General features: G+C 62.0%; 416 protein-coding genes, 4 tRNA genes, 4 pseudogenes and 1 riboswitch (1 of these 425 cut by a window edge). Of the genes and pseudogenes, 191 read left to right on the top strand and 233 right to left on the bottom strand.

The annotated features are described in order from the left end of the window. The 6 genes from tgt to coaD all read right to left on the bottom strand — a co-directional run. Positions 1-907 carry the 5' portion of a tRNA guanosine(34) transglycosylase Tgt gene (gene tgt, locus OHD62_RS27860; protein ID WP_263789747.1) on the bottom strand. It extends 224 nt beyond the left edge of the window, so 907 of the gene's 1,131 nt are visible here — the first part of the coding sequence; the start codon lies at positions 905-907; its stop codon lies beyond the left edge, outside the window. Continuing rightward, positions 900-1,169 (bottom strand): hypothetical protein, encoded by a 270-nt coding sequence (locus OHD62_RS27855; protein WP_263789745.1) that lies wholly within the window; start codon positions 1,167-1,169, stop codon positions 900-902. The genes tgt and OHD62_RS27855 overlap by 8 nt, the downstream gene beginning before the upstream one ends. Further along, on the bottom strand, positions 1,159-2,244 hold the full coding sequence (gene queA, locus OHD62_RS27850) for a tRNA preQ1(34) S-adenosylmethionine ribosyltransferase-isomerase QueA (protein ID WP_263789743.1): 1,086 nt from the start codon (positions 2,242-2,244) through the stop codon (positions 1,159-1,161). Before queA ends, OHD62_RS27855 begins: the two co-directional genes overlap by 11 nt. A 154-nt stretch (positions 2,245-2,398) precedes the next feature. Beyond that, positions 2,399-2,911 carry a peptidylprolyl isomerase gene (locus OHD62_RS27845; protein ID WP_263789742.1) on the bottom strand — a complete coding sequence of 171 codons (513 nt, stop codon included), beginning with the start codon at positions 2,909-2,911 and terminating at the stop codon, positions 2,399-2,401. Positions 2,912-2,938: 27 nt separating this feature from the next. Beyond that, the gene (locus OHD62_RS27840) at positions 2,939-3,433 is read right to left on the bottom strand and encodes a peptidylprolyl isomerase (RefSeq protein ID WP_263790182.1); all 495 of its coding nucleotides are present in this window, start codon (positions 3,431-3,433) and stop codon (positions 2,939-2,941) included. A 167-nt stretch (positions 3,434-3,600) separates the two neighbouring features. Continuing rightward, positions 3,601-4,101: a pantetheine-phosphate adenylyltransferase gene (coaD, locus tag OHD62_RS27835; RefSeq protein WP_263789741.1), complete on the bottom strand. Its 501-nt coding sequence runs from the start codon at positions 4,099-4,101 to the stop codon at positions 3,601-3,603. A gap of 192 nt (positions 4,102-4,293) precedes the next feature. On the opposite strand from coaD, the gene OHD62_RS27830 reads away from it, so the two are divergent. Further along, positions 4,294-4,446, top strand: coding sequence for a hypothetical protein (locus OHD62_RS27830; RefSeq protein ID WP_107647628.1), 153 nt, complete (start codon positions 4,294-4,296; stop codon positions 4,444-4,446). A gap of 60 nt (positions 4,447-4,506) precedes the next feature. Here OHD62_RS27830 and gyrA read toward each other — a convergent pair whose 3' ends face one another. Both gyrA and OHD62_RS27820 read right to left on the bottom strand, forming a co-directional pair. Continuing rightward, on the bottom strand, positions 4,507-7,302 hold the full coding sequence (gene gyrA / locus OHD62_RS27825; RefSeq protein ID WP_263789737.1) for a DNA gyrase subunit A: 2,796 nt from the start codon (positions 7,300-7,302) through the stop codon (positions 4,507-4,509). Between the two features lie 257 nt (positions 7,303-7,559). Further along, positions 7,560-8,381 (bottom strand): helix-turn-helix transcriptional regulator, encoded by an 822-nt coding sequence (locus tag OHD62_RS27820; protein WP_412177425.1) that lies wholly within the window; start codon positions 8,379-8,381, stop codon positions 7,560-7,562. 103 nt (positions 8,382-8,484) lie between these two features. Between OHD62_RS27820 and OHD62_RS27815 the strand changes: the two genes are divergently transcribed. The 4 genes from OHD62_RS27815 (at position 8,485) to OHD62_RS27800 (ending at position 10,555) form a co-directional block, all read left to right on the top strand. After that, the gene (locus OHD62_RS27815; RefSeq protein ID WP_263790181.1) at positions 8,485-9,021 is read left to right on the top strand and encodes a hypothetical protein; all 537 of its coding nucleotides are present in this window, start codon (positions 8,485-8,487) and stop codon (positions 9,019-9,021) included. 32 nt (positions 9,022-9,053) lie between these two features. Further along, positions 9,054-9,431, top strand: a complete 378-nt coding sequence (locus OHD62_RS27810; RefSeq protein ID WP_263789733.1) for a VOC family protein — start codon at positions 9,054-9,056, stop codon at positions 9,429-9,431. A gap of 93 nt (positions 9,432-9,524) precedes the next feature. Further along, entirely contained in the window at positions 9,525-10,154 is a 630-nt protein-coding gene (locus OHD62_RS27805; protein WP_263789732.1) for a MarC family protein, read from the top strand. Further along, positions 10,154-10,555, top strand: coding sequence for a DUF4440 domain-containing protein (locus OHD62_RS27800; RefSeq protein ID WP_263789729.1), 402 nt, complete (start codon positions 10,154-10,156; stop codon positions 10,553-10,555). The genes OHD62_RS27805 and OHD62_RS27800 overlap by 1 nt, the downstream gene beginning before the upstream one ends. A gap of 23 nt (positions 10,556-10,578) precedes the next feature. Here OHD62_RS27800 and OHD62_RS27795 read toward each other — a convergent pair whose 3' ends face one another. From OHD62_RS27795 to OHD62_RS27785, 3 genes are read right to left on the bottom strand one after another with little or no spacing between them, the layout of a single operon-like run. After that, the gene (locus tag OHD62_RS27795) at positions 10,579-11,001 is read right to left on the bottom strand and encodes an OsmC family protein (RefSeq protein ID WP_263789727.1); all 423 of its coding nucleotides are present in this window, start codon (positions 10,999-11,001) and stop codon (positions 10,579-10,581) included. Positions 11,002-11,024: 23 nt separating this feature from the next. Beyond that, positions 11,025-11,423 carry a DUF2306 domain-containing protein gene (locus tag OHD62_RS27790; RefSeq protein WP_263789725.1) on the bottom strand — a complete coding sequence of 133 codons (399 nt, stop codon included), beginning with the start codon at positions 11,421-11,423 and terminating at the stop codon, positions 11,025-11,027. 33 nt (positions 11,424-11,456) lie between these two features. Beyond that, positions 11,457-11,972: a single-stranded DNA-binding protein gene (locus tag OHD62_RS27785; protein ID WP_318528614.1), complete on the bottom strand. Its 516-nt coding sequence runs from the start codon at positions 11,970-11,972 to the stop codon at positions 11,457-11,459. 204 nt (positions 11,973-12,176) lie between these two features. On the opposite strand from OHD62_RS27785, the gene OHD62_RS27780 reads away from it, so the two are divergent. The 9 genes from OHD62_RS27780 to OHD62_RS27740 all read left to right on the top strand — a co-directional run bounded on the left by OHD62_RS27780 (position 12,177) and on the right by OHD62_RS27740 (position 20,968). Continuing rightward, on the top strand, positions 12,177-12,566 hold the full coding sequence (locus tag OHD62_RS27780; RefSeq protein ID WP_263789721.1) for a cupin domain-containing protein: 390 nt from the start codon (positions 12,177-12,179) through the stop codon (positions 12,564-12,566). Positions 12,567-12,609: 43 nt separating this feature from the next. Further along, positions 12,610-12,924: an ArsR/SmtB family transcription factor gene (locus tag OHD62_RS27775; protein WP_263789719.1), complete on the top strand. Its 315-nt coding sequence runs from the start codon at positions 12,610-12,612 to the stop codon at positions 12,922-12,924. Beyond that, complete coding sequence (locus OHD62_RS27770) at positions 12,921-13,430, top strand: SRPBCC family protein (RefSeq protein WP_263789718.1); 510 nt, start codon at positions 12,921-12,923, stop codon at positions 13,428-13,430. The genes OHD62_RS27775 and OHD62_RS27770 overlap by 4 nt, the downstream gene beginning before the upstream one ends. Before the next feature lie 22 nt (positions 13,431-13,452). Continuing rightward, the gene (locus tag OHD62_RS27765) at positions 13,453-14,061 is read left to right on the top strand and encodes an ATP-dependent Clp protease proteolytic subunit (RefSeq protein WP_263789716.1); all 609 of its coding nucleotides are present in this window, start codon (positions 13,453-13,455) and stop codon (positions 14,059-14,061) included. Positions 14,062-14,162: 101 nt separating this feature from the next. Beyond that, entirely contained in the window at positions 14,163-14,450 is a 288-nt protein-coding gene (locus tag OHD62_RS27760; protein ID WP_263789714.1) for a hypothetical protein, read from the top strand. A 750-nt stretch (positions 14,451-15,200) separates the two neighbouring features. Further along, complete coding sequence (uvrA, locus tag OHD62_RS27755) at positions 15,201-18,122, top strand: excinuclease ABC subunit UvrA (protein WP_263789712.1); 2,922 nt, start codon at positions 15,201-15,203, stop codon at positions 18,120-18,122. A 27-nt stretch (positions 18,123-18,149) separates the two neighbouring features. After that, on the top strand, positions 18,150-18,620 hold the full coding sequence (locus tag OHD62_RS27750) for a GNAT family N-acetyltransferase (protein WP_263789709.1): 471 nt from the start codon (positions 18,150-18,152) through the stop codon (positions 18,618-18,620). 24 nt (positions 18,621-18,644) lie between these two features. Continuing rightward, positions 18,645-19,451 (top strand): DUF72 domain-containing protein, encoded by an 807-nt coding sequence (locus tag OHD62_RS27745; RefSeq protein WP_263789707.1) that lies wholly within the window; start codon positions 18,645-18,647, stop codon positions 19,449-19,451. A gap of 371 nt (positions 19,452-19,822) precedes the next feature. Next, positions 19,823-20,968: a sensor domain-containing diguanylate cyclase gene (locus OHD62_RS27740; RefSeq protein WP_263789705.1), complete on the top strand. Its 1,146-nt coding sequence runs from the start codon at positions 19,823-19,825 to the stop codon at positions 20,966-20,968. A 24-nt stretch (positions 20,969-20,992) separates the two neighbouring features. On the opposite strand, the gene OHD62_RS27735 is transcribed toward OHD62_RS27740, so the two are convergent. From OHD62_RS27735 to urtA, 6 genes are all read right to left on the bottom strand, one after another. After that, positions 20,993-21,169, bottom strand: a complete 177-nt coding sequence (locus tag OHD62_RS27735) for a hypothetical protein (RefSeq protein ID WP_263789703.1) — start codon at positions 21,167-21,169, stop codon at positions 20,993-20,995. Between the two features lie 448 nt (positions 21,170-21,617). Next, complete coding sequence (urtE, locus tag OHD62_RS27730) at positions 21,618-22,313, bottom strand: urea ABC transporter ATP-binding subunit UrtE (RefSeq protein WP_008875994.1); 696 nt, start codon at positions 22,311-22,313, stop codon at positions 21,618-21,620. A gap of 70 nt (positions 22,314-22,383) precedes the next feature. Beyond that, on the bottom strand, positions 22,384-23,130 hold the full coding sequence (gene urtD / locus OHD62_RS27725) for an urea ABC transporter ATP-binding protein UrtD (RefSeq protein ID WP_263789698.1): 747 nt from the start codon (positions 23,128-23,130) through the stop codon (positions 22,384-22,386). A 4-nt stretch (positions 23,131-23,134) separates the two neighbouring features. Further along, positions 23,135-24,364, bottom strand: a complete 1,230-nt coding sequence (gene urtC / locus OHD62_RS27720) for an urea ABC transporter permease subunit UrtC (protein WP_263789696.1) — start codon at positions 24,362-24,364, stop codon at positions 23,135-23,137. After that, positions 24,361-25,977, bottom strand: coding sequence for an urea ABC transporter permease subunit UrtB (gene urtB / locus OHD62_RS27715; protein ID WP_263789694.1), 1,617 nt, complete (start codon positions 25,975-25,977; stop codon positions 24,361-24,363). The genes urtC and urtB overlap by 4 nt, the downstream gene beginning before the upstream one ends. Positions 25,978-26,111: 134 nt before the next feature. Further along, on the bottom strand, positions 26,112-27,392 hold the full coding sequence (gene urtA, locus OHD62_RS27710) for an urea ABC transporter substrate-binding protein (protein WP_263790179.1): 1,281 nt from the start codon (positions 27,390-27,392) through the stop codon (positions 26,112-26,114). Positions 27,393-27,736: 344 nt separating this feature from the next. Between urtA and OHD62_RS27705 the strand changes: the two genes are divergently transcribed. Continuing rightward, positions 27,737-28,132 (top strand): hypothetical protein, encoded by a 396-nt coding sequence (locus OHD62_RS27705; RefSeq protein ID WP_263789692.1) that lies wholly within the window; start codon positions 27,737-27,739, stop codon positions 28,130-28,132. A 121-nt stretch (positions 28,133-28,253) separates the two neighbouring features. Further along, a pseudogene (locus OHD62_RS35765) lies at positions 28,254-30,166 on the top strand (PhoX family protein). A gap of 84 nt (positions 30,167-30,250) precedes the next feature. Here the strand turns inward: OHD62_RS35765 and OHD62_RS27690 are convergent. From OHD62_RS27690 to OHD62_RS27680, 3 genes are all read right to left on the bottom strand, one after another. Beyond that, positions 30,251-31,822 carry a GMC family oxidoreductase gene (locus tag OHD62_RS27690; protein ID WP_263789689.1) on the bottom strand — a complete coding sequence of 524 codons (1,572 nt, stop codon included), beginning with the start codon at positions 31,820-31,822 and terminating at the stop codon, positions 30,251-30,253. A 50-nt stretch (positions 31,823-31,872) separates the two neighbouring features. Next, complete coding sequence (locus OHD62_RS27685) at positions 31,873-32,403, bottom strand: gluconate 2-dehydrogenase subunit 3 family protein (protein WP_263789687.1); 531 nt, start codon at positions 32,401-32,403, stop codon at positions 31,873-31,875. An 81-nt stretch (positions 32,404-32,484) separates the two neighbouring features. Then, positions 32,485-32,880 (bottom strand): VOC family protein, encoded by a 396-nt coding sequence (locus OHD62_RS27680; RefSeq protein ID WP_263789685.1) that lies wholly within the window; start codon positions 32,878-32,880, stop codon positions 32,485-32,487. Positions 32,881-33,104: 224 nt separating this feature from the next. Here OHD62_RS27680 and OHD62_RS27675 point away from each other — a divergent pair, with 224 nt between their 5' ends. Next, positions 33,105-33,410, top strand: a complete 306-nt coding sequence (locus tag OHD62_RS27675; RefSeq protein ID WP_263789684.1) for a ribbon-helix-helix domain-containing protein — start codon at positions 33,105-33,107, stop codon at positions 33,408-33,410. Here OHD62_RS27675 and OHD62_RS27670 read toward each other — a convergent pair. Then, entirely contained in the window at positions 33,407-34,114 is a 708-nt protein-coding gene (locus OHD62_RS27670; protein WP_263789682.1) for a DeoD-type purine-nucleoside phosphorylase, read from the bottom strand. The two genes, OHD62_RS27675 and OHD62_RS27670, sit on opposite strands and share 4 nt — an antisense overlap. A 194-nt stretch (positions 34,115-34,308) precedes the next feature. After that, positions 34,309-36,882 (bottom strand): cell cycle histidine kinase CckA, encoded by a 2,574-nt coding sequence (gene cckA, locus OHD62_RS27665; protein ID WP_263789680.1) that lies wholly within the window; start codon positions 36,880-36,882, stop codon positions 34,309-34,311. Positions 36,883-37,198: 316 nt separating this feature from the next. Here cckA and OHD62_RS27660 point away from each other — a divergent pair, with 316 nt between their 5' ends. Next, positions 37,199-37,924 (top strand): flagellar biosynthetic protein FliO, encoded by a 726-nt coding sequence (locus OHD62_RS27660; protein WP_263789678.1) that lies wholly within the window; start codon positions 37,199-37,201, stop codon positions 37,922-37,924. A 61-nt stretch (positions 37,925-37,985) separates the two neighbouring features. On the opposite strand, the gene dksA is transcribed toward OHD62_RS27660, so the two are convergent. Continuing rightward, on the bottom strand, positions 37,986-38,402 hold the full coding sequence (dksA, locus tag OHD62_RS27655) for an RNA polymerase-binding protein DksA (RefSeq protein WP_006202025.1): 417 nt from the start codon (positions 38,400-38,402) through the stop codon (positions 37,986-37,988). Positions 38,403-38,660: 258 nt separating this feature from the next. On the opposite strand from dksA, the gene OHD62_RS27650 reads away from it, so the two are divergent. The 6 genes from OHD62_RS27650 to OHD62_RS27625 all read left to right on the top strand — a co-directional run bounded on the left by OHD62_RS27650 (position 38,661) and on the right by OHD62_RS27625 (position 45,201). Continuing rightward, positions 38,661-39,179, top strand: a complete 519-nt coding sequence (locus tag OHD62_RS27650; RefSeq protein ID WP_263789642.1) for a SixA phosphatase family protein — start codon at positions 38,661-38,663, stop codon at positions 39,177-39,179. Positions 39,180-39,243: 64 nt separating this feature from the next. Beyond that, on the top strand, positions 39,244-40,722 hold the full coding sequence (locus tag OHD62_RS27645) for a YcjX family protein (RefSeq protein ID WP_263789640.1): 1,479 nt from the start codon (positions 39,244-39,246) through the stop codon (positions 40,720-40,722). Continuing rightward, complete coding sequence (locus tag OHD62_RS27640) at positions 40,719-41,807, top strand: YcjF family protein (RefSeq protein ID WP_263789638.1); 1,089 nt, start codon at positions 40,719-40,721, stop codon at positions 41,805-41,807. The genes OHD62_RS27645 and OHD62_RS27640 overlap by 4 nt, the downstream gene beginning before the upstream one ends. Positions 41,808-42,045: 238 nt before the next feature. Then, a complete protein-coding gene (locus tag OHD62_RS27635; RefSeq protein WP_263789637.1) occupies positions 42,046-42,600 on the top strand; it encodes a hypothetical protein in 555 nt (184 codons plus the stop codon). Between the two features lie 205 nt (positions 42,601-42,805). Next, the gene (locus OHD62_RS27630) at positions 42,806-44,641 is read left to right on the top strand and encodes a monovalent cation:proton antiporter-2 (CPA2) family protein (protein ID WP_263789634.1); all 1,836 of its coding nucleotides are present in this window, start codon (positions 42,806-42,808) and stop codon (positions 44,639-44,641) included. Positions 44,642-44,652: 11 nt separating this feature from the next. Beyond that, the gene (locus tag OHD62_RS27625; protein ID WP_263789632.1) at positions 44,653-45,201 is read left to right on the top strand and encodes a DUF924 family protein; all 549 of its coding nucleotides are present in this window, start codon (positions 44,653-44,655) and stop codon (positions 45,199-45,201) included. Between the two features lie 22 nt (positions 45,202-45,223). On the opposite strand, the gene folK is transcribed toward OHD62_RS27625, so the two are convergent. Genes folK through folP form a run of 3 tightly spaced genes read right to left on the bottom strand, consistent with a single transcriptional unit; the run spans position 45,224 to position 46,940 of the window. Continuing rightward, positions 45,224-45,748 carry a 2-amino-4-hydroxy-6-hydroxymethyldihydropteridine diphosphokinase gene (gene folK, locus OHD62_RS27620; RefSeq protein ID WP_263789630.1) on the bottom strand — a complete coding sequence of 175 codons (525 nt, stop codon included), beginning with the start codon at positions 45,746-45,748 and terminating at the stop codon, positions 45,224-45,226. Next, positions 45,732-46,091 (bottom strand): dihydroneopterin aldolase, encoded by a 360-nt coding sequence (gene folB / locus OHD62_RS27615; RefSeq protein ID WP_107647939.1) that lies wholly within the window; start codon positions 46,089-46,091, stop codon positions 45,732-45,734. The genes folK and folB overlap by 17 nt, the downstream gene beginning before the upstream one ends. A 3-nt stretch (positions 46,092-46,094) precedes the next feature. Then, positions 46,095-46,940, bottom strand: coding sequence for a dihydropteroate synthase (gene folP, locus OHD62_RS27610; RefSeq protein ID WP_263789627.1), 846 nt, complete (start codon positions 46,938-46,940; stop codon positions 46,095-46,097). An 84-nt stretch (positions 46,941-47,024) separates the two neighbouring features. Between folP and OHD62_RS27605 the strand changes: the two genes are divergently transcribed. Further along, positions 47,025-47,657: a DUF922 domain-containing Zn-dependent protease gene (locus OHD62_RS27605; RefSeq protein ID WP_263789626.1), complete on the top strand. Its 633-nt coding sequence runs from the start codon at positions 47,025-47,027 to the stop codon at positions 47,655-47,657. Positions 47,658-47,893: 236 nt separating this feature from the next. Next, on the top strand, positions 47,894-49,372 hold the full coding sequence (locus OHD62_RS27600; protein WP_263789624.1) for an MDR family MFS transporter: 1,479 nt from the start codon (positions 47,894-47,896) through the stop codon (positions 49,370-49,372). A gap of 17 nt (positions 49,373-49,389) precedes the next feature. On the opposite strand, the gene OHD62_RS27595 is transcribed toward OHD62_RS27600, so the two are convergent. The 3 genes from OHD62_RS27595 to OHD62_RS27585 form a co-directional block, all read right to left on the bottom strand. Further along, positions 49,390-50,418, bottom strand: a complete 1,029-nt coding sequence (locus tag OHD62_RS27595; protein WP_263789622.1) for an NAD(P)/FAD-dependent oxidoreductase — start codon at positions 50,416-50,418, stop codon at positions 49,390-49,392. Between the two features lie 181 nt (positions 50,419-50,599). Further along, on the bottom strand, positions 50,600-50,920 hold the full coding sequence (locus OHD62_RS27590; RefSeq protein WP_006334837.1) for a 2Fe-2S iron-sulfur cluster-binding protein: 321 nt from the start codon (positions 50,918-50,920) through the stop codon (positions 50,600-50,602). A gap of 101 nt (positions 50,921-51,021) precedes the next feature. Then, positions 51,022-51,390 (bottom strand): Hpt domain-containing protein, encoded by a 369-nt coding sequence (locus tag OHD62_RS27585; protein ID WP_263789595.1) that lies wholly within the window; start codon positions 51,388-51,390, stop codon positions 51,022-51,024. A gap of 274 nt (positions 51,391-51,664) precedes the next feature. On the opposite strand from OHD62_RS27585, the gene OHD62_RS27580 reads away from it, so the two are divergent. After that, entirely contained in the window at positions 51,665-57,913 is a 6,249-nt protein-coding gene (locus tag OHD62_RS27580) for a kinesin (RefSeq protein ID WP_263789594.1), read from the top strand. 123 nt (positions 57,914-58,036) lie between these two features. On the opposite strand, the gene OHD62_RS27575 is transcribed toward OHD62_RS27580, so the two are convergent. The 5 genes from OHD62_RS27575 to OHD62_RS27555 all read right to left on the bottom strand — a co-directional run bounded on the left by OHD62_RS27575 (position 58,037) and on the right by OHD62_RS27555 (position 62,496). After that, the gene (locus tag OHD62_RS27575) at positions 58,037-58,357 is read right to left on the bottom strand and encodes a DUF6968 family protein (protein WP_263789592.1); all 321 of its coding nucleotides are present in this window, start codon (positions 58,355-58,357) and stop codon (positions 58,037-58,039) included. Between the two features lie 52 nt (positions 58,358-58,409). Continuing rightward, entirely contained in the window at positions 58,410-59,021 is a 612-nt protein-coding gene (locus OHD62_RS27570; RefSeq protein ID WP_263789591.1) for an ABC-type transport auxiliary lipoprotein family protein, read from the bottom strand. Between the two features lie 79 nt (positions 59,022-59,100). Next, positions 59,101-60,474 carry an MCE family protein gene (locus tag OHD62_RS27565; RefSeq protein WP_263789589.1) on the bottom strand — a complete coding sequence of 458 codons (1,374 nt, stop codon included), beginning with the start codon at positions 60,472-60,474 and terminating at the stop codon, positions 59,101-59,103. Positions 60,475-60,488: 14 nt separating this feature from the next. Further along, the gene (locus OHD62_RS27560) at positions 60,489-61,310 is read right to left on the bottom strand and encodes an ABC transporter ATP-binding protein (RefSeq protein ID WP_263789587.1); all 822 of its coding nucleotides are present in this window, start codon (positions 61,308-61,310) and stop codon (positions 60,489-60,491) included. Position 61,311: 1 nt separating this feature from the next. Next, positions 61,312-62,496 carry an MlaE family ABC transporter permease gene (locus OHD62_RS27555; protein WP_263789585.1) on the bottom strand — a complete coding sequence of 395 codons (1,185 nt, stop codon included), beginning with the start codon at positions 62,494-62,496 and terminating at the stop codon, positions 61,312-61,314. A 78-nt stretch (positions 62,497-62,574) separates the two neighbouring features. On the opposite strand from OHD62_RS27555, the gene dgcA reads away from it, so the two are divergent. After that, positions 62,575-63,558, top strand: a complete 984-nt coding sequence (dgcA, locus tag OHD62_RS27550) for an N-acetyl-D-Glu racemase DgcA (protein ID WP_263789583.1) — start codon at positions 62,575-62,577, stop codon at positions 63,556-63,558. On the opposite strand, the gene OHD62_RS27545 is transcribed toward dgcA, so the two are convergent. Both OHD62_RS27545 and OHD62_RS27540 read right to left on the bottom strand, forming a co-directional pair. Continuing rightward, complete coding sequence (locus tag OHD62_RS27545; protein ID WP_263789581.1) at positions 63,529-64,743, bottom strand: MFS transporter; 1,215 nt, start codon at positions 64,741-64,743, stop codon at positions 63,529-63,531. The genes dgcA and OHD62_RS27545 overlap by 30 nt on opposite strands. A gap of 105 nt (positions 64,744-64,848) precedes the next feature. After that, positions 64,849-65,664, bottom strand: a complete 816-nt coding sequence (locus OHD62_RS27540) for a UDP-2,3-diacylglucosamine diphosphatase (RefSeq protein WP_263789580.1) — start codon at positions 65,662-65,664, stop codon at positions 64,849-64,851. 120 nt (positions 65,665-65,784) lie between these two features. Between OHD62_RS27540 and OHD62_RS27535 the strand changes: the two genes are divergently transcribed. The 4 genes from OHD62_RS27535 to OHD62_RS27520 all read left to right on the top strand — a co-directional run bounded on the left by OHD62_RS27535 (position 65,785) and on the right by OHD62_RS27520 (position 70,727). After that, entirely contained in the window at positions 65,785-66,564 is a 780-nt protein-coding gene (locus OHD62_RS27535; protein ID WP_263789578.1) for an SDR family oxidoreductase, read from the top strand. A 27-nt stretch (positions 66,565-66,591) separates the two neighbouring features. Further along, a complete protein-coding gene (locus OHD62_RS27530) occupies positions 66,592-66,969 on the top strand; it encodes a hypothetical protein (RefSeq protein WP_263789576.1) in 378 nt (125 codons plus the stop codon). Between the two features lie 154 nt (positions 66,970-67,123). After that, a complete protein-coding gene (locus OHD62_RS27525) occupies positions 67,124-69,448 on the top strand; it encodes an NADP-dependent malic enzyme (protein ID WP_263789575.1) in 2,325 nt (774 codons plus the stop codon). Positions 69,449-69,554: 106 nt separating this feature from the next. After that, positions 69,555-70,727: a DUF2865 domain-containing protein gene (locus OHD62_RS27520; protein WP_263789574.1), complete on the top strand. Its 1,173-nt coding sequence runs from the start codon at positions 69,555-69,557 to the stop codon at positions 70,725-70,727. On the opposite strand, the gene OHD62_RS27515 is transcribed toward OHD62_RS27520, so the two are convergent. From OHD62_RS27515 to OHD62_RS27495, 5 genes are all read right to left on the bottom strand, one after another. After that, positions 70,645-72,018 carry a glutamate--tRNA ligase gene (locus tag OHD62_RS27515; protein WP_263789572.1) on the bottom strand — a complete coding sequence of 458 codons (1,374 nt, stop codon included), beginning with the start codon at positions 72,016-72,018 and terminating at the stop codon, positions 70,645-70,647. The genes OHD62_RS27520 and OHD62_RS27515 overlap by 83 nt on opposite strands. Before the next feature lie 127 nt (positions 72,019-72,145). Further along, positions 72,146-73,951: an ABC transporter ATP-binding protein gene (locus tag OHD62_RS27510; RefSeq protein ID WP_263789571.1), complete on the bottom strand. Its 1,806-nt coding sequence runs from the start codon at positions 73,949-73,951 to the stop codon at positions 72,146-72,148. A 385-nt stretch (positions 73,952-74,336) separates the two neighbouring features. Further along, positions 74,337-74,750, bottom strand: a complete 414-nt coding sequence (locus OHD62_RS27505) for a GNAT family N-acetyltransferase (RefSeq protein WP_263789570.1) — start codon at positions 74,748-74,750, stop codon at positions 74,337-74,339. Between the two features lie 8 nt (positions 74,751-74,758). Next, the gene (locus OHD62_RS27500; RefSeq protein WP_263789569.1) at positions 74,759-76,441 is read right to left on the bottom strand and encodes an NAD+ synthase; all 1,683 of its coding nucleotides are present in this window, start codon (positions 76,439-76,441) and stop codon (positions 74,759-74,761) included. Positions 76,442-76,505: 64 nt separating this feature from the next. After that, positions 76,506-77,219: a DNA-3-methyladenine glycosylase I gene (locus OHD62_RS27495; RefSeq protein ID WP_263789568.1), complete on the bottom strand. Its 714-nt coding sequence runs from the start codon at positions 77,217-77,219 to the stop codon at positions 76,506-76,508. Between the two features lie 82 nt (positions 77,220-77,301). On the opposite strand from OHD62_RS27495, the gene OHD62_RS27490 reads away from it, so the two are divergent. Together OHD62_RS27490 and OHD62_RS27485 are read left to right on the top strand one after the other, a co-directional pair. Then, positions 77,302-77,865 carry a DUF1003 domain-containing protein gene (locus OHD62_RS27490; RefSeq protein ID WP_263789565.1) on the top strand — a complete coding sequence of 188 codons (564 nt, stop codon included), beginning with the start codon at positions 77,302-77,304 and terminating at the stop codon, positions 77,863-77,865. Next, positions 77,862-78,464: a DedA family protein gene (locus tag OHD62_RS27485; RefSeq protein ID WP_263789563.1), complete on the top strand. Its 603-nt coding sequence runs from the start codon at positions 77,862-77,864 to the stop codon at positions 78,462-78,464. The genes OHD62_RS27490 and OHD62_RS27485 overlap by 4 nt, the downstream gene beginning before the upstream one ends. Before the next feature lie 25 nt (positions 78,465-78,489). Here OHD62_RS27485 and OHD62_RS27480 read toward each other — a convergent pair whose 3' ends face one another. From OHD62_RS27480 to OHD62_RS27455, 6 genes are all read right to left on the bottom strand, one after another. Beyond that, the gene (locus OHD62_RS27480; protein WP_112625108.1) at positions 78,490-78,849 is read right to left on the bottom strand and encodes a diacylglycerol kinase; all 360 of its coding nucleotides are present in this window, start codon (positions 78,847-78,849) and stop codon (positions 78,490-78,492) included. A gap of 93 nt (positions 78,850-78,942) precedes the next feature. After that, complete coding sequence (locus OHD62_RS27475) at positions 78,943-79,362, bottom strand: GFA family protein (RefSeq protein WP_263789557.1); 420 nt, start codon at positions 79,360-79,362, stop codon at positions 78,943-78,945. A gap of 152 nt (positions 79,363-79,514) precedes the next feature. Continuing rightward, positions 79,515-80,219 carry a hypothetical protein gene (locus OHD62_RS27470; protein ID WP_263789555.1) on the bottom strand — a complete coding sequence of 235 codons (705 nt, stop codon included), beginning with the start codon at positions 80,217-80,219 and terminating at the stop codon, positions 79,515-79,517. A gap of 172 nt (positions 80,220-80,391) precedes the next feature. Continuing rightward, positions 80,392-81,765 (bottom strand): class II 3-deoxy-7-phosphoheptulonate synthase, encoded by a 1,374-nt coding sequence (locus OHD62_RS27465; RefSeq protein WP_263789553.1) that lies wholly within the window; start codon positions 81,763-81,765, stop codon positions 80,392-80,394. 195 nt (positions 81,766-81,960) lie between these two features. Beyond that, positions 81,961-85,458 (bottom strand): transcription-repair coupling factor, encoded by a 3,498-nt coding sequence (gene mfd / locus OHD62_RS27460; RefSeq protein ID WP_263789551.1) that lies wholly within the window; start codon positions 85,456-85,458, stop codon positions 81,961-81,963. A gap of 11 nt (positions 85,459-85,469) precedes the next feature. Then, a complete protein-coding gene (locus OHD62_RS27455) occupies positions 85,470-85,757 on the bottom strand; it encodes a succinate dehydrogenase assembly factor 2 (RefSeq protein WP_263789549.1) in 288 nt (95 codons plus the stop codon). Between the two features lie 92 nt (positions 85,758-85,849). Between OHD62_RS27455 and recG the strand changes: the two genes are divergently transcribed. Then, positions 85,850-87,958 carry an ATP-dependent DNA helicase RecG gene (gene recG / locus OHD62_RS27450; protein WP_263789547.1) on the top strand — a complete coding sequence of 703 codons (2,109 nt, stop codon included), beginning with the start codon at positions 85,850-85,852 and terminating at the stop codon, positions 87,956-87,958. Here the strand turns inward: recG and OHD62_RS27445 are convergent. Both OHD62_RS27445 and glmS read right to left on the bottom strand, forming a co-directional pair. Continuing rightward, positions 87,910-88,668 (bottom strand): DUF502 domain-containing protein, encoded by a 759-nt coding sequence (locus OHD62_RS27445; protein ID WP_263789546.1) that lies wholly within the window; start codon positions 88,666-88,668, stop codon positions 87,910-87,912. The genes recG and OHD62_RS27445 overlap by 49 nt on opposite strands. An 82-nt stretch (positions 88,669-88,750) precedes the next feature. Then, complete coding sequence (gene glmS / locus OHD62_RS27440; protein ID WP_263789544.1) at positions 88,751-90,574, bottom strand: glutamine--fructose-6-phosphate transaminase (isomerizing); 1,824 nt, start codon at positions 90,572-90,574, stop codon at positions 88,751-88,753. Between the two features lie 228 nt (positions 90,575-90,802). Here glmS and OHD62_RS27435 point away from each other — a divergent pair, with 228 nt between their 5' ends. Then, positions 90,803-91,186, top strand: a complete 384-nt coding sequence (locus OHD62_RS27435; RefSeq protein WP_263789542.1) for an ADP-ribosylation/crystallin J1 — start codon at positions 90,803-90,805, stop codon at positions 91,184-91,186. On the opposite strand, the gene glmU is transcribed toward OHD62_RS27435, so the two are convergent. Further along, positions 91,187-92,551: a bifunctional UDP-N-acetylglucosamine diphosphorylase/glucosamine-1-phosphate N-acetyltransferase GlmU gene (gene glmU, locus OHD62_RS27430; protein WP_263789541.1), complete on the bottom strand. Its 1,365-nt coding sequence runs from the start codon at positions 92,549-92,551 to the stop codon at positions 91,187-91,189. 167 nt (positions 92,552-92,718) lie between these two features. After that, positions 92,719-93,465, bottom strand: a complete 747-nt coding sequence (locus tag OHD62_RS27425; protein ID WP_263789539.1) for a cytochrome c biogenesis CcdA family protein — start codon at positions 93,463-93,465, stop codon at positions 92,719-92,721. A 225-nt stretch (positions 93,466-93,690) separates the two neighbouring features. On the opposite strand from OHD62_RS27425, the gene OHD62_RS27420 reads away from it, so the two are divergent. The 8 genes from OHD62_RS27420 to rpmG all read left to right on the top strand — a co-directional run bounded on the left by OHD62_RS27420 (position 93,691) and on the right by rpmG (position 102,690). Next, positions 93,691-94,068 carry a hypothetical protein gene (locus tag OHD62_RS27420; protein WP_263789538.1) on the top strand — a complete coding sequence of 126 codons (378 nt, stop codon included), beginning with the start codon at positions 93,691-93,693 and terminating at the stop codon, positions 94,066-94,068. A 323-nt stretch (positions 94,069-94,391) separates the two neighbouring features. Beyond that, entirely contained in the window at positions 94,392-97,016 is a 2,625-nt protein-coding gene (topA, locus tag OHD62_RS27415; protein WP_263789537.1) for a type I DNA topoisomerase, read from the top strand. A 6-nt stretch (positions 97,017-97,022) separates the two neighbouring features. After that, a complete protein-coding gene (gene rnr, locus OHD62_RS27410) occupies positions 97,023-99,329 on the top strand; it encodes a ribonuclease R (protein WP_263789535.1) in 2,307 nt (768 codons plus the stop codon). Next, complete coding sequence (locus OHD62_RS27405; RefSeq protein WP_263789532.1) at positions 99,329-99,781, top strand: DUF983 domain-containing protein; 453 nt, start codon at positions 99,329-99,331, stop codon at positions 99,779-99,781. The genes rnr and OHD62_RS27405 overlap by 1 nt, the downstream gene beginning before the upstream one ends. A 73-nt stretch (positions 99,782-99,854) precedes the next feature. After that, positions 99,855-100,595 (top strand): NUDIX hydrolase, encoded by a 741-nt coding sequence (locus OHD62_RS27400; protein ID WP_263789530.1) that lies wholly within the window; start codon positions 99,855-99,857, stop codon positions 100,593-100,595. A gap of 21 nt (positions 100,596-100,616) precedes the next feature. Beyond that, positions 100,617-101,792, top strand: coding sequence for an MFS transporter (locus tag OHD62_RS27395; protein ID WP_263789528.1), 1,176 nt, complete (start codon positions 100,617-100,619; stop codon positions 101,790-101,792). A gap of 119 nt (positions 101,793-101,911) precedes the next feature. Beyond that, a complete protein-coding gene (locus tag OHD62_RS27390) occupies positions 101,912-102,370 on the top strand; it encodes a hypothetical protein (protein WP_263789527.1) in 459 nt (152 codons plus the stop codon). 152 nt (positions 102,371-102,522) lie between these two features. Next, positions 102,523-102,690, top strand: coding sequence for a 50S ribosomal protein L33 (gene rpmG / locus OHD62_RS27385; RefSeq protein WP_006201775.1), 168 nt, complete (start codon positions 102,523-102,525; stop codon positions 102,688-102,690). A gap of 88 nt (positions 102,691-102,778) precedes the next feature. On the opposite strand, the gene OHD62_RS27380 is transcribed toward rpmG, so the two are convergent. The 8 genes from OHD62_RS27380 to OHD62_RS27345 form a co-directional block, all read right to left on the bottom strand. After that, positions 102,779-103,846, bottom strand: coding sequence for an ABC transporter ATP-binding protein (locus OHD62_RS27380; protein WP_263789281.1), 1,068 nt, complete (start codon positions 103,844-103,846; stop codon positions 102,779-102,781). 3 nt (positions 103,847-103,849) lie between these two features. After that, positions 103,850-104,698 carry a carbohydrate ABC transporter permease gene (locus OHD62_RS27375; protein ID WP_263789279.1) on the bottom strand — a complete coding sequence of 283 codons (849 nt, stop codon included), beginning with the start codon at positions 104,696-104,698 and terminating at the stop codon, positions 103,850-103,852. After that, entirely contained in the window at positions 104,698-105,621 is a 924-nt protein-coding gene (locus OHD62_RS27370; protein WP_263789277.1) for a carbohydrate ABC transporter permease, read from the bottom strand. Before OHD62_RS27370 ends, OHD62_RS27375 begins: the two co-directional genes overlap by 1 nt. A gap of 216 nt (positions 105,622-105,837) precedes the next feature. Next, on the bottom strand, positions 105,838-107,115 hold the full coding sequence (locus OHD62_RS27365; protein ID WP_263789275.1) for an ABC transporter substrate-binding protein: 1,278 nt from the start codon (positions 107,113-107,115) through the stop codon (positions 105,838-105,840). Positions 107,116-107,144: 29 nt separating this feature from the next. Beyond that, complete coding sequence (locus OHD62_RS27360; RefSeq protein ID WP_263789273.1) at positions 107,145-108,347, bottom strand: PLP-dependent transferase; 1,203 nt, start codon at positions 108,345-108,347, stop codon at positions 107,145-107,147. Beyond that, entirely contained in the window at positions 108,344-109,078 is a 735-nt protein-coding gene (locus tag OHD62_RS27355) for a FadR/GntR family transcriptional regulator (RefSeq protein ID WP_263789272.1), read from the bottom strand. Before OHD62_RS27355 ends, OHD62_RS27360 begins: the two co-directional genes overlap by 4 nt. Before the next feature lie 500 nt (positions 109,079-109,578). Further along, positions 109,579-110,952 carry a PleD family two-component system response regulator gene (locus OHD62_RS27350; RefSeq protein ID WP_263789270.1) on the bottom strand — a complete coding sequence of 458 codons (1,374 nt, stop codon included), beginning with the start codon at positions 110,950-110,952 and terminating at the stop codon, positions 109,579-109,581. A 33-nt stretch (positions 110,953-110,985) separates the two neighbouring features. After that, complete coding sequence (locus OHD62_RS27345; protein ID WP_280110242.1) at positions 110,986-111,342, bottom strand: response regulator; 357 nt, start codon at positions 111,340-111,342, stop codon at positions 110,986-110,988. A gap of 243 nt (positions 111,343-111,585) precedes the next feature. Here OHD62_RS27345 and OHD62_RS27340 point away from each other — a divergent pair, with 243 nt between their 5' ends. Together OHD62_RS27340 and OHD62_RS27335 are read left to right on the top strand one after the other, a co-directional pair. Beyond that, a complete protein-coding gene (locus OHD62_RS27340; RefSeq protein WP_263789214.1) occupies positions 111,586-111,885 on the top strand; it encodes a DUF3572 domain-containing protein in 300 nt (99 codons plus the stop codon). Then, the gene (locus OHD62_RS27335; RefSeq protein ID WP_263789212.1) at positions 111,882-112,535 is read left to right on the top strand and encodes a hypothetical protein; all 654 of its coding nucleotides are present in this window, start codon (positions 111,882-111,884) and stop codon (positions 112,533-112,535) included. The genes OHD62_RS27340 and OHD62_RS27335 overlap by 4 nt, the downstream gene beginning before the upstream one ends. Here OHD62_RS27335 and OHD62_RS27330 read toward each other — a convergent pair. Continuing rightward, complete coding sequence (locus OHD62_RS27330; RefSeq protein WP_263789210.1) at positions 112,532-114,040, bottom strand: hypothetical protein; 1,509 nt, start codon at positions 114,038-114,040, stop codon at positions 112,532-112,534. The genes OHD62_RS27335 and OHD62_RS27330 overlap by 4 nt on opposite strands. Before the next feature lie 102 nt (positions 114,041-114,142). Then, positions 114,143-114,718, bottom strand: a complete 576-nt coding sequence (locus OHD62_RS27325) for a GNAT family N-acetyltransferase (RefSeq protein ID WP_263789209.1) — start codon at positions 114,716-114,718, stop codon at positions 114,143-114,145. A gap of 68 nt (positions 114,719-114,786) precedes the next feature. On the opposite strand from OHD62_RS27325, the gene OHD62_RS27320 reads away from it, so the two are divergent. Then, a complete protein-coding gene (locus OHD62_RS27320; protein WP_263789206.1) occupies positions 114,787-116,115 on the top strand; it encodes a DNA polymerase IV in 1,329 nt (442 codons plus the stop codon). A 9-nt stretch (positions 116,116-116,124) separates the two neighbouring features. Here the strand turns inward: OHD62_RS27320 and OHD62_RS27315 are convergent, their stop codons facing one another. Next, positions 116,125-116,631, bottom strand: coding sequence for a hypothetical protein (locus OHD62_RS27315; protein ID WP_263790177.1), 507 nt, complete (start codon positions 116,629-116,631; stop codon positions 116,125-116,127). 188 nt (positions 116,632-116,819) lie between these two features. On the opposite strand from OHD62_RS27315, the gene OHD62_RS27310 reads away from it, so the two are divergent. Beyond that, positions 116,820-117,701 (top strand): DMT family transporter, encoded by an 882-nt coding sequence (locus OHD62_RS27310; RefSeq protein ID WP_263789205.1) that lies wholly within the window; start codon positions 116,820-116,822, stop codon positions 117,699-117,701. Between the two features lie 11 nt (positions 117,702-117,712). Here OHD62_RS27310 and OHD62_RS27305 read toward each other — a convergent pair whose 3' ends face one another. From OHD62_RS27305 to OHD62_RS27285, 5 genes are all read right to left on the bottom strand, one after another. Continuing rightward, positions 117,713-118,516, bottom strand: a complete 804-nt coding sequence (locus OHD62_RS27305) for a potassium channel family protein (RefSeq protein ID WP_263789204.1) — start codon at positions 118,514-118,516, stop codon at positions 117,713-117,715. A 103-nt stretch (positions 118,517-118,619) separates the two neighbouring features. After that, entirely contained in the window at positions 118,620-119,630 is a 1,011-nt protein-coding gene (locus OHD62_RS27300) for an acetylserotonin O-methyltransferase (protein ID WP_263789202.1), read from the bottom strand. A 40-nt stretch (positions 119,631-119,670) separates the two neighbouring features. Next, positions 119,671-123,198, bottom strand: coding sequence for a DNA polymerase III subunit alpha (dnaE, locus tag OHD62_RS27295; RefSeq protein ID WP_263789200.1), 3,528 nt, complete (start codon positions 123,196-123,198; stop codon positions 119,671-119,673). 125 nt (positions 123,199-123,323) lie between these two features. Next, complete coding sequence (locus tag OHD62_RS27290; protein WP_263789199.1) at positions 123,324-125,336, bottom strand: acetyl/propionyl/methylcrotonyl-CoA carboxylase subunit alpha; 2,013 nt, start codon at positions 125,334-125,336, stop codon at positions 123,324-123,326. 120 nt (positions 125,337-125,456) lie between these two features. Then, positions 125,457-125,891: an ion channel gene (locus OHD62_RS27285; protein WP_263789196.1), complete on the bottom strand. Its 435-nt coding sequence runs from the start codon at positions 125,889-125,891 to the stop codon at positions 125,457-125,459. 202 nt (positions 125,892-126,093) lie between these two features. On the opposite strand from OHD62_RS27285, the gene OHD62_RS27280 reads away from it, so the two are divergent. The 7 genes from OHD62_RS27280 (at position 126,094) to OHD62_RS27250 (ending at position 131,103) form a co-directional block, all read left to right on the top strand. Next, positions 126,094-127,221 carry an S-(hydroxymethyl)glutathione dehydrogenase/class III alcohol dehydrogenase gene (locus tag OHD62_RS27280; RefSeq protein ID WP_263789193.1) on the top strand — a complete coding sequence of 376 codons (1,128 nt, stop codon included), beginning with the start codon at positions 126,094-126,096 and terminating at the stop codon, positions 127,219-127,221. Next, positions 127,221-127,493, top strand: coding sequence for a hypothetical protein (locus OHD62_RS27275; RefSeq protein ID WP_263789191.1), 273 nt, complete (start codon positions 127,221-127,223; stop codon positions 127,491-127,493). The genes OHD62_RS27280 and OHD62_RS27275 overlap by 1 nt, the downstream gene beginning before the upstream one ends. 18 nt (positions 127,494-127,511) lie before the next feature. Further along, positions 127,512-128,081: an S-(hydroxymethyl)glutathione synthase gene (gfa, locus tag OHD62_RS27270; RefSeq protein ID WP_263789190.1), complete on the top strand. Its 570-nt coding sequence runs from the start codon at positions 127,512-127,514 to the stop codon at positions 128,079-128,081. Positions 128,082-128,147: 66 nt separating this feature from the next. Then, on the top strand, positions 128,148-128,615 hold the full coding sequence (locus tag OHD62_RS27265) for a YaiI/YqxD family protein (RefSeq protein WP_263789189.1): 468 nt from the start codon (positions 128,148-128,150) through the stop codon (positions 128,613-128,615). Between the two features lie 4 nt (positions 128,616-128,619). Then, entirely contained in the window at positions 128,620-129,297 is a 678-nt protein-coding gene (locus OHD62_RS27260) for a DUF1345 domain-containing protein (RefSeq protein WP_263789187.1), read from the top strand. Positions 129,298-129,410: 113 nt separating this feature from the next. Beyond that, on the top strand, positions 129,411-130,292 hold the full coding sequence (locus OHD62_RS27255; RefSeq protein ID WP_263789184.1) for a cytochrome b/b6 domain-containing protein: 882 nt from the start codon (positions 129,411-129,413) through the stop codon (positions 130,290-130,292). A 1-nt stretch (position 130,293) separates the two neighbouring features. After that, entirely contained in the window at positions 130,294-131,103 is an 810-nt protein-coding gene (locus tag OHD62_RS27250) for a molybdopterin-binding protein (RefSeq protein ID WP_263789182.1), read from the top strand. Between the two features lie 42 nt (positions 131,104-131,145). On the opposite strand, the gene OHD62_RS27245 is transcribed toward OHD62_RS27250, so the two are convergent. After that, the gene (locus OHD62_RS27245) at positions 131,146-131,745 is read right to left on the bottom strand and encodes a DUF3011 domain-containing protein (protein WP_263789181.1); all 600 of its coding nucleotides are present in this window, start codon (positions 131,743-131,745) and stop codon (positions 131,146-131,148) included. 87 nt (positions 131,746-131,832) lie between these two features. On the opposite strand from OHD62_RS27245, the gene OHD62_RS27240 reads away from it, so the two are divergent. Beyond that, on the top strand, positions 131,833-132,660 hold the full coding sequence (locus OHD62_RS27240; RefSeq protein ID WP_263789179.1) for a transporter substrate-binding domain-containing protein: 828 nt from the start codon (positions 131,833-131,835) through the stop codon (positions 132,658-132,660). Positions 132,661-132,858: 198 nt separating this feature from the next. On the opposite strand, the gene OHD62_RS27235 is transcribed toward OHD62_RS27240, so the two are convergent. After that, positions 132,859-133,857, bottom strand: a complete 999-nt coding sequence (locus OHD62_RS27235) for a hypothetical protein (RefSeq protein ID WP_263789177.1) — start codon at positions 133,855-133,857, stop codon at positions 132,859-132,861. A 293-nt stretch (positions 133,858-134,150) separates the two neighbouring features. Next, a riboswitch (glycine riboswitch) is annotated at positions 134,151-134,237 on the top strand. Between the two features lie 148 nt (positions 134,238-134,385). Here OHD62_RS27235 and gcvT point away from each other — a divergent pair. From gcvT to gcvP, 3 genes are read left to right on the top strand one after another with little or no spacing between them, the layout of a single operon-like run. Beyond that, positions 134,386-135,486, top strand: coding sequence for a glycine cleavage system aminomethyltransferase GcvT (gene gcvT / locus OHD62_RS27230; protein WP_263789176.1), 1,101 nt, complete (start codon positions 134,386-134,388; stop codon positions 135,484-135,486). Positions 135,487-135,492: 6 nt separating this feature from the next. Beyond that, entirely contained in the window at positions 135,493-135,861 is a 369-nt protein-coding gene (gene gcvH / locus OHD62_RS27225; protein WP_263789175.1) for a glycine cleavage system protein GcvH, read from the top strand. 16 nt (positions 135,862-135,877) lie between these two features. Then, a complete protein-coding gene (gene gcvP / locus OHD62_RS27220; RefSeq protein WP_263789174.1) occupies positions 135,878-138,691 on the top strand; it encodes an aminomethyl-transferring glycine dehydrogenase in 2,814 nt (937 codons plus the stop codon). A 15-nt stretch (positions 138,692-138,706) separates the two neighbouring features. Here the strand turns inward: gcvP and OHD62_RS27215 are convergent, their stop codons facing one another. After that, entirely contained in the window at positions 138,707-139,879 is a 1,173-nt protein-coding gene (locus OHD62_RS27215) for a GGDEF domain-containing protein (RefSeq protein ID WP_263789172.1), read from the bottom strand. A gap of 273 nt (positions 139,880-140,152) precedes the next feature. Here OHD62_RS27215 and parE point away from each other — a divergent pair, with 273 nt between their 5' ends. Both parE and OHD62_RS27205 read left to right on the top strand, forming a co-directional pair. Further along, positions 140,153-142,204 carry a DNA topoisomerase IV subunit B gene (gene parE, locus OHD62_RS27210; RefSeq protein ID WP_263789171.1) on the top strand — a complete coding sequence of 684 codons (2,052 nt, stop codon included), beginning with the start codon at positions 140,153-140,155 and terminating at the stop codon, positions 142,202-142,204. Between the two features lie 35 nt (positions 142,205-142,239). Then, a complete protein-coding gene (locus OHD62_RS27205) occupies positions 142,240-144,300 on the top strand; it encodes an FUSC family protein (RefSeq protein ID WP_263789170.1) in 2,061 nt (686 codons plus the stop codon). On the opposite strand, the gene OHD62_RS27200 is transcribed toward OHD62_RS27205, so the two are convergent. Then, a complete protein-coding gene (locus OHD62_RS27200; protein WP_263789168.1) occupies positions 144,297-145,418 on the bottom strand; it encodes a DUF2336 domain-containing protein in 1,122 nt (373 codons plus the stop codon). The two genes, OHD62_RS27205 and OHD62_RS27200, sit on opposite strands and share 4 nt — an antisense overlap. A 150-nt stretch (positions 145,419-145,568) precedes the next feature. Here OHD62_RS27200 and OHD62_RS27195 point away from each other — a divergent pair, with 150 nt between their 5' ends. Further along, positions 145,569-146,021 carry a MaoC family dehydratase gene (locus OHD62_RS27195; RefSeq protein WP_263789167.1) on the top strand — a complete coding sequence of 151 codons (453 nt, stop codon included), beginning with the start codon at positions 145,569-145,571 and terminating at the stop codon, positions 146,019-146,021. Between the two features lie 3 nt (positions 146,022-146,024). Further along, positions 146,025-146,906, top strand: a complete 882-nt coding sequence (locus OHD62_RS27190; protein ID WP_263789166.1) for an HpcH/HpaI aldolase/citrate lyase family protein — start codon at positions 146,025-146,027, stop codon at positions 146,904-146,906. 12 nt (positions 146,907-146,918) lie between these two features. Here OHD62_RS27190 and OHD62_RS27185 read toward each other — a convergent pair whose 3' ends face one another. Together OHD62_RS27185 and OHD62_RS27180 are read right to left on the bottom strand one after the other, a co-directional pair. Next, complete coding sequence (locus OHD62_RS27185; protein WP_263789163.1) at positions 146,919-147,527, bottom strand: flavin reductase family protein; 609 nt, start codon at positions 147,525-147,527, stop codon at positions 146,919-146,921. Between the two features lie 150 nt (positions 147,528-147,677). Beyond that, positions 147,678-148,262 (bottom strand): nitroreductase, encoded by a 585-nt coding sequence (locus tag OHD62_RS27180; RefSeq protein ID WP_263789162.1) that lies wholly within the window; start codon positions 148,260-148,262, stop codon positions 147,678-147,680. A gap of 175 nt (positions 148,263-148,437) precedes the next feature. On the opposite strand from OHD62_RS27180, the gene OHD62_RS27175 reads away from it, so the two are divergent. Further along, a complete protein-coding gene (locus OHD62_RS27175; RefSeq protein ID WP_263789160.1) occupies positions 148,438-149,403 on the top strand; it encodes a hypothetical protein in 966 nt (321 codons plus the stop codon). Positions 149,404-149,451: 48 nt separating this feature from the next. On the opposite strand, the gene OHD62_RS27170 is transcribed toward OHD62_RS27175, so the two are convergent. The 5 genes from OHD62_RS27170 to OHD62_RS27150 form a co-directional block, all read right to left on the bottom strand. Beyond that, positions 149,452-150,390 carry a lysophospholipid acyltransferase family protein gene (locus OHD62_RS27170; protein ID WP_263789159.1) on the bottom strand — a complete coding sequence of 313 codons (939 nt, stop codon included), beginning with the start codon at positions 150,388-150,390 and terminating at the stop codon, positions 149,452-149,454. Between the two features lie 87 nt (positions 150,391-150,477). After that, on the bottom strand, positions 150,478-152,451 hold the full coding sequence (thrS, locus tag OHD62_RS27165; protein WP_263789158.1) for a threonine--tRNA ligase: 1,974 nt from the start codon (positions 152,449-152,451) through the stop codon (positions 150,478-150,480). Positions 152,452-152,563: 112 nt separating this feature from the next. Further along, a complete protein-coding gene (blaOXA, locus tag OHD62_RS27160) occupies positions 152,564-153,382 on the bottom strand; it encodes a class D beta-lactamase (RefSeq protein WP_263789157.1) in 819 nt (272 codons plus the stop codon). A gap of 148 nt (positions 153,383-153,530) precedes the next feature. Next, a complete protein-coding gene (yidD, locus tag OHD62_RS27155) occupies positions 153,531-153,905 on the bottom strand; it encodes a membrane protein insertion efficiency factor YidD (RefSeq protein WP_263789155.1) in 375 nt (124 codons plus the stop codon). Between the two features lie 83 nt (positions 153,906-153,988). Next, positions 153,989-154,153 carry a hypothetical protein gene (locus OHD62_RS27150; RefSeq protein WP_263789154.1) on the bottom strand — a complete coding sequence of 55 codons (165 nt, stop codon included), beginning with the start codon at positions 154,151-154,153 and terminating at the stop codon, positions 153,989-153,991. 93 nt (positions 154,154-154,246) lie between these two features. Between OHD62_RS27150 and OHD62_RS27145 the strand changes: the two genes are divergently transcribed. Continuing rightward, positions 154,247-155,155, top strand: coding sequence for a LysR substrate-binding domain-containing protein (locus OHD62_RS27145; RefSeq protein WP_263789153.1), 909 nt, complete (start codon positions 154,247-154,249; stop codon positions 155,153-155,155). On the opposite strand, the gene OHD62_RS27140 is transcribed toward OHD62_RS27145, so the two are convergent. After that, positions 155,156-155,602, bottom strand: a complete 447-nt coding sequence (locus OHD62_RS27140) for an iron-sulfur cluster assembly scaffold protein (RefSeq protein WP_107648014.1) — start codon at positions 155,600-155,602, stop codon at positions 155,156-155,158. It abuts the gene before it with no gap. 241 nt (positions 155,603-155,843) lie between these two features. On the opposite strand from OHD62_RS27140, the gene folE reads away from it, so the two are divergent. The 3 genes from folE (at position 155,844) to OHD62_RS27125 (ending at position 158,043) form a co-directional block, all read left to right on the top strand. After that, entirely contained in the window at positions 155,844-156,479 is a 636-nt protein-coding gene (gene folE, locus OHD62_RS27135) for a GTP cyclohydrolase I FolE (RefSeq protein WP_263789150.1), read from the top strand. A gap of 36 nt (positions 156,480-156,515) precedes the next feature. Then, the gene (hisI, locus tag OHD62_RS27130) at positions 156,516-156,974 is read left to right on the top strand and encodes a phosphoribosyl-AMP cyclohydrolase (RefSeq protein WP_263789148.1); all 459 of its coding nucleotides are present in this window, start codon (positions 156,516-156,518) and stop codon (positions 156,972-156,974) included. A gap of 97 nt (positions 156,975-157,071) precedes the next feature. Next, positions 157,072-158,043, top strand: a complete 972-nt coding sequence (locus OHD62_RS27125) for a patatin family protein (RefSeq protein WP_263789145.1) — start codon at positions 157,072-157,074, stop codon at positions 158,041-158,043. Between the two features lie 150 nt (positions 158,044-158,193). Here the strand turns inward: OHD62_RS27125 and OHD62_RS27120 are convergent, their stop codons facing one another. Further along, on the bottom strand, positions 158,194-159,690 hold the full coding sequence (locus tag OHD62_RS27120) for an MFS transporter (RefSeq protein ID WP_263789143.1): 1,497 nt from the start codon (positions 159,688-159,690) through the stop codon (positions 158,194-158,196). Between the two features lie 156 nt (positions 159,691-159,846). On the opposite strand from OHD62_RS27120, the gene OHD62_RS27115 reads away from it, so the two are divergent. Beyond that, positions 159,847-160,818 carry a GlxA family transcriptional regulator gene (locus OHD62_RS27115; RefSeq protein WP_263789142.1) on the top strand — a complete coding sequence of 324 codons (972 nt, stop codon included), beginning with the start codon at positions 159,847-159,849 and terminating at the stop codon, positions 160,816-160,818. A 78-nt stretch (positions 160,819-160,896) separates the two neighbouring features. On the opposite strand, the gene recJ is transcribed toward OHD62_RS27115, so the two are convergent. The 7 genes from recJ to OHD62_RS27080 all read right to left on the bottom strand — a co-directional run bounded on the left by recJ (position 160,897) and on the right by OHD62_RS27080 (position 167,665). Then, complete coding sequence (gene recJ, locus OHD62_RS27110) at positions 160,897-162,681, bottom strand: single-stranded-DNA-specific exonuclease RecJ (protein WP_263789141.1); 1,785 nt, start codon at positions 162,679-162,681, stop codon at positions 160,897-160,899. Positions 162,682-162,759: 78 nt separating this feature from the next. Beyond that, entirely contained in the window at positions 162,760-163,743 is a 984-nt protein-coding gene (gene glpX / locus OHD62_RS27105) for a class II fructose-bisphosphatase (protein ID WP_263789139.1), read from the bottom strand. A gap of 222 nt (positions 163,744-163,965) precedes the next feature. Further along, positions 163,966-164,133 (bottom strand): Thivi_2564 family membrane protein, encoded by a 168-nt coding sequence (locus tag OHD62_RS27100; RefSeq protein WP_258593979.1) that lies wholly within the window; start codon positions 164,131-164,133, stop codon positions 163,966-163,968. 66 nt (positions 164,134-164,199) lie between these two features. Continuing rightward, on the bottom strand, positions 164,200-164,556 hold the full coding sequence (locus tag OHD62_RS27095; RefSeq protein ID WP_263789134.1) for a hypothetical protein: 357 nt from the start codon (positions 164,554-164,556) through the stop codon (positions 164,200-164,202). A gap of 87 nt (positions 164,557-164,643) precedes the next feature. Next, positions 164,644-165,957, bottom strand: a complete 1,314-nt coding sequence (locus OHD62_RS27090) for a homoserine dehydrogenase (RefSeq protein ID WP_263789133.1) — start codon at positions 165,955-165,957, stop codon at positions 164,644-164,646. Between the two features lie 47 nt (positions 165,958-166,004). Then, positions 166,005-167,222 (bottom strand): LL-diaminopimelate aminotransferase, encoded by a 1,218-nt coding sequence (locus OHD62_RS27085; RefSeq protein WP_263789132.1) that lies wholly within the window; start codon positions 167,220-167,222, stop codon positions 166,005-166,007. A gap of 50 nt (positions 167,223-167,272) precedes the next feature. Beyond that, on the bottom strand, positions 167,273-167,665 hold the full coding sequence (locus OHD62_RS27080) for a hypothetical protein (protein ID WP_263789131.1): 393 nt from the start codon (positions 167,663-167,665) through the stop codon (positions 167,273-167,275). A gap of 97 nt (positions 167,666-167,762) precedes the next feature. Between OHD62_RS27080 and phaC the strand changes: the two genes are divergently transcribed. The 3 genes from phaC to OHD62_RS27065 all read left to right on the top strand — a co-directional run bounded on the left by phaC (position 167,763) and on the right by OHD62_RS27065 (position 171,309). After that, positions 167,763-169,598, top strand: coding sequence for a class I poly(R)-hydroxyalkanoic acid synthase (gene phaC / locus OHD62_RS27075; RefSeq protein WP_263789128.1), 1,836 nt, complete (start codon positions 167,763-167,765; stop codon positions 169,596-169,598). A gap of 270 nt (positions 169,599-169,868) precedes the next feature. Then, positions 169,869-171,074 carry a D-Ala-D-Ala carboxypeptidase family metallohydrolase gene (locus OHD62_RS27070; RefSeq protein ID WP_263789126.1) on the top strand — a complete coding sequence of 402 codons (1,206 nt, stop codon included), beginning with the start codon at positions 169,869-169,871 and terminating at the stop codon, positions 171,072-171,074. A gap of 160 nt (positions 171,075-171,234) precedes the next feature. After that, positions 171,235-171,309 (top strand) — tRNA-Glu (locus OHD62_RS27065). Positions 171,310-171,431: 122 nt separating this feature from the next. Here OHD62_RS27065 and OHD62_RS27060 read toward each other — a convergent pair. The 3 genes from OHD62_RS27060 to OHD62_RS27050 all read right to left on the bottom strand — a co-directional run bounded on the left by OHD62_RS27060 (position 171,432) and on the right by OHD62_RS27050 (position 173,728). Then, positions 171,432-171,728, bottom strand: a complete 297-nt coding sequence (locus tag OHD62_RS27060) for a hypothetical protein (protein ID WP_263789124.1) — start codon at positions 171,726-171,728, stop codon at positions 171,432-171,434. A gap of 883 nt (positions 171,729-172,611) precedes the next feature. Next, entirely contained in the window at positions 172,612-172,929 is a 318-nt protein-coding gene (locus OHD62_RS27055) for a hypothetical protein (RefSeq protein ID WP_263789123.1), read from the bottom strand. A 139-nt stretch (positions 172,930-173,068) separates the two neighbouring features. After that, positions 173,069-173,728, bottom strand: a complete 660-nt coding sequence (locus OHD62_RS27050) for a DUF2161 domain-containing phosphodiesterase (RefSeq protein WP_263789122.1) — start codon at positions 173,726-173,728, stop codon at positions 173,069-173,071. Positions 173,729-173,905: 177 nt separating this feature from the next. Between OHD62_RS27050 and OHD62_RS27045 the strand changes: the two genes are divergently transcribed. Together OHD62_RS27045 and OHD62_RS27040 are read left to right on the top strand one after the other, a co-directional pair. Beyond that, positions 173,906-174,853, top strand: a complete 948-nt coding sequence (locus tag OHD62_RS27045; protein WP_263789121.1) for a MurR/RpiR family transcriptional regulator — start codon at positions 173,906-173,908, stop codon at positions 174,851-174,853. 86 nt (positions 174,854-174,939) lie between these two features. Further along, positions 174,940-176,256: a M20 family metallopeptidase gene (locus OHD62_RS27040; RefSeq protein ID WP_263789119.1), complete on the top strand. Its 1,317-nt coding sequence runs from the start codon at positions 174,940-174,942 to the stop codon at positions 176,254-176,256. 387 nt (positions 176,257-176,643) lie between these two features. On the opposite strand, the gene OHD62_RS27035 is transcribed toward OHD62_RS27040, so the two are convergent. The 6 genes from OHD62_RS27035 to OHD62_RS27010 all read right to left on the bottom strand — a co-directional run bounded on the left by OHD62_RS27035 (position 176,644) and on the right by OHD62_RS27010 (position 182,079). Next, positions 176,644-177,384: a hypothetical protein gene (locus OHD62_RS27035; protein WP_263789118.1), complete on the bottom strand. Its 741-nt coding sequence runs from the start codon at positions 177,382-177,384 to the stop codon at positions 176,644-176,646. A 90-nt stretch (positions 177,385-177,474) separates the two neighbouring features. Further along, on the bottom strand, positions 177,475-178,482 hold the full coding sequence (locus OHD62_RS27030) for a branched-chain amino acid ABC transporter permease (protein WP_263789117.1): 1,008 nt from the start codon (positions 178,480-178,482) through the stop codon (positions 177,475-177,477). Next, positions 178,479-179,354, bottom strand: coding sequence for a branched-chain amino acid ABC transporter permease (locus OHD62_RS27025; RefSeq protein WP_263789115.1), 876 nt, complete (start codon positions 179,352-179,354; stop codon positions 178,479-178,481). Before OHD62_RS27025 ends, OHD62_RS27030 begins: the two co-directional genes overlap by 4 nt. Before the next feature lie 19 nt (positions 179,355-179,373). Then, entirely contained in the window at positions 179,374-180,093 is a 720-nt protein-coding gene (locus tag OHD62_RS27020) for an ABC transporter ATP-binding protein (protein WP_263789114.1), read from the bottom strand. After that, complete coding sequence (locus OHD62_RS27015) at positions 180,090-180,827, bottom strand: ABC transporter ATP-binding protein (protein WP_263789112.1); 738 nt, start codon at positions 180,825-180,827, stop codon at positions 180,090-180,092. The genes OHD62_RS27020 and OHD62_RS27015 overlap by 4 nt, the downstream gene beginning before the upstream one ends. Positions 180,828-180,831: 4 nt before the next feature. Then, on the bottom strand, positions 180,832-182,079 hold the full coding sequence (locus OHD62_RS27010) for an ABC transporter substrate-binding protein (protein WP_263789111.1): 1,248 nt from the start codon (positions 182,077-182,079) through the stop codon (positions 180,832-180,834). 190 nt (positions 182,080-182,269) lie between these two features. Between OHD62_RS27010 and OHD62_RS27005 the strand changes: the two genes are divergently transcribed. Then, the gene (locus OHD62_RS27005) at positions 182,270-183,094 is read left to right on the top strand and encodes an alpha/beta fold hydrolase (protein WP_263789110.1); all 825 of its coding nucleotides are present in this window, start codon (positions 182,270-182,272) and stop codon (positions 183,092-183,094) included. Positions 183,095-183,172: 78 nt separating this feature from the next. Here the strand turns inward: OHD62_RS27005 and OHD62_RS27000 are convergent, their stop codons facing one another. The 3 genes from OHD62_RS27000 to OHD62_RS26990 all read right to left on the bottom strand — a co-directional run bounded on the left by OHD62_RS27000 (position 183,173) and on the right by OHD62_RS26990 (position 184,345). Then, positions 183,173-183,469, bottom strand: a complete 297-nt coding sequence (locus tag OHD62_RS27000; protein ID WP_263789109.1) for a DUF982 domain-containing protein — start codon at positions 183,467-183,469, stop codon at positions 183,173-183,175. Positions 183,470-183,601: 132 nt separating this feature from the next. Beyond that, a complete protein-coding gene (locus OHD62_RS26995; RefSeq protein WP_263789108.1) occupies positions 183,602-183,838 on the bottom strand; it encodes a hypothetical protein in 237 nt (78 codons plus the stop codon). 120 nt (positions 183,839-183,958) lie between these two features. Beyond that, a complete protein-coding gene (locus tag OHD62_RS26990; protein WP_263789107.1) occupies positions 183,959-184,345 on the bottom strand; it encodes a hypothetical protein in 387 nt (128 codons plus the stop codon). A gap of 243 nt (positions 184,346-184,588) precedes the next feature. Here OHD62_RS26990 and map point away from each other — a divergent pair, with 243 nt between their 5' ends. Further along, entirely contained in the window at positions 184,589-185,416 is an 828-nt protein-coding gene (map, locus tag OHD62_RS26985) for a type I methionyl aminopeptidase (RefSeq protein WP_263789106.1), read from the top strand. Positions 185,417-185,458: 42 nt separating this feature from the next. Here map and OHD62_RS26980 read toward each other — a convergent pair whose 3' ends face one another. Further along, a complete protein-coding gene (locus tag OHD62_RS26980) occupies positions 185,459-186,427 on the bottom strand; it encodes a quinone oxidoreductase family protein (RefSeq protein ID WP_263789105.1) in 969 nt (322 codons plus the stop codon). 95 nt (positions 186,428-186,522) lie between these two features. Between OHD62_RS26980 and OHD62_RS26975 the strand changes: the two genes are divergently transcribed. From OHD62_RS26975 to radC, 3 genes and pseudogenes are all read left to right on the top strand, one after another. After that, positions 186,523-187,365 (top strand): LysR family transcriptional regulator, encoded by an 843-nt coding sequence (locus tag OHD62_RS26975; protein WP_263789104.1) that lies wholly within the window; start codon positions 186,523-186,525, stop codon positions 187,363-187,365. A 60-nt stretch (positions 187,366-187,425) separates the two neighbouring features. After that, a pseudogene (locus OHD62_RS26970) lies at positions 187,426-187,532 on the top strand (type I methionyl aminopeptidase); the annotation flags it as partial. A 31-nt stretch (positions 187,533-187,563) separates the two neighbouring features. Next, positions 187,564-188,313, top strand: coding sequence for a RadC family protein (radC, locus tag OHD62_RS26965; RefSeq protein WP_263789103.1), 750 nt, complete (start codon positions 187,564-187,566; stop codon positions 188,311-188,313). 317 nt (positions 188,314-188,630) lie between these two features. On the opposite strand, the gene OHD62_RS26960 is transcribed toward radC, so the two are convergent. Further along, on the bottom strand, positions 188,631-189,755 hold the full coding sequence (locus tag OHD62_RS26960; protein WP_263790176.1) for a glycosyltransferase family 4 protein: 1,125 nt from the start codon (positions 189,753-189,755) through the stop codon (positions 188,631-188,633). Positions 189,756-190,167: 412 nt separating this feature from the next. Between OHD62_RS26960 and OHD62_RS26955 the strand changes: the two genes are divergently transcribed. Genes OHD62_RS26955 through OHD62_RS26945 form a run of 3 tightly spaced genes read left to right on the top strand, consistent with a single transcriptional unit; the run spans position 190,168 to position 194,443 of the window. Beyond that, a complete protein-coding gene (locus OHD62_RS26955) occupies positions 190,168-191,637 on the top strand; it encodes a DUF4214 domain-containing protein (protein WP_318528731.1) in 1,470 nt (489 codons plus the stop codon). After that, positions 191,634-193,082, top strand: a complete 1,449-nt coding sequence (locus OHD62_RS26950) for a lipopolysaccharide biosynthesis protein (RefSeq protein WP_263789102.1) — start codon at positions 191,634-191,636, stop codon at positions 193,080-193,082. The genes OHD62_RS26955 and OHD62_RS26950 overlap by 4 nt, the downstream gene beginning before the upstream one ends. Beyond that, positions 193,079-194,443 (top strand): glycosyltransferase family 4 protein, encoded by a 1,365-nt coding sequence (locus tag OHD62_RS26945; protein ID WP_263789101.1) that lies wholly within the window; start codon positions 193,079-193,081, stop codon positions 194,441-194,443. Before OHD62_RS26950 ends, OHD62_RS26945 begins: the two co-directional genes overlap by 4 nt. Here OHD62_RS26945 and OHD62_RS26940 read toward each other — a convergent pair. From OHD62_RS26940 to OHD62_RS26930, 3 genes are all read right to left on the bottom strand, one after another. After that, positions 194,356-196,437 (bottom strand): oxidoreductase, encoded by a 2,082-nt coding sequence (locus OHD62_RS26940; protein WP_263789100.1) that lies wholly within the window; start codon positions 196,435-196,437, stop codon positions 194,356-194,358. The genes OHD62_RS26945 and OHD62_RS26940 overlap by 88 nt on opposite strands. A gap of 12 nt (positions 196,438-196,449) precedes the next feature. Next, a complete protein-coding gene (locus tag OHD62_RS26935; protein WP_263789099.1) occupies positions 196,450-197,202 on the bottom strand; it encodes an FkbM family methyltransferase in 753 nt (250 codons plus the stop codon). Positions 197,203-197,383: 181 nt separating this feature from the next. Next, on the bottom strand, positions 197,384-198,208 hold the full coding sequence (locus tag OHD62_RS26930; protein ID WP_263789098.1) for a PIG-L deacetylase family protein: 825 nt from the start codon (positions 198,206-198,208) through the stop codon (positions 197,384-197,386). Positions 198,209-198,297: 89 nt separating this feature from the next. On the opposite strand from OHD62_RS26930, the gene rfbF reads away from it, so the two are divergent. From rfbF to OHD62_RS26910, 4 genes are read left to right on the top strand one after another with little or no spacing between them, the layout of a single operon-like run. Next, positions 198,298-199,137: a glucose-1-phosphate cytidylyltransferase gene (gene rfbF, locus OHD62_RS26925; protein WP_263789097.1), complete on the top strand. Its 840-nt coding sequence runs from the start codon at positions 198,298-198,300 to the stop codon at positions 199,135-199,137. Beyond that, on the top strand, positions 199,073-200,116 hold the full coding sequence (locus tag OHD62_RS26920; protein ID WP_263789096.1) for an NAD-dependent epimerase/dehydratase family protein: 1,044 nt from the start codon (positions 199,073-199,075) through the stop codon (positions 200,114-200,116). Before rfbF ends, OHD62_RS26920 begins: the two co-directional genes overlap by 65 nt. Positions 200,117-200,135: 19 nt before the next feature. After that, entirely contained in the window at positions 200,136-201,389 is a 1,254-nt protein-coding gene (locus tag OHD62_RS26915) for a class I SAM-dependent methyltransferase (RefSeq protein WP_263789095.1), read from the top strand. A gap of 56 nt (positions 201,390-201,445) precedes the next feature. Next, positions 201,446-202,606 carry a class I SAM-dependent methyltransferase gene (locus tag OHD62_RS26910; protein WP_263789094.1) on the top strand — a complete coding sequence of 387 codons (1,161 nt, stop codon included), beginning with the start codon at positions 201,446-201,448 and terminating at the stop codon, positions 202,604-202,606. Here OHD62_RS26910 and OHD62_RS26905 read toward each other — a convergent pair. The 4 genes from OHD62_RS26905 to OHD62_RS26890 all read right to left on the bottom strand — a co-directional run bounded on the left by OHD62_RS26905 (position 202,593) and on the right by OHD62_RS26890 (position 207,113). Next, positions 202,593-203,582: a hypothetical protein gene (locus tag OHD62_RS26905; RefSeq protein WP_263789093.1), complete on the bottom strand. Its 990-nt coding sequence runs from the start codon at positions 203,580-203,582 to the stop codon at positions 202,593-202,595. The two genes, OHD62_RS26910 and OHD62_RS26905, sit on opposite strands and share 14 nt — an antisense overlap. Before the next feature lie 41 nt (positions 203,583-203,623). Next, complete coding sequence (locus tag OHD62_RS26900; protein WP_263789092.1) at positions 203,624-204,583, bottom strand: glycosyltransferase family 2 protein; 960 nt, start codon at positions 204,581-204,583, stop codon at positions 203,624-203,626. 29 nt (positions 204,584-204,612) lie between these two features. Further along, complete coding sequence (locus OHD62_RS26895; RefSeq protein WP_263789091.1) at positions 204,613-205,596, bottom strand: class I SAM-dependent methyltransferase; 984 nt, start codon at positions 205,594-205,596, stop codon at positions 204,613-204,615. Positions 205,597-205,829: 233 nt separating this feature from the next. Next, positions 205,830-207,113 carry a glycosyltransferase gene (locus OHD62_RS26890; RefSeq protein WP_412177430.1) on the bottom strand — a complete coding sequence of 428 codons (1,284 nt, stop codon included), beginning with the start codon at positions 207,111-207,113 and terminating at the stop codon, positions 205,830-205,832. A gap of 342 nt (positions 207,114-207,455) precedes the next feature. On the opposite strand from OHD62_RS26890, the gene OHD62_RS26885 reads away from it, so the two are divergent. Both OHD62_RS26885 and OHD62_RS26880 read left to right on the top strand, forming a co-directional pair. Then, the gene (locus OHD62_RS26885) at positions 207,456-208,322 is read left to right on the top strand and encodes a glycosyltransferase family 2 protein (protein WP_263789089.1); all 867 of its coding nucleotides are present in this window, start codon (positions 207,456-207,458) and stop codon (positions 208,320-208,322) included. Positions 208,323-208,462: 140 nt separating this feature from the next. After that, the gene (locus OHD62_RS26880; RefSeq protein ID WP_263790173.1) at positions 208,463-209,773 is read left to right on the top strand and encodes a polysaccharide biosynthesis/export family protein; all 1,311 of its coding nucleotides are present in this window, start codon (positions 208,463-208,465) and stop codon (positions 209,771-209,773) included. Between the two features lie 19 nt (positions 209,774-209,792). On the opposite strand, the gene OHD62_RS26875 is transcribed toward OHD62_RS26880, so the two are convergent. After that, positions 209,793-211,265, bottom strand: coding sequence for a hypothetical protein (locus OHD62_RS26875; protein WP_263789088.1), 1,473 nt, complete (start codon positions 211,263-211,265; stop codon positions 209,793-209,795). Between the two features lie 149 nt (positions 211,266-211,414). Here OHD62_RS26875 and OHD62_RS26870 point away from each other — a divergent pair, with 149 nt between their 5' ends. Beyond that, entirely contained in the window at positions 211,415-211,660 is a 246-nt protein-coding gene (locus tag OHD62_RS26870; protein WP_263789087.1) for a hypothetical protein, read from the top strand. 48 nt (positions 211,661-211,708) lie between these two features. Here the strand turns inward: OHD62_RS26870 and OHD62_RS26865 are convergent, their stop codons facing one another. The 6 genes from OHD62_RS26865 to OHD62_RS26840 form a co-directional block, all read right to left on the bottom strand. Then, positions 211,709-212,371 carry a sugar transferase gene (locus OHD62_RS26865; RefSeq protein ID WP_263790172.1) on the bottom strand — a complete coding sequence of 221 codons (663 nt, stop codon included), beginning with the start codon at positions 212,369-212,371 and terminating at the stop codon, positions 211,709-211,711. Positions 212,372-212,949: 578 nt separating this feature from the next. Further along, positions 212,950-214,833, bottom strand: a complete 1,884-nt coding sequence (locus OHD62_RS26860) for a GNVR domain-containing protein (protein WP_263789086.1) — start codon at positions 214,831-214,833, stop codon at positions 212,950-212,952. A gap of 102 nt (positions 214,834-214,935) precedes the next feature. Further along, positions 214,936-215,706, bottom strand: coding sequence for a response regulator transcription factor (locus tag OHD62_RS26855; RefSeq protein WP_263789085.1), 771 nt, complete (start codon positions 215,704-215,706; stop codon positions 214,936-214,938). Positions 215,707-216,103: 397 nt separating this feature from the next. Beyond that, entirely contained in the window at positions 216,104-216,823 is a 720-nt protein-coding gene (locus OHD62_RS26850) for a Crp/Fnr family transcriptional regulator (protein WP_263789084.1), read from the bottom strand. Between the two features lie 1,018 nt (positions 216,824-217,841). Next, positions 217,842-218,054, bottom strand: coding sequence for a transposase (locus tag OHD62_RS26845; RefSeq protein WP_263789083.1), 213 nt, complete (start codon positions 218,052-218,054; stop codon positions 217,842-217,844). A 225-nt stretch (positions 218,055-218,279) separates the two neighbouring features. Beyond that, positions 218,280-219,461: an acyltransferase family protein gene (locus OHD62_RS26840; RefSeq protein WP_263789081.1), complete on the bottom strand. Its 1,182-nt coding sequence runs from the start codon at positions 219,459-219,461 to the stop codon at positions 218,280-218,282. Between the two features lie 240 nt (positions 219,462-219,701). Here OHD62_RS26840 and OHD62_RS26835 point away from each other — a divergent pair, with 240 nt between their 5' ends. Further along, positions 219,702-220,046: a hypothetical protein gene (locus OHD62_RS26835; protein ID WP_263789080.1), complete on the top strand. Its 345-nt coding sequence runs from the start codon at positions 219,702-219,704 to the stop codon at positions 220,044-220,046. Between the two features lie 680 nt (positions 220,047-220,726). Continuing rightward, a pseudogene (locus tag OHD62_RS26830) lies at positions 220,727-220,894 on the top strand (JAB domain-containing protein); the annotation flags it as partial. A gap of 71 nt (positions 220,895-220,965) precedes the next feature. On the opposite strand, the gene OHD62_RS26825 reads toward OHD62_RS26830, so the two are convergent. After that, positions 220,966-221,868, bottom strand: a complete 903-nt coding sequence (locus OHD62_RS26825) for a LysR family transcriptional regulator (RefSeq protein ID WP_263789079.1) — start codon at positions 221,866-221,868, stop codon at positions 220,966-220,968. A gap of 193 nt (positions 221,869-222,061) precedes the next feature. Between OHD62_RS26825 and OHD62_RS26820 the strand changes: the two genes are divergently transcribed. Further along, positions 222,062-222,928 (top strand): NmrA family NAD(P)-binding protein, encoded by an 867-nt coding sequence (locus OHD62_RS26820; protein WP_263790170.1) that lies wholly within the window; start codon positions 222,062-222,064, stop codon positions 222,926-222,928. A 65-nt stretch (positions 222,929-222,993) separates the two neighbouring features. Here OHD62_RS26820 and OHD62_RS26815 read toward each other — a convergent pair whose 3' ends face one another. From OHD62_RS26815 to OHD62_RS26805, 3 genes are all read right to left on the bottom strand, one after another. Beyond that, a complete protein-coding gene (locus OHD62_RS26815; protein WP_263789078.1) occupies positions 222,994-224,151 on the bottom strand; it encodes a GNAT family N-acetyltransferase in 1,158 nt (385 codons plus the stop codon). After that, positions 224,148-225,143, bottom strand: a complete 996-nt coding sequence (locus OHD62_RS26810) for a sterol desaturase family protein (RefSeq protein WP_263790168.1) — start codon at positions 225,141-225,143, stop codon at positions 224,148-224,150. Before OHD62_RS26810 ends, OHD62_RS26815 begins: the two co-directional genes overlap by 4 nt. 241 nt (positions 225,144-225,384) lie before the next feature. Next, the gene (locus OHD62_RS26805) at positions 225,385-227,295 is read right to left on the bottom strand and encodes a heparinase II/III-family protein (protein WP_263789077.1); all 1,911 of its coding nucleotides are present in this window, start codon (positions 227,293-227,295) and stop codon (positions 225,385-225,387) included. A 116-nt stretch (positions 227,296-227,411) separates the two neighbouring features. Between OHD62_RS26805 and OHD62_RS26800 the strand changes: the two genes are divergently transcribed. Both OHD62_RS26800 and asnB (OHD62_RS26795) read left to right on the top strand, forming a co-directional pair. Then, a complete protein-coding gene (locus OHD62_RS26800) occupies positions 227,412-228,653 on the top strand; it encodes a glycoside hydrolase family 5 protein (protein ID WP_263789076.1) in 1,242 nt (413 codons plus the stop codon). 130 nt (positions 228,654-228,783) lie between these two features. Beyond that, positions 228,784-230,673: an asparagine synthase (glutamine-hydrolyzing) gene (gene asnB / locus OHD62_RS26795; RefSeq protein WP_263789074.1), complete on the top strand. Its 1,890-nt coding sequence runs from the start codon at positions 228,784-228,786 to the stop codon at positions 230,671-230,673. 16 nt (positions 230,674-230,689) lie between these two features. On the opposite strand, the gene OHD62_RS26790 is transcribed toward asnB (OHD62_RS26795), so the two are convergent. Beyond that, positions 230,690-231,811, bottom strand: a complete 1,122-nt coding sequence (locus OHD62_RS26790) for a glycosyltransferase family 4 protein (RefSeq protein ID WP_263789073.1) — start codon at positions 231,809-231,811, stop codon at positions 230,690-230,692. A gap of 188 nt (positions 231,812-231,999) precedes the next feature. On the opposite strand from OHD62_RS26790, the gene OHD62_RS26785 reads away from it, so the two are divergent. Further along, positions 232,000-233,439: a lipopolysaccharide biosynthesis protein gene (locus OHD62_RS26785; RefSeq protein ID WP_263789072.1), complete on the top strand. Its 1,440-nt coding sequence runs from the start codon at positions 232,000-232,002 to the stop codon at positions 233,437-233,439. 102 nt (positions 233,440-233,541) lie between these two features. On the opposite strand, the gene OHD62_RS26780 is transcribed toward OHD62_RS26785, so the two are convergent. From OHD62_RS26780 to wecB, 3 genes are read right to left on the bottom strand one after another with little or no spacing between them, the layout of a single operon-like run. Then, complete coding sequence (locus OHD62_RS26780) at positions 233,542-234,345, bottom strand: WecB/TagA/CpsF family glycosyltransferase (RefSeq protein WP_263789071.1); 804 nt, start codon at positions 234,343-234,345, stop codon at positions 233,542-233,544. Next, positions 234,342-235,679, bottom strand: coding sequence for a UDP-N-acetyl-D-mannosamine dehydrogenase (gene wecC, locus OHD62_RS26775; RefSeq protein WP_263789070.1), 1,338 nt, complete (start codon positions 235,677-235,679; stop codon positions 234,342-234,344). The genes OHD62_RS26780 and wecC overlap by 4 nt, the downstream gene beginning before the upstream one ends. Beyond that, positions 235,672-236,826 carry a non-hydrolyzing UDP-N-acetylglucosamine 2-epimerase gene (wecB, locus tag OHD62_RS26770; protein ID WP_263789069.1) on the bottom strand — a complete coding sequence of 385 codons (1,155 nt, stop codon included), beginning with the start codon at positions 236,824-236,826 and terminating at the stop codon, positions 235,672-235,674. The genes wecC and wecB overlap by 8 nt, the downstream gene beginning before the upstream one ends. 261 nt (positions 236,827-237,087) lie before the next feature. On the opposite strand from wecB, the gene OHD62_RS26765 reads away from it, so the two are divergent. Next, positions 237,088-238,443, top strand: a complete 1,356-nt coding sequence (locus OHD62_RS26765) for a hypothetical protein (protein WP_263789068.1) — start codon at positions 237,088-237,090, stop codon at positions 238,441-238,443. Between the two features lie 14 nt (positions 238,444-238,457). On the opposite strand, the gene OHD62_RS26760 is transcribed toward OHD62_RS26765, so the two are convergent. Beyond that, on the bottom strand, positions 238,458-239,654 hold the full coding sequence (locus OHD62_RS26760) for a VpsF family polysaccharide biosynthesis protein (protein WP_263790166.1): 1,197 nt from the start codon (positions 239,652-239,654) through the stop codon (positions 238,458-238,460). Between OHD62_RS26760 and OHD62_RS26755 the strand changes: the two genes are divergently transcribed. The 4 genes from OHD62_RS26755 to OHD62_RS26740 all read left to right on the top strand — a co-directional run bounded on the left by OHD62_RS26755 (position 239,617) and on the right by OHD62_RS26740 (position 244,006). Next, positions 239,617-239,835 carry a hypothetical protein gene (locus tag OHD62_RS26755; RefSeq protein WP_263790206.1) on the top strand — a complete coding sequence of 73 codons (219 nt, stop codon included), beginning with the start codon at positions 239,617-239,619 and terminating at the stop codon, positions 239,833-239,835. The genes OHD62_RS26760 and OHD62_RS26755 overlap by 38 nt on opposite strands. Before the next feature lie 85 nt (positions 239,836-239,920). Continuing rightward, positions 239,921-241,495, top strand: a complete 1,575-nt coding sequence (locus tag OHD62_RS26750; protein WP_263789067.1) for a GumC family protein — start codon at positions 239,921-239,923, stop codon at positions 241,493-241,495. Between the two features lie 8 nt (positions 241,496-241,503). Further along, positions 241,504-242,604 (top strand): glycosyltransferase, encoded by a 1,101-nt coding sequence (locus OHD62_RS26745; RefSeq protein WP_263789065.1) that lies wholly within the window; start codon positions 241,504-241,506, stop codon positions 242,602-242,604. A gap of 286 nt (positions 242,605-242,890) precedes the next feature. Continuing rightward, positions 242,891-244,006 (top strand): hypothetical protein, encoded by a 1,116-nt coding sequence (locus tag OHD62_RS26740; RefSeq protein WP_263789064.1) that lies wholly within the window; start codon positions 242,891-242,893, stop codon positions 244,004-244,006. A gap of 25 nt (positions 244,007-244,031) precedes the next feature. On the opposite strand, the gene nadE is transcribed toward OHD62_RS26740, so the two are convergent. The 4 genes from nadE to asnB (OHD62_RS26720) are packed head-to-tail and all read right to left on the bottom strand — an operon-like array spanning position 244,032 to position 248,828. After that, positions 244,032-245,039, bottom strand: a complete 1,008-nt coding sequence (gene nadE / locus OHD62_RS26735) for an NAD(+) synthase (RefSeq protein WP_263789063.1) — start codon at positions 245,037-245,039, stop codon at positions 244,032-244,034. Further along, positions 245,036-246,583 carry a class I adenylate-forming enzyme family protein gene (locus OHD62_RS26730; RefSeq protein ID WP_263789062.1) on the bottom strand — a complete coding sequence of 516 codons (1,548 nt, stop codon included), beginning with the start codon at positions 246,581-246,583 and terminating at the stop codon, positions 245,036-245,038. Before OHD62_RS26730 ends, nadE begins: the two co-directional genes overlap by 4 nt. Before the next feature lie 22 nt (positions 246,584-246,605). Next, positions 246,606-246,866, bottom strand: a complete 261-nt coding sequence (locus tag OHD62_RS26725; protein WP_263789061.1) for an acyl carrier protein — start codon at positions 246,864-246,866, stop codon at positions 246,606-246,608. A 24-nt stretch (positions 246,867-246,890) separates the two neighbouring features. Continuing rightward, a complete protein-coding gene (gene asnB, locus OHD62_RS26720) occupies positions 246,891-248,828 on the bottom strand; it encodes an asparagine synthase (glutamine-hydrolyzing) (RefSeq protein ID WP_263789060.1) in 1,938 nt (645 codons plus the stop codon). A 338-nt stretch (positions 248,829-249,166) separates the two neighbouring features. On the opposite strand from asnB (OHD62_RS26720), the gene OHD62_RS26715 reads away from it, so the two are divergent. The 7 genes from OHD62_RS26715 (at position 249,167) to OHD62_RS26685 (ending at position 256,289) form a co-directional block, all read left to right on the top strand. After that, positions 249,167-250,348 carry a carbohydrate kinase family protein gene (locus tag OHD62_RS26715; RefSeq protein ID WP_263789059.1) on the top strand — a complete coding sequence of 394 codons (1,182 nt, stop codon included), beginning with the start codon at positions 249,167-249,169 and terminating at the stop codon, positions 250,346-250,348. A gap of 82 nt (positions 250,349-250,430) precedes the next feature. Next, complete coding sequence (locus OHD62_RS26710) at positions 250,431-251,207, top strand: glutamine amidotransferase (RefSeq protein WP_263789058.1); 777 nt, start codon at positions 250,431-250,433, stop codon at positions 251,205-251,207. Between the two features lie 24 nt (positions 251,208-251,231). Next, positions 251,232-252,002: an ATP-binding cassette domain-containing protein gene (locus tag OHD62_RS26705; RefSeq protein ID WP_263789057.1), complete on the top strand. Its 771-nt coding sequence runs from the start codon at positions 251,232-251,234 to the stop codon at positions 252,000-252,002. Between the two features lie 35 nt (positions 252,003-252,037). After that, positions 252,038-253,024: an autoinducer 2 ABC transporter substrate-binding protein gene (locus OHD62_RS26700; RefSeq protein WP_263789056.1), complete on the top strand. Its 987-nt coding sequence runs from the start codon at positions 252,038-252,040 to the stop codon at positions 253,022-253,024. 44 nt (positions 253,025-253,068) lie between these two features. Beyond that, entirely contained in the window at positions 253,069-254,016 is a 948-nt protein-coding gene (locus OHD62_RS26695; RefSeq protein ID WP_263789055.1) for an ABC transporter permease, read from the top strand. Continuing rightward, positions 254,013-254,969, top strand: a complete 957-nt coding sequence (locus OHD62_RS26690) for an ABC transporter permease (RefSeq protein WP_263789054.1) — start codon at positions 254,013-254,015, stop codon at positions 254,967-254,969. Before OHD62_RS26695 ends, OHD62_RS26690 begins: the two co-directional genes overlap by 4 nt. Positions 254,970-254,972: 3 nt before the next feature. Continuing rightward, the gene (locus OHD62_RS26685; protein ID WP_263789053.1) at positions 254,973-256,289 is read left to right on the top strand and encodes a M20 family metallopeptidase; all 1,317 of its coding nucleotides are present in this window, start codon (positions 254,973-254,975) and stop codon (positions 256,287-256,289) included. 11 nt (positions 256,290-256,300) lie between these two features. On the opposite strand, the gene OHD62_RS26680 is transcribed toward OHD62_RS26685, so the two are convergent. Beyond that, positions 256,301-257,224 carry a LysR family transcriptional regulator gene (locus tag OHD62_RS26680; RefSeq protein ID WP_263789052.1) on the bottom strand — a complete coding sequence of 308 codons (924 nt, stop codon included), beginning with the start codon at positions 257,222-257,224 and terminating at the stop codon, positions 256,301-256,303. Between the two features lie 295 nt (positions 257,225-257,519). Between OHD62_RS26680 and OHD62_RS26675 the strand changes: the two genes are divergently transcribed. The 5 genes from OHD62_RS26675 to OHD62_RS26655 all read left to right on the top strand — a co-directional run bounded on the left by OHD62_RS26675 (position 257,520) and on the right by OHD62_RS26655 (position 261,822). Beyond that, positions 257,520-258,188 carry a phosphoribosyltransferase family protein gene (locus OHD62_RS26675; RefSeq protein ID WP_263789051.1) on the top strand — a complete coding sequence of 223 codons (669 nt, stop codon included), beginning with the start codon at positions 257,520-257,522 and terminating at the stop codon, positions 258,186-258,188. Between the two features lie 216 nt (positions 258,189-258,404). Beyond that, a complete protein-coding gene (locus OHD62_RS26670) occupies positions 258,405-258,977 on the top strand; it encodes an aminotriazole resistance protein (protein WP_263789050.1) in 573 nt (190 codons plus the stop codon). Positions 258,978-258,990: 13 nt separating this feature from the next. Next, positions 258,991-260,517, top strand: coding sequence for an ABC transporter ATP-binding protein (locus OHD62_RS26665; protein ID WP_263789049.1), 1,527 nt, complete (start codon positions 258,991-258,993; stop codon positions 260,515-260,517). Then, positions 260,514-261,194 (top strand): energy-coupling factor transporter transmembrane component T family protein, encoded by a 681-nt coding sequence (locus tag OHD62_RS26660; protein WP_263789048.1) that lies wholly within the window; start codon positions 260,514-260,516, stop codon positions 261,192-261,194. Before OHD62_RS26665 ends, OHD62_RS26660 begins: the two co-directional genes overlap by 4 nt. After that, positions 261,184-261,822: a phosphoribosyltransferase family protein gene (locus OHD62_RS26655; RefSeq protein WP_263789045.1), complete on the top strand. Its 639-nt coding sequence runs from the start codon at positions 261,184-261,186 to the stop codon at positions 261,820-261,822. Before OHD62_RS26660 ends, OHD62_RS26655 begins: the two co-directional genes overlap by 11 nt. A 17-nt stretch (positions 261,823-261,839) precedes the next feature. Here OHD62_RS26655 and OHD62_RS26650 read toward each other — a convergent pair whose 3' ends face one another. Together OHD62_RS26650 and OHD62_RS26645 are read right to left on the bottom strand one after the other, a co-directional pair. After that, entirely contained in the window at positions 261,840-262,808 is a 969-nt protein-coding gene (locus OHD62_RS26650; protein WP_263789044.1) for an aldo/keto reductase, read from the bottom strand. Between the two features lie 246 nt (positions 262,809-263,054). After that, complete coding sequence (locus tag OHD62_RS26645; RefSeq protein WP_263789043.1) at positions 263,055-263,579, bottom strand: hypothetical protein; 525 nt, start codon at positions 263,577-263,579, stop codon at positions 263,055-263,057. Between the two features lie 348 nt (positions 263,580-263,927). Between OHD62_RS26645 and OHD62_RS26640 the strand changes: the two genes are divergently transcribed. From OHD62_RS26640 to OHD62_RS26615, 6 genes are all read left to right on the top strand, one after another. Further along, on the top strand, positions 263,928-264,812 hold the full coding sequence (locus OHD62_RS26640) for a cytochrome c oxidase subunit II (protein ID WP_263789042.1): 885 nt from the start codon (positions 263,928-263,930) through the stop codon (positions 264,810-264,812). A 21-nt stretch (positions 264,813-264,833) separates the two neighbouring features. Next, on the top strand, positions 264,834-266,603 hold the full coding sequence (gene ctaD, locus OHD62_RS26635) for a cytochrome c oxidase subunit I (RefSeq protein WP_263789041.1): 1,770 nt from the start codon (positions 264,834-264,836) through the stop codon (positions 266,601-266,603). Beyond that, positions 266,600-267,304, top strand: coding sequence for a cytochrome c oxidase subunit 3 (locus OHD62_RS26630; protein ID WP_263789040.1), 705 nt, complete (start codon positions 266,600-266,602; stop codon positions 267,302-267,304). The genes ctaD and OHD62_RS26630 overlap by 4 nt, the downstream gene beginning before the upstream one ends. Before the next feature lie 13 nt (positions 267,305-267,317). Then, positions 267,318-268,040, top strand: a complete 723-nt coding sequence (locus OHD62_RS26625; RefSeq protein ID WP_263789039.1) for a heme-copper oxidase subunit III family protein — start codon at positions 267,318-267,320, stop codon at positions 268,038-268,040. A gap of 26 nt (positions 268,041-268,066) precedes the next feature. After that, positions 268,067-268,465: a cytochrome C oxidase subunit IV family protein gene (locus tag OHD62_RS26620; protein WP_263789037.1), complete on the top strand. Its 399-nt coding sequence runs from the start codon at positions 268,067-268,069 to the stop codon at positions 268,463-268,465. Between the two features lie 187 nt (positions 268,466-268,652). Beyond that, a complete protein-coding gene (locus tag OHD62_RS26615) occupies positions 268,653-269,126 on the top strand; it encodes an aminoacyl-tRNA deacylase (RefSeq protein WP_263789036.1) in 474 nt (157 codons plus the stop codon). Between the two features lie 42 nt (positions 269,127-269,168). On the opposite strand, the gene OHD62_RS26610 is transcribed toward OHD62_RS26615, so the two are convergent. From OHD62_RS26610 to OHD62_RS26575, 8 genes are all read right to left on the bottom strand, one after another. After that, positions 269,169-269,987, bottom strand: a complete 819-nt coding sequence (locus OHD62_RS26610; RefSeq protein ID WP_263789035.1) for a DUF2189 domain-containing protein — start codon at positions 269,985-269,987, stop codon at positions 269,169-269,171. A gap of 357 nt (positions 269,988-270,344) precedes the next feature. Then, positions 270,345-271,280 carry a heme o synthase gene (locus tag OHD62_RS26605; protein ID WP_263789034.1) on the bottom strand — a complete coding sequence of 312 codons (936 nt, stop codon included), beginning with the start codon at positions 271,278-271,280 and terminating at the stop codon, positions 270,345-270,347. A gap of 27 nt (positions 271,281-271,307) precedes the next feature. Beyond that, positions 271,308-271,688, bottom strand: coding sequence for a c-type cytochrome (locus OHD62_RS26600; RefSeq protein WP_412177424.1), 381 nt, complete (start codon positions 271,686-271,688; stop codon positions 271,308-271,310). A 245-nt stretch (positions 271,689-271,933) separates the two neighbouring features. Beyond that, the gene (locus OHD62_RS26595) at positions 271,934-273,445 is read right to left on the bottom strand and encodes a sugar ABC transporter ATP-binding protein (RefSeq protein ID WP_263789033.1); all 1,512 of its coding nucleotides are present in this window, start codon (positions 273,443-273,445) and stop codon (positions 271,934-271,936) included. Between the two features lie 22 nt (positions 273,446-273,467). Continuing rightward, entirely contained in the window at positions 273,468-274,463 is a 996-nt protein-coding gene (locus OHD62_RS26590; RefSeq protein WP_263789032.1) for an ABC transporter permease, read from the bottom strand. 14 nt (positions 274,464-274,477) lie between these two features. Continuing rightward, positions 274,478-275,371 (bottom strand): aldose 1-epimerase, encoded by an 894-nt coding sequence (locus OHD62_RS26585; protein WP_263789031.1) that lies wholly within the window; start codon positions 275,369-275,371, stop codon positions 274,478-274,480. Positions 275,372-275,374: 3 nt separating this feature from the next. Then, complete coding sequence (locus tag OHD62_RS26580) at positions 275,375-276,424, bottom strand: zinc-dependent alcohol dehydrogenase family protein (RefSeq protein WP_263789030.1); 1,050 nt, start codon at positions 276,422-276,424, stop codon at positions 275,375-275,377. A 135-nt stretch (positions 276,425-276,559) separates the two neighbouring features. Further along, a complete protein-coding gene (locus tag OHD62_RS26575) occupies positions 276,560-277,537 on the bottom strand; it encodes a substrate-binding domain-containing protein (RefSeq protein ID WP_263789029.1) in 978 nt (325 codons plus the stop codon). 303 nt (positions 277,538-277,840) lie between these two features. On the opposite strand from OHD62_RS26575, the gene dgoD reads away from it, so the two are divergent. From dgoD to OHD62_RS26560, 3 genes are all read left to right on the top strand, one after another. After that, a complete protein-coding gene (gene dgoD, locus OHD62_RS26570; protein ID WP_263789028.1) occupies positions 277,841-279,013 on the top strand; it encodes a galactonate dehydratase in 1,173 nt (390 codons plus the stop codon). Between the two features lie 24 nt (positions 279,014-279,037). Next, positions 279,038-279,814, top strand: a complete 777-nt coding sequence (locus OHD62_RS26565) for an SDR family oxidoreductase (RefSeq protein WP_263789027.1) — start codon at positions 279,038-279,040, stop codon at positions 279,812-279,814. A 65-nt stretch (positions 279,815-279,879) separates the two neighbouring features. Further along, the gene (locus OHD62_RS26560) at positions 279,880-280,629 is read left to right on the top strand and encodes a FadR/GntR family transcriptional regulator (RefSeq protein ID WP_133117269.1); all 750 of its coding nucleotides are present in this window, start codon (positions 279,880-279,882) and stop codon (positions 280,627-280,629) included. An 89-nt stretch (positions 280,630-280,718) separates the two neighbouring features. Here the strand turns inward: OHD62_RS26560 and tig are convergent, their stop codons facing one another. Continuing rightward, positions 280,719-282,185, bottom strand: a complete 1,467-nt coding sequence (gene tig / locus OHD62_RS26555) for a trigger factor (RefSeq protein ID WP_263790162.1) — start codon at positions 282,183-282,185, stop codon at positions 280,719-280,721. 449 nt (positions 282,186-282,634) lie between these two features. Here tig and OHD62_RS26550 point away from each other — a divergent pair. Continuing rightward, positions 282,635-282,719: transfer RNA gene (locus OHD62_RS26550), tRNA-Leu, on the top strand. 322 nt (positions 282,720-283,041) lie between these two features. Here the strand turns inward: OHD62_RS26550 and OHD62_RS26545 are convergent. The 3 genes from OHD62_RS26545 to OHD62_RS26535 all read right to left on the bottom strand — a co-directional run bounded on the left by OHD62_RS26545 (position 283,042) and on the right by OHD62_RS26535 (position 285,969). Then, entirely contained in the window at positions 283,042-284,157 is a 1,116-nt protein-coding gene (locus tag OHD62_RS26545; protein ID WP_263789026.1) for an acyltransferase family protein, read from the bottom strand. Between the two features lie 112 nt (positions 284,158-284,269). After that, positions 284,270-284,854, bottom strand: coding sequence for a GDYXXLXY domain-containing protein (locus OHD62_RS26540; RefSeq protein ID WP_263789025.1), 585 nt, complete (start codon positions 284,852-284,854; stop codon positions 284,270-284,272). After that, positions 284,851-285,969: a DUF2157 domain-containing protein gene (locus tag OHD62_RS26535; RefSeq protein ID WP_263789024.1), complete on the bottom strand. Its 1,119-nt coding sequence runs from the start codon at positions 285,967-285,969 to the stop codon at positions 284,851-284,853. Before OHD62_RS26535 ends, OHD62_RS26540 begins: the two co-directional genes overlap by 4 nt. A 236-nt stretch (positions 285,970-286,205) precedes the next feature. Here OHD62_RS26535 and OHD62_RS26530 point away from each other — a divergent pair, with 236 nt between their 5' ends. Together OHD62_RS26530 and OHD62_RS26525 are read left to right on the top strand one after the other, a co-directional pair. Then, positions 286,206-286,346, top strand: coding sequence for a DUF1127 domain-containing protein (locus OHD62_RS26530; RefSeq protein WP_006335194.1), 141 nt, complete (start codon positions 286,206-286,208; stop codon positions 286,344-286,346). A gap of 51 nt (positions 286,347-286,397) precedes the next feature. Continuing rightward, complete coding sequence (locus tag OHD62_RS26525; RefSeq protein WP_006335195.1) at positions 286,398-286,538, top strand: DUF1127 domain-containing protein; 141 nt, start codon at positions 286,398-286,400, stop codon at positions 286,536-286,538. A 355-nt stretch (positions 286,539-286,893) separates the two neighbouring features. Here OHD62_RS26525 and OHD62_RS26520 read toward each other — a convergent pair whose 3' ends face one another. Then, positions 286,894-287,502: a hypothetical protein gene (locus tag OHD62_RS26520; protein ID WP_263789013.1), complete on the bottom strand. Its 609-nt coding sequence runs from the start codon at positions 287,500-287,502 to the stop codon at positions 286,894-286,896. Between the two features lie 91 nt (positions 287,503-287,593). Between OHD62_RS26520 and trmFO the strand changes: the two genes are divergently transcribed. Beyond that, positions 287,594-289,003, top strand: a complete 1,410-nt coding sequence (trmFO, locus tag OHD62_RS26515; protein ID WP_263789012.1) for a methylenetetrahydrofolate--tRNA-(uracil(54)-C(5))-methyltransferase (FADH(2)-oxidizing) TrmFO — start codon at positions 287,594-287,596, stop codon at positions 289,001-289,003. Here trmFO and OHD62_RS26510 read toward each other — a convergent pair whose 3' ends face one another. From OHD62_RS26510 to yajC, 6 genes are all read right to left on the bottom strand, one after another. Beyond that, positions 289,004-289,954, bottom strand: coding sequence for a sterol desaturase family protein (locus tag OHD62_RS26510; protein ID WP_263789011.1), 951 nt, complete (start codon positions 289,952-289,954; stop codon positions 289,004-289,006). Continuing rightward, positions 289,954-290,388, bottom strand: coding sequence for a hypothetical protein (locus OHD62_RS26505; RefSeq protein ID WP_263789010.1), 435 nt, complete (start codon positions 290,386-290,388; stop codon positions 289,954-289,956). The genes OHD62_RS26510 and OHD62_RS26505 overlap by 1 nt, the downstream gene beginning before the upstream one ends. An 84-nt stretch (positions 290,389-290,472) precedes the next feature. Continuing rightward, positions 290,473-291,330: a phytoene/squalene synthase family protein gene (locus OHD62_RS26500; protein WP_263789009.1), complete on the bottom strand. Its 858-nt coding sequence runs from the start codon at positions 291,328-291,330 to the stop codon at positions 290,473-290,475. A 1-nt stretch (position 291,331) separates the two neighbouring features. After that, complete coding sequence (locus OHD62_RS26495) at positions 291,332-291,721, bottom strand: Mth938-like domain-containing protein (RefSeq protein WP_263789008.1); 390 nt, start codon at positions 291,719-291,721, stop codon at positions 291,332-291,334. Between the two features lie 13 nt (positions 291,722-291,734). Continuing rightward, complete coding sequence (gene secDF / locus OHD62_RS26490; protein ID WP_263789007.1) at positions 291,735-294,287, bottom strand: protein translocase subunit SecDF; 2,553 nt, start codon at positions 294,285-294,287, stop codon at positions 291,735-291,737. Between the two features lie 51 nt (positions 294,288-294,338). Further along, on the bottom strand, positions 294,339-294,677 hold the full coding sequence (gene yajC, locus OHD62_RS26485) for a preprotein translocase subunit YajC (RefSeq protein WP_008876289.1): 339 nt from the start codon (positions 294,675-294,677) through the stop codon (positions 294,339-294,341). A 274-nt stretch (positions 294,678-294,951) separates the two neighbouring features. Here yajC and OHD62_RS26480 point away from each other — a divergent pair, with 274 nt between their 5' ends. After that, positions 294,952-295,827, top strand: a complete 876-nt coding sequence (locus tag OHD62_RS26480; protein ID WP_263789006.1) for an ATP-binding protein — start codon at positions 294,952-294,954, stop codon at positions 295,825-295,827. A 135-nt stretch (positions 295,828-295,962) separates the two neighbouring features. Here OHD62_RS26480 and OHD62_RS26475 read toward each other — a convergent pair whose 3' ends face one another. The 13 genes from OHD62_RS26475 to OHD62_RS26415 all read right to left on the bottom strand — a co-directional run bounded on the left by OHD62_RS26475 (position 295,963) and on the right by OHD62_RS26415 (position 312,107). After that, on the bottom strand, positions 295,963-297,531 hold the full coding sequence (locus tag OHD62_RS26475; protein WP_263789005.1) for a peptidoglycan DD-metalloendopeptidase family protein: 1,569 nt from the start codon (positions 297,529-297,531) through the stop codon (positions 295,963-295,965). A gap of 161 nt (positions 297,532-297,692) precedes the next feature. Next, positions 297,693-298,358, bottom strand: a complete 666-nt coding sequence (locus tag OHD62_RS26470) for a protein-L-isoaspartate(D-aspartate) O-methyltransferase (RefSeq protein ID WP_263789004.1) — start codon at positions 298,356-298,358, stop codon at positions 297,693-297,695. Then, entirely contained in the window at positions 298,355-299,113 is a 759-nt protein-coding gene (gene surE / locus OHD62_RS26465; RefSeq protein ID WP_263789003.1) for a 5'/3'-nucleotidase SurE, read from the bottom strand. Before surE ends, OHD62_RS26470 begins: the two co-directional genes overlap by 4 nt. Continuing rightward, positions 299,113-300,417 carry a serine--tRNA ligase gene (gene serS, locus OHD62_RS26460; protein WP_263789002.1) on the bottom strand — a complete coding sequence of 435 codons (1,305 nt, stop codon included), beginning with the start codon at positions 300,415-300,417 and terminating at the stop codon, positions 299,113-299,115. The genes surE and serS overlap by 1 nt, the downstream gene beginning before the upstream one ends. 127 nt (positions 300,418-300,544) lie before the next feature. Continuing rightward, positions 300,545-301,408 (bottom strand): twin-arginine translocase subunit TatC, encoded by an 864-nt coding sequence (tatC, locus tag OHD62_RS26455; RefSeq protein ID WP_263789001.1) that lies wholly within the window; start codon positions 301,406-301,408, stop codon positions 300,545-300,547. Further along, a complete protein-coding gene (gene tatB, locus OHD62_RS26450) occupies positions 301,405-302,199 on the bottom strand; it encodes a Sec-independent protein translocase protein TatB (protein WP_263788999.1) in 795 nt (264 codons plus the stop codon). Before tatB ends, tatC begins: the two co-directional genes overlap by 4 nt. 29 nt (positions 302,200-302,228) lie before the next feature. Then, positions 302,229-302,450, bottom strand: coding sequence for a twin-arginine translocase TatA/TatE family subunit (locus tag OHD62_RS26445; protein ID WP_263788997.1), 222 nt, complete (start codon positions 302,448-302,450; stop codon positions 302,229-302,231). A gap of 211 nt (positions 302,451-302,661) precedes the next feature. Beyond that, complete coding sequence (gene scpB, locus OHD62_RS26440) at positions 302,662-303,441, bottom strand: SMC-Scp complex subunit ScpB (protein ID WP_263788995.1); 780 nt, start codon at positions 303,439-303,441, stop codon at positions 302,662-302,664. Then, positions 303,438-304,238: a segregation and condensation protein A gene (locus OHD62_RS26435; protein WP_263790160.1), complete on the bottom strand. Its 801-nt coding sequence runs from the start codon at positions 304,236-304,238 to the stop codon at positions 303,438-303,440. The genes scpB and OHD62_RS26435 overlap by 4 nt, the downstream gene beginning before the upstream one ends. Positions 304,239-304,299: 61 nt before the next feature. Beyond that, positions 304,300-305,319, bottom strand: a complete 1,020-nt coding sequence (gene nagZ, locus OHD62_RS26430; protein ID WP_263788993.1) for a beta-N-acetylhexosaminidase — start codon at positions 305,317-305,319, stop codon at positions 304,300-304,302. A gap of 135 nt (positions 305,320-305,454) precedes the next feature. Beyond that, entirely contained in the window at positions 305,455-308,970 is a 3,516-nt protein-coding gene (locus tag OHD62_RS26425; protein WP_263788991.1) for an SPOR domain-containing protein, read from the bottom strand. 103 nt (positions 308,971-309,073) lie between these two features. After that, positions 309,074-310,831 carry an arginine--tRNA ligase gene (gene argS, locus OHD62_RS26420; protein WP_263788987.1) on the bottom strand — a complete coding sequence of 586 codons (1,758 nt, stop codon included), beginning with the start codon at positions 310,829-310,831 and terminating at the stop codon, positions 309,074-309,076. A 61-nt stretch (positions 310,832-310,892) separates the two neighbouring features. Beyond that, positions 310,893-312,107 (bottom strand): deoxyguanosinetriphosphate triphosphohydrolase, encoded by a 1,215-nt coding sequence (locus tag OHD62_RS26415; protein WP_263788985.1) that lies wholly within the window; start codon positions 312,105-312,107, stop codon positions 310,893-310,895. Positions 312,108-312,200: 93 nt separating this feature from the next. On the opposite strand from OHD62_RS26415, the gene erpA reads away from it, so the two are divergent. The 4 genes from erpA (at position 312,201) to OHD62_RS26395 (ending at position 314,140) form a co-directional block, all read left to right on the top strand. After that, positions 312,201-312,548, top strand: a complete 348-nt coding sequence (gene erpA / locus OHD62_RS26410; protein ID WP_006335221.1) for an iron-sulfur cluster insertion protein ErpA — start codon at positions 312,201-312,203, stop codon at positions 312,546-312,548. A gap of 3 nt (positions 312,549-312,551) precedes the next feature. Next, positions 312,552-312,944 carry a VOC family protein gene (locus OHD62_RS26405; protein ID WP_263788943.1) on the top strand — a complete coding sequence of 131 codons (393 nt, stop codon included), beginning with the start codon at positions 312,552-312,554 and terminating at the stop codon, positions 312,942-312,944. A 7-nt stretch (positions 312,945-312,951) separates the two neighbouring features. Beyond that, on the top strand, positions 312,952-313,746 hold the full coding sequence (xth, locus tag OHD62_RS26400) for an exodeoxyribonuclease III (RefSeq protein WP_263788939.1): 795 nt from the start codon (positions 312,952-312,954) through the stop codon (positions 313,744-313,746). 76 nt (positions 313,747-313,822) lie between these two features. Next, positions 313,823-314,140 (top strand): hypothetical protein, encoded by a 318-nt coding sequence (locus tag OHD62_RS26395; protein ID WP_263788937.1) that lies wholly within the window; start codon positions 313,823-313,825, stop codon positions 314,138-314,140. Positions 314,141-314,171: 31 nt separating this feature from the next. Here the strand turns inward: OHD62_RS26395 and OHD62_RS26390 are convergent, their stop codons facing one another. The 4 genes from OHD62_RS26390 to OHD62_RS26375 all read right to left on the bottom strand — a co-directional run bounded on the left by OHD62_RS26390 (position 314,172) and on the right by OHD62_RS26375 (position 321,409). Further along, the gene (locus OHD62_RS26390) at positions 314,172-315,008 is read right to left on the bottom strand and encodes a tetratricopeptide repeat protein (RefSeq protein ID WP_263788935.1); all 837 of its coding nucleotides are present in this window, start codon (positions 315,006-315,008) and stop codon (positions 314,172-314,174) included. Then, positions 314,995-316,719 carry a dihydroxy-acid dehydratase gene (gene ilvD, locus OHD62_RS26385; protein WP_263788932.1) on the bottom strand — a complete coding sequence of 575 codons (1,725 nt, stop codon included), beginning with the start codon at positions 316,717-316,719 and terminating at the stop codon, positions 314,995-314,997. Before ilvD ends, OHD62_RS26390 begins: the two co-directional genes overlap by 14 nt. A 302-nt stretch (positions 316,720-317,021) precedes the next feature. Next, on the bottom strand, positions 317,022-318,266 hold the full coding sequence (locus OHD62_RS26380) for an OmpP1/FadL family transporter (RefSeq protein WP_263788929.1): 1,245 nt from the start codon (positions 318,264-318,266) through the stop codon (positions 317,022-317,024). Between the two features lie 359 nt (positions 318,267-318,625). After that, entirely contained in the window at positions 318,626-321,409 is a 2,784-nt protein-coding gene (locus tag OHD62_RS26375) for a valine--tRNA ligase (protein ID WP_263788926.1), read from the bottom strand. Between the two features lie 270 nt (positions 321,410-321,679). Between OHD62_RS26375 and OHD62_RS26370 the strand changes: the two genes are divergently transcribed. Further along, positions 321,680-322,324 carry a bleomycin resistance protein gene (locus OHD62_RS26370; protein ID WP_263788923.1) on the top strand — a complete coding sequence of 215 codons (645 nt, stop codon included), beginning with the start codon at positions 321,680-321,682 and terminating at the stop codon, positions 322,322-322,324. Between the two features lie 62 nt (positions 322,325-322,386). Here the strand turns inward: OHD62_RS26370 and OHD62_RS35760 are convergent, their stop codons facing one another. From OHD62_RS35760 to OHD62_RS26345, 5 genes are all read right to left on the bottom strand, one after another. Continuing rightward, positions 322,387-323,292 (bottom strand): PopZ family protein, encoded by a 906-nt coding sequence (locus tag OHD62_RS35760; RefSeq protein WP_263788921.1) that lies wholly within the window; start codon positions 323,290-323,292, stop codon positions 322,387-322,389. A 360-nt stretch (positions 323,293-323,652) separates the two neighbouring features. Further along, positions 323,653-325,044 (bottom strand): TolC family outer membrane protein, encoded by a 1,392-nt coding sequence (locus OHD62_RS26360; protein ID WP_318528624.1) that lies wholly within the window; start codon positions 325,042-325,044, stop codon positions 323,653-323,655. Between the two features lie 184 nt (positions 325,045-325,228). Then, the gene (locus tag OHD62_RS26355) at positions 325,229-325,897 is read right to left on the bottom strand and encodes a protein-L-isoaspartate O-methyltransferase family protein (RefSeq protein WP_263790158.1); all 669 of its coding nucleotides are present in this window, start codon (positions 325,895-325,897) and stop codon (positions 325,229-325,231) included. A 116-nt stretch (positions 325,898-326,013) separates the two neighbouring features. After that, a tRNA-Cys gene (locus OHD62_RS26350) sits at positions 326,014-326,087 on the bottom strand. Positions 326,088-326,416: 329 nt separating this feature from the next. Beyond that, on the bottom strand, positions 326,417-326,677 hold the full coding sequence (locus OHD62_RS26345; protein ID WP_263788916.1) for a hypothetical protein: 261 nt from the start codon (positions 326,675-326,677) through the stop codon (positions 326,417-326,419). A gap of 221 nt (positions 326,678-326,898) precedes the next feature. Here OHD62_RS26345 and OHD62_RS26340 point away from each other — a divergent pair. Then, positions 326,899-326,973, top strand: a tRNA-Asn gene (locus OHD62_RS26340). Positions 326,974-327,011: 38 nt separating this feature from the next. Here OHD62_RS26340 and OHD62_RS26335 read toward each other — a convergent pair. From OHD62_RS26335 to OHD62_RS26325, 3 genes are all read right to left on the bottom strand, one after another. Continuing rightward, positions 327,012-327,578 (bottom strand): dihydrofolate reductase family protein, encoded by a 567-nt coding sequence (locus OHD62_RS26335; protein ID WP_263788914.1) that lies wholly within the window; start codon positions 327,576-327,578, stop codon positions 327,012-327,014. Between the two features lie 199 nt (positions 327,579-327,777). Further along, entirely contained in the window at positions 327,778-328,233 is a 456-nt protein-coding gene (locus OHD62_RS26330) for an SRPBCC domain-containing protein (RefSeq protein WP_263788911.1), read from the bottom strand. Then, positions 328,233-328,562 carry an ArsR/SmtB family transcription factor gene (locus OHD62_RS26325; protein WP_263788909.1) on the bottom strand — a complete coding sequence of 110 codons (330 nt, stop codon included), beginning with the start codon at positions 328,560-328,562 and terminating at the stop codon, positions 328,233-328,235. Before OHD62_RS26325 ends, OHD62_RS26330 begins: the two co-directional genes overlap by 1 nt. Positions 328,563-328,764: 202 nt before the next feature. On the opposite strand from OHD62_RS26325, the gene OHD62_RS26320 reads away from it, so the two are divergent. Continuing rightward, positions 328,765-329,271: a hypothetical protein gene (locus OHD62_RS26320; protein ID WP_263790156.1), complete on the top strand. Its 507-nt coding sequence runs from the start codon at positions 328,765-328,767 to the stop codon at positions 329,269-329,271. A 262-nt stretch (positions 329,272-329,533) separates the two neighbouring features. Here the strand turns inward: OHD62_RS26320 and OHD62_RS26315 are convergent, their stop codons facing one another. After that, on the bottom strand, positions 329,534-330,724 hold the full coding sequence (locus OHD62_RS26315; protein ID WP_263788905.1) for an amidohydrolase: 1,191 nt from the start codon (positions 330,722-330,724) through the stop codon (positions 329,534-329,536). 87 nt (positions 330,725-330,811) lie between these two features. On the opposite strand from OHD62_RS26315, the gene OHD62_RS26310 reads away from it, so the two are divergent. Together OHD62_RS26310 and OHD62_RS26305 are read left to right on the top strand one after the other, a co-directional pair. Beyond that, a complete protein-coding gene (locus tag OHD62_RS26310; protein WP_263788903.1) occupies positions 330,812-331,660 on the top strand; it encodes an AraC family transcriptional regulator in 849 nt (282 codons plus the stop codon). A gap of 73 nt (positions 331,661-331,733) precedes the next feature. Then, on the top strand, positions 331,734-332,168 hold the full coding sequence (locus OHD62_RS26305; RefSeq protein WP_263788900.1) for a cupin domain-containing protein: 435 nt from the start codon (positions 331,734-331,736) through the stop codon (positions 332,166-332,168). Positions 332,169-332,281: 113 nt separating this feature from the next. Here the strand turns inward: OHD62_RS26305 and OHD62_RS26300 are convergent, their stop codons facing one another. After that, positions 332,282-332,533 carry an AbrB/MazE/SpoVT family DNA-binding domain-containing protein gene (locus tag OHD62_RS26300; RefSeq protein ID WP_263788898.1) on the bottom strand — a complete coding sequence of 84 codons (252 nt, stop codon included), beginning with the start codon at positions 332,531-332,533 and terminating at the stop codon, positions 332,282-332,284. Between the two features lie 181 nt (positions 332,534-332,714). Here OHD62_RS26300 and OHD62_RS26295 point away from each other — a divergent pair, with 181 nt between their 5' ends. The 3 genes from OHD62_RS26295 to OHD62_RS26285 all read left to right on the top strand — a co-directional run bounded on the left by OHD62_RS26295 (position 332,715) and on the right by OHD62_RS26285 (position 334,545). Then, entirely contained in the window at positions 332,715-333,479 is a 765-nt protein-coding gene (locus OHD62_RS26295) for a copper homeostasis protein CutC (protein WP_263788896.1), read from the top strand. Further along, positions 333,479-333,976 carry a GNAT family N-acetyltransferase gene (locus OHD62_RS26290; RefSeq protein ID WP_263788872.1) on the top strand — a complete coding sequence of 166 codons (498 nt, stop codon included), beginning with the start codon at positions 333,479-333,481 and terminating at the stop codon, positions 333,974-333,976. The genes OHD62_RS26295 and OHD62_RS26290 overlap by 1 nt, the downstream gene beginning before the upstream one ends. A gap of 80 nt (positions 333,977-334,056) precedes the next feature. After that, positions 334,057-334,545 carry an SRPBCC family protein gene (locus OHD62_RS26285; RefSeq protein ID WP_263788869.1) on the top strand — a complete coding sequence of 163 codons (489 nt, stop codon included), beginning with the start codon at positions 334,057-334,059 and terminating at the stop codon, positions 334,543-334,545. A 6-nt stretch (positions 334,546-334,551) separates the two neighbouring features. Here the strand turns inward: OHD62_RS26285 and OHD62_RS26280 are convergent, their stop codons facing one another. The 4 genes from OHD62_RS26280 to OHD62_RS26265 all read right to left on the bottom strand — a co-directional run bounded on the left by OHD62_RS26280 (position 334,552) and on the right by OHD62_RS26265 (position 339,595). Further along, complete coding sequence (locus OHD62_RS26280; protein WP_263788867.1) at positions 334,552-335,574, bottom strand: acyltransferase family protein; 1,023 nt, start codon at positions 335,572-335,574, stop codon at positions 334,552-334,554. A gap of 260 nt (positions 335,575-335,834) precedes the next feature. Next, positions 335,835-336,632: an FAD binding domain-containing protein gene (locus OHD62_RS26275; RefSeq protein ID WP_263788864.1), complete on the bottom strand. Its 798-nt coding sequence runs from the start codon at positions 336,630-336,632 to the stop codon at positions 335,835-335,837. Between the two features lie 13 nt (positions 336,633-336,645). Next, positions 336,646-338,997: a xanthine dehydrogenase family protein molybdopterin-binding subunit gene (locus OHD62_RS26270; protein ID WP_263788862.1), complete on the bottom strand. Its 2,352-nt coding sequence runs from the start codon at positions 338,995-338,997 to the stop codon at positions 336,646-336,648. Positions 338,998-339,094: 97 nt separating this feature from the next. After that, positions 339,095-339,595, bottom strand: a complete 501-nt coding sequence (locus OHD62_RS26265) for a (2Fe-2S)-binding protein (protein ID WP_263788860.1) — start codon at positions 339,593-339,595, stop codon at positions 339,095-339,097. Between the two features lie 405 nt (positions 339,596-340,000). Between OHD62_RS26265 and OHD62_RS26260 the strand changes: the two genes are divergently transcribed. Together OHD62_RS26260 and OHD62_RS26255 are read left to right on the top strand one after the other, a co-directional pair. Beyond that, on the top strand, positions 340,001-341,134 hold the full coding sequence (locus tag OHD62_RS26260) for an FIST N-terminal domain-containing protein (protein ID WP_412177429.1): 1,134 nt from the start codon (positions 340,001-340,003) through the stop codon (positions 341,132-341,134). 10 nt (positions 341,135-341,144) lie between these two features. After that, a complete protein-coding gene (locus OHD62_RS26255) occupies positions 341,145-342,485 on the top strand; it encodes a hybrid sensor histidine kinase/response regulator (RefSeq protein WP_263788858.1) in 1,341 nt (446 codons plus the stop codon). On the opposite strand, the gene OHD62_RS26250 is transcribed toward OHD62_RS26255, so the two are convergent. After that, positions 342,482-343,162 carry a response regulator gene (locus tag OHD62_RS26250; RefSeq protein ID WP_263788855.1) on the bottom strand — a complete coding sequence of 227 codons (681 nt, stop codon included), beginning with the start codon at positions 343,160-343,162 and terminating at the stop codon, positions 342,482-342,484. The two genes, OHD62_RS26255 and OHD62_RS26250, sit on opposite strands and share 4 nt — an antisense overlap. Before the next feature lie 188 nt (positions 343,163-343,350). On the opposite strand from OHD62_RS26250, the gene maiA reads away from it, so the two are divergent. Beyond that, complete coding sequence (gene maiA, locus OHD62_RS26245; RefSeq protein WP_263788853.1) at positions 343,351-344,001, top strand: maleylacetoacetate isomerase; 651 nt, start codon at positions 343,351-343,353, stop codon at positions 343,999-344,001. A 27-nt stretch (positions 344,002-344,028) separates the two neighbouring features. Continuing rightward, positions 344,029-345,072: a zinc-dependent alcohol dehydrogenase family protein gene (locus tag OHD62_RS26240; protein ID WP_263788851.1), complete on the top strand. Its 1,044-nt coding sequence runs from the start codon at positions 344,029-344,031 to the stop codon at positions 345,070-345,072. A 12-nt stretch (positions 345,073-345,084) separates the two neighbouring features. Here OHD62_RS26240 and OHD62_RS26235 read toward each other — a convergent pair whose 3' ends face one another. Beyond that, entirely contained in the window at positions 345,085-345,978 is an 894-nt protein-coding gene (locus OHD62_RS26235) for a DMT family transporter (RefSeq protein WP_263788849.1), read from the bottom strand. Between the two features lie 106 nt (positions 345,979-346,084). Here OHD62_RS26235 and OHD62_RS26230 point away from each other — a divergent pair, with 106 nt between their 5' ends. After that, entirely contained in the window at positions 346,085-347,494 is a 1,410-nt protein-coding gene (locus tag OHD62_RS26230) for a PLP-dependent aminotransferase family protein (RefSeq protein WP_263788847.1), read from the top strand. Positions 347,495-347,515: 21 nt separating this feature from the next. On the opposite strand, the gene OHD62_RS26225 is transcribed toward OHD62_RS26230, so the two are convergent. The 3 genes from OHD62_RS26225 to OHD62_RS26215 form a co-directional block, all read right to left on the bottom strand. Then, positions 347,516-348,013 carry a MaoC family dehydratase gene (locus tag OHD62_RS26225; RefSeq protein WP_263788845.1) on the bottom strand — a complete coding sequence of 166 codons (498 nt, stop codon included), beginning with the start codon at positions 348,011-348,013 and terminating at the stop codon, positions 347,516-347,518. 181 nt (positions 348,014-348,194) lie between these two features. Beyond that, complete coding sequence (locus OHD62_RS26220; RefSeq protein WP_263788843.1) at positions 348,195-348,623, bottom strand: phasin family protein; 429 nt, start codon at positions 348,621-348,623, stop codon at positions 348,195-348,197. Between the two features lie 112 nt (positions 348,624-348,735). Beyond that, positions 348,736-350,034 (bottom strand): DUF445 domain-containing protein, encoded by a 1,299-nt coding sequence (locus OHD62_RS26215; RefSeq protein ID WP_263788841.1) that lies wholly within the window; start codon positions 350,032-350,034, stop codon positions 348,736-348,738. Positions 350,035-350,331: 297 nt separating this feature from the next. On the opposite strand from OHD62_RS26215, the gene rirA reads away from it, so the two are divergent. Next, positions 350,332-350,793 carry an iron-responsive transcriptional regulator RirA gene (gene rirA / locus OHD62_RS26210; RefSeq protein WP_263788838.1) on the top strand — a complete coding sequence of 154 codons (462 nt, stop codon included), beginning with the start codon at positions 350,332-350,334 and terminating at the stop codon, positions 350,791-350,793. Positions 350,794-350,948: 155 nt separating this feature from the next. Here the strand turns inward: rirA and OHD62_RS26205 are convergent, their stop codons facing one another. From OHD62_RS26205 to hemP, 5 genes are read right to left on the bottom strand one after another with little or no spacing between them, the layout of a single operon-like run. Continuing rightward, positions 350,949-351,737, bottom strand: coding sequence for a heme ABC transporter ATP-binding protein (locus OHD62_RS26205; protein WP_263788836.1), 789 nt, complete (start codon positions 351,735-351,737; stop codon positions 350,949-350,951). Positions 351,738-351,747: 10 nt separating this feature from the next. Then, positions 351,748-352,851: a FecCD family ABC transporter permease gene (locus OHD62_RS26200; protein WP_263788834.1), complete on the bottom strand. Its 1,104-nt coding sequence runs from the start codon at positions 352,849-352,851 to the stop codon at positions 351,748-351,750. A 10-nt stretch (positions 352,852-352,861) separates the two neighbouring features. Further along, positions 352,862-353,758, bottom strand: a complete 897-nt coding sequence (locus OHD62_RS26195) for a heme/hemin ABC transporter substrate-binding protein (protein ID WP_263788832.1) — start codon at positions 353,756-353,758, stop codon at positions 352,862-352,864. A gap of 5 nt (positions 353,759-353,763) precedes the next feature. Then, on the bottom strand, positions 353,764-354,825 hold the full coding sequence (locus OHD62_RS26190) for a hemin-degrading factor (RefSeq protein ID WP_263788830.1): 1,062 nt from the start codon (positions 354,823-354,825) through the stop codon (positions 353,764-353,766). Between the two features lie 55 nt (positions 354,826-354,880). Then, complete coding sequence (gene hemP / locus OHD62_RS26185; protein ID WP_006335375.1) at positions 354,881-355,087, bottom strand: hemin uptake protein HemP; 207 nt, start codon at positions 355,085-355,087, stop codon at positions 354,881-354,883. A 200-nt stretch (positions 355,088-355,287) separates the two neighbouring features. On the opposite strand from hemP, the gene OHD62_RS26180 reads away from it, so the two are divergent. From OHD62_RS26180 to OHD62_RS26165, 4 genes are all read left to right on the top strand, one after another. Beyond that, a complete protein-coding gene (locus tag OHD62_RS26180) occupies positions 355,288-357,513 on the top strand; it encodes a TonB-dependent hemoglobin/transferrin/lactoferrin family receptor (protein WP_263788826.1) in 2,226 nt (741 codons plus the stop codon). Between the two features lie 5 nt (positions 357,514-357,518). Next, on the top strand, positions 357,519-357,962 hold the full coding sequence (locus OHD62_RS26175; protein ID WP_263788824.1) for a hypothetical protein: 444 nt from the start codon (positions 357,519-357,521) through the stop codon (positions 357,960-357,962). A 134-nt stretch (positions 357,963-358,096) separates the two neighbouring features. Beyond that, positions 358,097-359,059, top strand: a complete 963-nt coding sequence (locus OHD62_RS26170; RefSeq protein WP_263788822.1) for an energy transducer TonB — start codon at positions 358,097-358,099, stop codon at positions 359,057-359,059. 66 nt (positions 359,060-359,125) lie between these two features. Continuing rightward, positions 359,126-359,440: an antibiotic biosynthesis monooxygenase family protein gene (locus tag OHD62_RS26165; protein ID WP_263788820.1), complete on the top strand. Its 315-nt coding sequence runs from the start codon at positions 359,126-359,128 to the stop codon at positions 359,438-359,440. Between the two features lie 83 nt (positions 359,441-359,523). On the opposite strand, the gene OHD62_RS26160 is transcribed toward OHD62_RS26165, so the two are convergent. Beyond that, positions 359,524-360,636: a glycosyltransferase gene (locus OHD62_RS26160; RefSeq protein ID WP_263788818.1), complete on the bottom strand. Its 1,113-nt coding sequence runs from the start codon at positions 360,634-360,636 to the stop codon at positions 359,524-359,526. Positions 360,637-360,663: 27 nt separating this feature from the next. Further along, positions 360,664-364,272 (bottom strand): bifunctional proline dehydrogenase/L-glutamate gamma-semialdehyde dehydrogenase PutA, encoded by a 3,609-nt coding sequence (putA, locus tag OHD62_RS26155; protein WP_263788816.1) that lies wholly within the window; start codon positions 364,270-364,272, stop codon positions 360,664-360,666. A gap of 162 nt (positions 364,273-364,434) precedes the next feature. Between putA and OHD62_RS26150 the strand changes: the two genes are divergently transcribed. After that, positions 364,435-364,887, top strand: coding sequence for an Lrp/AsnC family transcriptional regulator (locus OHD62_RS26150; protein WP_263788814.1), 453 nt, complete (start codon positions 364,435-364,437; stop codon positions 364,885-364,887). 1 nt (position 364,888) lies between these two features. Here the strand turns inward: OHD62_RS26150 and OHD62_RS26145 are convergent, their stop codons facing one another. Both OHD62_RS26145 and OHD62_RS26140 read right to left on the bottom strand, forming a co-directional pair. Further along, complete coding sequence (locus tag OHD62_RS26145) at positions 364,889-366,088, bottom strand: cytochrome-c peroxidase (protein ID WP_412177423.1); 1,200 nt, start codon at positions 366,086-366,088, stop codon at positions 364,889-364,891. Continuing rightward, the gene (locus tag OHD62_RS26140; RefSeq protein WP_263788811.1) at positions 366,085-366,534 is read right to left on the bottom strand and encodes a FixH family protein; all 450 of its coding nucleotides are present in this window, start codon (positions 366,532-366,534) and stop codon (positions 366,085-366,087) included. Before OHD62_RS26140 ends, OHD62_RS26145 begins: the two co-directional genes overlap by 4 nt. Positions 366,535-366,725: 191 nt before the next feature. On the opposite strand from OHD62_RS26140, the gene OHD62_RS26135 reads away from it, so the two are divergent. Then, complete coding sequence (locus tag OHD62_RS26135) at positions 366,726-367,646, top strand: sugar kinase (RefSeq protein ID WP_263788809.1); 921 nt, start codon at positions 366,726-366,728, stop codon at positions 367,644-367,646. 83 nt (positions 367,647-367,729) lie between these two features. Here OHD62_RS26135 and OHD62_RS26130 read toward each other — a convergent pair whose 3' ends face one another. The 4 genes from OHD62_RS26130 to OHD62_RS26115 all read right to left on the bottom strand — a co-directional run bounded on the left by OHD62_RS26130 (position 367,730) and on the right by OHD62_RS26115 (position 372,938). Continuing rightward, positions 367,730-368,974, bottom strand: coding sequence for a phosphatase PAP2 family protein (locus OHD62_RS26130; RefSeq protein ID WP_263788807.1), 1,245 nt, complete (start codon positions 368,972-368,974; stop codon positions 367,730-367,732). Between the two features lie 283 nt (positions 368,975-369,257). Then, entirely contained in the window at positions 369,258-370,280 is a 1,023-nt protein-coding gene (locus OHD62_RS26125; protein ID WP_263788805.1) for an aldose epimerase family protein, read from the bottom strand. An 87-nt stretch (positions 370,281-370,367) separates the two neighbouring features. Beyond that, positions 370,368-371,825: an NAD-dependent succinate-semialdehyde dehydrogenase gene (locus OHD62_RS26120; RefSeq protein WP_263788804.1), complete on the bottom strand. Its 1,458-nt coding sequence runs from the start codon at positions 371,823-371,825 to the stop codon at positions 370,368-370,370. A gap of 162 nt (positions 371,826-371,987) precedes the next feature. Then, the gene (locus OHD62_RS26115; protein ID WP_263788801.1) at positions 371,988-372,938 is read right to left on the bottom strand and encodes an AEC family transporter; all 951 of its coding nucleotides are present in this window, start codon (positions 372,936-372,938) and stop codon (positions 371,988-371,990) included. A 160-nt stretch (positions 372,939-373,098) separates the two neighbouring features. Here OHD62_RS26115 and OHD62_RS26110 point away from each other — a divergent pair, with 160 nt between their 5' ends. The 7 genes from OHD62_RS26110 to OHD62_RS26080 all read left to right on the top strand — a co-directional run bounded on the left by OHD62_RS26110 (position 373,099) and on the right by OHD62_RS26080 (position 379,079). Beyond that, a complete protein-coding gene (locus tag OHD62_RS26110) occupies positions 373,099-373,278 on the top strand; it encodes a hypothetical protein (RefSeq protein WP_263788798.1) in 180 nt (59 codons plus the stop codon). Continuing rightward, positions 373,278-373,826, top strand: a complete 549-nt coding sequence (locus OHD62_RS26105; RefSeq protein WP_263788797.1) for a histidine phosphatase family protein — start codon at positions 373,278-373,280, stop codon at positions 373,824-373,826. The genes OHD62_RS26110 and OHD62_RS26105 overlap by 1 nt, the downstream gene beginning before the upstream one ends. 306 nt (positions 373,827-374,132) lie before the next feature. Continuing rightward, positions 374,133-374,414, top strand: a complete 282-nt coding sequence (locus OHD62_RS26100; protein ID WP_006335407.1) for an acyl carrier protein — start codon at positions 374,133-374,135, stop codon at positions 374,412-374,414. Positions 374,415-374,529: 115 nt separating this feature from the next. After that, positions 374,530-375,723, top strand: coding sequence for a beta-ketoacyl-ACP synthase (locus OHD62_RS26095; protein ID WP_263788737.1), 1,194 nt, complete (start codon positions 374,530-374,532; stop codon positions 375,721-375,723). Between the two features lie 18 nt (positions 375,724-375,741). Next, positions 375,742-377,013: a beta-ketoacyl-ACP synthase gene (locus OHD62_RS26090; protein WP_263788736.1), complete on the top strand. Its 1,272-nt coding sequence runs from the start codon at positions 375,742-375,744 to the stop codon at positions 377,011-377,013. Between the two features lie 36 nt (positions 377,014-377,049). After that, positions 377,050-378,078, top strand: coding sequence for a zinc-binding dehydrogenase (locus tag OHD62_RS26085; RefSeq protein ID WP_263788733.1), 1,029 nt, complete (start codon positions 377,050-377,052; stop codon positions 378,076-378,078). Between the two features lie 2 nt (positions 378,079-378,080). After that, positions 378,081-379,079, top strand: coding sequence for a lipid A biosynthesis lauroyl acyltransferase (locus OHD62_RS26080; protein WP_263788731.1), 999 nt, complete (start codon positions 378,081-378,083; stop codon positions 379,077-379,079). Positions 379,080-379,126: 47 nt separating this feature from the next. Here the strand turns inward: OHD62_RS26080 and OHD62_RS26075 are convergent, their stop codons facing one another. Continuing rightward, the gene (locus OHD62_RS26075) at positions 379,127-379,555 is read right to left on the bottom strand and encodes a L,D-transpeptidase (RefSeq protein WP_263788729.1); all 429 of its coding nucleotides are present in this window, start codon (positions 379,553-379,555) and stop codon (positions 379,127-379,129) included. Between the two features lie 222 nt (positions 379,556-379,777). On the opposite strand from OHD62_RS26075, the gene OHD62_RS26070 reads away from it, so the two are divergent. From OHD62_RS26070 to OHD62_RS26050, 5 genes are all read left to right on the top strand, one after another. Beyond that, the gene (locus OHD62_RS26070) at positions 379,778-381,058 is read left to right on the top strand and encodes an acetylornithine deacetylase/succinyl-diaminopimelate desuccinylase family protein (RefSeq protein ID WP_263788727.1); all 1,281 of its coding nucleotides are present in this window, start codon (positions 379,778-379,780) and stop codon (positions 381,056-381,058) included. A 155-nt stretch (positions 381,059-381,213) separates the two neighbouring features. Beyond that, the gene (locus OHD62_RS26065; protein ID WP_263788725.1) at positions 381,214-382,692 is read left to right on the top strand and encodes an ABC transporter substrate-binding protein; all 1,479 of its coding nucleotides are present in this window, start codon (positions 381,214-381,216) and stop codon (positions 382,690-382,692) included. Between the two features lie 253 nt (positions 382,693-382,945). After that, positions 382,946-383,893 (top strand): ABC transporter permease, encoded by a 948-nt coding sequence (locus tag OHD62_RS26060; protein WP_263788723.1) that lies wholly within the window; start codon positions 382,946-382,948, stop codon positions 383,891-383,893. Beyond that, on the top strand, positions 383,890-384,759 hold the full coding sequence (locus tag OHD62_RS26055; RefSeq protein ID WP_263788721.1) for an ABC transporter permease: 870 nt from the start codon (positions 383,890-383,892) through the stop codon (positions 384,757-384,759). The genes OHD62_RS26060 and OHD62_RS26055 overlap by 4 nt, the downstream gene beginning before the upstream one ends. Further along, positions 384,756-386,378, top strand: coding sequence for an ABC transporter ATP-binding protein (locus OHD62_RS26050; protein ID WP_263788719.1), 1,623 nt, complete (start codon positions 384,756-384,758; stop codon positions 386,376-386,378). The genes OHD62_RS26055 and OHD62_RS26050 overlap by 4 nt, the downstream gene beginning before the upstream one ends. Before the next feature lie 17 nt (positions 386,379-386,395). On the opposite strand, the gene OHD62_RS26045 is transcribed toward OHD62_RS26050, so the two are convergent. After that, entirely contained in the window at positions 386,396-386,827 is a 432-nt protein-coding gene (locus OHD62_RS26045; RefSeq protein ID WP_263788716.1) for a TerB family tellurite resistance protein, read from the bottom strand. A 259-nt stretch (positions 386,828-387,086) separates the two neighbouring features. On the opposite strand from OHD62_RS26045, the gene OHD62_RS26040 reads away from it, so the two are divergent. The 3 genes from OHD62_RS26040 to OHD62_RS26030 all read left to right on the top strand — a co-directional run bounded on the left by OHD62_RS26040 (position 387,087) and on the right by OHD62_RS26030 (position 388,807). Next, positions 387,087-387,257 carry a hypothetical protein gene (locus OHD62_RS26040; RefSeq protein WP_263788714.1) on the top strand — a complete coding sequence of 57 codons (171 nt, stop codon included), beginning with the start codon at positions 387,087-387,089 and terminating at the stop codon, positions 387,255-387,257. 228 nt (positions 387,258-387,485) lie between these two features. Then, positions 387,486-388,316, top strand: coding sequence for a helix-turn-helix domain-containing protein (locus OHD62_RS26035; RefSeq protein WP_263788712.1), 831 nt, complete (start codon positions 387,486-387,488; stop codon positions 388,314-388,316). A gap of 71 nt (positions 388,317-388,387) precedes the next feature. After that, the gene (locus tag OHD62_RS26030) at positions 388,388-388,807 is read left to right on the top strand and encodes a VOC family protein (protein WP_263788710.1); all 420 of its coding nucleotides are present in this window, start codon (positions 388,388-388,390) and stop codon (positions 388,805-388,807) included. 1 nt (position 388,808) lies between these two features. Here OHD62_RS26030 and OHD62_RS26025 read toward each other — a convergent pair whose 3' ends face one another. Together OHD62_RS26025 and OHD62_RS26020 are read right to left on the bottom strand one after the other, a co-directional pair. After that, positions 388,809-390,284, bottom strand: a complete 1,476-nt coding sequence (locus OHD62_RS26025) for a cobyric acid synthase (protein WP_263788708.1) — start codon at positions 390,282-390,284, stop codon at positions 388,809-388,811. Between the two features lie 3 nt (positions 390,285-390,287). Then, positions 390,288-390,902, bottom strand: a complete 615-nt coding sequence (locus OHD62_RS26020) for a dimethylsulfoniopropionate lyase (protein ID WP_263788707.1) — start codon at positions 390,900-390,902, stop codon at positions 390,288-390,290. Between the two features lie 128 nt (positions 390,903-391,030). On the opposite strand from OHD62_RS26020, the gene OHD62_RS26015 reads away from it, so the two are divergent. Next, entirely contained in the window at positions 391,031-392,197 is a 1,167-nt protein-coding gene (locus OHD62_RS26015; RefSeq protein ID WP_263788705.1) for an isobutyryl-CoA dehydrogenase, read from the top strand. A 24-nt stretch (positions 392,198-392,221) separates the two neighbouring features. Beyond that, on the top strand, positions 392,222-393,106 hold the full coding sequence (mmsB, locus tag OHD62_RS26010; protein WP_263788703.1) for a 3-hydroxyisobutyrate dehydrogenase: 885 nt from the start codon (positions 392,222-392,224) through the stop codon (positions 393,104-393,106). A 265-nt stretch (positions 393,107-393,371) separates the two neighbouring features. Here the strand turns inward: mmsB and OHD62_RS26005 are convergent, their stop codons facing one another. Beyond that, positions 393,372-393,731, bottom strand: a complete 360-nt coding sequence (locus OHD62_RS26005; RefSeq protein WP_263788701.1) for a hypothetical protein — start codon at positions 393,729-393,731, stop codon at positions 393,372-393,374. 548 nt (positions 393,732-394,279) lie between these two features. Between OHD62_RS26005 and OHD62_RS26000 the strand changes: the two genes are divergently transcribed. Beyond that, positions 394,280-394,960 (top strand): HAD family acid phosphatase, encoded by a 681-nt coding sequence (locus OHD62_RS26000; protein ID WP_263788699.1) that lies wholly within the window; start codon positions 394,280-394,282, stop codon positions 394,958-394,960. 164 nt (positions 394,961-395,124) lie between these two features. On the opposite strand, the gene OHD62_RS25995 is transcribed toward OHD62_RS26000, so the two are convergent. The 5 genes from OHD62_RS25995 to OHD62_RS25975 all read right to left on the bottom strand — a co-directional run bounded on the left by OHD62_RS25995 (position 395,125) and on the right by OHD62_RS25975 (position 402,159). Further along, on the bottom strand, positions 395,125-396,504 hold the full coding sequence (locus tag OHD62_RS25995; protein WP_263788698.1) for an aspartate aminotransferase family protein: 1,380 nt from the start codon (positions 396,502-396,504) through the stop codon (positions 395,125-395,127). A 49-nt stretch (positions 396,505-396,553) separates the two neighbouring features. Continuing rightward, positions 396,554-396,676, bottom strand: a complete 123-nt coding sequence (locus tag OHD62_RS25990; protein ID WP_263788696.1) for a capsid protein — start codon at positions 396,674-396,676, stop codon at positions 396,554-396,556. 156 nt (positions 396,677-396,832) lie between these two features. Next, complete coding sequence (locus tag OHD62_RS25985) at positions 396,833-398,890, bottom strand: prolyl oligopeptidase family serine peptidase (RefSeq protein ID WP_412177428.1); 2,058 nt, start codon at positions 398,888-398,890, stop codon at positions 396,833-396,835. A 114-nt stretch (positions 398,891-399,004) separates the two neighbouring features. After that, positions 399,005-400,165, bottom strand: coding sequence for an MFS transporter (locus OHD62_RS25980; protein ID WP_263788691.1), 1,161 nt, complete (start codon positions 400,163-400,165; stop codon positions 399,005-399,007). An 86-nt stretch (positions 400,166-400,251) separates the two neighbouring features. Next, the gene (locus tag OHD62_RS25975; RefSeq protein WP_263788689.1) at positions 400,252-402,159 is read right to left on the bottom strand and encodes a phospholipase D-like domain-containing protein; all 1,908 of its coding nucleotides are present in this window, start codon (positions 402,157-402,159) and stop codon (positions 400,252-400,254) included. A 205-nt stretch (positions 402,160-402,364) separates the two neighbouring features. Here OHD62_RS25975 and OHD62_RS25970 point away from each other — a divergent pair, with 205 nt between their 5' ends. The 4 genes from OHD62_RS25970 (at position 402,365) to OHD62_RS25955 (ending at position 409,585) form a co-directional block, all read left to right on the top strand. After that, positions 402,365-403,942 (top strand): trimethylamine methyltransferase family protein, encoded by a 1,578-nt coding sequence (locus OHD62_RS25970; RefSeq protein WP_263788688.1) that lies wholly within the window; start codon positions 402,365-402,367, stop codon positions 403,940-403,942. Positions 403,943-404,035: 93 nt separating this feature from the next. After that, positions 404,036-406,618, top strand: a complete 2,583-nt coding sequence (locus OHD62_RS25965; RefSeq protein ID WP_263788686.1) for a GcvT family protein — start codon at positions 404,036-404,038, stop codon at positions 406,616-406,618. An 88-nt stretch (positions 406,619-406,706) separates the two neighbouring features. Continuing rightward, entirely contained in the window at positions 406,707-408,221 is a 1,515-nt protein-coding gene (locus OHD62_RS25960; RefSeq protein WP_263788684.1) for an ArnT family glycosyltransferase, read from the top strand. Next, the gene (locus tag OHD62_RS25955; RefSeq protein WP_263788682.1) at positions 408,218-409,585 is read left to right on the top strand and encodes a M24 family metallopeptidase; all 1,368 of its coding nucleotides are present in this window, start codon (positions 408,218-408,220) and stop codon (positions 409,583-409,585) included. The genes OHD62_RS25960 and OHD62_RS25955 overlap by 4 nt, the downstream gene beginning before the upstream one ends. An 18-nt stretch (positions 409,586-409,603) precedes the next feature. Here the strand turns inward: OHD62_RS25955 and OHD62_RS25950 are convergent, their stop codons facing one another. Further along, entirely contained in the window at positions 409,604-410,404 is an 801-nt protein-coding gene (locus OHD62_RS25950; RefSeq protein ID WP_263788679.1) for a phosphate/phosphite/phosphonate ABC transporter substrate-binding protein, read from the bottom strand. A 91-nt stretch (positions 410,405-410,495) separates the two neighbouring features. Beyond that, positions 410,496-411,506, bottom strand: coding sequence for a fatty acid desaturase (locus tag OHD62_RS25945; RefSeq protein ID WP_263788678.1), 1,011 nt, complete (start codon positions 411,504-411,506; stop codon positions 410,496-410,498). A 228-nt stretch (positions 411,507-411,734) separates the two neighbouring features. On the opposite strand from OHD62_RS25945, the gene OHD62_RS25940 reads away from it, so the two are divergent. After that, positions 411,735-412,577 (top strand): helix-turn-helix domain-containing protein, encoded by an 843-nt coding sequence (locus OHD62_RS25940; protein WP_263790151.1) that lies wholly within the window; start codon positions 411,735-411,737, stop codon positions 412,575-412,577. Between the two features lie 104 nt (positions 412,578-412,681). Further along, the gene (bmt, locus tag OHD62_RS25935; protein ID WP_263788676.1) at positions 412,682-413,698 is read left to right on the top strand and encodes a betaine--homocysteine S-methyltransferase; all 1,017 of its coding nucleotides are present in this window, start codon (positions 412,682-412,684) and stop codon (positions 413,696-413,698) included. Positions 413,699-413,823: 125 nt separating this feature from the next. Here bmt and OHD62_RS25930 read toward each other — a convergent pair whose 3' ends face one another. From OHD62_RS25930 to OHD62_RS25910, 5 genes and pseudogenes are all read right to left on the bottom strand, one after another. Next, positions 413,824-415,902 (bottom strand): vWA domain-containing protein, encoded by a 2,079-nt coding sequence (locus OHD62_RS25930; protein WP_263788674.1) that lies wholly within the window; start codon positions 415,900-415,902, stop codon positions 413,824-413,826. A gap of 2 nt (positions 415,903-415,904) precedes the next feature. Beyond that, positions 415,905-416,465: an RNA polymerase sigma factor gene (locus OHD62_RS25925; RefSeq protein WP_263788672.1), complete on the bottom strand. Its 561-nt coding sequence runs from the start codon at positions 416,463-416,465 to the stop codon at positions 415,905-415,907. A 90-nt stretch (positions 416,466-416,555) separates the two neighbouring features. After that, a pseudogene (locus OHD62_RS25920) lies at positions 416,556-417,253 on the bottom strand (dienelactone hydrolase family protein). 104 nt (positions 417,254-417,357) lie between these two features. Continuing rightward, positions 417,358-418,032 (bottom strand): hypothetical protein, encoded by a 675-nt coding sequence (locus tag OHD62_RS25915; protein WP_263788670.1) that lies wholly within the window; start codon positions 418,030-418,032, stop codon positions 417,358-417,360. Between the two features lie 94 nt (positions 418,033-418,126). Continuing rightward, entirely contained in the window at positions 418,127-419,701 is a 1,575-nt protein-coding gene (locus OHD62_RS25910) for a trimethylamine methyltransferase family protein (protein WP_263788668.1), read from the bottom strand. 291 nt (positions 419,702-419,992) lie between these two features. Here OHD62_RS25910 and OHD62_RS25905 point away from each other — a divergent pair, with 291 nt between their 5' ends. Further along, a complete protein-coding gene (locus OHD62_RS25905; protein WP_263788666.1) occupies positions 419,993-420,691 on the top strand; it encodes a corrinoid protein in 699 nt (232 codons plus the stop codon). A 117-nt stretch (positions 420,692-420,808) separates the two neighbouring features. Here the strand turns inward: OHD62_RS25905 and OHD62_RS25900 are convergent, their stop codons facing one another. The 4 genes from OHD62_RS25900 to OHD62_RS25885 form a co-directional block, all read right to left on the bottom strand. Continuing rightward, on the bottom strand, positions 420,809-421,564 hold the full coding sequence (locus tag OHD62_RS25900; RefSeq protein WP_263788665.1) for a DUF2182 domain-containing protein: 756 nt from the start codon (positions 421,562-421,564) through the stop codon (positions 420,809-420,811). Further along, positions 421,561-422,196: a DUF1326 domain-containing protein gene (locus OHD62_RS25895; RefSeq protein WP_263788663.1), complete on the bottom strand. Its 636-nt coding sequence runs from the start codon at positions 422,194-422,196 to the stop codon at positions 421,561-421,563. Before OHD62_RS25895 ends, OHD62_RS25900 begins: the two co-directional genes overlap by 4 nt. Positions 422,197-422,222: 26 nt before the next feature. Then, positions 422,223-425,219 (bottom strand): tyrosinase family protein, encoded by a 2,997-nt coding sequence (locus OHD62_RS25890; RefSeq protein ID WP_263788661.1) that lies wholly within the window; start codon positions 425,217-425,219, stop codon positions 422,223-422,225. Positions 425,220-425,887: 668 nt separating this feature from the next. Further along, positions 425,888-426,028: an EncA/B family entericidin gene (locus tag OHD62_RS25885; RefSeq protein WP_263788660.1), complete on the bottom strand. Its 141-nt coding sequence runs from the start codon at positions 426,026-426,028 to the stop codon at positions 425,888-425,890. 64 nt (positions 426,029-426,092) lie between these two features. On the opposite strand from OHD62_RS25885, the gene OHD62_RS25880 reads away from it, so the two are divergent. Further along, positions 426,093-426,722: a DUF1638 domain-containing protein gene (locus tag OHD62_RS25880; protein ID WP_263788658.1), complete on the top strand. Its 630-nt coding sequence runs from the start codon at positions 426,093-426,095 to the stop codon at positions 426,720-426,722. An 8-nt stretch (positions 426,723-426,730) separates the two neighbouring features. Here the strand turns inward: OHD62_RS25880 and OHD62_RS25875 are convergent, their stop codons facing one another. Then, complete coding sequence (locus tag OHD62_RS25875; protein ID WP_263788657.1) at positions 426,731-427,648, bottom strand: NAD-dependent epimerase/dehydratase family protein; 918 nt, start codon at positions 427,646-427,648, stop codon at positions 426,731-426,733. Between the two features lie 121 nt (positions 427,649-427,769). On the opposite strand from OHD62_RS25875, the gene OHD62_RS25870 reads away from it, so the two are divergent. From OHD62_RS25870 to OHD62_RS25830, 9 genes are all read left to right on the top strand, one after another. Further along, complete coding sequence (locus tag OHD62_RS25870) at positions 427,770-428,342, top strand: DUF4893 domain-containing protein (protein WP_263788654.1); 573 nt, start codon at positions 427,770-427,772, stop codon at positions 428,340-428,342. Positions 428,343-428,417: 75 nt separating this feature from the next. Continuing rightward, positions 428,418-429,200, top strand: coding sequence for a formyl transferase (locus OHD62_RS25865; RefSeq protein ID WP_263788653.1), 783 nt, complete (start codon positions 428,418-428,420; stop codon positions 429,198-429,200). Between the two features lie 231 nt (positions 429,201-429,431). Next, complete coding sequence (locus OHD62_RS25860) at positions 429,432-429,734, top strand: virulence factor (RefSeq protein WP_263788651.1); 303 nt, start codon at positions 429,432-429,434, stop codon at positions 429,732-429,734. Continuing rightward, positions 429,727-430,326, top strand: coding sequence for a methylenetetrahydrofolate reductase C-terminal domain-containing protein (locus tag OHD62_RS25855; protein ID WP_263788630.1), 600 nt, complete (start codon positions 429,727-429,729; stop codon positions 430,324-430,326). Before OHD62_RS25860 ends, OHD62_RS25855 begins: the two co-directional genes overlap by 8 nt. Further along, positions 430,323-431,414 carry a methylenetetrahydrofolate reductase gene (locus tag OHD62_RS25850; RefSeq protein ID WP_263788629.1) on the top strand — a complete coding sequence of 364 codons (1,092 nt, stop codon included), beginning with the start codon at positions 430,323-430,325 and terminating at the stop codon, positions 431,412-431,414. The genes OHD62_RS25855 and OHD62_RS25850 overlap by 4 nt, the downstream gene beginning before the upstream one ends. A gap of 79 nt (positions 431,415-431,493) precedes the next feature. After that, positions 431,494-432,468, top strand: coding sequence for a methyltetrahydrofolate cobalamin methyltransferase (locus OHD62_RS25845; RefSeq protein WP_263788627.1), 975 nt, complete (start codon positions 431,494-431,496; stop codon positions 432,466-432,468). Further along, the gene (locus tag OHD62_RS25840; RefSeq protein WP_263788624.1) at positions 432,419-434,548 is read left to right on the top strand and encodes an ASKHA domain-containing protein; all 2,130 of its coding nucleotides are present in this window, start codon (positions 432,419-432,421) and stop codon (positions 434,546-434,548) included. Before OHD62_RS25845 ends, OHD62_RS25840 begins: the two co-directional genes overlap by 50 nt. A 186-nt stretch (positions 434,549-434,734) precedes the next feature. Then, positions 434,735-434,920 (top strand): hypothetical protein, encoded by a 186-nt coding sequence (locus OHD62_RS25835; RefSeq protein ID WP_263788623.1) that lies wholly within the window; start codon positions 434,735-434,737, stop codon positions 434,918-434,920. A 240-nt stretch (positions 434,921-435,160) separates the two neighbouring features. After that, on the top strand, positions 435,161-436,105 hold the full coding sequence (locus OHD62_RS25830; RefSeq protein ID WP_263788621.1) for an alpha/beta hydrolase: 945 nt from the start codon (positions 435,161-435,163) through the stop codon (positions 436,103-436,105). A 30-nt stretch (positions 436,106-436,135) separates the two neighbouring features. On the opposite strand, the gene OHD62_RS25825 is transcribed toward OHD62_RS25830, so the two are convergent. Continuing rightward, positions 436,136-437,035, bottom strand: a complete 900-nt coding sequence (locus OHD62_RS25825; RefSeq protein ID WP_097576400.1) for a LysR substrate-binding domain-containing protein — start codon at positions 437,033-437,035, stop codon at positions 436,136-436,138. Positions 437,036-437,263: 228 nt separating this feature from the next. Here OHD62_RS25825 and OHD62_RS25820 point away from each other — a divergent pair, with 228 nt between their 5' ends. The 3 genes from OHD62_RS25820 to OHD62_RS25810 all read left to right on the top strand — a co-directional run bounded on the left by OHD62_RS25820 (position 437,264) and on the right by OHD62_RS25810 (position 439,205). Then, positions 437,264-437,452 (top strand): hypothetical protein, encoded by a 189-nt coding sequence (locus OHD62_RS25820; RefSeq protein ID WP_263790149.1) that lies wholly within the window; start codon positions 437,264-437,266, stop codon positions 437,450-437,452. Between the two features lie 338 nt (positions 437,453-437,790). After that, the gene (locus OHD62_RS25815) at positions 437,791-437,925 is read left to right on the top strand and encodes a hypothetical protein (RefSeq protein ID WP_083918644.1); all 135 of its coding nucleotides are present in this window, start codon (positions 437,791-437,793) and stop codon (positions 437,923-437,925) included. Positions 437,926-438,266: 341 nt separating this feature from the next. After that, complete coding sequence (locus OHD62_RS25810; protein ID WP_412177427.1) at positions 438,267-439,205, top strand: GlxA family transcriptional regulator; 939 nt, start codon at positions 438,267-438,269, stop codon at positions 439,203-439,205. Between the two features lie 3 nt (positions 439,206-439,208). Here OHD62_RS25810 and OHD62_RS25805 read toward each other — a convergent pair whose 3' ends face one another. The 11 genes from OHD62_RS25805 to OHD62_RS25755 form a co-directional block, all read right to left on the bottom strand. Next, positions 439,209-440,057, bottom strand: coding sequence for a DUF1194 domain-containing protein (locus tag OHD62_RS25805; RefSeq protein WP_263788612.1), 849 nt, complete (start codon positions 440,055-440,057; stop codon positions 439,209-439,211). Between the two features lie 126 nt (positions 440,058-440,183). Further along, the gene (locus OHD62_RS25800) at positions 440,184-442,745 is read right to left on the bottom strand and encodes a GcvT family protein (RefSeq protein ID WP_263788610.1); all 2,562 of its coding nucleotides are present in this window, start codon (positions 442,743-442,745) and stop codon (positions 440,184-440,186) included. A 157-nt stretch (positions 442,746-442,902) separates the two neighbouring features. Continuing rightward, positions 442,903-443,661, bottom strand: coding sequence for an FkbM family methyltransferase (locus tag OHD62_RS25795; protein WP_263788608.1), 759 nt, complete (start codon positions 443,659-443,661; stop codon positions 442,903-442,905). After that, positions 443,658-444,893 carry a hypothetical protein gene (locus OHD62_RS25790; RefSeq protein ID WP_263788606.1) on the bottom strand — a complete coding sequence of 412 codons (1,236 nt, stop codon included), beginning with the start codon at positions 444,891-444,893 and terminating at the stop codon, positions 443,658-443,660. The genes OHD62_RS25795 and OHD62_RS25790 overlap by 4 nt, the downstream gene beginning before the upstream one ends. A 23-nt stretch (positions 444,894-444,916) precedes the next feature. Next, complete coding sequence (locus OHD62_RS25785) at positions 444,917-446,389, bottom strand: aspartate aminotransferase family protein (protein WP_263788603.1); 1,473 nt, start codon at positions 446,387-446,389, stop codon at positions 444,917-444,919. Positions 446,390-446,417: 28 nt separating this feature from the next. Further along, positions 446,418-447,425: an NAD-dependent epimerase/dehydratase family protein gene (locus OHD62_RS25780; RefSeq protein ID WP_263788601.1), complete on the bottom strand. Its 1,008-nt coding sequence runs from the start codon at positions 447,423-447,425 to the stop codon at positions 446,418-446,420. Next, positions 447,422-447,856 carry an EamA family transporter gene (locus OHD62_RS25775; protein WP_263788598.1) on the bottom strand — a complete coding sequence of 145 codons (435 nt, stop codon included), beginning with the start codon at positions 447,854-447,856 and terminating at the stop codon, positions 447,422-447,424. The genes OHD62_RS25780 and OHD62_RS25775 overlap by 4 nt, the downstream gene beginning before the upstream one ends. 123 nt (positions 447,857-447,979) lie before the next feature. After that, positions 447,980-449,332, bottom strand: coding sequence for an FAD-binding oxidoreductase (locus OHD62_RS25770; RefSeq protein WP_263788597.1), 1,353 nt, complete (start codon positions 449,330-449,332; stop codon positions 447,980-447,982). Between the two features lie 2 nt (positions 449,333-449,334). Next, entirely contained in the window at positions 449,335-450,768 is a 1,434-nt protein-coding gene (locus OHD62_RS25765; RefSeq protein ID WP_263788595.1) for a UbiA family prenyltransferase, read from the bottom strand. Positions 450,769-451,025: 257 nt separating this feature from the next. After that, a complete protein-coding gene (locus tag OHD62_RS25760; RefSeq protein ID WP_263788594.1) occupies positions 451,026-451,289 on the bottom strand; it encodes a hypothetical protein in 264 nt (87 codons plus the stop codon). A 203-nt stretch (positions 451,290-451,492) separates the two neighbouring features. Next, complete coding sequence (locus tag OHD62_RS25755) at positions 451,493-453,979, bottom strand: mechanosensitive ion channel family protein (RefSeq protein ID WP_263790146.1); 2,487 nt, start codon at positions 453,977-453,979, stop codon at positions 451,493-451,495. Positions 453,980-454,175: 196 nt separating this feature from the next. Here OHD62_RS25755 and OHD62_RS25750 point away from each other — a divergent pair, with 196 nt between their 5' ends. From OHD62_RS25750 to OHD62_RS25740, 3 genes are all read left to right on the top strand, one after another. Continuing rightward, positions 454,176-455,435, top strand: a complete 1,260-nt coding sequence (locus OHD62_RS25750; protein WP_263788592.1) for a sarcosine oxidase subunit beta — start codon at positions 454,176-454,178, stop codon at positions 455,433-455,435. A gap of 68 nt (positions 455,436-455,503) precedes the next feature. Beyond that, the gene (locus OHD62_RS25745) at positions 455,504-455,800 is read left to right on the top strand and encodes a sarcosine oxidase subunit delta (RefSeq protein ID WP_263788591.1); all 297 of its coding nucleotides are present in this window, start codon (positions 455,504-455,506) and stop codon (positions 455,798-455,800) included. Further along, a complete protein-coding gene (locus OHD62_RS25740) occupies positions 455,797-458,790 on the top strand; it encodes a sarcosine oxidase subunit alpha (protein ID WP_263788589.1) in 2,994 nt (997 codons plus the stop codon). The genes OHD62_RS25745 and OHD62_RS25740 overlap by 4 nt, the downstream gene beginning before the upstream one ends. Positions 458,791-458,848: the final 58 nt, after the last annotated feature.

Here is a 458,848-nt window from a genome sequence, read left to right as displayed (position 1 = left end):
CGTCCAGCGGGCGTGGATCGTCAGCATGGCGGGCGTTGCGCAGATTGACCTTGCCTCGCCTTGTATAGGCAAGACCGTGGCGGCCGGCGCGCGTCGGCATCACGCAGTCGAACATGTCGATGCCGCGTGCTACCGATTTCAATATGTCGTCCGGCGTGCCGACGCCCATGAGATAGCGCGGCCTGTCCGCCGGCAGCTCCGGACAGGTGATATCCAGCATCTCGAGCATTGCCGCTTGCGGTTCGCCGACGGCCAGCCCGCCGACGGCGTAACCCTTCAGATCCATCGCCTTCAGTGCTTGCGCCGAATGCAGCCGCAAATCAGGCACATCGCCGCCTTGTACGATGCCGAACATCGCCTTGCCCGGTTGGTCGCCGAACGCCGTCTTGCAGCGCTCGGCCCAGCGCAGCGACAGTTCCATGGCGCGCTCGATTTCCTTACGCTCAGCCGGCAGCGCCGTGCATTCGTCGAGCTGCATCTGGATGTCGGAATCGAGTAGCCCCTGGATCTCGATCGAGCGTTCGGGCGACATCTCATAGGCGGCGCCATCGATATGCGAGCGGAAGGTGACACCCTTTTCCGTGAGCTTCCTCAGCTTCGACAGTGACATCACCTGAAAGCCGCCGCTGTCGGTCAGGATCGGATGCGGCCAGCGGGCGAATTCATGCAGCCCGCCGAGCCGCGCCACACGCTCGGCGCCGGGCCTCAGCATCAGATGATAGGTATTACCCAAGATGATGTCGGCGCCGAGGGCGCGCACCTGGTCCATATACATCGTCTTTACGGTGCCGCCGGTGCCGACCGGCATGAAGGCCGGCGTGCGGATTTCTCCGCGCGGCATGGCGATCGTACCGCGCCGCGCTCTACCGTCGGTCGCCGATACCTTGAAGGTGAATGCCTTACTCATTGAATTCCTTGTCGAATACCGGCGCACCCGCGGCCTGCCTGTCGAGCGACTGCCGGTAGCGGATGCAGCCGCGCATGAACTTCGGCCAGGGTGGCACGGCGATCGCCGGCTCGGTCCTTTCGGGCAACAGATCCCAGAGATCGGGATGGTGCCAGCAGAGGTCATGGCCGGTGGCATCGCGGTGGGTGCGAATGCCGGCGCGCAATTTCTTCACCTCGGCGATCAAGGCGTCGCGGTCGAAACTTTCCAGATCATCGTCCATCGTTCTCCTCCCTGAACAGAAGACTTGCGTCTCCGTAGGAATAGAACCTGTAACGGGTCTCGATGGCATGCGCATAGGCCGCGCGCATCGTTTCGAGCCCTGAGAAGGCCGAAACCAGCATGAACAGCGTCGAACGCGGCAGATGGAAATTGGTCATCAGCATATCGGCGGTCTTGAAACCGTAGCCGGGCGTGATGAAGATGTCGGTCGGACCCGACCACGCGGCGAGCCGGCCGTCGGGACTAGCCGCACTTTCCAGCAAGCGCAGCGAGGTCGTGCCGACGGCGACAATACGCCCGCCCCGCGCCTTCGCCGCGTTCAGCGCCTCGGCGGTCTCCTGGGCGACCGAACCGGTCTCGGCATGCATCTTGTGGTCGGCGGTGTCGTCGGCCTTCACCGGCAGGAAGGTGCCGGCGCCGACATGAAGGGTGACGAAGCGGCGCTCGATGCCCTTCGCGTCAAGCGCGGCGAACAGCTCCGGCGTGAAATGCAGGCCGGCTGTCGGGGCGGCCACTGCCCCCTCCTCCCTGGCATAGATGGTCTGGTAGTCGCTGCGGTCGCGCTCATCGTCATCACGCTTCGACGCAATGTAGGGCGGCAACGGAATATGGCCGACAGCGTGCAGCGCCTCATCGAGAAACGACCCGGAGAGGTCGAAGCCGAGCAGTACCTCGCCGCCTTCGCCCTTCTCGATCACCGTGGCATCGAGCTGGCCGAGAAAGCAGGAATTGCCGTCATGGCCGAAATGGATGCGGTCGCCGGCGGCAACGCGTTTGCCCGGCCGCATGAAGGCCAGCCAGCGGTCCGGCGCCACCCGCATATGCAGCGTCGCTTCGACTTGCGCCGCCGCCTCGCCGCGCCGTCTGATGCCTTTCAACTGCGCCGGAATGACCCTGGTGTCGTTGAAGACCAGCACATCGCCGGCCTCGAGCAGCAACGGCAACTCGCGCACCGTCCGGTCCTCGAGCCCCTCGCCCGGCTTGACCACCAGCATCCTGGCGCTGTCACGCGGCTCGGCCGGGCGAAGCGCGATGCGCTCCTCCGGCAATTCGAAATCGAACAGCTCGACTTTCATTCTGTTCCCGGCCGTCGCGACAAATGCTATCGAAATGCCGCGCCGAATGCATGTCGCGCAAAAGTGCGCAGCGGTTTTGCGGTAACGACATGCATCAAACAAGACCTAAAGCGCGTCGCATGAATCCGTTCAAACGCGACGCGCTTTAGGCGGTTCACTTTACGTCGGCCGCTACCTTCAGTGACACGATCTTGTCGGGATCCTGCACGGGCTCGCCGCGCTTGATCTTGTCGACGTTGTCCATGCCTTCGATGACCTGGCCCCAGACCGTGTACTGGCGGTTGAGGAAGGCGGCATCGTCGAAGCAGATGAAGAACTGCGAGTTGGCCGAGTTCGGGTTCTGCGAACGCGCCATCGAGCAGGTGCCGCGGCCATGGTTGGCGTTGGAGAATTCGGCCTTCAGGTCAGGCTTGTCCGAGCCACCCATACCGGCGCGGGAAGGCGCGAAGGAAGGCTTCGAGGAATTGCCGAACTTCACGTCGCCGGTCTGCGCCATGAAACCGTCGATGACGCGGTGGAACACCACGCCGTCATAGGCGCCTTCGCGCGCCAGTTCCTTGATGCGGCCGACATGGCCGGGCGCCAAATCGGGCAACAGTTCGATGACGACCTTGCCCTTGGTCGTTTCCATGATGAGCGCGTTCTCGCGGTCCTTGATCTCGGCCATGTCAGATATCCTTTTGAGAAAACATATTTATTTGTCGGCAGCGATGCGCACCTTGATCATGCGGTCGGGATCGCTGACCGTGCCATTGTTCGCCTCGTCGCCCTTCTTGATGTGATCCACCAGTTCCATGCCGCTGACGACATTGCCGACGATGGTGTACTGGCCATCGAGCGGCGGCGCCGGCGCGAACATGATGAAGAACTGCGAGTTGGCGGAATTCGGGTCCTGCGAGCGGGCCATGCCGACCACGCCGCGCCGATAGTGCTCGGTCTTGGAGAATTCGGCCGGCAGGTCGGGAAGATCGGAACCGCCGGTGCCGACGGCGTCGGCGTTGAAGCCATTCTTCATGTTGCCGAACTTGACGTCGCCGGTCTGCGCCATGAAGCCGCCGATGACGCGGTGGAAAGCGACATTGTCGTAGGCGCCCTGGCGCACCAGCTTCTTGATCTGCGCGACATGCGTGGGCGCGAGATCGGGCCTGAGTGCAATGGTCACATCGCCGTCCTTCAGCGTGATGATCATGGTGTTTTCCGGATCGGCGGCGAAGGCCGAAACGGACGCGGTCACAAGACCGGCAAGCACGACGAGGAAGGAAGCGAGCTTCTTCAGCTGCATAGGGATCTCCGAAAGTCTTTGTTTGGGTGCATGTCGTTACCCCAAAACCGGCATCCACTTTTGCGCGACATGCACTATTTCGCGAATTTGGCGGTGAGCGCGCCGGCCACGGCTGCCGGCACGAAGGGGCGGATGTCGCCTCCCATCGAGGCTATCTGGCGGACAAGTGTGGCGGTAATGGTTCGCACGGAAGGACTGGCGGGCAGAAAAACCGTCTGCAGTTCCGGCGCCATGGTCTCGTTCATGCCGGCCATCTGCATCTCATAGTCGAGATCGGTGCCGTCGCGCAGGCCACGTATCATGATCGAGGCGCCCTGCTTCCTGGCAGCATCGATGACCAGCCCGTCAAAGGCAACGACCTTGATGCGGGCGCCGTCGCGACCGAATTCCGCCTTTGTCGCACTCTCTATCAGCGTCACCCGTTCCTCGAAGGAAAACAGCGGCTTCTTGCCCGGGTGGATGCCGATCGCGGCGTAGACAGTGTCAGCCACGGCCAGCGACGCTTTCAGCACGTCGAGATGGCCATTGGTGAGCGGATCGAAAGAACCGGCATAGAGGGCGATGCGTTCAGTCATGGCAGGCTTCTAGCGGGCACACGGGCGGAAGGCAAATCCGATTGATGCAACGTACGTGAACCTTTTCGCGGACATGAACGACAGATGAATGCGTTGATCACGAACGCTTCACGCAGCGTTCACTAGGTTACCGCTTCAGAAGATGAAACCAAATTCCTATTTAATCGTTGTTAGGCGCAGGAGAACACGCACATGCTGATCTACATGCTAGCCACCGCAATGACCGTCGCCATGCTGATCGCCACCGTATTCGGGCTGCATCAGGAAGCGGATCGCGTTCGCGCCAAGGCCAACACCAAGCGTTTCGAAGGCTTTGGTGTGCGAAAGCCCTACCGACACTTCTAAGTCACAAACCTTTGGATTGCATTCGCGCCGGCCGGTGGGCCGGCGTTGTCGTTTCAAAGCCTATTCGGCGGTGTCCGTGTCTTCAACACCGGTATCCGACCCGGCCTCGACGTTCTCTTCGGCTTCCTCGTCCGACTGCGGTTCCGAAATCCGCTCGACCGAAACGACTTTCTCGCCTTCGGCGGTGTTGAAGATGGTCACGCCCTTGGTGGCGCGGCTGGCGAAACGGATATCGTGGACCGGCACGCGGATCACGGTGCCGCCATCCGACACCAGCATGATCTGGTCGTCATTTCCGACCGGGAAAGTCGCCACCAGGCGGCCGATCTCCGCCGTCTTCGACACATCGGTGGCGCGGATGCCTTTGCCGCCGCGTCCCGTCAGGCGGAAATCATAGGACGAAGAGCGCTTGCCATAGCCATATTCCGTCACCGTCAGCACGAACTGCTCGTGCGCCTTGAGGAACTCGTAGCGTTCGTCGGACAGCTCCGTCTCCTCGCCGACCTCCTCATTGGTCAGCGCGATTTCCTCTTCATCGCCGGCAGCGATGCCGGCGGCGAGCCGCCGTTCGGCCACCACCCGCTTGAGATAGGCGGCACGCTCAGCCGGCGGCGCATCGACATGTTCGATCACCGCCATCGAGATCACCCTATCGGTGTCGGCCATAGCGATGCCGCGCACGCCGACCGAATTGCGGCTCTGGAAGACGCGCACGTCGCTGACCGAGAAGCGAATGCACTGGCCGGAACTTGCGGTCAAAAGCACGTCGTCATTGTCAGTACAGGTTTCGACGCCGAGGATCTCGTCGCCTTCCTCCTCCAGCTTCATGGCGATCTTGCCGTTGCGATTGACCTGGACGAAGTCGGAAAGCTTGTTGCGGCGCACAGTGCCGCGCGTGGTGGCAAACATCACATCGAGCTCGCCCCAGCTCGTTTCGTCCTCGGGCAGCGGCATGATGGTGGTGATGCGCTCGCCCTGTTCCAGCGGCAGCATGTTGATCAGCGCCTTGCCGCGCGACTGCGGGTTGCCGATCGGCAGGCGCCACACCTTTTCCTTGTAGACGATGCCGCGCGAGGAGAAGAACAGCACCGGCGTGTGCGTGTTGGCGACGAACAGCCGGGTGACGAAATCCTCTTCCTTGGTCGACATGCCGGAGCGGCCCTTGCCGCCACGGCGCTGCGCCCGGTAGAGCGACAGCGGCACGCGCTTGATGTAGCCGGAATGGCTGACCGTCACGACCATGTCTTCGCGCTGGATCAGGTCCTCGTCTTCCATATCCGCCCCACCGTCGGTGAGTTCGGTGCGGCGCGGCGTGCCGAACTCGTCGCGCACGGCGGCAAGCTCGTCCTTGACGATCTGCTGGATGCGGGCACGGGACGACAAAATGTCAAGATAATCAACAATTTCGGCGCCGATCGTGTTCAACTCGTCGGCGATCTCGTCGCGGCCGAGCGCGGTCAGGCGCTGCAGGCGCAGTTCGAGGATGGCGCGGGCCTGTTCCTCCGACAGATTGTAGGTGCCGTCCTCGTTGATGCGGTGGCGCGGGTCGTCAATCAAAAGGATCAGCGCTTCGACGTCGCCCGAGGGCCAGCGCCGTTCCATCAACTGCTCGCGCGCCGTCTGCGGGTCCGGCGCGGTGCGGATGAGCTTTATCACCTCGTCGATATTCGCGACGGCGATAGCAAGACCGACCAGCACATGGGCGCGGTCGCGCGCCTTGCGCAGCAGGAATTTCGTGCGCCGGCTGATCACTTCCTCGCGGAAGGAGACAAACGCCTTCAGCATGTCGGTCAGCGTCAGCACTTCCGGCTTGCCGCCGTTGAGCGCCACCATATTGGCGCCGAAGGATGTCTGCAGCGGCGTGAAGCGATAGAGCTGGTTGAGGATGACGTCGGCGACCGCGTCGCGCTTCAGTTCGATGACGACGCGATAACCCTGGCGGTCGCTCTCGTCGCGAATGTCGGAAATGCCCTCGATGCGCTTGTCGCGCACCAGTTCGGCCATTTTCTCGATCATCGACGACTTGTTCACCTGGTAGGGAACTTCGGTGATGATAATCGATTCACGGTCGTTGCCACGTTGCTCGATATTGACGCGGCCGCGCATGACGATGGAGCCGCGGCCGGTCGAATAGGCGCTATAGATACCGGAACGGCCGAGCACGATGCCGCCGGTCGGAAAATCCGGCCCCGGGATGATCTCCATCAGCGCCGGCAGGTCGATCGCCGGATTGTCGATGATGGCGATGGCGCCGTTGCAGACTTCGCCGAGGTTATGCGGCGGGATATTGGTGGCCATGCCGACGGCGATACCGCCGGAACCGTTGACCAGAAGGTTGGGGAAGCGCGCTGGCAACACTTTCGGCTCGCTGCCCGACGCATCGTAAGTATCCTGGAAATCGACGGTTTCCTTGTCGATATCCTCCAGCAATTCATGCGCGACCTTGGTCAGCCGCGACTCGGTGTAACGCATCGCCGCCGGCGGATCGCCGTCGATCGAGCCGAAATTGCCCTGCCCGTCGATCAGCGGCACGCGCAGCGACCAGTCCTGCGCCATGCGCACCAGGGCGTCGTAGATGGAGGCATCGCCATGCGGATGGTATTTACCCATCACGTCGGCGACCGGGCGGGCCGACTTCACATATTTGCGGTTCCAGTGGTAGCCGCTCTCATGGGCAGCGTAGAGAATGCGGCGATGCACCGGCTTCAGGCCGTCGCGCACGTCCGGCAGCGCACGGCTAACGATCACGCTCATGGCGTAATCGAGATAGGAGCGCTGCATCTCCTCAATGATGGATATCGGCTCGATGCCGGTCGGGCCGCCATCGGCGCCGCGCGGTGTCTTCTGGTCGGTCAAATCAGGTCACAATCCAGTCAGGAATCACTGGCTGCTTATATAGGAAGCGCAGCCGAAACTCCAATGTCGGCGGCGGCTTTTCCAGAGACAATTTCGTTGGTAATTTCAAAAGGATACCGGCGATTGCGACGATATGGCCAAGGCGCTTTTCGCCATAACCGAAGCAAAGCCTGCCATGGGTCGCAGTCCTTGGCCAACAGCCTCGACCGCGACAACCCGGCCGTCATATCGTCTTACAGGCACGGAACGGGTCGACGCTAAGAGATGCGCCGGCGGGCGCGATAGGCACCCGGCGCTTCGCCCATGACCCGACGGAAACGGCGGTTGAAGGTCGACAGATCGTCGAACCCTGCCTCGAAGGCGATCGCCGAGATCGCCTCGCCAGAGGTGCGCAGCCGCACCGCGGCCCGGTGCAGCCTGGTTTTCAGCAGGAACTGGTAAGGCGTGGTCCCCGCCACCTGCCGGAATGTGCGCAGGAAATGATAGGGACTGGTCGCGGTGCCGTCGGCGAGCTCGGTTAGCGAAAGTGGGCGATCGGCCTCCAGCTCGATCAGCCTCACCGCTTCGGCGACCCGTTTCTGGTCGCGGTGGCTTGGCGGCTTGCAGGTCCGCGTGGAACCGGAGGCAGCGGCGACCACCGCGCCGGCGATGCGCAGGCCGAGTTCCTCGAACGCATCGCTGTCAGCTGTTTCGCGCGCGGCCTCCGCTTCCGCCAGCAGCGGCGCCAGCGCCGGCAAGGGCGGCAGGCGAGGCGCCGCAAAGCCCAGCCGCCTCGTGCCAGGCACGTCGGCGACGATGCCTTCCATATAGGCGGGGGCAAAATGGAAGGAGAGGCAGCGGTCGCCGGCTCCATGCTCGTGGCCGCATTCATAGCAGGCGCCGGGATTGCCGAGCAGGATGGCGCCCGGCGCCAGCATCGCCATGCCCTGCCGCGTACGGTAGCGGAAGGTGCCGCTGGTCACCGCGGCAATGCAAAAGGTCCGGTGCTCTTCCTCGAACGGCCTGTCACCGGCGCCGGCGGTGCACACCACGTCTGACACCTGCCAGCCCTGCCCCGATGCAAGATCGCCCATCGTCATGGTGTTTGTCGTCATGGTTCGAAAGATAGCAATTTTTCCCAAGCGCAGAACCCTGTCCGGGGACTATCGCTTGCAATCTCCTGACAGCACGAAGGCAGCAATCATGACAGATCCATCTACCTTTACCGGAGCCTTGCATAGTGACGGGCCCAACCCCGGCTTGGCAGAAAAGCTGGACCTTTACGGCCGCTTCGTCGGCGCCTGGACATTCGATGCCACACGCCATCTCGAAGATGGCACGGTTCTGACGGGGCGCGGCGAGGTCCATTTCGGCTGGGTTCTGGAAGGCAAAGCGATCCAGGATGTATGGATCCTGCCCGCGCGCGATGCTGGCCCTTCGCCCTCCCTCGGCACATGGACGTTCTATGGCACGACATTGCGCGTCTATGACCCCAGCGTTAATGCCTGGCACATCTTCTGGAGCGATCCGCGCAACCAATATTACAGCCGCCAGCTCGGCCGCGCCGAGGGTGACACCATCGTTCAGCAAGGCGCCGACGGCACCGGCGCTTCGGTACGCTGGAGCTTTCTGGGCATTACCGAAAATACCTTCCGCTGGCTGGGTGAACGCTCGCAGGACGACGGCGTAACCTGGCGGCTAGAAGTTGAGTTTCGGGCGCGCCGTGTGACTCCAGCCTGATCAACCAACACATTGCAAACACGGAGAAAAATATGCTCGACCATGTCTCGATTGGCGTCCGCGACGCCGACGCCGCGAAACGCTTCTACGATGCCGCGTTGAAACCGCTCGGCTACACATGCCTCAGCCAGTCGCCCGGCTCGCTCGGCTATGGCGGGGAAGTGGTGGCGCTATGGGTGAACGAGGCTCCACGGCCGGTGAAGGCGGATGTAGAGTCCGGCCTGCACTTCTGCTTCGCCGCCCCGACGCGCGCCAGTGTCGATGCATTCTACGCGGCAGCACTTCGCGAAGGCGGTCGCGACAATGGCCCGCCCGGCCTGCGAGCGTCTTATGGCGACAACTACTACGCCGCCTTCGTCATCGACCCGGATGGATACCGCATCGAAGCCTATTGCAGCGCCGCCAGCTAGCCGGCTGAATTCGCCCAGCTCACCCGTTTCCACCGCTCCCGCTTTGCTCTACCAATTGGAGGCTTGGGCTTGGCCCGGCGGGAGGGGTGAAAGATGCCGAGCTTCGACAACCTGTTCAACGCCTTCGTCACCATCCTGGTGACCATCGACCCACCCGGGCTGGCGCCACTCTTCCTTGCCGTGACGCGCGGCATGAACCGCGAGGAGCGTCAGCAGGTCTCCGTACGCGCCTCGGTCATCGCCTTCCTGGTGATGGCGGTGTTTGCGGTCGCTGGCGCGGCGATCCTGTCGGTGTTCGGCATTACGCTGCCGGCCTTTCGCGTCGCCGGCGGCTTCCTGTTGTTCTTCATCGCTTTCGAAATGGTGTTCGAACGCCGGCAGGACCGCAAGGAGAAGATCGGCGACGTCGCCATCACCAAGGACATGATCCACAACATCGCCGCCTTTCCGCTGGCGATCCCGCTGATTGCCGGTCCGGGCGCCATTTCCGCGACCGTCCTGCTGTCGGGACACTTCGACGGTTTCGCGGCGCAGGTGGCACTGGTCGGCATCATCTTCGTGTGCCTGGCCATCACCTATCTGGTGTTCGTGCTGGCCGAGCGCATTGACCGCATCCTCGGCCAGACCGGCCGCTCGATTCTGACCCGGCTGCTCGGCGTCATCCTGGCGGCACTTGCCGTACAGTTCGTCGCTGACGGCATCAAGGCGCTGATGGCGGGCTGATGTCAGACGCGGTAACCGATCCCAAGATCGTCGAACTGGAACTCGCATTGTTACGAGCGCCGACCCGCAATGATCGGGATTTTCTTGAAGCCGTGCTCGACGACAGCATGATCGAATTCGGGAAATCCGGCATCGAATACAACAAGCGGTCGATCCTAGAGGCGCTTGTCGCATCGAAGGAGGAACCGGCCCCAGACGATCGGTTGGAAATGGCCGATATCAGAACGGTCGAATTGGCACCCGAAGTGGTGCTTCTGACTTATCGGCTAAAACCAAGGAAAGAAACCGCTATTGCATCGCTGCGCAGCTCCGTATGGAAGCGCATCGACGGGCATTGGCGACTGGTGTTCCATCAGGGGACTCAGGCCGCCCTCGAAGAGGCTTCTGAAGGCCTCCGCTAACGCGCGACGACCGGTGCCCGGTTCTACTTCGCCGTGTCGATGACTTCAAAATCATGAGTGATGGTCGCCGTCTTGGCCAGCATCGCGGTCGCCGAGCAGTATTTTTCGATCGACAAGTTGATCGCCCGGTTCACCTTGTCGCGCGAAAGCGCGCGGCCCTTGACGATGAAATGCATGTGGATGCGGGTGAAGACCCTGGGTTCGGTTTCCGCCCGGTCGGCATCGAGTTCGACGACACAATCCTCGACCGCCTCGCGCCCTTTTTCGAGAATATGGACCACGTCATAGGTCGAGCAGCCGCCGGTGCCGATCAGCATGAGTTCCATCGGGCTTGGTCCTGGCGTCCTGCCTTCCGGGCCGAAAGCGGTGCCCAAAACCACCTTGTGACCGCTCCCGGACTCGCCGACAAAGGTGCGTTCCTCGACCCATTTGACGCGTGCTTTCACTGCATTCTTCCTTGCGAGGCCACCTATTGGCCGAACACGACCGTGTGCATGATCCGGCCGGGCAGCAGCGTGAAGATGCCGGCGCCGATCAGCGCGAAAACATAGAGTTTGATCATGGCGCCGCGATGCGCGGTGACTTTATGGCTGTGCGCATGCCAGACCGCCAGCGGCACGGTGACCAGCACCAGGATCGACAGGAGATGGATCGGGCTGAACGGACCGATCAGGCGCATCTCCTGGATCCAGAAACTCGAAATGGCAACGAGCAGCATCAGCGCCGCCCAGACATAGCCGAGCACGCGGTGGCGCGGCGTGCCTTTTGGCAATGCCAGCTGCGCCCCGCCTATCGCCAGCGCGGCAAAGGCCGCATATGCATGCCAAGGGATGGGAGGGGGCGCGGATAGCAGCGGTTCGAGAGACATCTCGCCCTCTCCTCAAATGCCCCTGGCATTCACTCAGAACGGGATTTCGTCGTCCAACTCGCGTGACGAACCACCGCCGCCGCCCTTCGATCCACCGCCGCCGCGGTTGAAGCTCTCGCCCGGGCTCGACTGGCCAAAATCGGAACCGCGGCTGTTACCGCCACCGGCGTAGCTGCCAACCTGGCCGCCGCCTTCGCCGCGCGCGTCAAGCATCTGCAGCTCGCCACGGAATTTCTGCAGCACGACCTCGGTCGTATAGCGGTCATTGCCGGTCTGGTCCTGCCATTTGCGCGTCTGCAACTGGCCCTCGACATAAACCTTCATACCCTTCTTCAAATACTGCTCGGCCACCTTGGCGATCTGGTCATTGAAGATCACGACATTGTGCCACTCGGTCTTTTCCTTGCGCTCGCCGGAATTCTTGTCGCGCCAGCTTTCCGACGTGGCGATGCGGATGTTGACGACCGGATCACCGGAATTCAGGCGGCGGATTTCAGGGTCCGCCCCGAGATTGCCGACCAGAATGACCTTGTTGACGCTACCCGCCATCACACTTCTCCGCGCTCATCCGAAACCAAAATTTCTGTCGCACGCACCTTACAGGCTGCGGACAATCCCCGCCTGCCGTGGCTGCCTTTTCCCACAAGGTTTTTGTTCTCTTTTCGTTCTATATAACAAAGCAATGTCATGTCAATGCTTGTCAGCAGCATGTAGTATTTCAAACCGGAATTTCCACGATATGGGGGAGTCCAAATGAGGCCAGTCATTCACCAGGACCAGCAGCGCGAACAATGGCGAGCGGGAGTGGAAACCCGGATGCAGGTCTCGGCTCGCAATGGCGCAGCTTATCTTTGCCTGTTCGAGCAATGGGTGGCACCTGCGGCAGGTGCCCCAACGCATTGGCACCCGGTCGAGGAAGTGCTTACCGTCATCACCGGCAATGCCGAGATGTGGATCGACGAAGAGCACACCGTCCTGACCACCGGACAGTCACTCATTGTTCCCGCCTTCAGGAAGCACGGTTTCCGAAATGTCGGCTCCGATACGCTTCACGTCCATGCCGTGCTCGCTTCCTCGATCTTCGAGGCGACGTTTGACGGATCTGCTGAGCCGGTGAAGCGCTGGCTTCCGCGGGTTGTGTAAAACGGCGCTTGCCAAACCAATAAGTATCGACTTATGCTTTGGCATGATCGAAGCAGAGATTTTCCGCGCCCTTGCCGACCCGACGCGCCGTGCCGTCTATGAACGGCTCGCCGCCAGCGAGATGACGGTGTCGGAACTGCGCAACGGTATGACGGTGTCGCAGCCGGCGGTCTCCCAGCATCTCGCGGTGCTGCGCGGCGCCGGCCTGGTCACCGAGCGGCGGACCGGCCGCAACGCCTATTATCGCGCCGATCCGCGGGGGCTTGAGCCACTGCTCGGCTGGATCGAGCGCTACCGCGCGTTCTGGCCGGAGCGCATCGAGAGGCTGAAAACGGTTTTGAAGGACATGGATCAATGACACGGGAAGAACATGCCAACAGTGCTGCGGATTCACTCGAATTCCAATGCGAGCTTCCGGACCCCCCGGAGAAAGTTTGGCGAGCGCTGACCGAGCCGAAGCTGCTCGCCGCCTGGCTGATGCCCAACGACATCGAGCCGGAAATCGGCAGCCGCTTTGCCTTTGCCGGGCCTGACGCACGCATCGACTGCAAAATCCTCGATGCCGAACCTGGACGGCTGCTGCGCTATTCCTGGCGCGAGCTGCCAACGACCCGGGGTGCAGCCCGGCCGGAGCCGCTTGGTAGCCCAATGGACAGCATCGTCACGTTCACACTCGACCGCACGGTTTCCGGCGGCACGCATCTGCGTATCGTCCATGACGGGTTCGCGCGTGCTGCAACACCCGCTATTGCCCTCCCCTCGGTCACAATGGCGAGCAGCGGCTGCCGCCTTTCGCTGGGCGCGCACAACCCTAATCTGCCTGTCGCCGCCAACACGCCTCGCTTTTTGCTGCGCGCGGCCTGAACATAACCAACGGAGAGAAGAAATGAGCGGGCTTGCCAATCTGGTGCCGATGGTGATCGAGCAATCGAGCCGTGGCGAACGCGCCTTCGACATTTTTTCGCGGCTGCTGCGCGAGCGCATCGTCTTCATCAACGGCCAGATCGACGACGGCATGTCGGCGCTGGTCTGCGCCCAGCTTCTGTCGCTGGAATCGGACAATCCCGACAAGGAGATCTCGCTCTATATCAACTCGCCGGGCGGCGTGGTGACCAGCGGCTTCGCCATCTACGACACGATGCAATATATCAGTTGCCCGGTGTCGACCGTCTGCATGGGCTTTGCCGCCTCGATGGCCTCTTTCCTTTTGATGGCGGGCGCGCCGGGCCGGCGCATCGCGCTGCCCAACACCAGCATCCTGCTGCATCAGCCGCTCGGCGGCTTCCAGGGCCAGGCCTCGGACATCCAGCGCCACGCCGAAGGCATTCTGCGCACCAAGCGGCGCATGGCCGACCTCTACGCGCAGCATTGCGGCCGCAGCCTGGAGGAGGTCGAGCGCACGCTCGACCGCGATTTCTTCATGACCGCCGAGGAAGCCAAGGCATGGGGCCTCGTCGACCATGTTTTCGATACACGCAAGAAGGCGGCGGCATGAAGCGCCCCGACCCGGCGACTTCGAGCCAAGTCCGCTGACACGCGGCAATTTGATTGCGGCCGGTCTGGCCTCGCGCGCGGCGTGACCCTATAGTCCGCGAAATGACCGACAGCCGTTCATCCAGACCGTTGCGCCGTGCTGCCGCCCTTGCCGGTGCCTGCTTGCTGGCCGGCAACGCCTTTGCCGACGACAGTTCGCCGCAAAAGGGCGCCCTGCCCGGCGTGACCAGCGACTATCGCATCGCCAGGCCGGCCCCGCAGCCCGAACCCGACGACGCGTTGCCGGCCGGTGGCAACGGCCAGTTCAAGATCGGCAATACCGATGTCAGGATTTCCGGCAGCATCACCATCGATGTCGGTGCCGGCGCGATCAAGCCGTCCAACCGTTAGGCAGGCGGCACGCCCCGGGAGCGCTGACGGTTAGGCAGCACCCGCCTGAAACGAACAGCCCCGCCGCTGCTTCCGCAGACGGTCGGGGCCTTGTCATGGATCTTAAATCCAAATTCGCCGGGAATGTTTTACCGGCTTTTGATTTCGGATGCTTCGCGGCGTTCAGCCGACGATCCGACTAGTAGTCTCTGATTTTGGGGGATCGGCAGATCACGGTTTGTCGGGCGGCGCATACGCCAACCCTGGCACTTATGCCTGCCGTGGCTCCAGCGAAATGTGGAGCCTCAAGGGACTGTCCGGTGGCGTCATGCTCCGCTCCTGTGTCCGTTGCGACGTGTCGTCCGAAGCGCAAATCGCAAAGCCTGCGGCGTCTCGCAGGCCGCCTGTAGGCAGCGAGGCCATCGAAAGACAGCCGGCTTCGTTGACCATTGGAGACTGCGCCCCTGAGTCGGCGGCGTCAACCTTTGAGTAGCCGGTTACGAAAAATGTGATCGAGGTTACGTTCAGGTCAGACCGGCGTGCCAGGGCAACCAGATTCGAGGTGCTTGGCTATTCGGTCTTTTACACAGCTTTGTCAGGAGCGTGTTCGGCCTTTGTTCTTTCCGCTTGCCCGTTCGCGCGAAAGACGGTTAAACGCTTTTGTCGAGATTTGTGGCGTCTCTCGACGTGGCGGCGAAAATACTTACATAGGGGGATGGCCGGGAAGACCCGCCACTCCAGCAGATTCCAGACCTGAGGCGGCGACCGGCAATGGCCGACCATAAATATCTTTCCATTCGCGGGGCGCGCGAACACAATCTGAAGAATGTCGATCTCGACCTGCCGCGTGACAGCCTGATCGTCATGACCGGCCTGTCCGGCTCCGGCAAGTCGTCGCTCGCCTTCGACACCATCTATGCCGAGGGCCAGCGTCGTTATGTCGAGAGCCTGTCGGCCTATGCCAGGCAATTCCTCGAAATGATGCAGAAGCCTGACGTCGACCAGATCGACGGCCTGTCGCCTGCCATTTCGATCGAACAGAAAACGACATCGAAGAACCCGCGCTCGACGGTCGGCACCGTCACCGAGATCTACGACTACATGCGGCTTCTGTTCGCGCGCGTCGGCATTCCCTATTCGCCGGCCACCGGCCTGCCGATCGAGAGCCAGACGGTTTCGCAGATGGTCGACCGCGTGCTGGCGGTCGAGGAAGGCACTCGCCTGTTCATCCTGGCGCCCATCGTGCGCGGCCGCAAGGGCGAGTACCGCAAGGAATTGCTGGAGCTGCAGAAGAAGGGCTTTCAGCGCGTCAAGGTCGACGGCATCTTCTACGAGATCGCTGATGTGCCGGCGCTGGACAAGAAGTACAAGCATGACATCGACGTCGTCGTCGACCGCATCGTCGTGCGCGGCGACCTCGCCACACGGCTTGCCGATTCCATCGAAACGGCGCTGAAGCTCGCCGAAGGGCTGGCGGTCGCTGAATTCGCCGACCGGCCGCTCGATGCCAGCCAGACCGGCGAGGATTCAGTCAACAAGTCGAAGAACGAGACGCATGAGCGCATCCTGTTCTCGGAGAAATTCGCCTGCCCGGTCTCCGGCTTCACCATTCCCGAGATCGAGCCGAGGCTGTTTTCGTTCAACAACCCGTTCGGCGCCTGCCCGACCTGCGACGGCCTCGGCAGCCAGCGTGCCATCGACGCCAGCCTGATCGTGCCCGACGAAAACGTCTCGCTACGCGCCGGCGCCGTCAGCCCATGGGCGAAGTCGACCTCGCCTTACTACGCACAAACGCTGGAAGCCTTGGGCAAGGCCTATGACTTCAAGCTTGGCGACAAGTTCAGGGATCTCACCGAAGAGGCAAAGCAGGCCATCCTGCACGGCACCGGCGAGCGCGAGATCACCTTCCAGTATGATGACGGCCTGCGCTCCTACAAGACGACGAAAACCTTCGAGGGCGTCATTCCCAATCTCGAGCGGCGCTGGAAGGAGACCGAATCCGCCTGGATGCGCGAGGAGATCGAGCGCTTCATGTCGGCCACGCCCTGCCCTGCCTGCAATGGCTACCGGCTGAAGCCGGAGGCGCTGGCAGTCAAGATCGCGGGCAAGCATATCGGCGAGGTCACCGAACAGTCGATCCGCAAGGCCGACCAGTGGTTCACCGAATTGCCCGCCCAGCTCAACGACAAGCAGAACGAAATCGCGGTACGCGTCTTGAAGGAGATCCGCGAGCGGCTGCGCTTCCTCAACGATGTCGGGCTCGACTATCTGACGCTGTCGCGCAATTCCGGCACGCTGTCGGGCGGCGAAAGCCAGCGCATCCGGCTGGCCTCGCAGATCGGCTCGGGCCTCACCGGCGTGCTCTATGTGCTGGACGAGCCGTCTATCGGCCTGCATCAGCGCGACAATGCCCGCCTGCTCGACACGCTGAAGCATCTACGCGACATCGGCAACACGGTGATCGTCGTCGAGCATGACGAGGACGCCATCCTGCATGCCGACTATGTCGTCGACATCGGTCCGGCCGCCGGCATCCATGGCGGCGAGATCATCGCCCAGGGAACGCCGCAGCAAGTGATGGCCAATCCCAATTCGATCACCGGCAAATACCTGTCGGGCGCGCTCGAAGTGGCGACGCCCGCCGTGCGGCGCGAAGCCAAGAAGAGCCGGCGGCTGAAGATCGTCGGGGCACGCGGCAACAATCTGAAGAATGTGACGGCCGAAATCCCGCTTGGCACGTTCACCGCCGTCACTGGCGTGTCGGGCGGCGGCAAATCGACCTTCCTGATCGAGACGCTGTTCAAGGCGGCGTCGCGCCGCATTATGGGCTCGCGCGAGCACCCGGCCGACCACGACCGTATCGAAGGCCTCGAATTCCTCGACAAGGTCATCGACATCGATCAGTCGCCGATCGGACGGACCCCGCGCTCCAACCCCGCCACCTATACCGGCGCCTTCACGCCGATCCGCGACTGGTTCGCTGGTCTTCCCGAGGCCAAGGCGCGAGGCTATCAGCCGGGCCGCTTCTCCTTCAACGTCAAGGGCGGCCGCTGCGAGGCCTGCCAGGGCGACGGCGTCATCAAGATCGAGATGCACTTTTTGCCCGACGTCTATGTCACCTGCGACGTCTGCCACGGCAAGCGCTATAACCGCGAGACGCTCGACGTCCTGTTCAAGGGCAAGTCGATCGCCGATGTGCTCGACATGACGGTCGAGGAAGGCGTCGACTTCTTCGCCGCCGTGCCCGGCGTGCGCGACAAGCTGGAGACGCTGAAGCAGGTTGGGCTGGGCTACATCCATATCGGCCAGCAGGCGACGACGCTGTCCGGCGGCGAGGCGCAGCGGATAAAACTCGCCAAGGAACTGTCGCGCAAGGCGACCGGCAAGACGCTGTACATTCTCGACGAGCCGACCACCGGCCTGCATTTCCACGACGTCGCCAAGCTCTTGGAAGTGCTGCACGAACTGGTCGACCAGGGCAACACGGTGGTCGTCATCGAGCATAATCTCGAAGTGATAAAAACCGCCGACTGGGTGCTCGACCTCGGCCCCGAAGGCGGCGATGGCGGCGGCGAGCTGGTCGCCTCCGGCACGCCGGAAGACATCGTGCGCGAGAAGCGCAGCTACACCGGCCAGTTCCTCAAGGAGCTTTTGGAGCGACGCCCCGGAGGCAAACGCGAAGCGGCGGAGTGAGAGGGCAGACCAGTTGGGAGCGTTTGAATGACGACCAGAAGAGCGCTTACCGGTGATCTCCAAACTGTCGTCACGCTGACCGAAGCCGCTTACGCGCCTTACACCGCCCTGCTCGGCGCACCGCCGATCCCGGTCACCGAAGACTACGCGCCGCGCATCGAACGCGGCGAAGTCTGGCTGCTGGAAAGCGGCAATGAGGTGGCCGGACTTCTGGTTCTCGAACGGCACCCGGATCACGCTATGATCTTCAGCGTCGCGGTCGCGCCGGGTTTTAAAGGCAAGGGCTTCGGCATCAAGCTCCTCAACTTCGCCGACGAGCAGGCGCGACAATGGCGCCTGCCGGAGGTGCGGCTCTACACGAATGCGAGGATGGAGCGGAATATCGCGCTCTACACGGCCTACGGCTTTCATGAAACAGGCCGCCGGCCCAACCCCTATCGGCCGGGATGGATGGTCGTCGACATGGCAAAGCCGGTCGAAACCGTTACGCCGGCCTGAATATTTTTCTCGGGGAGGACGACAATGAGCAGCCATGGAAAAATCCGCGCCGGCATGGGCGGCTGGACCTTCGAGCCCTGGGACACGTCCTTCTATCCAGACAAGCTCTCAAAGGCCAAGCAGTTGCACTACGCCAGCCGGCAGGTGCCGAGCATCGAGGTCAACGGCACCTATTATTCCAGTTTCAAGGAGCCGACCTTCGTCAAATGGGCTGGTGAGGCGCCAGACGGTTTCGTCTATTCGCTGAAGGGCAATCGCTTCGTCACCAACCGCCGCGTGCTTGGAGAGGCCGGCGAGTCCATGATGCGTTTCCTGGGCTCGGGCGTCGCCGCGCTTGGCGACAAGCTCGGGCCGATCCTGTGGCAGTTCGCGCCGACGAAAAAGTTCGATCCGGACGATTTCGAAGCCTTTCTAAAATTGTTGCCTGAAAAGCAGGACAGCGTTGCGCTGCGCCATGCGGTCGAGGTGCGCAACGACAGTTTTGTCGTACCGGAATTCGCTGCGCTCGCGCGCAAGTACAAGGTCGCGATCGTCTATGCCGACCACGCCAAATATCCTGCGATTGCCGATGTCACCGGCGATTTCATCTATGCGCGGCTGCAGACCGGCAGCGACGACAATCCCGACTGCTACACGCCGAAAGGGCTCGGCGAGTGGGCGACGCGAGCCAAGACCTGGGCGGAAGGCAAGGTTCCCGCCGACCTGCCGCGCGCCGATCCCGCGACCGAGGCTCCAGTCAAGCCGCGTGACGTGTTCGTCTACTTCATCACCGAAGGCAAGGTTCGCGCCCCATTCGGCGCCATGGCCTTGATGAAACGGGTGACAGGCTGAGAGACCGTTTCGAATTTCGCTCTGGCGAGTCATATGGTGGTGGTTTCGAGAACCGGAGCGCAGCGGACATTTGGTCCGTGAGCAGCGCATGACCCCGAAAATCGCCCCCGATTTTCGGAAAGGATCATGCGCAGATTCAAAAGTGCTGCAGCGTCCTTTGCGCGTCCACAGGACGCGCGGCGCTGCAGTAAGCGCAGAAAACGCCATCAGATGACCGCCAGAGTAGAATTTCCAAACGGTCTCTGACACGCCGAAGCATTTGGAATCGTGGCATCTTCGCGCCATCGTAACCTTATCGATACCTCCTTGCTGCATGACTCCGGTCAGGCCAGGTCGCAGGATTGGACCGCGGCGGGCAAGGAACGAGGGGCATGTCGCTCGACTACAACTCACTTCTGCTGGCAATCGGTTTCTCCGCCGCCTGCCTCAGTTTGACGTTGTTCGGCATCTGGCTGACAGCCCGTACTGAAAAATTTCTGCTGACCTGGGCGATCAGCGCGTTGCTGATCGTCGGCGACGTTTTCGTCTACAGGGACTATATCGACGCGCCAGGACGCCTGCTCGGCATGGCAAGTTTCGCCGTGCTCCTCGTCGGTTTCTCGACGATGCTGGGCGCCGCTTACCAGTTCAGGTCAGGCCGATCGCCGATCCCGCTCACGGTCCTTGGCAGCGGCATTTCGCTTGTCGTGGCGTTGCCGCCCATGGCGCTTGGATATGACGGGCTCGGCTTCATGCTCGAGAATTCCTGTGCCGCCCTGCTTTTGTTTGCGACGGCGCATGAATACTGGAAAGGACGCGCCGAGGCGCCCGTCCCGATCATCAGCCTCACGGTGCTCTACTGCGCCACCGCCATATCCTTCGTGCTGTGCGCCATGGTTCTCGCATGGGATGGCAGACTGGTCCTCGGACATGCGCCAAGCAACTGGGCCGAGGATCTCAGCCTCGTCATCGTCATCGCCTCGATGACTGGCATCGGCGCCCTTTCGCTGGCGCTCAACCAGGGGCGTCTGGCCCGGTATCATCGCCTGGATGCACTGACCGATCCGCTGACCGGCCTGCTCAACCGGCGCGCTCTGTTCGATCTCAACAACAGTGCCCCGATCGGGGCCTTCACGGCAGTGGTCGTGTTCGACCTCGACGGCTTCAAGGCCATCAACGACGAATTCGGCCATGCCACGGGCGATCACGTGCTGAAAGTGTTCGCCGAGGAACTGACGAGCAATCTTCGCCCGACCGATGTCGCCGCACGCATGGGTGGAGAGGAATTCGCTCTGGTTCTGAAACGGACCCTGCCCGAAACGGTGGAGCTTGCCGCCGAACGCATACGCGCCGCCTTCGCCGCGCGCGTCATCGAGACCGAGACGCGTCCCCTGACATGCACGGTCAGCGCCGGGTTCGCTTTCGGCAGCAAGGAAGGAATGAGCTTCGACAAGGTGCTCAGCGGCGCCGACAAGGCGCTCTACGCCGCCAAACGCGGCGGCCGTAACCGTGTCACGACACTGCGACGCGCGAGCTAGCACCCAAGCGGTTTTCGCAGATCCTCATGCCGCCATGACGATCTCATTGTAGGTATCGAGGTCGACATAGAAGACCTTGGTGATTTCCGCGATGAGTTCGTCGTGGTCGTATCCTTGCGATTTCAGAATGTTGATGGCGGTCATGATGTCGACGCGCTCGGTGAGCCGTCGTTTCTGGTAGTCCTCGACGTAGCGTTCCATAGGCTGTCCCTGGTGCCTGAAAAGTTGAAACAACAATCAGATCGCAGGAGGAAAGCCGCTCGCATGAAGCGGGATAGCGCGGCCCGCACCTTCCTCTGATCTGCCAATTGAGACTGATACGGAAAGCGGCCGACTCACCAAGGCCAAGCAAAGCCTAGCATGCAATCTTCAACGCGCCAGGATTGCAAACGATGGCCTTCGTGATTTTCGTCATCCTTGGGCGAAGCGGAGCGAAGACCCAAGGATCCATGCCATAACTTCTGAGCATCGCCACGGTGCTGAACCCAGGATGGGTGCGCCGGAAAACGGCTTCTATTCTTGACCGCCGCATTCTTTGACTGACGGCATGGCATAGATCCTGGGGTCTGCGCCGCGTCGCTTCGCTCCTTGCTTCGCCCCAGGATGACGACGAGACAGACGGTTCGGCTAATCCTAGAGGTTTGCGATACTAGACGGTCAGAAACTTCCGGACGTCCGCCCGGTCGAGATCTTCCGCCGGGCCGGTATGGACGATCTGGCCGCGGTCCATGATGTTGACCTCGTCGGCCAATTCCCGGCAGAAATCGAGATACTGTTCGACCAACAGCACGGCGATGCCAGCCTGGTCGCGCAGATAGCGGATGGCGCGGCCGATATCCTTGATGATCGACGGCTGGATGCCTTCGGTCGGCTCGTCGAGCACCAAGAGCTTCGGCCGCATCACCAGTGCCCTGCCGATGGCAAGCTGCTGCTGCTGGCCGCCGGAAAGGTCGCCGCCGCGACGCGCGAGCATTTGCTTGAGCACCGGAAACAGCTCGAAGACGTGGCCCGGAATGTTGCGGTCGGCGCGCTTCAGCGGCGCGAAGCCTGATTCCAGATTTTCCCGCACGCTGAGCAGCGGAAAGATCTCCCTGCCTTGCGGCACGAATGCGATGCCCGACCGGGCGCGGTCATACGCCGCGCTCCGGTCGAGCGCCTTCCCCTCGAAGGCAACGCTTCCGCTCGTCAGCCGATGGTGGCCGACGATCGATCTCATCAAACTGGTTTTGCCGACGCCGTTACGGCCAAGCACGCAGGTGATCTTGCCGGCGCCCGCCTTGAGCGAGACGCCGCGCAGTGCCTGGGCCGCACCATAGTGCAGCGTGGCGTTGGAGACTTCGAGCATGGTCAGCGCTTTCTCCAACGCCTGAGGAAGGAGAGGTCGAAACGATGGAACGAAACCCGCCAGACCATGATCATCTCCCGAGATAGACTTCGACGACGCGCTCGTCGGCCGAGACGAAATCGAGCGTGCCTTCGGACAGCACCGAGCCCTCATGCAGGCAGGTGACCTTGACCCCAAGCTCGCGCACGAAATGCATGTCGTGCTCGACGACGATGACCGAATGGTCGCGCGCAATATCCCTAAGCAGCCGCGCGGTCTCCTCGGTCTCGGCGTCGGTCATGCCGGCGACCGGCTCATCGACCAGCAACAGCTTCGGGTCCTGCGCCAGGAGCATGCCGATCTCGAGCCATTGCTTTTGTCCGTGGCTCAGATTGGCGGCAAGCTCGTCGCGCTTGTCGCCAAGCCGGATGATGCCAAGGATATCGTCGATCTGCCGCGCTTCGGCTATTGAGCGGCGATGGAACAGCGCCGGGAAGATCGAGCGTGGCCCTTTCAGCGCCAGCATCAGATTCTCCTCGATCGTGTGGCTTTCGAAGACGGTCGGCTTCTGGAATTTGCGGCCGATGCCCATCATGGCGATTTCGGCTTCGTCATGTTTGGTGAGGTCGACCTGGCCGTCGAAGAAAACCTCGCCCTGGTCGGGCCGTGTCTTGCCGGTGACGATGTCCATCATCGTCGTCTTGCCGGCGCCGTTGGGACCGATGATCGCGCGCATCTCGCCCTTGTCGAGCACCAGCGACAGATTGTTGATGGCGCGAAATCCGTCGAAGGAGACCGAGACGCCGTCGAGATAGAGAATGGTGTTCGACTTCGGCATCGCTCTACTCCGCCGGCTGCGGTTCAGGACCGGAGGCGGACCAGTCGCCCGGCGTCCTCGCGGCGCTGCGAACGATCTTCGCCGGAGACACGTCGGGATCGGTGCCGGCTTCCTCGGCGAGCGAGGCCGCCCGCAGCGCCCTGGCATTGCCGCGCCAGGAATCCCACATGCCGATAATGCCCTTGGGCAGGAACAGCGTAACGGCGACGAACAGCCCACCCAGTGCAAACAGCCAGAACTCCGGCAGCACGCCGGTGAACCAGGATTTGCCGGCATTGACCAAAAGCGCGCCGATGATCGGTCCCACGATGGTGCCGCGGCCGCCGACGGCTGCCCACACCACGACCTCGATCGAATTGGACGGCTCGAACTCGCCCGGATTGATGATGCCAACCTGTGGCACGTAGAGCGCCCCGGCGATGCCGGCCATGACAGCCGAAACGGTGAAGGCGAACAGCTTGACGTTCTCGGCCCGCCAGCCGAGGAAGCGCGTACGGCTCTCGGCGTCGCGCACCGCCATCAGCAGCTTGCCGTATTTGGAGCCGACGATCGCCCAGGTGATGAAGACGGCGAGTGCGAGCGTCACCGCGCTCGCGGCGAACAGCGCCGAGCGAGTCGCGTCAGCCTGCACGTTGAACCCTAGAATATCCTTGAAATCGGTCAGGCCGTTATTGCCGCCGAAACCCATGTCGTTGCGGAAGAAGGCGAGCAGCAGCGCATAGGTCATCGCCTGGGTGATGATCGACAGATAGACGCCGGTGACGCGGCTGCGGAAGGCGAACCAGCCGAAGACGAAGGCAAGCAGGCCTGGCACGGCCAGCACCATGAGGCCAGCGAACCAGAAATGGTCGAAGCCGTACCAGAACCACGGCAATTCCTTGTAGTTGAGGAACACCATGAAATCGGGCAGCAGCGGATTGCCGTAGACGCCGCGCGAGCCGATCTGGCGCATCAGATACATGCCCATCGCATAGCCGCCGAGCGCGAAGAAGGCGCCATGGCCGAGCGAAAGAATGCCGCAATAGCCCCAGACGAGATCGAGCGCCAAGGCCAGCAGCGCGTAGCACAGATATTTGCCGGCGAGCGCAACGATATAGGATGGGACGTAAAACGCGCTCGCCGGCGAGACAGCAAGATTGAGCAGCGGCACGATGATGGCGACCGCCAGCAGGATGAAGATGGTGATGGCGATGCGGCGATCGGCGCCGGCGGCGAAGAAGCGTCCCGTGATCATGCTTCCACCGCCCTGCCCTTGAGCGCGAACAGGCCGCGCGGGCGCTTCTGGATGAACAGGATGATGAGGACCAGCACGACGATCTTGCCGAGCACGGCGCCGGCATAGGGTTCGAGGAACTTGTTGACGATGCCGAGCGAAAAGGCGCCGACCAGCGTGCCCCAGAGATTGCCGACGCCGCCGAAGACCACGACCATGAAGCTGTCGATGATGTAGCCGCGGCCGAGATTGGGCGAAACATTGTCGATCTGGCTGAGCGCGACGCCGGCAATGCCGGCAATACCTGATCCCAATGCAAAGGTCAGCGCGTCGACCCATGGCGTTTTGATGCCCATCGAGGCGGCCATGCGGCGGTTGGCGGTGACGGCGCGCATCTGCAGGCCCCAGGGCGTGCGCTTCATCACATAGAGCAACAGGGCAAACACGCAGAGCGAAAAAACCAGGATCCAGAGGCGGTTCCAGGTGATCGCAAGCTGGCCGACATCGAACGAGCCCGACATCCAAGACGGATTGCCGACCTCCTGGTTTGTCGGCCCGAAGATGGTGCGCACCGCCTGCTGCAGGATCAGCGAGACGCCCCATGTCGCCAGCAGCGTTTCCAGCGGCCGGCCGTAGAGGAAGCGGATAACGCCGCGCTCGATGGCCAGGCCGACCAGGGCCGCGACAAGGAAAGCAAGCGGCAGCGCGATGACCAGCGACCAGTCGAACAGACCGGGAAAGGAACTGCGGATCACCTCCTGGACGACAAAGGTGGTGTAGGCGCCGAGCATGACCATCTCGCCATGCGCCATGTTGATGACGCCCATGACGCCGAAGGTGATGGCGAGGCCAATTGCCGCTAGCAGCAGCACCGACCCCAGCGAAATGCCGTACCAGATGTTCTGGCCGGCATCCCAGAAGGCCAACGTCGAATTGATGGTGCCGATTGCCGCTGTCGCCGCGTCCTTGACCGCGCCTTGCGAATTGGCCTCGACCGAGGTGAGCAGCGAGAGCGCATCGCGGTCGCCGCGCACGCCAATCAGGGCGATTGCCGCAAGCTTGTCGGCCTCCGACCTGTCGGAGACCAGCACGGATGCGGCGCGCGCCTGTTCGAACAGCGCCTTGACCTTTGCATCGGTTTCAGCGGCGATCGCGGCGTCGAGCGGTTCGATGTTTGCGGCATCGGGCGTCTTGAACATAGTGGCGGCGGCTGCGATGCGCACGGCCGGATCCTTGGCGCGAAGCGTCAACGTACCCAGCGCATCGCGGATGACGCGGCGCAGCGTGTTATTAACCTTGATCTTGGTGATGTCTCCCTTGGCCGCCTCGCCGGACTTTTCGCCGCTCAGGGGATCTAGAAGTTCGACGCTGTCGCCGCCCTCCTTGCCGACGAAGACCAGGGAATCGGCCCTGCGGACGTAAAGACTGCCCTCCGCAAGCGCTGCAAGCGGGCGTTCGACCAGGGGATCGCCAGTGGCGGCAAGCTCGCGCACCACGGCTTCGGTGGCCGAGAAATTCGTGGCTGTGGCAAATTTCGCGATGATCGCGCGCAGATCGGCTTCGCTGGCGTTCGCCGGCAACAGATTTGCCAGCAGAAACAGCAGCGTCAGGCCAATCGCGCGTAGCAGGACCATCGATTCGAACACTCTTGATTCGAGTACTCTTGAAGCGTTGAATTTCGCGTCCGGGCGGACTGGAGGAGGAGCTCGCCCGGACGCTTCGCGGTCTAGGTCGTGGACAAATCCACGACCGTTCAGACCCGGGAGGATCAGTTGGTTCCCTTGCCGCCGCACTTGCCGGTGGCGACGTTGAAGTTGCCGCACGACAGTGGCGCGCGCCAATCGGAGATCAGGTCCTTGGAGTCAGGCAGATAGTCGGACCATTCGTCGCCCATGACAAGACCGGGGGTCTGCGAGACCGTTTCGAACTGGCCGTCGGCCTGGATTTCGCCGATCAGCACCGGCTTGGTGATGTGATGGTTCGGCATCATGGTCGAATAGCCGCCGGTCAGGTTCGGCACGGAGACGCCGATCATCGCGTCGATGACCTTGTCCGGATCGGTGGTGCCGGCCTTCTCGACCGCCTTCACCCACATGTTGAAGCCGATATAGTGGGCTTCCATCGGGTCGTTGGTGGTGCGCTTGTCGTTCTTGATGAACTTGTGCCAGTCGGCGATGAACTTCTTGTTCTCGGGCGTATCGACGCTCTCGAAATAGTTCCAGGCGGCGAGATGGCCGACCAGGGGAGCGGTATCGAGACCGGCAAGCTCTTCCTCACCGACCGAGAAGGCCATGACCGGGATGTCCTCGGCCTTGATGCCCTGGTTGCCGAGTTCCTTGTAGAACGGCACGTTGGCGTCGCCATTGACGGTCGAGACGACTGCGGTCTTCTTGCCTGCAGAACCGAATTTCTTGATCGCCGAGACTTCGGTCTGCCAGTCGGAGAAGCCGAACGGCGTGTAATTGACCATGATGTCTTCGGCGGCGACGCCCTTGGCCTTCAGATAGGCCTCGAGGATCTTGTTGGTGGTACGCGGATATACGTAGTCGGTGCCTTCAAGCACCCAGCGCTTCACCGAACCGCCATCCTCGCTCATCAGATAGTCGACCGCGGGAATAGCCTGCTGGTTCGGTGCGGCACCAGTGTAGAACACGTTGCGCTCGCTCTCCTCACCCTCATACTGGACGGGATAGAACAGGATGTTGTCGAGTTCGGAGAAAACCGGCAGCACCGACTTGCGCGACACCGACGTCCAGCAGCCGAACACCGCCGCCACCTTGTCCTTGGAAATCAGCTCGCGCGCCTTTTCGGCAAACAGCGGCCAGTTGGAAGCCGGGTCGACAACGACCGCTTCAAGCTTCTTGCCGAGCAGGCCGCCCTTGGCATTCTGCTCCTCGATAAGCATCAGCATGGCGTCCTTCAGCGTGGTCTCCGAAATCGCCATGGTCCCCGACAGCGAATGGAGAATACCCACCTTGATCGTGTCGTCGGCCGCCTTGGCCTGGACGGCCATCAACAGACTCGCCGCGACCACGCCTGCCGAAACCATTTTTGTTATTGTCGAGAAATTACCCCTCATGCCTAGCACTCCCAAGCTGGTTGACTGCACCGCACCAATGCAAAGCAACCCCCGTGCCAACCGACGGAATTCGATCGAAAATGCATGAATTTTCAAACGTTATCAGCTGCTTATAATATTAGCCGTTGAAGATGGGCGGATGTCGTTCAAAGTTTCGTTGAGAAAAAAATGCGCACCCGTGCCTAGATTTTGCCCAAATCTCGAAAATGCCTACTTATTGGGCCGACCTACACCGAACACACCGAAATTGACCGACGCGGCTGTTGCAGTGCAGCGGTGAAATAGGGCAAGTTCGCCTCGAACAGAGCGACGTCATGGCTTCCAGGATTTCCTGTATTTTCGGCATCACGCTTGTGCTTGCAGCCACTGGCGGCGCACGCGCCGACTTCAGCGACGGCAAGATGCCGGACGGCACCTATCATTGCGAAGTCTATCTGCTCGGCATGTTCCTCAACCTCGGCGACATCACCATCAAGGGCAACCTCTATAGTGGCCCGGTCACGTTCGGGACCGCTGAACAGGGCTATAATTATCAGATGGACGCCAATGGCGTGATCACCTGGCTTGGTCCATTGGGCGGCTATACCAGCGGCGGCAATTCGATCTCGCTCACCCAAGCCACTCTGGACGGGCAAACCAGCCCGTCTTTCGACATCATCATGAGGCAGCCTGACGGCGCCTTCACCGCTTCGACCTGCACAAAGGGCTGAGCACGGCGCCTGCCTGCCGTGCGATCGCGGCCAAAAGTCTTTCCTCTCATGTCATCGGGGTGTTGCCGAAACAGCTTAGGCAGCGGTGCGCCGTCAACATCCACCCAGAGAGGCAGACACTATGGCCAACGCACCGTCTTCATCCTCCCCTGTCATTCGCGACGTCATCGCCGCCCGCGTCTCGCGCCGCGAAATACTGAAAGGCGGCCTTGCATCCGGAGCGCTGATTGCCGGCGGCAGCTTCGTCGGCTCGCTGTTTGCCGGTGAAACGCATGCCGCGGCCGCACTCTCGACGCTCGGCTTTCCCGAGCTGAAGCGCGTTTACGACAAAAACCATGCCGCCGCCGATGGTTATGAGACGACGATCGTCGCGCGCTGGGGCGACGCGCTGGCCGCCGGCCTGCCGGAGTTCGATGGCAACAAGGTCGCCGCCGATGAGCAGGAGAAGCGCTTCGGCTACAATTGCGACTACATCGCCTTCATGCCGCTGCCGAAAGGCTCGGTCAATTCCGACCACGGCCTGCTCTGCGTCAACAACGAATACATCTCTCCCAATGTGATGTTTCCCGGCATGACCGAGGACGATGCCGGCAAGACGATGAACAAGGAGCAAGTCGATCTCGGCATGGCCGCGATGGGCCATTCGATCGTCGAAGTGATACTGAAGGACGGTAAGTGGGGAACCGTCGAAGACAGCCCGCTCAACCGCCGCATCACGGCGACCACGGAAATGATCCTTTCCGGCCCCGCTGCCGGCCATGCGCTGATGAAGACTTCGGCCGACGCCACCGGCACCAAGGTTCTCGGCACCAGCTACAATTGCAGCGGCGGCTTCACCCCATGGGGCACTGTGCTCACCTCGAGGAAGGCGTTTCCGATATTTTCGGTGGCGATCCGAAGAAGGCGCCGATATCAGATATCCTCGATCGCTACGCTTTCGACGGCTCGGACATCTACGGCCGCGCCCGCTTCCATGACCGGTTCGACCTCGACAAGGAACCCAATGAGGCCAATCGTTTCGATTGGGTGGTCGAGATCGATCCCTATGATCCGACTTCGAAGCCGGTGAAGCGCACCGCGCTCGGCCGCATGTCGCACGAAGCCTCGACCGTCGTCGTCAACAAGGACGGCCGCGTTGTCGTCTATATGGGCGACGACGACTATTTCGAATACATTTATCGCTTCGTCTCAGCCGAGGCCTACGACCCGGCGAACCCGGCTTCCGGCAAGGATCTGCTCGATGATGGTGTGCTGTCGGTGGCGCGTTTCGATGCCGACGGCACGATGACGTGGCTGCCGCTGGTGCACGGCCAGGGCAAGCTGACCGCCAAGAACGGTTTCGCCGACCAGGCCGAAGTGCTGCTCAAGACCCGTTCTGCCGCCGACGCGCTGGGCGCGACACCGATGGACCGGCCGGAGGATATCGAGACCAATCCAGTCACCGGCCGCGTCTATGCGGTGATGACCAAGAACAAGAAGCGCGACCAGTCGAAGGTTAACCCGGCGAACACGCGGCCGGAAAACCTCTGGGGTCATATCGTCGAGCTGATCCCGCCCGGCGGCCGTGGCATTGAGGCTGACCATACGGCCGAAAAATACGAATGGGACCTGTTCGTGCTCTGCGGCAACCCGAAGGAGGCCGCCGTCGGCGCCACCTTCCATCCCGACACATCGGACAATGGCTGGTTCGTCTGCCCCGACAACATCACTTTCGACCCCGCCGGCCGGCTCTGGGTCGCGACCGACGGCGCCAACGACTTCGATCTGCCGGACGGCGTCTATGGCGTCGATACCGAGGGTGCGGCGCGCGGCTTGCCGAAGCTGCTCTTCACCTGCCCACATGGCGCCGAGGCAACCGGCCCCTGCTTCACCCCGGACGGCACGACGCTGTTCCTGTCGGTGCAGCATCCGGCCGAGGACGCCGAGACGCTCGACAAGGCCGCGACGCTGTGGCCCGACTTTAGGGATGGTCAGCCGCCGCGACCGTCTGTGGTCGCCATCCGCCGCAAGGATGGCCAGCCGGTCGGCGCATAGCTCTGGCGGCTGAGGATCGCGGCGAAAAAAGGCGCGAAACCCTTGGGGTTTCGCGCCAGCACGCAGTCGGGAGGATACTGCCAGCTAGATGCTCTTCGCCGACATCTGTCCGGCGATGTACTCGGCCTGGCGGATTGCCAGCGACACGATCGTCAGCGTCGGATTCTCGGCACCGCCGGTGGTGAACTGGCTGCCATCCGACACGAACAGGTTCTTGATGTCGTGCGCCTGGCCATGCTTGTTGACGACGCCGTCTTCCGCCTTCTCGCTCATCCGGTTGGTACCGAGGTTGTGGGTCGAGGGATAGGGCGGCGTCGGGAAGGTGCGGGTCGCACCGACCGCCGCATAGAGCGCCGAACCCTGCTTGTAGGCGTGGTTGCGCATCGCCGTGTCGTTGGCGTGGTCGTCGAAATGCACGTCCGCCACCGGCATGCCGTGCTCGTCCTTCATGTCGGCATGCAGCGTGATGCGGTTTTCCGCGCGCGGCATGTCCTCGCCGACGATCCACAGACCGGCCATTTGGTCGTAATGATCGAGCGCGGTGGTGAAGGAGCGACCCCAGCCACCGGGATCGAGGAAGGCCGCCATGAATGGCAGGCCGAGCGCCAGCGTCTCGAGCTCGTAGCCGCCGACGAAACCGCGCGACGGATCATGGCGCGCCTCGTCGCGGATGATTCCGGCCATGGTGGTGCCGCGATACATATGCACCGGCTTGTCGAAAATGGCATAGACCGACCCGGTGGTGTGGCGCATGTAGTTCTTGCCCACCTGCCCCGACGAATTGGCGAGACCGTCGGGGAACTTCGCTGACGCTGAATTGAGCAGCAGACGCGGGCTCTCGATCGAATTGCCGGCGACGGCGACGATGCGGGCCTTCTGCTCCTGCAACTTGCCGTCCTTGTCGGCATAGACAACACCGGTGACCTTGCCCGACGCATCGTGGTTGATCTTGATCGCCATGGCATTCGGCCTGACCTCGAGATGGCCGGTCGCCTCGCCTTTGGGGATCTCCGCATAGAGCGTCGACCATTTGGCGCCCCATTTGCAGCCCTGGAAGCAGAAGCCGGTCTGCTGGCAGGACATGCGGTCGTCGCGGTCGACCGAGTTTATCGCCATATTGCCGGTGTGGCACTCCTTGTAGCCGAGCTTGTCGGCGCCGGCCTTCAGCACCTTGAAGTTATTGTTGCCCGGCAACCTCGGCCAATCGTTGGTGCCGGTGACGCCCATCTTGGCCTCGGCCTTGGCATAGTAGGGCTCCATCTCGGCCAGCGTGATCGGCCAATCTAGCAAAGTCGCGCCTTCCAGTTTTCCATAGGTCGAAAGTGTCTTGAATTCGTGCTCCTGGAAGCGCAGCGATGCGCCCGCCCAATGCGTGGTCGAGCCGCCGACGGACTTGACGATCCAGGCCGGCAGGTTCGGAAAATCCTTCGCCACCCGCCAGTCGCCGGAGGTGGTGCGCTTGTCCTTCCAGGCGAGTTGAGCAAAGGAATCCCACTCGTCGTTGATGAAGTCCTCATATTCGTGACGGGCGCCCGCCTCCAGGATGACGACGTCGATGCCTTTTTGCGCAAGTTCGTTGCCGAGCGTGCCGCCGCCGGCGCCCGAGCCGATGATGACGACCACGCCATCGTCCTTGAGATCAAATGGTGCTGCCATGGTTTCCTCCCATGATGTGTCTGTCTGATGCGATTGGGGACGAAGGAGGCTTAAAGCCACTCGATGTCGTCGAAACCGCGCGCGATATAGCCGCCCTTGGAGTAGGACTCGCCCTCGTAGCCGAAGATCGGCCAGACCTCCTTCTGGTTGTAGAGGCCGACAACCAGTCCGCCTCGGACCGCCTGGAAGAACGGCGTGCCCTCGATCTGCTTGAGTACGGCGACGCGCTGCTCCTCCCAGCCGAGACCGGTGTAGCCGTCCTTGCCCGACTTCAAGTCGAGATCGGCAATGCCCTTTTCAATGAGATCCTTGTGGGCGGGGTCTTTTGCGGCCTGCTCGTCATGCGCCTTTACGGCAATCGCGTAATATTTGTCGGGCACCTGGTCGTGCGGGTAGATGTCTCGCGCCATCTGGATCAGCGTCGCCATGGTTTCCGGCTTGAGTGCCGATGTCTCCAGCCCCCACGCATGTTCCGGGCTGATGACGGCGCTGCCCGAAATCATCAGCAATGCGCTTGCCCCGCCGCGTTTCAGCAGCTCGCGGCGCGACAGGCCGGGCTTCCTCTCGTAGATCGTGACCATTTGTTCCTCCCTTGCTTGCTATCTGCACCCGAGGGGTGCCGTTGCTGGCGCCGCGCCGGCCGGGCGCGACCGTCATCTCCCCTATTTGAAGCGTCCGCTGCGCTGCAGGACCTCGATCTTGTAGCCGTCGGGATCCTCGATGAAGAAAAAGCGCGCGAGCAGCGTGCCGTCGCGGTTGAACTCGACGATCTTCTTCGGGCTGAAACCGAGCGCGCCGAGCCGGTCGTGTTCGCTGTCCAGATCAGCGACCGAAACCGCGAAATGGCCGTAGCCATCGCCGAGCGCATAAGGCTCCTGCCGGTCCTTGTTGACGGTCAGCTCGAGCTCGAACGAGGTATCGGCATTGCTGAGATAGATAAGCGTGAAGGTCTCGAAATCGAGCCGATCGGCAACGTCCAGTCCGAAGGCGTTCCGGTAGAAATCAACGGACCGGGCCACGTCGAGAACCCGGATCATGGTGTGGATCGCCTTCGCCAAATCAATCTCCGCTGCTGCATGCCGGGAGCGATTATGGGCGGCGTTGGGAAAAGGTGGTGGCAGCCGGTTACCACGCTCTACCGGCGCAATACCATTCTCCCAAGGACGAAAGTCCGATTGCTGTTTTCTATTTTTCGGCTGAAGATGACTGGAGGGACGAGCTGTGACCAAAGGCGCGGATCGCTGCGAATTGCGCCCAAGACCAACAAGAACGGGAGGAAACGATGTGCAGAGTCTTCGCCGGACAGGATCCGGAGGGCTATCGGCAGATCAACCGGTCGATCCGGATAGACGGACACTCGACAAGCATCCAGCTCGAGGCAACGTTCTGGGCGCTGCTCGACGAGATCGCCGACAGCCAGGGTTTGACGACGCCGAAATTCATCTCGAAGCTCTATGACGAGGCCATCGAGATCAATGGCCAGATTCCGAACTTCGCCTCGATGCTGCGCACCACTTGCGCCCTCTATTTGCGCGGCCATCGACCTGGCATGGAAGAGCAGACGCCACCCAAACGGGAAGCGGCCTAGCTCTCGGCCGCAACCTCCAGTGCCAGCCGCGTCATGTCGGTGAAAAGCGCCTGGCGTTCACTATAGTCGGTTTGCTCGCCGGTGGTGACATGGTCGACCACATTCAGCAGCGACAGGGCACGCGCACCGAAATGGGCTGAAATGCGATAGAGCGCGCTGGTTTCCATATCGACCGCCAACGCCCCAAGTGCCCGTGCTTCATCAAAGCGGGCGCGCCCGTCAGGGTGATAGAAGATATCGCTGCAGACCGTCAGCCCCGCGCTCCAGGCGATGCCGAGATCGGCCGCCTTTTGCAACGCCAGCGCATGGAGCGCCGGATCGGGGCCTGCCGGTTCGTATAGCCCGAAGACCTGGCCGCTGCGATCACCCTCGGCATGAACGGCACTCGAAATGACAACGCTACGCAGCGCCACATCCTCGCTCAGGCCACCACAGGTACCGGTGCGGATCAACCTCCTGACGCCATGGAAGTCCAGCAACTCGTGTGCGTAGATCAGGAATGACGAGACACCGATCCCCGTTGACTGGATGCTGACCGGTCTGCCCCGGAAAAGACCGGTGAAGCCGAGGGTGCCCCTGCGGCGGTTGACGCAGCGCGGCGCCTCGAGAAATGTCTCAGCCATCCACTCGGCGCGCTCCGGGTCACCCGGCAACAGCACCGTTTCGGCATAATCGCCTTTATTTGCCTCGTTGTGCGGCGTCACGGCATCTACCCCAATTCCCCGCCGCGTTGTCATCGCAATCATGGCAGGCTCGCGTCGATGCGCAAGCGGCGATTGCGAAACTCCAGTGGCCGGACCTCACTGGTTATGAACGGACGGCTCGTTCTCCGGCGCCGCCACGTGTAAAAGGCAGGGCACGGGCGTCTGTGAACTCGGTCACATTCAGCCCGCGCGCCTTACGATTCGAGCACGTCCTTGACGATCGTGGCCAGTTGCTTGAGCGAAAACGGCTTCGGCAGGAAACCAAAATGCGCATCCGCCGGCAGATTCCTGGCGAACGCGTCCTCTGCATAGCCCGAAACGAAGACGAATTTGATGTCCGGTTGCCGCTTGCGCAATTCGCCAAGCAGCGTCGGCCCATCCATTTCCGGCATCACCACGTCCGAAACGACGATGTCGACCTTGCCGCCAAGCGCCTCGAAAACTTCCAGCGCCTCGACGCCCGAGGACGCTTCGTGGACGGTATAGCCGCGCGACGTCAGCGCCCGCATGCCGCCCATGCGCACAGCATCCTCGTCCTCGACTAGCAGCACCGTGGCCGAGCCCGACAAATCCTTGGCCGATTCGGCGATTTTGGCGGGCGTTGCCGGCGCCTCGCCGGGCTCGCCTGCCTTTTTCACCTCTGCGATATGACGCGGCAGGAAGATGCGGAACACGGATCCCTTGCCGACTTCGGAATCGCAGAAGATGAAGCCGCCCGTCTGCTTGATGATGCCATAGACCATCGACAGGCCGAGGCCGGTGCCCTTACCGACCTCCTTGGTGGTGAAGAAAGGTTCGAAAATCTTCTTCAGCACATCGGGCGCGATGCCGCTGCCCGTGTCTTCCACTTCGACCACCACATAGTCGGCCGGCGCCAGCTCACGGTAGGAAAAGGTCTTGCTCTCCTCCACCATCACGTTCCTGGTGCGCACGGTGAGCTCGCCGCCAGTCGGCATCGCGTCGCGTGCATTGACCGCCAGATTGACCACCACCTGCTCGAATTGCCCGATGTCGACCTTGACCGGCCACAGGTCGCGGCCGTGATCGACCTTCAGCTTGATGTCGTTGCCGACCAGACGGGCCAGCAGCATCCTGAGATCGGCAAGCACATCGGTCAGGTTGAGCACTTCCGGTCTGAGCGTCTGTTTGCGCGAGAAGGCGAGCAGCTGCCGCACCAGCGAGGCCGCGCGGTTGGCGTTCTGCTTGATGTTCATAATGTCCGGGAAGGACGGATCCGACGGGCGGTGGTTGGTCAACAAAAGATCCGACGCCATGATGATGGCGGTCAGCACATTGTTGAAGTCGTGCGCGATGCCGCCGGCAAGCTGGCCAACCGCCTGCATCTTCTGGCTTTGCGCCATCTGGCCTTCGAGCGCCTTCTGCTCGGTGGTCTCGACGGCGTAGACGATGGCCGATTCCTCGGCGCCCTCGCCGCCAGTGCCGTCGGCAACCGCGTTGACGTAAAAGCGTATGTGGCGCTCCTCGTTGCCGGGCAGCAACGTATCGATGGGCTCGATGTCGGCCTGCCGTTGCCTGGCCTTTTCGAACGCCGCGGCAAAGGCGGGCCGGTCGCGCTCGTGGATCACCGTATCCAACCGGACGCGGCGGTCGACGGCATCGCGATCGACGACGGAGGAAAACAGCGACAGGAACGGCGCGTTGGTGCGCAGGATACGCCCACTCTGGTCTACGCCCGCGATCGCCATCGGCGTCGAATTGAAAAACCGGGTGAAGCGGATCTCCGACGCGCGAAGATCGGCGGACGCATCCTCGCCCTGGGTCCGGTTGAGCACGATGGTGCGGGTTGGACCGTTGACGCCCTCGCGGCTGGCCGAAACGCGATGCATGAAACGCACGGGCAGCGCCTCGCCGGTCATTGTCGTCAGATCGAGATCGATGACCGCATTACGCGTGGTTCCGGGATCGGCCTTGACCGAGCGGACCAGCGCCATGCCGTCGCCGGCCACGATCTCGGGAAGCGTGACGGCGCCAGGCGTGAAGCTCGTCAGGTCGATGCCCAGCCATTCCGCCAGTGTGGCATTGATGTAGGTGACCCGGCCTTCCTGATCGGCCGAAAAGAAACCGGCCGGCGCATGGTCGAGATGATCGATGGCCTTTTGCAGATCGAGGAAGAACCGCTCCTGCTCGGCCCTCTCCTGGGAGATGTCGGCGAGTTGCCAGGCGAGCAGAGGCAGCCGCTGGCCCGGAACGCTGAAAGCGCGAGCCCGTGCCCGGTACCAGCACGCGCCGGGCTCAGCGCCGGGGCGAATGGATTGCGCAAGCCGAAACTCCCCGTCGCCGGGCTGGCCGTCGCGCAGGCCGGATGCCAGCCGGTATATGGTCACGGAGGCCTCAGGAACATCCGAGAGCAATCCTTCGACCGTCTTGAGATCCGCCGCGGACGCGGCCCCCGTCATGTCGGCATAGGCCCGATTGGCGTAGACGACACGGCCCTTGGTGTCGGTGACGAGAAGGCCCTGCGACATCGAATCGACGAAGGCTTTCGACAGTTCGTCGTTTGTCGAACGCGGTGTGATCTGCACGAAGCCGATCGCGGTGGCGAACAGGAAGCCGACGCCGATCATTGCCAGCACGCCAAGCATTCCCAGCAGGAAGGGATCGCCAAGACGCTCGCGGAACAGGCCGAAGATGATCGCGGCGCCCGTCAGGACGACAATGAAGACGATGAGCCGGGCGACTGCACCCGGTCGCGTGTTCTGGTCGACGATAGGTACCGGATAGAAATCGCCGCGCGCTTCCTTGGCCATGTGCCCCTGCTTGTGAATTCCGGTACTTGCCCCTGCCCGGTTGAATCACATTCTCAATGCCTGGAAAAGGCCTTGGCGGCAAATCCACCCTAAAAATGACGCGTTCGGCGGCTAATGCACATTGCGCAAAAGCACGCGGCGGTTTTGCGATAACGACATGCATCAAAACAAGAACTTAAAGCTGGTCGCATGAATCCGTTCAAACGCGACGCGCTTCAGTGTTTTGCACTGTTCACGATGGGTGAAAGGCAACTTGCGGTAGCGTGCCGCAACAGTCTAGTGTCGCGTTTCTTCGAAAGCCGTTTTGGGGGCACCGATGCTGCAGTGGCTGGATAGCGTGGCGGGTCCTGGTTATGCCGCGGCAATCCTGTGGGCGCTTGCAGCGCTTGTCCTTCTAATCATCGCTCTGCTCGTCATCAAGCTTGTCCGCAGTTTGACCTTCGGAACCTTCGTTGCTGGCGGCAGAAACCGCAAGACGCGGCTGGCCGTCATGGACGCCACCGCTGTCGACAGCCACCGCCGGCTGGTGCTTGTGCGCCGTGACGACATTGAGCACCTGTTGCTGATCGGCGGCCCGACTGATGTCGTCGTCGAGCGCGATATCAGGCTGGCCGCGCCGCGCCGCCCAGCGCTGACCGGGGATGGCGGCGGCCATCAGCCGGCGCCGCGGCCGCGCGCGCCTCAACCCGCTGCTGCACCGGCGAAGCAGGCACCACCACCGCAGCCGGTAACCGCGACCCCGACGCCCGTCCGGCCCCGTCAGACGGCGCCGGCGCCGGGGCCAGCCGCGCAAAATTACCCATCGGCGACCGTCACCCCACTGCCCGCCTATGGATCGGCCAATGGAAATATCGCCCGCCACACGCCATCGCCGCCAGCCAGCCAGACCTCCATCGACGATACGCTGATGCAGGAACTTGAGGGCTCGCTCGACGAATCGTCCGCCAGCAAGCCTGTGAGCAAACCGGCGCCGAAGGCGCCGCAGTCTCTGGATGACGAGATGACGAAGCTTCTCGGCGAGCTTTCCAGTCAGAAAAGATAACCAAACAAAAATGGCCGGAGATCCCGGCCATTTTTGACTGTTCTTGCCTGATGGCTACGCTTCAGTCGTCGCGGTAGACCTTCTCGCGGCGCTCGTGGCGCTCTTGCGCCTCGATCGACAAGGTAGCGATCGGACGCGCATCGAGCCGTTTCAGCGCGATGGGTTCGCCGGTTTCCTCGCAATAGCCATACGTTCCCTCATCGATGCGCTGGAGTGCGGAATCGATCTTTGAAATGAGTTTTCGCTGGCGATCGCGGGCGCGCAGTTCGATGGCGCGGTCGGTTTCCGACGAGGCGCGATCGGCCAGGTCGGGATGGTTGGCGTTTTCCTGCTGCAGGATTTCGAGAGTTTCGCGCGCTTCGCGCAATATGTCATTCTTCCAAGTGACGAGCTTCAGGCGAAAGTAGGATTTCTGCCGTTCGTTCATAAACGGCTCGTCTTCGGAGGGTACGTAATCGGCGGTAACGATGTCGTTCATTCGACTCACCCAACAACCCCAAATTTCGCGCCTATATATTCGCGGACCGAAGGCTGCACAAGCGCAATCCGCGACAGTTTCACGCAATTGTTAATGTCGGACCGAACGGCATCGATAACATCCTTCGCATGAAGGGCAACGCCGAATTCGCTTATGATTCGTTAGGTTTGAATGGTGCCAGCCATTGTGCGCCAAGCCTTTCTCATGGCTAATCTTGCAACGATCCTGGCACTTGGCGCCGACACGAACGGAGGTTTGGTGAGCAGACTTTATCTGTTGAGGCATGCCAAGGCCGGATGGGCGCTGCCCGGCGTCCGCGACTTCGATCGCCCGCTCGACGCATCGGGCGTCGCCGATGCTGAAATGATGGGGACCCTCATGCGTGTCCGCAACTATGTTCCGGACCTCACCCTTTGCTCCAACGCAAAGCGGGCGCGCCAGACCCTGGAGGGCCTGGCCGGACATACCGATACCGGCCGGGTGCTGTTCTTCGACTCGCTTTACAGCGAGGACGCCGCCTTCTATCTGGCCGCCATCCGCGACAATGGCGGGCCAGGCTCGGGCGGGCCGGACTCGCTGCTGGTCATCGGCCACAACCCGATGACGGAGGATCTCGCACTGGCACTTTCGGGCGACGGCGACGAGGCGGCGCGGGGGTTGCTGAACTATGGCTTCCCGACCTCCGGCCTGGCAGTGGTCCGTTTTCCGGGTATTCTCGCCAACGCTGCTCAAGGCGCCGGCTATCTCGAAGCCTTTATGACGCCGGCCGAACCTTGACGCCATTTCAAACCTGCGATGCAGGGCCTATATCGGAGGCCACGGGGAGTCCAAGAGAGCAAATTTGGCATCATCGCTGACCACTTTCACCGACGAGGCGAGGATTGCCCTGGATACGCTGTCGGGGCGCGCTGCCGGGCTTTTTTCACCGTCGCTGCGTCTTGGTGTGACTGGATTGTCGCGCGCGGGCAAGACGGTGTTCATCTCGGCTCTCGTCCACAATCTGATCCATGGCGGACGCCTGCCACTGTTCGAGGCGCAGAAATCGGGACGCATCGCCCGGGCTTTCCTGGAAGAACAGCCTGATGACGCCGTGCCGCGGTTCCAGTACGAAGATCACGTCGCCGCCCTGGTCAATGATCGCCTCTGGCCGGATTCGACACGCGCCATTTCCGAGCTCAGGCTGACCATCGAATATGAATCGGCCTCCGGCTGGAGCCGCATGTTTTCATCAGGCAGATTATCGGTCGATATCGTCGACTATCCCGGCGAATGGCTGCTCGACCTGCCGCTGCTCGGCAAATCCTACGCCGATTTCTCACGCGAAGCCTTCGAGATGGCCATGTTGCCGGTGCGTGTCGAGCTTTCGCAGGAGTGGCGGGCGTTCTCCGCCACGGTCGATCTCGGCGCGGACGCCGACGAGATGACGGCGCGCCGCCTCGCCGAAAGCTTCGCCGCCTACCTCAAGGCATGCAAGCTCGACGAACGGGCGCTTTCGACCCTTCCGCCCGGCCGCTTCCTTATGCCTGGTGATCTTGAGGGCTCGCCGGCGCTGACCTTCGCCCCCTTGCCGACCTTAAGCGACCGGCGGGCGCGTTCGGGGTCGCTGCAGGCGATGATGGAGCGGCGCTACGAGGCCTACAAGACGCATGTCGTCAAACCGTTCTTCCGTGAACACATCACCCGTCTCGATCGCCAGATCGTCCTGATCGACGCTTTGCAGGCCCTGAACGCCGGTCCAGGCGCAATGGCCGATCTGGAACGCGCGGTGACCGAGATCCTCGCCTGTTTCCGCCCCGGCCGGGGCAATTTCCTGACGGACTTTTTTTCAAGACGCATCGATCGCATACTGGTGGCGGCGACCAAGGCCGACCATCTGCATCATGAAAGCCATGACCGATTACAGGCGATCGTTCGACGGCTCGCCGACCGCGCCGTGGCGCGGGCGAATTTCACCGGCGCCGATGTCGACGTGGTCGCCATGGCAGCCGTGCGCGCGACGCGGGAAGGCACGGTCAGGCAAGGTCGCGAAACGCTGCCGGTCATTATCGGCACGCCGCTGAAAGGCGAGAAGATCAACGGAGAGACATTTGACGGAAAAACTGAAACAGCCATATTTCCCGGTGACTTACCGGAGAAAGCTGATGCTGTTTTTGATATCTCTGGGCGGGACCATCGGCAGAACAGCGACGACCCGGCGATCCGCTTCGTACGCTTTCGCCCGCCAAAACTCGAACGCACTGCTGAAGGCGTCACGCTGTCGCTGCCGCATATCAGGCTCGACCGCGCCTTGCAGTTCCTGATCGGAGATCATCTGGCATGACCGCGCCGCGCAAGCCGGCGGCATTCCGCATCGAGCCGGAAGCCCCGCCAAGCCAGGAAGCTTCGGAAGCTCGCCGCATCGACACACAGGCAGTGCGAAAACCTCGCTCGGCAAAGGCCGATGTCGCTGTCGTCGTGCCGGCGGAGATCGATGTCTTCGACGAACCCGACATCATCGCCGCGCAACCACCGCCGGCAACCGCGCCGCAAAAGCGTTCGCTGCTTGGCAGCATATTCTTCGGCGCCCTGGGCGTTCTGGTTTCGCTGGCCGTCGGTCTGTGGACCGACCAGCTGATTCGCGACCTGTTCGAGCGCGCGCAATGGCTGGGCTGGCTGGCCGCCGGCATGGCCGCCATCGCGGTATTGGCGCTGCTGGTCATCCTCATCCGCGAATTCATGGCGATCGCCCGTCTAGCGGAGGTCGAAAAGCTGCAGAAGCGGGCACTCGATGCCATCGCCCGCGACGACCCGAAGGCCGCGCGCGCCGTAGTCGACGAACTCTCAGCCTTTGTCGCGGCCAAGCCCGAAACCGCGGCCGGCAGGCGCGCACTGGCCGAATTGCGCGGCGAGATCATCGACGGCGGCAATCTGGTGCGCCTGGCCGAGACCGAAATCCTGGGACCGCTCGACGCGCGCGCCAAGGCAATGATCCTCGAGGCGGCAAAGCGCGTGTCGCTGGTGACGGCGGTCAGCCCGCGTGCGCTGGTCGACGTTGCCTATGTCGTGTTCGAGGCCGGCCGGCTCATTCGCCGCCTGTCGGAGCTCTACGGTGGCCGGCCGGGCACGCTGGGGTTCTTTCGATTGGCGCGCAGCGTTCTCGCCCATCTGGCGGTCACCGGCTCGATCGCCGTCGGCGACAGTTTCGTGCAGCAGATCGTCGGCCATGGCCTTGCCGCGCGGCTCTCGGCGAAGCTCGGCGAAGGCGTCGTCAACGGCATGATGACGGCGCGCATCGGCATCGCGGCGATGGAGACCGCAAGGCCCCTGCCCTTCAGCGCCGCGAGACGGCCGGGATTGGGCGATTTCCTGTCCGCACTGACATCATTTGCAACCAAGAAAGAAAGCGAGACAACCCCCGACAAATGAAGAACCGCGCATCTTTCGGGCGTTTTTGAGGGCGGTTGCAGCGCTTTGATTCTTGCGTGTAATCCCGTTGAAATCGATTCCGGTTCTTGCGGTAATATGCCGTTTGTCAACCTGCATTTGTACGATGCCAATTGGTTCCGCCTAGCAGCAAAAGGCTTAAGCGGTCACCAAGCATTAACCAATCTTGTTCATGGTCGGGCGGGTTCCAAACCAACCTCTTTGTTGCCGGGTGTTGTCGATGAAAAGCGCAATTCTGTCCAGCGTCCTGCCCATGACCGTCGCGCTCGCCGCAACCGCCGGCCTCGCCGGGAAAGCCCTCGGAGCAGAGCCGGACAAGCAGTTCTTCCGATCGGTCGAAGGCAAATGGGTTGGCCCGGGAGAAATCGTCGCCGGCAAATACAAAGGCACCAAATTCACCTGCAGTTTCACCGGCTCGACGCCTGACGGCAACGTCGGCATGTCGCTCGACGGCGGCTGCCGGGTCGGCATGTTCACCCAGCAAATGTCGGCCACCGTCCAGCACAAGGGCCGCCAAGGCTACAAGGGCAGCTTCATGGGCGGCGCGGCTGGTTCGGGCCTCGACATCATCGGCGGCAACGTGGTTGACCCGCACAAGGTCGTCTTCACCATAAACCGCAACCAGTTGCGCGGCGTCATGCAGGCTCTCGTGCCTGACGACAATTCGATGACGGTGACGGTCGCCGTGCGCGTCGACGAGCAACTGGTGCCGGTCATCGGCATGAAGCTGAAGCGAGTCGATGCCGTCGAAGTCGGCTCGATCGCGCCGAACTGAACCGCCATCGCTGCCGGCAATGCCGACCCTCTAAAGCAGCGCTTCGCAGACGCAACGCGACGGTCGCACAACCTTGTGTGACGCGCCGGCAAAACGAGTTGTGCCACATCCCGAATTGGCACTGTTCGATCTCTCCCGAAGCCCCTATCTTGGCCGCTCCATCGCCCAACCGAGGCGATCCTAGAGAGCGAGCGGAACGGCAGGTATGGCGGCAGAGGTATCGGGTAGCGAACTGATCCAGGTGGTGGCATTGCTCGCCGCAGGCGTGGTCGCGGTACCGATCTTCAAGCGCTTGGGGCTCGGCTCGATCCTCGGCTATCTCGCGGCCGGCGTGGTGATCGGCCCGTTCGGACTTCGTATCTTTTCCGAATCACAAGCCATTCTTCATGTCGCCGAGCTCGGCGTCGTCATGTTTCTGTTCATCATTGGGCTGGAAATGCAGCCATCGCGGCTTTGGGGTCTCAGGCGAGAGATCTTCGGCCTTGGGGCATTGCAGGTCGGCGTGTGTGCGCTGTTGCTGACCGGTGTCGGCTTGGCAGGCGGCTTTCCGATCTCGCAATCCTTCGTCGCCGGCGCCGGCTTCGTGCTGACCTCGACCGCGATCGTCATGCAGCTTCTCGAAGAGCGCGGCGAAATCGCCGCGCCCAAGGGTCAGCGCATCGTCTCCATCCTGCTGCTTGAGGATCTGGCGATCGTGCCGCTGCTCGCCCTGATCGCATTCCTGGCGCCGGGCGGAGCCCATATGAGCCTGACGGAGCGGCTGACGGAGGTTGGCATTGGCCTTGCCGCGATCGTCGGGCTGGTGGTGGCCGGACGCTATCTGCTCAATCCGCTCTTTCGCATCCTGGCCGATTCCCGCGCCCGCGAGGTGATGACCGCCGCCGCCCTTCTGGTCGTTTTGGGATCAGCGCTTGCCATGCAGCTCTCGGGCCTGTCGATGGCGATGGGCGCTTTCCTGGCCGGTGTTTTGTTGTCGGAATCCACCTTTCGCCATCAGCTCGAGGCCGACATCGAGCCGTTCCGGGGCATCCTGCTCGGCCTGTTCTTCCTTGCCGTCGGCATGTCGCTCGACCTCAATGTGGTCGCGCAGAACTGGCGGCTCGTCGCCGTCTATGTCGTCGCCTACATGGTGATGAAAGCGGTCGGCATCTATCTCGTCGCCCGCATTCTCAAGACCGGCCACCGGGAAGCCCTCGAGCGTGCCGTCTTCATGGCGCAAGGCGGCGAATTCGCCTTCGTTCTCTATTCCGCCGCGGCCGCGGTCGGCATCATCGACAGCCAGGCCAATGCGACCCTGACCGCGATCGTCATCATCTCCATGGTGCTGACGCCACTGGCCATCTTGGCGTTGCGCTATCTGACGCCGCGCGACGAGCAGTCGCTTGAAGGCGTCGACATTGCCGATGGCCTGACCGGCAGCGTGCTGATCATCGGCTTCGGCCGCTTCGGCCAGATCGCCAGCCAGCCACTGCTACTGCGTGGCATCGACGTGTCGATCATCGACAATGAGGTCGAAATGATCCAGGCGGCCGCCGATTTCGGCTTCAAGGTCTATTATGGCGACGGCACACGGCTCGACATTCTGCGTGCCGCCGGCGCCGGCCGGGCGCGCGCCGTGCTGATCTGCGTCGACAAGCCCGATGCCGCCGTCCGTATCGCGGAGCTGATCAAGGCGGAGTTTCCCCTGCTCACGGTGCTGGCACGTGCCTTCGATCGCGGAACCGCGCTGCAGCTCATCCGCGCCGGCGTCGACTTCCAGCTTCGCGAAACCTTCGAATCGGCCCTTGTCTTCGGCGGGTCCACCTTGGAGGCGCTGGGCGTCGACCCCGAAGACGTCGCCGAAGTGATCGAGGACGTCCGCCGCCGCGACGCCGCCCGTTTCGAGTTGCAGCTCGCCGAAGGCGTTCGTGCCGGGGCGCGCTTTCTCAAAGGCAATATCGGCACACCCATCCCGACGCCACTCAGCACCCCGCGCCGCGCCGGCCAGGCGCTCAACGAAGAGACCGCCGACGTGCTGCATAAAGCCGAGCCGGCCGACTGAGGAGCTTGCAGATGATCGAACTGGACGGGCAGGCCCTTTCGGTCACCCAATTCTGGCGTGATGCCGGAGAGGATGCGTGGTTCGAAAAGAACGACGCTTTCGATGTCGAATTCCGCGACCGGTTTCTCGACTTGCATTATGCCGCTGCCCGGCGCGAATGCGACGACTGGTCGAACCATGCCGAAGGTTCGCTCGCCTTGATGATCCTGCTCGACCAGTTCCCGCGAAACTGCTTTCGCGGCACCGGACACATGTACGCGACCGACCCGCTGGCGAGATATTTTGCCGGAAAAGCCATCGCCGCCGGCCAGGATCTGGCGCTCGATGAAGATCTGCGTGTTTTCCTTTATCTGCCCTATGAGCATTCGGAGTTGCTCGACGATCAGCTCAGATGCGTGGACCTTACCGCCGCCAAAGCCCCGGCCTACCTGAAATACGCCGTCGAGCACCGCGACATCATCCAGCGCTTCGGCCGCTTTCCGCATCGAAACAGGATGCTCGGCCGAGAAACGACGCCCGAGGAACAGGCGTTCCTTGATGGCGGCGGGTTTTCCGGCTGAACTCTTCCGTCGCCTGCTGGCCTCAGGCCAGCCACCAGTCGCGGCCCGACGGCAATCGCTCTATGCCTGCTGTATCGACGGCGGCAAGCCGCTCCGGCACGCTCCTGCCGCCGACGGCAAGGTCGGGCGCAATCTCCGCCAGCGGCGCCAGCACAAAGGCGCGCTCCAGCATGCGCGGATGCGGCACGTCCAGCCCTGTCTCGTGGATGATGCGGTCGCCGAACACCAATATGTCGATATCGATCAGGCGCGGCCCCCAGCGTTCCTCGCGCACCCGCTTCAGTCTGCGCTCGGCGTCGAGACAGAGATCAAGCAACGCACGTGGTGCGAGCCGGGTCGAAATCTCGGCTGCCGCATTGAGGAAATCCGGCTGGTCGAGCTTGCCCCAGGGCGGCGTTCGGTAAAGCGAGGAGACGGCGACGACACGCGTTTTCTCATCGCCATCCAGCATTCGCAGCGCCGCGGCCATCGACTTTGCCGGATCGCCGAGATTGCCGCCCAGGCTCAGATAGACCGTGTTGCTGTTGTGATTATTCTGGCCAGACAACGGTCACCTCGACATGATCGAGCACACCTGGCACCGGCGCATTCGGCTTGCGCACGGTGATTTCGGCTCTTTTGATCTGCGGAAAACGCGCCGTCAGAGCCCGCGCCACCTCCAGTGCCAGCGCTTCGATCAGAAAACGCCGCTCGCCGGTAACGATCTTTTCGATCACCGCGAAGGCGATGCCGTAATTGACGGTGTCGTCGATGGAATCATCGACCAGCGCCCGGCCCGGTTCGACCGTAAGGGCTGCATCGACATAAAAGCGTTGGCCGAGCGTTTCCTCCTCGTCCAGCACGCCATGCCGGGCAAAGAAGGCGCAGTTCTTCATGCGGATGACATACATTGCTCAGCTTCCCCGGATCTCTCGCGCCAACATAGCATCGGCAATGGCCAGTGCATCCATGTTGATTGCGACATCGTGGACGCGAAAAAGCTGCGCCCCCTTGAGCCTCAGGATGACGCTTGTCGCCGCGGTTCCCGCACCCCTTGCCGAGGCGTCGCGGCCGGTGACGTTGCCGATGAAGCGCTTTCTTGACGTGCCGGCCATCAGCGGAAAGCCCAGTGCATTGAGCTCGGAAAACCGCGCCATCAGATCGAGGTTTTCTTCCGCCGTCTCCTTGGCGAAGCCGAAACCCGGATCGAGCACGATCTGATCGTCGACAATTCCGCTTCCACGGGCGATTTCCAGCGATTTCCCAAGGAAGAAAAGCTGGTCCTCGATGACGTCGGGCAGTTTCTGCCGGTCACGTCCGGTATGCATGATGACCAGCCCGGCTCCGGTCTCGGCGGCAACGCGCGCAATGCCGGGTTCGCGCTGCAGGCCCCAGACATCGTTGACGATATGCGCGCCGGCCGCCACCGCAAGCCGGGCGGTGTCCTCGCGATAGGTGTCGACCGAAACCAGCGCCTCGCCAAGCCCGGCCAGCGCCTCGATGACCGGCAGCACGCGGGCCTGCTCTTCGCCAGCGGTTACCGCGGAGGCGCCGGGCCGCGTCGATTCCCCGCCGACATCGATGACCGAGGCCCCCTCCTCCACCATGCGGTGTGCCTGGGCCAACGCCTGTTCGGCTCCAACGAACAGCCCGCCGTCGGAAAAACTATCCGGCGTGACGTTGAGGATGCCGACAATCACCGACTTGCCGCCAAGGTCGAGATGGCGTCCGTGCGCCAACTGCCATCGCCTTGTCGTCATTGTCCATCAACCATGTGTGATCCGCCAAAGATCAAATCCGTTGCGTCGAGGACGGCCGTAACGCAAGGTGGCTGAAGAGGCAACATGATGAACCGACCCCTGCTCTGCGCCCTGATGCTCGCCCCGATGCTCGCAATGACCGCTTTGCCTGTGGGCGCTGCGTCACTGGTGAAGACATACAGCTATTTCCCTGTTGGCGGCAGGACGCTCGACGACATCGAGACGCAGCTCACCAAACATGGGCCGCGCGTGAAAAGCACCGGGATGAGGCATCCCGGCGCCACGCAAATGGCCTTCACGACGCGCGTCGGCTACGCGGAGAATGCGAATTCCTGCCGGATCGTGGCGGCCACCGTGACCGTCAAGGTCAAGGTGATCCTCCCGGAGTGGCGCCGTCCGCGCAAGGCCGATGCCGGCGTAAGATTGTTCTGGGACACTCTGTCTTCCGACATCAAGCGCCATGAGGAACGCCATGTCGAGATCGCCAAAAACCACGCCAAGGAGTTGGAGGACGTGCTGAAGGCGACCTATCCGCAGAAGACCTGCCAGGAGGCCAAGGCGAAGGCCTCCGAGATCACCGCCGCCATTCTTGCTAAGCACGACCAGGCCCAGGTGCAATTCGACCGCGTCGAAAGCGTCAATTTCGAAAGCCGCATCATCCGGCTGCTGCGCTATCGCATGGAGCGCATCGAGAACGGCCGGTTGCCACCGACCTGAGATTTCGCCGCCGCTCGAGTGCCAATGGCGCAAGCCAATTTCGCCGAAGCATGGTGCCAAGCCGGAAAAACTTTCGAGCCGCTGTCGAAATCCGCCTATACGGGACGACATATGTCAGGTTCGCGAAGGCGAAACCTCGAAAAGCACGAGACAACAATCGACGCGGCGCACGCACCGGACCGGCCGACCCGGCCGCCCCTGCTGAACGCACGCAAGCCCATGAAAGACTTAAGACGATGGACCAGGCTGTCGACAAGCAGGCGACGATGGTGCCCCCATCACCGCTGACCGAGAGCGAGAAGAACGCCATCATCGGCGGCGTGCTGTTGTCGATGCTGTTGGCGGCGCTCGACCAGACCATTGTCGCACCGGCCATGCCGACCATCGCGCATGCACTCGGCCATGCCGAGTATCTGCCGTGGATCGTCACCGGTTATCTCTTGACCGCAACAGCGGTGGCGCCGCTCTATGGCAAGATTTCCGACGTCCATGGGCGTCGGCCGACCGTCTATGCGGCGATCCTTATCTTTCTTGCGGGCTCGCTTGTCAGTGCCATGGCGCCCAACATGCTCGTGCTGATCATCGGCCGGGCGATCCAGGGTGCCGGCGGCGGCGGCCTTTTTGCCCTGGCGCAGACCGTCATCGGCGACCTCGTGCCGCCACGCGAGCGGGCGCGCTACTCCGCCTGGATCGCGGGCACATGGGCCGTCGCCAGCATCGCCGGCCCGCTGCTCGGCGGCGGCTTCGCCGAACATCTGCACTGGTCGCTGATCTTCTGGATCAACCTGCCGCTCGGCTTTCTGGCCATGGCGATCATCAACAAGCCGCTGAAGAAGCTGCCAATCGCGGCAAAGCATCATCGTATTGACGGGCTGGGGGCATTGCTTCTTGTGGTGGCGACGGCATTGCTGCTTCTGGCGCTGAACTGGGGCGGCAGCGCCTACCCCTGGCTGTCCAGCGAAATCCTTGGGCTGCTCGCCTGCTCGGCAATCTTCTGGGCTGGCTTCGCGCTGCGGCTGCTCAAGGCGGCAGAGCCGCTTATCTCGCTCGAAGTGCTTGGCAACCCGATCGTTCTGACCGGCACATTGTCCATGTTCCTGCTGCAGGCCGCCAATATCGGCCTGGCGGTCTACCTGCCGGTCTATCTGCAGTCTGTCGTCGGGCTGTCGGTTGGCGAATCGGGAATCGCCATGCTGGGGCTGATGCTCGGCACTGTTGCCGGCGCGACATTCAGCGGCCGCACGATACAGCGCTTTGTCCACTACAAGCGGATCGCGATGGCAGGGATTGCCTTCGCCATAGTGTGTCTTGGCGTGCTCAGCCTCGTGGCGGAGCATGCCTCCCTGCTGGTTGTCGAGATCCTGACGACGTGCATCGGCCTTGGCAGCGGAACGACCTTTCCGGTTGCCACCGTGTCGGTTCAGAACGCCGTCGATCAGCGGCATCTCGGCGTTGCCACCGGCGTACTGACCTTCCTTCGCTCCTTGGGCAGCGCCCTTGGGGTTGCGATGCTCGGCGCGGTCGCGCTGGGCTACGGCCTGCCGCTGGCCAGCGAGGGCGCGCATGCGACCAGCGTCACTGTCGAAGCCGCCGCATTCGTGATGATCTTCCTCGCCGCGGCCGTGACCCTGGTCCTGGCGTTGGTCGCGCTCGGGCTGATGCCGGAAAAGCCGCTCCGCGGCCATGCGGAAACCGCGCCGGTTCTCGCGGAGTAAAAACCCCGCGACGCATTTCAATCGTGGACGCCGAGCTTCTTCTGCAGGCTGGTCGACGACGTCGTATACTGGAATACGATGCGCTCGCCCGGGCTGACGATACGCTTTGCCGCCTGCGCCATCAGCGCGACCTCATGGAAGCCCGACAGGATCAACTTCAGCTTGCCGGGATACCAGTTGATGTCGCCGACGGCGAAGATGCCTGGCACCGATGTTTGGAATTTCTCGGTGTCGACCGGGATCAGGTTTTCATGAAGGTTGAGGCCCCACTCAGCGATCGGACCGAGTTTCATGGTCAGCCCGAAGAACGGCAGCATGCGCGTGCACGCCACCTCGACATCGCCGTCAGGTCCCTTGATGGTCGCCGATGAAAGCTGACCATCAGCGCCGGTCAGGCCGGTCACCTGGCCAACCTGGAAGTCCAGCTCCTTCATCTCCTGCATGGCATACATCTTGTTGACGCTGTCGGGTGCGGCGCGGAATTCGGGACGCCGGTGGACCAGCGTCACGCTTTTCGCCACGGGCTGCAGGTTCAGCGTCCAGTCGAGGGCCGAATCGCCACCGCCGACGATGACGAGGTCATGGCCGCGAAAATCCTCCATCCGGCGAACCGAGTAGTAGACGCTTTTTCCTTCATAGGCCTCGATGCCCGGTATCGGCGGACGTTTGGGCTGGAACGAGCCGCCGCCGGCGGCGATCACCACCACCTTGGCTTCAAACACCTCGTTCTCGTCGGTGATGACGCGAAAGCTGCCATCCTCGAGCTTTTCGAGGCTCGAAACCATACGGTTATAGGTGAATTCGGGCTTGAACGGCGCAATCTGCGCAAGCAGCTTGTCGACCAGCCCCTGCGCCGAGATCGAGGGCCAGCCCGGAATGTCGTAGATCGGCTTTTCCGGATACAGTTCCGCGCATTGCCCACCGGGCCGGTCGAGTATGTCGATCAGATGGCATTTCATGTCGAAGAGGCCGAGCTCGAACACAGCGAACAGGCCGACAGGCCCTGCCCCGATAATGAGTACGTCCGTCCTGGTGATGTCGGTCATGAAATGCGCCTCGATGCGCATGACCCCGAAAATCCGAATTGATTTCCACCGGGCATCATGTGCCAAATTGCTACAGCGTTCTTACGCGCCCAAGAGGACGCGTGGGAAACGGCGCGACACTGCATGACCATTGGCGCGCTGCCAAGCGGGAGCTGCAAAAACACGGTAATAAACGCGCGTCTCAGCCCTGACGGGCAGGCACGCGCACGACCAGTCCATCAAGTGCGTCTCGCACCTTGATCTGGCAGGACAGCCGTGAGTTCGGCTGGACGTCGTAGGCGAAGTCCAGCATGTCCTCCTCCATCGCCTCCGGCTCGCCGACTTCCGCTGTCCATGCCTCGTCGACATAGACATGGCAGGTCGCGCAGGCGCAGGCGCCGCCGCATTCGGCCTCGATCCCCGGCACCGCGTTGCGGATAGCGTTTTCCATGACGGTCGAGCCGTTTTCGGCATCCACGTCGAAATGCGTGCCGTCATGGGCAATGAAGGTCAGCTTGGTCATTTGTCACCTGAAGGGAAGTCCCAGCCGAGATAATCACTCCGGCAGACAAGTCAACTGCCGTGCAAAAACGCCGCTCTATGCCGTTTTTTTGGAAACTGGAATTAGCGGTTGATGGCTGCGATGAAATCGCGCACTTCCTCGATAAGCGCGCCAAGGCGCTTGAGCGCGCTAGGGTCTTCGGGCTGACGCTCGATGGCGGTGGCGCAATCGGCGATGGCAAAGGCGCCGACCCCTCGCGCCGAGCCCTTCAGCGCGTGCGCCAGAAATAGCCTTTCGCGGACATCGGCGTCGACTATCCTGTCGCGCACCGACAACGCCTGCTGCACGAATAAGGCGAGCACCTCCTGCTCGAGGCCACGATCGCCCATTGTCTGGCGGGCCAAATGAGCCATATCCACAGGCCGTGCCGGCCCGGTTCCCGACACGTCGCCGCCAGGCATTGAGAAGGCGATGCCGTTTTCGCCACGCATGAACTCTAACTCCTTGATCGCGGATCGCCGGAAAAGCTAGGCGAATCCCATGGACAACGGGTTAATGAATGGCCGAGAAAAATGTTGCGAAAACGGCGCCCGGATCACGGTGTTGTTAACCTTATATTTAAAGTTTTACGTATCTCGCGGAATGCATGTTTTCTTTACCCCGGTGTGTCATTACGATACGAGGGGTCCATTTTTCAGCCTCCTGCACGGGATACGAAAATCACAATCATAAGTCCCGTAGCAGCTTGTACAGGGTAGCGAAGGCATGGCGAAGAAAACATCGACGACAAGAACGCTCGACAGCGACGTAGCCAAGGAACTCGAAAAAGCGCTTGATATCGACCTGAGTGGGGACGCCGGCGGCGACCTCGACATTGCGGTGTCGATGGAAGATCTCGAAGCGCAGATATCGCAGGCTGCGGACGAGCTGGCGCGCGAAGGCCGCAACCAGGATGCGGAGCCTGTCGTCAGCCAAAGCGAGACGCCAGCGCCTGTGGTAAACCAAAGTCAAAACGCGGCGCCCGCCGCCAACCAGAGCCAGAGCGCGAAGTCAGCGGCAAAGGCCAAGCCGGCCGAGTTGCGCCCGGTGGAAACGCGCAATGGCTCGCAGCCTACCGGTTTCGCACCGGCCAACGACGATCGTCAAAAAGATTACAAGACGCTGCTGCACAGCCTCAATCGGCGCGCCTCCAACACGATCTATTGGGTTGTGGCGATCGTTTCGCTCGCCTGGCTTGCCGGCGCTGGAGCTTTGGCCAATCTGTTGTTCGGACCCGACATCTGGAAAATCCGTACGCTTGACCAGTTTTTGGCCCGTCCCGAACTGATCGGCCTCGCAGTCGCGGCAATCCTGCCCGTTATCCTGTTCTGGGCGTTTGCCGCCATGATCCGCCGCGCCCAGGAAATGCGCATCGCCGCCCAGTCGATGACGGAAGTGGCCTTCCGCCTGGCCGAGCCGGAAAGCCTTGCCCAGGATCGTGTCATGATGATCGGTCAGGCCGTTCGCCGCGAGGTGGCTGCCATGGGCGAAGGCATCGAGCGCACGCTGGCGCGCGCCGTCGAGCTCGAAACCCTTGTCCACAGCGAAGTGAACCAGATCGAACGCTCCTATTCTGAAAACGAATCCCGCATCCGCTCGCTCGTCGACGGGCTGGGCAGCGAGCGCGAAGCCGTGGTCACCCACGCCGAGCGCGTGCGTGCATCGATCGCCGGCGCGCATGAGACGCTGAAGGATGAAATCGGCTCCGCCAGCGACCTCATCCGCGACAGCATCCTCAACGCTTCGACCCAGCTGTCGATGACCATCACCAATTCCGGCGATACGCTGATCGACAGGATCAACGGAAGCTCGATGTCGATCTTCGATCAGGTGGAAGGACGCCTCGATACGATCACCGACCGGCTGTCGACCTCCGGCGAAGCCTTCGCCAGCCTTCTCGATACGCGCATCGCCAAGCTGACGGACACGACCGACGGCCTGACACGGTCGCTGACCGAACTGCTCGACGATCGGACCAACGGCATGGTGTCGCTGCTCGGGGGTGCGGCGCGCACGCTGAGTTCCGAATTCGAAGCCAGCCTCAGCGGCATCGAGCGCACGCTTGCCGAACGCGGGCAGGCGCTGATCGGCGAATTCCAGACCCGCGCCGAAGCGCTGGACACCGGCACGCAGAAGCTCAACGCCGCGCTGGAGGCTCGAGCCCGCCAGATCAACGAGACACTGGTCGAGCGCGCACGCGAAATCGCCCATACTTTCCAGGAAAGCAAGGACACGCTGTCGGCCATGATCGATCAGGGCAAGACCCAGATCGGCGCCGACATGGCCGACATCGTTTCGTCGACCTCGTCCATGCTTGAAGCACGCGCCAGCGACTTCGCCGGGCGCATGGAAGCGGCGCGCCACGTCGTTTCCCGTTCCTTCGACAGCGATATCCAGCGACTTGCCGACGCCCGCGTCGGTATCGAGGAAGCCGTCGAAAACCACAGCCGCAAGCTGTCGGAAAGCCGAGAACGCATGGCGGCGGCAATGGAGGCCGATCTGGCGAAGTTCGCCGAAAGCCGTGCCGGCATCGATGCAGCCGTGACCGATCAGGTGCAGAAACTTGCCGACGGCCGCAGCTTGATCGCGCGCGCTCTCGAAGAGGATCTGCGCAAGGTCAACGAGTCGCGCGCCGCCATCGACGCTTCGCTCGGCAGCCATCTCGAAAGACTAGAAGAAGGCCGCAGCAGGCTAGCGCAGGCCCTCGATGAAGACTCCGGAAAACTCGTGCAAGCCCGCACAATCATTGATGAAATGGTTGCCGGCCATGTCGGAAAGCTCGCCGAGGGTCGCGGCATTCTTTCGCGGGCGCTGGACGCCGACCTCGCCAAGCTGGCCGACAACCGCGCCGGCATCGACGGGTTGGTCGCCGCCCAGGTTGAAAAGATCGCCGAAGGTCGCGCCGTTCTCGCCAAGGCACTGGAAACCGATATTGTCGGCATCCAGGGCCTGATCGAGAGCCATTCCGCGAAACTGGCGGAAGACCGCGCCGGGCTGTCGCGTTCGCTCGACGATGACCTGTCCGGCATCAGGGGCCTGATCGAGAGTCATTCGGACAGGCTCAGCGAGGATCGCAGCCTGCTGTCGCAAACACTCGAGGCCGACCTCGCCAAGCTGGCGGAAAGCCGCTCGAGCATCGATGGGCTGGTCGCCGGCCAGGTCGAGAAGTTGGCCGAAGGCCGCGATATCCTCAAGCGCGCGCTGGAAACCGACCTGAACACGATCAAGGGTGTTATCGCTGGCCAGTCCGAAAGGCTGGCGGAAGACCGCAGTCAGCTTTCACGAGCGCTGGAAGCCGACCTGCAGAGCGTCAACGGCCTTATCTCCGACCACATGAACAGGCTCGCCCAGGACCGCTCTACCCTTTCGAAGGCGCTCGAAGACGATCTCGCTAAACTGGCCGAAAGCCGCTCGAGCATCGATGGGCTGGTCGCCGGCCAGGTCGAGAAGCTGGCCGAGGGCCGCGATATCCTCAAGCGCGCGCTGGAAGCCGATCTCGGCAGCGTCAACAATCTCGTCAACAGCCACGCCGAGAAGTTGATCGAGGACCGTTCGGCCTTGTCGAAGGCGCTCGAAGACGATCTTTCCAGGCTGGCGGAAAGCCGTTCGAGCATCGACGGGCTGGTCGCCGGCCAGGTCGAAAAGCTGTCCGAGGGCCGCGACATCCTCAGGCGCGCGCTGGAAGCCGATCTCAACACGATCAAGGGCGTCGTCGCCGACCAGTCCAAGCAATTGACCGACAACCGCGCGGAATTTGCGCGTGCGCTGGAAGCCGACCTCGGCGGCGTCAACAGCCTCGTCGGCAACCATACCGAGAAACTCCTCCAGGATCGCTCGACGCTGTCGAAGGCGCTTGAGGACGATCTCGCCAAACTGGCCGAAAGCCGCTCAAGCATCGACGGGCTGGTCGCCGGCCAGGTCGAGAAATTGGCCGAAGGCCGCGACATACTGAGGCGCGCGCTGGAAGCTGATCTGGAGAGGCTTGCAGCGAGCCGTGGTGAGGTCGACGACATCATCACCGGCCATGTCGGCAAGCTCGCCGAAGGCCGCGACATGCTGACCCGCGCCTTGGACGACGATCTCTCCAAGCTTGCCGATACGCGCAAGGACGTCGATCGTTCCCTATCCAGCCATATCGACCAGATTGCCGCCCGAAGCACCGACATCTCGGACGCCATTGCCGCGGACATCGAAAAGATCGAGCAGGCGTTCAGCCGGCAGACAGGCGTCATCGAGGAGCGGGCCGGAACCATGGAACGCGCGCTGTCGACAGGTGTCGACAACGTCCGCGCCGTGCTCGAGAAAAGCGCTGTCTTCGTTGCGGGAGCACTGCGCGAAAAGGTCATGGAGGTCACCAGCGCGCTGCATGAGCAGGCGGGTGTGGCGTTCAGCGATGCCGACCGCAAGATCGCCGAACGCGCCGAGCAGACCTCGGCTGCCTTGCTTGCCAGGGCCGAGGATATCGCCCGCACCTTCGAGGAGGCGGATCGCCGCCTCGCAGCGCGGGCGCAGGACACGTCGAGCGCGCTCATTGCCCGCGCCGAGGACACATCGAGCACACTCATGGCGCGTGTCGACGACACGTCGAACTCCCTGCTGGCACGCGCCCAGGCAACGGCCGATCAACTGGCCGCCCGTGCCGGCGAGATTGCCGGAACATTCGATGCGGCGGACCAGAAGCTGGTTGCCCGCGCGGTCGAAACAGCGCAGTCGCTGGCCGCACGCGCCGGCGATATCCTGCGCAATTTCGAAGGCGCCGACGAACGGCTGACAGTGCGCATCGGCGAGTCGGCCGAAGCGCTTGCGGCACGCGCGTCGGACCTTGGCCGCATCTTCGATGCCGCCGACCAGAAGTTGATATCGCGCATTGCCGAAGGTTCGGAGGCACTGTCGGCGCGCGCATCCGAGATCGGCCGCATCTTCGACGAAGCGGATCACCGTCTGGTGGCGCGCATCGCCGACAGCACCTCGACGATTGGCGAGCATGCCGACAACATCGTCGGGGCCTTCGCCAACACCGAGCAGCGTGTTGCCGAACGTGCAAGGCTGACCGGTCAGGACCTCGCCGTCCATGCCCGCGAAATCGAGCAGGCGCTCGCCGGCGCCGACGAGCGCCTGGCGTCAAGCGCGGCCGCTGCGGCGGCTCGCGTCGAGGAGCAGCTTGCCGGTGTCGAGAACCGTCTCGCCTACACCACCGAAACGATGGGCCAGAGGCTCAACGAGCAGGTTTCGACCGCCGAGGCGCAGCTCATTTCGCGCGCCAACTCGATCGCCGAGACTTTTACCGCGGTCGGCCAGCATATCGGCCAGAGCACCAACGACGCGGCCAAGACCATCGGCTCCAACACTCGCGAGCTCAACACCATGCTTGCGGCGCGGTCGGCCGAGATATCGAAAATCCTCGACGAAACGGCACGGCCACTGGTCGAGCGCTTCGCCCAGGGTGGCTCGGAGTTGCAAAGGAGCATGGAAGAAGTCACCGAGCGCGCCACCGAGAAGCTGCGTAGCGAAAACGCCACTCTCGTCAACGCGCTCGCCAGTCGCACGGCCGAAACATTGTCGGCCGTCGACGGGGCACGCTCGACGCTCGCCGACAGTGTAGCCGAGCTTATCGGCCGCATGAGTACATCCAGTGCGCAGCTTGGTCAGTTGATCGAACAGGCGGCGACCAATCTCGGCCAGGTCGACGAACGCCTGACCGGCAGCACGCAGAGCTTTGCCGCAACGACCGAGAAAGCCGCGCAGACCTTCGCCAGTTCGGCGCGCCTGGTCGATTCGAACACGACCCGGCTTACCGAACTGTCGTCCGCCACCTTGCGCGAGGTTGCCTCGATTGCCACCAAGTTCGACGAGCACAGCCGGCTGCTGTCCAGCGCTTCGGACCTGTTGAGCTCGGCCCAAAGCAACCTCGAACACACGCTGGAGCGCCAGTCCTCGCTGGAGGATCTCGCCGTCGGCCTGGTCAAGAAGTCGGAAGACCTGGAAAAGGTGATGCGCTCCTTCGAGAACCTGGTCGGCCAGACGCTGCAGAACGCGGAAGGCAAGACACTGGAATCGGCCGACAAGATCCGTTCCGCCATTTCCGAGGTCGTTGATTCGGCAACCAAGCGCTTCGCCGACGCAACCGAGGAGATGCGGCGCACCGCCGGCTCGATCAAGAGTGAGCTCGACCTCACTCGCGCCGAGCTCAAAAAGGGCGTCATCGAGATGCCGGAAGAAGCAAAGGAATCGACCACGGCCATCCGTCGTGCTGTTTCCGAGCAGATCAACGCGTTGAAGGAACTCTCGGATATTGTTGCGAAATCCGGCCGCGGCACCGATCCCTCGGAGCCACGCAGCCTGCGTCCGGCGCCACAAGCGCCTGCCGCGCGCGCGCCTGAGCCGCCACGCCGGGCCCCATCGCCGGCGCCACAGCCGGAGCATCGTGCGCCGCAAGTGCCGTTGGGCGGGACCGCCTTGCGCGACCTGGAGCGCCCAGTTGAGACGGCGCGTCAGCGCGATCCCAATGCCCGGACGCCGCAGGGCGGCTGGGTGCGCGATCTCCTGACCGGGGCATCGCGCGAAGAGGACGCCAGGCCCGCCGCTCCGGTGGAAACGCTGCGCCCGGCCCCTGCCCAGCGCTCGCCGCTTCATGTCATGGAGTCACTCAACTCGCTTTCCGTCGATATCGCCCGCGCCATCGATCACGATGCTTCGATCGAATTGTGGAACCGCTATCGGCGCGGCGAGCGCGACGTGTTCACGCGGCGTCTCTACACGCTGAAGGGCCAGCAGACTTTCGACGAAATCCGCCGCAAATATCAGACCGAGGCGGAATTCCGTGCCGCCGTCGACCGTTACTGCGACGATTTCGAGAAGCTGCTCAAGGATGTGTCGCGCAACGACCGCGACAACATCATGGCGCAGACCTACCTGACGTCGGACACCGGCAAGGTCTACACCATGCTTGCCCACGCCAGCGGCCGCCTGCATTGATCAGGCAATAGGGAATAAAAACGGCGGGAGATTTTCCCGCCTTTTCAATCCATACTGTTTTTCATTTCACGAACTGCAAGCGGCGGTAGGTACGGTCTGAGAGCCGCGATCGATGGCGGGCGTTCAGAAGCCACCCTCAGGATCCCAATCACGGATTGAATCGGCTACGGGTAGTCCAAGGCTTCGCTGATCGAGCCATGACACCTTGCGTCCGTTGTTTTCGCGAGCTGACAACAGTTCAGCATGCGCCATTTGCATCGCAAGCAGTAGCGCCTGCACCTGATCAATCCCGTAAGCTTTTCGGGAGCGCGGGCCTTCCGTCCAGCCTATTTCATATTGGCATTGGAAGTCTCGCCCCTCCTCGGGTCCAGGCTGGAAGAAACGGCACGTTACCTCCTTGCCATCGACCAGGAATGTTCTTTGAACAAAACCGATAGCGGCCATGCATGACTCCTCACAACAGCGGCGACTTGTCTGGAGCATCGCGCTCGGCGATTCAGATCACCGAATCCGTCCAGCGCACAATGTCCTTGGCCGCATCGCCGAAGGCATTGTCGAGCGCGCCGACATAGGCCTGGTTGCCGCTGCCCGAGACGGGCGCGGTCGCGGTAAAGCTCTTTGAGGCGCGCACCTCGCCGTTGCGGTCGTTCAGTATCCGCACGAACAGATCGACCTCGGCGTGTTCGCCACCATCGACCCGGACTTCGAAAGACCGAACCTCGACGATCACCTGATAGTCGATCGCCAGCCCCTCGCCCGGCTTGCCGACGCCGGCGAAGCTGCCCGAACGCTGGAACGTCTCAGCCAGCCGCGCCTGCACGATCAGTGGCAGCCGGTCGGCCCATTGCGCGCCCTTGAGATACTGGATCGACCGATCGGACGGCCTGATGACGATGTTCTGGCTGTCCAGCGCCTTGAGGGCCGACGGCTGGGCGATGAGTATCTGGCGGCGACTGTGACTGCGCGCGTCGAGCGACGGCGCCGAAAGCTCGAACGTATCGAGCGGAGCCGGCCCGCCGCCCGGCAAGGCAGCGCAACTGGCAAGGGTCAGGGCAAGCAATGCCACAGTCGATCTGACGCCGCCCGATTTGACCCAAACCGACTTCACACGCGATCCCCGTTGTCCCCAGATCGTAAGATCAACCTGCAATGGTGGTTCATGTTCTTGGGGGGTGGGAAGGCTGAAGTCAACGCCGCGCCCTGCCGTCGAACTGTCGAACCTCGCCTTCTCCCCCAGAAAGTATCCGTTGCGGATTGCGGCTGAGATCCGTCACCGCTTCTTCGATGCGGTTGATCGAGCGGCGGCTGTCCTGAACCAGCGCCTCGACGTTTTGCAGGCCCTGGCCAGAGAATCGCGCCAGATTGTCGGTGATGGTGCCGAGGCGGGCGTTCAGCGTGTCGGCGACCTGCTTGAACGATTTCAGTGTGCCCCTGGCATCGGCCATCACCCCATCCGCCTGGCCCGAGCCCAGCAATGTATCGACCTTGGCTAGGATGCCGTCGACGCGCACCGAAGCATTGTTGAGGCGCTGCGCAAGCTGCTGCGCATCCTTGATCGTCTCATCGATATCGTCGGCCCGGTTGGCGAATTTGTCGGTCACCTTGGCGATATCGGCGGCAGCCTTGTTGGCATTCTCGCTCGCCTTCTGGATGTTGGCCAGCGCGGTGCGAACCTGCGCCGGATCGATGCCATCGAGAACGCCGTCGACCTTGGTCAGCGTCCCTTGCGTCTTTTGGGCGAAGTCGTTGATCGATCCCACCGCCGTGTCGACATTCTTGATGACGGTGTCGAACTGCTTCGAGGTTTCCTTCAGATTGCCGGTCACCGTATCGACATTGGCGACGATGCTCTTGATCTGGTCCTTGTCGACGGCGTTGAGCAGCCCTTCGGCCGCCTTAAGCGTGCCGTCGAGCTTGCCGGAAACGCCCTTCAATTCATCGGACAGCGAACTGACGCTGGCGAGGAACTTGTCGATACCGTCGGAGTTCTTGGCCAGCGCGTCGGAGAAGGTCTGCACATTGTTAACGGTCTGCGTCAGCGGCCCGCGAACGTCCTTGGTGAAGCCCTCGAGCTGGGTGAGAACCGTGTCGGCGCGGGTGAAGATGTTCTGCGCCGTCTGCAAGAGATTGGTGACCGCCGACGGGTTGGCGACAATCTCGGCAACCTTGCCCTCCGCTTCCGCCTGGTCGAGAAGCTTCGCTTCCTTGGGGTCGGCGCCCTTGAGTTCGATATTGGCCTGGCCGGTGAGGCCGGCAAGCCCGATATCGGCCTGCGTCGATTTGGTGATCGGCGTCAAGCGGTCTATCTCGGTGTCGGCGATAGCGGCGGTCGGATTGTCAACGTCGATATAGACGCGCCTGACATCGCCGACCTTGACGCCGTTAAACAGCACGAAACTGCCGCGGCCGAGACCGGATGCCGAGCCGGGGATGCGCACACGCAGCAGCACCGTCTCACCCTTATCGCCGATCGCGGCCGTCCAATAGACGAACGCGAAGGCCGCCAGGATCGCGGCCAGCGTGAAAATGCCGACAATAACGTAGTTGGCTCTGGTTTCCATTGCCTCACTTATGGCTATGCACGCGCCGCAAGATCAAGTTGCCGGGCACGTTTTCCGCGGAAATAGGATTTCACCCACGGCTCCTCGCTTTTGAGCATGTCGTCGATCGTGCCTTCGACAAGCACCTTCTTCTTGCCGAGCACAGCCACCCGATCGCAGGCCGTGAACAGCGTGTCGAGATCGTGCGTGACCATGTAGACGGTCAGATCCATCGTGTCGCGCAGCTTGACGACCAGTTCGTCGAACTCCGCCGCGCTGATCGGATCGAGGCCGGATGTCGGCTCGTCGAGGAAGACGATGTCGGGGTCGAGTGCCAGTGCGCGCGCCAGCGCCGCACGCTTGATCATGCCGCCGGACAGTTCGGAAGGAAATTTCTGCGCCGCATCCGGCGGCAGCCCGACCAGTTCGACCTTGAGCATCGCCAGTTCGTCCATCAGCTTTCGCGGCAAGTCGAGATATTCGCGCATCGGCACCTGGACGTTTTCGAGAACCGTAAGCGCCGAAAACAGCGCGCCGTGCTGGAAGAGGACGCCAAGGCGCATGTCGATGCGAAGACGCTCCCGTTCACTCGCTTTTTCGACATCCACGCCGAACAGCTTGATCGTCCCCGATTGCTTGCGCGTCAGGCCGAGGATGGTACGCAGCAAAACCGACTTGCCGGCGCCCGAAGCCCCGACAAAGCCGAGGATCTCGCCGCGCCTGATATCGAGCGACAATTTGTCGAGAATGACCTTGTCACCGAAGGAGACGGTGATGTCGTGCGCCGAAAGCACGATCTCGTTTTCGTTGGCTTCCTCCGCAACCCCGGTTGCCTCTGTGCTGCCCTGCATTGCCATGTCAGAACTCGATCGCCGCGTAGAACATGGCGAAAAGCCCGTCGAGGATGATGACCACGAAGATCGATTTCACCACGGAAGCGGTCACGTGCTGGCCGAGCGATTCGGCGCTGCCGCCGACCTTCATGCCTTCGACCGAGGCGATCGTGCCGATGATCATGGCCATGAACGGCGCCTTGATCAGGCCGGCAAAAATGGTGCTGATATCGATGGCGACGCGCAGCCGGTCGATGAAGGCGGCCGGCGCAATGTCGGAGTAGAGCCATGCAGCCAGGATGCCGCCGCCAAGTGCGGCGAAATTGGCGATGATGGTCAGGCAAGGCAAAGCGATCACCAGCGCAACCAGCCGCGGAAACACCAGTACACCGATCGGATTGAGCCCGATGACCTTCAGCGCGTCGACCTCCTCGCGCATCTTCATCGAGCCGATCTCGGCGGTGATGGCGCTGCCCGAGCGGCCGGCGATCATGATCGCGGTCATCAGCACGCCGAGCTCACGCAGGATCAGCACGCCGACCAGGTCGACGACAAAGATGTCGGCACCGAAATAGCTGAGCTGGTAGGCGCCTTGCTGGGCGACGATCGCACCGACGATGGCCGACATCAGCACCACCACCGGTATGGCGCCGACGCCCATGCGATCGATCTGGTTGAAGATCGCCGCCGGATTGACCGCGTGGCCGCGGCCAAGCTTCATCTGCGAGCCTTGTATCGTGGCGCCAAGAATGTTCATCGAGGCCAGGAAATCGTCGCGCATCTCGTAAACGCGACGGCCAACCGCCTCGAGCGCTCGGATGACGATGTTCGGCGGTCTTGCAATGCCCGACTCAGGCTCGCGACGAACGGCGTCGCCGACGGCGCCGAGCAGGATAGAGGCGATCTCGCTTTGCCCCTGCAAGCTGATCTCGATGCTCTTCTTCTCAAAGACGCTGACCAGGCGGTCGATCAGCCAGGCGCCGGCGGTATCCATCTTCTCAATATGGGAGAGATCGAGCGTAACTGATTGGAAACCGCTGCGTTTCTCGATCTTGCGCATCTCCGCATCGATCAGCGCCACAGTGCGCGTCGTCCAGTTTCCAGCGAAAGCACAGCGCAAAACGCCGCCCTCTTCACCAACCTCAACGCGTGGCCGGTGGTCGGCTTCGCTGGGAGTGCCGCTTGCGAAACGTTTGCGGGTGGTCAACATGGCGTCCTGTTTAGCCTGACGGGGTCGACCTGTCGATTTGCCGACAAGCCCCTTGTCGCACAGCTGGAGCAGAAAAATATGGCGCGTGTCATTTCGGTCGAGGCCGAGCGCTTTCCCATAGCTGGCACCTTCACCATTTCGCGCGGTTCGAAGACCGAGGCCGAGGTGATCATTTGCACGATCAGCCAGGGCAGCCATGTCGGGCGCGGTGAATGCGTTCCCTACAGGCGCTATGGCGAAACCGTTGATGGCGTGCGCGCTGCGATCGAGGCCATGCGGGAACAAATTGCAGGCGGCATCACCCGCAGTGCCTTGCTCGACGCCATGCCGGCAGGTGCCGCGCGCAACGCCATCGATTGCGCGCTCTGGGGCCTCGAAGCAAAGATCAGCGGAACATCGGTGGCGCATGCGATAGGCGCGGTTCCGTTGCGGGCGCTTGAGACGGCTTACACGCTGTCGCTGGGCGAGCCGGAGGCGATGGCCGCACAGGCCCGCGCCAACGCCATGCGGCCGCTGCTCAAGGTCAAGATCGGCGGCGACAACGACATCGCCCGTATCCGCGCCGTCACCGCGGCGGCACCGAAAAGCCGCATCATCCTCGACGCCAATGAAGGCTGGACGGACGATAACATCGTGGAAAACCTCGCCTTTGCCGCGGAGCAAGGCATCGCGCTGATCGAACAGCCGCTTCCCGCGGGCCATGATGGCATCCTTGGCTACATCGCGCATCCAGTGCCGATCTGCGCTGATGAAAGCGTGCATGAGGCGAAGGATCTCGCCTCGCTCGCCGGCCTTTACGATGCCATCAACATCAAGCTCGACAAGGCGGGCGGGCTGACGGCAGCCCTCGTCCTTCGCGACCGCGCCCGCGAACTGGGTTTCGGCGTCATGGTCGGCTGCATGGTCGGCACGTCGCTTGCCATGGCGCCAGCCGTACTCCTGGCCCAGGATGCCGATTTCGTCGATCTCGACGGTCCGCTGCTTTTGGCCAGGGACCGCGAACCCGGTCTCGTCTACGAGGGATCGCTGGTGCTACCCCCCGATCCGACGCTGTGGGGCTGAACGCGCCGCAAGTCCGATCAACGCCAGCCCGATCAGGGCGATCGGGATCATGGCAAGAAAGCCGTCCACGCCGAAGCGGTCGTATAGCGGGCCGGAAAGCAGCGTCACCACGGCCGTGAAAAAGCCGTTGGAGAAATAGGCGATGCCTTGCGCGGCTCCGGTTCGTTCCTCCGCGACTGTTTCGCCGATCATCTTCTGCAGGCCGATCAGTACCAGCGCCACCGAAATCGCATGCAATGTCTGGACGGCGAAAAATCCGGCGACGCCGAGACCAAGTGGCCAGATCAGTGGGAAAGCGATCCAGCGGACGATCGAGCCGATTCCGGCTATCACCATGATCGACACGACGGAGAATGAGCCGAAGACGCGCGTGAAGGCCAAAAACATGCAGATCTCGGCCACCACGCCCCACCCCCACAGCAGCCCGACAACCGAATCGCTGATACCAATCGATTTCCAGTAGATCGACACGAAACCGTAGAGAAACGCGTGACTGGCGGTGATGACGCCGACGCCGATGGAGAAATAGAGGAAATACGCATTGAGAAGCTTCGGCGCCGATTGCTGGATATCGCTGGCTGACAGCGGCGAGGCGCGTCGGGGGCGACCAAGCCGCGGCGCAATCAGTCCGACGGCAAGTGCCGCGGCAAACGCCAAGAAAATGATCACCGGGACAGCCTCGGCGCTGGTCGCCGACAAGATGAAGCCGCCCGCAAGATTGGCGCAGAGATATGAGATCGATCCCCATTTGCGCATGCTTGCGTAATTCGAGCCGAAGCGGCGCACACCAGACAGCGCCAGTGAATCGGCGATCGGCGAGTGCGGCGTCCAGACGACGGCGAGCGCCAGCGACACGGCGAGCACCATGGCGTAAGTCGGTGGCAGGAAGTAGCCGGCGGCCAGGATCAGCGATGCGGCAACCAGCGCGATATAGACATTGGCGCGGTCCTTCGCCCTGTCGGCGAGCGCGGTAAGCAACGGAGTCGTCACCACGCGCAGGAACATTGGCGCGGCGAGAATGACCGCTATCTCCCCGGCATGAAAACCCTTTGCCTGGAGCCACAGCGGAAAGTAGGGCAAATGCGTGCCGAGCGGCACGAAAAGCGTGAAGAAAATCAAGCTCATGCGCAGCTCGAAATGGCGTGGCTTGACGAGCTGTTCGGGCGAAAGCGGCGGCAGGGACATGAATCGATCCAATGACGCTGCATTCGACGGGCTGCAACGCGCATCGATCCTTTAACATGCGGGAAAGCGAGTCGAAACCGCTTGGACTAATCGATTAATGTCGCATCAAGCCGCTTCGACCACCCTGTCCTCGATGAGCATCGGGATGAACGGCTCGTCTGGCGCTTCAGGCAGGATGTGCGCCCAGGTCAGGATTTCCATCCGGCCGTCGAAATGCTCAACCACAGCCGTGCAGCTTTCGACCCAGTCGCCGGTGTTGATATATTGCACGTCCTCGAAATTCTCGATCGCCGCATGGTGGATGTGTCCGCAGATCACGCCGTCGACATGCGAGCGACGTGCTTCCTCGGTCAGCACTGTCTGGAACGAGCCGATGAAGTTCACCGCCTTCTTGACCTTGACCTTGGCCCAGGACGAGAACGACCAGTAGGAGAGGCCGAGCAACTGACGCAGCCGTGTGATGACACGGTTGACCAGCATGGCCGCGTCATAGGCATAGTCGCCAAGATAGGCCAGCCAGCGCTGATTGTGGACGACGGTGTCGAACTGGTCGCCATGGATGACCAGCAAGCGCTTGCCGTCGGCGGTCTCGTGAATGGCACGATCGGCGACGACGATACCGCCGAAATGCACGCCCTGGAACTGCCGCGCGAATTCGTCGTGATTGCCGGCAATGTAAGTGATGCTGGCGCCCTTGCGCGCCTTGCGCAGCAGTTTCTGGACGACGTCGTTATGGCTCTGCGGCCAGTGCCAGCTTCGTCTCAGGCGCCAGCCGTCGACGATGTCACCGACGAGATAGATGATATCGGCATCGTGGTGGCGCAGGAAATCGATCAGGAAGTCGGCCTTCGCCGCCTTCGATCCGAGATGGATGTCGGAGATGAACATGCTGCGGAAAGTGCGGGGCTCTGCGCCGGGCATTGGATTCTCACCGTTGCTTTCCAGCAGCCTATGCCCCGATTCATGCAACAACCGTATGACGGTTGCGATTGGTCCAGCCAAAGGGCTAGCCTGCCGCCGGTCAAAACGGAGGATTTCATCATGGATCTCGGCATTCGCGGCAAGAAGGCGATCGTCTGCGCTTCAAGCAAGGGCCTCGGGCGCGGCTGCGCCATGGCGCTGGCCGAGGCCGGCTGCGATCTGGTCGTCAATGGACGCAATGCCGAGCTGCTGGCGAAAACCGCAGCGGAACTGCGCGAGCGATACGGCGTGAAGGTGACCGAGATCGTCGGCGACGTGTCGAAGCCCGAAGTGCAGGAGGCGTTGCTTGCCGCCTGCCCCGATCCCGATATCCTCGTCAACAACAATGGCGGACCGCCATATCGCGATTTCCGGGAGCTCGATCGCGAAAAGATCCTCGAAGGCGTCACCCAGAACATGGTGACCCCCGTCGAACTGATTCAGGCTGTCATCGACGGCATGGCAGCGCGCGGCTTCGGCCGCATCGTCAACATCACCTCGCTGTCGGTCTATGTCCCAATTCCCGGCCTCGACTTGTCGTCGGGCGCGCGCGCCGGCCTGACCTCGTTCCTTGCCGGCGTGGCGCGAACAGTGATGGACCGCAATGTGACGATCAACAACATGCTGCCGGGCAAGCTCGACACCGACCGGCTGCGCGGCCCGCATGAGCCCGGCTCAGTTGAGGACCCTGCCGCCGCTGCCAAACGCAAGGCCCAGGCGGCAGCCAACGTTCCGGCCAAGCGGCTCGGCACGCCGGAGGAATTCGGCCAGATCTGCGCCTTCCTGTGCTCGGTCCATGCCGGCTATCTGACCGGGCAGAACATACCGGTGGATGGCGGCCTCTACGTCAGCGCGTTCTAATGATGGAGCCGTAAGCATAAGATCGCAATGCAACATTCGTCCCTCATATCCTTCCTCAACGGCGAGAAATCGCCTAACGAGCTTTGGCGAGAGATTGAAACCGAAGTGACCGAATGCATGACCGCTGCAACTACCCTTGGCTGTGTGGGGCATGTCATCATCACTGACGGGCCACATACGATCATTAATCGTCGACATGTGGACGTGCTGGTTGGTCGGCTGGCGGACGGCATCCTACCAGTCCAAGCAGCCGCTTACATCGCCGATGCGCTGATCATGAGCGACGACTTCGACTTTGCGGAAGATGGCGTCTCGGAGATTCTGTTCTTACTGTCAGACGAGAGCGCACCCCTTTCGCGAGAAGATGTGCAAGCCTTGCGGAGCCGCCTTTCGACGGGAGCGTAGCGTCCGTCGACCCAACATTTCAATGGCAGACCACACAGGCCGGCGGCTGTGCGAAGCCACAAGCGCCACTTGCGACATATCACCTCTCGAAAAGCGTCGGCTGCATGCTAAGAGACTCAAAACACCAAGCGGACTGAACTGAGGAGCGGCCGGCATGGAAGGCGAAGGCAAAAAGGCAGCCCGGTCGGATCTCGACGAAGCCGCCCTCTATTTCCACAAGCATCCGAGGCCGGGAAAGCTCGAAATCCAGGCGACAAAACCGCTTGGCAACCAGCGCGACCTGGCGCTGGCCTATTCGCCTGGCGTCGCCGCACCTTGTCTGGAAATCCGCGACAATCCGGCGACCGCCGCCGACTATACGGCGCGGGCCAATCTGGTCGGCGTCGTCTCCAACGGTTCGGCGGTGCTGGGCCTCGGCAATATCGGGCCGCTCGCCTCCAAGCCTGTCATGGAAGGCAAGGCGGTGCTGTTCAAGAAATTCGCCGGCATTGATGTCTTCGACATCGAGATCGACGCGCCCGGCATCGAGCGCATGGTCGAGACGATCTCGGCGCTGGAACCGACCTTCGGCGGCATCAACCTTGAAGACATCAAGGCGCCGGAATGTTTCGAGGTCGAGGAACGGCTGAAAGCCCGCATGGCCATTCCAGTCTTCCACGACGACCAGCACGGCACCGCGATCATCGTCGCCGCCGCCGTGCTCAACGGGCTGGAATTCGCCGGCAAGACCATTTCCGACATCAAGATCGTCACTTCGGGCGCGGGCGCAGCGGCCCTCGCCTGTCTCAACCTTCTGGTCTCGCTCGGCGCGCGCGTCGAAAACATCTGGGTCACCGATCGTTTCGGCGTTGCCTACAAGGGCCGCGTCGACGAGATGGACCGCTGGAAGGATCCCTATGTGAAGGACACCGAGGCGCGCACGCTGGCCGACGTCATCTCGGGCGCCGACGTGTTCCTCGGCCTTTCCGCCGCCGGCGTGCTGAAACCGGAATTGCTCCAGCACATGGCGCCAAAACCGCTGATCCTGGCGCTGGCCAACCCCAATCCCGAGATCATGCCGGAAGCCGCACGCGCAGCGCGACCTGACGCGATGATCTGCACCGGCAGGTCCGATTTTCCCAATCAAGTCAACAACGTACTCTGCTTTCCTTACATCTTCCGTGGAGCGCTGGATTGCGGCGCCAGCGCCATCAACGAAGAGATGAAGATGGCTGCAGTGCGCGCGATCGCGGCCCTTGCCCGCGAAGAGCCGTCCGATGTCGCCGCCCGCGCCTATTCCGGCGAGACACCGATCTTCGGGCCCGACTTCCTGATCCCCTCGCCCTTCGATCCCAGGCTGATCCTGCGCATCGCTCCGGCTGTCGCCAAGGCTGCCTGCGACACCGGTGTCGCCACACGGCCAATCACCGACTTCGCCGCCTATATCGACACGCTGAACCGCTTCGTCTTCCGCTCCGGCCTGGTGATGAAGCCGGTGTTCTCGATGGCTAAGACGTCAGCCGCCAAGCGCGTCATCTATGCCGACGGCGAGGACGAGCGCGTGCTGCGCGCGGCGCAAGTCGTGCTGGAGGAAGGCATCGCCGAGCCGATCCTGATCGGCCGGCCGCATGTCATCGAGGTCCGGTTGAAACGCTACGGGCTGCGCATCAAGCCGGGCGTCGATTTCGGCCTGATCAACCCCGAAGACGATCCCCGCTACCGCTACTATGTCGATCTTCTGATCGAACTTGCCGGCCGCCGCGGCGTGACGACGGAAGCCGCGCGCACCATGGTGCGCACCGACAACACGGTGATCGCCGCACTTGCCCTGAAGCGCGGCGACGCCGACGCCATGGTCTGCGGCCTCGAAGGCCGTTTCGAGCGGCATCTGCGCAATGTCACCCTGATCATCGGACCGCGCGCCGGCATCAAGGACCATGATTTGTCGACGCTTTCCATGCTGATCTCGCAGCGCGGCATCATTTTCCTCACCGACACCCATGTCTCGGTCGATCCGACGGCCGAGGAGATCGCCGAGATGACGGTGCTGGCGGCGGAGGAAATCCAGCGCTTCGGCATCGAACCCAAGGCCGCCCTGCTCTCGCATTCGGATTTCGGCTCACGCGATTCGCCAAGCGCGCTGAAGATGCGGCAGGCGGCGGCGATCCTGGCGCGCATAGCGCCCGACCTGCAATGCGACGGCGAGATGCATGCCGATTCCGCTCTGTCAGAGCAGCTGCGCCAGCGCGTCTACCCGCATTCGCGGCTGAAAGGCGAAGCCAACCTCCTGGTGTTCCCTAATCTCGACTCGGCGAACATCACGCTGACGGCGCTGCGCACGATGATGGACGCGCTGCATGTCGGGCCCATCCTGCTCGGCACCGATAGGCCGGCGCATATTTTGACGCCATCGGTGACGTCGCGCGGCGTGGTCAACATGACGGCACTCGCCGTGGTCGAAGCTGCCCACAAGGCCCAGGCAATCGTAAATCTGGGCTAAGCCAATTTTTCGCGTTAACTGAGATTGCCTTCGGCGGCAAGCTAAACAAACAGTTAACCGCAAACGCGGTAGCTTTCACAACGGACGGCAACGGAGTTCCGGTCAGATGGTGGGCGCAGGGTGGAGGTTGACGCGTGCGGCGACGCTGCTCGCCGCCTTGGCGTTGTCAGGCTTTGCCATCACCCAGCCGCAGGCCGCCTCGCGTATTTGCCGGCAGTTGGAAGCCGATCTGGCCTCCGCTTCGCGCGGCGGCGGCAAGCCGGCTCTGCTCAGGAAATATGACGACGCGATCGTCAGGCAACGCCAGCAGATTGCAAAGGCCCGCAACCAGTCCGGCTGTGGCTTTTCACTGTTCGGCCGCAATGAAAACGCCTGCGCCGCACTCGACGCCACGCTCAACCGCATGAACGCCAATCTCGAAGCCTTAGAGACCAAGCGGGCGCAGCTCGCCGGTGGTGGCTCGCGGCGCGACCGTGCCCGCATACTGGCCTCGCTCGATGCCAATGGCTGCCGCGACGACGCTGTCGCTCCGAAGCGCGCACCGTTGCGGGAAGCGAACCGTGAAGACGGCAATGGAACTTTGCTCGATCAGTTCTTGGATGGCGACAAAAGCCAACCCGAAGCGCTGGAGAGCGACCCCGGCGAACAACGCGGCATCCGCGCCATGATCAACCAGCCCGACCGCATGGACCTGCCACGCCTTGGCGGCGAATTCCGCACGGTTTGCGTGCGCACCTGCGACGGCTATTTCTTCCCGATGTCGAATGCCGCCTCGATGGGCGATTTCGAGCGCGACCAGAAGAACTGCGATTCAAGCTGCCCCGGCACCGAGATGCAAGTGTTCTACACGCGTGGTCAGGGTGGCGATTCGGCTGACATGACGTCGTCGGCAACCGGCAGGCCATACCGCGAACTGCCGACCGCCTATCTCTACAAGCAGTCTTCACGCCCACCGGCCTGCGGCTGCAACGCGGCACAGAATTTCGAGGTCATTGCCGGCAATCCGCCAAGTCCGGAACAATCGCTGGCCAATACGCAAACCGAGCCATTCATTCCGGTGCCGGTCGCCAAGCCGGATCCGGGCGCCGATCCCGAGACCCTGGCCAACGCCGAAGGCGGTCTCGACGTGGCTGATATCAAGCGCCTGGCCGTCAAGCCCGTGGCGTCGACCTTGCCGCCGCCGGAACAGCGCAAGGTCAGGGTCGTCGGGCCAACGTTCCTTCCCGACCCAAAAGCGGCAATAGATCTGCAAGCTCCGGCCCCGAAGGCTGTCCAGTAAGCGCCAGCCTGAGCGGCATGAACAGCGCCTTGCCCTTGCGACCGGTCGCTTCCCTGATCTTGCCCGTCCAATTCTTCCAGACCGACCCGTTCCATGGGTCTTCCGGCAGAAGATCGAACGCCTGGCGAAGAAAATCGCGGTCGTCGTCGGAAAACTCCGGCGGCTCCTGCGGGCCTTCGCGAAGTGTCCGCCACCAGATTGCCGCATCGGCCAGCCTGTCGATATTGCCGCGCACGGCGAGCCAGAACGGCTCGGCGTGCTCGCCGGAAATGCCAAGCACGATCAGCCGGTCGCGTGCTTCGGAAAACGGCATATGATGGAGCAGCGTACGGTTGAGCACGAAAAGCTCGTCCGGATCGAATTTGGCCGCGGATTTCGACGTTGCGGCCGGATCGAAGCGCTCGGCAAGCCCGCCCATGTCGGGCACCGCCACGACATTTTCCGATGTGCCGACCAATACGGCCAGCGAGGCGACGGCCATCGCTTCTATGCCGGTCTCACGCAGGCTTTCGATCGACAGTGCGCCGGTCCGCTTCGACAGCCCCTCGCCCGAGGTTGTGGTCAAGAGATTGTGGTGACCGAATACCGGTGGTTCGGCGCCCAGCGCTTGGAACAATGCTATCTGCACGCCGGTATTGGTGACGTGATCGTCGCCGCGGATGACATGGCTGACGCCCATCTCGATATCGTCCACCACGGATGGCAGCGTGTAGAGATAGGTGCCGTCCTCGCGCCGCAGGACCGGATCCGAGAGCGAGGCCAGATCGACGGTTTCCTCGCCCCGCACCAGGTCGTTCCAGTGGATTTCGGTGCGCTCCGGCTGCAAGGGATCGCTGGTGAAATTGGGCAGGAGGAAGCGCCAGTGCGGCCGACGGCCATCCGACTGGTATTCGGCGACCTGATCACGCGTCAAAGTCAGCGCCTCACGGCCATAGACCGGCGGCAGGCCGCGCGTGCGGCGCACCTTGCGCCTGAGATCGAGCTCTTCCGGCGTTTCATAGCAAGCGTAGAGAAGGCGCGCCGCCTTCAACCTCTCCACCGCAGCGTCATAGATCTCGAAGCGCCGCGACTGGTACTCCGTGGCATCCGGAAAAATGCCCAGCCAATGCAGATCATAGAGGATGGCGTCGGAAAATTCCTGCGTCGAGCGCGCGACGTCGGTGTCGTCGAAGCGCTGGATGAAGCGGCCCTTGTTGTTCATGGCAAACAGCCAGTTGAACAGGGCGGTGCGCGCATTGCCGATATGGATGCGGCCGGTCGGCGATGGGGCAAAACGAACGGTAACTGTCATGGGCGGGGCGTACCGGATGCTTTCGGTGTTGACAAGACACGCCCCCGCGCTCCGCCGCAGACATAGAATATGATGACGGAAATGGAAAGACTACAGCGCCGCGCGTTCATCTACGGCCCGTAACCGATCAGATCACCATGCCCTTGGTCAGTTCGAGCGCCTGGCGCTCGAAAAGCCGGCGGTAGATGCCATCCTTCAGCCGGATCAGTTCGCCATGCGAGCCTTCTTCGGCGATGCGGCCGCGATCGAACACCAGCAGCCTGTCGAGCGCCCTCACCGTCGATAGCCGGTGGGCGATGACCAGGGTCGTGCGCCCGACCATCAGCCGTTCCATCGCCTGCTGGATCAGCACCTCCGATTCCGAATCGAGGCTGGACGTTGCCTCATCCAGAATGAGGATCCGCGCATCGGCGAGGAAAGCACGTGCAATCGCCACGCGCTGGCGCTCGCCGCCCGACAGTTTCACGCCGCGTTCGCCGACCAGCGTGCCATAGCCCTTCGGCAGGTCGGCGATGAAGTCGTGCGCACTGGCCAGCCGCGCGGCACGCTCGATCTCCGCCTGGGTGGCATCAGGCCGGGCATAGGCGATGTTTTCGGCCAGGGACCGATGGAACAGGATGGGCTCCTGCTGGACGATGGCGATCTGCCCGCGCAGCGACGCCTGCGCCACCTCGGCAATATTCTGGCCGTCGATCAGGATCCGCCCTGAGTTAACGTCGTAGAGGCGCTGGATCAGCTTGACGAAGGTCGTCTTGCCCGAGCCGGAATGGCCGACCAGCCCAACGCGTTCACCCGGCGCGATATCCACCGAAAAGTCGCGGTAGAGCGGCAGCCGATGGTTGCCATAGTGGAAGGTGACCTCGTCGAAGGCGATACGGCCATCGGTGATGCGGATCGGCCTGGCGCCGGGCCGGTCTTCGATGCCGAGCGGTTCGGACTGGAAGTCGACCAGTTCCTCCATATCGTTGATCGAACGCTGCAAATTGCGGATATGCGTGCCGATATCCCGGAGATAGCCTTGCAGCACGAAGAACGAGGTCAGCACGAAGGCGACGTCGCCGGCGCTCGCCTGCCCCCACGACCACAGCAGCAGCGAAAACCCGATCACCGCGGTCCTGAGCAGCAACAGCATCGTCCCTTGCGCGGTGCCGTTGACGGTGCCGCGCACCCAGGTGCGCCGCGTGCGGGCACGCCATTTGGCGACCACTTTGGCAAGACGCGTTTCCTCGCGCGTCTCGGCACCGAAACCCTTGACCACGGCATTGCAGCTCACCGCATCGGCCAGCGAGCCGCCAAGGCGCGTATCCCAGGCGTTGGCAAGCCTTGCCGCCGGCGCGACATAGCCAAGCGACAGCATTGCCGTCACCGCGATGAACAGCACCGAGCCGGCGGCGACCACCACGCCCATCATCGGCCAGAACCAGCCGAGCAGCAGCGTCGAGCCGATGAGCATGACGAGCGACGGCAGCAGCGCGATCAGGATCGTGTCGTTGAGCAGGTCAAGCGCCCACATGCCGCGCGTTATCTTGCGCACGGTCGAGCCGGCAAAGCTGTTGGCGTGCCAGTCGGTGGAAAAACGCTGGACGCGGTGGAAGGCGTCGGCGGCAATGTCGGCCATCATTTTCAGCGTCAGGTCGGTGATGCCCATGAAGGCCAGGTTGCGCAGAACGACGCCCGCGAGCGCCAGCGCCACCAACATGGAAAACGCCGCCATCGCTGCGTTCCACGCGACCACATCGGCCGTCGCACTGCTGGCGACCGCATCGACCAATCGGCCGGAATAGAGCGGCGTCAGCACGTCGGCCGAGGTCGACAGCAGGAAAGTGCCCATGATGAGCGAAAGCCGCCAAGGCTGACGCCGCCAATGGCCGAGCGTAAAGCCAAGAACGCTGCGAAAGGCGCTCGCGCGCAAATCGATTTTAAAACGAGCCATAATGTCATCCGGGCGCAAACGAGCCCGGTCCCGATAAGGTAGAAATTGAAAAAACCGCGTTGGCGCCAATCAGCGCCCGGAAGTGCGGAGGTTTGGTATCTCGGCGGCTCGCCCTCAAACGGGCGGCGACCGGCAGCGGCAAATGCCTGTTCTCGGTGCAGCTCTCGTCGCGAAGACAAATCTTCGCGGCCTGCTGCACAGGACCTAGGCCTCGCGGCCTCGCATAACGATGTCAAATCCTGGCATTCGGTTCCTCCCAAAGGGGGATCGCGGGAAGACTTTTATAAAGATGCCTCAACGCTTCGCCAAGATAGCGGCCGAGCGAAAGCGCATCTGGTCCAAGCAGTGAGACGATTTTGCAACAATCGCGGGTTGTGCCGCCTTGTCAGCTTGCCGGGATGCGGTCGAGCCGCATGTAGCGGCCGTCGGTAGACGGCTTGAAGCCGAGCTTTTCATAGACCGCGTGGGCGTCGTTGGTCGACAGGCTCCAATGCGTGACCGTCTTGCAATCCGGATGATCGATAAGCGCCTGGACAAGCCGCGTGCCGATCCCTCGCCCGCGGTGCCCGGGCCAGACGATGATGTCGGCAAGATAGGCAAACACTGTGCGGTCGGTGATCGCCCGGCCAAAGCCGACCTGCTTGCCGCCAATGTAAGCGCCGGCGCAGAGCGAATTGGCAAAGGCGCGGCGGTGCGTTTCGTCGCTGCGCCCGGTGCCCCAGTAGCTTGCCAGCAGCAGGTCGGAAGTCGCCCGGAAGTCGATCCGCGACAGGTCGAAGCTGATCTCGCAATCAGGCACGGCCCAGCCTAGCTCCGATCCCTGAACCGGTTGGTGATGGGATAGCGGCGGTCGCGGCCGAAATTCTTCCTGGTGATCTTCACGCCGGGAGCCGCCTGTCGGCGCTTGTATTCGGCGATATAGAGCAGGTGCTCGACCCGCGTCACCGTCGCCCTGTCGTGGCCGCGCGCAACGATGTCGTCGACACCCATCTCGTTCTCGACCAGGCACTCCAATATGTCGTCCAGCACCGGATAAGGCGGCAGCGAATCCTGATCGGTCTGGTTCTCGCGCAGCTCCGCCGACGGCGCCTTGTCGATGATGTTCTTCGGGATCACCTCGCCGGAGGGGCCAAGCGCGCCCGGCGGCACATGCGAATTGCGCCAGCGCGACAGCGCATAGACCTGCATCTTGTAGAGGTCCTTGATCGGGTTGAAGCCGCCGTTCATGTCACCATAAAGCGTGGCGTAGCCGACCGACATCTCGCTCTTGTTGCCCGTCGTGACGACCATCGAGCCGAACTTGTTGGAGATCGCCATGAGGATGGTGCCGCGCGCGCGGCTCTGCAAATTTTCCTCGGTGATGCCTTCCTTGGTGCCCTCGAAAAGCTGCGTCAGCGTGTGCAGAAATCCTTCGACCGGCTCGAAGATCGGCACGATGTCGTAGCGGCAGCCCAGCGCGCGGGCACAGTCCTCGGCATCCTTCAGCGAATCCTTCGAAGTGTAGCGATAAGGCATCATCACGGCGCGCAACCGTTCCTCGCCTAGGGCATCGACGGCAAGGGCAGCGCAGATCGCCGAATCGATACCGCCGGAAAGGCCGAGCACGACGTTCTTGAAACCGTTCTTGTTGACATAGTCGCGCAGGCCCAGCATGCAGGCGCGATAGTCGGCCTCTTCCCTTTCGGGAATCTTCGACATCGGCCCTTCCGAGCATACCCAGCCATTCGGCGTCCTTTTCCAGGTGGTGACGTCGACCGCCGCCTCGAACTGGCTCATCTGGAAGGCCAGCGTTTTGTCGAAACCTATGGCAAACGAGGCGCCGTCGAAGATCAGCTCGTCCTGGCCGCCAAGCTGGTTGGCGTAGATCATCGGCAGGCCGCACTCGATGACCTGGCGGATGACGACCTGGTGGCGCACGTCGATCTTGGCGCGGTAGTAGGGCGAGCCGTTCGGCACCAGCAGGATCTCTGCTCCGCTCTCGGCCAGTGTTTCGCAGACGGCGACATCGCCCCAGATGTCTTCGCAGATCGGAATTCCGAGCCGCACGCCGCGGAAGTTGACCGGCCCCTGGAGTTCAGGTCCGGCCTGGAAGACGCGCTTCTCGTCGAACTCGCCATAGTTCGGCAGATCGAGCTTGTAGCGCTCGGCCAGGATCTTGCCACCATCGGCAAAAATGATCGAGTTGTGCGTGCCGCTCTTGCGCTTCAGTGGCGTGCCGATGATGACGCCCGGACCGCCATCGGCGGTGTCGTTGGCGAAATCCTGCGCCGCCCTTTCGCAGGCCTTCAGGAAGGCCGGCTTCAGCACCAGATCCTCCGGCGGATAACCGGCGAGGAAGAGCTCTGTGAACAGCACGAGGTCGGCGCCCTGTCGGGCGGCGTCCGCCCTCGCCTCGCGCGCCTTGGCGAGATTGCCTGATATATCGCCGACCGTCGGGTTGAGCTGGGCGACGGCGATGCGCAGGATATCGGGAGCGGTGGTCTTGGTCATGCCTGCTGACTTAGCGCGGCAAAATTCGCCGGGCAATGGCGTTCGCTTGGACCAATGTTCGGTCCTATTCGCCCATATATGCCCGCAGCGACTCCGGCGAATGGTTTTCACCGATCGACATCGCCAGGATGCGCGAAATATGCCGGCGCGGCAGCCGGGTATGCGCCGCCCAGGCGTTGATCTGAGCCTGGATCTTGTCGAGATCCCTCTTCGACGTCGGGCTTTCGGCGATGTCTAGGCCGGCGTCGCGAAGTGCGGCCGCCATGTCGGCCGAGATGATGAAGGCGTCCCATTCCAGCCAGCGCAGAAAATACTGGCCGGTATTGCCGCCGAGCCGGCTGCCATGCTTGCCGAGATAGGCCATCAGCCCGACCTGGTCGTCGGCCGGCCACTCCGCGAGGAACCTGCCGAAACCGCCATGTTCCTTCGACACCCGCTCGACAAAGACGGCGTTGTCGCGGACGGATTTGATCTTCTGCGGATTGCGCACGATGCGTTGATCGGCCGTCAGATCGTGCCAGAAATCATCGGGCTGGAACAACAGCCGCTTCGGCTCGAAGCGGAGAAAGGCCTCTTCGAAGCCGGGCCATTTCTGCTCGATGACGCGCCAGACGAAACCGGCGGCGAAAATCCGCTCGGCCATGGTCGATAGAATGCGGTCGTCGGTAATGTCAGCCACGGCGGCGTTGTCCGGCATTGGACCCAGCAGCGACGCCAATGTCGCTTCACCACCTTTGCGTTTTGCCGCGCGGGCGCGAATTTTCTGAAAATCCATCATTGTTTCCTCACCCCATCGCGTCAATCTATCACTTCCCGTACGAGCCGACAGCTTCTACCTATCGCTGACGACGGAGGCGACGATGAACAAGACGATCGAGGACCTGGCGAACCGCTGGCTGAAGCGAAAGCCGGATGGTCTCAGCGCGATCGAGAACCGGGTGCTGCAATCGACGCTCGAACGCACCACCATTTCTCGCGACACCAACAAGGCCGTCGCCTTTCACCAGACGTTTGGCGACCGCTTGGCCGACACCATCGCCCGGATCGGCGGCTCGTGGTCCTTCATCCTTGGATTCATTGCCTTCCTGATCCTGTGGACGGCAGGCAATGTCTGGCTTTTGACGCGCGATGCCTTTGATCCCTACCCTTTCATCTTCCTCAACCTGGTGCTTTCCATGGTGGCGGCCCTGCAGGCGCCGGTGATCATGATGGCGCAGAATCGCCAGACCGAGCGCGACCGGATCGACGCCGCCCACGACTATGAGGTCAACCTCAAGGCCGAGATCGAGATCATGGCGCTGCATGAAAAGCTCGACGAACTGCGCCACAGCCAGATCATCGGCATGCGCGACGAGATCGCCAAGCTGGCCGAGCAGGTCAAGCGCATCGACGACATCCTGTCGAAGCAGCGGACGTCTTCATGACGGAGACCATCCATCATTTCATCGAACAATATGGGCTGATCGCCGTTTTTCTGGGCTGTGTCGCCGAAGGCGAAAGTGCTGCCATCCTCGGCGGCTTTTTCGCGCACCAGCATGTCTTCGTCCTGTGGCGGGCCTTTGTCGCGGCGGCTCTCGGTGCCTTCGCCGGCGACACCTTCTTTTTCATACTCGGCCGCCGGTTTGCGGACCATCCCTTTGTCGTGAGATTGCGCAAGCGCCCCGGTTTCCGCCGCGCCTATCGTCTGCTCAACACCCATCCCAACATCTTCGTGCTGTCGAACCGCTACGTCTACGGCATGCGCCTGGTCGGGGGCATAGCGGCTGGGCTCTCGCGCATCACCATGCGCCGTTTCGTCATCCTCAACGCCCTTTCGTCGACGCTATGGGCAATCCTGTTCGTCACGATCGGCTATGTCTTCGGACTGGGCGCCGAGCGCATCCTCGGCCAGGCGCTGGCCCGCCACGAGCGGCTGCTGACGGCGCTTGCCATCGGTCTGGGCGTGGCCATTGTTGCCTGGCTCGTCGCCCGCCATGTCGCTGGCAAAGAGCGCGTCAGGGACGCCGGGGCGGATCGGGGTTAGCGCATGTCGCCCAACAGGCGCTTTGTCAGATCGGCAGCCCTGTAATCCGCTCGATGATGGCGATGCCCCAGACGCCGGCGACGATCACCACCGAGATCAGCACCGCCAGCGAACCGCAATCCTTGGCGAGCTGGATATCGACATTGAACTCCCGGCTAAAAGCGTCGCACGCTGCCTCGATACCGGTATTCAGCACCTCGACCATGATCAAAAGCAGCACCGCGCCGATCAGCAAGGCATAGCCGCGCCACGAGACCGAAACGAACCAGCCAAGCGGCAAAGCGAGCACGAGCAGCATCAGCTCCTGCTGGAAGGCCTTTTCGCTGGCGGCCAGTTTGCGGAACGCCCGTACCGAATTGAAGAAAGCATCGATCAGCCGCTGCATGCCCAATCCCTTTTCGAATCACCGGCAGGGGATATCGCAATGGCCCGATCAATGGAATAAGGCGACCTCTCCAAAATTCATTCGCCATTCTTGTCATTCATCGGCCACCTTGAGCGAGGGTGTCGACCTCTCGAACTGCGGCAGCCCGTCATCGATAGTGTAGTAATCGCCCTTGTCGCCGACGAAGATATGACATTCACCCTGAAGGCCGGTCGGCCTGTCGAATGCTCCAGCTAAAACCGAGACGTAGGCGTCCTCGCGTGGCTTCCAGAACAGTACCGAGCCGCATGCTTTGCAAAAACCGCGCCGGGCAAACGAAGACGCTTCGTACCAGGTGATGCTCTCGGCGCCGGCGATCTCGATGTTCTCGTCGGGGACATTGGTTGCGGCGTAATAGTGCCCGCTCTGCTTGCGGCATTGCGAACAGTGACAATAAATCACCCCGCGCAAAGGCCCACGCGTCTTGAAGCGCACCGCGCCGCATAGACATGATCCGCTGTGATTGTCGCTCATCCCACCCTCCGTCCGATATGGCCTCACCATCGCGACAGGATTCCAGTTCTGGAGCGGCAGCACCCAAGCAAATGCGACACAAAGCGGGCGTCCAGCGCCGTTGGCAGAGCGCCTTGCAGTCCAGCGCCCCCAGATTGTTGGGAGCGCGGACATCAAGCCAGGATGTTGACGGCGCGCGCCGCGACCAGGGCGATCGTCAGCAGCGAGATCATCGCCTCCGCCATCATCAGGAGCTTGGCGCGCTGGCTGAGCGGCAATGTGTCGGTCGGCGAGAACGCCGTCGCATTGGTGAATGCCAGAAAGACATAGTCGATGAAACCGGGCAGCCAGTCGCGGATTTCGCGATCGGGCAGCGTCATTTGCGGGAACAGGAAGTCGGCTTGCGCGCGCTTGACCAGCCCGCAGGTCGGCGGTCCGCCCCGATCGGTACTCCAGAACCACAACGCAAACACGATGACATTGGTGACCCAGATGTTAAGCGCATCGACAAGAAGCGTCGTTCCAGCGCCGGCGTGGCCTTCCAGCAGCGCCCGCACAAGGAAGCCCAGCGCCCCGCAATTCATGACGCTGATGATACCTGTCATCACCAGGGCCGCCCTGCGGATGAAGATGCGAAAGCGGCCGATCGCGTACCACTGATCGTGTTCCACGGCCTTTTGCGTCGCCACCTGCGTCCAGGCGGTCGCTACCGATAATGGCAAAAGCAGCGCCGTCTCGATCGCCGGCGCCAGCCAGCGCGGTCCGAACGACAGGTCGTTGATGACGAGAAGCTGCAGGCAGATGATGACGAGGACCGCAGCCCGTGCCAACCAGAAGTCGAGCGCGCGGTGACGAATGACGGCATGCTCGTGGTGCATGATGAATGAAGGAACCAGGTTGGGGTGGATGATGCAGTTCCATCCAATCTGGGTTTTGCAATGGTCGTGCGAGAACACATTTTCGTAAGTTACCGCAGTTCGGCATCCGGAACGAAAAAGACGCCGGATTTCTCCGGCGCCTTCTTCAACCAAACTCAGACCGGCAAGTGGTTCAGCCGTTCGCGGCCTGCTTGTGCTGCACCGGGTGACTCTTCTTCAAGAGATCCGACACCAGGAAGGCCAGTTCGATCGCCTGGTCGGCGTTGAGGCGCGGATCGCAATGGGTGTGGTAACGATCCTGCAGCTCTTCGGCCGTGATGGCGCGGGCGCCGCCGGTGCATTCCGTGACGTTCTTGCCAGTCATCTCGACATGGATGCCGCCCGGATGCGTGCCTTCGGCGCGGTGCACCTCGAAGAAGGTCTGCACCTCCTTGAGGATGCGGTCGAACGGCCGCGTCTTGTAGCCAGCCGCCTCGATGGTGTTGCCATGCATCGGGTCGGACGACCACACCACGCTGCGGCCTTCCTTCTGCACCGCCCGCACCAGCTTCGGCAAATGATCGGCGACCTTGTCGGAACCGAAGCGCGCGATCAGCGTCAGCCGCCCAGGCTCGTTCTCCGGATTGAGCAGGTCGATGAGCTGCAAGAGGCCATCCGGCGTCAGCGACGGACCGCATTTCAGCCCCAGCGGGTTCTTGATGCCGCGGCAGTACTCGACATGGGCATGGTCGGGCTGGCGCGTGCGGTCGCCGATCCAGATCATGTGGCCTGACGTGGCGTACCAGTCGCCTGAGGTGGAATCGACCCGGGTCAGCGCCTCCTCGTAACCAAGCAGCAGCGCCTCATGGCTGGTATAAAAATCGGTCTCGCGCAGCGCGTAGTTGGTCTCAGAGGTGATGCCGACGGCCTTCATGAAGTCCATCGTCTCGGTGATGCGGTTGGCGAGTGACTCGTATTTCTCGCCCTGCGGGCTGTCTGACACGAAGCCGAGCATCCAGCTATGCACGTTCTCCAGGCTGGCGTAACCACCCTGGGCGAAGGCGCGCAAAAGGTTGAGCGTCGCCGCCGACTGGCGGTAGGCCATCTCCTGGCGTGCGGGATCGGGAATACGCGACTTGGCGTCGAACTCGATGCCGTTGATGATGTCACCGCGGTAACTCGGCAGCGTCACATCGCCCTTGGTTTCGTTGTCGGACGAGCGCGGCTTGGCGAACTGACCGGCGACACGGCCGACCTTCACCACCGGCTGCGCGCCGGCGAAGGTCAGCACCACCGACATCTGCAAGAATACGCGGAAGAAGTCGCGGATGTTGTCCGCGCCATGTTCGGCGAAACTCTCGGCGCAGTCGCCGCCTTGGAGGAGGAATGCGTCACCGGCGGCGACAGCCGCAAGCTGCTTCTTCAGCTTGCGCGCCTCACCTGCAAAAACCAGCGGCGGAAAGGTGGCGAGCTGGGCTTCCGTGTTCTTCAGCGCGGCAAGGTCCGGATAGGCAGGAACCTGCTTGATCGGCTTTGCTCTCCACGAATTCGGCGACCATTTCGTCATCGTTGCACCCAAACGCCCTTCCAGAGCAATTCCAGGAAAAGTGTGAAACGGTTTTCCATCCGGAATTGCGTCAAATAAACAGGCGAGCGCCCTCGCCCGCCATTTCAGACCCCTATATGGGGTGGCGGCTCCATACACGAAGCCGATTTCCTATTCTAGACCGGAATTTCAGCGCTGGCGAATGCGCCGGGCGGGCTATGCTGCCTTCTCCACCAGACGCGCCAGTTGCGTCATGACCACTGCGGACCCGGCCAGCCGCTTTTCGGCGTTCGGCCAGTCACGGATGAAGACAACGCTATGATCCGGCCGGATCTTGGCCAGCGAGCCCTGTTCGCCGATGAACTTGACCAGTCCGACCGGGTTGGGGAACTCGCGCCTGCGGAAGTGGATGACGACGCCCTTCGGCCCGGCGTCGAGTTTTTCGACATTGGCCTTGCGGCAGAGCGCCTTGATGAAGACGATCTTCAACAGGTGCTTCACCTCCTCCGGCAGCGGGCCAAAACGGTCGATCAGCTCGGCGCCGAAGGCATCGATCTCCTCGGTGTTTTCGAGATCGCCGAGGCGGCGATAGAGCGCCAGCCGCAATTGCAGATCCGGCACATAGCTTTCCGGGATCATCACCGCCGTGCCGACGGCGATCTGCGGCGACCAGCCGCCATCCTGCACCTCGCCGGAATCCTTCACTTCGGCCACCGCCTCTTCCAGCATCTGCTGGTAAAGCTCGAAGCCGACCTCCTTGATGTGGCCGGACTGCTCTTCGCCGAGAAGATTGCCGGCGCCTCTGATATCGAGATCGTGGCTGGCAAGCTGGAAGCCGGCACCAAGTGTGTCGAGCGACTGCAGCACCTTCAACCGGCGCTCCGCGGTGTCGGTCAGCTTGCGATTGGCCGGCAGCGTGAACAGCGCATAGGCGCGCACCTTCGAGCGGCCGACGCGGCCGCGCAACTGGTAGAGTTGCGACAGGCCAAACATATCGGCGCGATGCACGATCAGCGTGTTGGCGGTCGGGATATCAAGGCCGGATTCGACGATGGTGGTCGACAGAAGCACATCGTACTGGCCGTCGTAGAAGGCATTCATGATGTCGTCGAGCTCGCCGGGTGGCATCTGGCCATGAGCCACCGCCACTTTCAGCTCGGGCACTGATTCCTTCAGAAAATCATGGATTTCCGCCAGATCGCTGATGCGCGGCACGACATAGAAAGAGTGGCCGCCGCGATAGCGTTCCCTGAGCAGCGTCTCGCGGATCACCAGCGGGTCGAAGGGCGAGATGAAGGTGCGCACCGCCATGCGGTCTACCGGCGGTGTGGCGATCAGCGACAGTTCGCGCACGCCGGTCAAGGCCAGTTGCAGCGTGCGCGGGATCGGCGTCGCCGACAGCGTCAGCACGTGTACATCGGTCTTTAGGTCCTTCAGCCGCTCCTTGTGCTTGACGCCAAAGTGCTGCTCCTCGTCGATGATCAAAAGGCCGAGATTCTTGAACGAGATCGAGGCGCCGAGCAGCGCATGGGTGCCGACGACGATGTCGACCGTGCCCTCGGCGATGCCCTTCTTCGTTTCGGCCAGCTCCTTGGCACCGACCAGCCGCGAGGCCTGGGCAACGCGGATCGGCAAGCCGGAGAAACGCTGCGAGAAGGTCTTGAAATGTTGCCGCGACAACAGCGTCGTCGGCACCACCACCGCGACCTGGAACCCTTCCATCGCCGCGATGAAGGCGGCCCGCAGCGCGACTTCCGTCTTGCCGAAGCCGACATCGCCGCAGATCAGTCGGTCCATCGGCTTGCCGGCGGCCAGGTCGTCCATGACCGAATCGATCGCCGTCTGCTGGTCGTCGGTTTCCTCATAGGGAAAACGCGCCGAGAACTCACCGTAGAGCCCATCGGCCGGCACCAACGCGGGTGCTGCGCGCATCTGCCGCTCGGCGGCGATGCGGATCAACTGCCCGGCCATGTCGAGCAAACGCCGCTTCAGCCGCGCCTTGCGCGATTGCCAGGCGCCGCCACCGAGCTTGTCCAATGTCGCTTCGGCCGAATCCGAGCCATAGCGCGACAGAAGCTCGATGTTCTCCACCGGCAAGAACAGCCGGTCGTCGCCGGCATAGTGGATTTCGAGGCAATCATGCGGCGCGCCGACCGCCTCGATGGTGCGCAGGCCGATGAAGCGGCCGATGCCGTGATCGGTGTGGACGACGATATCGCCGGAGGACAGCGACGAAGCCTCGGCGATGAAATCGGAAGCGCGTTTCTTGCGCTTCGAGCGCCGGATCAGCCGGTCGCCCAGAATGTCCTGCTCGGCGACGACGACCAGCCTTTCGGTCTCGAAGCCGGATTCGAGCGGCAGCACGGCAAGCGCCGCCTGCCCCGGCTCGAGCTTTTCGGCCTCGGCCAGCGTCGCCACTGGCATGAGGTTGCCGAGATGGTGCTCGGCAAGGATCTGGCCGAGCCGGTCGAGCGAACCTTCGGTCCAGCCGGCAATAATGACGCGGCGGCGCGCGGCACGCTCGTCGGCAATGTGCTTCACGACGACGTCAAAGACATTGATGCTGGGGTCGGCGCGCTCTTCGACGAAGCTGCGGCCATGCCGCGATCCGGCATGATAGACCTTCTTTGCACCAGCATCCGGCGCATCGAAGGCTGTGAAGTCGATTGCCTCACGCGGGCCGAGCGAGGCGACCAGGTTCTCGGGCGAGAGAAAAAGCAGATCCGGCGGCACTGGTTTATACGGAACAGCGTCCTTCAGCGCGCCGTCTGCCTGTTTCCGGCGCGCCTCGTAGTGATCGAGGATCAGCGTATGGCGCTCCGCCAGCGCCTCATGCGCCAGATGATCGAAGACGACAGGCGTATCCGGCAGATAGTCGAACACCGTCTCCAGCCGCTCGTAGAAGAACGGCAGCCAGTGTTCCATGCCGGCAAAGCGCCGTCCCTCGCTGACCGCCGCATAGAGCCCGTCGTCGCGCTGCGGCGCGCCAAAGGCTTCGATATAGGAGCGGCGGAAGCGGCTGATCGTCTCCGGCGTCAGCGCCACTTCGCTCATCGCCTGCAGCGCCATGGATTTGCGCTGACCGGTGGTGCGCTGGGTGGCGGCATCGAAGACACGGATCGATTCCAGCGTGTCGCCGAAGAAGTCGAGCCGGAGTGCCTCAATCCAGCCGGGCGCGAACAGGTCCAAAATGCCGCCACGCACCGCGAACTCGCCGACACCGCGCACGGTCGGCACCCGCTCGAAGCCGGAGGTCTCCAGCCGCGACACCAGCGCATTCATATCGATCTGGTTGCCCGGCCTGGCATGGAAGGTCTGCGCTTCAACCAGTTCGGCTGGCGGAATGCGCTGCAAAAGCGCATTGGCGGTGGTGAGGATGACGGCGCGGTGCGGTTTCTTCGCCAGCGCGATCATCGCCGTCAGTGCATCGAGCCGCCTGGCGGCGGCGTCCGCGCCGGGCGAAACGCGGTCATAGGGCAAGCAGTCCCAGGCCGGCAGTTCCAGCACCGGCAGGCCGGGTGCGGCAAAGGCCAGCGCCTCGGTGATCGCCGGCAGGCGCTGGCCGTCGCGCGCCACGAACAGCACCGGCTTGTCAGGCGCGATCTCGTGCGCCGCCTGCACCAGCGCGAAGGCCTCGTAGCCGTCGGCGACGCCGTCGACGATGAACTGACCGGCGCGGCCTTTGGGCAGGCCGATTGTGGGAATGAGGCTCATGGATTCACGTTTCAGAAAGTCATGGTCCGGCGCGAGGCCAGGATTTTTTGCAGGACGGCACAATCGACATCAGCCGGAACCGGGCTTTCGCCGGTGACCATGGGCAGGAAATCGGTGTCGGGGATGTCGAGAAGCCTCTCATATTGGTCGATTTCCTCGCCCGTCAAGGCGCCGATCTCGGCATCGGCGAAGCCACCGAGGATGAGGTCCATCTCGCGCATGCCACGATGCCAGGAACGGAACAAAAGCTTGCGGCGGCGGGCATCCAGCCCCTCGCTTGATCGTCTCGTTCCTGTCATTGCGCAGCATCCTTGCCTGTCGCGGCGCATATAGCGTGGATAGACGGCGGTGTCAGCCTTGCGCTGAGGCTGTCGCGACATAAGCTGACATCATGCGTCCTTCCATCCTCGACCCGTTGTTTGTCCCGATCACCTCGCTTGCCGGCGTCGGGCCGAAGGTTGGCGCATTGATCGAGAAAGTGGTGGCCGCCGATCTCGGCGACCGCGCCGCGCGCGCCGGCGATCTTCTGTTCGTGCTGCCCAACACCGTCATCGACCGCCGCAACCGGCCGGGCATAGCGTTGGCGCCGGCAGGCGCCATCGTCACCCTCGACGTGCGCATCGACCGTCACCAGCCGCCGCCGCGCGGCAACAGGTCGGTGCCGTACCGGGTCTACGCCCATGACGATACCGGCGAGATCGCGCTGACCTTCTTCCATGCGCATGCCGCCTATCTCGAAAAGGCGATGCCCGAAGGCGAGCATGTCGTGGTGTCCGGCCGCATGGAATGGTTCAACGGCCGTCCGACCATGGTCCATCCCGACCATATCGCGCTGGCCAATGACGCCGAAAACCTGCCGCTGGTCGAGCCGGTCTATCCGCTGACTGCGGGCCTCTCCGGCAAGGTATTGCGTCGGGCGATCGGCCAGGCGCTTGGCCGTCTGCCGGAGTTGCCGGAATGGCAGGACGAGGCGTTCATGCGTCGTCAGACCTTCCCTGGCTTTGACGAAGCGCTCGCGCGCATCCACTATCCGGCGGACCCGATCGACGTCGCCATCGAGGGACCGGCGTGGCGGCGGCTTGCCTATGACGAGCTACTGGCCGGCCAGGTATCGCTGGCGCTGGTGCGGGCAAAAGTCCGCCGTCTGTCCGGCAGGCCGCTCATTGGCGACGGCCGTATCGTTGATAAACTGCGCGAAGCCCTGCCCTATTCGCTGACTACCAGCCAGGAGTTTGCGCTGGCCGAAATCAACGCCGATCTCGCCGATCCCGAACGCATGCTGCGCCTCTTGCAGGGCGATGTCGGTTCCGGCAAGACAGTGGTGGCGCTGCTTGCCATGGCACGCGCCGTCGAGGCCGGCGGCCAGGCGGCCTTGATGGCGCCAACCGAGATCCTGGCGCGCCAGCATCTGGCAACGATCACGCCCCTGGCTGAACGCGCCGGCTTGCGCGTCGCCATCCTCACCGGCCGCGAAAAAGGCCGTGAACGCACCGACACACTGGCCGGTCTGGCGAGCGGAGAAATCGACATCGTCGTAGGCACCCACGCACTGTTCCAGGAAACGGTGACGTTCCACGATCTCGTCTTCGCCGTCGTCGACGAACAGCACCGTTTCGGCGTCCATCAGCGCCTTGCGATCACCGCCAAGGGCGACGCGCCCGATATGCTGGTGATGACGGCGACGCCGATCCCGCGCACGCTGGTGCTGACCGCATTCGGCGACATGGATGTGTCGAAACTGACCGAAAAACCGGCCGGCCGGCAGCCGATCCGCACCGTCACTCTGCCTCTGGAACGGCTCGACGAACTCATCGGCCGCATGCTCGACGCCGTCGCCGACGGGCAGAAGATCTACTGGATCTGTCCGCTGGTCGAGGAATCCGAAGAAATCAAGCTGATGTCGGCGGAGGACCGCTTTGTTTCGCTGCAGCCGTTGTTCGGCGACCATATCGGCCTCGTGCATGGCCGCATGAAGGGCGCGGAAAAGGACGAGGCGATGCGCGCCTTCAAGGCGGGCGATACGCGCATCCTGATCGCCACCACGGTCATAGAGGTCGGCGTCGACGTGCCGGACGCGACGATCATGGTCATCGAGCACGCCGAGCGTTTCGGCCTCGCCCAGTTGCATCAATTGCGCGGCCGGGTCGGGCGCGGCGACAAACCGTCCTCCTGCGTGCTGCTCTACAAGGACCCGCTCGGCGATACGGCAAAGCGCCGGCTGTCGGTGATGCGCGAGACCGAGGACGGCTTCCGCATCGCCGAGGAAGACCTGAAGCTGCGCGGCGAAGGCGAACTGCTCGGCACCCGTCAGTCCGGCACGCCCGGCTTCCAGGTGGCCCGCATCGAGGCGCATGCCGACCTGCTTGAAGCCGCCCGCGACGACGCGCGCCTGATCCTGTCACGCGATCCGGAACTGCAATCCGAACGCGGCTCGGCACTTCGGCTGCTGCTCTATTTGTTCGGCCGCGACGAGGCGGTGCGGCTGCTGCGCGCCGGCTGAGGCACGGCGCCGACCGACGGATTGGCAAGCGCGCCTTCAATCCGCTCGCCGTTCAACGTCACCATCTTGGTCTTGACCTCCGGCGCCACCAACCCGGCCGAGACGATCAGCCTGGCGCCGTCCTCGATCGTCATGTCGAGCAGCACGATGTCGGATTTAGGCACATACATCAGGAAGCCCGTGGTCGGGTTCGGTGTGCAGGGCATGAACACAGCAACCAGCGGATCGCCTTCCTGGTCGAGCTTCTGGTTGATCTCTGTCTGCTTCTCGCTGGCGACGAAAACCAGCGACCAGACGCCCTTGCGCGGATATTCGACAAGCCCGACCTGACGGAACATGTCGCCCTTGTTCGACAGCACGGTCTGGAAGATCTGCTTCAGCGAGCCGTAGATCCCGCGCACCAGCGGCATGCGGCCGAGCAGGCGCTCGCCGAAATTGACGATGGCGCGGCCAACAATGTTGGCGGTCATGAAACCGATCAGCGTGATCAGGATCAGAGCGACGATCAGCCCGAAGCCTGGAACCGGGAACGGCAGGTAGGTGTCCGGGCTGTAGCGCGCGGGAATATAGGGTTTTACCCAGGAATCGACCCAGCCGATGAAGGACCAGGCGATGTAGGCGGTGATCGCCAGCGGCGCGCAGACGATGAAGCCCGTTAGGAAATAATTCCGCAGCCGGGTCATGCCTGAAGTTCTGGGAGCATCGGACATGGTTCACACCGCAGCACAGATTGCAGCGCGACATTAATGAACCGGAAGGCGCTTTGGAATTGCGAAGTTTTTAAACGACGCCCTATTCCACCGTCACCGACTTGGCCAGATTGCGCGGCTGGTCGACATCGGTGCCCATGAAAACGGCGGTGAAATAGGCGAGCATCTGGATCGGCAGCGCGTAGATGATCGGAGAGATGATTTCCGGCACGTCGGGCAGGATGATCGTCTCCATCGTCTTGACGCTGGATTGCGCGGCACCCTTGCTGTCGGTGATCAGGATGATCTTGCCGCCGCGCGCCGCCACTTCCTGCATGTTCGACACGGTCTTTTCAAAAATGCGGTCATGCGGGGCGATGACGATCACCGGCATGTTCTCGTCGATCAGCGCGATCGGCCCGTGCTTCAGCTCGCCTGCGGCATAGCCCTCGGCGTGTATATAGGAAATCTCCTTGAGCTTCAGCGCGCCTTCCATGGCCAGCGGAAAATTGGTGTCGCGGCCGAGATAGAGCACATCGCTGTAGCGCGACAGTTCGCGCGCGATCTGTTCGATCTGCCCGTCGAGCTTGAGCACCTGGTTGGCATAGCGCGGCGCCTCGGACAGTTCGCGCACCAGCTTCTTTTCCTGTTCGCGCGAAAGCGTTCCGCGCGCAGCCCCTGCCCGTACGGCAAGCGAGGCCAGCACCGACAACTGGCAGGTGAAGGCCTTGGTCGAGGCGACGCCGATCTCCGGTCCGGCCAGCGTCGGCAAGATAACGTCGGATTCGCGCGCCATCGTCGATTCGCGCACATTGACGACCGCGCCGATCTTCATCCCGGCCTTGCGGCAATAGCGCAGCGAGGCCAGCGTGTCGGCGGTCTCGCCCGATTGCGAGATGAAGAAGGCGGCGTCGTTCTTCGACAGCGGCATTTCGCGGTAGCGGAATTCCGAGGCGACATCTATGTCGACCGGCAGCCGCGCATAGCGTTCGAACCAGTATTTGCTGATCAGGCCGGCCAGATAGGCGGTGCCGCAGGCCGAGATCGCCAGCCGGTCGATCTTGGCAAAGTCAAAAGGCAGATCGAGCGGCTTCGATACGCCGCCGACGAAATCCACATAATGCGCCAGCGTGTGCGAGATGACTTCGGGCTGTTCATGGATTTCCTTTTCCATGAAATGGCGCCGGTTGCCCTTGTCGACCATGAAGGACGTGCTCAGCGACTGCTGGCGCTTGCGGTCGACCTTGTTGCCTTCCATGTCGAAGATGGCGATCTCGTTGCGGCGCACCACCGCCCAGTCGCCATCCTCCAGATAGGTGATCGAATTGGTGAACGGGGCGAGCGCGATGGCGTCGGAGCCGAGGAACATCTCGCCGTCGCCATGGCCGACGGCAAGCGGCGGGCCGTTGCGCGCGCCGACAATCAGATCCTCGTCTCCCCTGAACATAATGGCCAGCGCAAAGGCGCCTTCCAGCCGCTTGAGCGCCTGGTGCGCGGCCTCGACCGGCTTCAACCCCTTGGCCAGTTCGCGCGCCACCAGGTGGGCGACCACTTCGGTGTCGGTCTGCGAGGAAAATGTGTAGCCGTCGCGCATCAGTTCATCGCGCAATTCGGCGAAATTCTCGATGATGCCGTTGTGGACGATGGCGACGCCGTCGGAAAAATGCGGATGAGCGTTGGTCTCGTTCGGCACGCCATGCGTCGCCCAGCGCGTATGGCCGATACCGATCGTGCCGGCGAGCGGTTCGTCCTTCAGCCGGCGCTCGAGATTGATCAGCTTGCCTTCGGCGCGGCGGCGCCCGAGTTGGCCATGCTCTACAGTAGCGACGCCGGCCGAATCGTAGCCGCGATATTCCAGCCGTTTCAACGCGTCGACGATGAGCGGCGCCACTGGCGAGTGACCAACAATTCCAACGATACCGCACATTGCCGTTTGCCCCCGATTGCCCGCAAAAACCCAGCGCTATTTAGAGATGGCCGAGCTGCCGCGAAAATCACATTGCGTTTCGTCGCGTATCAGCCGCAACTGTTCTTGCACAGATGCACCATGACAGGGCGCTCTTGCAATCCGGTTACCGCGATCGCTCGTTTTCTCCCTAGACGCATGCTATCTGCCTCAGTGGCGCCTGAAATCCGTCAAAGACATGATGCGATCATGAACGAACAAATCGACACGGTGACGCTTTGGCGTCCGGTTGGGCCTAAAGAGCTGAAACTGATCGAGAAGTCGGGCATGCGGGCGTTTCCGTCGCGCCTTCCCGAGCAACCTATTTTTTACCCAGTTCTATCCGAAGCCTATGCCGTCCAGATCGCGCGTGACTGGAACGTACCAGCCAGCGGCTCGGGATTCGTTACCCGGTTTGAGGTTCTGAAGGGTTTTCTCGACCGCTATCGGGTCGAACATGCCGGCAGCAAGGCTCATCTGGAATACTGGATTCCTGCCGAAGACCTCCCTGAATTCAACAGGGCAATCGTCGGCAGGATCAAAGTGACCGCTGTTTTCGGCAAGGACGCGAACCAGCCGACGGACGACGAATGATCATCCAGTAGCCTTCTTCGCCGCGGCGGCCGAGGCAAAACGCTCGCGCAGCTCCTTGCCCTTGCCGGCCAGCGTCCTCTGGCGGGCGCGGCCGAAGGCCAGCGCGTCGTCGGGCACGCTTTCAGTGATGACGCTGCCCGAGGCGATATAACCGCCCTTGCCGATTGTAACAGGCGCCACCAGCGAGGAGTTCGAGCCGATGAAGGCGCCTTCGCCGATGTCGGTGAAGAACTTCGAATAGCCGTCATAGTTGCAGGTGATGGTGCCAGCGCCGATATTGGCGCCGGCGCCGATGCGGGCATCGCCGATATAGGTCAGGTGATTGACCTTGGCGCCCTCCTCGATCGTCGCCTGCTTGACCTCGCAGAAATTGCCGACCTTGGCCTTTTGCTTCAAGTCTGCGCCGGGCCGCAGCCGAGCGAACGGACCGACATCACAATTCGAGGCGATGGTGGCGCCTTCGATATGGCTGAAGGCATGGATCTTCGCGCCCGTGGCGACCTTCACGCCCGGTCCGAACCAGACATTGGGCTCGACGATCGTATCAGTGCCGATTTCGGTGTCGTGCGAGAAGAACACGGTTTCGGGCGCAATTAGCGTCACGCCCGCCAGCATGGCCTCGCGCCGCCTGCGCGTCTGCCAGATGCCCTCGGCCTCGGCAAGTTCTGCGCGGTTGTTGATGCCCAGCGCATTCTCGAAGCTGGCCTCCGTGGCAACGACATCGAGACCCTGAGCGGCGGCGATCTCGACAATATCGGTGAGATAATATTCGCCCTTGGCGTTCTTGTGGCCGACGGCGTCGAGCAGCGTCAGCGCCTGCTTGCCGGCCACCGCCATCATCCCGGCATTGCAGAAGGCGATCTTCTTCTCCTCGGCGCTGCAGTCCTTTTCCTCGCGGATGGCCGCAAGCTTGCCACCCTTTTCGATCAGGCGGCCATAGCCGGTCGGATTGGGAGGGCGAAAGCCGACCACGACGACAGCAGCACCCTTTGCCAGCTTCAGCCGCGCCGCGATCAACACTTCCGGATCGATCAGCGGCGTATCGCCAAACATCACGAGAATATCGTCATAACCTTTTGATATCGCTTGGCGAGCCGCCAGCACCGCATGCGCCGTACCAAGTCGGCTCTCCTGGACGAAACTCTCGGCCTTCGGCGCGAATTTCTGCGCTGCCTTGCGCATTTCTTCCGCCCCATGGCCGATGACCAACGCCTGATCATCGGCGCCTGCGGCCTCGGCCGCCTTCACGACATGGGCGACCATCGGCAGGCCGGCGATTTTATGCAGCACCTTGGGCAACGCGCTCTTCATACGCGTCCCTTCACCGGCGGCGAGGATGATGGACAGGCAGGATCTCTGGCTCATGGAAGGACAACCATATGAAAAGGGATCAGGAATCGGGACTATTTAGCATTGGCGCCATGCTGCACCAATGCGGTTAAATTCCGGTGAGATGATGGAGCAACTGACTCTTAATCAGCAGGTCTAAAGGTCAATCCAACGCGCTGGCAAGGGCCTGCGTCTGCGGTGACCTATCCCAGCCGCCCCAGCGCCGGAAAGTTTTCCAGCAGCCAGTAGGACGCGGCCTGGACACCACCGGTGAGGAAAAAGACACCGGCGACAACCAGCAGCGCGCCGATGGCCTTTTCGACGCGGCCGAGATGGACGCGGAATTTGCCGAGAAAGCGCATGAAGGCGCCCGAAAACAGCGCCGCGACCAGGAACGGAATGCCGAGACCGAGCGAATAGGCGGCAAGCAGCAACGCGCCCTCGCCCACCGTCTCGCGGCCGCCGGCCAGCGTCAGGATCGGCCCCAGCACCGGTCCGATGCAAGGCGTCCAGCCGAAGGCGAAGGCCAGCCCCATGACATAGGCGGCGATCAGGCTGGCCGGTTTTCCCTGTGACTGGAAGCGTGCCTCGCGCGACAAAAGCGGGATGCGCAATATGCCGAGGAAATTCAATCCCATCAGGATGATGAGCACCCCGGCGGCCATCGCCAGCGGTTCCTGCCAGACACGCAGCCAATGGCCGATGGTCGAGGCGCCGGCGCCGAGCGCCACGAAGACGGTGGAAAAACCAAGCACGAAGGCGATCGAGGAGAAAAGCAGCGCGCCGCGCGAGCCTTCGCGCGCCTTGAGGCCGGAATTGCCACGAAAGTCGTCGACCGAGACGCCGGCCATGTAGCAGAGATAGGGTGGCACCAGCGGCAGCACGCAAGGCGACAGGAACGAGATCGCCCCTGCCCCGACCGCGCTGACATAGCCGATGTCCAGTGCCACTTCAGTCTCCCTGTGTTTGTGCTGCCTATGTTTGTGCTGCTTGTATTTGCGCTGCCATATAGCCGCGACCGCGTCTGTCCGCCAATCACCATCGCGTGGCAAGTCGTCGCCTTGCCCCCAAAGACTTGGCCAACAGAATTGCGGGAAGAAAGCACCGGCAGGCAGCGTTGACTGGCGAGAGGCCGCGATTTTCCGTGCGCTTCTGAATCACCCGAGGAGATTCCCATGAAAACGATCACAGTCGGGCTGGCGATGCTTTTGCTCGCCACCGCCGCATCCCATGCCGCGGAAGCTTGGAAGGAAGCCGACGTCGGAGGCACCAAGATCTACACCGACGCCAATGGGATGACGCTTTACACCTATGACAAGGACGAGAAGGGCAAGTCGAACTGCTACGACAAATGTGCCACCAACTGGCCGCCGCTCAAAGCCGAGGCCGACGCCAAGTCCGAGGGCGAATGGACAGTCGTCGACCGCACCGACGGCACCAAGATGTGGGCCTATGAAGGCAAGCCCCTCTATACGTTCATCAAGGACAAGAAGGCCGGCGATGTCACCGGCGACGGCGTCGGCGACGTCTGGCATATCGCCAAGGCCGACTGAGCCCGGGTCTCGAATCCCGCTTTAACGGGCGGGAACGCGGCTGGTCGCCGGGCATTCACCCCCACCACCCTCGGCGGCCAGCTTTTCCTCGCCTGTGGCCCGCGCCCTGCGACGCGACTTGGCAGAGTGCACCCGCTCGCTCATCCAAAATTGACTGCCATAACGCTGAACTTTCCCGCATTGCATAGCCGGTGCAACACAGGCATTTTGAGCGCTTGCCCTTGACCGGATGCAAAAGCGCGGCCATGTGAGCGACAAATTATACGAGATTTCGTCGCGCGCAGCGGAATTCTTCTGCCGCATCACAACTGATATGAGACCTCATGGACGTAGTCGTCGTCGAATCGCCGGCCAAGGCGAAGACAATCAACAAGTACCTCGGCAAGAACTACAAGGTTCTGGCCTCGTTCGGCCATGTCCGCGATCTTCCGGCCAAGGACGGCTCGGTGCGCCCCGATGAGGACTTTGCCATGTCCTGGGCCGTCGACACCGCCTCGGGCAAGCGCCTGGCCGACATCGCCAAGGCGGTCAAGGACGCCGACGGCCTGATTCTTGCCACCGACCCGGACCGCGAGGGCGAGGCCATCTCCTGGCATGTTCTGGAGGTGCTGAAGCAGAAACGCGCGCTCAAGGACAAGACGGTCAGCCGTGTCGTCTTCAACGCCATCACCAAATCGTCGGTGCTGGAGGCGATGGCCAATCCGCGCCAGATCGACGCGCCGCTGGTCGATGCCTATCTGGCCCGCCGCGCGCTCGACTACCTCGTCGGCTTCACGCTGTCGCCCGTTCTGTGGCGCAAGCTGCCGGGCGCCCGCTCGGCCGGCCGCGTCCAGTCCGTGGCGTTGCGTCTGGTCAGCGATCGCGAATTGGAGATCGAGCGCTTCGTCCGCGAGGAATATTGGCAGATATCAGCTCTCCTCGGCACGCCGCGCAAGGAGAACTTCGAGGCGCGGCTGACCGCCTTCGAGCACAAGAAGCTGCAAAAGCTCGACATTTCGAACAAGGCGCAGGCCGACGACATCAAGGCGATGCTCGAAGGCGCCTTCTTCAAGGCACTCTCTGTCGAAGCCAAGCCGACCAAGCGCAATCCCGGTCCGCCCTTCACCACCTCAACGCTGCAGCAGGCCGCCTCCTCGCGCCTCGGCTTCTCGGCCACGCGCACCATGCAAGTGGCACAGCGGCTCTATGAAGGCATGGACATCGGCGGCGAGACCGCAGGCCTGATCACCTATATGCGAACCGACGGCGTGCAGATGGCGCCGGAGGCGATTGACGCCGCGCGCGACGCCATCGCCAAGGAATTCGGGCCCAAATATCTGCCCGAAAAGCCGCGTCTTTATACGACCAAGGCCAAGAACGCCCAGGAAGCGCACGAAGCGATCCGCCCGACCGATTTCATGCGCACCCCTGCTTCGGTCCGGCAATATCTCGATGCCGACCAGGCGCGGCTCTACGAAATGATCTGGAAACGCGCCATCGCCAGCCAGATGCAGCCGGCCGAGATCGAGCGCACCACGGTTGAGATCGAGGCGGTCAACGGTGCCCGCACCGCCGAGCTGCGCGCCGTCGGCTCTGTCGTTCGCTTCGACGGTTTCATTGCCGCCTATACCGAGCAGAAGGACGAGGATTCGGAAGACGAGGAAGACCGCCGCCTGCCCGAGATCCGCGCCGGCGAGCAGCTTGACCGCGAGGCGATCAACGCCACCCAGCACACGACCGAGCCGCCGCCGCGCTATTCCGAGGCGTCGCTGATCAAGAAGCTGGAAGAGCTCGGCATTGGCCGTCCCTCGACCTATACGGCGATCCTCAAGACGCTTGAGGACCGCGACTATGTCACCATCGACAAGCGTAGGCTGGTACCGCAGGCCAAGGGCCGGCTGCTGTCGGCCTTCCTTGAAAGCTTCTTCGAGCGCTATGTCGAATATGACTTCACCGCGTCGCTCGAGGAGAAGCTTGACGAAATTTCCGATGGCAAGCTCGCCTGGAAGGACGTGCTGCGCGATTTCTGGAAGGATTTTTCCGGCGCCGTCGCTGACATCAAGGAGTTGCGCGTCACCGACGTGCTCGATGCCTTGAACGAAGAGCTGGCGCCGCTGGTCTTTCCAACACGGGAAGACGGTTCGAACCCCCGCATCTGTCCGAAATGCGGCACCGGCAACCTCTCGCTAAAGCTCGGCAAGTTCGGCGCCTTCGTTGGCTGCTCGAACTATCCCGAATGCTCGTTTACCCGTCAGCTTGGCGACGCCGCCAATCCCAATGGCGAGAACGGTAATGGCGAGGACGGCACCAAGGCGCTCGGCAAGGATCCCTATACGGCGGAGGAAATCACGCTGCGCAGCGGCCGTTTCGGCCCCTATATCCAGCGCGGCGACGGCAAGGAAGCCAAGCGCTCCAGCCTGCCTAAGGGTTGGACGGTCGAATCCATCGACCACGAAAAGGCGCTTGCCCTGCTGTCGCTGCCGCGCGATGTCGGCAAGCATCCGGAATCCGGCAAGATGATCTCCGCTGGCCTAGGACGCTACGGCCCCTTCGTGCTGCATGACGGCACCTATGCCAATCTCGAAGGCATCGAGGAGGTGTTCTCGATCGGTTTGAACCGCGCCGTGTCGGTGATCGCCGAGAAGCAGTTGAAAGGCAAGGGCGGCCGCAACGGTGGCACGCCCGCCGCCTTGAAAGAACTTGGCGACCATCCTGACGGCGGTGGCAAGATCGTCGTGCGTGATGGAAAATACGGACCTTACGTGAACTTCGGCAAGGTCAATGCCACCTTGCCCAAGGGCAAGGATCCGCAGTCGGTGACCATCGAGGATGCGCTGGCGCTGATTGCCGAGAAGGAAGCCAAGGGCGGCGGCAAGAAGCCATTCCGCGGCGCGGCCGCATCCGCTGGCAAGCCGGCAGCGGCCAAGAAGACGGCCGCCAAGAAGCCGGCCGCCAGGAAAAAAGGATAGGACGGCGTGGCGCGCGGGATCTCCGGACGAAGCCACGGCGATCCGCGCACCGCCGACACACGCGCCAAGGTCAAGGACGACTACCGGCCGTCGCGCGACGAAATCCTGCGCTACATCGCCGAGAACCCGGATCGCTCCGGAAAACGCGACATCGCCAAGGCCTTTGCACTGCGCGGTGAGGACCGCATCTGGCTGAAGGACATGCTGCGCGACTTGCAGGACGAGGGCCTGCTGACCAGGGAGCGCAAGCGGCTCGCCCGCGTCGGCGCCCTGCCCCATGTTGCCGTGCTCGACATCTTTGGCCGCGACGGCGACGGCGTGCTGTTGGCGCGCCCGACCGAAGCCGTGGGTGGCGGCGAGCCTCCCGTCGTCTCGATCCGCGTGTCGCGCAGCGGCAACGGCCAGGCGCCCGGCATCGGTGACCGCGTGCTGGCCAAGACCTTCCCGACCGACGATGCCACTGGCCCTGCCTATACCGGGCGGGTGATGAAGATTTTCGAGAAGCGTAACGATGCCGTTCTCGGCGTTTTTCGTGTGCTGAAGGACGGTACTTTCCGCATCGAGCCGGTGGAAAGGCGCCAGCCCGAACTGGTCGTCGACAAGGAGTTCCAGAACGGCGCCAGGAATGGGGACCTGGTCGAAGTCGAGCCGGCGCGGGCCTCCCGCTACGGGCTGCCGCGCGCCAAGGTGCTGACGGTTTTGGGTTCGCTGACCAGCGAAAAGGCGGTCTCTATGATCGCCATCCATACGCACGACATTCCGCACATTTTTCCGGCCGACGTCCTCGCCGAGGCCGAAGCGGTCAAGCCGGCGACGCTGGCCGGCCGCGAGGACTGGCGGGACCTGGCGCTGGTCACCATCGATCCGGCCGATGCCAAGGATCATGACGACGCGGTGTTCGCCATATCGGATACCGACGAGAAGAATCCCGGCGGCGTGATCGTCACCGTGGCGATTGCCGATGTCGCCGCCTATATCCGCTATGGCACGGCGCTCGACCGCGAGGCGCTCAAGCGTGGCAATTCGGTCTATTTCCCGGATCGGGTCGTGCCGATGCTGCCGGAGCGTATCTCCAACGACCTGTGTTCGCTACGCGAAGGCCACGACCGCCCGGCGCTGGCCGTGCGCATGACTTTCTCGGCCGATGGCCACAAGCTCAGGCATTCGTTCCACCGCGTCATGATGAAATCGGTGGCCAAGCTCGCCTATCCGCAGGCGCAGGCAGCGATCGATGGCGCGCCGGACGACAAGACCGGCCCGATCCTCGACACCGTGCTGAAGCCGCTATGGGATGCCTACTCCATCCTCAAGCGCGGCCGCGCTTCACGCCAGCCATTGGAACTTGACCTGCCGGAGCGCAAGATCCTGCTAAAGGAAGACGGCACCGTCGACCGCGTCGTCGTGCCGGAGCGGCTCGACGCCCACAGGCTGATCGAAGAATTCATGATCCAGGCCAATGTCGCGGCCGCCGAAACGCTGGAGGCGAAGCGGCAGGCGCTGGTCTACCGCATCCACGATGCGCCCTCGCTCGCCAAGCAGGAATCGCTGCGCGAGTTTCTGCAGACGCTCGGTCTGTCGCTGGCGCGCGGCGCGCAGATGCGGCCAGCCCAGTTCAACGGCATTCTGGAGCGCGTCAGCGGCGCCGACAATGAAGGGCTGGTCAACGAAGTGGTGCTGCGCTCGCAAAGCCAGGCCGAATACTCGCCCAAGAATATCGGCCATTTCGGGCTCAATCTGAAACGCTACGCGCATTTCACCTCGCCGATCCGCCGCTATGCCGACCTGATCGTGCATCGCGGACTGATTGCCGCACTCGGCTTCGGTCCGGGCGGGCTGACGCAGAATGAGGCAGAGCGGCTGGAAGAGGTTTCGGTGCTGATCTCCGGCACCGAGCGCCGCGCCATGGCCGCTGAGCGCGACACGGTCGACCGGCTGATCGCCGCCTATCTCGCCGAGCGCGTCGGCGACCGTTTCGACGCGCGCATTTCGGGCGTCACCAAATCGGGACTATTTGTCCAATTGCCGCAGTTTGGCGCGGATGGTTTCATCCCGGTGTCAAGTATGGACGGCGATTACTATATATACGACGAAACTGCCCGATCGCTTTTCGGAGAACGCACCGGCAAGGGCTATCAGCTTGCCGACCGCGTCGAGGTTCGCCTGATCGAGGTGGCACCTATGGCCGGCGCGATGCGTTTCGAAATGCTGACCGACCCAAAGCCGCTGCCCGGCTCCAAACGGTCGTTTCACAAGGCCAAGGGCCGCGCCCGGGCGTCGCAATCGCGTCCAGGTCCGCGCGGCAGGAGACGGTAATGGCAAAAGAACTGGGAATGGAACCGCAGGTTTTCGGCGGCGAACATCACTCGGGCCGGGCCGCCCGACCGCTTTGGACGGCGATGAAACGTGGCCTGCTCGGCCGCTGCCCGCATTGCGGCGAGGGCAAGCTGTTTCGCGCCTTCACCAAGACCGTCGACAAATGCAGTGTCTGCGGTGAAGAGCTTTATCACCATCGCGCCGACGACCTGCCCGCCTATCTGGTAATCGTCATCGTTGGCCACATCGTGCTCGGCGCCTTCATGGGCGTCGAGGCGACTTCCACCCTCTCGACCTGGCAGCATATCGCCATCTGGGTGCCGCTGACCATTCTTCTGGCGGTCGCACTCCTGCAGCCGGTCAAGGGCGCTGTCATCGGCCTGCAATGGGCGCTCTATATGCACGGCTTCGGTGGCGAAGAGGACAGGATCGAATCTCATCCCGAGGCTTGAAACAAAGACTGGCGCAATCGGCGATGGCTGAACGCCACTTTCGCATGGCAGAAGATTCCGCTAGGTCGTGCGCATGGATGGTATGACCAAGGCGGACATCGACAAGGTCGAGCGGAGGGCGATAGCGCTTGGCACAAGGCCAATTCGCCCACGTGATGCCGCAACCCTGATCCTTCTCGACCGCAAAGACGACGAGCTCCTGGTGCTGATGGGCCGTCGTCACGCCCGTCACGCCTTCATGCCGGGGAAGTTCGTTTTTCCTGGTGGCCGCACCGATCCGGCCGACAGCCATATTCCCGTTGCCACTGCCCTTCACCCCGATGACGAAGCGCGCCTCACCGCCGGCCTTGGCGGCACGAGCCCGGCCCGCGCCCGTGCCATTGCGCTTTCGGCGATCCGCGAGACCTACGAGGAGGCAGGTCTGCTTATCGGCCGGAAAGGTGCCTTGGCGACGACCCGGCGCGACTGGCAGGGCTTTGTCGAGCACGGCGTAAGGCCGTCGCTGGACGCACTGCGCTTCATTGCACGCGCCATCACGCCGCCGAACCGGGTGCGCCGTTTCGACACACGCTTTTTCAGCGCCTGGCGCAGCGATGTCGCCGTGGAGCTGCCTGATGGCGGCCCAACCAACGAGTTGGAGGAACTGGTCTGGCTACCGCTTGCCAAAGCCAAGCAGGCCGATGTTCCAGACATCACGCGGACGGTGCTGGAGGAACTGGAGCGTCGGATCGCCGATGATCCGCTCCTGCTTCCTGGCGGTTCCGTGCCGTTCTACCGGCTAGTCCGCAATCGCTTTGTCCGCGAAATTCTGTAGAGCATAGAGCATCCACATCCCATGACGGTCGATACCCAGCAACAGGGCGAGGAACGCGTACACTGGTTGCCAATGATTGCGGCGATCTCGTCGATCAGCGTCGTCGGCATCGCCATCGGCCTCGGCATGCCGCTGCTCAGTGTCATCTTGGAAACGCGCGGTCATTCGGCGTCGATGATCGGCCTCAATACCGCGGTTGCCGGTTTGGCCTCGATCGCCGGTGCGCCGCTTGCCACCCCGCTTGCCATGCGCTTCGGCGTCGCCTGGACCATGATTGCCATGATTGCCGCCGGCGCCCTGGCCTTCATCGGCTTCCACTTCGCGCCGGATTTCTGGATGTGGTTTCCGCTGCGCATCGTGCTGCATATCGCCTTGACGGTGCTGTTCATCCTGTCCGAATTCTGGATCAGCACATCGGCGCCGCCGCACCGGCGTGGCCTCGTGCTCGGCATTTATGCCACCGTCCTGTCGCTCGGCTTTGCTGCCGGACCATGGCTGTTTGCCCATCTCGGCAGCTCCGGCTTCAGGCCCTTCGGCGTCATCATCGGCTTGGTCACGCTGGCCGCAATACCAGTGCTTGCGGCGCGCAACGAGAGCCCGACAATCGTCTCCGACGGCGAAACCAGCAATTTCCTGCGCTACATCTGGCTGGTGCCGACTGCAACGGCCGCCGTGCTGGTGTTCGGCGCCGTCGAGACCGGCGGCTTTGCGCTGTTCCCGATCTACGGCAGCCGCATCGGCTACTCCGAAGCCGATGCCGCACTTCTCTTGACCATGATCGGTCTCGGTAATGTGTTGCTGCAGATCCCCATCGGCATGATCAGCGACCGCGTCAGCGACCGTCGCTATCTGCTGCTCGCTTGCGCCGCCGTCGGCCTCGCCGGCACGATCTTCATGCCGTTCTTCGCTCAGAACTGGCACCTGATGGCCGCACTTCTGTTCGTCTGGGGCGGCGTGGTCGCGGCCATGTACACGATCGGCCTTGCCCATCTCGGCTCGCAGCTTTCCGGCCACGAACTGGCCTCGGCCAACGCCGCCTTCGTGCTCTGCTACGGCGTCGGCATGGTGCTTGGTCCGCAAGCGATCGGCATCGGCATGGATGCGTTCGGCCCGTCCGGCTTCGGCTGGTCGCTCGGCCTGTTCTTCGCCGCCTATATCGCTCTGATCGCCTTTAGGCTCGTGCGGAAAATCCGGTAGCGCGACGCCGTCGCCAATGCCTTCTTCGCGATGCCCTTTGACAGGCTGCTGACATCACCGTGTCAGTAGCACCCCTGCTATATCAGCGCTCCAAACCACCATCAGCAGGGAGACATCAGATGATCGACAGTGGTTTTGAAACGAAATCGGTGCGGATGGAATTGCTGCTGCTTGTCAGCTTTCAGGCGCCCGCCGCCGACGTCGACCGCATCATGGAAGCGGTGATCGCGATCACCCCGCTCGGCATGGGCAACTACGACAGCAACGCCTTCCAGTCGGCGGGCGGCATCGAGCGCTACCGGCCACTCGAAGGTGCCGCGGCCGGCGCCGAGACCGTCTTGCGGGAGCGGCCGGGCACCGTCGAAGTGTCGTTCGAACTGCCTGACGACCAGCGGCTGGCCGAGCGCGTCGTCGAGGCGATCTATCAGGCGCACTCCTATCAGGAGCCGGTGATCCGCATCCAGCCGCTGCTTGCCAGCCGCTCGAAGGGCCTCGATGACCGCTCCAACCCGAACCGCTGGTGGAACACGACGGGCGACTGGAAGAAAGCGGCCGCGTCGGTCAAGGAAGACGCTTGAACCTTTCAACACATGCGCATTGAGTGCGGCTGAGGCCGGGCCGGGCTTGACTTTCCGGGCATGTTCTTTATGTGTCGCGCCAAGTTTCCCGCGTCCGGGCGTTTCCCCCGTGCTCCAGCGGCCAACCCCACGAACATTAATGGACTGATATCATGGCCAAAGCCGCAAACATCAAGATCAAGCTTCTGTCGACCGCCGACACCGGTTTCTTCTACGTGACCAGCAAGAACAGCCGCACCAAGACGGACAAGCTGTCGTTCCGCAAATACGATCCGGTCGCCAAGAAGCACGTCGAATTCAAGGAAACCAAGATCAAGTAATCGGGTTTTCCTCCGCGACACCGAACGCCGCCTCATGGGCGGCGTTTTCGTTTGTGGCGCCGAATCGGTCAAAAAATTACGCCACGGCCTATCCGATGCGGTTTCCGCTCGTCGGATCAAAGAGATGCAGTGCCGCCGGCTCGGCCGACAGCCGCACCATGTCGCCCGGCCTGATAGTGCTGCGCCCCATGACGAAGACGCAGACCTGCTGGCCGGCCATCTGGACATAGAACTGGGTCGACAGGCCGAGCGGCTCGACCACTTCGACCTCCGCCTTGAGCGCTCCACCTTCGGTGAGCTGGATATGCTCCGGCCGCAGCCCGACGGTGATTGCGTTACCGTCCTGCAACGGCAGGCCATCCGGCAATCTGAGCTTCTGGCCGTCGGCCAGCACGGCGTCGACCTTGCCGCCCTTGCTGACCGCCGCCGGCAAGAAATTCATGCCGGGCGAGCCGATGAAGCCAGCGACGAAGATGTTGGACGGCCGGTCGTAGAGTTCCAAGGGATGGCCGACCTGCTGGACGAAGCCGTCATGCATGACGACGATGCGGTCGGCCATGGTCATGGCTTCGATCTGGTCATGGGTGACATAGACCGAGGTTGTCTTGAGCTGCTGGTGCAGCGCCTTGATCTCGGCGCGCATATGGACGCGCAGCTTGGCGTCGAGGTTCGACAGCGGCTCATCGAAGAGAAAGACCTTGGGGTCGCGCACGATGGCGCGGCCCATGGCGACGCGCTGGCGCTGGCCGCCGGAAAGCTGGCGCGGCAGGCGCTGCAGGAAATTATCGAGGCCGAGACGCTTGGCGGCCGCGCCCACCCTGGTGTCGATCGCCGTCTTCTCCGCCTTCTTCAGGAGCAGGCTGAAACCCATGTTCGACGACACGTCCATATGCGGATAGAGCGCGTAGGACTGGAACACCATGGCGATGTCACGGTCCTTCGGCGCGACGTCGTTGACCAGCCGTTCGCCGATGCGGATTTCGCCGCCGGAAACCTCTTCCAGCCCGGCGATCATGCGCAAAAGGGTCGACTTGCCGCAACCGGAAGGGCCGACCAGCACGACGAACTCGCCATCGGCGATTTCGAGATCGACACCGTGCAGGATGCGCAGCGAGCCGTAGTCCTTTTCGACATGTTGCAGCGTGACGGAAGCCATCGATTATCCTTTGACGGCGCCGGCGGTGAGGCCGGTGACGAGATAGCGTTGCAGGAAGGCAAAGAAGATGCAGACCGGGATCAGTGCCAGGATAGAGGCCGCCATCATCTGCCCCCAGTCGACGGCAAACTTGCCGATAAAGGTGAGCAGGCCGACGGCGAAGGTCTTTTGAGCGTCGCTGGAGATCAGCATCAGCGCGAACAAAAGCTCGCTCCAGGCGGCGGTGAAGACAAATCCGAGCGTCGCGCCCATGCCGGGCAGCGTCAGCGGCACGATCACCTTGCGCATCGCCTGCGCTCGCGTGCAGCCGTCGATCATCGCCGCCTCCTCGAGGTCCCTGGGGATACCGTCAAAGAAGGACTGCATGAGGAAGGTGGCGAAGGCGGTGTTGAAGGCGGTGTAGATGATGATCAGTCCGATCAGGCTGTTGGTCAGGCCGAGATCTCCCATGAGGCGGTAGATCGGCGGAATGACCATCACCAGCGGAAAGGTCTGGGTGAGCAGCAATAGTATGGCAAGCGTCGCCTTACCGCGGAAGGTGAAGCGCGACATGGCATAGCCGGCGAGCGTGGCAATGATTGTGACGAAGGCTGCCGTCGACACCGAGACGATGACGCTGTTCAGGAAATAGCGCGGAAAATCAGAGGCTTCGAGCACGGTGACGAAATTCTGGAAGGTCGTCCGCGACGGCCAAAAGGTGATGCCTTCGGAATAGAGCAGACGTTCCGGCGTGACGGATATCTTCAGCGTCCAGAAGATCGGGAACAATGCAAAGATCATGTAGGCGGCGATAGCGCCGTAGAGGCCGATGCCGCCAAGAAAGCGAGAAGAGGTGGAGCGTCCGGCAATCATCAGACGTGCCTCACCAGCGTGCGGCGGATGGCGATCAGTGCCACCGCATAGGCAATCAGCAGGACCAGCAGCAGCACCGCCACAGCAGAAGCGTAACCCTTGTCCAGCGACTTGAAGGCGCTGACATAGATATAGACCGGCACCGTGCTGGTCGAGCCGGCCGGCCCGCCTTCGGTCATGACGAAGATCAGATCGGCGAAGGTGGCGATCCAGATCGTGCGCAGCATGACGGTGATAACGATGGTCGGCGCCAGGAACGGCAGCGTCACTTTGGTGAAGCGCTGCCACGGCGAGGCGCCGTCGATGGCCGCCGCCTCATGCAGTTCCGACGGGATCGACTTCAGCGCCGCCAGCAGCGTGATGGCGAAGAACGGGATGCCGAACCAGATGTTGGCGATGATCGGCCCCCACATGGCGGTGGCCGGATCGGACAGGATGTTGGTCGGCTCGGCCTTGAGCCCCAGCGCATAGAGCCAGTGCGGCAGCGGTCCGATGATCGGATTGAACAGCCAGGCCCAGGTGAGGCCCGACAGGAACGACGGCACCGCCCAGGGCAGGAACACCACCGCCTGCACAACCTTGCGGCCAACAAACGGCTTGTCGAGCAGCAGTGCCAGGCCAAGACCGAGGAAGAACTGGAAGAACAGGCTGGCGACCGTCCACCACAGCGTGTTGACCAGCGCCTGCCCCAGAACCTGGTCGGACAGCATCGTCTCATACTGGCCGAGGCCGACATATTCCGACTTGAAGGCGGAGAATTTGCGGAAGGAGTAGCTGATGCCAATGATCAGCGGCACCAGCAGCACCGCCACCAGAAGCACGATCGCCGGGCTGAGATAAAGCCATGGCTCGATCGCGGCATGGGATAGCCGCTTCTTTCGCGGCTTGCCGGCGGATCGTATTTCGGACACGGCATAGGTCATAGGGACTGGCTTAGCCTTTATGGAAGAGCGCCGGGATTGGTGACAGCGTCCTTCTCCCCGTTCACGGGGAGAAGATGCCGGTCCACCTTCCGCAGCTGCAGCGGAGGACGGGCAGGCAGATGACGGGCTGCGCCATTGCTGGCAGAAGCTCGCGCCGCCCCTCATCCGTCACTTCGTGACACCTTCTCCCGGTAAACGGGGGGAAGGAAAGAAGTGCTACTTCTTGTTCTTGGCCATCCAGTCCTGCTGTTCCTTGGTCAGGAACGCGGCCCATTGGTCGGCGACCTCCTTGGCCGTCTTCTGCCCAAGCAGCACTTCCTGAAAATTCTTGATCGCCACCTGGTCGACAAAGTTGCCGAGGTTCTCCAGATGCGTCGGCGGCGTCACCATTTCATATTTGGAGCTGTCGCTCAGCTCCGTGAACCAGCCCTTGAACTGCTCGGTCTTGAAATGCGCATCCTGGTCGGCGCCATTGTGGATCGGGACGACGCCGACTTCCTTGGCCCATTCCAGATTGTCCTTCGGCGACAAAAGCGTTGCCATCAGCTTCCAGGCATCGTCCTTGTGCTGCGAATTGGCGAACATCGCCCAGCCGGCATAACCCAGCGTCGGATAGGATTTGCCGCTCGGCCCGACCGGCAATGGCGCCACGGCGAAATCGTCGGCGCTCATCTTGTCGGCGATACCGAGCAGCGCGTCCGGATCCTGGTTGAGCATGGCGCAGGTGCCGGAATAGAAGCCGGTGACCGTCTCGTTGAAGCCCCAGCTCACCGCATCCTTCGGCGCCAGGCCGTTCTTGTACATGTCGGCCAGCATCTGCAGGCCCTTGACCGAGCCCTCGTCATTGATGGTCGAGGTGCCGTCTTCGTTGAAGTAGCCGCCCTTGCCGGCGGCGATGTTCATGAACATGTGCATGCCGTTGAAGGCGCCGGGGCCACCGCGCAGGCAATAGCCGTATTTGCCTGGAAGCGCCGAGATCTTCTTGGAATCCTCGACGAATTCATCGAGCGTCGCCGGCGGACCATCGAGGCCGGCCTCCTTGAACAGCTTCTTGTTCCAGAACAGCGCGTTCACATAGTAGCCGTAAGGGATCATGAACTGGGTGTTGTTGACGGTCGAGCCGAACTGCTTGGCGCGCTCGCCGAGCGTCTTGGCGTCATCCCATTTGGCCATATAAGGCCCGAGATCCTCAAGCTGGCCGTTGGTGGCATAGAGACCCATCCAACGCTCCGGCATTTCGACGATGTCGGGCGTGTCGCCGGCCTGCACCATGGTCAGGAACTTCTCGAACGCCTGGCCCCAGGGCAGCGAGACGAGCTCGACCTTGACGCCCGGATTGGCCGCCTCGAACTCGGCGATCTGCTTCTTCAAAAATTCAGTGCGCGGCGGGCTGGTGATGACCTCGACCATCTTTAGGGTGGTGTCGGCCAGGGCGCCGCTTGCGGAAATTGCCAATCCGGCGACGGCGGCAAGCATGAACGTCAGTCTTTTCATGTTCGGTACTCCCATTTTGAACGGCTCCGTTATTTTTTTGCTTTGTCGAAGGCCTGGGCGATATCGGCCCAGAGATCCTCGACATTCTCCAATCCGACATTGAAGCGGATGGTTCGGGGGCTGACGCCGAAGCGCGCCATCGAATTCAGGCCCGGCGTCTGCTCGAGCGAGGCCTTGGCCGGCACGACCAGGCTCTCATGGCCGCCCCAGCTGACGCCGATGCGGAAGAACTTCAGCGCATCGACGAAGGCGGGAATGTCGACATCCTCCGTCACCTCGAAGGAGAACAGCCCGGCATAGCCGGCGAGCGTCGCCTTGCCGGGGTGGTTGGAATAGGCAGGGTGGTTGACGCGCTCGACCTTGCCATGCGTTTTCAGCCGCTCGGCCAGCGTCAGCCCGCTCTTCATGTGATGCGGCAGTCTGAGCGGCAGTGTGCGCAAACCGCGCAGCAAGAGCCATGCCTCGAAAGGCGACAGCTTGCCGCCGAGCGAGGAATAGGTCTGCTCGTTGATGCGGCCGATATTGGCGGCTGAGCCCGCCACCACGCCGGCGACGGTGTCGCTGTGGCCGCCGAGATATTTCGAGGCCGAATGCAGGACGAAGTCGACGCCGTGCGAAATCGGCTTCTGGAACACCGGTGTCGCCCAGGAATTGTCGATGGTTGTGAGGATGCCCTGCTCCTTGGCCAGGCGCGTCAGATGCGCGATGTCCTGCAGCTCGAACATCATCGAGGTCGGGCTTTCCAGATAAAGCAGCTTGGCGCCGGGAAGAGCGGCAGCGACCGCATCGGGGTCGGAACCGTCGACATAGTCGACCTTGATGTTGAGGCGCGGGAACAGCCGTTCGAACAGCCGGTAGGCATCGCCATAGCAGTTGCGAACGGCGACGATGCGCTCGCCGGCGCCGACGAAGGCGAGCACCGTGGCGCTGATCGCCGCCATGCCGCTGGAAAAGCCGCGGGCAGCTTCCGCGCCTTCAAGGGCGGCGACGCGCGCCTCGAATTCCATCACCGTCGGGTTGTCGCCGCGCGAATAGATCGGCTGGCGCCGCCGGCCAGCGAAAGTGTCGGCCATCTCGGCATAGCTGGCGAAGGTGAAGAGCGAGGTCTGGTAGATCGGCGGCACCACCGCGCCGCCAGGGAACGGATCATCATGCGCCAGAAGCGTCGCTGCCTCGGCGAGGTAGTCGCTGCCGAAAGTGCCTGGGTCAAAGCCGGTGGGGTGCTCGTTCATTTCAGGTCCGAAAGCTTGAGGTTCGCGGCGCCGCGCTTCAGATCGTCCTCAACGGTAGCGATCAGCTTCAATGCCTCGGCCCGGGCTCCGTCCGGGTCGTGCGCGGCGATGCGTTCGTAGATGGTGCGATGGTAGGGAAAGCTGGCGTGGCCGAAGTCACGCACGCCGAGCGGGTGTTCCCAGAAGCGATGGAAGAGTTCGTGCATGGCGGCGATGATCTGCTCGAACAGCGGATTGCCGGAGGCGCGGTACACGGCCTGATGGAACTCCCAGTCTTCCTCCGCCGACATGCCGGCGCGGCTATGAAAGGCTTCTTCCATAATGTCGAGCTTGCGTTCGATCTCGGCGATCTCGGCTTTGCCGGCGCGGATGGCGCAAAGGGCGGCGGCTTCGGCCTCCAGTGCGCGGCGGATTTCCAGCGTGCGCATCAGGCCGGTGAAATCATTGCCGCCGGCGAGCGTCAGCGGCATGTGCAACATGTCGGGTGAGACGGCCGCCTTGAGATAGGTGCCGCTGCCCTGCCGCCGTTCGACGAGGCCGAGGCCTTCCCAGCGCGTCAGCGCCTCGCGCACCGTGTTGCGGCTGACCTTGAGGCGATCGGCGAGGATCCTCTCGGTCGGCAGTTTTTCGCCCGGACCGAGCGCCTCCTGCATGACGAAGCCGGCGAGCGCTTTCAACACCGCATCGTCACGAGCAGTCGTCTGTATGGGCGGAAGGCTGAACTCGGTCACGTCAAGGATCGCCCGAAGTGGTTCAATGGTCCAACCAATTTCTGCACGGAAGGAGGACCATGTCAATTGGCGGCAGACGAGCCCGGCCTCCGCTAGGTCCGAAGGGCCACGCCAAGATTCATGCAGGAAGAGCGTTCTGTTTCGAAGCCGGCACCATCGTGCTCGCGACAAAAACCCATGGTGTTCCGGGGTTTGGCACAGAATCCTGATGTCATTTGGAAAGGGGGCCGGTCGGCGTTTGGCAGCGGTACGAGGAGGCCACTATGTGCCAGCGCCGGCCGGCCGACCCCACGGACCCAGGAGATGCGGCGGACCTGAGAATCATGGGGTATTTTTCGGATCGATCCGGCAATCTACCCTCGCGCCGGCTCCGTTATTGGTCCTGCACATTTGCGCAACACCTCAGGAAAATCAACCATTTCTTAACCAAGCAGCGCGAATCGCTTGCATTAAGGTAAATTCGTAACCCTGTCGCACTGGCTGGATAATCGGGCGTGGCGCTACGCCGCTTTGGCGACGACTCGGTTACGGCCGCCGCTCTTGGCTTCGTAGAGCGCCAGATCGGCGCGCTTCATCAAGCCCGCCACCGTGTCCACACCCTTCAGCACCGATGATACGCCGACGCTGACGGTGACTTCGATCGTCTTGCCCTCGGAGCCGACGGCAAACGGCAGCTGCGCGATTTCGGCGCGAATGCGCTCCGCGACCTTTTCGGCGACCACGCCATCCGTGTCCGGCATCACCACAACGAACTCCTCGCCGCCAAAACGGCAGGCAAGGTCGATGCCGCGCACGTTCTTGCGCAGCCGCCGCGCGAATTCGCGCAGCACGTCGTCGCCGCCGTCATGGCCATGGGCGTCGTTGATGGTCTTGAAGCGGTCGAGATCGGTGATCATCACCGACAGCGGCCGCCGCCGCGCCACGGCGCGATCGAACAGCGTCTGCAGATGGCTGTCGAGGTAGCGGCGGTTGTGCAGCCCGGTCAGCCCATCAGTCACCGCCATCTCGATGGTCTGGGTGACGCTGGCGCGGAGCTGGTCGTTGTAGCGCTTGCGGCGGATCTGCGTGCGCAGCCGCGCGGTTAGCTCCTGCTGGTCTATAGGCCGCATCAGATAGTCGTTGATGCCGAGTTCGAGGCCTCGCACGAGGCGTCCCTCCTCACCCTGCTCCGCCAAAAGGATGATTGGCAGGAAACGGGTGCGATCGAGCGAGCGCAATTGCGAACAAAGCCTCAGCGGATCGAAATCGGCAAATCCCGTCGAGATCATCACGCATTCATAGGGCGTCTCGGCGGCCTGGAAGAAGCCGGCATGCGGATCGGTGGCGATGTCGAGATCGGCGCTGCCGCGCAGCATTTTCTGAATGCGCTCGAAGGAGGATTTGCGCTCGTCGATCAAGAGAATTTTCGGCATCGTATCTTCGGAGGCGAAATTGCGGCTCAGAAGCTCCTCGATGCCGATGTTGCGGGTGGTCGAGGCGCGCAGGCGCAGCTCGTCGGTCAGCGTCTTCAGCCTGACCAGGCTCTTGACGCGCGTCATCAGTTGCAGATCGTTGACCGGCTTGGTCAAAAAATCGTCCGCGCCGGCATCGAGCCCGCGCACCCGGTCCGAAACCTGATCGAGTGCGGTGATCATGACGACAGGGATATGCGACGTCGCTGGGTCGCTCTTCAGCCGCCGGCAAACCTCGAACCCGTCCATGTCGGGCATCATCACGTCGAGCAGCACGACGTCGACCTTGCCGTTTTCGCAGGTTTCGATCGCGTCCGGCCCATTGGTGGCGGTCAGCACCTCGAAATATTCGGCGAGCAGCCGGACCTCGAGCAGCCTCACATTGGCAGGGATGTCGTCGACGACGAGGATCCGTGCGGTCATCTCATAAGGCTCCGGCTCGGCTGGAAGGGCGCATCAGGCGTCGCCCAAATAGGATTTGATGGTTTCGATGAAACGCGGCACCGAGATCGGCTTGGAAATATAAGCCTCGCAGCCACCCTGGCGGATGCGCTCCTCGTCGCCCTTCATCGCGAATGCGGTGACGGCAATGACCGGGATGACATGGAGATCATCGTCCTCCTTCAGCCATTTGGTCACTTCCAGCCCCGATACTTCGGGCAGTTGGATGTCCATCAGGATCAGGTCCGGCCGGTGCTGTCGCGCCAGGTCGAGCGCTTCCAGACCGTTGCGCGTGCGCACCGTTTCGTATCCGCTCGCTTCGATGAGGTCCCGAAAGAGCTTCATATTGAGCTCATTGTCCTCGACGATCATGACCTTCTTTGGCATCAATTTCCCGTTCCGGCTCGGCCTTCCGCTCGAAGGCTGCCGTCATGCGCCCTTGCCGGAACGCACCAAACCCTGCTTCACAATACGGCAATAAGATTGACGAAACGCAAACCGGCAACCACAAAAGCCGTTCGGATTCCGCTTCGAACGCCCCATCGAAGAGCTTGCCGCGGGCGGCACTTGCGATTACTGCGAAAAGAGACTCATTCCATCCTAGAGAAAGTAGCGATGGCAAACGCAGCGTCAATGCGTGAGGAGGCCGAAACCATTGCCGTGAAGGCATTGGGCTTCGTCGCCGCGGACCCGGAGCTTCTGCCCCGCTTCCTGGCAATCACCGGTATCGAGGCGCATTCGATCCGCCGGGCGGCCGGCGAGCCGGGATTCCTGGCCGGCGTGCTGCAGTTCATCCTTGCCCACGAGCCGACGCTGATGCGGTTTGCGGAAGAAACCGGCACGCCGCCAGCTGCTGTCGGCAAGGCGCTGCGGGCATTGCCGCTGGGCGACGACAATCACGAGCGTTCCATATGAGCGATGATCCCGAGACTGCGCGGCAGATCGAGGAACTCGCCGCCGATGACCGGCCGCTGCTGGTGCTCGATGTCGACGACGTGGTGCTCGAATTCATCCGGCCTTTTCCGCATTTTCTCAAATCGCGCGGCTTCGGCCTGACGCTCGCTTCCTTCCGCCTCACCGGCAACATCGCCGAAACGGCGAGCGGCCGTCTGATCGAACAGCCCGAGGTGACGACACTTCTGGGTGAGTTCTTCGACGCGCAGGCCGATTGGCAAAGCATCACCGACGGTGCCGAGGATGCTCTTGCAGCGCTTAGCGACAGCGCCGAGATCGTCCTGCTGACCGCCATGCCGCACAAGCACCGTGCCGTGCGCCGTGCGCATCTCGACGCGCTCGGATTGCCCTACCCGCTTTTGACCACCGAAATGGCCAAGGGACCGGCGGTGGCCAAATTGCGCGGCAACAGGGGCCGCCCGGTCGCTTTCGTCGACGATCAGCCGTCCAATCTGGTGTCGGTTCAGAACTCGGTCGCCGACGCGTATCTCTTCCATCTGATGGCCGACAATTCGCTGCGCGCTTTCCTGCCGCCGGTGCCGGATGGCATCGTGGTCTTGCAGGATTGGCGGGAAGCCGCGCCGAAGATCGCGGCCGCGCTCGGGCTTTAGGGGTTAAGCTTGGCCCCTGCTCCACCGCTGTCATCCTGATCGGTGCTGTCGTCCTGGATGGGATCGGCCGCTTTCAGCATGGCGCCGTTGACGAGGACCGAACCATCGGGCTTGGCATTGACCACCCATTCGATACGGCCGTCCGGCAGCGTCTTGCCGAATCCCTTGATCGCAAGCACCACCGGAAAATACTGCGCGGCTTGCGGGTCCGTCTTCGCCGCATACTGCAAGGCCTCCACGATCTTGTCGTAGCCGGCGATACCGACGGTCATGCTCGCGTCCGGCTTCTCGCCCGGGAAAGTCATCTCGCCTCCCAGCACGACCTCGATATTGCTGTTCTTCACGGTGCTGTGGCCAATGACGATCTTGGGTGTCTTGGCCATGAAGTCAGCAGTGAGCTTGTCGCCGAAATCAGCCGACAGCGGCGGATCCTGATTAAGATCAAAGGCTTCGATCGCCTTCCTCGCCATACTGTCGAGATCAATGTTGGCGCCGCCGAAGTTCAGGTCGATATCGGTGGGCAGCAGCGCCACGCTCCAGCCTGGCAAAAGCTGCTGCGGCACGGTCAGCCCCGACGCCTTGATGCCGTAAATGATCTTGCCGTTTTGAGCGACGCCGTCAGAACCGAATGCAGTGCTGAACTCCGCCGCGCCGAAATTGCCGACCGAGCTTGCCACCACGAAATCCTTGAAACGGTAGGTTCCCTCGACATGCTCCCAGACCGGCAAAGCGGCGAGCAGAAGCGATTTGAGCTGCGCCTGGTTTGCCTTCGGCATCACCTCGTCCTGATTGGCCACGACAAATGCCAGCAGATCGAGCAACGGCTTTGTCCGCACCCCTTTGCCGCTCGCCTCGACCGACAGTTCCGGTGACTTGACGGTGACCGGGAATTTCAGCCCGCTCTCGGGATCGTCGAAATTGATCGTTTCGACGAAGCTCGACACCTTCTGCGACGTTGTGAAATCGACGCCGCCAGTTGCGGACTTGGTCGCCGCAATCGTCGCAGTGCCGGCACCGGCGCTGACGTTCATGTGCTGCTTGGCATCCTTCGAGGCCATCGTCATACCGGCCATCGAGCTTGTGCCGCTGGTGAAGGCTGCCAGATTGGGATCGTAGACGCCGGAACCTTTGCCATCCTTGATTGAGAACTGCGTGCTTTGCAGTCCCTCAGATCCATTGAACTCAAAAGAGGCGCTTTGCGAAAAATCCATCGAAACATCCCAGGATCCATCGCTGCGCGGCTTCACCATCAATGCATAGGGTGCAAAGTCGAACTTCAACAGCCTTTGATCCGGCAATGTTGCGGCAAGTGCCTTGAAATCAAATACGATCTTGTAAGCATCACCTTCGGCCGAAACCTTCAGCACACCTCTGTCGAGCGCCTGTTTGCCGACGTAACGGGACAGGTCTTCGGACAACTGCCTGGCACCCTGGTTGTCGACGGTCTGGGCGAAGGCAGGCGCGCCGAAGGCAAGAGCAAAAGCCAGTGACAATACACGCTTCACGTCGGTTCTCCGTTGGTCTGGACAGGCGAAATCATTTGGTGATTGAAGTAGGGAAAGAGCATTACAACCGCAAGACGAAGACACTACACGAGCATATCGTTGCTAAAGCACCAGCCGCATTAGCGGCCGGCCCGCTTTGCGTTCCACAAGCCGTTCGAAGCCCGCCTTCTCGAAGACTCGCGATGAGCCGACGAACAGCCCGATCGAGCGCGAGTCTTTCGACAGGTCCATCGGGCAGGCCTCGATCAACCGCGCGCCATTCTGGCGGGCGAACTCTATACCGCCCGCGACCAGCCGGTGCGACACGCCCCTGCCCCGCGCCTTGACCCGGATGAAGAAACAGGAGATCGCCCACACGCCCGGATCGAAAGCGTCGGCCGGATCGACAGGCGCGGAACCCCTGCCCTTGTTGTTCCACTCCGGCACGTCGGCGCGCGGGCCGATCTGCATCCAGCCGACCGCCTTGCCGTCCTCGAACGCCAGCAGGCCAGGCGGCGGTCCGGCCTCGATCCGGGCCTTGATGTGGTCCTTGTTGCGCTCCTTGTCGCTCGCGCGGCGCACCGCCGGCGCCAGCCGGAAATGCGTGCACCAGCAGCCATAGCAAGCGCCTTGCTTGCCGAAAAGATCTTCGAAATCCGCCCAAAGCTCGGGCGCCAAGGGCGCTATGGTCGTGTTCATGAACTCTCTCCCGGCGAGCCGCCTTGTCGCGGCCTCCGTCCTGACGTACCATTGCATTTGTTCTCTTTATGTTCGCAGCGATGGCGGCTCCTGTCAACAATCCCGATCACGGTTTTTGCCGCGACTGCCTGACGTTCCAGCGCGGCGAGGCGCGACGTTGCGAACGCTGCGGCAGCCCGCGGCTTGCCCGCCATCCCGAGCTCTACAGATTGCATCTTGCCCATATCGACTGTGACGCGTTTTACGCAGCCATCGAAAAGCGCGACAACCCGGCGCTGAAGGATCGGCCGTTGATCATCGGCGGCGGCAAGCGCGGCGTCGTCTCCACCGCTTGCTACATCGCCCGCATCCACGGCGTACGCTCGGCCATGCCGATGTTCAAGGCGCTCGAAGCCTGCCCGGAAGCGGTGGTCATGCCGCCGGACATGGAGAAATATGCGCGCGTCGGCCGCGAGGTCCGCGCCCTGATGCAGGCGCTGACGCCGCTGGTCGAGCCGATCTCCATCGATGAGGCGTTTCTGGACCTTGCCGGCACCGAGCGCCTGCATGGCCTGCCGCCTGCAGTGGTGCTGGCGCGTTTTGCGCTCGGCGTCGAGAAGGAAATCGGCATCACGGTCTCATCAGGCCTTTCCTACTGCAAGTTCCTGGCCAAGGTAGCGTCGGATTTTCGCAAGCCGCGCGGCTTCTCGGTGATCGGCGAGGCCGAAGCGCCAGGCTTTCTGGCCGAGCAGCCGGTGACGCTGATCTGGGGCGTGGGAAAGGCCTTCGAGGCCACACTCGAGCGGGATGGCATCCGCACCATCGGCCAGTTGCAGCGCATGGAACGCGGCGACCTGATGCGCCGTTATGGCGTGATGGGCGACCGGCTCTACCGGCTTTCGCGCGGCGAGGACGACCGCCGCGTCCATCCTGACCAGGATGCGAAAAGCGTATCGGCGGAAACCACTTTTGACACCGATATCGCTTCCCTGGATGAACTGGTTTCGGTGCTGAGAGCGCTATCGGAAAAGGTCGCAGCGCGGCTGAGGAAATCCGGCATTGCCGGGCGCACCGTCGTGCTGAAGCTGAAGACGCAGGATTTCAAGATCCGCACACGCAACCGTCAGCTCGGCGACCCGACCCGGCTGGCAGACCGGATTTTCTCGACCGGCCTCGATTTGTTGCGCCGGGAGGCGGACGGGACGAAATACCGGCTGCTCGGCATCGGCGTCAGCGACCTCACGGACGACGACAAGGCCGATCCGCCCGACCTGGTCGACGTCCGGTCGCGCAAGCGCGCCATGGCCGAAGGCGCCATCGACGCACTGCGCGACAAGTTCGGCAAGAAGGCCGTGGAAACAGGCTATACCTTCGGCAAGGGCCGCAATGCCCATCCGCCCGAGCCGATCGAGGATTGAAGCGCCATCTCAGGTGCGTCGCAGATCGATCCGGCTGGTTACCACGCTCTTCCCAGTTTTCGGGTCGACGTCGGTAACGGTGAGCCGCATGCCGTCCTCGCCGTTCTTCTCGACTGTGAGCTGCGCCTTGCGATCGCCGTTGACGTCCTTCGCCCAGCTTATGCCGAGATTGATGGCATTGCCCGAGCGGCTGCCGTTGAGCTGTGCCGGCCCGGTGCGGGACCCGACATAGACACCGGTGTATTTCGCCCCGCTCGACTTCAGATCGGCGCTGATGGCGCGTGTCACCACGACAAGCCCGCGGCACTTGCCGTCCAGCGACAGCGAGGTCGATGTCGCGTCGGAATTGAACGTGCAGGAAACATTCACCGTCGGCGCCTCGGTGGTGACCTTGACGATGCCCTTGCCGGCGAAACTCCCCTGGAACGAGCGGAGAAAATCGGCGTCGTCGGCATGAGCTGCACCCGCCGCTGCCGTCAGGCAACCGGCAAGTAGAAATAGCGCGAATGAATTCATCATAACCTTCCCTCCCCCTATCACAGACAAAGAATTTCCAAGGAAATCAGGCAATATCCAGAATCAACGCTTGTCGCCGGGGCAGGTTCCACTTTCAACATGACCGTTTTGCAACGCGCCGCTTCTGGTCCAGTCGAATGCGACGACTAACGGTTGCAGTGAAGGCCCCCGCTTGCGACATAGCGCGCATGGCACCCTCACCCTCGATCCCCAAGGCTGCGTTCTGGATGGCGCTGTCGGTCGCCTCCTTTCTGGCGATGTCGGTCGCCGGCCGTGCCACGACGGCCGAGCTCAACGTCTTCCAGGTGCTGGAACTGCGTTCGGTGATCGGCCTTCTCATCCTGCTGCCACTGGTGATGATATCAGGTGGTTTTGCAGCGATGCGCACGGAGCGCCCCATCGCCCACATCGCCCGCAACGTCATCCACTACACAGGCCAGGCAGCATGGCTTTACGCCCTGACGCTGATTCCGTTGGGCGTGCTGATCTCGATTGAATTCACGACACCCATCTGGACGGCCATTCTGGCCGTTGGCTTCCTCGGCGAAAGGCTCTCCAGGCCGAGACTTGCGGCGATCGTGCTCGGGCTGATCGGCGTGGTGATCATCGTGCGTCCAGGCATCGGCGCCGTTAACCCGGGATATGTTGTCGTGCTGGGCGCCGCGGTCTGCTTCGGCACCTCGGTGGTCATGGTCAAATCGCTGACGCGGACGGACAGCGTCGTGCGCATCATCTTCTGGATGCTGGTCATCCAGTCGATTCTCGGCCTCGTTCCAGCGCTCTACGAATGGCGCAACCCGCCACTCGAGCTGTGGCCGTGGATACTGCTGATCGCTTTCACCGGCATGTCGTCGCACTTTTGCATGGCCCGGGCGCTTGGCTATGCCGACGCCACGGTCATCTCGCCGATGGATTTCCTGCGCGTGCCACTGTCGGCGCTGATCGGCTGGCTGCTCTATCACGAGCAGATCGACGTCTTCACCGCCGGTGGCGCCTTGCTGATCCTGATGGGCAATCTGCTCAATCTGCAACGCAAAGCGACGAAGCCGGCGGAGATCGCAGCATCATAATTTCTAAGGACTCAATCGCCGTCGTCAGGGATCTTGAGAAGATGCCCGCACGCCTTGCAGTGGACCGCGTCGGGCTCATGTCGCTGCAGGCCGCATTGCGGACAAGGAAAAAAGACCTTGGCGGGGCGGAAGAGTGCCTGCGCCAGCCTGACGAACAGCGATATGCCGATGATCATGGTGGCGATCGCGGTGAGCTTGCCTGATATTCCCGGCAGGACGATGTCGCCGAAGCCGGTCGTAGTCACCGTGGCGACGGTAAAATACAGCGCGTCGATATAGCCCTCGAGACCAGCCTGGGTGCGGAAGAAGAAGGTGTAGACGAAGCCGGTAATGACAAACAGGAAGGTCAGGAGATTGATGACTGCATGGCTGGCCTCACGCCATCGTCTGAGGCCACGCATCTCCAAATGCCGCCATAGCGCACCGCTGCGCGACAGCGACCACAATCTGAGGATGCGCAGGAAACCCAGATTGGCCAGTGCCGTAGGCATCAGCAGCGTCAGCAGGATGAAGACATCGATCCACGACGCCGGCTGCTTGATCAGGCGCAGCATGTCGTTGGAGGCAAGCAACCGGGCGGCCATGTCGGCGGCAACAAGCGCCGCCACCGTGTAATCGAGCCAAAGGAAAGAGGACGACTGCTGAATGACCGGTGTGGCGATGAAGAAGCCGATGATGGCGAGGTCGATGATGATGGCCACAAGCTGAAACCGGAAAGCCGCAGGCGTGCGCCCGTGATAGAGCTTGCGCAACATGCCGCGCAGCCGCGCCAAGGCTGAGAGATCCTGCGCTCCGTCCTTGTCAGCTACCTTCATGACGACTGCGATAGCGTTCGCCGCGACAGCCGTCCAGTGGCCGAGCAGACCCGTCTAGGCCAAGATGCACCGTCAGTCCCGGCAAAAGATGTCTGCCCAGCGATCAAACCGGCCTGGCCTCGACGACACTGATGCGTGGTCCCGCCTGGATGATGTCGGTCACCTCGAAGCCGCCCTTTGCCAGCAGCGATTTGAACTCTTCGGCCGTCCGTTCCTGGCCATCAGGCGCGACCAGCATGTTGAGGTCGGAGAATTTGGCATTCGCCCCTTGATTTGCCGGCTCAAGCACGGCCTCAAACACCAGCAACTTGCCGCCTGCACGGATCGCCTGGCGGCAGTTTTTCAGGATGGCGACGTTGGTCTCGTCGTCCCAATCATGCAGTATCCATTTGAGCAGCAGCGCGTCTGCCCCCGCAGGCAACTCGGCGAAGAAATCACCTCCGACGATCTCGCAGCGATCGGCAACGCCTTTCGCCGCCATCATCGAAGCGGCCGGCGCCACCACATGCGGCTGGTCGAAAAGAATACCGCGGCTGCCGGGGGTCGCGGCAAGGACTTCGGCAAGCAGCGTCCCTTGGCCGCCGCCGACATCCATGATGACCGGAAACGGCGAAAAATCATACGCCGCCAGGATGGAAGCCGCCACGCCGCGCGAATTCGCTGCCATGGCACGATCGAAGATGGCGGACTCCTCGGGATGCTCGGCCCGGTACTCCCAAACGCCTTTGCCATGTGCGTAACGGAAAGCGTTCTTGCCGGTCTGGATGCTGTACAGCAGCTCGCTCCACGCCTCCCGGTAGTAGGGCCTGCCGACAAAGGCCGCCCAGGGCGCGGCCGAATACTCGGCATCGGAGCGCAAGGCGCCGCCAAGCGGCGTCAGCGAGAACTGCCCGTCCTCTGCCTCGTGAAATACGCCGACCGCCGAAAGCGCCCGCAGCAATCGGTAGAGCGCGCGCGGATTTGTGTCGGTCAGGCTTGCCAAATCTGCAGCCGAACGCTTGCCGTCCTTAATGTGGTCGGCAATCCCGAGCGTCGCGGCGACGCAAATCGCTTGCGACACCCGGTACCCATTGACCATCCGTGTCAACTCGAAAGCTGCTGTCCGTTCGTCCATGGCGCACCCCTATGCCGCCGACAGTCAGATGTCTCAGGTCCTACACAAGTTCCACTTCCACCACGCCCTGCACTGCTCGCATGGCGGATGCGATTTGTGGCGAGACGCGATACCCACCTGGCAAAGCGATCTCGACCTCGCCTTGCGCCTCTCCTTTCAGGACAATAATGCTGACCTGACTGTCGCCCCGCTGTTTGAGCTGCGATTGAATGATCGACGCTGGCCCGTCGTCCCTGACAAAGATGCGCAGCGCCTTCTGGACGCGGCTTGCCTCGTCCTCCAGCGATTGCACCGAGTTGATGCGCAAATTGACGCCTTCCGGCCTGTCTTCGGCCGAAACGGTGATCACCACCGAGCGCCCGGGCTCCAATAGGTCACGATATTGCGCCAGGCCTTCGGAAAACAGCACCGCCTCGTACTGGCCCGAATTGTCGGAGAACTGCACGACGCCCATCTTGTTGCCGGTACGGGTCTTCCGTTCCTGCTTGGTGGTGACGGTGCCGGCAAGCCGGCCGGCGGCAGCACCCCGTTTGACGGCGGCCGAGAATTCGGCCCAGTTCTGCACCCGCATCTTTTGCAGCGCCGCTCTATATTCGTCGAGCGGGTGCGCCGAGAGATAGAAGCCGACCACCTGGAATTCGCGGTGCAGCCGGTCGGCGGCGAGCCATGGCTCGGCTGCTGGCAGATTGAGCGCCTGCGACTGGGCTCCAAGCGAGGCGCCAAAAATGTCGACCTGGCCGGAGACGGCATTCTGCTGCGCCAGCGACGCCAGGCCCATCATCCGTTCGACGCCCGCCATCATCGCGGCGCGATCATGCCCGAAACAGTCCAGCGCGCCGGCCATGATCAGGCTTTCGAAAACGCGCTTGCCGACGATCTTCGGGTCGACCCGCTCGCAGAAGTCGGCGAGACTCTTGAACGGCTTTTCGCCGCGCGTCGCGACGATATGCTCGACCGCCGCGTCGCCGACGCCCTTGAGTGCTGCCAGCGAATAGAAGATCTTGTTCTCGCCAACCTCGAAGGCGCGGAAACTGGTCATCACCGACGGCGCCACGACTTCGATGCCGAGGCGCAGCGCATCCTGGCGGAAATCGGCGAGCTTGTCGGTGTTGCCCATGTCGAGCGTCATCGACGCCGCCAGGAACTCGACCGGATAATGCGCCTTGAGATAGGCCGTCTGGTAGGAGACGACCGCGTAAGCCGCGGCATGTGATTTGTTGAAGCCGTAGTCGGCGAACTTTGCCAGAAGGTCGAAGATGAAGTCGGCCTGCGGCTTGCCGACGCCCCTCTCGACGGCGCCCGAGACGAAACGCTCGCGCTGCTTGTCCATCTCTGCGCGGATCTTCTTGCCCATGGCGCGGCGCAGCAGGTCGGCTTCGCCGAGCGAATAGCCGGCAAGCTCCTGCGCGATCTGCATGACCTGTTCCTGGTAGACGATGACGCCTTGCGTCTCCTTCACCAGATGGTCGATCTTCGGGTGGATCGAGGCCATCTCCTCCTCGCCATGCTTTCTGGCGTTGTAGGTCGGGATGTTCTCCATCGGGCCTGGCCGATAAAGAGCGACCAGCGCGATAATGTCCTCGATGCAGTCGGGCCGCATGCCGATCAGCGCCTTGCGCATGCCGGCACTTTCCACCTGGAACACGCCGACCACCTCGCCGCGCGACAGCATGGCGTAGGTGTCAGGATCGTCGAGCGGAATGCGGGCAAGGTCGATTTCGATACCGCGGCGGCGGATCAGCTTGACCGCCGTCTCCAGCACCGTCAGTGTCTTCAGGCCCAGGAAATCGAACTTCACCAACCCGGCCTGCTCGACATATTTCATGTTGAACTGGGTGACCGGCATGTCCGAGCGCGGATCGCGATACATCGGCACCAGTTCCGACAGCGGCCGGTCGCCGATGACGATACCAGCGGCGTGCGTCGAGGCGTGGCGGTAGAGGCCTTCCAGCTTCTGAGCCATGTCGAGCAGCGTCTGGACGATCGGCTCCTTCTCGGCCTCCTCGGCAAAGCGCGGCTCGTTGGCGATGGCATCGGCGAGCTTGACCGGGTTGGCCGGGTTCGACGGCACCATCTTGGAGAGCTTGTCGACCTGGCCGTAAGGCATCTGCAGCACGCGGCCGACATCGCGCAGCACCGCGCGGGCCTGCAGCGTACCGAAAGTGATGATCTGGCCGACCTGGTCGCGGCCGTATTTCTGCTGGACGTAGCGGATGACCTCCTCGCGCCGGTCCTGGCAGAAATCGATGTCAAAGTCGGGCATCGACACGCGGTCCGGATTGAGGAAGCGCTCGAACAGCAAGGAGAAGCGCAGCGGGTCGATGTCGGTGATGGTTGTCGAATAGGCGACCAGCGAGCCTGCGCCAGAACCGCGCCCCGGCCCCACCGGAATGCCTTGCGCCTTGGCCCATTTGATGAAATCGGCAACGATCAGGAAGTAGCCGGGGAACTTCATCTTCGTGATGATACCGAGCTCGAAATCGAGCCGTTCGCGATACTGCTCGACCGTATAGCCTGGCGTGGGACCGTGCGCCGCAAGCCGCGCCTCCAGCCCCTCATGCGCCTGGCGGGCCAGTTCGTCGGCCTCCGCCTTCACCGCGGCGTCATTGTCGGCGACATCGCCTCCGGTGAAGCGCGGCAGGATCGGATTGCGGGTCTTCGGATAATAGGAACAGCGCAGCGCGATCTCGACCGTGTTGTCGATCGCCTCCGGCAGATCGGCAAACAGCCGTGCCATGTCGGCCTGGCTTCTCAGGAAATTGTCGGGCGACAGGCGGCGGCGGTTATCGACGGCGACGACCGAGCCCTCGGCGATGGCGATCAGCGCGTCATGCGCCTCATAGTCTTCTCGCGAGGAAAAAAACGCCTCATTGGTGGCGACCAACGGCAGGTCGTGGCTATAGGCCAGATCGACCGTCGACTTCTCGATCGTGCGGTCGTAGCCGGAAACCCGATCCAGCTCGACATAGAGCCGGTCGCCGAACAGTACCTTGAGCGTGAGCAGCCGCTGCTCTGCAAGATCGCGGCGGTCTTCCTTCAAGGCAATGCCGATCGGGCCGCGCGGCCCGCCGCTGAGACAGATCAGCCCGTCGCAATGGCCCTGCAGCATCTCGGTCGTCAGATGCACGGCTTCGCCGGGCGGCGTTTCGAGATAGACCCGGCTGACCAGTCTGACCAGGTTGGAATAGCCAGCCTCGGTCGCCGCGATCAAAACCACCGGCCGCATGTCCGGGCCTTGCCGCCTGCGGTCACGCTGGCTGTCATTCGCTTCGCCGGAAAAGGCGAGAGCGGTCTGGCAGCCGATGATCGGTTGAATGCCCTCCTTCACCGCCTTCTGGGCGAATTCCAGCGCCCCGAACAAATTGTTGGTGTCGGTCACCGCGATAGCCGGGCACTCGTCCTTCACCGCATGGGCGACAACCGTGCCGAGCTGCAGGGCGCCTTCGAGCAGTGAATAGGCCGAATGCACGCGTAGATGGATGAACGGCCGCGATGCCACTTCCGGCCGCGCTGCCTTTACGGCTGCCTCGCGCAGCAACGGGTCGCGTGGAAGTCTGTCATCCGCCATGGTTTTCCGTACAGCCGCCGCCCAAGAGACTCAATCGGTAAAGATGTATTGTCCGGGACCGGGTGATACCAGTCCAGTACAAACGACCGCTGACCACAGGCTTGCGGTGACCTGCGCAGCCTGCCTCACGCGAATTCCATGATCACCGCATCGACGGCCAAGCTGTCGCCCGGCCTGGCGTTGAGCTTCGACACGATAAGGTCGCGCTCGGCGCGCAGCACGTTTTCCATCTTCATCGCCTCGACCACGGCCAGCGTCTCGCCGGCCTTGACCTCCTGCCCCTCGGCGACGGCGATCGACACGACAAGGCCGGGCATGGGACAGAGCAGCATCTTCGACGTGTCCGGCGGCACTTTTGCCGGCATCAGCCTTTCGAGTTCGGCCGTGCGCGGCAGCATGGCGCGCGCCGTCACCGACATGCCTTTCCAGGCAATACGCAACCCGTTCGGCACCGGCCTGATCTGCGCCACGATCCTGCGGTCGCCGACCGTGCCGCGCCAGATGAGATCGCCGGGCCGCCAGTTGGACGCCACCGTCAGCGCCTTGCCGCCATCGATCGACAGGTCGAGCTCCATCGGGATGGAGATCATGCCCTCGAGGATCGAGGCCGAAAGATAGTCCTCGCCGATCCTCACCACCCAGTCCCGCTTGAGAATGCCGGAATGCGGCGCCAGCCGTCCGCCCAGCCGATCGAGCCGGTCGCGGCGCAGCAATTCAACCGCGGTGGCGATCGACGCCAGCACCGCTTTTTCCTCATCATCCGGCACGATCGGCGCAAAGCCGTTGGGATATTCCTCGGCGATAAAACTGGTCGATATCAGCCCTTCCCGCCAGCGCGGATGCTGCATGAGTGCGGCCAGGAACGGTATGTTGTGCTCGATGCCGTCGACGACAAAACTGTCGAGCGCCTCCGACATGGCGTCTATCGCCGCGATTCGCGTCGGCGCCCAGGTGCAGAGCTTGGCGACCATCGGATCATAGAACATCGAAATCTCGGACCCTTCGGTGACGCCGGTATCGTTGCGGATGACGACATCGCCGAACTTTCCCTCTTCCGGCGGCCGGTATCTGGTCAGCCGACCGATCGAGGGCAGGAAATTGCGATAGGGATCCTCGGCATAGAGACGGCTTTCGACCGCCCAGCCGTTCAGCTTCACGTCGCTCTGCTTGATGGCCAGCTTCTCGCCGGCCGCCACACGGATCATCTGCTCGACCAGATCGATGCCGGTGACGAGTTCCGTCACCGGGTGCTCGACCTGCAATCGCGTATTCATTTCAAGGAAATAGAAGTTTTTTTCGCTGTCGACGATGAACTCGACCGTGCCGGCGCTCTGGTAGTCGACAGCCTTGGCCAGCGCCACAGACTGCTCACCCATGGCTTTCCGGGTCTTGGCGTCGAGAAAAGGCGACGGCGCTTCTTCGGCGACCTTCTGGTTGCGGCGCTGGATCGAGCATTCGCGCTCGCCGAGATAAAGCGCATTGCCATGCCCGTCAGCCAGCACCTGGATCTCGATATGACGTGGATCGACCACGAATTTTTCGATGAATACGCGGTCGTCGCCGAACGAACTCTTGGCTTCCGAGCGCGCGCGATCGAAGCCGTCGCGCACCTCGGCCTTGCTCCAGGCGATGCGCATGCCCTTGCCGCCGCCGCCGGCCGAGGCCTTGATCATCACGGGATAACCGATCTCACCGGCGATCTTTTCCGCATGGTCGGCATTCTCGATGACGCCGAGCCAGCCGGGCACTGTGCTGACCTTAGCTGCATTGGCAAATTTCTTCGATTCGATCTTGTCGCCCATCGCCTTGATCGCCTTGGGCTTCGGGCCGATGAAGACGATGCCTTCAGCCTCCAGCGCCTCGCAAAAGGCTGCGCGCTCCGAGAGAAAGCCGTAGCCGGGATGCACGGCCTGAGCGCCCGTCTCCTTGCAGGCGGCGATGATCTTCTCCGGCACCAGATAGCTCTGCGCGGCAGGCGACGGCCCGATATGCACGGCCTCGTCGGCCATTTCGACATGTACGGCGTCGCGATCGGCATCGGAATAGACCGCGACGGTGGCGATGCCCATCTTGCGCGCCGTCTTGATGACACGGCAAGCGATCTCGCCACGATTGGCGATCAGGATTTTCGTGAACATGCGGATGTCATTCCTCCGGCGAAGCGGTCCAGTTCTATGGACTATCCCGTGATGTCTCAAGTGCCGGAGTGGCCGGCGCGAAACCGGTTTTCAGAATGCCCCGCTTCAAAAATGCCCGCCTCAAAAATGCTTGTCGCGCTCGAATGGGCCGAAACGTATGCCGGAGGTGACCAGATAGGCTGCAGACCAGCCCATGATGAGAAAGCCGGTCACGCCTTCCAGCGAGGCGAGCAATTGCCATTGCTTCGCCGACGCAACGTCCGTGAAGCCGATCGTCGCGAACGCCGAGGTCGAGAAATAGAAGGCGGTGTCGAAATCGGCGAAGGCGCCGACGGCCAGCATGCCTAGCGCCCAGATGGCCATCTCGATGCACAACAGGATGAACATGCCGAGCGCCAGGACCGCCAGCGCCACCGCTTTCTCCGCCTGGCTGCCGTCGAGCAATGGATGAGCCAGCAAAAACGTGATCAGATGCGTCAGGGCAATCAGCCCGGCAGCATGGATCAGGAAGGTCAGCACGTCGAAAAACGTCGCAAGGAGGAGATTGGCCGCCATCGCCGAATTTTATAAGATTGATTTTGTGCTCACTACGACCGAAGAGCGGGCATTTCGCCACACTACAGGACGCAGTGGCACACTTTGATTTTGCGCATGATCCCGAGGAAATCGATTCCGATTTTCGGGGCCATGCGCTAGGCAGGCTTATGGCCCCGCCGAAACCTGAAACTTTATCGATTGCCTTGGGAGGAACTGCCTGATGAAAACCCGCGCCGCTGTCGCTGTTGCCGCCGGAAAGCCGCTTGAGATCATGGAGGTCGACCTCGACGGTCCGCGCGACGGCGAGGTTCTGGTCGAAATCAAGGCGACAGGCATCTGTCACACCGATGAATTCACGCTGTCGGGCGCCGATCCGGAAGGCCTGTTTCCGGCCATTCTCGGCCATGAGGGCGCCGGTGTGGTGGTCGATGTCGGCAAGGGCGCCACGTCGGTCAAGAAGGGCGACCACGTCATTCCGCTCTATACGCCGGAATGCCGCCAGTGCCCGTCCTGCCTGTCGCGCAAGACCAATCTTTGTACCGCCATTCGCGCCACGCAGGGCCAGGGCCTGATGCCGGACGGCTCGTCGCGCTTCTCGATCGGCAAGGACAAGATCTTCCACTATATGGGCTGCTCGACCTTCTCCAACTTCACCGTGCTGCCCGAGATCGCGCTGGCCAAGGTCAATCCCGACGCGCCTTTCGACAAGATCTGCTACATCGGCTGCGGCGTCACCACCGGCATCGGTGCCGTCATCAACACCGCCAAGGTCGAGCAAGGCGCAACCGCCGTCGTCTTCGGCCTCGGCGGCATCGGCCTCAACGTCATCCAGGGGCTGAAGCTTGCCGGCGCGGACATGATCATCGGCGTCGACTTGAACAACGACAAGAAGCCCTGGGGCGAGAAGTTCGGCATGACGCATTTCGTCAATCCGAAGGAGATCGAGGGCGATATCGTGCCCCACCTCGTCAACATGACCAAGCGCGGCGCCGACCAGATCGGCGGCGCCGACTACACATTCGACTGCACGGGCAACACGAAAGTCATGCGCCAAGCCCTTGAATCGTCTCACCGCGGCTGGGGCAAGTCGGTCATCATCGGCGTCGCCGGCGCCGGCCAGGAAATCTCGACAAGGCCATTCCAGCTGGTCACCGGCCGCACCTGGATGGGCACCGCCTTCGGCGGGGCGCGCGGCCGCACCGATGTGCCCAGGATCGTCGACTGGTATATGGACGGCAAGATTCAGATCGATCCGATGATCACCCACACGTTGAAGCTCGAAGACATCAACAAGGGCTTTGACCTCATGCATGAGGGCAAGTCGATCAGGAGTGTCGTGATTTACTAGTGAAGGAGGTTCAAAATCGTGTTCGTATCCGCTTCGTCGACTTCGAAAAGTCGACGGTCCATCGAATACGGAATTTTGGCGAGGATCTGTGGCGTGGCTATAGGGCAAACAATCGCATTCAGATCGATTTGGGAGAGATCGATCATGCGACAGATGAAATCAGCTTTCTCGTACGCGATACCTTTTTGAACAGGAGACTGACCGAGGTGCATCGCTTGCTAAAAGTGCACCTCATGGAAAATGAAGCGGTCATTGACGTCGAAACGCCATGACCAACAAGGGAGGAAAAAATGCCTGAAAAACTGCATCCGAAAATCGACAATGGACTGCCCAAGGAAAGCGCAAGCTTTGCCGGCGGCACGCTGGTCTGCGCCTGCACCAGCAAGCCGGTGAAGGTGAAGGTCAAGGGTCAGATCGCCCACAACCATGCCTGCGGCTGCACCAAATGCTGGAAGCCGGAGGGTGCGCTGTTTTCGGTGGTCGCGGTTGCCGGTACGGGCGACGTGACGGTGACCGAGAACGGCGACAAGCTGAAGGTCGTCGATCCGAGCGCGCTGATCCAGCGCCACGCCTGCACCGGCTGCGGCGTCCACATGCACGGTCCGGTCGAGCGCGACCACCCGTTCAAGGGGCTCTCCTTCATTCATCCAGAGCGCTTCGAGGAAGATGGCTGGTCGCCGCCAGGCTTCACCGCCTTTGTCTCGTCGATCATCGAATCCGGTGTCGATCCAGGCCGCATGGACGGCATCCGGGCGCAGTTGAAGTCGATTGGCCTCGAACCCTATGATTGCCTCAACCCCGGCCTGATGGACTACATCGCCACCTGGACCGCGAAGAAGTCCGGCGCGCTGCCGGCCTAGCGACAACCCGACGACATTAATGGGGCCGGGCATCTCTCCCGGCCCCATATTCTTTTGGGACCAACGATGCCAGCACCTGCCATTTACGTCGACGCCGACGCCTGCCCGGTCAAAGCCGAGGTCGAAAAGGTGGCCGAGCGCCATGGTGTTATCGTCACCTTCGTCTCCAATGGCGGACTGCGGCCATCTCGCGATCCGATGATCCGCAATGTCGTCGTCTCCAAGGGCGCCGACGCCGCCGACGACTGGATCGTTGACAACGCCCGGCCCAACGACATCGTGGTGACTGCCGATATCCCGCTTGCCGCCCGCACTGTGGCGCTTGGCGCCCATGTGCTCGGGCCGACGGGGCGTCCGTTCACGCCGGAGACGATCGGCATGGCGGTGGCGATGCGCGACCTCAAGCAGCATCTGCGCGAGACCGGCGAAAGCAAGGGCTATAATGCGAGCTTCGCGCCGCAGGACCGTTCGCGGTTTCTCGGCGAACTCGACCGCATCTTGCGGCGTGCGCTGAAAACCGCCACATCTGGCTAAAGCCATGGCCGCCGAAACGCCCATCAAGACACCCTTGCACCGGCACATGCAATTCGCGGTGTCGGCCTGTATTGGCATCATCGCGCTGATCGTCGCACTGATCCTGCGAGCGCCCCTCGCCTATTCGATCGGCGCCAACGCGTTCTTTGCCGCCTACATCATCCTCGTCGTCGCCCAGATGCCGCGGCTCACGGGCCGCTATCTCAGCAAGAATGCGCGCGCCACCGATCAGCCGGTGCTGGTCATCTTCGCCGTCACGCTTGTCGTCGTCGGTGTCGCCACCATCTCCTTGTTCCAGCTCATCAACACGAAAGACAGCAAGCAGCTCCTCGGGTTGCTGTTTGCGCTCGCTTCGATCCCGCTCGGCTGGTTCACTATCCATGCGATGGCGGCGCTCCATTACGCGCATGTCTACTGGATGGACGATGAAGAGACCGGCAGCAAATCTAAGGAGAAAAAGCCTGTCGGCGGCCTCGAATTCACCGGTAAGGAGCAGCCGGACGGTTGGGATTTCCTCTATTTCTCGGCCACCGTCGGCATGACCTCGCAAACCTCCGATACCCAGGTCTCGACCACGCAAATGCGTCGCATCGTGCTTCTGCATTCGATCGTGTCGTTCTTTTTCAATACGGTTATCGTCGCGGCCGCCGTCAACCTGGCCGTCAGCCTCGGCAGCCCTTAATATCGAGCGGCCCGTAATAATTCCGTGATCGGATGAAACATCACTTTGGCTGGCAGCGTATTGGGAGGAGAAGTACTGGTAAGGCCGGCTGAGCGGTCGAGAGGACGAGACAAATGGAATCGTTTGCCAGAAGCCAACCCATCGCCGGCGCGGACACCGCCCCATCGAAGGATGCGACGCTGATCTATCGGCAGTCGCGCTGGACGCGGCTGACGCACTGGCTCTGGGCGATCTCGCTGTTCTTCATGCTGCTTTCCGGCCTGCAGATATTCAACGCCCGCCCCCAGCTCTATATCGGCAAGGAATCCGGCTTCACCTATAACAACACCGTCTTCGCCATCGGCGCGGAGAACACCGCAACCGGTCCCCGCGGCTACACCGAAATCTTCGGCAAGCGTTTCGACACGACAGGCGTGCTTGGCTGGTCCGGGCCGGCCGGTCAGGAAACGTCCCGCGCCTTTCCATCCTGGGCGACAATCCCGTCCTACTACGACCTCGGCACCGCCCGCGTCGTGCATTTCTTTTTCGCCTGGATACTGTCGACGACGCTGATCGTGTGGTTGGTCGCCAGCCTGATCAATGGCCATCTACGCCGCGATCTCGCCCCGCGCATCGACGATCTCAAGCGCCTGCCGCGGGACATCATCGACCACGCCAAGCTCAAATTCCACCACACCCGCGAATACAACACGCTGCAGAAAATGGCCTATGGCGGCGTGCTGTTCGTGCTTTTGCCGCTGATGATCATCACCGGCCTCGCCATGTCGCCGAGCATGAATGCGGTGCTGCCGTTCCTCAACGACCTCCTGGGCGGCCGGCAGACCGCGCGCACCATCCATTTCATCGTGATGGTGCTGCTCGTCGGCTTCTTCATCATTCACATGCTGATGATCCTCGCCGCCGGCCCGATCAACGAATTGCGCTCCATCATCACGGGCTGGTACCGAACCGATCCGCCGGCGCATGACGGAAAATCGTCAGAAAGGAGCGTCTGACATGCCAAAGTTCCAGATCGGCCCCAAGCTACAGATAAGCAGACGGAAATTCCTGACCTCGGCCAGCCTCGGCGTATCGGGCATCATGTTGTCGGGTTGCGATGCGTTCGACAGCCAGCTTGGCGTCGGCGACGGCCTGCGCAGCTTCCTCGAAGGCGCCAACGACCTGACGCATCGCGCGCAACGCCTGCTTGCCGGTCGCGATTCGCTGGCGCCGGAATTCACCGAAGCTGACATCCGCCAGCCGCAGCGCCCGAACGGCATCACCGCGCCGGACGACGATACCTACAAAGGCCTGCTCGCCAATGATTTCGCGGACTGGCGGCTGGAAGTTACAGGCCTCGTCGAAAAGCCGCTGTCGCTGAGCCGGGAGCAGCTCATGAACATGCCGAGCCGCACGCAGATCACCCGCCACGACTGCGTCGAAGGCTGGAGCTGTATCGCCAAATGGACCGGCACGCCGCTGTCCCTGGTGCTGGACCAGGCGGTGGTCAAGCCACAGGCGCGCTACGTCATGTTCCATTGCCTCGACACGATCGAGCGCAGCCTGTCCGGCGACATCAAATATTATGGCACGATCGACCTGATCGATGCCCGCCACCCGCAGACGATCCTGGCCTATGGCCTGAACGGCAAGCCGCTGCCGGTCGAAAACGGCGCACCGCTGCGTGTCCGCGTCGAGCGCCAGCTCGGCTACAAGATGCCGAAATACCTCACCAAAATCGAACTGGTCGACAGTTTCGCCACAGTCGGCGGCGGCCGAGGCGGCTATTGGGAGGACAATGGCTACGACTGGTATGGCGGTATTTGAACGCAGAGCATGATCCCGAAAAGATAGGGGCGACGTCCGGCTCTAACCGTTGTCGCCATCGTCGCCGTCGCTCCGCAGCGCAGGGTTCAGGTCCGGATTGTCATCGGGAGTGACGAGTTTGCCCAGCCCGTGCGGCCCCTGATAGTTGCCATGGGTATCGAAATTGGGATTGCCCTGATTGTCGAATTGCGGCGTCGGATCGACCCATTGACTGTCATGGCGCTGGCGCGGCCTCGGATAATAGTTATCGGAATGATGGCGATGCGAATTGCTGTTGTCGAGAATGGCGCCGACCACGCCGCCAACGATGATTGCCGCCGCCACGTCCCCGGCAGAAGGGTTGCGGCCGGAGCCTGCGACCGCGAATTCGGCCGAGCAGCCATTGTCGACCCAGATGCCGCCGCCATCATAACCCCAGCTTTTTCCGTACTGACAACGCGCCTTAGAAAGCCGTGACGTCAATTGCACGCCGCGACGCGTATCGACACCGCAATAGGAGTAGCGGTAGTCAGCGCTGGAGCAGACCACGCGTTTGACGCCCGCCGCCTGCGCTGCGCCCGGCAACAAGGAGAGCTTCGCCGGATTGCCCAGGGCGCAGGCCAGGAACATCATCGAACCGGTAATCGCCATCCGTGCCGACATCGCAAGTCTCCATCAGGGTTCGCTATCGACAGAATGGCACCTCTGTGTAAATCTGACAACCGGACGGACTGCAGCGAGGTTACATTCATGCGCGCTAAGATGATCGCCACGACTATACTTGCCCTTTCCGCCTGGTTGGCTCTGACGCTGCTGCCCGCCCGCGCGGACGACAGCCTCAAGCGCATCATCGACCAGAAGACACTGACGGTCGGCGTGGCGCTCAATCCGCCATGGATCCTCAAGAAAGCCGACGGGAAATTCGTAGGCTACGACGTCGACCTGACCAACGCGCTCGCTTCCGACCTGGGCGTCGACCTGAAGCTGGTCGAAGTGCCCTGGAACGACCTCAAGACACGGTTGCTCAAGGGCGATTTCGACATGATCGCGGCGGGCTACGCCAGCACGCCTGAACGCGCCCGCGAAGTGGTGTTCTCCGACAAGACCGGCACCGCCGATATCCGCATGGTGGCGACGATCGCCAGCCTCGGCAAAAAGCCGGGAAAGGCATTGCGGACGCCCGGGTACAAGATCGCCGTACTCTCCAATTCCACGGATGAAGCCGCCGCGAAGGAAGCCTTTCCCAAGGCGACGATCCTCTCCTTCGACAATACGGCCGATGTCTTTGCCGCGATCATCGGCGGCGAGGCACAGGCGATGGTCGCCACCTCGCCGACGCCGCAGATGGCGGCCAGGCTTTATGATGCGAAGTTGACAATGGTCGGCGGACCACTGTTGCGGACGCCGGAGGCGTTTGCCTTACGGCCGGACGATGTCCGCCTCATCCAGTACGTCAACAACTGGATCGGCGCGCGCACCGCCGACGGCACCATCGGCGGCGTGCGCCGCTACTGGTTCGATAGCTTCAAATGGATGTCGCGCTTCGACACCGGCAAGCCCGAGCCAGCCAAACAATAGGTTGGCAATCTTTCGCGCGACCGATTCCCTGGCCAGGACGACGCTTGCAACTGTCCAGGCTGTGTTGAGATTCAGGTCAGGCCGAGCCGAGAACGATGGTTTTCCGAGAACCGGAGCGCAGCGTACTTTGGTACGCGAGCACCGGAAGCGCAGGAAACCGCCGTTCGCAGGCCGGCATCACCTGAATATCGATACACCCTAAGCGACCTTGTCGATCAGCGGCTTCAGCGCCGGATGGATTTCCGGCGCGGCGTGCTTGATCAGCGTCAGCAGCGCCCGCTCGTTCTCATGCAGCGGCCGGTCGCCGATATGTTCGGCCAGCCACTTCGCCTCGCCGGCGTCGACCGTTTCGGCGCGGCGAGCCAGCGCCTCGGCTGCCTTGTTCTTCGATTCCCACTCGGCCTCGATATCGCCCGGCGCGCGATAGGCTTCCAGGATACCGGCAAGCCCGCCTGACACCATGCGGTTGAAGAAACCGCCAATTTCCGGTTCGGCCTGCTCGAAGAACGAATCCTGGCGCAGTGCCACGTCGCGCATCGGCGCCTCGTAGCCGGCCGAGCACATGACGAAATTGGCGATCGCCTTGACGAACAAATCGTTCCAGGACGGATCGTTGCTGGCCGCGGCTGTCTGCTCATTGATGCTGAATAGCACCTCCGCCTCGGCGCGGGTGATGGCAATATTGCCGTCGCCGCCATAGGCGTAAAGGATACGGCGCAGCAGCTCGACTTCCGCCTTGGCTATCCTGCCGGGAACCAGCTTGCCGCCGTGCATGAGCGGGCCCTTGCCGTCGATAACGGCGTGGGCGACCTGTTCCAGCGCATAGGCGCAAAGCCGGTTCGGCGAGGACTTCGCCTTTTCCAGCACATGCACCAGCAGTTCAAGCTCGGTGCGGCTGTCGACCATGCCATCGCGCGAAATCGTCCGCACCAGCCAATCGGCATTGTCTTCTGAGACATAGCCCGCCGGTTTCTCTTGATGGACAATGTAGTCGGTGACGGCCTCGACGAAGAAGTCGGGCCATTCCGCGCATTTGTCCTTGGCCGTCGCATCGAGCGCAAACAGTGCCTCGGCCTCGCCGCGGCTCACCACGCCGTCGCCGAACACCTCGCGGCGCAGCATCACCACATCTTCAGCCGTGATACGATTTATCGACGTCAGCCCGGCCACCGGCGCGCTCATGATAAGTTCGCCCATCTTTTTCGTTCCCGTCCATCGCCGGCAACGCCGGTCCCAAGCACCATAGCGATCCCTATATCAGCAATGTCTTGAGAAACCGCCAAACGGCGTGGTTAGCGAAGACTTGTCGGTCAATGCATGTCGCCCAAAAAGTGTGCAGCGGTTTTGGGTAAACGACATGCATCAAGACAAAAGTCTAAAGCGCGGCGCCTGAATCCGTTCAGTGCGACGCGCTTTAGATGTCGCTGGCAGGTGACAAGGTGTCGTTCACGGGCTATGGATGACGAGTCGAGGGCTCATCGTTTGAGTCCTACCTGTTTGCGGGAGAGAGCAGCGAGAGCTGCCGCCGAAGGGGAAATCGCCCGAAATCTCTCAGGCAAAAGAACCGTAGACGGGAAAGACACTCTGGAAAGTCGGGGCTTGCCCCCGCGCCGAAGGTGTAAGCGCTGCCGACAGAGTTACGGGGCGCGAGTCTCTCAGGCTTCAGACAGAGGGGCACGGACTGGTCGCCATCAGCGGCCGATTGCGTGCGACTCTGGAGATGACATGACGGGCGACGATATCAAACACCTTCCCCTCGAGGATTTGCATAGCGCAGCCGGCGCGCGCTTTGGCGCTTTCGCCGGCTGGTCGATGCCGCTGACCTATCCGGCCGGCGTGATGAAGGAACATCTTCACACCCGCGAGCACGCCGGCCTGTTCGACATCTCGCACATGAAGCTGTTCGAGGTCAGTGGTCCTGACGCCGCCAGACTCCTCAACCGTGCCTGCCCACTAGATGCCGGCGCACTCGATATCTCCCAGTCCAAATACACCTTCTTCCTCAACGAGGCCGCCGGCATCATCGACGATCTGATCGTCACAAGGCTCGGCGACGAGCGCTTCATGGTCGTCGCCAATGCCGGCAACGCCGCCACCGACGAGAAGCACTTGCGCGCGCTGGCTGGGGATTTCGACGCAAAGGCCGACGCACTCGACCGCGTGTTCCTGGCCATCCAGGGTCCCGAAGCATGGGCGGCCCTGGCCCGCGCCGGCATTGAGACCGGATCTCTGCTGTTCATGCACGGCATCGAGCCCAGGCAAAACTGGTTCATGAGCCGCTCCGGCTACACCGGCGAAGACGGTTTCGAGATCGGCCTGCCGGAGGCGGACGCGCGGAATCTCGTCGCCAGACTGCTCGAAGACGAACGCGTGCTTTGGATCGGCCTTGCCGCCCGCGACAGCTTGCGGCTGGAAGCCGGGCTCTGCCTGCATGGCCAGGACATCACGCCGGAGATCGACCCGGCCAGCGCCGGGCTGATGTGGGCGATCCCCAAAGACATCCGCGCCACCGGGCCGTTCATCGGCGCCGATGCCTTGCGCGCAATAATTGAGCGCGGCCCGGCGCAAAAACGTGTCGGCCTGAAGCCAGAAGGTCGCCAGCCGGTGCGCGCCGGTGCGGCCCTGTTCGATGCGGACGGCAATCCCTCCGGCCATGTGACCTCGGGCGGCTTCGGCCCCTCGGCCGGCCACCCGGTCGCCATGGGCTATGTCCAGACTGCGCTGGCCAAACCCGGCACCAAGCTTTTCGCCGATGTGCGCGGGGCGAAAATCCCGATCGATATCAATCCCCTGCCCTTCACACCTCATCGTTACCGCAAAGGATAAGTCCCGATGGCAAAGACCTATTTCACCGAAGACCACGAATGGCTCCGCGTCGAAGGCGGCATCGCCACTGTCGGCATCACCGATTACGCCCAGGAGCAGCTCGGCGATCTCGTCTTCGTCGAATTGCCGGAGACCGGAAGAAAGCTGACCAAGGGCGATACGGCCGTCGTGGTCGAATCGGTCAAGGCGGCATCCGACGTCTATGCGCCTGTCGATGGTGAGATCACCGAAGCCAACGGCGCGCTGTCGTCGGACCCGTCTCTGGTCAATTCGGCGGCAACAGGCGACGGCTGGCTGTGGAAGATGAAGCTCGCCAATGAAAGCCAGCTCGAGGGCCTTCTCGATGAGGCCGGCTACCAGGCTCACATCGGTTGATATCAGGACATTGAACATGACCGTAGCAGCACCCTATCCCTTCTCAGCCCGCCACATCGGCCCCGGCCTCAACGATATCAGGGCCATGCTTGCCGTGATCGGCGTTCCCTCCGTCGAGACGTTGATCAGCCAGGCCGTGCCGAGATCGATCCGCCTCGACCAGCCGCTCGCCTTGCCCGCCCCGGCCAGCGAAGCGGAAGCGCTGGCCGAGCTTTCGGCGACCATGGCGAAAAATACCGTACTGAAGAGCTTTATCGGCGCCGGTTACCACGGCATCCACGTACCGCCAGTCATCCAGCGCAATCTGTTCGAGAACCCGGCCTGGTACACCGCCTACACGCCCTACCAGGCCGAGATCAGCCAGGGCCGGCTCGAAATGCTGTTCAACTTCCAGACCCTGGTCACCGAGCTGACCGGACTGCCGGTGGCATCGGCCTCGCTGCTCGACGAGGCGACGGCGGTGGCCGAGGCCGTCGGCATTGCTCTGCGCCACCATCGCGATAAGCGCACCAAGGTGGCGCTGGCCGGCACCCCGCACCCGCAAACCCTGGACGTCGTGCGCACCCGCGCCGAGCCGCTCGGCACCGAGGTCGACGGCGAAACGATCGACGACAACACGGCCGCCCTGCTCGTTTCCTGGCCCGATACATTTGGCGTCTATGGCGACCACAAGGCCGCAATCGAAAAGGCTCGTGCCAGCGGCGCGCTCGTCGTCTTCATCGCCGATCCGCTCGGCCTGACGCTGACCGACACGCCGGCAAAACTCGGCGCCGACATCGCCGTCGGTCCGATGCAGCGCTTCGGCGTGCCGATGGGCTTTGGCGGCCCGCACGCCGCCTATTGCGCCGTCTCCGACAAGCTGACGCGGCTGATGCCCGGCCGCCTCGTCGGCCAGTCGACCGACAGCAAGGGCCGCCCCGGCTATCGCTTAGCCTTGCAGACGCGCGAACAGCATATCCGCCGCGACAAGGCGACCTCCAACATCTGCACCGCGCAGGCGCTTCTCGCCAACATGGCAACGGCCTATGCGATCTGGCACGGCCCTGCGGGCCTACAGGCGATTGCGGGCCGCATCCACGCACTGGCCAATCGCCTGGCAACCGGCCTCAAGGCCTCAGGCGTTTCGGTGCTTGGCGCGAGCCGCTTCGACACCGTGACGGTGGAAGCAAAAGGCAAAGCCAAGGCGATTGCCGCCGCCGCCGAAAAGACCGGCCGGCTGCTGCGCGTCATCGACACCGACCATATCGGCATCAGTTTCGACGAGACCTCGACCGAGGCCGATCTGGACGCGATCGCCGCACTGTTCGGCGCCAAGGCCGACGCCGCCGGCGCCAGCACCTTACCCGGCAAGCCACGCGGCAAAGAGTTCCTCAGCCAGCCGGTCTTCCACGAAAACCACTCGGAAACCGAGATGATGCGCTTCCTGCGCCGGCTGGCCGACAAGGATTTGGCGCTTGACCGCGCCATGATCCCGCTCGGCTCCTGCACCATGAAGCTCAATGCCGCCGCCGAAATGATGCCGGTGAGCTGGCCAAGCGTCGCCAATCTGCATCCGTTCGCGCCGGCCAGCCATTCGGCGGGCTACCGCGCCATGGTCGGCGAACTGGAAGGCTGGCTGTCGGAGATCACCGGTTTCGACGCGGTCAGCCTGCAGCCCAATGCCGGCAGCCAGGGAGAGTATGCCGGATTGCTCGCCATCCGCGCCTATCATCGCTCGCGCGGCGAAGGCCATCGCACCGTCTGCCTGATCCCCTCCTCCGCGCATGGCACCAATCCGGCAAGCGCGGCGATGGCCGGCATGAGCGTCGTCGTCGTGCGCTGCTTGGAGGACGGCAATATCGACATGGACGATATGAGGGCCAAGGCCAATGAGCATTCCAAGAATCTCGCGGCGCTGATGTTCACCTATCCCTCGACGCATGGCGTATACGAGGAAGGGGCGCGCCATCTCTGCGCCCTCATTCACGAGCATGGCGGCCAGGTCTATTTCGACGGCGCCAACCTCAATGCGCTGGTTGGTCTCGCTCGGCCGGGCGACATCGGCGCCGATGTCTGCCATATGAACCTGCACAAGACCTTCTGCATTCCGCATGGCGGCGGCGGCCCAGGCGTCGGCCCGATCGGCGTCAAAGCCCACCTGAAGCCTTATCTGCCCGGTCACGTCACCGAAGGCTCGGCCCATGCCGTGTCGGCCGCACCCTTCGGCAGCGCTTCCATCCTGCCGATCACCTGGATGTACATCCGCATGATGGGCGCTTCTGGCCTGAAGCAGGCTACTGAGACCGCCATCATCTCGGCCAACTATGTGGCGACACGGCTCGCGCCGCATTTCCCGCTCCTCTACAAGGGCAGGCACGATCGCATCGCTCATGAATGCATCCTCGACACCCGCGTGCTCAAGGAGAGCTCCGGCATCAGCGTCGACGATATCGCCAAGCGCCTGATCGACTACGGCTTCCACGCGCCGACCATGTCGTTTCCGGTCGCCGGCACGCTGATGGTCGAGCCGACCGAATCCGAGCCCAAGCAGGAACTTGATCGCTTCTGCGAGGCGATGATTGCGATATCAGGCGAGGCGGCCAAGGTGGCGAAGGGCGAATGGCCCTTGGCCGACAATCCGCTGGTCAACGCGCCACACACCGCCGCCGAGGCGCTGGCTGGCGAGTGGACCCATCCCTATTCGCGGCTCGAGGCGGCCTATCCAGCCGGCAACGCCGATACTTCGGCAAAATACTGGCCGCCGGTATCGCGCATCGACAATGTCGCCGGCGACCGCAACCTCGTCTGCTCCTGCCCGCCACTGTCGGAGTATCTGGGCGCGGCGGAGTAGTCCGCCAGGCAACAATCAGGCAGAACGCAGGGCCGGCCCGACTTGGTCGGCCCTGTTGGCCTTGTTCTGGGCAATGACGCGATTTCGCCCGGCCCGCTTTGCCGCATACAGCGCTGCGTCGGCCTCGGCCAGCACATCGTCGAGAGTGCCGCCAGCCTTGCCAAAGCCGATGCCGCCACTGACCGTGCTGCGCAACGGACCAAGCGGGGTGGCCACGACCTCGGTGCCGAAGGCGACGCTGATCTTGCTTGCAAGATCGTGGGCTCTCTCTTCCGTCATCCGCGACATGACCAGCGCGAATTCCTCGCCGCCCAGCCGAAAGGCGTCGACGCCGGTCCTGGCATATTTGTTGATGACAGCGGCGAAACGGCACAGAACCTGATCGCCGACCGGGTGACCGAATACATCGTTCGTCTTCTTGAAATGGTCGAGGTCGAACATGGCGACGGACATGAAGGAGCCGAAGGCACGCTCGCCATAAAGTGCCGTCAGCCCCCGCCGGTTCATCAGCCCGGTCAAGGGATCGGTCATGGTCTCGGCCTTCAATTCGATCTGCGCCTGCAAATGGTGGAGCGAGAGCGTCAATGCGCCAAGCCCGGTCATGCAGGCGACCGCCACGACCGAATTCAACCGCTCGGCCCAATTGTCGGGCGCAACGCCGAGCACCCACTGGCCCTTGACCAGCAGGACCGCGCCGCAAAGTCCGAAGGACAGCGCACAGACGCCGCTCAGGCACGAAACGACCAGCAGAATCCGGCGATCGTGACCACCTTTGATCCAGAACATTGCCCCGATCAGCGAGAGCAGGGCCGTCACCGTGGCGTAGGCAAGGATGAAACCGAGACCGTCAAGCCCGAGATACGTCGCGCCCGCGCAAGCGGCCATCGCGAGCAAGGTCGGCAGAACCACGCGTTTGTAATTGCGCATCCCGAGATATTGCATGGCCGACAGGCAGATGATCAGGAAGCCCAGGGTGAGAAGCGCAAGCACGATCTGGCAAAGCCAGGGACCGGGATCCCTTGCGTAGTGCCAGAACAGGACCACATGCGCGACGAGCACGAGAATGCCGCACGCCACAGTGAGCACGAAGCGAGCCCGCGGCGCGGTGAACCAGATCGCAAACATGGTAACGCTGAGGCACGTGCCCGACAGCGCAGCCGCGAGCAGGAGCGAACTATAATCCAACATGCGCAGTAAACAGCCTCTTGGGGGTCTTTGCCACACTCTAGGTCAGCAGCAGTCCGCGGATACCGTTTTTCAGCCAAGCTTCCGGGGCAACTTCCGACAAGGTTTACAAAGCGTCGATGCTCCAACGCTTTGGCGCATTTCCGTCGCTTGGCTGTCGAATGGTTTTGCGGTATGAGGCGCCATCCTCGAACGTAACAGGAACCTCCGTCGCCTGCCCGCAAAAAGCGTGGCAGTATCGCGGGGTGATTCGCAGCATTGGAATCCAGGATCAGCATGGACGACAACAACGATCTTTTCGGCAATCTGGAAAAGCAGCCGCAGCCGGTTCGCGCTACCGCGCGCCCTGCTGACCCGCTGGTGCAGGCGGCGAAGCGCCCGGCATCCCGCGATGGCAGCGAGAGCTATAGCGCCGCCGACATCGAGGTTCTGGAAGGGCTGGAGCCGGTGCGGCGGCGGCCCGGCATGTATATTGGCGGCACCGACGACAAGGCGATGCACCATCTGTTCGCCGAAGTCATCGACAATTCGATGGATGAGGCGGTCGCCGGCCACGCGACCTTCATCGATGTCGAGCTCTCCGCCGACGGCTATCTCTCCGTCACCGACAATGGCCGCGGCATCCCGGTCGATCCACATCCGAAATTCAAGAAGCCGGCACTCGAAGTCATCATGACGACGTTGCATTCGGGCGGTAAGTTCGACTCGAAGGTCTATGAGACCTCGGGCGGCCTGCACGGCGTCGGCGTTTCCGTGGTCAATGCGCTCTCGGATCATCTCGAGGTCGAAGTCGCGCGGGGACGGCAGCTTTATCGGCAGAAATTCTCGCGTGGCCTCCCCGTCACCGGCCTCGAGCAGCTCGGCGAAGTACATAACCGCCGCGGCACGAAAATCCGCTTCCACCCCGACGAGCAGATCTTCGGCAAGGGCGCAGCGTTTGAGCCGGCGCGGCTCTATCGCATGACGCGCTCGAAGGCCTATCTGTTCGGCGGCGTCGAAATCCGCTGGACCTGCGATCCGTCGCTGATCAAGGAAAAGGATCAGACGCCGGCCAAGGCAGAGTTCCATTTCCCAGGCGGCCTCAAGGACTATCTGAAGGCCTCGCTCGGCGACGAGTTCCAGGTCACCCGCGAAGTCTTCGCCGGCAAGAGCGACAGGCAAGGTGGCCACGGCTCGCTCGAATGGGCGGTGACCTGGTTCGGTGGCGACGGCTTCCTCAACTCCTACTGCAACACCATCCCGACCGCCGAAGGTGGTACGCACGAGGCCGGCTTCCGCAATGTCCTGACGCGCGGCTTGCGTTCCTACGCCGATCTTGTCGGCAATAAGCGCGCCTCGATCGTCACGTCGGAGGACGTCATGATCTCGGCGGCCGGCATGCTGTCGGTGTTCATCCGCGAGCCGGAATTCGTCGGCCAGACCAAAGACAGGCTGGCGACGATCGAGGCAATTCGCATTGTCGAGACCGCCATCCGCGACCCCTTCGACCATTGGCTGGCCGACAATCCGCAAGAGGCTTCGAAACTGCTCGAATGGGTGATCGCGCGCGCCGACGAGCGGGTGCGCCGGCGCCAGGAAAAGGAAGTGTCGCGCAAAAGCGCGGTGCGCAAATTGCGGCTGCCCGGCAAGCTCGCCGACTGCACGCAGAATGCCGCTGCCGGCGCCGAGCTCTTCATTGTCGAGGGCGATTCGGCCGGCGGCTCGGCGAAACAGGCGCGCGACCGGGCCAGCCAGGCTGTGCTGCCGCTACGGGGCAAGATCCTCAATGTCGCCAGCGCCGGCAACGACAAGCTTGCCGCCAACCAGCAGATATCGGACCTGATCCAGGCATTGGGCTGCGGCACGCGCTCAAAATACCGCGATGAGGATTTGCGCTACGACCGCGTCATCATCATGACCGATGCCGATGTCGACGGCGCCCACATCGCCTCACTGCTGATTACCTTCTTCTACCAGGAGATGCCGGGCCTGGTCCGCGGCGGCCATCTCTATCTGGCGGTGCCGCCACTCTACTCGATCCGGCAAGGCGGCAAGGTCGCCTATGCTCGCGACGACGCGCACAAGGACGAACTTCTGCGCACCGAATTCACCGGGCGCGGCAAGGTCGAAATCGGCCGCTTCAAGGGGTTGGGCGAAATGATGGCTGCCCAGCTCAAGGAAACGACCATGGATCAGAGGAAGCGCACGCTGCTCAGGGTCGACGTGATCGACGCCGAGGCCGCAACCAAGGACGCGGTCGACGCGCTGATGGGCACCAAGCCGGAAGCTCGCTTCCGCTTCATCCAGGAACGTGCGGAATTCGCCGAGACGGAAGTGCTGGATATCTGAACTAGCCCACTCCCATCGAATGCGGAGATGAGCGTGTGATCTGGGACCGTCTGCACAGCGATCTTGCCGCAAAGTTTGCCAGCCTCACGCGACCGACCCGATCGGACTGGATTTTCGCGCTGCGCACGGTTTCCGCTGGGCTGATTGCGCTTCTCGCCGCCTATGCCCTCAAGCTCGACCACCCGCAATGGGCGATGATGACGGTGTTCATCGTTGCCCAGCCGGTCGCCGGCATGGTGTTGGCCAAGGGCTTTTACCGGCTGCTCGGCACACTGGCCGGTGGTTTGGCGGCGATCGGCATCACATCCCTTTTTGGCACCAGTCCCTGGCTGCTGGTCACCATCCTGGCGATCTGGATCGGACTCTGCACGCTCGTCTCGTCGCTGCTGCGCAACCCGGAAGCCTATGGCGCGGCACTCGCCGGCTATACGGCGATGATCATCGGCCTGCCCGCGTTCGGACAGCCGCACCTCGTCGTCGATCTCGCTGTGGCGCGCTGTGCCGAGATCGTGCTCGGCATCGTCTGCGCCGGTCTGACCAGCCGGCTGATCCTGCCGAAACTGGCGGCCGACGCTATCATCTCCAGGTTGAAGCGCAGCATTCTCGACCTTGCCACCTATGCCGGAGGCGCTTTTTCCGGCGGCGATGCGGCAACGCTTGCGGCGCTCCAGCGCAAACTGATCACTGATGGCCAGACGCTCGCTGAAATGCGCACCTATGCAAGGCTCGAAGCGCCAAGCTTCGCCACCCGTGCTCACCCGGTCAGGCGCACGATCGGCCAGTTGCTCTGGGCGCTGTCGGCGGCGCGCGCGCTGCACTCCCATGCCGCGCCGAAGAACGCCGCACTTGTTCCTGTGCGCAGCGAACTGCAGGCGCTTGTTGGCGAACTGGCTATCAAACCGGGCGCGCTTGACGATACATCTTCCTGGGTGGCGCGGCTCGATGCGATTGCCAGCCAGGCACGGCAGGTGCCGGCAGCCGCCCCCGGAGGCGACAAGGTTGGCTCAGTCACTCGCCTCACCATCGCCGCCGATTTTGCGGAGGCGCTGAAGCAGGTGCTGCTCGGCCTGGATGCGTTGCGCTCGCCCGTTTCCCGGCCTTCCCGCGAGCGGCGCCAGCCGGCGCTGGTCGTGCACCGCGACTACCATGCCGCCTGGCGCAACGCCGTGCGCGCCGCCCTTGCCACGCTACTGGTGGCGGCCTTCTGGCTCACGACGAAATGGTCGGAAGCGGCAGGCACAGTCATTCTCGTCGCCGTCGTCTCCAGCCTGTTTGCTGCCCGCCCCGATCCCGTCCAGTCGGCCTGGGGCTTCTTCATAGGAACATTGCTGGCTCTGCCTTTCGCGTTTCTCGTCGGCCAGATAGCACTGCCTGCTTTGCCCGGCTTCGGCTGGTTCGCGCTCTTCGTCATGCCGATCCTTGTGCCGGCAGCACTTGGCATGGCCAATCCGCGTTATGTCGGTGTCGCCACGGCTTTCGCCATCAATTTTCTCGCTTTCCTCAGCCCGCATCAGGCGATGACCTACGACCCCCTGCCATTCTTCGCCGGCTCGGCGTCGATCCTGGTCGGTATTCTTCTCGCCATCGGCGTCTTTATGGTCGTCTTGCCCGCCGACCCATGGGTTACCGTCAACCGCATCCTGCAGGCCATGCGGGAGGATCTGGCCCGGCTTTGCCTGCACGAGCGCGTGCCGCGGCGATCCGCTTTCGAAAGCCTTGCCTACGACCGGATCAACCAGCTGATGCCGCTGTTGCAGCGCGTCGGCAAGAAAGGCGACGCAGCCCTGGGCAGCGGCATCGCCACTGTGACCGTCGGGCTGGAGATTCTGCGGTTGCGCGCGGCGCAGCAGAATTCCATGGTCCCATCGGAAACGGTTCTTTCGATCACCAATTTCCTGCGCGGGCTGGCGCGCGAGTTGCTTTTTCACCGGCCGGGCGAGCGGCAGACGGCAACGATCGCCGTCGCCAGGCAATATGCGGCTGGCATCGCCGAACGCAGCGACGCGGCCGAGATGTTGCAGGTTGCGGCCTCTCTGCGCATCATCGCTGCGACGCTAGAGGACTTTCCGGATTTCTTCGCGAAGGATAAGGTCTAGGCCGCCGCGATCGCCAGCGCGTGGCCGCGCGCGTTTTCGCGCAGCGCGTCAAGATGGATTGACTTCACCAACCCGGCAAGATCGCCTTGAGCGGACTGCCCGCCGAGCTCCTTCAGCATCAGCCAGCTGACTTCCTGAACGCCGGCGATGCGCTTGCCATTGGCAACCTCGCGCCAGATCTTCAGCGCGCGCAGGATGATTGCGTGGATTGCAGTGGCAAGGCCGGCGCTGCGGAACAACGCCTGCAGCGCCACATCGTGCCCTCCGGCCAGCAGCGCCCTCACCCGTTGTTCGGACTGCTGGCTGAGCGCGACCAGCGCCGAGCCGAAGAAGTCGACCTTACCATGCGCGATGGTGCGAATGAGGAAGCTTGCCGTCAGGTCGCCACGCAGGCGCAGATGCTCGATCAGGGCGGCATGTTCTTCCTGGCGCGTGCCTTCGATCAGCGTCACCGAAGCCTTGACGCAGGCGTCGCGCATGACGCGTTCGGCTCTTGCCGGGCCCATCAGCGCCAGCACCAGCGGCGATCCCTTGAGGGTCTCGCCAAGTTTTATCAGCAGCATGTGCCGGCAGTCGGCCGGCAGCCGCGCGTCTGATATCAGCGCTTCGCGCATCAGAGGCAGATGACCATGTCGTTCGGCCATACGGCGAAAGCTGAGCGAAGCAATATCTGCGCCGCTGTTGGCGAGCAGCGTGGCGCAGGCTTCCGCTTCGCCGATCTCGGCGATCGCCGCCGCCACCGCCATCGAGACGACAGGCCGGTCGGCGATCAATTTCTGCGTCGCCTTCTGGCCGCTCGCGACCCGGTCGATCAGGTCGGCATCGGTGAGCAGCGGCGAACGCGCCAGCACCAGGCTGGCCACTTCCGGCTGGTCGGACGCCAGCGCGCTGATGATCTGCAACGGCGCGTGATGGCTCATTGACAGCGCCTCGGCAATCGCCAATCGCACCTTCGACGAGGCGTCGTCGAGCAACAGCGTCAGCGCGGCCTCGGCGGCGCAGCGATCCTCGAAAGGCAGGTCGGAATTGATATAGGCGCGGGCCAGCGCGCTGGCCGCCGCGGCACGCTCGGAAACCCTTGCCGTGTCAATCCATCTCAGGAAATGCGAAACAATCATGCCGTCCGCTACGCCCCCGGCCCAAGTCCGTTCTAGCCCCTGACAAGACCCTAGGCAGAAATGGTTTACGAACGGTTCACCATGTTCATTAACCGGCTTGATGGACTGGTAGGCAGCGCCTATCAAGCTCAGGGAAAAGGGAGAGCGACCATGGCCGGGCTTTATCTGGAAGAGTTCGTCGTCGGCCAGCTATTCCGGCATACGCTGCGCAAGACCGTCACCGAAAGCGACAACATGCTGTTTTCGGTGATGACGCTGAACCCGCAGCCGCTGCACATCGATTTCGACTTCGCCGCCAGGAGCGAATGGGGCAAGCCGCTGGTCAATTCGCTGTTCACGCTGGGCCTGATGATCGGCATTTCGGTGAACGACATCACCGTCGGCACCACCATTGCCAATCTCGGCATGAAGGAGACGGTGTTTCCACATCCGGTCTTCCATGGCGACACCATTCGCGTTGAGACTACTGTGATCTCGATGCGGGAATCGAAATCGAAGCCGGACCGCGGCATCGTCGAGTTCGAACACCGCGCCTACAACCAGAATGACGTACTCGTCGCCAAATGCACGAGGCAAGCGATGATGATGAAGAAGGCGGCCTGACGGATGCGTTCGCTGCTCTTTGTTCCCGGCGACTCGGAAAAGAAGCTGGAGAAGGGGTTTGGCGCCGGCGCCGATGTGGTCATCGTCGACCTCGAGGATTCCGTGGCGCCCGGGAACAAGCCTGCAGCGCGCGACCTCACGGCGCACTTCATTGCCGCCCATCGGCATCGGACCGCAGCCGCGATCTATGTCCGGGTCAACGATCTGTCGAGCGGACTGACCGACGATGATCTTGCAAAACTTGTTCAGGCTAAACCCGACGGCATCATGCTGCCGAAGTCGAATAGCGGCCAGGACGTGCAACAGCTTTCGGCCAAACTCAGGGTACATGAGGCTGAAAACGGCCTGCCGGACGGTGCGATAAGAATTCTGCCGATCATCACAGAAACGGCGGCGGGCGTGCTGGCGGCCGCGACCTACGCCGAGGTCAGCGCGCGGCTTGTCGGCGTCACCTGGGGCGCGGAGGATCTGTCGGCGGCGATCGGTGCCCGCACGGCGCGCGACGGGAATGGCCGCTACACCGATGTCTTTCGCTTTGCCCGAACCATGACCATTCTGGCCGCGGGTGCTGCTGAGGTCGCCGCGATCGACACGGTCTTCCCCGATTTTCGCGACATGGCCGCCTTCGAGGTCGAATGCGCCGAAGCCGAGCGCGACGGTTTCACCGGCAAGATGGCGATCCATCCGGCGCAGGTGCCGGTCATCAACGCCGCGTTCACACCGTCGACTGAGGCGGTTCAGCATTCCGCTGCCCTGGTTGCCGCATTCGAGGCGGCGGGAAATCCCGGTGTCGTCGGCATCGGTGGCAAGATGTACGACCGGCCGCATCTCAGACTCGCCGAACGGCTTCTGGCGCGGGCCAGGGCGGCTGGAGTTCTGGCCTGATCTTCCCCAGCCCTATTCTTTTTCCCAACGGGGCCGGCGCATCGAGAATATCTCGTCGACACTGGCATAGTCCATGTAGCCGAGACGGCCGACATTGCCCGCCCTGACGATATCGAACCTGCCGTCGTTCAGGAACGCGTCGTCGATATGGACACCGACGACTTCGCCGGCCACCACGACCGCGCTCGTCGATGTTCCGTCCAGCGCTTTCGGGCGAAATATCTCCGTCACCCGGCATTCGAGCGCGGCGGGTGCTGCCGCCACACGGGGCGGCGCAACAAGACGCGACGGCGCCATCGCCAGCTCGGCATAGCCGAACTCGCTTATGCCGCGCGGCGCGTCCACCGCCGTTCGATTCATTTTCTCCGCCAGCTCGCGGCTGACCAGATTGGCGACGAACTCGCCGGTTTCCTCGGCAAAGGTGGCGCTGTCCTTCTCGCCTTCGGACGAGAACCAGACGATGAAGGGCCGGGTCGAAAAGGCATTGAAGAAGGAATAGGGCGCAAGATTGATCCTGCCGTCCCTGTCCACTGTCGAGATCCAGCCGATCGGGCGCGGCGCCACGATCGCCTTGGAGGGGTCGTGCGGCAGCCCATGCCCTTTCGACGGCTCGTAGAACATTTTCTCTCTCTAGGTGTGTTGAGATTCAGGTCAGGCCGAGTCGAAAACGATGATTTCCGAGAACCGGAGCGGAGCGTACTTGAAGTACGTGAGCACCGGAAGCGCGGGAGACCATCGTTTGCAGGCTGGCATCACCTGAATATCACACATCTACCCCGCCCAGGGCCCCTGATAGTCAGCATAGAGTTTTGCCGCATCGGGGCGCGGCCGCTCTGGCGCTAGCCCTTGATAAGAGCCGATGTGGACAAAGCCGACAACGCGCTCATGCGGCGCCAGCCCCAGAATCGCCCTGCCCTCGGGCACGTCTGAATACCAGTTGCTGATCATATTGGTACCATAGCCCAGCGCATTAGCCGATATCATCAGGTTCATCGCCGCCATGCCGCCGGACAGGAACATTTCCCATTGCGGGATCTTCGGGTTCTCCTTCGGGCTCGACACCACGCCAACCACCAGCGGCGCGCGCGAAAAGCGCGCCAGTTCCTGGTTGCGGCGGCCTTCGGGCAGCGGCCCTTCGCGCTGTTCGGCAAGGGCTGCCAGTTTCTTGCCGATCTCGATGCGGGACTCGCCCCGGTAGAGGATGAAGCGCCAGGGTTCCAGCCGGCCATGGTCCGGCACCCGTGAGGCAGCGGCAATCATTGTCGCGATGTCGGCGTCGCTGGGCGCCGGCTCCTTCAGCTCCGGGATCGGCGCGGAATTTCGGGTCAGCAGAAAGTCGATGATCGGCGACGCCATGGACGCAAGTCTCCTGGAATTTGAGCTGAAGCACGCCATCGCGGCATCGGGCGGCTCGGGCAGTGGCGCGGACGCGCCGGGCGGAAGAGCCCTCCAAACCGAAACACGCGTAAGCGGAAGCGATCCGGACTCTTAAGCCTTGAAATTGCCACCGCCTTGGGCTTCAACGCAAGGCATGTTTGAGGGGATGCTGCGTCTTTTCCTGATCTGGCTCGGCGCCGCGCTGCTGGCGGTGCCGGCTTCATCCGCCATCGCGCAGGACGCGGACGGCATCGGCAATCTGAAGCTTCCCGGGATTTCCAGCTACGCGACGCCGAAAAGCGAGACACCGCTGGCTTTGGGCAGCAGCGGCGCGATCACGCTGTCGGCGCAACTGACCGACAAGGGCGCCGACATCACGCGCGGCATCGTCTGGCGCGTCTTCAAGCCTGAAACAGCAAGCGACGGCAAGCTGCCGATGGTCGCTTCCGCCCATGGCGGCACCGCCGTGTTCCAGCTCGAGCCCGGCAGCTATCTGGTCCACGCCTCCTATGGGCGGGCCGGCGCCACCAAGCGCATCACCGTCGGCAAGGACGCCAGGCGCGAGAGCCTTGTGCTTGATGCCGGCGGTCTCAAGCTCGACGCCGTGCTGTCGGGCGGAGCGCGCATCCCGCCGAAAAAGCTGCGCTTTTCGATCTACGAGGATCATGCCGAAGCCAATGGCGACCGTGCGCTGATCATACCCGACGTCGAGCCGAACAGCGTCGTGCGGCTGAACGCCGGCGTCTACCATGTCGTCTCGACCTATGGCGCGGTGAATGCGGTCATTCGCTCCGACATCCGCGTCGAGGCCGGCAAGCTGACTGAAGCGACTGTCGAGCATCGCGCAGCCGAGATGACCATGAAGCTGGTGCGCGAGCCCGGCGGCGAGGCGATCGCCGACACCTCCTGGTCGTTGCTCAACGAATCTGGCGATCCCATCAAGGAAACCGTCGGCGCCTTTGCCTCGATGGTCCTAGCCGAGGGCGACTACACCATCATCGCCAAGAACCGCGACCGTATCTATCAGAAGGATTTTACGGTCGTGGCCGGACAGAACAAGGAGATCGAGGTTCTGGCTTCGGAAGCCTCGGCGATCGATCCCGAGGAAGGCGCGGACTAAACCGTCCGGACACCACCCTGAAGATTGGGTTCCGGCAAGGCCTGACTCTCAGGCCGCCTTGCGCATGCGTCGCGGAAGGAACTGCACACGGCCGCGCGGTTCGGCCGGCGCCAGATCGAACACGCCACGATAGAGGCGGTCGAGCAGCACCTTGCGGTCACGCAAAGGCTCCAGTTCTTCCCAAGTCAGCGCACCGCCGACGCGCACCTCGATCGATTTGCCGGAGAGCCGCGCGAATTCACGGATGAGCAACGATGTACGCAGCGTCAGCGAGGCCTTGCCGACGAATTTCGCCACGCGTCCGTCGCGCTCGGCCATGTTCATGGGACCGCTGACCAGATGGAACAGGCGACCGTTCTGGCCGGAAAAATGCATGGGAATGACCGAGGCTCTGGCATCCTGCACGAGACGGGCCGGAAACATCTTCCATGGCAGGTCGCGCGCCCGGCCGAACCCCTTTGGCGCAGTGGCAACGCCGCCGGCTGGAAAGACGACGATGGTGACGCCCTCTTTCAGCAGCCGCACCGCCTCATGGCGCACCGCCATGTTGTTCCTGAGCGCATCCTTGGTTTCTGAAAAGTCGATCGGCAGCGAATAAGGCTCCATCTCGCGGATCTTGAGCAGATCCTTGTGAATCATGACGCGAAACGGGCGCTGAAGCTGCTCGGCCAGCGACAGCACGGCTATGCCGTCGCCGATGCCGAACGGATGGTTGGCGACGATCACCAGCGGCGTGTCGGGCAGTCTTGCCGGCGGCCATTGGTCGGCGGTCCGCACCCGAACGTCAATCAGCTCGAGCATGCGACTGAACACGCGCTCGCCGGTCGGCACCACGTGACGGCGCCAGAAATCATAGAGCGCGGCATAGCGGTCGCGCCCGGACAGACCTTCGATCGAGTGGATGAACCAGCGCGTCAATGCCGGCTGATGCGGGCTGGCATAGGAAAGTTCGGGAAACGGTCTTTCGCGCAGTTTCAGCTTCAGCATCGCGATTTGTTAAACTCATGCCATGACAGGGATGTGAAAATGGCGGTGGATCGCCCCACCGCCATTTTCATCGAAATCCAAGAGAGATCAGGCCGCGCGGCGCCTGCGGTCGGGCGTGACCGCCTCATCGGAAAGCAACTTCACGGCTTCAGCCAGGCCAAGCGATTCCTGATCGCGCGACCCCAGACGGCGGATGTTGACCGTCGCTTCCTCCGCCTCGCGCTTACCGCAGACGAGGATGACCGGGACCTTGGCCAGCGAGTGCTCGCGGACCTTGTAGTTGATCTTCTCGTTGCGCAGATCGGCTTCCGCCTGGAGCCCGGCCGCCTTCAACTGAGCGACGACCTTTTGCGCGTAGTCGTCGGCGTCCGAAGTGATTGTCGCCACCACCACCTGCAATGGCGCGAACCACAACGGGAAATGGCCGGAATAGTTTTCGATCAGGATACCAAGGAAGCGTTCCATCGAGCCGCAGATGGCGCGATGCACCATGACGGGCTGCTTCTTCTCCGAATCCGAGCCGATGTAGAAGGCGCCAAACCGTTCCGGCAGGTTGAAGTCGACCTGCGTTGTGCCGCACTGCCATTCGCGGCCGATGGCGTCCTTCAGCACATATTCGAATTTGGGCCCGTAGAAGGCGCCCTCGCCCGGATTGATCGACGTCTTGATCCGATTGCCCGACCGTGTACGGATCGTCTCCAGCACGCTGCCCATGATCGCCTCGGCGTGATCCCACGCCTCGTCGGTGCCGACGCGCTTGTCCGGACGCGTCGACAGCTTCACACTGATCTCGTCGAAACCGAAATCGGCATAGGTCGACAGGATCAGGTCGTTGATGCGCAGGCACTCCGAGGCGAGCTGCTCCTCGGTGCAGAAGATATGCGCGTCGTCCTGCGTGAAGCCGCGCACGCGCATCAGCCCGTGCAGCGCGCCCGACGGCTCGTAGCGATGCACATTGCCGAATTCGGCAAGCTTTACCGGCAGATCGCGATAGGACTTCAGCCCGTGCTTGAATATCTGCACATGGCCTGGACAGTTCATCGGCTTCAGCGCGAAGATCCGGTCGTCGTCGGTATCGTCGCCGGCGACCGTCACCTTGAACATGGCGTCGCGGTACCAGCCCCAGTGGCCCGACGTCTCCCACAGGCTCTTGTCCAGCACCTGCGGCGCGTTGACCTCCTGATAGCCTTGCTCGTCGAGACGGCGGCGCATGTAGTTGACCAGGTTCTGGAACATCTTCCAGCCCTTGGCGTGCCAGAAGACGACGCCCGGCCCCTCCTCCTGGAAATGGAACAGGTCCATCTCGCGGCCGAGCTTCCTGTGGTCGCGCTTTTCGGCTTCCTCCAGCATCATCTGATAGGCATCGAGCTGTGCCTGGTCGGCCCAGGCCGTGCCGTAGATGCGCGTCAGCATCGGGTTGTTCGAATCACCGCGCCAATAGGCTCCGGCCACCTTCATAAGCTTGAAGGCGTTGCCGATCTGCCCGGTCGAAGCCATGTGCGGACCACGACAGAGGTCGAACCAGTCGCCCTGCGCATAGATCTTGAGATCCTGATCGTCGGGGATGGCGTCGATCAGTTCCAGCTTGTAGCGCTCGCCCTTGTCGGCAAATACTTTTTTGGCCTTGTCGCGCGACCAGACCTCTTTGGTGAACGGCTTGTTGCGCGCGATGATCTCGCGCATCTTTTTCTCGATCACCGGGAAATCGTCGGGCGTGAATGGCTCATTGCGAGCGAAGTCGTAATAGAACCCGTTCTCGATCACCGGCCCGATCGTCACCTGCGTTCCCGGCCACAATTCCTGCACGGCTTCGGCCAGCACATGTGCCGCATCGTGGCGGATGAGCTCCAGCGCGCGCGGATCCTCGCGGGTGATGATCTCGACCTTGCCGGACTTGCCGATCGGATCGCCGAGATCGCGCACCACGCCGTCGATCGAGTAGGCGACGGCCTTCTTGGCCAGCGACTTCGAGATCGATTCGGCGAGACCCGCGCCGGTCATCGCCGCGTCGTAGTCGCGGACGGAACCATCGGGAAATGTCAGGGAAACGGAATTCAACATCAGGTATCTCCTATCCAGTCCCGCAAACGAGCGCGGGTGGTGAAATGCCGGATACGTCCGGCGGCGGCAGCCTTTTAGGGGTAGATTCCGGCGCAGTAAAGCGCTCGTTCCGCTATTTGATCAAGCCAGGCAGCTCTTTCAAGAACGCTGCGCGCGTCTCGAGGCCCTTCGGCATATCGGTCCGGTTCGCATTGACGACGAGCCGTGCAAACACAATCTGGCGGTCATTCTTCTCAGCCCAGCCGACGAACCAGCCAAGCGAGCGTTTGTCCGCGCCGCCATTGCCGAGCCTCGTGCTCCCGGTCTTGCCTTGCACAGTCCAGCCGCCAGCATGAAAGCTCGGAATGATCGCTTCGGCCATCTGATGCGTCTTGGCCGAAACCGGCATTTTGCCGGCAAGCATCCGGCGCAGGAAAGCAGTCTGCTCGACAGGCGATATTTCGAGCGACGAATTCACCCAGGAATTTGTGAGGCTGTCATTCTTGCCGGCATTGCCGGAGACATCCATGTTGCCATAGCCGAACTTCGTCACATATCCGGCAAAGCGTTCGCCGCCGAGCCGGCGCGTGATTTCACGGGAATACCAGAGGACGGAATCACGCTCCCAGATTGTCGGATCGACGGTTTTCCGGTCCCGCTTCACCGCCTTGAACTCGGGCTTGTAGTCCCAGCTTGGCGTGTGCTCGTCGCTCAGAATGCCGGAGTCATAGCCAATCAGGGCCAAGGGCACCTTGAAGGTCGAGGCCGGGCTAAAGCGCTGGTCGCAAACGCCGTCCCGGTAGAGCGTCTCGCCGCTCACCGCATTCTGGATCAGCGTACATTCGACGGCGCCGAGCGGCGCCGACTGCGCCCGCAACGGGAAACCAAGCAGCCAGGCCAGAAGGAAAAGAACGATCGCGAAAACGAAGGGACGGCGGTCTATCTGGCGCATGCAAAGCTCTTTCCTGAAGGGATTACCGGAAGTGGCTTAGCGAGGCGTCTTGTCTCGATTTTGTCTCAAATTTGCAGTCTTTGTGCAGGCTTGTATTAACCCTACCGGTTCGTAAAGATCGGCCGGCGCTGAAATCCGGTGGACGCAGTCAGATCTCGGATTCGCCGCGCTTCCTGCCGATCTGCCAATACCGCCAGGGCATGAACCAGCGATAGCGCTCAGCCAACACCTCCGGCACCCGGTCGATGCCGTGCGTGCCGAACGGCCCGCAGCGCAGCACCCGGAAGAAACCCATCCAGCCACCCGCCCACAGGCCGTGACGGGCGATCGCCTCATGCGCGTATTCGGAACAGGTCGGCAGATGCCGGCACGAATTGCCGACAAAGCCGGACAGCGTCAGCTGGTAGAGCCGGACAAGCGACGTGCCGAGAACCCGGCCTGGCGTCTTGCGCCACGGGCCGGGCCAATTGCGCCCGCGCCGTGCGGCCAATGCAGCATGTGCGTGCTGGTGCTCGTTGCTCATCGCGATCCGGATCGTCTTCCTGTCGTCGATAGATGTGGACATTGGCCGGGGAAAGCAATGTCTCTTCGGCTCCTCGATGGCATTCAACGATGGCGCGGATACGCGCGGCCCGTCGGGTGGGTCCGCTGAGGCGAACCTGTTTCGGTTCGCCAACTGCCACCGGACTCCATACGCGTCGGTCTTGGCGGCTGGTACTGAAACGTCACGATCCGCATCACGTCACCGAAGATATCCAGAAATTCGTTCATGGCCGCTTCTCCTCTAGGCAGCGATTAGATCGCTGCTGGCCTTCGTCCTCAAACGAGTATAATTTCTGCCTCGGATAACTCTGGGTTATGCGAATGAAGCGTGGGCGGCTTCCACTGACGGCATTGAGAAGTTTCGAGGCGGCCGGCCGGCACCTGAGCTTCAGCCGCGCTGCCGAGGAGCTTTTCGTTTCGCAAGCGGCGATCAGCCGCCAGATACGAGAACTGGAAACCTTGGTCGGCAAGCCGCTGTTCGAGCGGCTTCACCGCAAGGTCGAGCTGACGGAAGTGGGGCAAACCCTCCTCGCTCAATTGACCACCAGTTTCGACGATATCGACCGTCGGCTGTCGCAAATTGTCAGCAAACGGGCCCAGAGCCAGTTAGCGGTCAGTGTCGAACCGTCCTTCGCCGGCGAGTTTCTGATACAGCGTCTCAATTCGTTTCGGGAACGTCATCCCGATATCGACATTTCGATCGACGCGGAATCCCGGCTTATCGAATTCCGCGGTCACGAAGCAGAGATCGCAATCCGGTATGGAGCGACCGTCCGGTCCTGGCCGCGCACTGAAGCGCGGCATCTGGTCGACGTTCTGGTGACGCCAGTCCTGACTTCCGCATTGCTCGCGTCTGGCGCCCCTCTGACATCTCCCGCCGGCCTGCGCCACTATACCTTGCTCCACGACTACAATCGCGATGGCTGGGCGAGGTGGTTTCAAGCGGTGGGCCTTCCAGATCTCGCGCTGCAGAGAGGACCATTGTTTACAGATGCAGCCCTTGCCATGCAGGCCGCGAAGCTTGGGCATGGCGTTGCGTTGGGTGACCGCATCCTGAACGGCGCGGATCTTCGAGCCGGTCTGCTGGTTCGACCATTCGAGATGGAAGTGCCCTATGGCGCCTATTGGCTTGTCGCCGCTGATTTCCAGCGCCTTAGCCAGCCAGCAAGGACTTTTGCGGATTGGCTTGTCGAGGAACTCCGTGCATGGCCGACCGAAAACGAAACCTGATCAAGCCGCCTCTTCCGCCCGCTTCTTCTCGATCTGGCCGATGGCGTCGACCACGGCATCGAAGGTCAGCATGGTCGAGGCGTGGCGCGCCTTGTAATCGCGCACGGGTTCCAGATATCTGAGGTCGGCGAAACGGCCTTGTGGCGGCGCCCCGTTCTCCTTCAGCATCTTCAGCATTGTCTCGCGAACGCTGCGCAATTCATCCGCGCTCGCACCAACGACGTGTTCGGCCATGATCGAGGACGAGGCCTGGCCGAGCGCACAAGCCTTCACATCATGCGCGAAATCGGTGACGATGCCGTCATCCATCTTCAGATCGACGGTGACCGTCGAGCCGCACAGTTTGGAATGCGCTCGCGCCGTAGCATCGGGATGTTCGAGCCGGCCGATCCGCGCGATGTTTCCGGCAAAACCCAGAATTTTCGCATTGTAGACGTCGTCGATCATTTTTTTCCAATCCGTCGCCGCCAAGCGAACAGCGATTGCCGCTGATGCGTCTTTCATTCGCTCGGCACGACCATATATAATGCTGGCAGTCGGGCATCGACAAGGCAACCAAAGGCCCTGTCCTTGCTCAAATCAGTTCACGCCGCTTGCGGGCTGGAAACCGGGCGATTTTCCAAGCGCGAAAGGTCGTGGTCCGTTCAACTCGTTCCTCCTGAGAGGGGAACTACGGGAGACGCCTTTAATGGATGCCGTCATCAAGAAGCTCATGCCCCAGTCCGCCTATATGGAAAAGCCGGTCACCGACCGGCCGAGCGAAGCCGAGGTCGAGGCTGCGGTGCGCACGCTTTTGCGCTGGACCGGCGACAATCCTGACCGCGAGGGCCTGATCGACACGCCCAAGCGTGTCACCAAGGCGTTCCGCGAAATGTTCAACGGTTATGATATGTGCCCGGCCGACGAACTCGGCCGCACCTTCGAGGAAGTCGCCGGCTATGACGACCTCGTAATCGTCAAGGACATATCCTTCCACTCGCATTGCGAGCACCACATGGTGCCGATCATCGGCAAGGCGCATGTCGGCTATCTGCCGGACGGCAAGGTCGTCGGCCTGTCCAAGATCGCGCGCGTCGTCGACATCTTCGCCCATCGCCTGCAAACGCAGGAAGCGATGACTGCGCAAATCGCCGGCGTCATTCAGGACGTGCTCAATCCGCGCGGCGTCGCCGTCATGCTCGAGGCCGAGCATATGTGCATGGCCATGCGCGGCATTCGCAAGCAGGGCTCCACCACTTTGACCTCAACCTTCACGGGTGTTTTCAAGGACACGCCTGAAGAGCAGGTCCGTTTCGTCACCATGGTGCGCGGCGGCGGGGTCTGAATGACCCGCGCCGGCTTCGCCAGATAAGGACCGGCGATGTCGGCACTGGAATTTCCAAAAGCTCCCTCGGACAAGAAGGCACTGGAGGAAGGCGCGGTTTTTTCGCCGCGCTTCGATGCCGGCGGCCTCGTCACTGTCGTCGTCACCGATGCCGAAGACGGTATGCTGCTGATGGTCGCGCACATGAACGCCGAGGCGCTGGCGCTAACGCTCGAAACCGGCATTGCCCATTACTGGTCGCGCTCGCGCAAGGCGCTGTGGAAGAAGGGCGAAACCTCCGGCAATGTCCAGCATGTCGTCGAGATGCGTACCGACTGCGATCAGGACGCATTGTGGCTGCGCGTCAAAGTGTTGGGCCACGACGCAACCTGTCACACCGGCCGGCGTTCCTGCTTTTATCGGACGGTGGGGCTGATCGACGGCAAGGGGACGCTTGCCGGTGACGGCAGCAAGCCACTGTTCGATGCGGAAGAAACATATCGAAAGCCCAAATAAACCATCCATATGAACCATTCGCCGACTTGCCGTCACGTATATTCATGATTTCGATACGGCCCGCCTCTACATTAGCTGTGGGACAAGGGAGATTGTGATGCTCGAATGGGCGTCATTGCGCAACAGACCGGATGTCAGCGAGGCCAATGGCCCCTCCTCGTCTGGCGGTGCATCCGAAACGCAGCCTGCCAAGAAGACCGGCATTTCGCTGGCATTGGGTGGCGGCTGCGCGCGGGGCTGGGCTCATATCGGCGTGCTGCGCGCGCTCGATGAAGCCGGCATCGAAGTGTCGATGATCGCCGGCACGTCGATCGGCGCGCTGGTCGGCGGCTGCTACCTTGCCGGCAAGCTGGACGAATTGGAAGAATTCGCCAGAAGCCTGAACAAGCGGCGCATCTTTGGTCTCCTCGATCTCAATCTGCGCGGCAGCGGCCTGTTCGGCGGCATGAAGCTCGACGCACGGCTGCGCGAACATATGGCCGGCTTCCGTTTCGAGGATCTGTCGAAACCGTTCGTCTGCGTCACCTCGGAGATCCGCACCGGCCATGAAATCTGGCTGTCGAGCGGCTCGCTGACCACTGCCATGCGCGCCTCCTATGCTTTGCCTGGCGTGTTCGAACCGGTCAATTGCAACGGGCGTATTCTGGTCGACGGCGCATTGGTCAATCCGGTGCCGGTTTCGGTCTGCCGCGCCTACGAGCAGCCGCTCGTGGTCGCGGTGAACCTTCACTATGATCTGTTCGGTCGGGCAGCCGTCATCAAGCATAGCGCCGGCGAACTGGTTATCGAGAAGGATGCGCCAAGAGCCGGCCAGGTCGACACCGGATACCAGTTCCGCGAGTCACGGCTCGGCATCACCGGCGTCATGGTCGAAGCCTTCAACATCATCCAGGATCGCATTTCGCGCGCGCGGCTTGCCGGAGACCCGCCCGATATGTCGCTGCAGCCGAAGCTCAGCCATATCGGCCTGACCGAATTCCATCGTGCCGACGAAGCGATCCGCATCGGCTATCAGGCGACCATGGCCCAGATCGGCGAACTGACCAGGCTGCAGACCGTCCTCGCCTAATGCATGTCGCGCAAAAGCATGCCCTCGGGCTTGACCCGAGGGTGCGCAGCGGTTTGCGATTACGACATGCATCAAAACAAGACCCCGCAGCGCGTCGCATGAATCCGTTCAAACGCGACGCGTTGCGGGCGACTTGTCACTGAGGACGGATCAACAAGCGGATTCGGGAGAAGCAGCGACATCCAGAGGTACCCCCGGATTCCGTTGCTTGAGCGTCAGGGCCAGAACCGCACCGAGGACAGCCGCCGCCGCGGCAAACCATCCTGCCATACGCAATCCGTCGACAACATCCGATGCAGCGCCAGCTTGTCCACCCAAACCAACATTGGCAACGACGAGAATGGCGGCAAGACCCAGGGCCGCGCCGATTTGCAGGGAGGTCGACGCCAGCGCCGACGCGACTCCCTGTTCATTGGGGGCAACTCCGGAAGCGGCGGCCACGAACAGCGTCGTAAAGGCAATGCCGCCACCGAAACCATAGATAAGGATCCCTGGCAGCACCGCCCAATACGAGCCTCCTGGCGACATGGCAAAAGCGATCGCTGCCAGTCCGACCCCGTATATGAACATGCCGGCGAACATCGTAGCGCGAGTCCCCCAATTGTTGAGCAGCAGCGCAGCGCCCTTTCCCCCACCGATCATCGCAAGCACTCCGAGCGGCACGAATGCCAAGCCGGCGGCGAGCGCGTTATAGCCGAGCAGGTTCTGAAAGTAGGTCGTGAGAAGGTAGTAACCGGAACTCAACGCCATGTGATGGAAGAAGCTCACCACCATGGCCGTCGCAAGGCCGCGATTGGCAAACAACCGCAGTGGTGCGAGCGGATCGCGCGCGCGTCTCTCGATGAGAATGAAGGTCCCGAGCAGCAGCACACCAATCACTAGCGATCCTGCACTCCTGACCGTATGCCAGCCCGCTTCCGGTCCGCTGGCCAGACCGAACACCAACAGGGTTGCACTTGTCGTGACGACCAGCGCGCCGGGAAGATCAAAGCTCTGCCTTCGGCCCTTAGGCGCCGGATCGGGCGCCAGCAGAACTGGTGCCGCAACAAGAGCGGCTCCCAAGGCCAGCGGAACGGTGAAGAAGAAGACTGCCTGCCAACCCCAGCCGCTGGTGAGGATGCCTCCAATGATTGCACCGGCCGCCAGGCCGCCACTTCCCGCGGCGCCCCAGATAGCCAGTGCCCGATTGCGTTCGGTACCCTCGGCGAAACTCGTGTTGATCAGCGCCAGTGTTGCAGGAAACAGAAGCGCCCCGCCTAAGCCTTGAATTGCCCTTGCGACCACCAGTGTGAGAGCGTTGGGTGCCAATCCGCCCGCCAGGGATGAAACGCCATAGAGCACAAGTGCTAGGATAAACATGCGTCGCGGACCCAGCCGGTCGGCTGCCCGCCCGCCGAGCAATAGGAAACCACCAAAGGCCACGGCGTAAGCGCTCACCACCCATTGCAACGACTGAGCTGTAAACCCGACATCTCGGCCGATATCCGGCAGGGCGACATAGACGATGTTGTAATCGATCGCGATTATGAACTGTGCGAACGCCAGCAGCGCGAGCCTGAGCCCGGCCCAGCGTAGCGGTTGTGTGGCGTCGTTTGAATCCGGCCCACCCATCGCGTCCGTATCGGTTTGATTCAGCGATTTCTGCATTTGCATCTTCCCAGCCATGGATTTTCGAAGCCCGCTCTTCATCGGCGGGACCCGCATGCGGCCATCCTGGAGGCGCCGCGTTTGTTCCGGAATTGGCATTTTTGACAAATATTGTGCTAAACTTGCCATCCGCAACCAATACAGGGAATGGTGCAAATGGCTGTTAGGCCCATCCACGTTGTGATCTGGCTACCGTCCGATTTCTATTCAGCGGTTGTCTCGACGCTGGTCGAGATGTTTCAGCTCGTGAATGACGTCTGCGGCTCGCAGGTTCTTTCGTGCGAGTTCGTTTCCAGGGCATCGCCGGCAACGTCGACCGCCGGAATTTCCTTCCCGGCAAAGACGCAACCGTCCCGAAAAATGGATGTGTTGATTCTCATCGCGATGCCGGGCGTCGAAATTCCCGAACTCTTGCGCTCGCTTGACGAGGAGAGTGAACACTCAAAGCCGCTGATCGCACTCGCGCGACAACAGGAAGCAATCATCGCAGCACACTGCGGCGCGTGTTATTTGCTCGCCAATTCGGGCCTGCTGGACGGCAAGCGCGCGACAATATCCTGGTGGCTGAAGTCCCACGTAAGTCGCCGATTTCCGCAAGTTCAATGGGATTCTTCCCGCATGCTTGTTCGAGACGGTCGCCTTTATACTTGCGGCGGTGGATTTTCAGGACTGGAACTTGCCAAAGCCTTGCTGGTCGATTTGGGCTTCTCGAAGGAGGAGCGGATCGTCAGAAAACTTCTGGTTCTTCCGCCTTCGCGCAAATTTCAGAGCCCTTACGAATTTCCTCTCGAAGAATTCTCGAAGGAGGCCAACCCGCTGGAGAACAAACTGCGTGAACTCTCGAAAAACAAGATACGTGAAATCGACTTGAGCTTTCTCGCGACGGGACTTGGCATGTCTCCGCGAACGCTGTCTCGTAGATTTGCCATTGAACTCAAGACGACGCCCGGAAAATGGATCCAGGAAAAACGGTTTGAATTGGCAAGATCGCTGCTTGAGGGAACGAAGCTAAGCATCTCGGAAATCTGCTATCGGGTGGGCTACCAGGATGTCGCTTCATTCAGTCGTACTTTCTCCAAAACGACCGGAATGGCGCCGGGCGAATTTCGAAAGCAAATTCGATCATAGAGTTGTCGGCCGCCCGCCCCTGCCGTGATCCTGCCGCGCTCCCCGCGGTTCGGAGAAAATCACGGTCAAACAGGACTCTTACGCACGTGCTGCATCGACGATGCGAAACTGCACCGTGCGGTTGCCGTTCCAGTGGTTCGCCGACAATGAACCGGCGACATGCACCGGCTTGCCTCTGTTTTTGAACAGGAATTCGCCGAGTGCAGTATCGACGGCGCGAAAGGCGATTGCCTGGATGCGGCCGCCGCTTTCCGACTGCAATTCGGCGCGGATGTGATTGGTGCCGACCGCCCGTGCGTCCGCCAGCCGATGGCGCGGCAGCGCAAAGACCGGCGCGACATGCCCCGCCCCGAATGGACCCGCCTTCTCCAGCGCGTCGAGCAGGTCGAGCGTCGCGCCCTCGGCCGATAGCGCACCGTCGATGGCCAGGCTTTCCTCGTCCTGTAGCCGGAACACGTCCGCCGCCGCGCGTTCCTCGAAGAACGCCCTGAGCACGCCGAGTTTTGCCCGCTCCACGGTGATGCCGGCGGCCATGCCGTGACCACCGCCCTTGACGATCAGCCCGGCATCGGCCGCCTCGCGCACCAGCCGTCCCAAGTCGAAGCCCGACACGGAGCGGCCCGAACCCGTGCCGACGTCATTGGCATTGAAGGCAATGGCGAAGGCTGGCCGGCGCGCATGGTCCTTGAGCCGCGAGGCAAGCAGGCCGACGATGCCCGGATGCCAATTGGAACTGGCGGTGACGACGATGGCCGGGCCATTGCCGCCGGCAAGCTCGGCATCGGCCTCAACGCGTGCCGCGGCCAGCATCTCCTGCTCCATCAGCTGCCGCTCCTGATTGAGCCGGTCGAGCGTCTCGGCGATGGCGCCGGCCTCGACGGGATCGTCGGTCGCCAACAGACGGCTGCCAAGCGCTGCATCGCCGATGCGCCCGCCGGCATTGATGCGCGGACCGATCAGATAGGCCAGATGGAAGGTGCTGATCGGCTCGCCGATGCGCGAGACCCGGGCCAGCGCCGCCAACCCCTCGTTGCGCTGCTGGCGCGCCATCTGCAGCCCCTTGACCACGAAGGCGCGGTTGACGCCGGTGAGCGGCACCACATCGCAGACAGTGGCCAGCGCCACGAGATCAAGCAAGGCAAGCAGGTCCGGCGGCGCAGCATTCGGCAACAGGCCGCGCAGGACCCTCACCGTCTGCACCAGGGTGAGGAAGACGACACCGGCAGCGCAGAGATGACCTTGGCCCGAAAGGTCGTCCTCGCGATTGGGATTGACGACCGCATTTGCAGCCGGCAACGGTCCACCGACCTGATGGTGATCGAGCACCACGACATCGGCGCCGGCGTCCCTCGCCGCGTCGACGGAAACGGCACTGTTGGTGCCGCAATCGACGGTGACGATCAGCGTCGCGCCGCGCGACACGAGTTCGCGCATGGCTTCCGGATTGGGGCCGTAGCCCTCGAAAATGCGGTCCGGTATGTAAATCTCCGACGGCACCGAGAAATGGGCGAGGAACCGCTTGAGTAGCGCCGACGAGGCCGCGCCGTCGACATCATAGTCGCCGAAGATCGCCACCTTCTCCCTGGCCATGATAGCGCCGGCGATACGGGTGGCGGCCTTGTCCATATCGGTCAGTGAGGCCGGGTCCGGCAAAAGGTCGCGGATGGTCGGATCGAGGAACCGTTCGGTCTGCTCGGCGCTCACGCCGCGCCCGGCAAGGACGCGCGCGACAATGTCCGGCACGCCATGGCCCTGAGCGATGGCGAGCGCGGTCATGTCTTGCCGCTCGGTCAACCGGTGCTCCCAGGAGAGACCGGTGGCCGACTGCCTGACATCGAGGAAAAAACGTCTTTCGCCCGTCACGCGACGCGCCATCTGCAAATTGTCATTTCTCACAATATGCGACGGCTCTCACAATATGCGACGGCTAAATCCGGCGAATCAGAACTTTTCCAGATCCTGGTGGCGCGCCTTGATCTCGCGCACCGTGCGCGATGACGAGCGCAGCACGATCGTATGCGTGGTGATGGAATTACGGCCGAATTTGACGCCGGCCAGCATGTTGCCGTCGGTCACGCCGGTTGCCGCGAACAGCACGTCGCCGCGCGCCATGTCTTGCGTGCGGTAGACGCGCTTGGGATCGGAGATGCCCATCTTCGCCGCCCGCGCCACTTTTTCCGGCGTGTCGAGGATCAGCCTCCCCTGCATCTGGCCGCCGGTGCAACGTAACGCAGCCGCCGCCAGCACACCCTCCGGCGCCCCGCCAGTGCCGAGATAGATATCGATGCCGGTCTCGTCCGGATCGGTGGTGTGGATGACGCCGGCGACGTCGCCGTCACCAATCAGCCGAATCGCGGCGCCCGTGGCGCGCACTGCCTCGATCAACTTGCCATGGCGCGGCCGGTCGAGGATGCAGGCGGTGATCTCCGATATCGGCACACCCTTGGCCTTGGCCAGGCTGGCGATGTTTTCGGCCGGCGAAGCATCGATATCGACGACGCCGTCAGCGTAGCCCGGGCCGATGGCGATCTTGTCCATGTAGACATCGGGCGCGAACAGCAGGCTGCCCTTTTCCGCGATCGCGATGACGGCCAGCGCGTTGGGCAAGTTCTTGGCGCAGATCGTCGTGCCCTCAAGCGGATCGAGCGCGATATCGACCGCCGGGCCTTTGCCGGAACCGACCTCTTCACCGATATAGAGCATCGGTGCCTCGTCGCGCTCGCCCTCGCCGATCACCACCGTGCCCTTGATGGCGAGACGGTTGAGCTCCTGGCGCATGGCATCGACCGCGACCTGGTCGGCGGCCTTTTCGTCGCCTCGCCCGCGCAGTCTGGCGGCCGCAACCGCGGCGCGTTCGGTGACGCGCACCAGTTCCATGGTGAGTATCCGGTCAAGACCGGCGATGATGTTCTGGGCCACATTCATCGGTGGAAAATCCTCGTTGGCACATTGCCTCCCGCCAGAGGCGCGCTCCTTTTCTCAAACCAGCATGACAAGGACAAGACCCGCTCAATGATTTCTCGAAAAGACAAGAATATCAATCGATTGAAGGCATAATAAGCACGCCCGTCTGCGCTGAACCGGGTGTGTTTCAGTGAGTAAAATGGGGTTTTATGTGGGCCGCGAGACCCGGTATTGGCCGCTCGCCTAGAACACCGCGAGGTATTTGAGCAGCGAGATAATGCCGATGATGATGACGATGATCTGGGCGATCTGTCGCATCCTGGCGTCAAGCGGAAGACGCTGAACCAGATAGAGAACAAGAATGATCACCAGGAACGTGATCAGAATGCCTATCAACATGGACGAGGCCATGGCGCCCTCCTGAAAATGATATGCAGAACGAAACGGCCGGCGAAGCCGGCCTTCTCAAAAACTAGATCAATACCATCGCCTCGGCGTGTCGTTCATGGCTTGCCCGACAGCCATTCCTGCCAGGAAGCCAAGCAGGCCGATCATGCCCACCAGTGCCGTTGTTGTGCCTGGATTTTCCCGCACCGCTTCAGATACCGCATGGGCTTGAGTGCGCAATTGCTGCGCGGTTCGCGTCGCGCGAGCAGCAGCGCTGTCGTACATTCCGGATGCCTGCTCCTCGGCATCGGCGACCAATTCAGCGCCGCGTTCCGAAATGCTCTTATTGATCTTGGCGACCTCCTTGCGCAGGTCGGCGATCTGTTTTTCGAGCGCCTTCTGGATGTCGTCGATGCTGGAGCTGTCAGGCTTCGATGCTTCGGCCATTGTGCGTTTCCTCGGGGTTGCAGACCTGAGGAGAACGGCGCGAGCTGAAATTCGTTCCGATCGATCGCAGTCGCGACGTTCGGCTGATTAACCCGCCCGCTCGATACGGATCACCTGCGGCTTGTCGGTCAGATGGCCGTCCTTGGTGATGCCGTCAACGGCCTTGCGCACCGCAGCCTCGGTCGTCTCATGGGTGACGAGGATGACCGTCTTCTGGGCCGCGGTTTCCGGGCCGGCGGCATGCTGCACGATCGATTCCAGCGAAATATCGTTGTCGGCCATGCGCTTGGCGATCGCCGCGAAGACGCCGATACGGTCATGCACGGTTAGCCGGATGAAATAGCCGCCGGCATGGCTGCGCATCAGCGCCTTCTTGTAGGGCTTGAGCTCCTTCGTCGGCCGGCCGAAAACCGGACCGTGCTGGAAACCGGGCCGGCTCTTGGCGATGTCGGCGATGTCGCCAATGACAGCCGAAGCGGTGGCGTTGCCTCCGGCACCCGGACCGGAGAGCAGGAGTTCACCCAGAATATCGGTTTCGATCGCAACAGCATTGGTCACGCCATGCACCTGCGCGATGACCGACGCTGTCGGCACCATGGTCGGATGCACGCGCTGTTCGATGCCGCTTTCCGTGCGCTGGGCGACGCCGAGCAGTTTTATCCGGTAGCCGAGATCGCCGGCAGCGCGGATGTCGGCCTGGCTGATGTTGGAGATGCCTTCCATATAGATGTCGGTGGCGGCGATTTTGGTGCCGAAGGCCAGGCTGGTCAGGATCGACAGCTTGTGCGCGGTGTCCTGGCCCTCGATGTCGAAAGTAGGATCGGCCTCGGCATAACCAAGCCGTTGCGCATCCTTCAGGCAGGCGTCGAAGGACAGGCCCTCGGCCTCCATGCGGGTCAGGATATAGTTGCAGGTGCCATTGAGGATGCCGAAGACGCGCGTGATCGAATTGCCAGCCATCGCCTCGCGCATCGTCTTGATGACCGGAATGCCGCCGGCCACCGCCGCCTCGTAATTGAGCAGCACGCCCTTCCTCTCGGCGACCTCGGCAAGCTGCACGCCGTGCTTGGCGAGCAGCGCCTTGTTGGCGGTGACCACATGGCGCCCGGCCTCGAGTGCCGCTTTCACGGACGATCGCGCGGCACCCTCGTCGCCGCCGATCAGCTCGACGAAGACATCGATGTCGGCGGTCTGCGCCATCTTCGTCGCATCGTCAAACCACTTGGCTGCCCCAAGATCGACGCCACGGTCACGCTTTGGATCGCGGGCCGAAACAGCCGACACGACGATGTCGCGCCCGCATTGGCGCGTCAGCTCTGCCGCCTTGTCACGCAACACGCGCGCCACCGACGCGCCGACGGTGCCAAGACCGGCAATTCCAACACGCAACGCTTCAGCCATGTCCGGCGACGCCCCTCAAGAACTTGATCGATGTGATATCAGGCAACTCAGCGATGCGCGGCGAGCGGCACCACATTGTTGGGCTGCTTAGCGCTGGACGCCAGGAAACGCTTGATGTTGCGCGCCGCCTGGCGGATCCGGTGCTCGTTCTCGACCAGCGCGATGCGCACGTGATCGTCGCCATGCTCGCCGAAGCCGACACCCGGCGCCACCGCCACATCGGCGTGCTCGATGAGCAGCTTGGAGAATTCAAGCGAGCCAAGGTGGCGGAACGGCTCCGGGATGGGCGCCCAGGCGAACATCGACGCCGCCGGTGCGGGAATGGTCCAGCCGGCACGGCTGAAGGCGTCGACCATGACGTCGCGGCGCTTGTGGTAGATGTCGCGCACCTCGGCGATGTCGGCGCCGTCGCCGTTCAGCGCATGCGCCGCCGCCACCTGGATCGGCGTGAAGGCGCCGTAGTCGAGATAGGATTTTACACGCGTCAGCGCCGAGATCAGCCGTTCGTTGCCGACCGCGAACCCCATGCGCCAGCCCGGCATGGAAAAGGTCTTCGACATCGAGGTGAATTCGACCGCCACGTCGATCGCGCCCGGCACCTGCAGCACCGAGGGCGGCGGATTGCCGTCGAAATAGATTTCCGAATAGGCAAGGTCCGACAGGATGATGATGTCGTTCTTCTTGGCGAAGGCGACGACATCCTTGTAGAAATCGAGCGAGGCGACCAGCGCCGTCGGGTTCGATGGATAGTTGAGGATCAGCGCCAGCGGCTTCGGGATCGAATGGCGGATGCCACGCTCAAGCGCCGGGATGAAGCCATCATCCGGCTCGACCTGCAGCGAGCGGATGACGCCGCCCGACATGATGAAGCCGAAAGCATGGATCGGATAGGTCGGATTGGGGCACAGGATCACATCGCCGGGGGCGGTGATCGCCTGTGCCATATTGGCGAAGCCTTCCTTCGAGCCCAGCGTCGCCACCACTTGCGTGTCCGGGTCGAGCTTCACGCCGAAGCGGCGGGCATAGTAATTGGCCTGGGCGCGGCGCAGGCCCGGAATGCCGCGCGACGATGAATAACGATGCGTGCGCGGATCGCGCACGACCTCGCACAATTTGTCGACGATCGCCTTGGGCGTCGGCAGGTCCGGATTGCCCATGCCAAGGTCGATGATGTCGGCGCCGCGCGAGCGGGCGCTGGCCTTCAGCCGGTTGACCTGCTCGAAAACATAAGGCGGAAGCCGGCGGACCTTGTGAAATTCTTCCATGGCAGTTCCAGACGATTGGCAAAGGTGGTTTTCGGTCGCGCGATATAGGCTTATTTGCAGTCAGGGTCGAGAGCGGGGTCGCATTTGGCTCCGATCTGCTTCAGCGTATCGGGCCCGTGCTGCTTAGCCAGCGCATTCAGCGTCGCCGGGCTAGTCACCTTGACCGCGCCGCCCTTCGAGCCCTGCCCTTGCTCGTCAGCCTTCAACTGCGCGAGCTTGGCATTCTTTTCCGCTTCGGTGAATTGCTCGGCCGCCACCTGCGGCGGAACGTTGAGGTTCGGATAGGTGCCGGTGTCCTTCGGCCCTTCGGCGGTCGCAACCGGCGTGGCGCCCTCGATGTTGGTGCTCGAACAGCCAGCGATCGCCAGCAAGACGACTGCCGCGCCCGTGCGGCAAAAACGACCAGTGCCGGAAAAAACAGTTTCGCCAATATTAATTGTCATATTGTTTCCTTGGCATCCGGGGTAGAGCGCGTTGGACCCTGTCGGATGTCCCATGATAATATGTCAAGAAAACGCTTCGGGAGGAACCCCGCGCACCATGTCCAAAACACCCGATTCGGGCAAAGCGGAAGATGACCAGCCTTCGACCGTTGAGCAATATCTGGTGAAGGACCCGGAACGCTTCGCCTTGAACATGGCGCGCATGATCGAGCAGGCCGGCAAGGCAGCCTCCGCCTGGGCCGAGCCGCGCGAAAAAGGCGATGTGCGCGACCATGTCTCCGAGCCGGTCGTCGACATGGTGAAAACCTTCTCCAAGCTCAGCGAATACTGGCTTTCCGACCCGCAGCGGGCGCTGGAAGCGCAGACGCGGCTGTTTTCCGGTTACATGACCGTCTGGGCCAATGCCATCCAGCGCATCAGCGCCGACGCCCAGGATACCGACGACGCGGTCAAGCCCGAGCGTGGCGACAAGCGTTTCCAGGACCCGGAATGGGGCCGCAACGCTTTCTTCGATTTTTTGAAGCAGGCCTATCTCGTCACCTCGCGCTGGGCGGCCGAGCTGGTCGAGCACGCCGATGGCCTGGACGAGCACACCCGCCACAAGGCCAGCTTCTACGTCAAGCAGGTGTCCAACGCCATCTCGCCGTCGAACTTCATCCTGACCAACCCGGAGCTGTTTCGCGAGACCATTGCGTCGAATGGTGAAAACCTGGTGCGCGGCATGAAGATGCTGGCCGAGGACATCGCCGCCGGCAAGGGCGACCTGAAACTCAGGCAGGCCGATTACTCGCCCTTCGAGATCGGCAAGAACCTCGCCACGACGCCCGGCAAGGTGGTGGGCCGCAGCGATGTCGCCGAGATCCTGCAATACGACCCGGTGACCGAGACGGTGCTCAAGCGACCGCTTTTGATCTGCCCGCCATGGATCAACAAATTCTACATTCTCGATCTCAACCCGCAAAAATCCTTCATCCGCTGGGCGGTCGAGCAAGGCCATACCGTTTTCGTCATCTCCTGGATCAATCCGGATGAGCGGCACGGCACCAAGAGCTGGGAGGCCTATATCCGGGAGGGCCTGCAATACGGCCTCGACATGGTCGAAAAGGCCACCGGCGAGAGAGACGTCAACGCCATTGGCTATTGCGTCGGCGGCACGCTGCTGGCGGCAGCACTTGCACTGATGGCGCAGGAGGGCGACGACCGCATCAAATCAGCCACCTTCTTCACCACGCAGGTCGACTTCACCTATGCCGGCGACCTGAAAGTGTTCGTTGATGAGGAACAGGTCGCGGCCGTCGAAAAATCGATGAACGAGAAAGGCTATCTCGACGGCACCAAGATGGCGACTGCCTTCAATATGCTGCGCTCGGGTGACCTGATCTGGCCCTATGTCGTCAACAACTATATGCGCGGCAAGGATCCCCTGCCCTTCGACCTGCTCTACTGGAACGCCGATTCGACCCGCATGGGCGCCGCCAACCACTCCTTCTACCTGCGCAACTGCTATCTCGAGAACAATCTGTCGCAAGGCATGATGGAACTGGCCGGCCGCATGATCTCGCTCGGTGATATCACCATCCCGGTCTACAACCTCGCTTCGAAGGAAGATCATATCGCGCCGGCGCTCTCGGTGTTCCTCGGCTCGCGATATTTCGGCGGCGAGGTCGAGTATGTCATGGCCGGCTCCGGCCATATCGCTGGCGTCGTCAACCCACCGGCGGCGCAGAAATATCACTACTGGACAGGCGGCAAGCCAGTGGGTGACTTCGACCAGTGGGTCGCCACGGCCACCGACCATCCCGGCTCATGGTGGCCGCACTGGCAACGCTGGATCGAAGCCAGGGACAATACCAGAGTTCCCGCCCGCAAACCCGGCAAGCATATGAAAACCTTGGGCGATGCTCCCGGCACCTATGTCAGGGTGCGCGTGTAACCTTCTGTAATGTGTGGTGAGTTGACGCGCCGCCAAAAGAGGACGAAATGGTGTCGTCAACCCTCAGGCAGCCTCGATTCAGCTGTTGCCGTCGAATTACTTTCAGGCTTGCGGATTTGACACAGGTCTCGTTTCCGGTCGGGGAAACAAGGAGCATTTCGGTGAGACGTCCAGACGTCGCGCCAATGACGTACCGGTCGGACATCGAGGGGGAATTTTGTTTTGAAATCAGTAGGATCGCGCCTCGCGAAGGGAGAAAGCCGCGCCATTGTGGCAGCGCTTTTTTCCGTGCTTCTGGCATCCTGCACCTCCGCCGGTGACCCCACCTTGTCCGTTGGCATGCCGGGCTACAACGCCACATCAGCCGATATCAGTACCGCTTCTGGCGCCAGCCAAGTCGCCACTGTCGATTCGTCGTCGCAGGTGACGACATCACAAATGACGACGACGGCCGAGGGCGACGCGGCCCTTCCCGAACAGGTCGCCTATGTGCCGGTGGCGAGACCCGGGGCCAAGCCCGACGCCGGTTTCCCGGTTGCCATTCCCGCGGGCGCCGAGACGATTGCCGGCCACACGCCGCAACCATTGGAGCAATCCGCGCAGACGGCTGAACAGGCTGGCTCAGCAGTGCAGAAGACACAAACGGCCGATGCGGCCGCCGCCACGCCGAAGCCGGAAGGTGCCGCTCCGGTCATGAACAATCCGGTCTATGTCACCGCCGGCGAGCCGCAGCCGCAAGCGCCGAAGAAAAGCTTCCTTGCCTCATTCTTCAGCGCCACGCCCGCCTCTGCCGCACCGGCTCCGGTGCTCAATGCAAGGTCAGGCGAGCTACCCGCTGTCGCACACGCCGCAGCCGCGCAGCCCAAGATCACGACACCGACGCCGGCAAAGGCGACCGTTACGCTGGCCTCGGCCACTCCGGCCGAAAAGCCGGTGCAGCTGGCTTCGACCGATACCAGCAATTACACCAGCGACGCCTTGCCCGGCGTGCGCCAGACGGCGTTGTTCGAGATCAAGCGCAAATCCGGCCTCGACGACGAGAGCGACGTCGATCTCAACGAGGATGAAGGTTCGGGCGGCTCCTATCAGGTGGCGTCCGCCGCCGGTCTTGCCCGGCTGGCGCCCAACGGCCTTCTCAAGCAGAACGAGAGCGTCGACGTCGCTTGCCTGAAACCGTCGCTGGTCCGGGTGCTGAAGACGATCGAGGGCCACTACGGCAGGAAGATGGTCGTCACCTCAGGCTATCGCGACCCGTTCCGCAACCGCCGCGCCAATGGCGCCAAGAACTCGTTGCATATGTACTGCGCCGCCGCCGACATCCAGGTTCCAGGCGTTTCGAAGTGGGATCTGGCGAACTATATCCGCACCATGCCCGGCCGCGGCGGTGTCGGCACCTACTGCCATACCGAATCCGTTCACGTCGACGTCGGTCCGGAGCGCGACTGGAACTGGCGCTGCCGCCGGCGCGCCCACTAGCTCCGGCAAGACGCTGGCCGAGGAGGCGCACCCGATATGCGCCGAGCGGACTAGTGCGCCCGAAAGACGCGGTTTGCGGCCACCGAAAAAAGTTGTCGCAGGCGCGGCAGACGGGTTGCCGGTTTCAAACAACGCAACTATAAACCGCTCACATCTGAGCGCGCCCATCGTCTAGCGGTCAGGACACCGCCCTTTCACGGCGGTAACAGGGGTTCGATTCCCCTTGGGCGTACCAGATAGCCAGCTGAAACCATGACAACTCTAAGTCGACGGCGAACGTTCGCTGTTGCAATCGTGCTTCCGTTCGAAAAGACCGCGGTCGCGGCAGACGCACATAATTCTTCTCCGACCTCAGCGTCAGCCTCGGGGGCGGTCGGCGACCCCGCTTTCCCGATTCACGATGAGACGCAGCAATGGGGCCAGATTTGCCGGACGCGTCCCCGTCGCCATTCCCGTCCTGACATGGCCGCCTGAACGCGGCCTTCCGTTCGACATCGCCAAGCCCTTGTCCAGAACATCCTGGAGATCTGTCGTGTAGTAGGCAGTGTCCTCCAGACCGCTGAAGAAGTTTATGCGGTGGACTTCCCCCTTCTTGCTCATGACAATGCCGGCTTTTCGGAGCACTTCCTGAACCGCCTTGTACGTCAAGTTCATGGTTACCTCCTGGTTAAGACAAGGCAGCATGGCCCTCTCTTGTAACCGTTTGGTGGCGGTGATTGTCGAAAGTGCAACAGGTATAATGTGGCCCACCCAAAAATTCGGCTCACTTGGCAGCAACGCAGAGCCTGAAATTGCGATCCACCACATTGGCGGGTCCAGATCGGGCAAATGTCGGGCGCTTGTTGGCCTGGCACAGCGCCGTTGCAACGCATCGCCATCGGCCTATTTCGAGCACCCTGGCTCCCGCAGCGACAAACTCGCCGTGCTGAAGAATTCAGGTGCTGTCATAATTCATTCGCATGTTTCGCTCCAACCGGCTTGAGCGCATCTATTCACCAGCCGGCGCGAGCCTCCCCCATGGCCGCTGGTCAGGCCCAGCGGCCTACCGCTGCCAGTACTCTACCCGAGCCGCTGGGCCGCCGCATTTCCCAGGAACGCTTTCAAGACCAACCGCCGCGTATGAGAGCGCTCCCAAGTTTTCCACTGCTAATGTCGGCCCTCTTCGATTTTTTCTACCCACTATTTCCGAGACTCAATTAGCTTCCGCTTATGGAACGCCGACATGCCATCCGAAGGACTGAGGACGGACTTTGGGAAGTCTACGACATAGACGACGAAACGGTTGTCTTCGTGGACGAAGTGCCTCTGACCAATTTGCAGGATGACGAGGCACTCGATGCCTTGGAGTTGCTGAAGGATGGTTTCCTGCTCCCGAAAAGACGGGGATCTTCATCAGGCCGATCCTGACGGCGCTTACCGAGCAGAAGAGTTTACAACGGGCGGTTCCTTGGACTTTCAGTTGGACGCTGTTAATTGCCTGAGCGCCCGCGGAACGCGCAACAGGGCCTGACACCTCGGCCGAACGCCTGCGGCGGAATCAACACTTTCTGCTTCTGGCTGCTGCAATCGCAACCTGCTGCTGCTGCAGCCGCTCGATCTTCGCGCTTTCGCGAGCAGCGACAGTGGAAGCAACGCGCTGTCCGCCCCATAGCCAGGTCGGGATGTTTGTATTAGCGACCTTGCCCCGGGCGATCGCCGTCTGTGAAATCTCGCTGGCGACGGTGCCCATTGCCACATTGAGTTCGACGCAACTCATCGTGTCGTATTTCGAGGCATCAACGGATGTGCGCAAAGGCGATGCGCAGCCCGTAATCAGGCTGCAGATCAAAAACACGATGGCGGAAATCACCTTCATTTTCGCCGGAATTCCATAGCGGTCACCACTTGTTCGATTGCCCGGCCGCTGTCGTCGGAGCGGTCTTCGTCATCTGAAAGAGGCTGTCACGTTTCGCTTCTTCCAACAATCCTTCGATGGCAAGCGGCAAACCGCCTCGTCATGGAGCCGGCTGTGGCCAGCGCTGCAAGGCCGCATGGCCAACTTCGGTAAGCGCATAGACGCCGCGCTCGGCCCTGGCGAACCATCCATAGACATTGTGAAGCAGGATATTCGCGGCGCGAGGCGAAATGGCTTTCAGGTCACGCGGGCGCTTGGGGCCGTCCAACATCGCCGCGGCGCAGGCAAGTGCATCCTGCCGGTAAGCCGTCATGATCGGTGCGCGGGAACCGCCCCCGACCACCGGGTCGCCACGCCGGCGCCGGTGCTCGTCCATCAGGCGCGATCTTCGCCTGGGATCTCGCCGTGGCGGCGGAGCGGCCGGGCTGAGCAGCAGTTCGACATTGCCGGAGGAGCCGACAGCCAGAAGGCCGAAACCGAGCCGGCGGCAGAGCGCGCGGAACCGGCGATCGTGCTCGCGACCCTTGCCCCGGCTGGACATGCGCGCGGCGAGCCAGACCTCGTCGCACGCCGCGGCGCGATCGATGCCTTGCAGCACGAGTTCGAGGTTGAATTGCAATTTCAGTTCGCAAATGACGACCACAGGCGGCTCGCCGTCGCGCAATCCGACGACATCGCAGCCGCCGACTTCGCCTTTGACAGTGTATTCCAGGCTCTCAAGAAACCGCTTCACCGGGGTATAGAGAGACGTTTCCTGCATGCCGGAGCCATAGCCGATTCGGGCCGCACTCGCACAGAGTCGCCTTTACCGCACGACCTCAGCGGAACAGACGCAACTCCGAACCCCAATCCTTGTAGAAATCCTTCCAAAAATTGACAGCAGGAGTATAATTTGTAACTTCTCTATCATCGACTGAAGCGGAAAGGGAGAGGTCCGGTGTCGATCCGCGAAGAGTTGGCGCATACCACCCTGGTCCTCACATCCGCCGAAGCCAAGATCGTGCAGGTGCTTCTTGCCGACTATCCGATGTCCGGCCTTGGAACCGCCACACGCCTGGCAAAGGCAGCGGGCGTCAGCGATCCGACGGTCATGCGCCTCATGATCAAGCTAGGCTATGGCGGCTTTGCCGCCTTCCAGAGCAAGCTTCTGGCGGAAATCGAATCCCGGCTGCACTCCCCCTTGTTGATGATGGAGGCCAAGCGCCCCGCCAATTCGAGCGAAGGCACGGTCAACGACTATTTTCATTCGGTTTCCGACAGCCTTGAGCGAACGCGCACGGCGGTTGCTTCCCAAAGCTATGGCCGGGCCGCAAAGATGCTGCTCGACAGCAAGGGCCAGGTCGTGCTGCTTGGCGGACGCTTCAGCCGTCACATCGCCTCGATGCTCGCCGGCTATCTCGTCCAATTCCGTCCGGGTGTGCACGACATCGGCTCGCTGGCGCCGACGGATTTCGACCTTTTGATCGATCTTGGCAAGCGCGACCTGCTCGTCGTGTTCGACTACCGCCGCTACCAGTCGGACGTGGTCAACTTCGCCCGCCAGGCGCGCGAGCGCGGCATGGGCATCCTGCTCTTCACCGATCCATGGCTTTCGCCCATCTCCGAGCTGGCCGACCTGACGCTGATCGCCGCGATAGAGGCCAATTCGCCCTTCGACACGCTGGCGACGGCCGTTGTCCAGATGGAAACCGTATTCGCCCATGCGCTGGAGAGCGAAGGCCAGACGGTGCGCAAGCGCATCGAGGATATCGAGCGGATCCGCCGCGCCAATGGCGTGACGCTCGACGCTTCGGACTTCGCCGGTGCCGGCCCCAAGAAGGCCGCCGCCGGTGATCCGGCGAAGTGGGTGGCACCGTTTGGGAGAGGCAAGCACAAATCGACGTGACAGGGCCGACATGGTCAGCCGGGCAGCCCTGCACACCAAAGACAATCGCGAACGCCGTCGTGGCGGCAGCACGAAAGGACATCAACATGCTGGACAGGGATGCGGCCGTTGCCGCTGCGCAAGCCGAGATCGACAAGGATCGCGACTGGGTGATCGGGCTTACCAGCAACATGGTTCAAATCCCTTCGGTGAATCCCAAATTCGAGACGAAGCAAGGCCTCAACCGGGAGGCCGATGTCCAGGCGCTGCTGGAGCCGATCCTCAAGGCGGACGGCTTTGCGACCGAGCAATGGGACGCCTTGCCGGGCCGGCCCAATCTCGCCGGCGAATGGGCGGGCGATGAGGAGCACAGCCTGATCCTGTGCGGCCACATCGATGTGGTACCGGTCGGCGAAATGAAGAACTGGTCGGTCGATCCGTTTGGCGCCGCCATCACCAACGGGCGTCTCTACGGCCGCGGGGCGGTCGACATGAAGAGCGGCGTCGCGGCCTGCATCGCGGCCGCGCATGCCATCCGCAAGGCCGGCATCACGCTTCAGGGCCGGCTGGCGATCCACACTGTGGTCGACGAGGAGGCCGGCGGCTTCGGCGCCATGGACGCGGTTGCCAGGGGCAAGCTCGCCAAGGCCGTGCTGGTCGCCGAACCGACCTGGGGCGACGTCCTGCCGGTCGAGGGCGGGCTGGAATGGGCGCGGGTGACGATCCGCGGCCGCAACGCCCATTCGGCGCTTCGCTATAATGAAATCTATCCGCAGCGCCATGGCAAGGACCGCCTGGAGCCCGGCGTCAATGCCATTGAGCTGGCGGCACGTTTCATAACGGCTGTCCGCCAATACGAGCTCGACCGCACGCGGGCCAGATCGCATCCGCTGCTGCCGCTCGGCATGAACACGATCAACATCGGTGTGATGTATGGCGGCACCGGACTTGGCGAGGATGGCCTGCCGACGGTGATGACCAATCCGGCGATCATTCCCGATGTCGCTGTGCTCGATCTCGACATGAAATTCCTGCCCGACGAGAACTCGGCCGATTACCGCCGCGATTTCGAGAGCTTCGTCCACCATTTCGCAGCCGCCGACGCCTGGCTGCGCGACAATCCGCCGACCATCAAGTGGGAGCTGGGCGGCCTCTATTTCCCGCCGATGAACACCTCGCCGGATCATCCGCTGGTCCGGTCGCTCGTCGCCAACAAGGCGCGTATCGGCAAGACGCCTGAGGTGAAGGGCTTCGTCGCCGTATGCGACGCCGCGCACTATGCCGGCGCCGGCGTCGACGGCGTCATTTTCGGCCCGTCCGGCGACGGCTTTCACGGCGCCGACGAATATGTCGAGGTCGACTCGGTCGTGGAAACCGCCAAGGTCATCGCCGCTTCCGTCATCGACTGGTGCGGCGTCCGCTAAACTGGGACGACGACCGGGTCAGCGATGGTTTTTCAGGCGGCAGAGGGCATGTAGAGCAGGCACCACCGGGAATGACGACCTCGGCGAGGGAACGCACCAGGATCAGCTCATCGGCCTCATTGTAGGAGCTCGCACTTCCACTCGCACGACTCGAAGTCGAATGGACATTCGTACACCAATTTGCAGGAAAGTACCAGGTCTGTTCCGCGGTCTCGTGGCCTTGGATACTTCCTCAAGACACTCTCAACTTCCGCCACCATCTTTTCATACTCTTCGGGAGTCGGTATTTTGCTAGGCGTTGCAGTCTCCTGGGCAAAAGATGTTGAGACAACCAAGCATGTATTCAGGGCAAGAATTAAGAACGTGGTACGCATAATATGCCCCCTTCTAGCTTCTGAATGGAGCGTAAATGGCTGAGATAGCGTCACCCCAACCGAAGATGTGCAGATTCGGCGTGTCTTCGTACAGAATGAGCCGGTCACCCTGCTGATTGATGTCCGCCCAAGCAATACAATAGCACCTGCCCATTTGGACCGAAGAAATTTTGTCGTTCCAATCTCCTTCGAACCACCCGAGGCCCGCGTCAAACTGCGTTAAGTCGTTCACATATTCCTCGGGCGCGAAAGTCCAGGAAGAGTCTGTATAATTAATATCAACCCAGATCCGGAGCCCAAGATCAATCCTTGGGGCCAAAGGTGAAGGTTGCAGACCGCCTGCCATCAATGCATTTTCAACCTCTTTGTTGATCGCTTGGAGAGGCGCCTTGAACTGCCGCAAAAGATCGGCCTTCAAAATTGACCGATCAGAAAAAACCACGAGTGCCTGATCACCGCCCTTTAATGTTGTAGCAACGTAATCCAAAGGCTGGCCGTCGAGTCGAGCAATTTCATTGTACTCAACTCGTTTGCCATCCAAAACAATTGAAACCGACGAAGACGGCGGTCCAATTTTTGATTTGACCGACGAGTCGGAAGACACGGCAGATCGCGCAAATATTTCTTCCAAAGCCTTCTCTGAGTCGATGCGGCGCGGCTTTCGCATGTGCGCCTTGCTTTCGGCAAACTGCTCAAGCGTTGTGATGCCGCGCGCAGACAATTTTTGAAGAGCCGCCTTAGGATCAGTCACCATAGCTACCTCCAAGATTTTCAGGGTTCACTGATCGTGGAGCTGTAGCGTAAGTCAGCTTACAGATCGCATACGGGAACGATTGCGCTGACTTTAGGCCCGGCGCTTGATCCGCTCGGCCACCAATGTCCAGGCGGCGCGGATCATGCCGACCAAGCCGGTCGGATAGACCAGCATGATCACGATTATAAGCAGCGCCGTGATCATCGGCCGCCATGCGCCGAAATCGGCCATCGCCTCTGAAAAGACGGTGAGCACGAAGGACGCGATGATGGCGCCGTAGATCGTGCTCGTTCCGCCCAGCAGCACCATCGACAGGATGATGGTCGCTAGACTCATGCCGAACACGTCGATCGAAGCATTGCGCTGGTAGGCTGCGTAGAAGGCGCCGGCAATCCCGGTGAAGAAGGCGCTCGCCGCAAGCGTCACCATGCGCTGCCTGACCAGCGAGACACCACGGCTGATGGCATATTCCTCGTTGTCGCGCAGCGCCACGATGCTGGCGCCGGCGCGCGAACGCACGAACAGGCGCAGGAACAGCGTGCTCGCCACCAGCAGCGCAAGCGCGATATAGAAATAGGCGAGTTTGCCGTCGCGGATCATGTTGTGGTCGAAGAGATAGAGACCGGGCACCCGCACGAGACCTTGCGTGCCGCCCGTCAGGTCCGACTGGCTGATGATGACCTGCATGACCAGCTGGGCGAAGCCGAACGTGACCAGGATGATGTAGATGCCCTTCAGCCGCAGGATCGGAATCGTCACCAGCACGGCTGCCAGCGTTGCGATCACGCCGCTTGCAAACAGCGCGATCCACGGATCGATGCCAGCCATTTTGGCAAGCAGGCTGTAGACATAGACGCCGATGCCGAACAGCGCGAGGTGGCCGAAATTGAACACCCCGCCATAGCCCAGGCTGAGATCCCAGTTCGAGGCGACGACGGCATAGATGAAGATCATGATCAGCACGTGCCGGCTGTAGCTGTCGCCGAAGACGAGCGGCAGCAGCGCAAGCAGCAGGAAGCCAACCACGAAGCCGATCGCCTCGCGGTTCCAGGTGATGCGGCCGGGAGCGGACGGGATGGCAATGTCGAGGAGCGTCATGCCAGCCCCCTGGACCGGCTGGCGAAAATGCCCTCCGGGCGCACCATGAGCGTCGCGATGAGCACGAGGAACAGCAGTGCCGGCGTCCAGTAGAGGCCGAAATAATAGTTGCTCGCCGCCTCGAAGAATCCGATGAGGTAGGCAGCGAAGATCGGCCCCGAAATGCTTGAAATGCCGCCGAAAACCACGACGATCAGCGCCTTGAGCAACGGATCGGCGCCCATAGACGGATTCATGAAGCGGTAGCCGCCCATGAAGATGCCGGCCAGCCCAGCAAGCGACGCGGCGATGGCGAAGGCAAGCCCGTAAAGCGCCGTGACGTTGAGGCCGACGAGCTGGCTCGCATCCTCGTTCTGCGCCACCGCCCTCAGCGCCAGGCCGAGCCGCGTGCGGTTGAGGAACGACCACAGAGCCGCCAGAATGAGTGGTGTGATGACGATGATGGCGATCTGGTGCAGCGACACGCCGACGCCGGCGATGGTGGTGTTGCCCTCGATCAGGCTGGGCAGTTGCTTGGAGCGCGGGCCCCAGACCGTCAATGCCCCATTCTCGATCAGCGAACCGGCCGCCAGCGTGGTGATGACGACGACCAGCACGATGTTGGGACGGCCGATCAGCGGCCGCACCACCGAGGCTTGCAGAATCCAGCCTGCGCCCGCCATGACGATGACGGCGAGCGGGAAGGCTATCACCACTGGCAGGCCGAAGGCGACCAACTGCCAGGCGAAATAGGCGCCCAGCATCATGAACACGCCATGGCTGAAATTGAACACGCCGATCGTCGTCCAGACCAGCGCCAGCCCCACCGCCATCATGGCGTAGAGCGAGCCCTGGAACAGGCCGCCGAAGAAGATGTCCGAAAAGACACTCATGTTCTGTCCATTCCCGCTCTCAATGACCGAAATACATGGCCATGATTTCGCTGTGCTCGATACTTTCGCCCGGCCGGATCTCGGTCTTGACCGCTCCGTGATCGACAAGGAAGAGCTGCCGGCTGAGCTCGAGCAGGAACTCGATGTCCTGCTCGACGACGACGAGCGGCACGCCGCCCCTGGAGATGTCCATGACGGCGGCGCAGAGCTCGTCCTTGATCTTTGGCGCCAGCCCAAGGGTCGGCTCGTCGAGGATCAGCAGGCGTGGATGGCTCATCAGCGCCGTGCCGATCGACACCATCTGGCGCTCGCCCCCAGAAAGCGTGCGCACCCTTTGCCGCCAGCGTTCGGCGAGCTTGGGGAACAGCCTCACCACCTTTTCGCGGTTCTCGGCCTCATGCGGCCGCGCTCGCGGCGAATAGGCGCCCAGCGCCATGCAGTCACCGATCGTCAGATCCGGAAACAGCTTGTTGCCCTGCGGCACATGGATCAGACCGGTGGCGACGATGGCGCGCGCGCTCAAGCCGGTAATGTCCTTGCCATCGAAGACGACGCGGCCACTTTTGGGCGCGACCAGGCCGGAAATGGTCCTCAGCAGCGTCGTCTTGCCGTGGCCGTTCGGGCCGAACAGCCCGACATTGCCGAACCGGCCGGCTTCCAGCGTTATGTCGTGCAAGACGGTGACGCGGCCGTATCCGGCAGTGACCGCCTCGATCCTCAGGATTGGGCTTTCGCTCACGCCGCCGATCTCCTCGTGCCGAGATAGGCTTCCACCACGCGCGGGTCGGCGATCACGCTCTTTGGCTCGCCCGCGGCCAGCACCCGGCCCTGGTTCAGCACCAGAAGATGCTGCGACAGGCTCATCAGGAAGGTCAGCACATGTTCGATCAGCACTACGGTGATGCCGCGTTCGGCCGTCCGTCTGATCAATCCGATCGAGGTTTCGATCTCCGGCTTGGTCAGGCTCGACGCGGGCTCGTCGAGCAGAAGCATGCGCGGCTTCGTTGCTATCGCCGTCGCCAGCATCAGGCACTTGCGGTCGAACACGGACAGTTCGCCAGCGAGGCGCCCGAAGGCTGAACTTGAAAGGCCGACGAACTCCAGCGCCTCGACGGCGCGGCTCCGCGCCTCGGTCGCCCCTCGCCCGGGCTTGCCATAGCTCGCGCCGATCAGCGCGTTCTCGAACACGGTCAGCCCGTCGAAACTGGTCTCGCGCTGGAAGGTCCGGGCAAGGCCGAGCCGTGCAATGGCATTGCCCGGCCTCGCCTGTATCTCAGCCCCGTCGAACCGTATCCGGCCCTTGTCAGGGCCGAACGGAATGCCGGTGATGACGTTGAACAGCGTGCTCTTGCCACTGCCGTTCGGCCCCGCGATGCCGAAGATTTCCCCGGCCTCGACGGCGAAGGAAACGTCGTCGACTGCCTTCAGCGATCCGAACGCTTTCGATACGCCCTCGACTTCGAGCAGCGGCATGCCGCTATTTCATCCAGGGCTGCGCCTGGAACTCGCCGGTCGCGTATTTGGCCGGCGAGATCAGCGTGCGCTTGCCGTCCCATATCTGGAAGAAAGTGATCGGGATGTAGTCGTCGCCCTGCATGGCGAGATGCGTCGCCGGATCGAATTTCAGGCGGCCTTCGGCGACCTGCTTGTCGGTTTCGGACAGCGCCTTCATGATCGCCGCATGGTCTTTCGGATCACCGGCCTTTTTGAGCGCATCGAAATAGACATTGACCATCTCGTAAAGGGCAACGCCGTAGGTGCCGCTCTCCACGCCAAATTTGGCCTTGAATTTGCCAGCCACCTCATCGGCGCGCGGGTTCTTCGGCGTGGTCAGAGCGCCGCCGAGAAGGTCATAGATGACGCCGTTCGACTTTTCCTTGGTCAGTTCGACGAATTCCGGAACGCTTGGCGCGTATTGCAGAAACACCAGGCTCTTGGTCGGCTGCTCCAGGAACTGGTTGAGGAACGAGGCCGAATTGCCGGGCAGGTAGTCGGTGTTGATGACCACGTCCGGCACGTCCTCGCGCACCTTGGCTATGATCGAACGCCAGTCGGTCACCTCGCCGAAGGGCACGAGTTCGTCGACGGTGATGGTCCAGCCCTTCTCCTTGAAGGTCTTCTTCATGCCTTCAGAGATGGTCTTCGAATAGGCATTGTCGGACGAGATGATGGCGACCTTCTTGGTCGGGAGCGCGATCTTGCCCTCGGCCGCCAGCTTCTCGACGAAACTGGTGACATCGGTGTTGTAGGCATCGAAGGACGGCGTCAGCGACCAGCAGCAGGCGTATTTTTCCGGATCGGGCGCTATGATGTCCTTCGTCTGCTGCGACGTGGCGGCGAGCATGTAGGGCATCTCCGCCTCGGCCATGTTGTCGATCTCGAAATTGGTCAGGCTGGCATAGCCGGTCAGCATGAAATGCACGTCCTGGTCGCCGAGCAGGCGCTCGACCGCGCTAGTGACATTCGCCGCCGACTGGTCCTTCACATCGCCCACGACCAGTTCGAACGTATGGCCGTCGATGCCGCCCGCACTGTTTGCCTCGTCGATCGCCATCTGCGCGCCGCGCTGGAATTCCTGGCCGTCAGCCGCCGCCGGGCCAGTCAGCGGCGCCAGCAGGCCGATCTTCACGACATCGGCCAATGCCGGCGCAGCACTCAGCATCAAGCCGAGCGCGGTTCCAAGCAGGATGTGCCGGAAATGGCGTTTCATCGACATTGTTTTCATTGTCCCTGTTCCCCTGTGTTCCTGACGATGGTTGGATGATTGACAAATAATGCACAAGCGGGCCAATTTGAAAAGATATTTTCATTCACGAGCAGGCAGATTTGCCCACTCGTTAAACGCGCGGAACCGTGTGATGCATTTCTAGGCAGTTCGCCGGGATGCAGCGGAAAGGCAGACAGTGGAGACAGGGATGACGACTACGGTCAGTACGATCGAAACCAGTCACGGCACAATCGCCGTGCGCGACAGTGGCGGCACCGGCATGCCGGTGCTGATGATCCACGGCAATTCGTCGTCGGGCGCTGTCTTCCGCAATCAGTTCGACGGCAGGATCGGCGCGACCTACCATCTGATCGCAGCCGATCTTCCCGGCCATGGCGAATCCTGCGACGCGGTCGATCCGGAGCGGAGCTACTCCATGCCTGGTTATGCCGACGCAATGACCGAAGTCATGAACAGGCTCGGCATCGAAAAAGCAGCGGTCTTCGGCTGGTCGCTGGGCGGTCATATCGGGCTGGAGATGATCGAGCGCTATCCCGGCATGCTCGGCCTGATGATCACTGGCACGCCGCCGATCGCCGCCGCCGATATTGGCAAGGGCTTCAAGACCAGCCCGCACATGAACCTTGCGGGCCAGGAGATCTTCACCGAGGAGGATATCGACGCCTATGCGCACTCGACCTGCGGCGAGCCCTACGACCAGCTGCTCCGCAATGCCGTTGCGCGCACCGATGGTCGTGCTCGCGCGCTGATGCTCGGCAAATTCGCCGCCGGCTACGGCCAGGACCAGAGCCAGGTCATCCTCGGCAGAACACCGCCGATCGCCGTGCTCAACGGCGCCGACGAGCCGTTCGTCGACACCGATTTCGTCGACACGATCCCCTTCTCGAACCTATGGGAAGGCAAGAAGCACCTGATCAGCAATTCCGGCCACGCGCCGTTCTGGGATTCGCCGGACAGGTTCGATCCGATCTTCGAGCGTTTCCTGAAAAGCCTGGAGCCCGGCTGGCGCTAATGCGTGTCGCGCAAAAGTGCGCAGCGGTTTTGCGATAACGACCTGCACAAAACAACAACCTAAAGCGCGTGACGCGCTTTAGGTCCTCAACCCCCTCGCCTCGCCACCCCGTTTGCCCCGAACCATCATATCCCTGGCCAGGAGGCGGCTCACGCGGCAGAACGCCATGAACGCCCGGCAGGCATCCTCGGTCTTGACCAGGTCGACCGTCGCGCCGAAGCAGGCATTGAACGCAGCCTGATAGACCGGGCCTTGCCGGCGGACCGGCCAGTCCTGCAGGAAATCCAGCGCCTGTTCGACGCTATAGATTTCCTCAACTGGCAGGCCAGGCGCAGTCATGATGCGCACCGGCACCTCGAATTGCAATCTGTCCATTCGTTTCTCCCGAACGGCATTGCCGCGGCAACGCCGTTCGTTACAGAAGAAGTTGCTTTGACCGGCTTTCGCTCAGAAATGTGTCGTCAGTACGGACGCCGAGCCTGATGAAGCCCGCACAGAAGCGCAGGTTTACTGGTTCGCCGGGTCGGTTTCCGCCTCATAGGCCATGCGAGCGGCTATGATCATGACATATGCCGACGGCACTGCAAAAATGGCGCCCAGGACCACCGCCGCGGTTCCCGCCATGCCGAGCGTTTCGGCGATCGCCCAATAGACGGTTCCGATGCAGATGAGCGCCTGCACCGAGAGGAACAAGGCGGCCGAGGCCGCGCGCGTCAGCGTTTTGACTGTTTTGATGCGTTGCATTGAAAATATTCCGGAAATGAAGCGCCACGCGGCCAGTGGACGGCCGACAGCCGCCGCACGGCTAGCGACGCGAAAAGAGACATGAGTGGGCGGATTGGGCGCGGTCCGAGACCGCTCAGCTCAGATGGAAGGCGGCGCGCGGGGCTGGTTGGCACTCGCCTGCGGCGCAGGCACGAATGCATACACGGCCGGCGCCCGCGCAGGCGAAACCTGATTGAGCAGGAAAAAGGCAGATTCTGGCGGAAGCGCGCCGGGATTGCCGCTCACGAATTTGATCGTCAGCAGCCGGCCGGAGCGAATTTCGAGAGGCTGCGCCTTGCCACGCAGCGGCGCGACCGCGTCGTCCTGCCGCGCCGTGGTCATGCCGACCCCGCCAGAAGCGGCGGTCGCGGAAGCAGCTGCCTCCGACTGGACCAGGCACAACAGCGACAGCAGCAGCAGGGCCATCAGGCCCGAGCAGGCTGCTTTTATCGGCGAAGTGAATGGCCTGGCGCGCTTCGATGCCATCAAGAAGCAAGGTCTCCGAACTCTGTCACCGCCCTACCGTGTCCAGTCGAAAAAGGAAAGCATCGCAACCGATGGCTGTCGCGGGCGAGAGCACAGCATGGCCACAACGCATGAATATCGCGGGCGTTCACCCTTAGCCGGCAGTTCGTCCTTGAACCTTGCGCCGTCCGGTGCCAAATCTGGTGGGATTTTTTTTCGCGCGGGCTTATATCGAGAGCCCACCCACCCCGGCAAACGGACAAAATGGTCACCTATCTCGACGCCGCCACGGCACCGCTCAGAAACACCGGCCAGATCCGCCTCTACGGCGAGGAAGGTTTTGCCGGCATGCGCAAGGCTTGCGACCTCACCGCGCGCTGCCTCGATGAACTGGTGCCGATGGTCGCGCCTGGCGTGACCACCGAGGCCATCGATCGTTTCGTCTTCGCGTTCGGCATGGATCACGGCGCGTTGCCTGCGACGCTCAACTATCGCGGCTACACCAAGTCATCCTGCACCTCGATCAATCATGTCGTCTGCCACGGCATTCCCGACAACAAGCCGTTGAAGGAGGGCGATATCGTCAACATTGACGTCACCTACATCCTTGACGGCTGGCATGGCGATTCCTCGCGCATGTATCCGGTCGGCACGATCAAGCGCGCCGCCGAACGCCTGCTCGAGGTCACCCATGAGTGCCTGATGCGCGGCATCGCCGCGATCAGGCCCGGCGCCCGCACCGGCGCCATCGGCGCCGCCATCCAGACCTATGCCGAAGCAGAACGCTGCTCGGTGGTGCGCGATTTCTGCGGTCACGGCGTCGGCCAGCTTTTCCACGATGCGCCGAACATCCTGCACTATGGCAGCGCCAGTGAGGGCGTCGAGATGCGGCCGGGCATGATCTTCACCGTCGAGCCGATGATCAATCTCGGCCGGCCGCATGTGAAAGTGCTGTCGGACGGCTGGACGGCGGTGACGCGCGACCGCTCGCTGTCGGCGCAATACGAACATACGATCGGCGTCACCGAGACCGGCTGCGAGATCTTCACGCTGTCGCCAAAAAAACTCGACCGTCCCGGCCTGCCAGCATAGGGCGCATGCGCAAGGTCAGCCGACCGGCGCGTTGAAGCCGGTCTATGGGATCAGCAGAAGACTGCCGGTGGTCCGTCCAGCTTCGAGTTCGGTGTGGGCTCTGGCTGCGTCCGCGAGTGCGAATTCCTCGCCAACGACCGCCGTGATATTCAGACGAAAGGCGTCGATCAAGGCGGCGGCGGCTTCAGCGTAGAAAGCCTGATCGGCGGTCGCGGCCATTATGCTCGGGTGGGCAAGAGCGCGGTTGGGCCGTAATTGGTCGAGCGAAACCGGCGGGATCGGCCCGGCGGCCTGGCCAAAACTCGCGGCAATACCAAACGGCCGTATGCATTTGATTGTCTTGGCAAGCATGTCGCCGCCGATACCATCATAGCCGACATCCACGCCTCGACCGCCTGTAAGCTCCAAGACCTGTCGGACGAGATCGGCATCGCGCCCGACGATCAGATGGTCGGCGCCGTGAGAGCGAGCAAGAGCAGCCTTTTCCTCAGAGCTAACCGTCCCGATCACCGTTGCGCCCAGATATTTTGCCCAACGCACAAGAATAGCCCCAAGACCACCTGCCGCGGCATGGACCAAGATAACCGTGCCCGGGCTCACGACGTAGGTGCGGCTGACCAGCATATAGGCCGTCATGCCCTTCAGCGTCGACGCCGCCGCAGTGCGCGGCCCGATCCCTTCCGGCAGCTTGATCGCCCGCTCCGCCGGCAGGAGGCGTGTGGAGCTGTAGGCGCCAACCGGGGCGCCGGCATAGGCGATACGGTCGCCTGGAACAAGGAGCGTGACCTCGGAGCCGATGGCCTCGACGGTCCCTGCTCCCTCGGCACCGAGCACGGCAGGGTAAGAGGGCAGCGGGTAGACACCCTTTCGATGGTAGATGTCGAGAAAATTGACGCCGATCGCCTCATGGCGGACACGGATTTCCGTCGGGCCGGGAGATTGCGGCGCGCGCTCCAACACCTGCAGTTGGTCGATGCCTCCTGTTGCGGTCAGCGTGACGGCGATATCCATCCTCATCTCCATCTGATGTTCGACGGGGTAAATGACAGATGGCGGCTTGATTGAAAATTACCTATAAATTCCCAAGCAATGGGAAAAAATAATCAATGCTGGATTGGGAAGACCTGCGTCATTTCCATGCTCTTTCGCGTCTGGGCACGCTATCGGCCGCCGCCCGGGAACTCGGCGTGGAGCACGCCACGGTGGCGCGGCGCGTAGCGCATCTGGAAGACAAGATCGGCACCAAGCTTGTCGACCGGCGCGGGCGGCGCCTTTCGCTCACGGCCAAGGGTCAGCAGATCGCCAGCATCGCCACACGGATCAGCGAAGATGCCCTCACGATCGAGCGGGCGGCACTGAATGCGGACAACCGGCACACCGGCACGGTCAGGGTAAGCGCCCCGCCTGCTTTTGCGACTGCCGTGCTGGCCGAGCGGTTGGTTCGCCTCCGGCAACGTCATCCTGGCATCAGCGTCGTGGTCATCGGCGAGACCCGCTATGCCTCGCTGGGACGGAGGGAGGCAGACATTGCCGTGCGGATGACGCGACCGGAACAGGGCGACCTGACAGCCACCAAGATCGGCGAAATCAGCTTCGGCCTCTATGCCGATCCCGCCTATCTCGCCGCGACACGTGAGACGGACTGGTCCTTCGTCGGCTATGAGGAAGTTCTGGCCTCGTCGCCGCAGGAAAGGAAGCTTGCGGAGATTGCAGGGGGCCGTTCGGTCGCCATCCGTGCCTCCACGCTGGAGTTTCAATTGGTCGCAGTCAAGGCTGGGGGCGGTGTCGCGCTGCTGCCGGACTTCATCGCGGCGCATCAGAATTTGACCAGACTGCCCTTGCCCGACGAGCCACTCACGCGTGAACTCTGGTTGGTCGTGCATACGGATATCAAGGATGTACCGCTGATCCGCGCAGTAATGGACGGGCTGTGCGGCAAGGTTGAATGAACGGACGAGGGAAGCGGCACTTTGCCGATTCAAAGAAAATTGACTGCTCGCGCGGCGGTTCGTTTGCTGTCGACGCAGTATGAGCCCACGATCGGCGTCACCAGACCGGCTGCGAGATTTTCACGCTATCGACGAAAAAACTCGACCGCCCCGGCTTGCCGGCCTAATCTTCAGCTGAGTTTTGGGGGATGGGCAGGCATGGGGAAAATCGATGACGAGCGGGCATTCTTTTCCGAAGCGTGGATCGAGCCACCACCGAAGAAAGCGGTGGCCGAGAAGCCACACTATCATGGCCACCGCGACCGTTTGCGCGAGCGCTTTGCCGTCGCGGGTCCCAGCGCCCTCCCCGACTATGAATTGCTGGAGCTCCTGCTCTTCCGGCTGATCCCGCGCGCCGACACCAAGCCCGTCGCCAAGGCGCTGCTGGCGCGCTTCGGCACGCTGGCCGAGGTGCTTGGTGCGCCTGCCGCGCGGCTTGAGGAAGTCAAGGGCATCGGCCCGGCGGTGGCGCTTGACCTGAAGATCGTTGCCGCGACGGCCCAGCGCATGGCGCGTAGCGAAATCATCGGCCGCGAACTGATGTCAACCTGGACACAGCTTCTCGAATATTGCCGCTCGGCCATGGCCTTCGAGGACCGCGAGCAGTTCCGTATCCTGTTCCTCGACAAGAAGAACACGCTGATCGCCGACGAGGTTCAGCAGGTCGGCACCGTCGACCACACGCCGGTCTATCCGCGCGAGGTGGTCAAGCGCGCGCTCGAACTCTCCGCCACGGCGATCATTCTGGTGCACAACCACCCCTCGGGCGACCCGACGCCGTCGCGCGCCGACATCGAGATGACCAAGCTGATCATCGAGACGGCCAAACCGCTCGGCATTTCCGTGCACGATCACCTCATCATCGGCAAGAAGGGCCACGCCAGCATGAAGGGCCTGCTGCTGATTTGAAAGCTTGTATGGCTGCCCTGAAAGCTCGGCGCTGCCCGTGCGCCCTTCCCGGCCCAGCGCAATTGCCGCAGCCATGCGAGCGGGGATAGTTTATCCGGCGTAGAGGACCGTTAGAGCTTAGTGATACTCTTTCAGAATTATTCGAACGGGAAGCGATAAATATACCATAAGTATATAGCCATTCTGAATTGAAAATTCATAACAACTGACAATTAGGATACGCTTGCTTCAACTGCACTTATGAGAAAGCACCGTTATGCCCGAGGCCAACTCAAATAATACTGGCTGCGGCCGCAAGTTGCTCATTCAGACTGCATTCAACTATCGACTTCCCTAAGTGGTGGTGGCATTTCTGGAAACCCATCCACGCTGGCCATCAGTTCCAGATACCGCTCAGCCGACGCTGCCCACTGAAATCGGGCCGTCCTTGCGCGACCGCGTGCGATCAATTTGGTTCTGAGGCCTTCTTCGTGGACCAGGCGCATGAAACAATCGAACCATGCGTTCTCATCGCAAGGTGATGCGTACAAAACCGCATCCCCGCCGATTTCAGGCAGACTGGCACGGTCCGACATGACCACCGGACATCCTAGCGTCATGGCTTCGAGGGGCGGTAGTCCGAAACCTTCAACCAGGGAGGGGAACGCGAGGCACAGGCAATCGCTCAGAAGTGCGCCGAGTTCCGCGTCTGACCTTCTTCCCAGCCAGATGACGTTAGGCGTCTTCTTGTTGCCAATGCTGCCGAACACACGGGACGTGGATGCACCCACAACAACAACCTGTAGCCCTGCCGTGGCAAGTCGTTCGTGCATGCCGATGATCAAACCGACATTCTTATGTGGGATAGAACTGCCAAGTACGACGATTGTCCTAGGGCCGGCAACTGCCAGGGTTTGTTCCGAGTGGCGGGGGGTCCATCGCAGCGCATGTTCATGCCCGTTGCTTACAACCTCGACCTTTGCCGTCGGGCACACGCCATAGCGCGCCAGTTCAACCGCAGAATACTGCGACACGGTCGCAACTTTACGCGCGGTCCTGCCCAAGGCGGGAACCAAGGTGCGGTAAAGAAGCCGAAATGGAAGTGTGTAGCTCTGCGGGCATGCTCGTGTATTGACATCGTGAATGCACAGAATCTGCTGGCGTACGGCCAGAGGGCCCGTGTTGCAGAGGCTGAGCAGGCCGCCGCGAATATAGGCGGGAAGCACAGCTTGTTCCCACGCGTGCCCGCCGAAGCTGCCGACAGTTCGGACACGGATCGCCGCCAAGGACAACGTGTCATGCGACCCCGGCGGGACCAGCAGCTCGACGGCCACATCCCGTGCCAACCGAGCTTGGCCCACGATCAAGGCATCCAGCGCCGAAACGATCTCGCGTGCATACCGCTGAACTCCGGTGGTCGGCTGCGCGAGAAAACGGCCGTTGATCGTCCAGTGTCGTGTCATCAGGAAACCAGGTCCGGGCGACAGGGTTTCGGTCACAGTGCTATTTCTTAGTTCCGTGACCTTGGATGACGAAGAAGGCCGGGTCATCTTGGCCTTTGGGACGTAACCAGTCGTTTTGTCGGGAGGCTTCCCGGGCAGCTCTCATCCGAATGGCGTGGCAAATCCTGAGCACTTACGCCAAATGTGTGAGGTTCCGCGTGGCGCGGCAGTGGTAGACTGCGTTGGACAGTGCGGCAGATCCTCAAATCGCCGTGCTCAGATGGATGTCAGGCAGAGTTTAGCGAATGGAGTGGAGCCGCATGATATCTGGCGCAAGACAAGCAAGTTCGCGCTAATGCAGCGGCCGACCAATCCATCGCAACCAAGTTCCGTTGGACGGGCAGTCGCCGCGACCAGATGTCTATGCGTATCCTTGGCATGTCTGCTGGGTATGACGGTTTCGTGCGCAGCGGATCTGCTTTGGGGTGTAAATGGTCATCCCTTCAACGCCTACCCCGGGATATCGATCGAACAGCAGCTCGACTATGTCCATGACCTCGGCTTGAAGTCATATCGCGTTAACATTTCCAGTGTCGACAGTACCGCCAAACTTGCTGAACTGGTCAAGGCAGGCAAGGCGCGCGGTGTCCAGATTTTACCGGTAATCACGCCCGACCTAGACCTCGACAACGACACCGTCGATGAACTCTACGCACAGGCCTATCATCTCGCGTCCACCCTCGTATCCCGCTTCAAAGACGACATTCGCGTTTGGGAACTTGGCAACGAGATGGAGAACTATGCGATTATAACGGCCTGCGAGATGAAGAACGACGGCACCCAGTACAACTGCTCCTGGGGCCCTGCCGGCGGCACCGTGACCTCTGACTATTTCAGTCCGCGTTGGGCAAAGATTAGCGCGGTTCTACGCGGTCTTTCGGATGCAACCATCGCAGTGGATCCGACCATAAGAAAAGCGATGGGGACGGCAGGCTGGGGTCACCGTGCTGCGTTCACCCGCATGTTTCAGGACGGTATCAGATGGGATATTTCAGTCTGGCATCTTTACGATGGTGACCCAGAGGAAGCATTCAAATTCCTGGCGACGTTCGGCCAACCCATCTGGCTGACAGAGTTCAATTACAGTGGCGGCAGCCAACGCGGGGAAAAGCAGCAGGCCGAAGGTCTGGTTCGGACCATGACGCTTCTGCGCCGATATCAATCTCTATATGGACTGCAAGCTGCCCATATCTACGAACTGCTCGACGAGCCGTACTGGGCGCCAAGCTATGAGGCCTTCATGGGCCTTGTCCGCCTGAAGAAGCGCGACCACGGGCTATGGGCACCGAGCGGGCAAAAGCTGGCATATGATGCCGTGAAGAAAATCATTGCGGACGGCAATGCAGATTCCAGTTCGCCGACGGTCTCGACGAAGGCCACGCCGCCTCCGGGCCAGACGTCGGTGCCCGCCGTTGCCGGTACATTTCACCCCTGTTCGCTTGATGCGTTCGACAAGTCTGTCTTCAACCACGCCAACCAGGTTGCATATGCGTATTGTCTGATCTTGCATCGCATGCCCTCTCCGACCGAGCAGTGGCGCGAGGTCGTCGCGATGAAGAGGGATCCATCTATATTTCCGACACTGACGAAGCTGTTGCATTCGGTTGAATTCAGCACTGAAAATCGGCCAGTTGGGCTTGGAAATGCGCAATACGTAGCCCTTCTCTATCGGCTACTGCTGGGACGGGAGCCGGATAACAACGGGCTTTCCGTTTACGTGTCGAAACTGAACAGCGGCGAGGTGAGCGGCGAAAAGATCGTGGCGGAATTGATCCACTCGTATGAATTTCGCTCCAGACACACGGTTCTGTTTCCCAACGAGCCTCAGCAGGCGGTTCAATGAACGTTTTCGGCCGACAGGTCGTCACTGGCGCTGTTTGGGCCGCTGTCGAGACCTGGGGCCGACAGATCGCCATGTTCGGCGTATTTGTGGTGCTGGCGCGCCACCTTGGCCCCGAGGCATTCGGGCTCGCTGCGCTCGCCATGGTGGTGCCCAATATTCTGGCCGCTCCGGTAACGAGGGGCCTGCCTGACGCCATTATCCAGCGGACGGAAATCGATCCCATTCACCTTGATTCGGCTTTCTGCCTCCTTGCCGCAACAGGCGCGTTGATCAGTGCGCTTATCTGGACATCCGCCAGCGGTATCGCAGCAATGTTCGACCAACCGGAGTTGGAGGGGCTCATCAAATGGACCAGCGCCATCGTTGTGATCCAGGCGTTTGGTGCAGTACCGGCGGCGATCCTCAAGCGGCAACTGCATTTTCGACTGTTCGCCGTGCGCACGCTTACAGGCTCGGTGGTCGGCGGCGCGTTGGGCCTAGGCATGGCAGCCGCAGGTTTTGGCGTGTGGAGCCTCGTTTGGATGCAACTGACGAAGGCCGCAGTCGAAACCACCGTTGTTCTTTTTGGAAGTACCTGGCGGCCAAGGCTCAGATTTTCCTATGCCCGCATTCGGGAATTGTTCGGATTTGCCGGCCCTCTCGTCCTGCAGACTCTCTGGAATTTCGGCAACGACGAAATTCCCAAGATTGTGCTCGGCGCGTTCCTCGGCCCTCATGCCGTTGGCATATATGCGCTCGCGCGTCGTCCTCTCGATCTCTTGGTGGAATCATTGTTGTGGCCGCTCATGGCGATCACTATGCCAACTGTGTCCCGCATCCAGGCCCAGCCGGAAAAGATAAACGACTTCTTCAACGCCACAGTGCGCATGGCCGGGATCATTGGCTTTCCAGCCTTCGTTGGATTTGCCGCGGTCGCGCCCGTCGCTGTTCCCTTCATCTTCGGCCAGCAGTGGTCGGTTGGTGTAGCGGCTGTACAGATACTCATGATATTGGGCGTTCAACGCACCGTTGACAGCCTCTGCTCGTTTACGATTCTGGCGCTCGGCCGCTCGAGCCTGCTCCTGAAGCTGAACATGGTCTATACGGTGCTGGCGCTTGTCTTGATCGCGGGCGGAGTGCAGATCAGCTTCGAATTGGCCATTGCTGCTCTCGTGGTCAGCAATGTTGTGCTTCTGCCGGTCTTCCTCATCCAGGTTCAGAGAATTGCCCAAATTGACGTTGTCAGGCCGCTGACGATTTTCCCACGGCTTGCCGTCGCTTCGATCTTGATGTTCGCGGTCGTCAGCGCATGGCTGCGCGGCGCGCCGGCGAGTGCCGCGCCAGGAACCGTGCTGGCCGGCGGTATCTTGATTGGCGCGGCAGTTTATGCAGCAGCTTCCTTCGTGCTGGTGCGCCCCGACCTGCTCAACGCACGCAATTTTGTGTTGAGGCTGAGGGCTCGATGAAGATCGTGATCCTGAGCCAGCCTTTCGACACGGTTACGCCCCCGATCCAGAACTCGATCGGCATTTGGACGCATGAAGTCGCAAGACGGCTAGGTGCAGATTGCGACACGACCATAATCGCTCGGCGCCTGCGCGGTATGCCGGCTCAGATGGAAATCGACGGCATACGTTTCGAGTTGCTCAAATGCGCGCCGGCACGCGTGTGGGGCATGGCGTCCCGCCTCTGGAGTTGTGTCTGGCCGCGGTCGCCCCTGGTCACACAAAATGTCTATGCATTCGATTTTCTCGCCCAGGCCATTCGAACGATACGCCGTCTATCGCCCGACGTGGTTCACATCCAGAATTTTCCGCAATACGCACCCGCCATTCGACGGGCGGCGCCGCAAGCAGCAATCGTGTTGCACATGCATTGTGACTGGCTTGCAGAACTTGACCGCAATGCGATGAAACGAGCGCTGGCCGCCACCGATCTCACCGTCGGGTGCTCAGAACATGTCGTGACTGCGGCGCGCACGCGCTTTGCTGAAATGGGCACAATTTTCGCAGTCTTGCCGAACGGAGCGCCCGCGAGCCAGAACGCCGCCGCCGTAACACGAATACCAGGAAAGGTATTGTTCGTCGGCCGTGTGTCGCCCGAAAAAGGCATACACACGCTGATCGAAGCCTGGCAAACCGTTATTGCGGCCTGCCCTAAGGCCCGCCTCGAGATCGTCGGCCCATCGGCAACGCTTCCTCGTGAATTCCTGATTGACCTGAGCACGGATCGCGAAGTCCGCGATCTCGCTCGCTTCTACCACGGCGGTAGCGCATACCTCGGATCCTACGATGCCGCGCTGCGCGCGATGATATCGCCGGCGATCGCTCCCACCGTCAGTTTCGTTGGGACGCAGCCCTACAAAAAATTGGCCGAGCGATATGCCGAAGCATCGCTTCTGGTAAATCCCTCTCTCAGCGAGTCCTTCGGAATGAGCCTGATCGAGGCGCTGTCCAATGGTACTCCTGTCGTAGCTACTCGCGTCGGCGGCATGACGGAGATCATGGAAGCGACTGGCGGCGGCGTTGTGGTGGAGAAGAACGATCCTGATGCGCTTGCTGCCCAAATCATCGGCCTTCTTGTAGAGCCAGGACGAGCGGCGAAATTGGGGCGCCGGGGAGCCGCGCGTGTCGCCGATCTCTATGCATGGGAAAAAATCGCCCAGTCGACCCGGACCCTGTATGATAGGGCCATCGCCTCCCACCGTTCACGGCTTGGAAAGAGGAACCTTTCCCTCACTCAGCGCCGGGCCTTGAACGACGTGAACACCGAGCCCGTGTCATCTCCCCACTCCCAGTTAACGGCGAGTCCGACCCGCAAAATCTGAAGGGCAGCATCTTCGGGATAGATGTCGGTAAGGCTTCGCTGCATCACCAGTTCGTCGTCGATCAAGATTGCAAACCGATTGCCGTCGAATGTGACGCGCATGCGAAAACGCTTTCCCCAAACGACCTTGTCCGCCACATTAGTCCAGACCGCATCATAAAGTTCCTCAAAGCCGAGCCGCTTGATGAACACCGAAATCGAAGCCCCTTGATAGACATCGTCGAGCCAAGTCGTGACACAAACGTAGTTGTCGCTGTCTTGCCAGAAGAGCAGTCCTGCCCGGCTGCGCTGATCTTGTCCCCGGCGCTCTCCAGGAGGCTCGATTGTAACCTCGAGATCGCTGAATCCCGGTCGATCCCATGGCAGCGAATAGAATGTCCGACCCGGATTCGGTCTGTCTACGCTCGCGCGCACACGGGCGCCGCCCAGCCCGTCGACGTCGATGACCCCGGTCCCCAGTGTTTTTGCCCATTGTCCGCCGCCCAGCTCGGTGGTGCGGCGATCCAGTTCGCCGGCACTACCGGTAAAACCGTCGGCGAAGGACAGGCTTGCTCCGAGTTGGTTCCAAGGCGCCTCCAGAGGCGCCATCAAGGGAATGGGAACTTCGTGAGGATGGGCCTCGAAGTTGCGCCAGCGCGGCTCACTATCGAAGCTTTTCCATATACCTACTCCGGTCGCATTCTCGATTGAATCGGCCTCAGCAGACGCGTCGAAAAGACGAATCCCGTCGAGAAAGCAGCTCACCTGGCCCTTCCAGTCAAGAATCTGGACCGAATGGGTGGAACACTCGCGCAAGGCGTGTCCCGTATTCGTCGCGATCGTGATCTCTTTGCCCGATTGCTTGGCGACCAGAGTGCATCCGAGCGCCGAGAGTTTCAGTAGCCAGAAATTGTCCTTGTCCCGAAACCGCCAGGCGAGACCACACACATCCGAGACTGCGGTAATTTCCAGCAGCCCGTGGATCAATCCTGAAGGGCGACCAGGATCGATGATGGATAGATTGCCGGTAGCGCCCTGCAAAAAACGCCACCGTCCCCCGATTGCGACGATCTGCCCCGGCAAGCCTTGCACGAGTGCATCGGCAGCGTGGGCGGTTCCAAACACGGTAGAAAATTCAGGTAGACGCCCGATGTGAACCGCTTGGACGCGTGTGTCGACCCGAAACCCGATCTGGCCAAGTGCCGACTGATGAACACCTGCAAACAGCTCTTTGTCCTTGTTGAAAGGATCGATCGCGATCGGACGCATCATCGGAAAAGCGGCAACCCCGTGAGCTTCTTGGTCGGCGGCCACATAATAGATAGCGCCCTGCTCCCGCAACGCCACGACATAGTAGAGATGAAGGTTCTTCAGACGCCGAAACGCACTCAGGCATTGCTTTCCCACTCGGGCCCACAGCTCGCCGTTTTCGCCTTCGGCGGCGTGCAGGATAAAACCGCAACCATCCTCGACCGGATTGATCGGCGCCTCGCTGGAAAACCAACCTACGGCCAAATTCTCGTTGATGTTCGGTCCCCGGTACGTCCAGGAGGTGCTAAGCACCCACCACCAAAAACGGCGAAAGGTGAGCCTCTTTCGTGGTGCGCGCACCAAGGAAATCAGACGGCCGAGCCACGGGTCGATTCCGGGTCCCCGCAGCCAACGGTATACCCGCCTTGCGAAGTCGTCAGGCAGTGGCGATCCCTGCGATGTGTTGTGGCCGTTGGTGATCGAGACCAACAGCACCAGGCCAGCCTCTCGCTGAAAGGGACCATAGGAAATCCCTTGCCGGCCCCAGCCGGGCCTGACAAGTGGCTGGAAACGAAGTGCGCCGTGATCGATCGCAATCTGGCGTTCGATGTCGCGTCCTCGCCTGATTCCTCCCCTTGTCGCCAGGGTCCCAATTACCGTGCCGCGGGTGCGATCGTCCTGAAAACTGTCGGCAACAAGAATCTCCGGCCGGACAGCGCCGGACTCAGCCTCTTCAGCAGTTTCTGCCCAGTCAAGACGCTGCAAACAAAGATCCCCTCACGTCGCCCTGGGCTGCGCGAGCATGTGCTCGACCTGCCAGCCGTTATTGGCATAAGCGGCAGGCATGGAAAACACGGCATAGCCGACTGTGGCCAAGAACTCGATGATTTCGCGTGCTTTGCGATCGAGCCCGCTTTTCGTTGCAGCGTCCACCTCGCAAATGACGTTAGGGCGATATGCGGCCAGTGCCGCTGTCATGCCGCGAAGCACGTCGATTTCTGCACCCTCGACATCGATCTTGACGAGGGTTGGCGGCCTGAGGCTGTATCTGGCGATGGAATCGTCGAGTGTCGTCGTCCTGACCTTGAGGCGCCCACTCACATCCGGCGGCGTGGAGACCATGGCGAGCGTTGCGCCACCGAGATGGCGTGCCAACAACAATTCGGCATCACCGGTCACCGCTCCAACCGCTTCGGTGAAAACGTGAATGGTGCTCAGCCTGTTGACGTCTCGGCTTCGCCCGATGGCGGCGGCATTGCGGGGGACAGGCTCGTATGCGTAGACTTGGCCATGCGGCCCGACGCGACGCGCTGCGATCAGTGAGAAGAAACCGATGTTGGCGCCAACGTCATAAAACACATTGCCCGGCGCCAGAAGTGATGCAATTGCTTCCTGTATCGGAAACTCATAAGTCCCGCGCGCAAAATCGGGATCAGCGCCGCGCGAAAAAATCCTCAGGCCGGCAGCTTCGCCCGCTGGAATGACAGGCATGCTGTAGAAGACATCGCGGAGCTTCGTCGCCAGTCTCATACAGTATCCTCATAGGCCAAGCTACTTCCAGCGCGGCTAATCGAGTCGCACCGCCCGAAGATGGCAGAATGAATGGCCACCTTCGAGTTAGACATCAGTTGGTCTGCTCATACTTTTGCCTGTCTGGCGGTACCTCCGATGTGTGTTGCCTAAGTGGCGCTTAAAGAGGCGAAGACGGCGTCTACTCGTTAAGCTCATATCGCGTGAACATCTCGTGGTCGCTCAGCAGCCGATTCAGAAAATCGCCCCCACCTACATCCGCCAGGATAGGCCAATCGTCGAGACCCGCCGGCCGCTCCATCTGGGACCGGTGCGCTGCCAGCGCGTGACGTTTTACATCGATCACGTCGCCGATATAGGCGTGGGAGTTGAACATCTTGACGCCGCGCAAGCCGGCAAGAGTCCGAACCGTTTGCTGGAATGCGGTGCGATTGAGTCCAAGCACATCGTCGCGCAGACGAACCCACGGCCACTGATACCAATACCAGACGGGATATTCGAACACGGTCACGCGCCGGCCATACAGTTGAAGCGCGCCTCGCACGCCAAGATTGGTGGCAACATGGTCCGCAGGCGGCTCTTTTACATGAGTGACGTACACGCTCTGTGGTTGCCAAGCGAAAAGCAACTGAGCGATTGCGTCTGCGATCTTGCCGACATGATGTTTTGCCATGCCGTCGGGAACACGTAGAAATCTCACCCGATCAGCCGACCCGCCCAACCGGCAAACCGCCTCGATCGCTTCGTTTTCACGCGCGATCCGCAGTGCCTCCATATCAAGCCGATTTGAATGGGATGCCGACCCGTCGGTAACGAAAATAAACCGGACGTCGGCGCCCGAGCTGAACTTCTTGCTGGCGACCCCTCCACATCCCAGCGTCTCATCATCAGGATGAGGTGCAATGATGACCGCCGACGCCTGCCAGTCCGCTACGTCGAATGGATGAGATCCCTTACGCAAAGCTCTATCGAGCACAGCGCCAATCGAATGCCTGACGTCATGCATCGATGGTTCCGATCATCCGTTCTTCGGTGTGGTTCAACCCGACCTACGCATGGTAGCAAAAAACTGTAAGCGATTGGGGTGAGAAAACAATGAAGGTAGGAATTCTTGCTGGCGGATTAGGAACACGGCTGGCGGAAGAAACCGAGATCCGGCCGAAACCAATGGTCGAGATCGGAGCCAAGCCGATCCTTTGGCATATCATGATGCATTACTACGCTTACGGCCACCGCGAGTTCGCCGTCGCGTTGGGATACAAGGGCGAATACATCAAACGCTGGTTCAGCGACTATGTCGCATTCGATGGCAGCCTGACTGTCAAAGCTGCATCGGGAAGCGTGAAGCGCCACTCGAGCTCGCTCCCTGATTGGTCAGTCGATCTTGTAGAGACGGGGCTGAATACGCTGACGGGCGGCCGCATTAAGCGCCTGATCGACTGGATGGACGACGAGACGTTCATGCTCACGTGGGGTGATGGCGTTTCGGACGTCAACCTCGATGACTTGATCGCCTTTCACAAATCGCATGGCAAACTTGCAACGATGACGGCGGTGCGTCCGCCAGCTCGCTATGGGCACATTGAATTCGATGGCCATCGCGTTGTCGACTTCACAGAGAAGCCACAGGCCTCAGAGGGTTGGATCAATGGCGCCTTCTTCGTGCTCGAGCCGGGCGTAAAGGACTATATCGATGGCGACGACGTCATGTTCGAACACGCGCCAATGCAGCAGCTCGCGGCTGACGGCCAGTTGATGGCATATCGCCACGAATCCTTCTGGCAATGCATGGACACCATACGGGAAAAGCATCTCCTTCAGAAATTGTGGGACAGCGGGCAGGCGCCCTGGAAAACATGGGAATTGATCGATGAAAGTTCTGGTTACAGGCCACCTCGGCTACATCGGTTCCGTCCTGACTCCGATGCTGCTTGAACGCGGCCATGACGTCACGGGACTAGACAGCGACATCTTCCGGTCATGCACTTTCGTAGGAAAGCTGGCCCAGGTGCCGACGATCGAGAGAGACATCCGTGACATCGAGGTTGACGACGTCGCCGGTTTCGAGGCGATCATCCATCTCGCCGGCCTTTCAAACGATCCGTTGGGGGACTATCGCCCCCTCCTTACCGAAGAGATCAACTGCGGCGCTTCGGTAAGGCTTGCGCGGCTCGCCAAGGCCGCCGGTGTCCAGCGGTTCCTATATGCCTCCTCTTGCAGCAATTACGGCGCAGCAGGCGACAGCTTTCTGGCTGAGGATGCTCCCTTCAACCCGGTTACGCCTTACGGCGCCTCAAAGGCGAATGTGGAGCGAGCGGTCGCGCCGATGGCGGATCAATCATTCAGCCCGACATTCCTGCGTGCTTCCACCGCCTACGGCCTCTCGCCTCGCATCCGCTTCGATCTCGTGGTCAACAATCTGACCGCTTGGGCTTATACAACCGGCCTGGTCTACCTCAAAAGCGACGGCTCGCCATGGCGTCCGATCGTCCATGTGGAAGACATTGCGCTAGCCTATATCGCCGTGCTCGAAGCCGAGCGAGAGCTGGTCCACAACGAGGCATTCAATGTCGGCTTGACCACGGAAAACTATCAGATCCGGGAGATCGCGGCCTTGGTCCAGGCGATCGTTCCCGACAGCCGCGTGGAGTTCGCGCCCGACGCCGGGCCAGACAAGCGGTGCTATCGCGTCGACTGCACCTACATTGGTCGTCGCCTGCACGGCTTTAAGCCGCAATGGACGGCGCGGCGCGGCATCGAACAGCTCTATTACACATTTCGCGCAGCAGGCCTCGCACTTGAGGATTTCGAGGGCGAGCGGTTCAAGCGCATCGCCCATGTGCAGAAGCTGATCCGAAATGGCGAACTCGATGCCGATCTGCGCCGCACGCCGCAGTTGGCGTTAGCGGTTTGAACAAACACAGCCGGGAGCCATGGCCATGATGATCGTTGGAGCAGCATCTGTAACCGAGCAGGTCTGCCGCTCCTGCGGTGGAAGTCACATCGATACGTTCCTGAAGCTCGGCACGACGCCCCTTGCCGATCGGCTTCCATCGAGCATCGACGATGGCGAGGAGGAGCCTGTCTTTCCACTCAGTGTCGCTTTCTGTGGCGATTGCAGCTTAGTGCAGATCACAGAAACGGTGAATCCCAGGATTCTGTTTGCCGATGCCTATCCCTACTACTCCTCGTTCTCGCAAGCGCTGCTGCGGCACTCTCGAGACAATGTGCTCGATTTGATTGAACGTCGCGGCTTGCACTCGGGCAGTTTCGTGATCGAGCTGGCAAGCAACGACGGCTATCTCCTGAAGAACTATGTCAAGGCGGGCATTCAAGTTCTCGGCATCGACCCCGCCGATGGGCCTGCTGCCGTCGCCAGCGAGTTCGGCGTGCCAACGCACGTAGCTTTCTTCACTCGCGAGCTGGCTGAGTCGCTTCGCAGACAGGGCGTGCGAGCCGACGTGATTCACGCAAACAACGTGCTCGCGCATGTGGCCGACACCAACGGTTTTGTTGCAGGCATTGCGCTGTTGCTCAAGGACGACGGCGTTGCGGTGCTTGAGGCGCCGTATGTCGAACCAATGATCGATCATTGCGAATTCGATACGATCTACCACGAACATTTGTGCTATTTTTCAGTGACGGCATTGGACAAGTTGTTTCGCAGACATGGCCTTTATCTCAACGAAGTAAAGCAGCTTTCGATTCATGGCGGTTCGATTCGCCTTTATGTCGAATTGCAAGAGCGTGTCGGAGCAAGCGTCAGGGATCAACTCGCTCATGAAAGAGCACAAGGGATCGACGCCATTGACTACTACATCGATTTTTCCGCGACGGTCGACAAGTTGAAAGTCGATCTCTCCGCATTGCTGCGCCGACTGAAAGCGGCCGGCGCCTCAATCGCCGGCTATGGGGCGGCGGCCAAAGGCGCGACCCTGATCAACACGGTCGGCATCGGACGCGATCTCATCGACTTCGTCGTAGACCGCAACACTCACAAGCAGGGCAAGTACATGCCCGGTCAGAAAATTCCTATCCGCTCTACGGAAGCTCTGTTGGAAGCGCAACCTGACTACGTTCTAGTGCTTGCCTGGAACTTCCTTGATGAAATCATGGAACAACAGACTGAATATCGTGCCAGGGGCGGAAAATTCATCGTTCCCGTGCCGAACCCGCGGATCGTGTGACCGTGCAAGTCCGAAGCTCTGCCTGCGCCGAAACACGTGAAACGGTGACGAATTCGATGCGTCTTCGCGTCGATTGTCCGGTCTGTCGGCAGAAGGACTTACTGCACTCGGTGTCATTCGAAGCCATTCCATTCTCGTGCAATTCCCTGCACCCTGACGCACACTCGGCCGTCGCTGCACCGACTGGTCGATTCGTTCTCGCGTTTTGCCGCAGTTGTGAACATTTCTTCAACGCCGCGTTCGAAGACGGTCGGATCGGCTATACGCAAAATTACGAGAATTCCCTGCATTTCTCGCCGCGCTTCGTGGCCTTCGTCGAGGATCTCGCGGGTCGCCTGTCGACTGCCTACGCACTCGACGGAAAATTGGCCGTGGACATCGGTTGCGGAAAGGGTGATTTCCTCAAGCGGCTTTGCTCAACCAGCGGCGCCAGAGGCATTGGTTTCGACAGGAGCTTCGAAGATAATCGGGGCGAGGAAGTCGCCGGCGTTGAGTTCATCAATGACTGGTTCAGCAATACCTATCCGGACGTCAAACCTGACTTCGTTTCCTGCCGTCACGTCCTGGAACACATGGCTAGCCCGATCGCCTTCCTGCAAGGGCTTCGTTCCCATCCAGGCGTTGATCCGAGCACCATATTTTACATCGAGGTGCCTAATGCCCTCTATACATTGCGCGACATGGGAATCTGGGATCTGATCTATGAGCACGTTTCCTACTTTACGCCTCACTCGCTGCGGGCAGCGGTGCAGACAGCAGGCTTCGAGGTGTTGGACCAAGGTGCGTCATTCGGCGACCAGTACCTCTTCATCGAAGCAAAGCCTCTCGAAACCCGGATGACGGCCGATTTTTCAAGAACTGGGAAGATCGATGCGTTGGTTCGCCGCTTCGACCGAACCTATCGCGACAAAGTCGCCTGGTGGCGCGATTACCTTTCAACGCGGGACCCAGAGCAGACCGTTGTCTGGGGAGCGGGATCAAAGGGTATCACTTTCGTCAACGTCGTTCCGCAGGGGGCGCGGATAAGCGCTCTGGTCGACGTCAACCCGCACAAGCAAGGGCGATTTGCTCCAGGCTCCGGGACACCTGTGGTTGGGCCGGAGAGCCTGCGCGGCAGACCCTTGCGGTCGATCATCGTGATGAACCCGCTCTATCGAGACGAAGTTGCCCAGGCGGCGAACAAGCTTGGTCTCGCGCCGGATATCATCGTGGCATGAGCCGGCGAACCGCCCTTTGCGGCTGACGGCCTAGCTTTCCTACTCCATCGACGTCGATCCGTTGCAGGTTGACCGGCCTCAGCCAGCAATGTCGCGTATAGTCGGTCGACCGACGCAAAAACTGTGTCCAATTGAGTGGCGTCCTGAACAGCGCCCGCCAAAGGGACAGGGAGTTAAGCCCGATCAGAAAACGAGACCGGATGAGCTGCCCGCGCCGGTCGACCGCTGCATAGGTTACGAACCCACGAAACGCAGCGCCGAACCTCTTCAACACAGCATCAACCTGTACGTCGTAGCGTTCGTTGGCGGCGAAGCCTTGAAGCGATTTTGTTGTCCCGACCGGTCGCGTGTGTCTTACAACGACGTCGTCAACTATAGCGTAACGCAACCAAGGCATGTCAGTCAGGCGGGTCCAAAGAAGATCTATTCCCGTCTCGTAGCCAAGCCCGAATAATTTCAACGCGGCTTGCAGGCACCTGGCGCTGAACACCGGACACATCATTTCGACCGTGTTTGTATATCGCAACAAATATCGCTTGCCGCTGACAAGCGTCGCTGCGTAAGAGAAATAGCTATCCCATGACAGCGCTGGCTGAAACAGATCAAGTTTATATTGGCGACCGATTGCGAACAGACGATTCAAGTCCAGCTTCGTCGTCTCGATATCGTCGTCGATCAATGCAATGAGATCATATTTCGTCACAATTTCAGGGTAGCATTGAAACAAGGCATGATAGCCTGCGATCTTGCGCCCGGGCAGAAATAAGCACAGATTATTCTGTCCATGGGAGACACCCGCCTCGTAGGCGGCGACGAGAAGATCGAAGTCGGCTTCGCCTGTCCCCTCGGTCCAGCCGGCATGCAAAGAGCTACGGCCGGCCCGGACGATCACCAGATTTCTCTTGCCCGAGCCCTCCGGCAATTGCCGGGAGGCTGACACTCCTGCGGCCGCGGGCGTGACTTGGCGACGCTTCATTCAAAGCCTCCCGGCGGATCGTCGCACCAGATCACTCGTTTCTAGCCCGGAGATCGATCTGAGACGGCATGAATGCGTTTCAGTGCTCCCAGGCCGGCGGCGCGCAGCTTGATACGAAGCTGCGGAGAAACAACGCCTACAACTTCCAGGCAAAATCTCGCAATGAGCAGCGGATCCAAGACCCATGCAACCAGATGAAACAGTGTCCTACCCAGCGGTGCTGTCCGCCTGCGCCGATAGGCAATCGCGACGAGGTGTTTTACCCGCCTCGACAATTCAAAGGCGTTAGCGGTAGAGCCGTCCGGATTTTGCCAAGCCAATCGTTCGGAGCTCGGCAATCGCACCGACCGCGTCGGATGGTCACGGCTGTATAGTATCGCGTTGGGTGCGTGAACAAACGTCCCGAGAAGAGCCATCTCGGCCAGAAGCGCACAATCGGAACCATAGTAGGGCTCGTGCAATGTCGTCTTGGCTAAGGAATCCCGGCGCCAAAGGCCGAACATCGCCGCATCCCATCCGTGCGCCGCAACCATCAGCCGGAAGCGGGACGCGGGCGATGATCCTTCCATATCCGGTAATACCCGTTCGACATAGGAAGTCAGCTGCCCGGTCTCGTCGATTCCCAGCAAGCGCGGATAGGCAATAACGTGGCGGGCGTTATCGTCGAGTGCGCGCACACAGTCCGTCAGGAAACCGCTGTCCAAGACGTCATCGTGCGCGCACCACTTGAAATATGCGCCGGAACTCAATTCGAAAGCTCGATTGAAATTGGCCGCGGCGCCCAGGTTGCGTGCATTTCGGACATAGCGGACCCGCCTGTCCCGCCGCGCGAATTCCAGGCATATCTCCGCTGTTCTATCTGTCGAAGCATTGTCGGTGATGACTAGTTCGAAATCAGCGAAGTCCTGCTCGAGGATCGACTGGATCGCCTCGGAGACGAAATTCTCGCCGTTGTAAACGGGCATACCAAGGGATACTTGTGGCGACTTGGAATATTCCATTTTCCGGGTTCTTCTCGACGAGAGTGCGATCAGACCGCGATAATTTCCGGTCGCAGATCCAGCGCCTTCAAGGATTGCGCCACTTCATTCAGGTATATCGGGTTCATGACGATGACGAGGTCAGGCGGAGTTTCCAATAGGTCGCTAGGCGCAATGACCGGGTGACCGGTTCCGGGCGTAAACTTGCCTTGCTTGTAAGGGTTGATGTCGACTGCTGCCCACACTTCGTCCCCAATCTGCAAGGTCGTCAGGAACGACACTGCCTTGCTCCCACCGCCCCACAGGACGACTCGCCGACCGGCATCGTGAGCGGAGCGGATGCGTTCCCTCCACAAATTCTGAACGGCCTGCACTCGGACGGGGAAGGTTTCCGCCAGCCGCCGCATCTCTTCCAGATCGCGCTCGAGCGGAAGTCTTGGTGCCATCCGGCCTACCGATGGCCGGGCATACTGAACGATGTACTGGTTGTCATAGACGAGTTCCAGATCGGTAACGTCGAACCCTTCCTGGCGAAACAGTCGTGCGTGCGCGCCGGGACTGAAATAGGAACAATGCTCATAGTAAATGTCCCAGAACGCACTCTCCGCGAGCACGCGTTTTGCATCCGGGGTTTCAAAGACGACCCAGTCTTCGGTCCGTTTGCCCATCATCTCGCGGATGAGCCGCACGAAAGTCGAGACGGAAGCCACGTGTTCGAGCGTGTGGCGACAAAGGACTGCATCCGCTTGGAGATGCCGGTAATCCGGTCCGAAGAAATCGACGATGATCCGAATGTCGCCGCGGTCTTCGCTGCGTCCCCTATCGGCTCGATATCCCGGATCGATGCCGAGTCCGGTCGCGCCGCCCGACATGCAAAGTTCGCGGAGAAATTCGCCCTTGCCGCAGCCGATCTCCAACACGTGCTTGCCGGCTATCGCACATCTTTGTGCAATCTCGCGTGCAAGTCCCTTCGCGAAATTGTTGAAAGTGCTCGAAAAATGCTGGGATTCCTCGAAATTGGTCGAGTAGCCCATGACCGTTTCGTCAAAGGCCTGGTTGAATATGAACCCGCATCCTTCGCAGAATGCGAGGTCAAGGTCGCGGCGGGGAAAGGTGTGAGCTTCTTGGGCCGAGCCAAGCAGGATACAGCTATGCACTGGGATGGATTCGACCCGGTAAATTGATCGGCTAACGGGCGCCGAGCAGCACGGACATGCGGTCGGTCGAAGCGCTTTGCCGTTGCTTGCCATGTGAAGGTCAATCGAATTCATTGTAGAATTGGCTCGGCAAGAGAACCGGTTATATCGCGCGTCGAACTCTCGGCTCCGAGGAGTTCATCGTTCTCAGTTGCGCGAGCAAGCTGGACAGACCGGGCCAAGCCAAGGGCGTCGAGTATCGCCAGGTCGAACCGTTCCTCGGAGAACCGGGTCGCATTCATGCGACAGGCGTACGGCGTAATGGATACCGCATTTTTCTCAAATAAATCAATCGCCTCAGCGACAGAATCGACGGCCTGACGGTCGAAGAGCACACCTGTCGGATGGGTGCTCTCGCCAAGCGCCCGGACAATATCGCGGGCACCTCCACGGCCGAATGCAATTAATGGAGTGCCACACGCCTGGGCCTCGGCAAGCGTTATCCCGAAATCCTCGCATCCGGCGAACACCATCGCACGGGCATTTGCGATTTTCTCGATGTATTCATGCCGCGGCAGATAGCCAGTGAAGACTATGTTGGGACCAGCAAGCGATCGGAGATGCTTGGATTGTACTTCATCGCCGACAACAATCAGGCGACGCGACGGAGTTTTGCTGAACGCCTCAATAATCAGATCCGTACGTTTATAGGGGGCGTGGAACGCAGCCGTTACGTAGTAGTCATCCTTGCTGGTGACGAGTTTAAGTTCCCCGATGGCCACGGGCGGATGGACTACCCGCGCATCGCGGCCGTAAATCCGTTCGATTCGAGAGCGGACATAGTTCGAATTTGCCAGCATCAAATCAGGACCGTGTGCCGTGCGGGTGTCCCAGGTCCGCAGCCTGTGAAGCAAATAACGAAAGGCAAGACCCTTCGGCCCAAATCCCAAGCGGGCTTGTTGCAAATAGGAGAATTGTTCGTCCCATGCATACCGCACCGGACTGTGCACATAGCAAAGGTGTGGTTGGTCAGGGCGAGTGAGAACGCCTCGAGAGAATGCGGCCGAAGAAGAAATTACTGCGTCATATCCTGTGACGTCAAATTGCTCGATCATAAACGGACAGAGAAAAAATAAAGACCTGTAGTACTTTTCCACAAATGGAAATCGATTCATCGCAGAAACATGAAAAGTTACGTCTCGAAAATGCTCGTCTTTGACCTCCTTCGGGAGAAAATCAAAGAGGGTGAAGACCTCGGCTCTCGGAAAGAGCTTGCATATCCGGGCAAGGACCTGCTCCCCTCCCCGAAAATTCGGGCACCAGTCATGCACGACGGCGATGCGCGCGTTGCGGTCGATGGCAGCAAATGGCGTCTTGCTGATGGATCGCAAATGTTTGGTATCATGGCCTAGCATGGTGGTTGCTTTTGGCTGTCGCACATGGCGCATGCATTACCCTCCCGGAACGTTGGCACCTTTTCGGGAATCCTGTTTTTGCCCGGATGCTCAACGACTGTGTGTCGTCCGTCCCGTCCAAACAAGCTGGCTATCGGGTTAAGCTCCGCGTCCCTCCCGAGGCCGGATGTACTCCAACGAGGTACGGCTCCTACTTCGATGGGCCTAAGCACGCCTCAACGCTAACCTTATGCGCAGGCTGTATCGGTGCGACCCGCGGATTAGGATCACAGCGCGCTCGCTTCAGAAGCAATCCGGGGCGCCGTATCTGTATCCATTCGCCGCGCGGAGAGTTGATTGTCGATGAAAGTGGTCGTGATCGTCGCAACGTTTGGTCGCAGGGAACATGTGGCTCGGCTTCTCGCACAGCTTGAGCGGCAGACCCGACTCCCGGACGCGGTCATAATTTCGGCTCCGGACGCAGACCATATTCCCAACAACATAGTCTGCCGGTTTCCTGTATCGAGCGTATTCGGAAAAACGGGCTTGCCGGCACAGCGTAACATCGCCCTCGATGTCGCAGGCGACTGTTTCGATATCATCACCTTTTTCGACGACGACTTCATTCCTGCAGACGACTATCTCGATGGCGTATCGAGGGCGTTCATGCAGCAGCCTGACTGGGCAGTGGTGACTGGAAAAGTGCTGAAGGACGGTGCAACGACTGCAGGGCTCACATGGGACGAGGGCATACAGGCGCTTCGCGAAGCCGGCACAGCGGCTGAAGCGCGTGGGGTGGATCAACTCAGCGCCTACGGCTGCAACATGTCGATCAGGGCGGCATTCATCGGCGGCCTGCGCTTCGACGAACGGCTTGTGCTCTATGGGTGGCAGGAAGACGTTGATTTCACCAGCCAGTTGAGAGCCAGAGGTCGGGTCGTCTCTCTGCATTCGATCCGCGGGGTTCATCTCGGCATCAAGAGCGGTCGCGTAAGCGGCGTTCGTTTCGGCTATTCCCAAGTGGCGAACCCAATCTACCTCATCCGCAAAGGGACCGTTCCATTGACTTTCGCCTTAAGATTGATGGGCAAAAATCTGCTTGCCAATCTCGTGCGCAGTCTCTGGCCGGAATCCTACATCGACCGGCGAGGACGTCTGCGCGGCAACCTTCTGGCTCTTTCACACGTCGCAACAGGCCGGGTGGAGCCAGAATATGTTCTGGAGATCTAGTGCAGAGGTAAGAGATGCTCGATGAACCGTCTTTTTCGATCGACAGCGGCACTTGCTCAAATCACCGAGCCCGGTGCCTGGACACGCCGCCCAATCGGCGCGACGCTTGGTGCTTCATCCACTTCGTGGTGTCGACGGGGATGTTCTTGGCCTGCATGTTGGGTGTTTCGGCTGCGAACGCCAAGGAGTATGTGCTCGGCCCGCAGGATAAGCTCCGCATCAAGGTCTATGAATGGCGTGCGTCGCGCGACACGATTTTTGCCTGGGGTGCCCTCAATGACGTATACACGGTCGGTCCCAACGGCTCCGTTTCGCTGCCGCTGGTCGGCGAAATCAAGGCTGCCGGCCTCACCACCGGCGAGATTGCGGACTCCATCGGCAACAGCCTGATGAAGAGTGTTGGCCTTGGGCGAAAACCGGACACCGCGGTGGAAATCGTCCAGTTCCGACCGTTCTACGTTGTCGGCAAGGTGACGCAATCGGGAGAATTCGCATATCGACCCGGGCTGACCATCTTGCAGGCATTGAGCATCGCGGGCGGATTGCGGACGCGGGAGGACAAGGACGCTCGGTTCGAGCGCGAAGTGATCCAAGGTCGAGGGGATGTGAACCTGCTTAGGCTGAACGAAGCCAATCTCCTCGCTCGTAAGGCACGGCTCGAGGCGGAACTCTCGCATGCCAGCGACATTCAGTTTCCGCCCCAGCTGACGTCACGCATTCAGGACGACATCATTGCCATGCTCGTGAAGCAGGAGCATTTAATCTTCCAAGCGCGCAGCGAGGGGCTGGATATCCAGATCAAGGCGCTTCAAGGTTTGCGTGACTTCCTCCAGAAGGAACTCGCCTCGCTGGACGCGCAGCTCGTTTTCCTCGACAAGCAGATTGACTCTATCCAGAAAGAGTTGAAGGCCGTCTCGGCGCTTGTGGTCAAAGGTCTTGCGGCGGCGCCGCGGGAATTTTCTCTAGAACGAGCCCTCGCCCAGGTGCAGAGCGAGAGGTTGTCGGCGGAAACCAGTCTGCTGCGTGGCCGTCAGGAAATCAGCAAGACCGACATATCAATTCTCGAACTCCAGGACGGACGGAAAAACGAGATAACGATCGACCTGCGTCAAACTCAAGCCGAACTCGACGCTCTCGACAGCAAGACAGAAACAGCAAGGCGGCTATTGTACGACTCCGCGATATCTGCCCCGAATCTTCTTGCCCACCGAGCCAACGCGGATCTGGCCGCGCCGATCTATACGATTTTCCGACCGTCGGCGGATGGTACGACGATGCAAATACAAGCTAACGAAACGAGTGTCGTGGAGCCTGGAGACACCATCAAGGTTGAAATACCACTGGCTCCGGATGAAACGGGCGCGCTGGACCTGATATCGACCGAGCGGCACGAGGCGCCGGGAATAGAACTCAAAGCAGAAACCGTCGGCGATACTGTGGGCACTCCGTAGTCCTCCGGGGCGGATTATGCTAGACGCGGCCTGGAACGGTGCCGGCCTGCGCTTGAATCATGTTTTCGCTGGAATCGCGCGAATGCTGAAGCGTCCTTACAGGAGCCCCAGCAACGCTGTCGTCTTCAACAGGCAAGAGCCGGCTGACAAGAACGACAGCGAGAGGAATCAAGAACACGATACCCGGGTCGGCGCTGCCACTTGCCAGGGATCCGGCCACGAGCGCCGACAAGGCGCAAGCGCGGACACTCGACGCGATCGCGTCGACCTCGGGGTCGATACGCCCGCCACCCCTTAGGCCCCGCACCAGCATTGCCAACAGAACTGTCATCATCGCGGTGCCGAACAGCCCCAACTGGGAAAGCAGCGCTATCGGCCAACTCGAGGCCCGCGAGCTTCCCAACCCGACCCCCAGTCCACCTGTATCGAAGAAAGACTGCAGGCTTTTGTAGTTCCAGTAGCTGCGCTCCTGGCCGGAGGCTGATGTGACTTTGTTGATTACCGTGGTGTCGACAAGCTGCAAAACCGGATCGAAGAAATGAGGATAGAGCAGACTGGCGGCCATCGCGGAGAGGAGCGAGAACGGTAGCAGCGCGATAAGCAGTGCCTCCCCCGACCTCAGCCGACCTGAAGTGAGCGACTTGACGACGGAAAAGACAACGGGCACGCTTACGATTGCAAGACCGACATAGGCGGTCGACGATGTCGACAGCAGCAGGAGAACAAACAGGGCCGCTCCTAATCCCAATGCGAATTTCGATCCGGTCTTGCGCCAATAAGTGTAGGTGAACGCCAGCCCTGCCAGCGATGCTCCGCCAAACGCCGATGCCTCTGAAAACGCCCCCGCAATCCGCCAAAACCCAGCTTCCGTAACTTGCGTCAGCATAGCGTAGTTGGCGGTACGAATCGGGGCGAGAATGTCGCCGGCGCCGATCACCTTGCCCAACAAATCCAGAATGCCCATCAACGCGTGCAAGGTGAACCAGAGGAAGAAGCCCCGCCTGATATCCGCTAACGTGCCGCTGCGCTGAAGCAGCAGACAGACCGCCAGGAACGTCAACCCTCCCAGAACAAAGTATCCCGCCTGAGAGATGTTGGCCGATACCGGCGCCAACGCCGCTTCGTAGACGCCCCTGCCGGTGCGGGAAGCGACGAAGGCGCTCGTCTGCCCCGCAAAGAGCCTCGGAAATAACAGCGCTCCCATGCTCACATAGATCATGAGCGCGCAGACGATCCATGCTGCACCGATACGAACGAAGACCGCTCCTATTTCTCTCCAGATACCCCGTCGAGCCAGCGCGGCCACTATCAGGAGCATATCAAAGACCGTGAAGATTAGCGGCGATGAGCCGCCGAGCGAGGTTATTGTGCCGATTGCCGTCGCACCAAAAGCCAGGGAGGCAATCAGCGCAGCGATCATCGACCAGCGCATGTAAGCGACGAATGCCAGAATTCCCGTGCAAATCATTACCCCTATGACGGAAATCTGCATTTCACCACTCCGACGATATCAATAGTCCCGGCCCTGACTGCGCCACCGGAACGCTTAGCTAAGTGGATGGCTTCACAGAAACGAGCGACTCTGATTTCCTTCGACAGGGTTGATCTTGCGCAAAAAGCAAATTGACCTGGGAGGTCGTCGTGCTGCTTGCCATCGTCGGCGTTGCGGGCCTTGCCCTGATAATAGGGCTCACGCTGCGCGTGCCAGCGCTGATAGCGGCGACATCGGTGGTGATCGTCGGCAGCATAGCTACGGGCAGTATTCTCCACCTGTCTGTTCAAACCACCATCCGCTCGACGCTCTATCTTGTTATGGTCACCCAAATTGCCTACTTGGCCGGCCTCGCGCTTGCCGTGTTGTGGCACCGCCCAGGGCGGAGGCGATAATCCGCTGAGACCGTTTCTGCTCACCGCCCCTCCTGGACATTTACAAGTTCAGGAGGTCTGATCAAATTTCATCATGGCCGGTATTGTCCGCACCAGGATCGAAAGATCGCGGCGTAGAGACCATGTTCGAACGTATTGCGTATCCAGCAATACGCGATGCGAATATTTGGTCATGTTTCTCCCGTTTATCTGCCAGAGGCCGGTCAGTCCTGGCCGCGTCTTCAAATATTCGTGCGATGCGGCGCCATAGCGTTGCAATTCATCGGCAACGACAGGTCGCGGACCGACGCAACTCATGTCGCCACGCAAGATGTTGAACAGCTGCGGCAGCTCATCCAAGCTCGATTTGCGAAGCATCTTTCCGAAAAACAGGATACGCGGATCGCACTTCAGCTTCTGGTTGGCTGTCCACTCCTGGGCGGCTTGTGGATCGCAGCTCAGATGCCGCTCGAGCACCTCCTCGGCATTCGGTACCATGGTGCGGAACTTGTAGCAGTCGAAGACCTTTCCGTTGAATCCAATACGGCGGTGGACAAACAGCGCCGGACCGCCTGTGGTGGCCTTGATCAGAAGCGGGATCAGAAGCAGGATCGGACTGGCCAGAATGAGCGCTGTCGAGGCTACCGACAGGTCCAGCAGCCTCTTGGCCCAACCGCCGAGAGGCTGTCGGCGGTCGCCCCGCGCATCTTCTTGAATGCTTGCCGTTTGCATATCCGGCTCAAGCGCAATGGTGCCGTGGTCATGGCTTGCGTTGAGTTGAGGCGACGAAAGCTCTGTCGTATTCGATGCGGCGGCTGCGCCGCTCTCACGCCGAAGAAGCAATGTCGCCGCAGGCCCGGCCCCGACCAGAATGGCCAAGTCTTCGCACGGCCGCAGGTTGCTTTCGATCACGTTGGACATCTCTGCTCACGCTCGATTTCAGCTGTTTTCGTTTGCATTTTCTCCACGACGGATGACCTCCGGCAAGCAGAGAAAAGGTGGTAGATTGGGGGTGATTGGCAGCGGCCGGGCTACACCTAAGATGCTAGGCTAGGTACGGACGAATGGCTGCTCCGACCAATGGCTGCTCCGACCAATGACAGGCGCGATAACGGAATCGGACGTTCGACTCGCTGGCCTCCTCAGGCACCCGTGGGAGCATGGCGCGGCCTGTCTAACGGGTCCTCTGCGCCGCCTTGCCCAAGGGCGCAGATTCACTTGACATGCAGGTGTCGAATTGACGGGCAGTGTCGAACCTGCCGCTGAGCTTGCGCTCGACTGACACCGCCGCGAGGAAGACAAGATCGATGTCAGCGCGGTGCTTGGGCTGCGCGCTTCCGGTAACGATGAGCCGAAACAGAACGAACACGCGTCATCAACACGCCAAGTACGGTCGAATTGGTATTTCTGAGAGTCTGCGTCAGATCTTCAAGTTGATCAAGCGACGTCACACCCCACTGGGCCACCACAATCACACCATCAAGAAGCGGGCAGACAGCAAGCCCTTCAGCACCTGAACTAAAGGGGGGAAGTTCAACAATGACAACATTGTAAGAACCAACATCGCTAAGTAGTATTTCCATATTCTTGGGAACAAGCAAACTCATCGATTTCGACTTAACGTTCTTCAAGTAATAAAACGATGTCTCTTCAATGAACTGGATTTGCTTGACGAGATCTTTAGGGCTTCCGGAATCCTGATCGATCATGTTGAAATCGGATGAATTGAGAAGTTCGTTGGCCAGCGCCGACTTATGGTCCGCGTTGATCACGAGGGTCGCTGTGCCCGACACCCCATAGAGGGCCGCCAGATTGCTTACAACGGTGCTCTTTCCATCGCCGGGGGACACGGATGTGATTCCGATGCGGCACCTAGGCTGGGCAGCCCCGGCCAAGCTCATGATCGCCTTGACGCTCTTAAGGCTCCCGCTGAATGAAGAGTCTGGATCCCTGAGCACCTCATTAAGCCGACCAAAACCACCCCGCCTGAAGCTGACCGGCGGCAATTCTCCAATGCAGGCTAGACCCAGTTCGCCGCGGATCTGATGCGGCGTCCTCACAGTCCGATCGAGGCCGCGCCGCGCCACGGCAAACCCGATGCCAGCCACCAGTCCGGCAAGTGCGCCAAAGGCGAGGATCAGCGTCTTGCGCGGCCGACTGGCTGTCTTTGGGCCCATCGCCGATGTAATGACACGGGCATTGGCGATCAGATAGGGCTGTTGGTCGACCGAGTTCGTATACGCCCCGAGCAGGCTTTCATACATCTTGCGGTAGGTGTCGGCGGTAACTTCCAACTGCTCTAGCGTGGTCTGGTGTGTTGGCTGTTCTTGGTTGAGGGGGAGACCCTGTCCCTCGACGGACGTCTCCTCCTGGCCGATACTGTAGTCGTGTTTTGCGCGAAACTCCTGGGCGATCCTGGTCGCCTCGTTCATTTGGTTGCCGACCTCCCGCATCCGCCTTTCCAACCATGCAATGCCTTCGCTAGCCGCAACTTTTGTCGTTTGCACTTGCTCACGTACGAACGCCTCCGCCGTAGCGTTTGCGATGCGCGCCGACAATACCGGGTCCAGAGACTGGAATGTAATGTCTATAGCATACGAGACACCGACACGCTGGACATCCAGGCCATCGTTGAATATCTCCACCGCGCTACGCTCACGCTCGCCTTCCGGCTGCGGACTGTTGGTTTGTTTTTGATCCGGCCAGGTCAGCATTCGATCGAAGAAATTCGTCAGGGCGGCATAGCTGGCATGGAAACCGCCGGCCTGAACAACACTTATCCAAGCCCGGCGAAATCTCTCGCCGATGGTCGGACCGTGCATATCCCTGAACGTTGGATTGTTCATGAGTCCAAGGTCGTCGATCACCATCATCGCGATCTTCTGCGAGCGCAGAACTGCAAGCTGGCTCTCGACCTGAGCGGTGTCGAGCGACAGATTCACTTCGGCGGGCTGCTGCTGAAGGTTTCTGGGAATCTTTGGTTCGATCAGGATCTGGGTTCGCGCCGCATAGATTGGATCCGAGGTAGCAACGTAAAACGTGGCGCAGAGGATCCCGGCGACCAGGAACGCCAGAATCGAGAAAACATACCGCCGGACAAAAGAAACAATGTCGGCAAGGCTGATAAAATCCTGCGGGGCATCCGCTCCGCGCCATGTCTTGTGGGCAATCGCCGCCAACGGCCGGTCTAGCATGGCTTCAATCCATATCTGCAACGAAAAGAGCGGCGAACTGCAACGGTCGAGCAGGCGCCACCGATGGGCCTAATTGCGAGCATGCAGCCGTGACGAAACCGTTTAACTTGATCGGCTCGACACGTGGGCGCCAGGAAACATCTCATTGAGCTTGTAGACGACCTCCGTCCTGTTCGTCGCCTTCAACTTCTTCATGATGTTACGAATGTGGACCTTGACAGTGCTTTCTCGGAGATTGAGCTCATGAGCGATTATCTTGTTCGCCTTCCCACGCCTGAGAGCCTGAACGACCTCTTCTTGCCGCTCCGTGAACACGCTCGCCATGGGTCTTGTCATATCGACACCCGTGTCGATTGCCTTGTGCTGGGCAAGCACACTGCTTGCCGGGACAAATGTGCCACCGGCAAGCACAAGACTTACGGCTTCAACACAGATCTCGAAACAGATCGACGAAGGGATGTAGGCTTTTGCGCCATAATTCAACGCCTTCAGGATCTGCTCTAAATCGTCGGTGTCGGCCAAAATCACCACTGGAACCGGGTGAGCCTCATTCACGAGTTCGGCGATTTCGCTGCCGGTCTTTGCGTCTGTCACCTTTCGGCTGCCCACGTTCAGCAGAATAGCCGACGTCGACAGTTCATTCTCTTGATGCCGCCACTCTTCGATCGAACCAAACGACAGGATTTCCTTCCCGATGCCATAAGCGGTCAGGCATTGCGCAAGACATTGTCGGTCAAGCACTCGCTCATCCAGCAGAGCCAAGCAGGATTCGGCTAAGCCGTGTCTGTGAAGATGTATTCCATTCCCGGTCTTCCGCGATACGAATTCCAGTGCACCGGGCGATTTGGTATCCAATTGAATTGTCGGAACCATGAACTTACTCCCCAACATAACTTACGTTTCGAGACCAGTACGAGAGGGACTTCAGACAACTACCATTCCCGCGAGCGACGTTCTGTTCGCGCCACCTTCCTTATAAGTATGAGATTGCCCGATAAGTGTAAGATTGCCAGGCCCCCGCCATGGTCATAGCACTATTGCTGTAGATGAGGTTATCGGCTAAGGAATAGGCTTTCACTAATTTAGGTTAACAAAATATAAAAAAAAATTGGTTACTTCAGTTGATCTAGGAAAAGGTCGAGCCAAGCGGAAACTGGACCTCGCGTTGTTTGCCAAGCGCGAGTGTCACCGTCCATAAAGATAGCCGGCCTCACCGATGGTGTGGCTTTGAGGCCCATCGCGCGCCTTGGCGTGGTGCGCCAATGTAGCGTCAACCATAGATATAACTGTCATCGAACTCGGCAAATTTCGTTACGCCCAGTCGATCGAGCACGCGGACATGACCTTGGCGGAACTCCAGAAACCTGCGTTCCCGCAATTCTCGCAGCATTCGATTGACATGGATCGGCGTCAGGCCGAGCGCGTCCGCGAGGTCGTACTGGGTGAGAGGGCATGCATAGCCGGTGCGGGTGACAGCGCCGACACGCTCCAAGCGCGTTCTCAGTTCGAGCAGCAAATGCGCTGTACGCGCCAAGGCGCTGCGTCGGCCTATATTGGTGAGGTGTTGGGCAACAAGCGCTCTCTGGCGCACGAGAGTTTCGACAAAAAGGGAGGCAATGCGGGGCGAATTCGCTGCGCCAAGAGCAAGTGTCTTGGTCGAGGCTTCGAATACCGCAAGTTCGGTTTGAGCCACAAATGTCTCAAGAGCAGTGCCCGTGTAAGTCTGTGGCAGGACAATGTCGCCCTTCAGGGCAAAATCCAAAATCTGTCGCTGTCCACCGGCAAGATCATGGGAAATGCACCCCCAGCCTGACTCGATTACGAAGGCGCGATCGCCGTCCTCCCCCTGATTGACAATGGCGGTCTCCGCCTCATATCGCTTCGGCACGAACCCTAGCGCCTTAATATACGCCTTATCGTCGCTTTTGACTCCGACCGTCGTCGGACCGTTTTCATTTCCACTCGAAAAGAGGCGTGAAGCGTACGTCATTCGAACCCCACCAATCCTCCCCTAGATACCTCCCTAGGCAAAAATGTACTTCAGCTTTGACGCATTGAGTACCCTGCGCTGGCTACAACCAATGGATGATATTGCACTGCACTCGTAAGAAAGCAAGGATCATGCCTGATCAAGCCGAAATACGATCCGAATTGACTGTAAAGTTCGACCGACTTTCTGCACTGCCTGTTCGCATCGCGAGGTCTCCGCCGGTCGCAAGCGCTTGGTGACACCTGCCACTCACCGTGTAACTTTCGAACATGCGCTTACGGCATTCGGCGTGACTGGCTCGCCGTACCAAACTGCGAGCCGGGCATCGCTGCTATGATCGGAGGTAGCGCTGACGTTGCCGGCGTGAACCGCCGGTCGTTCAATCGGCCGGACCGTGCCACGTCTTCAAGCAACCCTCTGATTTCAATCGCAGATAACACCTCGGATGGCTCCAGGTCGAGCAGCACCGATTCACTCAAGTGCAACGCTGCAAGCGCAATCGCTGTCAGCTGCCTCACAGGACCAGCAAGTCGGCCCGGCACGAGATTTTCTTTTTGCCATGACGACGTTCGACGGACGAGAGCGCTAGTTTATCGGCTCGGAACGACTACGGCTCGATGAGTAACCTTCGCCGCAGTTCCAGGACCGGAATGGGTCGATTGACGCCCCTCTTTCGAGCCAAACTGTCTCCGTTTCAGCCGCGGCACAGTGGCAAGGTATACCCCATTGGCGGTAAGCTATGAATCCCCGACTACTTCGCAATTGCGAAGAGACCGCTCGCCACGTGCCCGGAAGAGGATATGTCTGGAGTGCCGATGCCACGGACCGAAGCCCGTCCAACGGTCGCATCGGCTTTTGCGCATCATGGATCTCGCTTAGGGCGAGCGGCGCTTCAACCGCCTTACTGCGCTAGCGTGAATGCTGGACCGCCAAGTGGCGGTAGCTTCGGGTTGCGGCTAGCCGCATTGGACCGCCCTTGGCGGACTGAGCTCACGTGACGCTGAAATTGTCGCCTGGCTCAGGCAGGACTTGGTTGCTGATGTAGGTCGGCCCGCATCTCATCGGTCACGTTCCCACTGCTCACCAGCCAATAGCCCCTTGCCCACAGGTGCTGACCCTGCAGCGCTTGTGCAGCATTCCGAAACTCACTCAGCAGCTTGTCCGAACTGCGCCCTTTCAGATGCAGCACGGCGCGCGACACAGACAGACGCGGCGGGATCGACAGCAGCATAGGCACGTGGTCGCGATTGATCGACCCGGATGTTCATCATCTCATGCGCCCGCGCCGTCTCGCGCAGCAACTCGCGGCATCGGCTCCAACATCCCCGCCAAGCACCGCGTAGCGGTACTTCGTCACCCAAACCAGGTGTTACTTGCAGTCCCAAACCGTGTGGCCGCCACGCTTGTACGCTTTCATCCGGCCACTCTACACCGCAAGCGCCGCGATCCCAGCCGCCTAAAGGCGTGGGGTTTGCTGATCCCCTATCGGGGACTCTAAACCGCCATTTTGATCTCGTTTGGCGCCGGGTTTAGGAAATCCTCCCCTGATGGCGTTTTGAATCCTTTTTTCCAACCACATAACGGCCATGCTCAAACCTAAAACGAATAACATGGAAAGCACAAAGACGACGGGCGTCGGAAAATCCAAGGAAAATAGCCACCAGACCATAACCATACCAACGGAGTAGTGATTCAAATATATTGGATAGCTTATTCCTCCAATATACTTTATCATCACATGACGCTTAGAAAGCTTGAATTTAATAAATTCGCTATGTCTTACTCCTGCTGCCATTATACACATACATATCAACCAAACTATCACAGCGGAGAATTTATACGCATAACCGCGTTCAACCGAAATGAAAATTTCCGCAGTGCTCATACAGCCGAAAAGCAATAACAATACTACTTTCCACGCATGACGCTCCATTCTGCGATGATCATCACCACCGTTCTTGACAAGAGAGAAGATCATACCTGCAGCGAAGAAAACACCGTGCTGCAGCAGAAGCAGTTTGAAGGGGAACCGTGAAAGCATTGAAATCGCTTCCTCCGACCGCGTGGACGGCGGTAGCAAATGTAACCCCGAGACAATAAGAAGATATACGGAGCTAGAAAATCCTATTATTTTGGCCAGATCATAGAGTGATAAACGAAACCTCGACAAAATTGATACGATCACCAAAAGATAAAATACGGCCTCGACGACGAGAGACCATACGACCCCGTCGATATAGGGGCCCTTAGGGGACAATATTACAGATCTACAAAAATCCATCAGAAGATGGGACAAATCCTCGCCATAAAAAGCTCGTGCGGCCAAGCTGACGAGCGCGGACAGCCACAAGGCTGGCAATATACGCGTAGCGCGAATGCGCGCGAAACGCAGCGCTTGCGATGCCCCCCCTTCGCCTGAGGCACTCATGGCGATGACAAACCCTGAAATTACGAAGAAAATTTCGACCCCTACAGCACCCAAACCGGCAAACGCCGACAGAAAACCGAAGGCGACATCACTTCCCTCGGCGACTGACGCACTGTTCCAGGCGTATGTCGCGAAATGGTTCAGTAACACCAAAATCGCTGCAAAAATGCGTAAGAAATCTATGATGAGGTAATGGATATTTCGTTCCAATGTTTCTGGACCTTGTCAGAGGTCAAGATGGAATATTATCGTGAAACGATCAGTGCAGACGCTAGTACATTCGGATATAAGCCAAATGGATTAACCGTCGTATATGATCAGTGCCCTGCTGAATATACAGCGATTTTTCTACGCATGACCTTCTATAGGCGAGATTTTATAACTGATGGATTGCTCGTCGCCTTAGTATGTGGAGTAGCGCTGCGCTCCAATCATTGCTATTGATGCAGAATGCTTCGCGCCGTCTTCAAGGTAACCGCATGGCTGTTGCTCATCGCTATCTTGGCCGCCACGATTGTTCCGATTGGAATGCGCCCCCATTCAGGCCTTGGCCCAGAGCCAGAACGAGTCGCCGCGTTCCTTGTCGTTGGTCTGTTGTTTGGTCTCGCCTACGACCGCAACTGGATGTTGGCACTTGGCCTGGTAATCGTGGCTGGGGTCGGCATCGAAGCATTGCAGATGCTTAGCCCAAGTCGGCACCCTACCCTTGAGGACGCTGTGATCAAAGCGCTAGCCGGCAGCGTCGGGGTTTCGGCCGGCTGCATCATCGCAAAGAAAGGCTGGTTGGCACTGTAGAATGTTCGTTGGACCGGCGCCACACAGCCATTGGTCGACCTGCATAGCGTACCGCGTAGCGGTGACGCTCACCCCCGTTCCTACAAATCCACCTACTCCTAATTGGTGTCGTGCCTCCTAATTGATGCCCTGCTAATGTTCTCGCTGGCTTGGGAGGTTCCGATCGACCTCATTGCGAATGTGTTCGCCGGCGCGTGGGCTGCCGGCGTGCTTGCCGCCATCTGGTATGTCTGGAGGCGGCCCTCGCCACCCGTTGCCGAACGTGAGCAAGACCGCGATTTGCGGGAGTGGCTGGACGGGCAACTATAAAGGTCGCTTCTGGCGGATTTCTGACATTCCACGCAACTTCGTTAACGTGGCCGTTCACTGCCACCCGGCAGGGATCGTTGTCATTTACGGGTCGTGTCCGGCCTCGTTGTCCGCAGGTCCACACGCATTGCCGCGCCGCGCGAAGAGGCGCCGCCGCCGAAGTGGCGGGAAGCCGTTCCGAGGGGCGCTAGCGAGAAAGATGAGCGTTCGGAATCCGTGCTTGATCGGGACGTCAGAGTACCGAGAAAATACGATCATGCCCAAGCGTGGAAAATCACGAGTAGTCACTTGCTACATGCCCCAGTTAGCAGCCTCAGCTCTCTGTTATTGGCGCACAAGTAGCTGATATCCATGATTCTTTTGTCAATCGTGTTTTGGTGCACAACCACCCCTCGGGCGACCCGACGCCGTCGCGCGCGGACATCGAGATGACGAAGATGATCATCGAGACGGCCAAACCGCTCGGCATTTCCGTGCACGATCACCTCATCATCGGCAAGAAGGGCCACGCCAGCATGAAGGGCCTGCTGCTGATTTGAAGCAAAGGCGCTGATCCCACGGAACTCAGGTCTGTCACGCGGCGCCCATCACCGCATAAAACAAGTATGAATTATGCCAGGATAGCAATCTCCTGGATGAAATCCAGAAGCGCTCGAACCTTCGCCGGCGGGAGGTGACGCGAGGGATGATAGGCATAGAGCGGATAGAGTTCTTCCGACCATTCCGGCAGGATCTGAACAAGCTCGCCCCGCGACAGGAAAGGCACCAGGCCGATGGCGAGGCTCTGGAATATGCCTTGACCGGCCAGGCAAGCCGCCATCGCGACTGAAGGATCATCCATGACCAGGCGATTGGAAACCTTGACTTCGCTGACCTCTCCGCCGCGCTGGAACTCCCAGGCAAAAGGCAGGCCGGTCTGCGGGTCGCGAAAGAGCAGCGCTTCGTGATGGACGAGATCATCGGGCGATCGCGGCTCGCCATGTTTTTCTAGATAGGCCGGAGCGGCGACCGTCAGAACACGGGTCTCCAGCAGCTTGCGGACGATAAGGGATGACGCATCGGGCGGGCCGAAGCGCACCGCCACATCAACGCCGGCCATCATCTCCTCACGGTAGTTGCTGGTGGAGAGATCGACCGAAAGCAGAGGGTAGCGGGCCAGAAACTGCTGGAGCTTCGACGCAAGCACCATACGCGCGAACCACGGGTCCACCGACACGCGCAGACGGCCACGCACAACCACCGCCGCGCCTGCGGCCTCGGCGGCAGCCTCATCCAGGCCAGCGAGAAGCGGCATCACCTGCGTGTGGAAGCGACGTCCTTCCTCGGTGAGGTTGACTTCGCGTGGATTACGATCGAAGAGCCGCACGCCGACCCGCGCCTCCAGACGCGCGACGGCGCGGCTCACCGCTGACGGCGTCAGGCCGAGCATCTCCGCGGCGCGGGCAAAATTCCCGGCCTCCGTCACCGCTGCCAGGACGCCGACGCCCGTCAGAAGCCGCGTGTCGAAAGCCATCCGATTTCCATTCGCCTCCGCTCTCCACTGGCGCCTCATCCCGAGGCGAGCAGTGCGTTTGAGTCACTATAGCATTGATTTAAATGCGCGTGAATCACGGAGCGGTGCGGCCTACAACATCGGCGTCACAGCCGAAGCGGCCTCTACGCCGGGCTCGCCTGAGCCCGCGACATCAACCTTCTGGAGAACCATCATGTACGCAATCAGCGGAATCACCGGCCAGGTCGGCGGCGCGCTTGCGCGCAGCCTCCTTGCCGAAGGACTGCCCGTTCGCGCCGTTCTGCGCGACGAGGCAAAGGCAGCGGAGTGGAGAACCCGCGGCTGCGAAATTGCCCTGGCCGAGATGGAGGACGCGGCAAGCCTGACTTCAGCCTTCAGGGGTGCCACGGGCGTTTTCATCCTGCCGCCCTCCGAGTTCGATCCGGAGCCCGGCTTTCCCGAGGCCAGGCGCGTCATCGCGGCCGTGGCGGCGGCTTTGAACGAGGCGCCCCCCGGCAAGGCGGTCTGCTTGTCGACCATCGGCGCGGATGCGCCGCACGAGAACCTGCTGACCCAGCGCACGCTGATGGAACAGTCGCTGGGAGAGATCGGGCTTCCGGTCACCTTCCTGAGGCCCGGCTGGTTCATGGAGAATGCGCTCTGGGACCTTGCCTCGGCGCGCGACGAAGGCGTGCTGCGCAGCTTCCTGCAGCCGGCAGACAAACCGTTCCCGATGGTCGCGACGCAGGATGTCGGGCGCCAGGCCGCCACACTTCTTCGCGAGGACTGGAGCGGGATCCGGGTCGTCGAGCTGGAGGGGCCCGAGCGCATATCACCGAACGATCTCGCCCGCGTCTTCGCCACCGAGCTGAAGCGACCTGTCCGCGTCGAGATGGTGCCGCGCGAGAGCTGGGAGCAGATTTTCCGCACTCAGGGAATGCGAAATCCATTGCCCCGGATGCGGATGCTCGACGGCTTCAACGAGGGATGGATCGAATTCAGCTCGCACGGCCAGTCGGCGATGAAGGGCAATACGGCACTCGAAAGAGTCATTGCCCAACTCGTCAGAGCACCAGCCTGACGACGCCGTTCATCGTGACTGCTTGCGCCAGGTCTCGGGGTGCTCTCGGCGCCGTGGCGCGCCGATCAAGCCACATCCTGTGACGGCGCCAGTCTGCGCTGGCGTGCATGCCTGATCCTCTGGCGGATGCCATCAGCAACGGAAGCGAGCGTGCCTTGCGCCGTACGCGGCCCAAGAACGGATTGCAGGGTAACGGCCTGCGTTGCGAACTTGTTCTTGAAAGACTCCGCGCCACAGAGGAAATCGACCATGCCCAAGCCATGATCGATCGACCACCGTATGTAGTCCATGATCAGGATTATGCCCGGCGACGCTCGGCTGTAATCCGGATCGTAGGTGGTCACGAAGGCCATCATGACCTGGCGCTGGATGAAGTTGATGGAGACCGCGATCATCACGCCATTGCACTCAAGTACGAAAATGCGCAGCACGCCGGCACGCGCCAGCACGTCAACCAGTGCGGCGAGCACCGGCGTTCCCTCCTCGAAAAGTTGGGATTCACGCGAATGCTCCGTCAGCCATCTGCGCTTCAGAACCGAGAGCCGGTCCAATATCGGCTGCAGCGGCTCATCGGGCGCAAGCAGGCGAAATTTCACTTCCCCGGTTTCTTCCAATGCCTTGATGTCTTCCAATGCCTTGATGCCGCGCCGATAGTTCTGGCGTGTCTTTTTAGACTGGTCCTCCAACCATGCCGCTCCACTCTTCCAGTGTCCGGCGACACGATAACTGACTTCCTCCCTATGATTGGGACGAAGCCTGATCCCGCTGGAAGCGCCCACAGCAAAGATCTTGCGGGCCGCCGCATCCGGCAAAAGACGATTGAGAAAGGCAAGATCGAAACCACCGGCGTCACAGAGCTGGGCCCACAGATCCTGCAGGGCCGACAATGAGCATTCCGGAGCAACAAGCATATCCCCATAATCGGTATAGCTGCTGGCCGCCCATTCAAGAAACCGCAGGCCCCTGCGCTTGCCGATCGCCAGAGGCATAACGGCAACGAGCCTGTCACCATTCCAGACCAGGCCGATGCGCAGTGCACGCTGGTCACGGTCCGCTACCGTGCTCCACCATGCCGAAACCCAGGCATGGCTCTGAAAGATCAGACCGTCGGTGCGATGCCAAAGATGCATCCACTCGGCTTCGATCGCAGCCAGACGATCCGCCGAGCGGATAATTTCCAGGCGCTCCGTACCCACGGCGTCGATCGAAACAAAGCTGTTCATGACGGTGAACTGTCCTGTGGCTGTGCGACTACATTAGGCCGCCTCTGGAACAGCCGGATGACGTGCCTCCCCATCTTCTTCAGCGGCAGGATGTAGAGCCCAAAGAGCGATTGGTAATCGCGCACATCGCGATCTATCAGGCCAAATCTCAAATCTTCATCCGGATCCGGCACAAACTGCGTTCCAAAGAGACGATCCCAGAACGAAAAAAGCAGGCCAAAATTCTTGTCATAGTGGCGAGGATCGATGCTGTGATGCACCTGGTGCCAATGCGGACACAAGATGACGTTGTTCAGCGGGCCGAAGGAAATCTTGAGATGCGTATGGCGAACGAAGTCCATCATCAGGATGTTGCGGATGACGTAGACATTGATGCCGAAGATAGCGATCTCTACGGGATCGAGCGCAATCAGGCTCCAGATGCCAAAGCAAATCCCCGGGATGACGCCGTCCCACATTCGGTTCATCAGATCGTCCAGCGGATGAACCCGATCCTTGGTGATCCCCACCATCACCTCGGCCGAATGATGCACCTTGTGCAATTCCCACAGGAACGGGAAGCGGTGCTGGGCGACATGGTAGAGATAGTATGAAATATCATAGGCTATCAGCATGGTGGCGGTGAAGATGATGATCGTCACCGGTCCGGCTGGGCCGGCGATGAGCGGCGCCTGGATGCCAAAGAGCCAGCCGATTGCCTCATGTGTCGCATAGCCTACCGCGGTAACGAAAGTGACGCCGGCGGGAATGAGCAGAAAAGGCATGATCGCCCGTTTCGTGACCCAAAATAGAACATCCGCTCGCGCCGACGGGTGCAGGATGACCTCCGCCGGGAAAGCGAAATCGAAAAAGTCCCTGAAGGATTTATGTTCGACGGTTCGCCAATAAGCGATCACCGCGCTCCCCAGTGCGGTGAGGAAAAGCAGGCCGAGAGTCAGCAGATTCATGCTGGAGAGCTTTTCGACAATCACTCTGGCGAATTCAGAAAACATCGGTGCGGTGGCCCTTGGGTCCGTGAGATGGCGATCCGGCGAACTGTGAAGCAAGAAAAGTGCCAAACTCACTGCATGTTGCCTGCAACCAGGTGGCTTCTGCGCATGCAACGGGCAAAGCATGCCGGATTATTTGCGCCAGACTAGCAGATCAACCCTAACGAAACCGCTAAATGTCCCAACGTAATTAATATCGAATGCGGCCGGACATCCGACAGCCGGCCCTGCGTGCGACACCGGTCTACCGTTGCGAAGGGGCGATTGCGGCGAGGTGTATCTGGATGCCGTCTTCTCCCACTTGGCCATGCCAGGCGAGGCGTTCGGCCGGCTGCCTGGCGCCGAAACGCGGCGAAACCCAGCCGCCCTGCCCCGGTGTGTCGCCGCCGGCGCGGATGTCGACCGCCGCGTCCGGAAAGCGGACCGCCAACAGCGGCTCATCGCCGCGCAACACCATGACTGTGGTTCCGTCCCGGCTAGCGCGGAGGCCGGCGGCGAGCTGGAAGACGATTTCGGCCATCCGCCGGCCGCCAAGCAGCTGGTCGGTGACCAGGATGCCGTCTGCCTGCTGCGCAACGGTGCGCTGATGCACAACGCCGAAGCGGCCTTTGTATCCGTCATGCCGGGCACGCAGCTTCCAGTGCTGTCCCCGCTCGCTCTGCGCCAATGCCGCGACCGCCTTGTGCGACCAGTTGAACGCCCCGGTCATGATGCTTTGGCTCTTGCCCTCGATATTCAGCGTGTTGTGCGCCGGCGTGGAACGGAACCAATCGCGCCAGCCCCCGCCCGAACCGTAGAGCCAAGTGCCGGGATCAACCAGCACCGGCTCGCCATCGATACACAGTGTGAGCGACAGTGCATCGGCATGGCCGTGAGCCGCTATCGAGAGATAGCCAAGCGGGCCGTGGTCAAATGTCAGCTCGACGCTGCGGCCATTCATCTCTCCGCGCCAGACGGAGAGCCCGCCTTGCGTGAATGTTTGCAACCCATACGCCGCCGGCGCCGGCCCCAACGGCGCCCCAAAGAAAAGCGAGCGAAAATCATCCGTCTCCGGCACATTGCCCGGCATCCCCAGCAAGCCATGGATGGCGGCAGCGATAGATCGGACATAGCCCGGCTCGTCTCCCAATGTCAGGACGCGGCCTTCATCATCGTCGCCAAAGCCGATGGCTTTCCGGGGCAGCCAACCCACGAAATCGGCGAATGCCGCCAGACGCGCTTCCGCAGCCGGCGGAAATGGCTTCCCGGCCTGTCGCGCCGCGGCGGCGCAAAGCAAGATGAGTTCGGCGGTGAAGGCTGCGTAAGTCGGGGTCTGCTCGGCACCGGCGCCATCGGCAAGAATTTGCTTGTGCACCTCGGCCAGCAGAGCGTTGCGGGCAGCGGCGGATTCGGTCCCGAACACCAGGCTGATCAGATACTGGCCAGCCAGTTCCGCGACGAGATGGTTGTTGGCGGAGGAAAACCGGGAGGGAAACCGCGGCAGCCAGTAGGCGCTCGCCGCCAATATTTCACCGACGCGCTGCCGTGTCGCCGCGCCAAGCCGGTCGCCGACGAGGTCCAGAGTGACGATCAGGCTGATGGCTCGCAACGCCACTTCGATGCCGGAGGCCCAGCCAATTCCCCGGAATGGCGGGTTGGCGGAATGCCAACTGTCGATCGCCGCCTCGATGGCCGCCCCAGCCTGATCGTCGCCGGCGAGAAGCAGGTGGGCGGCCAGCGGCGGCAATTGCTGCAGCCGGTTGATCTCCCAAACATATTTTACGTCGCCGCGGTCACCGCGATGGCGAAAATCGATATCGAAAGTATGGCTCTCGGGGCCTGGCCAAAGCTCGCCGGTCACCGGATCGAAACGCCAAAGCTCTGGCGCAAAAAGCTGATCGCGGTTGCGCCGTGGCCATGTCTGCCCGAGCGCGGAAAACTGACCGCAAAGCGTATTTTGCGCGGCCGCCGCTATGGCTTGCCGTAGCACCGGTGTTGCGGTCAGCGCAGCATCGCGCAATCCACGCAGTACAGGGTGCAACTGAGGCGAAGGATAGCGCTCCCAGCCGTCGTCACGGCGTCGCGAAACGATCCTTCGGCGCTGCTCGTCCAGCCTGTGCAACACCTCGGCCGGCCCCATGCTGCGCAATCGGTTGATGTACCAGCCGATCCTCATACGCGTTCCGCCAAGGTTTCTATCCTTGTATACCATGCTGCCGAAAAGCCGCGCCGCGGCAATCCTCTTTTCCACACCTGCGGTTAATATCTCGACCCATGATGCGGAGAGTGGCGATGAAAAGAGTGGTGTGCGTTCTGGTCTGGCTGCTCGCCATTGCGACAGCGGCCGGGGCTGCGCCGATTCACCTCGAGCGCGGCGTTGGCGTGCATGAATGGCTCAACTGGTCGCCAGTAGGGAAAGATGGATCCTACAGCTGGCCGCCCTACCGCAGTGAGCAGGAATGGCTTGCGGGACATAGGCCGCTGACCGATTGGCCGGGCGGCGACGAATTTGCGCGCATTCGATCGATGGGCTTCGACTTCATCCGGCTGAGCGTCGACCCCGGTCCTCTTCTTGCCAGCGAGGGCGCCAAACGACAGCAGGCGCTGGACATACTTGCCGCCGCGGTCGAACGGGTGACATCGGCCGGTCTCAAAGTGGTCTTCGACCTGCATGGCGTCACTCAGGTTCCGGCCTATAGCATGGAGATGATCTATGGCGGCGCCGACAGCGAGGGTGTCGCCCACTATCGTGACATGGTCGTGGCGGTCGCCACTATGCTGGTCAAGATCGGCACCGACAAGGTAGCCCTCGAACCTTATAACGAGCCGGCTTACTACCCTTGCGATTCGAGTGGAAGCGATGACTGGCAGCGGATCATGGCAGGCACGGTTCACGACATTCGCGCGGTCAGCAGCGAGCTCACCATCGTTGCAACCGGAGCCTGTGGCGGCAGCATTGCCGGATTGGCCAACCTCACCCCCAGCTTTGACGATCCGAACCTCTACTACAGCTTCCATATGTACGAGCCGCACAGTTTCACGCACCAGCGGCCCGACGAGGCGAACGCCTTTGCCTCGGGCCTTCCTTGGCCAGCCAGCAGCAGTACGCCCGAAGTGGTGAGAGAAATGCTCAAAATCCGCATGGAGGCTGCCGGCTTGAGCACAGTCGAGCAGGTGATGAACATGGCCACGGCCCAACAAGCGATCAACCGATATTTCGCGCAGGACTGGGGCCAGGGCCAGCTCGAAGCGAGCTTCCGCCAGGCACTCGATTGGGCTGAGGGACATGGCATTCCGGGCCGGCGGCTCTTCATGGGTGAATTCGGCGTCATCCTCATGTCCGCGGACGGTCGCATGGGCGCACCCGATGCCGACCGTCTGCGCTATCTCTCAGCGGTGCGCCGGGAGGCCGAACGCTTCGCGATCCCGTGGTCTGTCTGGGAATTCTCCAATCCCTATGGAATGACCCTCATCCTGCCCGATGGGCCGGCGGTCCCGGACCCGGAGATGCTGCAAGCGCTGGGCCTGCCGTAACATCGCTTCGCGGGTCAAGCTTGGCTTCAATCCCTCCGGCGGTTTCCTAACGATGCGGCCGTCAGCCACCAAGTGTTTAATACATTCGGTGTTAGTAGCTTCGTGAATACGAGTATCCGGGGGGGAGACGATGTGTGGAATTGCCGGCTGGATCGGGCGGAGAGTCAAGAATCCGCAAGACCGCGCTGCCAGAATGTCAAATGCATTGCGGCATCGCGGTCCCGATGCTGAAGGCACCGAGATCCTGGACTTGAACACCGGCGAGGATCAACTGGCATTGGTGCATCGCCGCCTGGCGATTATTGACCTGAACACCGATTCAAATCAGCCCATGCAGATCGAGGACGGTCGCCTCAGGATCATCTTTAACGGCGAAATATACAACTACATCGAGCTGCGTCAGGAGCTGATCGGCTTCGGTCATCGTTTTCGAACGCGCTCCGATACCGAGGTGCTGCTCAGAGCCTATGATCAGTGGCGCCTGTCCATGTTTGATCGATTGAGCGGCATGTTTGCTTTTGCGATCTGGGATGCTCAAAGCCAGGAATTGATCCTCGGCCGGGATCCCTTCGGCAAAAAGCCGCTTTACCTCATGCAAAGCGAGAAATTGCTGTCGTTTGCTTCTGAGATCAATGCGTTATTGTCGTCGCAGCCGGATGCACGGCAACTCGATCTGGGCGCTGTGCACGAATATCTGAAGTGGCGTTACGTGCCCGGACCGCGCACGCTTTTCAAACAAATCCGCAAACTCAATCCCGGAAGCTACGCTGTCTGGTCGCAAGGGACGGTCACGGAGACGCGCTACTATACGCCGCCGGACCAGATGGACCGGACCGAGCACATCGACCGAACAACCGCCAGGCGAAAATTTCTGGAGCTGCTCGACCGTTCCGTCAAGATCAGAATGCGCAGCGATGCACCCTTTGGTGCCTTTCTCTCCGGAGGGCTCGACTCCTCGGCAATCGTCGCCCTGATGACCAAGCACAGCGACAAGCCTATTCGTACATTCTCGGTCGGTTTCAGCGAACCGACTTACAGTGAGCTCCCATTCGCCCGACGCGTCGCCGATCATTTCAAGACTGATCATTGCGAGTTGGTCATTCAAGCGGACGACCTGATTGACCACCTGCCCAAGTTGAGTCGCCATCTGGGGGCGCCTGTTTCACAAAGTTCGGACATTCCAATTTACCTGATGTCGGGGCGGGCCTCGCAGGACGTCAAGATGGTGCTCACTGGGGAAGGAGCAGACGAGATTCTGGGCGGCTATCCCAAACATCGCGCGGAGTCGCTGGCTGGACTCTATCGGTCGCTTGTTCCGGCGCTCCTCCATGACAATCTTCTCGCCCCCTTGATACGCGCCATGCCTGGCGCATCGGCCAAGTTCGATACATTTGCGCGAAGCGCGGGCGAAAGGGACTTTGCCGCCCGGATGATCTCCTGGTTTGGAGCTTTGACATCGCGCGAACACGATCGCCTTATTGGCGCGTCCGCCGATTGCGGCAAGGAACGCAACGACTTCCCGTTTTCCTCGAGCGCGAAGGCTTCCCATCTTCGCCGCGTGCTGTTTTTCGATCAGACGTCGTGGTTGCCCGACAATCTCCTGGAACGAGGCGACCGGATGATGATGGCCGGTTCAATCGAAGGAAGAATGCCGTTCCTCGACCGCGATCTGGTTGCCTTTGCCAGCTCATTGCCCGATCGCTACAGACTTGGCCGGCGGCACAGCAAGCAGATCTTGCGCGACAGCATGGCCGACATGCTTCCCGAGGGAATTCTCCATCGCCGCAAAATCGGCTTCAAGGTGCCGGTCGCCGAATGGTTTCGCGGGTCGATGAGGAACTACGTGCACGATCATCTCTGCTCCCCTCATTCCGTCATCCGTGGCTATTTGAGCGCCAAGGAGCTTGATCGGATCGTCTCGGAACACGTCAAGGGCGTCGCGGACCACGAAAAGCTGATATGGGCGCTGTTGAACTTGGAGATATTCCACCGCGAATTCCAGCTTGGAGCGCCGCAGTGACGCCATTGGGTCAGCGTCAGCGCTTGACCGATTGGGTGGCCTTTGACGCGGCCGATCTCCAGACATCGCAGATCGCGCCGACAAATGGTGCGATATCAAGCCGTTCCCGATGCACGGCCTTGGCGGCCGCGCCCAGGCGCTCGCGCAACGCCTCATCCTCGACCAGCCGTGTTAGCGCCTCGGTCAATGCCGCAACGTCGCCGGGTGGCACCAGCAGACCGGATTGCTCGTTGGTAACGATGTCTTCCACGGCACCGACAGGCGTCGTCACCACCGCGAGACCGGCGGCCATCCCTTCGATGACCGAGACCGGCAGGTTTTCGGCAAAGGAGGGAAGCACCAGAATATCGGCCGAAGCGATTAGCGATGCGACCTCGTCAGGCCCGACCCAGCCTGGAAAGGCCACGCGCTCGGCAAGGCCCAGTTCGGCCGATTTCGTTCGTGCCGCCTCCACATCGCCATCGCCGGCAATTGTGGCGCGCCAACCCTTGATGGCCTTCATGCGGTGCAGCGCATCGCACAATTGCGGCACGCCCTTGCGCTCGCCGATACGGCCCAGGAACAGGATATGAACGCTGTCTCCGCCGCCGATATGCGCCAGGGATGGGACTTCAGTGGCATTGGGCACGATCACGATGTTGTCGGCGGCGCCTGGCGCCCGGTTTGCGATGAAGTCGCGCCAGATACTGCCTAGAACCACGACGCGGCTGGCATGCTCGAACATCTGCCGGATGCGGTGGCTCAGAAAGCTGTGATTCTCATGCCAGAACGTCTGATACTCTGCTCCATGCAGATGCAGGACATAGGGGATGCCGAGCAGTCGCGCGCACTTCGCAATCACCAGTTTGCGATAGGTGCTGCCAAAGCCCGACAAATTGATGTGGACGACATCGGCATGCCCGGCGATTCGTGCTGCCAGCATCCGAAAGCAAAAGCCGGTCATATAGAAGGCCGACAATGCGACTGGGCCCGAACCGCGACTGGGAAGGAAACGGGCGTCGATATCGGCGCTCCCATGCCGTTTGAGCCCGTGGTCGAGCGTGGCCATGATGCGGTCGATGCCTCCCTGCCCCGAAACGCCCGAGGGCGTCGCGACCAGAACATGTACTTTTCGATCTTGAATGAGACGCTGCAGCATGACGGCATTTCGGATAGCACATGCCGCGTAACTGGAAAGCTAAGTTTCCCTATAAGGTTTACGACAAATCTCTTGGCTCAAACTGAAATCTCTTGGCTCAAACTGAATCTGTTCACCCTCCGCCGTCATCGTGCTGGCTTTTCCGCCGGTCGACAGTTAATCGAAGGTGATTTTCAAGGGACATCCCTTTGCTGCTCCGCTCCACGCTCATCTATGCTCCGGCGATCTTGCTGACGCGTATCTCCGCGCTGCTCTTGCTGGTCATCGTGACGCGTCTGATCGACCAGACCGAGTACGGCCTGCTGACCCTGGTGGTGACCGTCGGCGAAATGACCGACATTGCCGTCACCAACTGGCTGCGCATCGCCTTGCTCAGGCTTGGCGGCAAGGGCGATGTCAGCCGCGGCAGCCTGATTCTGGCCGGACGGGTGCTGCTTGCCTCCACGGCGCTGGCGCTGATTGTATCCGTGGTCGCCTCGGCATTGATCGTGCCGGAGCGCTGGGTCGAGTTCTCGATCGCCGTCGGCAGCTATCTGATCGCCGGTGCCGTCGGGCGCTTCGCGTTGACGGTGCTGCAGATGCAGCAGCGTCATTCGGTCTATTCGATGCTGGAATTCCTGCGCGCGGTGCTGCAACTCGCGCTGCCGATCGGCGCCATCGTCCTGTTCCAGGATTCCTTTCTGACGGTTTCGCTTGGCACGAGCCTCGGCGTTCTGATCGCCGGTATCATGGCGGGCATCATGGCGTCCCGGCGCGTCGTTGCCGGTCCGCCACGTTTCACCCAGAGGGAGTTCTTCGCCCTCGGCGTGCCCCTGATCATCATGGCGCTGGTGGGCTTCGGCCTCAACAGCGCGGAGCGCCTGTTCCTCAAGGTCTATTACGATGCCGGCGCCGTGGCGATCTTCGCCGCAGCCTATGCGCTGGCCCGCCAGCCGATCGATATGGTCGCCAATGCCATCAACATGGGCGCCTTCCCCGAGGTCGTCAGCCGGTTCGACGAGGAGGGATCCGCGGCATCGGGCCGCCTGTTGTCGCAATTGATGGCTTTGATGATCCGCCTTTGCCTGCCGGTTGCAGCGATGCTGGTCGCACTTAGCAGCGACATCACGCAACTCCTGCTGCCCTCTGCGTACCACGGCCGCGTTGGCCTGCTCTTTCCGATCATTGCCTTCAGCGTGCTGTGTGGCAACCTCACGAGCTTCGTCTATGGCACCGTGGTGCACGCGCACAAACGGCCGTGGCTGCTGATCATCGCCACTTCGTTCGGCTCGGTAGCGACAATCGCATTGTCCGTGCTGTTGATCCCTCCGATGGCAGAGGTCGGCGCGGCCTTGGCGCTGGCGGGCGGATCGCTGGTAGGCTTCGTAGCCTGCGTCGTGATCAGTGAGCGGCTCACGCCGGTGCCGGTGCCGTGGCGCGACATCGGCGTTTCGGTCGTCATCTCGTTTACCACCGGTCTGGCCGCCAGACTGGCCAGCGCTTTGCTCGGCGATGTGCCGGCCGTCTTCTCTCTTGTCGTGGGCGGCGTCGCTGGCGCGGTGGTTTTCTTTGGGCTGACGTGGCTGTTCCACCCCACGGCCACGATGCAGTTCGTCGGCAAGCTCCGAGCGCGGCTACGCACAGCATAGGGCGCGATGGCGCACGTATTTGTTCGATCGCCAAGTTTGTTCGAGCGCCAAGCGGTTCCGGCTTCGAGGCCGATTCCGTAGCCCGAGGCAGACAACCGGAACTTATAGATTGACGTTTCGACGCCGCTGACGGTTCCAAAATTCCCGCAATAGCAGCCCTGCATAGGCAGTGTTGGTATCGTAATAGCGGCGCCACAGGCGGCGCGGCTCCTGTGCAACACGAAACAGCCACTCCAGACCGGCCGCCTGGATCAGTTTCGGCGCCCGGGCAACCTTGCCGCCATAGACATCGAAACTGCCGCCCACGCCCATGACGAAGCTCGGGGCGAGTTCGTCGCGATAGCGCTTGAGAAAGCGCTCCTTACGCGGCGTCGGCATGGCCACCAGCAGGCAATCGGCGTCGGAGGCGTTGATCGCCTCGACGATTGCGGCCTCGTCTTCAGGCTTGAAATAGCCATTGCGCATGCCGGCGACGACCAGGCTTGGATGATCCTTGGCAAGTCGCTTTGTAACGGCATCGAGAACGTGCTGTTCGGCGCCCAGGAGGTAAGGTCTGAAGCCACGCTTAGCGCATAGGCCCAGCAGATTGATCATGATGTCGACGCCGGCCACCCGCTCCGGAAACTCGACGCCGCAAAGACGCGCGCCCCAAAGCACTCCGATGCCGTCTACGTTGATGACGTCCGCCGTCGCAACATCTTCCTGCAATTCGGCATTCTTGCGCATGTTCACAAGCTTGGCGACATTCACGACCACATGATGCAGCGGCCGCCGCAGGGTCATCGCCTCATCCGCAATTGCCAGCGTCTCGGCCATGGTCAGAGCATGGAGCGGCGCTCCAAGGAACTCCCGGCGCCGTGACGCCAACAGGGAATGCCGTGCCCATGCGGAGTCATGCGCGTTCATGCTGCCTCATCCCTGTTTGCTGGGAGTGCCTGGCGTTCAAGCTGTGCTTTTTTCCCCTCGATGCGGGCATCAGGCTTGCGTGCCTTGCGCCAAGTCCACAGACCTCTTGTGTCGACGAGCTTCTTGTCCTTGAGCGCTTCGGGATCGACAAAATTGAACTGCCGATGATCGACCAGAAGGACGACGATATCGCATTTGTCGATGGCGGAAAGTGCGTCGGTAAAGACGATGCCCCTGCCTTCCAACTCATGCGGCAGCGCATGGGCATTGGGTTCAGCCGCGATGATCTTCAGATTGGGGATATCGGACAGAAGCTTCACCACTTCGACAGCCGGGCTCTCGCGCATATCATCGATGTTGGGTTTGAAGCTCAGCCCCAGACAAGCGATCGTTTGCTTGCGGGAAGGGTCGAGCAAGGCTTGGATGTCCCTGACCACCGACATGGGGCGCTCGGAATTGATCCGGCGTGCCGAAGCTATCAGCCGCGTGCTGTTGGGCGCGGCGTCGATGATAAAATACGGATCGACCGCGATACAGTGACCGCCAACGCCCGGGCTCGGCTGGAGGATGTTGACGCGGGGATGCCGGTTCGCGAGATCGATCACCTCCCAGACGTTGAGCGACAGATCCTGGCACACCGCCGCAAGCTCATTGGCGAAGGCGATATTGACGTCACGGAATGCGTTCTCGGTCAGCTTCACAAGCTCCGCGCTTTCGGCCTGGGTCATGAACAGGTCACCAGCAACGAAGGTTGAATAAAGTGCCGCGGTCCGTTCCGACGATCTGCGGGACAGTCCACCGATCGAACGATCGTTGTTGATCAGCTCGGTCAGCACTTTTCCCGGCAACACGCGCTCGGGCGAATAGGCGACCAGGACATCGGCCTCCTCGCCGTGCGCGATCGGAAACTTGAGATCGGGCCGCAACTCGGCAAGTAGCCCGGTCATGATGCGCGTCGTGCCGACCGGCGATGTCGATTCCAGCACCACAAGGTCTCCCCGCTTCAGCACCGGGGCAATGCTTCGCGCCGCCGCAAGCACGTAGCTCACATCCGGCTTGTGGTCTTCGGTCATCGGCGTCGGCACGGCGATGATATAGGCATCCGCCGGCTGCGGCCTGTTGAATGCCCTGAGCTTGCCGTTGGCGACGACCTTCTGGATCAAACCATCAAGGTCCGGCTCGACGATATGGATTTCACCGCGGTTGACCTTCTCGACCACCGCCTCGTTGACATCGACGCCGATCACATCGAGCCCGCGACTGGCAAAAATGGCACAGGTCGGCAGGCCGATATAGCCCATACCAATAACGGAAACGGTCTTGATGTCAGCCATGATGCAGCAGTTCCTCAACGATCCGGTTACTGGCCCGGCCATCGCCATATGGGTTGTGTCGTTCCGCCATGCCGCGATAGGCCGCCTGGTCATCAAGCAGACTATTGGCATTGGACAGGATTTTTTCGATATCGGTGCCGACGAGACGCGCGGTGCCCGCCGTAATCCCCTCGGGTCGTTCGGTGTTCTCGCGCATCACCAGCACCGGTTTGCCGAGCGAAGGCGCTTCTTCCTGCACGCCGCCGCTATCGGTCAGTACGAGGTAGCTCTGCTTCTGCAGATACAGGAACGGCAGATAGTCCTGCGGGTCGACGAGATGGATGTTCGGCACGCCTTGCAATTCCGTGTTGACCACCGAGCGCACATTGGGGTTGGGATGAACCGGGTAGACGATCTGCACGTCCCCGCGCACCGCCAATCCCTTCAGCGCCGCACAGATGCGGTGGATGCCGCCGTCGAAATTTTCACGGCGATGACCGGTGACTAGGATCATTCTCTTGGCGGGATCGAGGAAGGGAAACCGGGCGGCGAGCTTCGCGCTCATCAGCCTGTCAGCGTCGATCGCACCGGAAAAATGCAACAGCGTATCGATCACCGTGTTGCCGGTCACGAAAATGGTGTTTTCAGCCTTTCCTTCGGCGATGAGGTTGTCGCGCGCCTGAACGGTCGGTGCGAAATGCCAGGTGGCGATGTTGCCGGCGATCTTGCGGTTCAGTTCCTCTGGAAAGGGAGAATTGATGTCATGGCTGCGCAATCCCGCCTCGACGTGGGCGACCGGAATGCGCTTGTAGAAGGCAGCCAGCGCGGCAGCCATCGCTGTCGTCGTGTCGCCCTGTACGAGGACGATATCGGGCTTCGCCTTCTCCAGCACTTCGGCCATGCCCAGGAGCACGCGCGAAGTCACGTCGAACAGCGTCTGGCCAGGCTGCATGATGTTGAGGTCGTGATGCACCGGCAGGCCCGTCAGTTCGATGACCTGGTCGACCATCTCGCGGTGCTGAGCGGTGATGCATGTCTCGGTGACAAAACCCGGATGAGCAAGCGCGGCACGCACCACCGGAAAGCACTTGAGCGCCTCTGGCCTCGTGCCGAACACGATCAGCAGTTTTTGCCTGGACGGCAATTTTGGATGTGAAAGGACGTTCATTGCTGATCTCGGTCGGCCGCAGGACCCATAATAGCGGCATAAAGCGGCGCCGTGGTCACAAATCTTAATATATGATTAACAGCCACGACCCTCTTATTCTCCCGTGATAAGCCTTTTGAAAGTCTAGGCTGATAGGTAGTCTACGAGGGTAGTCTTGAAAAAGAACATATTCGATTGAGTAATATTTTAATCATCGGCCACGCCGACGGATCTCGGCGCTGGGAAAATGAACTTCTGATGCGATTGAGCGCGGCTGGTCACATGGTTTCGAGTGGCCACGCGCAGGCGCCCGCGCCCACCGCGCGCGGGCTGGACAATGTGCTTGATATCGAGGGCCGACGCTTCGGTCCCTCATTGGCAAGTCGCTCCGAGCCGTTGCCATCTGGCGATCCAGGACCCGTCGACCTCATAGTCGATCTTACTGCCACTGCCGCGGGACGAGGCACGCCGGTCCTGACGCTCGAATTTTGCGGCCACAGCACCTTTCCCGCCGGTCTGGCCGAGATGCTGGCCGGCGACCGGTCGCCCGAACTTGCCGTTCGCCTCGATGGCGTTGCCGTCGCCAAGGGACGGCCCATGCTCAGCGATCGGCTCTGGCTGTCTCGCAGCTGCAACGACCTGCTCGCCGGAGCCATCTCACTGGTTGCTCAAAGCGTCGCCCGCTTTTCCGCGAGCGAACTTGTGCCTATTGGCGACAGCCCGGCGCCGATCCTGAAGAGCCGCGGTTTTTTCCGAAACTATTTGCCCTTTTTCTGCAAAGGGCTGGTCGACCGCGCCACGCAAAAACTCCGGCTTGGACGGCGCCCCTTCTATTGGCAGGTTGCCTACCGGCTGATCGACGGGCCAGGCGTGGCGGAAACCGGGCAACTCGACGGCACGCCTTTCGCCGTGCTTGCCGATGACGGCCAGCGCTTCTACGCCGACCCGTTCGTCTTCGAACGCGACGGCCGCCATTACCTGTTTGTCGAGGAATTTCCTTACGCCACGAGTCGCGGCGTGATTTCCGTCGCCGAACTTGGTGACGACGGCACTTTCGGTGTGCCGAGGATAGTGTTGGAACAAGCGCACCATCTGTCATATCCGCAGGTATTCGCTCACGCTGGCGAAATTTTCATGATCCCTGAATGCAGTGCGGCGCGCGAACTTGTGCTCTACCGTGCCGCGCAATTTCCAGATCGCTGGGTACGCGACACGGTGCTGCTGGCGGACAAGGATTTCAACGACGCCACGCTGCTCGAATCCGATGGGCGCTTCTGGCTGCTGGGGACGGAGCGGTTCGGTCACGGCAGCGCGTCGGATACGATGGCCGTTTATTCCGCGCCCTCGCTGCGCGGGCCATGGACAGCCCATGCGCTCAATCCCATCGCTGTCGATCACTCGGCCACTCGACCCGGCGGCGCCTTTATCCGCCAGGGCGACGCTCTGGTGCTGCCAGTGCAGAACGGGTCGAGAGCCTATGGCGGCGGCCTGGGATTGATGCGACTGGATCGGCTTGACGATTTCGATGTCCGTTTTGCCCCGCCCCGCCCGATCGGGCCGGGGACGGCATGGGCCCGCACGGGCATCCACACGCTCAATCGCGCTGGCAAGGTCGAAGTTGTCGACAGCGCCGGCTGACTGTTTCTCGAGACCTATCGGACCCGATCCAGTTTCGGCTTGGCTGCAACAGCGGTCGAAGATTTGACCTCCGGCGGATTTCTATAGGCAAGCAGCAACACCACGATGATCGTCATCTCCGGCGTTTTTGACGAAAGCGCATTGTTCGACAGCGCGGCAAGCAAGAACGTTATGGTGCCGATCCATGCCGGCAGTGGCGCCCCGCGCAGCAGCCGAAAAATGAACCAGAATATCAGCGCCGTAAACAGCAGGGCGATGGGCAAGCCGAAGAGCATGACGATGACCACCGGCGCGCTTTCGATGTAGGGCAGATGCAGCTTCTCTCTGACGATCGCCAGCAGGTCGTCAACGTTCATGCCGAACAGGATGTCTTTCCAGCTAACCAGTCCGAACACCTTGTAGATGGTCACCCGGGCCATGAAGTTTTCGTCGAAGATCGTGTTGCTGAAACGGTTCAGCAGCCCGCCAGAAACCAGCACGGCCAACAACAGTGCGCCACCCGCCAGGGTGAACAGCAGCACGACAGTCTTGGCCTGCCGCTGGTGCTTGAGCGTCAGGCGCGGCCAAGGCACGAACAACAGCAGGATGAGGGTTTCTCCGGTCGCGAGCATCAGGGCGGCGCGCGCGCCTGAGGCAGCACAACCGACGAACAACACGAAGATGGCCATCACCCGCACCCATATGCGCCAGTGCGTGAGCGGCACGAATCCGATTGCCGTGGCGCAGAGCGCGCCCAGTGCCAGCGGGTGCGCCGACAGGCCGGTTGGCCTGAACTGCAATTCGTTCAGACCGTAAGGCAGAAGCCGATGATGGGTAAGCGCTTCGATCGTGCCGATCACAGCGCTTAGCATCGCCATGCCAAGCACCACGTCCCCCAACGCCCGCCGCACATCGGCGTTCAATGCCAGCATCAGCAGACCCGCGGCGCCCGCGACCAGATAGGTATCGATGATGAACCCGGAAGAACCCGCCCGACCGGTGATGAACAGATACGGCACCAGCGCGAAGGTCAGCGCCGAATAGCGCATCAGCGCCTTGAACAGTCCAATTTCGTCGCCCCGCAGCAAAAACGGTCGGCTGAAAAGAACGAAAGCTAGCAACAGGAAGATGGCATAGGTGCCTAAATGCAGCTTCTCGTAAAACGAACCGCCCTGGGCCGTATAGTCGACGACCATGTTCATTATCTGCGGCGATACCGTGAAGCGAAGCAGGAACGCGAATGCCGCGCACAGGAAAAACAGAAGCGACAGCGCGTTCTGGCGGCGCGCCTGGCTGGACAGCAATCGTTCCGATCCGGCGGCGGTAGAGCTCATGGCCATCCAAGCGGGTATTCAAAAGGCATCCCGGCCAATGACGTTCATTCAAGATTCAATGAACGGACGTGGCGCGTAAAATGGTAAATAAGCCAACTTGGAAAATGAGATGTTAACGATGTTTCTGTAAGCAGGGCACGCGTAACGAATAATAGGGTTGCATCATGCCTGCCGCCTCCGGCCCATCCTCCCCGTCCGCGGCGGATTCCGATATCAGCGCACTCGAACGGATCGCCAATGCGCGGCGCAGGGCAATGCTGCAACAAGGCGCCCCAACCGGCGCCCCAGGCACAACACGCGCCGCCGCGCCGGTCGTGCCTTCGCATGCATCCGAGCCAGTCGCGACGGTGACGCTGGACAAGATCGGCGATTTCCTCGAACTCGATTTTCGACGCCTGTTTGTCTGGCTGCGGGCCGGGCTCGCCGCGGCATGCATGCTGGCGGTGGTCGGCGGCGTCGTCGGTGCCGCCTATGGGCTGCTGAGCAAACAGCGTTATACCGTGGCGACGGAAATCCTCATCAATCCTGCCAATTTGCAGGTTGTGGAAAACGATCTCTATTCGCAACCAGGCCAGGTCGATAGCCAGATACTCAACGCGCGCAGCAAGCAGCGCATCTTGACCTCTGGCAATGTGCTTGCGCGGGTAGTGGACGAGCTCAATCTGACCAGCGATCCAGAGTTTTTCGACCCGGACCGGAGCGCCACCGCGTCCGGCAGTGGAGCCAGTGGCAGCAAGTCCGATCCAAAGCTCATCGCCCAGGAGAGCCTGGCGGAGCGGGTCAGCGTCACTGCAGATGAAACGTCGTTCGTCACTACCCTCGAAGTATCGGCGGAAACCGCCGGCAAGGCGATCCTGATCTCGCAAGCCATAGTCAAGACCTTTCAGGAAGAGCTGGCCAAAGCGGAATCTGCTGGCGCCGGCCGTGCCGCAGCTGCTCTTGACAGCCGGCTTGGCGAGCTCAAACGCGGTGTGCAAACAGCAGAGGAAAAGGTCGAGGCCTACAGGCGCAGCCATAACCTGTCCACCAGCAACGGTCAGCTTGTCAGTTCGCAAACGATGACCCAGCTCAATAGCGAAATTGTGGACGCACAATCGCGCGTCATCGCTGCGCAATCGAGTTACGACGCCCTGATTGCCTCCGGTGTCAATGGGGCCAATCCTGACCCTACGGTTTCGGAAGCGCTCGCGGCGCTGCGCGAAAAGGCAAACGGCCTGCGACAGCAAATCGATTCACAATCCATGACCTTTGGTCCGCGCCACCCGACGATTGTCAGGCTCAAGACGGAATTCGAAACCGTCAGTTCTCAACTCAGGGCGGAGTTCTCCCGCACCGTCGGCACGGCAAAAGCCAACCTGGACAAGGCCAAGGCTTCATTGGCTTCTCTCAGCGCTAGGATGAACGACCTGAGGGGCAACGTTTTCAGCGACAGCGAGTCCGAAGTGGCCTTGCGTGAGCTTGAACGCGACGCCGCTTCGAAGAGAGCGGTCTATGAGAGTTTCCTGTCACGTGCGCGCCAAATCGCCGAGCGCGAGCAGATCGACACCACGAATGTACAGGTGATTTCGACCGCAGTCCCGCCACAACGGCGCTCATGGCCGCCGCGCACTCCCCTGGTAGCAGGCGCGGGAGCTTTCGCCGGCTTTGCCCTGGGCATGCTGCTTGCCATTGCCATGGGCATCATGCGCGACATGCGGCAGCCGCCGAACCGATCGGGCGTTGGCGCCAGCCGAGCCTGAACCCAGGCATGGGAAAGCGCGTTATTTTTCATGTTGCCAGTCTCAGGGGCGGCGGCGCCGAGCGCGTCTTCGTCCTCATGGCAAATGAGTTGGCGTCCCGCGGGCACGATGTCACACTTTTTACCTGGAACGCGGAAGGGCCTAACGCGGCGCTGCGCTCCCCTGCCGTGCATCTGGTCGATTTCGGCCTTCCCATCCGGGGTGAAGGCTACGGCAAGTGGGCAACGCTGAAAGGCCTCTTGCGAAGCTCGCGTTTATTCAAGTCGCTCGATCCCGATGCGGTCTATAGCGCGCCCGAATTCGCCAATCTGGTCATGGCGCTGGCGCTTTCATTGGCGCGGAGCCGGGCGAGGTTCTTTCCAAGCTTCCACGCGGCCGCCTCGCTGCCTTCGGGCAGCCTCGGCGCGAGAATGGCGATCTGGCTTTCCGCGCTGGTTGCAGCACGCGCAACCAATGCCATCACCGTCTCGGCCGGTGTCGGCCGCGATATCGTGGCTCGCGGCTTCCCCAAATCCAAAATTGTCGTCATCAACAACCCACTGCCGCCGGCCGCGGCGCCACAGGCATATCCCTGGCAGGCGGAATTGGCGACGATGGGCGACGGCCCGGTCATCGCCACCGCCGGGCGTCTGGTGCCGGTCAAGGATCATCTGACCTTGCTGCGGGCCTTCGCTCTCCTGCGCGCCGGCCGCCCCGCCCGGCTTGTCATCTTCGGCGAAGGTCCGCTGGCCGCCGAGTTGCGCGCCTATGCCGAAGGATCCGGTATCCGTGCCGACGTGCTCTTCGCTGGCTATGTTAACGATCCTGCTGCCTGCTATGCCGCAGCCGATCTGTTCGTCCTTTCATCGACGAGCGAAGGCTTTGGCAATGTGTTGGTCGAGGCGATGGCTGCCGGTGTCCCCGTAGTCTCCACGGATGCGCCGCATGGCCCGCGCGAGATTCTTGCCGACGGCCGTTTCGGCGCCTTGGTGCCGGTTGGCGATGCCACGGCCTTGGCAAAGGCGATGGCCGAGATGCTGGACCATCCGACCTCCGCCGCCATCCTGAAGAGAAGAGCGGCCGATTTCGAGGTTGAAAGGATCGGAGATCAATACGAGGCGCTGCTCTAAAGCGCCTAGCGTTTGTGATCCGAGCCGACAAAACTCAATTCGCTGCAAGAACTTTAATTTCGGTTTACCCGAAGTTGGTAACAGCAAGAACCCCTGGTTTTCATCCGCCAAGCAAAGGGCCTGCCTTGCTGCAGCATCAAAATTCATCCGTCGGCCGCAGAAGCGATTGCAACCGGTTGAGATTGCAGTGCTTTTCCTGCGAGCGCCCAACGCCCGCCGAGACAGCCAATGAGGAACCTTGGGTTGCAATGACCCGTGGGCGAGACCTCGGCGCCGGGAACTGGGCTTGAGTATCATCCGCGCCCTGGAAGTTGGCGACCTCCAGGCCGTCGCGGGCATGTTTCAACGCGTGCTGCGCAAAGACCGGACCGAAGCATCGGCCTCCCTCGTCGAGTATATGAAACGATTCTATCTGGACGCGCCCGGTGGCAGTGACGACCTCCGGTCGCTTGTCCACGTCAACGATGCCGGTCGCGTTTCCGGATTTGTCGGCGTTCATACATTGCCGATGACGTTCAGCGGCCGTCAACTACGTGCCGCGGCCTGCAGCTCGCTGATGGTCGAGGATCATGAGCGCGACCCCATGGCCGGTGCGCGCCTGCTGAAGGCTTTCCTGGATGGTCCGCAGCACATTTCCTTCAGCGAGACGGCCAATGATATTTCCGCGAAGTTGTGGACCCGACTGCGCGGCGTGGTCTTGCCGCAATACAGCCTGGACTGGGTGCGCGTCATGCGGCCCTCGACCTTCATGGTCAGCCTTCTCGCCAATCGCACAGGGCTTGCCCGGATAATCAATCCGTTTGCACATGCCTTGGACCGGTTTTACTGCAAGAGAATGAAGCATGGCGAACGGCGCTGGTCTGGCGTGGCGGCGGATGGAGCGGGTCATGGAGCCTTTCGGACGTCCGACATCGACAGCGGCGCATTTGCCAAACTCGTCGAGCCGTTTACCGCTCACTTCGCGCTGCGCCCGCAATGGACGGAAGGTCAGCTCGATCATATCTTGACCGACGCGGCGCAAAAGCCGGATCTGGGCGAGCTTGTCTATGTGTCCGTGGCATCGCCGACCGGTACCAATGTCGGCGCTTTCGCCTATTACGCACGACCAGATAGAATCGGCCGCGTGCTGCAGATCCTCGCCCTCCCCGGCCAGGTAGGCCCCGTGATCGATTGCCTGATCGATCATGCCGCCGCGCGTCGCGTCTGCGGCCTGCGCGGCCGCACCCAACCCGCAATTCTGGAAGCAATGCTTGGGCGGCGCGTGGCTTTCGTACCCGTTGCCTCGACCGTCGTGCATTCACGCGATCCCGCGCTGATGGATGCCATGAAGAACTCGCAAGTCTTCCTGAATGGGCTTGCGGGCGAGCAGTGGAGCCAGCTGATCGGCGGCCGCTTCACCTGAAGCGCTTCAGCCGGTTCGAAGCAACTCAGGTACCGACCTCCTCGACTTGATCGACGAGCTGCGGGCGCAGGTGCAGATAACGCGTGGCCTTTCGCTTGGCGGCGATGTCGGCCCAGACACGTTCCACTTGCGAGGCGTCTAGTCCCGCCGCCTGCCCGACCAATTCGGCCGCCATGCCTTTGTTGAGTCCGCAAAGACAAATATCCATGCGGTCATAGGGAAGCGAGAAGTAGAACTCCTCCTGCGTCTGCGCCAGCGAGTAGGTATCTGTGGTCGGCGGCCGGCTCCGGATTTCTTCGGGAACACCGAGATAGGCCGCCAGCGCATAGACCTGCGTTTTATAGAGATGTGCGATCGGCTTGACGTCAGCCGCGCCGTCGCCGTTCTTGACGAAGAACCCCTGATCGTATTCCAGCCGGTTCGGCGTTCCAAGAACGGCGAAGTTCAGGCGATCGGCATGATAGTATTCGATCTGCTTGCGGGTGCGCTGCTTCATATTGGTGGCGGCGACGACACCGAGATAGACCGGCAGCGGCATTCTTACTTTCGTCTGCTTGCCTTCCGGGTCCTGCACCACCAGCGACGAAATATTGTAGCCTTCGCTCTCCAGCGCATTCGCGATCACGATCTTCGAGGCCCAGCCTTCGCCATATTCCGGGACCAGTTCGCGGATGAAGGCGTCGCGACGCTGGTAGCAGCCCATCGCGCGCAGGGCCGGCCCGATATCCTCCACGATAGCCTCGACACCGAACGTGTCGGCGACAAGGCGGCCGAGCCGCAGACTTTCCGGATCGGAATCGTTTTCCGGCATGAACAGGCACAATACATTCTGAGGGCCGGCGGCGCGCGCTGCCAACGCCACCGAAACGCTTGAATCGATCCCGCCGGAAAGACCGAGCACGAGGCCCCGCTTGCGAATACCGCGCAACTGGTGGCGCAAGGCGGTCACGATCCTGTCCGTCTCTGTGGCGGGGTCGATCGCCAGAGCCTGGGCCAGAATGGTCTTCGCGTCCTCGCTCGGACGAACACTCATTGGACGGCCTCCATCATCTCTGCAGCAAGCCGACGGCTGACCTTGCCCGTATCCGTCTTTGGCAATTCCGAGCGGAACTCGATGACCTTGGGAACCATGAAATCCTCGAGATGACGTGCGCAGTGACGCATGACATCCTTTTCGCTGAGCGTCGGGTCGGAGCGGATGACGAGTGCGCCGATCGCATGTCCGAGCACCGGATCCGCCACGCCGACGACAACGGCTTCCGCGATGCCCGGATGGGCGTGAAGCACGGCTTCGACTTCCTTCGGGGCCACCTTCTCTCCCCGCGTCTTTATGATGTCGTCCTTGCGTCCGACGAAATAGAGAAAGCCGTCCTCATCGGTGCTGAACAGATCGCCGGTGTAGAGAACCTTCTCCCAGGGGTTTGGGCCCGGCCGCAGGGTCCGTTCCGTCGCGGCTTCGTTTCGCCAGTAACCCTGCATGACATGCGGTCCTCGAATGACCAATTCACCCGCTACGCCCGGTGGCACGCGTTGCCCGTGGTCGTCGACGACGAAGGCTTCGGTGTTCGGAATGGCTATTCCAACCGATCCCGGCCGGCGATCGAGCTCCTCGGGAGGTAGATAGGTGCAGCGCTTGCATTCCGTCAGGCCATACATCGAATAAAGCCTGACATCGGGAAAAAGGAAGCGCAGACGTTCTATGTGAGCCTGCGGCAAGGCGGCCGCGGTATTCGAAATATAACGAAGACTGGGCAGGAAGCCCGGCGTCAGGTCGCGCATCTGCAGGATCATCGCCGCCATCGTGGGCACCAGCGGAAGACCGGTAACGCCCTCCTCGCGGATACGTTCAAAGACAGCTTGAGGAAAAGCGAACGACTTCTCGAGCACCAGCGTGGCGCCAAGCCTGACGGCCATCAGCAACTGATAGAGGCCATAGTCGAAGGCAAGCGGAAGAACATTCAAAATGATGTCGTCTGGAGAGTTGCGCAGATAGGTGGTGATGGAGTCCGCGGCTGCGTCGCAATTGCGATGCGTCATCATCACGCCCTTGGGCCGGCCCGTTGAGCCTGAGGTGTAGATCAGCATGGCAAGATCGACGTCAATGCCGCGGTGGTCGATCTCCCTGGCTTCGAGCGTCAAGCAAGCCGCCAGGGATGTCGCTCCTGCCGGGCATTGGTTATCGGCACGAACGGTGGAAGCCACGAAAATGCCGGTCTTGCCGCTCGATCCGCACGCTTCAGCGGCAACGGGCATCAGTTTTGCTTGCGTGAGGATCGCCGCTGCGTCGCAATCGCCGATGATGTACGCAAGCTTTTCGGCCTTGGTGGATGAGTTGATCGGACTGAACGTCGCCCCTGCCTTGAGGACCGCGAAAATCGAAACCGCGGCCTCCCAGCAATTGTCCATGAAGATCAGAACCCGGTCGTTGCGCCTGACGCCATTCGCAAAAAGGGCGGCGGCCAGGCGGCTGGAAAGATCATCCAGCTCTTCGTAGCGCAGCCTTCTGTCCTTGGTGACCAATGCCGTTTTGGCGGGATGGGCAGCGGCCTTGGCGGCCAGAAAATGTTCGATGCGCATGGACGCTTCTCGCCGACCGCACCTATGCCGCCAGCGCCTTTGCTCTCGCACTGATGAAGGACGACAGACGTTCAATCGAATCCAGATTGGCCGGCACGACGTCGGAATCGACCATCGCTATGCCGAAATCGTCCTCTATGAAGGCGACGAGTTCCAGCACGGCCGTCGAGTCGATGATGTCGTTCTCGATCAGCGAGGCTGTATCCGCAAGCTGGTATGACGTGTCGCCGAACAGAAAGTTGTCGACGATAAAGCTTCTGACCTTGTCCTTGATAGTAACCATTTCTTCTGTCCTTCCCTGGATTTCCTAAGCTGCTCGTGCTGCACCGACCTCTTGGCCGGTGAAATTCTTCTGCCACAGTTGCGTCGACAAGATGCCGACGAAGGCAGCGTTGTCGCGGAAGCCGGATACCGGCTGGGAGCGGCATTTCTCATGGAGATTTGCCACCGCCTTGGCGTTGAACAATCCGCCGGCAGCGATGCTCGCCTCGCTCAGACAGTCGCGGACGTAATCGAGTTCGCCAGCTCCCACGAACGAGCGGGCGTCCGGGGCGCGGTAGGGTTGTTTCGTGCGCTTCCCGATCGCTGCCGGAAGCAGGTGCCCGGTTGCCTTGCGCAGTATGTGCTTTTCCACCAATCCCTTCAGCTTCATTTCCGGAGGAAGCCTTGCCGCGAACTCCACCAAACGATGGTCGAGGAAAGGGAAACGGCCTTCGATACCGTGCGCCATGGCCATGCGGTCGCCTTGGCTGGACAGGATATAGCCTGGCAGAAGGAAGCGGGTCTCGAGATATTGCGCCTGATGCAGCGGGTGCCATAGCGGAAATGCCTCAGGCAAACGGTCGGCCAGCTCCTCGACCGCGTTGTAGCCGCTCAACGCCGCACGCAGGTCGGCTGAAAAGAAGATCTTCGCCGACGACGTGGTCTTGAAGCGTGGCCGATGCGAGAACAGCGGATCGTCCAGGGAAGCGTTGTCGACGCCGAAGAATGCAGACAGGTACTCGACGGATTGCTGTTGCAGGCCCGGCAGATAGGGATAGAGCTTGCGAAACAGCTTCGGCCTCAGCCGCGATGCCGGCTGACGCGCGCAGAACCGGCGAACCCGTGCCTCCTTGAAAATATCATACCCCGCAAAGACCTCGTCGGCGCCCTCGCCGGTCAGCACGACCTTCAGGCCGGCTTGGCGAACCAGGCCGGACAATTGGTAGAGCGGCGCCGGCGCTGTGCGGATGATCGGCCGTTCGGCAAAGTGGATGACTTCAGGGAAGACACGGGCGATATCGCCGGCATGGCTGACAATGGCTCGATGGTCAGCGCCGATTGCTGACGCCATCTCGGTCTGGAAGGCGCTTTCGTCGTGCTCGGCGCTGTCGAAGGCGACAGAAAATGTCTGCAGCCTCCGAGAGGTCATGCCGGCGGCGAGTGCCGAAACAACTGACGAATCGAGCCCGCCCGAAAGATAGGAGCCGACCGGCACGTCGGCGCGCATGCGCAGCCTCACCGCATCGGTCAAAAGCGCCTGCAGTTCCTCAGCCGCCTGGTCCTCGTTCGTGACCTTCGGCTGCGAGTCCCGATGCGGATAGTCCAGGTGCCAATAGGGCTTGATCGTGACCTGCCCCTGCTCCGCTATGATGACGCTCGCCGGCTCCAACTCGCTAATATTGCGGAAAGCCGTGCGCGGGGCGATTGGCGCCCACAGCGTAAAGATCTGGTCGAGTGCAATCGGATCGATCTCGGCCGAGACGCCGGGCACCTCCAGCAGGGCTTTGATCTCCGAGGCGAAATAAAGCACCCCGTCCTTGCTGGTGTAAAACAACGGCCGGACACCCATCCGATCTCGTGCAAGCATCATGCGCCGACGCCTGTTGTCCCATAGCGCGAAGGCGAAATCGCCGTTCAGCAGGGAGACGCAGTCTTCGCCCATCTCGTCATAGAGCTGCAGGATGACTTCCGTATCGCTCGACGTACGGAAGCGCCGACCCTTGGCCAGCAGCCCTTCGCGCAGTTCCAAATAGTTGAAAATCTCGCCGTTGAAGGCAATCGTCAAATCGCCTGACACATCCGACATCGGCTGCTGGCCGTCACCAATCCCGATCACAGACAGCCGCGCATGCCCGAGTCCGGCGTCGAGCGCCACAAATTTCCCTTGCTCATCCGGCCCACGATGGGCGATCGCCTCTATCATGCGCGAGAGCAAAGCTTCCGCATCCCGGATTGAACCGAAATAGCCCCCGAATCCGCACATTCCCAGAACTCATGTGAACAGCAACCGCCGAATATATAACCGTGATATCGGCATCTGCGGTTAATCGGATATTTTCCCCGAGCATGCGGTTAACAGAAAGTTAAGACATCAATCGCGGTGTCGGTCGTCGCCCGGCTTACCACCCCACGACGGCTTGCAAATCATTTTCAGTATAATTGAAAAAATTTCAAAAACTGGCTGCGCGAAGAACAGATTTCCAAAGAGACCTCCCATCCAGCGCCCATTCCACCGCTGAAACTCAAAATTAGAACGAGAATCTATTGAGATTACGGCACTTCGCTTGCTAGCGTTGAAGCGCTTCAATTGGGCCATTCACCGTGCAGCGCAAGCGCCCTACCATTGCAGATGTCGCACACGCCGCCGGCGTTTCCATCGGCACGGTGTCGAATTTCATCAACGATACGGCTGTCGTCAAAGACACCACGCGCGAGCGCATCCAGAAAGCGATCTCCGACCTGATGTACCGGCCAAGCGCCTTTGCGCGCTCGCTGCCGGGTCAGACTCCACGCCGATCCAGGGATGTTGAGGGCTTGCCGCGACTGCTCGTCGTCGGCCGCGTGAGCGTCGATTTCCTGTGCCGTGTCGATGTTCTGCCGCACCGCGACGACCGCATCACCGCCCGCCACATCGAAAAGGCCCTGGGCGGCCCCGCCGCCAATCTTGCCGTCGCCGCCGCGGCCGTCGGCGCGCCCTTTGCCCTCGATGTCGAACTGGCGACGGCCGTCGGCGACGATCCTGAAAGCGACTGGGCGCTGGCCGAGCTTTCGAAGCTCGGCGTCCACGCCTTGCCGATCAGACGCACATTCAACAATCGCCTCTCGCAGGCGATTGTCATCATCGAGCTCAACGGCAGCCGCACGATCATCAGCGAACCGTTCGAGCTCAGCGAAGTCGATCTGACCGCCAATATGGATGTCCAGGCGCAGGCTCGTCCCGCCTGCCTTCACATCGAGGGTTTCCACTATGAAAGCATGATCGGTTCCATCGATCGCTTTCATCAGGCGGGTTGGAAAGTGAGCCTGCATTCGGCCGGCCTGCCCAGGAGTTCGAGAACCCCCGACGCCTTCGTGGAAATGATCAAGCGGGTCGATCTGACCTTCATCAACGATGTCATGCTGCGCGAGATTTTCGATCTCCGGACACCGCTGGCGACAATGATCCAGCAGACCCGCGACATCCTCGCCCGCATCAAGCAGCGCGGCACCGTCGTGGTGACGCTTGGCGAGTTCGGCGCGGTCGTCTTTCCCAAAAGCGGCGGACCGCAGATCGAGGTTCCGGCGCTTCCCGTCGACAGGGTCGATGCCACCGGCGCTGGCGACACTTTCGCCGGCATCTTTCTCAGCCTGTGGCTGCATGGCGCCTCCCTGGAAGAGGCCGCTCGTTACGCCGCGATCGGCGCCAGCCTGACGACGACGGCCGAAGGCGCACAGGGACACATCGCTGATTTCGAGGAACTGAAGGCGGCACTGACGCCGGACAATATCGCGGCTGCCGGATGATGCCGCCTGTCATGCGGCACTCCGGCATGGACAGCAAGCAGACAGGCGCGAAACGCAGGCAGCGCGCAAAGGAGATCGTTCAATGAGCAAGACAAAGGTGCTTCTGGTCGGAGAGAGCTGGGTCAGCGCGGCAACGCACTACAAGGGCTTCGATCAATTCGGCAGCGTGACGTTTCATCTTGGCGCCGAGCCTCTGGTCAAGGCGCTGAAGGGCAGCGAATTCGAGCTGGACTACATGCCGGCCCATGAGGCGGTGGAAAAGCTGCCGTTCAGCATCGAAGGCCTGTCCCGCTACGATGCGATCATTCTCTCCGACATCGGCGCCAACTCGTTGCTGCTGCATCCCGATGTCTGGCTGCACGGCAAGACGGTGCCGAACCGGCTGAAGCTGCTGCGCGACTGGACCAAGGCCGGCGGCGGCCTGGTCATGGTCGGAGGCTATTTCAGTTTCCAGGGCATCGACGGCAGGGCCCGCTGGCATCGCACGGCTGTCGAAGAGGCACTGCCGGTGACCTGCCTGCCAAACGACGACCGCCTCGAAATACCGGAAGGGTTCCGCCCCTCCATCACCGGTTCGAAGGATCACCCGATCCTTGCCGGCATCGAAGGGGAATGGCCGCTGCTTCTCGGCGCCAACGAGGTCGTCGCCAGGGATCGCGACGATGTCGAGGTGCTGGCGTCACTGCCGGAAGATGAGGGTGGTCACCCCCTGCTCGTGACCGGCCGCTACGGCAAGGGGCGCACGGTGGCCTGGACCTCCGACATCGGTCCGCACTGGCTGCCCAACAGCTTCGTCGAATGGCCAGGCTACGCGCGCCTTTGGAAAAACGTGCTGAGCTGGGTGAGCAGGGCAGCATAGCAATCAACCCACGGGATCGTCGCCATGACCGCTCCTTTTCTCGTTGCCAGAGGGATCGCCAAGCGCTTCGGCGCGCTGACGGCGCTGTCCGACGTCGATCTGGAAATCCGCTCTGGAGAAGTGCTGGCGCTGCTTGGCGACAATGGCGCGGGCAAGTCGACCTTCATCAAGATCCTGGCTGGCGCGCATCCGGCCAGCGATGGCGAGCTGATCATCGAGGGCGTACCAGTGGCTTTTTCCTCGCCGAAGGACGCGGCATCGGCGGGCATCGCAACAATCTTCCAGGAACTGGCGCTCTCGGAAAACCTGTCGATCTCGGAAAATGTCTTTCTTGGCCGCGAGCTCAAGCGCTCGGTGCTCGGCGTTCCGTTTCTGCGCCGCGCAGACATGCGGCAGCGTGTCGACGGACTGCTCAAGGAGCTGGACGCCCATATTTCCGATCCGGAAGCGCCGGTCGGCAGCCTGTCTGGTGGCCAGCGCCAGGCCGTCGCCATTTGCCGCGCGCTCAATCTTAACGCCCGTCTGGTGATTATGGACGAGCCGACCGCGGCACTTGCCGTGGCCGAAACGCGCAAGGTTCTGGCCCTGACGCGGCGCCTGGCGGAGCGCGGCTGCGCCGTGGTGCTGATCAGCCACAACATCTCCGAGGTCTTCGAGGTTGCCGACCGGATCGTCGTGTTCCGGCGCGGCCGCAAGGTGGCGGAACGGCTGCGTACCGAAACCAATCCCGAGGAAATCGTTGCGTTCATAACAGGCGCCCATCCCGACGTGCGGGCGCTCGAAAAAGCAAACTAGAAATGCACGTCAAATTCCAGAGAGGTTCAAACCAAATGCTTAAGCACATCAGGAAAGCCCTTGCGATCTCGGCACTTTCTCTTGCCGTCTCGACCGCCGCCTTTGCCCAGGACAAGCCAAAAGTTGCCTTCGTGCCGCAATTGATCGGCATCCCCTATTTCAACGCCATGGAAGCCGGCGGTAACCGCGCGGCGAAGGAACTCGGCGTCGATTTCATCTACAGCGGCCCTGTCGACACCAATCCGGTCGACCAGTTGCAGATTGTGCAGAACCTTATCGACCAGGGCGTCAACGCGATCTCGGTCAGCGTCCTCGACGCCTCCAGCATCGCTCCCGTCGTCGAGGCCGCCAAGGCCAAGGGCATCAAGCTGTTCACCAGCGACAGCGATGCGCCCGACAGTGGCCGTGCGGTCTATGTCGCCCAGGCTACGGACGAAGGCCTTGGCAACACCATCATCGACGAGCTGGTGAAGCGCGTTGGCGAAGACGCCAAGATCGGCATCGTTTCAGGCGAAGCGACGGCCTCCAATCTGAATGCCTGGATCGGCTTCATGCAGAAGCAGGCATCGGCGAAATATCCGAAGCTCAAGCTTCTGGAGCCGCAATATGCCGGTGGCACGGCAGAGCGCGCCGCCCAGATCTCCGGCGATCTGATGGCCGCCAATCCCGACATCAAGGCCATCATCGCGGTTGCGTCCACGACCTGCCCCGGCGTCGCGCAGGCCATCGAAACCGCGGGCAAGATCGGCAGCGTGATCGGTGCCGGCTATTGCAGCCCGAACACGGCGCGCTCCTACCTCAAGAGCGGCGCCTTCGGCTTCACCGTTCTGTGGGACCCGGCGCAGCTTGGCTACCTCACGGTCTGGGCTGGAAAGCAGTTGATCGACGGAAAGGCATTCGAAGCGGAAAACAAGGTTCCGGGCTTCGACAATCCCGTCACCTATGACGCAGCCAAAGGCATCCTGCTGCTCGGACCGCCGGCGGTTTTTACGGCAGAGAACGTCGACAAGTTTGATTTCTGAGCCCGATACGGACGATGCGACAGTTCAGGAACGGTGTTTTCTCAATGAATGGGCGAGAGTGGTCGCTGCTCATCGCCTGTATCTTGGCAATCATCGTCTTTTCTGTCGCATCGCCCTATTACGCCACATCAGGCAATGCCGGAACGGTCCTGCGCAACAGCATCGAATTGCTGCTGGTCGGCTTGGGAATGATGTTGCTTCTGGCCATGGGCGGCATCGACGTATCCGTCGGCGTCGTCATGGGTCTGGCGGCGATCGGCGTTGGCCGGGCGCTCGGAGCCGGCGTCGATCCGGTTCTCACGGCGCTTGTCGGCCCGCTGACGGGTGCGCTGCTGGGCCTTCTGACGGCCGCCGTCATCGTGCTTGGCCGGGTCCCGGCCATTGTCGGCACACTTGGCCTTTTCGGTGTCTACCGCACGGCGATCTTCGTGCTGCTCGGCGGCCAATGGCTTTCCGGTCTGCCGACTGGTCTGACGGTGCTGCTTGGCACGACCATTCTCGGCCTGCCGGTCGCTGCCTGGGTGATCGCGCTTGCCTATCTCGCCGTCTGGATCGCGCTTAGGCGGACGCCCTTTGGCCTACATCTCCTGGCCATCGGCAACTCGGAAGAGAAGGCGCGGCTGTCCGGCATTCCGGTCGTCAAGGTCAGGTTTGCGACCTTCATTGTCAGCGGCGCCCTCACCGGCCTTGCCGCCACCTTCTATGTCGCCAACTACCGCAATGTCGAAATGACCGTCGGCAGCACGTTGGCGCTCGATGCGATCGCGGCTGTGGTTCTCGGTGGAACGAGCATACTGGGCGGCAAGTGCAGCCTTGTCGGCACCGTGCTTGGCGTCCTGCTCCTGAGGATCCTCCAGAACGGGCTGCTGCTGACAGGCGTCCCTTCGCTCTGGCAACCGGTGGTCACCGGCGGGCTGCTGATCGGCGTGCTCGGTTTCGAGGTGCTTTCCAACCGTCTGTCCCTCTCGCGGCTTGGGTGGGCCAGCAAATGAACCGCATCCGCAACCTGCAAGGGCCGGCGCTCATTCTCGCTTTGTTGGCCCTGTTGTGGATCATCGTGATCCTCGTCCTGCTGGTCCTGAAGCCGTCAGTGTTCAGCCTGGCGACCGTCACGACGATCCTCCAGTTTTCGACCATCCTGGCGCTTGTCTCTCTGGGGCAGGCGGTCGTCATCCTGGCGGGCGGAGCCGGCATCGATCTCTCGGTCGGCGGCATTGTCTCGCTTTCGGCCATAGCAAGCATGCTCGCGCTGAAACTCGGGCTCCCGTCTTTCCTCCTGCCGCCAGCCTGCATTCTCGCCGGAGCCGCCCTTGGCGCCTTCAACGGCGTCCTCGTCACCAAGCTGTCCATCCTGCCGCTGATCGCGACGCTCGGCACCTTCTTCGTCTATTCGGGCCTGGCGCTGGCGCTGACTGGAGGAGCGGCGCAATCGGGCGTGCCAAGCTGGCTGCTCATCTGGGGACGCGGCGTTTTCTCCGGCATTCCGGTTCCCTTCCTCACCATCGCAATCCCTTTCTTTGCCATCGCCGGGATCGTGCTGATGTGGACGGCCTGGGGCCGCTGGATCTATGCGATGGGGTTCAATGAGCGCTCGGCGCGTCTGGTCGGCATTCCGGTCGACCGCGCCCGGCTCATCCTTTACGGCTTGAGCGGCGTGCTCTCCGGAGCCGCCGCCCTGGTCTCGCTGGCATGGCTCGGAAGCGGCCGGCCCAATATCGGGCAAAACCTCGAACTGGAATCGCTTACCGCCGCGATGCTGGGCGGCATTGCCATTTTGGGCGGCCGTGGTGGCGTCGGCGGCGTCTTTGCCGCCGTCATGCTGCTGGTGACGCTCAAGACCGGACTCTTGCAGCTTAACGTCAACACCGTCTGGCAAGTGGGCATCGTCGGCGCGCTCCTGGTGTTCGTGCTTCTCGCCGATCGACTTTCCCAATATTGGAGATAATTCATGCCGTCTTTCGAGGACATCATTGCCAAGCGGGTCGAGGCAGAAGCCGAGCGCATAGTGGCAACACTGAGCGATCTCGTGTCGTTTCCGTCCATCGTCAAGTCGAACCCGAAAGATGCCGGCCCCGGCGAACGGGATTGCCAGCTCTATCTGCAGAAACGGCTGGAGAAGCTGGGCTTCACCACGGACCTCTGGGATCCGGACGGTCCGGCACTTTATGCGAAGTACAAAGGGCGTCCCGGGGCCAACAAGGGCCGGACCTTCGAGGGCAGGCCCAATCTCGGTGGTGTGCTGAAAGGCACAGGCGGCGGCCGCTCGATCATGCTCACCGGCCATATCGATGTCGTGCCGCCGGGAGCGCCCGAACACTGGACGACCGATCCGTTCCAGCCTGTCCTGAAAGACGGTTTTCTGCATGGCCGCGGCACCGTCGACATGAAGGGCGGTGTCGCCTGCATGCTGATGGCCGTGGAAATCCTGAGGGAGCTTCAGGTTCCCCTGTCGGGCGACATCGTCTTTACGACCGTGGTCGACGAGGAAATCGGCGGCATGGGCTCGCTGGCGATGGTCGACCGCGGCTTTCGCGCCGATGCCGGCATCATGACGGAGCCGACGGCCAACAAGATCGCACCCTTGTGCCATGGGATTCTGTGGGGACGGATCATCATCGACGGCATCGGCGGCCACGCCGAGCTGACACCGAATGCCTGGTATTCGAGCGGTCCGGTCGACGCCATTCAACTGTGCAGGCAGATGCTCGACGGCATCGACATATTGAACCGCCGCTGGATGTTCGATCCCAGGAAGAACCATCCTCTCATGGACCTGCCCAACCAGATCATCGTCACCCAGTTGAACGCCGGAGAACATCCCTCCTCCATGGCCGGCCGGGCGGAGATCGTCATCGATGCGCAATATCTTCCGAGCGAAAAGGACGAGTTCGGCCTCGGCGGCAAGGTCAAGCGCGAGATCGAGGAACACGTCCTGAACATCTGCCAGGCCGATCCCTATCTGCGCGAACATCCAGCCCGTGTGGAGTGGATCCTCGATGCCGACTGCGCGGAAATTCCGGCCGACAGCCCGTTCGTCGGCGTATTCCAGGGCGCCGTCGAAAAAGCAGACCTGTCGCCGGTGCTGTCGGGTTTTGGTGCGCACAGCGATATCGGTTTGCCGACGGGTCTCGGGAAAACCCCAACCGTCAATTTCGGCCCGGGAGATCCGGCACAGGCGCATCAGCCCAACGAGCGCGTGTCGGTCCGCGATCTCGTCGATTGTACGAAGGCGATCGCACTGGCGATTGAGCACTGGTGCCGGTGAGAGTGCGGTCTCTATTTGCCGCCGTTTTGTTCGAGCTCATCGAAATAGACCTCGAAATAACGCCGCGCCAGGATCGAGGTCAGCGAGAACTTCCGCTCCGGGGCGACGATCAGAGATAACGTCAGCGGCGGGATGCTCTTGTCGCCAAGCGGTAGGTAGGTGAGGCCGTCCTTCGTGTCTGTCGACGACTTGTCGGAAATCGCGGTCAGGCCAAAGCCGCAGCCCTCCCGCACCATCAACCTCATCAGTTCCAGATTGTTCGTCGTCAGGATCGGCTGAAGCCGGGTCCTGCTCTTGGCGGCGGCGATGTCGACGATGTCGCGCAGGTGAACGCTGGCGTCCGGAATAATCGTCGGGCGCTGGAAAAACTCGCTCAGCGATATGGCCTTTTTAAGCCCCAGGTCGTTCTCGGCTGGCACCACCGCCCTGACGTGAAAGCGCGCCGAGCGCGTGGCGGTTACCCCCGGCAGAGGCGGCGGACTGAACGTGAGGCCGAAATCGGCCTGACCGTCCAGCACCATCTGGCGGATCCGGTCGGACTCGGCAACCGCGATATGGTTGGCGATGCGCGGGTGGTCCTTCATGAAGCTTGCCAAGGCACGGGGCAGAAAGTCGAAGACCGTCTCCTGCGAGACGGCAATTTTCACCTCGCCTCGGCGCAGACCCCTCAGTTCCTCGATCTCAAACCGGATGCGGGCAAAATCCTTCTGCCAGCTCCGCACGCCGTGCAGGAGAATTTCGCCCGCTGAGGTCAGCCGCATTCCGCGCGGCAAGCGTTCGAAAAGGGCGACACCCAGCGCTTCCTCGGCATGGATAAGCTGCTTGTCGATGGCCGAGGCTGATACATTCAGCTTGTCCGCGGCTTTCCGTATCGACCCCAGCCGGGCGATTTCGTCCAGATAACTGGCGAACCGGGAGAACAGAACTCGCCGCATCGAGCGCCTTTCCGAGCGTCAAGAAAAAGAGAACGCTCAACACGATTTTTTTCGTTTGTAATGATGCGTCCAATCCCCGTCTATGACGTCGAGCCTCGAATCTGCTGCGTATTCCACCATGAACGGGTCTCTTGGCCGACAGAAAGCGATGCAAAAACAGAGACGACCTTCGCCTCCTGTCGTCGGCCTCATTGGCCCCACGAATTTGCAGCGGATCACACCGGCAAGTTGATAAGGGAAAGCGATCCGCTATGCCTGTCCGCCAGGTCCAGTTGCCGAACGTCGGAGGCCAAGAATGCTGACCGCTACGCCCGAATTCTATCAGGCGGAAATAGCCGGCGAAGCGATCAGCCTGCCGATCATCCAGCTCAACGACCAGCGGGCGATCGCCCTGCTGATGGTGATCGACATGGGCGTGCGCTTCGGCGATATCGTTGGCGAAGCCATCGCCCGGCATTTCGAGCCCTTGAAGCCCGACATCGTCGTCGGCAGTGCCACGCTGGGAATCCCGATCGCGATCGAGGTTTCGCGCCGCCTTGGCAACGACCAGTACGTCATTCTGCAGAAGTCGCCGAAGTTCCACCTTGCCGACGCAATGGTCGAGGAAGTCCGCTCTATCACCACGGCCACGCCGCAGCGGCTGTTGCTCGACCGGCGATCGATCACGCTGCTGCAGGGCAAACGCGTGTTGGTGGTCGACGACGTGGTGGCGACCGGCTCGAGTATGGCCGCCGCCATCCGCCTTGTCCGCCGTGCCGGCGCCGAGGTGCTGGGCGCCGGAGTCATTCTCACGGAGGGTCATTCCTGGCGCGACGCACTCGGCAAGGATGCCGGATTGATCGAAAGCCTCGGCCATATTCCTCAGTTCGATGTCGTGGACGGCGTGGCCAAGCCCGATCCGGCGACCGAAATCGGTGCATGGCCTGCCAGCGCGCCTCGATTGGCCAGGACTGCGTCACGGTAGGCGTGGAAAAGGAATGGAATCGTGTCCAGCATGACGGTAGCGTTTCAACAAAAGAAGAAGGCGGCTGAACGCATGCGGTTCGGCCTGTTTTACGAGCAATGGATGGGAGGACTTCGATCGGGACGCTCGCCGTCTCGACACAGTCGTGCGCGTGTTGCGTTAACTCCGGCTTTGCCGGGCAGGTCCTGACAAATGAAAAACAAGGGGAACAGTCAAATGCAGTCATCAACAATATCGCAAGACGAGGGCAACACCCTCTTCCCGATCGTGCTCTCCGTCGTCGCGGCCGCGGCGACGGGCGTCCTGTGGGCGTATGCCAACCCGATCCAACTGGTGCCGGGCGTAATTCAATGGCGGATTTTCGCCTTTCTGCCGCCTTTGATCGGCATCTTGCTCGGCTGGCGCAGCGGGTTTATCTGCGGCTACCTCGGCACCATCGTCTGGTCGCTGCTGGCGGGCACATTCATTCCGACCCATTCCTTGCTGGTCGACGGAATCATGGTCGGACTGACCGGCCTGGTTCCGGGGCTCCTGTTCGATCCGTCTAAGCTGTCGTTCGACCGCGGCGTGCTGATCAAGATCGCCTTGGTCTGCCTAGTCGTTGGGCTGGTGATGGTGGCGGCGGTGTCGGCAAGCCTCGCCTATCTCGGCATCTTCCCGTTCTGGTGGGCGTTCGGCTATATCGGCCTTTCCGACATTGTGCCGATGGTCGTCGGAACCCCGCTGCTGATTGTTCCGGCGCTGAAGATTCTGAAAGCCGCTCATCCGGCCGGATTCAAGCGCTTCTGAGCGGCGCTTCGAGGTGCTCAATATTGCCAACCTGAACCTCGGTTTCGGCGGCCCCGCCCAGGTCGTCGCCGAAGCCGCATGCAGCGTGGCAGACGGTCAGCGGCTGCTGATCTGCGGCGCGGCCGGCAGCGGCAAGACGACTTTCCTGAATGCAGCGGCAGGCCTCATCCCGAGATTGATGGCGATCCCGTACTTCAGCGGAGACGTCACCCTCAGGGGGCGTCCGGTCTCCGCGCTCACCAAGGACGAACTATTCGGCACGGTCGGCTACGTGTCGCAGAATGTCGAGGACCAGCTATGGGACCTCAGCGTCGAGGACGCCATCGCCTTTCCGATGGAAAACCGAGGCATCGACAGGCAGACGGTCCGCGCCCGGCTCAAGGAACTGATCGACGACCTCAGGCTGGCGCCGCTTCTGGGACGCCGCGTGCTGACCCTGTCCGGCGGCGAACGCCGCATGGTTGCAATCGCCGCGGCCCTGGCGTCGAACCCCGCGCTGTTGGCGCTCGACGAGCCGACGACCGGACTCGATCCGGAGGCGCGTGAACGGCTGTCGCGCACACTGCGCGAAGCGGCTGCCTCGGTCTCTGCTCTTCTGGTATCGGAACAGGACCCCGCTTCCCTGCGTTCCGTCGTCGACACCGTCGTCCTCTTGAAGGACAGGCGGCTGTCGGCGCCGTACCGCCTCGACGACATCCTGCCGCTGGAACGGCCCTGGCTGGAAGCAGGCATCCTGCCGCCGAACCGGACCCGTTCGCAGCGAAAACCGGCTGATCCCGGCGCGATGCTGCTTGAGATATCCGGCCTGACGACCCGGCTCGGACGATCGGACGGCAAGCCAGTGCTGAGGGATGTCGGCTTTCAGCTCAGGGCAGGCGAAGCCGTCGCGCTGATCGGCCGCAACGGTGCGGGCAAGACCACGCTGTTCAAGTCCATCCTGGGGCTTGCCAAGATCGCCTCCGGCTCGATCATCCTTGACGGTGCCAGCGCCGACGGCTGGACCGCCGCCCGGCGCGCCCGCAAGATCGCCTATGTCCCGCAGAACATGCGCCATATCCTGTTCAACATGACGGTGACCGGCGAGGTCGTGTTCTCCATCACCGCGTCGACCGCGACGACAGCCGACAAGGCAGTGACCGATCTGGCCGCCGCCATGCTGGCGCGTTATGGCCTTTCCGAACTCGCGGAAGCCAATCCCTTCGCACTGTCCGCGCGCCAGCTGGCGCTGCTCGGCCTGGCCTGCGCGGACGCAGCCGGCGCACCGGTGGCCATCGTCGACGAGCCGCTGCTGGCGCGTGATGTCGAAGGGCGCCGCATGCTCGATGTATTTCTCTCCTCCATGCTCGCTTCTGGCCGCGCGGTGATGCTGATCTCGCACGACCTGGAACTGGTGGACGATGTCGCCACGCGCCTGCTGATCCTCGATGACGGCGGGATCGCCTTTGACGGCGCGGTGATGGACGGCTGGAAGAACCCGGCCTTCGCCAACCTTGGCTGGGCCGAGCCCTACGCCACGCCGCGGCTCGGGGGCGTCGCATGAGCCGGCTGCACGACCTCAACTTCTTCGTCAAGCTGGCGCTTGCCTTCGCGGTCATGGCGGTGGCCTGGCTGGTGCCCGGCTGGCGGTTCGGGGTGCCTTTTGCCGTGCTCTGCGTCCTGGTGCTGTGGGCGACAGGCGTCCCTGGCCTGCGCGGATACGTCAAGGGTGCGCTGCTGCTCACCGCCATGGTCATGGCGAGCTGGCTGGTCAATCTCTTCTTTCAGGGCGTCAGCATCCGCGACGCCCTGCCGGTTGCGGCTGCGATGGCTGCCCGGCTGATCGCCACGACGGCCGCGTTCTATTTCGTCATGGAGACGAGTTCGCCCGGATCGATCCTCGCCGCGGCCAGCGCCGCGCGGTTGCCGCCGATGGTGACCCTGGTCCTGTCCCTCACCTTCGGCATCATTCCGATGCTGCGCGACGATTTCGAGCGCATTGCCGATGCCCAGCGCGCGCGCGGCATGGAAATCGACGACGTCGCCTTGCCGACGAAGCTGCGTTTCGCACTGGCGCGCGGCGTGCCCTTGCTGGTGCAGGCCATCCGCATGGCGCATGCGATTTCCTTTTCCCTCGCAATCTACGGCTTCGATCTAAACCGCAACCGCACGACGTGGCGCAACGTGGGCCTGATGGTCGAAGCCCGCTTCCCCCAGAAGGACACGAATGATGAAACTTGACCAATCGAAGCCTGCGGCCCGCCAGCTTTGGACGGTCGACGTCGCCGGCTATCCGGTCGAGCTGCCGATCGTGCCGATCAAGCCCGACTTTGCCATTTCCCTGATGATGGTGATCGATCTCGGCGTGAGGTTCGGCGAGCATGTCGGCCGCGAGCTTGCCGCGAGGCTGGCACCGCTGAAGCCGGACATCATCGTCGGCGCCGCCACTCTCGGCATTCCGGTTGCGATCGAGGTGACGCGGTCGCTCGGACACGATCACTATGTCATTCTGCAAAAATCACCCAAGATCCACCTGGCCGATGCACTGGAACAGCGCATCTCGTCCATCACCTCGAAAGGCGAGCAGCGCCTGCTTCTCGACAGGGAGGCAGTCCCGCTGCTGGCCGGCCGGCGCGTCGTGGTGGTCGACGACGTTGTGGCTTCCGGATCCAGCCTCAAGGGAGCGCTCGAACTGGTGCGCCGCGCCGGTGGCGATGTCGTCGGCATAGGCGTCATCCTCACCGAAGCGCGCGACTGGCAGGGAGCACTTGGCGCGGATTGCGCGCTGCTCCACAGCCTCGCTCACATACCCCAGTTCACCAGCCACGGTGCGGCCGGATGGGTGCCCATTCCGGAAACATTCCTGTAGTGCCTGCGGACATATGCTCATCGCAGCCGCAGCGCATCGATCGCGGCGATTTCCTCAGGCAAGAGCGGACCGGCAGCTTCGGCATCGAGGCATTGACGCAGTTCTTCGCGGTTCTTGACCCCGAGGACAAGTGTGTCGATGCCCGGCATGCCTAGAGCATAGCGATGCGCGATAATGGCCGGGTTGCCGCCCCACGCTTCGCACAGACGCCTGAACGGCGCGGCGCGGGCGAAGTCCACAGCGTCGGGATGGCCAGGGTCGAGCGGCCGGTCGAACGCATCTGTAAGCGCGCCGGCCTGCACCGCGCGGATGCCCATCACGCCGACGCCGTTCTTTTTCGCCGTGGCAATGATCTCGCGCGGCCGCGCCGGCGTCCGCAACCGGGTCAGACCGCCCGGACTGTCGAGGAGATTGGCCACCGCTTGCACCGCCTGTGGGCGCGGCGCGTGCTCCAGCGCCCGGATTATCGCATCGGGAACACCCACCCCGGTGATGCCCCAGGCGCCGATCAGGCCCTCTTTCCGCATCCGCTCGAATGCGGGCACCACCGCTTCGCGAAACAGCGTCCATGCCGTCGCGAATTCGGACCGGCGTTCGTTGTCCACCGGATAGACGAAATCGTCGGGGCAGATCTCATTGTGGAGAAAAAACAGGTCGACGCGCTCGATCCGCATGGCCGCGAGGCTCCGTTCGAGCGAGGCGCGTAAGCGCGGGTAGACTTCTTCGGCCGGCGGCGAGCCTATGCCGCACTTGGTCGTGATCCTCACGCCCTCCGGCAGACGGCCGCCGAAGGCCTCGCCGATAAGCGCCTCGCAGACTTTGTAGCCGGGTGCGGCATCGATGACATCGATTCCCGCATCGACCGCCATCTTCAGGGTGGCAATGCCTTCCGCGCGGCTGGTGTTGCCCCAGACCTGACCGATGCCGCCGCCCCCGAGAGTGAGGCGACCGACCTCACCGATCGCGCCGAATTGACGTTTTTCCATTTGCCATACTCCGTCACGATGAGCGGTGAGTGCACGGTCAGCGTCGTGGTTTCCAGCCTGCGCATCTGACCATCGGATATCGCAATCGCGAGATTTGCGTGCCCGCAAGGCAGGAGCCAACATCGCGATACCGATCAAGCACTGGCCGGAGACGCTACCAAGCGGCGCCACGTCCGGCAATATCGAGACTGGTAGCTTCGGCATCGCCGAAAAAGGCCACTACTCCAATCAAAAGACCCTTGCTGCTCACGGCAATTCTGTGTTGCAGGTGCCGGCGATCTGGCCGACGGCCTCGTTAACCCCGGCAAGGTCGAAATCGGCCTCGCCTCGCCCCGCCAGCAGCCCGAACCGCCAGGACAGCCGCAACCGGTTCGCCGAAACCAGGCGCTTGACGCCGTCGGCGCCGTCGCGAACCAGCATCCTGCCGCGCGTGCCGACCGACCAGCTTTCGCTGACCTTCTTGCCCTGGTCGGCAGTCACCGACATGGTGATCGTGCCTCTGGCGGAGACAGCATCGTTCACATACAGCCATTCGCTCCAGCGCGGTTCGCCGTCCTTGCGGCAGGCGATGGTCAGCACCGGGCTGTAGCTCAAGGCGCCGCCGCCGGTGATCAGCTTGTTGGTGGCATAGAGCGAGGCCGTGACCAGGCCGTCGCTGCCCTCGTCGAACTGCCAATTGTCGAGCGCGGCGCCGGCCTGGGCGATGCCGCAGACTGAGGCGAGCAGCAATGCCGTGGCGATCGCGCCTCCGATACCAATGAGTAGCCTCAACGATGCCTCCAGCAGCCCTGCGCTTTGCAACACAGCGCAGATAATGATCAAGGCTTCGTATCGCCAGTCGCTGCCCCTCACTTGCCCGCATGTCTGTTGCCGCAGCGCCACAACGAAGGAGGCGGCCTCAAGTGTAGCCTTTCGCGTTCGTCGCAACGCGGCGTTTATTCAGCGTCCTTGGCAGCCTGTTCTCCGATGCAGCCTTTCCGAGCTTCTCCACATCATTGCTGTTGCTTTTTTGGTCAGCCGGAAGACCGCACTAGAATTTCCACGGCAAATCAGCCTATGATGCCATCGGCATTTACTGGGACGGCTTCGCGCCCCTTGGAATGCCGGGAGGAACGGGACATGGCCATAGCGCTTGTACTCGTTTTGATTGTCGTGGGCTCAGTGTTGTTCCACTTCCTGAGCCCATGGTGGTGGACGCCGATTGCTTCCAACTGGGACTATATCGACCACACCATCGTCATTACCTTCTGGATCACCGGCGTCGTCTTCGCCGCCGTCGTCTTGTTCATGGCCTATTGCGTCTTCCGCTTCCGTCATCGGGAAGGGAACCGGGCGGCATATGAGCCGGAGAGCAAGCGGCTCGAATGGTGGCTGACGGTCGTCACCGCGGCCGGGGTTACCGCCTTGCTGGTTCCCGGCCTGTTCGTCTGGAGCCAGTTCGTCAATGTTCCGAGAGACGCGACCGAGGTCGAAGTCGTCGGCCAGCAATGGCAGTGGAGTTTCCGCCTGCCCGGCAAGGACGGCAAGCTCGGCACATCCGACACCCGTGACGTCACACCTGAAAATCCGCTGGGCGTGATCGCCAGCGATCCCAATGGTCAGGACGATGTCGTCGTCGAGGCGGCCGATCTGCACCTGCCGGTCGGCAAGCCGGTCAAGATGCTGCTGCGCTCGATCGATGTGCTGCATGATTTCTATGTGCCGGAATTCCGCGCCAAGATGGACATGATCCCGGGCTCCGTCACCTATTTCTGGTTCACCCCAACCAAGACCGGAAGTTTCCAGGTTCTGTGCGCCGAACTTTGCGGCCAGGGCCATCCCTTGATGCATGGCGTGGTCATGGTCGACACCGAGCAGGATTATCTGGCCTGGCTCGGTGAACAGCAGACTTTCGCGCAATTGTCGGCGCCCCAGCAAACGGGCTCGGCCGACCAGGCACCGGAGAAGACGATCGCGTCAGGTCTGAAAGTTGCAGCAAAGCTCGAAACGGTCGGGTCTCGCTGAAAAGGGCACGGAGGTGTTCCTATGGTCGATGTCACCCCTGCAGATGCCATACCGCCTGCCGAAGTGGCGGAAGTGGAACTCTACCATCCGCACAGCTGGTGGACGAAATATGTCTTCTCGCAGGATGCCAAGGTCATCGCCATCCAGTATTCGGCGACGGCAACCGCAATCGGCATGGTGGCGCTGGTGCTGTCCTGGCTGATGCGGCTGCAGCTCGGCTTCCCCGGCACGTTCGACTTCATCACTCCGGAAGCCTACTATCAGTTCATCACCATGCACGGCATGATCATGGTGATCTACCTGCTCACCGCACTCTTCCTCGGCGGCTTCGGCAACTATCTCATCCCGCTGATGGTCGGCGCGCGCGACATGGTCTTCCCCTACGTCAACATGCTGAGCTACTGGATCTACCTGCTTGCCGTGCTGGTTCTGGTGGCGAGCTTCTTTGCGCCCGGCGGCCCGACCGGCGCCGGCTGGACGCTCTACCCGCCGCAGGCCATCATGACCGGCACGCCGGGCGGCCAGGACTGGGGCATCATCCTGATGCTGGTCTCGCTGATCCTGTTCATCATCGGCTTCACCATGGGCGGCCTGAACTACGTCGTGACGGTGCTGCAGGGCCGCACGCGCGGCATGACGCTGATGCGTATGCCGCTGACTGTCTGGGGCATCTTCACCGCGACCGTCATGGCGCTGCTTGCCTTCCCGGCGCTGTTCGTCGCCTGCGTGATGATGTTGTTCGACCGGGCGCTCGGCACCTCCTTCTTCATGCCGGCGATCGTCGAGATGGGCGAACAATTGCAGCATGGCGGCGGCAGCCCGATCCTGTTCCAGCACCTGTTCTGGTTCTTCGGCCATCCCGAGGTCTACATCGTCGCGCTGCCGGCCTTCGGCATCGTATCCGACCTGATCAGCACCCACGCGCGCAAGAACATCTTCGGCTACCGCATGATGGTCTGGGCCATCATTGGCATCGGCGCGCTGAGCTTCGTGGTCTGGGCGCACCACATGTATGTCAGCGGTATGCATCCCTATTTCGGCTTCTTCTTCGCCACCACGACATTGATCATCGCCGTTCCGACGGCCATCAAGGTCTACAATTGGGTGCTGACGCTGTGGCGCGGCGACATCCACCTCACCATACCGATGCTTTTTGCCCTGGCCTTCATCGTCACCTTCGTCAATGGCGGCTTGACCGGGCTGTTCCTCGGCAATGTGGTCGTCGACGTTCCGCTGTCGGACACGATGTTCGTCGTCGCCCATTTCCACATGGTCATGGGCGTCGCCCCGATCATCGTGATCTTCGGCGCGATCTACCACTGGTACCCGAAGGTCACCGGCCGGATGCTGGACGAGAGGCTGGGCCAGTTCCATTTCTGGGTGACGTTCCTCGGCGCCTATCTGATTTTCTTCCCCATGCATTATATCGGCCTGATGGGGGTGCCGCGGCGCTACCACGAACTGACCGATGTGACCGTCATGACGGAGACGGCGCACCACCTCAACTCGTTCATCTCCGTCATGGCGCTCATCGTCGGCTTTGCGCAGGTCGTATTCCTGTTCAATCTGATCTGGAGCATCCGCCATGGCCGGGAGGCCGGCGGCAATCCATGGCGCGCGACCACTCTCGAATGGCAGACGCCGCAGACACCGCCGGCCCATGGCAATTTCGGCAAGGAGCTGCCGATCGTCTATCGCTGGGCTTATGACTACAGCGTGCCGGGCGCCAAGGAGGACTTCATCCCGCAAAACATGCCGGGCACCTTCGGCACCTCCAAGGAGCCGGCATGAGCGTCATCCTGGTCTTCCTGGCTGTGATCGCCGGCTTTGCCGGATGGTGGCTTTCCCATCAGCGGCTGATGGCCAAGCCATGGCTCGAGCAAGGTGTGATCGGGGACCTTGTCGGCATGGAAGGCTCGGCGCTGCCGACCGCCAAGATCGGCCTTGGCGTCTTCCTCGCCGTCGTCGGCTGCCTGTTCGCGCTGTTCACCAGCGCCTACTTCATGCGCATGGAGTTGTCGGACTGGCAGGCGCTGCCGATTCCGCGCCTGCTCTGGTTCAACACCGGGGTGCTGGTGCTGAGCAGCATTGCGCTGCAATGTGCCTCGGTCGCTGCGCGAAGGGGGCAAATCGACACGGTCAGGCTCGGCCTCGCCACCGCCGGGCTCACGGCCCTCGCCTTCCTGGTCGGACAGCTCATGGCATGGCGGGAACTGACTGAAGACGGCTATCTGCTGGCTTCCAATCCGGCCAACAGCTTCTTCTACCTGATCACCGGGCTGCACGGCCTGCACATAGTGGGGGGATTGGTGGCCCTCGGCAGAACGACCGCTGGCGCCTGGAACGGCGCACGACCAGAGCGGCTTCGCCTCAGCGTCGAACTCTGCGCCATGTATTGGCATTTCCTGCTTTTCGTCTGGCTCGCCATCTTCGCGCTTCTGGCCGGCTGGGCGGCGACGTTCATCGACATTTGCCGACAGTTGCTGACCTGAGGGGATCGGGCTGATGACGGAGACGACACTGACGCATATCGGCCAAACGGAGCCCCGCCCTGTCGGCTGGCAAGGCATCGCTGCCGACTGGTCGTCGGATCAGCGCGCGTTCAAGAACGTGTCCTGGGGCAAGGCCATGATGTGGATCTTCCTGCTCAGCGACACCTTCATCTTCGGCTGCTTCCTGCTCTCCTACATGACCGCGCGCATGTCGACACGGGTGCCGTGGCCTAATCCAAGTGAGGTCTTTGCCCTTCATATCGGCGGCTCGAACATTCCGCTGATCCTTATCGCCATCATGACCTTCGTGCTGATCTCGAGCAGCGGAACGATGGCCATGGCGGTCAATTTCGGTTATCGCCGCGATCGCCGCAAAACGGCAATCCTGATGCTTCTGACCGCGGTGCTCGGCGCGACCTTCGTCGGCATGCAAGCCTTCGAATGGACCAAGCTGATCACCGAAGGAGTGCGGCCATGGGGCAATCCCTGGGGCGCCGCTCAGTTCGGATCATCCTTCTTCATGATCACCGGCTTCCACGGGACGCATGTGACGATCGGCGTGATCTTCCTGATCATTGTGGCGCGAAAGGTCTGGCGCGGCGACTACGATATCGGCCGGCCGGGCTTCTTCACCAGCCGCAAGGGCCGCTACGAGAATGTCGAGATCATGGGGCTCTACTGGCATTTCGTCGATCTGGTCTGGGTGTTCATTTTCGCATTCTTCTATCTTTGGTGAGAGGCAGACTTTGATGAGAGGCAGACATGGCTGAAGCAACCGCAAACGGCCTCGGGCAACACGCACTTCATGCTGCACATGAAGCGCCGGCGGCCGCTGTCGCCCACGCCGAGGTTCATCAGGAACATCCGATCAGGCTCTATCTGGTGGTCTGGGCATGGCTGTTCATCCTCAGCGCCTGCTCCTACATGGTCGATTATTTCGGCATCCACGGTTATCTCAGATGGTCGCTGATCCTGATCTTCATGATGCTGAAGGCAGGGCTGATCGTCGCCGTTTTCATGCACATGGCCTGGGAGCGGCTGGCGCTGACCTATGCGATCATCCTGCCGCCGGTGCTGGTGCTGGTGTTCGTGGCAATGATGGTCTTCGAATCCGACTACACGCTTTTGACCCGGATGACGTTTTTCGGCGCCGGCTCTTGACGCGCTACCCGGTTCAGGCGTGTGTCGGCGGCCCCGGTCAGGCGCCGAAGAAGCTGTTTGCCGTCCGGCTGCCTCGCCTTGAAACAACCGGCGGCTGATCCATTTTTGTTCGTATCGGAAGCGGCGGCAGGAGAACGATCGCCTCGTTTCCACAATGCGTCGCGAACTCCAGCAAGGGACGCCAAAGATGACCATCGCAAACAGACTGAAGGACTTTATCGAAGAGAAGGGAATCTCCTACGACACCGTCGAACATCACCGCACGTCCACGAGCAGACAGTCGGCAATAGCCGCGCATGTGCCTGGCAGCATAATGGCCAAATCGGTGGTCGTTCACCATGAGCTCGGCTACGCGCTGGCCGTGGTTCCAAGCACCCACAGGATCGAGCTCGGCGCCTTGCAGAGCATCATGGACAAGCGTCTTGGCCTCGCCTCCGAAGACGAGGTGGTTTCGCTTTTCCAGGATTGCGACACCGGCGCCATTCCGCCGATCGGCGCGGCCTACGATGTGCCGGTGATCCTCGACGAAAGCCTCGGCGATGCCGCCGACATCTATTTCGAAGGCGGCGACCACAGGACGCTGGTGCATGTCAGCGGCAAGGATTTCCGCAACCTGACCATGGATGCACGCCAGGCGCGCTTCAGCCACCCGGCCTACTGAAACGCACCGGCACTCTCGCCGGTGCGCCCTGACAGAATTTGCTCAGCTCGCCGGTCTGGTGGACGCCGGCGGTTCCACGACCTTGCGGTAGACGTGCCAGGTGGCGTGACCGAGGATCGGCAGCACGACCGCCAGCCCTGCGAAAATCGGCACCGAGCCGATGATCAGTGCCACGGCGACGATCAGTCCCCAGACAGCCATGGTGATCGGGTTCGCCAGCACTGCCCGCACCGAAGTGTGGATGGCTTCATAGGCGCCGACGTCGCGGTCGAGCAACAGCGGGAAGGCGACGACCGTGGTGCACAACACCACCACCGCGAAGATGAAGCCGATGGCGTGCCCGAGGATAATCAGCGTCCAGCCGCGCCCGGTGGCGAATATCTCGTTGATGAAGCCAGATATCGATGCCGGCGGAGCCGGACCAAAGAGATATTGGTAGAACATCTGCGCCGTCAAAAGCCAGGTGATGAAGATCGCAAACAACATGATCCCGACTGCGGCAATTGCCGGCAATGCCGGAGAGTGCCTGACCTCGAAAGCGTGCCGCCAGGACGTATCGAGCCCAGCCTCCCGCCGGCGGCTTATCTCATAGAGGCCGATCGCCGCGAATGGACCGACCAGCGCAAAGCCGGACACCAGCGGAAACAGCAGCGGCAACGCATTGGCGCCCGATGTCCAGGCGGCAAGCACGACACCAACGAGCGGATAGATCAGGCAGAGAAAGACGATATGCGAGGGCTTGACCATGAAATCGTCTACGCCGCGCCTGAGCGCGTCGAAGAGGTCGGAAACACCGATCTTTCGTACTTTCGTATGCTCCAGCGCCTCACTGGCACCGGCTATCACGTGAAAACTTGCCATGACCATTCCTCCAGATCAGGTCCGGCGAGGTCGCGAGTTCCACGGTGCTACTGTTCCGCGTGATTGGCCACGCAAAACCGCGACCTGCACCATGATCAACATACTCTCTTTCAGGAGATTTGTCGCCCTTGTCGGAAAGGGTTTCCGGCAGTCAGGCTGGCTCTAGCAACCTTTCTTGGGTATTCTCTATGGGTCGAAGGTGAACGTTATGGACGGAAAGACCGTTCTCATACTCGGCCTCGGCATAGTTATTCTGCTTTTCCTGGGATTTTGCGCACTGCCAATGTGATGTTTGAGCTTGGCCTCGCGCGTACATCTTCAGTGCAGCATAACGCCGTCACGAGGCAGGTCATGCCGTCAATTTCCGGCAGACATGACCGCGCGCATCGCAATGGTGTCGGCCAGCAGAATGGCGAAGATCGCGAAAAGATAGAAAATCGAATAGGCAAACAGCGCCTTTGCAAGTTTCATCTCCTGGTCGGGAACGACCAGAAGCTTCCAGGCATGCCAGATGAAACCCGCGCCCAATGCAGCCGAAACGATCCCGTAGAATCCGCTCGCGAATCCGAACGCCCAGGGGAGCACGGCGACTGGCGCCAGAAGCAGCGAATAGGCAAGGATTTGTCTTCTGGTCGAAGCCGCTCCGACGACGTTCGGCATCATGGGGATACCGGCCGCGGCGTAATCACCGACCTTGAACAGTGCGAGCGCCCAGAAATGCGGCGGCGTCCACAGGAACACGATCAGAAAGAGAATGAAGCTTTCAATCCCGATGCCGCCGGTAGCCGCCGCCCACCCGATCACCGGAGGAAGCGCGCCCGCGGCGCCGCCAATGACGATATTCTGCGGCGTCGAGCGCTTCAGCCACATCGTATAGATCACGACATAGAAGAAGATGGTGAAGGCGAGCAGCGATGCCGCAAGCCAGCCCACCAGCACGCCGAGCGTCATGACCGAAAGCACGGAAAGCACCAGGCCGAAGCCGAGAGCTTCGCCCGGCATGACGCGGCCTAACGGGATCGGTCGCTTTGACGTGCGCGACATCAATGCGTCGATATCGGCATCGTACCACATGTTAAGTGCGCCTGCCGCTCCTGCTCCAACGGCAATTGCGCCGATTGCAACCAGGGCGATGACCGGGTTCATCGCCTCCGGCGCCACCATCAGCCCGACGAAAGCGGTAAAGACAGCAAGGGCCATGACCCGTGGTTTCAGAAGCGCGAAGAAATCGGCGGCCGTCGCTTCCGAGAGGCGGATGCCGGTATCCCTAAGGCGGCTTTCCCTGGTCGACATTTTCGGGCCACCACTGATGGAACCGGGTTACTTCGAGAATTGCTTCAGATAGGCGATGACATTGGCGACGTCTTCGTCCTTCTTGAGGCCGGGAAACACCATCTTCGAGCCTTTGACCATGCCCCTGGGATCGTGAAGATAGGTCGTCAGCGTGGGCTCGTCCCACACAACGCCCGATTTGCCTGCCGCGATCATGGCTTCGGAATATTTGAAATCCGGATGCGTGCCGGCCGTCCGGCCGATGACGCCGTTCAAAGACGGACCGACCTTGTTCTTGTCCTCATCAGCGATGTGGCAGGCCTTGCATTTGGTGAAGACCTTCTCACCCGCCGCGGCATCCTGTGCCTGACATTGGCCCGTGATGAAGGTCGCAACGGACATGACGGCGAAAAACGCAGTTGCACGCATGGCATTTCCTCACCGATCGCCAATATGCCTTGGACGATCCGCGCCTGCCGATGCTTGAGCCGGCATGCGCCTTGCTCCACGAAGCGGAATATCCGCTTCTCCTCCCGGTAATTACGGCACCTACGTACCACAGAATCCGGCCGGCAGATAGCACAAGCCTATCACGCCGTGTCATTCAGTCTCTTGGCGGCTTTTTCAGGTGCAGCCTTCTTCTTGGATTCTTCCGCATCGTCGCCCAAAGACCCTTAAAGGCAGGCGGCCATCAGCGCGTCGGTCTCGATTCCGGGCGCGGCGAATTCCTGCACGAAGTTCCCGTCCTTCAACACCAGGACCCGGTCGCAGACCTTGGGCAATTCCTCGATCTCGCTGGATACGAAGATGATGCTTTTGCCCTCCGCGGCAAGCTGGCGGATGATGGCGTAGATTTGCGACTTCGCTTCGACATCGACACCCCTGGTCGGCTCGTCAAGCAGCAGGATACGGCTGCCGGCATAGACCCAGCGGCCGATCACCACTTTCTGCTGGTTGCCGCCCGACAGCGTACCGACCGGCGTGTCGATACGCGCCGCCTTGATGCCGATACGACGGATGATGTCACCTGCCGCTTCTGCCATCCTCGATGCCGAGATGACGCCGTTCACCGTCACTTTCGAGAAATCAGTGGCGACGGTGTTCTCGTCGACGCCGAGCAGCGGCACGATGCCGTCCTCCTTGCGACTCTCCGGCGTCATGCCGATCCCGCTCTTGACCCGCTCGCCATAGGAGGCGCGGGTGATGTCCTTATCATCGAGCAGCACCGTGCCGGCACGCACGCCATCGAGCCCGCCGATCGCCCTCAGCAGCTCGGTGCGGCCCGAGCCGAGCAGACCGGCAAAACCCAGCACTTCTCCGCGCTTCAGATCGAACGAGACACCCGAAAGCTTCGGCGGCACGGCAAGATCGCGCACCGACAGCACGGCATCGCCTCCCCTCGCCGCGCCGACCAGCCGCTCATCCCGTTCGCTGCGGCCTAGCATCAGCCGGATGATCTCGGCGGTGTCGGCGCCGGCAACCTCGACGGTTCCCGCGACCTTGCCGTCGCGCATCACCGTAGCGGCCTGGGCGATCTGCCGGATCTCGTTCATGCGATGGCTGACATAGATCACAGCGATGCCGGCGGCGGCCAGGCTGCGCACGGCCTTGAACAGGAGTTCGACCTCCGCGGCGGCAAGCGAGCTGGTCGGCTCGTCGAGGATGACGAGCTTCGGCTCGCCGATCATGACGCGCGCGATCTCGACAAGCTGTCGTTCGGCCGGGCTCAGCGTTGCCACACGTCGGCGCGGATCGAGCTTCAGCCCAAGCCTGGCCAGCGTCTCGCGCGCCTGATGGTCCATTTCGCCATGGGAGAGCACGCCCATGCTGGACGGCCAGCGGCCGAGGAACAGGTTCTCGGCAATGCTCATTCCGACGATCAGGCTGAGTTCCTGATAGACGGCGCGCACGCCGAGCCGGGCCGCTTCAACCGTGCGCTGCGTGCCGGAACCGGTCAGCGCCGCACCGTCGATCGTGACCTCGCCACCATCGGGCACGGTGGCCCCGGTCAGCAGCCGGATCAGTGTCGATTTCCCCGCCCCGTTCTTGCCGAGCAAGGCGCGGACTTCGCCACGGCGAATTTCGAAATCGACATCGTCCAGCGCCAGCACGCCAGGATAGTGCTTGGTGGCGCCGCGCACGGCGGCGACCAGGGGCTGCGGATCCTGCTTACGGGCGGTCTGCATGGGCTGATCCTCCCGTTTTCCGTTACGCGCCAAAAATGCGGCGCTCGCGATAGCGCGTGACCAGGATGTTGGCGAGCACGGCGGCGACGATGATGACGCCGCGCACCACTTCCTGGAAGAACGGATTGATGCCGCGCAGCACCAGGCCGTTGCCGATCAGCGTGATGACGAAGACGCCGAGCAGCGTACCAAGCATCGAGCCGCGCCCGCCCGACAGCGCCGTGCCGCCGATGACGACGGCGGCGATCACGTCGAATTCGAGGCCAGAGGCGGTGCCGGCATTGCCGGAGCCGAGCCGCGCGGTCAACAGTACGCCGGCAAGTGCAGCCATCACGCCCGACGTCGTGAAGATCAGCACGCGAATGCGCGCGACGTTGATGCCGCACAGTTCCGCGGCATTGGCGTTGCCGCCGACGGCGAAGATCGACCGGCCATAGGCGGTCTTCTGGCTGACGAAGGAAAAGATTGCGAACAGCACCAGCATGACGATCGCCGAAGTAGGGATGCCGAACATGTTGTCGGCGAGGATGTCGAGGAAGGCGTTGTCGGGAAAGGTGACGGGCAGCGCGTTGGTGGTGAAGAACGACATGCCGCGCAGCGCGCTCCACAGGCCGAGCGTGGCGACGAAGGATGGTACCCCGAAATAGGCGCGCAACGATCCGGCAAAGGTGCCGAGCGCGCCGCCGATGGCGAGCGCTGCCAGGATGGCCAGCGCGACATTGACATCGGCCTTCAGCATGAAGGCGAGACAGACGGAGGTGAAGGCGACCATCGGCCCGACGCTGACGTCGATCTCGCCGGCGATGATGATCAGCGTCACTGCCCAGGCGGCAATCGCGATGGAGGCCGCGTCGCGCAGCAGCGAAAGGTGATTGTTGGCCGACAGAAAGCCGTTGGTGGTCGCGCCGAAGCCGAAATAGAGGACGAGAAGGATGACGATCAGGCCGATCTCGTTCATGTCGAGCGCGAACAGGCGAAAGCCGCGCCGACGGCTGGTTGTGGTTGTGGTCGCGCTCATCGCAATCTTCCTTGTCAGGGCCGGTGGCAGGTGTAACGGATGGAACCCGCGAGGCTTTCACCGGGTGCCAGCCTTACCAGCCCGCCGCCGGAGGCCATGTTATGCCCATTGGCACTATGGCTCATCGGTTCGAAACAGAAGAAATCATAGTCGTAGCCGGCATCGAATGCCGGATCGGAGACGAAGACCAGATAGCGGGAAAAGAGCGGGTCGGCATCGATCGCCAACGAAATCCCGCTCTCCGGCCAGTCGATGTCAGCCCCGCCGTTCCAGCCCTCGAAAACCGTATTGACCCAGCGGCGCGGCAGGCCGCGTGGCTGGGCGAAGTCGATATCGCCAGCGACCGGATGCTCGACGGTCGGCAGCCAGGAGGAATCCTCGTCCCAACAGGAACGAGCAGCCGCCTTGAGCGTGGTTCCTTTCGTCAGGGGGAAATATGGATGCCAGCCGAGGCCGAAGGGCAGCGCGAACTCTCCTCGGTTGGTGACGGACAGCGTTGTCGTCAGCGTGGGACCGGCAAGCGAAAAGCGCTGCTCGGCATCGTATGCGTAGGGCGTTCCGGTGCCCCGGTGGCTGAACGCAAGTGCGATCTCGGTGCCTGTGTGGCGGACAATTTGCCATTCGCCGGTCCAGCCGTCGCCATGCAGATAGTGCCTGTCCCAGTCCGTGTTGGGTTCGAGCGAATATTCCACGCCCTCGAAGGAAAAGCGGTTGTCGCGCACGCGGTTGCCGAAAGGCACCAGCGGAAAGCAGCCCGATTGCAACGCCGCGCGTTCCCGCCCCTGCGGCGGCTCGCGAAACAACGGCATCTCCACACCGCCCGAACGCGAGAAGAACCGCCAGATCGCTCCACTGGTCGTGGTGACGGTGAGGCTCAGTGCTTCGTTGGCGATTTCGATATCGGCCATCGCTCAGTCCGGGAATTCGACGATGACTTTTCCGGAGCGTCCGCCTGCCATCAGCGCATAGGCTTCGGGCGCCTTTTCCAGTGGGAAGGCATCGGTGATGATGTCGTGCGGGTGCAGGCCCCAGGCATCGAGGTCCTCGCAGCACTGGTCCATATTGTGGACGCTGGTCACCCAGGAGCCATAGATGGTCCGCTGGCGGTGCAGAAGGTCGTCGCTGACGTCGAACTCGACCTTGCCGGTTTCGCCGATATAGACGCAGCGCCCCCAGGTGCGGGTCGCCTGCAGCGCCAGCACCCGGCCGCGTGGATTGCCGGAGCAGTCGATGGCAACCGCGGCACCACCCTTGGTCAGTTCATTGATGGCGTCGAGCGCGTCCGGCCCGGCGACGAGGCCGTGATCGAGCAGGCCGAGCTTCTTCGCCGTCTCGACCCGGTCGGGCTGGGTATCGACGCCGATCGCCAGGCGCGCGCCACGGCCCCTGGCCAGCATCAGCGCCGCCATGCCGACCGGCCCGAGGCCGACGACGAGCACGGCATCGCTGCCCGAAACATTGCCGCGCAAAACAGCCTCGTAAGCGGTACCGACGCCGCAGGAGATGAAGCAGCCGTCGCGATAGGACAGCGTGTCAGGCAGATGTACGAGATCGCGCTCGTCGGCGACGAGATATTCGGCATGACCGCCATCGCGCTGCCAGCCATAGGCGGCGCGCTGCGGATCGGTGCAGGAAATCTGGAACCCCTTGCGGCAGCTGCGGCAGAAGCCGCAGCCGGAAATATGATAGACGGCGACACGGTCGCCCGGCTTGAAATGCCGGCAGCCGGCGCCAAGCTCGACAACTTGGCCCGCAGGCTCATGCCCTGCCACCACGCCCTGATAGGACGTGCGCGGATCGTCGCCGAGATGCTTGTGATAGATATAGTGGATGTCGCTGCCGCAGATGCCGGACGCCTTCATCTTCAGGAGCACTTGTCCGATGCCCGGCTCAGGGCGGTCGATTTCGCGCAGGTCGACGGTGGAATTGCCTGGGAGGTAGGCGGCAAGCATCTTTGGCATGGTCAGGCTCCGAACCCGGCCCTTTTCGGCCGTGGGCAGTATCCGAGATTGTCGGTTTCCCGAAAAGTTGTCGGTTTCCCAAAAGTTGGCCGCCGGGATGCGGCGGCCAGCATCGCACGGTTGGGGAGGATGCGATCAGGAAAGGCCGTCCTTATGGGTTTCGAGCCACTTCTTGGCATCGTCGGCCGATTTGAAGATCGATATGCCCATGGGCACGATGACGTCGGCGGCCTTCTTGCCCTCGGCGCCGTTCAGCGCCTGTTCGAGCGCCAGCTTGCCGATGCCCTGGCCGGACACGTCGGCGATTGCCTTCATCACCGAGAAGTCGGCGAGCTCGGTCGCGGCCGAGGACGTCATGTCGGCAGCGAAGACGACGACCTTCCCGGTCAGGCCGCGCTGCTTGATGGTGCGCACCGCGCCGGTGCCGGCATCGCCGCCCTCGCCGAAGAAAGCGTTGATGTCCGGATTGGCCGACAGCATCTGGTCGCTCACCGACACCGCATCATCGAGCACGGTGCCGCGCTGGTTCGCCGAGATGACGTAGCCCGGAACCTTGGCCTTGAGCGCTGCCTCAAAACCTTCGCGGCGCTTGACGCAAACTTCCACGAATTCGCAGTTCAGCACGCCGATCTTCGGCTCCTTGATGCCCTGGGCAATGAAATAGTCGGCCGCGACGTCGCCGAGCTGGCGGCCGAACTCCGTCGGATCGGCGACCGCATAGGCATAGACGTATTTCTTCATGTCGGCGTCGTTGATGCAGGTGTTGTAGCAGACGACCGGAATGCCGGCCTCATGTGCCCGCTTGATGGCACGCACCGAACCGTCGGCGGAAACGGCGGACAGGATGATCGCCTTGACATTGGCCGAGATCAGCCGGTCGATGAAGGACGCTTCGGCGCCGGGGTCGGCGCGCGCATTGGTCTCGAGCAGGTCGATTTTCTTGCCCATCGAATTGGCGCCGTCCTGGATGCCCTTGCGTACGGCGGCGTAGAAGCCGACGTCATCGAGATAGATGGCGCCGATGCCGGTCGAATCGGCCAGCGCCGGCGCGGCCGCCGAGGCAAACGTTGCCGCCGCAAGTGCCGCGATTGCAAACTGCTTCATGGATTTCATGTCGTCCTCCCAACGGATGGTGAATTGCGCCCGTCGCGGCGCCGCAGCCAATTCGGACTGCAGGCAAACCTCTCCCTACGGGACTTGCCCAATCCGAGATCGACACTGACATCTAGATCGGATCAAACTGATTTATAGATACTATGTTTAGTATGGCTGTCAACGCCTTTCTCAAGCGACCAAGCACCAGATCGGCGCTTATTGCTGCATCGCAGCATCGGAATTGACGTTGAACACGCCAGCAAAGTCGACTAACGTGCCACATAGATATGATCTATTAGGCGATTGCGCGGGAGTTCCCAGGTGAAGATCACAGGCATCGAGACCCGCGTGGTCAACGCGGAAATGCGAAACTGGGTGTTTGTGAAGGTGCTGACCGATGAGCCCGGGCTGTATGGTTGGGGTGAAGCGACGCTGGAATGGAAGACAAGGGCCGTGGTCGGCGCCGTCGAGGATCTGGCGCCGCTGATCGTCGGGCGTGATCCTCGCGACATCGAACAGGCCGTACGGGTCATGCGCAAGCAGTCGTTCTGGCGGCTCGGTGCGATTGGCATGAGCGCGATCTCCGGCATCGAGATGGCCTTGTGGGACATTATGGGCAAGCATTTCGGCGTGCCCGTGTGGCGGCTGCTTGGCGGCAAGGTGCGCGACAAGGTCGGCGTCTATACCCATCTCGGTCTTGGCGACATGCGCGCCGTCTACGAGACGATGGAGACCGATCCGCTGGTCGAGCGCGCGCATGCCGTGGTCGAGAAGGGCTATCGTGCCTTCAAGGCGGTGTTCATTCCCTACACCCACTATCACGCACCGCTGCCCGATGTGGACAAGGTGGCGCGGCTGATGGAGGCACTACGCAAGGCAGTCGGGCCGGAGATCGAGATCATGGTCGATTTTCATGGCCGCCCGGCGTCGGTTTCCGCCGCACTTGCCTATATCGAGGCCCTCGCGCCCGGCCGGCCGATGTTCGTCGAGGAGCCATTGCCGCCCGGTGATACGGCCGGACTGAAGGCACTCGCCACCCGCACCTCGGTGCCGCTGGCAACCGGCGAACGGCTGGTCGAACGCGCGGAGTTCGTCGAACTGCTGTCAGCCAGTGCGGTCAGCATTGTCCAGCCCGACATCTGCCATTGCGGCGGTCTCTCCGAGGCCAAGAAGATCGCGGCCCATGCCGAGGCAGTCGGCGTCGGCGTTGCTCCCCATAACCCGCTCGGGCCGATCGCCGGCGTCGCCGCCCTCCACTTCGCCGTCTCGACGCCGAACCATATCATCCAGGAGGAAATGGTCGGTGCCGTGCCGTGGTATTTCGACGTGGTCAAGGGTCCGATCCGCATGGTCGACGGTTTCTGGCAGGTGCCGGACGCGCCCGGTCTCGGCATCGAGGTTGACGAGGCGGTTTGCGCGCGCCATCCCTTCGCGCCCGAAGTGCTGCACACGCAGAACGCCGTGATGCCGGACGGCACGATCGTCGACTGGTGAGGATGGCCGACTGATGAGGATGAAATGACCGGACGTCTGCAGGACAAGGTCGCGATCATAACCGGCGCCGGGCGCGGCATCGGCGAGGCGATCGCCCGCGCCTTCCACCGCGAAGGCGCCAAGGTCGTCATCGCCGAGATCGACGAGGTGACCGGCGAGGCGGTCGCAACGGGTCTTTCGACAAACAGGGCAAGCGCCCTGTTTGTCCCATGCGACGTGCGCGACACAGCCTCGGTCGAAGCCGTCGCCGACGCAACGCTGAAACGGTTCGGCCGTATCGATATCCTCGTCAACAATGCCGGCATCAACGTCTTCCACGATCCGCTGGAGACAAGCGAAGCCGAATGGCGGCGCTGCTTCGACATCGATCTCGACGGTGTCTGGCGCATGAGCAAGGCGGCGTTGCCGGCCATGCTCGACCAGAGCGCCGGCTCGATCGTCAACATTGCCTCCACGCACAGTTTTTCGATCATCCCCGGTTGCTTCCCCTACCCTGTAGCCAAGCACGGACTCCTGGGCCTTACCCGCGCGCTCGGCATCGACTACGCGGCCAGGGGGGTGCGGGTGAATGCCATCGCGCCCGGCTACATCGAGACGCAGATCGCCGTCGACTACTGGAACACGTTTCCGGACCCCGAGGCGGAGCGGCGGCGTACCTATGATCTGCACCCGCAAAAGCGCATCGGCAAACCCGAGGAGGTGGCGATGACGGCGCTGTTCCTCGCCTCCGACGAGGCGCCCTTCCTCAACGCCGCCTGCATCGTCGTCGATGGCGGCCGCTCGGTACTCTACCATGACTGACCGCGGCGTTGCGCGGCGCGCCGGTCGCGCCTATCAGTTGCAGGCTGAAGAAGGGTCGGGAAACCATGGCATCTGATCTTGGCGTGGCTGAAGACGGTTCGTTGCGCCGCGTCGAGACCGAAGGCGGTGGCGGCAGCCGTATCCACGATTCCGTGGTCAATGTGCTCGGCAGCCGCATCCTTGGCGGCGCCTACCGGCCGGGCGAAGTGCTGCCGCGCGAGGAAGAGCTCTGCGCCATGCTCGGCGTCAGCCGCACCTCGGTGCGCGAAGCGGTCAAGGTGCTGTCGGCCAAGGGGTTGGTGGAGGCGCGGCGCCGGGTCGGCGTGCGCGTGCTCTCGCGCGACGACTGGCGGCTGCTCGATCCCGTGGTGCTGAGCTGGCATCCGGATATCCAGAACGACAGCGAGCTGATTTCGGGCCTGATCGAGGCGCGCCGTATCTTCGAACCGGCCGCCGCCGAGCTTGCCGCCAGGCGCGGCACCGGTTCCGACCTCGCCGCGATCGAGGCGGCCTTCAACGCCATGCGCGATTCCATCCCGCACGACCTCGACGGTGTCTGCCGGGCGGACCTGGCCTTCCACCGCAGCGTGATCGCGGCCAGCCACAACGTCGTTTTGAAGGGGCTGATCGGGATGCTGGAAGCGGCGCTCAGCGCGTCCTTCCTCGTCACCAACAGGCTGATGGAGGCGCAGTCGCGGGCGCTTGCCGCGCATCAGGCCGTACTCGAAGCGATCCGCATGCGCGACACCGCCGGCGCCAGGGCCGCGATGAACCGGCTGCTCGACATCGCCGCCGACGACCTGCAGGTCGCCTAGACTGACCTTTACCGAAGGCGCCGCAGCCTCTTCTACAACGAAAAAGGCCGCCTCGAGGGCGGCCTTTCACAATTCGTCGGGATGCCTTGTTATCCTTCGTCCTTGGCGGCCTTCTTCTTCGGCGCGGCCTTCTTCTTGGGCTCTTCTGCGTCGTCGGCCTTCTCAGCCTTCTCCGCAGCGGCCTTCTTCGCCGGCTTCGCCTTGGCCGTCTCGGTTTCCTCGTCGTCGGCCATCAGCTCTTCCTTGCTGACCTTGACGTCGGTGACGGAGATCTGGCCGAGCAGATGGTCGACGACCTTCTCCTCGAACATCGGCGCGCGCAGCGTGTTCAGCGCCTCGGGGTTGCTGCGGTAGAATTCGAAGGCTTCCTGCTGCTGGTTGGCCGGATAGCGGCGCACCTGCTCAAGCAGTCCGCGCTGCAATTCCTCATCCGACACGGTGACACCGGCCTTCTCGCCGATCTCGGCCAGAACCAGGCCAAGGCGCACGCGGCGTTCGGCAAGGCGCATATATTCGGCGCGCGCCTCTTCTTCCGTCGTCTCCTCGTCGGCGAAGGTACGGCCGGCGGCTTCGAGATCGCGGGTAACCTGGTTCCAGATATTGGAGAACTCGGCCTCGACGAGCCTCGACGGCGCCTCGAACGAATAGGCTGCGTCGAGCTGGTCAAGCAGCTGGCGCTTGACTTTCTGGCGCGTCATCGAGCCGAACTGGTTCTCGATCTGGGTGCGCACCACCTCACGCAGGCGCTCCAGCGACTCCAGGCCGAGATTCTTGGCCGTTTCGTCGTTGATCTCCAGCGCGCCGGGCTTGGAGACTTCCTTGACGGTGACGTCGAAGGTGGCTTCCTTGCCGGCCAGATGCGCCGCTTGGTAGTTTTCCGGGAAGGTCACGGTGACCTGCTTCTCGTCGCCAGCCTTGCTGCCGATAAGCTGATCCTCGAAGCCCGGGATGAATTCCTTGGAGCCGAGCACCAGCGGCTGGTCAGTGCCGGCGCCGCCGGCAAAGGCCTCACCGTCGATCTTGCCGACATAGTCGATGCTCACGCGGTCGCCTTCGGCGGCCTTGCCGGTCTTCGGCTCGTAGCTGCGCGCCGATTCGGCGACGCGCTGGACCTGCTCGTCGATCTCGGTATCCGGCACATCGAACACCTGACGCGTCACCTTGATGTCGGAGAAATCCTTGATCTCGATCGTCGGAATGATCTCGTAGTTCAGGCGGAACTCGAAATCGGCGCCGCCAGCCAGGATCTTCTCGGCTTCCTTCTCGTCCTCGGTCATGATCACTTCGGGCTGCATGGCGGCCTTTTCGCCGCGCCCGGTGATGATCGAACGGGTCGAATCATTGAGGATCTCGTTGACCACTTCGGCCATGAACGACTTGCCGTAGACCTTGCGCAGGTGCTGCACCGGCACCTTGCCGGGGCGGAAGCCGTTGATACGGACCTTGTTTCTGGCGTCGGTAAGCCGCGCCATCAGCTTGGCTTCCATATCACCGGCCGGCACGGTGATCTTGATCTCGCGCTTGAGACCGGAGTTGAGCGTTTCGGTGACCTGCATCATAAAACCTTTGTTTCCACCAATGAGGCCGCCAAACGGCTCCTGCCGTTTACTGCCTGCCGGTATGATCTTGCCGGGAATGGCTTTTGGCGCGGAACTTCAGGATTTGCCCGCCCAACGCGGCTCAAATCCTCAGGAAATACGCTCCAAAATGTGAATAAGTCTTTGTTTTTCCTACTTCTTATCACATTCGGCAGAAGCGGATCGTCGCGTCCCGTCACATTTGACACGCCTTTTGTCACAGGCGCGGCCGATTTTCAACCATCTTCGCATCTACAGCGCCGCGCGTCTTCTTGGACGCGCAAAGGACGCTGTAGCACCCTGATTTTGGCGCATGACCCTTCCCGAAATCGATTTTTTCGATTTTCAGGATCATGTGCCGGCCAATGACCGCTGATGTGGTCTGCGACATTGACAGAATGATGGCTACATGGGATTGGCCGATCGACGCGGATGTGGCGGAATTGGTAGACGCCCTGGATTTAGGTTCCAGTGCCGAAAGGCGTGGGGGTTCGAGTCCCTTCATCCGCACCAGCAAATCGAAGCCATCTGATCAGACGGCGCGAATATCCGCGACTGCGGCCGGGTGTCAGCGAGCGAAGACTATAGCGAAGACTATAAAGTCGATTATCTCGCCAACAAGGTTGGGGTCACCAGAGTCATTGGAAATCGATGCGACCTCCAGAGGTAATCGTCAGTCGTTATAGGACTGTCCCCGGCTATCTTACCTGGCTAAAAATGACCTGCCTGGGACTCTGACTCTTATCGTGCGGTAAAAACGAGGTGGCCCGAGCAGAACATGCCGGGCGTTAGGACTACGTCCTTGCCTTCTCCAATCCGACGCCAGCAGGCATGCTCAACGCGCAGGCAAGGATATCGACTGGGCTTCTGGATTTAAGATCGTTGGCAACTTCAAATCCTGCCGTTCGTACTTGAACGTTTTCCGCGCGAATTTGATGAACGGGCGCTCTAGCAGCCACCATGCCACGAAAGCAATGAAAGCAAGGGCTGCGATGTAGGAGGCAAATCCCTCAGCAACGGAAGCCCGCGCGTACAGAATTTTCGGCCAATAGACAGCGAGCGGCAGGTGGAAAAGGTAAAGCGAATATGCACCGATGCCGACCCATGACAGCGGCAGTAACAAGGTCGGATATCGTCGCCGGCTGGTTACGACGAGAACCAAAATCAGCGTGTAGCTCGCGGCAATGAAAGTGTAGCCGACGGTGACCATGAGCGGTGCAAAGATCGTCAATTTTGCCAAGGCCAATCCGCACCAGCCCAGGACAAATACACCGGTCAGCAACTTGAGGACTGAGCGATTCCTCTGCAGAAGGGCACGGCGATGGTCTTGCGACAGAAACCACGCAGCCAGGACTCCAGCGAATAGCGAATCCATTCGGCAAGGCAGGAGCATGTATGCCGGCATATTGCAGCCGGACAGCCAGAATGCCGTTCGAAGGATCGGCGCAAGAACGATCAGCAGCACAAGCGTGGCCGGCAGATGTTTACCAGGTAGGAAGCGGATCAGGAGCGGGAGCACCAAATAGAACTGTTCCTCGACGGCCAGAGACCATGTCGGGCCTACAACAAACTGACCGAACCGTTCCTGGACCGACCACTGAATATTCTGCACAAAAAACACAAGCGCCCAGGTATCTTCGTCGACGGCGAGCCAGGTGGCGACGCCAATCAAAATAGCGTAGAGCGGCAGGACGCGCGCGGCGCGGCGCGCATAGAACACGCGGAAATAGTTTCCTGCGCTCGCGTTGGCCAACAGGATCGATCCTATCAGGAAACCCGACAGGACGAAGAAGAGATCGACGCCAGACCATAGCAGAGAGAATGCTCCTGCGAGCAACGGGAATGCCGAGGCGAGGTGCGTGGCAAAGGCATGCCAACAGACGACCGCCGAAATAGCAATGCCACGCAATCCATCGATAGCTGGGTTTCGGCCGATGCTGAGAGGCTGCAATGAGATACCCTGGGCGCTGTATATTTGAAGTATGCGCTGCAAAAGTTTCTAAAATGCAGTGGCCTATTCAGGGCATCAAGACGATCAAGGTTTGTCGGCGCATTCTAATATTCTAATAAAGCGGTTCCTCGAATAGCATCTTGTCGCCGTCCATCAGCGCCTTGATCTGCGCCGTGCCGTCCTTGGCGATCGCGACGCGCATGCCGAACGGCCGCACACGCATGTCGTTCTGGATCGCTATCCCCTCGCCTTCCGGCAGGTAGAAGCGCTCGATGCCGTAGTCCGGCGCGATCGTCGTTTCTGGTGTGCGCAGATCCCAACCCGCGGCGACGTGGCCGACGATATCGGCCTCGTCGGCTGCGGCCGGCGCCGGAGCCTGCCCGAACCAGGCGGCAGTCGGTTGCCAATAACCGTCGGCGCCCGGCTTCAGCCTGACCACGATCGGCGTGTCATCACTCGAGAACTTGTCGGCCGGAACGTTGGCGATCAGCTTCACCGGTATGCGCGAAATGTCGTAGCTGAGGAAAATATAGTCGCCGCGCAGGAGATCGCGCGGATCGACCGGTTCGACCTTGAGCAGGACTTGCCTGCCATCGCGCAGGATCGCTGCCCGGCCGGCGATGATCCAGCTCAGAAAACCGATCTGGACGAGCGCCAGCACCAGCGCCGAGATGATAAGTCTTTTCCCGGTCATCATGCTCTCGCTCCTTCCACGCCAGGCGCCTTCATGCGCTTTTCGATGCGGATGATGACAAAGGCAAGGATGCCGAGCAGCACCGCGGCCGCCAAGAAGAAGCCTGCTGTGTCGAGCATCGACTGCAGCATCACCACATAGATGATGGCGAGCTCGAAGGCGAAGCCGGCATAGGCAACCCAGCGCAGCCCCCTGCTCTCGCGCCCTCCGAGCACGATCGCCGCGGCAATACCGGCAAGCGCCAAGGCCGAGGCAATGGCAAAGCCGCTGGTGTAGCTCGCTTCATTGGCCAGTTGGAACTGGATCAGCGCCAGGCCGGTGAGGAAGCCGATCAGCGCGTGCAGGGGCAGCCGGCCACCAAGCTGCAGGATCCTGTCGACAGGTCCAGCGGCGAAGATCGCCGCCGCGAACAGCAGCATCGAGACGACCACGAGCGGAATGGCGACCTGCAGCGTCTCGTACTCCATCGCCAACAGCACGAGATAGAAGATGACCGATAGAATGATCAGGTGCCGCGCCGCCTGGCTGCGGGTCCAGAATGAAATGCCGAACAGCACGATCGCCATGACGACGAAGAGATGCGGAAATTCCGTGCGGCGGAAATAGTCGAACCCCCTGAGGAACAGCCAGGCGTCGGCAATGCCGACGGCAGCGACGGTCAGCGGGTTCGAGCGCAGCGCGACCGCCGCCAGAGCCGTGCCTGCTCCCCAGGTCACCAGGGCCGACGCCTCGTCGCCGGACAGATGGTACATCTGGCCGATCAGCGCGATCGATCCGCCGAAGGCCGCGGCAGCGACGATCCACAGCGCCTCGCCGATCGCGGCATGGTCGCGCATCTTCAGCACCGCGCCGCCGACATAGCCGGCGAGGATGATGGCGAACAGCGCCGCCACCCGCGCCAGCCGCGGAATGGATTCCCAATTGGCGGCGACGAAGATCAGGATGGCCGCGCCAAACAGCAGCGCCGCCATCATTGCCAGGATCGAACCGAAGCTCAGCGATTTGCGCTCATTGGCCTCGACATCGCGCGTCAGCGCGCCGGCCGTCGAGGCATCGATCAGGCCGGCCTGCGTCCATCGTGCGATATCGGCCCTGACCCGTGATGAATAGCTCGCCATCCCTTCTCCGCCGGCTTTCGTCTTATTTTTAGCCGACCCGGCCAAACCGTTGACGCCACGGCATTTTCCAATTCGGGCTTCTTTGTGACGAAGCCGTGAGCGCGTCGTGATGTTGCATTGCACAATTTGCATTGCTGCCATGCAGCGATAGCGCTTTTAAACCGATATAAGCCCACCTATCTTCTGGTCATACAGAAAGACGGAATGATCCGAAAGAAAGACGAAACGAGACTACCATGAACCTGATCCGCAACTACCGCAACTGGCGCCGCTACCGGGACACCGTTTCCGAGCTGAGCCGCCTGAGCAACCGTGAACTGACCGACCTCGGCATCAGCCGCAGCGACATCCACTACGTCGCTCGCAAGGCGGTCTAATCCTCTTCGGGCCGCAAATGGTCCGAACCAGTTTTGAAAAAGAGAACGACAATGAACCTGATCCGCAACTATCGTAACTGGCGCGTATACCGCGATACGGTTAACGAGCTGGGTCGCCTTTCGAACCGCCAGCTCCATGATCTCGGCATCATCCGCGACGAGATCAAGATCATCGCCCGCAAGGCGATCTGAAGTTAAAGAATTTCGCCAGGGTCGACCTCCTCCCCGATCCTGGCGGATACGGTCAGCCTTCACCTCCTCCCGAGGGTTGACCATCAAAACGGCGCCCGCCGCACCTCCTCCCGCGGCGGGCGCTGTTCTCCAGGGCGAAACAAAGTTTCGTCCCGCAAGGGTTTCGCCCCCTTCATCAGGCGAAAGGAATTTCGTCAAAGCCGACCTCCTCCCCGGCGATGACGAATACGGTCGATCTTCACCTCCTCCCGAGGATCGACCACCAAAACGACACCCGCCGGACCTCCTCCCCCGGCGGGTGTTGTTGTTTCTGAGGGTGGGACTCGGAATTAGGCTTCGCGGGACGTCCCTGTAGTCAGTCCAACGCACCGCTTTCCAGCATGCCCCGTTCCTTCCACTGGCTCAGCGGAAAAATATCCGGTGCGCCACCCATCGCCGCATACCAGGAATCCACCACCCATTCGGTGCCGCCGCGGTCGCTGATCACCGCCGTCCAATGGGGATAGCGCCCGTCGACAAACAGGCCTCGCGAGGCATTGTCCTCGACCCTGTGAAACTTGAGCAATTTTCGCTCGGCAAGATAGACCAACAGCGCATGCGTATTGGTCGATTCGTCGACACAATCCATTTGACCCTTGATGCGCGATGCGCCGAATTCCGACTGCGGCAGATCGCGGATGCCGGTGGCCCGGAAAATGCGCTGCTCGAAATAGCGCACAGCCTTCGAAATAGCGAAACGCTCGGCTCGGGGCGAACCCGCGCCCGCGCGCAGGATAGATCGGAAACGCGCGCCATCACCAGGGCCAAGCGTGAGCATCGTGCGATAATTGCAACTGTAGCCGTGGCATATGGGGATCCGCTTGGAAGCCGCCGTGGCCAGTTCGCCGGCGGCCGCCGATCCGCCCACGGCAACCATAACTGTCAGAAATGTCGCCCTGGCAAAGATCCCGAGACTCCTGTCCATCGCCGGTCGTAGACGATTGCACATATGGCGGTAACAGCCTGGCTGACCCGTGTACAATTGCAATCGCAGCTACAAGCGATTATTTCGGCGCATGAGTAAAAATCCCATTCACATCATCGGCGGCGGTCTCGCCGGCTCCGAAGCGGCATGGCAGGCAGCTCAGGCCGGCATTCCCGTCGTGCTGCATGAAATGCGGCCCGTGCGCGGCACCGATGCGCACAAGACCGATGGGCTGGCCGAGCTCGTCTGTTCCAATTCCTTCCGCTCCGACGATGCCGAGACCAACGCGGTCGGCCTGCTGCATGCCGAAATGCGGCTTGCCGGATCGCTGATCATGGGCGCCGGCGACGCGAACCAGGTGCCGGCCGGTGGCGCGCTGGCCGTCGATCGCGATGGATTTTCGCAGGCCGTGACCGCGAAGCTCGAAGCGCACCCGCTGATCACTATCCAGCGCGAGGAAGTGCCCGGCCTGCCGCCGGCGGACTGGGACCAGGCGATCATCGCCACGGGACCGCTGACCGCACCCTCGCTCGCCCAGTCGATCGCCGAAGCGACCGGCGCCGACGCGCTCGCCTTCTTCGACGCCATCGCGCCGATCGTCCATTTCGACACGATCGACATGGACATTTGCTGGTTCCAGTCGCGCTACGACAAGGTCGGTCCGGGCGGCACCGGCAAGGACTACATCAACTGTCCCCTGGACAAGGAGCAGTATCTCGCCTTCGTGCAGTCGCTTGTCGACGGCCAGAAGACCGAGTTCAAGCAATGGGAAGGCACGCCCTATTTCGATGGCTGCCTGCCGATCGAGGTGATGGCCGAACGTGGTGTCGAGACGCTGCGCCATGGGCCGATGAAGCCGATGGGGCTGACCAATGCCCACAATCCCGGTGTGAAGGCCTATGCGGTTGTGCAACTGCGGCAAGACAATGCGCTGGGCACGCTCTACAACATGGTCGGTTTCCAGACCAAGCTGAAGCATGCCGAGCAGGTGCGCGTGTTCCGCACCATTCCGGGCCTCGAAAACGCCGACTTCGCCCGCCTCGGCGGCCTGCACCGCAACACCTACATCAACTCGCCGACTCTGCTCGACGCCTCGCTGCAGTTGAAGTCGCGGCCCGGCCTGCGCTTTGCCGGCCAGATCACCGGCTGCGAGGGCTATGTCGAGAGCGCCGCCATCGGCCTGCTTGCTGGCCGCTTCGCCGCCGCGGAGCGGTTCGGCCATCAAGCCTCGCTGCCGCCGCTGACCACCGCCTTCGGCGCCCTGCTCAACCACATCACCGGCGGCCACATCGTTTCCGACGACGAACCGGGCAAGCGCTCCTTCCAGCCGATGAACGTTAATTTCGGCCTGTTCCCGCCGGTGGAAGCACCGAAAGCCGAGGGAAAGCGCCTGCGCGGCAAGGACAAGATCGTCGCCAAGCGGCGCGCGGTGACCTCGCGGGCGCTGGCGGACTGCCGCCAATGGCTGGGCTTGCCCGCGCGGGCGGAGGCGGCGGAATAGCTACTCAACCGGTCCGAGGGTAGCCACAGGCAGCCCCGGCTTTCCTGCCTCGCCTGGATTTCGCCTGACATAGGCCGCCTTCAGGCTCTCCGAGGTTTCACGCGAGCCGTCATGGCTCCAGCCCGGCGGCTTGATCAGATAGTTCAGGCGGTCGCGCAGTGTCAGGCCCGGCGCGAAGGCGTCCTTGAACATGCCGATCCATTCGTGGAAGGCCACTTTCAGCGGATTGAAGGTGCCGATATTCCTAACGATACCGTAGCGCGGCCGGTCTTCTTCCAACTCCTCGACGAAGGTGCCGAACATGCGGTCCCAGATGATCAGCGTGCCGGCAAAGTTGGCATCGAGATAGCGCGGATTGGTGGCGTGGTGGACGCGGTGGTGCGATGGCGTGTTGAAGATGAATTCGAACCAGCCCCACATCTTGCCGATGGCTTCGGTGTGGATCCAGAATTGCCAGACGAGGTTGAAGCCGAAGGTAAAGGCGATGACCGCCGGATGGAAGCCGAGCAGCACCAGCGGCGCCTGCAGCACGAACATGAAGGTGAACAGTCCTGTCCAGCTTTGCCTGAGCGCCGTCGACAGATTGTAATGCTGGCTGGAGTGATGGTTGACGTGTTCGGCCCACACCCAGCGCACCCGGTGCGCAATGCGGTGATAGACATAGTAGCGCAAATCATCGAGCAGGAAGGCAGCCAGGAAGACCCAGACCGACAGGCCGAGATTGAAGAAGCGGAACTGCCAGAGCCAGAGCAGCGCCCAGTAGGAGACGACCCCAAGCAACAACCCGGCAACGACATTGCCGGTGCCCATCATCAGGCTGGTCAGCGTGTCGCGCGTCTCGAACGATCCCTTGGCACGGCCGGTGCGCACCAGCCACAACTCGATCAGGATCGCGCCGACGAAGAACGGAATGGCAAGCTGCGTGACCTGCGGAAAATTGTAGTCGTCCATCACGCAGCCTCCTTCGCTAGGCTCGGACTATGGCGTCCAAGCGCCGCTGCGACGGTCTCGGCATCTCTTCTGTCGGCGAAGGCGAAACGCCCGCCTTTCCAGGTGAAGTCGGCGAGCTTGAGCAAGATGGCGCCGCTGTCGTCGACATCCAGGCCAACAATGTCGCTGGCCGTGACGATGCGGGTCAAATAACAGTCGCCGATGCTGTGGACGATGCCGGTGCGCCCTCGTTCAAGATCGAGAAATGCCGTCCTGTCGTCCTTGGTCAGGCGGACCGCTGTCGCCACCTCATCGGGAAAATCCTCCGCGAAACGGCTCGATGCCTGATCCGCATCGGCGAGCGTCGCCGTCCTTGTGCCGCCGGTGAAATGCACCGCCGCGACCGACAGCGCAATGCCGAAGACGACAAGTGCGACCAGCACAGGCAGGCTCATGGACTGCTATCTCCTCCGGGCGGGCTTATGTCTTGCGCACTCGGCTTCGACCCGGGAGAAGTCCTACCATGATTGACGTTTACGTCAAATGGGTGGCCAGCCTTTCGACGCGCGGCTGAGCAGGAGCCAATGCCGGCGCAAGGCTGACAGCCGCACCACGCGATCGAGCGGCGAACGGCTTTCCATCTTGGCGAGATAGGCGCGTGTCAGGGCAAGCGGCAGAAACGCCGGCCGCAATAAAGCCGGCAGGGCTGGCGCGGCCTGTTCGAAAGCGGCCAGATGCTCGCGCGCCAGCGCGATCATCGCCGCCACGGCGCGTTGCGCGCCGGGGCCGCCATCGCCTTTGACGAACTCTTCGGGCGAAGAGCCGGCCGCCGCAAGGACATCCGCCGGCATGAAGCATTGGCCACGCCGGCGATGCAGTGGCAACAGCAGCAAAAGGCCGGTCATGGCCTGCGCACAGCCTGCCCTGCCCGCCAGCTCGGCGAAGCGCGGCGCTTCAATGGGATCGAGCACCATCGCCGCAAGCTGGATAAGCGCCGCAGCCGTCTCGCCGCAATAGCCCTCCAGGTCGGTGCGCGACGGCATCGGATCGTCGTAAAGGTCGAAGATACGCGCTTCGAGCATATTGTCGAACGCCGGCTTTGGCAGGCGGTGGGCGAAAATCGTGGCCCTCAAAGCGTCGGCAACGGGATGTCCGACGACTGCCCCTTCGTCCGCTTCCCCATCCTCCCCGGCAATCGCATCGCGCCACCATTGCAGCCGCACCTCGCCGGGCAATGGCTCATGGATGCGGTCGCGGATGCCTGATATCTCGGCGTTGAAGGCATAGAGCGAAAACAGCGCGTCGCGCTTGTCGGCGGGCGCATAGAGCGCCGAGAGATAGCGGTCGTGGTCGGCGGCGCGCACCGCTTCCATGACGATTTTGGCGTCGTCGATCATGTCAGTCGACGGCGATGAGCGCGGCGGCCACCGCGCGGTTTTCCGCCAGAAGAACATTGTAGGTCCGCACCGCGGCCCCGGTCGACATCGGGTCGGAGGAAATGCCCGCCGCTTTCAGCGCGGCACGCAGCGCAGCTGGCAATGGTCTCAGATCCTTGCCGGTGCCGACCAGCAGGATCTCGACCTTGTCGGACTCGCCAAGCAGTTTTTCGAAATCCGCCGCCGTCATGGCTGTAGCGTCAGCCGGCTCCCAGCCATGGATGCCCGACGGCAAGCAGAGCAGCGAGCCGCGATGCGACATATCGGCGAAACGGAAGCCGCCATTGCCATAGGCCTCGATCGGCGCGCGGCCGGGAAAATGCGCCTCGCGAATGATGATGCCTTTTGCCACGGCCGGGGCGGCGTCAGGTCGCCACGGCCTTGCCGCTGTTCACCGGCTTCTCTTCGTCGGCGGTTGTGGCCTGCGGCCGCAACTTGAACAGGATCAGCAGCGGCGCGGCGATGAAGATCGACGAATAGGTGCCGAAGACAACGCCGAACAGCATCGCCAGCGTGAACGAACGGATCACCTCACCGCCGAACAGCACCAGCGCCAGAAGCGCCAGGATTGTCGTCACCGCGGTCAGCGTCGTTCTCGACAGCGTCTCGTTGATGGCGTTGTTCAACAAGTCAGGCAGTGGCATCTTCTTGTATTTTCTAAGATCTTCGCGAACACGGTCATAGACGACGATCGTGTCGTTCAGCGAATAGCCGATGATGGTCAGGATCGCCGCCAGCGACGACTGGTTGAATTCGAGCCCGGTGATAACGAAGAAGCCGATGGTCATGACGATGTCGTGCACCGTCGCGATGATGGCGCCGACCGCGAACTGCCATTCGAAACGGAACCACACATAGGCCAGGATGCCAAGAAGCGCGACAAGCATCGCGATCGTGCCTTGTTTGGCGAGCTCGCCGGAGACCGTTGGCCCCACCACCTCGACGCGTCGGAAATCGTAGTTGTCCTGCAGCTCGCCGCGCACCTTGTCGATGACGGTCTGCTCGGCATTCTCGCCGCCATCCTGTGTGCCGACGCGGATCAAAACGTCGTTCGGCGCGCCGAACTGCTGCACCTGCACTTCGCCGATGTTCAGTTCCGTCAGCCTGCCGCGGATATCGGCAAGATCGGCGTCGCCGGTCTTGGCCTGCACCTCGATCAGCGAGCCGCCCTTGAAGTCGATGCCGTAATTGATGTCAACGGTCATGAACAGCACGACCGACAGGATCGAAAGCACACTCGACAAGGCGAACGTCCAGCGGCGGATGCCCATGAACGGAATTTTGGTGCCGGGCGGAATGAAGGTCACCGGTGCCCGCGGCAATTCCTTCGGGCGCGCACGGCGAAGCCAGATCGACACCAGCAGCCTGGTGAAGGTGAAGGCGGTGAAGACCGTGGTCAGAATGCCGATGGCGAAGGTTATGGCAAAACCCTTCACCGGCCCGGTGCCGATCCAGAACAGCACCACCGTCGCGATCAGCGCTGTGACGTTGGAATCGACGATGGTCGCCAGAGCCTTGGTGAAACCGGTGTCGATCGCCTGGATCACCGAGCGGCCGGCTCGTCGTTCCTCGCGGATGCGCTCGTAGATCAGAACGTTGGAATCGACCGCCATGCCGATGGTCAGCACGATACCGGCAATGCCCGGCAAGGTCAGCGTCGCGCCGAGCAGCGACAACAGCCCGATGATCATCGCCACATGCACCGCCAGCGCAAGGTTGGCGAGGAAGCCGAGGAAGCCGTAGGCGACGAACATGAAGGCGACGACGAGAATCGACCCGACGACGCCGGCGACCTTGCCGGCATGGATCGAATCCTGGCCGAGACCCGGACCCACCGTGCGCTCCTCGATCACCGTCAGCGTCGCCGGCAGCGCGCCTGCGCGCAGCAGCACGGCAAGGTCGTTGGCGCTCTCGGCGGTGAAATTGCCAGAAATCTGGCCGGTGCCGCCGAGGATCGGCTCGCGGATCTGCGGCGCCGAGATCACCTGGTTGTCGAGAATGATGGCAAACAGCTTGCCAACATTCTGCGAGGTTGCCTGGCCGAAGCGCGCCGCGCCCTTCGAATCGAAGCGGAACGAAACCACAGGCTCGTTGGTCTGGGAATTGTACGTCGCCTGGGCGTCGACCAGGTTTTCGCCCGAAACGATGACACGGTTCTCGATCAGATAGGGAACCGGCGGATCGTCCTGCGAATAGAGCACAGATGATCCCGCAGGCGGACGGCCGTTGAGCGCATCCTGCACCGGCATCGACTGGTCAACCATCTGGAAGGTCAGCTTGGCGGTCTGGCCAAGAATCTCCTTCAGCCGCTGCGGATCCTGCAGGCCCGGCACCTGGACCAGAATGCGGTCGTCGCCTTGCCGCTGCACGATCGGCTCGGTCGTGCCGAGTTCGTTGACGCGCCGGTCGACGACCTCGATCGACTGCGTCAGCGCCGTCGATGTGCGGTATTTGATGCCGGCGTCGGTGACGGTGAATTTGAGCAGGCCGGGTTCGGAATCGTCCAGCGTCATTTCCTGGATCGAACCGCCGCTGAACAGGCCGGCCGCCACCGGCTCCGTCAATGTCTTTAGCGCAGTCTTGGCAGCATCGACCTGAGCCGGATCGGTGATGCGGACCTGCACGGTGCGGCCCGATCCGGCAAGGCCGGTATAGCCGACCTTGGCGTCGCGCAGCAGCGTCCTGATCTCGTCGCGCGTCGTCTCCAGCCGATCCTTGATCAGATCGTTCGGATCCATCCTGAGCAGGATGTGCGAGCCGCCCTGCAGATCGAGGCCGAGCGTCATCTGCCGCTTCGGCACCCAGTCGGGCAGCTTGGCCAATGTGCTTGCCGGGAACAGATTGGGCGCAGCGAGGACCACTGTGGCGGCCACGGCCAGCCAGATCAGGATCATCTTGAAGCGCGAGAAGTAAAGCATATGGCGTCGTCCGTCAGGGCATGCCGGCGGATCGTTCCGCCGAGAATTCGGTTATTTCTTGGCGTTCTGGTTCGCCACCGGCTCGCCCTTGACGCGCACATCCGCGATCGTCGAACGCAGCGCCGTGACCTTGGTGCCACCGCCAAGGTCGATCTCGAGCTCATTGTCGTCGATCACCTTGGTCACCTTGCCGACGAAGCCGCCGCCGGTGACGACCGTGTCGCCGCGGCGGACCGCCGCCAGCATCTCGCCGCGCTTCTTCAACTGCGTGCGCTGCGGCCGGATGATCAGAAAATACATGATCACGAAAATCAGGACAAACGGCAAAATGCTGATGAACATGTCGGGAGAGGCGCCGACGCCTTGGGCATATGCCGGTGTAACGAACATCGAGGTCCTCCTGAATGGTGAAAAGCCGCCTCAAGGCGGCCCCGCGAAATTTGGCCGGAATATAGTCGGTAAAGTTGCCAATGCAACTGCGCTGCCGGGCATTTCGGTTGCTTTTCCGGTCTGTTGAGCCGTGTTAGAGCGTGATCCCGAAAAATGAAACCTGGTTTCCAGAAAAGATCGCGCTCTAACAAAAGGTTGGAACAGGTTCCGAAACCGCCGGAATCAAATAGGTTCCGCGTCATGCCTCCCTGAAAGCTAGACAAAAAGACAAGAAATGACCGACAGCACCCTCGAAGCCCTGAACAAGAAGCTCGACCGCCTGATCGAGGCGGTCTCTCGCCTCGCCCCACCGCTGGTGCCGCTAACCGACCTCGGCGAGGCCGACTGCTTCGTCTGGCAGGCCGATCCGGGTTATCTGGAGCCAGTGCGCAAGGTCAATCGCGTCGACATCGGCCTCATCCGTGGCGTCGACCGCGTCCGCGACATTTTGGTCGACAACACCGAGCGCTTCGCCGCCGGCTACGCCGCCAACAATGTGCTGTTGTGGGGCGCGCGCGGCATGGGCAAATCGTCGCTGGTCAAGGCCGCGCACGCCGCCGTCAACGCATCGACGAAACTGGATCTCCCGCTCAAGCTCATCGAAATCCATCGCGAGGACATCGATACGCTGCCGAAGCTGATGGGTTTGCTGAAGACTGCGCCCTATCGCTTCATCCTGTTTTGCGACGACCTCTCCTTCGACCATGACGATACGTCCTACAAATCGCTGAAGGCCGCGCTTGAAGGCGGCGTCGAGGGTCGCCCGGCCAATGTGATTTTCTACGCCACCTCGAACCGGCGCCATCTCTTGCCGCGCGACATGATCGACAATGAGCGCTCGACCGCCATCAACCCGTCCGAGGCGGTCGAGGAAAAGGTCTCGCTGTCCGACCGTTTCGGCCTCTGGCTCGGCTTCCACAAATGCTCGCAGGACGAATATCTCGACATGATCGACGGCTATGTCCGTCATCACGATCTTGCCATCGATCCCGAGACGCTGCGCGCCGAGGCGCTGGAATGGGCGACAACGCGCGGCAGTCGATCAGGCCGCGTCGCCTGGCAGTTCACCCAAGATCTGGCGGGTCGGTTGGGTAAGGCGTTGAAGGATTGACGGACTGAATATCGGCTACTGAAAAAAGCCCGCCCTTGGCAGGGCGGGCTAAGCCGGCGGGCCGGACTGGAGGTCAGGCGGCCCTGCAATACTTTTTTTCTTCTGTTCGAGACCGGTCGAAGGGTCGACTTTCTTTTATTCAAGATAGGTCGAAGGATCGACCGGCGCCGAGTTCTTGCGCACTTCGAAATGCAGCTTCGGCGAGTCGGTCGTGCCGCTCATGCCGGAGAGCGCGATTTCCTGGCCGCGCTTGACCTTCTGGCCACGCTGCACCTCGATCGAACTGGCGTGGCCATAGACGGTGACCAGCCCGTTCTCGTGGCGCACCAGCACCGTGTTGCCGAATTCCTTGAGGCCGTCTCCGGCATAGATGACGACGCCGTTTTCGGCCGCCTTGACCGGTGTTCCCTCGGGCACGGCGATGTCGACACCGTCCTTGCCGCCGCCGAAACCGGAAATCACGCGGCCGCGCACCGGCCAGCGCATCTTGCCGATGCCGGTGGCATTAGGCGCCACCGCGTCGTCGTCCTCAGCCTGCTGGATGACCTTTGCATCCTTCTTCGGCGGCGTGTAGGAGGCGAGCGTTTCCGACGGCGTGGTCTTGGCTGCCGGCGGCGTGGTGGCCGTCGTCACCGGATCGACCTTCGCCGGCTTGGCGCTGGCGACCGTCGTCGTGCCGCCGGCCGGAACCTTCAGCGTCTGGCCGATCTTGAGCAGACCGTCCTGCATGCCGTTTGCCTGCTTCAGCGCAACGACACCGACACCGGTCTTCCTGGCAATGGCGGACAGCGTATCGCCCTGCTGAACCGTGTAGGTGCCACCGGCGCCAGTCGCCTTGGGCGCCACCGCGGCCACTTTTTGCGCGGCCTTTGCATCTTTCGGCTGGTCTGCCGCGGCCGAAGCATCGACCTGCGCGGCCGACTTGCCTTCCTTGAGCTTGGGCTGCTGCGGCAGCACGGCCACCTTCTCCGGCGCGCTGGCCGGCACATCGTGCTTGGTGCCGTTTGCGGGCTTGGCGTCGGCAAGCTTCGGTGCGGCTTCCTTGCCAGAAGTGTCCTTGCTTGAATAGGCATAGGCCGGGATGACGAGCTTCTGGCCGCTCTTCAGCCCCTTGGTCTCGCTCAGCCCGTTGACCTTCATGATGGCGTCGGCGGGCACGCCATAGCGCCGTGACAGGCCGGAAATGGTCTCACCATCCTTAACGATGATCTCGGTGGCATGCGGCTTGCCGCCCGCCGTTGCCATGCGCGGCGCATCGGGCTCGGCGTCCTTGAACGGCCTTGCCGCCGGAGCGACGGTGCCGGTCGCCGTGCGGTCGACACGCGGCGCGGCAGGCGCCAGGGCCGGCGCTGTAGCGGTGCGTACCGGATTTGCGGCGGGTGCTAGCGCGGGGGCCGGCTGCGCCTGGCTGACCGGCGGCAATTGCCGCGTCGTCACCGGCTCGAGGCTGGAGCGGCTGACCGACTGGGTGTAGGTGCCATCGACCGGCGCCGCCGCCACGGGCGCATCGCCCGGATAAGGCTGGGCAGCATCCTGCTTGTTGATGATGGCGCGCTGGTTGTTGGTCGAGGCGGTGAAGACGTCATCGACGCCATTGAACCGCGCCACCTGGGAGCTGCACCCTGCGGCGGCTCCCGCGACCATGAGGACGGCGCAGCCACGCGCCAGATTGCGTCCGTTTGCCTTCAAAACACTGAATTGCATCGCACTAACCCGCACAGACCCGGTACAAACTGAGCGTGATTAAAGCGCGTTAATGTTACTGGTCGGTTAAACCTCTAGAATCCGACGCAAATTTTCTTAAAATATTTGAGGATCGAGCGCTGGGTGTGTTGAGATTCAGGTCAGGCCGCCTCTTCAACACCTTAGATCACGGCCGCGACGCTGCGCAGTATCGGCTGCAGGCGCACTATGCCGATATCCTCGCGTTCGAAACGGCTACCGACCTTGGTCAGCTTGGCCACCACTTGCTCGCCCTCCTCGGGGCCGATCGGCGCAATGACGATGCCGCCGCTCGACAACTGGTCGAGCAGGAAACGCGGCAGGCTGTCGAACGCCGCCCAGGCGACGATGCGGTCGAACGGTCCTTCATTGGCCAGCCCGTTGGAGCCATCCGCCTGGCGCGCGATGGCATTGCCGATGCCGAGCGCTTCGAAACGCTGTTTGGCCTGTTCGGCCAGCGTCTTGTAGCGGTCGATGGTGACGACCCGCGCGGCAAACCTCGACATCACCGCCGCCGTATAGCCGGACCCGGTGCCGATCTCGAGCACGCGGTTGCCCGGCTCGATGGCAAGTGCGGCGATCACCGCCGCCTGCAGGTCGGCGCCTTCGATCGCCTCGCCGCATTCGATCGGCAGCATGCGGTCCGACCAGGCGATCGGATGGAACTGGGCGGCGAGGAAACCACGCCGCGGCGTCGCCTCGAAGGCGGCGATCAGTGCCTTCGGCACTGTGCCTCTGCCACGCAAGCGAAGCAGGAAAGCGGCAAAGCCTTCGCGGTCGTCGACCGCCAGACCGGAGTTCAGGTTCATGCGAGCGCCTTGGTCAGTTGATCGCGGATTTCGTGAGCGGTGAGGTCGAGCTGCAGCGGCGTCACCGACACCAGCCGGTTGCGCAGGGCGTAGAGATCCGTGCCCTTCTTGCCCTCGACCGGCTCGCGGCCGAAGCGCAGCCAATAATAGGGAAGTCCGCGCCCGTCGCGGCGCTCGTCGACCCACAGGCTGTGAACAAGTTTGCCCTGCGAGGTCACAACCGTGCCGGCAACTTCTTCAGGGAGGCAGTTCGGAAAATTGACGTTCAGCAACACGCCATCGGGCAACGGCGTTGCGACAAGCTTCTTGAGCAAGGCCGGCGCCAGCGCCTCGGTGGTCTCGTAGGGAACCACGCGATCCTCGCCGACATAGGAATAAGCCTGGCTTACCGCGATCGAGCGCACGCCGAGCAGCGCCCCTTCCATGGCGCCGGCGACGGTGCCCGAATAGGTGACGTCGTCGGCAATGTTGGCGCCGGAATTGACGCCGGACAGGATCAGGTCGGGTGCGCCGGGCAGGATCTTCTTTACGCCCATGATGACGCAGTCGGTCGGCGTGCCGCGCACCGCATAATGTTTCTCGCCGATCTTGCGCAGGCGCAACGGCTCCGAGATCGACAGCGAATGCGCGTAGCCGGACTGGTCCTGCTCCGGCGCCACCACCCAGACATCGTCCGACAGCGTACGCGCAATGCGTTCGAGCGACGCCAGGCCCTCGGCATGGATGCCGTCATCGTTGGTCAGGAGGATGCGCATTACTTCGATTCGATCTTTGCAAGGCCACCCATATAGGGCCGCAGCACTTCAGGAATGGTTACGCTGCCATCCTCATTCTGGTAGTTTTCGATGACGGCAATAAGCGCGCGGCCGACGGCGGTGCCCGAACCGTTCAGCGTGTGAACGAAGCGGTTGCCCTTGCCATCCCGGTCCTTGTAGCGGGCATCCATGCGCCGCGCCTGAAAATCGCCGCAGACAGAACAGGACGAAATCTCGCGATACGCATTCTGGCCGGGCAGCCACACCTCGATGTCATAGGTCTTGCGCGCGCCGAAGCCCATGTCGCCGGTGCACAACGTCATGGTACGGAACGGCAATTCCAGCCGTTTCAACACCGCTTCAGCGCATTCGGTCATCCGCTCGTGTTCGGCCAGCGATGACTCCTGATCGGTGATCGAGACCAGCTCGACCTTGTAGAACTGGTGCTGGCGCAGCATGCCGCGCGTGTCGCGCCCGGCCGAACCGGCTTCCGAGCGGAAGCACGGCGTCAGCGCGGTGTAGCGCAGCGGCAGCTTTTCATGTGCGGTGATCTCCTCGCGCACGAGGTTGGTGAGCGAAACTTCAGCCGTCGGGATCAAGCCCAGCCTGCCGTCACCATGCGGGGCGAAGAACAGGTCCTCCTCGAACTTTGGCAACTGCCCGGTGCCATAGAGAACCTCGTCGCGCACCATCAGCGGCGGCTGGACCTCTTCATAGCCGTGCTCTGTCGTGTGCAGGTCGAGCATGAACTGGCCGAGCGCGCGCTCCATCCGCGCCAGCCCGCTCTTCAGCACAGTGAAGCGCGAGCCCGACAGTTTTGCGGCGCGCTCGAAATCCATCATGCCGAGCGCTTCGCCGATCTCGAAATGCTCCTTCACCCAGTTTGGCCGCGTCGGCACCTTGCCGACCGTGCGCTTGACGACATTGTCGTGCTCGTCCTTGCCGACCGGCACGTCGTCGAGCGGCACATTGGGCAGCACCGCCAGCGCATCGTTCAGTGCCTTGTCGAGTTCGCGCTCGCGCGCCTCGCCATTCTGGATGAACGCCTTGATCTCGCCGACCTCTGCTTTGAGTTTTTCGGCGAGCGCGGCGTCGCCCGAACGCATGGCGTTGCCGATCTCCTTCGAAGCGGCATTGCGGCGCTCCTGCCTGGTCTGCAATTCGGTCAGATGTTCGCGCCGCGCCTCGTCCCTGGCGATCAGATCGTCGACCGTGGACTGCGCATCCTCGGCCGACCACGAGCGCTTCTTGAGCGCCTCGGCAAGGGCCTTCGGGTTGTCGCGAATCCATTTGATGTCAAGCATGCTATTCGTCCTCGGTAAGGCCAGAGGGCGTAAACCGCATCCTTGATCGATGCAAGATGAGGGTTCGGAGACTGTCGCGTTTTTCCGCTAGCGCGGACATCCGGACGCCACCCGCCTACGAAGGAACCTACTCCGAAGGCGCTTCCGCAGGCTTTTCGGCCACCTTTTCTCCGGCGTCCTGCTTCTCGCGCGCCACCCGCTGCTTTTCCTGATCCCGCTCGATCAGCCGTGCTGCCCAGATCGCCACCTCGTAGAGAATGATGGTGGGAATGGCGAGCCCGATCTGGCTCATCGGATCGGGCGGCGTCAGTATGGCTGCGACGACGAAGGCGATGACGATCGCCCATTTGCGCTTTTCGGCCAGCGCCTTGGACGACAGCATGCCCACCCTGGTCATCAGGCTGGTCACCACAGGCAACTGGAACACCAGGCCGAAGGAGAAGATCAGCGTCATGATCAGGCTGAGATATTCGGACACTTTCGGCAGCAGCGAAATCTGCACCTGGTCGTCGGTGCCGGCCTGCTGCATGGCGAGGAAGAACCACATCACCATCGGTGTGAAGAAGAAATAGACCAGCGACGCGCCCAGCAGGAAAAGGATCGGCGAGGCGATCAGGAACGGCAGGAAGGCGTTGCGCTCGTTCTTGTAGAGGCCGGGCGCGATGAATTTGTAGATCTGCGTGGCGATCAGCGGAAAGGCGATGACCATGCCGCCGAACATGGCGAGCTTGACCTGGGTAAAGAAGAATTCCTGCGGCGCCGTGTAGATCAGCTCGACCTTGTGCGGATCGAGCCCGGCCCACTGGGTCGCCCATTTGAACGGGATCACCAACAGGTTGAACAGCTTCTTGGCAAAGAAGAAGCAGAACAGGAAGGCGACGAAGAACCCGCCGATCGACCAGATCAGCCGCCGGCGCAGTTCGATCAGATGCTCCATCAGCGGAGCCGACGATTTCTCGATCTCGTCCTTTTCCGTGTCGGAAATGCTCACTTGCCCGCCGTCTTGTTGCTGGCTGCAGCCGGTGTCTTCGGCGCGGCCGCAGTTGGTTTCGATGCCGCTTTTGCCGGCTTGGCTGCTGTCGGCACTTGCTTGGCGGCGGTTTTGGCCGGCACCGCCGCTTTCACCGCCCCAGTCGTCTTCAAAGCCGGAGTCGTCTTCACAGCCGCAGTCGCCTTGGCAACCGGCGCGGCCTTGGCCATGGCCTTTGCGGGCGCCAGTTTGGTTGCCGGCGCGGGCGCAGCAGCTTTGTCGGCTTTTGGCATCGCCGCCTTCGCTGATTTCTTCGTCGAGGCTTTTGGCGGCTCGGCCGCCGATGCCTGGGCCACCACCAAACTGTCGGTCATCACCGGAAAGATCGGCGCCGCCGGCGCTGCTTCCGGCGCATCCACGCCCGGCAGCACCGTCGCACCATTCTTCAACGGCTCGGCGGCCTGCGGCGTAGAAGCGGCAGGCTCGGCAGGATCAGCCGCCGGCTTTGGCTTCATCACCGCGTCAACCCCTGAACGGACGTCGGCCGCCGCCTGCTCAAACGGATTGAGCTGCTTCCTGATCTCGGCAGCCGGGTTGAGGCCTCTCAGCGAATCGACCGATTTCTTGACATCGTCAAGCTCGGCTTCCTTAAGCGCATCGTTGAACTGCTTCTGGAAGTCGGCCGCCATGGCGCGCAGCTTCGCCGTCGTGCGGCCGAAGGTGCGCAGCATATTGGGCAAATCCTTAGGTCCGACGACCACGATCATGACGATCGCGATCACCAGCATCTCGGTCCAGCCGACTTCGAACATGGCAATACGTTCCGACTAAAAGCGTGGGCTCAGCCTTTGCTGGCCTTTTCCTTCACTGCCGAAACGGTTTCGTCGGCACGGTGTTCGACGGTGCGCTTGTCTTCGGCGGTGTCGTCGTCGGCCATGCCCTTCTTGAAGCTCTTGATGCCCTTGGCCATGTCGCCCATCAGCTCTGGAATCTTGCCGCGGCCGAACACCAGCAGCACGATCACCAGCACGATCATCCAGTGCCAAATCGAAAATGAACCCATAGCAAATCTCTCTCGAATGTTTTCCCTGACGATGATCTATGCGTTTTCGCGTTGGGATTCAAACACAACCGCGACAGAGTTTATGAATGAGTGGCAGAAGTCACGCAGTTTCGGCGCGATTGCCCCGCTACCAATCGGCGCAGCGGGGTTCGCGCTCTCATTGCGTTGCTCCAAAGTGTGGCGAAATTCGAACGCCACGCCAGGTCCGCGGTCAATCCTCCGTGACGCGCGGCGTCAACAGGCCGAGTTCCTCAAGGTCGATGTCGGTCAGCGGATCCTCGTCATCGGTCAGCGTATCAGGATCGGCCGGCGGTTGCGGGATGGAGAAATTCGACGGCATCCGGCCGGAAAGCAATCCAGCGCCCTTCAATTCCTCCATGCCGGGAAGATCGCGGATCTCCTCCAGCGCGAAATGATCGAGGAAGATGTCGGTCGTGCCATAGGTGACGGGCCGGCCGGGCGTACGCCGGCGCCCGCGCATGCGCACCCATTCGGTCTCCAAAAGCGTGTCCAGCGTGCCTTTCGAGGTCTCGACCCCCCTGATATCCTCGATCTCGGCGCGCGTCACCGGCTGGTGATAGGCGATGATCGCCAGCACTTCGAGAGCCGCGCGGGAGAGCTTCCTTTGCTGGACGGTATCCCTGCTCATCAGGAAGGCGAGGTCGCCGGCGGTGCGGAACGCCCAAGCATCGCCGACGCGCACCAGGTTGACGCCGCGCCGTGCATAGATCTGCTGCAAATCGGCCATCGCCGCGGCGATGTTGATGCCGTCGGGCAGCCGCGCGGCAAGCTGTTTTTCGCTGACCGGCTCGGCACTGGCGAACACGATCGCCTCGGCCATGCGCACGGCTTCGGCCATATGCAGCCGCTGGCCAGGATTCTGGGACAGGTTCTGGGCTATATCCTGTGCCGGTGTCTCCGCAGGCAGCCCCTCCTCGGTCTCGTCATCGATCTTGAAGGGAATGACCGAAGCGTTGGCGCGTTCGCTCATGATGCCACCTCGACTGCTTTGATGCCTTGCGCGCGGCCGCGCAGATAGAGCGGCGCGAACACCTCGTCCTGCCGCATCTCCATTTTGCCTTCGCGCACCAGTTCCAGCGTTGCGGCAAAGGAACTTGCGACCGCGGTGCGCCGCTCGTCCGGACCGGACAGATACTGGATCAGGAAACTGTCGAGCGCCGTCCAGTCGGCAAGCGAGCCGATCAGCCGGGTCAGCACATCACGCGCGTCCTTGAGCGACCACACGCCACGCTTGGCGATCGTTACATTGGTGATTGCCTGTTTCTGGCGCTGTTGGGCATAGGCGGTCAACAGATCATAGAGCGAGGCCGAATAGGCGTTGCGCTTCTCGACGATGACCATCTCCGGCATACCGCGCGCGAACACATCGCGCCCGAGCCGGTTGCGGTTGACCAGCCGTGCCGCCGCGTCGCGCATGGCTTCCAGCCGCTTCAGCCGGAATTGCAGCACCGCCGCCAGCTCCTCGCCGCTTTCGCCCTCTTCGCCCGGTTGCTTGGGGATCAAAAGCTTCGACTTGAGGAAGGCCAGCAACGCCGCCATCACCAGATAGTCGGCGGCAAGCTCAAGCCGCAGCACCCTCACCTTCTCGACAAAGGCCAGATATTGCTCGGCCAGCGCCAGGATCGAGATGCGCGACAGATCGACTTTCTGGTTGCGGGCAAGATGCAGGAGAAGGTCGAGCGGCCCTTCGAAACCGGCGACGTCGACGACCAGCGCGGGATCGCCGGTCAGCCGCGAATCGTCGTTCTCGGCCCACAGGCGGTCCATCGGTGCGGCCTTGCCGGCCTTGCTGTCCAATGTTTCCGCCACTTCCCGTTTCCCTTTGGTGCTAGGCCACAGCGTCGAAATAGGTGGCGAACTCGGCGCGTATCTCGGTTTCGTCAGCCCGGTCGCGGTCCTTTATATAGGTCAGCGCCCGTTTAGCGCGCTCCAGCGACTTGCCCTCAAGCCCCTTGGTGCGCGACGCAATGCCGGCCATCTCCTCGAATACGCCGTTGCAGTGAAGGACCAGATCGCATCCCGCCGCAAGGATCGCGGCCGCCTTTGTCGGGAAATCCCCAGAAAGTGCCTTCATCGACGTGTCGTCGCTCATCAGCAGCCCGTCAAAGCCGATTTCGCCGCGGATGATCTCGTCGATGACCTTGCCCGAGGTGGTCGCCGGGTTCTTCGGGTCGATCGCGCTGTAGACGACATGCGCCGTCATCGCCATCGGCAAATGATTGAGTTCCCTGAACGGGGCGAAATCGTGCCGCTGCAGATCGCTCATCGAGGCATCGACGGTCGGCAGTTCGAAATGCGTATCGGCAAAGGCCCGCCCGTGCCCGGGAATATGCTTCATGACCGGCAGCACGCCGCCCGACATCAACCCTTCGGCCGCCGCGCGGCCAAGCTCTATGACGGCGCGCGGTTCCTTGCCGTAGGCGCGCGCACCGATGACGTCGCTGGCGCCTTCGATCGGCACGTCGAGCACCGGCAGGCAGTCCGCCGTGATGCCGAAGCGCAGCAGGTCGAAGGCATGCAGCCGCGCCATCAGCCAGGCGGCGCGGGCGCCGGCGTCGTGGTCGTCGCGCCACAGCGCGCCGAGCGCACCGCCGGCCGGATAGTTCGGCGCCAGCGGCGGCCGCAGGCGCTGCACCCGGCCGCCTTCCTGGTCGATGAACACCGGCGCATCGGGGCACCCGATACAGTCGCGCATCGCGGCGACCAGATCGCGGATCTGCTCGGTCTCGCCGATGTTGCGCGCAAACAGGATGAAGCCCCACGGGCATTCGTTGCGATAGAAATTGATTTCGTCGCGCGTCAGCGATTTCCCGGCGCAGCCGAGTATCATGGATTTTGATTCGGTCATGTCTGACAGTTTAGGGCTTCGCGCGGACAAATGGAATCGCATCCAGCCATATGCACCAGGGCGCCGCTTGCCCTTTCCCACAAAAAACCGGCGCGGTCTGTGGCCGCGCCGGTTTTGACTGAAGCTTTCGAGCAGCTAGCGCGACACGAAGCAATTGCCGCCGGCGGCCTTGTAGCTGGTGCACAGGCTGATCGCATCGTTGCGCGACTGTGCCGGGACGCGGACCCGGTAGAAGGTCCCCTTGCCGGCGATTTCGGCCTTGACGATGTTGGCGGTACGGCCGGCAAGCACGCTGCCAAAGCGGCGCTGCAGATCCGCATAGCTGGACTGGGCGCTTTCGACCGTCGGCTGCGACGCGATCTGCATCGACCAGGAGCCTCCGCCGGTCGAGGCAGTCGTTGGGATGGACGCAACCTGGTCAGGCTTGACCTCGCCGACGACATCGACCGGCTGGTCGGATGGACGCTGCGGCGCCAACGGAACCGTTTCGGGCGTGTTGGCGGACTGGGTGTTGGCGGATTGGGCCTTGGCTTCAGGTGCTGCGGCCGGTTTGACCGTTTCGGGCTGGACGGGTTCGGCCTGATCGCTGTTCGCCTGATCATCAGTTGCCTGGCCGCTTGCGGGCGGCACGGTGCCGGTCTGCGCCGCGTCGTCGGCCTGGGCCGACGGGGCCACACGCTGCGGCTCGGGATCGACAGGCTCGACGGCGGCCACCTGCGGTGCCGCGGGCGCCGGATCCTCGCGCGCCACCAGCGAACCATCTGACTTGACGACCATGGTCCTCACCTTGCGCGGTGCAACCGCAACGATATCGGGATTCCCGGACTTTTCGGCTTCCTGCAGAACCTGGGCGATACGATCCTCGGATTTGGGTGCCGGAGCGGCAGCAACGTCGGCATTTCCGGCCGCTTGCGTGTCGCCGGCCGCTTGCGTGCCGTCGGCGGCTTGCGCGCCACCAGCCGCATCGGTGCCTTCGACCGCGTTGGTGTCGCCAAGATCGACGACACGGCTCTGCGGCGGCTCCTTGGCCGTCACATCCACCGGCTCTTCGGTGTTGGTCACCAGCTTCTCCTGGACCGGTTCGGCAGGCTTCGTGCCCTTGGCCACCGCATCATAGACCTTGTTGTCCTGGTTCGGCACGACGGTGCCGCCCGGATTTTCCGGCTTGACCTTGATCGGTGAATTGTCGGCCTTGACGATGACCGGCGCGTCGCCGCTGCCTTTGCCGCCGAAAGACAGGGCAAAGGCACCGAGCCCCCCGGCGATCGCTACCGCGCCGACGACTGCCGCAATCAGCAGGCCACGGCTCCGGGGCCTGGCGGCCTCCTGCTCGGCCAGGCCCGGAACCGACATCGCTTCGTCCAGCTCGGGATCATAGTCGAGTTCGTCCAAGGCAAAGTCATCGGCCTGCGAAACCGGCTTGCCGCCGCCGGGCAATTCGCCCAGATCGAAGCCGCCGGCCGCATCGACATAGGCCGCACTGGCGGGCGTCTCCGCAGGCCTCGCCGCATAGGTTCGCGTTTCAACGCGGTCGCGCTGGTAGCCCGAGTTGAACCCCGCATTATAGGGTTCATCGTCATAAGCCGCGCTCCGCACCGAAGCGGGAGCGACATCCACGGCGTTCATTTCCGTGAGCAGGTTGGCGAAATCGGCGTCGAGATCGTCATAGGCGGGCGCCGCTGGCTCGGCTTCATCGAAGTTGATCTCCGGAATATCGAGATCGTCCGCCAGCGCCACGACGCGCTCCGGCACATCGACCGTCTCGACATCGGGCATCTCGTCAAATGCCGAAGGCTGTTCTGCCGGCGCCGGTGCTGCATAGGCGGTATCAGCCACGGCCGTCGGCTCTTCCTGGCGGGATGGCGCCGCAACCATTGCTGGCGGCGGCGTGGCTGCGGGTTTCGCCGAAGCCACCGGTTGGCTTGCGAAGGCGGGCTGCGTATTCGCGACCGGCGTCACGCGGCTCCACGAGCGAGCCGGTTCCGGCGGGGTCGAGCGCGTCGTCCGCCAGCCGAGCGAATCATGTGGCTCTTCTTTCCCGGCGTCAGCCGCAATCCCGTCGTCGGCGGCGTCGTGATCGAGACCGATATCCCTGGCGAAAGCGGCATTGAGGTCATCACTGTCGAAATCGGCGTCTTCCGATCCGGCGGCATCTTCAGCGCCAAAATCCTGATCCTTGAGTTCATCAAGGAGAAACGTGTCGAGATCGGCGTCGGCGGCCTGAACCACGTCAGCGTGCGCAGACTCCACCTGGGCATGCTCATCAAGGTCCCAGTCCAGCTCGCTAACCGGATCCACCGGCTTCCCAACGGCTTTTTCAGCCGCTGCCACAGGTTGCTGAGCCATCGCTGGCTCCTTGGGTGCCGGGGCTGCCGCAGCGGCGGCCATGGGAGCAGAACGTGTGCTCATGGCGCCCAGCAGCGCGTTCAACTCGTCCTCCAGGCTTCGCTCTTCGGCGATTGGGGCGATGGCGGCCGCCGGCTGGACCGCGGCCACGGCTGGCGCGGTCGGCTGGGGCGCAACACCGGCGACTTGCGCAACCGGCTCTTCGATCTCGTCGACAAGCGCATCATCGAAATTCAAATCGAAATCGTCGTCGAACGCATCTTTCGGGGCGGCAGCGGCCAGCTCATCCCCGGCGGGCACGACCTCCGGCTCGTCAATTTCGGGCTGATCGATTTCGGCGAGCTCAGCCGTGCGAACGTCGAAATCCATGTCGACATCGGCCATGGCTTCGTCGAAGTGGCCAGCAAAGTCTTCGTCGGACTCATCCGAAACGGCCTGAACAGGCGCAGCAGGAGCCTCAACGACAGCCTGTTCCATCGCAACATGCTCATCCAACATCGGCTCGTCTTCGAGCGAGCTTGAAATGGCGTTGTCGAATTCATCATCGAAGTCGGGTTCGGCAGCCGGCGCCGGGACTTCGGCAGCGGCGGCCTGCTGCAGCGGCACGTGCTCGTCCAGCGTTAGCTCGTCTTCCAGCGAACTTGCGACCGCATCGTCGAATTCGTCGTAGTCGACTGGATCGACGGCCGGCGCAGAAACCTCGGCGCTCGCAGCATTCAGTTCGGCCTCGTTCGCTGCATCGTCATCGAGCAGGAGGTCTTGTTCGAGCGACACGGCAAGCTGATCGTCCTCAAGCCTGTCGTCCCCAAGATCGTTGGCCACGGCCAAATCGTCTTCGAATGGCGACACGTCTTCGAGCGAACTGGCGATCGCATCGTCGAAATTATCATCGAAAGCCGCGTTAACAGCCGGCGCGGATAATTCGGCGGCACCAAGATCAAGGTCGGCGGCTGTAACGGCATGGACCGTTTCGTCCGTCGCATCGTCGTCCAGCAGGAAATCCTGTTCGAGCGAGGCGGCAACCTCGTCGTCCATCGGGGCGGCTTCGAAAGCCGGCTCGCGAACTTCGGCTACGCCATCATTGTCGTCAGCACCGAATTCGCCCATCAACTCCTTCTCGAGGTCGATGTCGAAATCGCCGTCGTCCACCGGCTGACCGGCGGGAGCCGCCTTCGGCTGGGCAGGCGTCTGTGGCCTGACTGGCTGGCGCGGGTCGAAACCCATGATCCTGGTCAATTCCGCGAAGGGATCGTCGTCAGCGATATCGTTGTTGGCGGCTGCTCTCAGATGGGTTCTGTCTGCCATTATCGTTCCCGAACTCGCACTCATTCGGACGCCATGGACGTCGCGCAGGGTTGGCCCTTACCAGCGCAATGTGGGCAAAAGGTGACAGGTTTTTTAGTCAAACCTAACGCATTTCGGTGGGCGCTTCAGCCCCGATCAGCGTCAGGCCGGACGTCAGAACGTCCGAAACAGCCTGCACCAGCCCTAGTCTGGCATGCGTCAATTCTCGGTCGTTAACCTTAACAAAACGTAAGTCGGGATTCTCGGTGCCCCTGTTCCAGTGTCCGTGGAAGCTGGAGGCAAGGTCGTAGAGGTAGAATGCCAGCCTGTGCGGCTCGAGCGCAAGAGCCGCGGATTCAATCAACCGGGGATATTCGGCAAGCTTCCTGATCAGGCCGATCTCGCCCACATCGGCCAGCGAAGCGGTCGCGGCGGCCAGCCGATTGCGATCGAAATTGGCCTCGCCCAATTGCTCGCTCGCCTGCCGGAACACCGAATGGCAGCGCGCCGAAGCGTACTGCACGTAGAACACCGGATTGTCCTTCGACTGCTCGGTCACCTTGGCGAAGTCGAAATCGAGTGGCGCATCGTTCTTGCGGTAGAGCATCATGAAGCGGATCGGGTCGCGACCGACCTCCTCCACCACCTCGCGCAGCGTCACGAAATCACCCGACCGCTTCGACATCCGCACCGGCTCGCCATCGCGAAAAAGCCTCACCAACTGGCAAAGCAGCACGGTGAGCTTGACCTTGTCGTCGGCGATCGCCCGGGCGAGCGCTTCCAGCCGCTTCACATAGCCGCCATGATCGGCGCCAAGCACATAGATCAGCTCGACGAAGCCACGGTCGACCTTGTCCTTGAGGTAAGCGACATCAGCGGCGAAATAGGTGAAGGTGCCATCCGACTTGACCAGCGGCCGATCGAGATCGTCGCCGACCGCTGTCGAGCGGAACAGCGTCTGTTCGCGGTCCTCCCAATCGTCCGGCTTCTCACCCTTGGGCGGCGGCAGCTTGCCCTTGTAGATATGGCCCTTCAGCGTCAGGTCAGCGATCGCCGAGCGGATCTTGCGGGCGTTGTCGGCATGCAGCGTGCGCTCGGAGAAGAAGACGTCGTGATGCACGTTGAGCAGCGCCAGATCCTGGCGGATCATCACCATCATCGCATCGATCGTCCGGTCCTTGACGATGGCAAGCGCCTCCTCATCCGGCATTTGCAGCAGGGAGCGTCCGAATTCGCCGGCCAGCTCCTGGCCGACCGGAATGAGATAGTCACCCGGATAGAGCCCGGCCGGAATCTCGCCGATGTCGTCGCCGAGCGCCTCGCGATACCGCAACATTGCGGAGCGGCCGAGCACGTCGATCTGCGCGCCGGCATCGTTGATGACATATTCCTTGGTCACGTCGTAACCGGCGAATGCCATCAGATTGGCGAGTGCATCACCCACCACGGCACCACGGCAATGACCGACATGCATCGGACCAGTCGGATTGGCCGAGACATATTCGACATTGGCCTTCCTGCCGCCGCCGACCGTCGAACGCCCATAGTTGCGGCCTTCGCCGAGAAGTGCGGTCAGATGCGCCTGCCAGAACCCGTCCTTGAGTCTGAGATTGACGAATCCAGGACCCGCGACATCGGCGGCGGCGATATCGGGATCGGCGCGCAGCGCTTGCGCAAGCCTGTCAGCCAGCGCGCGTGGAGACTGGCCGGTCGGCTTGGCCAGCACCATCGCCGCATTGGTCGCGAGATCACCATGGCTGGCGTCGCGCGGCGGCTCGACTGCGATACGCGACAGATCAGGTGAGGCGCCCTCGCTGTCCTTCAGATCAAGTGCTTCGACAGCTCTTGCGACTCGCGCGGTGAAATCGGCGAAGATGTTCATTGGTGTGGCTCTGGCGGCTTTAAGGGAATCCGGCTCATTGGCCGGCAAAATCGTGCCCGCCCTAGCTCAAATCCGGCGTATGGTCAAACAAACGGCGGTGTTCCTTCAAAGCGTAGGTATCAGTCATGCCCGCCAGGAAATCGGCGACGCCCCGCGCCTTGATACGGTCCTCGGCCCGGTCGAGCCCTTCGCGCCAGCCATCGGGCATGGCGCGCGGATCGGCGAAATAGACATCGAACAGGTCCTTGACGATCTGCTCGGCGTCGGCGCGCACGCGCATGACCTCGCTGTGCCGGTAGAGGTGCTTGTAGAGAAAGGCCTTCAATTCCTTTTCGAGCGCGGCCATGTCGGTGGAAAAACCCACCATCGTCTCGCCTGCCGCCCTCACCGCTTCGGCGCTATCCGGCTTGATGCGCGCAAGGTTCGCATGTGTCGACATGATGACGTCCTCGACCATGATCGTGATCTGCCGGCGCATCAGTTCGTGCCCCGTCCTCACATCGTCCAGCGCCGGATAGCGTTGGCGCACGCCTTCCAGGATCGACCCCGGCAACGAAATCTTTTCCAGCATATCCAGCGTCAGGAACCCGGATCTCAACCCGTCGTCGATGTCATGGGTGTTGTAGGCGATGTCGTCAGCGATCGCCGCGCACTGCGCCTCGATGCCGGCGAAGCGGTCGAGTTCGAGGTCGTGCAACTCCGAATAGTCGCGGATCGCCTGCGGCACCGGCCCTTTCAGGCCTTTCCCCTGGGCATCGGTCAATGGTCCGTTGTGCTTGACCAGACCCTCCAGCGTTTCCCAGGTGAGGTTCAGCCCGTCGAATTCGGCGTAGCGCCGCTCAAGCCGCGTCACCACGCGCAGCGACTGCGCATTGTGGTCGAAGCCGCCCCAATCGGCCATCTTCTCGTCCAACGCCTCTTCACCGGTATGGCCGAAGGGCGTGTGGCCGAAATCATGCACCAGCGCCACGGCCTCGGCCAGATCCTCGTCGCCGCACAGCGCCCGTGCCAGGGCGCGTGCAATCTGCGCCACCTCGATCGAATGCGTCAGCCGGGTGCGGTAATGATCGCCCTCATGCGCGACGAACACTTGCGTCTTGTGCTTCAGCCGGCGGAATGCCGTCGAATGGATGATGCGGTCGCGGTCGCGCTGGAACGGCGTGCGGGTCGGGCTCTCGACCTCATCAAACAGGCGCCCGCGCGACTTGGCCGGATCGCTGGCATAGTCCGCGCGCGGCCGATAGCCGAATCCGATGTCGCCCAACTCGTTGGTCATGGCCCCCAACTCATTGCCATGGGCTTTGCCGCAGTTGACTTGCCCCCTCGCGCTTCATACCTATCATATGCAACTGAAAGCAAGGTGACGCCGATGGGCGCTGATGCCAAGACTGCCATGAAAGTCGAGATGACCGACGCCGCCGCGAGAAGGATCGCCAAGATTGTCTCTGGCGAAGCCGGCAAGACGGCGCTGCGCGTTTCTGTCGAAGGCGGCGGCTGTTCCGGTTTTTCCTACAAGTTCGACCTGGTCGACACGCGCAACGATGACGACGTCGCCATCGAGAAGGACGGCGCCACCGTGCTGATCGACGACCTCTCGCTGGTCTATATGGGCGGCTCGGTGATCGACTTCGTCGACGACCTGATGGGCCAGTCGTTCCAGATCAGGAATCCGAATGCGGTCGCCTCCTGCGGCTGCGGCACCAGTTTCTCCATCTAAACCATGCCCACCATCGGCGCGGTCCGTCAGGTCGCGCTCTCGGCCGGGCGCGATCTCGACACAACCCTGGGATTCTGGCGGGATGTGCTCGGCATGAGCGTTCATGCCCGTTACGATCCGCCGGGCATCGCCTTCATCATGGCGGGCGACGTGCGCCTCTTCTTTACCGATGGCGTGCCGGCGGGGATCGTCTATCTCGACATGTCGGGGCTCGATGCCTTCCACGCCGAGGCAAAGGCCGCCGGCGTCCCCTTCACCGCGCCGCCGGCGCTCGTTCATCACGATACGCAGGGCCAGTTCGGGCCAGCGGGGGAAAGCGAATGGATGGCCTTCCTAAAGGACCCGGCAGGCAATACGATCGGCCTCGTCGAACGCCAGAAGCCGCAACAGCAATGAGGCCGTCATGAAGATCGTCACCTGGAACATCAACGGCGTTCGGGCCCGCCTCGGCAATCTCACCCATTGGCTGAGCGAAAGCGCGCCTGACATCGCCTGCCTGCAAGAGATCAAGACGGTCGACGAGCAGTTTCCGCGCGCCGAGGTCGAGGCGCTTGGCTACAATGTCGAAACCCATGGCCAGAAGGGTTTCAATGGCGTCGCCATCCTGTCGAAACTGCGCTTCGACGAGGTTATCAGAGGCCTGCCGGGCGACGACGCCGATGAGCAGGCACGCTTCATCGAGGGCGTATTCTCCACCGACAAGGGCAGCTTGCGCGTCGCCTCGCTCTATCTGCCGAACGGCAATCCGATCGATGACGAGAAGAAGTTTCCCTACAAACTGTCCTGGATGGCGCGGCTCGAACGCTGGGCCGAGGAGCGGCTTCTGCTCGAAGAGGCGCTGGTGCTGGCCGGCGACTACAATGTCATCCCCGAACCGATCGACGCCAGATTCCCGGAGAATTGGCTGGGCGACGCGCTGTTCCAGCCGCAGACGCGGCAAGCCTTCCGCCGGCTGATGAATCTCGGCTTCACAGAAGCCGTGCGCGCGGTTACCGACGCGCCGGACACCTACACGTTCTGGGACTATCAGGCCGGCGCCTGGCAGAAGAACAACGGCATCCGCATCGATCACCTGCTGCTGTCGCCGGAGGCCGCCAACCGCTTTTCATCAGCCTCGATCGAAAAGTATGTGCGCGCCTGGGAAAAACCCTCCGACCACGTGCCGGTAGCCATCGAACTGGCGCTGCAGCCCGCTTGATCAACCCGCCGCCCGGCGGCACATTCATAAGTTGACCTCTTATCGCCACAAATCGCGCGCTTGATGAGAAATCATCATGGTGGCTGGGGTTCCCATGACTATCCGATTTGCTCTGTGCCCGATCGGCTGCGCGCTTGCCATGGCTGTGGCGACGCCGGCTTTTGCCGATGCGGAATGCCTGGCTAACGGGAAATCGTTCCAGATTGGCCAGGTCGCCTGCCTGACGCTTTCCGGCGAGAGCCACCTCGCCCGCTGCGACATGGTGCTCAACAACACGTCGTGGACGAGGGTGGACGACGAGTGCCCGGGAAACAAGCCGGCACCACGCCTGCACCCAACGTCGATCTCTACACCGGCACCGAGCCTGGTGCCTGCGGAGCCGACCGAAAACTGATTTTCCGATAACTGGAAAGCGGCAATCCCGCCTACTGGTCGCCGCCGCCCTTGGTGAGGATGTCGTCGGCCAGCGAAATCGCGGTGCGACGATCGGCTTCGCCGGCGGCGGCAAACGCTTCTTCCTGCATGCCACGTATCCATGGCTGGTCGGCCGGCGCGGCGCGTTCGAGCGCCGCGGTCATCATCGCCAGCCCGCGAACGATCTTGCCGCTCTGGAACAGCAAATTGCCGAGTGTCGCCTGTGCGCCGGCATGACCCTTTTCGGCAGCGAGCTGGAACCAGCGGCCGGCCTGCTTGACGCTTGCCTTGACGCCGCCCTCGCCCTTCAGGAACATCTGGCCCATCTCGAACTGGGCGTTCGGGTTGCGATAGTTGGCGGCGGCGCGCATGTAATATTCCTGGGCCGCCACTTCGTTCTCGGCGACCGGGCTGCCGGGGATGCCCTTCCGTAGATAGTCGCCGAGCGCCACCAGCGCGTCCGACACATAGCTCTCTTCCGGCGAGCCGGGCTCGACATCCTGGTCGACGATCTCTGAGAAGAACTTGAACGCGGCATAGTCGTCGCGCGCCACGCCATCGCCCTCGGCATACATGCGCGCAAGCTTCCAGGTGGCGCCGATCTGACCATTTTCGGCCGCGTATTTATAGGCTTCCGCAGCCTGCTCCTTGTGGCCGTTCTTGTAGGCGGAAAAGCCGAACTGGAACACCGCCCAGGGGCTCGACTGCGGCTTCACGCCGGTCTTGTCGTCGAACACCTTGTCGTCGAAGGCCATGGCCTGGCCCACGGCGCCCAAGGTCGCGCCAAAAGTGGCGATCGCGACCAGTGCCGAAAAGACAGACGACCTCAACAACTCAGATATCCGCATAACAATGTGTTTCTTTGGCACCGCCCGGATGGGTGACCGCGCCATCGCGGGCAGGCCCTACCGTTTGTGCATATTTCCAAATCGCGCCTGACTGATAGTCGGTCGTGCGCGCCTTCCAGGCCTTTGCCCTCGCTGCCAGTTCCGTGTCGGACAGATCGACTTCGATCGTGCCGTTCACTGCATCGATCGAAACCACGTCACCATCCCTGAGCAATCCGATCGGGCCGCCCACTGCGGCTTCCGGCCCGACATGGCCGATGCAGAAACCGCGCGTCGCGCCCGAAAAGCGTCCGTCGGTGATGAGGGCCACCTTGCCGCCCATGCCCTGGCCGTAGAGAGCCGCCGTCGTCGACAGCATTTCGCGCATGCCCGGACCGCCGCGCGGACCCTCATAGCGGATGACGAGAACCTCGCCTTCCCTGTAGTTGCGGTGCGTAACCGCCTCGAAACATTCCTCTTCCGAATCGAAACAACGCGCCGGACCGGAGAATTTCAACTCCGCCATGCCCGCGACCTTCACGATCGCGCCTTCGGGGGCAAGGTTTCCCTTCAAGCCCACGACACCGCCGGTCTGGGTGATTGGTCGGTTGGCGGGATGGACCACATCCTGGCTATCATTCCAGGCAACGTGCTCCATGTTTTCGGCCAAAGTGCGGCCGGTCACCGTCAGGCAATCGCCATGCAGATAACCGTGGTCGAGCAGCGTCTTCATCAGCAGCGGAATGCCGCCGGCCTCGAACATGTCCTTGGCGACATATTTGCCGCCCGGCTTCAGATCGGCGATGTAGGGCGTCTTCTCGAAAATCCGTGCCACGTCGAACAGGTCGAACTTGATTCCGGCCTCATGCGCGATCGCCGGCAAATGCAGCGCCGCATTGGTCGAGCCGCCGGTGGCCGAAACCACGGTCGCGGCATTTTCCAGCGCCTTCAGCGTAACAATGTCGCGCGGGCGGATGTTCTTTGCGATCAACTCCATGATCTTTTCGCCAGAGGCGAAATTGAAGCGGTCGCGCATCTCATAGGGTGCGGGCGCGCCGCAGGAATAAGGCAGCGCCAGACCGATCGCTTCGGCGACGGTGGCCATCGTGTTGGCGGTGAACTGGGCACCGCAGGAGCCGGCCGACGGACAGGCCGCCTGTTCGATTTCGAGAAGTTCGGCATCACCGATCGTGCCAACCGAGTGCTGGCCGACCGCCTCGAATACGTCCTGGACGGTGATCTGCCTGCCCTTGTAGGAACCGGGCAGGATCGAACCGCCATAGATGAAGATCGACGGCACGTTGAGCCGCACCATGGCCATCATCATGCCGGGCAGCGACTTGTCGCAACCGGCAAGGCCGACCAGCGCATCATAGCAATGGCCGCGCATGGTGAGTTCGACCGAGTCGGCAATGACCTCGCGCGACACAAGCGACGATTTCATGCCCTGGTGGCCCATGGCGATGCCATCGGTGACGGTGATTGTGCAGAATTCGCGCGGCGTGCCGTTGGCGGAGGCGACGCCCTTCTTGACCACTTGCGCCTGGCGCATCAGCGAGATGTTGCAGGGTGCTGCTTCGTTCCAGCAGCTCGCGACGCCGACCAGCGGCTGCGCGATCTCGGCCGCCGACAATCCCATCGCATAGAGATAGGATCGATGCGGCGCGCGCGCCGGACCGACGGTCACATAGCGGCTGGGCAGCTTGGCCTTGGAGATGACTCTGGCGTCCATACTCTTCCTTGCCGCGGGCGGCGCGGCCTGCCTCATCGCCTGGCCTTCTTGGCGCGTGTCCCGAGACGGATTTGAGGTGCGCCGGGTTTATGGCGGGAAATAGGCAATGTTCCCGGCGAGGTTTCTACATTACAGGATGTTCAGAAACTGTTGCCGAAACGTCACAATCGCAGCGACGAAGGGCGTGCGGCGTATTTGCAACGTCGGCCGAGGCGCGGTCATCGTGGCAACGCCGTCCGCAAGGTCCATTCATGATAAAAGGCCGGGCAATGCCCGGCCTTTTGTTCTTTGATATTAAGTGGTTACCACTTGACCTTGACAGAGGCCGCAAGCGCCGTGACCAAATCGTTGCCGAACGTATACGTCACGTCATCGCCTGAAATGTCAGTTCCGTTGAATTCCGGCCCGACCTCGCCGCTGGTCATCACGCCGATCGCGCCGCCAAACCGAAGTTCGACGTTCTCCGAGGGGGTGAAGGAAGCGCCACCGCCAACAGTCCAGGTGTCGGTCTGCGTGCTGAGGCCGGTAGTGGTGCCACGATCCCAGGTCAAGGTGATCGCGCCGCTCCACTGCTCGTTGAATTTATGGCCGATGCCACCGGAAACAGTCCAGCCGTCGCGATAGAGCAGATCAAGCGAGGTAACGAAGCCTACGCCTTCATAGGTACAGGGCAGAATACCCTGAATCTGCCTCGAACAAAAACTGACAAGCTGGAGTTGGCTCCAGTCGACCCACTTGATCGAGCCGAAGGCCAGCCAGCCGGGTGCTATGCCGGATTGCAATTTGAACTCGACCGACTGCGGCATGGACTGGTTGCCGAAAACCGGAATGACCTGTCCATTGACCTGCGAAAGGTCGACCTGGCCGGTGATGTCGCCAAGGTCGACAGCGCTGTTGTAGACAAGGCTGGCGCGCAGCGCGATATCAGGAATTTCATAGGCCGTGCCAATGCGCCAGCCAACCCCGTCGCCGGCAAGTTCCAATAGACCTGTTCCATTGCCGACGGAGGCGAATGCCGGCGCAACCTGCCTCAGCTTGAAGCCGCTGACTTCCTGGTAGAAAACGCCGCCGATGAAGCGAAGCTGCCCTTTGCCGACATCCATCTTGTAGGAACAGGTCGCGGCATAGTTCTCGCTATCGATCTTTGTCTCGATGTTGTTGTTCACGCCCATCCAGTCGAAGCCCGGATTGGAGTGGGCACCCCACGGCTCCGAATAGTCGGCCATGCAGTCGACATGTTGGCCGATGCCGACCTTGATGCCCAGACGAGGCGAAAAATAGTCTTCTGTTTCATGGACGCCGTCGGTCTTTCCCCCGCCGAACCCGGTCGTCCCGATGCCATCAGACGGATCGATATCAACGACATTGTTCAGCGTCCGGTCGGGCATGACATAAGTGCCGGCGACCTCGCCGGTGACCTGTGACGGATCGAACAAAAGATCGATATTGTAGCCGCTGCGCTCAAGGCCGCCAGCATGCACCGTCCCGATCAGAGCCAACGAAAAGCACCCCGCCCCCAGCAGCGCTTTCAGACTCAATTTATTCATGAAACTCCTCCCCGAATATTAGTGGGGCAAAGCTAGAACCAATTCGGGTTAATGGCGCAACAACGAATTCGCGACGCGTACATGTACACCCCAATCGAACGCATTTTCGACAAAGTCCACGCGTTCGCCACAAGACCGGAAAACGGTCTTCTGGTCGCAAATCGACGAAAAAAATCGAAAAGAGCCGCTTAAAATGGCGTGAAAACAGACTATTTTGGGGAGATTAGGCCCAATTGTTACATTATGGCAACAATAGGGCTAAATCTTCCGTTTACGTCAATATTAACGCTGCGGAATGCCTGCTTTTGAAGCACAAGCGCCGGTCTCGGGGCAGTCTTGGCAGCAGGCGAATCTATCGATCAACTGGCATCGCGGACCCGTGTCAGCGCCACCGAAAGCTTCTCTTGCGCCTCGCGATATTCGGCAAGTTTTTCGCGCTCGGCCTCCACCACTTCTTCCGGCGCGTTGGCGACGAATTTCTCGTTCGACAGCTTCTTGTGCAGCCGGGCGATCTCCTCGGTCACCTTGGCCAGTTCCTTCTGAAGCCGCGCCGCTTCAGCGGTGAAATCGATCAGGCTGCCGAGCGGCAGGCAGATGGTCGCCTCATTGAGCACGATCTGGGCAGAGCCCTTGGGGGCTGCATCCGCCAGTGAAATATCGCCGACCCGCGCCAATCGCTTGATGGCAAGGCCATGGCGATCGAGCCGCTGGCGCGTTTCCTCGCTGGCGCCGATCACCACCAGCGGCGCGATCGCCGCCGGCGGCACGTTCATTTCCGAGCGCACCGACCGGATACCGGACACAAGGTCGACCAGCCAGTTGATGTCGGCCGCCGCTTCCGCATCCTCGAAGTCGGGCGACGGCCACGCCGCATGACAAAGCAGAGAAGACCGTTCCTGACCCTCCCCTGCCGTCTGCGCCCACAGTTCTTCGGTCATGAACGGCATCATCGGATGCAGCAGCTTGTAGATCTCGTCGAGCACGAAGGCGACGCAGGCCCGGCTTTCGGCCTTGGCGGCCTCGTCCGTACCCATGAAGACCGGCTTCAGCAGTTCCAGATACCAGTCGCAGAACAGGTTCCAGACGAAGCGGTAGGCAGCACCCGCCGCCTCGTTGAAGCGATATGAGGTGATGCCGTCCGTTATATCTCGGGCTGCTCGCGTCAGTTCGGTCAGGATCCAGCGGTTGACCGCCAGCTTGGCGTCGTTCAGCCAGAAATCGTCGTTGCGCGCGACCTCGTTCATCTCGGCAAAGCGCGTCGCGTTCCATAGCTTGGTGCCGAAATTGCGGTATCCGGCGATCCGCGCCGGATCGAGCTTCACGTCGCGCCCCTGTGCTGCCATCACCGTCAGCGTGAAGCGCAGCGCATCAGCACCGTATTCGTCGATGAGATCCAGCGGGTCGATGACGTTGCCTTTCGACTTCGACATCTTCTGCCCGTTCTTGTCGCGCACCAACGCGTGCATATAGACGGTGTGGAAGGGCTCCTCTTCCATGAAATGCAGGCCCATCATTATCATGCGGGCGACCCAGAAGAAGATCAGGTCGAAGCCGGTCACCAGCACGTCGGTCTGGTAATAGGTCTTCAGCTCCGGCGTCCTCTCCGGCCAGCCAAGCGTCGAGAACGGCCACAGCGCCGACGAGAACCATGTGTCGAGCACATCCTCGTCGCGGGTCAGGATCTCGCCCGGCTTGAAGTTTTCGAGCTTGTCCTCGACCCAGGCCTTCCACGGCCCCTCCAGCGCCAGGTAATATTCGACCGCGGCGCCGAGCGCCTCCTCCTCGGTCTTCTCGACGAAGACACGCCCGTCCGGCCCGTACCAGGCGGGGATCTGGTGTCCCCACCAGAGTTGGCGCGAGATGCACCAGGGTTCGATGTTTTCCATCCACTGGAAGTAAGTCTTCTCCCAGCTACCGGGTATGATCTTGGTCCGCCCTTCGCGCACGGACGCGATCGCCGGCCGGGCGAGTTCGGCCGCATTGACATACCACTGGTCGGTCAGAAACGGTTCGATCGGCACGCCGCCGCGATCGCCATGCGGTACCGCGTGGCGATGCGGCTCGACCTTGTCGAGAAAGCCGCCGGCCTCCATCAAATCAACGACCTTCTTGCGCGCAACGAACCGGTCGAGCCCGTCGAGCTCGTCCCAGACCGCCTGACGCTCCGGCGTCACCTCCAGCCCGGCGAGAAAATCCTCATTGTCCTTGAGAGTCACCGCCGCCTCGACGGTGAGGATGTTGATTGCCGGCAGTTTGTGGCGCCTGCCGACCTCGAAGTCGTTGAAGTCATGCGCCGGCGTGATCTTGACCGCGCCCGAGCCCTTTTCCGGATCGGAATACTCGTCCGCCACAACCGGGATCTTGCGGCCAACGATCGGCAGGACGAGGTTCTTGCCAACCAGGTGCCGAAAACGCTCGTCGTCGGGGTGCACCGCAACGGCCGTGTCGCCCAGCATCGTTTCGGGGCGCGTCGTGGCCACAGTGATGAAGGTCTTCGGGTTTTCCGGATCGAAGGCCACACCCTCGACCGGATAGCGGAAGTGCCACAGATTGCCATTGACCTCCTGCTGCTCGACCTCAAGGTCGGAAATCGCGGTCAAGAGCTTCGGGTCCCAGTTCACAAGGCGCTTGTCCTTGTAGATCAGCCCTTCCTTGTAGAGCGTCACGAACACTTCGAGCACGGCCTTGGACAGGCCCTCGTCCATGGTGAAACGCTCGCGCGACCAGTCGGCCGAGGCGCCGAGCCGCTTCAACTGATTGAGGATCGCGCCACCGGATTCGGCCTTCCACTCCCAGACCTTTTCGATGAACTCTTCGCGCGTGAGGTCGCGGCGGTGGATCTGCTTCTCCATAAGCTGGCGTTCGACCACCATCTGCGTGGCGATGCCTGCATGGTCCATGCCGGGCTGCCACAGCACGTTCTTGCCGCGCATGCGCTCGAAGCGCACCAATATGTCCTGCAGCGTGTTGTTGAGCGCATGGCCCATATGCAGCGAGCCGGTGACGTTGGGCGGCGGGATGACGATGGTGAAGGCTTCTGCACCCTCCTCGGAGCCAGCGCCGGCGCGAAACGCGTCGGCCTCTTCCCAGAGTTTTGCGATCTTCGGCTCGACGGTTTTGGCGTCGTAGGTTTTTTCGAGCATGGAAAGGCGTCCGAGCTGTCGGGATTTGTTGGGTTTGGTGTAAATCGGAAGGCAGTTGGCAAGTCAACCGCAGCGAAGCTGCAGATAGTATGACCAGTAGATAGGAGCCTCATAGTTCGAGGCAATTCGCACAAGCGATCCTCCATGCGCCCACTCCTCTTGACCAGTGATCGCAAACCGCCATAGCTTTCCGACGCTGCTGTAGGGCGCATCGGCTTTGGCCGGAGGGGCATTGCCCGCCTACGACACCTCAACGCGCCCAAGCCGAATATGTCGAATTTCGAAAACTTCAGGAAACAGGCCAAGCTCCACCTGCGTTGGCATCGCGAACGGTACTATCCCGTCGCGGCTGCGATCGGGTCGATACTGCCGCGTTTCCGCCATCTGACCGATCGCCAGATCCTGGATCACAGCTTCAAGCTTGCCGACGCCCAGGAACTGGTTGCCAGGAAGGCTGGTTTCGAAAACTGGCAGGCGCTGAAGAAAGGCCTTCAACCCATGACCGACAGCATGACCTCCGATGCCGAAAAACCCTTCCTTGCCTTGGCCGAGCCGCAGCTTTTTGTCTCCGACATCGCTACCGCCCGGGCGTTCTATGAACAGAAGCTCGGCTTCACGACGCGCTTCGCCCATGGCGAACCGCCCTTCTACGCCCAAGTCTTGCGCGACGGCGCGCGGTTGAATCTGCGCCATGTCGACAAGCCTCTCTTCGACAACGACTTGAGAGCAAGAGAGGACCTGCTGTCGGCAACCATCGTGGTCGACGCCATCAAGCCGCTGTTCCTGGAATATCAGGCGGCAGGGGTCGACTTTCACCAGACGCTGCGGACTGAACCGTGGGGCGCCCGCACCTTCATCGTCGGCGATCCCGACGGCAATTTGATCGCTTTCGCAACACCGGCGGGAAGCGGCTGAGCCACGGAACAAAAAACGCCGCTCGATTGGCGGCGTTTTCCTGCGTCGACTGTCGCGATTTGCTACTGCGCGCCGCGCGCCACGCGCTCGATTTCCTCGCGCACCAGCCGCTCGACCAGTGTCGGCAGATTGTTGTCCAGCCAGTCCTGCAGCATGGGCCGCAGCATCTCTTCGGCCATTTCGTCGAAGGTTTTCTTGCTGCGGCTGGCAAACGCGTCGGAAAGCTCGCCGAAGGCAGCGGCAACCTGCCGGCCCGTATGTTCGGAAAGGATTGCCGGACGAGAAGTCAGTGCCTCGCTTGTCGCCGGATGCGCCGATCCACTTCGCGGCGGAGCCGGCTCGAAAGCAGGTTCGGCTGTCACTTCGTCCTCGACAACCTCGGCCTCCGGCGGTCGATGCGTCTCGGCCCTGACAGGGGCGTTGCCCGGCTTGCTCACCGCTTCCTCGACCGGGGCGGTCTCTTGCCGCCAATGGGCAACGATGCTGTCGGTCGTCTCGGCAACCCTTGGCGCGGCAAGCGCATCCGGCCTAGCGACCGGGGCCGGCTCGGCGGCAACCCTGGAACTCACCTGTGCAAGCGTCAGTGGAGGTTTGACCGGAGCCGGATCGGATCGCACCGGTGGCTCCATGCGTGCGATGACAGGATCGGCAGGTTGCGCATGCACCTCGGTCCGCCCGGCGGGCCTCATAGCATCCAGTCCCGGACGCAATTCAGAGCGAAAAGCATCCACCTCAGGTGCCGTCCTGGCTACCTCCGGCGCGCCTGCCGCCGGTGGCGTCCCGCCTACCGCCGGTGGCGTCCGACCTGCCGCCGGTGCCGACACTGGAACAGACGCCAAATCCTGAAGCAACTCATCTGCTTCGCCCGGCTGCTTGCGGCCGGTGTCGCTGTCCTCAATGATCCTCCTGATGGAAGCCAGTATTTCTTCCATGGAAGGTTCGCGTTGCACGCTGCTTGCCGTCGCCATCGTCACATCCGCCGCCCTTGTGACACCTTGCAGATTTCCCACCCGGCCAAAGCCGATGCGAATCATGCCGACAGCGTAACCCACGGATCGCCTTGGGAGAATCCCCAATCTGATGGCCTGTTGGATTTCAACAGACTATGTATGTCACGCAAAGCGTGCCCTCGAGCTTGACCCGAGGGTGCGTTGCGGTTCTGCGATAACGACACGCATAAGAACAAGAACTTGAAGGGCGGCGCATGGATCCCACCACAGACGCGCTTCAAGCCTGCGCATCCTTCCGACGCGCAGGCCCTAATGCCTTGATATGAAAGTGCTATGAATCAATCGGCTTTTGCAATCGTGGGCAGACCGCCGACAAAATCAGCGGCCATCCGGCGTGCGCAGGCCGATCCATTTGTCCTTGACCGCATTGTAATGCTCTTCCGGCCGATATTTCGTCACCTGAAGGGCGAGACGCTCGGTTGACAGGCGACCGATCGCCGAGAGGATGGCGTAGCTCGCTACCACCACATCGTGTTCGGAATTGGCCTGGTTGATCTTGGCGGTGATGACGGTCGCCTGCGCGTTAAGGACGTCGAGCGTGGTGCGCTGGCCGACATTACGTTCCTCGATGACGCCGTTCAGCGCCAGTATCGAGGCGTCGATCACTTGCTTGTTGGCCGCAACGTTTTGCTGCGCCGCAGTATATTGCGACCATGCCGAGGCCACGGCCTGGCGCACCTGGTCGCGGTTGACGTCAACCTCGATCCGCGCCTGGCTGAGCGATTCCTTGTTCTGGCGCACGATCGCCGAAGTGCGGCCACCCGAATAGATCGGTATGGTCAGCGTCGCGCCGACGCTGGCCGAATTGGTTGTGCCGTCCTGCGAGTTAAGGATGCTGCCAGGCACGGTGTTGCGATAGGCGCTGGAAACGCCGGCGGAAGCGGAAAGCTGCGGCAGCAACGCACCCTCGGCCGATTTCACCGAAAATGCCGCCGCGTCGACCAGATGCTGGGTGGCGAGAATGGCCGGATGCTCGTTGGCAGCGATCGCGATTGCAGAATCGAGGCTCCGTGGCAACAGCTTGGACAATGGTGAAGCACCCCTGAGCTTGCCCGGCTCGTCGCCGACGATCTGGTGATAGAGCGCAGCACTTGCCAACGCCTGGGCGCGGGCAGCACTCAACTGCGCCACGGCAGACGCGCGCGAGGCATCCGCCTGCGCGACGTCGGTGCGCGTGCCCTCACCGACCTCAAAGCGCGAGCGTGCCGCGCGTGCCTGCTCGGTCAGGAACTGCAGGTTCTGTTCGGTTAGCACCGCGATTTGCCGGTCGCGTATGACGTCCATGTAGGCGCTCGCCGCGTTGAACAGGATGTTCTCTTCGGTGTTGCGCAGGTTTTCGAACGAAGCGCGCACCTGGGATTCGGCGGCCGCGACATTGTTCCTGGTCTGAAACCCGTCGAACAACGTCTGGTTTATCTGGACGCCGAAGTTGCCGGTGGTCAGACGTGTGCTGCTGTTGGTGCCGTTGAGGTGGCTGCTGGAGTAATCGATGCTCGCGGAACCGGCGATGGTCGGACGCCAGCCCGACTTGGCGATGGCGACGCCCTCATCGGTGACACGGACACCGGCGCGGGCCGAATTTAGTTGCGAATTGTTCTGATAGGCCTTTGAAAGCGCGCCGAGGATGGTTTCCGCCGAGGCGGCCAGCGGAGAAAGCGCGGTCGCGGAAACAAGGACGGCGGTAAAAAGGCTCTTGCGTACAGACGGCACGTTATATTCCCTCATTCGTTTTGCACGGGAACCGCGCAACGCCAGCCTCTCTTTCTGATCAGCCGGCGCCGCGTTTTCATCGTTCCCCCGCTGATAGCCCCCAGAATGCCCGGTTATGCTGATCAACAACGATTGTTCAAACGCAAGCGATCATGACAACGCCTTTGCTGCAAGGCAAAACCACTCAGAATTCAAACGCATGGATGCGTTCAAATCCGGGTAGTGGCTTTATTGCCGCATTAAATGCGCGTCTTCCCGTTACAATCCCCCCGGTTTTAAAAAATAAACGGGCCACGCCCGAGTTTCCCTGTCCTTCGACCGCGACAAGACGTCCGCCTTCCGCGAGTTGGTCAAGCAGCGGCGCCGGCACCTTGCCGACGCTGCCGCCGATGATGATGACATCGTATGGCGCCGCCGCGGCATGGCCTTCCGGCAGCGATCCCCTAGCCACGGTGACATTGTCGCAGCCCAGCTTCGAAAGCGTCGACATGGCGGTCTCAGCCAGCGTCGAATCGCTTTCCAGCGCAACGACGGATTTTGCCAGCCGCGACAGGATCGCCGACGCGTAGCCGGTGCCGCAGCCGACATCGAGCACCGAATCACCCGGGGCGATCTCGGCCAGCTGCATCAGTTTGGCCAGTGGCGAAGGTTCCATCAGATAGCGTGGACCATCCGCTCCATTGGCAACGCGGATGTCCTCGTCGATATAGGCAACAGCGCTTTGGCCGGGGCCGACAAACGCCTCGCGCGGCACGGAAAGCAAGGCATCGATGAGTGGCGCGCTGGTCACGTCGGTGGTGCGGATCTGGCCATCGACCATCTTCACCCGGAGCTCGGCAAAATCAGCGCTCATGTTCCAACCAATCCGCCCAAACTCGGTCCGCCCGGACCCAATCCACTTGCCGCGCCAGCGGCTCATTTCGATAGGAACCCTGGCCCCTGGCGCTGGCGCGCGGGAGCTTGGGCGCCTGGAGGCCTCGCCCGGAATCGAACCGGGGTGCAAGGATTTGCAGTCCTCTGCGTAACCACTCCGCCACGAGGCCTCATTGCTCCCGGCGTTCCACCCGGTTCCAATAGGTTGCGGCGAAAATGCCGTCAAGCGGCCATGGTGCATTCCGGACGGTTTCCCTCTCGGCATCGTGCCCCGTGTCGAATCGTCGATACGCATATTGCAATTAGTATATTAGTCAATTGTTAAACACCGAATATGGCAAAGGGAAGCCTGCAACCTGAATCGCCCATCAGACAGGCAGGAGGTTTCGCCACCCTCGAGGAGATTTGCAGGATTCGGAGCAGCACTCAGCGCATTATCCGTGGTGAGTCGAGCGAACGTCTCCGACGCCTACTGGCTTGCCAGTTCGCCGCGAACTCCTCATTTCGATCGCCGCCGTCGCTCCCACCAGACGACTAACCGGCGCCGGTGGCGGCGCACCAGAGCAAACTCGTAGGAGAGCACCAGCAATCCGATCGGAATCATCCAGAACCCCAGGATGGGCAGGAAGCCGAGAATGCCGCCGAAGATCAGGACGGCCCCGATCGCGATCCTGCGGCCACGCGAGCGCGGCATGGTGAACTGGCGGCCGAAGACCGATATTTTCCGTGCCGGCTCCTGATTGTCGCTTGCTGCGCTCATGTCTGGTTGATGATCCGCTCGAATAAATGAAGACACCAGCAGACGAAAGCCGCAACCGCCTTTTCGGTTCCGCGCTCCCCGCCGGACGGCTAATATGAGGACGCAAACACGCGATTGCGAGAAATCGCCGCCCGAAAAAGCATCGAAAAAATACGAAATGCTTCTTTGCAAAGCCGAAACGGGTTTGCTATAGGCTGCGCCACTCACATGAGAGCCTCTGTTCCCCGGTAGCTCAGTGGTAGAGCAACCGGCTGTTAACCGGTTGGTCGCTGGTTCGAATCCGGCCCGGGGAGCCAGTCGCTTTGCGAGATCGCTGGCACCCTCCTGCCGAGCCTCAAGTCGCTCTGCTGTAGGCCAGGAACACCCGGCCGTTCTTGAACGTCTTGGAGCGCGACAAGGTCCATCGCGGCTTGCCGGTCACACCGGCGAATTGGCTCTTGCCCGAACCCAGCACCACCGGGCAGACCAATAGTTGCACTTCATCGATCAACCCCGCTGCTGCCAATTGCGCCACGATGGTGCCGGACCCCAGCACCGTCATACCGGGTCCCGGCGTCTGCTTGATCCGCGCGATCGCCGTTTCCGGATCATCTTTCAGCAATGTGGTGTTAGACCATTCCGCCGAACCAAGAGTACGGGAAAACACGTATTTGGCTGCCTCGTTCATTCCCTTGGCTATTTCGGGCATCGCCTTCGCCGCCTCCGGTGTGGGCCACCATGCGGCCATGAGTTCGTAGGTGAGGCGGCCGAACACCAGAGCGTTTTTGCCTTGCGCATTGCCTTTCGTGAATTCCAGCAAATCCGGATCGTTCGCGCCTTCATGGGCGAAGCTGTAGTCGTTATTTGCGTCGGTGAAGTAGCCGTCCAGCGACACACTGTTGAACACACGTAATTTTCGCATCACGAGACCTCTGCTGATTGGTTGTCGGCCACCCGTGGCGAACATGCGAACCGCGTCAGTCGTCACGCAATCTAAAAGATAGCCACGAAGCTACCTAATCCTTTCATCTCAAAAGTCAAGAAAGGAAGCCGAAAAGCTATGTTTTTCGATGACGCATCATGCGCACCAAGCATCGACGCATCCCGTCGCCACGAGCGGCTCACACAGATTTCGTATCTTTTTTCGCCAGATAGACGCCCAAGGCATCGAGCAATGCATTCCAACCGTGCTCCCGGCCTTTGAGGCCGTCGCTCGGCGGAATGATGCACATCTGTTCGGTATAGTGCAGCCGCGTGCCGGGCTTCTCATCCATGAACACTATGGTTGTGAGCGAAACCGTATGGACCCGTCCATTCACAGCCATCGAGTAGGCAAGCACGATGCGCTGGCCTTCGGCGATGTCGAAATACCGCGTCTCATTGACGTGCTCATCTGTCGCGTGGCGAAAGGCGCCACGTTCGAAACCTCCGGGGCGGAAATCCATTTCAAGCGCGGAATTTCCCAGCCACTCGGCCTTCTTCTCCCGGATGCTCCAGGCAGCCCAGACTTCTGCCCTCGAATTTGGATACACGCGTTCGAGCGTAAAGTTCTCATGGTATTGCGACTGATCTTCCATCAATTGCCGCCTTTCGCCAGGAATATCCCGAGATCATCGAGGCGATGCTCCCAGAGCTGGCGATGTTGCAGTACCCACTCCTCGACCCAGTACAGCGTATCCGGCTTAAGTGTTACGGTGCGGACCCGGCCCTTCTTCTCGCTGTGTGCAAGACCCGCATCCTCAAGAACCTTCAGGTGCTTGAGAAAGGATGGTCCGGCCATATCAAATGGCTTCGCCAACTCGGAAACAGAGGCCGGCCCCCTCACCAGTCGCTCCACGACGGCGAGCCGTGTCGGGTCGGACAGCGCAGCGAAAATCGTCGGCAGTTGAGCATTAAAGCTGGCCATATGGCTAACTAGCTCGACGCTCGAAGCGAGTCAAAACAAGAAGCTGATCGGCTATGTTTTCCGGCTATACGCCGTCTCGAGCACTTTGCCGCCAGCCCCGCCAGCGAAACGAGATTGCTCGTATCGGGGCGGATGCGAATTTGATTTGCTTGGTAATCCGGCATCCATAGGGCAAACTCCCTGCCGGGCTTCAGGAGGAGAGATGAAAGCACGCACCGCCACGGTCGGCGACCTGGAAGATGTTTTTCGTGATCTGTCGAAGCGCATGTCCGACGAGTATGTCGCGGCCGGCAAGGACCCCAAGATCGCCTACGACAATCTGATGATGAATCTCAAGGAAGGTCGCGCCCACGCGCTTGTCCAGGATGACAAGACTGTCGCGATCATCGCCTGGCATGAGCATAGCGACGCCGCGGTGACATTGTTCGCCGCGCGCGAGGATTTCTTCAGCGCCGCGACCGTTCGCTTCTGCAAGCGGCACATTCGCCAAATCCAGGCACTTGCCGGCAACCTGCCCATTCACTCAACCAGTTGGCTCCGAGGACCTGACGTCGCGAGATGGTTTCGAATAATCGGCTATGTCGAGCGAGAGCCGGTGGACGGCGCCAGCCTGTTTGAATTGCCGCCGGCAACGTCTGAAGGGCGGATCGGCCAACGCGAGGCAGGCGACGAGGGGAGCAATATTTCGGCTCATCGACGTACCGGGTGATACCCTGCGCAAACCTTGCCGAATCTTAAAGCGTGTCGCGCAAAACGCGACACGCTTTCGCATTCATCGCGCATGTCGCCTGATGGACCGGATCACCACCTTCCGCGATCACGCAATACCCTGACCTGTGACATTTGCTACCTTCCTTCCCGTGCGGATCTGATTTCCGCTTGGCCGGCGCCCGGCAATCTACCCCAACGCCCCCCCACAGTGGCGCCGGCCATCTTCCCACCATAGTGATTGCGGCGGCAGGAAATCCTGCTCATCTCGCCGCCTCTGGTGTTTTGCCGGGAAGCGTCTGCTCGACCAGATTGACGTAGTAGCGCAGCACGGTCGGCACGATCTCGTCGTTGAAGACGTAGCGGTCGCCGTGCAGACCCTCGCCGGGGCCGACATCGCCGACGCCGATCCAGGCGTAGCAGCCGCCTGCCTCGCGAACCATGTAGGCGAAATCCTCGCAGCCGAGGCTCGGGCTGAACTCGGTCGAGACGTTCTCCCTGCCGACGGTGGCGGCAGCCGCCTCGACGGCACAGGCCGTGGCATCCGCCGTGTTGATGAGCGGCGGATAGCCCTTCCTGTAGTCGAGCATGGCGTTGAGCGAATGGGCGGCGGCAACACCCCGGGCGATCTCGCCGATCAGCCGCTCGCAGTGATCGGAATGGCCGGGCTCGAAAAAGCGGCAGGTGCCTTGCAGCCAGACCTTACCCGGCACGATGTTGCCGACATTGCCACCATGGATCTGCGTAAGACTGACGACAAGCGCGCTTTGCGGATCGACCGAGCGGCTGACGATACGCTGCACGGCCTGGACAAAGGCGCCGGCGGCAAGAATCGGATCGTCGCCGAGTTGCGGCATGGCGGCATGCGCGCCGAGACCTTCGAAGGTCAGTTCGAAATTATCGACGGCCGCCATCTGCGGTCCAACGCGCGCGGCGATCGTCCCCAGCCTGACGCCCGGCCAATTGTGCACGGCATACACCGCCTCCACCGGGAAACGCTTGAAGAGCCCTTCCCCTATCATGCGCATGCTGCCGCCTTCGTTCTCTTCGGCCGGCTGGAAGATGAAGCACACCGTGCCGTCGAAGGCGCGCGACTGGCTGAGCAGCCTGGCGGCGCCGAGCAGCATGGCGGTGTGGCCGTCATGGCCGCAGGCATGCATCATGCCCACATTCCTGGATGCATAGGGCAAGCCGGTTTTCTCCACGACCGGAAGCGCGTCCAGCTCGGCGCGAAGACCGATGGCGCGTGCGCCGGTGCCACTGCGCAGAACACCGACAACCCCGGTGCCGCCGATCCCCTCATGCACCTCGTCGAAGCCGAAGGCGCGCAGTTTCTCGGCGACGAAGCGTGCTGTTTCGTGCTCGTTGAACCCGAGTTCGGGATTGGCATGGATATTGTGTCGCCATTCTATGACCTCTGGCGTCAGCGCGGCGATCGGGTCATTGTGCAGCATGACGTTCTCCTTGGATGGCGGCAAAGGGCGGTCATGGTCCGCTCCTTTGGCATCGCCCACAGATAGGCGCGCCGGCCAGGAGGCGTCTTGAACCGGATTGACCGCAGGACGAAAGACGTGCACGCCACCGAAACCAGCAAATATTGGCGCCATCCCTGCTTCCCTGACCTTGGCTTGTTCAAGGCGCGCTTCACGCGGCATCGTTACGAGTTGCACACACACCCGACCTATGTGATCGCCCTGATCACCGCTGGCTGCGAGCGCATCCGCATCGGGCGCCGCAATGTCGTCGCCCCGGCCGGAACCATTGCCATCGTCAATCCGGAGGAGTGGCATGACGGGGAACAAGGCGCGGATGAAGGCTGGGCCTACCGGACCTTTTATCCCACCGTGCCGCTGATGACGGCGCTCGCCCGCGAGCTGGGCCGGGAGCGCGCCCCGGTCTTCTCGCGCGCGATCATCGAAGACCATCATCTCGCAGCAAGGCTGGCGGCGGCGCATGAAGGCTCGACATCCCAGGACGCAACGAAAGCCGAGGCGTCCCTGCTCGCTGCGTTGGGGCGTCTCATCGTTCGGCATGGCGACTGGAATGGGCGGGCCGAGGAGGTCGAAAACGCCGGATCGCGGCGGCGATTCTCAGTCTATGAGGAACTGATCGAAAGCAGGCTGGGCTCGCCGCTCGATCTCCAGCAACTTGCCGACGCCGCGCGCGTCACCCGGTTCCAGGTCATACGGGATTTCAAGAAGGCGATTGGCCTGACACCCGCGACCTATATCCGCGACCGGAGACTGCGGCGCGCCCGCCTCTTGATCGAAGATGGGCTCGGCCTCGCCGATGCCGCCCTGTTGGCGGGTTTCGCCGACCAGAGCCATCTCACGCGAACCTTCCGCGCCGCGCACGGCATGTCGCCAGGCATGTTCCGCAAAGCCGGCTGAGCCCTCCCGAAACGAGACCTACTTGCGCGTGGATCCTTGCCGCGCGATGGTGTCACAAGGCTTGGGAGGAACCATGCGAAACATCCTGGCATCAATGACGCTGCTGCTTGCGGCCGCGCTATTTGCAGACACGGCTCAGGCGCTGGACAGCAGCGGGATGCCCGTTGTCGTGACGCCGCTTGCATCCCGCACCGAGACGGCGTCCGGCCAACCGATCACGCTGCCGCAGAAAAATGTCCAGGTCCTGGTCTCGACTTACGACATCGCGGCGGGTGCAACCTTGCCGGTCCACAAGCACCCCTTCCCCCGCTACGCCTATGTCCAGGCCGGGACGCTTCAGGTCACCAATGTCGAGACCGGCAAGAGCAACACCTACAAGACAGGCGATTTCATCGTCGAGATGATCGGCCAGTGGCACCAGGCCATCAATGTCGGGACCGATCCGGTCAAGCTGCTGGTAATCGACCAGGTTGAAGAAGGCACCAAGAACACGGTGCTGCGTCAATAGCCGGCACTTTCAATCCTCCGTTCCGCTCACATTGCCTAGGACAGAAAACGGATGGAAGCGCTCGTCGTCGGCCTTAAAAGCCCGAACGAGTACGTTGGTGTCGGGAATGATCCTCACCGCTTGCCAGCCCAGCCTAGTTCGGCGACCACGTTCATTTCATCGATCGACAGGGATAGGCCACCTTCCCTCTTCAGGAAGTCGAAAACATCCGAGATCTTTCCTGTCGGCCGCGCGGCTTTCATCTCAACCCGGCCATCGGGCAGCTTGTCCACGATAATTTTCTCGCCCGGATGAACACCCAGATGCTTCAGGATATCCTTGCGCAGCGTGATCTGCCCATTGGCGGTAACGGTAAGCGTGCTCATAGCGAGGCCCTCCTGTCGAAGTTACTATGTAAGGCAAAAGCGCTTTACCATCGAGAGCGCCAGAGCCCGTTGGCTAGCTGCAGCGACGATAGGGGCCGCGCTGAGCCAATAGTTCCGGCTTTCGCGGCAACGGACCCGATGCTAGGGCTGCGCAGTCTCTTACCATCAACGGAACCGCCCCGTGACCGATATCGAACGCCTTCGCCCACCCCTGATCGAAATCTGCGTCGAAGGCATAGACGGGCTGCTCACCGCGCAGTCAGCCGGCGCCGATCGGGTCGAATTGTGCGCCAGCCTGGTCGAAGGTGGCACCACGCCAAGTCTTGGCACAGTACGCGCGGCCCTCGAACTGGCGACGATCCCGTTCCACGTCATCGTGCGGCCGCGCGGCGGCGATTTTCTCTACAGCGATGCCGAATACGGTTCGATGCTCGCTGACGTGAGCGCGCTGCGCGAGCTCGGCGTGGCCGGTGTCGTCGTCGGCTGTCTGAACGCCGACGGCACCATCGACGAAAAGCGCATGAATGAACTGGTGCAGGCGGCCGGACCTTTGAATGTCACCTGCCATCGCGCCTTCGACATGACGAGCGATCCGGCCGAGGCGCTGGAGGCGCTCATCCGATGCAAGGTCGGCCGTGTGCTGACCAGCGGCCAGCGCGACACGGCGCTGGAAGGAGCCGAGCTGCTGGCGGATCTCGTCCGGCAGGCCGGCGACCGCATCATCATTCTTGGCTGCGGCGCGCTTGGTCCCGACAACATCGCCGAGGTGCTGGGAACAACCGGGCTGACAGAAATGCATTTCGCCGCACTCAAGGACGTGCCGAGCACCATGCGCTACCGCAATCCCCGTGTCGGCATGGGCGGTGACGACCTGGATCGCGAGTATCGCACCACCGTCACCGACGGAGCGCTGGTGGCAGCGACGATCGCGGCGGTTCGAGCGTGATGACGAATACGCCCGCGCTAATCGTCAGGGTTTCGCCACAGGATGAGCCCGCCATCCTCGCCCTCAATAACGAGCATGCGGCCGAACTGTCATGGCTCGAAGCCGGGCGTCTTTCCTTCCTGCTCGGTGAAGCATTTTATGCGCGCCGCATCGGTGCGCTCGACGCCTTCATCATGACCTTCGACCAGGACGCCAATTACGACAGTCCGAATTTCCTGTGGTTCCGCGACCGCTACAAACGCTTCGTCTATGTCGACCGCGTCGTCGTCGCTGGCCACGGGCGCGGTCGCGGTCACGCCCGCCGGCTCTATGAGGATCTGTTCGATCATGTTTCGCGCGCCGGCCAGACCCTCGTCACCTGCGAGGTCAATGCCGAGCCGCCCAATCCCGCCTCTGACGCCTTTCACGCGGCACTCGGTTTTGTCGAGGTCGGCGATGCGGTGATCCATGGCGGCAAAAAGACCGTGCGCTATTACGCCAGGCAGATCACCGGCTGACACGTCAGCGAACTGCACACTGGCGCCATAAAGAAGCCAGGGCTAATGTAAAAGCTTCCGCCAGCCGGGTGCAAAACACCATGCCGAGCAATGTCTTCCGCTTCGACGAAAGCTGGGACATCCCCGAAGCGACTCCGCAAGAGGTGTGGGACGTGCTGTCCGATGCCGAGTTGCTGCCGCTCTGGTGGGGCGATGTCTACAAGGAGGCCGTGCCGCTCGACAGGAAGGGCAAGGGCTTGGTCGGCTCGAGAGCGAGAGCCCGCGCACGCGGCGCCCTGCCCTATGAACTGAACTTCATCATCGAGGCCGTCGAGATGGATCCAGGCAAGCTCGTCGGCGTCAAGACGATCGGTGACTTCGACGGCCTGTGGCGCGCGGAGTTGGCCCCTTCCGGGACCGGCACCCATGTCAAGCTGACCTGGCAGGTGACGGTGGAGCGGCCGATCCTGAAATTGCTGGCGCCGTTGCTGCGGCCTGCCTTCGCGTGGAACCATCGCTGGACGACGCCGCGCGGCGAAGCTGGCCTGCGCCGTTATTTATCGGCACGCAAAAACGGCTTGCGGACCTGATCCATCCTACCAGTTGCGGTTCAGCCAGGCGCGGGCCGGCTTTTCGACGATGTAGTAGCTGCACAGCGCGCAGGCGAACACGCCTGCCAGCATGGGCAGTGGCGCACTGCCTTGCGAATAGACGAATTTGTAGAAGGGCTGCTGCCACAGATAGAGCGAATAGGACCACAGCCCGAGCATCGCCATCGGCCGCGAGGACAAGAATCCAGTCAGGTAGCGCGCACTGAAGTCGAGCGAGTTGACGGCAAGCGCCAGCAGCGGCACGGCCACCAGGTAGTGGATCGGCGTCGGTACCTGATCAATGAACAGAAGAACTGCCGCGGCGGACGCCGCAAGGGCAACATGCGGACCCCTGAACAAGGCCGGCAGCCTGTCGTCGGCCTTGAGCAGGCAAATCACCGCCGACAGCAGGATCGAGGCGATGTGCACGTCAGTTCGCCAATAGGTGGCCTCGTAATCTATGCCGAGCACCCAATACGAAATGGCGCCGTTCGCCATGGCCAGCACCGACAGCGTGCCGAGCAGCGCGATGACGCGGCTACGCCTTGAAATGACGAAACTTATCAGCGCCAGGATGACATAGGCGTGTTCTTCGACACAGAGCGACCAGATATGGTCCAGCGCGCCGGCCCGGGTGAAGAGAATTCCAGCATAATTATAGGTAAACGTCAGCGCCGTCAGCGCCGCCTTCCATTTGAAGGCGATGAAGGTGCCGGATAGGGCAATCATTGAGACGACGACGAAAACCAGTAGCGCCGGATAGATGCGCGAGAACCGGCGCTTGAAGAATTTCTTCAGCGGATAACGCTCGATAAAGAGGATTTCCGCCATCAGCCGACCGCTGAGCACAAAGAAGAACTCTACGCCCATGACGCCGAGATTGATGCCGGGAACGGGAAAGAAATGGCCGATCAGGACCAGTGCTATCGACAGGCCGCGCCATCCGTCGAGATAGGCCAGCCTTGTTCTCGACGCAGTGTCGGCGGCCGACCGGGACGGAACGACATGCGTCGCGGAGATGTCCGTCATGCCGACTCCCTTCGCATTGGATGATGCGAAAAGGGCTGCAGCTCGTGGTGAAGACTCCGAACCCGGCTCGCGTGGTCGGCGCCATATTGCAGTGCAATATCGCCTTGTGCAAGTGCGAGATGGCCACCGAAGGTAACTACAGGAAAAGTGCACAGCGGTTTTCCCGGGAAAAGCGCATGCGCTTTCCCCGGGGGATGGCGTGAAACAAAGATGCAAAAGGGGCCGAAAGGCCCCCTTCATGCATCAGGATCTGGCTGATGTCAGGCGTTGGCGGCAGCCACCGCGCGCTTGGCCATCACCGCGATTAGATTGGCGCGGTAGTCGGCCGAGGCGTGGATGTCGCTCATCAAATTCTTCGCCGGCACTTTCATGCCGTCCAGCGCCGCGGCGGCAAAATTCTTGGCCAGCGCTGCCTCGATCTCCTTCGAGCGGAAGACGCCGTCGTCGCCGGCCCCGGTGACGGCGACCCTGACGCCATCCTTGCCCTTGGCCACGAACACGCCAGCGATCGCATAGCGCGAGGCGGGGTTGCGGAACTTTTCATAGGCTGCCTTGGCCGGCGCGGTGAAAGTCACCGCGGTGATGATCTCGCCATCCTTCAGCGCCGTCTCGAACAGGCCCTTGAAGAACTTGTCGGCGCCAATCTCGCGCTTGTTGGTGGCGATGGTGGCGTCGAGCGCAAGAAGTGCTGCCGGATAATCGGCCGCCGGATCGTTGTTGGCGATCGAGCCGCCGATCGTACCCTTGTAGCGCACCGCCGGGTCGCCGATCAGCGACGCCAGATGGGCAAGCGCCGGACAGGCCTTTTTCAGCTTCTCGTCGGCGGCGACTTCATGATGCGTGGTACCGGCGCCGATGGCGATGGTCTTGCCCGACACCTTGACGCCTTGCAGTTCCTTGATCCGCGACAGATCGACGAGGTCGGAAGGGGCGGCCAGCCGCGTCTTCATCGCGGGGATCAGCGTCATGCCGCCCGACAACAGCTTCGCATCGCCGCTCTTGATCAGCTTGGCGGCCTCATTGACCGAGGCGGCACGGTGGTAGTTGACTGAATACATGGTTTGTTCCCCCTCAGTGCTTCGTCGCCGCCCGGATCGCCGCCCAGACCGTGGATGGCGATGCCGGCATGGCGATATCGGTAACGCCGATAGCGTCGGTAATGGCGTTGATGACCGCCGGCGGTGAGCCGATGGCGCCGGCCTCGCCGCAGCCCTTGATGCCGAGCGGATTGCCCGGGCACGGCGTGTTCGATGTCGAGACCTTGAACGACGGCAGATCGCTTGCGCGCGGCATGGTGTAGTCCATGTAGCTCGCCGTCAGCAGCTGGCCGCTGGCATCGTAGAAGGCACCCTCCAGCAGCGCCTGCCCGATGCCTTGCGCGATGCCGCCATGCACCTGGCCCTCGACGATCATCGGATTGATGATGTTGCCGAAATCGTCGGCAGCGACAAACTGGATGATCTCGGTCGTGCCGGTTTCCGGATCGATCTCGACCTCGCAGACATAGCAGCCGGCCGGAAAGGTGAAGTTCGACGGATCGTAGAACGCCGTCTCCTTCAGCCCTGGTTCCATGCCGCCAGGCAGATTGTGGGCGGTGTAGGCGGCAAGCGCCATCTGGAACCACGGCACGCTCTTGTCGGTGCCCGCCACCTTCAGCGCGCCGTTTTCGATGACGATGTCGCCCTCATCGGCCTCGAGCAGATGGGCGGCGATCTTCTTGGCCTTGGCCTCGACCTTGTCGAGCGCCTTGGCAACGGCCGACATGCCGACCGCACCCGAGCGCGAACCGTAGGTGCCCATGCCCATCTGCACCTTGTCGGTGTCGCCATGAACGATCGAGACGCTGTCTATCGGCACGCCGAAACGCTGGTTGACCAATTGCGCAAAGGTCGTCTCATGGCCCTGGCCATGGCTGTGCGAACCGGTCAGCACCTCGATCGTGCCGACGGCGTTGACGCGCACTTCGGCACTTTCCCAAAGACCTACACCCGCTCCAAGACTGCCGACGGCCGCTGACGGCGCGAGGCCGCAGGCCTCTATGTAATTGCTCATGCCAATGCCGCGCAGTCTGCCTCTCTTGGCGGCGGCCGCCTTGCGCTTTTCAAAGCCGGCATAGTCGGAAGCCGCCATCGCCGCGTCGAGCGAGGCAGCATAGTTGCCGGCGTCATAGTTCATGATGACCGGCGTTTGGTGTGGAAACGATGTAATGAAATTCGCGCGGCGAAGCTCCGCCGGCGATACGCCCAGCTCGCGCGCGGCCGTCTCCATCGTACGTTCGAGCAGATAGGTGGCTTCCGGCCGCCCTGCCCCGCGATAGGCGTCGACCGGCGCGGTGTTGGTGTAGACGGCGCGCACATTGGCGTGGATCGCCGGAATATCGTACTGTCCCGACAACAGCGTCGCATAGAGATAGGTCGGCACGCAGGACGAGAAGAGTGACATATAGGCGCCGAGATTGGCGATGGTGTCGACCTTCAGTCCGGTGATCCTGTTATTCTTGTCAAAGCCCATTTCCACGGTCGAGACATGGTCGCGGCCATGGGCGTCGGTGAGAAAACTCTCGGTGCGGTCGGCCACCCATTTGACCGGCACGCCGGTCTTCTTCGAGGCCCACAGGCAGACGATCTCCTCGGGATAGATGTAGATCTTCGAGCCGAAGCCGCCGCCGACATCAGGCGCGATGACACGCAGCTTGTTTTCCGGCGCGACATTGTAGAAGGCGCTCATCACCAGGCGCGCGAGATGCGGGTTCTGCGAGGTCGTCCAGCACGTGTAGTGGTCCTCGGCTTTGTCATAATAACCAAGCGCCGCACGCGGCTCCATGGCGTTGGGCACCAGCCGGTTGTTGACGATATTCATGCGGGTGACATGGGCAGCGGCCTTGATCGCCGCGTCGGTCGCCGTGCTATCGCCGAGTTCCCAGTCGAAAATCAGATTGCTTTCGGCTTCCGGATGGATCTGCGGCGCACTCCTTTCGAGCGCCTTCGGCGCATCGACGACCGCCTTCAATTCCTTATAGGTGATGTCGACCGCTTCGGCCGCGTCGCGCGCCTGGCCCTTGGTTTCGGCGACCACGACGACCACCGCGTCGCCGACATAGCGAACCTTGTCGAAGGCCAGCGGCGACCACGCCCCCATCTTCATCGGCGAGCCGTCCTTGGAATGGATCATCCAGCCGCAGATGAGATTGCCGATACCGTCTGCCTTGAGCTCCTTGCCGGTCAGCACACCGATGACGCCTGGCATGCCTTGCGCCTTCTTGACGTCGATCTTCTTGATCTGCGCATGTGCGTGCGGGCTGCGCACGAAGGCCGCATGCTTCATGCCGGGAACCACCATGTCGTCGACATAGCGGCCGGCGCCGGTGATGAACCTCTTGTCTTCCTTGCGCGCCACCCGAGCGCCAACGCCTTCAATGCCCATAAGAATTCCTCCGGAATTTAGGGAATAGTTGAGTAGGGCAGTAAGGCAATAAGGGGTTGCCCTTTGGTTCCCTACTGCCTACTGCCTATTGCCCTGTTCATGCCGCCTGCTTGGCCTTGCCCTTCGCCCCCTTCGACATCGTCGCCGATGCGGCGAGGATCGCCTTGACGATGTTGTGGTAGCCGGTGCAGCGGCAGATATTGCCTTCGAGCTCGACGCGCACCGTGGCCTCGTCGAGTCCTTCGGGATGGCGGCTGATCATGTCGGTCGCCGCCATGATCATGCCGGGCGTGCAAAAACCGCATTGCAGCCCGTGATGCTCCTTGAACGCCGCCTGCACCGGATGCAGGTCGGCACCGTTGGCCAGACCTTCGATCGTCAGCACTGTCGACCCGGAGGCTTGCACCGCCAGCATCGTGCAGGACTTCACCGCCTTGCCGTCGACATGGACCACGCAGGCGCCGCATTGCGAGGTGTCGCAACCGACATGCGTGCCGGTGAGGCCGAGATTCTCCCGCAGGAAATGAACCAGCAGCGTGCGGTCTTCGGCGACGCCGCTGACCCGCTTCCCGTTCACCGTCAACGATATGTCCGACATGAAACCTCCCTGGGTAATTACCTTGGTCGTTCCGTCGCCGATGCGGCGCGCGCGCTCCGGCTGTTCGCTCTTCCTCCACCCGTGTAACGCACGGAAAAAGCGGCCCGAAATCCCGAAGTCGTGAGAATGCAGTTCGCCCGAAAATCCGCATATTGTACTTTCGGTCACGCTGGAGAAACGGTGGCATGAACCGAAAACTTCGATCGCAGTGCGCTACCGCCGGCCGGCGATGAGTGGCTGGGCGACAAGTGGTGGATCGGCCATTGCCAAAGCGCCACTTGAAGACAACAATGGCTTTCGACGCCCCCCGCGCCCAAGGCGAACAAAGAATCGCGAACAACAGCGCGTCGGAGAAAACGACAGGAGGAGCCGCTGGCCAGTTCACGGACGCGCTATGCTTGCGGCCTGTCGGCGCTCACCACCGACGAGCCTGACCCGGATGCGTTCGCCCGGGCAGTGGCGGTGGAAGCCGCCGCCATCGACGCCGGCTTCGCCCTGCTGTTCTTTTCGCAAAGCCTTGTCGAGGCGGCCGCCCTGGCGGATGCACTGAAGATCCATGCGCCGGCGCTAAGCTATGCCGGCTGCTCGACCGCTGGCGAGATCACGCCCCAAGGCCTGGAGGACGGCCATATCCTGGCGATGCTGCTTCCCTCCGCATCGTTTTCGGCGGCCAGCACCATGGTCGAAAATCTGTCCTCGTCGGGCATGGACAAGATCACCGGCGAAGTCGAGGCACTCAGGCGTTCGTTGCGCGGGAGCGGGCCTGAGCGGGCCAAAAGCACCTTCGCGCTCTGCTTCATCGACGGCTTGTCCTATGCCGAGGAAGCGGTAACCTCGGCCATCCATTGGGGCCTCGACGACATTCCGCTGATCGGCGGGTCGGCGGGCGACGATCTCAAATTCGAGACGACGCGGCTGATCTCGAATGGCAAGGTCGCCTCCGACAGCGCCATCATCGTGCTGATCGCCACCGAGATTCCTTTCCACGTGTTCAAGACCGACAATTTCGTTCCCACCGACGAGAAGCTGGTGGTGACAGCGTCCGATCCTGATCATCGCATCGTGCGCGAGTTCAACGCCATCAATGCCGCCGAGGAATATGCCGCTTCGGTCGGCATCGTCGCGCAGACGCTGACGCCGCTGAGTTTCGCCTCGCATCCGGTGGTGGTGAAGGTGGGTGGCGAATATTACTGCCGCTCGATCCAGAGAATGCATCCGGACGGCTCACTGTCGTTCTTCTGCGCCATCGACGATGGCGTCGTCCTGTCCATCGCCCAGCCCAAGGACATGGTGGAATCGACGCGTGCCGCTTTGCGGGACGTCGAGAACAGGTTGGGCGGCATCGACATGATCCTTGGCTTCGACTGTGTGCTGCGCCGGCTCGACGCCCGCAACCGACAGGTCTTTCGCGACATTTCGGAACTCTACCGGGTCAACAATGTCATCGGCTTCGGCACTTATGGCGAACAATACCGGTCGATGCATCTGAACCAGACCTTTACCGGCATCGCCTTCGGCGAACGCCAGGCGGCGGAATAGGACATTTTCCATGCCGCTCAGGAACATCACCGACCTGGAGAAGCTGAAGAAGATCAACGCCGCGCTGGTCAGCCGCGTCGAGCGATCGATGGACCAGCAAGGCAATGCCTTCTCGCTCTTCCAGACCGCGATTTCGCTCGAGAATCGCGTGCGTACGCGCACCGAGGAACTGCACTCGACCTTGCGCCGGCTGGAGCAGTCGAACATCGATCTCAGTGCCGCCAAGGAAAACGCCGAGCTGGCGAACCTGTCCAAGACCAGGTTCCTGGCGGCCGCCAGCCACGACGTGTTGCAGCCACTGAACGCCGCGCATCTGTCGGTCTCGGCGCTGGCCGAGGTGCAGACCTCCGACGAAGGCAAGAAACTGGTCCGGCAGGTCGAGCGGTCGCTGGAGACGATGGAGGATCTGCTGCGCACCTTGCTCGACATTTCCAAGCTTGATGCCGGTGTCGTGCAGCCCGACATCGGCGACGTCAGTCTGGAAACGCTGTTTTCATCGCTGCGCTCGGATTTCCTGCCAGTCGCCGACATGAAGGGGCTGACGCTGAAGTTCCGGCCGGTCAATGCGGTCGTGCGTTCGGACCGCACCTTGCTGCGCCGCATCCTGCAGAACATTCTGTCCAACGCGCTGCACTACACACGCTCCGGCGGCGTGCTGGTCGGCACCAGGCATCGCGGCGACACGATCCGCATCGACGTCGCCGATACCGGCTGCGGCATCCCCGACGACCAGCGCGAGGCCGTGTTCGAGGAATTCCACCGCGGCACGATCTCGGCCGATGCCGGGCTTGCCGGGGGCGGGCTAGGACTTGGCCTTGCTATCGTGCGCCGCATCGCGGCCGCACTCGGCCATCCCGTGACGTTTTCCTCGAAGGTCGGCCACGGCACGATCTTCCACATCGACGTTCCGGTCGGCATCGGCGCCACGGCCGACGCCATCGCCAACGCAGTCGACATGGAGCGGCCGCGCGGCTACGGCCTGTTCGGCACGAAGGTGCTTCTGGTCGAGAACGACGCCGAGGTGCTGCAGGCAATGACGTTCCTGCTCGAACGCTGGCAATGCCTGGTGCGCGCCGCCACTTCCACCGACGAGGCGCTCGACATGCTTGGCGACACCGACTGGGTACCCGACATCATCATTGCCGATCAGCATCTCGACGGCGGCGATCTCGGCACCGCCACCATCGCCGAAGTCCGCGACTATCTCGGCCGCGCCGTGCCGGCGCTGATCGTCACCGCCGACAGTACCGAAGCCGTTGTGAAAGCCGCCCGCGCAGCCGGCATCGAGCTGATGCGCAAGCCGCTGAAACCGGCGCAATTAAGGGCGCTGCTGGCGCATTTGCTGGCTTAAAACCCCGCCTGATCCCGAAACAGCTCGGCATTGTCCAGCTTTGAAACCTCGATGACCGCCTGCGTGCGGCTGTAGACATTGAGCTTGCGCAGTATCTCGGAGACATGCGCCTTGACCGTGGTTTCGCCGACCTGCAGCTCGTAGGCGATCTGCTTGTTGAGCAGGCCCTGGCGCAGCATCTGCAACACCCTGAGCTGCTGCGGCGTCAGCTTGGCAAGACGCTGCACCATCTCGGCGCGGTCGGCGCTCTCCGCGTCCGGCGGCTGGCCTTCATAGGTTTCGGGCACATAGATGGCGCCGTCCATCACCGAGCGGATGGCCGCGGCCAAGTCGCTCTTGCGCGCCGATTTCGGGATGAAGCCGGCGGCACCATAGGACAGCGCCTCGGAAATGATCCGAGGCTCTTCATAGCCCGAAACGATGACCACCGGCAGGCGCGGATAACGGGTCCGCAGCTGCAGCAGCCCTTCAAAACCATGCACATCGGGCATGCTGAGGTCGAGCAAGGCAAGATCGAATGGCTTGGCATCCGCCAGAAGCTCGAGCGCCTCGGCGATGGTGCGCGCCTCCACCGTGTCGACCTCCGGATAGGCCATCTGCACGGCGCTGTGCAGCGCCTCGCGAAACAGCGGATGGTCGTCGATGATCAAGAACCGGGCGCGGTCACTGGCTGTCATGGGCTCGTTTCGGTTCGGTTGCTCGGCTTAGCTGGCGCAGGATAGTCCTGCGACCATGGTCAGATTATTGCCAAATAGTACATCGCCATCCCCGGCGAAGGGCGGAGATGGCAATTTTTCCGAACCGCCATGCCTTGCCCGGCCATCCAAATCGGTCGAATGTGCGGCCAGCAATCAAGCGTGACCTGATGAGCGACATCGTCCTCCACAATTACTACCGCTCCTCCACCTCCTACCGCGTGCGGATCGCACTGGAGATGAAGGGCCTCACCTACGAGTACGTGCCGCATCATCTTCGGCACGGCGAGCATCTGGAACCGTCCTATCTCGCGGTCAATCCGCAGGGCCTGGTGCCGGCGCTGATCCTGGGCGACGGCACGTTGCTGACGCAATCGCTGGCGATCATCGAATTCCTCGACGAAACAAGCCCCGAGCCGCCGCTGCTGCCGAAGGATGCGCTGGGTCGCGCGCGCGTCAGGATGCTGGCACAGATGATCGCCTGCGACATTCATCCGGTGAACAACCTGCGTGTGCTGACCTCGCTTCGCACCTTGTTTGGCGCCGGTGACGAGGACGTCGTCAACTGGTTCCGGCACTGGGTGAACGAGGGTTTCCAGCCGCTTGAAAAGATACTGGCTTCCTCATCTAAAACGGGAACATTCTGCCATGGCGATTTGCCGGGCCTGGCCGACATCTGCTTGGTCGCACAGATCGCCAGCAACGCCCGTTTCGGCGTCGACCTGACGCCCTACCCGACGATAACCCGCGTCCACGCCGCCTGCATGGCGCTGCCGGCCTTCCAGAAAGCCGCGCCGGAGAACCAGATCGATGCCGAATAGCGGCGCAAGAAGCATGAGGAATTGCCTATGAAAGCCGTCGTCTTCGAAAAGTTCGGCGAAGCGCCGACGATCCAGACCGTTGCCGATCCAACGCCCGCACCGGAAGGCGTCGTCATCAAGGTCGAGGCGACCGGGCTCTGCCGCAGCGACTGGCATGGCTGGATGGGTCATGACGACGGCATCCGCCTGCCGCATGTGCCGGGGCACGAGCTTGCCGGCGTCGTGGTCGCCACCGGCAAGCAAGTGACCCGCTGGAAGCCCGGCGAACGCGTCACCGTGCCGTTCGCCGTCGGCTGCGGCCGCTGCTTCGAATGCACGTCCGGCAATCATCAGGTCTGCGAGCACCAGTTCCAGCCCGGCTTCAGCGCCTGGGGTTCGTTCGCCGAATATGTCGCCATCGACTATGCCGACACCAATCTGGTGCGCTTGCCGGAGGAGATGGAGTTCGCCACCGCCGCCAGCCTCGGCTGCCGCTTCGTCACCTCGTTCCGCGCCATCGTCGACCAGGGCCGGGTGACGCCGGGCGAATGGGTGGCCGTGCATGGCTGCGGCGGCGTCGGCCTGTCGGCGATCATGATCGCCAGCGCGATGGGCGCCAACGTGATTGCCATCGACCTGACCGACGAGAAGCTCGACTTCGCCAAAAAGATCGGCGCGGTGGCAACCATCAACGCCGCGAAGACGCCGAATGTGGTCAAAGCAGTCAAGCAGATCACCAATGGCGGTGCGCATATGTCAATGGACGCGCTTGGCCATCCGACGACGTCGTTCAACTCGATTGCGAACCTGCGCCGGCGCGGCCGGCACGTGCAGGTCGGCCTGATGCTCGGGGAGCACGCCAGGCCGCAGATACCGATGGACAAGGTGATCGCCTTCGAACTCGAAATCCGCGGCAGCCATGGCATGCAGGCTTTTCGCTACCAGGCGATGATGGAGATGATCCGCACTGGCAAGCTCAAGCCCGAACTCCTGGTCGGCAAGAAGATCAGCCTCGAGGAGGCGCCGGCCGCGCTGATGGCGATGGGCAGTTTCGAAGGCATTGGCATCGGGGTGGTGACCAAATTCCAGTAGCGGGCGACACAGTCACTCCGCAGCCACCTCTTGCGGCAGCCTCTGCTTGGCGAACCTCTTGGCGCCAATGACGCAAAGCACCACGGCGACCGTGACGGCGATCATCACCGGGCTGATCTGCTCGTGCAGCAGCGTCGCCGCCAGCGCGAGGCCGAAGAAGGGCTGGAGAAGCTGCAACTGCCCCACGGCAGCAATGCCCCCTTGCGCCAGCCCGCGATACCAGAACACAAACCCGATCAGCATGCTGAACAGCGAGACATAGGCAAGGCCGATCCAGGCGTTGACGCCGACGCCATCAAACGACGGTGGCATGGTCATCACCGTCAGTGTGAGCATCACCGGCAGTGACAGCACCAGCGCCCAGCAGATCACCTGCCAGCCGCCGAGCCGGCGCGACAGTGCGGCGCCTTCGGCATAGCCAAGACCGCAGGCAATGATGGCGGCAAGCATCAAAGTATCGCCGACCGGCGAGGCCGACACGCCTTGCGTCAGCGCAAAGCCGGCCACGAGGGCGCTGCCAAGGCACGAGAACAGCCAGAACGCCGGTCTTGGACGATCGCCGCCACGAATGACTCCAAAGATCGCGGTCGCCAGCGGCAGCAGGCCGACGAAGATGATGGAATGGGCCGAGGTGACGTGTTTCAGCGCTAGGGCGGTCAGCAAGGGAAAGCCGACAACCACGCCCAGAGCGACGATCACCAGCGACAGCAGATCCCCGCGCTCCGGACGTTTCTGCCGGAACAAGAGCAGCATTGCCAGACCAAGCAGCCCGGCAATCGCCGCTCGGGCCGATGTGAGAAATGTCGGATCGAAATCCATCACCGCCACGCGAGTCGCCGGCAGCGAGCCACTGAAAATCAGCACGCCTATGAATCCGCTGATCCAGCCGCTCGCCGTCTTGTCCATCGCCAGTTCCTGATGTTGTCGCTCTCTATCGGGCCAAGACGGTGGCATTACCAGAGACAATGCAGTACAATTCTAAGAAACTGTCATGGTCTAGTGAGCAGTACGGATGGATGATCTGACGACAGAAAGCGAGGGCAACGGGACGCTTGTCGAAAGCGTCATGGCAACGATCAGGCACCGGATTGCCGCACGGATCCTGACGCCGGGAGCACGATTGCCGTCGATTCGTGCCTTTGCCAAGACCATGCAGGTCTCCAAATCCACCGTGGTCGACGCGTATGAACGTCTTGCCGCCGAAGGGGATATCCGGTCGCGGCCGGGTTCGGGTTACTATGCTGCCGGGCCACTTGCGCCTTTGTCATTGGCCGAGATCGGCCCCCGGCTCGACCGTGCCGTCGATCCGCTTTGGATTTCGCGCCAATCGCTGGAAGCGGGCGAGGACGTGCTGAAGCCAGGTTGCGGCTGGCTGCCGGCCTCCTGGATGCCGGAGACCGGATTGCGTCGGGCGCTGCGGACGCTGGCGCGCGCCGACAATGTCGCGCTGACCGACTATGGCACGCCGCTCGGACTGCCGCCCTTGCGCCACCTGCTGTCGCGGCGCATTGCCGGGCACGGCATCGAGGCCTCTCCCGACCAGATCATGCTGACCGAATCGGGAACGCAGGCCATCGATCTGCTTTGTCGCTTCCTTATCGAACCCGGTGACGCGGTGCTGGTCGACGACCCCTGCTACTTCAACTTCCATGCGCTTTTGCGCGCGCACAGGGCCAAGGTCGTCAGCGTCCCCTACACTCCGTCGGGACCGGATATCGCAGAGTTCGCGCAGGCGCTGGCCGAGCACCGGCCGCGCCTCTACATCACCAATTCCGCCCTGCACAATCCGACGGGCGCAATTCTGTCGCCGGTCACCGCGCACCGCTTGCTCAAGCTCGCCGACCAGTCTGATCTGACCATCATCGAAGACGATATCTTTACCGATTTCGAACACACGCCCGCCCCCAGGCTGGCGGCGTTCGACGGTCTCAGCCGGGTCATCCATATCGGCAGCTTCTCAAAGACGCTTTCGGCATCGATGCGCTGCGGCTTCATCGCCGCGCCTCGCGACTGGATGGAACGCTTGATCGACATCAAGATCGCCACATCCTTTGGCAGCGGGCGGCTCGCCTCTGAATTTGTGCTGAGCCTGTTGAAGGACGGCCTCTATCGCAAGCATATGGATTTGCTGCGGGCGCGTCTGTCACGCGCCATGGCCGAAACAACCACCCGCCTGAAAGCCATCGGCATCACGCCATGGATCGACCAGCCGGCCGGCATGTTCCTGTGGTGCAGCTTGCCGGAGGGGATGGATGCCGCCGATATCGCCCGATACGCCTTGTCGGCCAACATTGTGCTGGCGCCCGGCAATGCGTTCAGCCTGTCTCAGACGGCCAGCCGCTTCATGCGCTTCAACGTCGCGCAATGCGCAGATGAGCGGATCTTCAGGGTGCTTGAAAAGGCGATGTCACGTTGTGACTGACCGCCCGGGCCTGGTGCTGCCTCACGCGCCGGCCCTCCTCCGCCGCTCATACAGCATGACCAACGTTTCAGCCATCAGCGCCGGCTTCTGTTCGCCTTCGATCTCGACGGTGTTTGCCGCCTTCATCAGGTACTGGCCCGGCCCTCTGTCTTCCATGGACAGGAGCGTCGTACGCAACCTGATGCGCGCGCCGACACGGACAGGCGACAGGAAACGCACTTTGTCGAAGCCGTAATTGAAGGCGGCCTGCGTATTTTCCGGCACGATGCCCATGTCGAGCGCCAGCGCGCCGATGATCGACAGCGTCAGATAGCCATGCGCGATGGTGGTGCGGAACGGGCTTTGCCGCCTTGCCCGTTCAGGATCGACATGGATCCATTGATGGTCGCCTGTGCATTCGGCAAACTGGTCGATGCGGTTCTGATCGACCGTTGTCCAATCGGACACGCCAAGTTCCTGCCCGGCCATGGTCCTGAGCTGCTCATAGGTCGGCGGCGTCCTCGGCCGTGCTTGCGTCATTCCTGCTTTCCCGATCGCTGGCCTGCCTCGGACCACGAACCGACCGCCTCTGTCAATTCGCCCTATGCGATTCCGTTCCGCCATATTCGGTCGGAGTCACGCCGTGGCCAATCTTCACGCAGCGGAAGCGGTTTATCCAGCAAGGATAAATCCGGCTCGACCGGGCTTTGGCGGAAGCCGGTTACTTCTTTTCGTAGCCAGCACGGATTTCGGCCATCGCCTCCTTGATGCGATCGCGCAGAATCTCAACCGATTCGGTGCCGGACTTCTTGACCAGTTCGGCAACCTCGCCGGCATTCTTCAGCGCGGTTTCGAAGGATTTCCTGGCGAACTCCGTTTGTTTCGTCATCAGCTCCTGCGGATTGCCCGGCGTCCTGTAGCTTTGAGCCATGTCGGTGATCTCGCGCAGCGTGTCCTGCAGCATCTCGCGCTGCCTGGACATCACAGAGGACGCCCCGGCAGCGCTTGCCCTGGCTGACTTTTCCAGGGCTTCGAGGTTTTTGCGATGATGGCTCAGAATCGCCTCGACATCGACAGTCGGCAACTTCAGGTCGCGGCCGAACCTGCCGAACATGTCCATGAAGGAGTCGGAATCCGGTTGCTTTGCCATGATGGTTCTCTCCCCTGTTGCCGCGGATGCGGCACCCGTAGAGAAGATAGAGCACCCGAGCGCCGCGGTCCATTCGGACAGGCAAAGGACGTTTCAAAGTGTGCGCGGCGCCTCAGTTGACGAGAAACAGCCGTTCCGCCGTGTAGAGCACGACACCGGCAAGGCCGCCGATGACCATGCCGTTGAAGCGGATATATTGCAGATCCCTGCCGATGTTCATCTCAATCAGCCTGGTGAGCTGGGCAAGATCCCAGCGCTTGACCTGGTCGGCGATGAATTTCGACACGCCGCTCTTCTGGCTTTCGACGAAGGAGGCCAGCGCCACGACGAAACCCTGATTCATATCGGCCCTGATCTGCGGATCGCCGGCAAGATGGCGGCCGACCTCGACGAACATGTTGGCGAGATGGGCGCGGATCATCGAGTTCTCGGCCTTGGCGTCCTGCTCGATGAACAGGCGCATGCTTTCCCACATGTCGCCGGCCAGTGCCTTGAGTTCCGGCCGGGCGAGGAAATCGCGCTTCAGTTTCTCGGCGCGCCTTGCATATTGCTTGGACGTCCTCAGCCGCTCGATGAAGCTCTCTACGAAGCGGTCGAATTCAGCGCGCATCGGATGATCGGGATCGACCCTGACCTCGTCTAGCAGCGAACCGGCGGAAGCGACGATCTTCTTCAGGAGATAGGCGTCGGCGCGAAACAGGTTGAACAGCGACGGCAATTCCTCGCGGATCTTCTCGCGCATCGTCGCCAATGCCTCTTCATCGCTCAGGAACCGGCCGACGACCTTGGTGAACTCGTCGAACAGTTTCTGGTGGCGGCGGTCGTCGGTCAGGGCCGACAGCAATTCGGCAGCGAGCGGCGCCAGCGGCACTTTTTCGACCTGTTCCAGCATGCGGCTGGTGACGAAGCCCCGCAGGCCGGACTGCTCGATGGCGCCCAGCGTTTGCGGCACCAGACGGCTGACGAACTTCGACAGACCGGCCGCGCGGTCGGCATCCGACAGCCAGTCGGCGACGAGCGCGGAAAAGTCGACCTCGGCGAGCTTCTCGCGCACCGGCTCCGGCGCCAGGAAATTGACCTCGATGAAACGGCCGAGATTATCGGCGATGCGGTTCTGATTCTCGGGAATGATGGCGGTGTGCGGGATCGGCAGGCCAATCGGCCGCTTGAACAGCGCCACCACCGCATACCAGTCGGCCAGCCCGCCGATCGTCGCGGCCTCGGCAAAGGCGGCGACGAAACCCAGCCACGCAAAGCGGCCCTCGAACGACTTGGCCACCGCGAATATGAGCACGCAGAGCCCAAGCGCTGCCGTAGCGAGGAATTTGGTGCGTCGGAGCGCCGAAAGCTTGGCGTCCGCATTGGCGTCGAACCGGGCGACGGGCGCCAAAGCCGAGGCTGGTTGTGACATGGAACCGCTCCCTGGTGGATCTCGCGGACTTACTTAGTAACCCGCCCAGCCGAATGCGCGCCACATTTGATCCCAATCCGATTTGCGAGGCGGCGCACACAAAGTTGACGATAATATTCAACTAATATGCGGTGCTTGTCTGGAATTATTCCAAGGTATAGGCCATATTCAGTCATGTCGCCCAAAAGCGCGCTGCGGTTTTTGGAACGACGGCATGGACAAAGACAAGGCCCTGAAGCGCGTCACTCATTTGACGCGGCGCGTTTTAGGGTCAAGCCACTGCTTCGCGAGGACAAAATGCGCCTGACACGCCAGACCAACTACGCCATGCGCATCTTGATGTATTGCGCAGCGAACACCGATCGGCTGAGCCGCATCCCCGAGATCGCTGCTGCCTATTCGGTATCTGAACTTTTTCTCTTCAAGATCCTGCAGCCCTTGGTCGAGCATGGTCTGGTCGAGACAGTACGGGGCAGAAACGGCGGCGTCAGGCTTGGCCGCCCGGCCGAATCGATCAGCCTGTTCGACGTCGTGCGGGTAACGGAAGAGAGCTTCGCCATGGCCGAATGTTTCGAGAACGATGCCGCCGAGTGCCCGTTGATCGACAGTTGCGCCCTGAATTCGGCACTGCGCGAGGCGCTCAATGCCTTTTTCGCCGTGCTTGCGCGCTATACGATCGCCGACATGGTGGCGGCACGACCGAATGTGCGGCACCTGCTCGGCATCGATATGCTGGAGCAGCGGGCGCCGGCCGCCTGATCCCAGTCACATCGCGTTTGGCGAGGTCTGTTGAGATTCAGGTCAGGCCGAGTCGAAAATGGTGGTTTCCGAGAACCGGAGCGGAGCGTACATTTGAGTACGTGAGCACCGGAAGCGCAGGAAGCCGCCATTTGCAGGCCGGCATCACCTGAATATCAACAGACCGACTGCGGCAGCACGAACGGCATGTCTCCCGGCGGCAGCGCGCCGACCTTCAGCCGGCAATCGAACACTTTTTCGATCAGATCGTTGCTCAGCACGTCCTGCGGAGAACCGTTGGCGGCAAGCCTGCCGCGATGCATGACGAAAATCCGGTCGGCATACATCGCCGTCAAGTTGAGGTCGTGCAGGATGGCGACCACGCCACCGCCCCTTCTGGCGAAATCGCGGGCGATGCCCATGATGATCAATTGATGCTTGATGTCGAGGCTGGAAACCGGCTCGTCGAGGAACAAATAGCGCGGCTTGCCGTCGAGCACCGGCGCCCAGACCTGACAGAGCACGCGAGCAAGCTGCACACGCTGCTGCTCGCCGCCTGAAAGCTCCTGATAGAAACGACCGGCAAATCCATCGAGATCGACGCGCGTCAATGCCCGTTCGGGCAGCCGCTCGTCCTCGCCGTGCAGCGCGCCGGAGCGTCCGCCTACCAGGCCGAGCCTGACGATCTCGCGCACCGTGAAGGGGAAGGACAGCGTCGTCGCCTGCGGCAGCACGGCACGCAAGGTTGCGGCCTCGACCGGCTTCATCACCGAGAGATCGCGGCCGTTGATGCTGATCTGCCCGGAATAGGCAAGATCGCCGGACAGCGCTTTGAGGAAGGTCGTCTTGCCCGATCCATTGGGGCCGACGATCGCCGCCACTTCGCCGGGCCGCATGTCGAAATCGACATTGGCGACAATGCGTTTGCCGCCGATCGCCACAGAAACATCCCGCGCTTCGATCATGAAACCCATCTCACAGGTCGACGACGCCACGCTTGCGCAGCAGGATCCAGAGGAAGAACGGCGCGCCGGCGATCGCGGTGACGATGCCGATCGGCAGCTCCGCCGGCGCCACGATGGTGCGTGCGACGGCATCGGCCAAAAGCAGCAGGCAAGCGCCGAGCAGCGCTGACGCCGGCAGCAGATAGCGATTGTCCGGGCCGATAGCCAGGCGCAGCAAATGCGGCACCACGATGCCGATAAAGCCGATGCCACCGCTGACGGCGACAGACGCCCCGACCGCCGCCGAAACGCCGACGATCGCCGTGTATTTCAGCCGCTGCACCGGGATGCCGAGATGGCCGGCGGTGGCTTCACCGAGAGCCAGCGCATTGAGACCGCGCGCCAGGAACGGCATCGCCGCCAGCGCCAGCACGATGACCGGTCCGACCGAACCGATCTTCTGCCAGGTCGCGCCGGCGAGCGAGCCGAGTTGCCAGAAGGTCAGGTCGCGCAACTGCCGGTCGTCCGCCATGAAGATCAGGATACCGGTCAGCGCCATGGCGAGCGCCGCCAGCGCGATGCCGGCAAGCAGCATGGTGGCGACCGAGGTTCGGCCATGCCTGGTGGCGACCTGATAGAGCAGCAATGTCGTCGCCAGCCCGCCGCAAAATGCCGCCAGCGGCAAGGCAAGCGTGCCCAGCGCCGAAGTGAAGGGCGCCAGCACCGTGGCGCCAAGCACGATGACGGCCACCGCGCCGAGGCTCGACCCGGCCGAAACGCCGATCAGGCCGGGATCGGCCAGCGGGTTGCGGAACAGCCCCTGCATGACCGCGCCGGAGACGGCAAGTGCCGCGCCAATCAGCACGCCGAGGATGACGCGCGGCAGACGGATGTCATAGACGATCAGGCGGTCGCGAGCGTTCAACGCCTCATTGCCGGGCGCCGCACCCAACAGCCAGTCGCTGATAACGCTGACGGCCGACGCATCGGATGCGCCTGATGTCAGCGACAACAGCACGACAAGGACAAGTCCCACGCACAAAAACAGGATGACGATCCGGGCGCGTCCAGAACGGTCACCTTCGGATGCAGTCGCCATAACGCCCGCCGCACCTGCGATCGATTGGTCGGCCATCGTCGCTCGCTCAGTCCGTGACCTGCCCGCCATAGAGCGAGACGGCAAGATCATGGATGGCGTCGGCCGTGCGCGGCCCGAAGCCGAGCAGATAGCCGCCATCCATGCGGACCACCTTGCGGGCAACGCCCGCCGGCGTCGATGAAATGGATGGGCTGGCGAACAGCTGGTCGTCCGATACTGCTGGGCCGGCATTGTTCATCATCAGGATCACGTCCGGCCTGGCGGTGATGACAGCCTCGTCGGACAATTGCTTGTAGCCGGAAAAACCGTCGATCGCATTGACGCCGCCAGAAAGCTTGATGATGCCATCGGCGGCGGTCTGGCTGCCGGCGGCGAGGATCTTGCCGCCCTGCAACGACAGGACGAACAGGATGCGCTTGCGATCCTTGATCGAAGCGGTCCGTTTTTCGGCAGCCTCCAGCTTGGCGTCGATCTCGGCTGCCAGCGCGTCGGCCTTGGCGTCGGCGCCGAGCGCCTTGCCGACGATATGGATCTTTTCGAGTATGCCTTCACGATCGTAGCGCTCGGGCACCTCGATGAAGGGGATGCTCGTCTTCTTCAGCACGTCGACGGCCTCCTTCGGACCGCTGCCATGCAGCGCCAGGATGCCCGACGGATTGACCGACAGCACACCTTCCGGCGAAAGCTGGCGCATATAGCCGACGTCAGGCAGGCTGAGTGCCGCCTCGGGATAGCGGCTGGTCGAATCGCGGGCGACAAGATGGCTCTGCTCGCCGAGCGCAAAGACGATCTCGGTGATCGAGCCGCCAATGGCTGCTATCTTCGAATTATCGGCAAAGCTCGCCGCGCCTTCTGTAGCGCGAGCCGGCAGCAGCGCGACGAAGGCCAGGGAAAGACACATCGCCGGCCTAAAAGCCCGTTTGAAAAAAGAAACCATCGTCATTGTCCTCAGGCCGCGGTCGGGCTTGGAATGCGCGGCAGGTTCTCGGCAAGGAACCGCCAGTCTTCGCGCTCGCTTTCGCCTTCATGGCGCTTGCCGAAGAACTGGATGATCATCTTGCCGTCGGCGCCATAGGCTTCGAGCGACGTGACATGGCCGTCCTTGGTCGGCTTGCGCACGGCCCAGACCTCGTGGATATGGTCGGTCCGCAGATGCAAATGGAAGGTCTCGTCCAGCACGTTGATCCATGGCCCCATCGGCTTGATCGACTTGACCTGGCCGGAGTGGATCTGGATGCAGCCGCGATTGCCGACAAAGCACATGATCGGCATCTCGCCCTCGGCGGCATGGTGGAACATGGCGCCGACGGCGTCATTGTCGAGCAGCCAGGCGTAATCATGGCCGACCATGCGCATCGCCTGAAGGCGGTGGAGCTTCAGCGTCTTCAGCATGCCGAAGAACTGGTGCACATCGGTAAGCCGGCTCCAGCGCTCGCGCAAATCGTCGACGCCGGCTGGCGCGTCCGAGACCTCGGCCTCGTCTTCGGACCCGCTCCCTGAAACCGCAACGGTCGGTTCCTGGTTCGGCGATTCGAGCCCAGCAACCAGCTTCTGATAGGCATAGAGGTTGGACGCGGGCCTGAGATGCACCTTGTGCACCGCCTCGCCCGTGGCATCGAAGAACTGCAGGCTGTGCCTGATGTCACCTCCGTCGCGCTTTTCCACGGCAAAGCCGTGCGCCCAGATTTTCGGGAAGATGCGCAGATCGATGTTCTCGCCAAGCACCATGGCATTGTGGTTGCCGGTGACGACCTTGTCGTAGACGCCGATCTTCTCGTGCACCGCGCTTTCGTTACGGGTCAGCGCCATGACCTCGCCGACAGCCTCGAGCCCGGTCAGAAGGTCGTTGACGCGCGGTTCGACCCGCACGACCCCGTCGCCGCAATGCGCGGCGACCAGTTCGGCCTCCGAAATGCCGAGTTGGGCGGCGAGATCGCGCTCGCGCATCTTCGGATTGTCCGCCCGCGCCCGCCGGATTTCATGCGGGGCGGGTTTTACGCGCTGGTCCATGTCTAAAACACCTGCCTGTCTTACAACTGCTTGTCCTACAGCTACTCGCCTTGGCTCACTTGTTGAGGATGAGCTTGCCCTGGCGAGTGATCTTCAGCCGATAGAGCGCGCCGTGGTGCTCGATGCCGATCTCGTGCTCGCCCTGGAATAGCGTGTTGCTGGACAGCGTCCTCACGGCAAGCGGGACCCGGTCGAAACGAGCCGAATTGTCGTCGGAACGGCGGACGCGATAGCGAAAGTCACTGGGATTGTGGGTGTTCATTGGTTCGATCCCTTTCCTGTGCCGGGCGTCTGGCTAGGCGTTGCGAAGATGCCGATTCATTTCTTGACTTGAATAATCATGTTTACTAGTCAGTGCAATACCGGACTAAGTGAGTCAACATTTAAGACGCCGGACATGATGAAAAATGCCAGCAAGCGCCAAGCCAGCCAGCATCGAACCTGGATTTTTGGAGTTGGGGCATGGGGTTGGCGAAAAGGGGACGGCTTGGTCTGGAGAATGGCAATCCAGGCCCGGCGCATCGGTCGACGGCAAGGACATTGGCCGCATTGCTGGCCGGCGCGGCAGCGATCAGCCTGCTGGCGGCACCCGCCGGCGCTCAACAGGCATCAGCCCAAGAGGCAACCGACGAACAGCAGACCGAACAGGCCGAGCAAGCTGAAGCGGCCGAGGCGCCGGCGGGCGCGACGCTGCTCGACCAGATCCTGGTCGTCAGCCGCACCGGCGAGACGGCGATCGAATCCCTGTCCTCGACCAGTCACGTCGACCAGGAACAGCTGGACCGGCGCATGGCGACGACGCCCAGCGATGTGTTCTTCGGTGTGCCGGGTGTAGCGGCGCAGGCTGACGCAAGGCGCGTCAGTTCCTCCATCAACATCCGTGGCCTGCAGGATTTCGGTCGCGTCCAGGTGATCCTTGACGGCGCCCGCCAGAACTTCCAGCGCTCCGACCATGGCCCGCAATCGACCTTCTACATCGATCCCGAACTCATCAAATCCGTCGATGTGATCCGCGGGCCGGTGGCCAACACCTATGGTTCCGGCGCGATCGGCGGCGTCGTCTTCTTCGACACCAAGGATGCCGAGGATTTTCTCAAGCCGGGCGAGACCTGGGCTGGCTCCCTCACCGGGCGCTACGAGAGCAATGGCGAGGGCTGGACCACCAGCGCCACCGGCGCCTACCGCTTCAACGAAAATTGGGACGTGCTCGGCAACGTCGTCTACCGCAACTATGACGACTACAAGGACGGCGGTGGCGACACCGTCAACGGCACCGGCTTCGACGTGCTGAGCGGCCTGCTCAAGACCACCATCCGCCCGAGCGACAACAGCGAATTGAAGCTCGGCTGGGTCGGCTCGAGCGACGGATGGAACGAGATCAGCGGCGGCATCCCGGTGAACGACGCCGACTTGAAGTCCAACACCTTCACCGCCCGCTACAACATCACCGACGATGCCAAGAGCTGGCTCGATCTGCACATCAACGCCTCCTACAACAAGACCAACCTCGATCTGACGACGCTCGTCCCCCAGAACCGCTTCGACCCGGTCACCGGTCTTCCTGTCGTCCTGCCGGCAGGTTCGCTATCGACTTTCGACATCGGCACCACCGGCATCGACATCTGGAACACGTCGCGGTTCGAGACCAGCGCGATCGCGCATGAACTGACCTATGGCGGCGACTGGGTGGGCGACGACGTCGAGACCGGCGGCACGGCAGGCGGCGACAGTTTCTACACGCCTTCAGGCAAGCGGAACGTTTCCGGCGTCTATGTCCAGGACAAGCTCACCTGGGATTGGCTCGAAGTCATCGCCGGACTGCGCTACGACAGCTACAAGCTCGACAGCGATGTCGGCGAAACCTCCGGCGACCGGTTGTCGCCACGCATCACCGTCGGCATCTCGCCATTCGAGAGCGCAAGCCTTTCGGGACTGCAATTCTACGGCACCTACGCGGAAGGCTATCGGTCCCCGTCACTGACGGAAACGCTGATCAGCGGCAACCATCCGGCAGGCGTCACCTTCCCGTTCCTGCCCAATCCCAATCTGAAGCCTGAAACCGGCAAGACCGTGGAATTCGGCGTCAACTACAGCACCAACGGCGTGATCCAGGCCGACGACGCGCTGCGGCTGAAAGCTGCCTACTTCAACAACAATGTCGACGATTACATTGACGGCGTGACCTTGTCGGCGTTCGACCCGACCAGCGGCTGCCCCTTCGGGCCGGGCATCCCGATCTGCTTCCAGTACCAGAATTTTGCCAAGGCCAAGATCGACGGCTTTGAAATGGAAGCGTTCTACGATGCCGCCTGGGGATATGCCGGGCTTTCCGCCTCGTTCATCGATGGCCACACCATATCCTACGAAGGCGAACGGGCGGACCTTGCCACCATCCCCTCCTCCCAGGTCACGGCGCAACTCGGCCTGCGCTTCCTCGAAGACAAACTCACCGTCGGCGGTGAAGTGCAATACAATGGCAAGCCGAAGGGCAACGCGATCGCCAAGGACTATACGCTGGTCAACGCTTTCGCCAGCTACCAGGCGACCGACAATTTCAAGGTCGACTTCCGCGCCGACAATTTGTTCGATGTGAAATACACCAACCCGCTGAACGTATCGGCCACCAGTGTGATCTACGAACCCGGCGTCACGCTGAAGCTGGCGGCGACAATGCGATTTGGAGGCTGATGACAATGACAAGCTTGACGGCATCGCTTCGTCTGCTGACCTCGACGTTGGCGGTGTCGCCTGCGATGGGCCCGGCGCTGGCGCAACAGGCCGCGCCGGCCCCATCGCTGACCCTCGAGCTCAACGCCGCGCAGCCCTCAGACAAGGGCTGCCGCTTGACCTTCGTCGTCAACAACGGCCTTGGCACCGATCTCACCAAGGCGGCGTTCGAGATCGCGCTCTTCAACGCCGCCGGTGTCGTCGACCGGCTGACCGTGCTTGACTTCAAGGAATTGCCGGCGGGCAAGACCAAGGTGACGCGTTTCGACCTTGCCGGCAGCGACTGCACCAAGCTCAGCCGGGTGCTGATCAACAGCGCGACGGAATGCGCTGGCGCAAGCGTCGAGCCGGGAGCCTGCATGCGCGGCCTGAAGACCGGGACCAAGACCGGCATCGCCTTCGGGGTCTGAGGGCGGCGTTGGGACTACATCCGGCATTTACACAAAACACCGCGGCATGGCCCGCGTCCGGTCCGCTGCCATGGGCGGCAACTGATCTTGATTTGACAATGCCATGTCGCTCGCGGCAGTTCTCGCCCCGAGACATGCAGAAAATCAGCCCCCTCCCCGATGCCGGCAGCGAACTGGCGATCACGCCAGCCGAGCCGCTTGCGCAGGCGCACTCAGCCGACAACCGCAAATGGACGGTGGCGATTATCGCCTCCTGCCTGCTCCATGCCGCAGCAGTGGCGGCGTTTCTGATCGCACCCACCGGGACATTCGATTCCAGGGATGCAATCCAGATGGAAGGCACCGATCAAACCGGCGCCAACGTAGTCGGCAGCGACTTGGATGGTCAGACCCCGGGCGCAATGAATGTCACCTTGGTGCCCGACCCGCGACCGGCCAAGCCAGAGGTCAAGCCCGAGCCGCCAGCCAAACAACCCGCCAGGGAAATGGCCGCGCAGCCCCCCGCGCCCTTGCCGAAAGCTGTCGAACAACCTACCCCCACGCCGGACATACTGATCGCCGACACCCCGCGCCTGGACGAACAGAGCGTGGCCCCGAAGATTGAAACACCGGCAGAGCCGGCTGCTCCGGCCGAAAGCACCGAGGCGCCTCCTGCCGATATCGGACAGCCGCCGATCCCGACCGCAAGGCCAAGCGCGGAGGCAGGGCTTGGCGGCGCGGGCGAAACGAACGATGCCCGCGGCGCGGCGGATGGCGAAGAACGCGACGCGGTGACCTCCAGCACGGGCAAAGAGCAGGCTGTGGCTGGCAATGCGGCGGAATCCCGCTACAGCGGTGAAGTTCAGAAGAAGCTTTCCCGCGCCAACCGTCGCGTTTCGAAATCGATACAAGCGAAAGCTCGTGCCAACGCCAGGGTCGTTTTCGTTGTCATGGCCGACGGCAGCATCGGCGACATACAGCTTGCCGAAAGCTCAGGTTCTGCGGAGCTTGATCAATTCGCGTTGACACTGGTGCGCCAGCAGGCCCCGTTCCCTCCCATCCCACTCGAGACTGGCAGGTCAAACTGGGTGTTCAAAGCGCGGATCGGTCCGTTTTGAGAACCTCCAATTTCGTCTCGGACAATCCATCAATCCTCACACTTCACCAATTCTGAAAGGAACCCAATGTACATCGCCATGAACCGCTTCAAGGTCCAGAACGGCTCGGAGGACGCCTTTGAGGACGTCTGGAAAAACCGCGATTCCAGCCTCTCGGAGATGCAGGGTTTCAAGGAATTCCACCTGCTGCGCGGTCCGGTCAACGAGGCGGAAGGCTACACGCTGTTTGCCTCGCACACGGTGTGGGCGAGCTATGAGGATTTTGTCGCCTGGACCAAATCCGAGAATTTTCGCGCCGCGCACCGCAATACCGGCACCTCGAAGGTGCACTATCTCGGCCATCCTCAGTTCGAGGGCTTTTCAGTCGTCGAGGGCGCGTGACTTGGCATCGCCAGCAAATCTGCTGAAGTTCGGCTGCGCGCCGTAGGAAGTGTGAAACTTCGGCAGGCCATGCCTGCCGCTTCTCAAACCTTGGTGAACAGTCCCCGCAGCCCCTGCGTCAAACGCTTGCGCAGCCGCCGCCAGCGGCTGCGGCGATCAAGGAAAGGCAGCAGGCGCGAATCACTTCCCAGGTCGCCAAACCTTTTGACGTGCCTCGACAGGAATCCGGGCACGAAGTGCCTGCCGTTGATGGCGCCGAGCCGTTCCGCATCGGCCAGGACATAGTCGAGGACGTCCTTGCCCATGGTCATCTCGTGCGCCCGATAGCCAGGGGATTGCTGCACATGACCGCCAGCATAGGCGGCACCGGCGGTAACGCTGGCTCCATGCAGGCGATAGAGGCCGAGACATTCCGACAGGATCAGGCTGCCCGCCGCCAGATGCGCGCATGTTGCCGCGAGATAGTCGGTTCCCATCCTTGACTTGAACGGGAACGCCAGAACCGGTTCCAGCGCGCCGCGCCGGAAAACCATCGACGATGTCGGCGCCCACATCCAGCCATAGGCCTCGGGGCCGAAATAGGTGATCGGATACTCCGATGCATAAGCGATCTCAGGCGCCATCTCGCCAAGCTGCTTGCAGGGCGTCGTGGCCATGCCGGAAGCATCCGTCCGGGAACGCGGCTTGCGCAACATAAGGTAGGTGCCGCTGAGCACGGTGCGGTCGCGGTCGACCAGATAGACGTCCGAGCTGGACATTGCCGCGGGGCGCGTCGCATTGAGATGCGCGGAAAGATGCGCGACGAGAAAATTCGGCAGCCAGATATCGTCGGCGTCGAGGAACGCCACGAAAGGCGCATCGCTCGCGGCAAGACCATCACGGAACGCAGCGAGCTGGCCGCCATTTTGCGAACGCACCAAGTGGCTTAGGCGCGGATCGCCGATCTCATGAAGAAGCTGGCGGACATGGTCGGTCGAGCCGTCGGTCGAAGCGTCGTCGACGATGACGCAGGTCCATCGCTGATAAGTCTGCGCCAGCACCGAGCGGATCGCGTCCTCGACATAGGCGCGATAATTATGACAGGTGACAACGATGCCGACACGCGGAAGCTCAAAGCGTGGTGGCGCATGATGCATGTGTTCGGGCCCGGTCGAATTGTCCCCTCTGTTCGGCCCGGCGCGGCTTCTTGTCAACACGAGGCGATCGCCGACGAGCGAAAAGCCCTACGCCGCGGCCAGCAGGCTGGCATTGCCGCCTGCAGCCGTGGTGTCGACGCAGACAGCCCTTTCATGAGCATATGCCGCCGGGTTGAGCACCTCGCTGACCAGCGGCACGATCGGACCGGCGCGGTCGGCGATGACTTTTCGCACGATGCGCGCGGCTTCCGGCGTGCCTGAAAAGGCGACCACGTCGACACGCAGTGAGCGTGCCTCGACCGGATCGGGCCGGCCGTCGATGGCCGCGAGCGGCAGGCCCTTGCCAGTCAGCGCCGACAGCGCGGCCGGCGCACCAGGTGCCACGGCAAGCACCGCATTGCCTGCCGCGAGCGCCTGGATGGTCTGCGCCAGCAGCGTATCTCCATCCGGGCCGAGGCACAGCACCCTTCCGCGCGGCGACAGTGACAGCGTGTTGGCCTCGCCGGTGGGTCCTGGCAGGTCAACCTGGCCGAAATCGATGCTGGCGGCAGCACCGATCGCCGCCGCACCCTTGCCGCGCAGGTGTTTGCGCAGGATGGCGACGCGGTCGGGCCGCGTCGACCAGCCGCCGAGCGCTGGGTCCGGCAGATTGTCGGCAAGCTCCGTCGCCGTCACCTTGTGGCCCTCGGCAATGTGCGTGCCGGCCTCGGGGCCTTTGCGGAAGCGTCGGAGATAATGCGGACCGCCGGCCTTCGGCCCGGTGCCGGAAAGCCCCTCGCCACCAAAGGGCTGCGAGCCGACGACGGCGCCGATCTGGTTGCGATTGACATAGATGTTGCCGGCATGGATGCCGTCGACGAAATGCTGGACGCGGCCCTCGATACGGGTGTGCAGGCCGAAGGTCAGGCCATAGCCCTTGCGGTTGATGGCGGCAATGACAGCGTCGATCTTCTCGGCGTCAAATGTAGCGACGTGGAGAACCGGGCCGAAGACCTCGCGCTCCATATCCTCGATGCCCTTGACCCGGAAGACATGCGGCGCGACGAAGCGGCCGCTCTTCGGCGTCTCGAGCTTGGCGATCAGCCGGCCCTGCAGGCCCATTTTGGTGCAATAGTCGCGGATCGAGTCTTTAGCCTCGTCGTCGATGACCGGGCCGACGTCGGTCGAAATCTGCCAGGGATCGCCGATGCTGAGCGCTTCCATCGCCCCCTTCAGCATTTCCAGCATCTTCTTCTCAACGTCCTTCTGCACGTAGAGCACGCGCAGCGCCGAGCAGCGCTGGCCCGCGCTCTGGAAGGCCGAGGCGAGAATGTCGCGCACCGCCTGTTCGGGCAGCGCGGTGGAATCGACGATCATCGCGTTGAGCCCGCCGGTCTCGGCAATCAGCATCGCGTCGGGCGCGGCGGTCTCCGCCAGTTGCTTCTCGATCAGCTTGGCGACCTCGGTCGAGCCGGTGAAGCAGACGCCGGCAATGCGCGGGTCGGCGGTGAGCGGTCCGCCGATCGACGGTCCGTCGCCGGGCAGCAGCTGGATGACATCTTCCGGCACGCCGGCCTCGCGCAGCATTTCAATGGCGCGGAAGGCGATCAGCGGCGTCTGCTCGGCCGGCTTGGCGATGACCGAATTGCCGGTGACCAGCGCGGCAGCGATCTGGCCGGTGAAGATGGCGAGCGGAAAATTCCACGGTGAAATGCAGGCGATGGCGCCGCGCGCCTCGGTGCCCGCTTCGGCATTGGCGGCTTCGGCTGCGTAGTAGCGCAGGAAATCGACCGCTTCGCGCACTTCGGCAACGCCGTCGGCCAACGATTTGCCGGCCTCGCGGGTGGCGAGCGCAAAGAACTCGACGGCGTTGGCCTCATAGAGGTCGGCGGCACGGTTGAGGATGGCGGCACGCTCGGCGACCGGACGTTTCGCCCAGGCCGGCTGCGCCTCTACCGCGATGCGCACGGCGGTCGCCACCTGCTTGGCGGCAGCCTCGTTTACAGTGCCGACCACCTCGTCAGGCTTGGCCGGATTGACGATGGGGCGCTGCTTGCCATAGCCGGCGGCGCGGGTGATCGGCTTGGCGTGCCAGCGATCGGGCCCGGCGAACCCCGCCTTGGCCTTCTCGATGGCGGCAAGCGTCACCGTATCGGTGATGTCGAATCCCCTGGAATTGCGGCGCCCGACGCCGAAGATCGCGCTGGGCCGAGCGATTGCCGGATTGGCGGCAGGGCCCTGTTTCTCAACGGTTTCGAGCGGATCACGGGCGATGTCTTCCGGCTCGACCTCCTCGTCGGTGAGCTGGTGGACGAAGGAGGAATTGGCGCCATTCTCCAGCAACCGGCGCACCAGATAGGCCAGCAGATCTGAATGCGCGCCGACCGGCGCATAGATTCGGCAGCGCGTGCCTTCGGCCTGGCGCACCGTCTCGTGCAGCGCCTCGCCCATGCCGTGCAGCCGCTGGAACTCGAAAGAATCGCGGTCAGTCGCCATTGACAGGATGGCGGCCACGGTGTGGGCGTTGTGGGTGGCGAATTGCGGATAGATGCGGTCGGTCATCGACAGCAGCTTTTTCGCGCAGGCCATGTACGAGACATCGGTGTTGGCCTTGCGGGTGAAGACGGGATAGCCGTCGAGCCCCAGCGTCTGCGCCCGCTTGATCTCGGTGTCCCAATAGGCGCCCTTGACCAGCCGCACCATGATGGTGCGGTCATACTTCTTCGCCAAGGCGTAGAGCCAGTCGATCACGAAAGCCGCGCGCGGACCATAGGCCTGGACGACGACGCCAAAACCATTCCAGCCAGCCAGCTCCGGCTCGGCCAGCACCCGTTCGATGACGTCGAGCGAGAGGTCAAGGCGGTCGGCCTCTTCGGCGTCGATGTTGAGGCCCATGCGCGAATGGCGCGCCGCCAGCGCCAGCGATAGCAGCCGCTCCGCCATCACAGGCAGCATCTTTTCCTTCTGCGCCACTTCATAGCGCGGATGCAGCGCCGACAGCTTGACCGAAATGCCGTGATTGTAGCGAATATCCGGCCCGTTGGAGCCGGCATCGAGCGAGGAAATCGCATCGGCATAGGCCTTGTGGTAGCGCAGCGCGTCGGCCTCGGTGCGGGCCGCCTCGCCCAGCATGTCGAAGGAATAGAGGTAGCCTTTCTGGGTCATCGGCCGGCCGCGCTTGACGGCTTCGGCGATGGTACGGCCGAGCACGAACTGCTCGCCCATCTCGCGCATGGCGGCGGCCACCGCCTTGCGGATGACCGGCTCGCCGAGCCTGCGCACCATGGCGCGCAGCGTGCCCTCGATGCCGCCCTCGCCTTCGTCAAGCACGCGGCCGGTCAGCATCAGCGCCCAGGTCGAGGCGTTGACGAAGATCGAGCTCGAGCCGCCCGAATGCGCCGACCAGTCGTGCGGCGCGATCTTGTCGGCGATGAGATCGTCCATCGTCTCGGTATCAGGCACGCGCAACAGCGCCTCGGCCAGGCACATCAGCGCCACGCCTTCCTTGGTCGAGAGACCGTAGGCAGAGAGAAAAACTTCCATCAGCCGCGGGTCGGACGAGCCGCGCACCGCCCGTACCAGATCGGCGGCGCGGGCCGAGATCGCATTTCGGTCTTTCGTCGAAAGCCCCGTCGCCTCGGCCAGCCGTTGCACCGCCTGGTCTTCGTCGGGCAAATAGTTGGCACGGATCTGCTGGCGGATGGTATCGAGCGGCATGGCGATCCTGCGGAGCGAGCATAAGGGAGCCGGCCGGCGGTCACCGGACCGAAGGGCGCAAGCTAGCACAAAGCCGGATTTCAGTCGTTCCAAAGAAATCGACAGGACAGTCCAATTGACCTATCCTATGGTCAAATTTTCTCAGATCAGACCACGAATTCGATGATCGAAGACCAATTGGACCGCATCGACAGGAATATCCTGTCGGCATTGGCGCGCGATGGCCGGCTTTCCATGTCGGAACTCGCCGCAAAGGTAGGCCTGTCGAAGACGCCGGTGCAGGCGCGGGTGAAGCGACTCGAGAAGGATGGTTTTATCCGTGGCTACCAGGCGATCATCGACCGTGAGCGGATGGGCGAAGGTCATGTCGCCTTCGTCCAGGTAAAACTGTCCGATACGCGCTCGGCCGCGCTCGACGCCTTCAACCGCGCCGTCCAGGCGGTACCGGAGATCGAGCAATGCCACATGATGGCGTCGAGCTTCGACTATCTCCTGAAAGTCCGCACTACCGACATCGCCGCCTATCGCCGCGTGCTCGGCGAACGCATTTCCGCCCTCCCCCACGTCGCCCAGACATCCACTTTCGTGGCGATGGAGACCGTGAAGGATCGATAATCTAATCCGCCAGCGTCTTCAGGAACGCCACCAGCGCGGCGCGCTCGCGGTCCGAAAGCTGCAGCGGGTGGACCTCCGACACACCTTCGACACTTGCCGGCGCCTTGGAATAATGCGCCACGACTTCGTCGAGCGACGAGAACTGCCCAGCATGCATGTAGGGCGGCCGCGTGGCCGCACCCCGCAATGAAGGCGTCTTGTAGGCGCGGATGAGTTCCGGTCCGGCCTTGACCATGAAGCGCAGCTCGCCGCAGGCGCTGGCATCGCCGTCGCGAAAGGCGCCGAAACAGTTGAACGGATCGGCCTCGACTTGGCGTACCGCATCTATGCGGCCGCGGTCCGGCGGCAAATCCTTGACCGGCGGCACGCCGGTATTGTGAAAACTGTTGTCGGTGAAACGCGGTCCGGCGTGGCATGTCACGCAATTGGCCTTGCCGATGAACAGCTTCAACCCAAGGATTTCCTCTGGCGAAAAGGCGTCGTCGTCTTTTGGCTTGGCGCCTGTCGCCAAATCGATGGCAAAGCGGTCGAAGCGCGTCTGCGGCGGCGCGATCGACCGCTCGAAAGCGGCGATCGCCTTGCCGATATTGGCAAAGACGCGATTGACGTCTTCGGCCTGCGCAGCAGTCATCGTGCTCCATGCCGCCTTTTCGGCATCGGTGCCGAGCGGGCTGGCATTGGCCGGCACAGTGGAGAGGTCGGGCAGCGGCCCGAAGATACGCTCATAGCGCTCGCCGAAGCGCGCCTTGATGTAGTGTGCGAAGGCCGCGCGGTTGCCGGCCTGCTCCAGCGGATTTTCCAGCGGCGTCAGCGCTTGCGCCCACAGACTGTCGCGGCGCCCGTCCCAGAAGAACCAGGGATCATGCGCGACGCCGGCCAGCGGCATGGTGCGCCGATTGGTGCGGCCGACACCGACCGCTTGCGGCAGGTCATCCTGGAACTGCCGGTCGATCTTGTGGCAGGTCGAGCAGGAAACCATGCCATCGCCGCTCATGCCCTGGTCGAAGAACAGCGTCGAACCGAGTGCTGCGGCGGCCGGCACGTCGGCGAAGCGGTTGGTGGTGTCGGCCTTCAGTGGTGGCAAGGTGTTGAGCGCCAGCGAGGCGATGGTCTTCTTCTCGGCGTCGGAGAATTCCGGCTTGCCGCAGCCGGCAAGCACGGCCATCGCCATCAGCACGAGAAAGCGCGAAAGCCAGCTCACAGCAGCACGTTGAAGATGACCGTGTCCGAACCGGCCGCTGCGGAAATGGCGAAATGCAACTGCCACAATCCGCTCATCGTGAATTTCAGCCCGTCGATGCGATAGCGTCCGTCGCCCAGATAGTCGGTCGCCTGCGGGCTGGTCGGCAGGCCATGCCTGTGCTGCGGCATGCCGCCGGAAACGGTGATCGCGGCGCCCTCCACCGAGGCTCCTTTGACCGTCTTCAGGGTCAGCAGCCAGGAGTGCAGTTCGCCTTGCCGGACGACACCCTTCTCTGGCGCGAAACTGGCCACAAACAACCCGTGCGCCGTCGTTTTCGAGCGGGAAATGTCGGCACCGGCCAGCTGAGGCGCATGCTGCGTCGTCAGGTAGACGACGGTGAGAATGCCAGCCAGCAAGGCAGCCAGACCAAGGCCTGCCAGAACATAACGCCATAACGATGCCAAACCGGTTCCTTTTCAGCCATTAACGTCTTGGTCGGCAGATAGCGTCCCACCGCCTGTGGGAAAACGCTTCTGGCGTAAAAATCCGCCGCCGCCAACCATGGCGCTGCCGGTTGCAAAAAGCTACAGCACCGGGTCTTTGGTTTCGTGCATGTCGGTACACCTTGGGGCGGCCGGCACCAGGAGAGAGATTTATGGCAGGAAACGGCGTCGCCTCGATCGGTGAATGCATGATCGAACTTTCAGGCCAGGCGGGGCCGAACTGGCGCATGGGCTTTGCCGGCGACACCTTCAACACGCTATGGGCGCTGCATGCGCTGAGCGGCGATCGTCCGGCCACCTATGTGTCGGCCTTCGGCGATGATCCGTTCTCACAAGGCCAGATCGCCTTCTTCGCCGAAAACGGCATCGGCATCGGCGAAAGCCCGGTCATATCGGGTGCGCGGCCGGGCCTTTATGCGATCACGCTGACCGGCGCCGAACGCTCCTTCACCTACTGGCGCGGCGATGCGGCTGCTCGGCAGCTAGCCTCCGATCCGGCCGCGCTGGCAAAAAACCTGGAAAACCAGGCGCTTGTCTACTTTTCCGGTATCACTTTGGCAATTCTGGAGGATACCGCGCGCAAGAAATTGCTGGCGGCCGTAGCCAAGGCGCGCGCGGCGGGCTCGCTTGTCGCCTTCGATCCCAACTACCGGCCGCGTCTGTGGTACAGCCGTGAGGCGGCGCAAGCCGCGATCCTCGATGCGCTTGCCGTCGCCGACATCGCGCTGCCAACCTTCCCGGACGAGCAGATGCTGTTTGGCGATACAGAGCCGCAAGCGACAGCGCAACGATTGGGAAAGCTGGTCGGTGAAGTCGTCGTCAAGAACGGCGAGGAGCCGGCACTGATCGCCGAAAAAGGAGCCCTGCAACCTGTTCCCGCCGTGCATGTCGCCGCCCCTGTCGATACGACCGGCGCCGGCGATTCCTTCAATGGCGGCTATCTCGCCGCCCGGCTTGCTGGCCACGCCCCGGCGGAAGCGGTGCTGCGCGCACACCGCGTTGCCGCCGCTGTCGTGCAGGTGCGCGGCGCACTGGCGCCGTTCGAGACGCTAAGGGCAGCGTTCGGGGATTAGGATCAAACGAAATCAGCCTGCTGCCGCCAAAGGTCGAGATTGGCGAAACCTTGTCGTTTGAATTGAGGTGTCCTCTCCCTCCACTAGTCTGCTCCGTCCTTTCTCGCCCGCTCGATGAATTTCGCTGCGACCGCTTTGCCGAGCGCGGCACCGGCCTCGTTGTCCATCTGGTAGTGGATGCCGGCCCAGACGCGCGAATCGCCGGCCTCTTTGCCAACCTTGCGGATGAATTCCGCATGGCTGGGAAACAGGTAGGCCAGGACCTCGCATCGGGCCGTCGAAAGAGTGGAGTGGTTGGACGGATAACTGGGATGGGCCGGCACCGCAAACAGGGGCGTGATGCTCTTATCAAGCATGTGGGGGCGCAGGTACCAATAAGCGTACTTCCCGTCGTTGCTTGCAATGTAAGCGTCGTAGTATACCGTTGCGAGCATCGCGTATGCCCGCGCAGCCTGCGGCGGGTTCGAATCCGTCTTGTCCTCGAACATCCACTTGCTGGCATAGTCATACCAGTCGGTGAAAAGGCCGGATGGGCTTTGCCAATAGAACGCTTTGTAGCTGTTGGGGAATTTTCGCTCAAACTGCCGGATTGCATCTGTCTCGGCCTTTACGGCCGGGGACTGGCAGTCGGGTGGGGTCGGCGGCCTGAATTCCTCGGCTGCTGCAAGCACGATCGGCTTCCAGTTCGGCATGGTTACATTGGCGGGTTTGTCCCCGACCCACTTGCATGGCCCGGTCGGGATCGTGCCGGTCCAGACTGCGTCGGAGCCATCGGCCTTTGCCCGCGCGATCACCTGGTCAGCCACCCGTTGCCCCAATTCGAGACCGGCCGAAGTATCGCTCGGGAACTGGACACCGGCAAGGACACGCGACTGTGCCGCTTCTTCGGCCATCGCCTTGAACGACGACGTCTCGTCCGGAAAGAAATAGGACAGAACGGTCGCGGCGGCTCCGGCGGCTGCGGCGTGCTCCGATGGATAGGAGGGACTCCGCGGCGTAGGCAGCACAACCGGCAGTGTCGCATCCGCCTCGCTCGGGCGTGGGCGATTGTAGAAATACTTCGATTCCCACGCGGCAATGGTGGCGTCGTAGATCGCCATCGTCAAATAGGTGTAGACGCGGTGTGCATTGGGTATCTGCTGGCCTTCAAGAAGGCGGTCGTTGACCAGGTCAATCCATCGATAACCGGGCGATCCGGCATCCCAGAACACGATCTTGGCGGCGACCTGTGCGTCGTTCGTCGCAATAAGTTTGCGTAGCTGCTCCAGCTCGGCTGCGGACGTATCCGGCGGGGGCGGGACTCGGAAGTCCTTGCCCGACGTGATCACCCACGTCTTCCACGTTCCAGCCTTTGGTTCTATCAGATCCGATTGGGCGAAAGCGCAGGTCCCTGACAAGAGGATCACTGCGCAGACCTTGCATAAGGCGCTGAGCATGTTTGGCCTCCAATGGTTGGTCCCCGGCCCAAAGACGGACGCTTTGTGCTTTACGGCTGCTCCGCCCTAATTTTAGCGATCGCTAATTATAGCGCCGAACGCCGCCGGGCAAAAGGATCAAATATGCGGATAGGCAGTGTTGTTTGTGACAACCGGCTTCTGTGGCAGGGCAACGCTAAGGCAGCCGGAACCGGTATTCCGTCACCTGGTGGTAGATCTGGCCCGGCCACAACGTGGCCTGCGGGAAATACGGCCGGTTCGGCGCGTCCGGCCAGACCTGCGCTTCCAGGCAGAAGCCTGAGAAAGCCTTGTAATGGCGCCCGTCCAACCCTGAAGACGGCTGCAGATACTGACCCGTATAGAGCTGGAGGCCCGGCTCCGTGGTCCAGACCTCCATCTCGACGCCGGAACTCGCACCTTGCGCCCAGGAAGCCTGCCTGAGCGGCCCGCGTGTCGGGGCGAGGCAGAAATTGAGGTCGTAGGGAAGCTGTTCGCCTTCGGTCTCCATGCGCAGCGGCCGCGCCTGGCGGAAGTCGAAGGGCGTGCCGTCGACGGGCTTCACCGCACCCGTTGGGATCATCTCGCCGTCGACCGGCGTGTAGGCGCCGGCATTCAGCATCAGCCGGTGGTCGAGGATGTCGCCGGCGCCGCCATCGTCGAGGTTGAAATAGGAATGCTGGGCGAGATTGCAGAGCGTCGGCTCCTCTGAGGTCGCGGTCAGCTCGATGCTCAGCGTACCGGGGATTTTCAGCCGGTAGGTACAGGTCACGTCGAGCGCGCCGGGAAAGCCCATCGTGTCGTCGGGATCATGCAGCGTCAGAGTGACGAAATCCCGGCCATGCAGCGAGACCATCCATGGCCGGTGGAAATAACCTTCTGAACCGCCATGCAGCGTATGCTTGTCGAGGAAATTGCGCTCGCTCTGGTAGCGCTTGCCGGCGATGGTGAAGCGGCCATCACGGATACGATTGGCAAAGCGCCCGACGACGGCGCCGAAGAAGGCCCTGTCGGTCTCATAGGGTTCGAAACGGTCGTATCCCAGCACCAGCGGCGCATCGTGTCCAGCCAGGCGCAGATCCTGGATGATGGCGCCGAGGCCGATGATGTTGGCGGTGAGGCCGCCGCCGCGAATGGTGAAGCGGCGGACTTGGTCGCCCGCCTGCGTCGTGCCGAAGACCTCACCGTCCTTCATCGCCATGCCCGAAATGCCGGTTGGTTGATCGATGCCCGCCTGACCTTTCGGGCTTGAGTGGGGTCTGTCGTGATCAACAGACCCCGATAGCAATCAGAGGCCAAGCCCGCCGATGCAGACATATTTGGTGTCGAGATAGTCCTCGATGCCCTGATGTCCGCCTTCCTTGCCGAGGCCCGACTCCTTGACGCCGCCGAACGGCGCTTCCGGTGTAGTGATCAGGCCTTCGTTGACGCCGACCATGCCGTATTTCAGCCCTTCCATCACCCGGAAGGCGCGGCCGAGATCGCCGGTGTAGAAATAGCAGGCCAAGCCGAATTCGGTGTCGTTGGCGAGCGTGATCGCCTCTTCCTCGGTTTCGAACTTGAACACGGGTGCCACCGGGCCGAAGATCTCTTCCTTCATGAAGCGCATCTTCGGCGTCGCATTGGCGATCACGGTCGGCTGGAAGAACGAGCCGCCAAGCGCATGGCGCTTGCCGCCGGCGACGACCTTGCCGCCCTTGGCGGTGGCGTCGGCGATCAGCTCCTCGACCTTTTCGACCGCCTTCTCATCGATCAGCGGCCCCTGCTGCACACCCTCTTCAAGACCGGAACCGACCTTCAGTCCGTTGCTGGCGGCTGCGAGCTTTTCGACGAATTTGTCGTAAACTTTCGCCTGCACCAGGAACCGGTTGGTGCAAACGCAAGTCTGGCCGGAATTGCGGTACTTCGCGGTGATGGCGCCGGTGACGGCGCGATCGATGTCGGCGTCGTCGAAGACGATGAACGGCGCATTGCCGCCGAGCTCCATCGACACTTTCTTGACGGTGACGGACGACTTCTGGATCAGGATCTTGCCGACCTCGGTCGAGCCGGTGAAGGTGATCTTCTTGACCAGCGGATTGGCGCAGATCTCGTCGCCGATCTCGCCGGCGGCACCGGTAAGGATGTTGATGACACCCTTGGGGAAGCCGACTTCCTCGGCGAGCGCGCCCCAGGCGAGGCCGGAATAAGGCGTCTGCGAAGCCGGCTTGACGACTGCGGTGCAGCCGGCGGCGAGCGCCGGGCCGAGCTTACGGGCCAGCATCGAGGATGGGAAATTCCACGGCGTGATGGCGGCGATGACGCCGACCGGTTCCTTGGTCACCAGGATGCGGCGGTCCGCCCAGGGCGACGGCACGACATCGCCATAGGTGCGGCGGCCTTCTTCGGCGAACCACAGGATATACGACGCGGCCGAGCCGATCTCGCCCTTGGATTCGAACAGCGACTTGCCCTGCTCGATGGTAAGCAGTTCCGCCAGCACGTCCTGATTGTCCATCATTGCGTCGTGCAGCTTGCGCAGCAGCTTCGAGCGCTCCAGCGCGGTGGTCTTGCGCCACGTCTTGAAGGCGGCTTCGGCGGCTTCGATGGCGCGGCGGGTTTCCGCCTTGCCCGACTTTGGCACGGTGCCGATCTTGAGGCCGGTGGCGGGATTGTTGACGTCAACCGTCTGGCCGCTGTCGGCCTGCACCCATTCGCCATTGATGAGATTGGCCTGGCGCATGAAATGGCTGGTTTTCTGAAGCATGGTCTAGCCTCCGTTCGGCGCACTGACGGGCCGGTCGCTGGATTTCCTCGGTGAGCGTGCGCAATGGCATCGATGCCCGGCACGCTGGAGCCACTGCTCTTTACCTAGGGCAAGCCCTGCAAGCAATCGCAAGATGGCATATAGGGCTTGGTCCAGCGAAAACTACCCGAACACCTGCACGACCACCGCCAGCCAGAAGGCCGTGGTGACGACCGCGCTGGCCGTGGCGATGGTCATCTGGTTCGACGCCAGCGCCTGGCCAGTGTTGAACTGCACGGCGATGAGATAGGAATTGATGCCGGACGGCAGCGCCGCCACCACCACCGCCACCTTGGCCGTCAGCGGCGGCAGGCCAAACAGCCAGACCAGGCCGAGCACCAGCGCCGGCATCAGGAACAGTTTCAGCACCGACAGCGCCAGCGCCGGCCGGACATTGCCGGAAATGCCGAAACGGCGCAGGCTGAGCCCCATCGCGAACAACGCCACCGGCCCGGCCGTATCGGCCAGCGCGTCGACCAGCCGCATGGCGAATCCGGGCAATGGCGCAGCGCTGAGGCGCCATGCAAGTCCGACCAGGATGCCGATGATCAGTGGGTTGAGGAACAGTCTCCTCAGAAAACCCCGGATGACGCGCAGCGGATGCACGGGCTCACTGCCGCCGCGGCCGAACATCTCGAACAGGATGATCGAGGCCATCATCATGATCGGCAGATGCACGGCGACGAGCAGCGACAGCACTTCAAACCCATCCGCCCCGAAAATGCCGAGGATGAAGGGAGCTCCGAGCAGGACAATATTGGAATAGGCCGAGGACACACCGCCGACGACGCCCGCGCGCGCGTCCCGCCCGAAGATCCGCGTGGTCACCAGATGGCCGGCGGCCCAGGTGAGCGCGACTGCGGTGAAATAGGCGCCCCACAGCGACCACGGCGTGGCGCCATGGAAATCGGATTTCACCATCGTCTGGAACAGCAAAGGCGGCAGCGCCACGTTGATGGCGAATTCGGATATGCCCTCGCCGCTCGCCGGCCGGAGATAGCCGGTAAGCCCGGCGAGATAGCCGAGCGCGACAAGACTGAAGACGAAGAGAACGGTTTCGGTGAGCGGCGACATTTTTCCCGTGATAGGCGAGCCCGCCTAGCCATGCAATCGCCGGCTCTTGGAAACCAGCTCTGCCAAAAATGATCGGTACCAGAATTTGATCATGCCGGAATTTGATCATGGTTGAGTGGCAGCGCTATAGAGGGATCATCAGGGCGGACACATCAGACGAATGGGCTTTGTCACCGAAGCCGGCTACACGATCCCCATCTCCGCTCACCGACCAGAAGATCGACCTGGTGAAGCGGCAAATGGCGAAGAAATAGGCCTGCGCTTGTCTTTCAGCCGGCTTTGCCATCCCTATATGCCGGTCACCGGCACTCACCTGCCGGGATGGGAAAAGGACAGTTGATGGTTCGATTTTTGCTGGCGCTGTTGCTGTTCGTCTTTCCTGTCACAGCGCATGCGACGGATGCCGGCTGGGCGCTGCTGCGCGATGGCGGCCATGTCGTGCTGCTTCGCCATGCGATGGTCACTGGCACCACCGATCCAGCGAATTTCGACATCGCCAAATGCGCGACCCAGCTCAACCTCTCGGCGCGCGGCAAGCAACAAGCGAGCAGGATCGGTGCCCTGTTCGGCGCCCGCGCGGCCCCCATCGAGCGCGTTCTGTCCAGCCGCTATTGCCGTTGCCTCGACACCGCCCGCATCGCCTTCGAGACGGAGCCCGAGCCCTTCGCACCCCTTGACCTGCTGAAGACCGACCCGAGTGAGAAAGCCGCCCAGCTTGCCGCGATCATGAACGAGATCCGCGGCTATTCCGGCTCCGACAATCTGGTCATGGTCACGCATCTCGAAGACATCGTGGCCCTCACAGGCGTCTCGCCCCGCGAAGGCGAAGCGGTGGTGGTCGAGCCGCGGGGCGATGGCCTGCGCGTGCTTGGCCGCGTCACCTTCTGACGGCGCGCGGCTGACCGTCCACAACGGAACGGGCGGACTGCTGAACGACCTGGTCAAGCTCCGCGACAGCTAATGCATGTCGCCCAAAAGTGGTTCCGGTTTTGGGAAAACGACATGCATCGAAACAAAGCCTGACCCTACGTCAAATGGGAGGGGCCGCCGGGCCAAGCGGCGGCCCTTCTTGCGTTCGGCAGGCCGGCATCCCATCTGCGCCCGGCGTATGAGGCCTTTTCCTGCCCGGAAAAACCGATTAGACAGCGCGCTACACATGCGGACAGATTCCGCCCGCAACCGAAGGAAAAGCCCTTGTCCACCACGTTCGACAAAGTCGCTAAGATCATCGCCGACACCAGTGAGATCGATATCGACACGATCACCCCTGAAAGCCACACCATCGACGATCTCGGCATCGACAGCCTCGACTTCCTCGACATCGTCTTTGCCATCGACAAGGAATTCGGCATCAAGGTGCCGCTGGAAAAATGGACGCAGGAGGTCAATGACGGCAAGGCCTCGACCGACGATTATTTTGTCATGAAGAACCTGTGTGCCAAGATCGACGCGCTGGTCGCGGCCAAGAACGCCTGATGCCGGTTGAGCGCGCGAGCTTGACGCGCTCAGCGCATGACCCCGAAAATCGGCAACGATTTTCGGAAAGGACTATGCGCAAAATCAGAAAACAGCCTGACTCACAAAGCCGCACATGAACAGCCCCCGCGACGTCGTCATATCAGGCATCGGCCTTGTCTCTTCGCTGGGAGAAGGTCCGGATGCACATTGGCAAAAGCTCACTCAGCCCGGCGCGCAACCGGTGTTGGAGGCGACGCGCTTTTCACCCTACACCATCCACCCGCTGCCGGAGATCGACTGGAACCTGCAGATCGCCAAGCGCGGCGACCAGCGCCAGATGGAAACCTGGCAGAGGCTGGGCACCTATGCCGCCGGCATGGCGCTGGATGACGCCGGCATCAAGGGCAATGACGAACTCTGCGCCACCATGGACATGGTGGTGGCCGCCGGTGGCGGCGAGCGCGACGAGGCGGTCGACGCCGACATTCTCGCAGCGTCCGAAAGCCGCAACGACCGCGACGTGCTGCTCAACGAGAAGCTGACCACTGAATTGCGGCCGACGCTGTTTCTGGCGCAGCTTTCCAACCTGCTTGCCGGCAACATCTCCATCGTCCACAAGGTGACGGGATCATCGCGCACCTTCATGGGCGAGGAAGGTGCCGGCGTCGCCGCCGTCGAGACGGCTGCTGCCCGCATCCGCTCCGGCCAGTCGACGCATATCCTTGTCGGCGGCGCCTTCCAGACCGAGCATTCCGATATGCTGCTCGGCTATGAGCTGGCCGGTTACCTGCATCGCGGCGCCTGGAAGCCGGTCTGGCAAAGGCAAGGCGGCGAAGGCGGTGGGGTGGTGACTGGATCCGGCGGCGCCTTTCTCGTTCTGGAACAACGCGCGCACGCATTGAGCCGTGGGCGCAAGATCTACGCCGAACTCGGTGCGGTCGTGTCCGGACGCGCCAGGCGCCGGCGAGACGAGCTCGATGCCGAGATCGCCTTACTGCTTAAGCAGGCCGCCTTGCCAAACGGCGAGCTGCTTGCCGTCTCCGGGGCGTCGGGTGCCCATGCCGCGACCGCTGCCGAGAAATCGGCGTTCGATGCCAACCCGGCGATCGCCACGCGCGCCTTTTCGACACTGACCGGCCATATGAAGGAAGCGCAATTCCCCTTCGCCGTAGCGCTGGCGGCACTCGCCGTCGAGCGCAAGGCCGCCTACCCCGTCTTTGACGCAGCCAACGAGCGGCCGTTCAGCGGTATTCCCAGGACCGTGCTTGCAACGGCGATCGGCTATCACCAATTCGAGGGCATGGCGCTGGTCAGCGCCGCCGATTAAACTGTCTCAGGAAAAAAGATGGCCAATCTCAGAGATCATATGGGCAGGCCGATCGTCGCGGTTACCGGCATCGGCGTGGTCACCTCGCTTGGCGTCGGCAAGACCGACAATTGGGCGGCACTCACGTCAGGCAAGTCTGGCATCCATCCGATCACCCGCTTTCCGGTCGATCACCTGAACACGCGCATTTCCGGCATGGTCGACTTCCTGCCGTCCAGTTCGAAGGGCGCCAGCCTTCTCACCTATGAACTGGCCGAAACCGCTGCACTGGAAGCGGTGGCCGAATCCGGTCTCGACGCAGGCGATTTCGGCGGACCGCTTTTCCTCGCTTCGCCGCCGGTCGAACTCGACTGGAGCGAGCGCTTTTCGCTCTACAATTCCGACAAGCACGACATCGGCTCCGAACGGCTGCTGCGCGTGGCGCGGGGCCTGAAGGTAACAGACATTTTCGAAACCACGCAGTTCGGTTCGATCGCCGACCGGCTGGCCGACCGTTTCGGCACGCGGGGCCTGCCGATCACGCTGTCGACGGCCTGCGCCTCCGGAGCCACCGCCATCCAACTCGGCGTCGAGGCGATCCGCCGCGGCGAATGCGACAGGGCGCTGTCGATCGGCGCCGACGGTTCGGCGACCGCCGAGGCGCTGATCCGATTTTCGCTGCTGTCGGCGCTTTCCACCCACAACGACCTCCCCGAAAAGGCCTCAAAACCGTTTTCCAAGGATCGCGACGGTTTTGTCCTCGCCGAAGGCTCTGGCGCGCTGGTGCTGGAATCGCTGGAGGCCGCACTGGCCCGTGGTGCGACCATTCTCGGCATCATGCGCGGCTGCGGTGAAAAGGCCGACGATTTCCATCGCACCCGCTCCAAGCCGGACGGTTCGCCGGCGATCGCAGCGGTGCGTGCCGCCCTCGCCGATGCCGGGCTTGGCGAAGACGAGATCGACTATGTCAACGCTCATGGCACCTCGACGCCGGAAAACGACAAGATGGAGCATCTGTCGCTGTCGACCGTGTTCGGCGAGCGGATCGGCTCGATGCCAATCTCGTCGAACAAGTCGATGATCGGCCACACGCTGTCGGCGGCCGGCGCCGTCGAGGCTGCGTTTTCGCTGATGACGATGCGTGAAAGCGTCATTCCGCCGACCATAAACTACGACAATCCCGATCCGGCGATCGTGCTCGACGTGGTGCCTAACCAGAAGCGCAACGCCGAGGTCGGCACCGTTTTGTCGAACTCCTTCGGCTTCGGCGGCCAGAACACCTGCCTTGTCATGGCGCGGGAACCGGTCTAAGCGAGCGCTTTCCGCTCAACAGAACCGACTGGCTCCATGCGCGCACTGCAACTTATCGAGGATCGCCGTCTTGAGACGGTGGACCTGCCGCCCCCACCGCCGCCTTCGCTCGGCGAAGTGACGCTGCGCATCAAGGCAGTGGCCTTGAACCACATCGACGTCTGGGGCTGGCGCGGCATGGCCTTTGCTAAGCGCAAGCTGCCGCTGGTCGTCGGTGCGGAGGCCTCCGGTGAGGTCGAAGCAGTCGGCCCTGGCGTTTCCAACCTTGTGCCCGGACAATTGGTGTCGATCTACGGCGCGCGCACCTGTGGGCTTTGCCGCGCCTGCCGCGAAGGCCGTGACAATCTCTGCGAGCATGTTTCCGGCGTTCATGGCTTCCATCTCGACGGCTTTGCGCAGGAGCAGATAAACCTGCCGGCGCGCCTGCTGGTCCCTGCCCCGCCCGGCGTCACGGATATCGGCGCGGCCGTAGCACCCGTAACCTTCGGCACGGTCGAGCACATGCTGTTCGACAATGCCAGGCTGCAGCCCGGCGAGACCATCCTCATCCATGCCGGCGGCTCGGGCATCGGCTCGGCCGCGATCCAGCTTGCCAGGAAAATGGGCTGCACCGTGATCACCACGGTCGGTTCCAACGAAAAGATCGACAAGGCGAAAGCCCTTGGCGCCGACCACGTCATCAACTATCGCGAGGACCGCTTCGAAGGCGTCGTGCGCAAGCTGACCAAAAAGAAGGGCGTCGACGTCGTCTTCGAGCATGTCGGCGCCGACACTTTTGCCGCCTCGATGCTGTGTCTGAAGCGCGGCGGCCGCCTGGTGACCTGCGGTTCCACCTCGGGCGTGTCGACGCAGATCAATTTGATGCAATTGTTCCAGCAGCAGCTGAAACTGCTCGGCTCCTTTGGCTGCCGTATGGGAAACATGGCCGACGCCATGCAGAAAATGGCAGCGGGTCTCGTCGCGCCAGTCATCGACACCGAAGTCGGCTTCGACGGCATCGATGCCGCGCTGAAGCGCATGGAAGGCCGCGACGTGTTCGGCAAGATCATCTTGCGTGTCGGCTGAGAATGTTCGGCAGCGCTTTCAAGAAGGTCCGCCGCGACCTGGCGTTTCGCCACGGCAGGCGGCTTCGCCAGTTCAACTACTGGCTTGTAGCGCGCGCCGCGATGGCGATGATTTCGGTGCTTCGCCTGCTGCCGGTGGACAGCGCGCTCAATTTCGCCGACCGGGTCGCGCGCCGCATTGGTCCCCGGGTCGGACGCCACGACGTCGCCATCGACAATTTGCGCAAGGCCTACCCCGAGAAGAGCGAAAAGGAGATCCAGGCCATCGCCTCCGACATGTGGGGCAATATGGCTCGCCTCGCGGCGGAGTACATTTTTCTCGACGCCTTGTTCGACTTTGATCCGGCGGCGGCGAAGCCGGGCCGCGTCGAGGTCAAGGGGATAGACCATTTCGTTCAAATCGCCGGCGAGGAAAAGCCACACATCATCTTCACCGGGCACCTCGGCAATTTCGAATTGCTTCCGGTCGCTGCCGCGACGTTCGGCATGAACATCACGGCGCTGTTTCGCCCGCCCAACAATCCTTATCTTGCCGACTACATTCTCTCGACCCGCCGATCGACCATGGGCTCCCTGCTGCCCTCCTCGACCGGCGCTTCATTCGCGCTGGCAGGCATCTTGGAGAAGGGCGGCAATATCGGCGTCCTCGTCGACCAGAAATTCTCAGGTGGACTCGAGACGACCTTCTTTGGCCGCCCGTGCGAGAGCAACCGGATCCTGGCCACCCTGGCCCGGCACTATGACTGCGATGTCTATCCGGCGCGTTGCATGCGCTTGCCGGGCAACCGCTTCCGGCTCGAGATCGAGGACAGGCTGATCTTGCCGCGCACCGCCGGCGGCAGTGTCGACGTCCATGGCACCACCCAGCTTCTCAACGATGTCGTCGAGCGTTGGGTGCGCGAGGATCCCGGCCAGTGGATGTGGTTCCACAAAAGGTGGGAAATAAGCAACCGCCGCAAAAAGCGGCGTCAACAGGCGAGAGCGCACGGCGAAGCCGCCTGAACGGCGGCCTCAAAAATGGACCTCGGCCCCGGCTGATGTGGCGCCGTCTAATTGGTGACGACGATCCGTGTGTTGCGGAAGCCTGCTTTCCGCACCATCGAATAGAAGGCTGCGGCGTTGGATGTGTGCAGCCGCACGCAGCCATGCGAGGCTGGGCGTCCGAGTTGCCGGACCGCGCCCGTGCCATGGATGGCGTAGCCGCCGCGGTAGAACACCGAATACGGCATTGGCGACATGTCGTATTTGCGCGAATACCACATCCGTTCGGTCCGTTGCGGCCGGTAGCTGCCGCGCGGCGTGAAATAGCCCCGGCGGGCGGTGGATACCTTCCACCGATAGACTGACCCACCATATTTTACAGTCATCGTCTGCGACGACACGTCGATGTTTGCAACCAGATTTGCAGCCTGGCCCTCGACCGAAGAACCAAACAGCACTGTTGCCAGAGCCGCTGCCATGAGAACGGTCTTTTTCATGCGATCAAACCCCTTTGATTGCCCCTGCCTGCTTGTCTTCACGCCATTATTCATCTTTTTAATGGCGCGTGAGCGAAATAGCACACACTCCCTGACGAATTCCCCAATCCAAAGCAGCGAATTTGAATGATTTCCCGCCATAGTTGCCGCGGCGACACGCAACTTTGACGCGATCCGCCAACAGGCTTGCCAAATCGCGTGCTTGGCTGCTCAACTCGCCGGATGAACGAACGACTCCTGAAGGCAGTCGATGACCGGGTCGACGACCTGGTCGCGCTGACCGCGGATCTGATCCGCTTTCCGACCATCAATCCCCCAGGCGAGGCCTATCGGCCATGCGCCGAATATATCGGCGCGCGGCTGAAGAGGCGCGGTTTCGGGATCGAATTCATCCGCGCCGAAGGCACGCCCGGCGATACCGACCGCTATCCGCGCGTCAATGTTGTCGCCCGCTTTGACGGCCGCTCGACTGGCGCCTGCGTGCATTTCAACTCGCATATCGATGTCGTCGAAGCCGGTGAAGGCTGGAGCCTCGATCCGTTCGCCGGCACCGTCAGGGACGGCAGGGTCTATGGCCGTGGCGCCTGCGACATGAAGGGCGGCTTGGCCGCTTCCATCATCGCCGCCGAGGCCTTCATGGAGGTCTTTCCGGACTTTCCCGGCGCGATCGAAATCTCAGGCACCGTCGACGAGGAGTCCGGTGGCTTCGGCGGCGTCGCCCATCTGGCGAAGCTCGGCTATTTCTCCGCGCCGAAGGTCGACCATGTCATCATCCCCGAGCCATTGAACAAGGATCGCATCTGCCTTGGCCATCGCGGCGTCTGGTGGGCGGAGATCGAAACCAAGGGCGAGATCGCGCATGGCTCGATGCCGTTCCTCGGCGACAATGCGGTGCGCCACATGGGTGCCGTGCTGCAGGCGTTCGAGAACGAGTTGTTCCCGGCGCTCGACCGCAAGATGACACGCATGCCGGTCGTGCCCGAAGGGGCAAAACGCTCGACCATGAACATCAACTCGATCCATGGCGGCCAGACCGAGGATTTCCGGCCCGGCCTGCCCTCGCCCAACGTGCCCGATTGGTGCCGGCTGACCATCGACCGCCGTTTCCTGCTCGAAGAGGATTTGGGCACGGTCAAAAGCGAGGTCACTGATATCCTCGAGCGGCTGAAGCGCGAGCGCAAGAAATTCGACTATGAGATCCGCGACCTCATGGAGGTGCTGCCGCTGATGACCGAGCGCGACGCGCCGGTGGTGAAGGCGGTGGCGCAAGGCATCATGGAGATTTTCGACCGGGAACCGGACTATGTTATCTCACCGGGTACTTATGACCAGAAGCACATTGCCCGCATCGGCCACATCTATGACTGCATCGCCTACGGCCCCGGCATTCTCGACCTCGCCCACAGGCCCGATGAATGGGTCGGGATATCGGACATGGTGGAATCGGCGAAGGTGATGGCGATCGGGCTCAACGTGCTGCTGAGAGGTACCGCCGCCGGGTAACGACCGGGTACGCGCCAATCGATTGAGCATGCAGTTCGGAGAAAAACATTCCTCCCTGCACTGCCGGGCAGCATGAAACGCGATTTACTCCTCGGCGAAATCACGCTTCTATCCGCCGGGTTTTGAGCACATTCGAGCCTATGGGGAGTTGCGCGATGAAATTGTGGAAAACCATTCTGGCCGCCGCGGCGCTGGCACTGGCCACTGGAACCTCTGCGTTTGCAGCGCGGACCGACCTCGTCATCGGCATTCCGCTGGAACCGCCGCATCTCGATCCGACCGCCGGGGCCGCGGCAGCGATCGACGAAGTGCTTTACGCCAACGTGTTTGAGGGCCTGACCCGCATCGGCCCGAATGGCGAGGTGCTGCCCGACCTCGCCGAAAGCTGGACCATTTCCGACGACGGCAAGGTCTACACGTTCAAGCTGCATACCGGCGTGAAGTTCCACGACGGCACCGACTTCAACGCCGACGACGTGAAATTCTCGCTCGACCGCGCCCGCGCCGACAACTCGGTCAACGCGCAAAAGGGCCTGTTCGCCGCCATCGACAAGGTCGAGGTGATCGACCCGGCGACGGTCAAGGTCACGCTGAAGAATCCGCAAGGCTCATTCCTCTACAATATGGGCTGGGGCGATGCGGTGATCGTGGCGCCGGAATCAGCCGACACCAACAAGGAGAAACCCATCGGCACCGGTCCGTTCAAGTTCCAAAGCTGGGCCAAGGGTTCGTCGATCACGCTGGTCAAATCCGACAACTACTGGGGCACGCCCGTATCGCTCGATAAGGCCGAGTTCCGCATCGTCCCGGATGCCGCCGCCGCCGTGCCAGCCTTGCTTTCCGGCGACATCCAGGCCTTCCCTTTCTTCGACCCCGACAGCGTCGCCCAGGTCAAGGACGATCCCCGCTTCAAGGTGGTGATCGGCGCCACCGAGGGCGAAACCATTCTTTCGATCAACAATAAGAAGCCGCCCTTCGACAAGCTGCAGGTGAGACAAGCGATTTCCTTTGCGCTCGATCGCAAGGCCATCATCGACGGCGCCTCGGCCGGCCTTGGCGTGCCGATTGGCTCGCATATGTCACCCGCCAACAAGGCCTATGTCGACCTCACCGGCCTCTATCCGCACAATGTGGCGAAGGCCAAGGAGCTGCTGAAGGAAGCCGGCCTTGAGAATGGCTTCAAGGCGACGCTGAAGCTGCCGCCGCCCTCCTATGCGCGGCTTGGCGGCGAGATCATCGCCTCCGAGCTTCGCGACGTCGGCATCGATCTGGAGATCATTCCGGTCGAATGGGCACAGTGGCTGGATCAGGTATTCACCAAGAAGGACTACGACCTGACCATTGTCTCCCACACCGAACCCAACGACATCGATATCTATTCGCGCAAGGATTATTACTTCAATTACGACAATCCGGCCTTCGATAAGATCATTGCCGAGCTGAATCTGACCTCCGATGAGGCCAGGCGCATGACGCTGCTCGGCGAGGCGCAGAAGATACTGGCCGACGACGCCGTCGTCGGCTTCCTCTACGAACTGCCGAAAGTCGGCGTCTGGGACGCCAAGCTGCAGGGACTGTGGGAAAACGCGCCGATCCAGGCCAATGACCTGACCAAGGTGAAGTGGACGGATTGAGGGTCCGCTGGCCAAAGAGGCGACGCTTGCGCTCCGTCACACCCCCCTCTGCCCTGCCGGGCATCTCCCCCGCAAGGGGGGAGATTGCGCGCTCAGCCGCTTTCGCCAATCCTGAACGTGGAAAAAAAGGCGTGCCGCCGAAGCTGCCGATCTCCCCCCTTGCGGGGGAGATGTCCGGTAGGACAGAGGGGGGTGGGCGGGAACTCCGGCCTAGGTCGATCCTTGCAACTGGCAACGCTTCAGTGCCGTTGCCATGACCGCCTATCTCCTCAAACGCCTCGCCATCGCCGTCGCCACGCTGGTCCTGGCCTCCATGGTGGTTTTCGCCGTGCTGGAGATCATTCCCGGCGACCCGGCGCGGCTGATGCTTGGCATGAACGCCAGCGCCGACCAGGTCGAGCTGCTGCGCAACCAGATGGGCCTCAACGCCCCCCTCGCCTGGCGCTATCTGCATTGGGCCGGTGGCTTGATGAGCCTCGATTTCGGCCGCTCCTACACCTATTCGGTGCCGGTCATCGACCTTGTCCGCGAGCGCGTCGTCGTCTCCCTGCCGCTGGCGCTGATCGCGCTGGCGCTGTCCACCCTCATTGCCATTCCGGTCGGATTGTTTTCGGCCGGCCGGCATGGACGGGCCAGCGACACGGTCGCGATGGGCGCCGCGCAGCTTGGCGTCGCCGTGCCGAACTTCTGGTTCGCGCTGATGCTGATCTATCTGTTTGCCGTCTGGCTGCGGCTGGTGCCGGCGGGCGGATTTCCGGGCTGGGGCGCCGGAGTCTGGCCGGCGCTGAAATCGCTGGTCCTGCCGGCGATCGCGCTCGCGTTGCCGCAAGCGGCGATCCTCGCCCGCGTCACCCGCTCGGCGCTGATCGAAGTGCTGAACGAGGACTACATCCGCACCGCGCGCGCCAAGGGCCTGCCCTATCGCGCCGTGCTGTGGCGGCACGCGCTGCGCAACGCCATGATCCCGGTGCTGACCATTCTCGGCCTGCAATTCGCCTTCCTGCTTGCCGGCACCATCATCATCGAGAACGTCTTTTACCTGCCAGGCCTCGGCCGGCTGGTGTTCCAGGCGATCACCCAGCGCGACCTGATCGTGGTCGAAAGCGTGGTCATGCTGCTGGTCGCCGCCGTCATCATCGTCAATCTGCTTGTCGATCTCTCCTATGCGGTTGTCGATCCGCGCCTGAGAAGCCGGCCATGACGCTGCACATCGACATTCCCGAGGAAAACCTTGCCAGCATCCTCGCCAAGGCGTTTCGAAACCGCTCGTTCCTCGCCGGCTTCGTCATCGCCGCGCTGGTGGCAGCGATCGCCATCGTCTCGTTCTTCTGGACCCCCTATGACGTCACCAAGCTGATCGTCGCCGACAGGACGCAAGCACCCTCGCTGGCGCACTGGTTCGGCACCGACCATTTCGGCCGCGATATCCTGTCGATGATCATGGTCGGCGCCCGCAACTCGATCGCCGTGGCATTGGTGGCGGTCGGCATCGGCATGGGCGTCGGCGTGCCGCTCGGCGCCTTTGCCGCGGCCCGCGGCGGCCTCGTCGACGAAGCGCTGATGCGGCTCAACGATCTCGTCTTTGCCTTCCCCGCTTTGCTCTCGGCGATCATGATCACCGCCATCTTCGGACCGGGTGCGATCAACGCCATCATCGCCATCGGCATCTTCAACATCCCGGTCTTCGCGCGGGTTGCACGGGCTGGCGCACTCGCCATCTGGCCGCGCGAATTCATCCTCGCCGCGCGCGCCGCCGGCAAAGGCAAAACGCTGATCACCATCGAGCATGTGCTGCCCAACATCGTCACTTTGCTCCTCGTGCAAGGCACCATCCAGTTCGCGCTGGGCATCCTGGCCGAAGCCGGGCTTTCCTATGTCGGGCTGGGCACGCAGCCGCCGATGCCGAGCTGGGGCCGCATGCTGTTCGATGCGCAGACCCGCATGGTGGTGGCGCCGTGGATGGCGATCTTCCCGGGCATGGCGATCGTCATCACCGTGCTTGGTCTCAACCTGCTCGGTGACGGCATCGCCGACATCCTCGATCCCCGGTCGCGGCGGCAGCGATGAGCCTGCTCGAAATCGAAAACCTGTCGCTGGCCATCGCCGACACACCGATCCTGAGGGACATCGAGCTGTCAGTCGCCCCCGGCGAGGTGATGGGGCTGGTCGGCGAATCCGGCTCCGGCAAATCGATGACGGCGCTGACGGTGATGCAACTTCTGCCCTTTGCGGCACGCGCCACGGGGCGTGTCACCTTCGGCGGCATCGATATCCTCTCGGCAACCGAAGACCAGATGTGCGCGCTGCGCGGCGACGATATCGGCATGGTGTTCCAGGAGCCGATGACGGCGCTCAATCCGGTCAAGACCATTGGCGAACAGGTTGCCGAAGGCATTCGCTGGCACACCGGGGCGAACCGGGCCGACGCCGAGGAGCGCGCGCGAAAAATGCTCGACCGGGTCGGCCTGCCCTCAGCGCAATTCCCGCTGTCGCGCTATCCGCATGAATTGTCCGGTGGCCAGCGCCAGCGCGTCGTCATCGCTATCGCCTGCGCGCTGAAGCCCAAGCTTTTGATCGCCGACGAGCCAACGACAGCGCTCGACGTGGTATTGCAGGCGCAGATCCTCGATCTTTTGCGCGATCTGGTCGCGGAAAACGGGATGGGCTTGCTGCTGATCTCGCACGACCTCGCGGTGGTGACCGAAATGGCGGATCGCATCACCATTATGCGCCATGGTGAAATCATAGAGGCCGGCGACACCGCGCGCACGCTGTCCGAACAGCTCCATCCCTACACGCGCCAACTGGCGCAGGCCTCGATGCATGTACCCGCTCGCGCCAAGATACACGAGGTCGGCCAAGGCAAACCGCTGCTTCAGGTAGACAGTGTGACGCGGGACTATCTTGGCCGGCGCACGTCTCTGTTCAAACGCACCGCTCCAATTCGCGCCGTCAACGAAGTGTCTTTCTCGATGGCGCCGGGCCAGTCGGTGGCCCTTGTCGGGCGTTCCGGCTGCGGCAAGTCCACGCTCGCCCGCATGGTCCTGGCCCTGGACGAACCGACATCGGGAACAATCCGGTTTCGCGGGCAAGATATCACCGGCAAGAGCGAGGCTGACCTCAAATCGGCGCGACGCGACATGCAGGTGGTGTTCCAAGACCCTTACGGCTCCTTCGATCCGCGCCAGAAGGTCGAAAGACTGGTCGCCGAACCGCTGCATGTGCTGGAGAAGAAGCCGACAAATACCGAGCGGCGCGAGATGGTGGCAAAGGCCCTGCACGAGGTCGGCCTCAGCCCACGCGACATGGACAAATACCCGCACGAATTTTCAGGCGGCCAGCGCCAGCGCCTGTCGATCGCACGCGCCATCATCACCCGCCCGAAGCTGGTCGTCGCCGACGAGCCGGTCTCGGCGCTCGATGTCTCGATCCGCGCCCAGATCCTCGACCTGTTCGCCGAGCTCAACCAGAAGCTCGGCATCGCCTACCTGTTCATCACCCACGATCTGACCGTCGCGCGCGCCATCACCGACGCGGTGATGGTCATGCATGACGGCAGCATCGTCGAGCGCGGCAAGACAAGCGAGGTGCTCGACCACCCGCAGTCCGACGCGGCCAAGGCGCTGGTCACCGCGGCTCCTGACCTGCATCGGGCGATCGCGCGGCGGCTCCGGGAACAGGGGTGAGCTGCCGGACGGTCGACTTATTCTTTCGGCTTCACCACATCGACCGGGCTGATGTCGAGCAGGTCGAGCGTACGGCGCAACAAGCGTACCTCGGTCTCAGCCAATTGCGAATCGGCCTTGGCGATTTCCGCCATGTGACGGGCGAGCAGCTTGCGCCGCTCGATGTCGAGGTCGCGAAACTCAGCGATGGCCTGCGAGCCGTTGGTCTCGTAACCGAATTCGTTGAGATATTCGATGACGCTGTCGATGCTCGCTTCCGGAATGCCGAAAGCTTCCCGGCAGATGCGCCTGAAGGCGACCATCTCGCTCTCGCTGACGGAGCCGTCGGCCAGAATCATGCGGAACAGCATCAGCAATTCCGCCGACAGCACAGGATCGTCCGCGACTTTGCGCACGCCGGGGTCACCTTCGAAGATCGAGCGTATCTGATCCAGCAAAGCGAATGCCATGGAATTCCCCTTCGATTCGTCCAATGCATGTCGCCCAAAAGTGCACAGCGGTTTTGGGAAAACGACATGCATAAAAACAAAAATCCAAGCGCGTCGCGACGCGCTTGGAATAGGTAGCGCGGAATCAGCCTTACGCAAACGGGTTAGAAGGTGCCAATCGCGGCGGAACTGCCGGCGGAACCCATGGCGGGGCCTGACTGGTGTATGGTTGCGGGCCTGATAGACTGCGAATGTACGAATCATGTTGGAGGAGCCACACATGAATCTCAGTGCACCTACTCAGTTGATTTTCATCATTTCCCTTGTGCTCGCTATCATCGGCATTCTCGCCGCTCTTGGCGCTCTTGCGTTTATTCCGATATCCGCGGTGTGGATCGTCCTCATCGCCTACATTGTGCTTGCCGCCGGTTGCTTGATGCGCGGCGCCTGATGTATGTCGCCCAAAAAGCATGCCCTTGGGCTTGACCCGAGGGTGCGCAGCGGTTTTGGGACAACGACATGCATAAAACAAAAGCTTGAAGCGCATCGTATGAGCCTGATCAGGCACGACGCGCTTCAAGCACTCCAATCTCAGGCAACTCGGAGCGCCCGGTCAAAAGCCGGGCGCTTTTGATTCCAAGCGACGGTCTGTTAAAGTCCCCGGGCGGAAGGAAAGCTCATGCCCGCCCAGAGCGACGACGGCAACGGCCATCCCAGTCCCGATCTCGACCGGTTCGAGATGGCGCGGCGTGTGCCCGGCCCCCGGCTTCGGGGTGCGGTGAGCGATATCTGCTTTTATCGCGAAACCAAGCCCGGCCGTTTCCGCAACGTCGAATACGCCTCGCTGACCGTGCCGCTGGTCATCAGCTTCGCCGAGCCTTTCGCCATCGGGCTCGGCAGGAACCCCGGTGACAATGATCGCTTCGCCAGTTTCGCCGCCGGCCTCTACGCCGGTCCCGTGGTGATCGAGTCCTTCGGCGGCGCCTGCTGTGTCCAGATCAATTTCACGCCGCTTGGCGCCCGCCGCTTCTTCGGTCAGCCGATGAGCGAACTGACCGACCGCATGGTCGGTCTCGACGATGTTCTCGGTGTCGAAGGCATCGTCCTGCGTGAAAAGCTCGGCAACGCCGAGGACTGGAGCCGCCGCTTCGACATGGCGGAAGCCTTCGTCGCCGCACGGTTGGCTGAGGCCCGGGAAACGCCGGCTGAAATCGCCTGGGCCTACGACCGGATCATCATGTCAGGCGGCCGGTTTCGCGTCTCCTCTCTTGCCGGCAGGCTGGGCTGGAGCCGCAAGCATCTCTCGGCAAAATTCTCCGACGCCATCGGCGTCGGCCCCAAGACGCTGTCGCGCATCGTCCGCTTCAACCGGGCGCTCGGTCTTTCGCGGCAGGACAAAGGCGATTGGGCCGACATCGCCGCCGATTGCGGCTACGCCGACCAGTCGCATCTGGTGCGCGAATTCCGCGACCTTGCCGGGCAAACGCCGACGGCGCTCGCGGTCAGGTAACATTTCTTCAAGACGCCGGAGCAGCCTTCGCTCAGATTGGGTCATCGACAACCCGATTGAAGGAGACCGTCATGCCCACAGCAATCGAAGCGCCCCGCCTCTATCCCACCCTGCGCTACAGGAACGCGGCCAGGATGATCGACTGGCTGGGCGAGGCCTTTGGCTTCAGCGTTCGTGCCCGCTACGGCGAAGGCGACGTCATCCAACACGCCGAACTGACGTTCGGCTCCTCAATGATCATGCTAGGCACCGCGCGCGACGACAAATTCGGCCAGATGATCGGAGCGCCAGGCCAGGGTGGCGGCAAATCAATCTACGTCGCCGTCGCGGACGCCGACGCAGCTTATGAGCGTGCCAAGAACGCCGGCGCCGAAATCCTGGAGGAACTTGTCGACCGCGATTATGGCAGCCGCGAATTCATCTGCCGCGATCCCGAGGGCAATGTCTGGTCGTTCGGCACCTACTGGCCGAAGGCCGGCGAGAAGGTCTGAATCAGCGGGCCAAACCAAAAATCGCGTCACAGTCGAGGTGGGTTTCCAGCTCGGCTGCGACCTCGTCCAGCGCCCGTTCGACTTCGGCGCGATAGTCGATGCCGCCGCCCCTGACGCCGAGGCTCTCCAGGAATTTTGCCCTGAAAGCGTTGGCGGAAAACAGCCCATGCATATAGGTGCCTGATACCTTGCCGTCGGCGGAGATCGCGCCGTCCTCGACGCCATTGATGATCGCCGATGGCCGCAACGTGTCCGGTCCCGTGGTGCGGCCGAGATGGATCTCGTAGCCCTCAAGCGGCAGGTCGAATGGCACGGAATGCGCGCTGACATTACGCACGGTCTTTTCCGGCTCCATCACCGTTTCGATGTCGAGCAGGCCAAGGCCTTCCGCCTCGGTGACGCTGCCTTCGATGCCGTCGGGATCGCGCACGACTTTGCCCAGCATCTGGAAGCCGCCGCAGATGCCGACAATATGGCCGCCGCGCTTGCGATGGGCGACAAGGTCGCGATCCCAGCCGTTCTCGCGGAATTTCAGGAGATCGGCGATCGTCGATTTCGAGCCGGGGATGACCACCAGCCCGGCATCCTGCGGCAGTGGCTTTCCCGGCGGCACGAAGACCACCTCGACCTGCGGTTCGGCCTTGAGCGGGTCGAGATCGTCAAAGTTGGCGATGCGGCCGAGCATCGGCACCGCTACCTTCAGCGCCCGTTTCTCGCCGGAGGCCAGCCGTTCGAGCACGACTGAGTCCTCCGACGGCAGCCGCGCCGCCGCCTTGAGCCAAGGCACGACGCCGAAGCAGCGCCATCCCGTGAATTTTTCGATCGCCTTGATGCCGTCCTCGAACAGCGAGACATCGCCGCGGAACTTGTTGATGAGATAGCCGACGATCATGCGCCGGTCTTCCTCCGGCAAGATCAGATGCGTGCCGGCGACCGAGGCGATGACGCCGCCGCGATCGATATCGCCAACCAGCACCACCGGGACGTTGGTGCGCGTGGCAAAACCCATATTGGCAATGTCGCGATCCCTGAGATTGATCTCGGCCGGCGACCCCGCGCCCTCGACGATGACCAGGTCAGCGCCCTCGCCAATCTTTGCCCAGGAGTCCAGCACCGCATCCATCAGCCGCCCCTTCAGCGCCTGGTAGTCGCGCGCCCCCGCCTCGCCGAACACCTTGCCCTGCACGACGACTTGCGCGCCGGCATCGGTCTGCGGCTTCAGCAGCACCGGGTTCATGTGCACGCTTGGCGCGACACCGCAGGCGATCGCCTGTAGCCATTGCGCGCGGCCGATCTCGCCGCCACCGGCATTGTTGTCGCCAGGAATGTCGGCGACGGCGGCATTGTTCGACATGTTCTGCGGCTTGAACGGCCGCACCTTCAGGCCGCGTTTCTTCGCCGCGCGGCAGAGGCCCGCGACGAGCACCGTCTTGCCGACATCGGAGCCCGTGCCTTGCAGCATGATTGCTTTGGCCATGGCTCAGGCCCTGCCCTGCGCGACTGTGCCGGGAATGGTCGATTTCTGCGCTAGCGGTCCGCCACGCCAGATGTACAGCGCCAGCAGCGGCTCCTTGGCCGTTCGCATGGCGTGATTGACGTTGGAGGCGTGGTGGATCACCTCGCCGGCCTCGCGAACATGAAAGCCGCTGTCGCCCTTGTGCCATTCCGTCCCGCCGGTCAGCGGAATGTAGATCTCCTCGGCGATATGGTGGTGGTCGGGATAGACGATATCAGGTCCGAGGATCAGCAGGCCGGCCGCCACCTCGTCATTGACGAAGGGACCGCGCGTGCCGAAGACCTCCAGCCAGCCATATCTGCTCAGGAATTCCGCGCCGAAATCGGCCGCGCTGTAGGTCTGACCCCAGCGCAGTTCATTGCAATGCGCCGCAAGGTACCGCGCCAGGGGTCGGGCATTCGGCGGCGCAAGTTCGGCGACGCGATCGAGATAGCGAAGGCAAGGCAGACGATGCGGTTCGAGCGGCCGCGACGGCATGTCCCAGACGATCCGGGCCACCGCATCGCGCACCAGCGCATCCTCGAAGGTTTCGAGATAGGTTCGGAAATGCGTTAGCAGTTCATCTGGATTCGTCGACACATCATGCTCCGATTCGCGCACAGCCGTTCCGCAATGCGTCGGGTTGCGCGGCGGCATCATTGGTCTAGATTGGGGCGCGCGCAAAGCCAAAAACAACAGGCCAGCAAGCCAACCCAAGGGAGCACGCCATGGACGCCGCTGTCGATGCGAGCACCAGCCAGTTCGAACTCAATGAGGACCAGCGTGCCATCCAGGAGATGGCTGGGGCTTTCGCAGCCGACCGCGTCGCGCCGAATGCGCTCGACTGGGACCGCAACAAGCATTTTCCAGCAGATGTTGTCCGTGAGACCGGCCCGCTCGGCTTCGGCGGCATCTATGTCAGGGACGATGTCGGCGGCTCGGCGCTCGGCCGCCTGGACGCCGTGCTGATCTTCGAAGCGCTTTCTCGCGCCGATCCGGCATTTTCCTCCTTCATCTCGATCCACAATATGGTGGCGTCGATGATTGACCGCTTCGGCAACGAGGAGCAGCGCCAGCGTTTTCTGCCGAAGCTGACCTCGATGGAATGGCTGGCGAGCTATTGCCTGACCGAGCCGGGCTCGGGGTCGGACGCAGCGGCGCTGAAGACGCGCGCGGTGAAGAACGGCAGTGACTATGTGCTGAACGGCGCCAAGCAGTTCATCTCCGGCGCCGGCGACAGCGACCTTTATGTCGTCATGGCGCGCACTGGCGCCGATGGGCCGAAGGGCATTTCCACCTTCGTCGTGCCAAAGGATGCGCCGGGCCTCTCCTTCGGTGCCAACGAACACAAGATGGGCTGGCACATGCAATCGACCCGGCAGGTCATCTTCGAGGACTGCAAGGTATCGGCTGAGAACCTGCTTTCGACGGAGGGCGCCGGCTTTTCCATCGCCATGGCCGGCCTCGATGGTGGCCGGCTCAACATCGCCGCCTGTTCGCTGGGCGGCGCGCAATCGGCGCTCGACAAGGCGCTTTCCTACACGGCCGAGCGCAAGGCTTTCGGCTCCAAGATCAACCAGTTTCAGGCGCTGCAGTTCAAACTCGCGGACATGGAGACCGAGTTGCAGGCCGCGCGCATCTTCCTCTACGCCGCGGCCGCGAAGCTCGACCGCAAGGCGCCCGATGCCGGGAAATGGTCGGCGATGGCCAAGCGTTTCGTCACCGACATCGGCTTCAACGTCGCCAACGATGCGCTGCAATTGCATGGCGGCTATGGCTATCTGCACGATTACGGCATCGAGAAGCTGGTGCGGGATCTGCGCGTCCACCAGATCCTCGAAGGCACCAACGAGATCATGCGCGTTATCGTCGCCCGCGCGTTGATCGGCCGCTGAAAGCAGACAATTCGGGAGAACACGATGACCACCATCGCCTTCATCGGCCTGGGCAACATGGGCAATCCGATGGCCGCCAACCTGGTCAAGGCGGGACATGCCGTGCATGGCTTCGACCTGATGCCGGAGAACCTGACGGTTGCGCGCGACCATGGCGTCATCATCATGGCCAATGCCGTCGCAGCGGTGAAGGGCGCCGATGTAGTCATCACCATGCTGCCGGCCGGCAAGCATGTGCTCTCGGTCTATGAGGACATCGCGCCCAAGGCGAAGAAGGGCACATTGTTCATCGATTCCTCGACCATCGATGTCGAGTCGGCGCGAAAGGCCCATGCCGTCGCCGGCAAGCATAGCCTGCTTTCTATCGACGCACCGGTTTCCGGCGGTACCGTAGGTGCCACCGCCGGCACGCTGACATTTATGGCTGGTGGCTCGAAGGATGCTTTCGCCAGGGCCGAGCCGATCCTCAAGCCGATGGCCGGCCGTATCGTCCATTGCGGCGACGGCGGCGCCGGACAGGCGGCAAAGATCTGCAACAACATGATCCTCGGCATTTCGATGATCGGTGTCGCCGAGGCTTTCGTGCTGGCGGAAAAACTTGGCCTTTCGAATCAGGCGCTGTTCGACGTCGCCTCCACCTCTTCCGGCCAGTGCTGGTCGCTCACCACCTATTGCCCGGTGCCCGGCCCGGTGCCGACATCGCCCGCCAACAATGACTACAAACCGGGATTTGCGGCAGCCCTTATGCTGAAAGACCTAAAACTGTCGCAAGAAGCCGCGCAAAGTAGCGGCGCGGTGACGCCGCTTGGCGCCGAAGCCGCGCAACTTTACGCGCTGTTCAATGCGCAAGGGAATGCTGGCGCGGATTTTTCCGGCATCATAAATTTCCTGCGTGGCGCCACTGCGTAAACCTCTGATTTAACAAGTTTTTTGGATTTTATAGCCGGCAAGGATCGCAAGTTTAGATTTGCTTAAGCTCTCGCTAACCCCCCGGTAACGATGTGCCTGTAAAACGGATTGCGAGGCGGATATCCGCCCGGTGCTCCGGATCAGGTCTCGCGTACCGGAGCCCGTAAGTTTCGCAAGTGCATTTGTAGCGAAACGCCATGCGTATCTGGCAAAGCCGCGTTCCCGATGGGGCGCGGTTTTTGCCTTTTCAACCCGCCCGGCAGAGTCAGGTCTTTGTCGACAGCCGGCGAAAATTGGCCTTTACCGCACGGCTAGCCGGTTTCAGCGCCGCGCTGATCGACCGCTCCGCCGCGATACCATTGAACAGCGATGGCGTGCGGCCGGAGAAAACCTCGGGCCAGAAGCGCGATGCCGACTGCAGCAACGCCAATTGCGCTGCAAACGCGCCTTCCGCCATGGCGACGGTCTTCTCACTCACTGCCCGCGTCGTCTCGGCACCTCGACCATTTTTAGCGTCCGCTACCATCAGCGGCAGCCGCATCATCGCCACCAACGGCGCCAGCATCAGGTCATGACCTATCGCCGCTGCGTCCGGCGCCCGACGGCCCTTGCCAATTTTTTTCATCGAAATCCAAACCCCAAATGCAGCCGGTATGGCCGACCCCCACCACATTACGTGCAACGAGGGCATTTCGTTCCCTGACATCGCAGCGGAAGTTGCACTTGAGTCCCGGCGCGCCCTGATCAAGGAGCACCCGGTACTCGTTTATCGCTTGCGCAGGTCCGCTTGCGCCAGATCCAGCGCCTTGGCGATGCGCTCGCAGGCCATGTCGATCGTCCTGGTGCATTTCCAGATGATCATCGGCCTCGTGCGTGCTCCTGTCACGCTCGTTTGCCATCAGATCCGGAAGTTCCGCTTCTGGCACAGAAGGACTACGTCGGTTCGTATCTGCAAGCGCTACTTTGCAGCGATGGCGGAAATCCTGCACCTTGCAGCAACTCATAGAAACATTCGGCGTCTGCTTCGGAATTCTCTAATTCAGCGTCGCAGTTTCGAGGACCTGTGCCTTGCCTCGCTTGACAGAGGACTTCTCGCGACCGCAAGATATTGTGATGCAGACGATTGGTTGGAATAGAATTGCGCGTCGTGGGGCCGTCGGGGCAATCGTTCTGATGATTGGCACAAATGTGCCTGGGTCGACGCGTGCCGACGACTCGCTCTTTCTCACAAGCCCGTCCCAGCCAGCCAATGTCGGCGACGCGATGTTGGCGGCCGCCAGTTATCATGATTCCGGCGCATATGATCGCGACCTTGCCGCCGTGGCGAAGCAGGCCGGCGATTGGGTCGTCAAGCGCGCAACGGAGGTGCCTCGCCCCGCACTGGTACTCGATATCGACGAAACGGCTTTGGCCAACTGGGAAGTGATCACGCGCGACAACTTCGGCCGCCCGATCGGCGGCGCCTGCGACGTCGCGCTCGACGGTCCGTGTGGCTGGGCCGCTTGGGACCAGCTTGCGAAGGATCCAGCCATCGAACCTGTGCTGGAGGTTTTCCGGCAGGCGGGAACGGTGAAAGTCGCGGTATTTTTCATCACCGGACGTCCGGAGGACCAGCGTCATGCAACCGAACAGAACCTGCAATCGGCGGGCTATGCCGGCTATGAGCGACTTTACATGGTCCAGCCTGGTGCCAAATATGGTTCCGCCGCAGATTTCAAGGCACCCATAAGAGCCGAGATCGAAAAGGCCGGCTACACGATCATTGCCAATGTCGGCGACCAGCCATCCGACCTGTTCGGAGGACATGCCGAGAAGCTGTTCCTGCTGCCGAATCCGTTCTACAGGGTTCGCTGACGGCGGCTACGGTGTAAGCACGGACGCTAGCTCCTTTCCGAGCACCATCTGCGCTGTCCAACGAAATGGAGACCTGATAGCCGCCCTTGCTTAGCGAATCCTTTAGCAGAATGCGGCATCCAAACGCCGGGCGCCCGACTGCGGGACGCCCGGCAATCGTTTCCTCACTGCTTGCGCAAATCCGCTTGCGCCAGATCCAGCGCCTTGGCGATGCGCTCGCAGGCCATGTCGATCGTCTCGCGGGTCCAGATCAACGGTGGCGACAGGATCATCGTGTCGCCTGTGGCGCGCAGCATCATGCCCTGGGCGATGGCATGGTCGCGAACCGTCACCGCAGCACTGCCCGAAGGTAGGAACCGCTCCTTGCTCGCCTTGTCCCTGACGATCTCGATCGCCCCCATCAGCCCGATCGAACGTACCTCGCCGACCAGATCGTGCCCGGCGATGTGGTCCTGCAGCGCCTTGGCGAAATAGGGTCCGGTGTCGTTCCTGACGCGGTCGACCAGGCCTTCCCGTTCCATGATCTCGAGGTTCTTCAGCGCCACGGCGCAGGCCACGGGGTGACCCGAATAGGTGTAGCCGTGATAGAACTCGCCGCCCTTCTCGACCAGCGTCGCCGCGATGCGGTCGCCGACCAGCAGCGCCGACAGCGGCTGGTAGCCGGAGGTCAGCGCCTTGGCCGTCGTGATGATGTCCGGCTCGATGCCGAAGGTCTGCGCGGCGAACCACTCGCCGGTGCGGCCATAGCCGGTGATGACTTCGTCCAGCATCAACAGCACATCATACTTGCGGCAGATGCGCTGCACTTCCGGCCAATAACTCATCGGCGGGATCTTCACCCCGCCCGCCCCCATCACCGGCTCGCCGATGAAGGCGGCGACCTTGTCGGCGCCGGCTTCGAGGATGGCGTCCTCGACAGCCTTCGCCGCCCGCAGGCCGAAATCATGGTCGCTTTCGCCCGGCAGCGCTAGCTCATAGGCATAGGGCATCATCACATGGACGATGTTGGGGACCGCGCCGCCGAGCTGCTTGTGCATCGGCTCCATGCCGCCAAGCGAAGTGCCGGCAATCGTCGAGCCGTGATAGCCCATCTTGCGCGCGATGATGCGGTTCTTCTGCGGCTTGCCTTCAAGCGCCCAATAGTGGCGCACGAGACGCAGCGCCGTGTCGTTGGCTTCCGAACCGGAGGAGCCGTAGAAGACCTGGTTGACGCCCTTGGGCGCCAGTTCCGCGAGCTTTCTCGACAACAGCACGGGCGTCGGCGTCGAGCATTTGAAGAAGGAATTGTAGTAGGGCAGTTCCTTCATCTGGGCATAGGCGGCATCGGCCAACTCGTCGCGGCCATAACCGACATTGACGCACCACAGCCCGGCCATGCCGTCGAGGATTTCCGTCCCGTCGGCATCGTAGATAAACGGCCCATTGGCATGGGTGATGATGCGCGAGCCGGCCTCGCGCAATTCCCGGTGGTCGGTGAAGGGATGAAGATGATGCGCGGCATCGATCTGCTGAAGCTGCTTCAGCGAATAATTCTGATAGGTCATGTCTGATCTTTCCTCTTTGAATCAATCCGGCAAGGCCGGGGCGGATTCGTCAGAGGAAGGCAGGCGGCGAATAGCCGATGCGGGCGCACAGCCGGAGCAGCTCAGCACGAAGCGTGCGCGGTGACGGCGTCACCGCGACCCCGAAGGCGCCAGATGTCTTCGTACGAGCCATGCTCGCACCTTAGAGCAATTCCAGGAAAAGTGTGAAACGGTTTTCCCGGGAAAAGCGCGTAGCGCTTTCCCTAGGGAATTGCGCAAAAACAAGAGAGAGCGGTTCGGCGTTTCCGTAAAAACAATGAACCGCTCTTGCCTGCCTGAGGCCTGGGTTTCAAGCCGTTCCGCTTAGTGCCCTTTGCAGGAAGACATACTTCATCGCGGCCTGGGCGGCTTGTGGCCGGCGGTCGCCACGCCCGCCATGGCCACCCTCGGTCTCCTCGAAGAACAGTGTCCGGCCGTGGCCGGCGGCCTGCAATCGCGCCGCCATCTTGCGCGCATGGCCCGGATGGACGCGATCGTCGGCGGTCGATGTCGTCAGCAGCACCGGCGGATAGGCGGCATCGGCGGAGACATGCTGATAGGGAGAATAGGCGGCAAGCCAAGCCGCCTCTTCCGGCTTTGCCGGATCGCCATACTCCGCCATCCAGGAGGCGCCGGGCGGCAGTTCGGTGTAGCGCAGCATGTCGAGCAGCGGCACGTCGATGATGACTGCGCCAAACAGTTCGGGATGCTGCGTCAGCGAGACGCCGGTCAGCAGGCCGCCATTCGAGCCGCCCTGGATACCGAGCGAGCTTGCGGTGGCGATGCCGCGCTTCACCAGGTCCTGTGCAACCGCGGCGAAATCGTCGAAGGCGTTCTGCCGGTTGGCCTTGAGTGCGGCCTGGTGCCAGTTCGGGCCGAACTCGCCACCGCCGCGGATATTGGCCTGCACATAGGCATTGCCCTTCTCAAGCCAAAGCCTGCCGCGCACGCCGGCATAGCCGGGCAGCAGCGGCACTTCGAAGCCGCCATAGCCGTAGAGCAGCGTCGGCACCGGGCCGTCCTGATCGCTTCGCCTGACGACGAAATAAGGGATCATGGTGCCGTCCTTCGAGCGCGCTTCGAACTGTTCGGAGATGAAGGGCGAAGCGTCGAAACGCGCCGGCTGGGACTTCACGGTGGCAAGCGTCGCGCCATCGTCGTCCGACCAGACGATCGAACTCGGCGTCAGGAAATCGGTGAAAGAGAAGGAAACGCTGGAGCCGAAATGTTCGGTATGGGCGATGCCGACATTGCCATTCGCAGGTAGCGCCACAGGCTTCAGCGACCAGGTGCCGTTGTCGCGCTCACAGACGACGACCTTGCCCCGGACATTATCCATCAGGTTGATGAACAACCGGTCCTGCGTGCGGGCGATGCCGGCAATGGAAACGCGGTGCGCCGGCTCGAGCAAGGTTTCCACAGGTCCCAGCGCGTCGGTTTCGACCCATCGCGCCAGATCCAGTGAATAGAGACCATCCGGTTTGCACACCGTACCATCGGGCGTCGTCCACGGGCTGCGCACGCCGAAGACAAGCTGGTCGCCAAAGATCGTGCTGTCGGTCATGTCGTCAGGCAGCGGGAGGCGCCTGTTCTCGCCTGAAGGCAATCTCAGGAAGATGTGCGAGGCGAAGAAATTCAGCGTTCGCGCCAGGATCAGATAGCGTCTGTCGCCATCGAACTCGAGGGCAGCACCTGCGGCCAGATCCTCTTTCTCAGCCTCGAAGATCGGCGCCGCGTCTTCCAGCCTGGCGCCGCGTTTCCAGAGCTTGACCACGCGCGGATAGCCCGACTGCGTCTTGTCCGCCTCCTCGAAGGCGGCCGAGACGATCACGGTGTCCTTGTCCAGCCAGGAAAAACCCGATTTCGAGGCGGGAGCCCGGAAGCCATCCTCGACGAATGACTTGGTTTCGATGTCGAATTCGCGCATCTCGCTGGCATCGCCACCGTCCGGCGACATCGAGACCAGGCAGAGGTTGAAGTCGGGGTAAAGCCGGCTGGCGCCGCTGAACACCCATTTCACGCCCTCTTTCGCCGACAGCACGTCGAAATCGATGATCGTCTCCCACTCCGGTTTCTCGGTCTTGTAGGAAGCGACCGTCGTGCGACGCCAGAGGCCGAGCACATTGGTCTTGTCCTGCCAGAAATTATAGACATGGCCATTGAGCGCGGCGCCGACGGCGATGTTGTCCTCGGCCGTCATCAGGTCGAGCGCGGTCTGGAACGTCGCCTGGTAGGACGGATGGCCCTGCAATTCGGCGACAGTTGCTTCATTTTGACGATGAACCCAGTCGAGCGCTTGCTTGCTGGTCCTGTCTTCCAGCCACAGAAAAGGATCCTCGGCAGCCGATTCAGTCTGGCCTTTTGTCATCGATTTGGTCACGAACAGTCTCCGAAAGCATTGTCAGGTGGCCTTGCCTACATCGCGTTGCAAGCGTCCACATTCAAGATGGCGATGCAGCGTTATCGGCCGATAGCGGCTTGCTTACACCATGCGCCGCCGCACGACAGTCATGACCGCCAGCGCCAGGCAGATGGCGCCCAGCGTGATCGGCAGGCCGGACACGCCGATGATGTCCATGACGCCGCCGGTGAGCGGCGGGACGAGGATGCCACCGACACCCCACATCAGCGAGAAGGCGGCGTTGCCGGCGACCAGCGCCGAGCCGGTGAAGCGTTCGCCAAGCTCGATGATCGACATCGTATAGATGCCGTAGGACACCGCCCCCCAGATGAAGACGCATGGCCAGATCAGCGGCGTTTCGATGAGAAGCGGCAACAGCGCGCATCCGAGCACGGTCAGCGACACGCAGATGAAGCGCACCAGACGCGCCGTCAGCCGTTCCGCCAGCAGGCCGAGCGGCACCTGCATGGCGATGTTGCCGGCGATCATCACCGACAGCAGCGCCGACATGCGGGCTTCGGCGATGCCATAATGCGTTCCGTAGACCGGCAGCAGCGCCAGCACCCCTTGCTCAAAGCCGGCGGCGACGACGACCGCCGACAACAGCAGCCAGGCCATCGGCATGAATCCCATCACGGAAACCCGGTGTCCAGCCTCGTCGACCTTGGGCAGCCGTTGCAGCACCAGGGCAAGGCAGGCGCCGCAGAAGACGAAAGCGGCAATGCCGACGAGGAAGGGCGGCCAGCCTTCCGTGCCGACGGCAAGCAGGCAAAGCGGACCTGCCGCGAAACCGGCCGAAATGATCGTGGAATAGACGCCCATGACACGGCCGCGGCGTGCCGGCGGCGCCAACGCGATCACCCAGATCTCGCTCAGCACATAAAGCGGGTTGGTCACAACGCCGATCAGGAAGCGCAGCGGGAACCACAGATAGACGTTCTGCGTCCAGCCGATCAGCGCCAGCACGATCGCCGAAAGGGCGGCACAGGTGAGCGCCGTGCGCCCTGCCCCGAACCGGCGCGCCAAAGCTGGGATCAGCGGTGACGAAACGATGAAGCCGATCGGCGTCATCGCCGCCGACAGCCCGATCATGGCCGGCGAAATGCCCTGTCGCTGCAGGATGAAGCTCAGCAGCGGATAGGAGAGCCCTTGTGCGATGGCGAACACCGAGACGGTCGCGATCACGCCGGTGATCGCCGCCCACTGCATCGGCTCGTCGCCGCTTTTTTCCACCACATCCATCGGGCAGCCTTAGCGGGTCGCCTCGATGGCCGTAAGCTCCGCGGGCAAAAACCGCTTGCTCCAGCCTCACGGCCCCGCAGCAGATGCTAGGGAAAATAGCGGGCAATCGCTCCCTTCTTGCCGTCCGCGTAAGGCTTCAGCCACTTGTCGTCGATGGAGAGCCCGTCATTGTCCGAAGGTCCCTTTCCGATGGTCCGGCGCCAGGCGCGGAACTTGTAGTGGTCGAACACATCGAGCATGTGTACTGCATAGGCTGCGGCAAACGTCTTGTCGCCTTCGACGATCACCAAATTCTCGTCATTCTCGTAGGACGCCTTGTAACCGAGATTGTGGCTGCCGGTGATGACAGTGGCGTTGTCTTCCATCGGATCGATGATCACGATCTTGTCGTGCACGATCGCGTGGCCGACGGTCAGCACCTCTGCCTGGAAGTCGCGCGCGACCGTGGCGCCGGTGAGATTTGCCGCCCTGACGATGGAGACGTTCGGCGCCTCCCAGACCTTTTCCGGAAAGACGAAAGGCGACTTGCCGTCCTTGTTCGATTTGTGGGTGACAGGATCCTTGGTCGGGGCAACGTAGTTGGGCATGGCAGTGGGGTCGCTGATCGCGCCTTGCACGATCAGATTCGGATCCGCCATGGCTGCCGCGACGGCCTGGTCGACGATCGAATTTTCGCCAAGCCGCGAAGGATTGAACACCAGGAAGAGCACCGCGCGCTTCGCCGCCTTGATCCTGGCGAAAACGTCCGCAAGGTCGACCGGCCGCACCGAGATATCCTTCTTGTTACGGTCGGGATCGTTCGGCGAAAACCATACCGTCATGCCGTCCAGCGCCACCGTGGCGCCGTTCAGCGGGTTTGGCATATGGTTTTCCCTGCGGAACGGCACGCCTTGCGTCTGGGCGACACGACCGGCCGCGCTTTCGCTGGCCGGCGGCGGGAACACGTCGGCCTTCATGCGCTCCCAATAGGCATCGAACACCTTGGCCATCGCAGGGTCGTCACGGATGAAGGCGTTGTTGGTCTGCCCGCAAATGCCTGTCGAGGTCCAGTTGGTGCTGCCCGTCATGACCGCCTGCGCATCGCCTTGCGCATCGCGGTAGACGGCGAATTTGTTGTGGCCGATATGGTTGTTGTTGAACAGACGATCGGTCAGCGTGACGCCGGCGTCGCGCAACCGCTTTCTGAAAGGTGCGTTGCCGGCATCCCAAGCCTTGGTCTGGTCGTCCCTGCCCGAATTCGCGAGGATGACGTCGACGACATCCTTGGCGTCGATGATCGCGTCGCAGAGCTCGTCGTCGCCAAGCTCATAAAGTGCAAGCCTGACAGTGCCGCCCTCGTCCTTGGCCCGTTTCATCAGGCTGGTGAGCACATCCGGCACGTCGCCATGCAGATAGGCGCGTATCTCGCTGCCGGGGCGCTCGAGTTCGGCCCTGATCTTGTCGCGCTGCCCGACCTTGATGCCGGCGTCCTCGAGGGCGCGCGACATCCATTGTGTCGACAGCACGCCATTGGTGAAAGCGACCCGCGCCTTGCCGAACATCTGCCCGAGAAAGATCGGCGGGCTGACGGCGCCCTGGCCGAGATAGCCAAGCGGCCGCGCCGGTCCGGTATAGGCGGGCTTGCCTTCGACGACCTGATTCGGGCGCACCGGCACTGGGTCGAGGCCCGGCTTCATGTCGCCGACCGGGCGCACACGGTAGGCGATCATCTCGCCTTGCGGCCTGACGCCGAGGCTGTCGCGCCGGCGGCGCACGGTAAGGTCGCGCCAGAATGTCTTTTGCACCGGCCATACGCCGGTGTCCTGTGGGATCCACCTTGGATTGCGCTGACCCTTGAACGGCACCCACGACGCCAGGCAACGCTCCTCGCCGGTGTCGGGATAGAGGCGCACGATCTCGAAGCCGAGACAGCCCGGGATCATCCCGTCGAGATCCCATGACAGGAACGCAACTTCGTTGTTTGTCGCAGCACGCACTTTGATGACGTCTGGCATCGCGATCCCCTCAAAGGTGCCCAACAAGAAAGTATGTCAGAAGTAAAAGACAGAACTGTAACGCGTTTCACGTTGCGGCACCCGCATCGTCCAGCTGCCCTTTCGGCATGTCGCTTCCCTCGCCCTAGTGGTCGCCGCCTCCGCAATGGCTGAACAGCCGGCGGTCCATTATGCCGCCGCACTATCGCAGCGTACGAGGCCTGTCATGACCGCCGCCCTTCACCCCGCCGAACCGCCATTGGCAACCGATCGCGCCCGTCGCGGCGGCCGCGCAGGCAAGCGCGCCGGCGGCTCCGCGGCGTTCGAACAGCCGCCTTTCCGGCAGTTGAAAATCCCGCTGACGCCGACCAGGCTGGTTTCCGACGACGAGCTCGAATCGATCCACCTCGCTTCCTTGCGGGTGCTAAGGGAGATCGGTGTCGACGTGCTGCACGACGAAGCCCGCAGCATCATGAAGGCGCATGGCGCCGATGTCCGCGAAGGCAGCGAGCGCGTGCGCTTCGACAGCGACATGATCCTCGAGCTGGTTTCGCATTGCCCGTCGGAATTCACCATTCATGCCCGCAATCCGGAGCACAATGTGCGCTTTGGCGGCGACAATCTGATCATCTCGATGATGGCGTCGGCGCCCAACTGCTCCGATATCGATCGCGGCCGCCGGCCGGGCAACCAGCAGGACTACCGCAATTTCCTCAAGCTCGCGCAGATGCACAACATCCTGAACTGCACCGGCGGCTATCCGGTCGAGCCGATCGACATCCACCCTTCGGTGCGCCACCTCGAATGCATCCGCGATCTCGCCACGCTGACCGACAAGGTGTTCCACATCTATTCGCTCGGCAAGGAGCGCAATGTCGACGGCATCGAGATCACCCGCATCGCGCGCGGCGTCAGCCACGAGCAATTGCTTGAGCAGCCGTCGGTCTTCACCATCATCAACACCAATTCGCCACTCAAGCTCGATGTGCCGATGATGGAAGGCATCATCCAGATGTCGAGCAAGGGCCAAGTCGTCATCGTGACGCCGTTCACCCTGTCAGGCGCCATGGCTCCGGTGACCATCGCCGGCGCGCTGGTGCAGCAGAATGCAGAAGCGCTGTCCGGCATAGCCTTTGCGCAAATGGTGAAGAAGGGCGCGCCTGTCGGCTATGGCGGCTTCACCTCGAACGTCGACATGAAATCCGGCGCGCCCGCTTTCGGCACGCCGGAATACATGAAGGCGCAGCTGGTCGGCGGCCAGCTCGCCCGCCGCTACAACATCCCCTACCGCACCTCCAACACCTGTGCCGCCAACACGGTCGACGCGCAGGCGGCTTATGAGAGCGTCTTTTCGCTATGGGGCGCCATCCAGGGCGGTGGCAATCTGATGATGCATGCGGCCGGCTGGCTCGAAGGCGGCCTGCGCTGCTCCTATGAGAAGACCATTTTGGACATCGACCTGTTGCAGATGGTGGCGGAGTTCCTGACCCCGCTCGACCTTTCCGAAGAGGCGCTCGGCTTCGACGCCATCCAGTCAGTCGGACCAGGCGGCCATTTCTTCGGCACCCAGCACACACAGGATCGCTACAAGACCGCCTTCTACGCGCCGATCCTTTCCGACTGGCGCAATTTCGAGAACTGGGCGGAAGCCGGATCGCCGACGGCACTCGAAAAGGCCAACAAGGTGTGGAAGGAACGGCTGGCTTCCTATGAGGAGCCTTACATGGACCCGGCCATTCGCGAAGAACTCAACGCCTTCGTCGAAAAGCGCCGCGCCGAAGGCGGCGCCCCGACTGATTTCTGACCGACACTCGGCAACACGATGACTTCGCGTCGGGGTGCGGAGTCATCGCTGACAATCAACTGATTCAGTTTACACAAAAACGGACCTAACTTTATGAAATCCAACGTCAAAGCAGTTGTCATCGGCGGCGGTGTCGTCGGCTGCTCGGTGCTCTATCATCTGGCCAAGGCCGGCTGGACCGACATCATGCTGATCGAGCGCTCGGAGCTCACCTCCGGTTCGTCCTGGCATGCGGCGGGCGGCTTCCACACGCTGAACGGCGACCCCAACGTCGCCAAATTGCAGGCCTACACGGTGCAGCTCTACAAGGAGATCGAGGAGATTTCCGGCCAGTCCTGCTCGCTGCATCTGACCGGCGGTGTGATGATGGCGGATACGCCGGAGCGCATGGATTTCCTGCGTCTTGCCCACGCCAAGGGCCGCTATCTCGGCATGGACACCGAGCTGATCACGCCGTCCGAGGCCAAGGCGATGTTCCCGCTGATGGACGAGACCAACTTCGTCGGCGCCATGTGGGATCCGGTCGAGGGCCATCTCGACCCTTCCGGCACAACCATCGCCTACTCCAAGGCGGCCAAAAAGCTCGGCGCCGAGATCGTGCTGCGCAACCGCGTCGTCGAACTGACGCAGGAGGTCGACGGCACCTGGAACGTCGTCACCGAGCAAGGCACGGTGAAGGCCGAGCACGTCGTCAACTGTGGCGGCCTGTGGGCGCGCGAGATCGGCCGCATGGTCGGCGTCGAACTGCCGGTGCTGGCGATGGAGCATATGTATCTGCTGACCGAGCCGATGCCGGAGGTCGAGGCATTCAACAAATCGACCGGCCGCGAGATGATCGGCGTGCTCGACTTCAAGGGCGAGATCTACACCCGCCAGGAGCGCAACGGCATCCTGCTCGGCACCTATGAGAAGGCCTGCAAGCCATGGTCGCCGGTCAACACGCCCTGGGATTTCGGCCATGAGCTGCTGCAGCCCGACATTGACCGCATCGCGCCATCCCTGGAAATCGGCTTCAAGCACTTCCCCGGCATCGAGAAGGCCGGCATCAAGCAGATCATCAACGGCCCCTTCACCTTCGCGCTCGACGGCAATCCGCTCGTCGGCCCGGTGCAGGGCCTGACCAATTTCTGGTGCGCTTGCGCTGTCATGGCCGGTTTCAGCCAGGGCGGCGGCGTCGGTCTCGCGCTGTCGAACTGGATGGTCCATGGCGATCCCGGCTTCGACGTCTGGGGCATGGACGTGGCCCGCTTCGGCGAGTGGGCAAGCCTTCGCTACACCAACGCCAAGGTGCGCGAGAACTATTCGCGCCGCTTCTCGATCCGCTTCCCCAATGAGGAATTGCCGGCCGCGCGGCCGGCGCAAACGACCCCGCTCTACGACACGATGTTGGCCAACAACGCCGTCATGGGTGATAGCTGGGGTCTCGAGACTCCGCTCTGGTTCGCGCCGAAGGGCAAGGAGCCGAAGGACATCGTCTCCTTCCATCGCTCAAACGACTTCGACCCGATCGGCGAGGAAGTGCGCGCCACGCGCGACAAGGTCGGCGTCACCGAGATCGCCAACTTCGCCAAATACGAGGTATCGGGACCGGGAGCGGAAGACTTCCTCAACCGGCTGATGACCAACCGCATGCCGAAGACCGGCCGCATCGTGCTGACGCCGATGATCAACGAATTCGGTAAGCTCATCGGCGACTTCACCATCGCCAAGGCCGGCCCAAGGGATGGTGAGGACCGCTTCATGATCTGGGGCTCGTCCGCCGCGCAGAAATACCACATGCGCTGGTTCGAGAAGCATCTGCCGAAGGACGGTAGCGTGCGCATCCACCGCTTCGACCAGACGCTTGTCGGTCTCTCGATCGCCGGACCGAAATCCCGCGACCTGCTGCAGAAGCTCGTCGATGTCGACATCTCGACCAAGGCCTTCCGCTTCATGGATTTCCGCGAGATGGCCGTCGGCGGCGCGCCCTGCATGGTCAATCGCATCACTTACACCGGCGACCTTGGCTACGAGATCTGGATGGCGCCGGCCTATCAGCGCCTCGTCTATCATGCGATCAAGGAGGCCGGCGAGGAGTTTGGCCTCGTCGATTTCGGCATGCGCGCTCTGCTGTCGATGCGCCTCGAAAAGAACTTCCCGACCTGGTTCCGCGAACTGCGCCCGATCTACGGTCCGTTCGAAGGCTCGATGGACCGCTTCATCAAACTGGAGAAGAACGATTTCATCGGCCGCGAGGCCGCCGCCAAGGAACAGGCGGAAGGTCCAAAACTGCGCCGCGTCTCCTTCTTCGTCGACGCGGCCGACGCCGATGTGATGGGCGACGAGCCGATCTGGGCCAAGGTCAGCAAGGACTATGGCACGGTGGAAAAGCCGCATGGCTACGGCGCGCCGCGCTTCGACACCTCAGGCAAGGAAGTGCGTGGCTCGAAGGCCGCGCAAGGCGCCTCGGCCGTACGCGGCATTGTCGATGGTGACTGGCGCGTGGTCGGCTGGGTCACCTCCGGCGGCTACGCGCACTATGTCCAGAAGTCGATGGCGCAGGGCTATGTGCCGGCGGCCCTTGCCGAGGACGAGAGTGCAGGACTGTTCGAGATCGAGATCCTCGGCCACCGGCGCCCGGCCCGCATCAATGTCGAGCCGCCTTTCGATCCGAGTGGCGAGAAGATGCGGACCTAGGAGCGATCAGAGCTGCATTGTGCGGGGCAAGGTCTTCATGCTAGCGGAGCCAGCGGCAACTATGCCGTCATGGGGCGATGAGAATTCCTTGAAGTATTCCATGAAATGGGCCGAATGGCTTGCCGAGGGCAGGATCGGCCCCTTCCCCGCGGCGATGGCCATGGTCGCCCTTTACTGCTGCATTCAGATCGCCGTGTTGCCGCTGGTCAGCCTCTGGGCGGGAACCGGAGTAGGCGTCGATGACTCCGAACAGCTGATGTATATGCGGTTTTTATGGGCAGGCTACGGCGGCTCGCAGCCGCCGCTCTATTCCTGGCTCGGCTGGCTGATGTCGTCGGTGTTTGGAACCAGCATCGTTACGCTTAAAATCCTGAAATATTCGCTGATTTTCATCGGGCTGACGTCGGTCTTCATCGCCGTGCGCAAACTGGGATACTCCCAGCGTACGGCGGTAGCCTCGATGTTCGGCCTGTGGCTGTTTCCCCAGGTGATCTGGGAAATGCAGCACACCTTGTCGCACAGCGTCGCCGCCTTGTGTCTTTCGGGCGTGCTGCTGCTGGCGCTCGTCCAGCTTTTGCAGCGCAAGTCGCTACTGGCCTATGTCCTGTTCGGGGTGGCGGTCGGCGCGGCCATCCTGGCGAAATACAACAATTTCATCCTGATTGCCGCAATGCTGGCGGCGACTTTGTCGTTGCGCGAAGCGCGCCAGGCCATCTTGCGTCCGCAGATCGCGATCAGCTTGATCATGGCACTACTGGTGTGTGTGCCGACACTGTACTGGAACGCCACCCATCCGGGTGAGTTGCTGGCGCGCAGCTACAAATTCGGCATCGATGACGGCGACGGCGCCCTTCTCGTCGCACTGAACGGCATCCTCGACCTCGGCCAGGCCGCGCTGAATTTTGCCATCCTGCCGGTCGTGATTTTTGAGGTGGCAATGCTGGCGGGACGGGTCGTTCCATCGGATTTGCGCGAACGATTTCCTGATTCCGAGAAACTGGTATGGCGCATTCTCGGCTTCGGAATCTGCATCACCATCATCCTGGTGCTCGCCAGCGGCGCCACCCGGTTCCAGGACCGCTGGCTGCTGCCGATCCTGCTTTTTCTTCCTGTCGCTTTCGCGGTCCGCATGGATGCTCTTGGCGACAAAGGCAGGACCGCGCAAAACCTCGTCATCACCGTTGCAGCCGCACTGGCCATTCTGATCGTACCCGGGACTTGGGCTTATCAGGTCTATGGCGGAAAGGGCCAGGGGCGTGTCGTCCGTCTGGACTACCAGACCTTGTACCGCGGCCTGACTGCGGGTGGCGCGATCAAGACGGTCACGTCGGACTGGCACTGGGTCGGAAACCTCAGGCTCGCCGATCCCAACCTTGTCGTCCTCGGAAAAGAAGTGCCGGGTTTCGCTGCGTTGCTGCAGGAGCCCGCCGTTCTGGTCTGGCTTGACAAGCCAAACCCGGAGCCAGAGATCCTGGAGCGCATCCATCAGGCAGGTTTTGACATGGATGGCGCAAGCCGCAGCCTCAGGATTCCCGAATTCTTCGGCTCAAAGGACGGCAGGCTCGTAAACGTCGTCAGGTTGAAGAAGCAGGACGCAAAATGAACGAGCAAGGCACCGAGCGACGGTTCGGCCGTCACCGCAAGATCATGCCGTTCGAGCCGGACGAAGCTGGCTCCATCGATGCATTGCGCCAGGAGTCGCGGCAGAAGGCCGCCGGACTCAACCAGCATGTGCTGGGCTATGGCGTACTGGCGGAAGCCGAATGGCACGCCGCCGGCATCGCCGCTCCCGACCTGCCCATCATGCGCAAGTATCGGCTCGACCGTATCCGCGCCGAGCTCAAGCGCCGCGATTATGCGGGAGTCCTGCTCTACGACCCGGTCAACATCCGCTACGCGACCGATTCGACCAACATGCAGCTCTGGGTCGCGCACAATCCGACCAGGCATTGCTTCGTCGCCACCGAAGGCCCGGTGGTACTGTTCGACTATTTCTCCTGCGAGCATCTCTCCGACCATTCCGGTGTCGTCGACGAGGTGCGGCCGGCGGTGTCGTGGATGTATCTCTACAGCGGCGAACTGACCGAATTGAAGGTGCGCCGCTGGGCGGCTGGCATCGCCGATCTGGTGAAGGAGCATGGCGGCGGCAACAACCGCATCGCCATCGATCACATCAACCCCGAGGGCGTCGAGGAACTCGCCCGCCTCGGCATTTCGATCGGCAATGGCGAAGCGGTGATGGAGAACGCGCGGCTGCTCAAATCGGCCGACGAGATCCTGGCCATGCGCCGGGCGATCGTCGCTTGCGAAGCGGCGATGGGCGAGATGGAAAAGGCGCTAAAGCCAGGCCTCTCCGAAAACGAGCTCTGGGCCGAACTGCACCGCGGCAACATCGCGCGCGGCGGCGAATGGATCGAAACCCGGCTGCTGTCGTCGGGCCCGCGCACCAACCCATGGTTCCAGGAATGCTCGTCCCGCATCATCGAAGCCGGCGATCTCGTTGCGTTCGACACCGACCTGATCGGCCCTTACGGCTTCTGCGCCGATCTTTCGCGCACCTGGCTTTGCGGCGACGCAAAACCGTCGAACGAGCAGCGTGACCTCTTCCGCATCGCCGCCGATCAGATCGCCCACAACACCGAACTGATGCGGCCGGGCACATCGTTCCGCGATCTTGTCGAACGCTCGGCAGTGCCGCCAGGCGATTGCTTCCCGACCCGCTACGGCGTGCTTTATCACGGCGTCGGCCTGGCCGACGAATACCCGACGCTGCCGCATGCCAGCGACTGGACCGAAGACACGCCCTATGGCGTACTGGAGCCAAGCATGGTGCTGTGCGTTGAGAGCTATATCGGCCGACTTGGCGGCCACGAGGGCGTCAAGATCGAGGAGCAGATCCTGATCACCGCAACCGGCAATGAGCAGCTTTCGACCTATCCGCTCGATGAGCGGCTGCTCGGCGGCTGATCGCCCTCGGACCGGATTTCAGCCAACCGCCGCGACAGCCTGGCGCAACGCAGCGAGGGTCTCTTCCGGTGTGGTTCTGGCGGTTATGAACGGCAAGCCCTTGCGCCGCCCCGTCCAGCCGACGACTGCTACTTTTTGCGCCGCTGGCTCGAAGCGCTGCGCCAGCGCCCAGCTCTGACAGTCAATGGCCGCGACATCGGCCCTGCCCTCGGCGACCGCAACGATCGAGCCGCGATGGCCGCCGCTTGTGCCGCGCGAGGCGAAGACGTCCAGACTCTCGCCCATTGCCTCCAGGTCGCGCGTCAGGCCGATGAAGCCGGACATGGAATCGACGCTGTTGAAGGTGAACCGCTTGCCGCGCATCAGATCGAGCGGGATCGAGGGCCTGCCGTCGTTAGGCGAGGCAACTGACGGCGCCTCACCCACCCGCATCACCAGCGCGCTCGAATAGAGCTCGCCCTGCCCACCCTCATAGGCGTCATAGCTCGGCTGGCCGATCACCTGGACTTGGCTGGCAAGGCCGAGTTCCATTGGCCCCCAGCAGGTCTGCGCGAAAAGTAGTGCCGGATGCAGCCAGAGCTTGTGAAAGTCGAGCTCGTCCGGCGGCAGTGACGCAGGATCAGGAGCGAGCAGCTTTCCCTCGGCATCGCGAATACCATCCGGCACCGGCGGCAGGTCGCCATTGCGGCGAATAGTGGCTTCCGGCGCGTCGATGCCGTTTTGCCGGAAAGCATCTCGCAATCGCGCCCATTGGGCGTCGACCTCGTCCTTGGCCTCGGGCCAGTCATACATCGGCAAAGCCGCAATGAATTCGCTCATGCCGGAAATCGACCGTTGCCAGAGGATTGATAGGGTCATGGGCGCCAGGCGCCCGGGCAAGCTTAGCCGCTAGCGCGGCAAAGTCATAAAATTATTCCTTCGGCGGCTCAGCCGGAACCGGCGCGCTGCCTAGCCCATTGAGGCTGCGCGCCCTGACGCGCGGCTTGAATGCCCTGCCCGGTTCCGGTGCGCGCCTGAGCACGGGGTGGACGATCGGCTCCTTCGCCTTGAAGGCATATGCCTTGAGCAGCGCGAAATAATTCGGATAGGCGTAGCCATTGTTCATCCGCAGCCATTCGTCACGGCGGTCGGCAAACAGTTTCGGCAGCCGGTACCAGGCCACAGTCGGGCTCTTGTGATGGACGAAATGCAGATTGTTGTTGAGAAACAGGAAGGACAGCGGCGAACGCTCGACGATCACCGTGCGGCCTTCCGGATGCTCCGACCACTGATGCTCGGCAAAAGTGCGGATCGAGATCAGCGACTGGCCGAGCCACACCGGCACCAGAATGTAGAGCCACAGCGGGATGCCGAAGCCGAACTGCACGACAGGCAACACGACTGCGAGGCCGATGGCATGCAGCAGCCATGCCTTGCGGATCGCCTTGTCGCCGGCAATTATCTGCTTGGCATCATCGATGAAGAAGCCGATGCAGGAAAGCCACGGGCCGAGCACGAGGCGGCCAACCATGGTGTTGTTGATCCTGAGCAGGAATTTCATCGCCGGCGGCAATTCGTCATGGTGCCACAGCGCCTTGTAGTAGCTCTCGGGATCGTCCAGCGGATCGGTCAGCCGCTCGTCGGCATGGTGGCGCAGATGGATGGTCTTGAAACGACGGTAAGGCCAGACAAGACCGATCGGCAGGAAGACGAAAGCTTCGTTGATCCGCGCATTGCGGGTCGGATGACCGTGCAACACTTCGTGCATGATCGATGATTGCAGCGCGGCGGTGAAGGACAGTATGGCAAGGGCCAGGATCGGGTAGGACGGCCAGACCAGAAAGCCGGTGACGATCCAGATGCCGTAGCAGAAAAATGCGAGAAACACGGTCGGCCATTCGATGGCCGTTGCACTGCGTCGTCTATTACCCGTGTTCGTCATGCTATCGACCACTGCCTTTCAGTCGCCGGAACCCCTCTGATTCCTGACAGCATTGTGTCAGGAGTGTTGGGTTGCTGCAACGCGACAAAGTGCACAAACTGTTGCGATTGCGCATTTAAAGCCGCACATGTTATCTATTGTAAACAAGCCTGAGGATTCATTTACGCCTGCGGCGCAACCTTGGCGGCTTCAGCGCAAATTTTTCCTCCAGGAGCCGGAGCAAAAATGATGGACAAGCGCGACCTGTCGACGATCTTTCGCGAGCGCCTGAAAATGCTCTTGACACGGTCAGACTTGAACCAGTCGGCTTTCGCCACGGCCGTGGGCATCGACCGGTCCGCGCTTTCGCAGCTTCTCTCCGGCGCTTCCACGCGCCTCCCCCGTGCCGAGACGCTGCTCAACATCGCCGCCGAATTCAAGGTGTCTCTCGACTGGCTGCTCGGCCTCAGCCAGGACGAGGGCGTCACCGGCGAAATTCGAGAAAGTCTCGAGATCGAGGAGGCGCCCGACGGCTTCGACCGCACGCTGCTGGCCAAATGGCATGCGGAGGCCGCAGGCACGAAAATCCGCTACGTGCCGGCCGGCATTCCGGACCTTCTGCGCACCGAGGCGCTGGTCGACTATGAAGCCGGCATCACCAACAAGAGCCGCGAGGCCCAGGCCGGCGAGACGCAGTACCGCATCGAATACAACCGGCGGCCGGAAACCGACATGGAGGTCTGCATGCCGCGCCATACGCTGGAGATCTTTGCGCGCGGGCTGGGCGTATGGGATCGTTTCCCCGAAGCCGACCGCCACCAGCAGCTTCTCCATATGGCGACGCTGCTCGACGACCTTTATCCCACCTTCCGCCTGTTTCTCTATGACGGGCGGATGCGCTATTCGATCCCCTACACGATCTTCGGGCCTTACCGCGCCGCCATCTATGTCGGCGACATGTATCTGGTGCTCAACGCGACCCAGCCGGTCCGCACGCTCACCAGCCATTTCGACAATCTGATCCGCGCCGCCGACGTCAACGCGCATGAGGCCGCGAGCTTCACGCAAAGGCTGGCTCAAATGCGCTTTTGACAGGCGACGACGCGCTCTCGACGTTGACGCCATATAAAGAATTCTTTATATCCTTATCTCAAAGAAAATCCCGGCCCAAAGAATTCCCGGAAGGCGTATTCACCATGACCAACCCGATCGACGCGCTGCTTGCCGAAAAGGGCGTTCTGCTCGCCGATGGCGCCACCGGCACCAATCTGTTCGCCATGGGGCTGGAGGCCGGCGAGGCCCCCGAGCTGTTGAACGAGACCGCGCCCGACACCATCACCAGCCTGCACCAGAACTTTGTCGATGCCGGCGCCGATATCATCCTGACCAACTCCTTCGGCGGCACCCGCCACCGCTTGAAGCTGCATCATGCGCAGGACCGCGTGCATGCGCTGAACCAGCGCGCCGCCGAGATCGCCCGCGCCGTCGCCGACAAAGCGGGCCGCAGGGTCATCGTCGCCGGCTCGGTCGGCCCGACCGGCGAATTGCTGGTGCCGCTCGGTGCCATGACCTATGACGAGGCGGTCGAGGCTTTCGCCGAACAGATCGAAGGCCTGAAGGCCGGCGGCGCCGAAGTCGCCTGGATCGAAACCATGTCGGCGCCGGACGAAATCCGCGCCGCGGCCGAAGCCGCCATCCGCGTCGGCCTGCCCTATACCTATACCGGCTCCTTCGATACCGCCGGTCGCACCATGATGGGCCTGCTGCCGAAGGACATCCACGGCGTCGTCGACGGACTGTCGCAAGCGCCGCTCGGTGTCGGCGCCAATTGCGGTGTCGGTGCCTCCGACATTCTCGCCTCGCTGCTCGACATGACCGAGGCGAAGCCCGAGGCAACGGTGATCGTCAAGGGCAATTGCGGCATTCCGGAATTTCGCGGCACCGAGATCCACTATTCCGGCACGCCCGAGCTGATGGCCGACTATGTCAGGCTCGCAGTCGATGCCGGCGCCAGGATCGTCGGCGGCTGCTGCGGCACCTCGTTCCAGCACCTCGCCGCCATGCGCAAGGCGCTTGACGCGCACACCCGGTCGGATCGCCCGACCGTCGAGACGATCGTCGAGCGCATCGGCCCGATGCGCAACAAGCAGGCGACGGCCAACACCGCCGAGACCAGCGAAGCCCGCCGCGAGCGCCGGCGCAGCCGCGCCTGACGCGGTTCGTGGCCCGGTTGAAAAAAGGCCGGCAAGGTTTCCCCTGCCGGCCTGCCTCACCCGCCCGTGGGCCGGTTTCCCCTATCAGAACGACCCCATCTGAAGGAACCCGGCCGTCATCGCCACTACCGATTGCCGCCCAGCGCCGAGGCAAGGCGCACAAGCGAGAGGAACTCGGACCTGTACCCGAACGGGTCGGCTCCCCGGGCGGCAGTGGCAATCTCGACAATCTTGTCGTAGCCGAACTTCGCCGTCGCATCCTCGTCGCGCAGCTTCTGGCCGAAGGCCGCGACGGCGACGGAGAAACGCTGATCGATGCTGGCCTGGTCGAAGGACGAGACTTCATTGGCTGAAGTCACCGGCGTGGTGATCAGCTTCGAGACATCCTCGTTCGGCAGCTTGTAGCGGATCTTGACGAAGGCATATTCGTCGGCGTTGGCGACCCCGCCATTGTTCACCGAAGCCTGGCCGTAGCGCAGCGGATCGATCTGTTCGCCGCCGCTGCCCTTCGGCGTGATTTCGTAGATCGCGGTGACCGAATGGCCCGAGCCGATCTCGCCGGCATCGACGCGGTCATTGTTGAAATCCTCGCGGTTCAAGGCGCGGGTCTCATAGCCGATAAGCCGGTATTCCGAGACCTTGTTCGGGTTGAATTCGACCTGGATCTTCACGTCCTTGGCGATGGTGAACAGCGTCGAGGACGCGTCTTCGATCAGAACCTTCTCGGCCTCGGCCAAAGTGTCGATATAGGCGGCCGTGCCGTTGCCGTTCTGCGCAATGGTCTGCATCATCTGGTCGTTCAGATTGCCACGGCCGAAGCCGAACACCGACAGGAACACGCCGGTCTTGCGCTCCTGCTCGATCAGCCGCTTCAGGTCGTCATCGTCGGTCTGGCCGACATTGAAGTCGCCATCCGTGGCCAGCATCACCCGATTGACCCCGTCCTTAACGAAGGACTTCTGCGCCAGCCGGTAAGCCTCCTTGATGCCCGCCTCGCCGGCCGTCGAGCCGCCCGGCCTCAAAGTGTCGATGGCATTGAGGATCTTGTCCTTCTCCGAGACCTTGGTCGGTTCGAGAACGGTGCCTGCGTCACCCGCATAGGTGACGATCGAGACAGTGTCGTCGGGCTTCAGCTTGCTGACCAGCAGGCGGAAGGCCGACTGCAGGAGCGGCAGCTTGTCCTGCTCGTTCATCGACCCCGAGACGTCGATCAGGAAGACCAGATTGGCCTTGGGCTGCTCGGCGGGCTTCACGTCGAAACCCTTGATGGCGACATGCATCAACTTGGTGTGCTCGTTCCACGGCGTCGGCATGACGCTGACCGTCGAGTTGAACGGCGTCGAGGCAGTGTCCGGCCCCTTCCAGTCATAGGGGAAGTAGTTGATCATCTCCTCGACGCGGACCGTGTCGGCCTGCGGCAAAGCACCTTCCTTCAGCGAGCGCCGCACGAAGGAATAGGATGCCGTGTCGACGTCGATCGAGAAGGTCGAGACCGGGTCTTCAAGCGCTGCACGCACCGGATTGGTCTTGAAATCCTCGACGCGGTCGCGGTTTTGCTCAGGCGGCAGCATCTGGTCGGCCGGCATGGCCTGCGGCTGCACCATCAGCTTGGATTCGGCGCCGGGCATGCGGCCGGCCTGCGCGGCGCCATTGGCACCGCCATCCAGCGCAAAACCCCTGCTGGGCGCCGGCGCAGGCGCCTGCTTTCGAGCCGGCAATGTTGCGTACTCTGTCGTGGCCGGTGCCTCGGCCTTCGGCGGCGAGGCCGGCGCGGCGAGCGCCTCGGTCGCGTCGCGGCTTTCGCTGTCAGTGTCGGCTTTCTTCTGCTTTTCGGGCTCGGCTACCGTCAGCGGCTTCACTGTGGCTGGTTTGTCGGCCAGCGTTTCGGTGATCTTCCCGCCCCCACTGGAGTGGAGCGACTGCTCCTGCAGCATATAAATGGTGGCGTATCCGGCGATCGGCAGGGCGACGAGCCCGGCAATAGCCGGCGTGGCGAAGAGTTTCTTTGGCATGATTTCGCTCCAGAGCTTTTGTGCTCGCTCTGTGAGACGAAGCCCGTTCGCCGATCCTTGGGCGACGGTGTCAATTTTTTCGTCCATGTCGTAGGCGCGCATGGCGGCCTCGAAGGCACGCGCCTTCGCGTCGGTGTCCGGCGCCGGTACAGCTGCGTCGCGCAGCCTGTTGAGTTCGTTGTCGTCGACCATGGTCACACTTCCCCGGCTGAACGCATCAACGTCTTCAGCCGTTTTTTCGCTTCATGGATGTGCCAGGAAACCGTCGTCTCCGAGATCGCCATCGCCTCGGCGGCGGCTGCGTGGCTGAGCCCTTCGCCATAAACCAGAAGCACCGCGTCGCGCTGCTTGTCCGGCAGCTTGCGCACCGCCGCCCAAAGCGCCTCGGCCGGATCTTCCGGCTCGGCCGGCGCCTCTCCCGAGATCAGCGCGTAGGCGCCATAGGCTTCGGTCTTGACCGTCTCGCGGGCGGTCTTGCGCATCATGTCGCGCGCCGCATTCAGCGTCATGGTGTAGAGCCAGGTCGTGAAGGCACCGCTGCCATGATAGTCGCGGATCGCCCGGCCGAGCCGGACGCAGACTTCCTGGGCGATGTCCTCGGCGTCGGCCTTTTTCCCGCACCAGCGATAGGCGGCGCGATAGACGAAGCCATAGTGCCTTTCGAGCAATTTGCCGAAGGCACCCCTGTCTCCGTCCTTCGCCCGCTCGATCAATTCGGCGTCGGAGGCTTCGCTTTCATCCAGCATCATCGCCATCATTTGCCTGTTGGACGAAGGCTAGTGGCGATTCCTTGGGCGATGGAAAGATTTTTTTGGAAGGGTGGTCAGACAGTGACCGTCGGCGCCCTACCCCAGCGTCTCGGCAAACAGCGTGGTCAGCCGCTTCCAGTGACGCTCGGCGCCGGTCGCATCGAAGGCGCTGTGGTCCGGCACGCACCAGCCATGCGCCATGCCGACATAATTTTCGAGTGTGTGGTCGATTCCGCCCGCCCTGAGCGCTTCGGCCAGCCGCGCCGACTGCTCTGGCGGAAAACTTCCGTCAACGCCCGCCGTGCCGACATAGACCCTTGCTTTGATCGACGCCGCCTTGCGGTGCGGACTGTCGGCGGCGTCGCTGGCCAGATTGCCGCCATGGAAACTGGCGGCGGCTTTTATCCTTTCAGGATAGGAGGCGGCAGCGTTCAGTGCGCGCGCGCCGCCCATGCAATAGCCGACTGTGCCGACCGGTCCGGTGACGCCCTCGGCAGCCAGCGCGTCGAGAAACGCGCCGCTGTCGCTGATGGTCATCTCCTGCGTCGTGCCGCTGACCAGCGCCATCCGGTCTTGGCGTCGAATGGACCATAGGGCGCGTTGCGGTAGAAGAGGTCCGGCACCAGCACCGCATAGCCCTCGCCCGCCAGCCGCTCGGCCATGCCGTCGAGCGCCGGTCGCGGGCCGAAGGCGTCCATGTAGAGGATGATGCCGGCCGTGGTCGCAGCCGAGCGGAACAGTCCGGCTTTGGCGATGCCGTCCCTGGTCGTGATCTGAATGTCCTGCTTCGCCATGGCCCGCTCCATTCAATTGCCGCGCGATACATAGCCCGGCGGGCCGGCAGGGCAAGACGTTTCCCTGTGTCAGGTCAACACTTCGTGCTGGATTGCATGACGGGCTAGAGAGCCGCGAACGCCGCCATATGAAATGCCTGCACTTCGGCCGGGTAGCGGTAGGCAGTCCCATAGGGACAGGCGTTACGGTCGAGACAGCCGCCGGTGCGGCAAGGTTCGCCATTCGGTCCGCGCACATGCCCAAGACAGGACTGATAGGCGAATCCTTTGGTTGAATAAGCCTCGACCGGGCAGGATTTCAGGCAAGGTTTTTCGACACATGCATCGCAAAGGTGTATCGCCACTTCAGCCGGCCGAGCCGAAATCTCATCCTCGAACAGCAGCGCGCCGCGATAGGCGTGCCAGAGCCCGTATAGCGGGTGCATGAGGATGCCCAGCGGCGACGGCTTCAGTCCCTCCGCCCGCATCGCCCACTGCTGGAACGGCAGATAGGGCTTGTCCGAAGGCGAGACCGCCCGCGCGCCAAAATCCTGCGCCACCGCGCCGATCACCTCGCGCGACCATGTGTCGAGCGGATTGGCGATGGCCTGCGCTTGCCGTTCGCGCCAGCGCAGGAAATGCGGCCAAGGTGCGGCGCCCGCCTGCCCCACCAGCAGCACGGATTTTGCGCCGGAGAGGCCGGGAGTTGCCTCCTCTCCATCGGCAAAATTGAAGCCGCCGCGAAGGATCAGGCCGTCACGGGCCAGCGCTGCTGCGATGCTTTCGATCCGGCCGCGCAAATCATCCCTTCTTGTCCGGGTCGGAGAAGGCGCTCCGCCAGACTTCCTTGTGAATGATGTTGGCGACTTTAGCCCCGCCTGACTCGGGCTCCTTTCACGTGAAGGCGTCGGCCATCGACGCCTTCTTCGTGGCGATGAAGTCCTTCAGACCGTCATCGATGCCCGGATCGAGATACGGCGCCTCGTAGCTTTCCAGCCAGCGGCGGGCGAGTTCGTTGGCCCGCTGCGGCGCGGTCTTCTCGCCTTCGGCGAGCCACTGCTCGTAGGAATTGTTGTCGGCGATGTTGGAACGGTAGAAGGCGGTCTGGAAATTGGCCTGGGTGTGATCGCAGCCGAGATAGTGACTGCCGGGACCGACCTGGCGGATGGCGTCCATCGCCTGGCCGTTCTCCGACAGGTCGACGCCCTCCGAAAACTTCTGCGTCATGCCGAGCTGGTCGATGTCCATCATGAATTTTTCGTAACAGGAGGCGAGCCCGCCCTCGAGCCAGCCGGCCGAGTGGAGCACGAAATTGGTGCCGGCAAGGATTGTCGAGTTCAGCGTGTTGGCGCTCTCATAGGCCGCCTGCGCGTCCGGTATCTTCGAGGCGCACAACGAGCCGCCGGTGCGGAACGGCAGGCCAAGCCGGCGCGCGAGCTGCGCCGCGCCATAGGAGACCAGCGACGGTTCCGGCGTGCCGAAGGTCGGCGCGCCCGACTGCATCGAGATCGACGAGGCGAAAGTGCCGAACAGCACCGGCGCGCCCGGCCGGATCAACTGCGTGAACGATGCGCCGGCCAGCACCTCGGCCAGAACCTGCGTCAGCGTGCCGGCGACCGTCACCGGGCTCATCGCGCCGGCGAGGATGAATGGCGTCACGATGCAGGCCTGGTTGTGGCGCGAATAGACCTTCAGCGCGCCCAGCATCGTCTCGTCGAACACCATCGGCGAATTGGCATTGATCAGGCTGGTCAGCACCGTGTTGTTCTCGACGAAATCGTCGCCGAACACGATCTTGGCCATCGCCACCGTGTCTTCGGCACGCTCCGGCGCGGTCACCGAGCCCATGAACGGCTTGTCCGAATATTTGATGTGCGAATAGACCATGTCGAGATGGCGCTTGTTGACCGGCACGTCGACCGGCTCGCACACAGTACCGCCCGAATGGTGGATCGACGGCGCCATATAGGCGAGCTTCACGAAATTGCGGAAATCCTCGATCGTCGCATAGCGCCGGACGCCGTCGAGGTCGCGCACGAAGGGCGGCCCATAGACCGGCGCGAACACCGTGGCGTTGCCGCCGACCTGCACCGAGCGGTCCGCATTGCGGGCATGTTGGGTATAGACGGACGGCGCGGTCTTCAACAGCGAGCGGCAGAGGCCTTTGGGGAAGTGCACGCGCTCGCCCTTGACGTCGGCGCCGGCCTCTTTCCACAGCTGCAGTGCTTCGGCGTCGTCGCGAAAGATGATACCGATCTCCTCCAGCACCGTATCGGTGTTCTTCTCGATCAGCGCCAGCCCTTCCTCGTCCAGCACTTCATAGACGTTGATCTTGCGCTTGATGTAGGTGAGCTGGGTGCCGGGGCCGCCGCCCGAGCGCGCCGCCCGCCGGGCAGCAGCACCGCCGCTGGCAGCGCGGCCACGTCGGGCGTTTGACGCTTCCTGATCGACTGGCGCGTTCTCACTCATGATCGTTCTTCCCTAAATCTGTTCCGGCCTGAATTCTGTTCCGGCCAGAAATCCGTTGCGGCCGCATACTGCAGCTTCTGGCCGGATCGTAGCCATGCACCCTATTCGAAACGGCTCGCCAGCGCCAACGCCTGTCGCAAAATCGACAAGAATTCCAATAGATTTGCGGTCGCTTTCCTTTTGCGGGAAGTCGCAAATCAGCTATGGACAAGCGGCCCTCACGGGTTAGGTATTGACGCAATATTTTTGAGCTGCCGTGATTATCCCACGCGGCAAGGAGCCCGAGAAAAAATGGCCGACGACGAGATCATCCTTTCCGAGCTTTCCGACGAGGAACTCGTGCAGCAGATGCACGACGACCTTTATGACGGGTTGAAGGAAGAGATCGAGGAAGGAACCCAGATCCTGCTCGAGCGCGGCTGGGCGCCTTACAAGGTGCTGACCGAGGCGCTGGTCGAAGGCATGCGCATCGTCGGCGAGGATTTTCGCGACGGCATTCTGTTCGTTCCCGAAGTGCTGCTGTCCGCCAACGCGATGAAAGCGGGCATGTTCATCCTGCGTCCGCTGCTTGCCGCCACCGGCGCGCCGAAGCAGGGCAAGATGGTGATCGGCACCGTCAAGGGCGACATCCACGACATCGGCAAGAACCTTGTCGGCATGATGATGGAAGGCGCCGGCTTCGACGTCATCGACCTCGGCATCAACAATGCGGTCGAGAAATACCTGGACGCCATCGAGCAGCACCAACCCGACATTATCGGCATGTCGGCGCTGCTGACCACGACCATGCCCTATATGAAGGTCGTCATCGATACGATGAAGGAAAAGGGCATCCGCGACGACTACGTCGTGCTGGTCGGCGGCGCGCCGCTCAACGAGGAATTCGGCAAGGCGGTGGGCGCCGATGCCTATTGCCGCGACGCGGCGGTGGCGGTCGAGACGGCCAAGGATTTCATGAAGCGCAAGCACAATGTGCGCGCTTCGGCCTGACAAGTTCGATGGCGCCACGCCGTAGTCGCGGAATTTGACAGATCGGATCGACAGGCTCTCGGCATCGGGGGCGTTGATCGCTCCGCGGCCGTGGTCAAACTGCGGACCATGCCGACTTCAGGACGAGCACAATAAGCGCAGCGCGTGGAGCGGAACGGTCCAGGCGCCGACAGCGATGGCGATACCCATTCCAGCGAGCACACCGGCGAGGGGCAGGCGTAGCCATGGACCGATCGCCGGGTGTTTCAACGCGATCATCAGCACGCCCAGCGCCACGATCCAGAAAACGTCGCTCATACCGACGACGAGCATGAGGGCGATCATGGGTATGCAGCAGCCGATGCAATGGGCGCCATAGTCGAGGCCAGCCACGACGCTCTCGGACAGTTTGCTCTCGCCCCGCCAATGCCTGGCTATCACGCCGAAGGGCTGAGCGCAGGCTTGCTGGCAGCTGTTTGCCACCGGGCTGAGTTGATAAAGCGCGGCAAGCGTCAGCGTCGCCCCGGCGATCCACTCGGCTTGCCCAGGCCTCAGTCCGGCAAGGAGTGGGCTCGTTATCCAAAGCATGGCCCAGATCGCCGCACCAGCCGCCACCCAGGCGAGAGTGAAGCCGAGGCCTGCCCCGAGCAAAACCGCGGTCCCCGCCAGGCGATCGGCGGCCCGCAGAAAAGGCACCGACGAGGGCAGCATCATCGCTCCGGTCATCAGCGTCCAGCTGGCGACAAACAGCACGCCCCAGTTCAGCACCGGCAGGAGGGGCGGTCTGGCGCCATGCTGGATCCACCCGGCGGTCTGGCCAAACTGCAGCACAAGCAAACTCACGCCGGCCAACGCCAAAACGCCAAGCGGCAGGAAGAGACGTTGCGTGGTCATTTCGACGCGGGCTTGTGGGCGTAGTGGAAGGACCCTCGCATCGCGCTCCGGCCCTTCAGGTCGCAGTCCATGCCGTATGCCGGCAGCCCGACCTTGAACCGTCGTGTCACGCCAACCTCCGCCGTTTCGCCCAGAACGGTGGAAAGCCGGGCATGTGAAAGGGTCGTCACCTCACCGGTCGAACCGACCAGCGTTGCACCCTCCGCTTCGATGAGCCGGCCCACAGTGAGTGTCGCCTGACGACCCGAGAAAGAGACGTCGATGCTGGTGCGCTGAACCAGGAGGAGTTCGCCGAGAAGGCGGGAAAGTTCGGCAAGCGGGCCGCCCGACTTACCGCTGAAGACGCCGGCGAGGACCGCCATTTCGCGATCGCTCGCGTCATCGTCGACGAAGAGCATGACGCGCTGTTGGGAATTTTCGCGATGCCCCTCATGTGTTGAGACACTCACCACGCTGTGGCCGGACACATCCGTCCCATCGATCTTGCCCTTGTTGATTACCCAGGCAAAAACACCTGTGCATCGGCCTTCATCGGGACTCCGCCCGACCCAGCACGGGCATATGGTGAAGCAGTCGCAGACTTCGAGGAAATCGCCTTTTATTTCATAGGCCACTTCGCGTGCGTCGAGCACATCGACTGGCGATCCATGATGCTGTGTCATTGGTCGCCTCCATGGCCATGGGCACGCCGCCCGCGCTTGGCGTTCTTGCGCTTGGATGCCGCCTCGATCGTCCTCATTTCTTCGGCAACGACGCGTGCCCGCTTCTCCTCGCCAAGGGCACGGTCCTCCGGGCTAAGGCCGAACATCGGGCCTTCGTGATCATGATCAGGCGGCGGCGGTGGAACCGGCTCCGCTTCGGCAAGCGTTACAATTTTGGGCGTTTTCGGCGTTGTCTTGAGGGCCATGGCTGCGGCTCCGGGTGTTGCGTCCGTCTTTTTAATACTCTTCACCCGCCGTGCCGAGCGGACTTTCTTCAGGCACTCCCGAATCTGCTCGGCAGGAATCCCGAACGGCTCGCCTTTGACATGACCGATCAGGCATTCGATGAGGTCAAGCAGCGTACCTTCGGTCTCGGCCCTGTTACCCCACGGTTGCTCGCCGGGCACCGGCTGGCCCTTCTGGCCCAGCGCGGAGAGGCTGAGTGTGACTTCGCGGGTGAAGGGCAGGCCGTAAAGTGTCGTGCCGCGGGCCCGGCACCGCAGGGCGTAAAGTCCGGGCAGATGGGTGCCTATGTCGCCGGAGAAGACCCCCGGTTCGGTCTCGACAAGCACGACCGTCCCGCCCCCCCCATTGGGAGCAATGACGTCGACCCAGACCTTGGCCCGTCCGTCGACCGGAACGCCATATTCGGTCAGGGCGGCGGATACCCGAGCGGCCTTGCCGGGATCGACATTGCCGGGTTGGCAAGTGGCGCCGAAACTCAGCGTCGAATAGGCATTGGCGATGAAACTGTACGGCACTCCACCTGTGCGCAGCTCCTGTAGAAGCTCCTCGCGTCGCTTGTCGTCAGAGAGCAGCTTCTTTACGAGACCCTTGTCGAGCGTGAGCACGGCATGCCAACGCCCGCCATGGATGGCGCTGCCGGGTCCTCCGAACGGTAAGGGCAAGCGGTAATAGGCGACATTGCGGCGCACCACCCATTCGCCGTAACCGGCGACAGCGGACGGATCAAGGATCGTGCCGTCCGGTGCCTCCAGACGGAAGTCGATGGCCTGAGCCAGCGACGAGACGATAATCGCATCTGTGCCGTAGTCGGCGTCGGTGACATCGAAGGGGATGCGGACCGTTGGGCCGAAGACAAGATCGCCCGTGGGGTCGACAATGATATCGGCTCCGGTCACCCCCGCAAGGATCTGTAGAAAGTACTTGCTGAGTCGGAAGCGCTGATCCTGGTTGAGCGTGCCGGTGATCAGAAGATATTTCCCTGTCGCCTGGGCGAGTGCGTCCAGCGCGGACACGCTGATCTCATTGGGCAGTCCGAGACCGACCGCATAGGTCGGCGAGGTGATCGAGCCCATCACCGAACCAATCATCGGCGGCACGTTTTCGATGCCGTCGGTCAGAACGACGATGGCGGTCTTGTCGTAGGGCGGCGATGCGGCCTGTTGCGCGTCGTCAATGGCAGACTGTGCTTCGACCAGAGCGGCCCCAATCGCGGTGTTGCCGCGCGGATCGAGGTCATTGCCCGCTATGACTGCTGCCGCCTTGTCGCGGCCCGAACCTGCAACGGGCGGCTGCGGACCCGCATCGATAACATCGAAAAGGCGGCCCACGACATCGTCGTAGCTGACGATGCCGATGCCGTCTCCCTCGAGCATGGTTTCGACGAAGACGCCGAGCGATTCCTTCAGCTTCTGGTTTTTCGTCGTGCCGTCGCCGGCATTGCCTGTCATAGACCACGAACGGTCGAGCGCGAAAACCACCGCCGATTTTGGCCGGGCAATCGTGTTGGCCGTGATTGGAATGACCCATTGGTTCGCCGTGCCGGTTTCGGCGACGGTGACGCTGCCATTGGCCACGTCCCCGGGATTGGTCGAGGTATAGGCGATCCAGAGTCGACCATAGGCCGGACCGTTGCCCGGGTTCGACGGGACATTGACGCTGGTGCCGAGTGCGGTGGTGGTGAAGCCGCCACTTGGTCCGGCGACGATCTCGAAGGCGGTCGGCATGCAGGAGCGCACTTCGAAGACGACGGCCCGGTAGGTCGTGCGACCGGCCCCGCCTATACCCTCGGGCACGTCCTTGAAGGACAAGGACGGCGTCGCAAGCGTGATCTCGGCCGGGTCCGTATCGTACCAATAGCCCATGCTGCGATGATCGAGTGTGCTGGCCACCGTCGTCGCCCCACCCCAGGGCTGCATGGAATCATTGAGGTTGTGGCCGGCAGGACCCGTTTCGCCCGATATGCCGCGCGGCCGGTAATTCGTCCCTCCCGGATGATCGCGTTGCCACAGCGCCCAAAGGCGATCGACGTTGCAATGATGCAGCCAGAATATCGGATCGTTGGGCGAACTCTCGGGCAACATGCTTCCGCCGACCCACAGATGGACACGATTGTGGATCGAACCGAGGCCGTGCCAGCCTTCGAGACGGTCACGGAAGCTCGGCGAGGCGCCCAGATTCCAGAGCGATGAGTCATACGGGCTCTCGAGGAGACAATTGGCCACTTCGGACGGTAATGGCAAGGTTCCGGCCCCATCCCCAAACTTGCGGCGCAACTCTGGGCCGGTGCCATCGGTATTGATGTTCAGGTCCCAGTCACCCGCTGCATGCCGGAACGGACCTGTGGTGACGATGCTGCTTCCATCACCGTCTCCGCCCATGAAATCGGCCGTCCACGGGCTGCCCGCCTGGTTCGGATCGGGTGAGTTGTCAACTGTCCAATCCCAGTAGGGCAGCGTCACGTTGGGATTGATTTTCTGCAGTTCGAGTTCGAACCGGCGCAGATATTCGCGATGCCATGGGCCGAAGGCCGGCCCGCGATGCGCCCAGCCGGCCCCGCTCGCCATCGAGTCCACGTGCTCGCGCACGAAATCGTCATAGCGACTCGCTTCGCCCAACTGGCTTGGGGCTTTTTTGAGGGCGACAACGGCGGCGGTAAAGGCCTGTCTTTCCGTACTGCTGAGCGTTGCCTGATTTCTTCGGCACGTCATGGTCACCCTCCTGTCGGTCATTCTCCGTCAAATGCCGGCACTCAAGACAATCGCAGGCAATCTCCGGCGGGTGGCCGGCGCTTCCACAAACCGCCGCCCTTGGAGATGCTGAGTCAAACCGGCATCAGGTTTTGCCGCGGTGCGTGCACCGCCAAATATCAAGCGTTGCGCCATGTCTGCTTATGGCGCACCGACGTAATCGCTCCAGTTCGCCTGGACGTAACGGGCCTAAACAATGGGCTTAAACAAGAAAAATCAGGAAATGCCGCTTTCATGCACTTCAATTACAGGCGACGGCATTCATTATTGTCGCCGTTTCGCCTTCCGACTGTGAAGTATTTCACACTCAATGAATTCATCATTGTAGATTGTGGCTTTCAGTCAAGCATACCAATGCACATCGCTCGACCGCTTCAAGTACAGCCAGGCACCCATGAGGCGTCAAGATGGGGATATTGCTATCGCGCAAGACTGTGCGCGCGACCCAGTCACCCCCGGTCGGCTTAAGAGCATTAACGATTGGTTAACTTTTCCAAAGATTTAGCGAAGCACAAGCATAATAGCCGGGCATCTGAAACTGATCTTCTCAGCGAAGACTCTTGTTAAATAACAAAAGCCGCGCCTTGCAGCGCGGCTTTTTTATTCCCAGATGCTAGGGGGATTGCGGATCAGGGATTCTCGACAGTGTCCTCGACTGCATTTGCGGTCGATTTGACATCCTTGCCGACGCCGCGAACGGTATTGGCGCAGGCTGAAAGAGCCAAGGCACAAGCGATAATGGCAATCGGCGCGACGCGTAACAGTTTCATGAATGGTGTCTCCCTCAACAAATAGATTTGCCAGACAGCAACGAAAATCGGTTAAACTGGTTCCATGAGCGTCGCTCGAAAACTGCAATCCGATCAAGCGGACAGGCTGCTGGTCATCGCCTGCGGGATGATTGCGCGCGAAGTTCTGGCCGTCAAGGAGCAGCTCGGGCTCGACCATCTCGACCTGACCTGCCTGCCGGCGGAGTTCCATTTTTATCCCGACCGCATCGCGCCGGCCATGGACAAGGCGATCGCGAAGGCCAAGGCGGACGGCTACGTCAACATCTTCGTCGGCTATGCCGATTGCGGCACCGGCGGCCTGCTCGACCGCGTCTGCGAGAAGCATGGCGTCGAGCGCATGGCCGGGCCGCACTGCTTTGCCTTCTACCAGGGCATGGCTGCTTATGCGAAAATCGCCGACGACGACATGATGTCGTTCTACATGACCGACTTCCTGTGCCGGCAGTTCGACGCCTTCTTCATGAAGCCGCTCGGCCTCGACAGGCATCCGGAACTGATCAAGGACTATTTCGGCAATTACGAGAAGCTGGTCTATCTCGCCCAGACCGACGATCCCGAACTCGACAAGGTCGCCGAGAAAGCCGCCAAAATGCTCGGCCTTGCCTATGAGCGCCGCTCGACCGGCTATGGCGACCTGACAGAGGAGCTGGCCGGCGCCGCGGTACACGCCTGAAGATTGTTCTAGGCAGCCCCCACCGCGAGCGCGGCGAGCACATCGGCAAAGCTCGTCTTGCAGACGAAGCCCAGCCTGTCCCTCGCCCGCGCGGCGTCGTAGACGCGGTCGATCGAGGAAAACATCGTCCAGCCCTTCTTTGCGTAGAGCGCCGGATACTCCGGAAAATAGCGCGCGACGACTGACGGAGCGTCGGCGATCAATGCCCCGCAATCGTCGGGATTGAACGGTGTCGGTGCCGAAATGATGAAGATGTCGAAGCCCAGTTGCGGCGCCTTCTCCAGCGCCGCGACATGGGCTTCTGCCGCGTCTTCCACTGTCAGCCGGCGAAACAGCAGCTCATTGGCCTTGGTGTTGGCGTCCGATTGCTCGATCGCATGCGCCATGTCGTCGGCTTCGGGAAAGAAGCGTGCCGTCCGCAGCACGATCAACGGCAGGCCGTGTTCGATGTGGTAGAGACGGCACAAATGTTCAGCTGAAAGCTTGGTGACGCCGTAGATGTTTCGCGGCTCAGGCGACATCTCTTCCGTCAGCCAGGCGGCCTTGCGCGCGCCGCCGGTGAAGCCGGCGCGGATGGCTTGCGAGATCATCAACGATGTCGTCGAGGTGAAGACGAAGCGTTGAACGCCTGACACCACCGCTGCATCGAGAAGGTTGAGCGTGCCTTGCACGTTTGTCGCGATGAAATCGCTGTTGCCATGGTTCTCGATATCAGGCTTGTGCAGCGCACCGCTGTGGATGATCGCCTCGATGCGGTTTTCGCTAACCGCTTGCATGACCAGATCGCGATCGGCGATCGAGCCGACAATCCGTGTCTCCGCCGATGGAACGGGATCGAGGCCGATGACGTCATGGCCGAGCGACCGCAGCCGCGGCGCCAGCGCGCTGCCCAGCCAGCCCGACGATCCCGTCAGCAAGATCCGCATCGATGAAACCACGATTTTTGACCTGACGCTGTTAAGCACGGATGACAGGTCGCCGCGAACCGGTAAGTTATGCGCCAGACAAGAAAACAGGCTGTTCCAGCCATTAACGGGGAACGCACCGATGATCGCTCGTCTCTTGATTGCCGCAGGAATTGTCTGCCTCGCCCTGCCCGCGCTCGCCGATGGCGAGGTGCAGAAGCTCATAACCGCCGCGGACAAGGCCCGGCTCGACAACTATGGCGAGACGCGCAAGACAGCGCTCGAAGAGGCGAAGGCAGGCACTCCCGCCGAGGTCAAACAGCTAGACGCGCTTCTGGCAAAGCCGCTGGTCGCCTTTTCCGACAAGGATCTCACCGGCAACTGGCAATGCCGCACCATCAAGGCCGGCGGGCTCGGCGCGCTGGTCATCTATGGCTGGTTCAAATGCAAGGTGAGCGACGATGGATCAGGCTGGATGCTGGAAAAGGTCAGCGGCTCGCAACGCACCAAGGGCCGTTTCTTCGACGACGGCGAAAAGCGCTCGATCTATCTCGGCTCCTTCTATGTCAACAACGACCCCGCAAAACCCTATGGCAGCGGCCCGCAAAGCGACCAGGTCGGCTACGCCTTCCGCAACAGCGCCAATGAATGGCGCATCGAGTTCCCGGCGCCCTATTACGAATCGAAGCTCGACATCCTCGAATTCAAGCGCTGATCACCAAGGATTAACCCGGACCACCTAGCGTCCGGCGCGCCAAGACCATGTCTATCCGGACGGCACGTCGCGACCATGGATCCCTTGAAATCAGATCTGCCGCCGATCGTCGTCGTCACCGAGGGCGGTTCGCATATCTGGGCCATCGTCAACGCCATCGCCGATCGGCTTGGGCCTGTCAGCGTCATCCTCGAAATGCCTGAATCCAAAAAGCAATTGCTGCTTGGGCGCGCCCGTCGCCAGGGTTGGTTCCAGGCCGCCGGACAGCTCGGCACGATGGTGCTGACGCGGCTCGGCAAACGGTTTTTCGCCGGCCATGCAGCAAACATCATCGCCGAACAAAAACTGCAAACCGAACCCAAGCCAGAGCAAAAGATCATCCACGTGCCTTCGGCAAATGCGCCTGAGTGCCTGCAGGCGATCGAGGACATCCGGCCCGGCGTCGTGCTACTTGCCGGCTGCCGCCTGCTGTCGCGGCAGACGCTGGCGAAAATGCCTTGCCCGGTGCTCAACTATCATGCCGGCATCGCGCCCAAATATCGCGGCATGAATGGTGGCTACTGGGCTCTGGCTTCCGGCGATGCGGAAAACTTCGGCACCACCGTGCATCTGGTCGACGCCGGCGTCGACACTGGCGGCGTGCTGCGGCAGGCACGCGGCAAGCCTGGTCCGGGCGACACCATTTCAAGCTACGCGCTGCGGCAGGCGGCATTCTCGCGCGACATCTGCGTCGAGGCGGTCAGCGATGCGCTGGCGGGAAAGCTTGCCACATTGGATCCCGGCCTGCCTTCGAAGCAGTGGTACCATCCGACGATCTGGTTCTATCTCTGGACCGGCACGAAAAGCGGCGTCTGGTAATCCAGCGGCTCTGAAATCTCGCCTTTCTCTTGCCGCTTGCGATTGCGTCGCTTTTGAATGCGCGCGCGTCGTCCCATAACAAGCAGCTTAATGGCGCTTCCGGCAATGCTCGAAACTGCGGCATCGGCCCGAAAATCGGAATCGATCGTCGGAAAGCACGATGCAGTCGAGTGAAAATAGTAGGGCGTCCTTTCCAACCAGACGCAAAGCGCCCTGCAGGAGTGAGAATTCATGGCCGATCTGATCGTCGTCTACTGGCGCGACATCCCCGCCCAGGTCATCGTCAAGAAGGGCCGGCAGAACGCCAAGCGCGAACTGCCGCTGCGCTTTACCGAGGCGATCGACATGTGCGCTATGCGCACCGGCGCCGGCGGCACCGACGACTATCTGGCCGAATGGCGCAAGGCCGATCCCGTGCCGGTCGGCGACGACCTCGAAGCCGAGGTTGAAAAGGCCTTTCAGGAACTCGACACGAAATACGACCGCGAGCGGCTGGTCGCTCTGGTAAAGGCGGGCGGAAAAGAAAATGTCTGAAACCCAGCCGGCGGTTACCCAGGCCACTCTGGTCAAGAAGGCAGCGCCGAAATCCGACTACAAGCCGGCAGACGTGTCGCCGCAGCGGCGCGTCCAGCGCTCTTTTGCGGTGCGGCTGTGGTCGATCCGCCATTCGCGGCTGCTCGAATGGTTCTATAGCAGGTTCGCCGACATGTTCCTGCTGCTGCATCCGCTGTGGAAGGGCATCGGCTACAACAGAGTCGAAGCCCCGATCAAATTCGTCGAAAAACGCGTCAAGGGCTTCATGTTTGACTGCCGCATGTGCGGCCAGTGCGTGCTCTCCTCCACAGGCATGTCGTGTCCGATGAACTGCCCCAAGCAGCTGCGCAACGGCCCTTGCGGCGGCGTGCGTGCCAATGGCAATTGCGAGGTCGAACCCGATATGCCTTGCGTCTGGGTCAAGGCTTGGGAAGGCTCCCAGAACATGGTGCATGGCGACAAGATTCTCGATGTGCAAAAGCCTGTCGACCAGTCGCTGCGCGAAACCTCGGCCTGGCTGCGGGTGACCGCGCAGGCCGCCGCCGCGCGCGAAGCGGCCCAAAACGCCGCCAAGACCGGAGCCTCGGCATGATCGGCCGCCAGCGCGACGAGAACCCCGCCGGCATCCATCTGCCGCTCGACCCCCTGCCCGGCCACTCTTCGCGCGGCCGGTTGGAACGGGTGCTGCGCCGTGGCGAATTCGCGGTGACCACCGAACTCAACCCGCCTGACAGCGCCGATCCGGAAGACGTCTATAACAGGGCGAAAATCTTCGACGGCTGGGTCGACGCCATCAATGCCGTCGACGCCTCGGGCGCCAACTGTCACATGTCCTCGGTCGGCATCTGTGCGCTTTTGACCCGCATGGGCTATGCGCCGATCATGCAGATCGCCTGCCGCGACAGGAACCGCATCGCCATCCAGGGCGACGTGCTGGGCGGGGCGGCGATGGGCGTCGCCAACATGCTGTGCCTGACCGGCGACGGCGTGCAGGCCGGCGACCAGCCCGGCGCCAAGCCAGTGTTCGATCTCGATTCCATGTCGCTGCTCGAGACCTGCCGCATCATGCGCGACAACGGCAAATTCCTGTCCGGCCGCAAGCTGACGACGCCGCCGCAGATTTTCCTCGGCGCCGCCGTCAATCCCTTCGCCCCGCCCTTCGACTTCCGCCCGATCCATCTCGGCAAGAAGATCGCCGCCGGCGCGCAGTTCGTGCAGACGCAGTACTGTTTCGACGTGCCGATGTTCAAAACCTTCATGAAAAAGGCGCGCGATCTCGGCCACACTGAAAAGGTGTTCATCCTGTGTGGCGTCGGACCGCTGGCGTCAGCCAAGACTGCCAAATGGATACGCTCCAACGTGCCAGGCATCCATATTCCCGACGCGATCATCAAGCGGCTGGAGGGCGCCCAGGATCAGAAGAAGGAAGGCAAGCAGCTCTGCATCGACATCATCAACGAAGTGAAGGAAATCCCGGGCATTTCCGGCATCCACGTGATGGCCTATCGCCAGGAGGAGTATGTCGCCGAGATCGTCGATGAATCAGGTGTGCTTAAAGGGCGTCAGCCCTGGAAGCGCGAGATCCGCCGCGACGACCAGATGGTCGCCGACCGGCTTGACCGCATATTGCACGACGACATTACCGAAACGCAGGTCGACATGGTCAAGACGGCGCATTGATGATGCCAACCGTGACCATTCGCTTGATCGAAATCAGAAACGATATAAAGAACTCTTTATATCACGACGGAGAGATTTCATGACCCGGACGATCGTCGCCTCGGCGACACGAGAAATCATCATCGGCTTCGACCAGCCGTTCTGCGTGATCGGCGAGCGCATCAACCCGACCGGTCGCAAGAAGCTCGCCGCCGAAATGGTGGCGGGCAATTTCGAGACCGTCATCAGGGACGCGCTGGAGCAGGCCGCCTGCGGCGCGACCATGCTCGACGTCAATGCCGGTGTCACCGCCGTCGATCCCAACGCAACCGAACCGGCGCTGCTGGTGCAGACGCTGGAGATCGTACAGGGTCTGGTCGACCTGCCGCTGTCGATCGACAGTTCGGTGACTGCCGCGATCGAGGCGGCGCTGAAAGTCGCCAAGGGTCGCCCGCTGGTTAACTCCGTCACCGGCGAGGAAGAAAAGCTCGAAGCCATCCTGCCGCTGGTCAAGAAGTACAACGTTCCGGTCGTCGCCATCTCCAACGACGAGACCGGCATTTCGATGGACCCGGACGTGCGCTTCGCCGTCGCCAAGAAGATCGTCGAGCGCTGTGCCGATTTTGGCATTCCGGCGCATGACGTGGTCGTCGACCCGCTGGTCATGCCGATCGGTGCGCTGGGCGATGCCGGCCGCCAGGTGTTCGCGCTGCTGCGCCGCCTGCGCGAGGAGCTCAAGGTCAACACCACCTGCGGCCTCTCCAACATCTCGTTTGGCCTGCCGCACCGCCACGGCATCAACGCCGCCTTCATCCCGATGGTGATCGGCGCCGGCATGACCTCGGCGATCATGAACCCGGTGCGGCCGCAGGAAATGGAAGCGGTGCGCGGCGCCAATGTGCTGAACGGCACCGACGAGAACTGCACCAACTGGATCAGGACCTACAAGGACTACAAGCCGGCCGAAGGCGGCCAGGCGATCGCGGCGCCAACGGCGGTCAACGCGCCGGGCGAAGGCGGCGGCAATGGCGGCCGCCGGCGCGGCGGTCGTGAAGCCCGCATGGCCAGGGGATAAGCGCGCAATCGTGAACTCGCCCGCCAACATCACCGATCCGCTCGTGCTGTTCATGCCGTCGGGCAAGCGCGGGCGGTTTCCGGTCGGCACGCCGGTGCTCGATGCCGCGCGCCAGCTCGGCGTCTATGTCGAGAGCGTGTGCGGCGGACGCGCCACTTGCGGGCGCTGCCAGATCGAGGTGCAGGAAGGCAATTTCGCCAAGCACAAGATCGTCTCTTCCAACGACCACATCTCGCCCAAGGGCGCCAAGGAAGAGCGCTACGAACGCGTGCGCGGCCTGCCCGAACGGCGGCGCCTGTCCTGCTCGGCGCAGATCCTTGGCGACCTCGTTATCGACGTGCCGCAGGACACCGTCATCAACGCGCAGACCATCCGCAAGGACGCCGACACTAGGGTCATCGCCCGCGATTCGGCAATACACATGTGCTATGTCGAGATCGAAGAGCCCGACATGCACAATCCTTCAGGCGATCTCGATCGCCTGAAGATCGCGCTGATGAAGGACTGGGGCCTCAAGAGCCTCGATTTTGATTTCCATCTCCTGCCGCAGGTGCAAGGCATCTTGCGCAAGGGCAACTGGACAGCGACCGCCGCGATCCACAAGGATGCCGAAAGCGAGACCGCGCGGGTCATCTCTTTGTGGCCCGGCCTCAAGAACGAGGCTTACGGTCTTGCCTGCGATATCGGCTCGACCACCATCGCGATGCATCTGGTGTCGCTGCTGTCGGGCCGCGTCGCCGCTTCGTCGGGCACGTCCAACCCGCAGATCCGCTTCGGCGAGGATCTGATGAGCCGCGTTTCCTATGTGATGATGAACCCGGATGGCCGCGAAGGCATGACGGTCGCGGTGCGCGAGGCGATCTCCGGCCTTGTCGACAAGGTGTGCGCGGAAGGCAATGTCCAGCGCAACGACATTCTGGATTCCGTCTTTGTTGGCAATCCGATCATGCACCATCTGTTCCTCGGCATCGATCCGACCGAGCTCGGCGGCGCGCCCTTCGCGCTCGCCGTCTCGGGCGCCGTGCACATCAAGGCGTTGGATATCGGCCTGAAGCTCAACCAGGGCGCCAGGCTCTACATGCTGCCCTGCATCGCCGGCCATGTCGGCGCCGATGCGGCAGCGGTGACGCTGTCTGAAGGCCCGCACCGCCAGGACGAGATGATGCTGATTGTCGATGTCGGCACCAATGCCGAGATCGTGCTTGGCAATCGCCAGCGGGTCGTAGCGGCCTCCTCGCCGACCGGTCCGGCCTTCGAGGGCGCTGAAATCTCCGGCGGCCAACGCGCCGCGCCCGGCGCCATCGAGCGCGTGCGCATCGATCCCGATACGCTGGAGCCGAAATACCGCGTCATCGGCTCGGAGCTGTGGTCCGACGAACCCGGCTTCCTCGACAGCGTGCAGGCGACCGGCGTCACCGGCATCTGCGGCTCCGGCATCATCGAGGTGGTCGCCGAGATGTATCTCGCCGGCATCATCTCCGAGGATGGCGTCATCGACGGCGGGCTTTCGGCGCGCTCGCCGCGCGTTGTCGCCAATGGCCGCACCTTCTCCTATGTGCTGAAGGAAGGCGAGCCGAAGATCACCATCACCCAGACCGACATACGCGCCATCCAGCTTGCCAAGGCCGCACTTTACGCCGGCACCAAGCTACTCATGGAAAAGCAGCACACCGAGCACGTCGACCGCATCCACTTCGCCGGCGCCTTCGGCTCCTTCATCGATCCGAAATACGCCATGGTGCTGGGCCTGATTCCCGATTGCGACCTCGACAAGGTCTCCGCCGTCGGCAACGCCGCCGGCGCCGGCGCGCGCATGGCGCTCTTGAACCGCGGCTACCGCCGCGAGATCGAGGAAACCGTCAGCCGCATCGAGAAGATCGAGACCGCGCTGGAGCCGAAATTCCAGGAGCATTTCGTCTACGCCATGGCGCTGCCGAACAAGGTCGACCCGTTCCCGAAACTGTCGGCGGCGGTGAAACTGCCGCCGAGGAAAACCGTCAGCGAAGACGGTGTTGCCGGCGATGCCGCCCCGCGACGCCGTTCGCGCGAAGGCCACGCTGCCCGGCGCAGCCGGGAGTAGTATCCCGCCGGCGAAAGCGGCCCTTCACCCCAATTTCATTTGCATGCAAATGTTTCCAGATCGGCCGATCTGGAAACGAAGGCGCTGTTTTCGTGAAATCCCTCAGATACATGCGTGGCGCATTTAACCGCAGTCGAATGGCAGGCAGGGAATGACTTCCTGCCGCATTCGTCGAGGGAGATGAAGATGTCGATGTTTGGAACGCTCGGCCGCTATGGCGCGGCCATCAAGCATGCACACAGCAGAAGCAAGTCGATCCGCGCGCTCAACAGCTTGCCGTCCGAAATCCAGAAGGATATCGGCTGGCCCGTGTCGCAGCGCGATGACCCGCAGGCCAAGCTGTCGGCCCTGCTGCTGGGTTCGGCGCGCTGATGACCTTCGCCGACAAATGCAAACTGCTCGGCAAGCGCCGGAGCCGTCATGCGGCTCCGGCGGCAGCCGACACCAAGCTGCGCGCCGCGCTGCTGCCCCGACGCTGAACCTGGTGGACCCAAGCTACCACCCAGATCACATCGTGTTGACGCCGCGCAAATCTTGACATTTTGGACGAAGATACGATCTTCGGATAACGGGGGTTCTCTTAGTCGGCTCAGCCGAAGTCCGTGTGTCCGCATGCCCAGTTTGAAAAGCCACGTCGTGTCCTTCGTGCTCAGGCATAGCCGCAAGCAGGCATTTTCCAGTCCGGAAAACCTGCAGCGCTGGATCGCTTATGCCCGCAAGACCGAGGACCACCGGCCGCCTGCTTCGCTGCATCAGCGCTTCGACATCACGACGCGCAGCGTCGGCGGTTTCCCCGTCTATGACATCGCACCCAAAGCAGGTGAGCGGAAGCGGATCCTTTACCTGCATGGCGGCGCCTATGTCTTCCAGATCACGTCCTATCATTGGGGGCTGATCGCCGAAATGGCCAACCGGTTGGGCTTCGGCATCACCGTGCCCATCTATCCCATCGCCCCCGAACACGATTTCCACGCCATGTTCGGGATGGTTGGCGAGGTTTACCGGCAGATGCTCGAGGAGGCGGAAGCCGAGGATATCATCTTCATGGGCGACTCCGCCGGCGGCAACATGGCCGTGGTGCTGACCATGATGGCGGCGGAAGACGCCCTGCCCCTGCCCTCGCGCCATGTGCTGATTTCGCCCGGCCTCGATATGTCGCTCGCCAATCCCGAAGTGTTCGAGGCGGAACGCAACGATCCCTGGCTGGGCATTTCGGGCGGAATGGAGGCGGTCCGGCTTTACAGCGCCGGCATCGATCGCAGCGACTGGCACATCAGCCCGCTCTACGGCGACCTCTCGGTGCTGCCGAAAACGCTGCTTCTGACCGGCTCGCACGATCTGCTCAGCCCCGACAATCTGATCTTCGCGCAAAAGGCGCGTGCCGCTGGGGTCGAGATCGAGGTCGTCTACGAGGAGGGCATGTTCCACGTCTGGCCGCTGGTCGACATGCCCGAGGCGCGGCGAGCACGAGACAGCATCGTGACCTTCTTGGCCGGCGAACCCCAAACACGTCGCGCCGAAGCCGGCTGGTGGCTGCAGGGCCAGATCGCGACGTAACGCCCGCGACCCGGTTGTGCTCGGGTCAGATCAGAATTTTCCAGTTTCCCTGAACACTTCGAAGGTCGCGCGGATATGGTCGGCGACCGCCTTGACCGGCGCGCTGGCGTCCGGCGCCACCACCATGGCGAGGTTGTAGGTGCCGATATCAGGCATGCCGTCCTTAGGGCAAAGCTCGACCATATCGTTGCCGAGGAACGATTTCGGCAGCGGCGCCACCGCAAGGTCGGACATGATCGCGGCGCGCTGGCCGGCCGTGTGTGCGCTCATATAGGCGATGCGGTAGTTGCGGCCCTCACGGCCGAGCGCCTCGAGGGCGCCAGCCCGCCAGGCACAACCCTCTTCCCACAAGGAGACCGGCAGCGGCTCGCGCAGATGCGCGCAGCCACCCTTGGCGCCGGCCCAGACGATCGGCTCGGTGAGCAACACTTCGGCGCCGAGCGCGCTGGTCTTGTAGGAATTGGTGAGCAGCGTGATGTCGAGCGCCCGGTCGTCCATGCGCCGGCGCAGATTGCTGCTCTGGTCGATGGTGACGTCGACGGCGATCGAGGGATGCGATTGCGCAAAACGCTTCAGGACATGCGGCAGGACGCGCTCGCCATAATCGTCCGGCGAACCAAGCCGCACGACCCCGACGATGTCGGGAATGATGAACTTCGATACCACCTCCCGGTTAATCGACAACAGCCGCCGGGCATAGCCGAGCAGCATCTCGCCATCCGTCGTCAGCGTCACCGAACGCGCGTCGCGCGCGAACACCGAGCGGCCGAGGATGTCCTCAAGCTTCTTGATCTGCATGGAGACGGCCGACGGCGTGCGGAAGACGGCATTGGCCGCGGTGGTGAAGCTGCCGGTCTCGGCGATCGCCACGAAGGTGCGCAGGACATCGAGATCGAGCAGTGGCAGCGGATGATTGAGTGGGGCGTTCATGGGAACCGACCTTCAATTTTTCTGATGCAAACCATCATTCCATTTCGTTTGATTGAACATCACTTTGGGAGGATAGTCAACTCCATCGAAGGCAGGCGTATCGGAAGCAGACTTGAAACGACCATGACACGGACCTGCATTCGACATGAAATGAAGCTGAAACAAACCAAGTGTAACGCTTCCTACGCCCAGCGCCGGGAAATTCCCGGCCCAACAAAGGAGAGTAAAATGTCTATCCTGTCATCCATCGGTCGGCTTGCGACCGAGTTCAGTGCCGCCCGCGCCCGCTATCAGACCGAACGCGCCATCCGCTCTCTGCCGATCGAACTGCAGAAGGATATTGGCTGGCCCGAAGCCGCCGATGCCAAGACCAGCACGCGCCACGGCGTCGGTTCCTGGGCTGGTGGAGCGAACTGATCGTGTGTACAAAATGCTGAAGGCCTGCCGCGCAACCCCGCCCGGCAGGCCTTTTTATTTTATTTGCATTCAAACGAGTTTTAGAGCCATGTCGCCATTGCATGGCGCGTATGAGCAAGCTGCATAGCGGCCCGTATTTTCAAATAATGCCTTGTAAATAATCGTAAATTTCGAGCACGCTGCCCAAATTTGTCGCATTCCGTGTCGCTTTTCATATCAAGTGCTTCGCTTTTGTCATTTAGTTTCCCCTCACGTAAGCCTATATCAGCGCCAGCAAACGAGCTGCCCCACTCCATCAAGCGAAGGCGACCCGTCTGAGCAACCGAATGGAGATGATCATGAAGCTTTTTGCCCGCCTCTTCCCCCGCCGTGAAATGAACCTGACGACCGCGCTCGAGCGCCAGCGCCTTGCCAACACCATGCCCGGCCAGACCGGCGCCATGAATGCGGCGCGCCTCGGCTTCGTCGCCTGATCCGGCAAGCGGCAAGCGCCGCTGCCGTGCAGTTGATCATAGCGCCGCTTCGGTTTTGCCGGAGCGGCGTTTTCATTATGCGCCCACCACATCCGGCACATCTGCTCAATCCGGCCGCATGTCGTTCGTTCGCCGCATAGCGATTGCCCATTTGCGACCCGTGTCGCAAATAAAGTCCTCCCGTTGCGCTCTAGCCAATTGACAGGAAAGGTTTTTCCTGATGTCGCTATGCTGATCGCGACATCCTGTTCGCGCCATTTGCAGCGTGAGGATTCCCTGTGAACGTCGTAAAGCATCCGGTCAGACGATCGTTTGTATTCTTCCTGGTCCCCGATTTCACCATGATCGCCTTTGCGACGGCGCTCGATCCGTTGCGCTCGGCCAACCGCATGCTCGGCTACGAGGCCTACCGCTGGCGTCTCGCCAGTATCGATGGCAAGCCGGTGCGCGCCTCGAACGGCGTCGAATGCGCCGTCAACACCTCGCTCGAGGAAGAGCGCAAGAAGATGTCCGGACCGGACCGGCCGTCTATGGCGATCGTCTGCAGCGGCATCAATGTCGAGCGCTATCAAAACAAGTCGGCCTTCGCCTGGCTGCGCGAGGAATACAATCGCGGCGTTGCCGTAGGCGGCCTCTGCACCGGCGCGCACATACTGGCCGCCGCCGGCCTCTTGTCCAACAAGCGCTGCGCCATCCATTGGGAGAACCTGCCCGGTTTCTCCGAGGCCTTTCCAAAAGCCAATGTCTTCGCCGACCTCTTCGAGATCGACCAGAACGTCTACACCTGCGCCGGCGGCACCGCCGCACTTGACATGATGCTGAAGCTGATCGGCGACGATTTCGATGAGAGCCTGGTCAACCGTGTGTGCGAGCAGGTACTGACCGATCGCGTGCGCAGCCCGACCGACCGTCAGCGCCTGCCGTTGCGCGCCCGCCTTGGCGTGCAGAATTCCAAGGTGCTGACCATCATCGAATTGATGGAAGCGAACCTTTCCGAACCGCTGTCGCTGATCGAGATCGCCGATCATGTCGACCTGTCGCGCCGCCAGATCGAGCGTCTGTTCCGCACCGAGATGGGCAGATCCCCTGCCCGCTACTATCTGGAGATCCGGCTCGACCGGGCCAGGCACCTGCTGATCCAGTCGTCGTTGCCCGTGGTCGAGGTGGCGGTCGCCTGCGGCTTCGTCTCGGCCTCGCATTTCTCCAAATGCTACCGGGAGCTCTATGCACGCTCGCCGCAGCAGGAGCGCGTCGACCGCAAGCAATTGCTGGCGGCTTGAGCGCTAACGGCTGTCGAACATCCAGCTGCGGTCGCGCCACATTTTTTCGCCGATCTGGCAATCGGTGACTGGTCTGTCCTGCGCCAGCACCACCGGAGGATGCGCCGCCTCATTCGCCGCCCATTGCGGCGAATGAGGCCCGGCAAGCTCCAGCACCAGCTTGCGGCGGATCGCTTCGGGAAACTGCGTCCAGTCATTGACCGGGATCATGAAGGCGCCAGGCCCACCGATGACACAGTCGGTGTAGTAACGGTCGAGATCATTGACGTCGTAGACGCTGGTGAAGCCGCTTCTGGTCATCAGCGGCAGGCCATTGATGGTGATGCCTTGCTTGACCAGTTCGTCGCGGATGATGTTGACCGGAGCACCCTGATTGTTGGGGCCGTCGCCTGAAACATCGATGACCCGTTTGATGCCTTGAAAGCCGCTTTCGGCGAAGAGGTCGCTGGAGAATTCCAGAACGCCGGAAATCGAGGTGCGCCGGGCGCTGTTGGGCGGCCGGGCGGAAAGCTGTTCGACCACCCGCTCGGCGTCGGCGCGATTGGCGATGACCGTCCATGGCACGATGACATGCTGCCAGGTCGTTCCGGCCCATTCGACATAGGTGACGGCGATCTTGCCATGGGCGCCATCGGCGATGGCCCGCAACACGTCGTCATGCGTCAGCGCCGCCGCATAGCCGTGACGCTGGATCTCGAGTTCGTCCGGCGACATGGACAGCGAAACATCGACGGCCAGCACCAGTTCGATATCGACGGACTCCGCGGCGTTAGCTTGCGAGTTCAGCCCAACAAGCAGCGCAAGCGCGGCGGCGCCCGAAAGCAACTGTCCTGCATGGCCAAGAGCAGACATGACGCCACGTTAAGCGAGAATCGTCCGCCGACAAAGGGAAAAGCCCGATCAAGGGTTGAGCGCATCCACTCACATTTTTGCGAGTCCGTTCCTCTGCTCTTCGCGGAAAAATCGAACAATTCGCACTCAACTGCGCGGCTTGAGGTTCTCCGGGTCGTAGAGCGGCTTGTAGCCGACGGCCGCCACTTCGACCGGATAGGTCTCGCCGAAATATTCGACATTGAGTTTGCGGCCTTCCTGGCAGTACGCCCAAGGCAGATAGGCGAGCCCGATGTTCTTGCCGATGGTCGGACCATAGGCCATCGAGGTCGTGAAGGACCGGCGGCCGAGTTCGTCGACAAGCGTCTCGCCCGTCTTGGGGTCCATCACCGGCATCGTGCCGACGGGATAACGGGCAACACCCTTCGCATCGACATTGTTCGTCATGACCAGCGTGCAAAGCATCGCCGGTTGATGCGCGCGTCCGCGGTATTCCACATGCTTGGCCTTGCCGCAGAAATCGCTCTCCTTGACCTTCGGACGGGCGAGGTCGGCTTCCAGCAGATTGTACTCGGTCAAGAGGTCGGCGTTCTGCAGCCGCAGGCTCTTTTCCATGCGGCGCGTGTTGGCATAGGTTTCGACGCCAAAGGGCATCACGCCGGTTGAGCGCAGCGCGTCCCAGACGGCCAGGCCGTCCTCGTAGCGCATATGCAATTCCCAGCCCTGCTCGCCGACATAGGAGATGCGGAAGGCGGTGACATCCTTGCCGCCGATCCGGACCGGCTTGATCGCGGCAAAAGCAAAGTTCTCGGGCGAAAGCCCGTTGGGATCCTCGACCACCTTCTGCAGGGTGGCGCGCGCATTCGGACCCCAAATGCCGATGGTGACGTATTTTTCGGTCACATCGGTGATGGTGACATCAAAACCTTTGTCCTGCGCCGTGCGCTGCATGTACCGGAAGTCGCGCGGCCCGGCGTCGGCTCCGTCGATCACCCTGCAGCGATCGGCCATGCGGATCACCGTGAAGTCGGCCCGCACCATGCCCTCCTCGTCGAGGAAGTGCGTGTAGATGCCTTTGCCGATGTTGTTGTCGCCACCGATTTTGGCGGCGCACAGCCATTCCAGCAGCGCGACATGGTCCGGCCCTTCGACGTCATACATCGAGAAGTGCGACAGGTTGACGATGCCGCAATCCTCGCTCATCGCCAGGTGCTCGGCATTGGAGACGCGCCAGAAATGGCGATTGTCCCACTCGTTTTCGCGCACAGGGACACGGTTGCCGTATTTCTCCAGCAGATGCTCGTTGACGGCATAGCCATGAGCGCGTTCCCAGCCGCCCAGCTCCATGAAGTAGCCGCCGAGTTCCTTTTCGCGCTCCCAGAATGGCGAGCGCCTGATGTTGCGGCCCTTGGAGAAGGGTTCGCGCGGGTGCACCGCCGGATTGTAGACCTTCATCGCCGTCTCAGTGCAGCGATCCCAGATGAACTGCTCCTTCGTCTGATGCGGATAGAAGCGCGCATAGTCGATGGCGTGATGATCGATCGCCGTGCGGCCGTCGGTCATCCAGTCGGCGATCAGCTTACCCATGCCGGGGCCGTCCTTGACCCAGATGGCGACGGCATACCACAGGCCCCTCACCTTCTGGCTTTCACCCATGGACGGGCCGCCATCCGCAGTGACCTGCAGCAGACCGTTGAAGGAATGGCTTTCATTGTAACCGAGTTCGCCGAGGATCGGCGTCAGCTCCATGGCGCGCTCGAGCGGCGCCAGGATCTGCTCCATGTCGAGATCGCGCTGCGAGGGTGAAAGCCGCGCCTGATCCTTCTCCAGGAGGTCGCGCGGATGGCAAAGGCGCGGATTGGTCTCTTCGTAATAGCCCCATTCGATCTGCCCGCCCTCGGCGGTCTTGGGATCGCCGGTGTCGCGCATATAGGCCGAATTGCCCTGGTCGCGCAGCAGCGGCCAGCCGATCTCCTTGCCGGTGCCGGCAAACTCGGTGTACGGCCCGAAGAAGGTGAGCGGATGGTCGATGGGCATGACCGGCAGGTCCTCGCCGACCATCTCGGCGGTCAACCGGCCCCATATGCCCGTGCAGACCACGACATAGTCGGCCATGATCGTGCCGCGGTCAGTCACCACGCCCTTGATGCGGCCGTCCTCGACGATGAGCGACCTTGCCGGCGTGTTGGCGAATGATCTGAGCTTGCCCGAGGTCTCCGCCTGGTCGACCAGCTTGCCGGCCACCGTCTGCGAGCGCGGGATGACCAGACCGGCATCGGGATCCCACAGGCCGCCCTGCACCATCCCTTCTTCGATCAGCGGGAATTTTTCCTTGATCTCTGCAGGTTCGATCAAACGCGCGCGCGTGCCAAAAGCCTTTGCCGAGGCGATCTTGCGCTTGATCTCTTCCATGCGGGCGTCGTCGCCGACGCGGGCCACCTCAAGGCCGCCGATGCGCGCATAGTGGCCGATCTTTTCGTAGAAATCGATCGAATAGAGTGTCGTCCAGCAGGACAGGAAGTCATGGCTGGTCGTATAGCAGAAATCGGAAGCGTGCGCCGTCGAGCCGATGTCGGTCGGGATGCCCGATTTGTCGATGCCGACAATATCGCTCCAGCCGCGTTCGATCAGGTGATGGGCGACCGACGCGCCGACAATGCCGCCCAGGCCAATGATGACGACCTTCGCCTTTTCCGGAAATCCTGCCATTGCCCGCGACTCCAAAGTGGTAAAGCGGGCACCCGGCGCCCGTTTGATCGGCGCACAATATGCAGGCGACTGCCGTCCCGCTACCGCCTGTTTGCGACACACTACAGGTGCGGCGCGACCCGATAAAGTCGGGTGCTTTCAGGCCTGCGGCGACCGATCAGGCGAAGGCCCAGACGTCCTCGGCCTGGAGGCCGACCTGGTAGCCCGCGGTCTTCAGCTTGACCACGACCTGGCCGATCTCCGAGGCGGGCAGCGCGCCGACCTCGACCTTGATCATGCCGGGACGATAGCGCGTAAGGTCGAGCTGCTCGAAGACCACCCAGTCGGCGCCTTCGCAATCGACGAGGAAGGCGTCGATATGGGTGATGCCGTTGCGGTCGAGCAGCGTCTGCAAAGTCTCCGTCGGCACTTCGATGTCCCTGAGATGCGGCACGAATTTATTGAAGTTGACGTCGGCCTCGCCCCAGGCATTCTTGCCCGACATCAGATTGGTGTCGGTCACCGACGAGCAACCGATGAACTCGATCGGCAGCGTGCCGGCCTCAAGGGCTGCCGCATCGAAGGTGTGGACCGTGATCGTGCCTTTGGCCCTGGTCACCGCTACCGGCTCGATGACAAACCGCCCGGTGTCGGGATAGTTGGCGCGCAGTCGCTTCTGGTTGTACGGGATCGGCTCGACCAGCACGGCGCGAGCGTTCGGGATGCGGTGCAGCCACGGCGTCACGTCATCGAACAACGCGCCGTCGCAGGCGCCGACATTGACCATCTGGAACGGCCTTTTTGCCCCACTGAGGCGCGCCTTCAGCGCGGCCTTCGCCAGGAACTTCGTGCCGCGCAGCGACGGACCGCGGTCGAGAACGCCGGTGGGAAGACCGAGCGACAGGGCGATGCGCGCCAGGCTGGAAACGGAACTCATGGCTTGTCTCCGCCGATGACGTGCGATGGCGCGGCGCCGCGCCCTTTGGTGCTCGCTGACGCCCACAACGCCATGAATGGGCCGGCCAGCAGCAGGAAGGGCGGGGTCAGGTTGGGAAAGTAGATGCGGGTGTCATGGATCGGGAAGACGGTGAACTTCGCCAGCACGCCGAGCACGAGCGCCGCAAACAGGATACCGGCACGACGGCCGAGCCTGAAGCCGGCGCGGCTCGATGCATACCAAGCCGCCAGCGCCAGAACCGAGACGCCGACCCAACTGTTCAGGCTGATGGCACGAACGAGGGAGATGGCAAATGCCTTGAGGTAGGCGACAACTGAGAATGGCGGCTCGAAGCCGTCCATATTGTAGTGCTGCTCGATCGAGGAGAACCACAGATGCGGCCACCAGCCGGGATGCTGGGCCCAGTGCGAGATGGCGAAATAGGCGACGAGCGATGCGGCAAAGCCGGCCAGCGCGCCCCATGCCTTCTGCTGGAAGACGACCAGCAGCACGGCGAAAATAGCAAGGAAAACAATATTGTCGGGTCGCGCCATGAAAGCGAGGAAGAGCAGGATCGCGGTGGCCACTTCACGGCCGCGCGTGTAGGCAAAGAGCCCGCCGAGGAACAGCGCCGAGCACAGGAGATCGGGTGTCGATGCCCGCGCAGCGTCGCCGAAATCGGCCATGATCAGCACCGCGCCGAGAACCGGCGCCAGCGCCAGCGCGCCTTCGGAGCGCAACCAGAGCAACGCGATCGCGCCGAACAGCAGCACCGAGAACACCTGTAACAGCCGCATCGCCTCGACCGGCGACATCACCGCGCTCATCGTCGACAGGATCTCGGCGTAGAGGAATTTGATCCGGTACATGCCGAGCAGCGAATGGAAGTCGGCGGCGTTGCCGGCCATATGACTGCGGAAGCCGCCGCCATCGTCGGTCAGCGTCTTGTAGTCGACCGCCGACACATCTGCCTTGACGGTGCCATAGGCATAGTCATGCAGTGCCTGCGCATCGGGATAGCTACTCTCCTCGGCGATCGCGAGATAAGGCAGCATGTCCCAGTTGGCGTCGGGCGTGAACCACGCCGTCACTGCCGTCAAAAGGATGTAGAGCGCGAAGGCCACCGCACCGATGGGTGTTGCCAGCCGCGCATAGGTCCCCTCGCCCCACGCCAGGCCGGCTGCGGTGAGCCGGTCGAGCAGGTTTGTCGGAGCGGGAGACCTGGTCAGCATCGTTTCGCTCAGCGGACTTTGACTCAGCGGACTTGGCTTTTGACGAAATCCTTCACGATCGACACGATGCCGCGTGACAACAAGCTGTCGAGGGCATCGACGAAGCGGTCGACATGTTCGCGCTGGCAGATCAGCGGCGGTTCGAGTCGGATGACGTTGCGGTTGTATTCGGTGAAGGCGACGAGCACGTCGTAGTCGCGCAGCAGCAACGCACCGACGAAGCCGGACAGCGAGCCCTTCAGCTTGTCGTCGAGCACACTGACGACGGGGCGCAGCACCATCGGCAAGGTCTGCGAAAAGTCGTGGAACTCCAGCCCAACCATGAGACCCTTGCCGCGCACATCCTTGATGATCTTCGGGTATTTTTCCCTGAGCGCCTGCAGGCGTTGCAGCAGGTAATCGCCGGTGACGGCGGCATTGTCGATCAGCCCCTCGTCATAGAGCACGTTGAGCGCCTCGATCGAGGTGACGCAGGCTTCGCCCATGCCGCCGAAGGTGGCCATGGCATGGATCATCGCCGTTTTCGGCGTGCCATAGGCCTTCATGTAGATCTCGCGCCGGGCAATCATGGCGCCGACAGCCGCCTTGCCGCCACCGAGCGACTTGGCCAGCGCCGTCACATCGGGAATGACGCCGTAATGCTCGAAGGCATAGAAGCGGCCGGAGCGGCCATAGCCGCACTGCACTTCGTCGGCCACCCATAGCACGCCATACTGGTCGCACAGCGCGCGCAACTTCTGCCAGTATGCGGCCGGCGCCTGGATGATGCCGCCGCCGCCCTGGATCGTTTCGAGCACGATGACGCCGATCTCGGGATCAGTGCGGAAGGCGCGCTCGACCGCCTCGATATCGGCAAACGGAATGCGCACCACATTGTCGGCGACCTTAAAGTCGGCGCGGTAGAGTTGACCGTCGGTGATCGCCAGCACGCCCTTGGTCTTGCCGTGGAACGAATTCTCGGCATAGACGACCTTCGGCCGCTTCGGGCCGGCGGCGCGTTCGGCGAGCTTCACCGCTGCTTCCATGGCTTCCGAGCCGGACGAGCCCAGAAACACCATGTCGAGGTCGCCGGGCGAGCATTTGGCGATGTTGTGGGCCAGGGCCGCCGCATATTGCGACATGAAGGCGATGGCGATCTCCTGCCGCTTCTCCTCCTGGAATTTCTTGCGTGCCTCGAGAATGCGCGGGTGGTTGTGGCCGAAGGCCAATGAGCCGAAACCGCCGAAGAAATCCAGGATCTTGCGGCCGTTCTGGTCGATATAGAACATGCCTTCGGCGCGCTCGATCTTGATCTTGTGGAAGCCGAGCAGCTTCATGAAATGCAACTGGCCGGGATTGAGATGCGCCTTGAACAGGTCGGTCATCCGCGCCACATCCATGGCCTTGGCCTGTTCGACGCTGATCAGGTCGGGCTTGACGATAGTGTCCGGCGAAAGCGCCGGTGCGCTGACCACGGTGCGCGCTTTTGTGTGTTCCGGCTTGGTCATTACGGTCATCTCAAGAAATCCTTTTGGGCAGGCGCCATTATTCGGCGGGCACATGTTTGGTGGCGACGGCATGGCCGTCCTTCTTGGCGCGGTATTCGCTGTAGGCGGCGATCAGCATGTCCTCGTCGCGATACTGCGGCACCCAGCCGAGCTGGCGTTCGGCCTTGGACACGTCCAGCACGCATTCCTCGTCGGCGATCAGATATTGTTCCGGATCCATGATCGGCATGTTCATGAGGTCGAGCAGGTCGAGCGTGCGCTTGACCGCCCAGCCCGGTGTCGGGATCAGGATCGACTTCGAGCCGGCATGCCTGATCAGGTCGCCGAGCAATTTCTTGACCGGCGGCGGATTGAGGGAGCCGAGATTGTAAGCTTCGTCCGGCACCCCGGCTTTCCAGGCGGCGCGCGCCGCTTCGGCGCAGTCGAATACCGAAATGAACTGATAGGGATTTCTGCCCGAACCGATCATCGGCACCGGAAAATTCCAGTCGATCAGCTTGAACAGTTTTTCCAGAATGCCGAGCCGGCCGGGACCGATGATGAGGCGCGGCCGAAACAGCGAGATCGACATGCCGCGCTTGCGCCATTCGACGGCCAGTTCCTCGGTCTTCTGCTTCGACCAGCCATATTCGCCGAGCGGCGCGACCGGGTGCTCCTCGGTCATCGGAAATGTGACCGTGTGACCGTAGATCATGTCGGTCGTGTAGTGGACGAGCTTCAGTGCGCCGGCCTTGTCCATCGCCTGCATGATGTGCTCGGTGCCATGGAAATTCACCGGGAAGAAGAACTCGTGCCGCTTGGCGCGCACCTGGATCGGCGACAGCATTTTGGCCGACAGATTGTAGACCATGTCGTCGGCCTTCAGCCCAACCGAAGCGACCGAAGCCGGATCGGTGACATCGCATTTGACATAGCGGACCGAACGGTAGTGCGGCAAATCGCTTTTGGCGATGTCGGCGACGACCACATCCTCGCCGTCGGCAAGAAGTTTGGGGGTCAGATGGCGGCCGACGAAACCGTCGCCGCCGAAAATCACATGTCTCATCGAACGATCTCGTTTGCGTGAATCTTGTCGGGGGAGATGGAAGCGGTCTGGTCCTCATGCCCTCGCCCACTTTGCGCGATCAGCACCGTGCCGACGCAAATGAAGGCGATGCCGGCGATGCGCCAGGCATTGAGATCTTCGCGGAAGATGAAATAGGCGAAGATCGCAACCGCGACATAGGCAAGGCTGAGGAATGGATAGGCGAAGCTGAGCTCGACCTTGGAAAGCACATAGAGGTGCGAGGCCATCGAGATGACGAAGGTGCACAAGCCGAGGAACACCCACGGGCTGAACACGATCTGCAACAGCTTGAGCAGCGGATTGACGCCCTCGAAGGAAACCGGGCCGAGCGACATCATGCCTTGCTTCAGCATGAGCTGCGCGGCGGCATTGGTCATTACCGTGAACAGAATGAAGACGATGTATTTCATGTTCTTCCCACCAACCCTTCAGGAGTCCTATTACAAACCTGAAAATATTTCGTGAAGCAACAAGAGCGCTTCCAATAACTTTGATCTTATCAATTCGTTAACCAATAACTATTTGAATTTTATCTATTCCGCCGCTTCGGCGACATCCCCTTGCGTTTCGAGCTGTTTCGCCGTTCGGGCCCAGAAACTCGACATGAAGGCAGGGTCGCGGAGCGCTTCGAGGCGCTGCCATTTCGGAAACGAGGCGGCGAAGATCTCGGCGCCCATACGGGCGTCCTTGTAAGGATTGACCGCGCCGCCGGCCTCGACGGTGATACGGTCCAGCTCCTTGAGCAGCGCCAGCGTCGCCTGGCCGCGGTTCGGAAAATCCAGCGTCAGGGTGAAACCCGGCCGCGGGAACGACAACAGTGCCGGTGAGCGGATTTTGCCGAAGCGCTTCAGCACCGTGAGGAACGAGCCCTGCCCGGCCCGCTTGGCCGCCGCCAATAGTTCCGGCACGACCTGGCGCGCGACATTTTCCGGCACCACGCTCTGGTGCTGGAAAAGCCCATTCGGTCCGTAGAGGCGGTTCCAATTGCTGACGCCGTCGAGCGGAAAGAAGAATCCCTGATAGCCGACCTGGCGCGGCGCTGTGGACCGACCTTTCTTCCACCGGTAGGCAGCGTTGAAAACCGTCAGAAACGGCCGGTTGAGCACGTTGAACGGCGGCTGGAAGGGCACCGAAAGAGTGCCGGCGGCGGACCAGGCCGCATGCGAACCATGCTCGGCATGATTGCCGGTGAACAGCAGCCCGCGGCCGCTGCGATGGCCGCCGGCAAGCTGGTCGATCCAGGCGACGGCATATTCGTTGGCCAGATCGGCGGCTTCGGCAAGCTCGAAGAATTCGCCGAGGTTGCGGAATGACGCCACCGTCTCGACGATGTCGAGCGATGGCACCCGCATCAGCCGGATCGATGCGGACAGGATCAGGCCGGTCAACCCCAGGCCGCCGATGGTCGCTCCAAACAACCGTGCATTGTCGGTAGCCGAGCATTGATAGGTTTGCCCGTCGGACCTGAGCAGGGTCAGGGATTCGACATGGCAGCCGAAGGTGCCGCGCCGGTGATGGTTCTTGCCATGGACGTCATTGGCAATGGCACCGCCGAGCGTGACGAACTGGGTGCCCGGAACGACTGCGGGAAAGAAACCATAGGGCGCCGCATGGGCGATGATGTCGGACAGAAGCGCGCCGGACTCGGCTTCGATCACGCCGGTTTCGGCATTGAAGGCGCGGATGCGGGCCAGCGGCCGCATGTCGACAAGCGTGCCCGCTTCATTCTGGCACGAATCGCCATAGGAACGGCCGTTGCCATAGGCAAGCAAGGCGCCTTTTTTGGCTTTGCGCTGCTTCAGCAGCGCGATGCCGTCACCCGCCGAAATCACACTGGGTGCCGGCGGCGTCGCGAGGCCAAAGCTCTGAAACAGCTCCCCGATCATGTCTACAAGCTTCCAGCGACCAGCAGCACGGCGCCGATGAGCACGACGATCTGGCTGCGCCAGTCGCGGATGATGAAGACGACCGGATCGTCATGCATCTCGTCGCGGCGGGCGAGTATCCAGACACGAATGGTCAGGTAGAGCACGATCGGCGCCAGCGGCCAGACCAGCCAGGGGTTCGGGTAGAGTTCGCGCACCGCGGCGCTGTCCATATAGAGAGCCAGCACCAGGGCCGAGGAGAAAGCCGAGGCCATTCCCGCCTGGGCGACGATCTCCTGGTCCTCGGTGCGGTAGCCGCGGCCGGCAATGCGCTCACCGGCCGGAATGGCGGTGGTGCGCAGTTCGACAAAACGCTTCACCAGCGCCAGCGATAGGAAGAAAAAGATCGAGAAGGCCAGCAGCCAGAACGAGACATCGACGCCGGTCGCCGCCGCGCCCGCCAGGACACGGATCGTGTAGAGACCGGCCAGCGTCAGAACATCGACGAGAAGCATGCGCTTGAACGACAGCGAATAGGCAGTGGTGATGACCATGTAGCCGAAAAGCACCCCAAGAAATTCCCACCGCAGCAGGCATGCCGCACCGATGCCGATTGCCAGCAGCAGCACCATCGAACCGAGGCCGAACGGGATCGGTAGCGCGCCGCTGGCGAATGGCCGGTTGCGCTTGGTCGGGTGTTTGCGATCGAGCGCGAGATCGAAGAAATCGTTGAGGATGTAGATGGCCGAGGCCACCGCGCTGAACGAGACGAAGGCCAGCAGGCATTCCCAGATCATGTCGGTGTTGAAGTATTCATGCGACAACACCATCGGCACGGCGATCAACGAATTCTTCAACCACTGATGGACGCGCAGCATCTTGACGATGGTTCTGAATGTCGGCTTCGGTGCCGGCATCATTTCGGCGCTGTGCATGGCCTGCCAGCGCGCGGCGTGGCGGTCGGGTGCGACGACGATCGCCGTGCGCGCGGCATCGAACACCTGAAGGTCGTGCCGGCTGTTACCGGCATAGTCGAAACCGCCATCGCCATAGGCGGCGACAAGCGAGGCGCGTTTTCTGCCGGAGGTCATGTTGTGCGGACCGTCGGTCGCCAGCACGCGATCGAAAATTCCAAGATGCGCTGCGATCGCCTCGGCGAACTTGCGCGGCGTGCCGGTTGCCAGCACGACCTGGCGACCCTCACCATGTTCGGTGCGAAGGCGCTGCAGCAGCACCTCGCGGTAGGGCAGCGATGCGGGATCGATGTCGATGCGTTGGGCGATAGCCTGCTTCAGGCGCGCCGGCCCGCCGGCGAGCCAGAATGGTACGAGAAAAATATAAAGGGGGTTCTTCTTGAGAAGAATGAACAGCCCTTCCCACAAGAGGTCCGTCGCGATCAGCGTGCCGTCGAGATCGACCGCAAGCGGGATTGCGTTCCTGTCAGACCGCGCGTCCATTTCTCGTTGCCCTGCCTAGCGCATGACCCCGAAAACTCTGATTTTCGGAAAGGATCATGCGCAGATCCAAAAACCTCGCGCCGCTTTTCGGCGTCGTCGCATCTGGGTATAGCGGGGAACGGCGTAGTGAACGTTAAAACGCCCGGTTGCAGCATGCAGGCTGGGTGGTATTTCCAGCGTCATTGTTAAACAATAGCTACCAGAAATAATAAAAAGCCGGGCAATTGCCCGGCCTTTATAAGGGATGCAGCGCGAGTTTACTTGATGCGGGCGACGCCGCCCGAAATCTCGACCGTTTCGGAGCCAGTCAGGGCTTCGAGGTCACCATTCGGCAAGGTGACGAAACAGCCATTCGGGCAAAATTCCACGGTTTCGCCGGCGGCCAGCGCCAGCTCAGTCTTGCCGCCGCCTTCGGTCACGATCAGCGTGCGGGTCTCGGCGTCCTTGTTGACCGCGCTGGCTCCAAAAGCCGAACCGCCCACGGCAAGAAAAGCGATGGCGGCAACGACAGACTTCCACATTTTACAATATCGGTGTTTCCACCGCCTCTGGTTGCACTTTGCAAGGCATTCCCGCCCTTTGCATGCAAGCTTATATGACATGGAAGCTGAACCGCAACTGAATGCCGCATTCATGCCGCAATTGGTTTCGCTGCTTTGGAACCTGCCCCCAAGGGTATGTTGAGATTCTGGTCAGGCCGGCATCACCTGAATACCAATATACCCTAATTCGGATCCGGCTTGCGGGCCTTGCGTCCGGATTTGGCCATGCGCTTCGCCTCGGCCTCGGCTTCGACCAATGCCTTTTCCCGTTCGGCGAATTCGGCCTCGATCTTGTCGTCGTCGATCGGCCATGCCTCATGCGTCTTGGTCTCGACGACGGCGCGCGGCGTCGACGGAATCTCGATATGCTCGCGGTCGAACATGTCGAGGACGGCGAAGCGGATGTCGTTCTGCACGATAACGCCGTTCATCACATCGGCCAGGAACACGCGGATTTCGAATTCGAGCGCTGCCGCTCCGAAATTGACAAACAGCACGAAGGGTTCGGGGTTCTTCAGTACCAGCGGATGGTTGCGCGCGATCTCCAGCAGGATGGCATGGACCTGCTTGACGTCGCTGCCATAGGCGACGCCGACCTTGATGTCGATGCGGCCGAGCTTGTTGCGATGTGTCCAGTTGCCGACAGCATTGTTGATCAGGTTTGAATTGGGCAGGATCACCGACTGGCGGTGGAACGTCTCGATCTCGGTGGCACGCACGCTGATCTTCTTGACCGTGCCGCTGACATCACCGGCGACGATCCAGTCGCCGACCTTGAACGGTCGCTCCGCCAGCAGGATCAGGCCCGAGACGAAGTTGGAGACGACATTCTGCAGACCGAAGCCGATGCCCAGCGAAAGAGCGCCGGCGACGAGCGCGAGGTTGGAGAGATCGATACCCGCCGCCGAGACGCCGACCAGGGCGGCAAGTGCCACGCCCGCATAGCCAACCGCCAGCCGGATCGAGTTGCGCACGCCGGTGTCGACCTTGCCGCGCGCCATGACCGAACCATCGAGCCAGCCCTGGAACCAGCGCGTCAGGAAATAGCCGATGATGAAGACGACGATGCCGGAGAGGATGCCGGTGACCGAGATCGTCACCGAGCCGATGGTGATGCCCGTCGCCAGCCTGTAGGCCCAGGCCTGGATATCGCCGGGCTGGAAGCCCCACATCAGCAAGATTAGCGGCAGGAATATCAGGACGATCATGACATTGATGGCGATACTGACCACCAGGCCGAGCTGATCGAGCGCGGTAGCCTCATAACTGGAATTGGTCGACAGCCAACGCCCGATCGAAGTGTCGGCGAAGCTGCCTTCTTCGCCGATCTCTCGTGCCGAAAGAAAGCCTATATAGGCGGTGACCAGGATGGTGCCGGTGACCACGACCTGCAACGCGACGAACAACGCCAAGCCTATATAACCCAGCAAGGCCGAGGCGATGGTAGATAGGCCGAGCGCAATCGCCGTGTAGCGCAACCATGCAGGCCACGGGCGCCAGCTTCCATCGGGCGCCTTGAATGGTCTGAGCAACGCCATCAGGATCAGGATGACGCCGACGATGATGGTAGCGACAAAGCTTCGGGCGATGGTCAGCGACAGCGGTGAGCCCATCTTGTCGTTGACGACCGACAGGAAATAGTTGACGCCCATGACCACAGCCATGGCGGTCGTCAGCCGCACCAGCCAGCGTGCCGGACCGGTTTCGACTTGTATCAGGCGCCAGTTCGGCAGCCGCGGCTCAAGCGCCGCATTGGTCAGCCGGTTGACGCAGAACACCATCCCGATGACAGCCGCCAGGGAATTCAGGAAGACGCCGATGTCGCCACGCAACACATTGTAATAGTTGAAAAAGAAAACCGTCGAAGCCAGGAAGGCGCCGACCGCCAGAGTCGGCAGCAATGTCGACCAGAACGCCACCGACAGCCGGCTGAGATAGGACGGGTCCTCAACGGAAGGATCCGCTTCGAAGATACGTCCAAACAGTCGCCGACCGCCGACAAACAGCACCGCGGCGAGTGCAAGCGCCATCAAGGTCGCGGCAAGGACGGCCTGGAACTTGAACTTGATGGCAAAGCTCAGCCAGGATGATACCGCCGTGTAGAGGCCAGCATATTCATTCTGCGCGTCGGAGAACACCTCAGGGCTTAGCGCGTTGGACAGTTCATAACGCTTGGTGAGCACATTGCGGAAGAGCTCGCTGCGCATGGCGCCGATCTTGTCGATCAGTCCACTGATGCGGATCGACAGGTTCTGCGCACCGGCGATGACGGCGTTGATCTCGGCCTTTTCGGCCGCCAAGGCCCCGCGCTCGCTTGTGACGATCTCGGGCTCTTGCGGCTGACCCTCGGCCGGCGGCGCGCCCAGGACCTCGATACGGTTGTTGATATCGGAAAGACGTGAACGAAACGCCAGTGCGCTGGTCAGTGCTGCCCGCGACATGTCCTCCAGCTGCAGGCGGATATCGACGAGGCCTGCGTCGTCCGCAGCCTCTTGCGATATTTTTTTCTCGAGGTCGTCGGTCTTCGCCGTCAGATCCTGGATGGCCTTCTGCTGCTCCGCGATCAGCGCGGCGGAGCCTTGGCCGATCGCCTGCGCCAGCGCGTCGAACGACGGCGCCGAGACAATCAGCGCGAGGATCAGAACCAGGCGGAGCAATCTGAAGACCATGATCTGTTGGCGACTCACGAACGGCAAGGCAGCTCTGAAAACGCATCCTTGATAAAGACGCTCATATCACGGGGCAAGCCGTCGCGCCCGCCGCGTTTTCGGAGTCGGCCAGTCGAAAAGCGATGGCGCAATATTGGCTTTGCGCCGGTGGCCTGCTCTATAGTCTGCCGCATCGCCCAAAACGGATGACAAAAGAATGGCGGAATATTCGGCGTTTTCCCTTCTCAAAAACGCGCTCACCGGCAACAAGGACTGGAAGCCGGCCTGGCGCAAGCCGGACCCGAAGGCATCCTATGATGTTATAGTCATCGGCGGCGGCGGCCATGGCCTGTCGACCGCCTATTATCTCGCCAAGGAGCACGGCATCACCAATGTCGCCGTGCTGGAGAAGGGCTGGCTGGGGTCAGGCAATGTCGGCCGCAACACCACAGCCGTGCGCTCCAACTATCTGCTGCCCGCCAATACGCGCTTTTACGAACATTCGATGAAGCTGTGGGAGAACCTCTCGCACGATCTCAACTACAACGTCATGTTTTCTCAACGCGGCTGCTTGAACCTCGCGCACACGCCCGGCCAGTTCGATGATCTTGCCCGGCGCGGCAATGCCATGCGCCATCTCGGCGTCGACGCCGAACTGATGACGACGGCAGAGATCAAGCGGCTGGTTCCAGCGATAGACGTCTCCGGTTCGGCGCGATTCCCGATTGTCGGCGGCCTGATGCAGCGGCGCGCCGGCACGGCCCGTCACGATGCCGTCGCCTGGGGTTATGCACGCGGCGCCGACCGTCGCGGCGTCGATATCGTCGAGAATTGCGAGGTCACCGGTTTCCTGCGCGATGGCGACCGCATCACAGGTGTCTCGACGACGCGCGGCGAGATCCGCGCCAAGAAGGTGGCGCTTGCGGTTGCCGGCAGTACCGGGCGCGTCATGCAGCTTGCCGGCATCGACACCATGCCGATCGAGAGCCATGTGCTGCAGGCCTTCGTGTCTGAATCGCTAAAGCCGATCATCGACACGATCCTGACCTTCGGCATGGGCCACTTCTACATCTCGCAGTCCGACAAGGGCGGGCTGGTCTATGGCGGTGATCTCGACGGCTACAACAGCTATGCCCAGCGCGGCAGCCTGCCGATCGTCGACGAGGTGATGAGCGAGATGCTGGCGCTGTTCCCCGGTCTCGCCCGCGTGCGCATGCTGCGCTCCTGGGGCGGCGTCTGCGACATGTCGATGGATGGCTCGCCGATCATCACCACCGGCCCGCTGCCGGGCATGTATCTCAATTGCGGCTGGTGCTATGGCGGCTTCAAGGCGACGCCTGCTTCCGGCTGGTGCTTTGCCTGGACCATCGCCAAGGACGAGCCGCACGAGTTCAATGCACCTTTCACGCTCGACCGTTTCTACCGCGGCCTGGTGGTCGACGACAAAGGCCAGGGCGCAACGCCTCGGCTGCATTAGGCCATGATCCGGAAAAGTGGAAACCGGTTTTCCGACAAGATCATGGTCAAACAAGAAGATGTAACTCCATGCTGATCACCTGTCCCTATTGCGGCCCGCGCGACGTCATCGAGTTTACCTATCAGGGCGACGGCAACCGCGAACGCCCGCAGCCCGCCTCGCAGAATCTCGACGCCTGGAACGCCTATGTCTACGACCGGCTGAACCCTGCCGGTGACCACAATGAGATCTGGCAGCATTCCGGCGGTTGCCGCGCCCATCTGAGGGTCGTGCGCAACACGCTGACGCACGAAATCTCCAGCACCGCCTTTGCGCGCGGCGACCACAAATCCGCTGCGCGGCACAAGGCGGGGGGCAAATCATGAGCCCGCGGCGCACCGATGCCGGCGGCCGGATCGACCGGCTGCGCACCATACGCTTCACCTTCGATGGCGCGGCCTACACCGGCCATGCCGGCGACACGCTCGCTTCGGCGCTGCTGGCCAATGGCGTCACCCTGTTTGGACGCTCGTTCAAATATCACCGTCCGCGCGGCGTGCTGACATCAGGCGTAGAGGAGCCGAACGCCCTGGTGACGGTGCTGCGCGGCGAGGTTCGCGAGCCCAACATCGCCGCGACCATGATCGAGATCTATGACGGGCTGACGGCCGTCAGCCAGAACCGCTTTCCATCGCTGTCCTGGGATGTCAGCGCCATCAACCAGCTCGGCGGCAAGCTTCTGTCGGCCGGCTTCTACTACAAGACCTTCATGGGACCGGTGGTCGGCCCGCTGAAGGGCACGCGCTTCTGGATGTTCTGCGAGCATTTCATCCGCCGCGCCGCCGGTCTTGGTCGCGCCGGGACTGCTCCCGACACGGCGCGCTACGAGCGCATGAACGCCTTCTGCGACGTGCTGGTCGTCGGCTCCGGCCCGGCCGGGCTGATGGCCGCCAAGGCCGCGACCGATCAGGGTGCACGCGTCATCCTCGCCGAGCTCGAGCCGCATTTCGGCGGCTCGGCCAATTGGTCGGGCGAGGTGATCGACGACATGCCGGCCGCCGATTGGGCGGCGCGAACCGCCGGCCAGCTCGAAGGCCATGACAATGTCCGCCTGCTGCCGCGCACCACGGTTTGGGGCTATTACGATGGCAACACGCTGGCCGCGCTCGAACGGGTCACCGACCACAAGGAAAACCCCGGCAAGGGCGAGCCGCGTCATCGCTACTGGACCATTCGCGCCAAAACGGTGGTACTCGCCACCGGCTCCTTCGAGCGACCGCTGGTGTTTCCCGGCAACGACCGACCGGGCGTGATGCTGGCGCATGCCGGGGAACGCTATGCCAATGAATATGGCGTGCTGCCGGGCGACAGGATCGCGTTGTTCACCAACAATGACAGCGCCTATCGCGCGGCCCTTGCACTAAAGAAGGCAGGTGCCGCTATCGTCGCCATTGTCGACGTGCGCCCGGAACTTTCGAGCGAGATGCGCAAGCTCGCCGGCGAAGCGGAAGCTGAGATCCTTTCCGGCCACGCCGTGGTCGCCACCGAAGGCGGCAAGGCGCTGTCCGGCCTCAAGGTGCAGCGCTTCGACATGGTGAGCGGCGCATTGAGCGGCGATGCCCGCAGCATCCATGCCGATTGCCTGCTGATGTCGGGCGGCTGGTCGCCGACCATCCATCTCGCCAGCCAGGCCGGCGCCAGGGCGGAATGGAACGAAGCGTTGCAAGCTTTCCTGCCACCAAAGCCGACTCAGAAATGGATCGGCGCCGGTGCCTTCAATGGCCATTTCATGACCCTCGAAGCAATATTAGACGGCCGCAACGCAGGCCTTTCGGCGGCCGGCGCAACAGGTATGCCGATGGCTTACCCGAGTATCCAATCCTTGCCCGGAGACTCCCGACCCGCGCCAGTGTTCGAGATCAAGGCCAAAGGAAAAAGCTTTGTCGATTTCCAGCACGACGTGACGGCGGAGGATGTGCGGCTGGCGCATCGCGAAGGCTTCGTCTCGGTCGAACATCTTAAGCGTTACACCACGCTCGGCATGGCGACCGACCAGGGCAAGAGCTCCAACATACCCGGCCTCGCCATCATGGCCGAGGCGCTGGGCAAGCCGATCCCCGAAGTCGGCACGACGCGGTTCCGCCCGCCCTACTCCGCGGTATCGATAGGCTCGCTGGCCGCGGAACGTTTCGGCGACATCAAGCCCGAGCGGCTGACGCCGATGCATGACTGGCACATCGCCAATGGCGCGACCATGTATGCGGCCGGCCTCTGGTATCGCCCGATGATCTACGGGCTTTCAGGTGAGACGATCGAGCAGGCCTATGTGCGTGAAGCCAAGGCGACGCGCGAAAGCGCCGGCATCGTCGATGTCTCGACGCTGGGCAAGATTGCCGTGCAGGGTCCGGACGCAGCGGAATTCCTCGACCGCGTCTACACCAATATGTTCTCGACGCTGGCAGTCGGCAAGGCACGCTATGGCCTGATGCTGCGCGAGGACGGCCTTGCTTTCGACGACGGTACCACCTGGCGGCTCGGCGAACAGGATTTCCTGATGACCACTACCACGGCCAATGCCGGCAAGGTGATGCAGCATCTGGAATATTTCCTCGACGTGATCTGGCCCGAGTTGAAAGTCCATGTCACCTCGGTGACCGACGAATGGGCGGGTGCGGCCATCGGCGGCCCAAAGGCGCGCGCAATTCTTGCCGCTTGCGTCACCGGCACCGCTGTCGACAACGCAGCATTGCCCTTCATGGGCATCGTGCGTGGCAAGCTAGCGGGCGTGCCTGTCATGATCTGCCGGCTCTCCTTCTCCGGTGAGATGGCCTTCGAGGTCTACTGCGGCGCCGGCTACGGCACCCATGTCTGGGAAGCCCTGATCGAGGCCGGCAAGCCGTTCGGCTTGGTCACTTACGGGCTCGAGGCGCTGGGCACGATGCGCATCGAAAAGGGCCATGTCACCGGTGCCGAGATCGACGGGCGCACCACGGCGCGTGATCTGCATCTCGACTGGATGCTGTCCAAGAAGAAGCCCTTCATCGGCTCGGCGATGATGGATCGCGAGGGCTTGATCGCGTCCGATCGCCTCGAACTCGTCGGCCTGATTGCGCTCGACAACCGGCCGCTCAATGGCGGCGCGCATGTCGTGGAAGTGCTCGACGAAGCCAATCCGCACGATTCCATCGGCCACATCACGGCATGCTGTTATTCGCCGGCGCTCGGCAAGCACATCGCGCTGGCGCTGGTCAAGGGCGGCAAGGCAAGGCACGGCTCTCGCGCCTTTGTCTCCGATCCACTGCGCAACCGGTTCGAGCCGATCGAGATCGTCTCCAACCACTTCTACGATCCGGACGGGAGCCGCATGCATGGTTGAGCGCCAATCACCGCTTGAGCCGGTGCTGCAGGCCGGTTCGCATGGTAATTTCGAACAC

It is taken from the genome of Mesorhizobium sp. YC-39 (assembly GCF_025753795.1).
Lineage (GTDB): Bacteria > Pseudomonadota > Alphaproteobacteria > Rhizobiales > Rhizobiaceae > Mesorhizobium.
This window is presented reverse-complemented; position numbering and strand designations above follow the sequence as displayed.

Coding starts and splice junctions, on each gene's coding strand:
- OHD62_RS27855 (WP_263789745.1), bottom strand. CDS start 1,169: ATGGACGATGATCTGGAAAGTTTCGACCGCGACGCCTTGATCGCCGAG.
- queA (WP_263789743.1), bottom strand. CDS start 2,244: ATGAAAGTCGAGCTGTTCGATTTCGAATTGCCGGAGGAGCGCATCGCG.
- OHD62_RS27845 (WP_263789742.1), bottom strand. CDS start 2,911: ATGGCCGAGATCAAGGACCGCGAGAACGCGCTCATCATGGAAACGACC.
- OHD62_RS27840 (WP_263790182.1), bottom strand. CDS start 3,433: ATGATCATCACGCTGAAGGACGGCGATGTGACCATTGCACTCAGGCCC.
- coaD (WP_263789741.1), bottom strand. CDS start 4,101: ATGACTGAACGCATCGCCCTCTATGCCGGTTCTTTCGATCCGCTCACC.
- OHD62_RS27830 (WP_107647628.1), top strand. CDS start 4,294: ATGCTGATCTACATGCTAGCCACCGCAATGACCGTCGCCATGCTGATC.
- OHD62_RS27820 (WP_412177425.1), bottom strand. CDS start 8,381: ATGACGATGGGCGATCTTGCATCGGGGCAGGGCTGGCAGGTGTCAGAC.
- OHD62_RS27815 (WP_263790181.1), top strand. CDS start 8,485: ATGACAGATCCATCTACCTTTACCGGAGCCTTGCATAGTGACGGGCCC.
- OHD62_RS27810 (WP_263789733.1), top strand. CDS start 9,054: ATGCTCGACCATGTCTCGATTGGCGTCCGCGACGCCGACGCCGCGAAA.
- OHD62_RS27805 (WP_263789732.1), top strand. CDS start 9,525: ATGCCGAGCTTCGACAACCTGTTCAACGCCTTCGTCACCATCCTGGTG.
- OHD62_RS27800 (WP_263789729.1), top strand. CDS start 10,154: ATGTCAGACGCGGTAACCGATCCCAAGATCGTCGAACTGGAACTCGCA.
- OHD62_RS27790 (WP_263789725.1), bottom strand. CDS start 11,423: ATGTCTCTCGAACCGCTGCTATCCGCGCCCCCTCCCATCCCTTGGCAT.
- OHD62_RS27785 (WP_318528614.1), bottom strand. CDS start 11,972: ATGGCGGGTAGCGTCAACAAGGTCATTCTGGTCGGCAATCTCGGGGCG.
- OHD62_RS27780 (WP_263789721.1), top strand. CDS start 12,177: ATGAGGCCAGTCATTCACCAGGACCAGCAGCGCGAACAATGGCGAGCG.
- OHD62_RS27775 (WP_263789719.1), top strand. CDS start 12,610: ATGATCGAAGCAGAGATTTTCCGCGCCCTTGCCGACCCGACGCGCCGT.
- OHD62_RS27770 (WP_263789718.1), top strand. CDS start 12,921: ATGACACGGGAAGAACATGCCAACAGTGCTGCGGATTCACTCGAATTC.
- OHD62_RS27765 (WP_263789716.1), top strand. CDS start 13,453: ATGAGCGGGCTTGCCAATCTGGTGCCGATGGTGATCGAGCAATCGAGC.
- OHD62_RS27760 (WP_263789714.1), top strand. CDS start 14,163: ATGACCGACAGCCGTTCATCCAGACCGTTGCGCCGTGCTGCCGCCCTT.
- uvrA (WP_263789712.1), top strand. CDS start 15,201: ATGGCCGACCATAAATATCTTTCCATTCGCGGGGCGCGCGAACACAAT.
- OHD62_RS27750 (WP_263789709.1), top strand. CDS start 18,150: ATGACGACCAGAAGAGCGCTTACCGGTGATCTCCAAACTGTCGTCACG.
- OHD62_RS27745 (WP_263789707.1), top strand. CDS start 18,645: ATGAGCAGCCATGGAAAAATCCGCGCCGGCATGGGCGGCTGGACCTTC.
- OHD62_RS27740 (WP_263789705.1), top strand. CDS start 19,823: ATGTCGCTCGACTACAACTCACTTCTGCTGGCAATCGGTTTCTCCGCC.
- OHD62_RS27735 (WP_263789703.1), bottom strand. CDS start 21,169: ATGGAACGCTACGTCGAGGACTACCAGAAACGACGGCTCACCGAGCGC.
- urtE (WP_008875994.1), bottom strand. CDS start 22,313: ATGCTCGAAGTCTCCAACGCCACGCTGCACTATGGTGCGGCCCAGGCA.
- urtD (WP_263789698.1), bottom strand. CDS start 23,130: ATGCCGAAGTCGAACACCATTCTCTATCTCGACGGCGTCTCGGTCTCC.
- urtC (WP_263789696.1), bottom strand. CDS start 24,364: ATGATCACGGGACGCTTCTTCGCCGCCGGCGCCGATCGCCGCATCGCC.
- urtB (WP_263789694.1), bottom strand. CDS start 25,977: ATGGTCCTGCTACGCGCGATTGGCCTGACGCTGCTGTTTCTGCTGGCA.
- urtA (WP_263790179.1), bottom strand. CDS start 27,392: ATGGTTTCGGCAGGCGTGGTCGCGGCGAGTCTGTTGATGGCCGTCCAG.
- OHD62_RS27705 (WP_263789692.1), top strand. CDS start 27,737: ATGGCTTCCAGGATTTCCTGTATTTTCGGCATCACGCTTGTGCTTGCA.
- OHD62_RS27690 (WP_263789689.1), bottom strand. CDS start 31,822: ATGGCAGCACCATTTGATCTCAAGGACGATGGCGTGGTCGTCATCATC.
- OHD62_RS27685 (WP_263789687.1), bottom strand. CDS start 32,403: ATGGTCACGATCTACGAGAGGAAGCCCGGCCTGTCGCGCCGCGAGCTG.
- OHD62_RS27675 (WP_263789684.1), top strand. CDS start 33,105: ATGTGCAGAGTCTTCGCCGGACAGGATCCGGAGGGCTATCGGCAGATC.
- cckA (WP_263789680.1), bottom strand. CDS start 36,882: ATGGCCAAGGAAGCGCGCGGCGATTTCTATCCGGTACCTATCGTCGAC.
- OHD62_RS27660 (WP_263789678.1), top strand. CDS start 37,199: ATGCTGCAGTGGCTGGATAGCGTGGCGGGTCCTGGTTATGCCGCGGCA.
- dksA (WP_006202025.1), bottom strand. CDS start 38,402: ATGAACGACATCGTTACCGCCGATTACGTACCCTCCGAAGACGAGCCG.
- OHD62_RS27640 (WP_263789638.1), top strand. CDS start 40,719: ATGACCGCGCCGCGCAAGCCGGCGGCATTCCGCATCGAGCCGGAAGCC.
- OHD62_RS27635 (WP_263789637.1), top strand. CDS start 42,046: ATGAAAAGCGCAATTCTGTCCAGCGTCCTGCCCATGACCGTCGCGCTC.
- OHD62_RS27630 (WP_263789634.1), top strand. CDS start 42,806: ATGGCGGCAGAGGTATCGGGTAGCGAACTGATCCAGGTGGTGGCATTG.
- OHD62_RS27625 (WP_263789632.1), top strand. CDS start 44,653: ATGATCGAACTGGACGGGCAGGCCCTTTCGGTCACCCAATTCTGGCGT.
- folB (WP_107647939.1), bottom strand. CDS start 46,091: ATGTATGTCATCCGCATGAAGAACTGCGCCTTCTTTGCCCGGCATGGC.
- folP (WP_263789627.1), bottom strand. CDS start 46,940: ATGACGACAAGGCGATGGCAGTTGGCGCACGGACGCCATCTCGACCTT.
- OHD62_RS27605 (WP_263789626.1), top strand. CDS start 47,025: ATGATGAACCGACCCCTGCTCTGCGCCCTGATGCTCGCCCCGATGCTC.
- OHD62_RS27600 (WP_263789624.1), top strand. CDS start 47,894: ATGGACCAGGCTGTCGACAAGCAGGCGACGATGGTGCCCCCATCACCG.
- OHD62_RS27595 (WP_263789622.1), bottom strand. CDS start 50,418: ATGACCGACATCACCAGGACGGACGTACTCATTATCGGGGCAGGGCCT.
- OHD62_RS27590 (WP_006334837.1), bottom strand. CDS start 50,920: ATGACCAAGCTGACCTTCATTGCCCATGACGGCACGCATTTCGACGTG.
- OHD62_RS27585 (WP_263789595.1), bottom strand. CDS start 51,390: ATGCGTGGCGAAAACGGCATCGCCTTCTCAATGCCTGGCGGCGACGTG.
- OHD62_RS27580 (WP_263789594.1), top strand. CDS start 51,665: ATGGCGAAGAAAACATCGACGACAAGAACGCTCGACAGCGACGTAGCC.
- OHD62_RS27575 (WP_263789592.1), bottom strand. CDS start 58,357: ATGGCCGCTATCGGTTTTGTTCAAAGAACATTCCTGGTCGATGGCAAG.
- OHD62_RS27565 (WP_263789589.1), bottom strand. CDS start 60,474: ATGGAAACCAGAGCCAACTACGTTATTGTCGGCATTTTCACGCTGGCC.
- OHD62_RS27560 (WP_263789587.1), bottom strand. CDS start 61,310: ATGGCAATGCAGGGCAGCACAGAGGCAACCGGGGTTGCGGAGGAAGCC.
- OHD62_RS27555 (WP_263789585.1), bottom strand. CDS start 62,496: ATGTTGACCACCCGCAAACGTTTCGCAAGCGGCACTCCCAGCGAAGCC.
- dgcA (WP_263789583.1), top strand. CDS start 62,575: ATGGCGCGTGTCATTTCGGTCGAGGCCGAGCGCTTTCCCATAGCTGGC.
- OHD62_RS27545 (WP_263789581.1), bottom strand. CDS start 64,743: ATGTCCCTGCCGCCGCTTTCGCCCGAACAGCTCGTCAAGCCACGCCAT.
- OHD62_RS27540 (WP_263789580.1), bottom strand. CDS start 65,664: ATGCCCGGCGCAGAGCCCCGCACTTTCCGCAGCATGTTCATCTCCGAC.
- OHD62_RS27535 (WP_263789578.1), top strand. CDS start 65,785: ATGGATCTCGGCATTCGCGGCAAGAAGGCGATCGTCTGCGCTTCAAGC.
- OHD62_RS27530 (WP_263789576.1), top strand. CDS start 66,592: ATGCAACATTCGTCCCTCATATCCTTCCTCAACGGCGAGAAATCGCCT.
- OHD62_RS27525 (WP_263789575.1), top strand. CDS start 67,124: ATGGAAGGCGAAGGCAAAAAGGCAGCCCGGTCGGATCTCGACGAAGCC.
- OHD62_RS27520 (WP_263789574.1), top strand. CDS start 69,555: ATGGTGGGCGCAGGGTGGAGGTTGACGCGTGCGGCGACGCTGCTCGCC.
- OHD62_RS27515 (WP_263789572.1), bottom strand. CDS start 72,018: ATGACAGTTACCGTTCGTTTTGCCCCATCGCCGACCGGCCGCATCCAT.
- OHD62_RS27510 (WP_263789571.1), bottom strand. CDS start 73,951: ATGGCTCGTTTTAAAATCGATTTGCGCGCGAGCGCCTTTCGCAGCGTT.
- OHD62_RS27500 (WP_263789569.1), bottom strand. CDS start 76,441: ATGACCAAGACCACCGCTCCCGATATCCTGCGCATCGCCGTCGCCCAG.
- OHD62_RS27495 (WP_263789568.1), bottom strand. CDS start 77,219: ATGATGGATTTTCAGAAAATTCGCGCCCGCGCGGCAAAACGCAAAGGT.
- OHD62_RS27490 (WP_263789565.1), top strand. CDS start 77,302: ATGAACAAGACGATCGAGGACCTGGCGAACCGCTGGCTGAAGCGAAAG.
- OHD62_RS27485 (WP_263789563.1), top strand. CDS start 77,862: ATGACGGAGACCATCCATCATTTCATCGAACAATATGGGCTGATCGCC.
- OHD62_RS27480 (WP_112625108.1), bottom strand. CDS start 78,849: ATGCAGCGGCTGATCGATGCTTTCTTCAATTCGGTACGGGCGTTCCGC.
- OHD62_RS27475 (WP_263789557.1), bottom strand. CDS start 79,362: ATGAGCGACAATCACAGCGGATCATGTCTATGCGGCGCGGTGCGCTTC.
- OHD62_RS27470 (WP_263789555.1), bottom strand. CDS start 80,219: ATGCACCACGAGCATGCCGTCATTCGTCACCGCGCGCTCGACTTCTGG.
- OHD62_RS27465 (WP_263789553.1), bottom strand. CDS start 81,765: ATGACGAAATGGTCGCCGAATTCGTGGAGAGCAAAGCCGATCAAGCAG.
- mfd (WP_263789551.1), bottom strand. CDS start 85,458: ATGAGCCTCATTCCCACAATCGGCCTGCCCAAAGGCCGCGCCGGTCAG.
- OHD62_RS27455 (WP_263789549.1), bottom strand. CDS start 85,757: ATGACAGGAACGAGACGATCAAGCGAGGGGCTGGATGCCCGCCGCCGC.
- recG (WP_263789547.1), top strand. CDS start 85,850: ATGCGTCCTTCCATCCTCGACCCGTTGTTTGTCCCGATCACCTCGCTT.
- OHD62_RS27445 (WP_263789546.1), bottom strand. CDS start 88,668: ATGTCCGATGCTCCCAGAACTTCAGGCATGACCCGGCTGCGGAATTAT.
- glmS (WP_263789544.1), bottom strand. CDS start 90,574: ATGTGCGGTATCGTTGGAATTGTTGGTCACTCGCCAGTGGCGCCGCTC.
- OHD62_RS27435 (WP_263789542.1), top strand. CDS start 90,803: ATGAACGAACAAATCGACACGGTGACGCTTTGGCGTCCGGTTGGGCCT.
- glmU (WP_263789541.1), bottom strand. CDS start 92,551: ATGAGCCAGAGATCCTGCCTGTCCATCATCCTCGCCGCCGGTGAAGGG.
- OHD62_RS27420 (WP_263789538.1), top strand. CDS start 93,691: ATGAAAACGATCACAGTCGGGCTGGCGATGCTTTTGCTCGCCACCGCC.
- topA (WP_263789537.1), top strand. CDS start 94,392: ATGGACGTAGTCGTCGTCGAATCGCCGGCCAAGGCGAAGACAATCAAC.
- OHD62_RS27405 (WP_263789532.1), top strand. CDS start 99,329: ATGGCAAAAGAACTGGGAATGGAACCGCAGGTTTTCGGCGGCGAACAT.
- OHD62_RS27400 (WP_263789530.1), top strand. CDS start 99,855: ATGGATGGTATGACCAAGGCGGACATCGACAAGGTCGAGCGGAGGGCG.
- OHD62_RS27395 (WP_263789528.1), top strand. CDS start 100,617: ATGACGGTCGATACCCAGCAACAGGGCGAGGAACGCGTACACTGGTTG.
- OHD62_RS27390 (WP_263789527.1), top strand. CDS start 101,912: ATGATCGACAGTGGTTTTGAAACGAAATCGGTGCGGATGGAATTGCTG.
- rpmG (WP_006201775.1), top strand. CDS start 102,523: ATGGCCAAAGCCGCAAACATCAAGATCAAGCTTCTGTCGACCGCCGAC.
- OHD62_RS27380 (WP_263789281.1), bottom strand. CDS start 103,846: ATGGCTTCCGTCACGCTGCAACATGTCGAAAAGGACTACGGCTCGCTG.
- OHD62_RS27375 (WP_263789279.1), bottom strand. CDS start 104,698: ATGATTGCCGGACGCTCCACCTCTTCTCGCTTTCTTGGCGGCATCGGC.
- OHD62_RS27370 (WP_263789277.1), bottom strand. CDS start 105,621: ATGACCTATGCCGTGTCCGAAATACGATCCGCCGGCAAGCCGCGAAAG.
- OHD62_RS27365 (WP_263789275.1), bottom strand. CDS start 107,115: ATGAAAAGACTGACGTTCATGCTTGCCGCCGTCGCCGGATTGGCAATT.
- OHD62_RS27360 (WP_263789273.1), bottom strand. CDS start 108,347: ATGAACGAGCACCCCACCGGCTTTGACCCAGGCACTTTCGGCAGCGAC.
- OHD62_RS27350 (WP_263789270.1), bottom strand. CDS start 110,952: ATGACCGCACGGATCCTCGTCGTCGACGACATCCCTGCCAATGTGAGG.
- OHD62_RS27345 (WP_280110242.1), bottom strand. CDS start 111,342: ATGATCGTCGAGGACAATGAGCTCAATATGAAGCTCTTTCGGGACCTC.
- OHD62_RS27340 (WP_263789214.1), top strand. CDS start 111,586: ATGGCAAACGCAGCGTCAATGCGTGAGGAGGCCGAAACCATTGCCGTG.
- OHD62_RS27335 (WP_263789212.1), top strand. CDS start 111,882: ATGAGCGATGATCCCGAGACTGCGCGGCAGATCGAGGAACTCGCCGCC.
- OHD62_RS27325 (WP_263789209.1), bottom strand. CDS start 114,718: ATGAACACGACCATAGCGCCCTTGGCGCCCGAGCTTTGGGCGGATTTC.
- OHD62_RS27320 (WP_263789206.1), top strand. CDS start 114,787: ATGTTCGCAGCGATGGCGGCTCCTGTCAACAATCCCGATCACGGTTTT.
- OHD62_RS27315 (WP_263790177.1), bottom strand. CDS start 116,631: ATGAATTCATTCGCGCTATTTCTACTTGCCGGTTGCCTGACGGCAGCG.
- OHD62_RS27310 (WP_263789205.1), top strand. CDS start 116,820: ATGGCACCCTCACCCTCGATCCCCAAGGCTGCGTTCTGGATGGCGCTG.
- OHD62_RS27305 (WP_263789204.1), bottom strand. CDS start 118,516: ATGAAGGTAGCTGACAAGGACGGAGCGCAGGATCTCTCAGCCTTGGCG.
- OHD62_RS27300 (WP_263789202.1), bottom strand. CDS start 119,630: ATGGACGAACGGACAGCAGCTTTCGAGTTGACACGGATGGTCAATGGG.
- dnaE (WP_263789200.1), bottom strand. CDS start 123,198: ATGGCGGATGACAGACTTCCACGCGACCCGTTGCTGCGCGAGGCAGCC.
- OHD62_RS27290 (WP_263789199.1), bottom strand. CDS start 125,336: ATGTTCACGAAAATCCTGATCGCCAATCGTGGCGAGATCGCTTGCCGT.
- OHD62_RS27285 (WP_263789196.1), bottom strand. CDS start 125,891: ATGGCGGCCAATCTCCTCCTTGCGACGTTTTTCGACGTGCTGACCTTC.
- OHD62_RS27280 (WP_263789193.1), top strand. CDS start 126,094: ATGAAAACCCGCGCCGCTGTCGCTGTTGCCGCCGGAAAGCCGCTTGAG.
- gfa (WP_263789190.1), top strand. CDS start 127,512: ATGCCTGAAAAACTGCATCCGAAAATCGACAATGGACTGCCCAAGGAA.
- OHD62_RS27265 (WP_263789189.1), top strand. CDS start 128,148: ATGCCAGCACCTGCCATTTACGTCGACGCCGACGCCTGCCCGGTCAAA.
- OHD62_RS27260 (WP_263789187.1), top strand. CDS start 128,620: ATGGCCGCCGAAACGCCCATCAAGACACCCTTGCACCGGCACATGCAA.
- OHD62_RS27255 (WP_263789184.1), top strand. CDS start 129,411: ATGGAATCGTTTGCCAGAAGCCAACCCATCGCCGGCGCGGACACCGCC.
- OHD62_RS27250 (WP_263789182.1), top strand. CDS start 130,294: ATGCCAAAGTTCCAGATCGGCCCCAAGCTACAGATAAGCAGACGGAAA.
- OHD62_RS27245 (WP_263789181.1), bottom strand. CDS start 131,745: ATGTCGGCACGGATGGCGATTACCGGTTCGATGATGTTCCTGGCCTGC.
- OHD62_RS27240 (WP_263789179.1), top strand. CDS start 131,833: ATGCGCGCTAAGATGATCGCCACGACTATACTTGCCCTTTCCGCCTGG.
- OHD62_RS27235 (WP_263789177.1), bottom strand. CDS start 133,857: ATGGGCGAACTTATCATGAGCGCGCCGGTGGCCGGGCTGACGTCGATA.
- gcvT (WP_263789176.1), top strand. CDS start 134,386: ATGACGGGCGACGATATCAAACACCTTCCCCTCGAGGATTTGCATAGC.
- gcvH (WP_263789175.1), top strand. CDS start 135,493: ATGGCAAAGACCTATTTCACCGAAGACCACGAATGGCTCCGCGTCGAA.
- gcvP (WP_263789174.1), top strand. CDS start 135,878: ATGACCGTAGCAGCACCCTATCCCTTCTCAGCCCGCCACATCGGCCCC.
- OHD62_RS27215 (WP_263789172.1), bottom strand. CDS start 139,879: ATGTTGGATTATAGTTCGCTCCTGCTCGCGGCTGCGCTGTCGGGCACG.
- parE (WP_263789171.1), top strand. CDS start 140,153: ATGGACGACAACAACGATCTTTTCGGCAATCTGGAAAAGCAGCCGCAG.
- OHD62_RS27200 (WP_263789168.1), bottom strand. CDS start 145,418: ATGATTGTTTCGCATTTCCTGAGATGGATTGACACGGCAAGGGTTTCC.
- OHD62_RS27195 (WP_263789167.1), top strand. CDS start 145,569: ATGGCCGGGCTTTATCTGGAAGAGTTCGTCGTCGGCCAGCTATTCCGG.
- OHD62_RS27190 (WP_263789166.1), top strand. CDS start 146,025: ATGCGTTCGCTGCTCTTTGTTCCCGGCGACTCGGAAAAGAAGCTGGAG.
- OHD62_RS27185 (WP_263789163.1), bottom strand. CDS start 147,527: ATGTTCTACGAGCCGTCGAAAGGGCATGGGCTGCCGCACGACCCCTCC.
- OHD62_RS27180 (WP_263789162.1), bottom strand. CDS start 148,262: ATGGCGTCGCCGATCATCGACTTTCTGCTGACCCGAAATTCCGCGCCG.
- OHD62_RS27175 (WP_263789160.1), top strand. CDS start 148,438: ATGTTTGAGGGGATGCTGCGTCTTTTCCTGATCTGGCTCGGCGCCGCG.
- OHD62_RS27170 (WP_263789159.1), bottom strand. CDS start 150,390: ATGCTGAAGCTGAAACTGCGCGAAAGACCGTTTCCCGAACTTTCCTAT.
- thrS (WP_263789158.1), bottom strand. CDS start 152,451: ATGTTGAATTCCGTTTCCCTGACATTTCCCGATGGTTCCGTCCGCGAC.
- blaOXA (WP_263789157.1), bottom strand. CDS start 153,382: ATGCGCCAGATAGACCGCCGTCCCTTCGTTTTCGCGATCGTTCTTTTC.
- yidD (WP_263789155.1), bottom strand. CDS start 153,905: ATGAGCAACGAGCACCAGCACGCACATGCTGCATTGGCCGCACGGCGC.
- OHD62_RS27150 (WP_263789154.1), bottom strand. CDS start 154,153: ATGAACGAATTTCTGGATATCTTCGGTGACGTGATGCGGATCGTGACG.
- OHD62_RS27145 (WP_263789153.1), top strand. CDS start 154,247: ATGAAGCGTGGGCGGCTTCCACTGACGGCATTGAGAAGTTTCGAGGCG.
- OHD62_RS27140 (WP_107648014.1), bottom strand. CDS start 155,602: ATGATCGACGACGTCTACAATGCGAAAATTCTGGGTTTTGCCGGAAAC.
- folE (WP_263789150.1), top strand. CDS start 155,844: ATGGATGCCGTCATCAAGAAGCTCATGCCCCAGTCCGCCTATATGGAA.
- hisI (WP_263789148.1), top strand. CDS start 156,516: ATGTCGGCACTGGAATTTCCAAAAGCTCCCTCGGACAAGAAGGCACTG.
- OHD62_RS27125 (WP_263789145.1), top strand. CDS start 157,072: ATGCTCGAATGGGCGTCATTGCGCAACAGACCGGATGTCAGCGAGGCC.
- OHD62_RS27120 (WP_263789143.1), bottom strand. CDS start 159,690: ATGCAGAAATCGCTGAATCAAACCGATACGGACGCGATGGGTGGGCCG.
- OHD62_RS27115 (WP_263789142.1), top strand. CDS start 159,847: ATGGCTGTTAGGCCCATCCACGTTGTGATCTGGCTACCGTCCGATTTC.
- glpX (WP_263789139.1), bottom strand. CDS start 163,743: ATGAATGTGGCCCAGAACATCATCGCCGGTCTTGACCGGATACTCACC.
- OHD62_RS27100 (WP_258593979.1), bottom strand. CDS start 164,133: ATGGCCTCGTCCATGTTGATAGGCATTCTGATCACGTTCCTGGTGATC.
- OHD62_RS27095 (WP_263789134.1), bottom strand. CDS start 164,556: ATGGCCGAAGCATCGAAGCCTGACAGCTCCAGCATCGACGACATCCAG.
- OHD62_RS27090 (WP_263789133.1), bottom strand. CDS start 165,957: ATGGCTGAAGCGTTGCGTGTTGGAATTGCCGGTCTTGGCACCGTCGGC.
- OHD62_RS27085 (WP_263789132.1), bottom strand. CDS start 167,222: ATGGAAGAATTTCACAAGGTCCGCCGGCTTCCGCCTTATGTTTTCGAG.
- OHD62_RS27080 (WP_263789131.1), bottom strand. CDS start 167,665: ATGACAATTAATATTGGCGAAACTGTTTTTTCCGGCACTGGTCGTTTT.
- phaC (WP_263789128.1), top strand. CDS start 167,763: ATGTCCAAAACACCCGATTCGGGCAAAGCGGAAGATGACCAGCCTTCG.
- OHD62_RS27060 (WP_263789124.1), bottom strand. CDS start 171,728: ATGAACTTGACGTACAAGGCGGTTCAGGAAGTGCTCCGAAAAGCCGGC.
- OHD62_RS27055 (WP_263789123.1), bottom strand. CDS start 172,929: ATGAAGGTGATTTCCGCCATCGTGTTTTTGATCTGCAGCCTGATTACG.
- OHD62_RS27050 (WP_263789122.1), bottom strand. CDS start 173,728: ATGCAGGAAACGTCTCTCTATACCCCGGTGAAGCGGTTTCTTGAGAGC.
- OHD62_RS27040 (WP_263789119.1), top strand. CDS start 174,940: ATGCTGGACAGGGATGCGGCCGTTGCCGCTGCGCAAGCCGAGATCGAC.
- OHD62_RS27035 (WP_263789118.1), bottom strand. CDS start 177,384: ATGGTGACTGATCCTAAGGCGGCTCTTCAAAAATTGTCTGCGCGCGGC.
- OHD62_RS27030 (WP_263789117.1), bottom strand. CDS start 178,482: ATGACGCTCCTCGACATTGCCATCCCGTCCGCTCCCGGCCGCATCACC.
- OHD62_RS27025 (WP_263789115.1), bottom strand. CDS start 179,354: ATGAGTGTCTTTTCGGACATCTTCTTCGGCGGCCTGTTCCAGGGCTCG.
- OHD62_RS27015 (WP_263789112.1), bottom strand. CDS start 180,827: ATGCCGCTGCTCGAAGTCGAGGGCGTATCGAAAGCGTTCGGATCGCTG.
- OHD62_RS27010 (WP_263789111.1), bottom strand. CDS start 182,079: ATGAAAACAATGTCGATGAAACGCCATTTCCGGCACATCCTGCTTGGA.
- OHD62_RS27005 (WP_263789110.1), top strand. CDS start 182,270: ATGACGACTACGGTCAGTACGATCGAAACCAGTCACGGCACAATCGCC.
- OHD62_RS27000 (WP_263789109.1), bottom strand. CDS start 183,469: ATGGACAGATTGCAATTCGAGGTGCCGGTGCGCATCATGACTGCGCCT.
- OHD62_RS26995 (WP_263789108.1), bottom strand. CDS start 183,838: ATGCAACGCATCAAAACAGTCAAAACGCTGACGCGCGCGGCCTCGGCC.
- OHD62_RS26990 (WP_263789107.1), bottom strand. CDS start 184,345: ATGGCATCGAAGCGCGCCAGGCCATTCACTTCGCCGATAAAAGCAGCC.
- map (WP_263789106.1), top strand. CDS start 184,589: ATGGTCACCTATCTCGACGCCGCCACGGCACCGCTCAGAAACACCGGC.
- OHD62_RS26980 (WP_263789105.1), bottom strand. CDS start 186,427: ATGGATATCGCCGTCACGCTGACCGCAACAGGAGGCATCGACCAACTG.
- OHD62_RS26975 (WP_263789104.1), top strand. CDS start 186,523: ATGCTGGATTGGGAAGACCTGCGTCATTTCCATGCTCTTTCGCGTCTG.
- radC (WP_263789103.1), top strand. CDS start 187,564: ATGGGGAAAATCGATGACGAGCGGGCATTCTTTTCCGAAGCGTGGATC.
- OHD62_RS26960 (WP_263790176.1), bottom strand. CDS start 189,755: ATGACACGACACTGGACGATCAACGGCCGTTTTCTCGCGCAGCCGACC.
- OHD62_RS26950 (WP_263789102.1), top strand. CDS start 191,634: ATGAACGTTTTCGGCCGACAGGTCGTCACTGGCGCTGTTTGGGCCGCT.
- OHD62_RS26945 (WP_263789101.1), top strand. CDS start 193,079: ATGAAGATCGTGATCCTGAGCCAGCCTTTCGACACGGTTACGCCCCCG.
- OHD62_RS26935 (WP_263789099.1), bottom strand. CDS start 197,202: ATGAGACTGGCGACGAAGCTCCGCGATGTCTTCTACAGCATGCCTGTC.
- OHD62_RS26930 (WP_263789098.1), bottom strand. CDS start 198,208: ATGCATGACGTCAGGCATTCGATTGGCGCTGTGCTCGATAGAGCTTTG.
- rfbF (WP_263789097.1), top strand. CDS start 198,298: ATGAAGGTAGGAATTCTTGCTGGCGGATTAGGAACACGGCTGGCGGAA.
- OHD62_RS26920 (WP_263789096.1), top strand. CDS start 199,073: ATGAAAGTTCTGGTTACAGGCCACCTCGGCTACATCGGTTCCGTCCTG.
- OHD62_RS26915 (WP_263789095.1), top strand. CDS start 200,136: ATGGCCATGATGATCGTTGGAGCAGCATCTGTAACCGAGCAGGTCTGC.
- OHD62_RS26910 (WP_263789094.1), top strand. CDS start 201,446: ATGCGTCTTCGCGTCGATTGTCCGGTCTGTCGGCAGAAGGACTTACTG.
- OHD62_RS26905 (WP_263789093.1), bottom strand. CDS start 203,582: ATGAAGCGTCGCCAAGTCACGCCCGCGGCCGCAGGAGTGTCAGCCTCC.
- OHD62_RS26900 (WP_263789092.1), bottom strand. CDS start 204,583: ATGGAATATTCCAAGTCGCCACAAGTATCCCTTGGTATGCCCGTTTAC.
- OHD62_RS26895 (WP_263789091.1), bottom strand. CDS start 205,596: ATGGGCTACTCGACCAATTTCGAGGAATCCCAGCATTTTTCGAGCACT.
- OHD62_RS26890 (WP_412177430.1), bottom strand. CDS start 207,113: ATGCTAGGCCATGATACCAAACATTTGCGATCCATCAGCAAGACGCCA.
- OHD62_RS26885 (WP_263789089.1), top strand. CDS start 207,456: ATGAAAGTGGTCGTGATCGTCGCAACGTTTGGTCGCAGGGAACATGTG.
- OHD62_RS26880 (WP_263790173.1), top strand. CDS start 208,463: ATGTTCTTGGCCTGCATGTTGGGTGTTTCGGCTGCGAACGCCAAGGAG.
- OHD62_RS26875 (WP_263789088.1), bottom strand. CDS start 211,265: ATGCAGATTTCCGTCATAGGGGTAATGATTTGCACGGGAATTCTGGCA.
- OHD62_RS26865 (WP_263790172.1), bottom strand. CDS start 212,371: ATGCAAACGGCAAGCATTCAAGAAGATGCGCGGGGCGACCGCCGACAG.
- OHD62_RS26860 (WP_263789086.1), bottom strand. CDS start 214,833: ATGCTAGACCGGCCGTTGGCGGCGATTGCCCACAAGACATGGCGCGGA.
- OHD62_RS26855 (WP_263789085.1), bottom strand. CDS start 215,706: ATGGTTCCGACAATTCAATTGGATACCAAATCGCCCGGTGCACTGGAA.
- OHD62_RS26850 (WP_263789084.1), bottom strand. CDS start 216,823: ATGACGTACGCTTCACGCCTCTTTTCGAGTGGAAATGAAAACGGTCCG.
- OHD62_RS26845 (WP_263789083.1), bottom strand. CDS start 218,054: ATGCTGCTGTCGATCCCGCCGCGTCTGTCTGTGTCGCGCGCCGTGCTG.
- OHD62_RS26835 (WP_263789080.1), top strand. CDS start 219,702: ATGCTTCGCGCCGTCTTCAAGGTAACCGCATGGCTGTTGCTCATCGCT.
- OHD62_RS26825 (WP_263789079.1), bottom strand. CDS start 221,868: ATGGCTTTCGACACGCGGCTTCTGACGGGCGTCGGCGTCCTGGCAGCG.
- OHD62_RS26820 (WP_263790170.1), top strand. CDS start 222,062: ATGTACGCAATCAGCGGAATCACCGGCCAGGTCGGCGGCGCGCTTGCG.
- OHD62_RS26815 (WP_263789078.1), bottom strand. CDS start 224,151: ATGAACAGCTTTGTTTCGATCGACGCCGTGGGTACGGAGCGCCTGGAA.
- OHD62_RS26810 (WP_263790168.1), bottom strand. CDS start 225,143: ATGTTTTCTGAATTCGCCAGAGTGATTGTCGAAAAGCTCTCCAGCATG.
- OHD62_RS26805 (WP_263789077.1), bottom strand. CDS start 227,295: ATGAGGATCGGCTGGTACATCAACCGATTGCGCAGCATGGGGCCGGCC.
- OHD62_RS26800 (WP_263789076.1), top strand. CDS start 227,412: ATGAAAAGAGTGGTGTGCGTTCTGGTCTGGCTGCTCGCCATTGCGACA.
- asnB (WP_263789074.1), top strand. CDS start 228,784: ATGTGTGGAATTGCCGGCTGGATCGGGCGGAGAGTCAAGAATCCGCAA.
- OHD62_RS26790 (WP_263789073.1), bottom strand. CDS start 231,811: ATGCTGCAGCGTCTCATTCAAGATCGAAAAGTACATGTTCTGGTCGCG.
- OHD62_RS26780 (WP_263789071.1), bottom strand. CDS start 234,345: ATGAACGCGCATGACTCCGCATGGGCACGGCATTCCCTGTTGGCGTCA.
- wecC (WP_263789070.1), bottom strand. CDS start 235,679: ATGGCTGACATCAAGACCGTTTCCGTTATTGGTATGGGCTATATCGGC.
- wecB (WP_263789069.1), bottom strand. CDS start 236,826: ATGAACGTCCTTTCACATCCAAAATTGCCGTCCAGGCAAAAACTGCTG.
- OHD62_RS26765 (WP_263789068.1), top strand. CDS start 237,088: ATGGTTTCGAGTGGCCACGCGCAGGCGCCCGCGCCCACCGCGCGCGGG.
- OHD62_RS26755 (WP_263790206.1), top strand. CDS start 239,617: ATGTTCATTATCTGCGGCGATACCGTGAAGCGAAGCAGGAACGCGAAT.
- OHD62_RS26750 (WP_263789067.1), top strand. CDS start 239,921: ATGCCTGCCGCCTCCGGCCCATCCTCCCCGTCCGCGGCGGATTCCGAT.
- OHD62_RS26745 (WP_263789065.1), top strand. CDS start 241,504: ATGGGAAAGCGCGTTATTTTTCATGTTGCCAGTCTCAGGGGCGGCGGC.
- nadE (WP_263789063.1), bottom strand. CDS start 245,039: ATGAGTGTTCGTCCGAGCGAGGACGCGAAGACCATTCTGGCCCAGGCT.
- OHD62_RS26730 (WP_263789062.1), bottom strand. CDS start 246,583: ATGCGCATCGAACATTTTCTGGCCGCCAAGGCCGCTGCCCATCCCGCC.
- OHD62_RS26725 (WP_263789061.1), bottom strand. CDS start 246,866: ATGGTTACTATCAAGGACAAGGTCAGAAGCTTTATCGTCGACAACTTT.
- asnB (WP_263789060.1), bottom strand. CDS start 248,828: ATGTGCGGATTCGGGGGCTATTTCGGTTCAATCCGGGATGCGGAAGCT.
- OHD62_RS26710 (WP_263789058.1), top strand. CDS start 250,431: ATGAGCAAGACAAAGGTGCTTCTGGTCGGAGAGAGCTGGGTCAGCGCG.
- OHD62_RS26705 (WP_263789057.1), top strand. CDS start 251,232: ATGACCGCTCCTTTTCTCGTTGCCAGAGGGATCGCCAAGCGCTTCGGC.
- OHD62_RS26700 (WP_263789056.1), top strand. CDS start 252,038: ATGCTTAAGCACATCAGGAAAGCCCTTGCGATCTCGGCACTTTCTCTT.
- OHD62_RS26695 (WP_263789055.1), top strand. CDS start 253,069: ATGAATGGGCGAGAGTGGTCGCTGCTCATCGCCTGTATCTTGGCAATC.
- OHD62_RS26690 (WP_263789054.1), top strand. CDS start 254,013: ATGAACCGCATCCGCAACCTGCAAGGGCCGGCGCTCATTCTCGCTTTG.
- OHD62_RS26685 (WP_263789053.1), top strand. CDS start 254,973: ATGCCGTCTTTCGAGGACATCATTGCCAAGCGGGTCGAGGCAGAAGCC.
- OHD62_RS26680 (WP_263789052.1), bottom strand. CDS start 257,224: ATGCGGCGAGTTCTGTTCTCCCGGTTCGCCAGTTATCTGGACGAAATC.
- OHD62_RS26675 (WP_263789051.1), top strand. CDS start 257,520: ATGCTGACCGCTACGCCCGAATTCTATCAGGCGGAAATAGCCGGCGAA.
- OHD62_RS26670 (WP_263789050.1), top strand. CDS start 258,405: ATGCAGTCATCAACAATATCGCAAGACGAGGGCAACACCCTCTTCCCG.
- OHD62_RS26660 (WP_263789048.1), top strand. CDS start 260,514: ATGAGCCGGCTGCACGACCTCAACTTCTTCGTCAAGCTGGCGCTTGCC.
- OHD62_RS26655 (WP_263789045.1), top strand. CDS start 261,184: ATGAAACTTGACCAATCGAAGCCTGCGGCCCGCCAGCTTTGGACGGTC.
- OHD62_RS26650 (WP_263789044.1), bottom strand. CDS start 262,808: ATGGAAAAACGTCAATTCGGCGCGATCGGTGAGGTCGGTCGCCTCACT.
- OHD62_RS26640 (WP_263789042.1), top strand. CDS start 263,928: ATGGCCATAGCGCTTGTACTCGTTTTGATTGTCGTGGGCTCAGTGTTG.
- ctaD (WP_263789041.1), top strand. CDS start 264,834: ATGGTCGATGTCACCCCTGCAGATGCCATACCGCCTGCCGAAGTGGCG.
- OHD62_RS26630 (WP_263789040.1), top strand. CDS start 266,600: ATGAGCGTCATCCTGGTCTTCCTGGCTGTGATCGCCGGCTTTGCCGGA.
- OHD62_RS26625 (WP_263789039.1), top strand. CDS start 267,318: ATGACGGAGACGACACTGACGCATATCGGCCAAACGGAGCCCCGCCCT.
- OHD62_RS26620 (WP_263789037.1), top strand. CDS start 268,067: ATGGCTGAAGCAACCGCAAACGGCCTCGGGCAACACGCACTTCATGCT.
- OHD62_RS26615 (WP_263789036.1), top strand. CDS start 268,653: ATGACCATCGCAAACAGACTGAAGGACTTTATCGAAGAGAAGGGAATC.
- OHD62_RS26610 (WP_263789035.1), bottom strand. CDS start 269,987: ATGGCAAGTTTTCACGTGATAGCCGGTGCCAGTGAGGCGCTGGAGCAT.
- OHD62_RS26605 (WP_263789034.1), bottom strand. CDS start 271,280: ATGTCGACCAGGGAAAGCCGCCTTAGGGATACCGGCATCCGCCTCTCG.
- OHD62_RS26600 (WP_412177424.1), bottom strand. CDS start 271,688: ATGCGTGCAACTGCGTTTTTCGCCGTCATGTCCGTTGCGACCTTCATC.
- OHD62_RS26595 (WP_263789033.1), bottom strand. CDS start 273,445: ATGCAGACCGCCCGTAAGCAGGATCCGCAGCCCCTGGTCGCCGCCGTG.
- OHD62_RS26590 (WP_263789032.1), bottom strand. CDS start 274,463: ATGAGCGCGACCACAACCACAACCAGCCGTCGGCGCGGCTTTCGCCTG.
- OHD62_RS26585 (WP_263789031.1), bottom strand. CDS start 275,371: ATGGCCGATATCGAAATCGCCAACGAAGCACTGAGCCTCACCGTCACC.
- OHD62_RS26580 (WP_263789030.1), bottom strand. CDS start 276,424: ATGCCAAAGATGCTTGCCGCCTACCTCCCAGGCAATTCCACCGTCGAC.
- OHD62_RS26575 (WP_263789029.1), bottom strand. CDS start 277,537: ATGAAATCCATGAAGCAGTTTGCAATCGCGGCACTTGCGGCGGCAACG.
- OHD62_RS26565 (WP_263789027.1), top strand. CDS start 279,038: ATGACCGGACGTCTGCAGGACAAGGTCGCGATCATAACCGGCGCCGGG.
- OHD62_RS26560 (WP_133117269.1), top strand. CDS start 279,880: ATGGCATCTGATCTTGGCGTGGCTGAAGACGGTTCGTTGCGCCGCGTC.
- tig (WP_263790162.1), bottom strand. CDS start 282,185: ATGCAGGTCACCGAAACGCTCAACTCCGGTCTCAAGCGCGAGATCAAG.
- OHD62_RS26540 (WP_263789025.1), bottom strand. CDS start 284,854: ATGATGACCGGGAAAAGACTTATCATCTCGGCGCTGGTGCTGGCGCTC.
- OHD62_RS26535 (WP_263789024.1), bottom strand. CDS start 285,969: ATGGCGAGCTATTCATCACGGGTCAGGGCCGATATCGCACGATGGACG.
- OHD62_RS26530 (WP_006335194.1), top strand. CDS start 286,206: ATGAACCTGATCCGCAACTACCGCAACTGGCGCCGCTACCGGGACACC.
- OHD62_RS26525 (WP_006335195.1), top strand. CDS start 286,398: ATGAACCTGATCCGCAACTATCGTAACTGGCGCGTATACCGCGATACG.
- OHD62_RS26520 (WP_263789013.1), bottom strand. CDS start 287,502: ATGGACAGGAGTCTCGGGATCTTTGCCAGGGCGACATTTCTGACAGTT.
- trmFO (WP_263789012.1), top strand. CDS start 287,594: ATGAGTAAAAATCCCATTCACATCATCGGCGGCGGTCTCGCCGGCTCC.
- OHD62_RS26510 (WP_263789011.1), bottom strand. CDS start 289,954: ATGGACGACTACAATTTTCCGCAGGTCACGCAGCTTGCCATTCCGTTC.
- OHD62_RS26505 (WP_263789010.1), bottom strand. CDS start 290,388: ATGAGCCTGCCTGTGCTGGTCGCACTTGTCGTCTTCGGCATTGCGCTG.
- OHD62_RS26500 (WP_263789009.1), bottom strand. CDS start 291,330: ATGATCGACGACGCCAAAATCGTCATGGAAGCGGTGCGCGCCGCCGAC.
- secDF (WP_263789007.1), bottom strand. CDS start 294,287: ATGCTTTACTTCTCGCGCTTCAAGATGATCCTGATCTGGCTGGCCGTG.
- yajC (WP_008876289.1), bottom strand. CDS start 294,677: ATGTTCGTTACACCGGCATATGCCCAAGGCGTCGGCGCCTCTCCCGAC.
- OHD62_RS26480 (WP_263789006.1), top strand. CDS start 294,952: ATGACCGACAGCACCCTCGAAGCCCTGAACAAGAAGCTCGACCGCCTG.
- OHD62_RS26475 (WP_263789005.1), bottom strand. CDS start 297,531: ATGCAATTCAGTGTTTTGAAGGCAAACGGACGCAATCTGGCGCGTGGC.
- OHD62_RS26470 (WP_263789004.1), bottom strand. CDS start 298,358: ATGAACCTGAACTCCGGTCTGGCGGTCGACGACCGCGAAGGCTTTGCC.
- surE (WP_263789003.1), bottom strand. CDS start 299,113: ATGCGCATCCTCCTGACCAACGATGACGGCATCCATGCCGAGGGCCTG.
- serS (WP_263789002.1), bottom strand. CDS start 300,417: ATGCTTGACATCAAATGGATTCGCGACAACCCGAAGGCCCTTGCCGAG.
- tatB (WP_263788999.1), bottom strand. CDS start 302,199: ATGTTCGAAGTCGGCTGGACCGAGATGCTGGTGATCGCGATCGTCATG.
- OHD62_RS26445 (WP_263788997.1), bottom strand. CDS start 302,450: ATGGGTTCATTTTCGATTTGGCACTGGATGATCGTGCTGGTGATCGTG.
- scpB (WP_263788995.1), bottom strand. CDS start 303,441: ATGAGCGAACGCGCCAACGCTTCGGTCATTCCCTTCAAGATCGATGAC.
- OHD62_RS26435 (WP_263790160.1), bottom strand. CDS start 304,238: ATGGACCGCCTGTGGGCCGAGAACGACGATTCGCGGCTGACCGGCGAT.
- nagZ (WP_263788993.1), bottom strand. CDS start 305,319: ATGACCGAATCAAAATCCATGATACTCGGCTGCGCCGGGAAATCGCTG.
- OHD62_RS26425 (WP_263788991.1), bottom strand. CDS start 308,970: ATGGCAGACAGAACCCATCTGAGAGCAGCCGCCAACAACGATATCGCT.
- argS (WP_263788987.1), bottom strand. CDS start 310,831: ATGAACATCTTCGCCGATTTCACCGCGCGAGTCGCAAGAGCTGTCGAA.
- OHD62_RS26415 (WP_263788985.1), bottom strand. CDS start 312,107: ATGACCAACGAGTTGGGCGACATCGGATTCGGCTATCGGCCGCGCGCG.
- erpA (WP_006335221.1), top strand. CDS start 312,201: ATGGGCGCTGATGCCAAGACTGCCATGAAAGTCGAGATGACCGACGCC.
- OHD62_RS26405 (WP_263788943.1), top strand. CDS start 312,552: ATGCCCACCATCGGCGCGGTCCGTCAGGTCGCGCTCTCGGCCGGGCGC.
- xth (WP_263788939.1), top strand. CDS start 312,952: ATGAAGATCGTCACCTGGAACATCAACGGCGTTCGGGCCCGCCTCGGC.
- OHD62_RS26395 (WP_263788937.1), top strand. CDS start 313,823: ATGGTGGCTGGGGTTCCCATGACTATCCGATTTGCTCTGTGCCCGATC.
- OHD62_RS26390 (WP_263788935.1), bottom strand. CDS start 315,008: ATGCGGATATCTGAGTTGTTGAGGTCGTCTGTCTTTTCGGCACTGGTC.
- ilvD (WP_263788932.1), bottom strand. CDS start 316,719: ATGGACGCCAGAGTCATCTCCAAGGCCAAGCTGCCCAGCCGCTATGTG.
- OHD62_RS26380 (WP_263788929.1), bottom strand. CDS start 318,266: ATGAATAAATTGAGTCTGAAAGCGCTGCTGGGGGCGGGGTGCTTTTCG.
- OHD62_RS26375 (WP_263788926.1), bottom strand. CDS start 321,409: ATGCTCGAAAAAACCTACGACGCCAAAACCGTCGAGCCGAAGATCGCA.
- OHD62_RS26370 (WP_263788923.1), top strand. CDS start 321,680: ATGTCGAATTTCGAAAACTTCAGGAAACAGGCCAAGCTCCACCTGCGT.
- OHD62_RS35760 (WP_263788921.1), bottom strand. CDS start 323,292: ATGGCGACGGCAAGCAGCGTGCAACGCGAACCTTCCATGGAAGAAATA.
- OHD62_RS26355 (WP_263790158.1), bottom strand. CDS start 325,897: ATGAGCGCTGATTTTGCCGAGCTCCGGGTGAAGATGGTCGATGGCCAG.
- OHD62_RS26345 (WP_263788916.1), bottom strand. CDS start 326,677: ATGAGCGCAGCAAGCGACAATCAGGAGCCGGCACGGAAAATATCGGTC.
- OHD62_RS26335 (WP_263788914.1), bottom strand. CDS start 327,578: ATGCGAAAATTACGTGTGTTCAACAGTGTGTCGCTGGACGGCTACTTC.
- OHD62_RS26330 (WP_263788911.1), bottom strand. CDS start 328,233: ATGGAAGATCAGTCGCAATACCATGAGAACTTTACGCTCGAACGCGTG.
- OHD62_RS26325 (WP_263788909.1), bottom strand. CDS start 328,562: ATGGCCAGCTTTAATGCTCAACTGCCGACGATTTTCGCTGCGCTGTCC.
- OHD62_RS26320 (WP_263790156.1), top strand. CDS start 328,765: ATGAAAGCACGCACCGCCACGGTCGGCGACCTGGAAGATGTTTTTCGT.
- OHD62_RS26315 (WP_263788905.1), bottom strand. CDS start 330,724: ATGCTGCACAATGACCCGATCGCCGCGCTGACGCCAGAGGTCATAGAA.
- OHD62_RS26305 (WP_263788900.1), top strand. CDS start 331,734: ATGCGAAACATCCTGGCATCAATGACGCTGCTGCTTGCGGCCGCGCTA.
- OHD62_RS26300 (WP_263788898.1), bottom strand. CDS start 332,533: ATGAGCACGCTTACCGTTACCGCCAATGGGCAGATCACGCTGCGCAAG.
- OHD62_RS26290 (WP_263788872.1), top strand. CDS start 333,479: ATGACGAATACGCCCGCGCTAATCGTCAGGGTTTCGCCACAGGATGAG.
- OHD62_RS26285 (WP_263788869.1), top strand. CDS start 334,057: ATGCCGAGCAATGTCTTCCGCTTCGACGAAAGCTGGGACATCCCCGAA.
- OHD62_RS26280 (WP_263788867.1), bottom strand. CDS start 335,574: ATGACGGACATCTCCGCGACGCATGTCGTTCCGTCCCGGTCGGCCGCC.
- OHD62_RS26275 (WP_263788864.1), bottom strand. CDS start 336,632: ATGTATTCAGTCAACTACCACCGTGCCGCCTCGGTCAATGAGGCCGCC.
- OHD62_RS26270 (WP_263788862.1), bottom strand. CDS start 338,997: ATGGGCATTGAAGGCGTTGGCGCTCGGGTGGCGCGCAAGGAAGACAAG.
- OHD62_RS26265 (WP_263788860.1), bottom strand. CDS start 339,595: ATGTCGGACATATCGTTGACGGTGAACGGGAAGCGGGTCAGCGGCGTC.
- OHD62_RS26255 (WP_263788858.1), top strand. CDS start 341,145: ATGCCGCTCAGGAACATCACCGACCTGGAGAAGCTGAAGAAGATCAAC.
- OHD62_RS26250 (WP_263788855.1), bottom strand. CDS start 343,162: ATGACAGCCAGTGACCGCGCCCGGTTCTTGATCATCGACGACCATCCG.
- maiA (WP_263788853.1), top strand. CDS start 343,351: ATGAGCGACATCGTCCTCCACAATTACTACCGCTCCTCCACCTCCTAC.
- OHD62_RS26240 (WP_263788851.1), top strand. CDS start 344,029: ATGAAAGCCGTCGTCTTCGAAAAGTTCGGCGAAGCGCCGACGATCCAG.
- OHD62_RS26235 (WP_263788849.1), bottom strand. CDS start 345,978: ATGGACAAGACGGCGAGCGGCTGGATCAGCGGATTCATAGGCGTGCTG.
- OHD62_RS26230 (WP_263788847.1), top strand. CDS start 346,085: ATGGATGATCTGACGACAGAAAGCGAGGGCAACGGGACGCTTGTCGAA.
- OHD62_RS26225 (WP_263788845.1), bottom strand. CDS start 348,013: ATGACGCAAGCACGGCCGAGGACGCCGCCGACCTATGAGCAGCTCAGG.
- OHD62_RS26220 (WP_263788843.1), bottom strand. CDS start 348,623: ATGGCAAAGCAACCGGATTCCGACTCCTTCATGGACATGTTCGGCAGG.
- OHD62_RS26215 (WP_263788841.1), bottom strand. CDS start 350,034: ATGTCACAACCAGCCTCGGCTTTGGCGCCCGTCGCCCGGTTCGACGCC.
- rirA (WP_263788838.1), top strand. CDS start 350,332: ATGCGCCTGACACGCCAGACCAACTACGCCATGCGCATCTTGATGTAT.
- OHD62_RS26205 (WP_263788836.1), bottom strand. CDS start 351,737: ATGATCGAAGCGCGGGATGTTTCTGTGGCGATCGGCGGCAAACGCATT.
- OHD62_RS26200 (WP_263788834.1), bottom strand. CDS start 352,851: ATGGCCGACCAATCGATCGCAGGTGCGGCGGGCGTTATGGCGACTGCA.
- OHD62_RS26195 (WP_263788832.1), bottom strand. CDS start 353,758: ATGACGATGGTTTCTTTTTTCAAACGGGCTTTTAGGCCGGCGATGTGT.
- OHD62_RS26190 (WP_263788830.1), bottom strand. CDS start 354,825: ATGGACCAGCGCGTAAAACCCGCCCCGCATGAAATCCGGCGGGCGCGG.
- hemP (WP_006335375.1), bottom strand. CDS start 355,087: ATGAACACCCACAATCCCAGTGACTTTCGCTATCGCGTCCGCCGTTCC.
- OHD62_RS26180 (WP_263788826.1), top strand. CDS start 355,288: ATGGGGTTGGCGAAAAGGGGACGGCTTGGTCTGGAGAATGGCAATCCA.
- OHD62_RS26175 (WP_263788824.1), top strand. CDS start 357,519: ATGACAAGCTTGACGGCATCGCTTCGTCTGCTGACCTCGACGTTGGCG.
- OHD62_RS26170 (WP_263788822.1), top strand. CDS start 358,097: ATGCAGAAAATCAGCCCCCTCCCCGATGCCGGCAGCGAACTGGCGATC.
- OHD62_RS26165 (WP_263788820.1), top strand. CDS start 359,126: ATGTACATCGCCATGAACCGCTTCAAGGTCCAGAACGGCTCGGAGGAC.
- putA (WP_263788816.1), bottom strand. CDS start 364,272: ATGCCGCTCGATACCATCCGCCAGCAGATCCGTGCCAACTATTTGCCC.
- OHD62_RS26150 (WP_263788814.1), top strand. CDS start 364,435: ATGATCGAAGACCAATTGGACCGCATCGACAGGAATATCCTGTCGGCA.
- OHD62_RS26135 (WP_263788809.1), top strand. CDS start 366,726: ATGGCAGGAAACGGCGTCGCCTCGATCGGTGAATGCATGATCGAACTT.
- OHD62_RS26125 (WP_263788805.1), bottom strand. CDS start 370,280: ATGGCGATGAAGGACGGTGAGGTCTTCGGCACGACGCAGGCGGGCGAC.
- OHD62_RS26120 (WP_263788804.1), bottom strand. CDS start 371,825: ATGCTTCAGAAAACCAGCCATTTCATGCGCCAGGCCAATCTCATCAAT.
- OHD62_RS26115 (WP_263788801.1), bottom strand. CDS start 372,938: ATGTCGCCGCTCACCGAAACCGTTCTCTTCGTCTTCAGTCTTGTCGCG.
- OHD62_RS26110 (WP_263788798.1), top strand. CDS start 373,099: ATGGGCTTTGTCACCGAAGCCGGCTACACGATCCCCATCTCCGCTCAC.
- OHD62_RS26105 (WP_263788797.1), top strand. CDS start 373,278: ATGGTTCGATTTTTGCTGGCGCTGTTGCTGTTCGTCTTTCCTGTCACA.
- OHD62_RS26095 (WP_263788737.1), top strand. CDS start 374,530: ATGAACAGCCCCCGCGACGTCGTCATATCAGGCATCGGCCTTGTCTCT.
- OHD62_RS26090 (WP_263788736.1), top strand. CDS start 375,742: ATGGCCAATCTCAGAGATCATATGGGCAGGCCGATCGTCGCGGTTACC.
- OHD62_RS26085 (WP_263788733.1), top strand. CDS start 377,050: ATGCGCGCACTGCAACTTATCGAGGATCGCCGTCTTGAGACGGTGGAC.
- OHD62_RS26080 (WP_263788731.1), top strand. CDS start 378,081: ATGTTCGGCAGCGCTTTCAAGAAGGTCCGCCGCGACCTGGCGTTTCGC.
- OHD62_RS26075 (WP_263788729.1), bottom strand. CDS start 379,555: ATGAAAAAGACCGTTCTCATGGCAGCGGCTCTGGCAACAGTGCTGTTT.
- OHD62_RS26070 (WP_263788727.1), top strand. CDS start 379,778: ATGAACGAACGACTCCTGAAGGCAGTCGATGACCGGGTCGACGACCTG.
- OHD62_RS26065 (WP_263788725.1), top strand. CDS start 381,214: ATGAAATTGTGGAAAACCATTCTGGCCGCCGCGGCGCTGGCACTGGCC.
- OHD62_RS26060 (WP_263788723.1), top strand. CDS start 382,946: ATGACCGCCTATCTCCTCAAACGCCTCGCCATCGCCGTCGCCACGCTG.
- OHD62_RS26055 (WP_263788721.1), top strand. CDS start 383,890: ATGACGCTGCACATCGACATTCCCGAGGAAAACCTTGCCAGCATCCTC.
- OHD62_RS26050 (WP_263788719.1), top strand. CDS start 384,756: ATGAGCCTGCTCGAAATCGAAAACCTGTCGCTGGCCATCGCCGACACA.
- OHD62_RS26045 (WP_263788716.1), bottom strand. CDS start 386,827: ATGGCATTCGCTTTGCTGGATCAGATACGCTCGATCTTCGAAGGTGAC.
- OHD62_RS26040 (WP_263788714.1), top strand. CDS start 387,087: ATGAATCTCAGTGCACCTACTCAGTTGATTTTCATCATTTCCCTTGTG.
- OHD62_RS26035 (WP_263788712.1), top strand. CDS start 387,486: ATGCCCGCCCAGAGCGACGACGGCAACGGCCATCCCAGTCCCGATCTC.
- OHD62_RS26030 (WP_263788710.1), top strand. CDS start 388,388: ATGCCCACAGCAATCGAAGCGCCCCGCCTCTATCCCACCCTGCGCTAC.
- OHD62_RS26025 (WP_263788708.1), bottom strand. CDS start 390,284: ATGGCCAAAGCAATCATGCTGCAAGGCACGGGCTCCGATGTCGGCAAG.
- OHD62_RS26015 (WP_263788705.1), top strand. CDS start 391,031: ATGGACGCCGCTGTCGATGCGAGCACCAGCCAGTTCGAACTCAATGAG.
- mmsB (WP_263788703.1), top strand. CDS start 392,222: ATGACCACCATCGCCTTCATCGGCCTGGGCAACATGGGCAATCCGATG.
- OHD62_RS26005 (WP_263788701.1), bottom strand. CDS start 393,731: ATGAAAAAAATTGGCAAGGGCCGTCGGGCGCCGGACGCAGCGGCGATA.
- OHD62_RS26000 (WP_263788699.1), top strand. CDS start 394,280: ATGATTGGCACAAATGTGCCTGGGTCGACGCGTGCCGACGACTCGCTC.
- OHD62_RS25995 (WP_263788698.1), bottom strand. CDS start 396,504: ATGACCTATCAGAATTATTCGCTGAAGCAGCTTCAGCAGATCGATGCC.
- OHD62_RS25990 (WP_263788696.1), bottom strand. CDS start 396,676: ATGGCTCGTACGAAGACATCTGGCGCCTTCGGGGTCGCGGTGACGCCG.
- OHD62_RS25985 (WP_412177428.1), bottom strand. CDS start 398,890: ATGACAAAAGGCCAGACTGAATCGGCTGCCGAGGATCCTTTTCTGTGG.
- OHD62_RS25980 (WP_263788691.1), bottom strand. CDS start 400,165: ATGGATGTGGTGGAAAAAAGCGGCGACGAGCCGATGCAGTGGGCGGCG.
- OHD62_RS25975 (WP_263788689.1), bottom strand. CDS start 402,159: ATGCCAGACGTCATCAAAGTGCGTGCTGCGACAAACAACGAAGTTGCG.
- OHD62_RS25970 (WP_263788688.1), top strand. CDS start 402,365: ATGACCGCCGCCCTTCACCCCGCCGAACCGCCATTGGCAACCGATCGC.
- OHD62_RS25965 (WP_263788686.1), top strand. CDS start 404,036: ATGAAATCCAACGTCAAAGCAGTTGTCATCGGCGGCGGTGTCGTCGGC.
- OHD62_RS25955 (WP_263788682.1), top strand. CDS start 408,218: ATGAACGAGCAAGGCACCGAGCGACGGTTCGGCCGTCACCGCAAGATC.
- OHD62_RS25950 (WP_263788679.1), bottom strand. CDS start 410,404: ATGAGCGAATTCATTGCGGCTTTGCCGATGTATGACTGGCCCGAGGCC.
- OHD62_RS25945 (WP_263788678.1), bottom strand. CDS start 411,506: ATGACGAACACGGGTAATAGACGACGCAGTGCAACGGCCATCGAATGG.
- OHD62_RS25940 (WP_263790151.1), top strand. CDS start 411,735: ATGGACAAGCGCGACCTGTCGACGATCTTTCGCGAGCGCCTGAAAATG.
- bmt (WP_263788676.1), top strand. CDS start 412,682: ATGACCAACCCGATCGACGCGCTGCTTGCCGAAAAGGGCGTTCTGCTC.
- OHD62_RS25930 (WP_263788674.1), bottom strand. CDS start 415,902: ATGGTCGACGACAACGAACTCAACAGGCTGCGCGACGCAGCTGTACCG.
- OHD62_RS25925 (WP_263788672.1), bottom strand. CDS start 416,465: ATGGCGATGATGCTGGATGAAAGCGAAGCCTCCGACGCCGAATTGATC.
- OHD62_RS25910 (WP_263788668.1), bottom strand. CDS start 419,701: ATGAGTGAGAACGCGCCAGTCGATCAGGAAGCGTCAAACGCCCGACGT.
- OHD62_RS25905 (WP_263788666.1), top strand. CDS start 419,993: ATGGCCGACGACGAGATCATCCTTTCCGAGCTTTCCGACGAGGAACTC.
- OHD62_RS25900 (WP_263788665.1), bottom strand. CDS start 421,564: ATGACCACGCAACGTCTCTTCCTGCCGCTTGGCGTTTTGGCGTTGGCC.
- OHD62_RS25890 (WP_263788661.1), bottom strand. CDS start 425,219: ATGACGTGCCGAAGAAATCAGGCAACGCTCAGCAGTACGGAAAGACAG.
- OHD62_RS25885 (WP_263788660.1), bottom strand. CDS start 426,028: ATGAAACTGTTACGCGTCGCGCCGATTGCCATTATCGCTTGTGCCTTG.
- OHD62_RS25880 (WP_263788658.1), top strand. CDS start 426,093: ATGAGCGTCGCTCGAAAACTGCAATCCGATCAAGCGGACAGGCTGCTG.
- OHD62_RS25875 (WP_263788657.1), bottom strand. CDS start 427,648: ATGCGGATCTTGCTGACGGGATCGTCGGGCTGGCTGGGCAGCGCGCTG.
- OHD62_RS25870 (WP_263788654.1), top strand. CDS start 427,770: ATGATCGCTCGTCTCTTGATTGCCGCAGGAATTGTCTGCCTCGCCCTG.
- OHD62_RS25865 (WP_263788653.1), top strand. CDS start 428,418: ATGGATCCCTTGAAATCAGATCTGCCGCCGATCGTCGTCGTCACCGAG.
- OHD62_RS25860 (WP_263788651.1), top strand. CDS start 429,432: ATGGCCGATCTGATCGTCGTCTACTGGCGCGACATCCCCGCCCAGGTC.
- OHD62_RS25855 (WP_263788630.1), top strand. CDS start 429,727: ATGTCTGAAACCCAGCCGGCGGTTACCCAGGCCACTCTGGTCAAGAAG.
- OHD62_RS25850 (WP_263788629.1), top strand. CDS start 430,323: ATGATCGGCCGCCAGCGCGACGAGAACCCCGCCGGCATCCATCTGCCG.
- OHD62_RS25845 (WP_263788627.1), top strand. CDS start 431,494: ATGACCCGGACGATCGTCGCCTCGGCGACACGAGAAATCATCATCGGC.
- OHD62_RS25840 (WP_263788624.1), top strand. CDS start 432,419: ATGGCGGCCGCCGGCGCGGCGGTCGTGAAGCCCGCATGGCCAGGGGAT.
- OHD62_RS25835 (WP_263788623.1), top strand. CDS start 434,735: ATGTCGATGTTTGGAACGCTCGGCCGCTATGGCGCGGCCATCAAGCAT.
- OHD62_RS25830 (WP_263788621.1), top strand. CDS start 435,161: ATGCCCAGTTTGAAAAGCCACGTCGTGTCCTTCGTGCTCAGGCATAGC.
- OHD62_RS25825 (WP_097576400.1), bottom strand. CDS start 437,035: ATGAACGCCCCACTCAATCATCCGCTGCCACTGCTCGATCTCGATGTC.
- OHD62_RS25820 (WP_263790149.1), top strand. CDS start 437,264: ATGTCTATCCTGTCATCCATCGGTCGGCTTGCGACCGAGTTCAGTGCC.
- OHD62_RS25815 (WP_083918644.1), top strand. CDS start 437,791: ATGAAGCTTTTTGCCCGCCTCTTCCCCCGCCGTGAAATGAACCTGACG.
- OHD62_RS25810 (WP_412177427.1), top strand. CDS start 438,267: ATGATCGCCTTTGCGACGGCGCTCGATCCGTTGCGCTCGGCCAACCGC.
- OHD62_RS25805 (WP_263788612.1), bottom strand. CDS start 440,057: ATGTCTGCTCTTGGCCATGCAGGACAGTTGCTTTCGGGCGCCGCCGCG.
- OHD62_RS25800 (WP_263788610.1), bottom strand. CDS start 442,745: ATGGCAGGATTTCCGGAAAAGGCGAAGGTCGTCATCATTGGCCTGGGC.
- OHD62_RS25795 (WP_263788608.1), bottom strand. CDS start 443,661: ATGAGTTCCGTTTCCAGCCTGGCGCGCATCGCCCTGTCGCTCGGTCTT.
- OHD62_RS25790 (WP_263788606.1), bottom strand. CDS start 444,893: ATGCTGACCAGGTCTCCCGCTCCGACAAACCTGCTCGACCGGCTCACC.
- OHD62_RS25785 (WP_263788603.1), bottom strand. CDS start 446,389: ATGACCGTAATGACCAAGCCGGAACACACAAAAGCGCGCACCGTGGTC.
- OHD62_RS25780 (WP_263788601.1), bottom strand. CDS start 447,425: ATGAGACATGTGATTTTCGGCGGCGACGGTTTCGTCGGCCGCCATCTG.
- OHD62_RS25775 (WP_263788598.1), bottom strand. CDS start 447,856: ATGAAATACATCGTCTTCATTCTGTTCACGGTAATGACCAATGCCGCC.
- OHD62_RS25770 (WP_263788597.1), bottom strand. CDS start 449,332: ATGATCGGGGAGCTGTTTCAGAGCTTTGGCCTCGCGACGCCGCCGGCA.
- OHD62_RS25765 (WP_263788595.1), bottom strand. CDS start 450,768: ATGGACGCGCGGTCTGACAGGAACGCAATCCCGCTTGCGGTCGATCTC.
- OHD62_RS25760 (WP_263788594.1), bottom strand. CDS start 451,289: ATGTGGAAGTCTGTCGTTGCCGCCATCGCTTTTCTTGCCGTGGGCGGT.
- OHD62_RS25755 (WP_263790146.1), bottom strand. CDS start 453,979: ATGGTCTTCAGATTGCTCCGCCTGGTTCTGATCCTCGCGCTGATTGTC.
- OHD62_RS25750 (WP_263788592.1), top strand. CDS start 454,176: ATGGCGGAATATTCGGCGTTTTCCCTTCTCAAAAACGCGCTCACCGGC.
- OHD62_RS25745 (WP_263788591.1), top strand. CDS start 455,504: ATGCTGATCACCTGTCCCTATTGCGGCCCGCGCGACGTCATCGAGTTT.
- OHD62_RS25740 (WP_263788589.1), top strand. CDS start 455,797: ATGAGCCCGCGGCGCACCGATGCCGGCGGCCGGATCGACCGGCTGCGC.